This is a genomic window from Streptomyces sp. TE5632, assembly GCF_054061295.1.
Genome location: NZ_JBSSEA010000003.1, coordinates 1,257,019 through 1,718,391 on the forward strand (window position 1 = coordinate 1,257,019; position 461,373 = coordinate 1,718,391).

A 461,373-nucleotide genomic window follows, 5' to 3' on the forward strand; every position below is an offset into this window, starting at 1 on the left:
GCGTACCCGTACCGATCGCCTGTCTCAGGTGTTCCCGGTATGAACTCGACTGCCTGCGACAAGGTGAGAACGCCCTTGCCGCCGCCGTAGACGACGTGCACCGCACCGGCCTTCCGGACACCGTCGACAGTGGCCTCCGGGTCGGCTATGGCCGTGTCCCGGACACCGTCGCCGTTGAAGTCCGAATCGATCCCGGAGGGGCACGCGACGGCCGCGGCGGCAGGCGTGTCGCCGATACCCACACCCCAGAGCAGTAATGCCCCTGTCAAAACCGTGGCAGCACCGCGCCACCAGACGTTCCCCACCCTTGACACGGTTCCCCCGCGAGCGAAAAAGAGTTTTGCGGTCGAGTGATCATTTCTTCACTTGGCGTGCACACGCAACACTTCCGTTCAACGCCCGGGAAGTGATGCTGGTCACACCTGCCACGCCTGTCGCACCGAAACGCCGCATAACCCGCACATACCGGCCGACGGCAACGGAAACAGCGGAGTGCCCGTCACTGGCCTCACCGCGACAGCCGCCAACCCCGCCGCCGTATGCTCACCGGGCTGAGTGAGACAGCGGAAGGCGGAGAAGTGAACTACAGGGTCCAGCCCAGCGCACAGGTCGACGAGAGCGCCGAGATCGGCGTGGGAAGCAGCGTGTGGGACCTCGCGCAGATCCGCGAGGGGGCACGCCTGGGAGAGGGCTGTGTGATCGGTCGCGGTGCGTACGTCGGCTCGGGTGTGCGGATGGGCGACAACTGCAAGGTGCAGAACTACGCCCTCGTCTACGAGCCGGCCGAGCTCGGTGACGGTGTGTTCATCGGGCCCGCCGTGGTTCTCACCAACGACCACAATCCGCGTTCCGTGACCCCCGAGGGCAAGCAGAAGCGCGGCGGCGACTGGGAGGCGGTGGGGGTGAGCATCGCCGACGGGGCCTCGATCGGCGCACGGTCCGTGTGCGTCGCGCCGGTGCGTGTCGGTCGCTGGGCCATGGTCGCAGCCGGTGCTGTGGTCACCAAGGACATACCCGACTTCGCCCTCGTGGTCGGCGTACCCGCCCGTCAGGTGGGCTGGGTGGGCAGAGCCGGGGTGCGTCTGGTGGAGCGGGAGGCCGAGCCCGGGGTGTGGGAGTGCCCCGAGAGCGGCAGCCTGTACGACGAGAAGGACGGCACGCTCACCGAGCGCGACGCCTGACCGGCACTGTGACGTGAAAAGCGTGAGCACTTTTCGTCGAAGTGCTCACGCTTTTCACGGAGTGTCCGCCCGGGCGCGCACCGCAGGACGGATGTGCCGGCGGGATCCCGTGTTCACAGGCCGGGTCCCACCGGTCGTCCGATATCGCGGCTCAGCCGCCGATGACCACCCTGCGGACGCCCTTCCAGGCTTCCGGGTCGGTCGTACGGCGTCCGTCGACCAGGACCGTGACGTCCGGTAGATCGGCGGGGGTGAGCTCGCGGTACTCGGCGTGGTCGGCCTGGAGGACGGCCGCGGCGACCTTCTCGCCGTCGTGCGGCGTCAGGCCCAGCGCCAGCAGTTCCTCGGACGTGTACATCGGGTCGGAGACGTACGGCACGGCGCCGCGCGCCCTGAGTGCCTCCACGGTCGGGAAGACGCCCGAGAACGCGGTCTCCTTCACTCCCCCGCGGTAGGCCGCGCCCAGCACCAGGACGTTCACGCCGGTCAGGTCCCCGTATGCGGCTGCCAGCAGGTCGACGGCGTACTCGGGCATCGCGGCGTTCGCCTCGCGGGCGGAACGCACGACGGTGGCGGCCGGGTCGTTCCACAGGTACATCCGCGGGTAGATCGGGATGCAGTGGCCGCCGACGGCGATGCCCGGCTGGTGGATGTGGCTGTAGGGCTGCGAGTTGCAGGCCTCGATGACCTTCTTGACGTCGATGCCGTTGCAGTCGGCGAAACGCGCGAACTGGTTGGCGAGGCCGATGTTGACGTCGCGATAGGTGGTCTCGGCGAGCTTGGCGAGCTCGGACGCCTCCGCCGTGCCGAGGTCCCAGACCCCGTTCGGACGGGGCAGGTCGTCGCGGGCGTCGAAGTCGAGGACCGCCTCGTAGAAATCCACGCCGCGGGCGGTCGATGCCTCGTCGATGCCGCCGACCAGCTTCGGGTAGCGGCGCAGGTCGGCGAAGACCCTGCCGGTGAGGACGCGTTCGGGTGAGAAGACCAGGTGAAAGTCCTCGCCCGCCGTCAGCCCCGAGTTCTCGGCGAGCATCGGCGCCCAGCGGGTCCGGGTGGTGCCGACCGGCAGCGTGGTCTCGTACGAGACGAGCGTGCCGGGCTTGAGCCCCTTGGCGATCGCCTTGGTTGCGGCATCCATCCAGCCGAAGTCCGGCACGCCGTCGGCGTCGACGAACAGCGGGACGACCACGACCACGGCCTCCGACCCGGCGACGGCGGCCGTGGTGTCCGTCGTCGCGCTCAGCAGCCCGGCACCGACGACCTCCTTCAGCTTCACGTCGAGGTCGTGCTCACCCGGGAACGGTTCCGTTCCCGCGTTGACGAGATCGACGACCTTCTCGTTGACGTCCGCGCCGATGACCCGGTGGCCCTTGGAAGCGAACTGCACGGCAAGGGGAAGCCCGATCTTGCCGAGCGCTACTACACAGATGTTCATGGGGAGTGGCTACTTCCTTTTGGAGCCGCGGGCAAGAGTGGCCTGTATCCGGGAGACCAGTGACTTCTTCGGCGGGAACATCTGCGCCGTGGCTATCACCACGCGCCCCTTGTCGTTGATCAGGGCGGCGGCCCGGTAGGGGTCCTCGTAGCGTCCCCACCGGCGGGCCAACGGCATGGGCTTGCCCGTGCCGCGTACGGGTATCTCGTATGTCGACCCGGCGACGTCCACGTAGATCCGGACGCCCAGTTTGACTTTGCGTCGCTCCAGCGGGACCCGGGCGTGCAGCACCGTGGCGGTGCCGTCCTCGGTGGATTCCGTAGTGAAGTCGCCCACCGGTTCCGGGAGGGAGCGCCCGCTCGGCAGTTTCCTGGCTCCGGGCTTGTCCGCCTTCTCGGGCATCGCCCCGTGGACCAGTCGAAGGACGGCGCTGTCCACGTCACCGAGAACGGGCACCCTGACCGATGCCGTGTAGGCGAGCCCCTCGCCCTCCTGCTCCCACCCCGAGGCGAGCAGTTCGCTGCCCTTGGCGAGTCGGCCGGGGACCGCCTCCCCGACGAGTTCGTAGCACCGGTCGGGCACACCGATCCGGGGGTCGCGGAAGCCCGGATAGCGGGCGTAGGCGCGGTCCCCCTCGACGACGAACGGCGGCGCTCCGTGCTTCTTCTCGGCGGTGATCGCCTCACACAGCTCATCGATCGCGCCGGCCCGGGCCAGGCTGATCCGCACGCGCCGCTTGACGTCCATGGCGTCCCGGATGCCGTCCGTGAGGTAGGCGTCGGCGAGCCGCGCGATGCCCGCGCAGAGATCGCGCTGGAGTTCACGGTCCAGGGCGGGGAAGTCGTCCCGGACGAGCTTGGCCAGTTCCCAGGTGAAGTGCCGGCGCAGGACGGCGTCCCGCTCCGGGCCCTTGTCGATGAGGGCGGCGGTGAAGTCCATGATCTCCGCCGTGCACCGCAACCGGGCCAGGTGGTCGGCCCGGTAGGTGATGTTGCCGGCGTCACCCCGCTTCACCGCGTAGTAGCAGGTGTAGTCCGCCACCACCGATATCTTCCGCGCGCGCACGCACGCCTCGATGGTGAACGGCTGATCGCTGCCCACGGGCAACTGCTCGGGGAAACGCAGCTCGTGCTGTTCGACCAGGTCGCGCCGGAACAGCTTGGTGTTGGCCAGGGTCCACGGCAACGCCGAGCCAGTGAGGCCGATGTCCGGGTCGCTCTTCTTGTACAACGCCTGATGGACGTATCGGCCGTTCGTCCCGACCATTTTGCCGACCACGACGTCCGAGCCGTGCTCATCGGCGTAGGCCACCATGCGCTCCAAGGCCTCTTCACCGAGGTGGTCGTCGGAGCCGACGAAGTAGACGTACCGGCCGGTGGCGATGTCCAGCGCCCGGTTGCTGGGTGCCGCCGGCCCCCCGGAGTTCTCCTGGTGGATCACCTTGACGGTGTTCGGGTACCGCTCGGCGAAGCGGTCGAGTTCGGCGCCGCTGTCGTCGGTGGAACCGTCGTCGACCGCGACGATCTCCAGCCGGTCCCGCCCGATGCTCTGTCCCACCAGGGAGTTCAGGCACTCCGTGAGGTAGGGCATCGTGTTGTAGACGGCGACGATCACGCTGACGTCGGGTACGCCCTTCATGCCTGTGCCTCCGCCTCTCCGCGTTCGGCCAGGGGCCGGTTCCCCTGGTCGTCCAGCAGCCGCTCGTAGACGGCGTCCAGCCGCTCGGCCTGCGCCTCCCAGGTCCACTGGTCGAGGAGCCCCGGCACGTCGTACGCGGCGCGGTACCGCTCGGCATCACCCAGCACGGACTTCACGGCGCGGATGTAGTCCTCCAGGTCCTCGGCCCGGAACACCTCGCCCTGACCGGTCTGTTCGACCATCGCGCCCATCGTCTTCACATCACTGACCACCAGCGGCAGCCGGGCATGGGAGTACTCGAAGAACTTGGTGATGAGGGCGATCTCGTGGTTCGGCCAGTGATGGATCGGGATGACCCCGATGTCGGCCGTCGCGAGGAAACGCGCCACCTGGTAATGCGGCACGTACGGCAGGATGTGCAGCCGGTCGCCGGCTCCCAACTCCTCCGCGCGCGCCCGCAGGGTCTTCATGTAGTCCGACTTGGTGTTGAGTACGACGAACGCCGTGTGCACTTCAGGGAGGTGCGGCAGGGACTCGACCATGATGTCGAGACCGCGCTGCGGGGAGGCGGAACCGCTGTACACGGTGAGCGGCACATCGTCCGCGACGCCGCACAACCCCCTTAGATCCGGCACGGGTTCGGCGGCCTGATCCGGCGATATTTCCCCATCGGGGGCGTTGAGCACGATGCCGGGACGTTCAGCCAGCCCGTGCTGTTCCTGAAGCATCCCGGCGAGGGTGTCCGACACCGTCACCACCGCGTCGGCGTACCGGGCGTACTCCCTCTCGTGCGCGCACTGGGCGATGTGCCAACGGGGATGCGGGTCCCACGGCTTGATACCGGGCAGGAACTCGTGGGCGTCCCAGACGAGTTTGACGTCCCGGCCCTTGGCCCGGGCGCGCAGCGTGGCTCGGGCGGCCACACCGAGCATCCGGAAGTCATTGGCGTGGAGGAGATCAGGCTTCAGCTCGTCGATGACCTTCCCGTACGCCAACTCGAAGTCCCACAGGTGCGGGTCGAGCCTGCGCCAGGCGCGGTCGCCCATGGTCTTCCGCCAGAAGGCGGTGGTGAAGCGGTCCAGCGCCGAGTCCATGTTCTTGCGCCGCTTCTCGAGCGCCTGGGTCTTGCGGCACCGGAGGCCGACCCACGAGTGCAGCAGCCGGGAGGCCAGCCTGGGACCCAGCAGCCGCAGCCGACCGACCGCCGAGCCCTGCTGCCGGGCGAGGATCAGCCGGACGTTGAGGTCGGCCCGCCAGGCCTTGACCTTCTGACGGCGGTACGACGCCAGCGGCCCGGGCCGGTAGGCCAGCGGGGAGCGCAGCACCGCCCGCCGGTACTCGTGACGTCGGCGGAACAGCGGCCCGGGCACGGGCAGCAGCCGGACCTCGGCATCCCCGATCTGCCAGCTCTGTTCCTTCTTGCCCTTGGCCCTGCCCAGCAGGACGACGTCCCATCCCGCGTCGGCCGCCGAGCGGGCTTCCTTTTGTACGCGCGAGTCGCCGTTGACCCCGTTGTCGACGAGCATCAGGATCCGCCCGCGCGCGGACCGGGCGGTCTCCGTGCGGTTCTCAGCTGGCATGTGTGGTCTGGTCCTCCGGCAGAAGCGAAACGCTGCGGTTGTCCAACGCGGATTCGAGTACCGCGGCCGCGACCTCCACGGTCCGCAGGCCCTGGCGGAGCGTGCAGATGTCGGCGGGCTCACCGAGTACCGCATCCCGGAAGAGTTCGTGCTCGACGAGAAGCGGCTCGCGCTTGGGAATGGCGTAACGGATCATGTCGCCCTCGGCAACACCGCGGAAGGCCTGCAGGGCCTCCCACTCGGTGGCCACGGCGGAGTTGGAGTGGAAGGTCAGGTCTGCGGTGAGGGTGTCGGCGATGAAGCAGCCGCGCTCACCGGTGACCGAGGTGAAGCGCTCCTTGAGCGGACTCAGCCAGTTGACCAGGTGGTTGACCATGGTGCCGTCATCGAGGCGGCCGACCGCGGAGACCATGTCCTCGTGCTCTCGGCCGCTCTTGGAGATGGTGTGCGCGGCGATGGAGACGTATTCACGGCCGGTGACCCATCCGGTCAGGTCGATGTCGTGGGTGGCCAGGTCCTTGACGACACCGACATCCGCTATGCGGTGCGGAAAGGGTCCCTGACGGCGGGTGACGACCTGGAAGACCTCACCGAGTTCACCCGCCTCCAGGCGGGCCCGCAGGGAACGCAGCGCGGGATTGCACCGCTCGATGTGGCCGACACCGGCCACCAGACCACGCGTCTCGAAGGCCTCGACCAGGCGGCGCGCCCCGGCCACCGTGTCGGCGACCGGCTTCTCGATCAGCGCGCAGACGCCGGCTGCGGCGAGCTGCAGGCCGACCTCCTCGTGCAGGGCCGTGGGGCAGGCCACCACCGCGTAGTCGATGCCCAGGTCGATGAGTTCCTCGACGGTGACCAGGACGGGTGCGCCCTGCGCGGCACCGTTCTTGTCTCCCATCGGGTCGACGACCCCGACGAAGTCGACACCCTCCAGACCGGACAGGATGCGGGCGTGGTGACGCCCCATGGAACCGAGGCCGACGAGTCCGGCCCGCAGGCGTCTTCCGGTGCTCACTCCTGCTCCCCCCACGTGTTCACGGCGGCCACGATGCGTTCCAGGTCCCGCGCGGACAGGCCCGGGTGGACGGGCAGCGAGACGACCTCGGCTGCCGCGCGCTCCGTCTCCGGCAGGTCCCAGCCGCGGCCGGCCTTCTGGTCCGGTTCCCAGTACGGCTTCAGCCGGTGGATGGGCGTCGGGTAGTACACGGCATTGCCGATACCCGCCTCAGTGAGGCAGGCCATGGCGGCGTCCCGGTCGCCCCGGATCCGCACGGTGTACTGGTGGTACACGTGCCGGGCGCCCTCGGCGACCCGCGGCGTGACCACATGCGGCGTGGTGATGTGGTCCGTGAGGAAGGTGGCGTTGGCGATGCGCCGCTGGGTCCAACCTGCGAGCTTGGTGCGCTGGACCCGGCCGATCGCTGCGGCCACGTCCGTCATCCGCATGTTGGCGCCCACGATCTCGTTGGCGTAACGCTGTTCCATGCCCTGGTTGCGCAGCAGACGCAAGGTACGGGCGACCTCCGCGTCAGCGGTGCTGACCATGCCCCCTTCAAGGCTGTGCATGTTCTTGGTCGGGTAGAAGCTGAACGTTCCGGCGTTGCCGAACGCCCCGACCGGCGTGCCGTGCAGCGCGGCCGCGTGGGCCTGGCAGGCGTCCTCGACGACGGCCAGCCCGTACCGGTTCGCGATAGCCATGATCCGGTCCATGGCGGCCGGGTGACCGTACAGGTGGACCGGCATGATCGCGGCGGTGCGCGGAGTGAGGGCCGCCTCGACAGCCGCCGGGTCGAGGCAGAAGCTGTCGGGTTCGATGTCGGCGAAGACCACGTCGGCGCCGACGAGCCGTACGGCGTTGGCGGAGGCGGCGAAGGAGAAGGACGGCACGATGACCTCGTCCCCCGGTCCGAGCCCCAGAGCAAGCAGCGCCAGGTGCAGCGCGGAGGTACCGGAATTGACCGCGACGCAGTGCCGCCCGCCGACGATCTCGGAGAACTCCTCCTCAAAGGCGGCCACCTCCGGGCCCTGTACGACCCTGCCGCTGCGCAGCACGCGCACTGCGGCCTCGATCTCCTCCTCGTCAATGACAGGCCTGGCAGCCGGTATCAACCCCTGGGCGTCGGTCATCGACGTCCCCCTCCTTGTTCGGCGACCTCGGCGGCACGCCACGACGTGGACCGGGAAGGGATCGGCCCCGCACCGAGAGCCGTCCATGCCCGTGTCTTCGTAATTTCGCAGGCTTCTGTCGACGGCGAACGGTTTCCGTGTGGGCTCCGCCCTCCGGAGAGCCATGGACGGAAGGCAGGCACCGTCCGCTCGGAAGAAGGTTCGGTCTCAGCAGTCGGCTGCGGTCCACGACGCGCGCAAGATCAACGGCCGAGACCGCGATCACGTTACCAGTACATGTGTAGGAATTTTCCGCAGAGTTACCACAGAGAAATATTGAGTTGGTCAAGGAGAGACCACATGCGGCACACAGAGTGATCCGCTGCGAAAAGAATGTGATGCACCGACGTCAGGGGCACGACGAAGCGCGGGACACCGGTGGTTCCGGTGTCCCGCGCTTCGTCGGTGTGTGCCACCCCTGAGGGCGGCTCCTGATCAGTCCTCCGTCGACGCCGTGACCGAGGGCGAGGGCTGCTGGGCCGCTGCCGCGGCCTTCTTCGCCGTCGTCCTCTTCGCGGCCGTCTTGGTGGTCTTGGCCGCGGCCTTCTTGGCCGTCGTCTTCTTGGCGACGGTCTTCTCCGCAGCCGTCTTCTTGGCGACGGTCTTCTTCGCCACCGTCTTCTTGGCCACCACCTTCTTCGTGGCGGCCTTCTTCGCCGTGGCCTTCTTGGCCGCCGTGCGGGCGGTCTTCTTGGCCGGAGCCGCCTCGTCGGCGGCTGCCTCGGCGGCTTCCTCGGCGGGCTCCGTCGCGGTGACGGCCGCTGCTGCCTCGTCCGCCGGGGCCGTCTCCGCCGCCGGGGCCGACGGGACGACCACGACGGCCGCCTCCTCGGACGCGGTGGACACGGTGGGCTTGCGCACCGCACGGCGGCGCGGGCGGGGCGGTGCGGCGGTCTCGGCGGCCGGCGCGGACGCCTCGGCCGGGGGCTGCTCAGCCACCGGCTCCGGCGTCTGCTCAGGCGCCGCGGGGGCGGTGTCCGCCGTGGCTGCGGTGTCTGCGATCGTCACCACCGCGGCCTGCGCACCCGCCGGAGAACCGGCCGGCGCGGACGCCTTGCGGGTGGCCCGGCGACGCGTGCGGCCCTGGGGAGCGGCCTCCTCGGCGGGCGCCGCCGCGGCGGTGGGCGCCTCGACGACCGGGTCCTCGGCGGCGGCCGGCACGGCGTGCGCCTCGGCGGCCGACTCCGGCTGGACCGGGCGTGCGGTCTCCTCGGCGGCCGTCGTGTCCTGAGCCGTCGGCACCTGCGCGCCGGACCCGTCGGGCCCGGACCCGTCGGCGGCCGCGGCGGCGGCAGCCGGCTCGCGCCGGGGCTGCTCGCGCCTCGGCGCACCAGCCGGGGCCGAGGCCCGGCGGCTCACCCGGCGGCGGGTACGTCCGCGCGTGGCCGCGGCCTCCGCCTCGGCGGCGCTGCTGTACAGCTCCTCGTCCGGGGTGTACTCCGGGGCGGGAAGCGCGACCGGCTCGGCGGCCTCGGCTGCGACCTCGGCCTCCGTCTCCGACTCCGCTTCCGCCTCCTGCTCCGCCGTCGGGACGACGTCGGCCTCGTGCTCGTGGAGGTGCTCCCCGGCACCGGCCCGCGCCCGCTTCCTGCGCTTGCCGCCGCCACCGGCGGAGGTGGGCTGGTCCAGGTGGACGACGACACCGCGCCCGTTGCAGTGGACGCACGTCTCCGAGAACGACTCCAGCAGGCCCTGGCCGACCCGCTTGCGGGTCATCTGCACCAGGCCCAGCGAGGTCACCTCGGCGACCTGGTGCTTCGTACGGTCCCGGCCCAGGCACTCCAGCAGGCGCCTCAGCACCAGGTCCCGGTTGGACTCCAGGACCATGTCGATGAAGTCGATGACGATGATGCCGCCGAGGTCGCGCAGCCGCAGCTGGCGCACGATCTCCTCGGCCGCCTCCAGGTTGTTCCTGGTGACCGTCTCCTCGAGGTTGCCGCCCTGACCGGTGAACTTGCCGGTGTTGACGTCGATGACGACCATCGCCTCGGTCCGGTCGATCACCAGCGAACCGCCGCTGGGCAGCCAGACCTTGCGGTCGAGCGCCTTGGCGAGCTGCTCGTCGATCCGGTACGTGGCGAAGACGTCGACCTCGCTGGTCCACCTCTGCAGCCGGTCGGCCAGGTCCGGCGCGACGTGCGCGACGTACCCGTGGATGGTCTCCCATGCCTCGTCGCCGCTGACGACGACCTTGGAGAAGTCCTCGTTGAAGATGTCCCGCACGACCCGGACGGTCATGTCCGGCTCGCCGTACAGCAGCGACGGCGCGCTCGAGCTGCCACCGCTCTTGGACTTCTTCTTGATCTCCTCCCACTGCGCCTGCAGCCGCTCGACGTCACGGCGCAGCTCGTCCTCGCTCGCGCCCTCGGCGGCGGTGCGCACGATGACACCCGCGTCCTCGGGGACGACCTTCTTGAGGATGGTCTTCAGCCGGGCCCGCTCGGTGTCGGGCAGCTTGCGGCTGATGCCGGTCATCGAACCCTCGGGGACGTACACGAGGTAGCGGCCCGGGAGGGAGACCTGGCTGGTCAGACGGGCACCCTTGTGCCCGATCGGGTCCTTCGTCACCTGGGCGAGGACCGACTGGCCCGACTTCAGCGCGGCCTCGATCCGACGCGGGCCGTTGGCCATGCCCAGTGCCTCGAAGTTGACCTCACCGGCGTAGAGCACGGCGTTGCGGCCCTTGCCGATGTCGATGAACGCGGCCTCCATCGACGGCAGCACGTTCTGCACCTTGCCGAGGTACACGTTGCCGACGTACGAGGTCGCCTGCTCCTTGTTGACGTAGTGCTCGACGAGCACCCCGTCCTCCAGGACGCCGATCTGCGTACGGTCGCCGTACTGCCGGACCACCATGACGCGCTCGACGGCCTCACGGCGGGCCAGGAACTCGGCCTCGGTGATGATCGGGACACGCCGGCGGCCCTGCTCACGGCCTTCCCGGCGGCGCTGCTTCTTCGCCTCCAGGCGGGTGGAGCCCTTGATGGACTGCACCTCGTCCGACGGCTCGACGGGCCTGCGCGGTTCGCGGACCTTGACGACGGTGCGCTCGGGGTCGTCGGTGGAGGTCTCGGCCTCGCCTCCGCTGTCCCCGGCCCGGCGACGCCGGCGACGACGGCGCCGGCTGCTGCTGGAGCCGCCCGCGGTGCCCGCCTCGTCGCGGTCCTCGGCCGACTCGTCGTCGTGCTCCGCGTCGTCGGCGGACTGGTCCGCGTCGTCCTCGGCGTCGTGCTCGGCGCCGGTGCCCTCGGTGTCGTCCCCGGACTCGCCGCCCTCGGCGTCCGTCTCGGCGGACTCGCCGCGCCTGCGGCGACGGCCACCGCGACGACGGCGCCGGCGGGAACCGGCCCCTTCGCTCTCGTCGTGGTCGTCGCTCTCGTCGTGGTCGTCGTCGGAGGGGCCCTCCGACGACTCCTCGGCGTGCTCCGCCTCGTCGGCGGACCGGTCCTCGTCGTCCTCGACGCGGGCGGTGACAGCGGCCGGGGCCGCGTCGGTCTCGTCCGCCGCGCCCCGACGGCGACGGCGGCGGCGCGAGGCGGTGGGCTGCTCCTCCGGGAGCTCCTCGATCTCCTCCGGCTGCTCGGGCTCCGGCGTACCGGCGGCTTCGGCGGCCGCTTCGGCGGCGGCCCGCTCCGGCGTCTGGAACTGGGGCTCGGTGAACACCGGAGCCTGGAAGACGGCGACGGCGGGACGGGCGGGGCGCCTCGACGTCCCGGTCTCGGCCCCGGTCGCGGCGGATCCGGTGACCGGCCGGGCGGGCTCGGCGAACCCGGCGGCGGCCTTGCGGACCGCGCGGCGACGGCGGCGCGGAGCGGCGTCGTCCGCGGCGGGCTCGGCGGGTGTCTCGGAGGTCGCGGTCTGCCCGGTGGGCTCGGTCACGGGAGCCTGCGCCTCCTCGGCGGGGGAGGCGGCGGCCTCGGCGGTCGCGGGCGTGGAGACGCTGCGCGAGGCACGGCGTCGGGTACGGCGGGGAGCCGCGTCCTCGGCGGTGTCGGTGTCGGTGATGCCGGCCGTGACAGCAGTGACAGCCGTGTCGGCGGCCTGTGCGGTGCTCGCGGTCGCGGAGCTCTCCGCCGGTTCGGTGGCCTCGGTGACGGTGGCCGTCGGCGAGGTCACACGGCGCGTCGCACGACGGCGCGCACGCGGCGGGGCGGCGTCCCCGGCGGGCTCGGCAGCCGGAGCGGCCTGAGCAGCGGGGGTCTCGGCCGTCGGTACGACGGTCTCGGCGGCCTCCGTCGACGTCGGTGTCCCGGCGGGCGAGGTCGAGCGGCGCACCACACGGCGACGCCGGGGCGGAGCGGCGGTGTCCGTGGCGGCCGGTGCTTCCTCCCGGGCGGCCGTCGGCTGCGCGGTGGCCTCGGCCTCGGCGCCCTCCTCGGCCGCGAGCTCGTCGTTCTCGTCGAGCGGCTCTGCGGGCTCAGGGGACTCGGCGGCCGGTATGGCCGACGTGACCGTCTCGGCCTCCGTGCCGGTGCCCGCCGTGGGCGGACCGGCCGGACGGGACGCGGCACGTCGCCGTCGACGCGGCGGCAGGGTGTCGCTGGGGCTGTTCGGTTCGGAGCCCTCTGTGGGCTCGGTCGGTTCGAGCATGCGGGGGTTTCTCCCGTCAGGCTCCCGGGCGCCGCACCCGGTCCGGCGATGCCGGTGACGTCCGCGGCTCGCGCGAAGCGCGGTTGCCGCCGTCCGGGGCGCGGGCGCCGCACGGGAACTCTCTGTGTCCTGTCTCACCGGTTCCGTACACCGAATGCGCACGGCCTGGCGAAAGTCTTGTGGTGGGTGCGCTGCCCGACCCAGGTGGCTCCCGAGGTACGAGGGCGGCGCTACGACGTCCGTCCCTACGCGGGACCTTCCTTACACCGGCGCCGTCGCGGCGGCAGTGGCACCGGCCGGATGCGGCTCGGTCGCTGCTGCCTCGCGGTCGGGCGCGAGCGGGTCGGTCACCGTGCCGGTCTCTTCATCGAGCAGCCCCTGCGCCAGCCTGGTCACCGCTGCGGGGACCGGCGGCGCCAGATCGGCCACGGCGCGGAGACCGGACAGGACGTCGTCGGGTCGAACGGCAGGCGTCACGTGCCGAACAACCAGCCGCAGTATCGCACAGGGCTGGCCGGTCGGCCTATCAGCCGACGAAGGGGGCGTTTCCAGGCTTTCCAGAACCACGACCGCGGAACGGGTGTCGAACGTGCGCATCCCGTTCTTCGTCCGGCGCTGCACCTCGACGGTACCGGCCGCGTTGAAGGCGTCCACCGCTCGGCGGGCCTCCTCCCGGTCGACACCGGCCAGCCGCAGCACCCACACCGAGGCCGTGAGCCGGTCGGCGAGCCCCGAGGTACGGGCCTCGGCCGCCTCGGTGATGTCGAGCCCGGGGGGCAGTGACTCGTCGAGGAGGGCTCTGATCCGCTCCGGATCCCGCGCCTGGGTGAGCGCGATCTCCAGGTACTCCGCCTCACTGCCCGTGCCGGTGGGTGCGGCATTGGCGTACGACACCTTCGGGTGCGGCGTGAACCCCGCCGAGTACGCCATCGGCACCTCGGCACGGCGCAACGCGCGCTCGAAGGCACGCTGGAAGTCACGGTGGCTGGTGAACCGGAGGCGGCCGCGCTTGGTGTAGCGCAGTCGAATGCGCTGCACCGCGGGTGCGGGCGGCGGGCCTTCGGGCTGTCGCTTGCCCAGTGTCGTTCAGTCCTTCGTGAGAGCGGTTGTGCTGCTACCAAGAGTACGCGTCTCACCGCCGATAGGTTCCCGTCGGTCCGTGAGCACCGGCTCCCCCTGTTCTCCGAGGAACATCCGGCGGGCATCGGCACGGGCCCGCCGTACCGACGCGCGGGCGGCGGCGAGGGACCGCCGTACGGCCCTTCCCACGGCGCGCCCGGCCTCGGCGGCGGGCCGCAGCACCGCGTCCCGCACCATGTGCCCCACCGGTGTCAGCACACGCGCGTACGTCCACCGCGCGGGCTCCACGACGGTCCACCGCACCAGGGTGCCCAGGAACCGCCACACCGCGAGCGAGACGTACCCGGCGACCCGCCAGGCATGCCCGAGGGCGTTGCCGATCTCCCGCGCGACGACGGCGAGCACCCGCCCGACCGGCACCAGAACCCAGCGCCACACGGCGAGCAGGGGCAGCACGAGCAGGATCCGGGTGATCCAGTACAGCCCCGTACCGATACCGGTGACGAGCATGCCCGCCAGCCGTGCCAGCCCTTTCACGCACCGGGCGACGGCCTGTCCGACGGGCGTGAGCACCCACCTGTACAGCCACGCACAGGGCACGACGACCAGGTACCGCGTGAGCCGGGCGAGGGCCGCGAACACCCCGAGCCCGATCGCGGCCGACACGGCAGCGACCCCGCGCAGCACCCACATCACTCCGTGCCCGAAGGGCGTCAGCACGCGCACGTACAGCCACACCAGCGCGTGCCCGAGCGGAACGAGCACACAGCGGTACAGCCACCCGGCGGGAACGACGATCACCAGGTTCCCGAGCCAGGCGAGCGCCTTGCCGAGCGGCACGAGGCCATATCGCCACAGCCCCACCAGCGGCCACACGAACACCGCTCGCCCTACCCACCACAGCGCCCGCCCGAGCGGCCGGAACACGGCACGGTCCAGCCACCGCACGGCGGCGACACACCCGTCCCACACCATCCGCACCGGCAGCACCACGAGGAACACGAAGATCCGCACCGGCAGGCGGATCGCCACCACCAGACACCCCTCACCCGCCGCCTCCGGCCGCCGCGGCGAAGACGGATGTGCGGGCGGCGCCGGTCTCCCGGCGTCCTGCTTCTCCAGATCCATGCAGGGGAGGACGCCCCGGCAGGCCGTTCGGATGCACCGGCACCGCCCCGCCCGCACGAACACCCGTGAATCTACAATGCTGTAGAAATCAGCTCTGGAGTGTCACCGCCGCGCGAACCCGCCGGCCCGTCCGTGCCACGGGCATGGCGCGCGGCACGAAGGAGCAGATACAGCACGACATGAACGACCACCCTGCCCCCACGGGCGCCACGTCCCGGCCCCTCCGTCACGCCCTGGCGGAGAGAGCCCGCGCCGTCACCGAAGCCCGCTGGTTCGCCCTCACCGTCTTCACCCTGATCCTCACCAACGCGGCCCTGCTGGGAGCCGAGACCTACAGCGGGCTCTCCAGGGACTGGCACCACGGGTTACGCCTCGCCGAGCACCTCTGCCTCGTCGCCTTCACCGTCGAGATAGCCCTGCGCGCCTGCGCCCACGCGGACCGCCCCCGCGACTTCTTCCGCGACCCCTGGAACCTCTTCGACCTGGCCGTCGTCGCCTGCGCCTTCCTGCCCCTCGTCCGCGAGAACACCACCGTCCTGCGGCTCCTGCGCCTCGCCCGCGTCCTGCGCACCGCCCGCTTCCTCCCCCAGCTGCGGATCGTCTTCGTCGCGGTGGCCCGCAGCCTGCCGGGCACCGTCAGCTTCCTCCTGGTGGGCGCGCTCCTGCTCTACGTCTACGCCATGGTCGGCTGGGTCTTCTTCAGCGAGGCGGACCCCGGCCAGTTCGGCTCCATCGGCCGCGCCGTCCTCACCCTCTTCCTGCTGATGACCCTGGACGGCCTCGGTGACGCCGTCCACGCGGGCCTGGAGATCTCCCGCTGGAGCATCGTCTACTACGCCTCCTACGTACTGTTCGCCTCGTTCGTCCTGGTCAACGTCCTCATCGGGGTGGTCATCAGCTCCCTGGAGGAAGCCCGCGAACTGGAACGCGAACACTCCCCCGCCCCCGAAGCACCCTCGGCCCCCGCCCCGGACCCCGCCGTGGACCTGCGCACCCGCATCGCCATCGCCAGAAGGGCCCTGGACGACCTGGAAGCCGCCCTCCCGCCCCTCCAACCCCTCCAACCCCTCCAACCCCTCCAACCCCTCCAACCCCTCCAACCCGAGCATGCCTCCACACCCGACACGGCCCGGCCGTAACACCGCATCCGTCGCAGGCCGCGAACGCCGACGGGCCCACTCCGCGTTCCGGAGTGGGCCCACCGAACGTCTCAGGACGACGGCTCAGGCCCCCGCACCACTGGGAGCGGGCGCCGCGTGCCGCACGGTCAGGCCGTGTTCTTCACCGTCAGGGGAAGCAGCTTCTTACCAGTCGGTCCGATTTGAATACTGGTGTCCATCTGAGGACACACCCCGCAGTCGAAGCAGGGGGTCCAGCGGCAGTCCTCGACCTCGGTCTCGTCGAGGGCGTCCTGCCAGTCCTCCCAGAGCCAGTCCTTGTCGAGGCCGGAGTCGAGGTGGTCCCAGGGGAGGACCTCCTCGTAGGAGCGTTCGCGGGTGGTGTACCAGTCGACGTCCACGCCGTACTGCGCCAGGGCCTTGTCGGCGCAGCCCATCCAGCGGTCGTAGGAGAAGTGCTCGCGCCAGCCGTCGAAGCGGCCGCCGTCCTCGTAGACCGCTCGGATGACCGCGCCGACGCGGCGGTCGCCGCGGGAGAGGAGGCCTTCGACGATGCCGGGCTTGCCGTCGTGGTAGCGGAAGCCGATGGAGCGGCCGTACTTCTTGTCGCCGCGGATCTTGTCGCGCAGCTTGGTCAGGCGGGCGTCCGTCTCCTCGGCCGACAGCTGCGGTGCCCACTGGAAGGGGGTGTGCGGCTTGGGGACGAAGCCGCCGATGGAGACGGTGCAGCGGATGTCGCCCGAGCCGGAGACCTCGCGGCCCTTCTGGATGACGTTCATCGCCATGTCGGCGATCTGGAGGACGTCGTCGTCGGTCTCGGTGGGCAGGCCGCACATGAAGTAGAGCTTCACCTGGCGCCAGCCGTTGCCGTAGGCCGTGGCGACGGTCCTGATCAGGTCGTCCTCCGAGACCATCTTGTTGATGACCTTGCGCATGCGCTCCGAGCCGCCCTCGGGGGCGAAGGTCAGGCCGGAGCGGCGGCCGTTGCGGGTCAGTTCGTTGGCCAGGTCGACGTTGAAGGCGTCGACCCGGGTGGAGGGGAGGGAGAGGCCGATCTTGTCCTCTTCGTAGCGGTCGGCGAGGCCCTTGGCGATGTCGCCGATCTCCGAGTGGTCGGCGGAGGAGAGGGAGAGCAGGCCGACCTCTTCGAAGCCGGTGGCCTTCAGGCCCTTCTCGACCATGTCGCCGATGCCGGTGATGGAGCGCTCGCGCACCGGGCGGGTGATCATGCCGGCCTGGCAGAAGCGACAGCCGCGGGTGCAGCCGCGGAAGATCTCCACGGACATGCGTTCGTGGACCGTCTCGGCGAGCGGGACGAGGGGCTGCTTGGGGTAGGGCCACTCGTCGAGGTCCATCACCGTGTGCTTGGAGACGCGCCACGGGACGCCCGACTTGTTCGGTACGACGCGGGCGATCCGGCCGTCGGGGAGGTACTCGACGTCGTAGAAGGCGGGGACGTACACGCCGCCGGTCTTCGCCAGGCGGAAGAGGAGTTCCTCGCGGCCGCCGGGGCGGCCCTCCTCCTTCCAGGCGCGGATGATCCGGGTGATCTCCAGGACGGCCTGCTCGCCGTCGCCGATGACGGCGCAGTCGATGAAGTCGGCGATCGGCTCGGGGTTGAAGGCGGCGTGGCCGCCGGCCACGACGATCGGGTCGTCCGGGCCGCGGTCCTTGGCCTCCAGCGGGATGCCGGACAGGTCCAGGGCGGTGAGCATGTTGGTGTAGCCGAGCTCCGTGGAGAAGCTCAGGCCGAACACGTCGAAGGCCTTGACCGGGCGGTGGCTGTCGACCGTGAACTGCGGGACGGCGTGCTCCCGCATCAGTTCCTCCAGGTCCGGCCAGACGCTGTAGGTGCGCTCGGCGAGGACGCCGTCCTGCTCGTTGAGCACCTCGTAGAGGATCATGACGCCCTGGTTGGGCAGTCCGACCTCGTACGCGTCGGGGTACATGAGGGCCCAGCGGACATCGCAGCTGTCCCAAGGCTTGACCGTGGAGTTGAGCTCTCCGCCGACGTACTGGATCGGCTTCTGCACATGCGGGAGCAGCGCTTCGAGCTCCGGGAACACAGACTCGGCGGCCACGGCGGCTTCGGCAGGCATCTCGGGAACCTTTGTGTGCTGGCTGGGGCTCCCCCGGCCGGAGGCTGGGGGAGGGTGACCATCCAGCCTAACCGCTTCAGAAGGCGGCGGATTTTCTGATCGGCGTCCAGGTTTCCGGGAGGGCGTTCTCGGTGATCTCCGCGCGCCGCTCCTCGCGTCCGTACAGCACCCCGTACGTGAAGTCGCTCTCCCCCACCGCGTGGGCGACGGCGGCGAGTTCGCTCAGGGTCTTGCGGGCCATGACGCTGTCCTGGTGGTCGCCGAGCAGGCCTTGGAGGGACTTCATGCTCTTGACCAGGTCCTTGGCGGGATCGTCGAGGGCCGGGGTGGCGGCCTCGGCGGCGTAGCGGGTGCGCTTGGTCTTCTTGCGGGCCTCGTGCAGGGCGAGGTCGCGTTCGTGGCCGGGCGGGAGGTCCAGGGCCCGGGTGACGAGGCCGGAGAGTTTGTCGAGGTCTTTGCTCACGGCCTTGGCCAGCACCTTGTCCGGGCCGGCCGCGGCCTTCTTCCGCAGGGGCGGGTCGGCCAGCAGGGCGTCGAGGGTGTCGAGCAGGGTGAGGTAGCGGCGGGAGTCGAGGACTCCGGTGACCTTGCCGTGGGCTCCGCGGTGGCCGGTCTCGGACCAGGTGGTCAGTCTGTCGCGTACAGGGCCGTGGACGAGGGTGTCGGGCAGGTCGTCCAGGGCCGTGATGAGGCGCTCGGCGAGGACTTCCTGGTCGCGGTCCAGGCCGAGCTCTCCGGCCAGCCATTTCAGGTCGGTGGCGAGGGGGTCGGTGGTCTTCCGGTCGAGGACGTTGCGGAAGGAGCGGAAGGTGCTGCGCAGGCGGCGGGTGGCGACGCGCATGCGGTGCACGGAGTCGGGTACGTCCTGGCGTACGGCGGGGTCGAGTTCGACGAGGGCGTCCCGCTGGGCGCGGACGTAGGCGAGGACGTGGTCGCCGGCGGTGACGGGTTTGCCCACCGGGCGGCTGCGGTGCTTGCGCTTCGGTGCCGCGGCCGGGGCGGCCGCGGGTGCGGGGGCGGCCTGGGGCGCGTGCGTGGGGGGTGCCGTCTCGGCGAGGGCCCGTGCGAGTTTGGAGGGGGACTTCGAGGGGCGCAGGCCCGCCTTGCGGAGCCGTTTGTCGACCTTGTCGAGGAAGGCGGGGTCGCCGCCGTCGGCGAGTTCGACCTCGATCTCGGTCCACCGGGCGGTGCCGTCGCCGGTGAGGCGTTCGGCGTGCACGGTGTCGACGCTGATCTCGGCGAGGAGCCGGCCGGTGGTGTCGAGGAGGTGGCGTACGTCCCGGTCGGAGCGCAGCCGGACCACGGGACTCAGTGCGGTGCCGCGGACGCGGGAGCGGACGAGCCGGGCGAGGTCCTCCGGGACGGTGTCGGAGAGCGGGGCGTGGATCTCGTCGCGCACTCCGGGGGCGACGGGGAACTTCAGGTGCCAGCCGGCGTCGGAGCCGCCGGTGCGGCGGCGCAGGGTGAGGGAGGCGGCGGCGAGGCGGTGGTCGGCCGTGTCGTAGTAGGTGGCGTCGAGGTGGACGACGCCCTGGTCGGCGATGGACGCCACGCCGGGGACGCCGGTCAGGTCGGGGAGTCCGCTGTCGCCGGACTCGTACTTTCGCTCGATTTCGCGTGTGGTGTCCGCCATAACCCGAACCTATCCGCCAGACCTGGATCTAGTCGTGACCGGTGCGGAGCGGCGGGGCGTTCCGCACCGGTCGTACGGCTGGACAGGCCCGCGGTCACGCGGACAGCGGGCGTTGCAGTCTGATCGACTGCAGGAGGCCCACGGCCAGCCACACCGCGAACATCGACGAGCCGCCGTAGGACACGAACGGCAGGGGCAGGCCGGTGACCGGCATGATGCCGAGGGTCATGCCGATGTTCTCGAAGGTCTGGAAGGCGAACCAGGCGACGATGCCGGCGGCGACGATGGTGCCGTACAGGTCGGTGGTGTCGCGGGCGATGCGGCAGGCGCGCCACAGGATGACGCCGAGCAGGCCGATGATCAGTGCGCCGCCGATGAAGCCGAGTTCCTCCCCGGCGACGGTGAAGACGAAGTCGGTCTGCTGCTCGGGCACGAACTGGCCGGTGGTCTGCGAGCCTTCGAAGAGGCCGGAGCCGGTGAGGCCGCCGGAGCCGATGGCGATGCGGGCCTGGTTGGTGTTGTAGCCGACGCCGGCGGGGTCGAGTTCGGGGTTGGCGAAGGCGGCGAAGCGGTTGATCTGGTACTCGTCGAGGACTCCGAGCTGCCAGACGGTGACGGCGCCGATGGCCCCGGCGCCGATCAGGCCGAAGATCCACCGGTTGGAGGCGCCGGAGGCGAGCAGGACACCGAGCACGATGACGACCATGACCATGACCGAGCCGAGGTCGGGCATCAGCATCACGATCAGCATGGGGACGACGGCCAGCCCCAGGGCCTGGAGGACCGTGCGGTGGTCGGGGTAGGGCTTGTCCCCGGCGTCGACCCGTGCCGCGAGCAGCACGGCCATGCCCAGGATGATGGTGAGCTTCACGAACTCCGAGGGCTGGAGCGAGAAGCCTCCGCCGAGCTTGATCCAGGAGTGGGCGCCGTTGATGGTGGAGCCCAGCGGGGTGAGCACCAGCAGGATCAGGAAGACCGAGGCGCCGTAGAGGACCGGTACGGCGGTGCGCAGGGCGCGGTGGCCGAGCCAGAGCATGGCGATCATCAGGGCCAGGCCGATGCCGGTGTTCAGCCAGTGCCGGACCAGGAAGTAGTACGGGTCGCCCTGGTTGAGCTCGGTGCGGTTGCGGGTCGCCGAGTAGACCAGGAGGGAGCCGAGCAGCGACAGGGCGATCGCCGACAGCAGTATCGGCCAGTCGAGTCGCCGGGCCGGGGAGTCGCGGGCGAAGAGCCGCGTCCAGCCGGCCCGCTCGGGTCCGTAGCCGGAGACGTGGAAGCTGTTGACTCCGCCGGTCATGGCGCCGTCCTTCGGCCTGCCGTGCGGCGCGCCCGGCCGGCGCTCCGTCGTGCGTCCCGGCGGCGGGTGTCGCGGTTGGCGGGCGGGGGTGTGTTCACGGTCGCGCCCTGGTCCTGGCCGTCGGGGGCCGTCCCGCCTTCCTCGGTCTCGGCCTCCTCGGTGGCCCGCAGGTCCTTGGCCGGGTCCTTGGAGATCTTCGGGGAGGTGATGGTGCCGTCCGTCCTGACCTTGGGCAGCGTCTTCTGCGGGGTGGGCAGCAGTGCCTTCTTCTTGTCGATCTCGCCGTCCGGGGAGACTCCGTACAGCGCGTTGTAGACGTTGCGCACGGCGGGGCCCGAGGCGCCGGAGCCGGTGCCGCCCTGGGAGATCGTCATGACGATCGAGTAGTCCTTGGTGTAGGTCGCGAACCACGAGGTGGTCTGCTTGCCGTGGACCTCGGCGGTACCGGTCTTGGCGTGCATCGGGATCTCGTCCTGCGGCCAGCCGCCGAACCGCCAGGCGGCGGTACCGCGGGTGGCGACTCCCTCGAGGGCTCCGTCTATGGCGTTGAGGGTCTTCTTCGTCATCGGCAGTTTGCCGTGCGCCTTGGGTTCGATCTCCGTGACCTGCTTGCCGTCGGGGCTGATGACGGCCTTGCCGACGGTGGGGTTGTAGAGGGTGCCGCCGTTGGAGAGGGCCGCGTAGACGGTGGCCATCTGGATGGGGGTGACGAGGGTGTCGCCCTGGCCGATGGAGTAGTTGACGGAGTCACCGGCGCGCAGTCGGTTGCCTTCGAGGCAGTTCTCGTAGGCGATGCGCTCGACGTAGCTGCCGTCCTTCTTGCCGGACTTGCACCAGGCGTCCTTGTTGGCCTTCCAGTAGTCGGCCTTCCACTGGCGGTCGGGGACGCGGCCGGTGACCTCGTTGGGCAGGTCGATGCCGGTCAGCTCACCGAGGCCGAACTGGTGGGAGGTCTTGTAGAACCAGTCCTTGGCGTTCTTCTTCGGCTTGTTGCCGCCGTCGCGCTTCCACTCCTCGTGGGCGAGCCGGTAGAAGACGGTGTCGCAGGAGACTTCGAGGGCTCGGCCGAGGCTGATGCCGCCGAAGCTCTGGGATTCGAAGTTCTTGAAGACCTGGCCGCCGATGGAGTACGAGCTGGAGCACTCGTAGGGACCCTCGAAGGAGTAGCCGGCGTTGATCGCGGCGGCCGTCGGGACGACCTTGAAGATGGAGCCGGGTGCCGACACGCCCTGGATGGCGCGGTTCAGCAGCGGGTAGTTGGACTTCTTGCCGGTGAGCTTGGCGTAGTCCTTGCCGGAGATGCCGCCCACCCAGGCGTTGGGGTCGTAGCTCGGGTTGGAGGCCATGGCGACGACGCGGCCGGTCTTGGCCTCCATGACGACGATGGCCCCGGAGTCGGCCTCGTAGAGGCGGTTGGTGTTGCGGTCCATCTCCTTGCGGGCCTGCTTCATCGCCTCGTTCAGCTCGTACTCGGCGACCCGCTGGACGCGGGCGTCGATGCTGGTGACGAGGTTGGCGCCGGGCTGGGCGGGGTCGGCCTGCGCCTCGCCGATGACGCGGCCGAGGTTGTCGACCTCGTAGCGGGTGACGCCCGCCTTGCCGCGCAACTGCTTGTCGTACTCGCGTTCCAGGCCGGAGCGGCCGACCTGGTCGGAGCGCAGATAGGGCGAGTCGGAGTCCTGGGCCTCCTGGAGTTCCTCGTCGGTGACGGGTGAGAGGTAGCCGAGGACCTGGGCGGTGTTGGCCTGCCCGGGGGCCGCGTACCGGCGTACGGCCTGGGGCTCGGCGCTGATGCCGGGGAAGTCCTCGGCACGCTCGCGGATCTGCAGGGCCTGCTTGGCGGTGGCCTCGTCGGTGATGGGGATGGGCTGGTACGGCGATCCGTTCCAGCAGGGCTGGGGGGTCTTGGCGTCACACAGCCGGACCTTCTCCATGACCTCCTTGGTGGGCATGCCGAGGACGCCGGCGAGCTTGGTGAGGACGGCCTTGCCGTCGTCCCGCATCTTCAGGAGTTCGGTGCGGGAGGCGGAGACGACAAGCCGGGTCTCGTTGTCGGCGAGGGCCACTCCGCGGGCGTCCAGGATGGAGCCGCGGACCGCGGGCTGGACGACCTGCTGCACGTGGTTGCCGGAGGCCTTCTTCGCGTACTCGGCGCCCTCGCGGATCTGGAGGTACCACAGGCGCCCGCCCAGGGTGCCGAGGAGGGAGAGGACGAGGACCTGGATGACGACGAGCCGGATCTGGACCCTTGGGCTGCGCCCGGTCTCGGGGATGTTAGTCATGGGCGCAGCCCATTCCGTTGAGGGTGGTGGTGGGAGACGGGTGGGGGGTCACGCGGTTTCCTCCCCCTCGGTGAGGTTCTGCGATGTCACAGGCGCTTTACCCCCTTGATGCGGCCGGCCCGCGCCACCCGCGCCCGCGCCGCCTTCGCCCTCAGGCCCCGCTGGGCGCCGATGCGCAGCCCGGTGCCGCCCGAGCTCCAGCCGGAGGCGATGTCACCGGACTTGGCGGAACTGTTCTCGGCGAGTGGATCGTTCTCGGCTCGCCGGGCCAGGGCCATGACCCCGGGGACGACGAAGGGGGCGAGCAGCAGGTCGTACAGGGCCGCGCTGAGGAGCAGTCCGCCGAGGCCGACGTTGCGGGCCGCGGTGTCGCCGACGAGGGCGCCGACACCGGCGTAGAGCAGGGTGGTGCCGACGGCCGCGGCGACCACCACGGCCATCGGGCCGGTCGCCGATCTCACCTGGCCGCTCTCGGGCTTGACCAGCCCGGCGAGGTAGCCGACGACGCACAGCACGAGGGCGTAGCGGCCGACGGCGTGGTCGGCGGGCGGGGCCAGGTCGGCGAGGAGTCCGGCGGCGAAGCCGATGAGGGAGCCGCCGACGTGGCCGTAGACCAGGGCGAGGCCGAGGACCGTCAGGAGGAGCAGGTCGGGGACGGCGCCCGGGAGATGGAGGCGGGCGAGGACGCTCACCTGGATCACCAGGGCCACCACGACCAGTGAGCTGGAGAGCAGGATCCGGTTGACGCGCATGGGGTGACAGCTCCTACTGCTCTTGCTGGTCCTGGCCGCCGGCCGGGGCTGACGGGGTGACGGTCACCGTGACGGTCGGCGTGGGCGTGGGTTTCGGCTTCTTGGGCAGCACCGTGTCGCGCGGGTCCTTCTCGGGGGCCTGGACGACCACACCGACGACGTCGAGCTTGGTGAAGCCGACGAACGGCGTGACGTAGAGGGTGCGGGTGAGGTCACCGCCGGAGGGGTCGACCCGGGAGACGGTGCCGACGGGGACGCCGGGCACGAACGGCTTGTCGGCCTGTGAGCCGAAGGTGACCAGCCGGTCGCCCTTCTTGATCTCGGCCTTGCCGTTGAGGAGTTCGACGCGCAGGGGCCGGTCGCCCTGGCCGGAGGCGAAGCCGAGTTCGTCACCGGCCTCCATGCGGGTGCCCACGGTGAAGTCCGGGTCGTTGGCGAGCAGCACGGTGGCGGTGTTCGGGCCGACGGTGGTGACCCGGCCGACGAGTCCGTCGCCGTTGAGGACGGTCATGTCGCGCTTGACGCCGTCGTTGGCGCCGACGTCGATGGTGATGGTCCAGGAGAAGCCCTGGGCCGCTCCTATGGCGATGACCTGGGCGCCCTTGATGCCGTACTGGCCCTGGCCGGCGACCTTCAGCAACCTGTCGAGCTGTTCGGCTCTGCTGCGGTTGCGGTCGTCGCTGCCGAGTTCGGCCTTGAGCGCGGCGTTCTCACGCTCCAGTTCGGCGAGCCGGTCGTGCCGGTCACCGGAGTCGCGGACCGCGGAGACGGCGTTGCCGATCGGGTCGACCGCGCCGGCCACTCCGTTCTCGATCGGGCCGAAGACCGTCGCCGCGGCCTGCCGGGCACCGTCGACCGGTGAATCCTCTCCGCCGCGGATGTCGACCGTGATCAGTGCGAAAGCGGTGGTGATCAGCAGCACCAGGAGCAGCCGGCTCTCTCGTGTGTCCCTCACGTGCGACGGCCGTGCCTTCCTCGTCGAGAACGGGTAGCGAAAACGGGGGTGGTACCGAAGTGGTCGGAAACTGCCGGGAATTACGGGAACCGCGGATCTGACGATCTGCAGAACCACGGTTCTACGGATCTACGGATCTACGGTTCTACGGGCTTGGGAACTACGGGGGGTCAGCTTATGTCTCTATATCAACGATCCGCCGTACGAGAGGAGATCGTCCCGTACGGCGGAATCGAAGAGTCGCGTCATCTGCGCGGCTGGGCGTCCAGCACCTGCTGGAGCGCCTCGAACTCCTCGACGCACTTTCCGGAGCCGAGCGCCACGCTGTCCAGCGGGTCCTCCGCGATGTGGATGGGCATGCCCGTCTCACGGCGCAGCCGCTCGTCCAGACCGCGCAGCAGCGCTCCGCCGCCGGTCAGCACGATGCCCCGGTCCATGATGTCGCCGGACAGCTCCGGCGGGCACTTGTCCAGGGTGGTCTTGACGGCGTCCACGATGGCGTTGACCGGCTCCTCGATCGCCTTGCGCACCTCGTCGGCGGAGATGACCACGGTCTTGGGCAGCCCGGAGACCAGGTCCCGGCCGCGGATCTCGGTGTGTTCGTCGGAGTCGAGGTCGTACGCCGAACCGATCGTGAGCTTGATCTGCTCGGCCGAGCGCTCACCCAGCAGGAGGGAGTACTCCTTCTTGATGTGCTGGATGATCGCGTTGTCCAGTTCGTCGCCCGCGACCCGGATGGACTGGGCGGTGACGATGCCGCCGAGGGAGATGACCGCGACCTCCGTGGTGCCGCCGCCGATGTCCACCACCATGTTGCCCGTGGCCTCGTGGACCGGCAGGCCGGAGCCGATGGCGGCGGCCATGGGCTCCTCGATGATGTGCACCTGGCGGGCGCCGGCCTGGGACGACGCCTCGATGACGGCACGGCGCTCGACACCGGTGATGCCCGAGGGGACACAGACGACGACCCGCGGACGGGCCAGATACCGCCGCTTGTGGATCTTCAGGATGAAGTAGCGGAGCATCCGCTCGGTGATCTCGAAGTCGGCGATGACGCCGTCCTTCAGCGGGCGTACGGCAACGATGTTGCCGGGGGTGCGCCCGATCATCTTCTTCGCCTCGGCCCCGACCGCGAGGATGCCACCGGTATTGGTGTTGATCGCGACGACGGACGGCTCGTTGAGTACGATTCCGCGACCTCTCACGTACACCAGCGTGTTGGCGGTCCCGAGGTCGACAGCCATGTCACGGCCGATGAACGACATAGAGTTCCCCATGAGGATTCGTCTGGCCTTCCCACTGGCTTTTGAGGGCTTTTCAGGTCGGCGAGGTGGGTGCGGTGACGCGAAGGCTTCCATCGTAGACGCGCCTTCGCAAACACTGCGCGAGGGTCTTCGCCATTGTCATCAGATGGCGGGTCCGGTTGCTTGTGGAGACGGGCCATCGGGGGCACGCGTTCCCCCGAACGCCGCGCATATGTCAAAAAGGTCTGGGGGCAAAGCCCCCAGACCAGCCGCCGGACGGCCAAAAGCGCAGCGCACGGCCGCTATGCGATTGTTATGCGCGGTCTCGGTGGACGGGACGTCACGCGTGGTCGGGGAAGAAGATCTTCACCTCGCGCTCGGCGGACTCCTCGGAGTCGGAGGCGTGGATCAGGTTCTCCCGGACGATCACGCCGAAGTCGCCGCGGATCGATCCCGGGGCCGCGGCGACCGGGTCGGTCGGACCGGCCAGTTGGCGCACTCCCTCGATGACCCGCTCACCCTCGACGATCATCGCCACGACCGGGCCGGAGGCCATGAACTCCATCAGCGGCTCGTAGAAAGGCTTGCCCTTGTGCTCGCCGTAGTGCTGTTCCAGCGTGTCCTGGTCCAGGGTGCGCAGCTCCAGCGCGGTGAGCTGCCAGCCGGCCTTGCGCTCGATACGGCTGATGATCTCGCCGGTCAGGCCACGACGGACGGCGTCGGGCTTGAGGAGGACGAGGGTGCGCTGGGTCACGGCGGAGCTCCTTGGGGTTCAGGGCGAGGGTGCTGAGGGTGCTGAGAGGTTCTGTGCAGGTTACCGGGCGCGTCGCCGCACCCGTCAGGCGGTGTCGGGCCGGTCCTCCATGGCGGCGAACCGGGCCTTCGCCTCGTCGATCTTCCGCCCGTAGTGCACCGAGGCCCACCACAGCACCGCGAACAGCACGCCCAGGAAGAACATCGTCGGGACGAAGAAGCCGGAGGCGAGCAGGGCGATCTGCAGGACCCAGCCGAGGGCGACGCCGCCGGGCCGGGTGATCACCCCGCACAGTGCCACACACAGGAACATGGCGATGCCGCACACCGTCCACACCGTGGCGACGGAGAGGTCCGGGTCCTTCATCGCGACCAGTCCGGCGAAGCCGATGACGAAGACCTCGCTGATCAGGGTCGAAGCGCAGAGCGTACGCATGGTTTCTCAGCCCCTCCCCAGGAGCAGTCGGGCCTCGCCGACGGTGATGACGGAACCGGTGACGAGCACACCGGCGCCGGTGAACTCGCCCTCCTCCTCGGCCAGCGTGATCGCGGCCTCCAGCGCGTCGGGCAACCGGGGTTCGACCTGGACACGGTCCTCGCCGAACACCTCGACGGCGATCCCCGCCAGTTCGTCGACGTCCATCGCGCGGTGGCTGGAGTTCTGGGTGACGACGATCTCGGCGAAGACCGGCTCGAAGGCCTCGAGCAGCCCGCGCACGTTCTTGTCGCCACTGGCGCCCACCACCCCGATGAGCCGGCTGAACTGGAACGCCTCCCCGATCGCCGCGGCCGCGGCCCGCGCGCCCGCCGGGTTGTGTGCGGCGTCCAGCACGACGGTGGGCGAGCGGCGTACGACCTCCAGCCGGCCCGGTGAGGCGACGGCGGCGAACGCCCCCCGCACGGTGTCGAGGTCGAGCGGTTCGGCCCGCTGCGCTCCGACGCCGAAGAACGCCTCCACGGCGGCGAGCGCCACGGCCGCGTTGTGCGCCTGGTGGGCGCCGTGCAGCGGCAGATACAGGTCGGGGTACTCCCCGCCGAGGCCGCGCAGGGTCACCTGCTGGCCGCCGACGGCGACCTGCCGGTCGACGACACCGAACTCGAGCCCTTCCCGGGCCACCGTCGCGTCGACCTCGACGGCCTTCTTCAGCAGCACCTGGGCCGCGTCGACCGGCTGCTGGGCCATGATCACCGTCGCGTCCGGCTTGATGACGCCGGCCTTCTCGGTGGCGATCTCGGCGGGCGTGGCGCCGAGCCGGTCGGTGTGGTCGAGGTCGATGGGCGTCACGACGGCGACGCTCCCGTCGATCACGTTGGTGGCGTCCCAGGTGCCGCCCATGCCGACCTCGACGACGGCGACGTCCACCGGCGCGTCGGCGAACGCCGCGTACGCCATGCCCGTGAGCACCTCGAAGAAGGACAGCCGGTACTCCTGCTGGGAGTCGACCATCTCGGTGTACGGCTTGATGTCCTGGTACGTCTCCACGAACCGCTCGGCGGAGATCGGCGCCCCGTCGAGGCTGATCCGCTCGGTGACCGACTGGACGTGCGGCGAGGTGTACCGGCCCGTGCGCAGTTCGAAGGCGCCGAGGAGGGCCTCGATCATGCGGGCGGTGGACGTCTTGCCGTTGGTGCCGGTGATGTGGATCGAGGGATACGCGCGCTGAGGCTCGCCCAGCACGTCCATCAGCGCGGCGATACGGCTGACCGACGGTTCCAGCTTGGTCTCGCCCCAGCGGGACGCCAGCTCACCCTCGACCTCCCGCAGCGCCTTGTCGACCTCGGGGTCGGCCGGCCGCGCGGGCGCCTCGGCCTGCGGCGGGCCGCCCTGCGTGCGCAGGGTACGGCTGCCGGCCTCGATCACCGCGAGGTCGGGGTCTCGTTGCGTCTCGGCCTCGATGATCTCCTCGAAGGAGTCGAGGGGGTCACCGGAGCCGGGCTGCTCGCTGTCATTCGGGGGGAGCTCACTCACGGAGCCCAGTCTACGTACCCGGCCCGCTCCCCCTCCCACGGCAGCCGACGGCCCCCGGAACCGTGCTCGGGTTCCGGGGGCCGTCGGTCGCTGTCCGCGGTTCGCGGTTCGCGGTTCGCGGTTCGCGGTTCGCTGCTACGCCGGGGGCAGCCGGTCCAGCTGGGTCTGGATGCGGGCGATGTCCTCGTCCGCCTTGGCCAGCCGCGTACGGATCTTGTCGACCACGTGGTCGGGGGCCTTCGCCAGGAACGCCTCGTTGCCCAGCTTGGCCTCCGCCTGCTGACGTTCCTTCTGCGCGGCGGCCAGATCCTTGGCGAGGCGCTTGCGCTCCGCCGCGAAGTCGATCACCCCGGAGAGGTCCAGGGCGACCTCGACGCCCGCCACCGGCAGGGTCGCCGTCGCGGTGAACGCGTCACCCTCCGGCTGCAGCCGGAGCAGCTGCCGGATCGCCGCCTCGTGCGGGGCGAGGGCCGAACCGTCGAGGGTCAGCCGGGCGGGGACCCGCTGGCCGGGCTGGAGGCCCTGGTCGGCGCGGAAGCGGCGGACCTCGGTGATGACCGACTGGAGCGTGGCGATCTCCCGCTCGGCACCGGCGTCCCGGAAGCCACTGTCCGTCGGCCAGTCGGCGATGACGACCGACTCGCCGCCGGTCAGCGTCGTCCACAGCGTCTCGGTGACGAACGGGACCACCGGGTGCAGCAGCCGCAGCGTGACGTCGAGGACCTCGCCGAGGACCCGCTTGCTGACCTCGGCCGGCTCGCCGCCCGCCTGGAACGTCGTCTTGGACAGCTCGACGTACCAGTCGAAGACCTCGTCCCAGGCGAAGTGGAACAGCGCGTCGGACAGCTTGGCGAACTGGAAGTCGTCGTAGAGCGCGTCGACCTCGGCGACGACGGAGTTCAGCCGGGACAGGATCCAGCGGTCGGTGGACGACATCTTCGACGCGTCCGGCAGCGGGCCCTCGACCGTGGCGCCGTTCATCAGCGCGAAGCGGGTGGCGTTCCAGATCTTGTTGGCGAAGTTGCGCGAGCCCTGGACCCAGTCCTCGCCGATCGGCACGTCGACGCCCGGGTTGGCGCCGCGCGCGAGCGTGAAGCGCAGGGCGTCGCTGCCGTACTTGTCCATCCAGTCCAGCGGGTTGACCGCGTTGCCGAAGGACTTCGACATCTTCTTGCCGAACTGGTCGCGGACCATGCCGTGCAGGGCGATGGTGCGGAACGGCGGGGTGCCGTCCATCGCGTACAGGCCGAACATCATCATCCGGGCGACCCAGAAGAAGAGGATGTCGTAGCCGGTGACCAGGACGGAGTTCGGGTAGAACTTCGCGAGCGATTCCGTCTGTTCCGGCCAGCCCAGGGTGGAGAACGGCCACAGGCCGGAGGAGAACCAGGTGTCGAGGACGTCGGTGTCCTGGTGCCAGCCCTCGCCGCTGGGCGGCTCCTCGTCCGGGCCGACGCAGACGACCTCGCCGTCCGGCCCGTACCAGACGGGGATGCGGTGGCCCCACCACAGCTGGCGGGAGATGCACCAGTCGTGGAGGTTGTCGACCCAGTCGAAGTACCGCTTCTCCATCTCCTGCGGGTGGATGGTGACGCGGCCGTCGCGGACGGCGTCACCGGCGGCCTTCGCCAGCGGGCCGACCTTGACCCACCACTGCATGGACAGCCGGGGCTCGATGGTGGTCTTGCAGCGCGAGCAGTGGCCGACGCTGTGGACGTACGGCCGCTTCTCGGCGACGATCCTGCCCTCGGCGCGCAGCGCGGCGACGATGGCGGAGCGGGCCTCGAGCCGGTCCAGGCCCTGGAAGGGGCCGTGGGCGGTGATGACCGCGTGCTCGTCCATGACGGCGATGGCGGGCAGGTCGTGCCGCCGGCCGATCTCGAAGTCGTTCGGGTCGTGTGCCGGGGTCACCTTGACGGCGCCGGTGCCGAACTCGGGGTCGACGTGCTCGTCGGCGACGACCGGGATGGAGCGGTCGGTCAGCGGCAGCTTGATGAGCTTGCCGACCAGGTGCTTGTACCGCTCGTCCTCGGGGTGGACGGCGACGGCCGTGTCACCGAGCATGGTCTCGGCGCGGGTCGTGGCGACGACGATCGTCTCGTCCCCGTCGCCGTACTTCATGGAGACGAGTTCGCCGTCGTCGTCCTGGTACTCGACCTCGATGTCGGAGATCGCGGTCAGGCAGCGCGGACACCAGTTGATGATGCGCTCGGCGCGGTAGATCAGCTCGTCGTCGTGGAGCCGCTTGAAGATGGTCTGGACGGCCTTGGACAGCCCTTCGTCCATGGTGAAGCGCTCACGCGACCAGGCGACGCCGTCACCGAGGCGCCGCATCTGGCCGGAGATCTGTCCGCCGGACTCGCCCTTCCACTGCCAGACCCGCTCGACGAAGGCCTCACGGCCGAGGTCGTGCCGGGACTTGCCCTCCTTGGCGAGTTCCCGCTCGACGACGTTCTGCGTGGCGATGCCGGCGTGGTCCATGCCGGGCTGCCACAGCGTCTCGTACCCCTGCATGCGCGCACGGCGGGTGAGGGTGTCGATGATCGTGTGCTCGAAGGCGTGCCCGAGGTGCAGGCTGCCCGTGACGTTCGGCGGGGGGATGACGATCGTGTACGGAGGCTTGTCGCTCTTCGCGTCCGCCTCGAAGTAGCCCCGCTCTACCCAGCGCTCGTACAGCGGCCCCTCTACATCGGCCGGCGCGTACTGGGTCGGCAGTTCGGGGGTGGGCGGCTGCGGCTGCTGAGAGTTCTCGGTCACGCGCCTCAGTTTAGAGGTGTCACGGCCCAGTCCCGAAACGCGATTCCTTTGTAACGGTGCGCCCCCCGCTGGCTTGATCGCGTCCCCTCTGAGTCAGGATGTCAACGACACGTACGCATCTGGAGGGGAACCCAGAAGATGAGCCACAACCAGCCGGGCCCGTACGGCGGGCAGCCCCAGCAGCCCGGACCGTACGGTCAGCCGGGTCCCTACGGCCAGCAGCCGCAGGCTCCGCAGCCCGGCTACGGCTACCCCCAGCAGCCGCCCCCGCCCGGCCAGCCCGGTTACGGCTACCCGCCCCAGCCCGGCCAGGGCGTCCCGCCGCAGCAGCCCCCGTACGGCCAGCCCCCCTACGGTCAGGCCCCGTACGGCGCCCCGCAGCCCCCGGCACCGGACGGCGGCTCCAAGAAGGCCGGCTGGATCCTCGGCGCGGTGGCGGTCGTGGTGGCGATCGGTGTCGGCGCGTACTTCGTGTTCGGCGGAGGCGGCGGCGCGGGCGGCCTGGAGGACGACGGCCCGCACAAGCTCTCGGCGCCGGAGAAGGTGATGGGCGAGTACACGCGGGTCGGTGAGGCCGGCGAGGACTCGAGCTCCAGCACCACGAAGGACCTGGCCAAGGGCGGCGTGAAGAACGGCAAGTCGGTGGGCGCCTCCTACTCGACGGCCGACTTCAGCCGGTACGACCTCAAGAACCCCGACCCGGCCGACCTGCCCGGCAAGGAAGAGCTGCTCACGGCGAAGGGCGTGACGTTCCTCGGCGCCTACGGCGAGGTCGAGGACCCCGAGGCGGCCGTGGACAAGCTCTTCGCCAACATCAAGAAGGAGACCGGCAAGAGCAAGGGCTCGGACAACGCGCTCCTGTCCGAGCTGGTGGGCAAGCCCGAGGACGTCGAGCTCGACGGTGCGGTCATGAAGTGCCAGGCCGGCAAGGGCAAGAACAACCTCACCAAGCAGGACACCACCAACTGGTTCTGCATCTGGGCGGACTACAGCACGGTCGCGGTGGTCTCCCCCGGTGACAACACCAAGGACATCACGAAGGACGCCGCCGCGGACATCGCCACGAAGCTCCGCAACGAGGTGCGCGTCCCGGCGTAGTGGTGGGCAGCGCGTGAAGGGCCCCGGTCGAGTGACCGGGGCCCTTCACATGTGCCGGGGACGGCTGTTGCCGCTACGCCGTCTTCTGCTCGCCCGGTCCGCGGCCGCGGGCGTCGCGCGGGATCAGGGTCGGGTTGACGTTGGAGAGGACCACGTCCGCGGTGATGACCACGCGGGCGACGTCCTTGCGGGACGGGACCTCGTACATGACGCCCTGGAGGACTTCCTCCATGATGGCGCGCAGACCGCGGGCGCCGGTCTGGCGGAGGATGGCCTGGTCGGCGATGGCTTCCAGTGCCTCGCGCTCGAAGTCCAGCTCGACACCGTCGAGTTCGAAGAGGCGCTGGTACTGCTTGACGAGCGCGTTGCGCGGCTCGATCAGGATCTGCAGCAGGGCCTCGCGGTCGAGGTTGTGGACCGAGGTGATGACCGGGAGCCGGCCGATGAACTCGGGGATCATGCCGAACTTGACCAGGTCCTCCGGCATGACCTGCTCGAACTGGTCCTTGGACTCCAGCTCCCGCTTGGAGCGGATGGTGGCGCCGAAGCCGATGCCCTTGGCTCCCGCGCGGCCCTCGATGATCTTCTCCAGGCCGGCGAAGGCGCCGCCCACGATGAACAGGACGTTCGTCGTGTCGATCTGGATGAACTCCTGGTGCGGGTGCTTACGGCCGCCCTGCGGCGGGACGGACGCCGTGGTGCCCTCGAGGATCTTCAGCAGGGCCTGCTGGACGCCCTCGCCGCTCACGTCGCGCGTGATCGACGGGTTCTCGCTCTTGCGGGCGACCTTGTCGATCTCGTCGATGTAGATGATGCCGGTCTCGGCCTTCTTGACGTCGTAGTCGGCGGCCTGGATCAGCTTGAGCAGGATGTTCTCGACGTCCTCGCCGACGTACCCGGCCTCGGTGAGGGCGGTGGCGTCGGCGATCGCGAACGGGACGTTCAGCATGCGGGCGAGGGTCTGGGCGAGGAGGGTCTTGCCGGAGCCGGTGGGGCCCAGCAGCAGGATGTTGGACTTCGCCAACTCGATGGCGTCCTCGCGGCCTTGGGCGCCGCCGTTCTCCCCCGCCTGAACCCGCTTGTAGTGGTTGTACACCGCGACGGAGAGAGCTTTCTTGGCCGACTCCTGGCCGACCACGTACCCCTCGAGGAACTCGTAGATCTCGCGGGGCTTGGGCAGTTCCTCCCAGCGGACCTCGCTGCTCTCGGCGAGCTCTTCCTCGATGATCTCGTTGCAGAGGTCGATGCACTCGTCGCAGATGTACACACCGGGCCCTGCGATGAGCTTCTTGACCTGCTTCTGGCTCTTGCCGCAGAACGAGCACTTGAGCAGATCGCCGCCGTCACCGATGCGTGCCACGGTGTGCTTCCCCTTCGCCTGGGAGCCACCTGGACGTCAACGTCCAGCGACTCCTGGTGCTGCCTTATGTCCGACGGTACCTTGCCGGGCCCCCCGTCCGGGCCCCCCTTGGCACGGTTCGCTTCGACGTGGACCGTCCGCGACCATGCCAAGGAGCGGCAGACAATACAGCCTCCCGGATCCCACGCGTCAGCGCAGGCTGGTGTTGTCCATCTTCCGGGTGGTGATGATCTGGTCGATCAGACCGTAGCTCAGCGCGTCCTCGGCCGTGAGGATCTTGTCCCGCTCGATGTCCTCGCGGATCTTCTCGACCGGCGTGGTGGAGTGCTTGGCCAGCATCTCCTCCAGCTGCGAACGCATCCGGAGGATCTCGTTGGCGGCGATCTCCAGGTCGGAGACCTGGCCGCGGCCGGTCTCGCTGTACGGCTGGTGGATCAGCACGCGCGCGTTCGGCAGGGCCATGCGCTTGCCGGGGGTGCCGGCGGCGAGCAGCACGGCGGCGGCGGAGGCCGCCTGGCCCATGCAGACCGTCTGGATGTCCGGCTTCACGTACTGCATGGTGTCGTAGATCGCCGTGAGCGCGGTGAAGGAGCCGCCGGGGCTGTTGATGTAGACCGAGATGTCCCGGTCGGGGTCCATCGACTCCAGGCACAGCAGCTGCGCCATGACGTCGTTGGCGGAGGCGTCGTCGATCTGCACGCCGAGGAAGATCACGCGCTCCTCGAAGAGCTTCGCGTACGGGTCGTACTCGCGGATGCCCTGGGAGGTGCGCTCGACGAAGCGCGGGATGACGTAGCGGGACTCGGCCGCGGGGCCGGTGTACTCGGCACGGGCGCGGTCGTACAGGCCGCTGCCGGGGAAGTCGTTCACGGTGTCTCCTGGAAAGGGGCTGAGGCGGTCGGCCGGGGCTGCTGGGGCTGTCATCGGACCCTGGAGCGACCCTGGAGCGGGTCCGACGGGGGTCCTACGGGGCCGCTGGGGCCCCGTGGGCCGCTCAGCCCGCCCCGGTGCCGCCGCCGCCCGGCATGCCCGCGGCCGTGGTCATCACGTCGTCGATGAGGCCGTACTCCTTGGCCTCGAAGGCGTCGAACCAGCGGTCGCGGTCCGAGTCGCGGGTGATCTGCTCGATCGTCTGGCCGGTGTGCTGGGAGGTGAGCTCGGCCATGCGCTTCTTGGTGTGCAGCAGCCGCTCGGCGTGGATCTTGATGTCCGAGGCCGAGCCGGCCAGTCCGGCGGAGGGCTGGTGGATCAGGATCTCCGCGTTCGGCAGTGCGAAGCGCTTGCCGGGCGTGCCCGCGCTGAGCAGGAACTGACCCATCGAGGCCGCGAGGCCCATGGCGATGGTCACCACGTCGTTCTTGATGTACTGCATGGTGTCGTAGATCGCCATACCGGCCGTGATGGAACCGCCGGGGCTGTTGATGTAGAGGTAGATGTCCTTGTCCGGATCGGAGGCAAGGAGCAGCAGCTGTGCGGTGATCTTGTTGGCGATGTCGTCGTCCACCGGCTGGCCGAGGAAGATGATCCGCTCGTTGAGCAGCCGGTTGTAGACCTGGTCGCCGAGGCCACCACCGATGGAAGGCTCGCCGGCGGCTGAAGGCATCAGATTCGTCACGTATCCACCTGCTCGTCTTACGACGGCGCCGGGCCGTCTCACGTGTTCTGCCGGGGTGTGGGGCCGTCCGGCCGTACTCGCGGACTCCCCTGCCCTCGTATTCATGGACCCTAACGCGCGGGCCCCTTCGGGGAATCCCGCAGCGGGGGGTGTTCGCTGTGAGCGCAGGTGGCTCAGCGGGGCGGGGCGGGGTGCCGCGCGCCGCGGGCGGTCCGGCCGTACGGCAGACGGGCCCCGGCCATGATGGTCCGGGGCCCGTCGTACGTCCGTCAGAGGCGACGCGAGGGTCAGCCCTCGGTCTTCTCCTCGGTCTCGTCGGCCTTGGCGTCGGCCTCGTCGGCCTTGGCCTCAGCGGCGTCGGTGGACTCGGCGGCGGCCTCGCCGGCCTCCGTCTCGTCCTCCTCTTCCTCGTCCTCGAGGTCGATGATCTCGCCGTTGGTGTCCTTGACCGTGGCCTTCTCGACCACGGCGGCCAGGGCCTTGCCGCGGGCGACCTCGCCGACCAGGAGCGGAACCTGGCCCTGCTCGACGACGGCCTGGGCGAACTGGTCGGGGGACATGCCGGAGGAGGCCGCACGACGCATGAGGTGCTCGGTGAGCTCCTCCTGGTTGACGTTCAGCTTCTCCTGGTTGACGAGCTGGTCGAGCACGAACTGGGTCTTGATGCCCTTGATCGCGGCTTCGCGGGTCTCGGTGTCGAACTCCTCGGCCGTCTTGCCCTGGATCTCCAGGTACTTCTCGAGGTCGAGACCCATCTGGCCGAGCTGGTGGTGCTCGAGGTTGTGCTTACGGGTGTTGATCTCGTCCTCGAGGAGCTTCTCGGGGACGGGCACCTCGACCAGCTCGAGCAGCTTGTCCAGGACGCGCTCCTGGGCCTGCGTGGCCTGGTCGTACTGCTTCATGTTCTCCAGGCGCTTGCGGCTGTCCGCGCGCAGCTCCTCGAGGGTGTCGAACTCGGAGGCGAGCTGCGCGAACTCGTCGTCCAGCTCGGGCAGTTCACGCTTGGCGACCTGGGTGACCTTGACGGTGACCTCGGCCTCCTTGCCCGCCGCGGAGCCGCCCTTGAGCTCGGAGGTGAAGGTGGCCTCCTGGTCGGCCGACAGGCCCGTCACAGCGGCGTCGACGCCGTCCAGCAGCTCACCGGAGCCGATGGTGTAGGAGACGCCGTTGGCGATGCCGTCCTCCAGCACCTCGCCGTCGACCTTGGCCTCCAGGTCGATGGTGACGACGTCGCCGTCCTCGGCGGCACGCTCGACCGGGGAGGTGGAGGCGAAGCGCCCGCGCAGCTCCTCGACGGCCTTGTCGACGTCCTCGTCGGTGACCTCGACGGCGTCGACCTCGACCTCGATGCCGGAGTAGTCCGGGATCTCGATGGTCGGGCGGATGTCGACCTCGGCGGTGAAGTTCAGCGTCTCGCCGTCCTTCAGCTCCGTGATGTCGACCTCGGGCTGGCCCAGCGGGTTCAGCTCGGCCTCGTTGACCGCGTCGGTGTAGAACTTCGGGAGGGCGTCGTTGACCGCCTCCTCCAGCACCGCACCGCGGCCGAAGCGCTGGTCGATGACCCGGGCCGGGACCTTGCCCTTGCGGAAGCCCTTCACCGTGACCTGCTGGTTGATCTTCTTGTACGCCGCGTCGAGGCTGTCCTTGAGCTCCTCGAAGGGCACCTCGACAGTGAGCCGAACCCGGGTCGGGTTCAGGGTCTCCACGGCGCTCTTCACGGTTCGGTCTCCTTGTGGCTGACTTCTCGGATTCTGCCGGGACCAGAGCGGTCCGGCGGATTCGCCGCCCGGAGACTTCATACCTGAGACACACGGGCGTGCAGCTTGCATAGTAACGGCAGCGACTACAGCGCCCAAAAGCCGATCACTGGCGGTGATCGGGTGACTGGTCGGGGTGGCGGGATTTGAACCCACGGCCTTCCGCTCCCAAAGCGGACGCGCTACCAAGCTGCGCCACACCCCGTCTGGTGCGACACGTAGGGTACATGCCGCCGCGCGCTCCGGCCTCCGCGTATCGCGGGCAGCGTGCGGCGGCGGTGCCCGAATGGGCACGGGGTGTGCGACGAGGGCGCACCACCCGCTACGATGCCTTTCAGTACCGCGGTCCTCCCGACCTGCGGTGCGCTCCTGCGGGCGTAGCTCAATGGTAGAGCCCTAGTCTTCCAAACTAGCTACGCGGGTTCGATTCCCGTCGCCCGCTCCACACGGCTCAGGGCCGGGCGGAGGACTTTTCCTCCGCCCGGCCCTGATCGCGTTCCGGCCCGCCCCGTGCCGCACGTACCGGCTTCGCCGCCGTGCGAGCGTCCGCGGGGGTCAGAAGCTGATCGAGCTGATCGTGTCCGCTATCGAGTCGATGAAGCGGTTGATCGACGGGGCCATGCCGGTCGAGGCGAGGAAGAAGCCGAAGAGGATCGCGACGATCGCGGGTCCGGCCTTGATGGACCCCCCTCTGATCAGCACCACAAGGACGATCGCCAACAGCACCACGACAGACAGTGAAATGGCCACAACTGATCACACCCTCGGTCGGTCCGCTTCGCCGGCCCGGGCGACGCATCCCCGCGCACCCCGCCAGAACCATCGTGCCACCAACAGGGCCGTCCTATGCGGCGAGTGACGCATCGTTCGTCCCCCTTCGGCCGCGCCTCGCGTGTGCGCACTCCCCGCGAGCCACCCGCACCGGCGTGCGCGGAGCACGCGCGGAGCCGACCGTGCGACATCGCACAGTAATTCGGCGTGACCCCCGCGCGGGGGAATTCGACCGTATCGTTGCCGTCCTCACACAACACGTTCTCAGCTATTTCGAATTACCTCCACGCGTATCCCGACGAGACCTCCCGGCAGCCCGCGAAGCGGCTCGAAGCGGACATCCCACCGGACTCATTCGGAGGGCATATGCGCCACTTCGCCCGGAATGATGACGACAAAAGGGGCACCGGGGCACGGGGGGCCCTTGCCGCGCGATGTGTCGGCCGTCACTCCCACAAAGCCGTCTGCATTCACGGATCGGGGGTATCCGGATTCGACGACCAGGAATGAGACCAGGAATGACGTGGGAGTTTTACGAATACCCACGCCGAACGCTAGGGTGCCTCAGATGTTCCACGCTGCCTCGTCCCCCGCAAGCGCAGCGAGCAGACCGATCCCCTCCCCGAGTTCCTGGCGGGTGGTTCGGTGACGGACTCGCTGCAACCGAACGGCAACCGCAGGACGCCACTTCCCCCGGCCGAACCGCCGGACTCCGAAGCGCCGGGCCCGCGCACGGAGAACATACAGAGCACGCAGAAGGCGAAGGCCACCTCCGGCAAGCGGCGGGACGCGTTCTTCGACAACGCCAAGTACCTGGCGATCGTGCTGGTGGCCGTGGGCCACTTCTGGGAGCCCATCAAGGGTGACAACCGGGCCATGGAAGCCGTGTACACCGTCGTGTACTCGTTCCACATGCCGGCCTTCATCATCATCTCCGGCTACTTCTCGCGCAGTTTCGACATGCGTCCCGACCGGCTGCGGCGGCTTGTCACCGGCGTCGCCGTGCCGTACATCGTCTTCGAGACGACGTATCCGCTCTTCAAGCGCGTCATCGACAACGACCCGCAGCAGGAGATCAGCCTCCTCGACCCCTGGTATCTCACCTGGTTCCTGTGCGCGCTGTTCGTCTGGCGGCTGACCACACCGATCTGGAAGGCGGTACGCCACCCGCTGCCGCTCGCGCTCGGCATCGCCATGCTGGCGAGCGTCTCCCCCCAGATCGGCGACGACCTCGATCTGCAGCGGGTCCTGCAGTTCCTGCCGTACTTCGTGCTCGGCCTGTGCATGAGGCCCGAGCACTTCCAACTGGTGCGCCGCCGGTCGGTACGGATCGCGGCGGTGCCGGTCTTCGCGGCGGCGCTGGCCTTCGGCTGGTGGGCGGTGCCGCGGATGCACACCGGGTGGTTCTACCACCGTGACTCCGCACAGGAATTGGGTGCCCCGTGGTGGGCCGGTCCCGTCATGATGCTGGCGATGTTCGGCTGCTCCGTGCTGCTGACCGCCTGCTTCTTCGCCTGGGTTCCGGGCCGCCACATGTGGTTCACCGCGCTCGGCGCGGGCACGCTCTACGGCTATCTGCTGCACGGCTTCGTGGTGAAGGCCGGTGACTACCGGGGCTGGTTCGAGCCCTCCGTGCTGCACGAGCCGATCGGCGCGGTCGCCGTGACCGTCTTCGCGGCCGTCCTGGTGACGTTCCTGTGTTCCAGGCCGGTGCAGCGGGTCTTCCGGTTCGCGATGGAGCCGAAGATGGAATGGGCCTTCAAGCGGGACGCCGCGCAGTCGGCCCGCGACCGCGGCCCCCGCGAGAAGCGGGACGGCCACGAGAAGCGGGACGGCCGGGAGAAGCAGGAAACACAGGAGACGCAGGAGACCGTCTCTGCCTAGTCGGTCGGTGCGGGGTGGTCGGGTCGCGTCCCCGCCACGAGGCCGAGAAGTGTGCGCATCCGCGCGTACTTCTCGGCCAGTCGGCCGCGGGTCGCCTCGTCCAGCACCGCCAGCCGCTCCGGATCGGCGTTGTGCGCCAGGTCCGCCTCCTTCACCAGCAGGGCGCCCGGGGTCGCGAGGATACGGGCCGCGTAGACCTCGGGCGGCTCCCCGGACCGTTTGGTGACCGCGAGGACGATGTCCCGGGTCCGCCGGCTCAGTGCCGCCTCCCTGAGCCACTGTTCCGAGAGCTTGCCGTCCTCGACGGTGTCGTGCAGCCAGGCCGCCGCGATCTGCTCCTCGTCGCCGCCGCGGGCCCGGACGCCCTCGGCGACGGCCCGGAGGTGCTCGGCGTACGGCATGCCCGCCTTGTCGGTCTGGCCCTCGTGCACGGCACGGGCGACGGCCTCGATCTGGGCGGGGGTCAGCAGGTTGCGCGGTGTCTCGGTCACCCCTCCAGTGTCCCCGCCCCCGCCGTGCCGCACGGTCCGGGCGGGGCAGGAGAGTGGCGGAGTCCGCCGGTTCGGGCGCGGAGAGCCGGGGTCAGCGGGGCAGGGCGGCCGTGCCGCCCTCGCGGCAGATCAGCAGCAGCGCACGGTCGTCGTTGACGTCCTTGGCGACCGCTTCGATGAGGTGCCAGGCCGCTCCGTGGAAACCACCGGCGACATAGCGGTCGGCCTCGCCGGTGAGGCGGTCGATGCCCTCGACGATGTCCCGGTCCGAGGTCTCCACCAGGCCGTCGGTGAACAGCATCAGCACGTCCCCGGGGCGCAACGAGCCTTTCACCGGGTCGAACTGGGCGCCGTCGTACACGCCCAGCAGCGGGCCGTCGCCCGACTTCTCCTCCCAGCGGCCGCTGCCCGCGCTGAGTTGGAGACCCGGCGGGTGCCCTGCGGAGTACAACTCGTAGTCGCCGGAGTCCAGGTCGAGGACGAGGTGGATGGAGGTGGCGAAGCCCTCCTGCCACTCCTGGCGGAGCAGGTAGCCGTTGGCGGCCGGCAGGAAGGCGTGCGGCGGGAGGCTGCCGAGCAGGCCGCCGAAGGCGCCGGACAGCAGCAGGGCGCGCGAGCCCGCGTCCATGCCTTTGCCCGACACGTCGGTCAGGACGACCTCCAGCGTGCGCCCGCCGTTGGTGCGGGCCGCGACCACGAAGTCGCCGGAGAAGGACTGGCCGCCGGCGGGACGCAGGGCCATCTCCCGGTGCCATCCGCTCGGCAGGGCCGGCAACTGGCTCTGCACCCTGATGCGTTCACGCAGGTCGAAGAGCATGGTGCCGCCGCGCCGCCAGGGCACGCCCACCCGGCTGCGGAACTGGGCGACGACCAGTCCGAAGAAGCCGCAGGCGGCCACGACGAGGACGACGCCCGGGGTCACCCGGGACGCGCCCTCGGTGTACGGGCCGAGTCGGACGGCCTCCACGATCAGTGCCGTCGCCGCCGCCGCGTACAGGCCGAGCAGACTCGCCGGGCGGAGCAGCAGCCCGCCGGCGACGATCGGGAGTACCAGCGCGGACGGTGCGAACCAGACGGAGTTGGCCAGCGTCGCGGCCGAGATGAGCGGGATCGTCAGCAGCAGTCCGGCGAGGGCTATCCAGTCGGAGCCGTCCCCGCGGAAGTAGTCGACGGCGGCCCGGCGCACGCCGACGCGGGCCCGGTGCCACTGCTTCTTCACCCGGGCCGTGAGCGTGTCGGCTGCTGCGCGCCTCTCTCGTCCTGCTGCCATCAGTTCGGGACCCTATCCATCGGAGCGACCACTTGGCACGGGAGGTCCTGGTTGTCCCCCGTCCGGGGGCCGATTTCACAGTGAACTTCACCGGGCGCCGTCGCGTGGTCGTCCGGCGGAAATCGTGCCGGACCTCCCGCGCCGCCCACCCGCCGCGCACCGGCCCCGCCCCGCCGGACCGGTCTCACCGGTGCTGGCAGGCCGGACACCAGAAGAGGTTGCGGGCGGCGAGGCCGGCGGTGCGGATCTCCTCGCCGCAGATGTGGCAGGGCTGATGGGCCCTGCGGTAGACATACACCTCACCGCCGTGGTCGTCGACACGCGGCGGGCGGCCCATCGCCTCCGGAGTGTGTTCCGGGCGGACGGTGTCGATCCGGTTGTTGCGGACGCCCTCCCGCATGAGCCCGACCAGGTCGGTCCACAGGGCGTCCCATTCGGCGGGGGTGATGTCCCGGCCCGCGCGGTACGGGTCGATACGTTGCCGGAAGAGGACCTCGGCGCGGTAGACGTTCCCCACGCCGGCGATGAGCTTCTGGTCCATGAGGAGCGCGGCGATCGTCGTACGGCTGCGGCTGATCCTGCGGTACGCGGCGTCCGGGTCCGCGTCCGGGCGCAATGGGTCGGGGCCGAGACGGTCGTGTATCGCCCGCTTCTCGGTGTCCGTGATCAGGGCGCAGGTGGTGGGCCCGCGGAGATCGGCGTACGACGCGTGGTGCGTGAGGCGCAGCCGGACGGTGTCCGTGGGCGGGGGCGCGGGAGCCGGGCCCAGGGCGACCTTGCCGAAGAGGCCGAGGTGGATGTGGACCCAGTCGGTGTGCTCCGGGTCGGGGTCGCGGAAGCCGAGGAAGAGATGCTTGCCGTGGGCTTCGGCGGTGTGCAGGACGGTGCGGTCCAGGAGGGCGGCGGCGTCGCTGAACTTGCCCTGGGGGCTGGAGACCCGAAGAGGGGTGCCGTCGGAGAAGGCCGCGGCGTGATCCTCGGCCAGCCGGTGAATGGTGTGACCCTCCGGCACGGGTTCACCCCCCTCCCTCTCGACTCTCTCAGCCCGCTCGGCCCTCCCGGACCGCTCGGTTTCTCCCGCCCCCCGCCCGGCTTCTCCCGCCCCCCGCCCGGCTTTCCCCGCCCCCCGGCCGGGCTACTGCTGGGGGTGGTGGGGCGGGATCGGGGGGAGGTCGCCGGTGGTCTCGTAGTCCGCGAGCATGTCGATGCGGCGGATGTGGCGCTCGTCGCCCGAGAACGGGGTGCCCAGGAAGATCTCGACGAACTTCGTCGCCTCGTCCGAGGTGTGCATGCGCGCACCGATCGCGACCACGTTGGCGTTGTTGTGCTGGCGGCCCAGCGCCGCGGTCTCCTCGCTCCACGCCAGGGCCGCTCGTACGCCCTTCACCTTGTTCGCGGCGATCTGCTCCCCGTTGCCGGAGCCACCGATCACGATGCCGAGGGCGTCGGGGTCGGCCGCGGTCCGCTCGGCGGCGCGGAGGCAGAAGGGCGGGTAGTCGTCCTGGGCGTCGTAGATGTGGGGCCCGCAGTCGACGGGCTCGTGACCCGCGTTCTTGAGCCACTCGGCGAGGTGGTTCTTGAGTTCGTATCCGGCATGGTCGGAACCGAGGTACACGCGCATGGTCCGAGTGTGACACGCGGGATCGCGGGCAGGCGCGTGGGGGCGTGTGACACGGCTCCCAGGCGCAGCTCCGAGGTACGGCTCCACGGACGTCGCGGACGCGGAAGGGGGCCGGCCGGGCGCTGTGCGTGCGCCCGGCCGGCCCCCTTCCGGGGACGACCGAAGAGTCACCGCTTGTTGACGAACCTCCAGGCGGTCGGCAGCGCGCCCATCGCCAGGGCCGCCTTCAGGGCGTCACCGATGAGGAACGGGGTGAGACCCGCCGCGATCGCGGCGGAGGCGGACATGCCGGTGGCCAGCGCCAGGTAGGGCACGCCGACGGCGTAGATGACCGCCGAGCCGAGCAGCATGGTGCCCGCCATCCGCCACGCGGAGCGGTCGGCGCCGCGACGGGCCAGAGCGCCCACGACGGCCGCGGCCAGCAGCATGCCCAGGATGTAGCCGAACGCCGGCGCCCCGTAGCCCGACCCGCCCTCGGCGAACCACGGCACACCCGCGACGCCCGCCAGCGCGTACAGCGCGAGGGAGAGGAGACCGCGCCGGGCGCCGAGGGTGGTGCCGACGAGCAGCGCGGCGAAGGTCTGGCCGGTCACCGGCACCGGGGATCCGGGGATCGGGACGGCGAGCTGGGCGGCGACGCCGGTGAGCGCCGCACCGCCGACCACGAGGGCCACGTCCCGCACGCGGGAGGCCGGGACGAGGTCGGCGAGGACCAGACCGACGCGGGCCCCGCCTTCCTGGGGCAGGGCGGACGAGGCGGCAGCGGTGCTCATGGGGACTCCGCGGGGTGAGGGGGCTGGGGACGACAGCGACGCTATCCCAGCGCCCTCGCGCCGATCACCGTCAGCGCTCGACAAAGGCGTCGGCACGCGGATGGTGGGCTCCGGACAAAGAACGCGCCCAACCCGGGGAACGGCGTGATGCCGGTCACTGGGGTGACATGGCCTCTCCCACAGGGACCGCCCGGTCGGTGTCTGTGGGGTCCCGCCAAACCGGCCGCCCGCGCCCCGCGCCCGGCCCGTCGCCGGGCGGCCCGTCGGCCACCCGGCGGCCACCCGGCGGTAACCGGATTGACACCCTCCGTATGACACGTGTCCACATGGTGGGCGGCCCCTCCGCCGGGCGGGAGCGGCCACCCAAACTGACGGGGTTTCATCGTCTCCCGTATTGGACGAGCCGTGCCCGTTCCCAGCACCTCCGTCGAGACACCGCCGCAGCGAGGGGAGTCCTCCCTCTCCCACGGCCTGAAGCAACGCCACCTGTCGATGATCGCCCTGGGCGGAGTGATCGGGGCCGGGCTGTTCGTAGGCTCCGGCGCGGGTATCGCGGCCGCCGGGCCGTCGATCGTCCTCGCCTACACCCTCTCCGGCCTGCTGGTCATGCTGGTGATGCGGATGCTCGGCGAGATGTCGGCCGCGCATCCGTCGTCCGGTTCCTTCTCGGCGCACGCCGAGCGGGCCATCGGGCCCTGGGCGGGCTTCACGGCGGGCTGGGCGTTCTGGGTGCTGCTGTGCACGGCCGTCGGCCTGGAGGGCATCGGTGCCGCGAAGATCGTCACCGGCTGGCTCCCGGGCACGCCCGAGTGGGCGTGGGTGGCGCTGTTCATGGTGGTGTTCTGCGGCACGAACCTCGCGGCCGTGAAGAACTTCGGCGAGTTCGAGTTCTGGTTCGCGGCACTGAAGGTCGGCGCGATCTCCCTGTTCCTGGTGCTCGGGGTGCTGGCCCTCGCGGGCGTGCTGCCGGGCACCGACTCCCCGGGCGCCTCGCACCTCACCGATCTGTTTCCGAACGGCGGCGAGGGGCTGGTGATCGGACTGCTCGCCTCCGTCTTCGCGTACGGCGGCCTGGAGACGGTCACCATCGCCGCGGCCGAGTCGGAGAACCCGGTCAAGGGCGTCGCCGTCGCGGTCCGTACCGCGATGTGGCGGATCGCGCTGTTCTACATCGGTTCGATGGCGGTCATCGTGGCCCTGGTCCCGTGGGACTCGCCGGCGGTGGTCGAGAGCGGCCCCTACGTCGCCGCCCTGGACCGGCTCGGCATCCCGGGCGCCGGTCAGCTGATGAACGTCGTGGTGCTGGTGGCGCTGCTGTCCGCGATGAACGCCAACATCTACGGCGCCTCGCGCATCGCCTACTCCCTGGTGGAGCGCGGACAGGGACCGAAGGTGCTGGCTCTGGTGTCGGCCGGGGTGCCGCGGCTCGCCGTGCTGGCCTCCTCGGTCTTCGGATTCCTGTGCGTGCTGCTGAGCTACTGGCGGCCCGACGACGTCTTCTCCTGGCTGCTGAACATGATCGGCGCGGTGATCCTGGTCGTCTGGATCTTCATCGCCGTCTCGCAGCTGCGGCTGCGCCGCGTCCTGGAGCGCGAGGCGCCGGAGAAGCTGGTGGTGCGGATGTGGGCGTTCCCGTGGCTGACGTGGATCGCGCTGGCCGGGATGGCGGGCGTCTTCGTCCTCATGGCCCGGGAGCCGGGCACGCGCGTGCAGCTGTACTCCACGGGCGGCATGGTCCTGGTCCTGGCGGCCGTCGGCTACGCCCGGCAGCGAGCCCGGAAACGGGCCGGCACCGGGAGCTGAAGCCCCCTCCGAGGCTCCCCCCTGACGGCGAAGGCCCTCACCTGGACGACGTGTCCACGTGAGGGCCTTTCCCGTTCCCGGGTGCACGGCGACCCCACCTCCCGAGCCCTGCTGCTGCTAACGTGCAGTTGCAAGCTCTTTGCAATAAGAGGTTCGAAGGGGACCCCATGCCCGTCTACACGCTGCCCGACCTGCCGTACGACTACTCCGCGCTCGCCCCGGTGATCAGCCCCGAGATCATCGAGCTGCACCACGACAAGCACCACGCGGCCTACGTGAAGGGCGCCAACGACACGCTGGAGCAGCTCGCCGAGGCTCGGGACAAGGAGTCGTGGGGCTCGGTCAACGGGCTGGAGAAGAACCTGGCCTTCCACCTCTCCGGGCACATCCTGCACTCGATCTACTGGCACAACATGGCGGGTGACGGCGGCGGTGAACCGCTGGAGAAGGACGGCGTGGGCGAGCTGGCCGACGCGATCGCCGAGTCCTTCGGTTCCTTCGCCGGCTTCAAGGCACAGCTGTCCGGGGCGGCGGCGACCACACAGGGGTCGGGCTGGGGCGTGCTGGCGTACGAGCCGCTGAGCGGGCGGCTGATCGTCGAGCAGGTCTACGACCACCAGGGCAACGTCGGCCAGGGCGCGACCCCGATCCTGGTCTTCGACGCCTGGGAACACGCCTTCTACCTTCAGTACAAGAACCAGAAGGTGGACTTCATCGAGGCGATGTGGAAGGTCGTCGACTGGCAGGACGTCGCCAGGCGCCACGAGGCCGCGAAGTCCCGCACGGACGTACTGCTCCTGGCCCCCTGAGACCCGGCAGCCCGGGGGCCCGTGAGGTCCCGGTGAGCGTCCTGCCTCGTGATCGTCTTCTCACCGTTCACCCGGCAGGCGGAAAAAGGGAAGCCCCTGCGAGGACAGGACTCGCAGGGGCTTCCGGTATGCGGCGTTCCGGGTCAAAGTGTCCCATGACGACACCCAGGACCATGAAACTGCCCTGCTGGACGTGCGACGCGGACCAGCAGCATCGTCAGCTGGACAAGGCCGAGCAGGACTGGCTCAAGGAGCGGCTGGGCCGCACGGGCGTGAACGAGTTCTGGCTCTGCGAGAACCTGCTGGACCCGGACACCGGCAGGCAGTGCCGCAACCTGCGCACGGGGTTCGTCATGAAGCCGTTCCCCAAGGCCGTCCGCGTGCCCGTCCCGGAGTGACCCGCCCCGGAACGACCCGTCGCTCTCACAGGTTGCTGAAGTCCGGGCCCTTCGTGCGGGTGCGCTTGATCTCGTAGAAACCGGGGACGGAGGCCACGGCGAGGGTGCCGTCCCAGAGGCGGGCCGCGTCCTCGCCCTGGGGCGCGGGGGTGACGACCGGACCGAAGAAGGCGATCTGCTCGCCGTCCGCGCCGGGCACTGCGATGACCGGGGTGCCGACCTCCTGGCCGACCTTGTCGATGCCCTCCTGGTGGGAGGCGCGCAGCTGGGGCTCGTACGGGGTGGAGTCCCAGTGCTCCATGAGGGAGTCGGGCAGGCCGACCTCCTTCAGGGCGGCCGCGACGGCCTCCTTCTCCGGGCCCTCGCCCTGGTTGTGGATGCGGGTGCCGAGCGCGGTGTAGAGGTCGCCGAGCACCTCGGCGCCGTGCTCCTGCTCGGCCGCGGCGACGACCCGGACGGGCCCCCAGGCCTTGGTCTCGAGCATCTCGCGGTACTCCTCGGGCAGTTCGTCGAGCTTGTCCTCGTTGAGGACCGCGAGGCTCATCAGGTGCCAGCGGACCTTGACGTCCCGCACCTTCTCCACCTCCAGCATCCAGCGGGAGGTCATCCAGGCCCAGGGGCACAGCGGGTCGAACCAGAAGTCCACGGGGGTGCCGGGGGTGACAGGGGCGGCGGCAGGGGACGTGTCGGGCATGTCGCTCCTCAGGAGGGAAGTGCGGGGTGGGCGTTTCCCCGGGGAAACGCCTGAACTACCCCCGGTCATTCCCGGCTGCCCCCGGTCAGGGGCGCATGGCAGGATCGGTGCTGTCCAGCCCTGTCGACGACGTATGAGGAGTCCGCCCGTGCCCGGTGAGAACCTGACCCGTGACGAGGCCCGGGAGCGGGCCGCACTGCTGTCGGTGGACGGGTACGAGGTGTCCCTCGACCTGCGCTCCGCGACCGGCGGAGCAAGCGGCGGGGACGGAAGGGCCGGCGGCGACGGCGCGGCCGGGCCGCACACCTTCCGCTCGGTGACGACCCTCCGGTTCCGCTGCGCGGAGCCGGGCGCGAGCAGCTTCGCGGACCTGATCGCGCCGAGCGTGACGGCCGTCTCCCTCAACGGGCGGGATCTCGACCCCGGGGAGGTGTTCGACGGCTCCCGGATCCTGCTGGAGGACCTGGCCGCCGACAACGAGCTGATCGTCGACGCCCGGTGCGCGTACTCCCGTACCGGCGAGGGCATGCACCGCTTCGTCGACCCCGAGGACGGCGAGGTGTACCTCTACACCCAGTACGAGCCGGCCGACGCCCGGCGCGTTTTCGCCAACTTCGAGCAGCCCGACCTCAAGGCCCCCTACCGCTTCGAGGTGCGGGCCCCCGAGGGCTGGACGGTGTGGAGCAACGGCGTCGGTGAACTCGCCGACGGTGTCTGGCGGTTCGCGGAGACCAAGCCGATCTCGACGTACATCACGTGCGTGGTCGCCGGGCCGTACCACTACGTCACGGACACCTACGAGCGCGAACTGCCCGACGGTACGCGGCTGGAGATCCCGCTCGGCGCGATGTGCCGCAAGGGTCTCGCACCGCACTTCGACGCCGACGACGTGTTCCTGGTGACCAAGCAGGGCCTGGACTTCTTCCACGACCACGTCGACTACCCGTACCCCTTCGGGAAGTACGACCAGGCGTTCGTGCCCGAGTACAACCTGGGCGCGATGGAGAACCCCGGACTCGTCACGTTCCGGGAGGAGTTCATCTTCCGCGGCAAGGTCACGCAGGCGTCCTACGAGGGCCGGGCCAATGTGATCCTGCACGAGATGGCACACATGTGGTTCGGCGACCTGGTCACCATGGAGTGGTGGGACGACCTGTGGCTGAAGGAGTCCTTCGCCGACTTCATGGGCGCGTTCTCGCTCGTGGGCGCCACCCGTTTCACCGACGGCTGGATCACCTTCGCCAACCGCCGCAAGGCCTGGGCGTACCGTGCGGACCAGTTGCCGTCCACGCACCCGATCACCGCCGACATCCGCGACCTCCAGGACGCCAAGCTCAACTTCGACGGCATCACCTACGCCAAGGGCGCCTCCGTACTGAAGCAGCTGGTGGCGTACGTCGGCCAGGACGCCTTCCTGGAGGGCGCCCGCCGCTACTTCAAGCGGCACGCGTACGGCAACACCCGCCTCGGTGACCTGCTGTCGGTCCTGGAGGAGACCAGCGGGCGGGACATGGCTGCCTGGACGCGGTCCTGGCTGCAGACGGCAGGGGTCAACTCCCTGACGCCTCAGGTGCTGTTGGGCGCGGACGGCAGGGTCGAGGAGCTCGCGGTGCTGCAGGAGGCCGTCCCCGTCGCCCCGGCGGACCACCCCGAACTGCGCCCGCACCGGGTCGCGGTGGGCCTGTACCGGCGTACGGGCGACGGCGCGCTGGAGCGGTACGCGCGGGCCGAGGCGGACGTCGACGGGGCGCGGACGGTGGTCGCCGAGCTGGTGGGTGCCGAGGCGCCCGAGCTGGTGCTGGTCAACGACGACGACCTGACGTACTGCAAGATCCGCTTCGACGAGACCTCGCTGGCCACGCTCCGCGCGCACCTGGGCGCGCTGACCGACCCCCTGGCCCGCGCCCTGTGCTGGTCGGCGCTGTGGAACATGACGCGGGACGCGCTGCTGCCGGCCCGGGAGTTCGTGGACCTGGTGCTGCGGTTCGGCGGGCGTGAGTCCGACATCGGGGTGCTCCAGATGCTGCACGCCTGGGCCGAGTCGGCACTCGTCCACTACGCGGCGCCCGCCTGGCGGGAGACAGGCGGGCGGCTGCTCGCCGAGGGCGCCCGGCGCGAGCTGGAGGCCGCCGCGCCGGGCAGCGAGCAGCAACTGGCCTGGGCCCGCTTCTTCGCCCGGTCGGCCGGTGCGCCGGGCGACTTCCAGCTGCTCCAGGAGCTGCTGTCGGGCACGGTGACGGTCGACGGGCTCGACGTCGACCAGGAGCTGCGCTGGGCGTTCCTGGAGCCGCTGGCCGCGCACGGACTCGCCGACGAGAAGGCGCTGGCCGAGGAGCTGGCCCGGGACGACACCGCCTCCGGCAAGCGTCACCAGGTCCGCTGTCTGGCCGCCCGCCCGTCGGCGGAGGTGAAGGCGCGGGCGTGGCAGCGGGTCGTGGAGTCGGACGAGCTGTCCAACGCGCTGGTGGAGGCGACGATCGCGGGCTTCGCCCAGCCCTCGCAGCGGGAGCTGCTCGCGCCGTACGCGGAGAAGTACTTCGCGGTGATCGAACGGGTGTGGACCGAGCGGTCGATCCAGATCGGCATGGACGTGGTGCGGGGCCTGTTCCCCGATCTGCGGGACTCGTCTCGAACGCTGGACGCGACGGACGCCTGGCTCGCGGCCCACGAGGACGCGGCCCCGGCGCTGCGCCGTCTGGTGCTGGAGGCCCGGGACGACCTGGCGCGGGCGCTGCGCGGCCAGGCGTGCGACGCGGCGGCCGGCTGACACGCACCGCGGCGGCGGGCTGACACGCACCCGCTCCCGGCGCGATCCCACCCCTGAGACACACGCTCCGTGACCGTTACGGAATTCAGTCAATAACAGCCGTAACCCCTGGTCCCACCCGAATGGACCAGGGGTTTTCGGCATCCGAACAAGCGTCCTTTAGGACGAGCTTGTCCCTGATTGTCGACGGCTCTGTAACAGGGGTTCGGGGGCGGACGCGCCCCGGGGACATTGCCGGACATGAACCACGAGACCCCGCTCTCCCCCCGCTCCCCGCACCACCTGGCCGTCGGCACCCGGCGCGTGCTGACGACCGCCCAGCTCCGCTCGCACGGCGTCTCCGCCGCGGAGGCCGACGACCGGTGCCGCCCCGGCGGTGCCTGGCGGCAGCTCCTCCCCGGCGTCGTCCTGCTCCACCCGGGCCCGCCGACCAGCGAGGAGCGGCTGCACGCGGTGCTGATGTACACGGCGCGGGAGCGGTCCGTGCGGGTCCCCGCCCAGCCCGGCCCGGCCGACTCGACGGCGCCCCGCTACGAGGAGGCGATGATCACCGGGCTGGCCGCGCTGACCCTGCACGGCTTCTCCTCCGCTCCCCCGCTGCCCTCCCTGGACGCCTTCGACGTACTGGTGCCGCGGCTGCGCCGACTGCGCTCCACGGGCTGTGTCCGCATCGTCCGCACGCCGGTGCTGCCGGTCCCCGCGCAGGTGACGGGCGTGCCGGTGGCGCCGGTCCCGCGGGCGCTGGCCGACGCTGTGGCCACTCTGGACGACGCGGCCGCGGTGCGCCGGCTGCTGACGGAGGCGGTGGTCGGCGGCCACTGCGACGCGGCCACGGTGGTGCGGGAGCTGACCGGTGCGAAGCTCCTGAACCGGCCGCACGTGGTGGACGCGGTGGACTCGCTGGTGGCCGAGGGCCGTGCGGTCGCGGAGGGCCGGCTGTACCGGATGGTGTGGGAGTACGGTCTGCCCGACCCGGTGTGGAACGTCGACCTGCGCCTGCCGGGCGGCCCCCACCTCGGCGGTCTGGACGCCTACTGGCCCGACCAGGCCGTGGCACTCGAGCTGGACACCCGGGCCTCCCGGCAGGGCCCCCGTCCGTCGGATCTCCGCCCGGCGGAGCGCCGTCGGGAGGGCCACCTTCCGGAGGGCTCCCTCCAGGAGGACGTGTGGTCCGAGTACGCCCGCAAGCGTGAGCTCCTGGAGCGGCTCGGCATCACCGTCGTACACGTCACCCCGCACAAGCTGCGGGACGCGGCGGAGCAGCAGGCGGCGGTGATCCGTACGGCGCTGATGGCCGCGGACGACCGCGATCCCGCCGCCTACGTCATGGTGCTGCCCCGCTGACCCGGCCCGCACCGTGCGCCCGCCCCGCCGGTCCCGCCCGCCCTTCCTGCTTCCTACGCCTTGAGCAGGAGTTCCGTGTTGCGGTCCCGGGGGGTGCCGCCGAGGTCGGTGCGGGCGCCGGGGGCGTTGTAGGACAGTTCGCGGTAGAGGGCGGCCAGGCCGGTCTGGGTGAGGTCGTCGTGGTCCGTGCGGGACGGGGCCGCGGACTCGACCAGGGTGGTGAAGAGGGACAGCGTGCCGTCCTCGTTGTCCACCAGCTCGATGACGCGGGCGAGGTGGGGGAAGTCGATGTGGGAGGCGGTGGAGATCTCCCAGAAGGAGCCGGCGGAGCCGGTGTGCGGGGTGATGGCGTTGCGGTGGATGTGACCGTTGACCCAGGCCACCACGTTGCGGTGCCGGCCGAGGAGCGCGAGGAGTTCCCTGCCGTCGTGGCGCCGTTCGTCGGGGCGGGCCGGGTCGCGGTGCGTGTTCGTCATCGATTCGCTGGTGTGGTGGCTGAAGATGATCGCGCGGGAGTCCTTGTGGGTCCGCAGGGTCCGTTCCAGCCAGCGCAGTTGGGCCGTGCCGAGGGAACCCGTGTAGTGGCCGCCCGGGTCGGTGGTGTCGAGGCTGACCCCGATGACGTCGTCGGAGACGCGGAACGCGTAGTACTGGGTGCCCGCGTCGAGGTTGGCGGCGGTGTAGCCGTGGCCCACCGGGCCGGATCCGCGGTGCGCGGGGTCCAGGTGCGCCTTCAGGTACTCGGCGGGGGTGAACGGGGCGCGCGCCTCGTCGGGGGTGACCGAACGCATGGCGCGGGCGTGGGACTTCAGGAACTCGCCGTACTGGACGCCCCGGGGGTCGGTGGCCTTCTTGATGGTCTGCTGGAGCTTCTTCGCCTCGGCCGCCGGTATCTCCATCAGCTTCCGTCCGCCGACCGCGAGTTCGGTGAGGTGGGAGTCGCCGTGGGAGGCGTAGCAGCCGAGTGGCATCGTGTCGTGGTTGCCGACGGTGGAGTACCAGGGAAGGTTGAGGCCGGGGCTGTTGACCTCGCGGACGGCCGCCGCGAGGAAGCCGTCCAGGTGCGGGAAGCCGAGCTGCTTGTCGGCGTCTCGGACGGCGGTGTCCGGCTGCCAGTACTGCCGCAGACCGCTGTTCTGGACGCCTTCGTAGTGGCGCGCGTCCCCGGAGTTGGGGGTGACGCGGCCACCGCTGAGCACCGTCAGGAACCAGTCCAGTTCGGTGCGGGTGTTGTTGTCCGTGTTGTCGCCGGTGGTCATCGCGAAGTGCAGCGGGGAGCCGGTGACGGGGGCGCCGCGCAGCGCGTTGATCCGCTCGACGAGCGCGACCGCGCCGTGCACGGTGAGCGCCTCCTGGGGGCGCCAGGCGCGCACATCGGTGGAGCGCAGGTACTCCAGGCGCAGCGGATGCTGCGTGTCGAGCAGGTGCAGGTCGGTGAGCTGCACGAACGCCGCCAGCGTGGTGCGGCGGTCGTCCCGGCCGGAGCGGGCCGCGGCCAGCTCGCCGCGCACCACCCGTCCCCAGCCCTGCCCTTCGTCGAGGCGCCGGTACCCGGGCCCACCGGTCCCGCCGCGCGGGGCGGACATCCCTTCGAGGGTGGTGCCCCGGGTGTACGGGGCGAGCGGGGCGGCCGGTGCCTGTCGGGAGGAGGCGTGCACGGCCTCGCCCGTGGCGGCGTCCGCCGCGACGGCCTCGCCGCCGGGCCGCAGGGCGCGACCGACGACGGCGGAGAGGGCCACCGCACCGGTGGCGGCGAGGACGGAACGGCGGTGGAGTCCAGTGGAGTCGGCGACTGAGCGTATGCGCGACATGGCGCTTCCCTCCCCGGGTGCGAACGCGTCGGCAGTGGTCGCGGGGCGTTCGCCGGGCGAACGTTCCGCTCGTACTGGATGCTCGGCAGCGGGAATGGCCTGCGTGTGAACGCGGCGGCAACGCGCGACACCGATCGCCATACGTGGATCTTGGACCACCCCGCGTGTCGGCACCCGCTTCCGCACCGGCCCGAGGCCGGTCACTCCGCGTTCACTTCACGGGAGGGCCGGGCCGGGGGACATCAACCCGATGGCGACAATTGCCGCAATCGCCCGATCGAGGTCAAAGGCCTCGACCGGCCGTCCGCCGCCGGTCAGTCCTCCGCGTGCTCCGCGACCCGCCCCGCGGCCGGTCGCTCCCGCCACAGCCGCAGCGCGATGTCGACCAGGCGGACCCGGACCAGTTCCGGGACGGCGTCCAGGGGCTGCCAGGCGGCCAGTTCGGTGGAGCCGCCGATCTCGTTGCGCAGTTCGCCGCCGGTGATCCGCCCCTCGTAGACCAGCCGTACGCCGTGGTGGTCGACGGGGCGGCTCAGGCGGCCGCCGGGGAAGGTGCGCCGGCTGGAGTTCACACCGAGCAGTCCGGTGACCTCGACGCGGTAGCCGGTCTCCTCCTCGACCTCCCGCCGCACGGTGTCGTAGGGATCCTCGCCGTGCTCCATGCCGCCGCCCGGCAGGACCCATTCGGGAACGCCTCCGGGCACCGGGGACCGGGCCAGCAGCAACTGCCCGTCGCGCACCACCACGGCGTAGGCCGCCACCCGCAACGTCTCTCGCACTCGGGGACGTTACCCCGATGCCCGCCGGACCGGCAGGCGAGTACCCGTCAACGGGCCGCCGCCGTACGGCGCGACCGCGCGAACGACTTGCCCGCTTCGTCACTCGGCACCCGATACGTGCATAGCGGGTTTTCCCCACACATCCATTTCGATTCGGCCAACTCTCCCCAAACACCTGTCCCTTGCGAAAGGCTCAGCGATCGTCCGGGATCGTATTCCGGACGATCGCGGCCAGGGTCGATCGGCTCCGGTCGCTCCACGATGGTGCCTTCACCTACAAGGGATGCCGATGACCCATTCCTCCCAGCGCGAAGCGATATCGGGCACGAGACGCGTCGCCCGTATCGCCCTGGCCGCCGGTCTCGTCGCCGCGCTCAGCGCGGTCGGGCCGATACCCCTGGCGGTCGCCGCCGCCGCGCCGACCGCCGCGCCCGTCGACGGGGACGTCAAGTCCGCTCCCGACAAGCTCGGTTCGAAGGACGCGGACCTGCTCGCCGAGGCCAAGGCGGACGGCGTCAAGAACGTCACGATGATGATCGCCACCGCCCCCGGCAAGACCGAGCAGGTCGCCGAGCAGCTGGACGCGGTCAAGGGCGGTTCGGTCGGCCGGACCCACGACGAGCTCGGCTACGTCCGCGCCACCGTCCCCACCGCGAAGGCGGAATCGGCCATCGCCGCCGCCGCCAAGCTCTCCACCGTGCACGGCATCGACCTGCGCGAGGAGATCCCGCTGGACGACCCGACGCCCGGCGCGGACACCACGAAGGGCGCCGCCGGCAAGGGCGGCAAGGGCGGTCACCCGGCTCCCGGGAAGCAGACCCCCGCCAAGAACCCGTACAACCCGTCCTTCGAGACCGGCGCCGTCGACTTCGTCAAGGACAACCCGAAGGCGGACGGCCGCGGTGTCACCATCGGCGTCCTCGACACGGGTGTGGACCTCGCCCACCCGGCGCTGCAGAAGACCACCACCGGCGAGCGGAAGATCGTCGACTGGGTGACGGCGACCGACCCGCTCGTGGACGGCGACAAGACCTGGCGCCAGATGACCGAATCGGTGTCCGGCCCCACCTTCACCCACGAGGGCACGACCTGGACGGCACCCGAGGGCTCGTACCGGATCAGCACGTTCAAGGAGTCCTACACCATCGGCGGCGACGCGGGCGGTGACGCCAACCGCGACGGTGACACCACCGACTCCTGGGGCGTGCTGTACGACGCGGCGGCCGGCACGGTCCGCGTCGACCTGAACAACAACCAGGACTTCTCCGACGACACCCCGATGAAGCCGTACAAGGACGGCTTCCAGATCGGGTACTTCGGCACCGACGACCCGGCCACCGAGGTCGCCGAGCGCCAGCCGTTCGTCGTGGAGATCCGCAAGGACGTCGTCTACAACGCGGCCGGCGCCAAGGCCGACTTCGTCAACATCGGCCTCATCCAGGGCTCGCACGGCTCGCATGTCGCCGGCATCACCGCGGCCAACGGCCTGTTCGGCGGCAAGATGAACGGTGCCGCCCCCGGCGCGAAGATCGTCTCCTCCCGCGCCTGCACCTGGTCCGGCGGCTGCACCAGCGTGGCGCTCACCGAGGGCATGATCGACCTCGTCGCCAACCGCGGTGTCGACATCGTCAACATGTCCATCGGCGGTCTGCCGGCGCTGAACGACGGCAACAACGCCCGCGCCCAGCTGTACACCCGCCTCATCGACACCTACGGCGTCCAGCTGGTGATCTCCGCGGGCAACTCCGGCCCCGGCACCAACACCATCGGCGACCCCGCACTGGCCGACAAGGTCATCTCGGTCGGCGCGACCATCTCCAAGGAGACGTGGGCCGCCAACTACGGCTCCGAGGTGAAGAAGAAGTACGCCATGATGCCGTTCTCCTCGCGCGGTCCGCGTGAGGACGGCGGCTTCACGCCGACGCTCGTCGCGCCCGGCGCGGCGATCAACACCATCCAGACCTGGTCGCCGGGCGCACCGGTCGCCGAGGCGGGTTACGGCCTGCCCGCCGGTTACGGCATGCTCCAGGGCACCTCGATGGCCTCCCCGCAGGCCGCCGGTGCCGCCGCGCTGCTGCTGTCGGCCGCGAAGCAGAAGCGCGTCGACCTCCCGCCCGCGAAGCTGCGCACGGCCCTCACCTCCACCGCCGAGCACATCAAGGACGTGCAGGCCTACGAGGAGGGCGCCGGCCTCATCGACATCGAGGACGCCTGGGACGCGATCCGCGACGGGGCCACCGCGCACGAGTACACGGTCAAGGCACCGGTCGACACCGCGATCGACCAGTTCCTGAAGACCCCGGGCTCCGGCACCGGCCTCTACGACCGTGAGGGCGGCCTCAAGGCCGGCCAGAAGAAGACGTACGACATCACCGTCACCCGTACGTCCGGCCCCGACCGCGCGATCCGGCACAGGCTCGACCTCGAGAACAACGCCGGCGACACCTTCCGCATCCTCGGCGACCGCGACGTACAGCTGTCGCTGAACAAGCCGGTGACCGTCAAGGTCCAGGCCGCGCCCCGCTCGGCCGGTCTGAAGAGCGCGATCCTGGAGGTCGACGACCCGCGCACCGAGGGCGTCGACCGGCAGATCCTGAACACCGTGGTCGTCTCGGCGCCGCTGAAGCACACCTTCTCCGCCTCCGGTACGGCCCAGCGCAACAGCACCACCTCCTACTTCGTCACCGTGCCCGAGGGCGCGAAGACGCTGGAGATCGCGCTCGGCGGGCTGAAGGCCACGAGCCAGACCCGGTTCATCGCCATCCACCCGTACGGCGTCCCGGCCGACCCGACGTCGACGGTCAACTGCTACCCGAACTACAACAACCCGGCCAACACCTGCCGTCCCGACGTGCGTTCGTACGCGGACCCGCAGCCGGGCGTCTGGGAGATCGAGGTCGAGTCGCGCCGCACCTCGCCGCTGCTCGACAACCCGTACAAGCTGGACGTCGCCGTGCTCGGCGCGTCCTTCGACCCGGAGACCGTGACCGTCCCGGAGGCCAAGGTCGGTACTCCGGCCGACGTCTCCTGGAAGGTGACCAACCGGGCCGCCGCCCTGGACGGCAAGCTGGTCGGCGGCCCGCTCGGCTCGGCCAAGACCGACCGGCCGACCATCCGGACCGGCGACGTCCACACCACCACGGTCGAGGTGCCCGCGGGCGCCGCGTCGCTCGACGTGGCCATCGGCAACGTCACCGACACCGCCGCCGACCTGGACCTGGCGGTCTACGACAAGAACGGCACCCGCGTCGCCCAGTCCGCCGACGGCGACTCGGAGGAGTCGGTCTCCATCGCCAAGCCGGCCGCCGGTACGTACACCGTCCAGGTCGTGGGCTACTCCGTCCCGGCCGGTTCCGCCGAGTACGACTACCGGGACGTGTTCTTCTCCGCCACGCTCGGCGAGGTCACGGTCGACGGGGCCGCCTCGGTGAAGCTCGGCACGGGCGACTCGGCCACCGTCTCCGGCAGCGTCACCGCCGTCGCGGCGGCTCCCGAGGGACGTGAGTTCTTCGGGCGGGTCCAGCTGGTCAACGCGCGCGGCACGGTCGCGGGCACGGGCAGCGTGACGATCGAGAAGGTCGTGCCGTAACCGACGGCCACCACCAGGGGGCGGGCGTCCACCAGGGCGCCCGCCCCTTCGTCGTCCGCACCCCCCGTCGATCATTCACTTGGTCTCTTGCGAGGAGGCCCCGGCGTTCACGCCGGGGAGGAATCGCATTCCGTGACAGTGGCGCGGGACGTCGCGGCGTCCTGCCCCCTCTGAGCATGGAGTGTCGCTGTGGCTTGCCTGGTGTGGGCGAACGTGTGTGCCGGTGTTCGCTGGTGGGGGTGGTCGGGGCGGGAAAGGAGTGCGGGTGTGCGGATCTCGTGCGCATGGTCGCCTCGCAGGGTCGGCGCGGCCGGAATGCGGACGGGGGTGAGGGTGTGGCGCACGCAGCCGGGGCCGACAGGGCGGGGCGTGCCCGGTACACCTACCGGCTGCGGGTGTCGTCGGCCGCCCGCACCGCCCTGCTCGCCGAGTGGGACCGCTGCCGCTGGGTGTGGAACGAATGCGTGGCCAAGTCCCGGCAGGTGCACGTCCGCAATCGCGCGCACCCGGACGATGGGCTGACGTGCGGCCCGGCCCGGCTCGACGAGATGCTGACCGAGGCCCGTGCCCGTATGCCATGGCTCCGCGACGGCGCGAGCGTGCCGCAGCAGCAGACCGTCCGGGACTTCGCCACGGCGCGTTCCAAGGCGCTGAAGGACACTGTGCGTCGTGCGGAGCGAGAACCAAGCACGCACTCCCTCTCTCGGAACGTACCCACACCTGCACCGCCTGCCAGGCCGTCTCCCCCAGAGACAAGAACTCCGCACGCGTGATGCTGGTCCGGGCTGGTCTCGACCCGGCTGGTGCTGAGGGCACAAGACCCCCGGGAGCGCTGCTCCCGGCGGCAGCCTGAGCCAGGAGTCCCCCTCCTTCTCCAGGAGGGGGAGGATGTCAATCGCAGGTCAGGGTGCGCGACACGGGCAGCGCGGCGGTGATCCGCGCCCGCTCGATGGCGATCTCCTCCTCACCGACGATCACGGTGTCCGGGACGGCGCCCTCGCGGGGCAGGCCGACCAGGACCCGGTCGCCCTCGTGCAGCGGGGGGTGGCTGTCGGCCTCTCGCAGGACGACGATCTCGTCGTCGCCGCCCTGCACGCCCTTCTCCGGCTTGTGGACGCGGGTCGCCGTCAGCGTGACGCGCTCCTGTCCGGCGCCCGCGCCCGTGCCCGGTACCGGCTCCACCGCCGCGACCGTGCCCTCGGCGACGAGCCGGGCGCAGGCGAGGTAGCGGGGGCTGCCGAAGGCCGCACCCTCCGACTGCTCGGCACTCGAGGCGTCGGCAGCGGCCTTGGCACCCGAGTCTTCGGACGCTCCTCCCCCGGGCTGCGTCACGAGCCAGCCCATGCCGACGACCACCGTGGCGGCCGCCGCCGCGACGAGCGCTCCGAGGGCGACCCGCAGAGGACGGCGGGCACGGCGTGGGCGGAGGGGCAGGGGCCGCTCCGGTGCGAGGGGGATCGTCGGTGCAAGGGGCCTCACCGGCGCGAGGGGGGCCGCCGGGGACCCGGACCCGGCCTCCTGGTGCTCATCACCGGCGCCGGCCAGCGCGTCTCCGATCAGCCCCAGCTGCTCCCGCAGCACGGCGACGTCGGCGGCGGCCGCGTCCCGCGCGGCCGTGAACGCCGGGTCCTGCCGGGCCCGCGCGGGCAGCGGCTCGTCGAGGAGCGCGGCCATGAGGGCGTCCATGCCGTCGTACTGGGGCATGCCGTCGTACTGGGGGTCGTGGGCGGCCACGTCACACCACCTCATCTTCGTGCAGGCGGGCGCGCAGGGCCCGTACGGCCGTGTGCAGCCGGCTCTTGACCGTGCCCTCGGGAACGCCGAGCTGCTCGGCTATCGAGCGCACCGGAAGGTCGGCGTAGAACCGCAGCACGACGACCTGGCGCTGGGCGTCGGGCAGCCCGTCCAGACCGCGGGCGACGGCGAGGGAGAGCAGGCGGGTCTCCTCGTCGGCGGGGAGCTGCTCCGCCGGGCGCAGCGCGGCGAGGCGTTCGCCGAGCCGCTCCTGGCGGCGTTTGGCCCGGTGCCAGTCCATGGCGAGGTTGGAGGCGACCACCGCCGCCCACGCGGAGACGTCCCGGGGCGCCTCCTGCCCTCTCGCGGCGCGTTCCAGCAACCGCAGGCGGACCTGCTGCACCCCGTCCGGCAGGTCGGTCTGCGGCACCCCGCCGAGCGCGAGCACCGCCCGCACCCGGCGTTCCTGCGCCGCGTCCAGCGGGTCGTCGTCCGCGGCGCCGTACGCCGGCCGGCCGCGCCGGATTCTTCCGCGCAGCACTGCCCACCCCCTCACCCTGTTTCCCCTACGACGCCGGCCGGGCCCGGAACGTTCGACCGGGTGCCGCGGACCGGGCAGAGGCGTACGTCACACCGCCGTGTGGGTGGGGCGGGGCCGGGCAGGGGACCTTGCGGTCGGTGGCCCCCGACGGCTGATTTCCTGCGGCCCGCAGGGGTGGTGACCGCAGGTCCGCGACCGGTGCCAGGCGCCGGGGCGTCCCATTGTGCGGGCAAAGAACGCAAAGAATTGGACAGGCGGGCCGTGGTCGGCCGCATGATGGAAATGCCTCGGCCAGCAGGCGACGGGAACATTTACATCAGAAGGCGTCAAAAGACGTCAGAAAATGTCAGAAGACACAGTAGGCAGCAGTGAGGGAGACGCCGTGAGGGTCGGAATCGTCGGAGCCACCGGTCAGGTGGGCACGGTCATGCGCAGCATCCTCGAGGAGAGGAAGTTTCCGCTGACCGAGCTGCGCCTGTTCGCCTCGGCCCGCTCGGCGGGGACGGTCCTGGACGGGGTCACGGTCGAGGACGCGGCCACCGCGGACTACACCGGCCTGGACATCGTGCTGTTCTCCGCGGGCGGCACGACCTCGAAGGCGCTGGCCGAGAAGGTCGCCTCGCAGGGCGCGGTCGTGATCGACAACTCGTCCGCGTGGCGCAAGGACCCCGAGGTCCCGCTGGTCGTCTCCGAGGTGAACCCGGACGCGATCGCGAACCGCCCCAAGGGGATCATCGCCAACCCGAACTGCACCACGATGGCCGCGATGCCGGTACTGCGTCCGCTGCACACCGAGGCGGGCCTCGAGGCGCTGGTCGTCGCCACGTACCAGGCGGTGTCCGGCTCCGGAGTCGCGGGCGTGGCCGAGCTGCACGACCAGACCCAGAAGGTCGTCGCCGACGCCGACAAGCTGGCCCACGACGGCGCGGCGGTCGACTTCCCCGAGCCCGGCGTCTACAAGCGCCCCATCGCCTTCAACGTGCTGCCCTTCGCCGGCAACCTCGTGGACGACGGTCTGAACGAGACCGACGAGGAGCAGAAGCTGCGCAACGAGTCCCGCAAGATCCTGGACATCCCGGAGCTCAAGGTCTCCGGCACCTGTGTGCGGGTCCCGGTCTTCTCCGGCCACTCCCTCCAGATCAACGCCCGGTTCGCCCGCCCGATCAGCGCGGAGCGCGCGACCGAGCTGCTGGCCGACGCCCCCGGTGTCGTCCTCAGCGACATCCCCACCCCGCTCCAGGCCGCCGGCCAGGACCCGTCCTACGTCGGCCGCATCCGCCGCGACGAGACGGTCGACAACGGCCTGGCCCTCTTCGTCTCCAACGACAACCTCCGCAAGGGCGCGGCCCTGAACACCGTCCAGATCGCGGAACTGGTGGCGGCCGAGCTGAAGCGGTAACCGCGGCCCGCCCGCAGCGAGGGGGCTCACCCGGCCGGGTGAGCCCCCTCCGGCATGTTCAGGGCGTCGGATGTCGCCGTAACGCGACAACCCTGCTCGAAGGGCGGGGGCTACGCGCAGGAATTCGGTCACCAGGCCCCACCGGTGACCCCGTCCCCGCTCACCCGGTCCCGAGGAATGCGGGGGCAGAGGGCTCCGCCTCGTGACAGCCCTCGTCGATGACTTCGGCGTCACCGCACACCACCCCGGCAAGACCGTGTGGTTGGTGCTCAAGGCCGCCTCTCCCGAGGCAGGAGGGGCCCACCTCGGAAGCACCTGAACGCGCCCGGCGTTCGTACGGGGCACAGCGGGGGTGACGGAGTTGCGGACGGCGCCGCCCAAGCCCAAGTCCGTCAACACCGAGGTCCTGCGCCAGACCTGGACGTGGTCACGTTCTCGGACCCGCAAGCCTCATCTCCCGGTGACGACCTGTGCTCCGTCCCCCGATTCCGTATGCCACCCTGCGGAATACCGCCCCGGAAGTGACATGCCTGTCCAAAAGCGTGAGCACTTCGGCCGCCACTGTCCATATGGCGCTCATTTGAGCGCCTGCGGGGCACATTCCTGCCGACTTTTCACGCTTTTCAGCAAGGCCTCCGTCTCCAGGCCGGACCCCGTACTTTCGGGATCGCGAGTTCCGGGCGGCCGGACGGCGTGGTCGGCGCCGTCGGGTTAGCGTTTCGGCATGGTCACAGAGAGCGCCTCCGTGCTGGTCGACATACGCAAGTACGACGGCAGCCTGAGCGCGCGGTGGACTGCCGTCCGGCTCGGTGAGGACGAGCACGGCGTGTGGTTGGGCACGGCGCAGGGCGTTCCCGTCAAGTCGGCCACGGGCGGCCGGACAAGCCGGTTCGCGTACGTGATGGTGGTCCCGCCCGGTGAGTGGTGGACGGCCACGTTCTGTGCGGACCCGGGCCCCGAGATGTACTGCGACGTGTGCACGGTGCCCGAGTGGAGCGCCGACGGGACCGTCCTGCGCACGGTGGACCTCGATCTCGATGTCGTGCGGCCTCATGGCGGTGAGGCCCACATCGAGGACGAGGAGGAGTTCGCCGAACACCGGGTGCGCTACGGCTACCCCGACAGCGTCGTCGACAAGGCGCGGCAGACCTGCGAGTGGTTGATGAAGGCGGGCCGTCGCGGGGGTGAGGGCGTCGAACCCTTCTCCTCGGCGTACCGCCACTGGCTCGGCCTGATCGAGTAGTCGGGGCGCTGCCGGGTGGTGGTGCGCCGCTCCTCAGCCGGGTGATCCGGGCCTTGACGAGCCGGCCGGGTGCCCCGCCGCCTGCTCCGCGCCCCACGCGACACCTGGCTGCGACGGCCTGCGGGCGGGCCGGCGGGTCATCGACCCTCTGAAGCCGGGGCACCACGGTCGTCGGGTCGTACCTCGTAGAGGAAGCAGCCGTGCTCCACGGCGCGGACGTGGACGAGGGCGACCTCCGGGTCGGTGAAGGCCTCCGTGAGGGCGGGGGCGAAGGCCTCCGGGGTCTCCACCAGGCGGCCGCCCAGGATGCGGCCGTCGGCGGAGTAGCGGCGGAGGGTGCGGTGGGCGTGGGTGAAGGGGAGGCCGGCCTCGGGCGCCGGTCCCGCGCACTGCTCGGCGTGGATGAAGACCGGGCCCTGCTCGTCGTACGCGCCCGGGTCGGCGCCCGTTCGTGCCGCCCAGCGGCGCAGCGGCGCGTACGACACCAGGGCGACCGTCTCGCCCGGCACGCTGCGGCGCAGGCAGCAGCGGAGCGGGGCGCCGCCCTCGTCGTCGGTGCGGGGGACCGCGGGGCGGCCCGCGTCGTCCAGGGTGCGCAGTTCCTCCAGGACCGGTGCCGGGACGGGGCGGGCGGTGTGGTGGGTCGTCGTCATGGTTCCAGGCTCGCGCCGGGCCGGGCGCGCCACCGGCGGGAAATGGTCATCGCGTTCCGTGCCGGGCACGTGGAAGGATGACACAACCCACACATAACGAGGAGATGACCGCGTGCCTGGCACAAACCTGACTCGCGAAGAGGCGCAGCAGCGGGCGAAGCTGCTGACCGTTGACTCGTACGAGGTCGATCTCGACCTCTCCGGCGCGCAGGAGGGCGGCACCTACCGGTCCGTGACCACGGTGCGCTTCGACGTCTCCGAGGACGGGGGCGGGGCGGAGTCGTTCATCGACCTGGTGGCTCCCGCCGTCCACGAGGTGACCCTCAACGGGGACTCCCTCGACCCCGCCGAGGTGTTCGAGGACTCCAGGATCGCCCTGCCGGGTCTGCTCCCGGGCCGCAACGTCCTGCGGGTGAGCGCCGACTGCGCGTACACCAACACCGGTGAGGGCCTGCACCGGTTCGTCGACCCGGTCGACGACCAGGCCTACCTCTACACCCAGTTCGAGGTGCCGGACGCCCGCCGGGTGTTCGCGAGCTTCGAGCAGCCGGACCTCAAGGCGACCTTCCAGTTCACCGTGAAGGCCCCGGAGGGCTGGACCGTCGTCTCCAACTCGCCGACACCCGAACCCCGGGACAACGTCTGGGAGTTCGAGCCGACGCCGCGGATCTCGACGTACATCACCGCGCTGATCGTCGGCCCGTACCACTCCGTGCACAGCGTGTACGAGAAGGACGGCCAGTCGGTGCCGCTCGGCATCTACTGCCGGCCCTCGCTCGCCGAGTTCCTCGACGCGGACGCCATCTTCGACGTCACGCGGCAGGGCTTCGAGTGGTTCCAGGAGAAGTTCGACTACGCGTACCCCTTCGGGAAGTACGACCAGCTGTTCGTGCCGGAGTTCAACGCGGGCGCGATGGAGAACGCCGGTGCCGTGACCATCCGGGACCAGTACGTCTTCCGGTCGAAGGTGACGGACGCCGCCTACGAGGTGCGGGCCGCGACGATCCTGCACGAGCTGGCCCACATGTGGTTCGGCGACCTGGTCACCATGGAGTGGTGGAACGACCTGTGGCTGAACGAGTCGTTCGCCACCTACGCCGAGGCCGCCTGCCAGGCGGACGCGCCGGGCTCGAAGTGGCCGCACTCCTGGACGACGTTCGCGAACTCCATGAAGACCTGGGCGTACCGGCAGGACCAGCTGCCGTCCACGCACCCGATCATGGCCGACATCCGTGACCTGGACGACGTGCTGGTCAACTTCGACGGCATCACGTACGCCAAGGGCGCGTCCGTCCTGAAGCAGCTGGTGGCCTACGTCGGCGAGGACGCGTTCTTCCGGGGCGTGCAGGCGTACTTCAAGCGTCACGCGTACGGCAACACGCGCCTGTCCGACCTGCTGGGCGCCCTGGAGGAGACCTCCGGCCGCGATCTGAGCACCTGGTCGAAGAAGTGGCTGGAGACGGCCGGCATCAACGTGCTGCGCCCGGAGATCGAGACCGACGGCGCGGACGGTACGGGCGTCATCACCTCCTTCGCCATCCGTCAGGAGGCCCCGGCGCTGCCCGCCGGCGCCAAGGGCGAGGCCACCCTGCGCCCGCACCGCATCGCCGTCGGCCTGTACGACCTGGACGAGGCGAGCGGCAAGCTGGTGCGCGTCGACCGGGTCGAGCTGGACGTCGACGGGGAGCTGACCGCCGTGCCGCAGCTCGTCGGCAAGGCCCGTCCCGACGTGATCCTGCTCAACGACGACGACCTGTCGTACGCCAAGGTCCGCCTGGACGAGCGGTCGCTGGCCTTCGTCACCGAGCACCTCGGCGACTTCGAGGCGTCCCTGCCGCGCGCGCTGAGCTGGGCCTCGGCCTGGGACATGACCCGGGACGCCGAACTCGCCACCCGCGACTACCTGTCCCTGGTGCTGTCGGGCATCGGCAAGGAGTCGGACATCGGCGTGGTGCAGTCGCTGCACCGCCAGGTGAAGCTGGCGATCGACCTGTACGCCGCCCCGGTCGCCCGCGAGGCCCTGCTCACCCGCTGGACGGAGGCCACGCTGGCCCATCTGCGGGCCGCCGAGGCGGGCAGCGACCACCAGCTGGCGTGGGCGCGCGCGTTCGCCGCGACGGCGAGGACGCCGGAGCAGCTGGACCTCCTGGACAGCCTGCTGGAGGGCACGCAGACGATCGAGGGCCTGGCCGTCGACACGGAGCTGCGCTGGACGTTCGTGGAGCGGCTGGCGGCGGTGGGCCGGTACGACGAGAGCGAGATCGCGGGCGAGTACGAGCGCGACAAGACCGCCGCGGGCGAGCGTCACGCGGCGACCGCGCGGGCCGCCCGGCCGACCGAGGAGGCCAAGGCGGAGGCGTGGGCGTCGGTCGTGGAGTCCGACAAGCTGCCGAACGCGCTCCAGGAAGCGGTCATCGCCGGCTTCGTCCAGACCGACCAGCGCGAGCTGCTGGCGCCGTACACGGAGCGGTACTTCGAGGTGCTCAAGGACGTCTGGGAGTCCCGCTCGCACGAGATGGCCCAGCAGATCGCGGTCGGCCTCTACCCGGCGATCCAGGTCACCGGCGAGACCCTGGACCGCACCGACGCCTGGCTCGCCTCGGCCGATCCGAGCCCGGCCCTGCGCCGTCTGGTCTCCGAGTCCCGCGCGGGCGTCGAGCGGGCCCTGCGCGCCCAGGCCGCGGACGCGGCGGCCGAACGGGCGTAACCCGTACGCGTACGCATCAGGGGCGCCCGGCACGAGTCACGCCGGGCGCCCCTCGCCGCGCGGAGGCCCGTACGAAGGTCCGCCGGCGCAGTGCTTCGACCACGCGCTTTCGCAGGGCCTCGTCCTCGAGTGGCCTCGGCGTACCGCCGTGAACGGGCGGCATGGTGCCGGGGCACGCGAGCGTCCTCTCGCACAGGTCGAGTGCGCGGCGCGAGAGGACGGCCTCGCGGTGGGCAGGGATGGCGTTGCTGTTGTCGACTCGACCCGATCTCCGGTACGGGGCATCTCGACCAGGAGGAAGTCCCTGTTGAACTCACCGCCGTTCTCCTCGACTTCCTCCGCCAGACGCGTTGGCGCCCCGCGAGATCGATGACGAGCGCGAGCCGTCGGACCGGCTCACGTGACGACGACCGTCGCGAGCCGGGCGGGGGTTCGTGAGCACGCAGGCGAACGCGAGCAGGGCGGACACGGGTCAACCGCCCTTCCCCGGCTGCGGTGCGGCCGCTTCCGAGTCGTCCACACGGAGCGCCGTGGTCGACGCACCTGCCCGGCCGAGCCGGTCCCGGTCACCGAAGGCGAGCGCTTCCCCCGGTGAGACGGCTCTGCGGGCTCGGGGACGGCGGGAACCGGGGGGGAGCGTCCGACGCCGCCCGGCTGCGCGGAGTGATCTGGCCCGCCACCGTCGCTCCGAACGCCAGTGTCATGCCGGTCAGTTGCCACGGCGTCAGCGCCTCGCCGAGCGCCGCCCAGCCGACGACGGCCGCGGTGAGCGGGGAGAGCGGGCCGAGGAAGGTGACCTGGGTGGCGGTGAGCCGGCCGATGCCCCGGAACCAGAGCCAGTACGCGACCGCCGTGTTCGCCAGGGCGAGGTAGAGGTAGCCGCCGACCGCCGGGCCGTCCAGCAGGGGCGGCGCCCCCTCGACCACGAGGGCGAGCGGGGCGATCAGCAGGCCGCCCGCGGTCAGTTGCCAGCCGGTGAGCGCGAGCGGGCCGACGCCGTCGGGGCGACCCCACCGCTTGGTGAGCACGGTGCCGGTGGACATGGAGGCGATGGAGGTGAGCGCGGCGAGCACACCGAGCGGGTCCAGCGCCCCGGCCCCCTTCAGGACGACCAGGCTCACGCCGAACGCGGCCACGGCCCCGGCGAGCAGGGTGCGTGCCGTGGGCCGCTGCTCCAGCAGCAGCGCCGAGAGGCCGACCACGCACAGCGGCCCCACCGAGCCGACGGCCGCGGCCATCCCGCCGGGCAGCCGGTAGGCGGAGAGGAACAGCAAGGGGAAGAAGGCGCCGACGTTGAGTGCGCCGAGCACGGTCGCCTTCCCCCACCAGGCGCCGCGCGGCAGCACCCGGGCGAGCGCGAGCAGCAGCAGTCCGGCGGGCAGGGCGCGCATCAGGCCGGTGAACAGGGGGCGGTCGGCCGGGAGGAACTCGGTGGTGACGGCGTAGGTGGTGCCCCAGGAGACGGGGGCGAGGGCGGTGAGTGCGATCAGGGTGGAGCGGTTCGGGGCCATGGGTGCGCACCTCTTCCCGGGGAGGCTTCAGGTCGGCAGAAAATAGCTTACCGCTAAGCTACTTTCCATCAAGCTACTCTCTGGGGAGTCACTTGCTTGCGGGCAACTGGAAGGAGACGGATACTCCTGCCCATGAGCGCACGTCCCGAGCAACGCAAGGATCCCGTCGACGCGATCATCGAGCAGTGGGCCCGGGAGCGGCCGGACCTCGACACGGCCGCCATGGAGGTCTTCGGCCGCGTCCACCGGCTCTCGCGCGCCATGGGTGACCGGATGGACGAGGCGTACGGCAAGTACGGGCTCTCCCGCGGGGAGTTCGACGTCCTCGCGGCCCTACGCCGCTCCGGCGACCCCTACACCCTCTCCCCGCGCCGGCTCTCGGCCACTCTGATGCTCACCACCGGCGGGATGACGGGCCGCCTCGACAAGCTGGAGCGGGCGGGGCTGCTGCGCCGCTCCCCCGACCCGCACGACCGCCGGGGCCTCCAGGTCACGCTCACCGAGCAGGGCCTGCGTCTGGCCGACGAGGCGGTCGGCGCGGGTCTCGCCCTCCAGACGGAGGCCCTGGCCGCCCTGGACGGAGAGCGGGCGGAACGACTGGCGGATCTCCTACGGGACTTGCTGCTCGCCACCGAGAGGTAGCGGACCGGCCGACGTCCAGGGCATGACCGCCGAGCGCCGGATCACCACCCTGTTCCGGCGCACGACCCCTTCGACCAAGCGGCGGCTCACCGGACCGAACCTGCCGCGCGGCCACCCCACCGGGACGGCCGCGAAGGTGTTCATGCCGCCGAAAATCTGGATCCGCCCCATGCGCGCCGTCCCCTCGGCATCGAGCTCCTCGGCCCAGCGCCGCATGTTGCCGCCGCTGGGACCCCAGACAGCGCCTGTGTCAGCCGGTCCAGGAGCTCGCCGGCCACGGGGACGGGCCATCGGTGGTGACCGTGTCGTCGCCGGTTGCCCGCCCTCGGTTCGGACCGCTGCCCGTCGTCGTGAGCATCGACCTCGTCTCCCTGCGGATGTGGTGAGTCGCCTCTCGAACCGGAACGGTACGCAGCACGAAGGGCGCCGACCCCGCCGCGTACGGCGGGGTCGGCGCCCTCGGAAAGCTGCGGGGACGGCCGACCGGGGTCCGGGACCGGTGTCAGGCCTTGGCGTCGGCCTTGGCGTCCGGCTTGATCCTGATGTTGGAGCTGGTCGTGTCCTTCTTCTTGTGCGACTTGTCGAGCACCATCACCAGACCGGTGATGACCAGGAAGAGCACGATCGGGGCCACGACGTAGAGGCCCAGCGTCTCGACGACGCTCAGGCCCGTGCCGGGGTCGTCCCCGTCGTCACGGGTGAGCGCGAGCGCGGGGGACGTCATGAGCAGCATCATCAGCGTCGTACCGGCTGCCAGGGCGCCGGCGCGCAGGGCGTTCGTCTTGTCCACGGTGCCCAAACTAGCGAACGCCCGTGGGGCCCGCGCGCCCGGGGTGCTGTACGGGGCCCCGGTCGGACCGGGTATGCCCTGGTCCGACCGGGTCTGTCCTCAGGTGTCGCCGCCCGCACCGCTCGGCCGGGTGGCGGGGGCGGCATGGGCGTCGCGGGTTGCACGGATGCGGACGACGTCGAGCAGCGCGTGCAGCTGCGGGGATGCCGTCAGGCCCTCCAGCGACATCGGGCGGCCCTGCGCGTCGGCGATCGGCAGGCGCCAGTTCGGGTACTGGTCCCAGGTGCCGGGGAGGTTCTGCGGGCGCCGGTCGCCGATGCCGTCGGGGAGCCAGACGCCGATCATCCGGGCGGGGGTGCGCAGCAGATAGCGGTGGAAGGCCTGGATGCGCGCCTCCTCCTCGGAGCCGGCGGCACCGCCCGTGCCGTGCAGCAGGCCGAGCCGGGCCAGCAGCTCCAGCCACTCCCCGGTGTCGGCGGCGGCCTCCGCCCGCTCCTCGGCCAGGGGGCGGGTGAGCAGGCCGAGGCTGTCGCGGAGCTCGACGTGCTCGCCGGTGAGGCGGGCCGCGGTGGGCGGCAGGTCGTGGGTGGTGACGGTGGCCAGGCAGTCGGCGCGCCAGGCCCCGGGCGGCAGCGGTCGGCGGTCGCCCTCCCAGTCCCGTTCGAACCAGAGCACCGAGGTGCCGTACACCCCGCGTTCGCGCAGCGCCTCGCGCACCCCGGGCTCCACCGTGCCGAGGTCCTCGCCGATCACCACCGCCCCGGCTCGGGACGCCTCCAGGACGAGGACGGCGAGCATGGCCTCGGCGTCGTGGCGGACGTACGTGCCCTCGGTGGGCGGGTGGCCCCGGGGGACCCACCAGAGCCGGAACAGGCCCATCACGTGGTCGATGCGCAGGGCGCCCGCGTACCGGAAGAGGGCCCGGAGCAGGGCGCGGAAGGGCGCGTAACCACAGGCGGCGAGCCGGTCGGGGCGCCAGGGCGGCAGGCCCCAGTCCTGGCCGCGGGCGTTGAAGGCGTCGGGCGGGGCGCCGGCCGACATGTCGGCGGCGAGGGTGTCCTGCTGCGCCCAGGCGTCGGAGCCGCCGGGGTGCACGCCGACCGCGAGGTCGTGGACGATCCCGACCGGCATCCCGGCCTCGCGGGCGGCCCGCTGGGCGGCGGTGAGCTGGGTGTCGGTGAGCCAGGCCAGCCGGGAGTGGAAGTCGACGCGGGCCGTCAGCTCGCGGCGGGCCCGACGGGTCTCGGGTGAGCGCGGGTCGCGCAGGCCGTCCGGCCAGGTCTGCCAGTCGGGGCCGTGCACCTCGGCGAGCGCGCACCAGGTGGCGTGGTCCTCCAGGGCCGGGCCCTGCTCGGCGAGGAAGTCGCGGTAGGCGGCGAGCCGACCGGGCCCGAGCGGCACCTCGTTCACCAGTTCGAGCGCGGCCTTCTTGGCCTCCCACACGGCGTCCCGGTCGATCAGGGCGCCCTTGTCCAGCACCGCCTCGCGCAGCTCCGCGGCGCGTCCGCTCAGGGCCCGCAGCCGGTCTCGGTTCTCGGCGCCCGAGACGTACGCGAACTCGGGGACGTCCTCGATCCGCAGGTGGACCGGGTCGGGGAAACGGCGCGAGGAGGGCCGGTAGGGGGAGGGGTCGGTCGGGGCGCCCGGGACGGCCGCGTGCAGGGGGTTGATCTGGACGAATCCGGCGCCGAGCGTACGGCCCGCCCAGGCGGCCAGCTCACCGAGGTCACCTAGGTCGCCCATGCCCCAGGAGCGGCGGGAGAGAAGCGAGTAGAGCTGGACGAGAAGCCCGTACGAGCGGGCCGGCGACGCGGGCAACGTGGCCGGGGCGACGATCAGGTGGGCCTCGGCGGTGCGGCCGTCGGGCGCGGTGGCGGTGACCCGGTGCACGCCGGGCGGGAGGTGCGCGGCCGAGGCGCGGGTCTCGCCCTGCTCGGTGCTCACCAGCAGGCGGGTGCCCTCGGGGAGCGCGGCCAGGGCGGACGGGACAGCGGGGCCCCAGCCGACCACGGTGGGCGGCAGCAGCCGCTCGGCCCGCTCCCGCTCGCCGGCGGCGAGCGCGTCACGGACGGCCTCCGGCGTGCCCGCGTCCACGCCGAGCGCGGCCAGGGCGAGGGTGACGGCGGTGGCGGAGGCGGCGACCGTACGGTCCGGGGAGGGGTTGTAGGAGGTGGCGACGCCGTGCAGGGCGGCGAGCAGGGCCAGGTCCTCGGACGGGGGCCCGGAGGGCGGGGGTCCGGAGGGCGGGGGTCCGGACGGCGGGGGTCCGGACGGAAGCTCGACGGACGGCGGCTCGGTCGGCGGCTCGGCCGGGCCGGGCGCGGCCATCTAGGGCTCCGGGACGTACTGGGCCGGGAAGGAGTCGAGTCCGGTGGAGTCCATGGCGGCGTCGGACTCACTGGTCAGCGGGGCGGCGTCGGCGAGCGGGGGTTCACTGGTGAGGGGTTCGGCATCGGGCAGCGGGGGCTCGCTGGTGAGCGGGACCTCGGCGCGGGGTCCCTCCGCGCTGAAGACGCAGGCGTGCAGCCCTTCGGGTTCGACGGACAGCTCCGCCACGGGTTTGGACAGGGCCGGGGACAGGACATAAGCCGGTGCGGCAGCCACAGATGGTCTCCTTGTCGAGATCATTTTTCGTTGAGCATTGAGCATTGAGGCAAGTCGCTCGGTCGGGTTCCCGCAGCCCCTACCCAGAGGACGCGAGACCAGACGCACCCATGCGTACAACGTGCTCCTGCTCACATTCTGCTCCCGTTCCCATGTCTCACACCAGGGCAAACCTGTCACAACGGTCTCTCCCGTTGGCAGGCGGGGCGCAGAATGAGAGGCTCCGTGTTCTGCGTGTTCTCCGTGTTCCTTGTGTGGCCGTGCCTGTCTCGGTCCATCTCGGTCTGTCTCGGTCTGTCTTCGTCTCCTCGAGGAGGAGCCTTGCAACTGCGGCCTGGGAAGAGGGCGGTTGCCCTCGCGTTCGCAGTCGTCGCCGGAACCCTGGGCGCGGCGCCCGCCTCCGTGGCGGCGCCGCCCGTTCCCGGGACGACCACGTCTCCCGTACCCGACCGGGCCGAGACGGACCTGGCCGTCTGGCCCCGCCCGCACTCCCTGCGTGCGAACGGCGCCCCGGTCGCGGTGACCGACGAGGTCGCCCTGACCGCCGACGCGACGGCCGACCCCCGCGCCCTCGACGCCCTGCGCACGCTGCTGCGGGAGGCCGGGGCGCGCCGGTTCACCGCCACCGGCGAACAGGCGCCCGCGGGGGCGCTCGTGGTGCAGGTGGGCGCGCAACGGCCGACGAGCGACCCTCAGCACTCCCTCCCGTCCGGCGGCTACACACTGACCGTCGGCGACGGCACCGTCACCCTCACCGGCGCGGGCGAGGACGGCCTGTTCCACGGCGTCCAGACGCTGCGTCAACTCCTGGGCCCGGACGGCAGCTTCGCCGCGGTCGTCGTGCGCGACTGGCCGGCCACGGCGGTGCGCGGGATCACCGAGGGCTTCTACGGCACCCCGTGGACGCACGAACAGCGCCTGGCCCAAATGGACTTCATGGGCCGCACCAAACAGAACCGGTACCTGTACGCGCCCGGCGACGACCTGTACCGCCAGGCCCGCTGGCGCGAGCCGTACCCGGACCGGCGGCGCGCGGAGTTCCGGGAGCTGGCCGAGCGGGCCCGGGACAACCACGTCACGCTCGGCTGGGCGGTGGCGCCCGGCCAGGCCATGTGCTTCGCCTCGGACGACGATCTGCGCGCGCTGACCCGCAAGCTGGACGCGATGTGGGCGCTGGGCTTCCGCACCTTCCAACTGCAGTTCCAGGACGTCAGCTACAGCGAGTGGCACTGCCGCGCGGACGCCCGCCGCTTCGGCTCCGGTCCCGACGCGGCCGCGCGCGCCCAGGCGTACGTGGCGAACGAGGTGGCCCGGCACCTGGCGGAACGTCATCCCGGCTCCGCTGCCCTGTCGTTGATGCCGACCGAGTACTACGAGGACGGGTCGACCGCCTACCGGCGGGCCCTCTCACAGGCTCTGGGCTCGGATGTCGAGGTGGCGTGGACCGGCGTCGGGGTGGTGCCGCGCACCATCTCGGGCGGTGATCTGGCGAAGGCGCGGGAGGTGTTCGGGCGTCCGCTGGTGACCATGGACAACTACCCGGTCAACGACTTCGCCCCCGGCCGGATCTTCCTCGGCCCCTACCAGGGCCGTGAACCCGCCGTCGCCGCCGGTTCGGCGGCCCTGCTCGCCAACGCGATGGAGCAGCCCGAGGCGTCCCGCATCCCGCTGTTCACCGCCGCCGACTTCGCCTGGAACCCGCGCGACTACCGTCCCCAGGAGTCCTGGCGGGCCGCGATCGCCGACCTCGCGGGCGGCGACGCCGAACTCGAGAAGTCCCTGTCCGCGCTGGCGGGCAACGACGCGTCCTCGGTCCTCGGCGCCGAGGAGTCGGCGTATCTGCGGCCGCTGCTGGCGGAGTTCTGGCGCACCCGCGCGACCGCCGGCACGGACGCGGGACGCGCGGCGGACGACCGGCTGCGCGCGGCCTTCACGGTGCTGCGCGAGCTGCCCGAGCGCCTGTCCAACACCCCGCGCTCCGCCGCCCTCGCCAGCGAAGTCGCCCCCTGGACCGGCCAGTTGTCCCGCTACGGCGAGGCCGGCAGCACCGCGCTGGAGATGCTGCGGGCGCAGGAGTCCGGCGACGCGGGCGCCGCCTGGACCGCGTACCGGAAGCTGAGCGAGCAGCGGGCCGGGCTGAAGACGGCCCGGGTGACGGTCGGCAAGGGCGTCCTCGACCCGTTCCTGGACCAGGCGCGGGACGCGTACGAGACCTGGGCGGGCATCGACCGCAGGCCGACCGCAGGGTCCGGCGGTCGGACGCAGGACGGTGTCCTGCACCTGCCGCAGGTCCGCGACCTGAGCACGGTGACGGTACTGGCCGAGCCCGGTACCACCGGCACGGCCGAGATCCACGTACCGGGCGCGGGCTGGCGCCGCCTCGGCCCGCTCTCCCCGTCCGGCGCCACCGAGTTCCGGGCGGACGGCCCGGCCGGCGCCGTGCGGATCACCGGCGCGGACGCCTCCCGGGTGCGGCACGTCGTCCCGTGGTTCACGGACGCGCCCGCCGCCACGCTGCAGCTGCCGGACGCCCCCGCGGACACCGACATCGGCGGCACCCGGCGGCTGACGGCCACCCTCGGCTCGCTGCGCCCCGAGGAGGTGCGCGGCAAGGTGACCGTGGAGGCGCCGAAGGGCGTGAAGGTACGGGTTCCGAAGGAGACCCTGACCGTCCCGCGCGGCACGCCCGTTCAGGTGCCGGTCGAGGTGACGGTGGAGCCGGGGACACCGTCCCGGTCGTACGAGGTCCGGTTCGGCTTCGGCGGGGCGACCCGCACGCTCACGGTGAACGCCGTCCCCCGCACCGCCGGCCCCGACCTGGCCCGCACCGGCCGGGCGAGCTCCTCGGCCGACGAGACGCCCGACTTCCCGGCGTCGGCGGCCAACGACGGTGATCCTCAGACCCGTTGGTCGTCCCCGGCCGAGGACGACGCCTGGTGGCAGGTCGAACTGGAACGCCCGGTGCGACTCGGGAAGGTCGCGCTGCACTGGCAGGAGGCGCACCCGTCGGCTTACCGCGTCGAGGTCTCGGCGGACGGCCGCAGCTGGCGTACGGCGGCGGCGGTGCCGGACAGCGGCGGCGGCCGCGAGACCGTCCGCATGGACGAACCCGACGTCCGTCACGTCCGCGTCCAGGGCGAGTCCCGCGCCACCCGGTACGGCTACTCCCTGTGGTCGGTGGAGGCGTACGCGGTCGCGGACTGAGCCGACGGCTCCGCCGCCCGGCCGATCAGTCGGCCGGGCGGCGGAGCTTTTTTCGCGCCCCACTATTCACTCAGTACATATACCGGGTGCATACTGATCAGCATGAGCACCCGTCACATCCTGCTGGGGCTGCTCGCCTCGGGGCCGAGCCATGGCTACGACCTCAAGCGACGCCACGACGAACGTTTCCCCGAAGCCCGCCCGCTGGCCTACGGGCAGGTCTACACGACCCTGCAACGCCTGGTCCGCGACGGCCTCGCCGAGGTCGACGGCACCGCGTCGGACGGCGGCCCGGAGCGGACTGCGTACCGCACGACGGACGAGGGGACGCGTGAACTGGCCCGCTGGGCCGGGGAGATCGCTCCTCCCGCGCCCTTCGTGACGAACGAGATCTTCGCCAAGGTCGTGGTGTCGATCCTGTCCGGCGGTGACCCGGCCGCGTATCTGCGCGCCCAACGCGTCGCCCACATGCGGCGGATGCGGGAACTCACCGCGGTGAAGTCCGCGGGCGGCGCCGGTCTGGCGTCCGTGCTCTCGGCGGACTACGCCCTCAACCACCTTGATGCCGACCTCCGTTGGATGACCACCACGGCGGCCCGGCTCACCACTCTGACCGCGGAGGTCGACGCAACGTGAGCAACCTGAGCAACGGGGACGACCAGCGGCCGGCGGAGCCGCTGCTCGCGGCCCGCGACCTGGTCAAGGCGCACGGCAGGACGCAGGCCCTGCGCGGCGCCTCCGTCGAGTTGCACGCCGGCGAGATCCTCGCGGTGACCGGCGCCAGCGGCAGTGGCAAGTCGACGCTGCTGCACTGCCTCGCCGGGATCGTCCGCCCCGACGCCGGCTCGGTGACGTATGCGGGGCTGCGGCTGGAGGAGCTGCCGGAGAAGCGGCTGAGCGAGCTGCGCCGTACCGACTTCGGGGTGGTGTTCCAGTTCGGGCAGCTCGTGCCGGAGCTGACCGCGCTCGACAACGTGGCGCTTCCGCTGATGCTGGCCGGCACCGACCGGGCGGGGGCGCGGGAGCGGGCCGGGGGGTGGCTGGAGCGGTTCGGGGTGCGCGGGCAGGGGGACCTGCGGCCGGGCGAGATGAGCGGCGGGCAGGCCCAACGGGCGGCGCTGGCACGGGCCCTGGTCACCGGCCCGAAGGTGGTCTTCGCCGACGAGCCGACCGGCGCCCTGGACTCGCTCGCCGGCGAGCAGGTGATGACGGCCCTGGCGCACACGGCCCGCGAGGCGGGCACGGCGGTCCTGCTGATCACGCACGACGCCCAGGTGGCCGCGTACGCGGACCGCGAGGTGCAGCTGCGCGACGGGACCGTGACCCCGCTGGAGGTGACCGCGTGAGCACCTCGCTCTCCGCCGCTTCCGCTCCCTCCCTGCGCTCCGACCTACGCCTGGCCTGGCAGCTCACCCGCGGTTCGGACCGGCGGGAATGGTGGCGCGTCACGCTCACCGCGACCGGCGCGGCGCTCGCGACCGGATTCGCGCTCGCCGCCGGGGTCCTGCTGTCGCTGGGCAACGGCTACTACGCCGTGCCCGTCGCCGCGGGCCTGCTCGACGAGCCCGGAACGCGCGCCGGGGCGGTCTTCGGTCTGCTGCTCCTGCTGATTCCGGTGCTCGGGTTCCTCGGGCAGTGCGCCCGCGTCGGCGCCGTGCACCGGGGACCGGCGGCTGGCCGGACTGCGGCTGGCCGGGGCGACGCCCTGGCAGGTGCGGCGGATCGCCGCGCTGGAGACCGGACTCGCCTGCCTGCTCGGTTCGGCGGCGGCGACCGTCTCCTCGGTGCTGCTCCTGCTGCTCCTGTGGTCCCGGCCGACCGTGCTCACCTGGGTGGCGGTCGCCCTGGTCGCCGCCGCCGTGCCCGTACTGGGCGCGGTGGCGAGCGTGCTGGCGCTGCGCCGCGTGGTGGCCTCGCCGCTGGGCTGGGTGCGCCGTGTGACGGGTGTCCGTTCGGCGCGCGGACCGGGCAGGCTGTTCCTGGGCTCGGCGGCCCTGGTGGTGGCGGTGGGCGTGGCGACCGCGGTGTCCGGGCACGGTCCGTCCGGCCGGGCGGACTGGCAGAAACCGTTGACGCTGTTCGCCGCACTGCTCGCGGTGGGCGCGGGCGCGGTGTGGCTGGCCGGGGCCACCTCCCGGTTCATGGGGCGGGTGCTCGCGGTCCGGGCCCGGTCGGCGGCGGTGCTGCTCGCGGCGGAACGGCTGCGCGCCGACCCGTGGGCGCCGGCCCGTACCCATGCGGCGGTACTGCTGGTCACGGTCGTCGGCACCGCGTTCATGGGGATACGCCACTCGCTGCTCGCCTCCCTGCACAGGGCGGAGTACCTGGCCGCCGACATGTCGTACTACACGACCGGGCTGAACCTGACCGCTGCGGCGATCACCGTGGCCCTGCTGATCACCCTGACCGGCCTCGCCGTCGGCACCGCCGAGTCCCTGGCCACCCGCCGACGGGGGCTGTCCCCGCAGGTCGCGGCCGGTGTACCGCGCTCGGTGCTGAACCGGGCACTGCTCCTGGAGACCGCGCTCCCCCTGGCTCCGGCCCTGCTCCTGGCGGGCCTGGGCGGCATGGCGGCCGGCACCGCCTACAGCACCCTGACGGCCACCTCGTCCCTCCCCTGGGCCGCCCTGCTGATCCCCCCGGCGGCCTACACGGCCTGCCTCCTGGCCTCGGCGACGGCCCTCCCCCTCCTCCACCGCTCGACCCATCCGACCGAACTGCGCCACGCCTGACCGGGGCACGGCCGGCCCCGGGGAAACGGGGGTCCCCCGGGGCCGGCCCAGAGCGAAGGCCCGGATCGGGCCGGCCGGACCGGTCAGGCGGAGATGCCGTCCATCCGGGTCAGGCCGTCGATGCGGGCCATCGCGTCGTCCGCGCCGTACGGCTGGAGGTAGGGCAGCCAGCGCGGATCGCGGTGGCCGGTGCCGATGATGCGCCAGGCCAGGCCGGTGGGCGGGGCCGGTTTGTGGCGCAGCCGCCAGCCCAGCTCGAACAGGTGCCGGTCGGCCTTCACGTGGTTGCAGCGGCGGCAGGACGCCACCACGTTGTCCCAGACGTGCTTGCCCCCGCGGCTGCGCGGGATGACGTGGTCGACGCTGGTTGCGACGCCACCGCAGTACATGCACCGGCCCCCGTCGCGGGCGAACAGCGCGCGGCGGGTCAGTGGAACGGGCCCCCGGTAGGGGACCCGCACGAAGCGTTTGAGCCGGACCACGCTGGGTGCGGGGATGGTGACGGTCGCGCTGTGCAGATGGGCGCCGGACTCCTCGAGGCACACGGCCTTGTTCTCGAGGACGAGGACGAGCGCGCGGCGGAGCGGTACGACGCCGAGTGGCTCGTACGACGCGTTGAGAACCAGGACATGCGGCACGGATGCCTCCTTGTACGCCGGCGACGCGTGGCTCGCGCCGGGACGATCCGTAGCCAGTCTCCCCTCATGCCTGGTCGTAGCGCCACCATGTCCCGGTAACGGGCTGGGAGTGTTTTCGACCACAGGCCCTCCGACCTCCGGGATCTTGGCCTGTTCAGGTGTGGGTGAGGGAGGTCTCTTCTTCACGTATCGCGCCGGTCCCTCCACAATGCCCCGTTAGTGTGGTGGTTCTGCCCGTACCGGTGACCTTTCCCTGACCTTTTCGTGACCTTGAAGACCTTGACCGTCACACCGGGGGCAGAACCTGCACCTGGAGGTACCTGCCGTGTCCTTGCCCGCCGTCCTGCTGGCCGAGGGGTCGTCGCCGACGCCCTCGGATTCCGGGACCCCGATGGTGCCCAGCCTCAAGGACGCCCACGAGAGCGCCACCAACGCCGCCGGCTGGGTGGAGGAGAACTGGTCGACGTGGCTCGCGATCGGCCTCAGGGTCCTGCTCATCGTGGTGATCGCCACGGTACTGAGAGTGGTCGTTCGGCGGGCGATCACCAAGCTCGTCGACCGGATGTCCCGGACCGGTACGTCCGTGGACGGCACCGGTCTCGGGGGTCTGCTGGTCAACGCCGAGCGGCGGCGCCAGCGCTCGCAGGCGATCGGCTCGGTGCTGCGCTCGGTCGCGTCGTTCGTGATCCTCGGTACGGCCGCGCTGATGGTCCTTGGCACGTTCCAGATCAATCTGGCCCCGCTGCTGGCCTCGGCCGGTGTCGCCGGTGTCGCGATCGGTTTCGGCGCCCGCAACCTGGTCACGGACTTCCTCTCCGGCGTGTTCATGATCCTCGAGGACCAGTACGGCGTCGGTGACACCGTCGACGCGGGCGTCGCCACCGGCGAGGTCATCGAGGTCGGCCTGCGGGTGACCAAGCTGCGCGGCGACCACGGCGAGATCTGGTACGTCCGCAACGGCGAGGTCAAGCGCATAGGCAACCTCTCCCAGGGCTGGGCGACCGCCAACGTCGACGTCACGGTCCGCTCGGACGAGGACCTCGACCAGGTGAAGGACACGCTCGTCGCCGTCGCGGAGCGGATGAGCAAGGAGGAGCCCTGGAACGAGCTCCTGTGGAGCTCCATCGAGGTCCTCGGCCTCGACTCCGTCCTGCTGGACTCGATGGTGGTCCGGGTCTCGGCGAAGACCATGCCCGGCAAGTCGCTGACCGTGGAGCGCGAGCTGCGCTGGCGCATCAAGCGGGCCTTCGACTCGGCCGGCATCCGCATCGTCGGCGGTGACACGGTCCCGGTGGAGATGGAGGGCCCCGATCCGGCGGCGGCCGTCGCGCCCCCGTCCGCCTACGCGAGCAGCGTCTCGCCGCAGTCCGTCGCGGCCTCCCCGCTGCCCCCGCCGAACACCACGAAGTAGACCGGCGGCACGGAGAACCACGGCGGAGGGCGGCACCCGGGAGTCCCGGGTGCCGCCCTCCGCCGTTCCCGTGCCCGTACCCGCGCCCACCCTGGTCTGACGCCCGTGATCCTGGTATGCCTCTCGCCCAGAGGGCGTTCGCCGAAGGTGTCACGCCCACCGGAGCAGAAGCAGAGGGTTGACGACAATGAAACTCACCGTGATCGGGGGCGGTTCGACCTACACGCCCGAACTCGTCGACGGCTTCGCCCGGTTGCGGGACACCCTGCCCGTCGAGGAGCTGGTCCTGGTCGATCCGGCCGCGGACCGGCTGGAGTTGGTGGGCGGGCTGGCCCGCCGCATCTTCGCCCGGCAGGGACATGCGGGACGCGTCGTCGCCACCTCCGACCTGGACGCGGCGGTGGACGGCGCCGACGCGGTGCTGCTCCAGCTGCGGGTGGGCGGTCAGGCCGCCCGGCAGCAGGACGAGACCTGGCCGCTGGAGTGCGGCTGCGTCGGCCAGGAGACCACCGGCGCCGGCGGTCTCGCCAAGGCGCTGCGCACGGTCCCGGTGGTGCTCGACATCGCCGACCGGGTCCGGCGGAGCAATCCCGACGCCTGGATCATCGACTTCACCAACCCCGTCGGCATCGTCACCCGGGCGCTGCTGCGGGCCGGGCACCGGGCGGTGGGGCTGTGCAACGTCGCCATCGGCCTCCAGCGCAAGTTCGCCGCCCACCTCGGCACCGACCCCGCCGGCCTCCACCTCGACCACGTGGGCCTGAACCACCTCACCTGGGAGACCGCGGTGCGCCGGGGCGGCCCCGACGGCGAGGACGTCCTGCCCGCCCTGCTGCGGGACCACGGCGACGCCGTCGCCGCGGACCTCCGGCTGCCCCGCGCCGTCCTGGACCGCCTCGGTGTGGTCCCCTCGTACTACCTGCGCTACTACTACGCCCACGACCAGGTCGTACGGGACATGCGCACCAAGCCGTCCCGGGCCGCCGAGGTGGCCGCCATGGAGCGCCGGCTGCTCGACCTCTACGCCGACCCCGCCCTCGACGAGAAACCGGCCCTGCTGGCCGAGCGCGGCGGCGCCTACTACTCGGAGGCGGCGGTGGATCTGGCGGCGGCCCTGCTGCACGGCGCCGGCAGCCCGTACCAGGTGGTGAACACCCGCAACGGCTCCACGCTCCCCTTCCTCCCCGAGGACGCGGTGATCGAGGTCCAGGCCGCCGTGGGCCCGAAGGGCGCGAGCCCGCTGCCCGTGCCCCGTGTTGACCCCCTCTTCGCGGGCCTGATGGCGAACGTCACCGCCTACGAGGACCTCGCCCTCGAAGCGGCCCTGCACGGCAGCCGCGAGCGGGTCTTCCGCGCCCTCCTCGCCCACCCGCTGATCGGCCAGTACGAGTACGCCGAGCGGCTCACCGACCAGCTCCTCGCGCACAACCGGGAGTACCTGACGTGGGCGTGACCGCGGGCGTCCTCGCCGTCGACGCCGGCAACAGCAAGACGGACGTCGCCGTGGTCGACCGGCACGGCGAGGTCCTGGCCACGGCCCGCGGCGCCGGTTTCCGGCCGCCCGCCGTCGGCGTGACGCCGGCGGTGGACGCCCTCGCCGAGACCGTCGCCGCCGCCCTCACCGCCGCCGGCGTCACCGCCGTCTCCCACGTCTCGGCCTGTCTGGCCAACGCCGATCTCCCCGTGGAGGAGGAGCAGTTGACGGCGGCCCTGACGGCACGCGGCTGGGGCACCACCGTGCAGGTCCGCAACGACACGTTCGCGATCCTGCGCGCCGGTGTCACCGAGCCCCGCGGGGTCGCCGTCGTCTGCGGCGCGGGCATCAACTGCGTCGGTATGCGCCCCGACGGCCGTACCGCCCGCTTCCCGGCGCTCGGCCGCGTCTCCGGTGACTGGGGCGGTGGCTGGGCGCTGGCCGAGGAGGCCCTGTGGCACGCGGCACGCGCCCGGGACGGCCGCGGTGCCGCCACCGCCCTCGCCGACACCCTCCCGGCCCACTTCGGCCTGTCCGGCATGCCGGCCCTCATCGAGGCCCTGCACCTGGGGCACCTCCCGTCGGCCCGCCGTCACGAACTCGCCCCGGTCCTGTTCGCCACGGCGGCCGGGGGTGACGCGGTCGCCGGTGCGATCGTCGAGCGCCAGGCCGAGGAGGTGGTGGCGATGGCCGTCGTGGCGCTGACCCGCCTGGGCCTGCTCGCCGAGGAGACACCCGTCCTGCTGGGCGGCAGCGTCCTGGCCGCACGGCACGCCCTGTTGGACGACCGGATCCGCGCTCTCCTCGCCGAGCGCGCCCCCAAGGCCGTCCCCCGGGTCGTCACCGCCGCCCCGGTCCTGGGCGCGGCCCTGCTGGGCCTGGACCGCCTGGCGGCCCCGCCGGAGGCCCACGCCCGGCTGAGAGCCCACTACGAGCGGCGTTAGCTGCCTGTCCGGCGGGATCATGCCGGTGCGGCGCGGTTGACTGACACGCCTCGCCCTCGTCGGGTGGACGCCGTCCGTTTCTCCGGCCTGATCCGCCGGTCAGACCCGAAGGCCGGGCACCGGGCCTGACGACAGACGCGAGAACCGCTCGCGGGAACAGGCCGGGAAGCAGGTCCGGCAGCCCCTGCCGGTCCGGCCGGCCGCACACCGGCGGCGGCCCCTGGCAGGCGCCCGGAACCAACCGGATTCCACCGGCGTGTTCATGGGCAGGGGTCGTGCGGGGGGGCGTGAGGGGGCCGGTCCGTGGAGAGGGTCGGGGCGCCGCGGCAGCCGGAACTCCCGGCGACCGCACGGCAGTCGAACCGCCAGTCCAGCCAGCTGCCGGACCAGCAGTCCAACCGGCAGCCGGATCGCGACCGAACCGACAGTCAGGCCGGCGGGCCGTCGACCGGTCGGATCGGCGGACAGTCGGATCGACAGACGAACCGGCGGGCGGTTCAAGATCACGCCAAAGCCGGTGCACATGTCGGTCCGTGCGGCGATACTTGGCGGGACGGATGACCACGGGGGAGGTCGGGTGACACACACACCGAGCGGCAGCGCGGCACCGCCGGGCGGGGCCGCGCCCACCGTGCCCGCCGTACCGCCGCAGTCCGGGCCCGGCGGCGCGCCGGCGGCCCCCCGTCACACACCCGACGGCTCCCGGCTCCCCGCACCCCGGCCGCCGGAAGCACCCCGTCGCACGGCGTTCGTCGAAGGCGCCGTGCGCCTGCGCGAGGCCGCCACCACCGAACCCGGCCGCCTGCGGATCATCGGCGCGGTCCTCGCCACCCTGGTCGTCGCCTTCGGCGCCGTCACCGCCTGGCAGGTGACCGACAGGGCCGCGGCAGCCGACGCCGTCCTCACCAGCAGCCAGCCCCTCACCTCCGACGCCGCCGACATCTACCGCTCCCTCGCGGACGCCAACACCGCGGCTTCCAGCGGCTTCCTGGCCGGCGGTCAGGAGACCGCCGCCTCCCGGGACCGCTACGAGAAGGACATCCGCACCGCCGCCGCCAAACTGGTCAACGCCGCGGCCAACTCCGACCCCGACTCCCCGTCGGCGGCGACCATCGCCGAACTCAACCGGCTGCTGCCCGAGTACAAGGGCCTGGTGGAGCGCGCCCGCACCTACAACCGTCAGGGCTACCCCGTGGGCGGCGCCTATCTGCGGTACGCGAACGAGAAGATGCAGCAGGAGATGCTCCCGGCGGCGGAGGACCTCTACAAGAAGGAGAACCAGCGCCTTCAGGCCGACTACGCGGACGCGACCCCGTACCCGTGGGCGGCCATCGCGCTCGGCACCGTCGCCCTCGCCGCACTCGCCTGGACGCAGCGCCGCACCTACCTGCGCACCCACCGCGTGCTCAACCACGGCCTGGTCGCGGCCACGGCGGCGTCCACGGTGGTCCTGCTCTGGCTGGTCGCCGGCCACAGCCTCGCCCGCTCGGGGCTGAACGACTCCTACGACCACGGCGTCCGCTCGCTCAACGTGCTGCACGACGCCCGTATCGCCTCCCTGAGGGCCCGGGGCAACGAGAACCTGACGCTGGTGTCGCGCGGCGCCGAGACGAAGAAGGTCGGCGACGAGACGTACGACGCCTACGACCACGACTTCGAACGCGACATGGACGCCCTCGACAAGGGCCTGACCCGGGCCGGAGAGCTCGCGGACGACAGCAGCGGCGAGAAGCCGGTCGCCGCCGCCGTGAGCGACATGACGGAGTGGAAGAAGCGCCACGGGGCCGCCCGGGAGCAGGACGAGAACGGCGACTACCAGCGGGCGCTGGACCTGGTGATCGGCGGCAAGGGCGCGACCGGCGAGTGCTTCGACGGCGTCGACGACAGCCTGGCGGCCGCGCTCGCCCACGAGGAGGCCGAGTTCACGGAGGCGGCCGGCGGTGGCCGGGACGCGCTGAAGGGGCTGCCGGAGGGCGCGGCGGGCCTCGCCGTGCTGGGCGCGGCCGGCGCGGTGCTGGGCATCGGCCGCAGGCTGTCGGAGTACCGGTGAAAGGGGGCGTGATGAGGAACGCACGACGTCTGCGGGCCGGCCTGCGGGGCTGGGGCGGGGTGGGCGCGATGGCCACCGTGTGCGTGCTCGCGCTGATCTTCGCGCTGGTGCTGACCCGCGCCGGGTCCCCCGCCGTCAAGGCCCCGAAGGCCGCGGGGCACACCGTGACGGACGCCGTCGGTGCGGACGCGGAGTGCACCGATCCGGAGAAGCAGACCCTGTCCCCCTCCGACGCGGACGGCGACACCATCGACGCGATCAAGAACCGGCCGGGCGAGAAGCGCAAGCTGATCGTCGGCATCGACCAGAACAGCTACCGCTGGGGCTACCGGGACCCCAACGGCGGGGACGGCGCACAGCTCGAGGGCTTCGACATCGACCTGGCGCACCGCATCGCCGAGGACATACTCGGCGACCGGGACGCGGTCCAGTTCAAGGCGATCCCCACCGACCAGCGCATCCCGGCGATCAAGGACGGCCGGGTCGACATGGTCGTCCGCACGATGACGATCAACTGCGAACGCCTCCGGGACGTGGCGTTCTCCGCCCCGTACTTCAGGACGGGACAGCAGGTCCTGGCCCCGAAGGAGTCGTCGGTCACGGGATACGACAAGACGCTCGCGGACCGGAGGATCTGCACGGCGGCCGGTTCCACCGCGTACGCGAAGCTGGAGGAGGACAAGGCGGCGGGCAGGCTCCCGAAGTCCGCAGACATCCGCACCACCGTCCCCAACCAGCTCGACTGCCTGGTGCGGCTGCAGCTCGGCGAGGTCGACGCGGTGGTCACCGACGGCGCGCTCGCCGCCAGCCAGGCCGCCCAGGACCCGACGGTCGAACTCAAGGGCGACGCCTTCACGACCGAGTACTACGGCGTGGCGATGGAGCAGGACGCGAAGGACCTGCTGCGCCGGGTCAACCGGATCCTGGTGGACTTCCGCGAGGACACCGAGGACGGGTGGCAAAAGGCGTACGAGACATGGCTGTCGGCGACACTGGGCAGTGATCCCGCGAAGTCGGAGCCACCCGCCCCGCAGTACCTGCGCACGAGCTGACCAGTCGTCAAGTACCGCCCGCCGAAGGCGAACCGCCAGAGACGAACCGCCAGAGACGAACCGTCAACGGCCGACCCGCAGCGAAAGGTGACCGATGGGCGACACGGACCCCACCGGGCCGGTGATGGACCGGGACGAGGTGGACCGTGCGCTTGCGCGGCTCGGCGCGGAGCACGAGGCGGTCGAGACCTCGCTCCTGGCCCTGCAGGACCACGCGGGCCGCAGGCTCCTGGAGGGTGCCCGCCTCACCGGCCGCACCGAGGAGCGCTGGAAGGCCACCGAGGCGTCGATCACGCTGCTGTGGACGTACTTCGACGCGTACACGGGCGCCCTGCGCACCGCCCGGGAGATCCGTGCCCGGCGCCGCTGGTCCAGCCGTGAGGACCTGGTGGAGCTGACGGAGCTGCTGCGCGGCGAGTGCGTCACGGTCGCGGGCTCGGCCACCTCCAGCGCCGCCGCGAACGCGCCGACGCTCCCCGGCCGGCCGGGGAGCCGGCTCAGCGAGCGTTACTCGCTGGCCACGCTGGTCGAGCGGATGAACGAGCTGTACGCGTCGTCGCTGGACATGGTCGTCGCCGCGGACGCGGTGTGGTCGGCGCTGCCCGCCCGGATCGATTTACTGGCCGCCGAGCTCCAGCGCACCCGCCGGCTCGCGCACCCGGTCGGTGTGCGCCCCGGCGAGCATCCGGCGGGCGACGACCTGGAGCGGATCACCCACTCCCTGACCGCGCTGCGCGAGCAGGTGGTGTCCGACCCACTGGCGTTCTGGAAGCCCGCGGAGGGAAGTTCGGCGCCGGGCGGCGGCAGGCCGGACACGACGGTGTACGACCGCGAGGCGCGGGCCCTGGAGGAGGTGCGCCGCGAGATCGACGCGGTGCTGGCGGTCCGTCAGGACTCCGAGAAGCGGATCGTGCGGCTGCGGGACGTCCTGTCGCGCGCCGACCGCACGCTCGCCGAGGCCCGTATCGCGCGCGGCGAGGTGCTCGCGAAGATCGCCGCGACGGAGGTGCCGGTGGTCAGCGGGCCGCCGACCGCGCTGCAGGAGCAGCTGGTGACGGCCGCCGAGTACCGCAGGCACGCCCAGTGGCACCGGCTGTCCCCGCTCCTGGAGTCCCTGGAGCAGAAGGCGGAGGACGAACTGGAGCGCGCCCGCGAGTCGTTGACCGCGGTCACCGCGCCGCTGGCGATCCGCGCCGAGCTGCGCGGCCGGCTCGACGCGTACCGGGCGAAGGTCGCCCGGCACGGCCTCGCGGAGGACGCCGTGCTGGTCGAGCGGTACGAGAGGGCGCGCCGCATGCTGTGGAGCGCGCCCTGCGATCTGCGCGTCGCCCGGGAGGCGGTGCTGCGCTACCAGCACGCGGCCGCCGAACTCCTCGGCACCGCACCCCGGGTGCCCGGCCAGGGCACGCCCGAGGGGGGCGGGAGGCCCGGCGCATGAGCGACAACGGGGAGGCAGCGGCATGAGTCGGGCGGAGAACCGGACGCACAGCCAGGGGCGGAACGGGCAGGGAGCGCGGACGGAACAGCGGGAGCCGCGGGCGCAGACCGCCGCTGCCCGGGCCTGTCAGCGTCCCGGCTGCCAGGGTGCCTACGAGGACGTCGGCGGCGGCGAGCTGTACTGCGACACCTGCGGTCTGGCGCCGGTCGTGTCACCGACGACGGGCATGGTCGGGTCGGTCCCGACCGGTCTCACCTCCGGCGGCCGCGGCTCCCGGTCCGGCGGGCGCGGTTCACGTGCGTCGTCACAGTCGTCACAGTCATCGCGATCATCGCGATCGTCCCGGTCCCGGCGCTCGGTGTCCGGGCGGCTGTCCCGCTCCCTGCCGGGAGGCGGCGCCGAACGCTCGGTGTCGGTGCGCGGCTCCGGCTCGTCGACGGGCTCCTCCGGCCGCGGCCGGCTGGGTGCGGGGCTGGTCCAGGTCCCGCCGATCCCGCGCCCCGACCCGCGCGCGATGGTGCTGGACAACCCCGAGGTGCCCGAGCGGAAGCGATTCTGCTCCCGTTCGGACTGCGGGGCCCAGGTGGGCCGTGCGCGGGCCGGCCGGCCGGGTCGCACGGAGGGCTTCTGCACCAAGTGCGGCCACCCGTACTCGTTCGTCCCGAAGCTGCGGGCCGGCGACGTGGTGCACGGCCAGTACGAGGTGGTCGGCTGTCTGGCGCACGGCGGACTGGGCTGGATCTACCTCGCCGTGGACCGGGCCGTCTCGGACCGCTGGGTGGTCCTCAAGGGCCTGCTGGACACGGGCGACCAGGACGCGATGGCCGCGGCGATCTCCGAGCGGCGCTTCCTCGCGGAGATCGAGCACGCCAACATCGTGCGGATCTACAACTTCGTGGAGCACCTCGACCAGCGCACCGGTTCCCTCGACGGCTACATCGTCATGGAGTACGTCGGCGGCAAGGCCCTGAAGGAGATCGCCAACGGCCGCCGGAAGCCGGACGGCAGACGGGACCCGCTGCCGGTGGAGCAGGCGTGCGCGTACGGCATCGAGGCGCTCGAGGCGCTGGGGCATCTGCACGGCCGCAACCTGCTGTACTGCGACTTCAAGGTCGACAACGCGATCCAGACCGAGGACGAGCTCAAGCTGATCGACATGGGCGCGGTGCGCAGAGCGGACGACGACGAGTCGGCCATCTACGGCACGGTCGGCTACCAGGCCCCCGAGGTCGCCGACGTCGGCCCCTCGGTCGCCTCCGACCTCTACACGGTCGCCCGGACGCTCGCCGTCCTCACCTTCGACTTCCAGGGCTACACGAACGTCTACGCGGACTCGCTGCCCGACCCCGACCACATCGAGGTCTTCCGGCAGTACGAGTCGTTCTACCGGCTGCTGGTCCGCGCCACCGACCCCGACCCGGCTCGCAGGTTCGCCTCCGCGCAGGAGATGAGCGAACAGCTCACCGGTGTCCTGCGCGAGGTGGTCTCGCTCCAGTCGGGCCGGGCCCGCCCCGCCCTGTCGACCCTGTTCGGCCCGGAACCGCGGGTGACGGACACGGAGCTGTTCCCCCGGCCGCGGGGCGACGTGTCCCGCCTCGGGGCGCGGGCGGTGCAGCGCGCCGGATCACGACGGGCGCCGGGACGGAAGCAGCTCGCCGCAGGGACCTCCACCGCCCCCTCCCCCACCACCGGCGCCTCCGGCCCGGCGGACATCGTCAAGCCCGTGGACACTCCCGCGGCGGCCCTCGCCCTGCCCGTCCCGCACGTCGACCCCGCCGACCCCAACGCCGGTTTCCTGGCGGGCCTGCTGACCTCCGCGCCCGCCGAGCTGGTCCACGCCCTGGCGGCAGCGCCCGCGCCGTCGGCCGAGACCCGGCTGCGGCAGATCCGCGCCTGGCTGGAGACCGGCGAGTCGGACACCGCGCTGGACGTGCTGCGGGCCCTGGAGGAGCGGGACCCCGACGACTGGCGGGTGGTCTGGTACCGCGGGGTCGCCGCCCTGGTCACCGGCGACCACGAGGGCGCCGCGCTCGCCTTCGACGCGATCTACGACGCCTTCCCCGGCGAGGTCGCGCCCAAGCTGGCGCTCGGCCTGTGCGCGGAGGTGCTGGGCCAGCTCGACAACGCCGCCGAGTACTACCGCCTGGTGTGGTCGACCGACCCGAGCCATGTGAGCGCGGCGTTCGGCCTGGCCCGCGTGCGGCTCGCCGCCGGTGACCGGCGCGGCGCCGTGCGGACGCTGGAGTCGGTGCCGGAGTCCTCCATCCACTACACGGCCGCGCGGGTGGCGGCCGTACGCGCCCGACTGCGGGGGCGGGCCGCCGCCGCCGGTGACGTACCGTTCCTGGACGACCTGAGCGCCGCCGCGTCCCAGGTCGAGGCCCTGGAGTCGTACGGTCTGGATCCGGCGCGCCGGGAGCAGTTGTCGGCCGAGGTCCTCGGCTGCGCGCTGGACTGGGTACTCTCCGGGGGCCAGGGTTCCGTTCCGCTTCCGGCCCCGCCGGGCCGGGGGAACCGAAACGCCGGCAGCGCTGCCGAGGGACGGACCCTGCTCGGCAGCGGACTGGACGAGCGGAACCTGCGCTTCGGGCTGGAGCGTTCGTACCGCACGCTGGCCCGGCTGGCGCGGAGCGGTGAGGAGAGGATCGACCTGGTGGAACGTGCCAACCGTTACCGCCCCCGGACATGGGTGTAGTTGATGTCGCAAATGCCCAAGCAGGCCGCTCTGTCGAAGTGCCCGAGCTGCGAGGAACCCCTCGAGTCGGGTGATCGTTTCTGCGGTGCGTGCGGATACGACCTGTCGGCGGTCCCGGCACCGCCGACGGACCATCCGACGATCGCCATGAACGGTTCGGTGCCCGCTCCGAGCCCGGCGGAGCGCGGGGCGGCGGTCCGGCCCCCGCAGACGCCCCCTGCGGCGCCCCCGGCGCCGCCCGCGCCGCCGGCCGGACCGGGCTGGCCCGCCGCCGGTCCGGAGGGCTCCGGCGCGTCCGCCCCGACGCACCGGCCGACGGACCTGGCGGGCACGGACTCGGCCGGCCTGCCGCTGTCCGGCCCCACCCCCCGCCCCGCACCCACACCCGCGACCCCGGCACCAGCGGTCGTGCCACCGCGCCCTGCCGCCCCGCCTCCGCCCGCCGCGCCCCCGCCCGCCGCGCCTCCCGCCGCCGGCGCGGCCCGGTCCTCCGGGGTGCGCTTCGACCGCCCCGCCCAACCGGCCGCGCAGCCCGAGGAGTACCCGCTCCAGGCCCCGGACCCGCGCGTGTCCGCCGAGCGCGGACAGTCCGCCCCGGATTCCGCGGGCACCCCGGCGACCGCAGGCGTCCCGGACACCACGGTGTGCGTGGCCTGCCGTGCGGGCAGGGTGGACGACGACGGCTACTGCGAGAACTGCGGCCACGCCCAGCCACGCGAACGGGACCACATGGAACAGGAATGCGGCCCGCTGGCCGCGGTCAGTGACCGTGGCCTGCGCCACCACCGCAACGAGGACGCCTTCGGGATCGGCACCACCACGCTGCCCGACGGCTCCCCCGCCTCGGTCGCTGTCGTCTGCGACGGCGTCTCCTCCGCGACCCGGCCCGACGAGGCGTCGCTGGCCGCGTCCCGGGCGGCGACCGAGTCGCTGCTCGCGGCCCTGCCGCGCGGCACGCACCCGCAGCAGGCGATGCACGACGCGATCGTCGCCGCGGCGGACGCGGTCGACGTGCTGGCCGACGAGCCCGCCACGGAGCGTGAACGGTCCCCGCACCAGAACGCCCCCGCCTGCACCTTCGTCGGCAGTGTGGTGACCGACGGCCTGCTGGTCGTCGGCTGGGTCGGCGACAGCCGCGTGTACTGGGTGCCGGTCGACCGCAGCGCGCCCCCGGCCCGGCTCACCGAGGACGACTCCTGGGCCGCGCAGATGGTCGCCGCGGGGCTGATGGGCGAGGCCGAGGCGTACGCCGACCAGCGCGCCCACGCGATCACCGGCTGGCTCGGCGCGGACGCCTACGAACTGGAGCCGCACACCGCGTCGTTCAAGCCGGACCGGCCCGGTGTGGTCGTGGTCTGCACCGACGGGCTGTGGAACTACGCGGAGTCGGCCGAGGAGATGGCCCGGGTCGTCCCCGTCGACGCCGCCGTCCGCCCGCTGCACGCCGCCCGGGTGCTGGTCGGTCACGCCCTCGACGGCGGGGGCCACGACAACGTGACAGTGGCCCTCGTCCCGTTCCCGGCCGTGCCGCAGGGAGCAGGATCGGCCTGAGGCCGCGTACGGCGGGCCCCTGCGGGGAAACTACGGAGAAGCCGCGGGGAGCCGCGGGAGAGTGCCAACGAACCGGAGGGGACCGGTCCGTCTTCTGTCGTCGCTCCGCACCGTCGCGGGGTTCTCCAGGGGGAGAGAAACAGGCATGGCCAACTTCTCGAAATCCAACGTGCCGCAGTTCTCGGTGGACGTGTACCAGAACGAGTACCTGCCGGAGGGCGGCCGCGAGGTCAACGCCATCGTCACGGTGACCGCGACCGGAGGCGGCACCATCGGCAGCGCGGTGGCGGCACCCCACCTCTACGCGTCCGGTGAGGGCCCGTCGGCGGCCGTGGTGCTCATGGTCGACTGCTCCGGCTCGATGGACTGTCCGCCGACCAAGATGCGCAACGCCCGGGACGCCACGGCCGCCGCGATCGACGCCCTGCGCGACGGTGTGCACTTCGCGGTGGTCGGCGGCACGCATGTGGCGCGGGAGGTCTATCCCGGTGCCGGGCGGCTCGCGGTCGCCGACGCGGCCACCCGCGAGCAGGCCAAGCAGGCGCTGCGGGCGCTGAGCGCCGGCGGGGGCACGGCCATCGGCACCTGGCTCCGGCTGGCCGACCGGCTGCTGTCGTCGGCGGACGCGGCGATCCGGCACGGCATCCTGCTGACCGACGGGCGCAACGAGCACGAGTCGCCGGAGGATCTGAAGGCGGCCCTGGAGGCGTGCGCCGGGCGGTTCACCTGTGACGCCCGCGGAGTGGGCACCGACTGGGAAGTGAAAGAAGTCACAGCCATCGCCTCCGGCCTCCTCGGCAGCGCCGACATCGTCGCCGATCCGGCCGGACTCGCCGCCGACTTCACGCGGATGATGGAGACGGCGATGGGCAAGGAGGTCGCGGACGTCTGTCTGCGGCTGTGGACCCCGGTGGGCGCGACTGTGAAGTTCGTCAAACAGGTCGCGCCGACGGTGGAGGAACTGACCGGCCGCCGTACCGAGGCCGGCCCGCGGGCGGGCGACTACCCGCTGGGGTCCTGGGGCGACGAGTCCCGCGACTACCACCTCTGCGTCGAGGTCCCGGCCGCCGGTATCGGGCAGGAGATGCTCGCCGCCCGGCTCTCACTGGTCATTCCGCAGCCCGGGGAGGGAGTTCAGAAGCTCGGCGCGCAGGGTCTCGTGCGGGCGGTGTGGACGGACGACATGGTCGCCTCCACATCGTTGAACCCCCAAGTCGCCCACTACACCGGACAGGCCGAACTGGCGCAAGTCATCCAACAGGGTCTCGATTTGCGCAAAGCGGGCGATTTCGACGGAGCAACGTCCAAACTGGGCCGCGCCGTTCAGCTCGCGAGCGCCTCCGGCAACGCGGATACTGCGAAACTGCTTGCGAAGGTGGTGGACGTGGTCGACGCCTCGACAGGTACTGTGCGACTGAAAGCGAGGGTCGAGGAGGCCGACGAGATGACACTCGAAACCCGGTCCACCAAGACTGTTCGTGTGAAGAAGTGAACCTGAAGTGAACGAGCCCGGCCCCCCAGGCCGGAGAACTTCGGTCGGAAGCGACCGAAAAGGAGAGGAGGAAGCGCCGACATGCCGACCTGCCCGAACGGACACCAGTCGGGTTCCGACGACTGGTGCGAGGTGTGCGGTCACCGCATGGCGGGGTCCGTGCCCCCGCCGCCTCCTCCTCCCCCGCCCGCCGCCCGGCGGCGGCTACGGATTTCCGCCTCCCGGCGGTCAGTCCGGGCCCGGCGGCCCGGGTGGCCCCGGCGGTTTCGGCGGCCCGGGCGGCCCCGGCGGCCGGCCGGAGCTGTGTCCGCAGTGCCGCACGCCGCGTGAGGGCGGCGCGCCGTTCTGCGAGGAGTGCCGGTGGAACTTCCTGACGAACACGGCCACCTCGTACACGCCGGCCGCCCCGCGTCCGGTGTCCCCCGGACCGGGCGGGCCCGGTGGCCCGGGCGGACACGGTGGTCCGGGTGGCCCCGGTGGACACGGTGGGCAGTACCAGCAGCCGCCCGGCCCGGCGTACGGCGGTGACTCCTACGAGTACCAGGGCTCCCGTCCGTCCCAGGTGAACCGGCCCGCCGAGCCGATCCCGCCGGGCCCGCCCGGTTTCGGTGGCGACCCCTCGCGTCCGGTCCCCCCGCCGCCCGGTCCGGGTGGTCACGGCGGTCCCGGCGGTCCCGGCGGTCCCGGCGGTCCCGGCGGCCAGGGTGGCTACGGCGGACCCGGCGGTCCGGGTGGCCCCGGCGGACCTGGCGGTCCGCAGGCGTTCGGTGGCGGCCCGCCGGCCCCGCCCGGATTCCCGCAGGAGACCGGCCGTCCGCCGCACCAGGGCGGCCCCGCCTTCGGCGGCGGTGACGACGACTGGGTGATCCCCCCGCCCTCCGGCGGCCCCGGCGGCCCGAACGGCCCCGGTGGTTACGGCTACCCGCAGCCCGGTGCGACCCAGGCGCCGCCCGGCCCCGGCGGGTTCCCGCAGCAGCCCCAGGCTCCGGTGACCTGGACCGCGACGATCGGTCCGGACCGTGACTACTTCATGGCGATGATGCACCGCTCCGGTCCCGAGGCCACGGGCCTGAACCTGCCCGCGTACTCGCCCGAGCAGCAGCGCACCCTCACCGGCAACCAGCTCACGATCGGCCGCCGACGCCACTCCACAGGTGACACCCCCGACATCGACCTGTCGACACCGCCGGAGGACCCGGGCGTCTCGCACCAGCACGCGGTGCTGGTGCAGCAGCCGGACGGCAGTTGGGCGGTCGTCGACCAGAACTCGACGAACGGCACGACGGTCAACGGCTCGGAGGAACCGATCCAGCCCTTCGTCCCGGTCCCGTTGCAGGACGGCGACCGGGTCCACGTGGGTGCCTGGACGACGATCACCATCCACCGGGGCTGAGGACGCCCCAGGGCGACCCGGCCTTCCCGCCGGAAGGGTCCCCTCAGGAGGGCAGGAGCCGGCGGTCAGGGCCAGGTGGAACCGGAACAATCCGGTTCCACCTGGCCCTTCGCGATACGCCGACCGCATCGGCCGGCACCGCCCGCGCCCACTTCGCTTCTTCCACGCACACGAACACCCGGCGGGGAATCCGATGAATGGGCATTCTCCTAGTCTTCCGGTGCCCGGCCCCGGTCGGCCGGCTCGGCCCTTGGCGACATCCCGCGAGTTTATGCAGGTCAGCGGTGGATAACGAGGGAAAAGGATCGTCGAGCACGGGGCATCGGGGCGGATTCGATCTGTTGACAGCCGCTATCCGAATCGATCAGGATTCACACCGATGTGGAGCACATGAGCAGCCGCATGCCCTGCACAGGGGCGGGCGAGTCTCTTTGAGCTCCTCATGAATTTCGGGGAAACCGTTCGACTTCGGGGGAAATTCGAATGTAGAGCTGCACGACACATGGACCTGTGTGTCACCGCCTGCCGCAGGGCCCCGACACCATCGTCGCTCTCGGGGCCGCCCAGATCGAAGAGCACAGGTCGAACCCTGTGAAGACCCAGGACGACGGCAAGGCGAGAGTTCCGGCGGACCCCGGCCCATCGCCACGGCGCCCCGACCCACGGACGTCACAGAACCTTAACCTGCACGCCGGAGCCCGGTATCAGGCGTCTGTGGGAATGAACCAGCGACGGAGCGGCACCGACTTCCCACGGGGAATTAGATCCCTGCGGATCTTTCACGCACCGACAACACCTGCCGGCGGCAAAGGCATTCCCCCCTGAGGGAGGACGGCACTCCGGCAGAAATACGCACAGCCGCGCGCAGGCACCTCCACGATCCTGCCCCCACTTCCTCGGACCCGCCTCAGAAGCGGACTGCCGCCGAAGCAAGGAAGGCATCACTTCGACGACAGAGCGCAACTCATTCACAAAGTGTCGAACGACGAACGAACGGCATCAGCCGGCGCTGTTGGAGCACGAGGGATTCTGTTATGGCACAGAAGGGCAGACACGGACTACTGGTCCTGCACTCGTCGCCTTTGATACGCAAGGCGATTCTCGATCTCTTCCGGGGCGACCCGGGCGTCACCGCACTGGGCGGCTGTCCGCACACCACCGCTGTGGGCGGCCTGCCCGGAGGGCGGCCGGACGCGGCGCTGGTGGAGTACGAGCAGTGGCAGGGGATTCGCGGCAACCTGGCGCACAGCGGGGCCCGGGTCATCCTCTACAGCAGGGACAACACCCCGCGCAGCGTGGTGGACTGCATCAGGGGCGGCGCCGCCGGGTTCGTGCACGAGTCGTGCCCGCCCGAGTCCATCGTCAAGGGGCTGCACGATGTGCTGAGCGGGCGCAACTTCTGGCATCTGGGGGCGGACGAGCCCGAGCGCGCCCAGGTGGCACAACGCTCCGAGGCGGGACAGCCGTGGAAGCTGAGCGGGCGCGAGGAGGAGGTTCTCGATCTCCTGCTCCGGCGCCGCTCCAACGAGGAGATCGCCCACGAGCTGTGCCTCACCCAGCAGACGGTCAAGAACTATGCGAGCCGGGTCTTCCACAAAGTGGGCGTGTCCGGGCGCAAGGAGCTGCTCAGACTGCTGCGGCCCTGCGGATGACCCAACGGGACACGGTGACCGGAAAAGGGACGAGGACGGAAATGGGCGAGGTCACGTCGGCGAGCAGGAACAGTGAACTCCCGGGTGACGAACGCCCTTTGCTGATGGAGCGAAACGGGCGGGTCGTCACGGTCACGCTGAGCCGGCCGCACCGCCGCAATGCGATGTCCACCGCCATGTTGGGAGAACTCGCCACAAGACTTCAGGAGTTGGTGAATCAGGGCGAGGACGTGCCGGGTGCGCTGGTGTTCACGGGAGCCGGCGGGACCTTCTCCAGTGGCGCCGACACCCGCGAACCCGACTGGCGGGACCTGTCGCGCCGCGCGGTGCGGCGGGCCCATTTCCGCACGGTGTTCTCGGCGTTGCACGAAGCCCCCTTCCCCCTGGTGGCGGCCGTCGAGGGGTACGCACTCGGGGGCGGACTCGAACTGGCTCTCGCCTGCGACCTGGTGGTGGCCGGGGAGGGCGCCCTGTTCGGCCTTCCGGAGCTGGAGGTCGGCGCCGTGCCGGGCGGCGGTGCGGTCCACTCGCTGCTGCGCCGGGCCGGCCGCGGTGTGGCGGCTCGGCTGCTGCTGGTCCCCGGGGAGCGCGTGCGGGCCGATGAACTCGCCCGGCTGGGCGCGGTGGAGCGCGTCGTGCCGGACGGCGGGGCGCTCGCCGAGGCGCAGGCGCTGGCGGCCTCCGTGGCCGCCCAGGACCCGGGGCTCCTGGCGGCGGGCGTCAGACTGCTGCGGGATTCCGGGCATCTGGACCGTACGGCGGCGCTCGGCGTGGAGAACGGTTACTGGTGGCAGGCCGCGTCCGCGTCGGGACGCGCTCCCGCGCAGCCGCCCGGCCGGAGCCTTCCGGACCACGGGAGGTGAGCGCTTCGCCGCAGCGGTGAGCCGCGCCGTCGACTTCGTCGATCAGATCCGGTCCCCGGTGACCATGCCGTGCACACCGTACGGCCGACGCCGAGGCCCGCCCCCCCCCGATGCCCCAGACACCCGCCGGAGGACTCCGGCCGACGGTGGACGCACAAGCCGTTGACGCAAGAGGAGAGAGCAGAAGAGACGTGACCCCTCTCATCGAATGTACCGATGTCACCAAGAAGTTCGGTGACTTCACCGCGCTGAGCCGACTGAACCTGACGGTCCCCCAGGGCGTGGTCCACGGATACCTGGGGCCCAACGGAGCGGGCAAGAGCACCACGATCCGTATGCTCATGGGTCTCTCCCGTCCCACCTCGGGCCGGGTCCGGGTGCTGGGCCAGGACCCCACCGACCCCGAGGTGCGGCGGCGGATCGGCTATCTGCCCGGTGAGCTGCGGCTGGACGACCGGCTGACCATCGAGCAGACGCTGACCTCCTGGGGCAGGCTGCGGGGGCTGACCGACACCGCCTACCGGGACGAGCTGGTCCGGCGGTTCGGGGTCGATCCGGCCCGGAAGGTACGCGGGTTGTCGACCGGCAACCGCCGCAAGGTCGGCCTGATCGGCGCCTTCATGGCCCGGCCGGAACTGCTGATCCTCGACGAACCGACCAACGGGCTCGACCCGTTGATGCAGCAGGTGTTCCTCGGCTTCGTCGAGGAGGCCAGGGACAACGGGCAGAGCGTGCTGCTCTCCTCGCACATCCTCTCCGAGGTCGAGCGGGTCGCGGACCTGGTCGCGGTGCTCCAGGGCGGCAGGCTCGCCGCCTCCGGCCCGACGCGCGAGCTGCGCAGGGGGGCCGCGCAGCGCTTCCACATCACCTTCGCGGACGGCGAGGACGTGCCGCTCACCGCGCTGGCCGCCCTGGAGGGCGCATCGGCGGTGGAGCGGCGCAGGCCGGAGGGCCAGGAGGTCTCCCTGGCGTGGACCGGCTCGCCGGACGGGCTGCTGCGGTTCCTGGCGGGACACCGGATCACGACGCTCACCGCGCCCGAACCGGACCTGGAGGAGGCGTTCCTCGAGTACTACCAGCAGGACGTCCCGGGCAGCAGGAGCAGTGCCGCCGGGGAGACCTCCCCGGCCGCCGGCCCGCTGCGGCAGTGACCGCGGGCGAACCCGCGACGGTCTCAGTGATCAAGGCCGCCCCCGGGACGGCCGGAAGGGAACACACATGTCATCGCCCAGCTCGGAGATCTTCCGGCGCGGAGTACAGATCCAGAAACGCACCCTGCTCGCCTGGTCGGCCGCGCTGGTCCTGCTCGCGCTCTCCGTCGTCGGCGCCTGGCCCTCGATGGAGAGCTCCGGTGCGCTGGAGGACTTCTCCTCGGGCGTCTCCCCCGAGGTGGCCGCTGCGTTCGGGATCGACCAGATCAGCAGTGCGAGCGGCTACCTCAAGGGGAACCTCTACGCGGTCCTGCTGCCGCTGCTGCTCGGACTGATGGCCGTGACCACCGTCACCGCCCTGACCGGCGGGGACGAGGAGGCGGGGCGGCTCGAACTGCTGCTCGCGCTGCCGGTCGCCCGCCGGCAGGTCTTCCTGATGCGCTTCCTCGGCGTCCTCTTCGGCCTGGCCGTCACCAGCTTCCTGGTCTGGCTGTCGGTGTACGGCTCGGTCGTCTCGTTCGACATGGACGTCTCCGCGGGCGGGGTGGCGGCGGTGACGCTGACCACCGCCCTGCTGGCCGTCCTGCACGCGGGCGTCGCCTACGCCGTCGTCGGGTTCGGCTTCGGACGCGGCCCCGCGCTGGGGCTGGCGGCGGGGGTGCTCGTCGTCGGATACCTGCTGCACGCCATCGCGCCGATGTCCGACGCCCTGGAACCACTGGCGAACATCTCGCCCTGGGAGTGGGCGCTGGGCAACGACCCGCTGCTCAACGGCGTTCCCTGGGGCGGGGTCGCACTGCTGGCGGCCGGCGCCGTCGCGCTGGTCGCCGCCGGTACGTACGCCGTGGACCGACGCGACGTCAAGAACGCCTGAACCAGGCCCCCGTCCCGCATCCCCGAAGCGGCCCGGCACCTCCCTGATGGAGGTGCCGGGCCGTCGACGTGTGTGCCGAGGAGCGTCGGCACATGTGCCGGAGGCCGTTGGCACACATCGCAAGTCGTTGACGTACATGACGGGAAATCAAGTACTGGCAGTCACCGGAAAAGACGTGCATGAGTACTTGACGGCAATATCGAGGCTCATGTAGTGGGAGTTAGCTTCGAGCCATGGACAGCAGCCGAGTTCACTCCGCAGACCCCCACGATCCCATCGTGCTGACCGGCATCGGGTGTGCACTACCCGGCACTCCTGATGTCCACGCGTTCTGGAACCACATCTCCACAGGGACCTCACAGGTGAGCCGGCTGGAACGGCCCGAGTTCACCGCTGCCGGGCTGCCCGTCCACGCGGCCGCGCAGCTCGACGACTTCGACGTCGCGACCCGGTTGCCGGACCTCCTCCCGGCGCATGCCGCGAAGTACAACCGCGACATCCTGGCGACGATGGCCGCCGTCACCGACGCGCTGAAGGACGCCGGGATCGCCCGGGGCCAGATCGCCCCGGAACGGATGAGCATCGTCCAGTCCTCGTCCCGCGGCCCCCTGTCCTGGTGGCGTGAGACCATCACCGCCGGCCCCGAACAGGACCCGTACGGAGGCAAGGCCACCGCGATGTTCCGCGGACTGGCCGGCTGCCCGGCGACCCTGGCCGCCATCGACGTCGGCGCCCGCGGCCTGGTCACCACCATCAGCAGCGCCTGTGTCGGCGGCCACCACGCGATCGGCATCGCCCTGCGCGAACTGCGCTCGGGCAGCGCCGACATCGTCCTCGCCGGAGGCCACGAGTTCCCGATCGCCCCCGAGGTCGCCCGCTGCTACCTGGGGCTCGGCGACGGTGTGCTCTCCCCCGAGATCGACGACCCCGCCACCGCCGTACGCCCCTACGACCGCGACCGGCGCGGATTCGCCCTCGGCGAGGGGGCCATGACGCTCTGCCTGGAACGCGAGTCGTCCGCCCGGGAGCGCGGCGCCCGGATCTACGCGCGGGTCCTGGGCCACCGTGCCCTCAACGAGGCCAACCACGCCACCAGCATGGACCTGGTCGGGGACGTCACCGCCTCGGTCATCGCGGGCGTGCTCGAAGACGCCGGGCGCAAGCCGGAGGAGATCGGCTACGTCTGCGGCCACGGCACCGCCACCCGGTACAACGACATCGCCGAGAGCCGGGCCCTGCGCCGTCTGCTGCCGCACCACGACGACGCCGGCCTGCCGCCGCACGGCTCCAACAAGCCCGTGTACGGCCACACGTTCGGCATGGCCGGGATCATCAACGTCGCCGCCACCTCGCTGATGCTGCACCACCAGCGGCTGGCCCGCACGGCCAACCACCTCAACCCGGACCCCGAGTGCGACTACGACCACGTCGCCGAGGGGCCGCGCGACACCGAGATCGACCTCGCGGTCTCGCTGTCCTTCGCCTTCGGCTCGCAGACCTCCGTCATGGCCCTGGAGCAAGCATGACCATCACCCCCGAACGCCACGCCGCCCCCGTCCGCCCGGACGGGGCCCGGCGCACCCCCTACCGGGCCACCGGCCCCGACGACCTGGTGCGCCGCTTCGTCCGTGAGGGCGACCACGTGCACGCCGCGGCGACGATGTCCCGGCCCAACGCCCTCCTGAGCGCGCTCTGCCGGGCCTTCGCCGGGACCCACAGCCTCACCGTCAGCACCACCGCCGTCCACTCCAGCGCCCACGCGCTCGCCCTCTCCGGCGCGGTGCGCAAGGTGATCACCGGTTTCCTCGGCGACACCTACCCCTCGCCCCGCCCCAACCGCCTCTACCGCGAACTCGCCGAGGGCCGGCCGTTCGAGGTGGAGATGTGGTCGCTGCTCAGCTACACCCAGCGCCTGATGGCCGCCGCGCTCGGCCAGCCCTTCGCCACCACCGGCTCGATGCTCGCCGAGACCGACCTGCTCCACGGCAAGGAGGGGTCCCTGCACCTGGTGCCGCACCCGGAGAACCCGGAGCGCACCGTCACCCTGCTCAGCCCGCTGCGCCCCCGCTTCACCCTCTTCCACGGCGTCTGCGCCGACCGTCGCGGCAACGTCGTGGCCTGCCCCCCGCTGGGCGAGGGCGCCTGGGCCGCGTACGCCGCCACCGAAGGGGTCCTGGCCTCCGTGGAGGCGATCGTCGACGACGAGGTGATCGCGGCGATGCCGGACCGGGTGGTGATCCCGGCCGCCCGCGTCCTCGGCCTGTGCGAGGCCCCGCTCGGCGCCCACCCGCAGTCGCTGCGTACCGGGGGACTGGCCGGAGTCGAGGGCTACCTGGACGACTACGACTTCCTCACCGACATCGTGGCCGCCTGCAAGGACCCGCAGTCCGCCGCCGACTGGTACGAGAAGTGGGTCGGCGGGGTGGAGAGCCACGCCGACTACCTGGAGCGCCTGGGCGAGGAGCGCCGCGCCTCTCTGGTCTTCCCCGCTCCCCCGGGCGCCGCCGACGGCGCCGACAGCCCCGGCAGGACGGCGAGCGCCGAGAGCGAGACGGATGTGCTCGGTCCGCCCACCGAGCAGGAGCAGCTCATCGTGCTCGGTGCCCGCACGGTGGCCGACCTGGTCCGCGAGCGCGGCTACGACACGCTCCTCGCCGGCATCGGCACCTCCCACATGTCCGCGTGGCTGGCCGCCCGGCTGCTGGCGAACGACGGCATCCAGGTGCAGGTGGCCGCCGAACTGGGCCTCCAGTCGATGGACCCCGAGCCCGGCGACGTCTTCCTCTTCAGCCAGCGGCACGCCGAGCGCTCGCAGATGCTGGCGGGCATCGCGGAGACGCTGGGCGGCGCGGTCGCGGCCAACCCCCGCTGCCTGGGTGTGCTCTCCGCCGCGGAGATCGACCCGGACGCCAACATCAACACGACGCTGCTGCCCGACGGCCGCTGGATCACCGGCACGGGCGGGGCCAACGACATCGCCTCCTCGGTGGACTGCGTCGTCGTCGCGGTCGCCTCGCCCCGCCGCTACGTACGGCGGCTGACCCACCTCACCAGTCCGGGCCTGCGCGTCCGTGACGTGGTCAGCCAGTTCGGGCGCTTCTGCCGGTCCGGTCCGGGCGCCGCCTTCGAGCTGACGAGCTGGCTGCCGCCGGTGCCGGGCCGGGGGCGCACCGAGCGGGACCTGCCCGACGGTCCCGCGGCCGCCGTGCGCGACCTCACCGGCTGGGCCCCCTCCCCGGCCGACGACGGCACCGGCGAGAGCACGCCCGCCGCGGGCGTCAGCCGGCTCCTGATCGAGGAGAAGGCCGTCACCACCGAAGAACTGACCCTGCTGCGCACCATGGACCCGGAAGGCTTCTACCGATGACTCCCACCGACACCGCTCCCGACCCGGTGACGGCCGACCGCCGCCCCCTGCCGCCCACCGCGATCGCCCCCGTGCGGCTCGCCGGTATCAGCCACTACTTTCCCGGCGAGCCGATCACCAACGCCCACTTCGAGCAGATCGACGCGCTGGGCATCGACGACGCCTGGATACGCGAGAACACCGGGATCGTCAGCCGCCACTGGCCGTCCGACGAGAAGGAGCGCGCGGTGGAGATGGCGGCCCGGGCGGTGGACGGCGCCCTGACCGCCGCCGGCCTGGAGCCCGACGACATTGACCTCGTCATCGGCACCACCTCCACCACCCGGCCGCGGACCAACCCCTCCAGCGCCACCAACAACTACATGGACATCTCGCTGCCGCTCCAGCGGCAGGCCGGGCTGCGCCACGCCACCTGCTTCGACGTCACCTCGGTCGCCTGCGCCGGGTTCATGTACGCCACCGCCACCGCCGCCTCGATGCTCCCGGCCCTGGGGATGCGCAACGCGCTGGTGGTCTGCGCGGAGAACCCGAGCCCCATCCTGAACTTCGACTACCGCTACTCGGCGCTGTTCGGTGCGGGGGCCGCCGCGGCGGTCTGGTCGGCGGACACCGAGGAGCGCGGGCTGCTGGACGTGGCGCTGCACGCGGACGGCTCGTACTTCGACGCCTTCGACATCGACGAGAACGACAAGATGCTGATGCGCGGCCGGGAGGTCGGCGCGGTCGGCCCGAAGCTGCTCTCCCACGTCGGCCGGGAGATCCTGGAGCGCAACGGCCTGAGCGTCGGTGACGTCGACTGGTTCGTGCCGCACCAGGGCAACCTGAACATGATCAACCAGGTGTGCCGGACGCTGGAGATCCCGGGCGAGAAGCTCCTCACCAACATCCAGGAGCGCGGCAACACCTCCAGCGTCTCCATCCCGAGCTGCCTCTCCGAGAACATCCGCTCCGGCAAGATCCGCTCCGGCGACCTCGTCGCGACCATCGGCATCGGCCGCGGCTTCAGCTGGGGCGCGATGCTCCTGCGGATTCCGTGAGCTCCGACGGTCCCACGTCCGCCAGGCGGTCCCCGGCCCCGGCGGCACCGCACAGTACGGGAAGACGAGAGATGCCCGACAAGACTCCCCTGTGGCGCGAGAGCGGTCTGCGCCTGTCCGGATTCGGACACTACTACCCGCGCCGTCTGGTCGAGAACGAGACGGCCGCGGACCCCGCCGGCAACGCCGTGGACGAGGCCGTCATCGGCCGGCTCGACGTACGGAGCCGTCATGTGGCGGACGAGGAGGAGACACCCGCGTACATGGGTGTGCGTGCCGCCCGTGCCGCTCTGGAGCAGGCGGGCGTCACGGCCGGTGAGGTGGACCTGCTGGTCCTCAGCAACTGGACGGACCGTCAGTTCGTCCCCGAGTGGGGCCCGCACACCGCGCATCTGCTGGGCGCGGACCGGGCGCTCGCCTTCGACGTGTGCGGGGCCTGCACGGGCTTCGTGCACGGGGTCCAGACGGCGGCGGCGCTGTTCGGGGCGCACAGCACCTGGCGCCACGCGCTGATCGTCTCCAGTGAGCGTTTCTCGCGCCGGGTGCGTCCGGGCAGCAAGGGCGAACTGATCGTGGGCGACGCGGCCGGTGCGACCGTGCTGTCGCGCGGTGCGGAGCCGGGCGGGGGCCTGTGGGACTCGCTGCTGGTCAGTGACGGTTCCGGCCGCGAGACGGTCACCGTCTACCCGCCCAACGGGTGGATCAGGAGCAGCCGCGAACTGGTCTCCGTCGCGGCCGACTCCCACGCCGACCTGGCCACCCGGATGCTGGCCCGCTCGGACACGAAGATGGACGAGATCGACTGGGTGGTGCCGCACCCCGGGACCGGCCAGTTGCACGCCGCCGTACGCGAACGCCTCGGCATCCCCGAGGAACGCTTCATCACCAACTACGAGACGCGGGCGAACACGGGCAGCGCCTCGGTGCCGATCGTGCTCTCCGAGATGTCGCGCGAGGGCCGGCTGCGGGCCGGGGACCTCTGCTACACGCCGACCGTGGGATCGGGCTGGTACTACGGGGGGCTGCTCTTCCGTGTCTGATCACCTCCCGACGCCCGCTCCCGGCCGACGCGCAGGGGACCGCGGGGCCGCCCTGGTCACCGGCGGCAGCCGGGGCCTGGGCGCGGCGATCGCCCGCCGTCTGGCCGCCTCGGGCCGGCACACCGTGATCTGCGGGCGCAACGAGGAGAGCCTGGACGCCTGTGTGAAGGCGGCGGCCGACGACGGGCTGGTGCTGCACTCCGTGCGGGCGGACGTCACCGACGAGGAGTCGGTGGCCGCCCTGTTCCGGCGGCTGCGGGAAGACGCCCCGCCGCTGGAACTGTGCGTCAACAACGCCGGTAACAACTTCTCCCGCCGTCTGGTGAGCGTCAGGGAACAGCCCGACGGCCCGCCACTGCTCTCCCCGCACTCGCTGGCGGACTTCGAACGGGTGGTGACGTCCCTGCTCACCGGCACCTTCCTCGTCGGCCGGCACGCGGCGCAGGCGATGCTCGCGGCCGGCACGGAGGGGGCGATCGTCAACATCTCCTCCACGGTCCGCCACGGCGCGTACGGGCAGTCGGCGTACTGCGCGGCCAAGTCCGGGGTGGAGGCGCTGACCCGTACCTGGGCGACCGAGCTGGGCGAGTACGGCATCCGGGTGAGCGCGGTGGCGCCCGGCGTCATCGACGGCGACGCGCTGCGCCGCCGCTCGGCGGCGAGCGAACGGCACGCCGCCTACATGGCCGACCTCCGGCGTCATGTGCCGCTGCGCCGCTGGTCCGACGAGCAGGACGTGGCGGAAGCGGTCGCCTTCCTCGCGGACAACCCCTCGGTGACCGGCACCGTGCTGGAAGTGGACGGGGGCGGACTGCCCGCCCGCGTCCTGCCCCCGGTCGACCGGACCCCGGCGCCGGAGAAACCGGCGGAACCGGCGGAACCGGAGAAACCAGCGGAACCAGCGGAACCAGGGAAACCAGGGAAACCGAAGAAAGCGGAGAACTCGGCATGACCAGCGGCTTTTCCCCCACCCTGCTCGAGGGCAGGACCACTCTTCTGACCGGAGCGAGCAGCGGCATCGGTGCCGTGCTGGCGACGATGCTCGCCGCCCACGGCTCCCAGGTGGCGCTCCTGGCCCGCAGCGAGAAGGAGCTGCGCCTGCTGGCCGAGCGGATCGAGGCGGACGGCGGGCGGGCGGTGGCGGTCCCCGGTGACCTCACCGACGCCGGCAGCGTGCGCGCCGCGGTCCGTTCGGCCGAGGAGCAGCTCGGCCCGATCGACCGGCTGGTGCACTGCGCGGGTGAGGCCCGCAACCAGGCGTTCCTCTGCGACCAGGACGAGGACCAGTGGATGGCCACCCTGGACATCAACCTGCTGGGTGCCTTCCGGGTCGCCCGCGCGGTGGTGCCGGGGATGATGGAGCGCCGCGAAGGCAACATCGTGATGGTCTCCTCCATCGCGGGCAAGCGCGGGCTGCCGGCCAACACCTCGTACTGCGCCTCGAAGTTCGGGCTCAACGGCATGACGCAGGCGCTCGCCTCCGAGCTGGGCGCCTTCGGCGTGCGGGTCAACGCGGTCTGCCCCGGGCTCACGGACAGTCCGGCCGCCACCGACGGCGGACGGTACGGCGACGCCTTCATGGCCGCCATCGCCAAGCACCACGGACCGCCGGACCTCACCTGGGAGCGGTATCTCAAGCGCGCGGTCAACAGCACCGTCCTGCGTCGGCTGGTACGCCCCGAAGAGGTCGCGGCCCAGGTGCTGTTCCTGCTCTCCGACCTCTCCGGCGGGATGACCGGACAGGCCGTCAACGTGGACGCGGGGGCTCTGTGAGCACCGCGTACGGCCCGGACCGGGGCGGGCCGCCCTTGCCGGAGCCGCTGTCCGCGCCCGCGGCCCGCCCGTGGTCCCCCGGCCCCCGGGACGCCCTGGTCACCGGTATGGGCTTCTGTCTGCCGGGCGCGGGCGACGAACCGGTGCGTGACGCCAAGCAGGTGTGGGCGGCCGCCTCCACCGGCACCAGCCATGTGGAGCGCGACGGTTTCCACCACGGCACGGTGCGCGGCGCCCGCGAGGCGTTCGGCGAGCTGCTGCCGGAGATGCCCGCGCGCTATCTGCGCAGCTACGCCGAGGTCCACCTCTACGGGCTCGTCTCGCTGGCCGAGGCGTGCGCGGACGCCGGACTCGACCACCGGGCGGGTGAGTTGAGGGGCGCCGACGTGCTGACCGCCCGCGCCGGGGTGGACAGCAACTACGACAGCTACCGCGCCTGGCACGACGCCGATCCGGCGACCGTCAGCCCGTCGGACGCCAAGTCCCTCTTCGTCCGGCTGCTGGTGGCCGGCACCTCCAGCGATGTGGGCCCGGTGCAGGCCGCGTTGCTCGGCAGCACGGGGGCCAACTACACCGTGAGCTGTGGCTGCGCCTCCTCCTCGGTGCTGCTCGGCATCGCCCGCATGATGATCGCCTCCGGCCAGAGCGACCTGGTGGTCGTCACCGGAGTGGACCGCTTCGACACCGAACGGGTGCTGCACGGGCACCGGTTGCGGGAGGTGGTGGAGCGCGAGGCGGTGACGGTGCGGCACAACAGCGACCCGCCGGCCGCTCCCCGGCACGACCGGCCGATGCGCCCCTACGACGCCGCGGGCGACTGCATGAACTACGGCGACGGTTCGGTGACCCTGATCCTGGAGAGCCGTGAGCACGCCGACGCGCGCGGCGCCCGGGTGCACGGGGCGGTCCTCGGCCAGGCGACCACGCGCGGCGGCCTGAACAGTGCGGTGGCCATCGACACGGGCGGCACGGGGCTGGCCGAGGCGGCCCGCCGCGCCCTGGGCGACCACACCTCGCTGGCGCGGATCCCGTACGTCAACGGCGGCGGCGAGGGCGACGCGCTGTTCACCCGTATCGAGTCCAACGCCGTACGCACGCTGTGGGGCGAGAAGTCCGGTCAGGTGCTGGTGAGTTCGCAGGAGGCGTGCTTCGGCCACAGCGGCGCGCCGCTCGGCAATCTGGGCGCGGCGCTGACGCTGATGATGATGCGTGAGGGCCAGGTCTGCCCCACGGCCAACTGCGTCACCCCCTCGCCCGTGTGCAGCTTCGACCCGGTTCCCGGCACCAGCCCGCGCGCCCTGCGGTTCGACCGTGCGCTGAGCTTCAACTACCAGGTGGGCGGGGTCAACAGCGCGCTGCTGCTGGGCGGTGGCGATGCCTGCTGAGATTCCCGTGCTGCGGCTGGCCGGTGCCGGATTCGTCCTGCCCGGCCCGGACGGCCGCGCCTGCACCGACCTGGACACCTTCTGGCGTGTGGTGCGTGACGGGACGAGCTGCCTGTCACCGTACGACCATCCCGAACTTCCGCTGCGCATCGCCGGAACGGTGGGCGGCTGGGACCCGGAGGCCGAACTGCCACTGTCGGAGCGGCAGATCAGCCGCTCCTCGCGGGCCGGCCTGATGGCCACCGGAGCCGTGCACCGGGCCCTGGAGCACGCCGGCCTGACCGCCGCCGACCTGGATCCGGAGCGCACCGCGCTGGTCGCCTGCTCGCTCCAGTTCGCCTTCCCGGAGACCGAGCGCTACTACGCCCTGGCCCGGGACAAGGGGGTGGCCGCCCTCGGCATGGAGTACTGGCTCAACGGCACCCCTCCCAGCGTGGTGGGCACCGTGGCGTCCGGTCTGCGACTGCCCTGCCAGACCCTGAGCGTGGCGGGTTCGTGCAATGTGGCGCTGCGGACACTCCATCTCGTCCAGCAGATGTTCCGGTGCGGGGACATCGACCGCGCCGTCGTCGTCGGTGTGGACACCACCGTGGACCCGGTCTTCGTGGCGGGCACCAGCCACACCGGGCGCAGCGGTTACCGCGCCTCCTCGCTCTCGGACGACCCCGCCGACATCCGGCCGCACGACGAGGTCCAGACCGGCAACGCCACCGGGGAGGGCGCGCTGGCCGTCGTCCTGGAGGACCCGGTGGCGACCGGGAGCCGTCCGGGACTGCTGCACCGCGCGCATCTGCGCACCTCGCGCAGCAACGGCCCGTCCACCGTCGCCACCGGCCCGCCCGTCAACGTGGTCGCGGACGTCCTGGCCACGCTGGCCTCCGCCCGAAGGGGCCTCGCCGATGTGGCGTTCGTCAACGACTACGCGGACGGCAACCGGTTCGTCGAGGACCACCTGTGCCAGGCGCTGCACGGGGTACGGGAGGCGACCGGGTACCGGGGCGAGGTGCGGCTGACCAACCAGGAGGCGGTCTTCGGCCATGTCGCCGGCACCGGGGGCCTGGTCAAACTCCTCGGCAGCCTGCTCATGCTGCACCACGGTCACATCGCCCCCAGTGCCAACACCCTCGTCCCCTACCCGGGTCTGCCGGCCGATCCGGTGCTCGCGGGCGGCCTGGCGACCGGCGGGGACAGCGCTCTGGTGCTCGCCTCCGGGGCGGGCGGCGACGCCACGAGCATGGTCATCGAATACGAAGGCGGCGACTTGCCATGACCCACGTTCACCACACCGCCCCGCGGCCGGGGACGCCCGCGGGGCCGGACCCGCTGCGGGCGCCGATCAGCACCCACGTGTCCCTGGACGCCTCCGGGGCGGGGGGCGACGGCACCGCGGCCGGGGCCCTGTCCGCGGCGCTGACCGCCCTCGGTCTCACCCCCGCGGCCCCGGACGCCCCCACGCGGGGCCCCGCCCCGGCCGCGTACTGCGCGCTGCTGCTCGGCGAGGAGGCGTACGGCGCCGGGCGCTCGGCCGGCCTGGACCGCGAACGGGTGCGGGCCGCCGCGCTGGCCATGGCGGCGGCGGGCCGGGGCCGCCTCGTCCTGGTGACCGACGCGGCGGGCGAGACGCACACCGGGACCGACCCCGACCGCCACGCGCGGCTCGCCGCCGATCTGGCCTGGTGGCAGCACCTGGTCACCGAGGTGGCCGGGCGCGGCGTCACCGGCAACACCGTGGTCACCGGCTACTGCCCCGGCCTGGGCCACCGCCTGTCCGCCGTGGCCGAGGCCGGGCTGCTGCGCTGTCTCGTGCAGCGCCGCCCCACCACGGCCGCCGATGTGGCGGCCACCGTCGCCTTCCTGCTCTCGAAGGGGTGCTCGTACCTGGTCGGCGAGATCCTGCGGGTGGACGGAGGCGCGGGGATCGGCCAGATCCCGTCCCTGCCCCCCGGCCCTCCGGCCGCCGTCCCCGCACCGCGCCGCAGCGTCCCGCCGGACCCTTTGCCGCCGTCGCCGGTCACCGGTCAGGACCTGTCGGGCCACCGTGTCCTGGTCGCGGGCGCGAGCAGCGGCATCGGCCGGGCCGCCGCCCTGCACCTGGCCGGACGGGGGGCCGACGTGGTGCTGGCCGCCCGCCGTACGCAGGCGCTGGAGGAGGTCGGGGCCGAGATCACCGCGCTCGGCCGACGCGCCTGGCCGCTGCGGTGCGACCTGTCCGACGCCGAGGACGCCGCCACCCTGGGCGAACGCGCCTGGAAGGCGGCCGACGGGGTCACCACCCTGCTCTACGCGGCGGGGCACCTGGGTTTCAGCGCGGTCGGCGGCGACCCCGCGTCCGCCGCCCGGACCTTCGCGATCAATCTGCACGGCTTCGTCGCCGTCACCGAGTACCTGACGGCCCGCTGGCGGGACGAGAAGGTGCCCGGAGCGGTGGTCGGGGTCTCCTCGGTCAGCTCCACGCTCAGCCCGGTGGCGGGGCTGGAGTACTACGGGGCGAGCAAGGCCGCGATGGCGCAGTACATCCGCTGTCTCGCGGTGTCGGTGGCACGCCACGGCATCCGCGCCAACTGCGTGGCCCCCGGCATCATCGAGACGCCGATGGGCGACGCGGCGGGGCCGGAGCACCGGCGCGGCTGGATCAGCCGGATCCCGGCCGGGCGGGTCGGTGAACCGCGTGAGGTGGCGGCGGTGCTCGGCCATCTGCTGAGCGGCTCCGCCGCCCGGATGACCGGCGCGGTGCTGCGGGTGGACGGCGGCTTCGGTCTCGGGGACGTGGCGCCGCTGCGCCCCGGCTTCCCGGGACCCGCGGAGGAGGGCCGATGACCGCGGACCGAGGCACGGACGGCGCCCGGACCGGCGCGGGAGCCGACACGCGGACCGGAGCCGGCGCGCAGGCCGCACCCGCAGCCGCGTCCGGTGCGCCCGACCGTCCCTCGGGCGACCCGCCGGTGGCCCTGGTGGCCGGGGCCTCCTCCGGGATCGGTGCCGCCGTCGCCCGCCGGCTGGCCGCGCGCGGCAGCGCCGTGGCGCTGGTCGGGCGCCGGGAGGCCGAGTTGGAGGACGTCGCGGAGTCGATCCGCGCGAGCGGGGGCACCGCGCTGCCGGTGGCCCTGGACCTGGCGGAGCCGGGCGCCCCCGCCGAGGCGGTCGCCGTCACCACCGCCGCGCTGGGCCCGGTCGGCCTGCTGGTGTGCAGTGCGGGCGCGATCCGGCTGGCCGCCGTCCACGAGACCGAGGAGCGCCACTGGGAGCGGCAGTTGCGGGTGAACCTCACGGTGCCGTTCCTGCTGGCCCGTCAGGTGCTGCCCGGCATGCGGGAGCGCGGCTACGGCTGGATCGTCACCATCGGTTCGGGCGTGGGCTCCGAGGTGGTGCCGGGCAGCGGCGGCTACGGCGTCAGCAAGCACGCCGTACAACGGCTCACCGAGCTGGTCCACGAGGAGAACCGCGACCACGGCGTCCGCGCGGTCACCGTCGCTCCGGGCTGGGTCGCCACCCGGCTCGCGGCCCGGCCCGCGGACCTCGGCGTCCCGGAAGAAGAGGTGCTCACTCCCGAGGACATCGCGGACACCGTCGCGTGGCTCCTGGACCGGCCGGCCCGGATGAGCGTCGGCCCGCTGGTCCGCGTCGAGCCCTCGGCCGGGCGGGCGGCCGCCGGTGACGCCATGACCCGCCATCTGACCAGGTCCCGTGCCGGGGGCACCGGACAGGCCGCGAAGGAGACCCGCTGATGGGCAGGACCACCCTCATCGAGCACGACGTGCCGGTGGAGATGCGCGACGGGACGGTGCTGCGGGCCGATGTGTGGCGGCCCGTCGACGGCCCGCCCGGCCCCGCCGTGCTCTTCCGCACCCCGTACGGCAAGTCCCAGTTGGGGCTGGCCACTCTGACCCCGGCCCAGTGCGTGGAACGGGGGTACGCGGCCGTGGTGCAGGACACCCGGGGCCGGTTCGGCTCGGAGGGCGAGTGGGCCCCGCTGGACTGGGCCCAGGAGGGGCCGGACGGTTACGACAGCGTCGAGTGGACCGCCGAACAGCCCTGGTGCGACGGCAACGTGGCCATGGCGGGCACCTCGTACCAGGCCATCGTCCAGTGGCTGGCCGCCATGGAGAAACCGCCGCACCTGCGGGCCCTCGCGCCCGCCATGTCCACCTCGGCCCCCCTCGACGCCGAGCAGCTCGGCGGCTCCCTGCGGCTGGACCACCTCACGAGCTGGCTCGGGCTGACCGCGCTGGAGTGGGTGCAGCGCCGGGCGGCCGCGGGCGATCCGGTCGACGGGGCGATCGTGGCCGAGGTGGTGGAGCTGCTCACCACGCCCGAGGTGCCGCTGCGGCGCTGGCCGCTCGCCGCCGTCCTGGACTTCGAGGGCTTCCCCGGCAGGCTGCGGGACATCTTCGCGGGACGCGTGGCGACGATGGCCGACTACCGGCTCGGCGAGGTCGGCGTACCCACCTTCTCGGTGGGCGGCTGGTACGACGTGTTCTCCTACGGCACGATCGAGCTCCACCGCGCCATGCGCGCCCAGGACCCGGTGCCCGGCCGGCACGAGCTGGTGATCGGGCCGTGGGTGCACTCCGGCCAACTCCCCCAGGTTCAGGGGGAGGTGAACACCGGTCCGTACGGCTCCGCGCAAGGAGCACGGCTGGCCGATCTGCACCTGGACTTCTTCGACCGCCACCTCCGGCCGGCCGGCGACCGGCAGGACCCCGCTCCCGCCCCGGCCGGCGACGTCCGGTACTTCCTCTTCGGCGACGACACCTGGCACAGGGCGGCCACCTGGCCGCCGCCCGGGGCCGTCGACTCGCCGTGGTACCTGGCGGGGCCCGCCGAGGGGGCCGACGGCGGCAGGCTGCTGCCCTCACCGCCCGAAGGCGGCCCGGGCCACGACACGTTCACCTACGACCCGGAGGACCCGGTCCCCTCGCACGGCGGACGGGTGCTCCAGCTCGGCCGGCTGACGGCGGGCCCGCTCAACCAGGCCCATCTGGAGGGCCGTCCGGACGTGCTCTGCTACACCTCCGAGCCGCTGGCGGAGCCGCTGGACGTGGTCGGCCGGCAGCGGCTGCGGCTGCGTTTCGGCTCGGACGCGCCCGCCACCGCCGTGGTCGCCAAGCTCACCGACGTGCACCCGGACGGACGTTCCCTGCTGGTCGCCGAGGGCAGCCTCCGGCTGGAGGGCACCGGGGACGGCGCGCCCGACGAGCCGTACGAGGCCGATGTCCTGCTCGGTGACACGGCGTGGCGCTTCGCCCCCGGGCACCGGCTGCGGGTCCACGTCACCAGCAGCAACTTCCCGCACCTGGACCGCCACCCCAACGTCCCGGGCCCGGTCGGCGAGGCCGGGCACAGCCGTACCGCCCGGCAGTCGCTCTGGTACGGAGGGCCGTACCAGAGCGTGCTCCGGCTGCAGACCCTGCCCGTGCCGGACGCCGGGGAGGCCCCGTGAGCGCCGGACAGCGCGGGTCCGGACCCGCACCCCTGGCCGCCCGGCCCCTGCCGGACGCCGGGCGGCCCGTCTCCGTACCGGTCCAGCGCGACCCGTCGGCCCGGCCCGCTCCCCCGCGGCTGCCGGCCGATGTGCTCGACCCGGCCTCCGACGCGATGCCGACCGCCGAGCAGTGCGTGCTGGGGCCCCTGCTCAGGCGGCGCGCCGCCGACACCCCGCAGGCCCCCTACGCGCTGATGCCGGACGGTGACGTCTGGACGTACGCGCACACGCTCCGGGAGACGGAGGAGACGGCCGCCGCACTCCAGTCGCTCGGCGTCGCCCCGGGCGACCTGGTGCTGAGCTGGCTGCCCAACGGGCCGGACGCGCTGCGCACCTGGTACGGGACCAACGCGGCCGGCGCCGTCCTGGTCCCCCTCAACACCGCCTACCGGGGGGCGATCCTGCACCAGGTGATCGCCGACAGCGGCGCCCGGGTGCTGGTCTGCCGCCCGTCGCTGGCCGCCCGGCTGGAGGAGAACGCCGACGGTGCCGGGGAGGTGCGCACGGTGGTCCTGCTGCCGGGCCCCGACGACGTGCCGCGGGAGGTCCGGGCGCTCGCCGCACGGCTCTCCGCACGGTTCCGGGTACTGACCGGGCTGCGCGAGGACCGGGCGTCGTTCACGGAGCCGTCGCCCGCGCCGCAGCCCTGGGATCCGCAGACCGTCATCTACACCTCGGGGACGACGGGCCCGTCCAAGGGGGTCGTCTCCTCCTACGCGCACCTCTACAGCAGTTGTACCGCCGCCTTCCACGGCATGGCCGGGCCCGAGGACCGCTATCTGCTGCAACTGCCGCTGTTCCACGCGGGCGGCACGATCGGCGCGTACGGGATGCTGGTGCACGGCGGTTCGGTGACGGTCGTGCCCGCCTTCACCACCGGCGAGTTCTGGCCGCTGATCCGCCGGACGGGAACGACCCTGTGCACGCTGCTCGGCGTGATGGCGACCTATCTGCTCAAGCAGCCGCCCCTGCCGCAGGACACCGGCCATCCGCTGCGGGCGGCCTACGTCATCCCGTTCACCGAGGGGGCGACGGAGTTCTCCGAGCGGTTCGGGGTGTCGGTCCGCGCGCTGTTCAACATGACCGAGGTGTCGTGTCCGGTGCTCTCCGCCCCGGACCCCTCCCCGGGCGTCCCGATGCACTGCGGAGAGCCCCGGCCGGGCATCACAGCCCGGATCGTCGACGACCACGACCGCGAGGTGGCGGACGGCGAGGCGGGCGAGCTGGTGCTGCGCGCACAGCGCCCGTGGTCGTTCCTCAGCGGCTATCTCGGCCGGCCCGCCGAGACCGCGGCGGCCTGGCGCAACGGCTGGTTCCACACCGGGGACACCTTCCGGCGCGCCCCGGACGGCGGTCTGGTCTTCGTCGACCGCAAGAAGGACGCCATCCGCAGGCGCGGCGAGAACATCTCCTCCTTCGAGGTGGAGGCCCAGGCGGTGGCCCACCCTGCCGTTCTGGAGGCCGCGGCGGTGGCGGTGCCCGGCGACGAGGGCGAGGACGAGGTGCTGCTGGTGGTGGCGGGCCGCGATGCCGGCTCACCGGTCGACCCGGCGGAGCTGCTGGAGTTCCTGAGGAGGCGGCTGGCCCACTTCATGCTGCCGCGCTACATCCGAGTGCTGCCCGAGATCCCGAAGACCCCCACCGGCAAGCCGACCAAGCACACGCTGCGTGCCGCGGGCGTGACGGCGGGGACCTGGGACAGAGAGGCCGCGGGCATCCGCATACGCAGGGAGAAGATCGTATGAGCCAGGAAGCATTCCGGACGCGGCAGCCGCACCCGGGCGAGTGGGCGGGGGCCGCGACCGAGTCCTTCGCGGACTTCGCCGGGCGGGTGGACGGCAAGGAGGACGTGCCGCTGCGCGTCCGCCTCGACGGCGGGGTCGCCACGCTGACGCTGGACCGGCCGCACCGCCGCAACAGCCTCGATCTGACGCTCTCCCGCCATCTGCTGCTCGGGCTGATGTCGGCGGGGGACGATCCCCGGGTGCGTACGGTCGTGATCACCGGTAACGGCGGGGCGTTCTGTGCGGGCGACGACGTCGAGAGCGTCCGGCGCTGGCGGCTGGGCGACCGCGTGGACACCCCCTTCGACCCGATCACCTCGGACGCCCACTATCTGCGGGTCTGCGAGGCGATCCTGCACCTCCCCAAGCCGGTGGTGGTGGGGCTGAACGGCCCGGCGGCGGGCGCGGGGGCGGAGATCGCCTGCGCCGCCGACTTCCGCCTGGCGGACACCCGCGCCTCCATCGGCAGCTGCCTGGCCGGGGTCGGGCACGTGGGGAACGTGGTCCTCATGTCCCGGCTGACAGGTCCGGCGCGGGCGACGGAGATCTACCTCACCGGGCGCATGGTCTCCGGGACCGAGGCGGTGCGCCTGGGGCTGTTCGACCGGCTCTGCGAACCGGAGGACTTCGACGACGAACTCGCGGCACTGGCGGACCGGTTCGCGGCGCTGCCGACCGCTTCCGTGGGGTTGTTCAAGGAGCTGCGGGAGCGGAGCTGGGGACAGCCGGCCGAGTACGGGCTGCGGCTCCAGGACGCGTACCACCTCAAGACCCACGCCACGGTGGCCGACGCCCGCGAGGGGATGGCGGCGTTCGCGGAGAAGCGGCCGCCCCGTTTCACCGGGGGATGAGCGGGCGAGGCTTCCTCCCGCCCGGCCCCGGCCGGGCGGGACCGCCTCCCCCTGTGACCGTGACGAAGAAAGCAGCCCGATGAACGAAGCACTGCGGCACCGCCCTGCGGCGACCCCGCCCTCTCCCTCCTTCCCCGGGCTCATCGGCGGCCCGTACGAGGAGTCCGTCCGATGACCGGCGCCGGCAGCGAGACCGCCGGGGCGCCGGTCGAGGAGACGGCACACAGCGCCGTCGTCTCCGGTGCCCGGCTGCACTACTGGACCGCCGGGAGGCCCGACCGTCCGACGGTCGCCCTCACCCACGGCGCGGGGGCCGACCACCGCATGTTCGATCCGCAGGTCCCGGCGCTGGTCCGCGCGGGGTACCGCACCCTGCGCTGGGACGTGCGCTATCACGGAGCGTCCGCCTCCGTCACCGGCAGATTCCGGACCGGCTACGCGGCGCAGGACCTGAGGGCGCTGCTGGACGCCGCGGAGGTGCGCGGAGCCGTGGTGCTGCTGGGCCAGTCGATGGGCGGCAACATCTCCCAGGAGTACCTGCGCCGACGCCCCGAGGACGTCGCCGCGCTCGTGGTGATCGGCTCCACGTCCAACACCCTGTCCATCACGCGGGGCGAGCACCGCCGTCTGGCGCTCTCCCGCACCCTCATGCGGCTGATGCCCTATCACCGGCTGTCCCGCTGGATGGCCCAGGCGTCGGCCCAGGACGCCGGGGTCCAGGAGTACCTGCGCGAGGCCTTCGTGGCGAACGGGCGGCGCTCCTTCCTCACCACCTGGGACGGCATGAGCCGCACGGTCACACCGGCCCCGTACTACCGGGTCGACAAGCCCGAGCTCCTGCTCTGCGGTGAACACGACGGCACGGGCAACATCCGCTCCGCGATGCAGCGGTGGAGCGAACGCGATCCGAACAGCGAGTTCCACGTGATCCCCGGCGCCGGACACGTCGCCAATCTCGACCGTCCCGAAGAGGTCAACCGGCTGATCATCGCCTTCCTGAAAGCCTTGCGAACCCGGCCGGACGACAACTGACCACGAATGACCACGACTTCGCCCCCGACGCCGGCTCCCCTGTGACCCCGTCCGGGACCCCGTCTCCTCCCCGGCAGTTCCCCGACAACGGAGTGACCGTGAACGCGCCCACCGGCCCCGCCCCGAGCACCGGGGCGGAACCGACCGCCACCGCCCCCGGCTTCCCGCACCTCCCCGGCGCCGTGGAGGCTCCCCGCACCCGTCCGCCCGTCGTGGACGCCTGCTCGCTGCTGTACGACGACGCGGGCTGGCGGGTGTACCTGAACCGGCTCGGCGAGAACGCCCCCGAGTACCTGGACGTCTTCTCCGGCTCCTTCTGCCGGTACTTCGGGGCCTCGCACACCGCCTATCGCGAAGCGCTGGCCGTGTGCCTGCAGGACGCGGTCGACGTGCTCCTGCCGCCCGGCCGGCCCCCGTTCGACCTGGCCGCCCATCTCGCGGACCGGCGGCGCCAGGGGGTGACCGGCGAGTTCGCGATGGGCTCGCCGGAGCGTCTGCCGGACGGCCGTACCGTCAACGACTGGCTGCTGGAGACCACCCGGGAGGTACGCGACCGCGTCCACGTCTGGGCGGGGCTCTCGCTGCGCGACCCGGCCGCCGCGCTGCGCGAGCTGGAACGGTCGCTGGCGGCGGGGGCGACCGGGCTCTGCGTGATCCCGTTCCTGGACGGCACCGACCCGGCCGACCCCCGGTTCGCCCCGGTCTTCGACGCGGCGGCGGGGGCCCGCCTGCCGGTCTGGCTGCACACCGGCCACCACTTCGCCCGCCGCCACCCCAGCGGTCTGGGCAGCTGGCGCACGGTCGAGGCGCTGGCCGGCCGCCACCACGAGCTGCTGCTGGTGGCCGGGCACGCGGGCTGGCCCGATGTGCAGGAGATGCTGCTCACCGCGGCCCGGCACCCGGGGGTCTACCTGGAGTTCTCCTCGCACCGGCCCCGCCACATGACCAAGCCGGGCTCCGGCTGGGAGCCGCTGCTCCACCACGCCCGGGGACTGGCGCGCGACCGGGTGCTGTTCGGCACGTCGACCTGGGTCAACCCGGGCCCGACCGGCTCGCTGGCCGACGAGCTGGCGGCGCTCCCGCTGCCCGCCGAGGTCGTCACCGCCTGGCTCTCGGGCAACGCGGAGGCGTTGACGGCCCGGGCCGCCGGGGCACACCGGGACCGAGGCGCGCCGCGGGCTCCACGGGGGACAGGACCTAGGTCCTGAGGCCTATGCCGCGGTGTCTGAGACCATGGACGGCGTGACAGAGATTCGGCGCGGCACGCTTCAGGAGCAGACGTTCTACGAGCAGGTCGGCGGGGAGGAGACCTTCCGCCGGCTCGTCCACCGTTTCTACGTGGGGGTGGCGGGCGATCCGCTGCTGCGGCCCATGTATCCGGAGGAGGACCTGGGTCCGGCCGAGGAGCGGCTGAGGCTGTTCCTGATCCAGTACTGGGGCGGTCCGACGACGTACAGCCAGGACCGGGGCCATCCGCGGCTGCGGATGCGGCACGTGCCGTTCAAGGTCGACCGGGCCGCGCACGACGCCTGGCTCAAGCACATGCGCGACGCCCTCGACGAGCTCGGCCTGTCCGAGGAGCACGACCACACGATGTGGAAGTACCTGACGTACGCCGCCGCCACGATGATCAACTCCCCGGACTGACCCACCGGCCCCGCACCCCGCGGACGTGCGCATTCCGGTCGTCTGTCGCCGGAATCCGATCACGATCCGGTCAAGTCCGGGCTCCGAGTGCTACCCCGTGACGGGCCCCCTCTGACACGATCACCCGGAGGTCCGGACGACAGGGGGAGTCTCGGGTGGGGAGCCCTGCGGGGACGGCGAGGTTCGTCCTGGCGCGTGCCCGGGCGTACCGGCCGCTGCTCGCCGCCGCGCTGCTCACGATCCTGCTGACCACGGCGGTGCTGGCGACCCTCACGGCGTACTCCGGCGCGATCGGCGACGCGGCCCTGCGGCACGCCCTGCGCGACCCGCGGGGCGCGGCCGACACCACCCTCGTCGTCGAGGCGGACGTCCCCGCGCGGGAGCGCGCCCCGGCCGGCACCGCCGTACGGGACGGCGCCCGTGCCGCCTTCGACGGGCTGCCGGTGACCCTGCGCACCCTGTCCCGCTCCGGCCCGTACGCCCTGCCCGCGTCCGTACGCCCCGCGGACGGACGCGCGGACCCGGGCGGGGGCGGCGCGGACCCGGGTGCTCCCGCCGGCGACCGGGGCGCCTCCGGCATCCCCGCCCTCACCCACCTCGCCGCCCTGGACCGCACCCAGGTGCGGATCTTCGCGGGCCGGCCGCCCGGGGCGTCCGCCGGCCCGGTGATCGAGACCGCGCTGCCCGAGGCCGCCGCCCGCCGCCTCGGCCTGGAACCCGGCGCCCGGCTCACCCTCGCCGACCGGCTCGGCGGCCCCGCGGTCCAGGTGCGGATCACCGGCCTGTACCGGCCCGTGGACGCCACCGCGCCCTACTGGCAGCTGGACGACCTGCACGGCCGCGGCGTCGTCGAGGTGGACTTCACGACGTACGGCCCGCTGCTCGCCGACCCCTCGGTGCTCAGCGGCGACCGGGTCAGCGCCGGTACCTCGGCGTGGCTCGCGTCGGCCGACTTCGAGTCGGTGGACACCGGGCGGATCGACGCGCTGCGCGAGGCGGTGCGGGACGGCGTCGCCGCCCTGCGCGAGGATCCGGCGCTGGGCGGTTCGGCGAACGCGACGAGCGCCCTGCCCACCACCCTGGACCGGGTCGAACGCTCGCTCCTCGTCTCCCGCTCGACCCTGCTGATCATCGCCCTCCAGCTCGTCCTGCTGGCCGGCTGCACCCTGTTCCTGGTGGCCCGGCTGCTGAGCGCCGAACGCGCGGGCGAGACCCGGGTGCTGCGGGCGCGCGGCGGTTCCCGCGCCCAGGTGGCCCGGCTCGCCGCCCTGGAGGCGCTGCTGACGACGGTGCCCGCGGCGGCCTGTGCGCCGCTGCTGGCGGGACCGCTCACCGGGCTGCTCGCCGGGCGGGGCTCGCTCGCCCGGATCGGGCTGCACCTGGACACCTCGGTCGGTTCGGTGGCCGGACGCGGCTCCGTGTGGCTGGTGGCGGCGGGCGTGGCGGTGGGCTGCGCGCTGGCCGTCACGGTGCCCGCACTCACCTCCTCCTTCACGGCCGGCCGGGCCCGGCCACTGCCCGGCGTGGTCCGCGCGGGCGCGGACGTCGGGCTGCTGGCGGTGGCCGCCGTGGCGTACTGGCAGCTGAGCCGTCAGCCCTCCGGGGCGGTCGGCGCACACCTCGGCGTCGACCCGCTGCTCGTCACGGCCCCCGCGCTGGCCCTGCTGGCCGGCACCGTGCTCACGCTGCGGCTGCTGCCGCCGCTGGCGCGGCTGGCGGAGCGCGGGGCGGCCCGCGGCCGGGGGCTGCCGGGGGCGCTGGCGGGCTGGCAGTTCAGCCGCCGGCCGATGCGGGGCGCGGGCCCGGTCCTGCTGCTGGTGCTCGCCGTGGCGCTGGGCATGCTGGCGATCGGCCAGGGCTCCTCGTGGCAGCGTTCGCAGGACGACCAGGCGGACTTCCGGGCCGGCGCGCAGGTACGTGTCCTGGGCGCCGGGGAGAGCGAGCCGGGCCGCACCCGGGCGTACGCGGCCGTCCCCGGCGTCGAGACGGCCGCGCCCGCGTACCGTACGTCGGTGCCGCTGTCCGGCAACCGGACGGCGACCGTGCTCGCGCTGGACACCGAGCGTGCGGCGGACACGGTGCTGATGCGTTCCGACCTCGCCCCCGAGCCGGTCGGCCCGCTCCTGGACGGCCTGGCGCCGAAGGGCGGGACAGCGGGTGTACGGATACCCGAGGGCACCGCGCGCCTGACGCTGACGGCCCGGATCCGGGGCGCGGGCTCCGGGACCACGGCCGACGTCAGGGCCACCCTGACCGACCCCTACGGAACCCCGTACAAGCTCGGCCTGGGCCGGCTCCGCGCCGACGGCCGGACCCACCCGCTGACCCTCGACCTCGCCGCGGTCGCCGAGGCGCCGCCGGGGGAACTGACCCTGACCGGGCTGCAGCTCGGCCTGGTCCAGCCGACCGGGAAGGCCGAGAACCACCGGTTCACCCTGGCCGGGCTGACCGCCACGGACACCGACGGCCGGGCCCGGCGCCTCGCCCTGCCCGCCGACTGGGCGTTGTCCTCGCAGCTCACGGCCACGGAGTCCACCTCCGACGCGAGCACCGGCCCGACCTCCCCCCGGCTCACCGCCACCGACCCGCCGACCTTCGCCTACGGCACCGGCCACGTCCCGGGGGACGGCTTCTGGAACCCACCGTCGCTCACCGTCCGGCTGCTGATCCCGCAGCCGGGGGCGGCCGAGGTCACCGCGATCGCCACCGACCGCTACCTGGCCTCGACGAGCGCCCGCCCCGGGCAGCGCGTGGACGTGACGATCGACGGTTCCACCGTGCCGGTGCGGATCGTCCGCGCGGTGCGGGGGCTGCCGTCCGCGCCGACCGGGGGAAGCGGCGACGGCGGGGCCCTGCTGCTGGACCTGCGGGCCGTCAACCGGGTGCTCCAGAGCAGCGAGGGCGAGAGCGTGCTGCCCACCGAGTGGTGGCTGCGGACCGCGCCGGGCGCGTCGGCGCGGGTGGCCGCGGCGCTGCGGGACCGGCCCGACCTCGAGCCGTCCCGGGTGGTGGTGCGGGACGAGATCGCCGACCGGCTGCGCGACGACCCGTTCGGCGCGGGGCCCGAGGCGGCGTTCACCGCGGCGGCCCTCGCGGCGGCGGCGCTGACGGCGGTGGGGTTCGCGGTGAGCGCGGCCGGGGCGCTGCGGGAGCGGTCCGCCGAGTTCGCGGTGCTGCGCGCCCTGGGTGCCTCACGGCGGCGGCTGGCCCGGGTGGTGGTCGTCGAGCACGGGGTGCTGGTCGCTCTGGCGTCGGCGGTGGGCGTGCTGTGGGGCACGGTGCTGGCGCGGGCCGTGATCCCGCTGATCATGCTGACGTCGGACGCCGCCCGCCCGGTGCCTCAGGTGCTGGTGGAGCTGCCCGTGGGACGGGTGGCCGTGCTGCTGGCCGCGGTGGCCGTCACCCCGCTGCTGGTCACGGCCGCCCTGGCGGTGCGCAGGGCCGACCCGGTGACCTCGCTGCGGGAACGGGGAGGTGAGTGAGGTGACCGTCCGGTCCCCGAGGCCACGCGTGGCCGCCCCCTGGGTACGCACCCGCCTGCGGTCCGCGCCCGGGGCCGCGCTCGCGCTGGCGCTGCTGGTGGCCGTGACCGCGTTCCTGGCCGCCGTGCTGCCGCGCGCGGTCGACCGGTACGGCGACGCGGGCCTGCACCGGGCCCTCGAGTCGGCCGGACCGGACAGCACCGGTGTGCAACTGGCCGCTCCGGTGCCCGACGCCGGTCTGCCCCGGGAGGAGCGGGAGGCGGCCGTGCGCGGGAACGCGCTCCGCGCCCACCGGTCCGAGCTCCTCGCCCTGGCCGGACGGTCCCTGCCCCTCGACCCGCACCAGTCCTCCTCCGGCGTGCGCACCTTCGAGCCCCAGGAGATGTCCGAACCCTGGCTGCCCCGGCCGGACGGGCTGCCCGCACACCTCTACCTCCTCGCGCAGGACGGGCTCGCCGACCATTCCCGGCTGCGCGAGGGCCGGCTGCCGAAGGTCCCGGGCACCGTGACCGCGGCGACGACCCGGGTCGAGGGCGCCGTCTCCGCCGACACGGCCAGGGACCTGAACATCGAGGTGGGCTCCGTCCTGACGTTCCCCGGCGTGGCGCGCGCTCCCCTCCAGGTCCGGATCACCGGCATCGTCGCACCACGCGATCCCCGGGGCGCGTACTGGTCGGCCGATCCCCTGATGCGCACCCCGGGCCTGACGATCCTCCCCGGCGACCCCGACGTCCGGCAGTACTGGATGGGCGCGTTGCTGCTGCCGCCGGACGCGGCCCCGGCCCTGCTGAGCACGGCCGGGGAGCCCGGGCGGTACTGGGGGCTCGCCCCGTCCGTCCCCGACCTGCACGGCTATGACGTACCCCGGCTGACGTCCGCCGTCGCGGCCGTGGAGTCCGGTCCGGTCCTCCAGCGGATGCGGGCGGCCACCGCGCTCGACCTCAGGGCGCGCAGCGAACTGGACGACGTGCTCACCGGCCACACCGGGCTGCGCACCGCCATCGGCCCGCTGGTCTCCGTCGCCGCCTTCGGCACCGGCACGGTCGCCGTCGTCGTCCTGCTCATGGCGGGCGCTCTCGCCGCCGACCGGCGCAGCGGCGAACTCACGCTGCTGCGCGCCCGCGGCGGCTCCCTGCGCGGCGTCACCGGCCGGCTGCTGGCCGAGACCGCGGCGGTCGCCGTGCCCGCGGCCGCCCTCGGACTGGCCGCGGCCTGGCTCACGGTCCGCGAGGCCCGGCCGGCGTACTCCGTGGCCGCCGCCGGCGCCGTCGCGCTCCTCGCCTGCCTGGCCCTGCCCCTGCGGGTCCTCGTCGCGCACCGCGCCGTCCGCGCGCACACCGAGCGCCGGGACGTCGCCACGGCCCGCCCCGCACGGCGCCGCACGGTCGCCGAACTCACCCTGCTCACCCTGGCGGTGGGCGCGGTCGTGGCGCTGCGCACCCGCGGCACGTCGGGCGGGCCGAGTGCCTCCGGGGACCACCTGGTGTCCCTGGCCCCGGTGCTGGTGGGCGTGATCGCCGCGCTGGTGCTGGTGCGGCTGTACCCGCTGCCCCTGCGCGGGCTGGCCCGTCCGGCGGCACGGCTGCGGGGCGTGGTCGGCCCGCTGGCCCTCGCCCGCGCGGGCCGTGCCTCCGGCTCCGCGGTGCTGCCCCTGCTGGCCCTGCTCACCGCGCTGACCACGGCCGCCTTCGGTGGTTCCGTGCTCAGCGGCGTGGCCGACGCCCGGGACCGGGCGGCCCTGCTCACGGTCGGCGCCGACGCCCGCGTGGGGGCGCTCCACGTGCTGCCCGCCGGCCTGCCCGACCGGGTCCGCCGGGCACCCGGCGTCCAGGAGGTCACCGCCGTCGGCGTCGCCCACCACGCCCAGTCCCCCAAGGGCACGGTCCCGGTGGCCGGCGTCGACCCGGCCGGCTACGCGGCCCTCACCCGGCGCACCGGCCTCGGCGCCTTCGACCGGGACGTCCTGGCGCCGGGCGGGTCGGACACCCTGCCCGCCGTGGCCTCCCCCGAGGTCGCCGACCGCCACGGCACCCGGCCCTTCGCGGTGCGCATGGAGGACGGCAGCTCGATCACCGTACGGATCGTGCTGGTGCGGGAGCGGACCCCGGCCGTCGTCGGCGAGGAGTTCCTGGTCGTGGACCGGTCCGCGCTCTCGGAACGCGCCGCCCGCCCGACCGCGCTGCTGGTGACCGGCGACCGGGTGGACGGGGCCGCGCTGCGCCGGGCGGCGGACAGTGGGACGTCGGTCCGGGTACGCGCCGAGGAACGCGCCGGATACGTCGACTCGCCCCTCCAGTCCGGCGCCGAACGCGTCTACACCGCGGCGGTGGCGGCGGGCGCCGGGTACGCGGTGCTCGCCCTGCTGCTGACCCTGGTGCGTGCCGCCCCCGAACGGGCCGCGCTCCTGGCCCGCCTGCGCACCATGGGCCTCACCCGCGCCCAGGGCCGCCGCCTGCTCGTCCTGGAGTCCCTCCCGCAGGCCCTGCTCGCGGCGGCCGGCGGCACCCTCACGGCGTGGGCGACGATCCGGCTGCTCGCCCCCGGCATCGACCTGACGACCGTCGCCCTGCCGGCGACCAGGTCCCCGGCGGGACGGGCCACGCTGCTCACCGATCCGGTGTCGCTGCTGGTGCCCGCCCTGACGGTGGTCGTGCTCACCGTCGGGATCGCGGCGGCACAGGCCTGGTGGACGGGCCGCCGGGACGCGGTGCGCGAACTGCGGGCGGGTGACGCCCGTTGACCGTACGGACCCGCTCCCGAGGAACCCGGTCCCTTCCAGGAGGTGCTGCACGATGACCCCGGATCCCACGCTGGCCGAGCTGGCCCACCGGGTCGCCGCCGACCGCGAGCGTCCCGCCTTCGGCCACGACGCGCTCATCACCTGCGACCGTCTGGTCCGGGTCTTCACCGCGGACGGCGTGGAGGTGCAGGCCCTGCAGGGCCTCGACCTCCTGGTGCGCGAGGGCGAGCTGATGGCCCTCGTGGGCGCGTCCGGCAGCGGCAAGTCGACCCTGATGAACATCCTGGCCGGTCTGGACACCCCCACCGCCGGCGCGGCCCGGGTCGCGGGCCGCGACCTGCTCGCGATGACCGCGAAGGACCGCCTCGCCTACCGCCGCGAGGTCGTCGGCTTCGTCTGGCAGCAGACCTCCCGCAACCTGCTGCCGTATCTGACCTCGGCGCAGAACGTCGCCCTGCCGATGCGTCTGCGCGCCGCCGCCCGGGGGCGGTCCGCCCGCCGGGCCCGCGCCGAACGCGTCGTGGAACTGCTGGAGTTGCTGGAGGTCGCCGACTGCCGTGACCGGCACCCGCACCAGATGTCCGGCGGCCAGCAGCAGCGCGTCGCCATCGCCGTGGCCCTCGCCAACGATCCGTCGGTCCTGCTCGCCGACGAGCCGACCGGCGAGCTGGACTCGCACACCGCGGAACAGATCTTCGCCGCGTTCCGCACCGCGAACGAGCGGCTCGGCACGACCATCGTGATCGTCACCCACGACCAGGCGGTGGCGAGCGAGGTCCGCCGTACGGTCGCCATCCGCGACGGCCGCACCTCCACCGAGGTCCTGCGCCGCAGCGAGGTCGACGCCGCCACCGGTCACGAGACCGTCGTCGCCCGCGAGTACGCCATGCTCGACCGTGCCGGCCGCCTCCAGCTTCCCGCCGACTACACCCGGGCCCTGGGCATGCGCGACCGCGTCGCCCTGGAACTGGAACCGGACCACGTGGCCGTCCGCCCGGACGACAGTGAGCGCGCCGAGGACTGATGAGGGCTGAGGGCCGTCGGGGGCTGCCTCAGCGCACGCTGAGGCCGAGCGCCCCGAGCCCCGCGCGCCGCAGGGCGACGGACCCGTACGGTGTCCGCAGCCGGAGCCAGGCACCGGAGACCAGCAGCACCGGCTCGCCGTCCGCGTCGGCAGGCCCGAGGGGCCGGAGGAAGCCCAGTGACTGGGCCGCGTGCACGGCCCGCACCGGGAGGTCGGTCCGGCCGACCGTGCGGGACCAGATCTCCCGCCCGATCCGGTCGAGCTCGGCCCGGGTGCGCGACTCGGCGGTCAACGCCTCGGTACGCGTCCGGAACTCGGTGACCGCGGCGGCGACGAGCGCCCGCAGGGCGTCCGGTGCGGGCAGCCCCGGTTCGGCCTGCCAGCCCCCGCGCGGGGGCAGCACGCCGGCCCACGGCGGCCCGGTCACCGCGCCCGGCACCACGGCGGTGGCCGCGGCCTCGTCCACCGATTCCAGCAGCTCACCCGCGGACACGGTCACGTCCAGGGTGACGTCGAGACCGTTCTCGTACGGCTTGGCCAGCCGCACGGCGCGGATCGCCAGCACCTCGAAGGAGGGAGGGCGGCCGAACACGGCCAGTGCGGTGCCCGACGCCTGAAGGCGCACGGCGGCCGCACGGTCGTAGTGGAGCAGCCGGGAGAGGAAGGCCGCGAGATCCGCCGCCTCCCCCTCGTCGGCGAGGTGGAGCACCGTCATGCCGCGACGGCCTCCTCCTGATCGGCGTCGGCGTTCCCGGCGTCTTCGCCGTCCGTGTACTCCAGGAGGAACTCCTTCTCCTCCCGGGTGATACGGCGCGGACGCTGGGCCTCGAAGTCGAACGGCACGATCACCGTGGAGGCCCGGACGTAGAGCTGGTCGCCGTCCTTCACCTCGTAGGTGAGGGTGAAGGACGCCGCCCGGATCTCCGTGACCCACAGCTCGATGTCCACGGGCGTGTGCCGGTGGACGAGCTGCCGCTTGTAGTCGATCTCATGTCGTGCCACCACGGACCCCTGCTGGAAGTCCTTGTCCGGGCGGAACAGGAAGTCGATACGGGCTTCCTCCAGGTAGCGGAGGAAGACCACGTTGTTGACGTGGCCGTACGCGTCCATGTCCGCCCAGCGCAGCGGGCAGCGGTAGATGTGCCGCAAGAGATCAGCCCCGGGTCAGCTTCTTGTAGGTGGCGCGGTGCGGACGCGTGGCGTCCGGTCCGAGCCGCTCGACCTTGTTCTTCTCGTACGACTCGAAGTTGCCCTCGAACCAGAACCACTTGGACTCGCCCTCGTAGGCGAGGATGTGCGTGGCGACGCGGTCCAGGAACCACCGGTCGTGGGAGATGACCACGGCGCACCCGGGGAACTCCAGCAGCGCGTTCTCCAAGCTGCTGAGCGTCTCGACGTCGAGGTCGTTGGTCGGTTCGTCGAGGAGCAGCAGGTTGCCGCCCTGCTTGAGGGTGAGCGCGAGGTTCAGCCGGTTGCGCTCACCGCCGGAGAGGACACCGGCGGGCTTCTGCTGGTCCGGCCCCTTGAACCCGAAGGCGGAGACGTAGGCGCGCGAGGGCATCTCGACCTGGCCCACGTTGATGTAGTCCAGCTCGTCGGAGACGACGGCCCACAGCGTCTTCTTGGGGTCGATGTTCGCGCGGGTCTGGTCCACGTAGGAGATCTTGACGGTTTCGCCGACCTTGACCGACCCGGAGTCGGGCTCCTCGAGGCCCTGGAGCATCTTGAACAGCGTGGTCTTGCCGGCGCCGTTGGGGCCGATGACGCCGACGATGCCGTTGCGCGGCAGCGTGAAGCTGAGGTCGTCGATCAGCAGCTTGTCGCCGAAGCCCTTGCTGAGGTTGTTCACCTCGACGACGACGCTGCCCAGCCGCGGGCCCGGCGGGATCTGGATCTCCTCGAAGTCCAGCTTCCGCATCTTGTCGGCCTCGGCGGCCATCTCCTCGTAGCGGGCCAGACGCGCCTTGGACTTGGCCTGGCGTCCCTTGGCGTTGGACCGCACCCACTCGAGCTCGTCCTTGAGGCGCTTCTGCCGCTTCGCGTCCTTGGCGCCCTCGACCTTGAGGCGGGCGGCCTTGGACTCGAGGTACTTGGAGTAGTTGCCCTCGTAGCCGTGCAGCCGGCCGCGGTCGACCTCGCAGATCCACCCGGCGACGTTGTCCAGGAAGTACCTGTCGTGGGTGACGGCGACGACGGTGCCCTCGTACTTGGCGAGGTGCTGCTCCAGCCAGTTCACGGACTCGGCGTCGAGGTGGTTGGTGGGCTCGTCGAGGAGCAGCAGGTCGGGCGCCTCGAGCAGCAGCTTGCAGAGCGCGACGCGGCGCTTCTCACCACCGGAGAGGTTGGCGACGGGCCAGTCGCCGGGCGGGCAGCCCAGGGCGTCCATGGCCTGCTCCAGCTGGGCGTCGAGGTCCCAGGCGTTGGAGTGGTCGAGCTGCTCCTGCAGCTTGCCCATCTCGTCCATGAGCTCGTCGGTGTACTCGGTCGCCATCTGCTCGGCGATCTCGTTGAACCGGTCGAGCTTGCCCTTGACCTCGGCGACACCCTCCTGGACGTTCTCCAGGACGGTCTTCTCCTCGTTCAGCGGGGGCTCCTGCAGCAGGATGCCCACGGTGTAACCGGGGGTGAGGAAGGCGTCGCCGTTGGACGGCTGCTCCAGCCCCGCCATGATCTTCAGAACGGTCGACTTACCGGCACCGTTCGGACCGACGACACCGATCTTCGCCCCCGGGTAGAAGCTCAGGGTGACGTCGTCGAGGATCACCTTGTCGCCGTGCGCCTTACGCGCCTTGCGCATGGTGTAAATGAACTCAGCCAAGAGAAACCGTCCGGCAGCTTGAAATCAGGCAGTGGGCAGATACACCCCATCTTGCCCGACCGCCACCCCCAGGGGAAACCCGTTCGGCTCGACCCCTCTGACCTGGTGTTTCGCTAGTGGCGACTGAGGCTCGTCTGTCGCTGACGGTCTCCCTCGGTCGTCCTCGGGGGCCTCGGACGGCCCAGCGGACAATCACCACAACCGCCGCTGATCGGATCAGCGCAGAAGCAGCCTGACCGGTGGCCGTACTGTTCCGCCGAAGCAGAGGGGCGCTGTCAGGGGCCAGGGGGTTCGCGTGAACACAGGCATGGTTGGTCCGCTCAGGCCGAGCGGACCGTCGCAGGGCTTCCTCCGACAGGTCGCATGTCACCTCGGCGCCATGCATCTGAGTGGCGCGATCCTGCTGTTCACCTACGTGATCCCTCCGGCCGGCGCTCTCGACGCCTACGGCGCAGCACCAGCCGACGACCCTTCGGCAGACATCCCCCCGATCGTGTTCTTCGCCGGGTTGCTGGTCCACTGCGTGGGCTTCCACCTGCTCGTGCACATCCCATCCGGGCTCCTGGGTACGAGGCTGGGACTCAACCACGGTGGCTTGATCACCTACGCTTCGACCCTGGCGATTGCGGGAGTCCTCACAGCCTCGGTCTTGCCGGTGGCCCTGCGCATGGAGGATGTCGGTGAGCTCATGCAACTGTGGGCCGACTTCATGGTGCGTGGCTCGCTTGGACTGGCGGGCTACGTGTGGATCATTCGGCGGTCGCGGGAGATCACGAGGACGTGAGGCCGGTGGAGCCTCAATGGACGTGGCAGACGTGGCAAGCGCCGACAGCTGCGGTCAGCAGCCGGGCTACTGATTCATCGGTCCGGCTGACCGGCAAGACCGAAGAAGCCCACGGCTCTGACCAGTTCAGACGCCGTGGGCTTCTGTCGTTGCCGGTCGGTGACGGGTGACCTCGCACACCCCAGGGACGGCCCGGCGCCGGTCCTGACGGGAACCAGCGGACCGTGGGCCGACCGCTTGGCCGCGGCAAGCCGTCGCTGATCGCGAAGCAGAGTGTTTGCACGGGAGCGGGGAAGGGGTCAGAGCGGGAGGGAGGACAGGAGGCAACCGTGACCGTCCTCGCGATCTTTCTCCTCGTCATCGGGACGCTCTTGGTCCTGACTGGGGCGCTTCTGATCCTTATCGGGACGTTTCTGATCGCCATCGGGATGGCCTTGATCCTTATGGGAGTGGCCCTGATCGCCGTGAGCACGTTCTTGCTGCTCCGGAAGCTTCTCGGCCGCAGTCGAACGCGATCTCACTCCTGGTGAACCCGAGGACAGCCCCTCAGCACAGCCCCAACCGATCACCGGCGACCGTGCCCTGCGGCCGCTTCATCGGTCAACGTCCTGACCCGCTGCTGAACTGTCGGCAGTTGTCAGCGCTGGTCACCGTCGGGCGCCCTCCCACGGCCCCAGGACGGCTCGGGAGGGCACTCATGCGCGGGCACCGCACGAGGAGTTCGATCTTCCCCCGGTGTGGCTGCGGTCCACCGCACGCATAGGTGCCGGACGTGACTGCTGGTGGTCGCGGCTGTCCGCCCCCGTTGGCGTCACCGTTGGATGTCAGCGAAACAACCCCGGAACCGGGCAGACCTCCCATGGCCCGTCCGGCCGGTCGGCCCAGCGCCACCGGACATGTCGGCCGGCGCACTTCCCCAGCGACCGGCAGGCCCGCCGGCCATCGTCCTCCCGCTCGGAGAGTCGGAGAGCACGGGGCCGCCCGCGTCGTTTCAGTTCTCCCGTGTCGTCTCGCGCTGGCGGGTGACGACCAGGGCCGTGCCGCCGAGGACGACCAGGGTGATGGCGGTGCCGACGATCCAGGGGGTGAGGCTGGAGGCACCGGTCTCGGCGAGGTTGACGTCGGTGGCCGTGCCGCCGAGGGGGGTGGGGGTGGGCCCGCTGAGGGTGTGGACGTCCACACCGGTCTCGGCGGCCCGGGTCCGGCAGTCGAGCGTGCCGGTGAACCGCTTCTCGAAGCCGTCCGAGCCCCGGACCGTGAAGTCGTACGCCCGGTCCTCGGCCAGCGGAACCGTCACCGTGCGGGACTCGCCCGGCTCGACGGTGTACTCGCGCTCCGCGAGCTCGAAGGTGAAGGGTTCGTCGTCCTGGTTGACGGCGGTGACGTCGACGCCGCCCTCGGCGCAGTTCGTCCGGGCGGACACGGCCGGTATCGCGCCCTGCTCCGCCCAGGTCGCGCTCGCCGTCGCGGAGACCGTCGAGGTGCTGGAACCGGCCAGGATCTGGGTCTGGCTGCGGCTGTCGGAGGCGAAGGCCCGGCCGACCGGCACGGTGGTCGAGGCCTGCGCGGTCAGCTCGACCGTGTCCGCCGGCGCGTCCTCGGGTATCTCGAAGAACACCTTGTCGCCGTCCGTCGCCGTGGTGACGGGCTCGCCGCCCCGGTCGACGATCCGCACCCCGCTCGTGGCGGCGTCCGCCGGCGGTGACACCGTCACGCTGTCCGCGTCCGTGCGCACCGTCACCGGGCCGAGCAGCTCACCCGGACGGCCGGAGACGGCCGGCGGCTCCAGGGTCAGCGACGCCCTCGGCTCCGGCTGGTTCCGGGCACTCTTCTCCAGGTAGTCCGCGAGCTGCTCCGCCTGGGGGTCCACGGCCTCCACGTCCACGTCGTCGGAGTAGCGCCAGATCGCCACCTGCGTACCGGCCGCCGCGTCCTGCTCGGTGAGCTGGCCCCGGACGCCCGCCCGGTCGGCGAGCGCCGCGAGGTCGTTCACCTGGGGGTAGGAGTTGCGCAGGATCCAGTGGATCCTGCCGGCGTCCTCGTTGGCGCCCAGCGAGGTCCCGTTCCACGCGGTCTCGTGGTACTTCGCGTCCGTCTGCGTGGGGGTGTGGACGTCGACGCAGTACGTCTGCAGCATGCCGCCGCCCTCGACGGACATCTCGAACAGTCCCGCCGACACCCGCTGCTCCCCGGCGGCGCCATGGATCACGGCCTCGCCGTACGTCTTCAGGCCCTCCACCGTCGCGGCCGCCCCGCCCTCACCGCGTGCCGTGCCGGTGGTGGCGGCAGCCGTCCCGGCGCCGGCCAGCACACCGGCGGCGACGAGTCCGGACACCAGCGTCCCGGCGGCGAGACGGGTCACCGTCGCACGCCGGGGCGCGGAGCACCCAGAGAACACAGAGCACGCAGACAATGCAGCAAACACCGATTTCCCCTCCGAGCGGGACCCGTCAGACGTGGGGGGACGGGCCCCACCAGCAGAATCACCGGCCCCGAGAGCCCCGGAAGCCATGCCCGGCATCCTAAGTACGCTTCGGAGCACGCCTGTCGATGATCAGCTCGGAGGCATGATCCGACTCGCAATCGTTATCGCCGACGCGGACGCAAACAGGGCTTGTCGACAAATCCGCCCGGGACCGTTCCCCATCCAATCGTCGATAAGCCGCACTTCGGTCGACCGCGTCGCCGGGGCCCGACCGGTGACATCACGTCACCATGGCCGGTTCCGGTGCTCGTTGGGCGACGACGGTCCCGGACCCGTCGGTCGTACCCGCCGCTTCGGCAGCCTCGGCTCCCCCGCCGTAGGCGGACGTGCCGCCCGCTCCCGTTTCCCAGGCGGGCTCCGGCCGGCCCGAGCGCCGGAACGCCGACGTGCCCCGGGCCAGGTCGTGGCCGATCGCCACCGCCTCGATGTCCGCCGAGGTCCGGCCCTGCTGCCCCTCACGGGTCTCCGTGCGCACCTTCAGCCGCCCCCGCACCAGCACGGGTTCGCCCACCGACAGCGAGGCCATGGTGTTGGTGGCGAGCTGCCGGTTGGCCCACACCGTGAAGAAGTTGGTGTGCCCGTCCGCCCACGTGCCCTTCTCCCGGTTCCAGTACCGCGAGGTGACCGCCAGCCGGAACCTCGCCACCGGTCCGGACGTCGTCTCCCGGTACACCGGCCGCGTCGCCACATTGCCCACCGCGCAGATCGTCGTCTCGTTCATCGTGCCTGCCTCCCCCGTCCGGACGCCGGCACCGGCGCCGGGCGGATACGCGTACGGGCCCGCCCCGTACGGATGCGAGTCAGACTGCACCCTTCGGGCCGGGCCCGCTGAAACCTGTGGACCACCACCGCACTGTGGAGAACTCCGCCACCCGAACGAGTCGCGGTGCCGGCGCCTCAGTTCACCCCGGCACCCACCCCCACCACCCGCCCGTACTGCTCCCGTACCTCCCGGTACCGCAGCAGCTCCGCCGCCACCGGATCCAGGACGCGGGCCCGCCCGCACCCCGCGGCCGCCTCCCGCAACCGTCTCTCCGCCTCCTGCCCGTGCCGCCGGGCCGGACCGCGGGCGGCCATCCGGCAGCTCCACTCGATGAGCGGCCCGCCGACGATGCCGATCACCATCAGCAGCACCGGCACCCCCAGGTTCGGCGACATGAATCCGATGATCTGGCCCAGCAGCCACAGTCCGCCGACGAACTGAAGGATCGTCATGGACGCCTGGGCGAGCACGGCCACCGGCCACCACCCGGGCCGCGGCGGCCGCCCCGGCGGCAGGCCCGCGCGCACGGCGAGGGCGTCCAGCGCCTCGGGCAGCCCCTGGGAGCCCCGTACGGCGGCCTCGCGCACCGCCTGCGCCCAGGGCGCGGGCAGGCCGTCCGAGGCACGGTCGGACACCGTGCGCACCGCCTGCTCCACCCGCTGCCGGGCCGTGACCTCCTGGTCGGGCTGCGTCCGCTGCGGGAACTTCCCGGTGGGCGGCCCGCCCTGGTCCTGGCACCAGCGCCACAGCCGCAGCCACGGGGTGCCGCACGCGCGGTTGGCGTTGCGCAGCCACGCGCGTTCGGCCGCCTCGCCCGCGGCGCCGGCGCCCACGGCGTCCGCGAGCCGGTCCGAGAACTCCTCCCGCGCCTCCTCGCTCAGCCCGGCCCACCGGCGGTTGGCGTAGACGGGCCACAACCGGGCGGCGGCGACGTCGACGTCCGCGCCGATACGGCGGCCCGCGGCGCCGCGTTCGGCCACGAACCGGCCGAGCGCCTCCCGCAGCTCGTCGACCCCGTCGCCGGTGAGCGCGGACAGCGCGAGCACCGTCGTGCCGGGTTCTCCGTACTCGCCCAGGGCGATGCCGTCCTCGTCGAGCAGTCGCCGCAGATCGTCCAGGACCTGCTCGGCGGCCTCTCCCGGAAGCCGGTCGATCTGGTTGAGGACGACGAACATGACCTCCGCGTGGGCGGACATGGGCCGCAGGTAGCGCTCGTGCAGCATCGCGTCGGCGTACTTCTCGGGGTCGACGACCCAGATGACCGCGTCGACCATGGCCAGGACCCGGTCCACCTGTTCCCGGTGCTGCACGGCCGCCGAGTCGTGGTCCGGCAGGTCGACGAGGACGAGTCCGCGCAGCTGGTCGTCCGCGTCCGCCATCGCCTGCAGCGGGCGGCGGCGCAGCCGGGGCGGGATGCCGAGCCGTTCGATGAGGCTCGCGGCGCCGTCGCTCCAACTGCACGCGATGGGCGCGGCGGTGGTCGGCCGCCGTACGCCGGTCTCCGAGATGGCGACCCCGGCCAGCGTGTTGAACAGCTGCGACTTGCCGCTGCCCGTCGCGCCCGCGATGGCGACCACGGTGTGCTGCCCGGAGAGCCGGCGTCGCGCGGCGGCCTCGTCGAGGACCCGGCCCGCCCCGGCCAGCGTCCGGCTGTCGAGCCGGGCCCGGGACAGCCCCACCAGCTCGTGCAACGCGTCCAGCCGCGAGAGCAGCGGCGGGTCGTATGCCAGGGGGGCCGGGGGGAGCACGGTCTGCGGCGCGGGCTTCCGGGCCTCCAGCACGGTGAACCGCTCGGTCCCGGCGGTCCCGGCCCCGGCGGTCCCGGCCCCGGCGGTCCCGGTCCCCCGCCGCGCGATCAGCCCGTCGTCCCAGGGAGCCTGCGAGGCCGGCCCCTCCGAGGGCTCCCCGTCGCCGCCCTCCCCGTACCCGTCGTCCCCGTCGTCCTCGTGTTTGTCGTCCTCGTGTTTGTCGTCCCCGTACCCGTCGTCCCCGTACTCGTCCTTCGCGTCCCGGGCCTCGGGGGACCCGGCTCCTGCGTCCGGGCGATCGGAACGCTCAGGGTGTTCGGTGTGGTCCTGGTCAGTGACGGCGGTCACCGCTCACCTCTCCTTCTGCAGTACGGACAACGCGGCGATGAGTTCGGCCTGGGGCTCGGGATGCACCTCGAGCGCGTCGAGCGGCGCGAGCCGACGCTCGCGTTCGGTGTGCATGATCCGGTTCACGTGCTGGAGAAGCAGCCGCCCGCCCCGGTCGCGCAGTCGCAACGCCCCGTGCGCGCCGATCCGTTCGGCGAGCTTCTCCCCCGCGGCCCACTCCCGGCGCCCGCTCAGCAACGCGGTGGCGGCCAGGGCGGCGACCGTCTCGGGGTCCGGCGCCGCGGCACGGTCGAGTTCGCGTACCTCCTCCTCGGCGTACTCCTCCAGTTCGCGCCGCCATCGCCGTACGGCCAGCCCGATCCGGTGCTCGGCGCCCTCCACCGTCCCGTCACGGTCGGTGAACTCCGGGGCGCTCGCGGCCGGTTCGCGCCGCCAGGCGGTGTCGACCCGCTCGTCGGCGGCGGTGACGGCGCACAGCAGCAGGGCGCCCAGACTCTCCATGAGGGTGTCGAGGAGCTCGACGGGAGCGCAGTCGAGCGGGAAGGCGCGCCACCGCTTGAGCGCGTCGCCGGCGAGCACGGCCCCGGCCTGCAGCCGGCCGCGCAGACGCGAGTGCTCGCTGTCGTACGCCCCGTCGACGGCGGAGGTGAGCCGCAGCGCGGCGGCGTGCTGCGCTGCGGCGGCACCGGCGAGTTCCGGCATACGGGAGTTGAGGGAGTCGAGGATGCCCTGGGCGGTCCGTGCCACGACGTGCTCGCGGGCGGCGGGGTCCTGCGCCTGGTGGACGAGCCAGGTCCGCAGCGCCGCCACGGCGGAGGCCGGCAGCAGTCCGCCGCCCCAGGCCGACTCGGGCAGCTCCGGCACGGTGAAGCGCGGTACGTGGCCGAGTCCGGCCTTGGTGAGCAGGGCGCCGTACTGCCGTGACACCTCGGACACGACCTGGTGGGGCACCCGGTCCAGGACGGTCACGAGGCTGACGTCGTACTCCTTGGCGGCGCGCAGCATGCGCCAGGGGACGGCGTCGGCGTAGCGGGCGGCGGTGGTGACCATGACCCAGATGTCCGCCGCGCAGATGAGTTCGGCGGCGAGGACGCGGTTGTCGGAGACGAGGGAGTCGATGTCGGGGGCGTCGAGCAGGGCGAGGCCGGGCGGCAGGCTGTCGGCGGTCTCGATGCGCAGCACGCGCGCGGGGTTCTCGCCGGGGAGCAGATGGTCCTCGGCCTCCTGCTGGGGCACCCACACGCGGGTGAGGTCGGGCAGCACCCGCATCCCGCTGAACCAGTGGTGGTCCTCCGGATGGCAGACAAGCACCGGTGTGCGTGTCGTCGGCCGCAGCACCCCCGCCTCGCTGACCCGCCGCCCCACGAGAGAGTTCACCAGGGTGGACTTTCCGGCCCCGGTGGATCCCCCGACGACGGCCAGCAACGGCGCTTTGGGCTCTCTCAGGCGGGGCACCAGGTAGTCGTCGAGCTGCGCGAGCAGCTCGTCGCGGTTGGCACGCGCGCGTGCGGCCCCCGCCAGGGGCAGCGGGAAGCGTGCGGCGGCGACACGGTCGCGCAGGGCGGAGAGTGCGTCGAGCAGCTGAGGCCGTACGTCCAAGGTCACCACATGTGAAGAATGCCCAATTTCAGGGGAATTCTGAAGCATATGAGCATGTCTGCGCGCCGATCGGACACAAGGGGCGGAAAGGACGACTGGGGCGCGGGTGCGGTCGAGGCATAACGAGTGCACAACACCCGGTGCGCGAGAGGCCGAAAGCGGTGCACGATTCGTACCCGCCTGCGATTATCGGGACCGCTTCACCGGACCTCCACATCGAGCCACGGAGGCGAAGCGACAGGGGCAAGGGCGCGGGAGCCCTATCCTTGTCCCCGGCAACGTCAGGAACCGGCCACACCCGGGCACCACGACAGTGGCCACCACACCCGGGCCCCCGTAGCTCAGTGGATAGAGCAGGCGCCTTCTAAGCGCTTGGCCGCAGGTTCGAGTCCTGCCGGGGGCGCTCACCACCTCTGACCAGCGGAAACGCTGGTCTTTTCTCGTTCTGACGTGACGCGTGTCGCCACCGGCCCGAGCGCCTTGACCGTCCACGATGACTTTCCGGACCCACGGCAGACGGCCCGGGGCAAGGTGCTCCTGCACTTCACCATGTCGCTGGACGGGTTCCTGGCGGGGCCGGGGCACACGGGGGACCGGATGACCGGGTTCTCGTCCCGCCCCGGGGTCGTCGAGGAGTACGCGAAGACCACCGGCGCCGTTCCGGGAGGCCGGGACGGCCGGGGCTCCCACCCCGACACCGGGGCGCTCCACGGGGGTGCGTGGCGGGGACCGGTGTCCGCGCTCACCCATCACACCCGCAGGACGGGCGGCCCGCCGGGGGTGTGACGCTCCTGGACCGCGACGCCACCGAGGCGGTCCGGATCGGGCCGGAGGCCGCGGACGGCAAGAACCTCTGGGTCTCCTCGCCCTCCACCGGCCGGCAACTACTGGAACGCGGGCTGGTCGACGAGGTGGACCCGCATGTCGCACCGGTGCCGCCGGGCGACGGGATCCGGCTGCTCGACCGCCCCGGCGGCGCTCCCGTCCGGCTCGCACTGCTGAACGGCGACGACCCCTCGGCCGCGGTGAACGTGCGCCACCACCCCGTCACGTCCACCTGACCGGGCAGCCGGGGGAGCCTCTCGGCACCGTTCGGGACGAACATGCCACTTCGCCGGGATCGCCCAGAAGTGAGTGATTGCGAAGAAAAGGCATGATTGTTGGTAATCATGGACTGGTTCGTCCACATTCCTCTGTACCGGAGCCGTCCATGCGCACCGCCCTCACCACCGCCCAGATCCCACTGACCGCACAGCGCCACGGGTCCACTCCTCCACCGTCGGAGCCGTCGAAGCCGTCGGGGCAGGTGGAGGAGCGGAGCCTCAGCTTCGAGGGTTTCGCGTACGGGTGCCGGATCGTCCATCAGAGCGCTCCACTAACGGCACCGTTGCTGCTGCTCGGCGGCTCGTCCCAGGACCGGTACTCCTGGCAGGCACACGAGAAGTGGCTGGCTCCGCTCTGCACGGTGATCACCGTGGACCTTCCGGGATACGGCAGCGCGGACTTCCTGCCCTCCCGGTACGGCATCGACTTCCTCGCCGCCGCGGTCAAGCACATGCTGGTGGAAACCGGGATGCCGCAAGTGAATCTCTTCGGCGGCTGCTTCGGCGAAGTGGTCGGCCTCCGCTTCGCGCAGCTGCATCCCGAGTTCGTCCGCCGCATCGTCTTCTGCGGCGCGGCGAAGCGTCTCCCCGAGATCTACACCGACGTCGTACCGCGCCTGTCGCAGGCCTTCGAACGGGGCGACACCGATGCGGCCGTCGGCGGACTGGTGCGGCTGTTCATGTCGAACCCGGGCGCCGGCAAGGTCCGCAGGCACGCGGCCGTGACACGCCTCCTCCAGCGGCAGTTCATGAACCAGACGCCGGACGAGATCAAGAAGGCGCTCGAGCACAACACGAGATTGATGACGCACGGCTGCTACGCGCCCCTGCCCGCCCCTGACGTGCCGACCCTGGTGTTCACGGGGGAGTACGACACCCTGTGCACCCCCGAGATGGGCCGCGAGCTCGCCGCGACGATGCCCGCGGCGCGGTTCACGACCGTCAGGGAGGCGGACCACCTGGTCACCGTCGAGCGCAGGGAGGAGTCGTCGGAGCTGATCGGCCGGTTCTGCACCGACCTTTCCATCGACGATCTGCCGTACTGCACCGCCGTGGAGTCACCGGGCGCCGAACTCGCCGGTGTGACGCCGAGCCGATGACGGACATACGGAGAGTGGCCGGGACCCGGTATCGGGTTCCGGCCACTCTCCGCTGTGCGAGCGTCTCCACGGTACGGACGTCAGGACGTCTAGCCCGGGAGGGTGACGCTACTCGTGCAGGAGACCTCGGGCCCACCGGAGCAGGTCTGCCTCGAGTCGTTGACGAAGCGAATCTTTCCGTACTCCTCCGACGTGACCTCGTGCTTGGTCGCCTGCGCGCAGCGAACGGTGCCCTTGCTGTCCTTGACGCAGTCGCCCGGACCCTCGGCCCCGACGGCCTGGACGGCACCGGCGCCGATCAGGGCGAAGCCCCCCAGGACTCCCGCCACCGCTGCGATCTTCTTCGACTTGAACATCTACCTGTTTCCTTGACGGTCGACCCCGTGACCGAAGGACGGAGTCGTTCCTGATGCCTGGACCGGCCACACCGGTCAACGAACGTGGCAGGCCCGGGGCTCGACCACCTGGTTCGAGCCCCGGGACCTGCCCGGATCACCTAGCAGTGATCACTCGCCGCCGATGCTGAAGCTCGTGCCGCAGGCCACGGAGTTGACGTCGTTGGCCTCCTGCTTGTTGAGACCCAGGATGGCGATTCCGACGTTGACGTCCTGGATGTTGATGAGCCCCTCGGTGGAGTTGTCCTGAGCGCAGGTCGTGCTCTGCTTGTTGTTCAGCTGCACCTGCGGCTCGTCACCGGCGTGGCTGACACCGGCGCCGAGGAAGCCGACGCTGCCGAGCATGGCCATGACGACAGCAGCCTTCTGGTACTTGCGCATTACTTCTCCATTCATCTGGACACGGTCCGCATTGACCGCGTCACTGACAGTCGCAAATCTAGGCGACGTTTTGCGGCAGTTGTTAGGCGAAACGCCGAATCGCGCTTTTTTCTGAAAGGGTGCTCACCGCGCATCGCCGGCGAAGGCGTCAGGACTCCCCGTCACCCGTCGGCGCTGTTCACACAGGAGAGCCGGGCCGCCGAGCCGGAGCAGGACATCGTCGACTCGTTGGCGAAGCGGACCTTTCCGCTCCGGTCGGGCGGGAGCTGATACTGCCTCACCTGCTCGCAGCGAACGGTGCCCTTGCTGTCCTTGACGCAGTCGCCCGGACCCTCGGCCCCGACGGCCTGGACGGCACCGGCGCCGATCAGGGCGAAGCCCCCCAGGACTCCCGCCACCGCTGCGATCTTCTTCGACTTGAACATCTACCTGTTTCCTTGACGGTCGACCCGCCGCCGCTGAGCGGCGAAGCCGTTCCGAACGACTGGACCGGCCGCACCGGCCACATCGGCCGGGCAGGCCCGGGGCTCGAACACGTGACTTCGAGCCCCGGGACCCACCCAGATCACTTGACAGTGATCAGCGCTTGCCGCCGAGCTTGAAGCTGGTGGCGCAGGCCACGGAGTTGGCGTCGTTGGCCTCCTGCTTGTTGAGACCCAGCAGCGCACTGACACCCACGTTGACGTCCTCGACGTTGACGAGGCCCTTGGTCGAGTTGTCCTGGGCGCAGGTGGTGGCCTGCTTGTTGTTCAGCTCGAACTCGGGGCCGTCACCGGCGTGGCTGACACCGGCGCCGAGGAAGCCGACGCTGCCGAGCATGGCCATGACGACAGCAGCCTTCTGGTACTTGCGCATTACCTCTCCGTTTCTCGAGTGGACACGACCCGTGTCGGGTCGGTCACTGTCAGCGGTTAACGTAGGCGAGGTTTTGCGGCTTTGCGTAGCCAAAACGCCGAAATGAGTAAGTTTCTCGTGAAGATGTCGGATGCGGCGTCGCCGCACACCTCGGACAGCCGAACCGGGCGTCGGCCACCCCCCGCCCGAGCACGCCCGAGGCGCCTGAAAGTCGGCTTCCGCGACTGAAAAACACTACTCGTCCGGCGAAGTCCCTTTTCTAACGGGTGATCCCAGGACGATCGCCGTGACCAGGGTGGGATCGCCGCGTTGAGCGGGGCGTGCGGCCGCGCGTCATGCTGCCGCGCTTACCAGATCAGTTAAGGAGAACGTGATGTCTCGCATCGCGAAGGCGGCCACCGTCGCTCTCAGCACGGGCGCCGTGATGCTCGGCGGGGCCGGTATCGCCACGGCGGACGCCGGCGCCCAGGGCGCGGCGATCGGCTCGCCCGGTGTCCTGTCCGGCAATGTGGTCCAGGCCCCGATCCACGTACCGGTCAACGTGTGCGGAAACACCGTCGACGGGATCGGCGTCCTCAACTCGGCCGTCGGCAACACCTGCGTGAACGACAGCCACAAGAAGCAGCACAAGGGATACGGCTACTGACATCCGTCGTCGTGACCCGAGAGCCCCGGCGCCCCCGAGCGCCGGGGCTCTCGGCATGAACGTCGAGAACCCGAGTCCCCCGCGCGTACACGGGGAGGGCGGGCATACGAGAGTCGGCCCCCGGTTTCCACCGGGGGCCGACTCTCGTATGGCATGCCTCAGGCGTGGAGCCCCAGGTCGCCGTGCACCGGCTTGGCCTCGTTCACCACGGCCGCGGCCTCGTGCGCCGTGCCGAACACCGAGGTGTCCTGCTCCGCGCCCTCCGCCCCGTCGTGCAGCGGCATCAGTTCGAAGGGGACCGCGGTGCGCGTGTTCAGGCCGGTGTCGAGGCCGGTGGACGCCAGGTCGAGTTCCTGGGCGGACGCAGGCGCGGCCATGGCGGCGGCGATCAAGGACCCGGCAAGGACGGCGGCAGCCTTCAGGGACTTCATCGTGTTCCTTTCTTCGGCAACGCGGGTCGCCGGAGGGTTTCTGTCGCCGTGCCTAACGATCCCTGGCCGGACCGGAAACCGGGGAACCACGGATTGACGAGTCCTCATATGAGATCAATCAGCCGACAGCACCACCGTCGGCGCCGGCGAAGTGGTCGCGGGCAGTGTGACCACAGGCGATGCGGTGGCCGGAACCGAAGGCGAGGGCGTCAACAGCGTGATGCTCGACGACGTCACGCTGGAGGACGTCGTGGTGGACGGCGTCGTCTGCGTGGTCACGACCGACACCTGCAGGTGGCCGCCGGGCAGCTCGTCAAGGAGCTTCTCCACCTCGGTCAGCAGGTCGTCGAGCAAGGAAAGCGCCGGGTCGGCTTCGTCACCGGTCCCGGCTTCGACCCCGGCCCCGGCCCCGGCCCCGGCCAAGATCTCGTCGATCTCATCGGTGATCTCGTCGGTGGTCTCGGCGATCTCATCGGCGATCTCATCGGTGGCTTCCTCATCCGTCGCGTCATCCGTCGCGTCACTCGTGTCGTCACCGGGGAGGAGCAGGTCCAGGAGGCGGTCGACGGCATCCCACAGGGCGTCCAGCGCATCGCTCATGGGGTCGGTCTCGGCCGTGGGCAGCAGTACGCCCGGCGCGGGGGCCGAGGCGAACGGCACGGCTCTGGCGGCCTGCTGCCTCGCTTCGGCCTTCTTCAGCGCTTCCTTCGCGGCCTCGCCCAGCGTCCTCGCCTCGGCTGCGGGCAGTCGGCCGTCGCCCGCCCGGGTCACGGCGGTCAGCAGGTCGGCGACCGGGGCGAGTTCGCCCCCGCTCACGTCGAGGTTCCTGACCTGCACGAGCGGCGCGCCGGGCGGCGCCACCTGGCCGCGCTCACGAGCCGAGTCGGCGGCCAGGGCGGCGGGGCCGGTGATCGCGACCAGGAGAACGGCGCACATTGCGCCGAATGCGATGCGCCGTGCAGGCAGAGCGCGCATGGGAGTTCCTTTCCACGGACCTCGGATCTTGAGCCCACCGTGAGAGCGCCCCCGGCTTCCCGCAACCGGGCATGGGCCCTTCGGTGCTCCCTCTCACTCCGTTGCCCCGTCCTGCCTGATGAGGCAGCAGGCCGGGCCGTCCGAACCCCGGGCCGCGGAGCGTTGCCCCAGGAACACTGGCTTCACGATTCCAACACACTTGTCTGTATTCACCGAGTTTCGGCAAATTTGTCTGACCGATGGCTAGAGTTGCGACCCTCCGGACGTACCCCTCGGGCGGACGCACCGCGCTCTTCGCGCTGCCTGTCACCGCCACCTTTCCGAAAGGCTTCGCCGGTCATGCGTCATTCCCTGGGCCAGTTGCTTCGTCATGCAACGGTGGGCGTCCTCACCCTGGTCACGACGTGGATCCCCTACGGATCCTCAGCCGCCGCGCCGGCCGCGCCGCCCGCGCCGGAGGCGAGCAGTCTCGCGTTCGAGCAGCGGTACCGCGCACTCCAGCACGGCGGCATCGTGCGTGCGGCCAACTCCTCGGCCACCTGCCGCGCGAGCCACCCGGCGTGCGCGGACGTGCAGGCGGGCGGGCGCGGGGTGAACGGCGACTTCGACATGTTCTACGTCGACGTCGACCGCGACCCGAACACCTACAACTCCTCCCGCGCGGAGGTCCGGCTGCCCTCGGGTTCCCGGGTGACCTACGCACGCCTCTACTGGGGCGGCAACCTGCTCGTGGGCGAGCAGAAGCCGCCGGAGGCCAACGGACGGGTCCTGATCGCCGAACCCGGCGGGGAGTACAAGGAGCTCCTCGCCGACACGGTCGTCGGACACCGGGTGGCGGACGGCGCGGACGCCTTCCAGGCCTCGGCGGACGTGACCTCGCTGGTGCGGGACAGCGGGCCGGGTCTGTACACCGTGGCGGATGTCAACGTGGCCTCCGGCCGGTCGACGGCCGGCGGGTGGGGCGGCTGGACGCTGGTGGTGGCGTACGAGAATCCGGCGGAGCCGCTGCGGCACCTCTCGCTCTGGGACGGCTTCACACCGCTGGCGTCCACCGCCGGGGCGGAGATCGGGCTGAGCGGCCTGGACCTGCCCGCGGGCGCGGAGGGCGAGGTGGGGATGGTGGCGTACAACGGCGACCGCGGCACCACCGGCGACTCGCTCACCCTGACCACCGGCACGCCTGCTTCCACCGCCGTCCTCACCGACGCCGCCAACCCCGCCGACGACGTCCTGAACTCCACCATCAGCGGGCCCGGGCGGGCTGCCCCGACACGGGTGCCGGCGCACGCCAACACTCTCGGCTACGACTCCGACGTGTTCACTCTCGGCAGGGGCCTGCTGCACGCCGGTGACCGGGCGACCCTCCGGCTCGGGTCCGAGCGGAACGCGGCGTGGGCCGGCGTGTTCTTCCTCGCCGCCGACGCCCGGCCGTGAACGCGCCCTCCGCCGTCCCGAGTGCCTTCGCCCGTGAGGAAACCGTGCACAGGGAGCTGTCGCCCTCCGGCCGTCGGCCACGGGTGCTGCACCTCACCCAGCCGGTGGAGGGCGGGGTCGCGCGCGTCGTGACGGACCTGGTCCGCACCCAGCTGGCGGACGGCCTGGACGTCACCGCGGTCTGCCCCGACAGCGCCCTCACCACCCAACTGCGGGGGCTCGGCGCGCAGGTACGGAACTGGCGGGCGACGCGCTCGCCGGGTCCGTCGCTCGTGCGGGAGGTACGGCACCTCGCGCGGCTCATCGACGAGGTGCGCCCCGATCTGGTGCACGCGCACAGCGCGAAGGCCGGGCTCGCCGGGCGGCTCGCGGTGCGCGGGCGGATTCCGACGGTCTTCCAGCCGCACGCCTGGTCGTTCGAGGCGGTGGGCGGACGGACCGGTGCCCTCGCCCTCAGGTGGGAGCGCTGGGGGGCGCGCTGGGCCGCGCGGATGGTGTGTGTGAGCGAGGCGGAACGGGCGACCGGGGTGCACGCCGGGATCGCCGGCCGGTGGACCGTCGTCCCCAACGGCATCGATCCCGAGCACTTCCACCCGGCCGGCGCCGACACCGTACGGGCCGGGCTCGCACCGCTCGTCGGACTGCACCCGGCGGCGCCGCTCGCGGTCTGCGTGGGGCGGCTGTGCCGGCAGAAGGGGCAGGACGTCCTGCTGCGGGCCTGGGACGCCGTCGTGCGCAGGGTGCCGGACGCCCGGCTGGTCCTGGTCGGCGACGGCCCGGACCGCGACCGGCTGCGCGAAGCCGCCCCGCCGTCCGTGCTGTTCGCGGGAGCCGTGCCCGACGCCTCGCCCTGGTACCAGGCCGCCGATCTCGTCGTCCTGCCGTCCCGCTGGGAGGGCATGGCCCTGGCCCCGCTGGAGGCGATGGCCTGCGGGCGCCCCGTGGTGGTCACCGACGTCGACGGCGCCCGCGAGAGCCTGCCGTCCTCCTTCGCCGCCCGGTGCCTGGTCCCGCCGGAGAACCCGGCGGCGCTGGCCGAAGCCCTGTCCGAGCTGCTGCTCGACCCGCCGCTGCGCGAGTCCCTCGGCGACCGGGGCCGTCGGCACGTGCTGACCCGTCACGACGTACGGCACACCGCCGAGCAGGTCGCGGACGTCTACCGCGACCTGCTCGGCGCGTGGCCCGTCAGGAAAAGGACGCGTCCGTCCGGGGCCGTCGAGCGTGGCGAGGCCCATGACGCCGAGACCGGGCAGCCGCTCGACGCGGGCTGCGGCGCCGGGGCGAACCGGACGACACAGCGCGTCGAGCCCACCAAGCACAGCAGGGAGTCCATCCGCTCGTGACTGCCGAACGTACCGTCCCCTCCCCCGGCGTACCGCCGCGGGAGCACGGATCCTCAACCGTCTCCGTCGTGCCACCGCGCGGCCCCGCAACCGGTTTGCGATCCCCCGCCATGCGGCCTCCGGCGCGGCCCGCCTCACCGGTCCCGTTGTTCCTCGCGGACGGTGCCGCCGCCCTGTTGGGCGCGCTGGCCCTCACCGGCGCCCAGCGCCACCCGTCGCTGGTCCTCCTGCTGGTCGCCGCGTCGCTGCTGCTGCGCCCGCGTGACGGCCGGCCGCCGGTGCCGGGGCTGCTGGACGAACTGCCCACCGTGTGCGGCCGTATCGCCGTGGCCTGGCTGGCGCTCGCCGCGCTGTGGGCGGCGTACCGGCCGGAGCACGCGCTGTCCCTCGGCACCGTGCTGACCGGACTCGCCGTGCAGACGGCGGCGGCCTGTGCGCTGCGCGCGGCCGTGCACGGACGGCGCCGCGCCGCACTGCTGCGCCACCCGCGCGCCGCGCTCGTCATCGGCCCGGCGGCGACCGCGCAGCGCGTGGCCGCCTCCGTGCTGCGCCACCCCCGGTGCGGTGTGCGGCCGGTGGGGGTCGTCGCCGAGCAGCCGGACGACGCCGAGGGCGTACCGGTGCTGCGGACCGGTGAGGAGGTCGAGCGTGCGGTCATCCAGAACGGGGTGCGGGCCGTGCTGGTCGTCCACCCCTCGGTCCGCGCCGAGCAGGGGCCGCTGCTGCGCACCCTGGCCGAGTCGGGCTGTGTGATCTGGGAGCTCGACGCCGACTCCCCCTCGTACACGGCGCGGCAGCGGCTGGCCGGGTTCGCCTGCCGACGGTTGGACCTGTCCCCGGTGCGCCGCGACGACGTGGGCAAACGGCTGCTCGACATCCTCGTGTCGGGGGCACTGCTGGTGCTGGTCGGCCCGTTGCTGCTGGCGTGTGCGGCGGTACTGCGGATCAGCGACGGGCCGGGCGTGGTGTTCCGGCAGGAGCGCATCGGCCGGAACGGAAAGCCGTTCACCCTGCTGAAGTTCCGCACCTACCGCCCCGCCGACGAGCACGAGTCCGCGACCCGGTGGAGCGTGGCCGACGAGAACGAGATGCGCCGGTTCTGCCGGATGCTGCGGCGCACCTCGCTCGACGAGCTGCTCCAGCTGTGGAACGTGCTCCGGGGCGACATGAGCCTGGTCGGACCGCGTCCCGAACGCCCCTACTTCGTCGCGCAGTTCTCGCACACCTACCAGGGCTACGCGGTCCGCCACCGCATGCGGACCGGGATCACCGGCCTCGCCCAGGTCCACGGGCTGCGCGGCGACACCTCGATCGAGGACCGCTCCCGGTTCGACAACGCCTACATCGACGACTGGTCGCTGTGGCAGGACGTCTGCATCCTGCTGCGCACCGCGGCGTCGCTGGTACGCCCGACGGGGAGCTGACCGACGTGAGCCTTGCTCTCGCGCCCCTGCCGCGCCGGGTCGCCGCGTTCGCGCCGGTCCTGCCCCTGGTGGCGGTGTTCGCACTGCTGGCCCTGCCCCTGACGTACGACGGGGCGGGGCCCGCCGACGTGGTCTCGGGGCTGCTGGTGGTGTACTGCGTGATCCGTCTGCTGCGCGAACGGCGGCGCCCGCTGTCGCCCGCCGCGGCGGTGGTGCTGGGCCTGCCGGTCGTGGGGCTCGCGCTGGCCGCCATGGGGGCGTCCTCGCCCGAGGCCTCACTCACCGGCCTCGGCCGCTATCTGCAGGTCTTCGTGCTCGTCCCGGCGGCCGTGCTGACACTGCTCCGCGGCCGCGCCGACTTCCGGGTGCTGGCCTGGTCGTTCGTGGGGCTCGCGCTGTGGCAGGGGGCCATCGGCGTGCACCAGTACGCCACCGGGACCGGCGCCTCCTACCAGGGCGAGCCGATCCGCGCGGTCGGCACCTTCGGGGCGCAGGACGTGATGGGCATGGCGGCGGCGGTCGCCCTCGGTCTGGTGTGCGCGGTGGGGATCGCGCTGGGCCGGGCGCCGGTACGGCAGCGGGCGGCGGCCACCGGCTGCGCACTCGCGCTGCTGCTGCCGCTCGCGCTCTCCTTCAGCCGGGGTGCCTGGATCGCGACCGCCCTGACGTGCGCCGTGCAGCTGGCGCTGGCCGGTCTGCGGCGCGCGCTGAAGGCGGCCGCGGCCGTGGTCGCCGCGGGAGTGGTCCTGATGGGCGGGTTCGGCGTCGGCACGACGCAGCTGACCGAGCGGATCGACAGCATCACGCAGGTCGCCGACGACCCCGACCAGTCCGTGGTGGACCGGTACGCCCTGTGGGCGTCCGCCGGCGACATGTGGCGCGAGCACCCGCTGACCGGTGTCGGTCTGAAGGGCTTTCCCGAGCATCGCGACGGGCACGCGACCCTGGCGCTGTCCTCGGGCAGCGACATCGCGGGCGCGGGATCGGAGTACCACAAGCAGGCGTTGCTCTCGCCGCACAGCATGTACCTGCTGGTGCTGAGCGAGCAGGGCCTGATCGGGCTGCTCGCCCTCGCCGGAAGCTGGCTGGCGCTGCTCGTGCTCGGGCTGCGCGGGCTGCTGCGCGTCCGTCGTCGCGGACCGGGACCGGACTGCGGGCTCGTCGCCTGCGGGCTGCTGGTCTGGCTGCTGACCGACTTCGTGTACGGAGACATCGGCGGCCCCTCGACGGTGCTGACCGCCCTGGCCCTGGGGCTCGCCGCATGGTGGGCACTGGGTGACGGCCGGCGGGGGCACCTCGTGCCGAGGGGTGGCCCGCAAGAGCGCCTCGAGGAGGCCGCGGCGCGATGACGGTGGTGCCTTCGCAGACCCCCGGACGCGGAACCGACCGGGCCACGACCGTCCCCGCGGCGCGTGCCGCGCCCCCGGCCGGAGACGGCACCGACCCGTCCTCGCCCTCGGCCTCCCGGAAGTTCCTCGCCAGGGCCACGCTCGTCACGGCGGCGTTGTCCATCGGCGGCTCCCTGCTCGGCCTGGTGCGCGACCAGTCGCTGGCGCGGCTGTTCGGTGCCGGGAGTGACACGGACGCCTTCCTGGTGGCGTGGACCGTGCCCGAGCTGGCCGCCACGCTGCTGATCGAGGACGGGCTGGCGATCGCGCTGATCCCGGCGTTCAGCATGGCGTTGGCCCGTCGCGCCCGGGGCGTGGCGGGCGATCCGGTCCGCGAGCTGGTCGCCGCCACCCTGCCGCGCCTGAGCCTCGCCTTCGCCGCGGTCGCCGCGCTGGTCGCCGGAACGGCTCCCTTCCTGGTCGAGGTGCTGGCGCCCGGCCTGCCCGACCCCCGGCTCGCCGTCGACTGCACCCGGCTCACCGCGATCAGCCTGCTGGCCTTCGGGCTCGCCGGGTACTGCAGCGCCGCCCTGCGGGCCCACCGCCGGTTCTTCGCGCCCGGGGCGATCTACATCGCGTACAACACGGGCATCGTCGCCGCGATGTTCCTGCTCGGCGGTGAGTGGGGCGTGCGTGCCGCGGCGGTCGGGGTCGCGGTGGGCGGCTGTCTGATGGTGGCGGTGCAACTGCCGTCGCTGTGGCGGCAACTGGCGTCGCGCGCGCCGACGGTCGGCGGGACGCAGGGCGGCGGCGAGGAACGGCCGGTGCGGCTCGCCCTGATCGCCGCCGTCCTCCTGTTCGCCCTGTGCCGCCAGTCGCAGGTCCTGGTCGAACGCTTCCTCGCCTCCTCCCTGCCGGCCGGGGCCATCTCGCACCTGAACTACGCGCAGAAGGTCGCCCAGATCCCGATGACCCTGTCGCTGATGGTGTGCACGGTCACCTTCCCCGTGGTGGCGCGGGCGCTCGCCGACGGTGACACCGAACGGGCCCGCGACCGCGTGGAGCGGGATCTGGTGTTGTCCTCCTGTGTGGTGCTGCTGGGCATGTGCGCGGTGATCGCCTGCGCCCCGCAGATGGTCGAACTGCTCTTCCAGCGCGGCGCGTTCACCGCGAGCGACACCGCGGCGACCTCCGACGTCATGCGGGTGTACGCCCTCGGGCTGCTGGGGCAGACCCTGGTGGGCACACTGATCCGCTCGTACTTCTCGGCGGGCCGGCCCAGCTGGTACCCCCTCGCGGTGATGGGCGTGGGCATCGTCGCGACGTCGTTGATCGGCGCCGTCGCCGTGCGCCCCTGGGGGGTGGCGGGGATCGCCGCCGCCAACGCCGTCGGCATCACCGTCACGGCCGCCCTGCTGCTGGCCGGTCTGCGAACGGCCCGGCGCGGCGGCGCCGGCGGTGTCCGTCTCCGTGTCCGTCAGGTGCTGGCCGCGTTGAGCCGGCCGGTGCTCGCCTCGGTCGGCGCCACCGTCGCCGGGGCGTTCGCCACGAGTCGGGCCGACTCCCCCCTGGCGGGCCTCGCGGCGGGCTGTCTCACCGTGACCGCCGTCTTCGTCGCCCTCTCCCTGGCCCTGGGCGTCCAGGGCTCCGCATCCGCGGTGCGCTCCGTGCGCACCATCACCCGAAAGCTCACTCATGACCGTTTCCGTTGACTCCGTCGGTTCGGCCGGTTCGGCCGGTTCCGCCGGTTCCGCCGGTTCCGCCGGTTCTGCCGGTTCTGCTGATTCCGTCGGCACCGGCAGGCTTCCCGCCGCTCCCCCGGGCCCCGTCCCGTGGGTGGCGATGTACCACTCGGTGGGTGACTGCTCGGACGACCCGTACCGCATCACGGTCACACCCGAACGGCTCGAGGGGCAGCTCGCCTGGCTGCGCCGGCGCGGGCTGCGCGGCGTGTCCGTGGCCGACCTGCTCGCCGCCCGCGCCCGGGGCGAGGGCCGGCGCCTGGTCGGGCTCACCTTCGACGACGGGTACACCGACTTCGTCACCGAGGCCCTTCCGCTGCTGCGCCGCTGGGACTGCGGCGCCACCCTGTTCGTGCTGCCCGGACGGCTCGGCGGCGACAACGCCTGGGACCCGCTCGGCCCGCGCAAGCCGCTGCTGACCGCGGACGGCATCCGGCACGCGGCGGCCGAGGGGGTGGAGATCGGCTCGCACGGGCTGACCCACGTCGACCTCACCCGGGCGGACGAGCCCACCCTCGAAGCCGAGGTCACCGAGAGCCGCGCGCGGCTGGCGGAGCTGACGGGCACCCGGCCCCACGGCTTCTGCTACCCGTACGGCACGGTCGACGCCCGCGCCGTCCAGGCGGTGCGGAAAGCGGGATACGCCTACGCCTGCGCCATCGACCCCGGCGCGTTGACCGGCCCGCACGCCCTGCCGCGGGTGCACATCGGCCAGAACGACACGGCCTGGCGCCTGCACCTGAAGCACCGTCTGCACCGGTGGCGCCGGCGTCCGGTGGAGGGTCTGTGAGATGAGGGCTCTGCACATCATCACCGGTCTCGGGGTCGGCGGGGCCGAGCAGCAGCTGCGTCTGCTGCTGCGTCATCTGCCCGTCGGCTGCGACGTCGTGACGCTCACCAACCCGGGTGCCGTCGCCGAGGGGCTCACCGCCGACGGGATCCGCGTCGTGCATCTCGGCATGGGCGGCAACCGTGACCTGAGCGCGCTCCCCCGGCTGGTCCGGCTGATCCGCGCGGGCGGCTACGACCTGGTCCACACGCACCTGTACCGGGCCTGCGTCTACGGCCGGCTCGCCGCGCGGCTGGCCGGGGTCCGCGCGGTCGTCGCCACCGAACACTCCCTGGGCGACACGCAGATGGAGGGTCGCAGGCTGACGGCGGGGGTGCGCGCGCTGTACCTCGGCAGCGAGCGGCTCGGGTCGGCGACGGTCGCCGTCTCCCCGGCGGTGGCCGACCGGCTGCGGCGGTGGGGCGTACCCGCTCCCCGTATCGAGGTCGTCCCGAACGGCATCGACCTGGACCGCTTCCGCTTCGACCCGGAGCGGCGCGCGCACACCCGCCGGCGGCTCGGTCTGCCGGAGGGCGCGTTCGTCGTCGGCGGCGTCGGCCGGCTCGCCCCGGGGAAGCGGTTCGACGTCCTCGTCCACGCCCTCGCCCGGCTCCCGGACGACCACTGGCTGCTGCTGGTGGGCGGCGGCCCCGAGGAGCACCTCCTGCGCCGTACGGCCGGCGAGGCCGGTGTGGCCGGCCGCGTCCTGTTCACCGGCGAACGCCCCTACGGCCCGGACGACTCGCCGGGCCCCGACCTGCCCTCGCTCATGTCGGCGATGGACCTGCTCGCCTCCCCGTCCGCGGAGGAGGCGTTCGGCCTGGCCGTCGTGGAGGCGCTGGCGTCGGGCCTGCCCGTGCTCTACGCGTCCTGTCCGGCGCTCGAGGACGCGGCGCCGTCGGCCGCCGGTGCCCGGCGGGTGCTCGGCGGCCCCGAGGAGTACGCGCGCGCGATCGCCGAGGTCCGCACGGCGGGCCCCGGGCCTCGCACGGCCCCCGAGGCCGCTCGGCGCTACAGCATCACCCGCAGCACGGCCCGCCTCATGGACGTGTACGCGGCAGCCGTCTCCCGTTCCCCCTCATCCCTCTCACCTCTCGGAGCCAGCACGTCATGACCGACACTCCGGCCCGTCGGCACCGCCTGTTCCTGGACCGTCTCAGGAGGCTGCCGACCTGGTCCGTGCTCGTGGTCGGCGGCACTCTCGTCGGCGGCCTGACCGGCGGCATGTACGGCATGCTCACCCCCACGACCTACACCGCCACCAGCTACGTCGTCGCCGTACCGACCGCGAAGTCCACCCCGGAGTCCGCCCGCGGCTTCGCGCAGGCGTACGGACGGGTGGCCACGCAGCTCGCGGTGCTCGGGGACGCCCAGGTGTGGGCGGGCGTTCCGGTGCGGACCCTGCGGGACAGCGTGCGCACGGCGACCTCACCGGACGCGCCGATGGTCGCCGTCTCGGCCACCTCGGCGCACCCCGGCCTCGCCGTCGACATGGCCAACGCGGTCTCCCGCGCGCTGACCCGGCACGCGGACCACACCAAAGGCAGCACCCAGGTCCGGCTCGTGCAGTTCTCGCGTGCGGTGAAGCCGAACGAGCCGACGTCCGCGTCGCCCGCGGTGACCGCACTGGTGGGGGCGAGCGCGGGCGGGCTGCTGGGCTCGCTGACCCTGCTGGCCCGGCCCCGGCGCAACGGCCGGACCGCCGAGAGCGCTGAAAACGCCGAGGACACCGATCACACCCCGGCCGCCTCGGTGCCCGGCCCGGCCACCGCCGCCGACTCGCGCGAACAGCGGTGACCGCGGTGTACCCGGCCGGGTCGGCGGTCGCGCTAACGCATCCGCGACCACCAGTCGAAGCGGAGACAGAGCTTCCCGCCGAGCCAGTGCTCCACCCAGTCGCCCATGTCCAGCGGCGTGCAGCTCTTCGGCGGCTTCGGTGCGGTGGGCGGGAGTGTGGGTGTGGGTGTGGGTGTGGGCGTGGACACGGGTGTGGGCGTGGGCGCCGGGGTCGTCGTGCCGGTGCGGCCGGACAGCGTCGTCCGGTAGACGCGGGACGATTCCGGGTTGTCGTCGCACTGCCACACACCGTGCGGGCAGTAGTCGGTCACCGTGTTGTACAGCGGCCGGTGCTCGTCCATCCACGCGAGCATGCGGCGCATGTACTCGGGATTGTCGCCGTTGCGGAAAAGCCCCCATTCGGGGTAGGAGATGGGCTTGCCGTGGGCTTTCGCGAAATCCACGTGCGCCTGAAGCCCGTACGGCTCTTTCACCTGTTCGTCGAACGGCATTCCGGCCGGCTGGTCGTAGGAGTCCATACCGACGATGTCGACCGTCTCGTTCCCGGGGTAGCACTGCGTCCAGGGAACGGAGTCCCGGCCGCGGCTCGGCGTGAAGTCGAACCGGAACTTCTGGCCCGGCACCGCCCGCATGGTGGTGACGATCCTGTTCCAGTACTTCTTCCATGCCTCCGGATCCGGCCCGCACCGATGGGTGTACGTGACGCCGTTCATCTCCCAGCCGAGCACGAGGATCGTGTCCGGCACCTTCAGCCGGACCAGCCGCTCGGCCAGGGCACGGAAGTGGTGATCGAACTCTCCGGCCGCGCCCCGCCGCAGCAGCTGCCGGACCTCCTCGTCGGAGACGCCCTCCTCGTTGCGCTCCTGCATGGGCACGTTGAGGACGAGCATCCGGTCGTCCTTCTTGTTGCGCCACTGCGCCCACGCCTCGAGGAAGCCGACGTCGCCCGCGATGTCGCTCCAGTGGTTGCCGGGCAGATAGGTGTGGCCGACGCGGAGCTCGGCACCGCCCAGCCAGCGGCTGAACTGCTCCATACGGGCCACACCACGGGCGTCGGAGCCGAGGAAGGCGCCGAAGGGCGGCAACTCCCCTTGCGGTACCGGTCGGGACGGCGCCGTGCTCGGGGGCGCCTTGACGGACGCCGCCGGCCCCGGTCCCGGAGCGCGGGAGTCGTCGCCCGCCACCTCCACCCCCGTGCCCGCCATGAGACCGAACGCCAGGGCGGCCGACACCGCGATCGCCACCGCGCCCACGACCGGCCCGCGAACCCGGACACGCTCGTGTTGTGGGGCCATACCGGTTCCTCTCTTCACTCTCGTCCGACCTTCAGCTTCTGGACTCTTCATTGACGAACATTCATACGAAAGTCAGTCACAGGAAATCCCGTGACGCCACTGACATGCGGCTTTAGAGTGCCGCGCTCCCCCCGTGCGGGTGAGCCGATCGAAAAGAAACCCGAAAACCCCATAGAACCCTGAAGAACCCTGAAAAGCACTGAAGGAAACCTGAGAACCCGAAAGAAGGAGGAATTCGTGCCGCTGCTCGACACCCGCGTCCCCGCCGTCATTCTGCGGATCGACCGGAATCCCTTCCATCACGGAACGCTTGGAGCCGTACGTTCGCTCGGCAGGGCGGGAGTGGAGGTGCACGTCGTCGCCGACGAGTCCAGAAGTCCCGTTCACCGCTCACGTTATGTCCGGCGGCTGCATCCACCGCCGGCGCCCGGCGCGTCCACGGACGACATCCTCGCCGTGCTGCGCCGCGTGGCCGACCGGATCGCACGGCCCGCCGTCCTGGTCCCGATGGACGACGCGAGCGCGATCGCCGCCGGACGCCTGCGGGACGCCCTGACACCCTCCTACCTGCTGCCCGAGATGCCCGGCACACTGCCCGAACGCGTCGCCGACAAGGCGGAACTGGCCGCCGTGTGCGCGTCCGCGGACGTTCCGCACCCGGTCACGCTCATCCCGGACAGCCCCCAGCGGGCCACCGAGGACGCGTGGCGGCTCGGGCTGCCCCTGGTGGCGAAGTGGAGCCGGCCCTGGCTGCTGCCGGCCGGCAGCGGGCTGCGCAGCACCCGGCTGGTGCGGTCCGCGGAGCAGGCCCGGGAGCTGTACCGGCGCACCGACGAGGCGGGCAGCCCGCTCCTGTTGCAGGCCTACCTGCCGCCGGGACCGGACCGGGACTGGTTCTTCCACGGCTACGCCGACCACTCGGGCGCCGTGCGCACGGGTGGGCCGGGCCGGAAGCAACTGGCCTGGCCACGTGGCGCGGGGCTGACGGCGGTGGGCTGCTGGACGCCCAACGCCCAGGTACAGGCCCTGGCCGAGCGGCTCACCGGTGAACTGGGCTACCGCGGCGTCTTCGACCTCGACTTCCGCCGCTGCCACGCGACGGGCCGCTACCACCTGCTCGACTTCAACCCGCGCCCCGGCGCCCAGTTCCGGCTCTTCGAGGACAGCGCCGGACTGGACGTCGTACGCGCCCTCCACCTGGACCTGACGGGCCGTCGCCCGCCGGTCGGCGAGCCGGTGGCCGGGCGGACGTTCGTGGTGGAGAACTACGCGCCGCTCGCCGCGCTGCGCACGGCGCCGGGCGGACGCGAACTGGCCTGGCACGCCCGGGACGACCGCGGGCCCGGACGGGCGATGTGGGCCCTGTGGGCCCGTCATGTGTCCGGCCGGCTGCGTGAGCGGCTGGGCGCCAGTACGGCGGCGGCACCGGCAGCACCCCTGATCCCCCGGGCGGCCTCGCCCTCCCCGACCGACAACGAGAAAGCGAGCAGTTGATGATGTACGACCTTCTGGTGGTGGGCGCCGGACCGTACGGTCTGTCGATCGCGTCCCACGCCGCGGCCGCCGGGCTGAACCTGCGCGTGTTCGGTCGGCCCATGGCGTCCTGGCGGGACAACATGCCCGGCGGCATGTTCCTGAAGTCGGAGCCGTGGGCGTCCAACCTCTCGGATCCGGACGGGGAGTGGACCCTGGCCGCCTACTGCGCGGAGCAGGGGCTGACGGCGCGTCACGCGGAGCCGATCCCGGTGACGGCGTTCGCGGAGTACGGCCTGTGGTTCGCCCGCCATGCCGTTCCGGAGATCGACGAGCGCATGGTGGCCAGGGTGACATCCGGCCCCGCCGGCTTCACGGTGGTCACCGACGACGGGGAGGCGCTGCACGCGCGGACGGTGGCGTTGGCGGTCGGTGTGATTCCGTTCATCGAGGTGCCGCAGGCCCTGCGCGAACTGCACCCCTCACTGGTGACGCACAGCAGCCACCACAGCGACCTCGACCACTTCCGCGGCAAGGACGTCACGGTGCTCGGCGGCGGTCAGGCGGCCCTGGAGACCGCGGCCCTTCTCGCCGAACAGGGCACCCGCGTACGGGTGCTGGCGCGGGCGGACCGGGTGCGGTGGAACGACGTGCCGCCGGCCTGGGAACGCCCCTGGTGGCAGTCGGTCCGCTCCCCGCACAGCGGTCTCGGCCCCGGCTGGCGGAACTGGTTCTACTCCGAGCGCCCCGGCCTCTTCCGGCGGCTGCCGCAGCAGACCCGGTCGCACATCGCGGCCACGGCGCTGGGTCCGGCGGGCGCCTGGTGGGTGCGGGACCGGGTGGAGCGCGCGGTGGAACTGCTGCCGGGCCACGAGGTCACGGAGGCCTGCGCGGTGCCGGGTGGCGTACGGCTGGACCTGGTGAACCGCACGGGTGAGACCCGCTCCCTCGGCACCGAACACGTCATCGCCGCCACGGGGTTCCGGGTGCACCGCGACCGGCTCGGCATGCTCTCCGCCGAGCTGCGCGGCACGCTGGCGGCCCTGCCCGACGGTTCCCCGGCGATCGGACGGGGCTTCGAGTCCTCCCATCCCGGCCTGTTCTTCGCGGGTCTGACGACGGCGTCCGGCTTCGGCCCGTCCATGCGCTTCGTCCAGGGCGCGACGTACACGGCGGCGGCACTCGTCCAAGGGGTGCGCCGCCGGCTCAGGTCCACCCCTGCGCGGGGAAGGGTCCCGGTCCCCTCGGCCGTCGGCCGGACCGACTCGCCGACACCGGTGAGCCTCTGACGGGAAACCCTCCCCGTACAGCACTGAGCCCCCGGACCGACGCGGGCCACCGTACGAGGTGGCCCGCGTCGGTCCGGGGGCGTGCCCGGCTTCAGGCCCCGGAAAGCCCCGCGGTGCCGGGCCGACGGGGCCCGGCACCGCGGGAACCGCTACCGGCGAAGGGCGACGCGACCGCGGCGGTACAGCAGCGCCCCGCCCACGAGCAGGGTGGCACCGGCGGCCGAGGCCACCAGCATGCCCTCACTGCCGGTCTCGGCCAGGTGCGGCGGCGCACCGGGCTCCTCCACGTCCTGCGGCGGCGTGTCGACGACGTGCGTGGGGGGCGGGGTGTGCGTACGCGTGGGCGGCGTCGAAGGTGTCTCGCGCTCGGTGCGGTGCTCGGGCTCGGGCGACCGGCCCTGCTCGTTGCGGCAGTCGTTGTCGGACGCCTCGTTGAACAGCCCGACCAGGCCGACGTTGTTGCCGCACACGTTCAGCGGCAGGCCGAGGGGCACCTGGACGAGGTTTCCGGACAGCACACCGGGAGAGCCCTTGGCGACCCCCTCCGCGTGCGAGCCACCGCCGCCGCGGCCGCCGTGCGAGGTGTTGCGGCAGTCGTTGTCGGACGCCTCGTTGAACGCCCCGATCACGTCGACGTTGTTGCCGCACACGTTCACCGGCGCGTGCACCGGCACCTGGACGAGGTTTCCGGACGCCACACCGGGGGAGCCCTTGGCGACCCCCTCCGCGTGCGAGCCACCGCCGTCGAAGCCGCCGTACGAGCGCTCGGCGGAGGACCGGTGCTCGGACCGGGGGCCGGACTTGTCCTCGGCCCTGCCCTCCGCGTGCTCGGACCGGGGCCCGGCCTGGTGTGACGTGTTGGCGCACACGTTGCCGGACGCCTCATTGAACACGGAGACCACACCGACGGTGTTGCCGCACACGTTCACCGGCACCTCCACCGGCACCTGGACGTTGTTCCCGGACAGCACACCGGGAGAGTCCGTGGCGGCTCCCTCCGCGTGCGCGTCGGCGAAAGCGGGGGCTCCGTACAGAGAGAGAATGCCCGTGGCGGCGGCCGCCGCGAACACTCCCTTGCTCAGGGTCTGTCGCAATGTCGTTCGTCTTCCTGCTCGAAGAAGTGGGAAAGCCGGCGGCCTCGGCACGGAGATCGACGCGCGAGGCCGGCCATGGCGGAGCCGGGAGGCTGGTACGCGGACACCACGGCATGCTCACCGTCGGGGATGCCTGCGGAAGGTGCCGGTGTACCGCGGACGGAGCAGCACAGCGCTTTCCTTTCTCGTGGCGTCGCAAGCCCTTCTGCTTCATCAACACGACGCACGGGAATCGGTTGCGCAGGTTCACCCGCTTGGCCCACTCTGAGCGTTCGCGGCTACGACACCACGTCCTTGCGGGCGAAACCGCGGAAGGCCAGTGCGAACAGCACGAACGCGTACGTCACCGAGACCGCGGTACCCTGGATCATGCCGGACCACTCCGGGTCCGGCTGGACGGCGTCCGCCCAGGCGAACTGCCAGTGCGCGGGCAGGAAGTCCCGCCAGTCGCCGAGGGCGGTCACCGCGTCGAGGACGTTGCCGACGATGGTCAGTCCGACGGCGCCGCCGACCGCGCCCAGCGGGGCGTCGGTGCGCGTCGACAGCCAGAACGCGAGCCCGGCGGTGACCAGCTGGGACACGAAGATGTACGCCACGACCACCACGAGCCGCTGCGCCGCCGTCGCGGGGTCCAGCGAGCCTCCGGTGGGGATCTGCAGCGGGCCCCAGCCGTAGGCGGCGGTGCCGACGGCGAGCGCGACGACCGGCAGCAGCACCATCGCGGCGAGGCTGAGCCCCAGTCCGACGACGAGCTTGGACCACAGCAGCCGCATCCGCGGCACCGGCGCGGCGAGCAGGTAGCGCAGCGAGGACCAGCCGGCCTCCGAGGCGACCGTGTCCCCGCAGAACAGGGCGACCGGGATGACCAGCAGGAAGCCCGCCGAGACGAACAGGTTCACGGCGGCGAAGTTGGCGCCGGAGGCGGTGGCCGTGTCCATCAGGGTGATCCGGCCCTCCCGGCCCTCCGGCTCACCGCCGATCGCGAAGGCGACGACCAGGACGAACGGCAGGGCGGCGAGGATCGCGCCCATGACGAGCGTGCGGCGGCGCTTCAGCTGCCGGACCAGCTCGACCCGTAGCGGCAGGGTGCGGCCCGCGCGGTAGCCGTCGGCCACCTCCACGGGCCTGGCCGGCTCCGTGGAGGCGGCCGGCTCCGTGGGCCCGTTCCGCTCGGTGAGCGTGCTCATGCGGAACCTCCGATCAACGTGAGGAAGGCGTCTTCGAGGCGGCGGTGCGGGCCCACCGACTCCACCGGCACGTCCAGCCGGACCAGTTCGGCGACCAGGCGGGCGGCGGTGCCGTCGGCGTCGAGGCGGACCAGCAGCCCGTCCTCGACGCGGACCGCCGAGGCGACGCCCGGCAGGGCGGCCACCTTCTCGGCGAGCGGCTCGTCCACGGGGGATGCGGTGCCCACGAGCAGGGTGTCCCCGGAGCCGACGATCTCCCGCACCGGACCGGCCTGGACCAGCCTGCCGCGGTCCATGACGACGAGGTGGGTGCAGGACTGCTCCACCTCCGACAGCAGATGGCTGGAGACGATCACCGTGCGGCCGGCGGCCGCGTACCGGATCATCACCTCGCGCATCTCGCGGATCTGCGGCGGGTCCAGCCCGTTGGTCGGCTCGTCCAGGATGAGCAGGTCGGGCAGGCCGAGCATGGCCTGGGCGATGGCCAGGCGCTGGCGCATGCCCTGGGAGTAGGTGCGCACCGCGCGGGCGAGGGCGTCGCCGAGGCCCGCGATCTCCAGGGCCTCGTCCAGGTGGGCGTCCTCGGCCGGGCGCCCGGTGGCCTGCCAGTACAGCTCCAGGTTCTCCCGGCCGGACAGGTACGGCAGGAAGCCCGCGCCCTCGACGAAGGCGCCGACCCGGGAGAGCACCGGGGCACCGGGGCGGATCGCGTGACCGAAGACGCGGATCTCGCCGCCGTCGGGGGTGATCAGGCCCATCAGCATGCGCAGGGTGGTGGTCTTGCCCGCGCCGTTCGGCCCGAGCAGACCGAGGACCTGGCCCTGCTCCACACGGAAGGACAGGTTCCGTACGGCGTACCGGTCGGTGGAGCGGACGTAGCGCTTGCTCAGGTCCGTGATCTGCAGGGGCACGTCCGCGAGTGCGGGGTCGGGGGGCGCGGCGGCCGTGCGGCGGCGGCCGGTGAGCACCAGGACGAGGGCGGTCACGGCTCCGGCGAGCGGCAGCCACCACACCCACGCGGGCAGCGGGGCCGCCGCGGTGGTCACCCCGGGCGCGGTGGGGACGGTGAGGTCGCCCTTGAGGGAGACGGTGTACGTCGCCGGGGCGGCCGGTGAGGCGTAGCCGAGGTCGGTGGAGGCGAGGACCAGGCGCAGGCGGTGGCCCTGCCGGACCTCGTGGTCGACGGCCGGGAAGGTGACGGTCACGTCCTTGCCCGCCTTGGCGTCCTCGACGCGGACCGGGGTGACCAGCTGGGAGGGCAGCACCTGCTGCCGCCCGTCCGGGCCGACGTCGTACACCTTTCCGAAGAGGACGGCGTCGTCGCTGGTCGACCTCACGTGCACGGTGGCCGTCGGCGATCCGGTGATCCGCAGGTCGCCGGTGACCGGGGCCGACTCGAAGCGGGCGTGCTGGCCGGGGAAGTCCAGGGAGACGCCGACGCCGAGCGAGGAGAGCTGGGAAAGGCCGCCGGCGCCGCCGAGGCCGGGCAGGGCGGAGACGGCGGGCGGGCTGGCGCCGGCCGGGTTGGCGAAGCTCTGCTCGCCTCCGGTGAGCGGGACGTCCTTGCCGTCACCGGTCAGGCCCGGGTAGCGGTCCGCGCTCGCGCCGCTCAGCACGGCCCGCCCGTTGGTGGAGTCGACGCCGCCGGTGCGGGTGACGCGGAAGGCGGGGCCGGTGTCGGCCCCCTTGTCCTCCTTCAGGTACCGGTCGAACCAGGCCCGGGTCCGGTCGCGGATCCGGTCCGCCTCCGGTTCACCGCCGTCGTGCCCGCCGGCGATCCAGTCGACGTCGACCGGGGCGCCGTTCGCCCGGATCGCCTTCGCGGCGGCGTCGGCGTGGCCGAGCGGGAACAGGGAGTCGTTCTGGCCCTGCATCAGCAGCGTCGGTACGTCGATGCGGTCGGCCACGGCGGACGGGGACCGCTCTTCGAGCAGCTTGACGGCCTCGGCGTCCGGGGTGCCGGACTCGGCGACCCGCTCGTACATCCGGCACAGCGCGGGTTCGAACTTCTCGCAGCCGCCGCCGGAGTTGACGAAGACGCCCGCCCACAGCTTCTTGAACACGCCGTTCGGGAAGAGCGCTTCGGCGAGGTCGAAGTAGGTGATCGCGGGGGCGATGGCGTCCACCCGGTCGTCGTGCCCGGCGGTGAGCAGCGCGATGGCGCCGCCGTAGGAGGCGCCGGCCATGCCGAGGCGCGGGTCGCCGGCCTCGTCCAGCTGCACCTCGGGCTGCTTCGCCAGCCAGTCGATGAGCCGGGAGACGTCGGCGACCTCGCCCTTCGGGTCGTTCAGCCCGATCTTCCCGGTGGACTCGCCGAAGCTGCGCGCGGACCAGGTCAGCACCGCGTACCCCTCGCGCGCGAGTTCCTCGGCCTGCTGCCGTACGTCGTCCTTGCTGCCGCCGAAGCCGTGCCCGAGCAGCACGGCGGGGCGGCGGCCGTCCGGGCCGGCGGTGAAGTACGAGGTGTCGATGCGCACCCCGTCGGCCGTATTCGCGATCCGGTCGGTCCGGCTGACCGCGGGCGCCGCGTCCTCGGCGGCGACGGCGGTCCACGTACCGGCCCCGGCGAGCACGACGGCGGCCCCCACGGCGGCCATCGCCCGCCGCGACCGCCGCCATCGGGGCCACCGCACTCCGGGCCGGCCGGGCATTCGAAGATCCATGCGTCAACCGTACGGGGTCGCTCCCTCCGTACGGTGCCGACCGCAGACCGAACCGGGCGACCTCCCAGCGGCGTACGGAACCGCCGCCGTGTACCGCGTCCGCAGTACGCGGCGGGACGCACGCTCCGGCCGAAGGTCCGCTCAGCCGCCGAACGCCATCCGCCGGCGCGGCGCCGGGCGTGCCCGCTCCTGGTCACCGAGGCCGGTAGGCGGTGGCCAGCACGGAGACGGTGACCCGGTCGGGCAGGAGGCCCTCATCGGCCAGGTCCGCACGGCTCACGTGGCGTGCACTCGGCGTCATCCCCACCAGGTCGAGAGCCTCCTGCTGGGTCAGAGGCACGGTGTACTGGACCTTTTCGGTGACGGCCGCCTCGAAGAAGGGATCCAGCGCCTGGTGCAGGCGCTGTTCCTTGGACGGATCGATCGTGACCATCGCGCGCATCCGGTCACGCAGCTCGGCCAGGTGCTGTCCGGTGGGACGGACCACGACCAGCCGGCCGGTGGGGCGGAGCACTCGGTGGAACTCCGCCGGGTTGCGCGGGGCGAACACGTCCAACACCACATCGGCCACCCCGTCGGCCAGTGGAAAGGGGCGGAAGACGTCCCAGGCCACCGCGGCGGCTCGGTCGTGGGCGCGGGCCGCCGAGCGCAGCGCGCGCACCGATGTGTCCAGCCCCAGGCCACGGGCGCCGGGCAGCCGGGCGAGTACGCCGGCCAGGTAGTAGCCCGTGCCGCATCCGACGTCCACAACCGTGGCCTGCTCAGGTGCGGCGTCGGCCGCCAGGCGGGCGACGGCTGTGCGGAGGGGCGCGTAGGTGCCGGTGGACAGGAAGCGGTCCCGGGCCCGGGCCATGGCCGCGTCGTCACCGCTGGTGGCACGGGTGCCCGTCAGCAGGCCGGCGTAGCCGTGGCGGGCGATGTCGAAGGTGTGGCCCGCTGGGCAGCGCAGTGCGCCGCAGTCGGGGTGCAGGCGGTGCGTGCGGCACGTGGGGCAGCGCAGCAGGTCGAGGGAGAGTTCGAGGGCAGGGGGAAGCGACACGGGCACGGGGCACTCCTGGCAAGGGTGAAGGGAAGAGGGCCGTGCCTGCACGCGCGCTCAGGAAAGAACGGACAGCGCCGGAACGTGGTTCACGCAGCAGGCACACCAAGGAGGGCGACGCCGTCCGGCATCGCCCTCAGCGCCTTCCGATCACAGGAAGCAGCAGTGCGGGGTGCTCATGAATGCCACGCCATGAGTCTACGAGGGGTCACGAGCATCCGGCGGGGTACAGGACTGGATGGCGTCCCGTCGGGTGGTGCAGGGTTCAAGGCGCGAATCCGCAGGTTCCCGTCGACGTCAGGGCTTTCCGGGCACGCGACAGGTGACGGCACGTCAGCCCACTGATCGGGCGGTCGCGGCCTCGTACGTGTGCGACGCCGGGACAGGAGCCCGCACCCCGGGCGTGACACACCGCCCCGAAAGCGTGAGCACTTTGGCCGCCACTGTCCTGATGAGGCTCATGTGAGCGCTCTGATGACACTTGTCCGCCGACTGCTCACGTTTTTCCGCACCGCATCCGTCCCCGGCCCCGGCCCCGGCCCCGCAGAGTCGGCACCGGGCAGATCCCCCTGCACCACCCGGCGGGACACCGTCTCCCCGCCGATGCAGGGGTCAGCGGCTACGCATCAGGCAGCCGGAGAACCGGGCCCCTTGAGGGTGCCGAGGAAGGCGGTCCAGGCGGTGGTGGGGAAGCGGAGCACCGGGCCGTGCGGGGTCTTGCTGTCACGGACGGGGACAACGTCGGGAAAGCCGTCGGCGACCTCGACGCAGTTCCCGTCGCCCCCTTCGCTGTAGCTCGACTTGCGCCAGGCGACGGCGGTGAGATCGGGGGTGCGGCTCATGACGGGTAATCCTCCATGACACGCTCGATGAACGCCACCGACTCTGGTGGCGACAGCGCCAAGTCTCTTACCTGATCGTAGGCCAAGCGGTACTTCTGAAGGTTCTCGGCCTCGTCCAACAGCTCACCCGACGCGTTGCCTTCCAGGTAGACAACCCCTCCTCCGTCCTCCTGCCAGAGCAAGGAGAGGGAGCCGTACCCCTTCAGAGAATGGAATCCTGCCGCCAGCGGTAGCACTTGAAGAGTGGTGGAGGACTGCTCGGCAGAGAAGCGGAGATGAGCCAACTGTTCCGCCCAGACCTTCTGGTCCGCAATCGGGCACCGCAACACCGACTCGTCGAGAATCACGCGAATGTTCGGCGGCGGCTTGCGGTGCAGCACGTCCTGTCGGCCGACACGAGCGGCAACCTGCTCCTCCAGATCTTCCTCGGTGCGTCCCGGCCACAGAGAGAGAACGGCTCTGGCGTACGCCTCCGTCTGGAACAGACCGGGGATCGTCAGCATGTACTTGTGCATGATGGTGGCGGTGGCCTCGTACCGCATGAACATCTTGTAGCCACCCTTGAACACCTCCACCCGGGCCAGCTTCCACAACCGAACCAGCAGGTCTCCGGTCCCGTAGTACGTGTCCAGGTCCTCCATCACCGGTCGCTTGGAGATGCGTTCGGCGGCTTCCAGCCGGTACAGGTAGCTCTTGTCGTAGTTGGTGTCCTCGGCGAGCTGGCTCAGCGACTTGCCCGCCTTCTCGCGGAGGTAGCGCAGGGTGCTGCCGAGCGCGCCCCGCGCGGAGTCCTCGTTACTGTCCTGCTGCTCCGGCCGTACGTTCATCGGCCAACTCCCCTGCCCCTCGTACCGCGTCTGCTGCCTCGCGGAGCGGCAACGCGTCGGCCCTGGTCACGCCACCTGCTCAGCGTGATGCTTCGAGTGCAACACGTGACGAACGACCGGAGCAGGTAAATGACGGACAAGGAACTCGAAGCGGTGATGGACGGCATTCAGCAGGCGGAGGCCGTGCGGGAGGAGTTGGGGGTGGCGCTGGCCGGTGTCGGGGTCACACTGCCCTCGCTGGCGCTGGACGTCCCCACGGTCGCGGCATGCCACGCCGTCCCGCTCATCGACCTCGGGCGCTGCAACCTGGAGACCGCTCGCAGGCTCGCGGCCGTTCTGCGGGCAGCCGGAACGGCGCGGTGAGCGGGGGGACGGAGCCGCTCACGGCTGACGAGCGGCGCCTGATGCTGCGGTTGCTGGCCTGCCTGAGGAACGGCCTGGTGTGCGCGGCCGAGGAAGGCCGGGACGAGTCGCCGCCGGAGTCCGCGCCGCGGGGAGGCGGGCGGCCGCTGAGCGAGCGGCTCCGGGAACTCAACCACTGGAGCAGTCACCGGGACGGCCTGCGGTGACCGGGCGGCAGTCGGACGTGGACTGGCTCGCACCACCTCGGGGAACGGAAAGCCTCCCGCGCGGCAGCCTGGTGGAGGACCCGGAATCCGGACGCGTGGGGATCCTCCAGGACGTCACGGCGTACGTGCCTCCCTGGCGAGGGGATCAGCGCCCGCGTCCGACCGCGTTCGTACGTCCCGTCGGTGGGGGCCGGGAGTGGACCGCGCCCCCGGAGCGGTTGCGTCGGGCCGACGGCCGGGACCGTGGGGGTGAGCACGGTCCCGGCCGGCCGGGATGACGGTCCGCGCCGTCAGTGGTTGCGGGGGAAGCCCAGGTCGACGCCGGCCGGGGCGTCGGCGGGGTCGGGCCAGCGGGTGGTGACGACCTTGCCGCGGGTGTAGAAGTGCGTGCCGTCGTTGCCGTAGATGTGGTGGTCGCCGAAGAGGGAGTCCTTCCAGCCGCCGAAGGAGTGGTAGCCGACGGGGACCGGGATCGGCACGTTCACGCCGACCATGCCGGCCTCGACCTCCAGCTGGAAGCGGCGGGCGGCGCCGCCGTCCCGGGTGAAGATCGCGGTGCCGTTGCCGTACGGCGAGGCGTTGATCAGGTCCAGGGCCTCCTCGTACGTCTCGGTGCGCAGCACGCACAGCACCGGGCCGAAGATCTCGTCCTGGTAGGCCTTCGCGGACGTGGGCACCCTGTCCAGCAGGGAGATGCCGATCCAGTGGCCGCCCTCGTGGCCCTCGACGGTGTGGCCGGTGCCGTCCAGGACGACCTCGGCGCCCTCGCCCGCCGCGTTCGCCACGTAGGAGGCGACCTTGTCGCGGTGGGCCTTGGTGATCAGCGGGCCCATCTCGGAGGCCGGGTCGTTGCCGGGACCGATCTTGATCTTCTCGGCGCGCTCGCGGATCTTCTCCACCAGGGTGTCGCCGATCGCGCCGACGGCGACGACCGCGGAGATCGCCATGCAGCGCTCCCCCGCCGAGCCGTAGGCGGCGGAGACGGCGGCGTCGGCCGCCGCGTCCAGGTCGGCGTCGGGCAGCACCAGCATGTGGTTCTTGGCGCCGCCCAGGGCCTGGACGCGCTTGCCGTTCGCCGAGGCGGTGGTGTGGATGTAGCGGGCGATCGGCGTGGAGCCGACGAACGAGACGGCCTTGACGTCGGGGTGGGCGAGGAGGCGGTCGACGGCCAGTTTGTCGCCGTGGACGACGTTGAAGACGCCGTCCGGCAGCCCGGCCTCCGACAGCAGTTCGGCGAGGCGGACGGCGGCCGACGGGTCCTTCTCGGACGGCTTCAGCACGAAGGTGTTGCCGCAGGCGATGGCCAGCGGGAACATCCACAGCGGCACCATCGCGGGGAAGTTGAACGGGGTGATGCCCGCCACGACGCCCAGCGGCTGGCGGATCGAGGCGACGTCGACCCGGCTGGCGACCTCCGTGGACAGCTCGCCCTTCAGCTGCACGCTGATCCCGCAGGCCAGGTCGACGATCTCCAGTCCGCGCGCGACCTCGCCGAGCGCGTCGGAGTGCACCTTGCCGTGCTCGGCGGTGATCAGCGCGGCGATCTCGTCGCGGTGCGCGTCCAGCAGCGCCCGGAACGCGAAGAGGACGGAGGTCCGCTGGGCCAGGGAGGACCGCCCCCAGGTCAGGTACGCCTCCTTGGCGGCGGCGACCGCGGCGTCCACCTCCTCCACGGAGGCGAACGCGACCTTCGTGGTGACCTCGCCGGTCGCCGGGTCGGTCACCGGCCCGTACGTGCCCGACGTGCCTTCGGCGGTCTTGCCGCCGATCCAGTGGTTGACGATCTTCGTCATGACCGAGTACTCCTTCGCAGAGGGCGGCGCCGGTTCTTCACGTGCCATGGATTCATCAGGTTCATCCCACCAGCATCGGGCTCGTGGCGCGCCCGACACACTGTCGGGCGTTCTGGTCTCCCCGTAGACACTTGGGCCGGGGGAAGCCGGGGTGGGGCGGGGTGGGCCGCGGTGACGGCCGGGGACCTCCGGCGCGGGGCCGTAGCGGGCGGGGAGTCATCGCACGCACTTCGCTCCTGCCAAAGCAAAGCGGCCTCCCGCGCCGGAGGCGATCGGTGCCGGGGCCGGCCGTCAGCGGCGCCCCGGGATACGGCCGGAACTCACGCGGCCGGGTTTCAGCCCGGTCATCGCACGGCCCCCGCGGTGACCGCCGCCTCGATCTCGTCCTCGGTGGGCATGGCGGACGAGCACTCGAGCCGGGAGGCGACGATGGCTCCGGCGGCGTTGGCGTACCGCATGGTCCGCTCCAGGCTCCAGCCGGCGAGCAGACCGTGACAGAGGGAGCCGCCGAAGGCGTCGCCGGCGCCGAGGCCGTTGAGGACGTTCACCGGGAGCGGCGGGACCTCGGCGCTCTCACCCGTGGCGCTGACCGCGAGGACGCCCTTCGGTCCCTGCTTGACCACGGCGAGTTCGACGCCGGCGGCCAGCAGCGCGCGGGCGGCGGCATGGGGTTCGCGGACGCCGGTGGCGACCTCCACCTCGTCCAGGTTGCCCACGGCGACGGTGGTGTGGCGCAGGGCCTCCTGGTAGAAGGGGCGGGCCTGGTCGGGAGCGCGCCAGAACATCGGGCGCCAGTCCAGGTCGAAGACGGTGGTGCCGGCCTTGGCCCGGTGGGCGAGCGCGCCGAGGGTCGCGGTGCGGCTGGGCTCCTCGCTCAGTCCGGTGCCGGTGACCCAGAAGACGCTCGCGTCACGGATGGCGTCCAGGTCGAGTTCGTGGGCGTGGATCTCCAGGTCGGGGGCCTTGGGCAGACGGTAGAAGTACAGCGGGAAGTCGTCCGGCGGGAACACCTCGCAGAAGGTGACCGGGGTGGGCAGCCCGGGGACCGCGGTGACCCAGCGGTCGTCCACGCCGAAGTCGCGCAGCTCCTGGTGGAGGTAGGTGCCGAAGGGATCGTCGCCGGTGCGGCTGATCACCGCCGTGTGCCGTCCGAGACGGGCGGCGGCGACCGCGACGTTCGTCGCCGAGCCGCCGAGGAACTTGCCGAAGGAGGTGACCTGCGGAAGCGGGACACCGGTCTGGAGCGGGTAGAGGTCCACTCCGATACGGCCCATGGTGATCAGGTCGTACGCCATCGCGATCGCGTTCCCTTCGTGCCGTGTCGCGGTGTCCGGTGGTCCCGGGTCGTCCTGGTACGGCTCTCCCCCGGTTTCTAGCCGTGGAGCGAAGCCCTGTCAATGTTTTGTCCAGACATACGGACCAGATCTCGACAGGGCCTCCTCGCACCCGGCCGGTTCGACCGGGGCACCCCGAACGGATCAACCCGCCCCGCCGACGAACCGGCGAAGGCCTTTGCGTCACTTGTGCCACAAACACCTCGCTCCTGTCACAGATGTCCCGCGCAGGCGGCTCTTCCGTCACGCCCCGCGCACAACCGCCAACCCGCTCCGTAACGCGTCGTTCACCGGGCAGAACGCTGGGTGATCGCCAGCGCAGCACCCGGCTCCCCCTGACGGCCGCCCCCTGGCCGCCTCCGTGGTGCTCGCGGGGAGGAACGACGCATGACCGACCGACGTCTGTGGTCGTACAAGGACATCGCGGCACACATCAAGGTGCAGCCGGACACCGTGCGCTCCTACCGCAAGCACGGTCTGCTGCCCCCGCCCGACCACGTGGAGAGCGGCAAACCGTACTGGTACGCGGACACGGTGCGCCGCTGGGTGGCGGCCCGGCCCGGCAACCGGAGCCGCAGGGACGGCTGACCCGTACGGCGCCGCCCGTGCCCGGCCGAGGCCGGGGCACGGGCGGTCCTCAGTTCCAGGGCTCGATGACCGTCGCGCCCGCGCCCGGAGCCGTGCCCATCGCCGCCAGGGCCGACGGGACGGCGTCCAGGCCGATGGTGCGCGTCACCAGCAGGTCGGGGCGCAGGACGCCCGCCCGGACCAGCTCCAGCATCGGGGGATAGGTGTGCGCGGCCATGCCGTGGCTGCCGAGGAGTTCGAGCTCCAGGGCGACGGCACGGGCCATCGGCACCGGGGTCGTGCCCGTCGGTGAGGGCAGCAGGCCGACCTGGACGTGGCGGCCCCGGCGACGCAGGCCGTTCACGGAGGCGGCGCAGGTGGCGGGCGAGCCCAGGGCGTCCAGGGAGAGGTGGGCGCCCCCGCCGGTGAGGTCGCGGACCGCGGCCGCGGTGTCCTGCGTCTCGGACCCGTCCACGCACTGGGCCGCGCCGAACTTCCGGGCCAGGTCCAGGGCCCGGGGGGACACGTCGACGGCGACGACCCGGGCGCCCGAGGCCGCCGCGATCATCACGGCCGACAGGCCCACCCCGCCGCAGCCGTGCACCGCGACGAACTCCCCCGCCGCCACCCGGCCCTGCTGCACCACCGCCCGGTAGGCCGTGGCGAAACGGCAGCCCAGGGAGGCGGCCGTCGCGAAGGACATGCCCTCGGGGACGTCGACCAGGTTCACGTCGGCGTGGTCCAGGGCCACGTACTGGGCGAACGAGCCCCAGTGGGTGAAGCCGGGCTGGGTCTGCCGCTCGCACACCTGCTGGTCCCCGGCCGCGCAGGCCGGACAGCTCCCGCAGGCGCAGACGAAGGGGACGGTGACCCGGTCGCCGACCCGCCGGCCGGTGACCCGCGCGCCGACCGCCTCGACCACACCGGCCAGTTCATGGCCGGGCACGTGCGGCAGCGTGATGTCCGGGTCGTGGCCCTGCCAGCCGTGCCAGTCGCTGCGGCACAGGCCGGTGGCCTCGACCCGCACCACGACCCCGTGCTCCGCGGGCTCCGGGTCCGCGACCTCCCGCACCTCGGCCGGTTCCCCGTACCGCTCGAACACCACCGCCCGCATGACCGGCCCGCCTTCCGTCCGCGCCGGCGGTGCGGGGCGACCGGCGCGGAGTGCCGTACGCGCACCCCGGCGCCTCCCCTGCCCCTCCCGGCGATCACCGTTTGCGGCGGAACGCTATCCGCGAACCTCCGCCTTGTCGCGGGTGGCTCCTTGATCCGGGAGAGCCCCGGCGGTCCTGGATTCATACCCCCTAGGGGTATAGACTGAAAAACGTGGCCCCGCGGGCCCCTCCACCCCACACGTCTCGACGAGGGAGTAATGACATGACCACCCAGACCGACACCCAGGGCTCCGTCACCGCCACCTACAAGGTGAGCGGCATGAGCTGCGGCCACTGCGAGGGCGCCGTCTCCGGCGAGATCTCCGAGCTCCCCGGGGTCGCCTCGGTGAAGGCCGTCGCCGCCACCGGCGTGGTCACCGTCGTCTCCGCGGCCCCGCTCGACGAGGAGGCCGTCCGCGCCGCCGTCGACGAGGCCGGCTTCGAACTGGCCGGCAAGGCCTGAGGGCACGGCGCCCCGGCCGGCCCTCGCCGCACCGGCCGACCCGCCGTCAAAGGGCGTTTCATTGAGATCTCGACCTGATGAACCCCTGGAGTCCGGTACGACCTTTCACATAAGCTCTTCACAAGGCGTACGCACCGTCCTTACGCTTGGGCCCCATTGGCGATACCGGGGCTCTTGTGCATGTAACGGACATACGCAGGAGACGCAGATCACAGTGAAGTGAACGTAACCATCGAAGGGGTTCGAAGGTCTAAGTTGGCGATGTCGGGAAGCGTCTTGGGGGGCGCGACCTGGCATCTGGGGATGTCTTTGGGGGACTTTCCCAGACTGCGTTGCCGGGGCACGTACTTCGGAGAGCTTTGAGCGGCCCTCCCGACCGTGCGCTGTCCCGGCAGACCGCATGGGGGCAGTGAGTTCCGTTCTGCTCATTGTGCTCACACAGCGATTCAGGCGCTGTTCTTCACAGACGCCCGGCCGGATCCCGTGGGGGGAATCCGCACCGGGACATGGGAAGGCGCCCTGACGTCGGCCCGTGGGGGGACCGGCGCGGGGCGCCTTCTCGCTTTTCCCGAGACTCGCTTCCGGCCCGAGCGGCCCGGCCCGCTGACGAAAACACCGGACGGCACACCCCTGAGGGCATGCCGTCCGGTGTCCGTACCGGCGACCGGCGTCGGTCAGCGCTGCTCGACCGGGATGAAGTCCCGCTCCACCACGCCCGTGTAGATCTGGCGCGGGCGGCCGATGCGGGAGCCCGGCTCCTTGATCATCTCGTGCCACTGGGCGATCCAGCCCGGAAGGCGGCCGAGGGCGAACAGGACCGTGAACATCTCGGTCGGGAAGCCCATGGCCCGGTAGATCAGACCGGTGTAGAAGTCCACGTTCGGGTAGAGGCTGCGCGAGACGAAGTAGTCGTCGGAGAGCGCGTGCTCCTCCAGCTTCAGCGCGATGTCCAGCAGCTCGTCGGACTTGCCGAGAGCGGACAGCACCTCGTGCGCGGCGGCCTTGATGATCTTGGCGCGGGGGTCGAAGTTCTTGTAGACCCGGTGGCCGAAGCCCATCAGGCGGACGCCGTCCTCCTTGTTCTTCACCTTGCGGATGAAGGAGTCGACGTCGCCACCGTCGGCCTGGATGCCCTCGAGCATCTCCAGGACCGACTGGTTGGCGCCACCGTGCAGCGGGCCCCACAGGGCGGAGATGCCGGCGGAGATCGAGGCGAACATGTTCGCCTGCGAGGAACCGACCAGACGCACCGTGGAGGTCGAGCAGTTCTGCTCGTGGTCCGCGTGCAGGATGAGCAGCTTGTCCAGGGCGGAGACGACGACCGGGTCGAGCTCGTACTCCTGGGCCGGGACCGAGAAGGTCATGCGCAGGAAGTTCTCGACGTAACCGAGGTCGTTGCGCGGGAAGACGAACGGGTGACCGATCGACTTCTTGTACGCGTAGGCCGCGATGGTCGGAAGCTTGGCGAGCAACCGGGTGGTGGAGAGGTTGCGCTGGCGCTCGTCGAAGGGGTTGTGGCTGTCCTGGTAGAACGTGGACAGCGCCGAGACGACCGACGACAGCATGGCCATCGGGTGGGCGTCGCGCGGGAAGCCCTTGTAGAAGTTCTTGACATCCTCGTGCAGCAGGGTGTGCTGCGTGATGTTGTTCCTGAACACGCTGAGTTCGTCGACGGTCGGCAGCTCACCGTTGATCAGCAGGTAGGCGACCTCCAGGAAGGAGGAGCGCTCGGCCAGCTGCTCGATCGGGTACCCGCGGTAACGGAGGATGCCCCCCTCACCGTCCAGGTACGTGATCGCGGATTTGTATGCGGCGGTGTTGCCGTAGCCGCTGTCCAGCGTCACCAGTCCGGTCTGGGCGCGGAGCTTCCCGATGTCGAAGCCCTTGTCGCCGACGCTGCTGTCGACCACCGGGTAGGTGTACTCGCCGTCGCCGTACCGCAGTACTACAGAGTTGTCGCTCACGTCTTCCCTCACCGACGTAGTGCCTCATCTTCGAGGTGCCCTGACTGTCTCTACCATCCCCCACTTGGCTCAGGAGAGTGCACTCGGGGTCGACCATCGGGCCTATCGGCGGCACTGAGTGCCGCCAACTTTCTCATCCTGCCCGTTGCGTTCAACTTCCGGAAGCCCTTGTGACCTTTGCGACTCATTTGATCGATCATTTTTCTTCCGGGATCGGGGCGAAGAACCGCAACAACGGCGGATCAGACGCCCGCGAGCCGGAAGTCGAGCGCCGTACAGCGCCTGCCCGCCGACACCGTGCGGACCGCCTGTCCGATCGCCCTGCGGGAGCCGACGAGGACGACCAGCCGCTTGGCCCGGGTGACCGCCGTGTAGAGCAGGTTGCGCTGGAGCATCATCCAGGCGCCCGTGGTCACCGGGATGACGACGGCCGGGTACTCGCTGCCCTGGGAGCGGTGGATGGTCACCGCGTAGGCGTGCGCCAGTTCGTCCAGTTCGTCGAACTCGTACGGCACCTCCTCGTCCTCGTCCGTCAGCACCGTCAGCCGCTGTTCGACCGGGTCGAGCGAGGTGACCACGCCGACGGTGCCGTTGAAGACCCCGTTCTCACCCTTTTCATAATTGTTACGGATCTGGGTGACCTTGTCGCCGACACGGAAGACCCGGCCGCCGAACCGCTTCTCGGGCAGGTCGGGCCGGCCGGGAGTGACGGCCTGCTGGAGCAGTCCGTTCAGCGTGCCGGCGCCGGCCGGGCCCCGGTGCATGGGGGCCAGGACCTGCACGTCCCGCCGCGGGTCGAGCCCGAACCTCGCCGGGATGCGGCGCGCGGCGACGTCCACGGTGAGCCGGCCGGCCTCCTCGGTGTCGTCCTCGACGAAGAGGAAGAAGTCCTTCATGCCGTCGGTGACCGGGTGTTGCCCGGCGTTGATCCGGTGCGCGTTGGTCACCACGCCCGACTGCTGGGCCTGGCGGAAGACGCGGGTGAGGCGGACGGCGGGGACGGGACTGCCGTCGGCCAGCAGGTCCCGGAGCACCTCGCCCGCGCCGACGCTGGGGAGCTGGTCGACGTCCCCGACGAAGAGGAGGTGCGCGCCCGGGGCCACCGCCTTGACCAGCTTGTTGGCCAGCAGCAGATCGAGCATGGACGCCTCGTCGACCACCACCAGGTCGGCGTCCAGCGGCCGGTCCCGGTCGTAGGCGGCGTCCCCGCCGGGCTTGAGCTCCAGCAGGCGGTGGACGGTGGAGGCCTCGGCGCCGGTCAGCTCGGCCAGGCGCTTGGCGGCGCGGCCGGTCGGCGCGGCGAGCACCACCTTGGCCTTCCTGGCGCGGGCCAGCTCCACGATGGAGCGGACGGTGAACGACTTGCCGCAGCCGGGGCCGCCGGTGAGGACCGCGACCTTCTCGGTGAGCGCCAGCTTCACGGCGGCCTCCTGCTCGGGAGCCAGGTCGGCTCCCGTACGCCCCTTGAGCCAGCCGAGGGCCTTCGCCCAGTCCACGTCCCGGAAGCCCGGCATCCGGTCCTCGCCGGTGCGCAGGAGGCGCAGCAACTGGGCGGAGAGGGAGAGCTCGGCGCGGTGGAAGGGGACGAGGTAGACGGCGGTGATCGGGTCGCCGCCCTGCGGGTCGGGCACCTTCTCCCGTACGACGCCGGGGTCCTCGCCCTCCTCCGGCTCGGCGGCCAGCTCGGCGAGGCACTCGATGACGAGCCCGGTGTCCACCTGGAGCAGCTTCACCGCGTCGGCGATCAGCTTCTCCTCGGGGAGGTAGCAGTGCCCCTGGTCGGTGGCCTGCGACAGCGCGTACTGCAGACCGGCCTTGACCCGGTCCGGACTGTCGTGCGGGATGCCCACGGACTGGGCGATCTTGTCGGCGGTGAGGAAGCCGATGCCCCAGACGTCGGACGCCAGCCGGTAGGGCTGGTTCTTCACCACGGAGATCGAGGCGTCCCCGTACTTCTTGTAGATCCGCACCGCGATCGACGTCGACACCTCGACGGTCTGGAGGAAGAGCATGACCTCCTTGATCGCCTTCTGCTCCTCCCAGGCGTCGGCGATCTTCTTGGTCCGCTTGGGCCCGAGGCCGGGCACCTCGATGAGCCGCTTGGGCTCCTCCTCGATGACGGTCAGGGTGTCCAGCCCGAAGTGCTGGGTGATGCGGTCGGCGAAGACCGGCCCGATGCCCTTGACCAGCCCGGAACCGAGGTAGCGCCGGATGCCCTGGACGGTGGCCGGGAGCAACGTCGTGTAGTTCTCGACGTGGAACTGCTTCCCGTACTGCGGGTGCGACCCCCAGCGCCCCTCCATCCGCAGCGACTCGCCCACCTGGGCCCCGAGCAGCGCCCCGACGACGGTGAGCAGGTCGGCGGCGCCCCTGCCGGTGTCGACGCGGGCGACCGTGTAACCGTTCTCCTCGTTGGCGTACGTGATGCGCTCCAGCACACCTTCGAGCGTGGCGAGCCGCCGCTCACCGGGGGCCGCCGCGGACTGATTGGACATGCTCCGACCGTACCGGTGGGCTGTGACAGGGCGCCGGGGCGTTCGGTTTCAGCGCCGGGAATCCGCTTTGAGCCCTTGGAGGAAGGGGGCGAAGGCCCCTGGCGGGACGGCGAGGGCCGGGGCCTGTTCCCTCACGCGGGTGAGCCGACTTCATGGGAGGGCAGAAGGCCGGCCTCGGACAGACGTTGCCATGCTGTGCGCACATGAGCCCGCGTGAACATGCGCTGCTTACGCTCATTCCATCCGCTGATGCACGCTGCAACGGCGTCAGGGCTTGGTGGCGGCGTGACCAATTCTTCTGCAGCGAACAGGACGGTGCTCAGGAGTTCCATGCCGAAGGCGTCCTCGAAACCAGCCGTCAGCTCGTGGAATTTAGTCGCAATCTCCTCGAACTCCGGGTACTGCTCAAGAAGCCGCTCGGCTTCGTCCACGGAGCCCTTGTCAATTTCAAGGATCGCCTGAGCTCCACTGGTGCCGTCCCCATACCCCGTGATGAAGTGCCCCTCCATCGCCGATACCGCCCTGTCCAAGGGCTGCGAGTACGGACCGTAGATCCCCTTTTCGAAATGAAGACCCAGAGGCAGCCGCAACTTCTGCAGAAGATATGAAATCTTGTGCGCTTCGAGCAGCGAAACGCGAGGCTCAAAGGCAAGCCCCCGCGAGATTCCACTACGGATATAGCGGTCGAGCGCAGCAAGGAAAGCGGCACGCTCGCGGTTCATGGGGGGCGCTTCGGTGGCGTTCGGCATGGAGGGGGCACTCGGTGCGCCGGACGGTTCCCACACCCGGACCTCGACCCCGGGGATCGTGCCCAGCGCCTGGCGAATCATGGGCTCGACCTCACGCCAGGAAAGACCTCCGTTGCCGCACCCGAGCGGAGGGACCGCGATCGACCCGATTCCCCTCTCGACGATCTCGTCACGCAATGCGACAAGCCCCGAGGCGATGTCCTCGATCCGGGACGGCGCGCGCCAGTGACGCTTGGTCGGGAAGTTGATGATAAAACCGGGGCCCGCCATCTGTCCGACCTCATGCACATGCATTCGGCCGACCGTCACATCCCCGCGATCACAGGACGCCTTGTAATCCTTGAAATTCTCCGGATAGGCCCGCTTGAACTGCAAGGCGATGCCCTTGCCCATAACACCCACGGTGTTGACCGTGTTCACAAGGGCATCGACATCCGCCAGAAGCAGATTGCCGGTGCCGCGCGTAATCATCGCCGTCCTTCCCTTGGGGGGTCCGACCCCCTCCGTCAACTCAGTAGTACCACTCACGTCTGACACTCACCGGGAGCCCGGCCCCCGCCTCTCTGAGCAAGCGATGCGCTTGTTGAGCATGATCATGATCATCAGCCCCGACCTCATGCAGGGCGGTGACCGGGAGGTGTTCGAGGACCAGAAGTTCAGCCATGCGGCGTCTCATCCGGTCACCGTCGTCAGCCGTGTTCGCCCAGTACCGAGCCGTCATGATCTCCCAGTCGACGGCAGTGGGCATCTCACCCAGCGTCGTGAAGTGCTGGGTGATCTCGTTTGCGCAGTTGCCGTCGCTGAAGACGAAGGGCCTTCCGGATTCCGCAACCGCACCCACGGACGTGACGAGGTAGACGAGGGGCGTCTGTCCCTCCCGGTACGTCGGCACGCCACCCCGGCTGATCACGTACAGCATGGGGGACCGCGGAGCGAAGTAGAACGGAACGTAGTCAGCTGGGCAACCGTACGGCGGGACGGTGATCCGTCGGGTGCGCCGTTCGGCCTTGACCTCCCTGTCCCCACACTCCAGCAGCACCCCTCCCCTGCTCTGCATGACGGCGTCCGAGACCAACTGCTTCTCGATAAGGATGTCGCGCAGGTTGCGTACGTGCGTGAAGTGGAAAAGTCGCCGTTCCCCAACGTTCGTCACGAGAGCCGAGTAGACCACACTCATGCACTCCCAAGAACAGTAGTCACGTCATCAACTAACCTTGTTCGACTAATGGTTGGATGACGACAGCCGAGTCCGACGGCAAGGCCGAGGGCGAGGCCGGCATGGGAGGACGCCACGGACGGCGAGCCGCCGTTCACCGGGGGCCGCCGCGGACTGGTTGGACATTGTTCGACGGGACCCGTGGGGCGTGACAGCCCGGACCCCGCCCGAGAGGCCGGAGTGGGTAGGCTTTCGCGAACCGACTCGAGCAGATGGCGGAGCCGCACGTGACGCGAGACCTCTACAACGTCCGGTTGCGTCCCACCGAGGCCGCTGCCGCACCGCTGACCGACGAGGAGGAGCAGCGCTTCCGAAGCGTGCTCTTCAGCGAACTCGGGAACGAGATCGCCGACCACGGCTCTGCGCGTTTCCCGGCGTACACGCCGGAGGACCGCCGCCGGCTCGTCGAGGTCGCACACCGCCTCACCGCGCACTGGGGGCAACAGGTGTTCGTCGAGGCCGAGGACCTGACACGCCTGAGGCTCTACCTCGCCGGATACGGGGAACGGACGCAGGCATTGCCGCCGCACCCCTGAGCCCCGTGTCAGCGACGGCCTCGCGTACGCGTCACAGCTCCCTCGCCGACTCCTTCAGGGCTTCGAGGAAGGGGGCGAAGGCGGTGGTGGGGAAGGTGAGGGTGGCTCGGGCGGGGGCCTTGGAGTCACGGACGGCGACGTGGGTGAGGGAGTTCGCGATCTCCACGCAGTCGTTGCCGTCGTCGGGGCCCGAGTAGGACGACTTCCGCCAGTTGTCCATGGAGTGCCTCACAGCTCTCTCTCCAGTTTGTCGATGAAGTCACGCGACCGTCCGGGGTCGAGCGACACGGCTTCCACCTTACGGAAGCGCGTTCGAAAAGCACCGAGCTGGGCTTCGGAGTCGATGAAGGCCGAACCATGGGGCACGTCACGCACCACCGTGTCCAGTTTGGGAACCGGACCGCCCACATAGGTCATGGCGCTCGCAGCTCTGGCGAAGCCGTCCAGGTCGAAGGGGATGACGCGGACGGTGACGTGATCCTCCTCGGAAAGCTCCAGGAGCTTGGCGAGTTGAGCCCGGGAGGCGGCACGGTCGCTGACCCTGATGCGCAGGGCGCACTCATGGATCACCAACTCATACGGGGTAGCCAGCTGCTGACGTCTCATTCGGTGGTGGACACGCAACTCAAGTTCCTCCCGGGCCAGTTCCGGCACCCTGGACGAGAAAACAGCGCGAGCGTAATCCTCTGTCTGCAGCAGGCCCGGCACATAAAGCACCACCACCTCACGCAGGAACGTGGCGTGGTGGTCCAGTTCCGCGAGGTCCAGAAATGACGTGGGCAGGAGGCCTCGATACTCCTCCCACCAGCCGCGTGTCCGGCCGGTGGCCATGGCGATCAGCGCATCGACGAATTCCTGGTCCGTGCAGGCGTAGTGGGACGCGAGGCGACGGAGGCGTTCCTCGCTCACGCCTGCGAGTCCGGACTCGATGTGGGTGATCTGGGTGGGGCTCACTCCGAGCAGTGCTGCCGCCTGCCGGGAAGTGAGGCCTGCCGCTTCTCGGAGTCTGCGCAGTTCAGTCGCCAGACGCATCTGACGTGCCGTCGGTTCGCGCCTCAAAGCTCTCGCCCACCCCTTGATCCAACGCGCCCGCAGACGCGACTCGTTCGGGGGCAGATTACGCGACCCGCCTGCCGCATCTCTACATTTAGACCTACCGTCAGTGACACAACGCACACCCTGTGAAGTCAAGGGCGCCGGAAGTGCACCGCTTCGCCCTGTCGTGACGCCTGCGGCAATGACACCGTCCCCCTCCCTCGAACCCCTCCCTCACCGAACGGAGTTGACGCATGCCCGAAAACGCATCGTGGGAGTACTCCCTCCACATCCCCAACGATCTCCGCGCCGTCACCATCAGTCGCCGCACCCTCCGGCTGATCCTGACCATGCACGGGCTGATCGGCCTCGTCGATGTCGCCGAACTGCTGGCGGCGGAGCTGGTGTCCAACGCCGTACGCCACACCAAGGGCCCCGCCGCCCTGCGCGTGCGCTGGTCGCCGCCGGGGACGCTGCGGATCGGGGCGTGGGACGCGGACCCCGAACCACCGGAGCCGCCGGTGCCGTTCGAGCGGGAGGAGTGGGAGGAAGAGGAATGGGAGTCGGGGCGAGGTCTGGCATTGGTTCGGGCCTGCGCCGACGTGTGGGGATGGCAGCCGCTGACCCGGGAGGGCGACCGGGGCAAGTACGTGTGGTGCGAACTGGCCGCCCTCCTCCAGACCGCCTGAGCGGTCTCGTTCGGATCAGCCGCCCGTTGTTCCGGCCGCAGGACCGGTCGCGTGTCCGGTCCGGAAGCAGCGGCTCGATCCGCCCACTGCGCGTCCCTCACGGTCGGACACATCCCAGCCCTCGGCCAAGACGGAGAACACCGTCCTCGCTAGGAAGCTCCTGCGTCGTGCTTCTCGCGGCTGGTGAGGACCTGGTCCATGTGGGTCTGCGCCCACTGCCTGAGCCCGCGTGTCAGGTGGTGGAGTGAGAGGCCGAGGTCGGTCAGCTCGTAGGTGACGGTGACGGGGACCGTGGGTGTCACGGTGCGGGTGAGCAAGCCGTCGCGTTCGAGGGCCCGTAGGGTCTGGGTCAGCATCTTCTGGCTGACGCCCGCCAGCAGCCGGGCGAGTTCGGAGTAGCGCATCGCTTTCGGGACGTGCGACGCGCCGGATCGTTCGGACGCGTCACCACCCAGTGCGCACAGGATCAGGACGACCCACTTGTCCGAGATCCGGTCGAGGAGCTGACGGCTGGGGCACACCGCCAGGAACGCGTTGTACTCCGTCTTGGCCTGTGCCCTTTTCTCGGCCTTCGTCGCTGTCACTGATCTCACTGCCAACCTCTGGGGTAGTTACGCACTTCAGAGTGCCTACTTCCCGATGGGAAGCAGGTCTCCAATGCTGGTGCAAGGGGGACGGAGACACCATCCCCGGCAAGAAACGAAAGGCACTGCGATGGAGACCGCCTTCACACCTCCTCTTCCCGGCGGAACCTGGAGGCTGGGTGACTCGACCGTCACCCGGTTCGGCTACGGCGCGATGCAGCTCGCCGGCCCGTGGGTCATGGGGCCGCCCGCCGACCACGACGGCGCCCTGGCCGTTCTGCGCGAGGCGGTCGGCCTCGGGATCACCCACATCGACACCAGCGACGCCTACGGACCGCACATCACGAACGAGCTGATCCGCGAAGCGCTGCACCCCTACCCGGAGTCGCTGTTCATCGCCACCAAGGTGGGCGCGACCCGCGACGCGCAGGGCGGCTGGCCCACGGCCCGGCGCCCCGCAGACCTGCGCCAGCAGGTCCACGAGAACCTCGACTCCCTCGGCGTCGAGGCCCTCGACCTGGTCAACATGCGCATGGGCGACGCCCAGGGCCCCCGGCAGGACTCGATCGCCGAAGCGTTCGAAACACTTGTCGCCCTCCGACAAGAGGGTCTGATCCGACACCTCGGCGTCAGCAACGTCACCGCGGAGCAGGTCGCCGAGGCGCGCGGCATCGCCCCGATCGTGTGTGTGCAGAACATGTACAACCTCGCCCACCGTCACGACGACGACCTCGTCGACCACCTCGCCGCCGACGGCATCGCCTATGTGCCGTTCTTCCCCCTGGGCGGCTTCACGCCGCTCCAGTCCGCGGCCCTCTCCCAGGTCGCGAGCCGGCTGGAGGCGACGCCGATGTCGGTCGCGCTGGCCTGGCTGATGCAACGCTCGCCGAACATCCTGCTCATCCCCGGTACCTCGTCCACCGCCCACCTGCGCGAGAACATCACAGGCGCCGGACTCTCCCTCTCCGACGAGGACGTGGCCGAACTGGACGGCGTCGGCCGTGCATGATCGGCCGGTGCGCCGGCCGGGGCCCCTCTTCCGGGCTCCGGCCGCGTGCCGGCGGACCCGTAAGTCGCCGTACTCCTCCGGCGAGTGGACCCACCGCGTCCCGGTCCCACGCTCGAAGGCGATCGCGTTGATCACCTCGCGGTGGCCACTCCGCCGACCACCCCGTCTCGGTGTCCGGCCCAGGAGCAACGGCTCGATCCGCGCCCCCTGCACGAAGCTCATGCCGACAACGTGGGCGAGCCTCACCGAGCCGGCCCGCACTCTGCCCTACGCCATCGCGGTCATGGGCGATACCCGGCAAGGAAAACCACTCGACGCCGCGGAGTGGAAGAGGGTGGCCGTGCGCACCCGTGTGCCGACCGGCGGCAAGAGCCCGGCTCAGCCACGGCGCCGTCGTCATGGCCCCGAGGAAAACCGCCCCCGGACCACCGAGTTCCTCAAGGGCGAGCTTGCCGTTCGAGCGGTTCGGCGGGTCCGGCGCACACCCCCGGCCGGATGCATGGCCGGCGTGGGTGGCGTGGCTCAGGTCCCGCTCCCTCACACGGGTGGGCCAGGTTCGTGGAGGACAGAAGGCCCGTCTCGGAAAGGCGCTGCCACGCTGTGCGCACACAAGCCTGTGCGCACAGGCGCCGCTTGCGTTCGTTCCACCCGCGGACACTGTCGAGAAGCCGCTCGGCTTCATGCACACAGCCCTTGTCGGGTTCCAGGATTGCCCGAGCTCCAGACGGTGTCCCCCTCGGGTGGTGCGGGGATTCTGCGTGGCCCCAGCGCCGCGGGCCGGAGACGGCTGCCTTGCCGGAAACCGTGAGCAGTCGGCGGGAATGTGTCACTTGGACGCTCGGATGAGCCATATCAGGACAGTAGTGGCCGAAGTGCTCACGACTTCGGGACGGTGCGTACTCCCCGGGGCGCGGACGGGCTCCCCGGCATCGCACACATCGAGACCGCATCCCGCGGACAGCCGAGGAAAACCGCCCGCACGAACAGCCGACCGCCCCGCCGAGCAGCGCCACCGATCCCGACCCGCAACGCCATCTTCAGATCCCTTGTACTACCCGGAGGGACGCCATCCGGCAGTTGCATTTTCTGTGGAAGAAGCACAACTCTGTACGCTTCGCCGTCCAACCCGAGCAACGACTACGACGAGAAGCCGGCCGACTGTCCGGCCATGGGCATCCCGCACTACATGATCGTCGACCCGTGCACCGGAACGATCCAGGTGCACTCCGACCTGTACAGGGGGCGCCACAGCAACAAGGAGCCGTACGTCTTCGGCGACTCGGTGCCGTTCGAGCGCGCCTACGGGTTCACCCGCCCGGCAGATGTGCAGATGCCGCCACCGCCCGTGCTCGTGATCATTCACGCAGGGGGTTCCGGTATCCGCGGCGGCGGTGGACAAGCGGTTCCGGGCATGCGACCCGCACCGGGTTCGCCGCTGCCCCCTCGCCGGACGACCGGCCGCCCGAGGACCACCCGACGCGGTCCGTCGCCGACCCGACCGGCGGGTCGCCTCCGCCGCCGGCGTGACGACCGACGCCTCCGAGGCGCTGAACCGCACCCCGACGCCCGGCCGCCCGCGGCCCACGCCGGTCGAGGCGTTCCGTCGCCGCAGCCCAGTGATCACGCGCTCCACCGGACGGAGCCCGGCCGCCCTCGGTCTTCGCCCGCCTGCGGCGCCGCAGTGGCGCCGTCGCCCACATCGTCAGGCCGACCAGGGACAGGATCGCCGCCCCTCCGACGACGGTGGATATCGCCGCCACGAGGAAGAGGGTGAGCGGCAACTCCGCCCCCGCCGGCTCCTCGCCCACCGTGCTCCCGCCCTGCTCCATGAACACCCCGACGCCGGCCGTGAGCAAGCGGTTCCGGTCCGCCGCGAGGGGTGCCGAGAGGGGGCGCCGACTGCGCTCCGCACCCCGGTCACGATTTGATGTCGGCCACCTCCACCCCCTTGTCTCCCTTCGTGTAATCGATTCCAATCCTTGGTGCACAGCCGGTGTAATCGATTCCACAAGGAGGTGGAGGCGATGGCGGGCATCAAGGACGTCGCCGCCGAGGCGGGCGTGTCCGTCGCGACGGTCTCGCGGGTCCTGAACGACCACGTGTCGGTCAGCGCGGCCGCGCGCGAGCGGGTGCTGGCCGCCGTGGAGAGGCTGGGCTACCGCCCGAACGCCGTCGCCCGGTCGCTGCGCACCCACCAGACCCGCACCCTCGGCCTGGTCATCAGCGACGTGATGAACCCGTACTTCACCGAGCTGGCCCGCTCCGTCGAGGAGGAGGCCCGCGCGCTGGGCTACAGCGTCATCATCGGCAACGCCGACGAGCGGCCCGACCTCCAGGACCACCACGTCACGACCCTGCTGGACCGCCGGATCGACGGACTGCTGGTCTCCCCCACCGACGGCGGCTCGCCCCGGATGCTGGACGCCGCCCGCGCGGGGACGCCGATGGTCTTCGTCGACCGGTGGATCCCCGGCGTGGACGTGCCCGTGGTCCGCTCGGACGGGCGGACCGCCGTGCGGGACCTGGTGGCGCACCTGTACGGGCTCGGGCACCGGCAGCTCGCGATCATCGCCGGGCCGGCCGCCACCACGACCGGGCGCGAGCGCGTCGACGCCTTCCGTGAGGCGCTCGGCGCGTACGGGCTCCCCCTCCCCGAGGCCTACATCGGTCAGGGCGACTTCCAGGCCGACAGCGGCCGCCGGGTCACCGAGGGCTTCCTCGGCCTGCCTGAGCCGCCCGAGGTCGTCTTCGCCGCCGACAACCTGACGGCGCTCGGCGCGCTGGACGCCGTCCGGGCGCGCGGGCTGCGGGTTCCCGAGGACATCGGGCTCGCCGCGTTCGACGACATCCCCTGGTTCGTGCACACCGATCCGCCGGTCACCGCGATCGCCCAGCCCACGGGCGACCTCGGGCGGGCCGCCGTGCGCGCGCTGGTCGACCGGATCGAGGGGCGGCCCGGTGAGTCCGTCACCCTTCCCGCCCGGCTCGTCGTACGCCGCTCGTGCGGCGAACCGGCCCCACGGCCCCCGGCCCCCCGGCCCCCGGCGTCCGAACCGCCGGCGTCCGAACCGCCGGCACCCATCCAGTCCCCCGTACAAAGGAGTACGTCGTGAGCAACCCGGACGAGTTGCTGCGCATCGAGGGCATCCGCAAGACCTTCCCGGGCGTGGTCGCCCTCGACAGCGTGGACTTCGACCTGCGCCGCGGCGAGGTGCACGTGCTGCTCGGTGAGAACGGCGCGGGCAAGAGCACCCTCATCAAGATGCTGTCCGGCGCCTACACCCCCGACGAGGGCCGCATCCTGGTCGGCGGCGAGGAGGTGCGCATCCACGGTGCGCAGGACTCCGAACGCCTCGGGATCGCCACCATCTACCAGGAGTTCAACCTCGTACCCGATCTGACGGTCGCCGAGAACATCTTCCTGGGGCGGCAGCCGCGCCGCTTCGGGATGATCGACCGCAAGCGGATGGAGGCCGACGCCGCCGTCCTCCTGGAGCGGGTGGGCGTCAAGGTGTCGCCCACCGCGCGGGTCCGCGAACTCGGCATCGCACGCCTGCAGATGGTCGAGATCGCCAAGGCGCTGAGCCTGGACACACGCGTGCTGATCATGGACGAGCCGACCGCCGTGCTGACCTCCGAGGAGGTCGACAGGCTCTTCTCCATCGTGGGCAGGCTGCGCGAGGACGGCGTGGGCATCGTGTTCATCACGCACCACCTGGAGGAGATCGCCGCCCTCGGCGACCGGGTCACGGTCATCCGGGACGGCCGGAGCGTCGGCCAGGTCCCGGCCACCACGCCCGAGGACGAACTCGTCCGCCTGATGGTGGGCCGGTCCATCGAGCAGCAGTACCCGCGCCGGAGGCCCGAGGCCGGGGACAGTCTGCTCCGGGTCGAGGGGCTCACCCGCGACGGCGTCTTCCACGACGTCAGCTTCGAGGTGCACGCCGGTGAGGTCGTCGGCATCGCCGGACTGGTGGGTGCCGGCCGTACCGAGGTCGTCCGCGCGGTGTTCGGCGCCGACCCGTACGACAGCGGGACCGTGACGGTCTCGGGCAGCGCGCTGCGCGCGCACGACGTCAACGCGGCGATGACGGCCGGGGTGGGGCTCGTCCCCGAGGACCGCAAGGGCCAGGGCCTCGTCCTGGACGCCTCGGTCGAGGAGAACCTGGGCCTGGTGACGCTGCGGTCGGCCACCCGCGCGGGCCTCGTCGACCTCAAGGGCCAGCACACCGCGGCGGCCCGGATCGCCGAGCAGCTCGGGGTGCGGATGGCGGGCCTCGGCCAGCACGTGCGCACCCTCTCCGGCGGCAACCAGCAGAAGGTCGTCATCGGCAAGTGGCTGCTCGCCGACACCAAGGTGCTGATCCTCGACGAGCCGACGCGCGGGATCGATGTCGGCGCCAAGGTCGAGATCTACCAGCTGATCAACGAACTCACCGCGGCCGGTGCCGCCGTGCTGATGATCTCCAGTGACCTGCCCGAGGTGCTCGGCATGAGCGACCGGGTGCTGGTGATGGCCCAGGGCCGCATCGCGGGCGAACTGCCGGCCGAGGGCGCCACGCAGGACGCCGTGATGGCCCTCGCGGTCGGCACCGGCGCGGACACCGGCACGGACGCCGGCGGCAAGAACGACGGCACCACCGACCAGACCGACAAGGAGGCCCCCCGTGGCCACTGACACGCTCAAGGGCGCGGGGGGCAAGGCCTCCGCCTCGGGCGGCCTGCGCCGCCTCCTGCTCGACAACGGGGCGCTCACCGCGCTCATCGTCCTCGTCATCGCCATGTCGGCGCTGTCCGGCGACTTCCTGACCGCCGACAACCTGCTCAACATCGGTGTGCAGGCGGCGGTCGTCGCGATCCTCGCCTTCGGCGTCACCTTCGTGATCGTCTCCGCGGGCATCGACCTGTCGGTCGGTTCGGTCGCCGCCCTGTCGGCCACCGTCCTCGCCTGGAGCGCCACCTCCGAGGGCGTCCCGGTGCCCCTGGCGGTGCTGCTGGCCGTCGCCACCGGCATCGCGTGCGGCCTGGTCAACGGCATCCTGGTGTCGTACGGCAAGCTGCCGTCGTTCATCGCGACGCTCGCCATGCTGTCGGTGGCCCGCGGTCTGTCCCTGGTGATCTCCCAGGGCTCCCCGATCCCGTTCCCCGACTCCGTCTCGCACCTCGGTGACACCCTCGGCGGCTGGCTGCCGGTGCCGGTGCTCGTGATGATCGTCATGGGCCTGATCACCGCGTTCATCCTCGGCCGGACGTACATCGGCCGCTCCATGTACGCCATCGGCGGCAACGAGGAGGCGGCCCGGCTGTCCGGGCTGCGGGTGAAGAAGCAGAAGCTGGCCATCTACGCGCTGTCCGGCCTGTTCGCCGCCGCCGCGGGCATCGTGCTCGCCGCCCGGCTGTCCTCCGCGCAGCCGCAGGCCGCGCAGGGCTACGAACTCGACGCGATCGCCGCCGTCGTCATCGGCGGCGCCTCCCTGGCGGGCGGCACCGGCAAGGCGTCCGGGACGCTGATCGGCGCGCTGATCCTGGCGGTACTGCGCAACGGCCTCAACCTCCTGTCGGTGTCGGCGTTCTGGCAGCAGGTCGTGATCGGCGTGGTCATCGCGCTGGCCGTGCTCCTGGACACGCTGCGCCGCAAGGCGGGGGCGACCCCGACCTCGTCCGGTGCGCCGGGCGGGGGCGACAGGAAGAAGCAGGCGGCGACCTATCTGCTCGCCGCGGTGGTCGCGGCGGCGGTCGTCGGCGCGCTGTCCTTCCTGCACAACGGCTCCTCGGAGACGAAGGCGCAGAAGGTCGGCCTGTCCGTGTCGACCCTCAACAACCCGTTCTTCGTGCAGGTCCGTGAGGGCGCGCAGGAGGAGGCGAAGAAGCAGGGCCTGGACCTGACCGTCACCGACGCGCAGAACGACGCCTCCCAGCAGGCCAACCAGCTGCAGAACTTCACCAGCGGCGGCCTCGACGCGATCGTCGTCAACCCGGTGGACTCGGACGCGGCCGGTCCCGCGGTGCGCTCCGCCAACAAGGCGGACATCCCCGTCATCGCCGTGGACCGCGGCGTCAACAAGGCCGAGACGTCCACGCTGGTCGCCTCCGACAACGTGGCCGGCGGCCGACAGGGAGCCAAGGCGCTCGCCGAGAAGCTCGGCGGGAAGGGCACGATCGTCATCCTCCAGGGTCAGGCGGGCACCTCCGCCAGCCGGGAGCGCGGCTCCGGCTTCGCCGAGGGGCTGAAGGACTACCCGGGCATCAAGGTCGTCGCCAAGCAGCCCGCGGACTTCGACCGCACCAAGGGCCTCGACGTGATGACCAACCTGCTCCAGGCGCACCCCGACATCGACGGCGTGTTCGCCGAGAACGACGAGATGGCGCTCGGCGCGATCAAGGCGCTCGGCTCCAAGGCCGGAAAGTCGGTCCAGGTCGTCGGCTTCGACGGCACGCCGGACGGCCTCAAGGCGGTCGAACAGGGCACGCTGTACGCGTCCGTCGCGCAGCAGCCGCGCGAACTGGGCAGGATCGCGGTGGACAACGCGCTGCGCGCCGCCGAGGGCAAGAAGATCGACGAGACGGTGATGGTTCCGGTGAAGGTGGTCACGAAGGAGAACGTGGCCGAGTTCAGCGGCTGACACCGACGACCACGACCGGGGGGCGGGCGGTCCGTGCGACCACCCGCCCCCCGGGCGACCATGTAGGGAGCCTTTCCATGTACGACTACGACCTGCTGGTCGTGGGGTCGGCCAACGCCGACCTGGTGATCGGCGTCGAGCGCCGGCCGGACGCCGGGGAGACCGTGCTCGGCTCCGACCTGGTCGTCCACCCGGGCGGCAAGGGCGCGAACCAGGCGGTCGCCGCCGCCCGGCTCGGCGCCCGGACGGCCCTGCTGGCCCGGGTCGGCGACGACGCGCACGGGCGGCTGCTGCTGGACTCGCAGCGGGAGGCCGGGGTCGACACGGTCGGCGTGCTGGTGGGCGGGGCGCCGACCGGCGTCGCGCTGATCACGGTGGACCCGTCCGGGGACAACAGCATCGTCGTCTCGCCGGGCGCCAACGGCCGGCTGACGCCCGATGACGTACGGGCCGCCGGGAGCCTCCTCCACGCCGCCAAGGTGGTCTCCACCCAGCTGGAGATCCCGCTGGAGACGGTGATGGAGGTGGCGCGTTCGCTGGCGCCGGGCAGCAGGCTCGTGCTGAACCCGTCGCCGCCGCAGCCGCTGCCGTCCGAGGTGCTGGCGGCGTGCGACCCGCTGATCCTCAACGAGCACGAGGCGAAGGTGATCCTGGGTGAGTCCTGCGTCAGCGAGGAGCCCGAGGACTGGGCGCGGCTGCTGCTCGCGAAGGGGCCCCGGTCGGTGGTGGTGACGCTGGGCGGTGAGGGTTCCCTGGTGGCCTCCTCCGACGGTGTCGCCCGCATCCCCTCCGTACCGGTGCGCGCCGTGGACACCACCGGCGCCGGGGACTCCTTCACCGCCGCGCTGGCCTGGCGGCTCGGCCTCGGCGACTCCCTGGCCGACGCGGCCTCCTACGCGGCCCGGGTGGGGGCGGCGACGGTCACCAAGGAGGGCGCGCAGGTGTCCTTCCCGACGGCGGCTGAGGTCGCGGCGCTGTGAGGAAGGACGGAATCCTGAACCGGCACCTCAGCGCCGCGCTGGCCGAACTGGGCCACACCGATCGGGTGCTGGTGTGCGACGTGGGCATGCCCATCCCCGCCGGGCCGCGCGTGGTGGACCTGGCCTTCCGGGCCGGGGTGCCGTCCTTCGCGGAGGTGCTGGAGGGGCTGCTGGCCGAGCTGGTGATCGAGGGCGCGACGGCCGCCACCGAGATCCGGCAGGCCAACCCGGCCGCCGCGGAGCTGCTGGCGGGCCACTTCCCCGACCTCGACCTGGTCCCGCACGAACGCCTCAAGGAACTGACGGCCGACGCCCGGCTCGTCGTCCGCACCGGGGAGGCCCGTCCGTACGCGAACGTGCTGCTGCGGTGCGGGGTGTTCTTCTGAACGTCCCGCACGCTTCGAGGGGGCCCTGTCCGTCGACCGGGCCCCCTCGGTTCCCTCCCCCTGTTCCCTCCCCGTCAGAACCTCTCGGATCCCCCCCGGGTCCCCCTCCAGAAGTCCTGACGCAGAGTACGACCGGTGAAGTGCGGGGAGGGTTGCACGGTCTCCCGGATTTTTTTCCCGCCCGGTTCCCCACGCTGTTCCCGGGCAGGAAGCAGCAGTCCGGTACACGTGGGGAGCCGTGTGGCGATGCCGGTGCCGGGCAAGTGGGGGTTGTGCCCTGCGGGGAAGCAGGGGGGAAGCGGGGAAGCAACGTGCGGTGCCGGACCGGACGCCGGCGTTCGCCGTCCGGTCCGGCACCGCACGCCGACGCATGCGACTCGTCGGTGTGGCCGAGGAGGCACCGGATGGGCAGCCCCCGGGGCGGGCAGCCCACCCGGTGCGTCACGCCGTGTGTTCCGCGAACCGTCGTGCGGTCTCCGCCAGTACCTCCCGCCCGTCGCGTGCCCACAGGACGTCGTTGAAGAGTTCCACCTCGATCGGGCCGGTGTAACCGGCCGCCTCCACGTAGCCCTTCCACTCGCGCATGTCGATCGAGCCGTCGCCGATCTGGCCGCGGCCGTTGAGGACGCCCTCGGGCAACGGGGTGGTCCAGTCGGCGAGCTGGAAGGTGTGGATGCGGTCCTGGGCGCCGGCGCGGGCGATCTGCGCGGGCGCCGTGTCGTCCCACCAGACGTGGTACGTGTCGACGGTGACGCCGACCTGCCGGGCCGGGAACCGTTCGGCGAGGTCGAGGGCCTGGGCGAGGGTGGAGACCACGCAGCGGTCCGACGCGTACATGGGGTGCAGCGGCTCGATGGCGAGCCGCACCCCGTGTTCCTCGGCGTAGGGGCCGAGTTCGGCGAGCGCGTCCGCGATGCGTTCGCGGGCGGCGCGCAGATCCTTGGAGCCGGCCGGGAGTCCGCCGGAGACCAGGACGAGGGTGTCGGTGCCGAGGGTGGCCGCCTCGTCCACGGCTCGGCGGTTGTCGGCCAGGGCGGCGGCCCGCTCGGCGGGGTCGAGCGCGGTGAGGAAACCGCCCCGGCACAGGGTCGTCACCGTCAGGCCCGCGTCCCGGACGAGCTTCGCCGCCGCCTCCACGCCGTAGGTCTGGACGGGTTCGCGCCACAGGCCCACGCCGGGGACGCCCAGGTCCCGGCAGGCGTCGACGAGTTCCGGCAGGGACAGCTGCTTGACCGTCATCTGGTTGATGCTGAAGCGTGCGAGGTCGGTCACGGGGTCACTCCGTACAGGTGCAGCAGGGTCCTCATCCGTTCCTCGGCGAGTTTCGGGTCGGGGAACAGGCCGAGGCCGTCGGCGAGTTCGTAGGCGCGGGCGAGGTGCGGCAGGGAGCGGGCCGACTGCAGGCCGCCGACCATGGTGAAGTGGCTCTGGTGGCCGGCCAGCCAGGCCAGGAAGACCACGCCCGTCTTGTAGAAACGGGTGGGCGCCTGGAAGAGGTGCCGGGACAGTTCGACGGTGGGGTCGAGGAGGGCGCGGAAGCCGTCCGTGTTCCCGGTGTCGAGCACCCGGACCGCTTCGGCGGCCAGTGGGCCGAGCGGGTCGAAGATGCCGAGCAGGGCGTGGCTGAAGCCCTGCTCGTCGCCCGCGATCAGCTCGGGGTAGTGGAAGTCGTCGCCGGTGTAGCAGCGCACCCCCTGCGGCAGGCGGCGGCGCAGGTCGACCTCTCGCCGGGCGTCGAGCAGCGAGACCTTGATGCCGTCGACCTTGTCGGGGTGGGCGGCGATGACCTCCAGGAAGGTGTCGGTGGCCGCGTCGAGGTCCGAGGAGCCCCAGTAGCCCTCCAGCGCCGGGTCGAACATGGGGCCGAGCCAGTGCAGGATCACCGGTTCGGCGGCCTGGCGCAGCAGGTGGCCGTACACCTCCAGGTGGTCCTCCGGGCCGCGGGCGGCGGCGGCCAGCGCGCGGGAGGCCATCAGGATGGCCTGCGCGCCGGACTCCTCGACGAGCGCGAGCTGTTCCTCGTAGGCCGCCCGCACCTCGGCGAGGGTGCCCGAGGCGAGCTGGTCGGTGCCGACGCCGCAGGCGATCCGGCCGCCGACGGCCTTCGCCTCGGCGGCGGAGCGGCGGATCAGTTCGGCCGCGCCCGCCCAGTCCAGGCCCATGCCGCGCTGGGCGGTGTCCATCGCCTCGGCGACGCCCAGGCCGTGCGACCACAGGTGGCGGCGGAAGGCGAGGGTGGCGTCCCAGTCGACTGCGGCGGGCGAGTCGGGGGTGGTGTCGGCGTACGGGTCGGCGACGACGTGCGCCGCGGAGAAGACCGTACGGGAGGTGAAGGGGGCTCCGGGGGTGAGGGCGAGGGGCTCGGTGCGGGGTTCGTACGTCCGCAACGACCCGTCCGACGCGGGGAGTCGGATGCTCACAGCGAGATCTCCGGTACGTCGAGGCGGCGGCCCTCGGCCGAGGACTTCAGGCCCAGCTCGGCGAGCTGGACGCCGCGGGCGCCGGCCAGCAGGTCCCAGTGGTAGGGGGCGTCGGCGTAGACGTGCTTGAGGAACAGCTCCCACTGGGCCTTGAAGCCGTTGTCGAACTCGCCGTTGTCCGGGACCTCCTGCCACTGGTCGCGGAAGGTCTCGGTGGCGGGGATGTCCGGGTTCCACACGGGCTTGGGGGTGGCGGAGCGGTGCTGGACGCGGCAGCCCCGCAGCCCGGCCACCGCGGAGCCCTCGGTGCCGTCGACCTGGAACTCGACGAGTTCGTCGCGGTGGACGCGGACCGCCCAGGAGGAGTTGATCTGGGCGATCGCTCCGCCCTCCAGTTCGAAGACGCCGTAGGCGGCGTCGTCGGCGGTGGCGTCGTAGGGCTTGCCGTTCTCGTCCCAGCGCTGCGGGACGTGGGTGGCGGTCAGAGCCTGGACGGACTTCACGCGGCCGAACAGCTCGTGCAGGACGTACTCCCAGTGCGGGAACATGTCGACGACGATGCCGCCGCCGTCCTCGGCGCGGTAGTTCCAGGAGGGGCGCTGGGCGTCCTGCCAGTCGCCCTCGAAGACCCAGTAGCCGAACTCGCCGCGCACGGACAGGATGCGGCCGAAGAAGCCGCCGTCGATGAGGCGCTTCAGCTTGAGCAGGCCGGGGAGGAAGAGCTTGTCCTGGACGACGCCGTGCTTGATGCCGGCCGCGTTCGCCAGCCGGGCCAGCTCCAGGGCGCCGTCGAGGCCGGTGGCGGTCGGCTTCTCGGTGTAGACGTGCTTGCCGGCCGCGATCGCCTTCTTGAGGGCCTCCTCGCGGGCGGAGGTGACCTGGGCGTCGAAGTAGACGTCGACGCTCTCGTCGGCGAGCACGGCGTCCAGGTCGGTGGAGACGTGCTCCAGGCCGTGCCGCTCGGCCAGTGCGCGCAGCGCGTGCTCGCGGCGGCCGACCAGGATCGGTTCCGGCCACAGCACGGTGCCGTCACCGAGGTCGAGGCCGCCCTGCTCGCGCAGGGTCAGGATGGAGCGGACGAGGTGCTGCCGGTAGCCCATCCGCCCCGTCACACCGTTCATGGCGATACGCACCGTCTTGCGTGTCACGTCGTTCCCTTCGTACGCGGTCCCCGCGCGCCGCGTACGCCCCACCCGTCACGTGTCGGCCGCCGCCGGCCGGGAGGGGCCGGCGACGGGTGACCGGTGACTGGTGAACGCCACAGCAAGCGCTTTCTATGTAGCTAGAAGCTAGCCTCTGAACGGCGGTCCGGACAAGACCACGGCGAACCCGACTTGTTCGAGGGGGCGAACAACGGAGCGTGGGGCCATAGGGTCTGCTCGACGGACGCCCCGGGAACCACGGCGGGGGAGCCCGGTGTGGACGACGACGAGACGACCTGCGCGACCGGAGGACGAGACATGACGGTGACCCTGGCGGATGTGGCGGCCCGCGCGCAGGTCTCCCCCGCGACGGTGTCGCGCGTGCTGAACGGGAACTATCCCGTCGCCGCCTCCACCCGCGAGCGGGTGCTGAAGGCCGTGGACGACCTGGACTACGTGCTCAACGGCCCCGCGAGTTCCCTGGCCGCCGCCACCTCCGACCTGGTGGGCATTCTGGTGAACGACATCGCCGACCCGTTCTTCGGGATCATGGCGAGCGCGATCCAGTCCGAGATCGGGGGTCCCGGCGGGCGTGCGGGCGGGGAGAGACTCGCGGTCGTGTGCAACACGGGCGGCACCCCGGAGCGCGAGCTGACGTACCTGACGCTGCTGCAGCGGCAGCGGGCCGCGGCGGTGGTGCTGACCGGCGGCGCCATCGAGGACGCCCCGCACCGGGCGGCCATGGACGCGAAGCTGCGCAAGCTGGCGGACGCCGGGACCCGGGTGGTGCTGTGCGGCCGGCCGCCGGCGCCGGACACCGGGGCGATCGCGCTGACCTTCGACAACCGCGGCGGCGGCCGGGAGCTCACCGAGCATCTGATCGGGCTCGGCCACCGCCGCCTCGGCTACATCGCCGGCCCGCGGGAGCGCACCACCACGCGCCACCGCCTCGAGGGGCACCGGGCCGCGCTCGCCGCGCACGGCATCGAGGAGGACCCCCGCTGGACCGTCCACGGCCGCTACGACCGCCGGACCGGCTACGAGGCCGCCCTCGAACTCCTGCGCAGGGACCCCGGGTTGACCGCCGTGGTCGCCGCGAACGACTCCGTCGCGCTGGGCGCGTGCGCGGCGCTGCGGGACTCCGGCCGGACGATCCCCGACGACGTCTCGGTCGCCGGTTTCGACGACCTGCCGTTCAGCATCGACGCGGTACCGGCCCTGACGACGGTGCGGCTGCCGCTCGCCGAGGCGGGGGCACGGGCCGGCCGGATCGCGATGGGCCGCGAGGAGCCACCGCCCGGGGACATCGCGTCCATCCGGGGCGAGCTGATGGTACGGGGGTCCTCCGGAGCACCTAGGGGGTGAGCGGACCGCAGGACCGCTCGGCCGCTCGGCCGCTCGGCCGCTCGATGTGTGTGCGGGGCACGTGGGGCGCGGGACGCCCGGCCACGCGGGCCGCGCCGGCACGCGCCGGCCGTGTGAGAGCGCGTCGGCCGGACCGCAGCGGACGCGGGACGCGTGGGGTGCGGGACGGGTCGGGCGCGGGGGCGCACCAGCCGCGTCCAGCCACGCGGGCCGCACCGGCCACGCCGACCGCGCCGGGCCGCGCCGGGCCGCACCGGCCGCGCCGGCCGGACCGCAGCGGACGCGGGACGCGTGGGGTGCGGGACGGGTCGGGCGCGGGGGCGCACCAGCCGCGTCCAGCCACGCGGGCCGCACCGGCCACGCCGACCGCGCCGGGCCGTACCGGCACGCGCCGGGCCGCGCCGGGCCGCGCCGGGCCGCACCGGGCCGCACCGATCGCGCCGACCGCGCCGGGCGCTTCGGCCCCGCGGGCCGTCGGCCGCAGCGGTCTCGTCGACCGTGCGCGTCGTGTCGCGTCGTGCGCGTCGCGGTTTTTCCGGTGGGAGCGATGAGTTCGGCGGACAGCGTCGGTCTGCACTTCCGTCATCGCCCGAGCGAGCAGAGCGCGCAGGACGCGTAAGAGGAGCGGCAGCAGCCATGCGTATCGTGATCACCGAGTTCATCAGTCTCGACGGTGTCGTGCAGGCCCCCGGCGGCCCCGAGGAGGACACCGACGGCGGCTTCCGGCACGGCGGATGGTCGCACGCGTACTTCGACCCGGAGGTCCTCGGCGGCGCCTTCGACGCCTCGCTGGAGAAGGCCGACGCGCTGCTGTACGGGCGCCGCACCTGGCAGACGATGGCCGGGGCGTGGCCCCAGCAGGCCGGGGATCCCTTCGCCGACCGGATCAACAGCCTGCCGAAGTACGTCGTCTCCGGCACCCTGACCGAGTCCGACCTGACCTGGAACAACAGCCGGCTCATCCCCGGTGGGGAGGCCGTCGCCCGCATCCGGGAGCTGCGGGCCACCGAGGGCGGCGACCTCGCGATGATGGGCAGCCCCACGCTCGTCCGCACCCTGCTGGGTGCGGACCTGGTGGACGAGCTGCAGCTCGTCGTCATGCCGGTGATCCTGGGCGGCGGCAAGTCGATCTTCCCCGTCGACGGCGCGAAGCGCCCGTTCGAGCTGGTCCGGGCGACCACCGCGAAGTCGGGCGCCCAGGTGTGCGTCTACCGCAGGGCCGGCGAGGCCTGACACGGACCCGTGCGGGGGATCGGGGTGACGAGGGGGGAATCGCCGGCGGGTGTCGCGGGTAGGTCCGTGGACATGAAGCTGGCGTTCTCCACCCTCGGTGTCCCCGGCCTGCCCGTGACCGACGTGCTTCGCCTCGCGACCACGCACGGCTACCACGGCGTCGAACTGCGCGCCCACCCCGAGGAACCGGTCAACCCGGGCCTCACCCCCGACGAACGGGTCGAGGTCGCCGCCCGGTTCAAGGCGGCCGGCGTCGAGGTCCTGAGCGTCGCGGGATACGTCAGAGTCGCCGCGCCGGGCGAGGACGGCCCCGTCGTCGACGAGATCCGCGCCCTCCTCGACCTCGCCCGCGACCTCGGCGCCCCCTACGTCCGGGTCTTCCCCGGCGGCACCCCCGAGCAGACCCCCGAGGAGGCCGACGCGACGGCCGCCCGGCGCCTGGGCACGGCCGCCCGGTACGCCGGTGACGTCGGCGTCCGCATCCTGCTGGAGACCCACGACTCCCACCGCACCGGCGCCGACGCGATGAGGATCCTCGGCCTCGTCGGCCACCGTCAGGTGGGCGCCCTCTGGGACGTGATGCACACCTGGCTGGGCGGCGAACAGCCCGTGGAGAGCTTCGCGGCCCTCTCCCCCCACCTCGGCTACGTACAGGTCAAGGACATCGCCTCAGCCGACGACACGACGCCGCTCCCCCTCGGCGAGGGCATCCTGCCGCTGGCCGACTGCGTGGAGGTCCTCTCCCGCCACGGCTGGGACGGCTGGCTCTGCTGGGAGTACGAGAAGCGCTGGTACGAGCGGGCCGCCGACCTCCCCGGCCTGCTCGGCCCCGGCCACGCCCACCTCTCCCGCCTCCTCAACGAATCGGCTTGACCGACTCCCGGCCGGCGGATCCGCTCCCTCGGCCGGCGGGTTCCTCCCGCCGGCCGCCCGGTGCCCCCGCGCCCCGCTCCGTGCCCCGCCCCGGCCATGTGACCGACGCGAGCGCCACGCCCCCCACCAGCAGCGCCGCCGCGCACCACCGCAGCGGTGTCACCGGCTCGCCGAGGAACAGGGCCGCCGACGACATCCCGAAGACCGGCACCAGCAGGGAGAACGGCGCCACCGTCGACGCGGGGTGACGGCGCAGCAGCCACCCCCAGGTCCCGAAGCCGAACACGGTGGCGACCCAGGCGACGAACAGCAGCGCGCTCGCCCCCCGCCAGTCCAGTGAGCCCAGCGCCGCCAGGTCCCGCGAGGGGCCCTCCAGGAGCAGCGACAACGCCAGCAGCGGCAGCACCGGCACCGTGCTCACCCAGACCATGAAGTTCAGGGCGTCGTCGGGCGCGGCCCTGCGGGTCAGCACGTTCGAGACACCCCAGCAGGCGGCCGCCGCAACGACCAGGGCGAACGCGCCCAGGGGCCCCGAGGCGCCCTCGTCGACGGCGGCGACGCCGATCCCGGCCAGTGCCACCGCCATGCCCACGAGCCGGACACCCGCGGGCCGTTCACCGAGGAGCAGGAACGCGAACAGGGCCGTGAACACGGCCTGGATCTGGAGCACCAGGGAGGACAGTCCGGCCGGCATGCCCGCGTCCATGCCGACGAACAGCAGCCCGAACTTGGCCACCCCGAGGGCGAGCCCCACCCCCACGATCCACTTCCACGCCACCTCGGGGCGCCCGACGAAGAACACGGCCGGCAGTGCCGCCGCGAGGAAGCGCAGGGCGGAGAACAGCAGCGGCGGGAAGTGGTCGAGGCCGATCTCGATGACGACGAAGTTCACGCCCCAGACGGCGGTGACGAGAACGGCGAGCAGGACGTGGGAAGGTCGCATACGTCGAGGATCACCGCCGGAACCCTTCAGTACCAGCGACGATTCCTGCATGGTGGGATGAAGCACCGCTTACCGATCGGGGAGCCGTCATGCTCGACCTCCAGCGTCTGCGCGCCCTGCACGCCGTGTCCGTCCACGGCACCGTCGGGGCCGCCGCCGTGGCGCTCGGGTACACCTCCTCCGCCGTCTCCCAGCAGATCGCCAAGCTGGAGCGGGAGACCAGGACGGTGCTGCTGGAGCGGGAGGGCCGGGGCGTGCGGCTGACCGACGCGGCGTACCACCTCGTCGCCACCGCGCAGGAGTTGCTGGCGATCGTGGAGCGGGCGGAGACCGAGCTGGAGGAGCGGCGCGGGGTGCCGTCCGGGCGGCTGACCGTCGCGGCCTTCCCGTCGGCGGCGCGTGGACTGATGCCGTCCGTACTGGCCGATCTGGCCGTGCGCCATCCCGCGCTCGACGCCCGGATGACCGAGGTCGACCCGCACCTGTCCGTGGACCTGGTGGCCAAGGGGGCGGTCGATCTCGTCGTCGCGCACGACTGGGACATCGCGCCGCTGCCCGCCCCCGCGGGCGTGGAACAGGCGGTCGTCGGGGACGACCTGTGCGACCTGCTGGTGCCGAGCGGGCATCCGTTCGCGGGGCGCGGCGCGGTACGGCGGGAGGAACTGGGCGGCGAGCGGTGGATCTGCCAGCCGCCGGGGCGGGTCTGTCACGAGTGGCTGGTGCGCACCCTCCGGGCCGCCGGGCACGAGCCGGAGATCGTGCACCAGGCGGACGAGAACCCGACCCTGGTCGCCCTGGTCGCGGCCGGGCTCGGTATCGCGCTGATCCCCCGGCTCGGGCGCGGTCCGCTGCCCGAGGGGGTGGTGGAGGTGCCGCTCGACCCGATGCCGGTACGGCACGTGTACGCGCTGTGGCGCACCGGAGCGGCCCGCCGCCCGGCGATCGCGGAGACCGTCCGCGCCCTGCGCGCCCACTGGCCCGCCGTCTCGGGGCACCGGCCTCCCGTGCCCCAGGAGTCCTAGTCGTCCCCGCCCTCGCCGTCGTCCCCGTCGTCCCCGTCGTCCCCGGGTCCGGACGTCCGCACCAATCCGAGATTTCCGCCCGTACCCGGGAACCCCGGCCCGCCCCCTCCCGTCCAATGCGCGGACTGCCGGAGGAGTCTCCGCGGTGCGGTGTCGGCCACTCGCCACTGGCTGCGATCGCCGACCCACCCTCTCCGCCGCGTCGCGGCCGGCAGCACCGCCGTCACCGGCGCGCGCCCCCTCCCAGCGCGCCGGTGGCGGCCCCTCCCGCGCATCACCCGCTCGCCCGTGCCGCGCACTCCCTTGACTGGCAGAAACTTCCCGGATATTGGTGGCGTCCTGGAAGTTTCCTTCAGCGGATTCCGCCGCGTACCACCTCCCAAAGGAGCGCACGTGCCCGACAGCAGCACGGGAAACACGGGAAGCACGGGAAGCACAGCAGGCACGGGAAGCACGTCAAGCACCGCACGTCCGTCCAGACGTACCGTCCTCGCCGCGACCGCGGGCGTCACCACCGCCCTCGCGGCCGGTGGCACCGCGCACGCGGCCGGCGCGCCCGCCGCCTCTCCCGGCTCCCCCGACGACAGAAAGCTCCGCGCCCTCATCTCCCGGATGACCCTGGAGGAGAAGGTCGGCCAGCTGTTCGTGATGCGCGTCTACGGCCACTCCGCCACCGACCCCGACCAGGCGGACATCGACGCCAACCTCAAGGAGATCGGCGTGCGCACGGCCGCCGAACTGCTGGAGAAGTACCGGGTCGGCGGCATCATCTACTTCGCCTGGGCGCACAACACCCGCGATCCGCACCAGATCGCCGGACTCTCCAACGGCATCCAGAAGGCGTCCCTCGGCCTGCCGCGCGGGCTGCCGGTGCTCATCTCCACCGACCAGGAGCACGGCATCGTCGCCCGCGTCGGCGAGCCGGCGACCCTGTTCCCCGGGGCGATGGCGATCGGCGCGGGCGGTTCCCGTTCCGACGCGCGCACCCTGGGCCGGATCGCCGGGCGGGAACTGCGGGCCCTGGGCATCCGTCAGGACTACGCCCCGGTGGCCGACGTGAACGTCAACCCGGCCAACCCGGTCATCGGCGTACGGTCCTTCGGCTCCGAGCCGGACGCGGTGGCGGCGATGGTCGCGGCCGAGGTCTCCGGGTTCCAGCGGTCGGGGGTCGCGGCGACCGCCAAGCACTTCCCCGGGCACGGCGACACCGCCGTCGACAGCCACACCGGCTTCCCGGTGATCACCCACAGCCGTGAGCAGTGGGAGCGGCTGGACGCGCCGCCGTTCCGGGCGGCGATCGCCGCGGGCATCGACTCGATCATGACGGCCCATCTGATGGTCCCGGCACTCGACGACTCCGAGGACCCGGCCACCCTCTCCCACCCGATCCTCACCGGCATCCTGCGCGAGGAACTGGGGTACGACGGGGTCGTGGTCACCGACTCCCTCGGCATGGAGGGCGTACGGACCAAGTACGGCGACGACCGGGTGCCGGTGCTGGCGCTGAAGGCGGGCGTGGACCAGCTGCTCAACCCGCCGTCCCTGGACGTGGCGTGGAACGCCGTCCGGAAGGCCGTCCAGGACGGCGAGCTCACCGAGGAGCGGCTCGACGAATCGATCCTGCGGGTGCTGCGGCTGAAGGCGAAGCTGGGCCTGTTCAAGGACCCTTACGTGTCCCCGGGCGGCGTCGACCGCGCCGTCGGCACCCGGGCGCACCTGGCCTCGGCCGACCGGATCGCCGAACGCACCACCACCCTGCTGGTCAACGAGGAGCGCCTGCTGCCGCTGTCCCGGCGCAGGCAGCCGAAGCTGCTGGTGGTCGGCGCCGACCCGGCCTCCCCGTCCGGTACGACGGGTCCGCCGACCGGGGTGCTCGCCCGGGCGCTGACCGAGCTGGGCTTCACGGCCACCGCCCTGTCCACCGGGACGGCACCGTCCGCGGCGACGATCGCCAAGGCCGTGGCCGCCGCGCGGGACGCGGACGCCGTGGTCGTCGGGACGTACAACGTCTCGGCGACCAGCAGCCAGCGGACCCTGGTCGAACAGCTCCTGGCGACCGGCCGGCCGGTGGTCGCGGTGGCGATCCGCAACCCGTACGACGTGGCCCACCTGCCCGCCGTACCGGCGTGTCTGGCGACGTACTCCTGGACCGACGTCGAACTGCGGGCGGCGGCCCGGGTGATCGCGGGCAAGGTGGAGCCGCGCGGGAAGCTGCCGGTGCCGGTGCAGCGCGCGGACGACCCGGCGACGGTGCTGTACCCCGTCGGGCACGGGCTGACGTACTGACCGGCCGACCCGTACGGAGCGGCTGACCCTTACGGGCCCGGCCGACCCGTACGGACGCGTACGGGCGCATGGACGTAGCGCCGGTACGCCACACACCCGACACACCGTCACCGACATGCGCAAACTATCCCGTATGTCTGGCGTGACCCGCCCCGGCGGGTCACGCTGGACGGGGGTTTTCGGGGGATGGTGACGCGCATGAGGAGTTCCCTGGGAGCGGTGTGCGCACTCGCCGCCCTTGTCACGGCGCTGTCGACCGGATGTCAGAGCGCGCTCGGCGGTACCGGGGAGGACGGCCGCCCGGGCGAGCGGCGGACGGCGACGGAATCGCCCACGCCGACCCGGACCTCCGGGTACGGGGCGGTGTTCCTCGACGTCGACGAGTGCAGTTCGTTCGGCCGGACCAGTTTCACCGAGGTGTCCTGCGACGGTGAACGGGCGGCGGCCCGGGTCGTCGCCCGCCACGACGGGACCGTGCGCGACGGGCCGCGCTGCCCGGCCACCACGGACTTCGTGCTGCACATCAGCGAGCAGCACCCCTCCTTCGACGAGGACGGCGACGGGACGGTGCCGCGCGGCTACGCCTGCATGCGCAACCTCCAGCCGCCGCACCCCGGCGATCCCGGCGGCGGGGGCGGCCCGCGCACCGTCGTCGGCGACTGCGTCTACGGCCTGCCCGACGGGAAGGTCCGCGAGACGGCCTGCGACGGCGAGGGGAAGCACAAGCCGGAGTACAGGGTGACCGAGGCCGTGGACGCCAAGTCGCGGTGCCCGGCGTCCACGGCCCTCTTCGTCCGGCTCGGCGGCGCCACACCGGTGGGCTGCGCCCACCCGGTGTGAGCCGCCCTACGGGCCTCTACGGAGTCCCTACGGGCGCAGGGCCGGTTCCCGCTCCACGTCCCGCCGGTCCAGCTTGGCGTCGAACGCCGCCAGCGGCTTCGCCTCGGCCGGGTTCTCGCGGACCGCGGCCGGCGCGACGCCCGCCCAGTCGAGGATGCGGGCCGTCGCCAGCGCCTTCTCCTCGCCGGCCAGGCCGGCCACGTTGGCGCCGTGGTTCATGCCGGGAGCGGTCAGCACGTAGGAGTCGCGCGCGCCGTGCCCGAGCCGGAACGGCTCGGCGCCCCACGGGTCGTTCTCGCCGTAGACGAACAGCATGTGCCGGGCGTTGTGCCGCACCCAGGTGTCGACGTCCCGCATGGCCCGGTGCTCGAACTTCATCGGGATCGAGCGGGGGACGAAATTGCGGGGCGGCTGGTAGCCGTACCGGACGTACTTCTTCTCGATGTGCGGGAAGCGGATGGTCGGCGCGCCGAGCTGCGTACCGGCCTGGTAGTAGTACGGCGTGTACGGGCTGAGGCCCTGGTCGGTGTAGAACGAGAAGCCGGAGATCGTGTCGACCGAGGTCCAGATCTCGTCGTCGGTGGCGTTCTTCGCGTCCGCCGGGATCTGCTCGCAGTCCGCCACCGTGCCGTACTGCCAGAAGCCCCAGACGTAGTCCAGGACGACCGCCTCGTAGGCGCGGTCCAGGCTGCCGACGGTGTCGAAGGTGTAGCCGTCCTCGGCGGCGAGGGCCGCGTACTTCTTCACCAGCGACGCCCGGCGCACCAGCGCCTCGCGCTGCACCGCGTTCAGCCGGTCGCGGCACTCCTTGGTGCCGACCTTCGCGAAGAAGCGGTCGTAGGCGGAATCCTCCCTGTTCACCACGTCGTTGGGGGCGACGTAGGCGACGACACCGTCCATGTCGCGCGGGTGGAAACGCTCGTAGTAGGTGGCGGTCATGCCGCCTTTGGAACCGCCGGTGGAGATCCACTTCTTGGAGTAGATCCCCTTCAGCGCCTCGAAGACGCGGTGCTGGTCACTGGCGGCCTGCCAGATGTCCAGCTTGGACCAGTCGGCCGGCTCGGGGCGGGACGGGGTGAAGAAGCGGTACTCCAGGGAGACCTGGTTGCCGTCCACGATCTGGGTGGGCTCGCTGCGGCGGGGCGTCGTCGAGACGTGGTAGCCGCCGGTGAAGAAGACGGTCGGCCGTGCGACGTCCTTGTGCAGCACGGTGATCCGCTGCTGGAACGTGCCTTGGGAAGGCCGACGGTGATCGACCGGCTGGGTGTACTCGAGGACGAAGAAGCGGTACCCGGTGTACGGCTTCTCCTCGACCAGGCTCATGCCCGGTATGGAGAGCAGTCTCTCCTTGATGTCGGTGCTGTCGGAACTTTCCGTGGTGCTGTCAGCGGTACTGCCGACGGCCCGAGGCTCGGCGGCGGTGGCCGCGCTCGCCGCGCTCACCGTGCCGATGAGCATCGTGAGCGTGAGCAGCCATCTGAGCGCCTTGCGCATGCGCACTCCCCTGTGAGACAGATGTGCGCCGGAAGGTAGCGGACCAACTCGCCCGAGCACCAGGGGACATGGGGGAAACCCTGTGTACGGAGGGGACAAAGGCCCTACGCGGGGCAGGGAGTTGGAGGAAAAAGCGGATGCGAGCCGGGACTCGGGCGCGGGGCCGTGGTCAGCACAGGATCCAGCCGGAGCTGACCGAGCCGCCGCCCACCCGTCCCTTCACCCAGACGCAGCGGCGGCCGGCGTGCACGGTGACCGGGCCGGCGTAGCGCGTGTAGCGGCCCTCGTCGACGACCGGCCGGCCGCCGCGTGCCCGGATGCTCACCGACATCGTCCGCTTGCTGCCGGGCTTCTTGGCGAGGGTGACCGCGCAGAGGTAACCGCCGCGCTTGTGGACGACCACGGTGCCGGTGGAGAACGGCAGGGTGCGCACCTTGCGCCCCGCACAGCGCCCCGCGGCCTGCGCGTCGCCCGGTGCTGCCGCGACGAGCAGCCCCGACGCGGTCAGCACCGCCAGACCCAGCGCGAGCCGCCGCCTTATCGCTCCACTGCCCACTGCCGCTCCTCCCCCGGACCGGACCGCACCCCGCATCTGCCGCATCCGCCGCGCACAACGGCGTATGCGGGTACGGACGCCTGGCGTACCGCGAATGGTTGCGTGGGTCAGCGGCCGGCGCCGACCGGCTCCTCCGGTTCGGCCTGCCCGATGAAGGTCCGCCACAGCTCGGCGTACCGCCCGTCGCGGGCCAGCAGCTCCTCGTGGGTGCCGTCCTCCGCGACCCGGCCGCGGTCCATGACGACGACCCGGTCGGCGCGGGCGGCGGTGGTCAGCCGGTGTGCGACGACCAGCGTCGTCCGCCGCCCCGCCAGCCGGTCCGTCGCCTGGTTGACCTGCGCCTCGGTGGCCAGGTCGAGCGCGGCGGTGGCCTCGTCGAGCAGCAGGACGTCCGGGTCGACCAGTTCGGCGCGGGCCAGGGCGATCAGCTGGCGCTGTCCGGCGGAGAGGTTGCGGCCGCGTTCGGCGACCTCGTGCAGATAGCCGCCCTCCAGGGTGGCGATCATCTCGTGCGCCCCGACCGCGCGGGCCGCCGCCTCGACCTCGGCGTCGCCGGCGTCCGGGCGGCCGTAGGCGATGGCGTCGCGGATCGTGCCCGGGAAGAGGTAGGCCTCCTGCGGGACCACGCCGAGCCGGTGCCGGTAGGCGGTGAGGTCGAGGTCCCTGAGGTCGGTGCCGTCGACGGTGACCCTGCCCCCGGTGGGGTCGTAGAACCGGGCCACCAGCTTGACCAGGGTGGACTTCCCGGCGCCGGTCTCGCCGACGAACGCGACGGTCTGCCCGGCGGGGATGCGCAGGTCGATGCCGCTGAGCGCCTCCTCCTCGTCCCCGTAGGCGAAGTGCACGTCCTCGAAGGCGATCTGCCCGCGCAGGGAGGGCACGTCGAGGGGTTCCGCGGCGTCCTCGGTGGACGTCGGCTCCCGGAGCAGTTCCTGGATGCGGCCCAGGGAGACGGTCGCCTGCTGGTAGCCGTCGAAGACCTGGGAGAGCTGCTGCACCGGAGCGAAGAACAGGTCGATGTAGAGCAGGTACGCCACCAGCGTGCCGATCGCCAGCGTCCCGTTGTCGACCCTGGCCCCGCCCACGATCAGCACCGCCGCCGCGGCCGACGAGGCCAGGAACTGCACGAACGGGAAGTACACCGAGATCAGCCACTGGCCCCGGATCCGGGCGGCACGGTAGTCGGCGCTGCGCTCGGTGAACCGCCGGTTGCCGTGCCCCTCGCGCCCGAAGGCCTGCACGATCCGCAGCCCGGACACCGACTCCTGGAGGTCGGCGTTGACCGTCGACACCCGTTCCCGGGCCAGTTCGTACGCCTTGACGCTGGCCCGGCGGAAGAAGAACGTGGCGACGATCAGCGGGGGCAGGGTGGCGAAGACGACCAGGGCGAGCTGGAGGTCGATCGCCAGCAGGACGCCCATGATGCCGAAGAAGGTGACCACCGAGACGAACGCGGTGACCAGGCCCGTCTGCAGGAACGTCGACAGGGCGTCGATGTCGGTGGTCATCCGGGTCATGATCCGGCCGGTCAGCTCGCGCTCGTAGTAGTCGAGGCCGAGCCGCTGGAGCTGGGCGAAGATCTTCAGCCGCAGCGAGTACAGCACGCGTTCGCCGGTGCGTCCGGTCATCCGGATCTCGCCGATCTGCGCGGCCCACTGGGCTACCACGGCGAGCAGGCCGAGCAGGGCGGCCGCCCAGACCGCGCCGAGGGCGGCCCGGGTGACGCCGTCGTCGATGCCGTGCCGGATCAGCACCGGCAGCAGCAGGCCCATGCCCGCGTCCACGGCGACCAGCCCGAGGCTGATCAGCAGGGGCAGGCCGAAGCCGCGCAGCAGGCGGCGCAGGCCGTAGGACTCCTCCCGCCGGACGGCCCGGCTCTCGTCGACGTCGGGGACGTCGTTCGCCGGGGGCAGGGCCGCGACCTGGGCGAGCAGCTCGGGGGTGGCCGGGCTGTCGGCCAGGGCGGTGTCCTTGGGTTCGCGGTCGCCGGTCCACAGGCGGGGGGTGACCCCGCGTTCGGCGTCGAACTCGGCGTCCAGCTCCGCGCGGACCGAGGTGTCCTCCGGGCGGTCCTCCTGGGGCGCGGCGGGCGGGATGTGCCCCGGGGAGACGCCGCCCAGCTCGTCGGGGTCGGTGAGCAGTCGGCGGTAGAGGGCGGAGCGCCGCTGGAGCTCGTCGTGGGTGCCGATGTCGGCGAGCCGGCCGCCGTCGAGGACGGCGATGCGGTCGGCGAGGTTGAGGGTGGAGCGGCGGTGGGCGATCAGCAGGGTGGTGCGGCCGCGCATGACCTGGGCCAGCGCCTCGTGGATCTCGTGCTCGACGCGGGCGTCCACGGCGGAGGTGGCGTCGTCGAGGACCAGCAGGCGCGGGTCGGTGAGGATCGCGCGGGCGAGCGCGACGCGCTGGCGCTGGCCGCCGGAGAGGGTCAGGCCGTGCTCGCCGACCGTGGTGTCGTAGCCGTCGGGCAGTTCCGTGATGAACCGGTCGGCCTGGGCCGCGCGGGCGGCGGCCACGATCTGCTCCTCGGTCGCGTCGGGGCGGCCGTAGGCGATGTTGGCGCGGACGGTGTCGGAGAAGAGGAAGGAGTCCTCCGGTACCAGTCCGATGGCGGCCCGCAGCGACTCGGTGGTCAGCTCCCGCACGTCGTGCCCGCCGACGAGGACGGCGCCGCCGGTGACGTCGTAGAACCGCGGCAGGAGCAGGGAGACGGTGGACTTGCCGGAGCCGGAGGCGCCGACGACGGCGAGGGTCTCGCCGGGGCGGATCTCGAAGGAGAGGCCGCTGAGGACGGGGTGTCCGGGCTCGTAGCCGAAGGAGACGTCGTCGAACTCGACGGTCGCGGGGGCGTCGGCGGGGAGTTCCTTCGTGCCGTCGGCCAGGGACGGCTCGGTGTCGATCAGCTCCAGGACGCGCTCGGTGCCGGCGCGGGCCTGCTGGCCGACGGTGAGGACCACGGCCAGCATCCTGACCGGGCCGACGAGCTGGGCGAGGTAGGTGGAGAACGCGACGAACGTGCCCAGGGTGATGCTGCCGCGCACGGCCAGCCAGCCGCCGAGCGCGAGCATCGCCACCTGGCCGAGGGCGGGGACGGCCTGGAGGGCCGGGGTGTACTTGGAGTTCAGGCGGATGGTGCGCAGCCGCCCGGCGAACAGCCGCCGGCCGACCTCGCGCAGCTTCCCCGTCTCCTGCTCCTCCTGCCCGAAGCCCTTCACCACGCGGACGCCGCCGACGGCGCCGTCGACCACGCCGGCGACGGCGGCGGCCTGGGCCTGGGCGTACCAGGTGGAGGGGTGCAGCCGGGTGCGGCTGCGTCTGGCGATCCACCACAAGGCGGGCGCGACGGCGAGGGCGACGCCCGTGAGCGGCAGCGACAGCGACGCCATGATCCCCAGGGAGATCAGGAACAGCAGGATGTTGCCGATGGTCATCGGCAGCATGAAGAGCAGACCCTGGATCAGCTGGAGGTCGCTGGTCGCCCGCCCCACGACCTGCCCGGTGGACAGCTCGTCCTGGCGGCGGCCGTCGAGCCGGGTGATCGACCGGTACATCTCGGTGCGCAGGTCGTGCTGCACGTCGAGGGCGAGCCGGCCGCCGTAGTAGCGGCGGACGTAGGTGAGGACGTAGACGACGAGCGCGGCACCGATCAGGGCGCCCGCCCAGGGCATCATGGCGCGGCTGTGGTCGCCGATCACGTCGTCGATGATCACCTTGGTGACCAGCGGGACCAGCGCCATCACGGCCATGCCCCCGAGGGAGGCGCCCAGGGCCAGGACGACGTCCTTGGGATAGCGCCAGGCGTATCCGGTCAGTCGCCGTGCCCATCCCTGTTGCGGTGTCACGCGGGTGCCCTCCGGTTCTGCTGATCCGATCGTCCTGATCTACCGGAAGGCTCCAACGCCCACGGAGCCGGATTTCATCCCTCCGCAACATTCGGAGCGGAGTGGCCGGTGCCCGGACGGGGGCGTTCCTCCCGAAGGACGTCACGCAATCGACACGTCATGTACATTCCTGCGATCTCATGTCCATGTCACGATGCGGAGACCCTCATTCAACCCGCGTAGATCGGACACCCCCACATGCTCGCGATACGCATGCGCACCCGGCGTCGGAAAGCGGTGGCGTTCGCCACGGCCGCCGTCCTCACCGCCCTCGCCGCGCCCGCCCTGACCGCCACCCCGGCCACGGCGACGACCACCGGGACGACCGTGGCGACGGCCACGGCCGCCTCGACCACGGACTACGACTCGACGTACTACAAGAACGCGGTCGGCAAGACGGGCCCCGCCCTGAAGTCCTCGCTGCACACGATCATCAGCAGCCAGACGAAGCTGTCCTACTCGGCCGTCTGGGACGCCCTGAAGGCCACCGACCAGGACCCGAACAACAGCAACAACGTGATCCTGCTGTACTCGGGGGTCTCCCGCGCCAAGTCCCTCAACGGCGGGAACGTGGGCAACTGGAACCGCGAGCACGTGTGGGCCAAGTCCCACGGAGACTTCGGCACCGCCACCGGCCCCGGCACCGACATCCACCACCTGCGCCCGACGGACGTCCAGGTCAACAGCGTCCGCGGCAACAAGGACTTCGACAACGGCGGCAGCGCCGTCGCGAACGGCGGCGGCAGCCGCACCGACTCCGACTCCTTCGAGCCGCGCGACGCCGTCAAGGGCGACGTGGCCCGCATGATCCTCTACATGGCGGTCCGCTACGAGGGCGGCGACGGCTGGGCCGACCTGGAGCCCAACAACAACGTCAACAACGGCAGCGCCCCCTACATGGGCAGGCTCTCCGTACTGAAGGCGTGGAACGAGCAGGACCCGCCGGACGCCTTCGAGAAGCGCCGCAACCAGGTCATCCACGACTCCTACCAGCGCAACCGCAACCCGTTCATCGACCACCCGGAGTGGGTCGAAGCGATCTGGTAGCCCCTCCTCCCCGGTTCCCCGTGGTGCCCGGCGACACCGCCCCGGGCACCACGGGTGCACTCCCCGTCCGCGCCGCCCCGGCCGCCGTCACCGCTCGGCCACGCCACCGCGGGCGCCGCGGGCGCCCCGGCTCTCGGCGATCCGCCGGACGTCCGTCAGCGCCTCGCACATGCACCCGAGCAGGTACCGGAGCTGCTCGGCGGTCGTACGCCGGTCGGCCAGCAGGTCGGCGGCGTGCTCCAGGAGGTCACCGGCCATCCCGAGCTGCACGCGCTCGATGCCGTCGGCCACGCGGGACAACGGGCCGGTCCCGTCGGTGACCAGATAGCAGGGCTTGCCCTCCTCCCCCACCCACGGCAGCAGACGCATCTCACCGCTCCCGTCCCTCACGCCGCCACCTCCACCCCGTGCACGGCGAGCCGCAGCACACGGCGTCCCGCCCGGCGCTCGTGAGCCACGAGGTAGGGGCGGACCATGGCGTTGTCCTCGCCTCGGAGGACACAGGAGTCGTCACGCCCCACGGCCGGCGGTGCGGCGTCGGCAGCGGGCGCCTGCGGAACCACCACCGGGGAGGCGACTCGCCGGTGCTGTCCCCGGCTGGGCCACAGAAGGTGGAGCAACGGCTCGACGAGCCGGGCGATGCGGTGGTTCATGTCGTCAGCACCTCGGGTTCCGTGAAGGCGTCGCCATGTGTAGCGACCCGCTCACAGAGTGAGACGCCTGCCGATAGGCTCGCCAGAGGTGAGCTGGTGACAGAGCTTTCGCCACAGGGAGGTTGACGGATTGGGCACCATCTACGGCGACTGGCTCAAGGCGCAGCGCGAGGCCGCGGGGCTGACGCAGCAGCAACTGGCCGACATGGCCATCATGACGCGCTCGCACATCGCCCACATCGAGGCGGGTCGCCGGGTGCCGTCGAAAGAGGACGCGCGTCGACTCGACGGGGAGCTGGGCACGGGGGACGTGCTGAGCAGCTTCCTGCCTCAGGAGGACGTGGCGGCGGCCGACTACTTCGAAGCAGTACGGCTGCTCGAACAACAGGCAGTCGTGATCCGCGAATTCGCCCTGTCGTACATGCCGGGCATTCTCCAGACGAAAAAGTACGCGCGCGCGGTCCTGCGTTCGGCGTTCCCTCCGGTGAGCGACGAGCAATGTGACAGGCGCCTTGTCACACGCCTTGAACGCTCGAAGCTTCTCGAAGACCCGGTCACGCCCGTGGTGTGGGCGCTGCTCGACGAGGCAGTGCTCCGACGCCCGGTGGGCGGCAAGCACGTCATGGCGGAGCAACTCATGCATCTCGCGCGTCTCGCCGAGGCCGGACGCATCCGCGTGCATGTGATGCCGTTCGGCGTGGGGCTTCATCCGCTGATGGACAGCATGCTCACTCTGATGTGGTTCGAGGACCAGCCGCCGGTGGCATACAGCGAGGGCCTACGGATGGGGCGACTGCACGACTCCCCGTCCGCCGTCCGTGAGTTGCAGCATCGCTACGATCTCGCACTGAGCGACGCACTGTCGTTGAAGGAGTCACTCACCCTACTCAGGGCCATTGCGAAGGACTACGGACACCATGACTGACCGGACCACAGCAGGCACCCCGACGATGGGTGGCTGGCGCAAGTCGTCCTACAGCGACCCCAACGGCGGCAGTTGCCTTGAGGTGCTCGATGGTTACCGCTGCGGCGTACCCGTGCGGGACTCCAAGGTGCCGGACGGGCCGGTGGTGGTCTTCTCCGTGACCGGGTGGGCGTCGTTCATCACCACCCTCCAGCAGTGACCCCCCTCGTGAAAACCGTGAGCACATCCGCCCCAACTGTCCAGATGTCACTCATTTGAGCGCCTGAGTGACACTTCCCCGCCAACTGCTCACGGTTTTCGGCAAGGGTGCCACCATGAGCCCGCACCCCAGCCCCAACCCCCACAGCACGGGGCAGGTGATCAGCACCGTGCGCGCCCTCCTGCGCGCCGAGGGCCTGAACGTGCCCCTGTCCGCCATCGCCCGGAACTGCGGCACCACCCGCAACTTCCTCTACCAGAACTGGAAATCCGTCACCGCGCTGCATCTGCACGCACTGCAGGCCGAACTCGCGGACGCCTTCGCCGCGGCGGACCGCGCCTGCCCGAGCGACGGCACCGTCCCGGGCATCACCAAGCACCTGACGGAAGTGGTCCGCACCATCCGCCGTCACCCGACCACAGCCGCCGTCGCCCGCTCCTCCCCCAAGGAATTCGCGGCAGCGCACACAGCCCTCGACGGACCGCTGATGGGAATCGCGACGAACCGCATCAACGATCTGCTCCATCCCCTCTGCCCGCACGGCGGGATCTGGGGCGATCGCGCACTGGCCTCCAGGCCCTGGAAGATCCTCTGGATCGCCCGCCCCGCCGCCCTCTGCCCCGAAACCGTCGGCGACCGACTCCGCGAGGACACCCTGGACAACGCCTTCACCGGCCTGCTCAGCGACCTGTCGGAGCCCTGGGCCTCCCGCATGGGCGGCCTGTCAGCGGGCGTCGCCAGGCGGGGCTCACCCCCTCTGTCATCGCCCCAGGCCGAGGGGGCGCTGAGGTGGCCGGCCGACGGAACCCAGACGATGACGCGGGAACACTCGGCGTAGTCGTAGAAGCCGGTGGTCACCGGACTCTGCGGTGCCATACGGTTCGGTCCACCAGGATTTCCTGGTGGACCGAACCGATGGCCGAGTGGATCAGTCCGTTACGTACCCTTCAGTCCACTGATCCTCGTCCACTCCGTATTCCTCGACGTAGAAGCATTTCGGCTCGTCACTGAAGCCCGGGAGCTGCCGGGCTCGATCGACACGATCGCGAGCCGCTTCTCTGCTCGAATAGGTTCCGAGCAGCTTCACGTCGTCTCCGGCCTCTTCGTCTGCCCAGAAGTCATCAGGTTCCTCGAAGTGGTGAACCTTCGCGCCTTGCCCAGCTTGATGATGCACATGCCAGAGCAAGTAGACCTTGGGGGGGACCAGCCATCTCGTTCTCCAGCCCTTCCAGCGTTGCCAGTTGCGCGACAGATACTTGCGAACCTTGTTGTAGATCGAGCCGGGGCTCTTCTCATACGGCGGACGGTAGCCAGCATCGGTGGCATGAGGGGCTACCGGGCGCGGGCCACGAAGGGGCGGGAGAGGACGGTGACGATGATGGACAGCATGGCCAGGGCGGTGATCGTGGGGCCGGGGTCGAGGTGCAGGGCGATGCCGCCGGCGAGCGCGGCTCCGATGCCCTGCCAGGTCATCCGGCCGGCGGACTCCACGCCCTGGACCTGGCCGCGGACCGGGTCGGGGGTCAGCGCGAGCAGCTGTTCCTGGAGCGGCAGGGTGGCGGCGAACCCGGCACCGGCGACGAACACCGCTGCTGCCGCGACCATGGTGGGCGGGTGGGCGGCGAACAGCAAGTACGGCGCGGCGAGCAGCAGCCGCAGGGCGAACGCGCAGCGGCGTCGCCGGTCGGCGGTGAGCAGTCGCCCGACCGTCAGGTCTCCGAGGAGCATGCCGGCCGAGCCTGCGGCCAGGAGGACACCGGCCTGCTCCGGGTCGTAGGAGATGAACAGCGCCTCGCAGCCGACGATCAGGCCGTTGGGCACCCACAGGTTCAGCAGCAGCGCACGCCTGCCGGGGTGGGAGAAGAGCTCGACGTTGGTCGTCCAGGTCCGGCGCAGTCCGGGGCGGGGATCGGGACGGCCCGGATCGGCCGGGCGGCGGGTCGAGTGCTCCCGGACGGTCGTCGCCACGGCGACCAGCCCGAGTCCGGTCAGGGCGGCGGCGACGGCGAAGACCTCGTGCGGGCTCAGGTGTCGCAGCAGGAGGGCGCCGACGGCGTAGCCGAGAACGGCCGTGCCGCCCGAGGTGATGTTCATCAGCGACCGCGCGAGCACGTACGCGGAGGCCGGTACGACTTCGGCGAGCAGTCCCATCCGCGCTCCGGCGCCGAGGGACTGGAAGAACCCCAGCACCAGGAGGAGCCCGAACCGGGCGGCCAGGGGCAGCCCCGGAACCGCCTGCGCCGCGACGCCCGCCAGGGAGACGCACTGGAGCGTGACGAGGGTGCGGCGAGGGCGCCTCCCGTCCGCGACCGACATCAGTGTCAGTGCGCCGAGCACCGTGGCGAACGTGGCGCCGTACATGCTCACGGCCGTCAGGAACGGGGACCCGGTCCGCTCGTCGACCAGCGTGCCGAGTGCGAAGCCGGACAAGGTGCTCGCGGCGACCGTCAGCGTGAAGCTGACGTACAGGCCGGTGAACTCACGGTTGCGGAGCAGGGCGCGGTAGCCGGTGGTGGGGGGCGCGGTGGAGGGGGAAGTGGGTGCGGAAGTGTCGTCGGAGGGCATGAAAAAAGCCTCCGGACGCACCCGCTGGGGGAGCTCCGGAGGCCAACTCGCATATTTTAACAGGGGGTTCGGACGGTAACCGCTCAATCCAGGTGGGTCGGGGCGAACATGCGCAGGAGGGCCGGGAGGACGACCACGGACGGGCCCGGGGCGGCCAGGGCCTGGGTCAGGTCGTGCTCCAGGGTTTCGGGGGTGGTGCGTACGGCCGGGACGGCGAAGGACTCGGCGAGGGCGACGTAGTCCGGGCGGGTCAGTTCCGTGGCCGTGGGCTCGCCGAAGGTGTCGGTCATGTACTCGCGGAGGATGCCGTAACCGCCGTCGTCGACGATCAGCCAGGTGACGTCGAGGTCGTACTGGCGGGCGGTGGCCAGTTCGGCGAGGGAGTACAGGGCGCCGCCGTCCCCGGAGACCGCCAGGACCGGGCGGCTGGGGTCGGCGACCGCCGCGCCGAGGGCGGCCGGGAAGCCGTAGCCGAGGCCGCCGGGCGCCCTGGGCGGAGTGCAGGTGGTTGGGGCCCTTGGCGTCGAAGGCGGACCAGGCCCAGTAGGCCAGGATCGTCATGTCCCAGAAGGAGGGCGAGGTGGCGGGCAGGGCTCGGCGGACCGCCGTCAGCACCTGCTGTTCCAGGGTGAGTTGCTGGGACGCGATGCGTTCGGCGACCTTCGACAGCAGGGTGCGGACGCGTTCCGGTGCCGTGGTGTCCTCGCGTGGCTCCGCCGTCTCCAGCAGGGCCTGGAGGGCGAGGCGGGCGTCCGCGTGGATGCCGAGCGCCGGGTGGTTGGACTCCAGCTTGCCGAGGTCGGCCTCGATCTGGACGATCCGGCCGCGCGGCGTGAACGTGTGGTAGTTCGAGGAGAGTTCGCCCAGTCCGGAGCCCACGACCAGGAGGACGTCGGCGTCCTCCAGGAAGTCCGTCGTGTGGCGGTCCTCCAGCCAGGACTGGAGCGAGAGCGGGTGGGTCCAGGGGAAGGCTCCCTTGCCGCCGGGGGTGGTGACCACCGGTGCCTGGATCAGCTCGGCGAGCCGGCGCAGCTTGCCGGAGGCGTCCGCGCGGACCACTCCCCCGCCCGCGATGATCGCCGGGCGGGCGGCGTTCGACAGCAAGTGGGCGGCCACCGCCGTCAGTTCGGGGCGCGGGGGCAGCTCGTCGGGGGTGGCGTCCATGGCCGTCACCTGCGGCAGGGTGGTCTCCGCGAGCAGGACGTCCTGCGGGATCTCGACCCACACCGGGCCGTGCGGCACCGTCAGGGCCGACTTCCAGGCCGCCGTGATCGCCGACGGGATCTGGGACGCGGTGCGCACCGTGTGGACGGACTTGACCACGCCCCGGAACGAGGCCGACTGGTCGGGCAGTTCGTGCAGGTAGCCGTGGCGGCCACCGCCCAGCCCCGCCGTCGGGATCTGGCTGCTGATCGCCAGGACGGGGGCGGAGGCGGCCGCCGCCTCCTGGAGCGCGGGCAGCGAGGTCAGCGCACCCGGCCCGGTCGAGAGCAGCAGGGGCGCCGCCTCACCGGTGATCCGGCCGTACGCGTCCGCCGCGAAACCGGCGTTGTTCTCCACCCGCAGGCCGATGTACCTGAGGTCGGAGCGGCGCAGGGCGTCGAACATGCCGAGGGCGTGCTGGCCGGGCAGGCCGAAGACGGTGGTCGCACCGAGCCCGGCCAGGGTCTCCACGACCAGGTCGCCGCCGTTGCGGCCGGGGGGAGGGTTGAGCGCGGCCTCCGTCTGGGCCGGCGTCGGGCGCAGCACCAGGTCGTGGTCGTGGGTCACTTGGCCGTGTCCTCCTTGCGCGCCGCGGCGATCTGGCGGGTCATGATCGTGGTCAGTTCGTAAGCGGTGTGGGAAGCCGCCACCGAGGTGATCTCCGCGTGGTCGTATGCGGGGGCCACCTCGACGATGTCCGCCGAGACGAGGTTGCAGGACGCCAGACCGCGCAGGATCTCGAGCAGTTCGCGGGAGGTCATGCCGCCGGCCTCGGGGGTGCCGGTGCCGGGGGCGTGGGCCGGGTCCAGGCAGTCGATGTCGATGGAGATGTACAGCGGGCGGTCGCCGATGCGCTGGCGCAGCTGGTCGGCGACCTCGTCGGCGCCCCGGCGGTAGACGTCCGCGGAGGTGACGATGCCGAAGCCCATCTTCTCGTCGTCGGTGAGGTCCTGCTTGCCGTAGAGCGGGCCGCGGATGCCGACGTGGGAGAGGGCGGAGGTGTCGAGGATGCCCTCCTCCACGGCCCGGCGGAAGGGGGTGCCGTGGGTGTACTCGGCGCCGAAGTAGGTGTCCCAGGTGTCCAGGTGGGCGTCGAAGTGGAGCAGGGCGACCGGGCCGTGCTTCTTGGCGACCGAGCGGAGCAGCGGCAGCGCGATGGTGTGGTCGCCGCCCAGGGTCATCAGGCGGGCGCCGGTGCCGAGGAGGTCGTCGGCGGCGGCCTCGACGGTCTCCACGGCCTCGTTGATGTTGAACGGGTTCACGGCGATGTCGCCGCCGTCCGCGACCTGGGCGAGGGCGAAGGGGGAGGCGTCCTGCGCGGGGTTGTAGGGGCGCAGCAGCCGGGACGCCTCGCGGATGGCGTTGCCGCCGAAGCGGGCGCCCGGCCGGTAGGAGACGCCCGAGTCGAACGGCACGCCCACCACGGCGACGTCGGTGCGGCCGACCTCGTCCAGGCGGGGCAGCCGGGCGAAGGTCGCGGGGCCCGCGTACCGGGGGACGCGGGAGGAGTCGACGGGCCCGCGGGGCGTCTCGTTGCTGCTCATGGGGACTGCCTTCTTTCCTGCGTTTCGTCGCGTATGTTCCTGCCTGCCCTGTGACTCTACTGGGAGACGGGGACCTCTTCGGACACGGGTTCGGGGGCGCGGCCGGCCAGGCGTTCCCGCCAGGCGGCGAGGACGGCCTCGTCGGTGGGCCTGGTCGCCAAGGAGACGACGACGTAGACCGTGAGGGAGGACAACAGGCCGTAGAGGATGGGCTCGTTGGCCAGGATGCCGTAGGTGGCCATCAGGCCGATGACCGCCAGACCGCCGACGGTGACGGCGGCGAGGGCGCCCTGCGCGGTGCCGCGCTTCCACAGCAGTCCGCCGAGGATGGGCACGAGGAGCCCGCCGACGAGCAGGTTGTACGCCACGGTGAGCGCCTCGACGACGTTGTTCAGCGCGATCGCCGTGCCGATCACGGCGAGGCCCATGAGGAGGATGAAGGCACGGTTGCCCTTGACCTCGTCGCGGTCGGTCCCCGGGGCCTTGGTGAGCCCGCGCAGCCGCGACCAGATGTCGTTGTTGGCGACGGTGGCGCAGGCGATCAGCGCGCCGGAGGAGGTCGACATCACGGCGGCGAGCGCGGCGGCCAGCACCAGTCCGCGCACCCCCATGGGCAGTTCGTCCTTGACGATGGTGGCGAAGGCGTCGTCGGCGCTGCCGAGGTCGGGGTAGAGCACCTTGGCGGCGGTGCCGATGACGGCGCCGGCGAGGGCGTAGACGAGGCAGTAGGTGCCGGCGACGGTGCCGCCCCACTTGGCGGTGCGGTCGCCGCGGGCGGTGAACACGCGCTGCCAGATGTCCTGGCCGATCAGCATGCCGAACGTGTAGATCAGCACGTAGGTGAAGATGGTCTCGCCGCCGATGCCCAGCGGGTCGAAGTACTCGGTGGGCAGCTGCGCCTTCATCTCGCTGAAGCCGCCCGCCTTGACCACCGCGATCGGCAGCAGCAGGAGCAGCACACCGATCGTCTTGACGACGAACTGCACCATGTCGGTCAGGGTGATCGACCACATGCCGCCGAGCGTCGAGTAGGCGACCACGACGGAACCGCCGAGGATGATCGCGAGGGTGCGGTTCATGTCGAACAGGACGTCGAAGATCGTGGCGTAGGCGATGGTCGAGGTGACCGCGAGCATCAGGGTGTACGCCCACATGACGACACCGGAGATGACGCCGGCCCTGCCGCCGTAGCGCAGGTCGAGCATCTCGGAGACGGTGTAGACCTTCAGGCGGGCGATGCGGGCGGAGAAGAAGATGGAGAGGGCCAGCAGGCCGAGGCCGATGGCGAAGACCATCCAGGCGCCGGAGAGGCCGTACTTGTAGCCGAGGCCCACGCCGCCGATGGTGGAGGCGCCGCCGAGGACGATGGCTGCCATGGTGCCCGAGTACATGAGGGGGCCCAGGCGGCGGCCCGCCACCAGGAACTCGCTCTTGGACTTGGCACGGCGCATGCCCCACCAGCCCATGGCCAGCATGGCGGCCATATAGAAGACGATGACCAGGTAGTCGACGGCCATGAGGGCCTCCTTCGCGCACTGTCGTCGGGGGGTCGTGCAGCTGGAAGTTGTCCGGTGGCTCGTCGCGGGGTGCGCGGGATGCGGCGGGGTTCCGCGTGATGCGTCGCGAAAACGTCCGCCCGTACCCGAGGGCTGCCGGTCGGACCCGACACTAGGTGGCCGGAAAGCGACTGCGAAGTGTACGTTTCATCCATTCCGAACGAACGGGATGGAGGAAACATCCATCATGTCGGACCCCACGGTGCCGCCCACGCCCCCGGTGCCCCTGGACGCGCTCCTGGCTCGGGAGGATCTGGGCCTGCGCCGGGTCGCCGGGCCCTCGGACCCCGGCATCGTCGTGCACTGGGCGCACACCTCGGAGATGGCGGACCCGTACCCGTATCTGCTGGGCGGGGAGCTGCTGCTGTCGGCGGGGGTGCACATCCCGGACGGGGCGGGCCCGGGGTACTTCGACGCGTACGTCTCCCGGATCGTGGCGGCGGGCGGGGTGGCCCTGGGCTTCGGTCTGGCGCCGGTGCACGACACGGTGCCGGAGGCGCTGGCCGCCGCCTGCGACCTCCAGGGGCTGCCGCTGCTGGAGGTGCCGCCGCGGACCACGTTCTCCGGGGTGGCCCGCGCGGTGTGGCAGCTGATGGCGCAGGCCCGGCTGGCGGAGCTGCGCCGGGTGACGGAGGCCCACCAGAGCCTCGCGTCCGCCGCCGCCCGCCCGAACCCGGTACCGGCCGTGCTGCACCAGCTCTCCCGCCGGCTGGACGGCCGGGCCGTGCTGTTCGGCCCGGAGGGCACGGAACTCGCCGCGGCGGGCCGTGACCAGGGCGAGGAGATCGGGACGGCTCTGGCGCGGCTGGCCCGGGTGGTACGGCCGACGGGTACGGACCGGCGGCCGGCCCCGGCACCCGGCGGCGGCCCCGGCCGCCCCGGGCCCGCCTCCGCCACCGACACGCTCGCCGGGGTCCGGCTGACCGCGTACGCGCTCGGTGCCGGTCACGGGTTCGTGCTCGGCGTCGCGGCCGGACGGCCGGACTCCGGGGACCACACCATCGCGTCCGTGGCCGCCGTCCTGCTCGCCCTGCTGACCGGTGAGCAGCAGAGCGGTACCGGCGCGGCCCGCTCCGCCGCGCTCGTACGGCTGCTGCTGGGGGGCGAGCCGGAGGACGTGGCGCCGTTGCTCGGCGGGGAGCGGTGGCGGGTCGTGCACGCACGGCCGGACGCGCAGGGCCCGGACACGCATGCCTCGAACGCGCAGGCCCCGGACGCCCTGGCGGCCTCCGCGCTCGGTGCCGCGCTCGGGTCGGCGCTGGTGGATCCGGCGGGCGGGGTCGTGCGGGTGCTCGTCCCCGCCGGACGGGAGCCCCGGGCGCAGCCGGGCTGGACCCTGGGTGTCAGCGCCGCCGTCGGCCCGCGGGACTGGCCCGCGGCCGACACCCAGGCGGCCCGCGCCCTGGCCCGGGCCCGCGCCACCCGGGCGCCGCTCGCCACGCACGGCGCCCGCCCCGCGCTGGACGACCTGGTCGCCCCGGCGGACGCGGACGCCCACGCCCGCCTGCTGCTCGCCCCCGTCGAAGGCACGCCCGCCCTCGTGGACACCCTGCGCACCTGGCTCTCCCTGCACGGCAGTTGGGACCGCACCGCGGTGGCCCTGTCCGTGCACCGCAACACCGTGCGGCAGCGGATCGCACGGTGCGCGGCCCTGCTGGAGACGGACCTGGACGACCCGGACGTACGCATGGAGCTGTGGTTCGCCCTGCGCCGCACCTGAGTACCCGGCACCACCGGCCCGGGCCGGGCACACTGAGCATCCGTACGGAGCCGTCCGAGTAGGTGACGCACGTCCCAGGGGGCGATACCCCGGGGACGCACACAGGGCGCTGCTCCACAATGGGAGGCATGCCGATACCCGGGACACCCAGCCGCGCCGAACTCCTCCTCCACCTCACCGCCACGCGCATCGCGGGCGAGGTCGCCACGCCGCGTGAGAACAACCTCTCCCACTACCGCAAGCTGGCGAACGGCGACCGCCATTTCTGGCTCGGCCTGGAGCTCGGCGACCGTTGGAGCGACGAGCAGGACGTGCTCGCGGTGATGGCGGAACGGGTCGGGGTCAGCGACGACGCCGAACACCGGTACGGCCAGGACACCATCGACCCGGAACTGACCGTGGCCGCCCTGGAGCGGATGGCGGGGCGGCTGCGCAAGGCGGCGGACGGCCGGCAACGGGTGCTGTTCGCCACCGGCCACCCCGGCGGCCTGCTCGACGTGCACCGCGCCACGGCCGCCGCGCTGCGGACCGCCGGCTGCGAGATCGTGGTGATCCCGGACGGGCTGGCCACGGAGGAGGGGTATGTGATGCAGTTCGCGGACGTGGCGGTGCTGGAGCACGGTGCCACGCTGTGGCACACCCACTCCGGTGAGCCGATGAGGGCCATCCTCACCGCCCTGGAGCGGGAGGGCCGCCCGCTGCCCGACCTGGTCGTCGCCGACCACGGCTGGGCGGGGTACGCGGGACAGCACGGCGTCGACTCCGTGGGCTACGCCGACTGCAACGACCCGGCGCTGTTCCTCGCGGAGGCCGAGGGCACCGTCCAGGTGACGGTCCCCCTCGACGACCACGTGGTCAGCCCCCGCCACTACGACCCGATGACGGCGTACCTGCTGGCGGAGGCGGGGCTGGTCTAGGACCTGTCCCGCGGGACGCGGACCACGCCCTCCTGGATGACCGAGATCGCGAGGCGGCCGTCCTGGGTGTATATGCCGGCCTGGCCGAGGCCCCGGCCGCCGTGCGCCGACGGGGAGTGCTGGTCGTACAGCAGCCACTCGTCGGCGCGGAACGGGCGGTGGAACCACATGGCGTGGTCGAGGGAGGCCCCGACCACGTCGCCCACCGCCCAGCCGCCCCGGCCGTGGGCGAGCAGCACCGAGTCCAGGAGCGTCATGTCGGAGACGTACGTGGCGAGGACGACGTGCAGCAGCGGGTCGTCGGTCAGTTTGCCGTTGGTGCGGAACCACACCTGGGAGTGGGGTTCACGGGGCTCTCCGAAGCGGCCGTAGGGCGGCTCGTCGACGTAGCGCAGATCGACCGCGGCGCGGGCCTCCAGGAAGCGCTCGACGACGTCGGGGTCGAGGTGGCCGTAGCCGCGGACCCGTTCCTCGGAGGTGGGGAGCGTGGCCGGGTCCGGCGCGGGCGGCATCGGCTCCTGGTGGTCCAGGCCCTCCTCGTACGTCTGGAAGGACGCGGAGAGGTGGAAGATCGGCTGGCCGTGCTGGACCGCGACGACCCGGCGGGTGGTGAAGGAGCGGCCGTCGCGGATCCGGTCGACGGTGTAGACGATGGGCGCGCCGGGGTCGCCGGGGCGCAGGAAGTACGCGTGCAGGGAGTGCGGGGGCCGGTCCGCGGGGACGGTCCGCCCGGCGGCGACCACGGCCTGCGCGGCGACCTGCCCGCCGAAGACGCGGGGGACGACGACGGAGCGGGACCGGCCGCGGAAGATGTTCTCCTCGATCTGCTCGAGGTCGAGCAGATCGAGGAGTTCCTGGAGTGCCTGACTCATGGGGTCAGTTGTATACGTCGGGGATTTCGCGTGCTTTACAGGCCCATGTCCTTGGCGATGATCGACTTCATGATCTCGCTGGTGCCGCCGTAGATGCGGTTGACGCGGTTGTCCGCGTACAGGCGGGCGATCGGGTACTCGTTCATGTAGCCGTAGCCGCCGTGCAGCTGGAGGCAGCGGTCGATGACGCGGTGCGCGACCTCGGTGCAGAACAGCTTGGCGGAGGCGGCCTCGGCGGGGGTCAGCTCGCCGGCGTCCAGGGCCTCCGTGGCGCGGTCGGCGACCGCCTCGGCGGCGTCCACCTCGGCCTGGCAGGCGGCCAGTTCGAACTTGGTGTTCTGGAAGTGGGCGACCGGCTTGCCGAAGACGGTGCGCTCCTGCACGTACTGCTTGGCGAACCGGACGGCCGCCTTGGCCTGCGCGTAGGCGCCGAAGGCGATGCCCCAGCGCTCGGAGGCCAGGTTGTGGCCGAGGTAGGAGAAGCCCTTGTTCTCCTCGCCGAGCAGGTCCTCGACGGGGACCTTGACGTCGACGAACGCCAGTTCGGCGGTGTCGGAGGTCCTCAGGCCGAGCTTGTCCAGCTTGCGGCCGACGGAGTAGCCCTCGGACTTGGTGTCGACGGCGAAGAGGGAGATGCCGAAGCGGCGGTCCTCGGCGGTCGGGGCGGCGGTCCGGGCGCAGACGATGACCTTGTCGGCGTGGACGCCGCCGGTGATGAAGGTCTTGGCGCCGTTGAGGACGTAGTGGGTGCCGTCCTCGCTCAGCTTGGCGGTGGTCTTCATGCCCGCGAGGTCGGAGCCGGTGCCCGGCTCGGTCATCGCGATGGCCCACATCTCCTCGCCGGTGACGAACTTCGGCAGGAAACGCTTCTTCTGCTCGTCGGTGGCGAGCATCTTGATGTAGGGCAGGGCGAGCAGCACGTGCACGCCGGAGCCGCCGAACTGGACGCCCGCGCGAGCGGTCTCCTCGTAGAGGACGGCCTCGAACTTGTAGCTCTCCATGCCCGCGCCGCCGAACTCCTCGGGGACGTTGATGCCGAAGATGCCCAGCTCACCGAGCTTGTAGTAGAAGTCGCGGGGCGCCTGGCCCGCCGCGAACCACTCGTCGTAGACCGGGACGACCTCGGCCTCGATGAAGTCGCGGATGGTCTCCCGGAAGGCCTCGTGGTCCTCGTTGAACACCGTACGGCGCACCGCCGCCATCCCTTCTTGCGCCTAAGCCGGCGCCGCTCTCGCGTCTGTGGTTGCTCGCCGTGGGGGTTCCTCGATCGATGACCGCGGTCCCACGTGGCTAAGCGCTTGCTCAGACAGTGAAGATACCGGCGGGTAGCCGCAGTCGTCCAGAGCGAAGGCCCCGTAACGCTCGTCACTCCACCGGACTCACGGCGAGCCCGCCGCCGCGAAGGCGCCGCGCGCCATCCGGTGCAGCAGGACGGCCGTCGTGGCGCGGCCGGGCAGGGCGCCGGGGCGGCCGAGGTGCGGGGTGGAGTTGAGCAGGCCGAACACCGAGTGCACGGCCGAGCGGGCGGCCGGTTCGGCCAGTTCCGGGTAGAGCTCGCGCACCACCCCGACCCACAGCTCGACGTACTGCCGCTGCAGCTGCCGCACCAGTTTGCGGTCGGCGTCCCGCAGGCGGTCCAGCTCACGGTCGTGCAGGGTGATGAGGGGGCGGTCGTCGAGCGCGAAGTCGATGTGGCCCTCGATCAGCGAGTCCAGGGCCGCCTCGGGAGCCGCCCCGTCAACCTCCTTCAGGCGCTGTTTCGCGCCGGTCAGCAGCTGGCCGCTGATCCCCACCAGCAGTTCCGCGAGCATCGCGTCCTTGCCCGGGAAGTGCCGGTACAGGCCGGGTCCGCTGATACCGACCGCGGCACCTATCTCGTCGACCCCGACGCCGTGGAACCCGCGCTCGGCGAAGAGCCGCGCGGCCTCCTTGAGGATCTGCTCGCGGCGGGTCGGGGCGTCGGTTCTGGTGGCCATGGAGACGATTCTAGACAGCGGGGTTAGCGGTCGTTAACCTGAGGGGAACGCGTTAACGCTCATTAACCAGTGAGGGGACCGCAGGATGCACGAGGCACCGGAGCTTCACAGCGCGGCAGATCCCGCGTCGGAGTCCTTTCGGGCCAACGAGGAGGCGCACCGCGCCCTCGTCGAGGAGCTGCGCGCCAAGCTGGCTGCGGCCGCGCTCGGCGGCGGCGAGCGGGCGCGGGCCAGGCACACGGCGCGCGGGAAGCTGCTCCCGCGCGAGCGCGTGGACACGCTCCTCGACCCCGGTTCGCCCTTCCTGGAGCTGGCCCCGCTGGCGGCCGACGGGATGTACGAGGGGCAGGCCCCGGCGGCCGGTGTGATCGCCGGGATCGGGCGGGTCGGCGGGCGCGAGTGCGTGGTCGTCGCCAACGACGCGACCGTCAAGGGCGGCACGTACTACCCGATGACGGTGAAGAAGCACCTGCGCGCGCAGGAGGTGGCCCTGGACAACCGGCTGCCCTGCGTCTACCTGGTGGACTCCGGCGGGGCGTTCCTGCCGATGCAGGACGAGGTGTTCCCGGACCGGGACCACTTCGGGCGGATCTTCTACAACCAGGCCCGGATGTCCGGCGCCGGCATCCCGCAGATCGCGGCCGTGCTCGGTTCCTGCACGGCGGGCGGGGCGTACGTCCCGGCGATGAGCGACGAGGCGGTGATCGTCCGCGACCAGGGCACGATCTTCCTCGGCGGCCCGCCCCTGGTGAAGGCGGCCACCGGCGAGGTGGTCACGGCGGAGGAGCTGGGCGGCGGCGAGGTCCACTCACGGGTGTCGGGCGTCACCGACCACCTCGCCGAGGACGACGCGCACGCGCTCAGGATCGTCCGCACCATCGTCTCCACGCTCCCCGCGCGGGGCGAGCTCCCCTGGCGGGTGGAGCAGGCCGTCGAGCCCAAGGTGGACCCCGCCGGGCTGTACGGCGCGGTGCCGGTGGACTCCCGCACGCCCTACGACGTACGCGAGATCATCGCGCGCGTCACCGACGGCTCCCGGTTCGCCGAGTTCAAGTCGGAGTTCGGGCAGACCCTGGTCACCGGCTTCGCCCGGATCCACGGCCACCCGGTGGGGATCGTCGCCAACAACGGCATCCTGTTCTCCGAGTCCGCCCAGAAGGGCGCCCACTTCATCGAACTGTGCGACCAGCGCGGCATCCCGCTGGTCTTCCTGCAGAACATCTCCGGCTTCATGGTCGGCAAGGACTACGAGGCGGGCGGCATCGCCAAGCACGGCGCCAAGATGGTGACGGCGGTGGCGTGCACACGCGTGCCGAAGCTGACGGTGGTGGTCGGCGGGTCGTACGGCGCGGGCAACTACTCGATGTGCGGGCGGGCGTACTCCCCCCGCTTCCTGTGGATGTGGCCGGGCGCCAAGATCTCGGTCATGGGCGGCGAGCAGGCCGCATCCGTCCTCGCGACCGTCAAGCGGGACCAGCTGGAGGCGCGTGGGGAGAGCTGGCCGGCCGAGGACGAGGACGCCTTCAAGGCCCCGATCCGCGCGCAGTACGAGCACCAGGGGAACGCCTACTACGCGACGGCCCGCCTCTGGGACGACGGGGTGATCGACCCGCTGGAGACCCGGCAGGTCCTGGGCCTGGCCCTGACCGCGTGCGCCAACGCGCCACTGGGTGACCCCCAGTTCGGCGTCTTCCGGATGTGAGGGGACTCCTGACGATGACGGATCAGATGTTCGAAACGGTACTGGTGGCCAACCGGGGCGAGATCGCCGTCCGGGTCATCCGCACCCTGCGGTCGATGGGCGTGCGCTCGGTGGCCGTGTACTCCGACGCGGACGCCGACGCCCGGCACGTCCGGGAGGCCGACACGGCGGTACGGATCGGTCCGGCGCCGGCCGCGGAGAGCTATCTGTCGGTGGAGCGGCTGCTGGCGGCCGCCGCCCGCACCGGCGCGCAGGCCGTCCACCCCGGATACGGGTTCCTCGCCGAGAACGCCGGTTTCGCGCGGGCGTGCGCCGAAGCGGGGCTGGTCTTCATCGGGCCGGGCGCCGACGCGATCGCCCTGATGGGCGACAAGATCCGCGCGAAGGAGACGGTGAGGGCCGCCGGGGTCCCCGTGGTCCCGGGTTCGAGTGGCAGCGGCCTCACCGACGGGCAGCTCGCCGACGCGGCCCGCGGGATCGGCATGCCGGTGCTGCTGAAGCCGTCGGCGGGCGGCGGCGGCAAGGGCATGCGCCTGGTGCGGGACGCTTCGACGCTGGCCGACGAGATCGCCGCCGCGCGGCGCGAGGCCCGCGCCTCCTTCGGCGACGACACCCTGCTGGTCGAGCGGTGGATCGACCGCCCCCGGCACATCGAGATCCAGGTCCTGGCCGACGGCCACGGGGGCGTCGTCCACCTCGGCGAGCGCGAGTGCTCCCTCCAGCGCCGGCACCAGAAGATCATCGAGGAGGCGCCCAGTGTGCTCCTCGACGAGGCGACCCGGGCCGCGATGGGCGAGGCGGCCGTGCAGGCGGCCCGCTCCTGCGGCTACCGGGGTGCGGGCACGGTGGAGTTCATCGTCCCCGGCAACGATCCCTCCTCGTACTACTTCATGGAGATGAACACCCGCCTCCAGGTGGAGCATCCGGTCACCGAGCTGGCTGTATCCATCGGTGCGGCCGGCGCCGCGGGCGGGCTCGACCTGGTGGAGTGGCAGCTGCGGGTGGCGGCGGGCGAGCCGCTGGCGTTCGGGCAGGACGACGTCCGGCTCACCGGCCACGCGGTCGAGGCCCGCATCTGCGCCGAGGACCCCGCGCGGGGCTTCCTCCCCTCCGGCGGCACGGTCCTGAAACTGCGCGAACCGCAGGGCGAGGGCGTCCGCACGGACTCCGGCCTCACCGAGGGCACGGAGGTCGGCAGCCTCTACGACCCGATGCTGTCGAAGGTGATCGCGTACGGCCCCGACCGCGCGACCGCGCTGCGCAGGCTCCGGGCGGCGCTGGCTCAGACGGTGACGCTGGGCGTGCAGACGAACGCCGGGTTCCTGCGGCGGCTGCTCGCGCACCCGGCGGTGGTGTCGGGCGAGTTGGACACGGGACTGGTCGAGCGTGAGGTGGACGGTCTCGTACCGGACGAGGTGCCCGCGGAGACGTACGCGGCGGCGGCGCTGCTGCGCCAGGCCTCCTTCGCGCCCGCCGACGGCTCCGGCTGGGCCGATCCGTTCGCCGCCGCCGACGGCTGGCGCATGGGCGGTGAGCGGGCGTGGACGGCGCATCACCTGCGCGTGCCGGGTCACGACCCGGTGACCGTGCGCGTGCGCAGCACCCCGGACGGAGGCGCGGAACTGCTGCTGCCGGGGACGGACACGCCTCTGCGGGGGTCCGGGGGCGTGCCCCCGCGAGCGGGGGGCGAGCACCGGTTCACGTTCCTGCTCGACGGCGTCGCCCACACCTTCGCCGCCCTGCCGGACGGCACCTGGCTCGGCCGGGACGGCGACGCCTGGCACGTGCGGGACCACGACCCGGTGGCCGCGTCCCTGAACCGCGCGGCGCGTTCCGGCGCCGACTCGCTGACCGCGCCGATGCCCGGCACGGTGACAGTGGTGAAGGTCGCCGTCGGCGACGAGGTGAGCGCGGGCCAGAGCCTGCTGGTGGTGGAGGCGATGAAGATGGAGCACGTCATCTCCGCCCCGCACGCCGGCACGGTCACCGAACTGGACGTGGCCCCGGGTACGACGGTCTCGATGGACCAGGTGCTGGCGGTCATCGCGCCCGCGGAGCCGCCTGTGGAGCCGTCCGCGGAGGAGGAGACGGCATGAACGCCCCGGAACCGGTCCTGCCCATGGCCGTACCGGCCGAGGGACTGCCCACCCGCGTGCGGATCCACGAGGTCGGCGCGCGCGACGGACTGCAGAACGAGAAGGCGACCGTCCCGGCGGTGGTGAAGGCGGAGTTCATCCGCCGCCTGGCCGGCACGGGCCTGACCACGATCGAGGCGACGAGCTTCGTCCACCCCAGGTGGGTGCCCCAGCTGGCGGATGCCGAGGAGCTGTTCCCGGCGGTCGCCGATCTGCCGGTGTCGCTGCCGGTCCTGGTGCCGAACGAGCGGGGCCTCGACCGCGCGCTGGCGCTGGGAGCCCGCCGGGTGGCGGTGTTCGCCAGTGCCACGGAGTCCTTCGCCCGGGCCAACCTCAACCGCACGGTGGACGAGGCGCTGACGATGTTCGAGCCGGTGGTGAGCCGGGCGAAGGCCGAGGGCGTCCACGTCCGCGGCTATCTGTCGATGTGCTTCGGCGACCCCTGGGAGGGCGCCGTCCCGGTCCCCCGGGTGGTTCGGGTCTGCCGGGCCCTGCTCGACATGGGCTGCGACGAACTGAGCCTGGGCGACACCATCGGCGTGGCGACCCCGGGCCATGTGACGGCCCTGCTCACCGCGCTCGCCGAAGCGGCCGTCCCCGTGTCCGCCCTGGGCGTCCACTTCCACGACACCTACGGCCAGGCCCTGTCCAACACGCTGGCCGCGCTCCAGCAGGGCGTCACCACGGTCGACGCCTCCGCCGGCGGGCTGGGCGGCTGCCCGTACGCGAAGTCCGCCACCGGCAACCTCGCCACCGAAGACCTCGTATGGATGCTGCGGGGTCTCGGCATCGAGACCGGGGTCGATCTCGGCCGTCTCGTCGCCACAAGCGTCTGGATGGCCGCCCACCTGGGCCGACAGAGCCCGTCCCGCACCGTCCGAGCCCTCTCCCACCAGGAGCAGTGAACGACCATGGACCACAAGCTCTCCCCCGAACTGGAAGAACTCCGCCGCACGGTCGAGGAGTTCGCGCACGATGTCGTCGCACCGAAGATCGGCGACTTCTACGAACGGCACGAGTTCCCGTACGAGATCGTCCGGGAGATGGGCCGCATGGGCCTGTTCGGCCTGCCCTTCCCGGAGGAGTACGGCGGGATGGGCGGCGACTACCTGGCGCTGGGCCTGGCCCTGGAGGAACTGGCCCGGGTGGACTCGTCGGTGGCGATCACGCTCGAGGCCGGTGTCTCGCTGGGCGCGATGCCGATCCACCTCTTCGGCACCGAGGAGCAGAAGCGCGCGTGGCTGCCCCGGCTGTGCTCGGGCGAGATCCTGGGCGCGTTCGGGCTGACGGAGCCGGACGGCGGCAGTGACGCGGGCGCGACCCGCACCACGGCCCGCCTGGACGAGTCGACGGACGAGTGGGTGATCAACGGCACCAAGTGCTTCATCACCAACTCGGGCACGGACATCACGGGCCTGGTCACGGTCACGGCGGTCACCGGCCGGAAGCCCGACGGCAAGCCGCTGATCTCGGCGATCATCGTCCCGTCGGGCACCCCGGGCTTCACGGTGGCGGCCCCGTACTCGAAGGTCGGCTGGAACGCGTCGGACACGCGGGAGCTGTCGTTCCAGGACGTCCGCGTCCCGGCGGCGAACCTGCTGGGCGAAGAGGGCCGGGGCTACGCCCAGTTCCTGCGCATCCTCGACGAGGGCCGGATCGCCATCGCGGCGCTGGGCACGGGGCTGGCGCAGGGCTGTGTGGACGAGTCGGTGAAGTACGCCAAGGAACGGCACGCGTTCGGCCGTCCGATCGGCGCCAACCAGGCCATCCAGTTCAAGATCGCCGACATGGAGATGAAGGCCCACACGGCCCGTCTGGCGTGGCGGGACGCGGCGAGCCGTCTGGTGGCCGGTGAGCCCTTCAAGAAGGAGGCGGCGGTGGCCAAGCTGTACTCCTCCACGGTCGCGGTGGACAACGCCCGCGACGCCACCCAGATCCACGGCGGCTACGGCTTCATGAACGAGTACCCGGTGGCCCGCATGTGGCGCGACTCCAAGATCCTGGAGATCGGCGAGGGCACGAGCGAGGTCCAGCGCATGCTGATCGCCCGGGAGTTGGGGCTGGCGGCGGGCTGACGGCGTGGGGCGGGCGGCCCGCACCCCTGGACAAACTCTGAGGTTAGGCTAACCTAAGCCTGGCTCCAGCCAGGGGCCCGCGGGCCCGCCCGCACCCACCTGCTCCGCACGCACGAAAGCAGACCCAGTCATGTCGAACGCCAGAACCGCCCGTTTCTCCCGTCGCGGCCTCCTCGCCGCCGGTGGCGCTCTCGGACTCGGTGCCGCGCTCGCGGCCTGCGGCGACGGGGACGCGAAGAGCGGCGGCTCGGACGCGCAGGGGGCCGCCGAGCCCAAGTCCGGCCCCTGGTCCTTCAAGGACGACCGCGGCACCACCGTGAAGCTGGACAAGGTCCCCGCGAACATCGTCGCGTTCACCGGTGTCGCCGCGGCCCTGTACGACTACGGCATCCAGGTCAAGGGCGTCTTCGGCCCGACGAAGACCAAGGACGGCAAGGCCGACGTCCAGGCCGGCGACATGGACGTCAGCAAGGTGACCGTCCTCGGCAACGTCTGGGACCAGTTCAACGTCGAGAAGTACGCGACCCTCGCCCCCGAGGTCCTCGTCTCCACCACCTTCGACGACGCGGGCACCCTCTGGTACGTCCCCGAGGTGTCCAAGGACAAGATCGCCAAGCTCGCGCCGAGCGTCGCCGTCTCCGTCTACGACCGCCAGCTGACCGCGCCGCTCGAGCGCATGTGGGAGCTGGCCGAGTCGCTGGGCGGCGACATGAAGGCCGCCGCGGTCGTCGACGCGAAGAAGCGCTTCGAGGCGGCGTCCGAGCGGCTGCGCAAGGCCGCGAAGGCCCACCCCGACATCAAGGTGATGGCCGGCTCGGCGAGCCCGGAGCTGTTCTACGTCTCCGGCACCGACCTCTCCGCCGACCTCGAGTACTTCAAGGCGCTCGGCGTGAACTTCGTCGAGCCGACCGAGGAGGCCAAGAAGCCGACCGGTGGCTGGTTCGAGAGCCTCAGCTGGGAGAACGTCGACAAGCACAAGGCCGACGTCATCATCATGGACGACCGCAGCTCGGCCATCCAGCCCGCCGACATCACCGAGGCGACCTGGAAGAAGCTCCCCGCGGTCAAGGCCGGCCAGGTCATCGCGCGTTCCGCCGAGCCGATCCTGTCCTACGACAAGTGCACCCCGCTGCTCGACAACCTCGCCGAGGCCATCGAGAAGGCGAAGAAGGTCAGCTGACCGCCCCTGCCGGACTCCTCCCCGGGAGCCACGCGTGACCACCGCCGTAGCCGCCCCGTTCCGTTTCCCCTCCCTCCAGGTCGACGGAACGAGGCGGCTCGGTCCGTTTCCGGCGCCGTCCGGGCCCGGACGGGGCCGGGGGAGCCGAAGCCCGGCAGAGGAACAGTTGCGCGAACAGCGTTGGCCACGGCACCGGTTGAGCGCCCCGCACACCTCGTGGCGGAGTGATCACGGTCACGGCCGGAGCAGGAATAGAGTCGCTCTACTTAGGCTAGGCTCACCTAAGTAAAAGTGGGCCGCACCGCGGCGCGCGCCCCGCTCCCTCCCCGCACCGGACCATCCCCACCGGAGGCCCCCACATGCGCTCGCACCTGCTCAACGACACCACCGCGGAGCACTACCGCCGCTCCGTGACCGAAGGAGTCGAGCGGGTGGCAGCCAAACTCGCCACCACCGAACGCCCGTTCACCGGCGTCACGGTCGACGCCCTCGCCCCCGCCATCGAGCGGATCGACCTCGACCGGCCGCTGCACGACACCACCGCGGCACTGGACGAACTGGAGGACGTCTACCTCCGGGACGCGGTCTACTTCCACCACCCCCGCTACCTCGCCCACCTCAACTGCCCGGTCGTCATCCCGGCCGTGCTCGGCGAAGCGGTGCTCTCCGCCGTCAACTCCTCCCTGGACACCTGGGACCAGTCGGCCGGCGGCACCCTCATCGAGCGGAAACTGATCGACTGGACGGCCGCCCGCATCGGCCTCGGGCCGTCCGCCGACGGGGTGTTCACCTCCGGCGGCACCCAGTCCAACCTCCAGGCGCTGCTGCTGGCCCGTGAGGAGGCCAAGACCGGCGACCTCGCGAAACTGCGCGTCCTCGCCTCCGAGGTCAGCCACTTCAGCGTGAAGAAGTCCGCGAAACTGCTCGGCCTCGGCCCGGACGCGGTGGTGCCGGTCCCCGTCGACCACGACAAGCGGCTGCAGACCGTCGCCCTCGCCCGCGAGCTGGAGCGCTGCACCGAGGACGGCCTCGTCCCCATGGCCGTCGTCGCCACCGCCGGAAGCACCGACTTCGGCTCCATCGACCCGCTGCCCGAGATCGCCGAACTGTGCGCCCAGTACGGCGTCTGGATGCACGTGGACGCCGCCTACGGCTGCGGACTGCTCGCCTCGCTGAAGCACCGGGACCGGATCGACGGCATCGAACGCGCCGACTCGGTCACCGTCGACTACCACAAGTCCTTCTTCCAGCCGGTGAGTTCGTCCGCCGTGCTGGTCCGCGACGCGGCCACGCTGCGGCACGCCACCTACCACGCGGAGTACCTCAACCCGCGCCGCATGGTGACCGAGCGCATCCCCAACCAGGTCGACAAGTCCCTGCAGACCACCCGCCGCTTCGACGCGCTGAAACTGTGGATGACGCTGCGCGTGATGGGCGCCGACGGTATCGGCGGGCTCTTCGACGAGGTCTGCGACCTGGCCCACGAGGGCTGGAAGCTGCTCGCCGCCGACCCGCGCTTCGACGTGGTCGTCGAACCGTCGCTGTCCACGCTCGTCTTCCGCTACGTGCCGGCCGCCGTCACCGACCCCGCCGAGATCGACCGGGCCAACCTCCACGCCCGCAAAGCCCTGTTCGCCTCCGGTGACGCGGTCGTCGCGGGCACCAAGGTGGCGGGCCGCCACTACCTGAAGTTCACCCTGCTGAACCCCGAGACCACGACCGCCGACATCACCGCCGTCCTCGATCTGATCGCCGGCCACGCCGAGCAGTACCTGGGAGAGTCCCTTGACCGCGCTTCCTGAAGCCCCTGACACCGCCTACGACTTCGTGGGGATCGGGCTGGGCCCCTTCAACCTCGGCCTCGCCTGCCTCACCGAGCCCATCGGCGACCTGAACGGCGTCTTCCTGGAGTCCAAGCCGGACTTCGAGTGGCACGCCGGGATGTTCCTCGACGGCGCCCACCTCCAGACGCCGTTCATGTCGGACCTGGTCACACTCGCCGACCCGACCTCCCCCTACTCCTTCCTCAACTACCTCAAGGAGAAGGGCCGTCTGTACTCGTTCTACATCCGGGAGAACTTCTACCCGCTGCGCGTCGAGTACGACGACTACTGCCGCTGGGCCGCCGGCCGGCTGAGCAGCATCCGCTTCGACACGACCGTCACCGAGGTGACGTACGACGAGAACACCGAGCTGTACGCCGTACGGACCGGGGCCGGTGACACCTACCGCGCCCGGCGGCTGGTGCTCGGCACCGGCACCGTGCCGTTCGTGCCCGAGCCGTGCCGCGGCCTGGGCGGCGATCTGCTGCACACCGCCGAGTACATGCACCGCAGGGCGGAGCTGCGGCAGAAGGAGTCGATCACGGTCGTCGGCAGCGGACAGAGCGCCGCCGAGATCTACTACGAGCTGCTGTCCGAGATCGACGTCCACGGCTACTCGCTCAACTGGGTCACCCGCTCCCCGCGGTTCTTCCCGCTGGAGTACACCAAGCTGACCCTGGAGATGACCTCCCCGGACTACATCGACTACTTCCGCGCGCTGCCCGAGGAGACCCGCTACCGGCTGGAGAAGCAGCAGAAGGGCCTGTTCAAGGGCATCAACTCCGACCTCGTCGACGCCATCTTCGACCTGCTGTACCAGAAGAACATCGAGAGCGGCGACCGCGCGGTCCCCACCCGGCTGCTCACCAACTCCTCACTCGTCAGCGCCCGCCACGAGAACGGCGGATACTCGCTCGGCTTCCACCAGGACGAGCAGGGCAAGGACTTCGAGCTGCGCACCGAGGGCCTGGTGCTGGCCACCGGCTACCACTACGAACCGCCGGCCTTCCTCGACCCCGTCCGCGACCGGCTCCGCTTCGACGGCCACGGCCGCTTCGACGTGGCCCGCAACTACGCCATCGACGTGACCGGCCGGGGCGTCTTCCTGCAGAACGCCGGCGTCCACACGCACAGCGTCACCAGCCCCGACCTGGGCATGGGCCCGTACCGCAACAGCTGCATCATCCGCGAACTGCTCGGCTCCGAGCACTACCCCGTGGAGAAGTCCATCGCCTTCCAGGAGTTCGCCGTATGAGTACCTCCGACGATGCGGACGCCGGCTTCACGAACGAGCTCGGCACCTTCACCGTCCGCCCGCTCGACCCGCTGCGGGACACCGGGCTGCTGCACCGCTGGGTCACCGACCCCAAGGCCGCGTTCTGGATGATGCAGGACGCGAAGCTCCAGGACGTCGAGCGCGAGTACATGAGGATCGCGGCCGACGAGCACCACCACGCCCACCTGGGGCTGCACGAGGGCCGGCCCGCCTTCCTGATGGAGACCTACGACCCCGCCCACCGCGAGCTGGCCGGCCTGTACGAGCCGGAGCCCGGGGACGTCGGCATGCACTTCCTGGTCGCGCCCACCGACACCCCGGTGCACGGTTTCACCCGGTCCGTCATCACCGCCGTGATGGCGCACCTCTTCCGGGACCCGGCGGTCCGGCGCGTCGTCGTCGAACCGGACGTGTCCAACAAGGCGGTGCACGCCCTGAACGAAGCCGTGGGCTTCGTCCCCGTACGCGAGATCGACAAGCCGGAGAAGAGGGCGTTGCTGAGCTTCTGCACCCGCGAACAGTTCGCCGCGGCCACGGGGGTGGGCATATGAGCCCCGCCGACGCCGTGGACCACCTCACTCCCGAACGATGGGAGACGGCCAACCGCCTGCTGATCCGCAAGGCGCTCGCCGAGTTCGCACACGAGCGGCTGATCCACCCTCAGGAGACGGGCGAAGGCGGCTACGTCGTACGCAGCGACGACGGCCTGACCGAGTACCGCTTCACCGCCGTCCGCCGCGCCCTGGACCACTGGCAGGTGGCCGCCGACTCCATCAGCCGGCACCGCGACGGGACCGAACTCCCCCTCGCCGCCCTGGACTTCTTCATCGAACTGCACAAGTCGCTCGGGCTGAGCGACGAGGTCCTGCCGGTGTACCTGGAGGAGATCTCCTCCACCCTCTCCGGCACCTGCTACAAGCTCGCCAAGCCGCCGGTCACCTCGGCCGAGCTGGTCGGCGCCGGCTTCCAGGCCGTAGAGACCGGCATGACCGAGGGCCACCCCTGCTTCGTCGCCAACAACGGGCGGCTCGGCTTCGGCATCCACGAGTACCGCGCCTACGCGCCGGAGACGGCGAGCCCGGTCCGGCTGGTGTGGCTGGCGGCGCACCGCTCGCGGGCGGCGTTCACGGCCGGCATCGGCATCGAGTACGAGTCGTTCCTGCGGCAGGAGCTGGGCGAGGACACCGTCGAGCGCTTCCACCGGACGCTCACCGGCCAGGGCCTCGACCCGGCCGACTACCTCCTGATCCCCGTCCACCCCTGGCAGTGGTGGAACAAGCTCACCGTCACCTTCGCCGCCGAGGTCGCCCGCCGCCACCTGGTGTGCCTCGGCGAGGGCGACGACGAGTACCTGGCCCAGCAGTCCGTCCGGACCTTCTTCAACCGGACGGACCCCCAGAAGCACTACGTGAAGACGGCCCTGTCCGTCCTCAACATGGGCTTCATGCGCGGCCTCTCGGCCGCCTACATGGAGGCCACCCCGGCGATCAACGACTGGCTGGCGCGGCTGATCGAGAGCGACCCGGTGCTGCGCTCTACGGGGCTGACGATCATCCGGGAGCGGGCGGCGGTCGGCTACCGGCACCTGGAGTACGAGCAGGCCACCGACCGCTACTCGCCGTACCGCAAGATGCTGGCCGCACTGTGGCGGGAGAGCCCGGTGCCCTCGCTGCGAGACGGCGAGTCCCTCGCCACCATGGCCTCCCTGCTCCACGTGGACCACGAGGGGACGTCCTTCGCGGGCGCCCTGATCGAGCGGTCCCGGCTCGCCCCGGCGGACTGGCTACGGCACTATCTGCGCGCCTACTACACCCCGCTGCTGCACAGTTTCTACGCCTACGACCTGGTGTTCATGCCGCACGGCGAGAACGTGGTCCTGGTGCTGGAGGACGGGGTGGTGCGGCGCGCGGTCTACAAGGACATCGCCGAGGAGATCGCGGTGCTGGACCCGGACGCGGTGCTGCCGCCGGAGGTCTCCCGCATCCGCGTGGAGGTGCCGGAGGACCAGAAGCTGCTGTCCCTCTTCACGGACGTCTTCGACTGCTTCTTCCGTTTCCTCGCCTCCGACCTCGCCTCCGCGGGCATCCTGGCCGAGGACGACTTCTGGCGGACGGTCGCGGAGATCACCCGCGAGTACCAGGCGTCGGTGCCCGAACTCGCCGACAAGTTCGCCCGGTACGACATGTTCGCCCCCGAGTTCGCGCTGTCCTGCCTCAACCGGCTCCAGCTGCGCGACAACCGGCAGATGGTCGACCTCGCGGACCCGTCCGGCGCGCTCCAACTGGTCGGCACCCTGAAGAACCCGATCGCGGGATTCTGACCCACCCGGCCGGGGCCGCCGCCCACGGCGGTCCCGGCCGCCGTGGGCGGCGGCCGGGGTCCTGGTCGGGGCAGACCGCTCTCCCCCGATCCGGTGAAACAATCACCCCCATGGCGGAAATCATCCAGAAGGACGGAACCTGGGCCTTCGACGGGAACACCCTGCGGCTGACTCCCGGACGGGACAAGAACGTCGGGCTGCTCCGTCGGACGCTGGGCGAACTGCTGGTCCCGCTCGGCGCGCTGGCGGGGATCTCGTTCGAGCAGGGCAGAAAGACGGGGCGGCTCAGGCTGCGGCTGCGCGAGGGCGCCGACCCCCTGCTGCAGGCGACCGGCGGCCGGCTCACCGAGTCGCACGACCCGTACCAGCTGGTCGTGGAGTCCGACCGGTACGGCGTCGCCGAGTACTTCGCGGACGAGGTGCGCAACGCCCTGCTGCTGGACCAGGTCCCCTCCGACCCGGTCCCGGAGTACCTGCTGCCCGGCCCGTCCGTACCGCTGTCCGCCTCCGCCGGGGACGGTTCGGTGAGCTTCGACGGGGAGCGGATCCGCCTGGAGTGGAACTGGAAGACGGAGGACGCCAAGTCCGCCGCCGGCACCCGCACCCTCGCGCTGACCGACATAGCCGCCGTGGAATGGGTGCCGGCGACCGGACTGGAGAACGGCCACCTCCGTTTCGTCGTGCGCCACGCGCCCACCAAGGCCCCGGCCAAGTACGACCCCAACGCGGTGGAGCTGTGGGGCTTCAAGAAGGACGCCCTGATGGCGCTCGTCGCCGCCGCCGTCCAGGCCCGCCTGCCCCACCCGGCCACCAGGGACTCCGTACGGGACCCCGCGCACGACACCGCCCGGGACCGCGCCGGGCACGAACGCCCGGCAGCACTGGAGGCCGCCCCCGGCACCTCCTCCGCCGCCGAGGACGAGCACGACGCGCTGCTGCGCCGGCTGCGCGAGCTGGGCGAACTGCACCGCTCCGGCGTACTGACGGACGAGGAGTTCACCCTGGCCAAACAGGCGGTCCTCAAGCGGATGTGAACGTCCACCGCTTACGTCCACCGCTTACGTCCACCGCTTACGTCCACCGCCCACGGCCACCGCTTACGTCCACCGTCTACGACTGCCGTCCACGACTGCCGACACCTCGCACGCTTTCCTGCCCGAAATCGGGCAGGATTCTTGCGCGAGCCTCCCCGTTACCTCAGGATCGTCGGGTGCACGACGAACTGGTCGATCATCTGACGCGGTCCACGCCCCTCAGCCGGGGCGAGGCGCTGCGTGTGGTCCAGGACGTGCTCGCCTACTTCGACGAGACGACCGAGGAGTACGTCCGTCGCCGCCACCGCGAGCTCCAGGCCCAGGGCCTGGTGAACGCGACGATCTTCGAACGGATCGAGGCGGATCTCAGATACCGCGCGGTGGCCCCGCCGGAGCTCTCGCTCCGGCAGCTGCGGCGCATCGTCTACGGCTAGGAACACACCCACATGTGCGGAATCGTCGGATACATCGGCAGGCGTGACGTCGCCCCTCTGCTGCTCGAAGGCCTGCAGCGCCTGGAGTACCGGGGCTACGACTCGGCGGGCATCGCCATCACGTCGCCGAAGGCCGCCGGACTGAGGACGGTCAAGGCCAAGGGCCGGGTGCGCGAGCTGGAGGCGAAGGTCCCGGCCCGTTTCAAGGGCACCACGGGCATCGCCCACACCCGCTGGGCCACCCACGGCGCCCCGTCCGACGTGAACGCCCACCCGCACCTGGACGCCGAGGGCCGGGTCGCCGTCGTCCACAACGGCATCATCGACAACGCCGCCGACCTGCGCCGCAAGCTGGAGGCGGACGGCGTCGAGTTCCTCTCGGAGACGGACACCGAGGTCCTCACCCACCTGATCGCCCGCTCGCCGGCCGAGAAGCTGGAGGACAAGGTCCGCGAGACGGTACGGGTCATCGAGGGCACCTACGGCATCGCCGTGCTGCACGCCGACTTCCCGGACCGCATCGTGGTGGCCCGCAACGGTTCGCCCGTCGTGCTCGGCATCGGCGAGAAGGAGATGTTCGTCGCCTCGGACATAGCCGCCCTGGTCACCCACACCCGGCAGATCGTCACCCTCGACGACGGCGAGATGGCCACCCTCAAGGCCGACGACTTCCGCACCTACACCACCGAGGGCACCCGTACGACGACCGAGCCGACCACCGTGGAGTGGGAGGCCGCCTCGTACGACATGGGCGGCCACGACACCTACATGCACAAGGAGATCCACGAGCAGGCCGAGGCCGTGGACCGGGTGCTGCGGGGCCGGATCGACGACCGGTTCTCCACGGTGCGCCTCGGCGGCCTGAACCTGGACGCCCGTGAGGCGCGCCGGATCCGCCGGGTGAAGATCCTCGGCTGCGGCACCTCGTACCACGCGGGACTGATCGGCGCCCAGATGATCGAGGAGCTGGCCCGCATCCCGGCCGACGCCGAGCCGGCCTCCGAGTTCCGCTACCGCAACGCGGTCGTCGACCCCGACGCGCTGTACGTCGCGGTGTCCCAGTCCGGTGAGACGTACGACGTGCTGGCGGCGGTGCAGGAGCTGAAGCGCAAGGGTGCGCGGGTGCTGGGCGTGGTGAACGTCGTCGGTTCCGCGATCGCCCGCGAGGCGGACGGCGGCATGTACGTGCACGCCGGCCCCGAGGTCTGCGTGGTGTCCACGAAGTGCTTCACCAACACCACGGTCGCCTTCGCCCTCCTCGCCCTGCACCTGGGCCGCACCCGCGACCTGTCCGTGAGTGACGGCAAGCGGATCATCGAAGGGCTGCGCAGGCTGCCGGGGCAGATCACCGAGATCCTGGAGCAGGAGGAGGAGATCAAGAAGCTGGCCCTGCAGTACGCGGAGGCCCGCTCGATGCTCTTCATCGGCCGGGTCCGGGGCTACCCGGTGGCCCGTGAGGCGTCCCTGAAGCTCAAGGAGGTCTCCTACATCCACGCGGAGGCCTACCCGGCGTCCGAGCTCAAGCACGGCCCGCTGGCCCTGATCGAGCCCGCGCTGCCCACGGTGGCGATCGTCCCCGACGACGACCTGCTGGAGAAGAACCGCGCGGCCCTGGAGGAGATCAAGGCCCGCAGCGGCCCGATCATGGCCGTCGCCCACCGGGAGCAGGAGAAGGCCGACCACACCGTCGTCGTCCCGAAGAACGAGAACGAGCTGGACCCCATCCTCATGGGCATCCCGCTGCAACTCCTCGCCTACCACACGGCGTTGGCCCTGGGCCGGGACATCGACAAGCCGAGGAACCTCGCCAAGTCGGTCACGGTCGAATAACGACGAACCGGAGCCTGCCCGGCGGACCGGCGCCTCAGGGGATGACCACCACGGGGCGCTGGGCCCGCTTGGCGAGCCGGCCGGCGACGGAGCCGAAGAGCCGGCCCACCAGGCCGTGGGTGGAGCCGACGACGATCGCGTCGGCCTCGTACTCCCGGCCGACCTCCTCGAGTTCGTGGCAGATGTCGCCGCCGCGCTCGACCAGGATCCAGGGCACCTCGGTGAGGTGGTCCGCGCAGGCCAGCTCGAGGCCGAGCACCTCGGTGCGGTGGTCCGGGACGTCCACGAAGACCGGCGGCTCGCAGCCCGCCCACACCGTGGTGGGCAGCCGGTTGGCGACATGGACGATGATCAGCGCGGAGCCGAAGCGCCGGGCCATGCCGATCGCGTAGGCGAGGGCCCGCTCACTGGAGGTGGAGCCGTCGAAGCCGACGACCACACCGTGCCGGAACGCGGGATCGCACGGATGGCGCGACTTTTCCGCGCCCAGGGGATCGGCCCCGAGCGGCTCGGCCGCCGTGGGGTCGGCGAGGGGTCGCTTGCGATCCGCGGGTTCGAAGAATTCGTGACCGGCCATGGCTGTCTCGGCGTTGTGATCCTTGTGATGGGTGACGACAGGGTGCGTCGGAGCTGTGTCCGGGAATCATCTTCCCAACCCCATACCCCCAAGGGTACGGCGGTACGCGTTTTCAGCCCAGACCCCCGCCCGAGCTGGCCGACGGGTTTTCCGGAGCATGCCCGAGGGGGCGCCCGTCACGCAATGGTCGCTGCGCCGTACAGACGGTTTGCACGGGGTGGACCGAGCCGCGAGAGTGTCGCCGTGCGCCGTGATTCCGGGGATCCGGGGATCCGGGGATCCGGGGATCCGGGGATCCGGGGATCCGGGGATCCGGGGATCCGGGGATCCGGGGATCCGGGGTTTCGTCCCGGAACCGCGGTGACCGACACCCCTCCCGCGCGTTGGCCCCCGTGAGCCACGCCACAGGGAGCACATCGCGTCCGGGCCCCGCCCCGCCCCCGGGGCGGACCGCGCGCCGGACTCCCCCGGGGAGCCTTCGCGCCGGGAGTCCTCCCGGGGCCCGATCACCGACGTGGCCCGCCCGGCGGCGTTCAGCTCTCCGCCGGCACCGGTCACCCTGTTCCGGTGCGGTTCCGGGCGGGCGGCGCGGGACGGCGGGGATACACCGGTCGCATGACCGGTTTCCGCGCCCGCGGGCGTATCTTTTCAGCCAACTTCCGCAACCTGTGCATCTCCTGCCGCGGCCACCCCCCAACCCCCGTTCGACCTGCATAAAAAGGGGTCGGCGCCCCCTGCGCACCCTACGGGGATTGGCCACCGCGACAAGGCGCACTTCCCTGCACGGCCCACGAGTGCGACCCTTCGTGATCGAATGCTTCACGCCAAGTTGCCAAGTCGACAATGCGCCGGAGCCGAACTGGCCACCCGGACACGACGGGACACAGTAGATTCGATCTTGACTGTCTTACGGCGGGGGACTCGTGCAGGACCGAGGGGAAACGTGCAGGAGCGACACAACCGAGGAGCCGCGACCACCGAGGGGGGCTTAGCAGTATGAGCCACGACTCCACTGCCGCGCCGGAGATCGCGGCCCGGAAACTTGCCGGGCGACGTCGCAAGGAGATCGTCGCCGTGCTGCTGTTCAGCGGCGGCCCCATCTTCGAGAGTTCCATACCGCTGTCGGTGTTCGGGATTGACCGCCAGGACGCCGGCGTACCGCGCTACCGACTGCTGGTGAGCGCCGGTGAAGGAGGCCCGCTGCGGACCACAGGGGGCCTCGAACTCACCGCGCCGCACGGCCTGGAGGCGATCGCCCGCGCGGGCACCGTCGTCGTGCCCGCCTGGCGTTCGATCACCTCGCCGCCGCCGGACGACGCGCTCGAAGCGCTGCGCCGCGCCCACGAGGAGGGCGCCCGCATCGTCGGGCTGTGCACCGGCGCCTTCGTGCTCGCGGCGGCCGGCCTGCTGGACGGCCGTCCGGCGACCACCCACTGGATGTACGCGCCGACGCTGGCGAAACGCTACCCGTCGGTGCACGTCGATCCGCGCGAACTCTTCGTGGACGACGGCGACGTGCTGACGTCGGCGGGTACGGCGGCCGGAATCGATCTGTGCCTGCACATCGTGCGCACGGATCACGGCAACGAGGCGGCGGGGGCACTCGCCCGGCGCCTCGTCGTCCCGCCGCGCCGGACGGGCGGTCAGGAGCGCTATCTCGACAGGTCTTTACCCGAGGAGATCGGCGCCGACCCGCTCGCCGAGGTCGTCGCCTGGGCGCTGGAGCACCTCCACGAACAGTTCGACGTGGAGACGCTGGCGGCACGCGCGTACATGAGCCGTCGTACGTTCGACCGCCGCTTCCGCTCGCTGACCGGCAGCGCGCCGCTGCAGTGGCTGATCACGCAGCGGGTGCTGCAGGCCCAGCGCCTGCTGGAGACGTCGGACTACTCGGTGGACGAGGTCGCGGGCCGCTGCGGCTTCCGCTCACCGGTCGCGCTGCGGGGCCACTTCCGGCGCCAGCTGGGTTCGTCCCCGGCCGCCTACCGGGCCGCGTACCGCGCGCGACGCCCCCAGCCCGAGCGGAACCAGGGCGCCGACGGCTTCCCCAACACCCCGGGAGCCGTCCCGTCCGGCCCGGCGCACCAGCACGGGCACCCGGGGCAGGTCGGCCCGGCGTCCGCCGCACCGCACCCGGACAACCCCGTCCCGCACCAGTCCCGGCGTGCGGCGGCCGCGAGCACCCTGGGCGGGCCGTCCTCCCTGACGGCCTCGGCGGACCCGGGCCGCGAGGCGTACGTCCCCACGCGGGCGAGCGTGCCGGGGCAGCGCAGCGCGCCGTGAGGCGGACCTGAGGCAGAGGCGCGACGGGAAGACGGGAATCCGCCGGCGGGCCGGGCCGGAGACGAAAGTCTCCGGCCCGGCCCGCCTCCCTGCCCGCCCTCCGCCCGTTTTCCCCCGCGCTCCGCCCGAGTTCCGCCCGCATCACTCACCCGGTCCCCGACGGGTCACCTACGCTCCCGCGCGCCGTAAGGTTAGACATATGAACGATCGCATGGTGTGGATCGACTGCGAGATGACCGGCCTCTCGCTGTCCGACGACGCGCTCATCGAGGTGGCCGCCCTCGTCACCGACTCCGAGCTGAACGTGCTCGGCGACGGTGTGGACATCGTCATCCGCCCGCCGGAAGGGGCCCTGGAGACGATGCCGGAGGTGGTGCGTGAGATGCACACCGCGTCCGGGCTGCTCGCCGAGCTGGCGGACGGCACGACGCTCGAGGACGCCGAGCGGCGCGTCCTCGCCTACGTGAAGGAACACGTCAAGGAGCCCGGCAAGGCGCCCCTGTGCGGCAACTCCGTCGGCACGGACCGCGGATTCCTGCTGCGGGACATGCCGACGCTGGAGGACTACCTGCACTACCGCATCGTGGACGTGTCGAGCGTCAAGGAGCTGGCGCGCCGCTGGTACCCGAGGGCGTACTACAACAGCCCCGAGAAGAACGGCAACCACCGCGCGCTGGCCGACATCCGCGAGTCCATCGCGGAGCTGCGCTACTACCGCGAGGCCGTCTTCGTACCGCAGCCCGGCCCCGACTCCGACACCGCGAAGAAGATCGCCGCCAAGCACGTCCTGCCTGCTCAGTAGGCGTGTGAGGTAGTCGTCCGAAGGGCGCGGTGAAACCCTGGCGCGAGCACCCCTTCGGACCAGGTACACTTTTCCTCGGCTGGTCGGGGAAGACACCGATCTTCACCGGTACCAGCCATGGTGGGTGTAGCTCAGCTGGTAGAGCACCTGGTTGTGGTCCAGGATGCCGCGGGTTCAAGTCCCGTCACTCACCCTGAACGATCAAGGGCTGACCCGTGAGAACGGGTCAGCCCTTGATCGTTTTCACAAACCTTGGGAACAGGTGGCCTCCCGCCGACCCGTTCCCCACCGTCCCCGAAGCCCGCGGCCCCGCGCCCCGCGTCAGGACGAGGCGCGCTCCACCAGTTCCGTGGCCAGGACCACCTGACGTCGTTCCAGCCCGCGTGAGGCGGGCGGACGGCGGTCGGCGACCTCGGCGAGGAGGAGGTCGATCATTTGGTGGCCCATCTCCTCTATGGGCTGGCGCACGCTGGTCAGCGGCGGGTCCATGTGGCGGGCGATGGCCGAGTCGTCGTAACCGACCAGGGCCACGTCGTCGGGGATGCGGCGGCCCGCCTCGCGCAGCGCGTGCCGGGCGCCGGCGGCGGTCACGTCGGAGGCGGCGAAGACCGCGTCCAGGTCGGGGCGGCGCTCCAGCAGGGCCGCCATCGCGTGCCGGCCGCCCTCCTCGGAGAAGTCGCCCGCCTCGATCAGCAGGTCGTCCACCTCGTGGCCCGCGTCCCGCAGGGCGTCACGATAGCCGTCGATGCGCCGCTGGGCGCCGTACACGTCGAGGCGGCCGGTGATGTGGGCGATACGGCGCCGGCCCCGGCCGAGGAGGTGCTCGACGGCCTGCCGGGCGCCGCCGTAGTTGTCCGAGTCGACCGAGGTCAGGGTCTCCGCGGCCGACCGGGGACCGCTGATCACGGCCGGGATCTCCAGCCGGGCGAGCATGTCGGGCAGCGGGTCGTCGGCGTGCACGGAGACCAGCAGCACACCGTCCACGCGATGCGCGGCCAGATAGTCGGCGAGCCGCTGCCGCTCCCGGTCGCTGCCCGCGAAGATCAGCAGCAACTGCATCTCGGTGTCGGAGAGCGCCGCCCCCACCCCGCGCAGCATGTCCGAGAAGTACGGTTCGGCGAAGAACCGGGTCTCCGGTTCGGGCACGACCAGCGCGATCGCGTCGGTGCGGTTGGCGGCCAGCGCGCGGGCGGCCGTGTTCGGGACGTAACCGAGCTCGGCGACGGCGGCCTCCACGGCGGCCCGGGTGGCGTCGCTCACCCGGGGTGACCCGTTGATCACCCGGGAGACCGTGCCCCGGCCGACACCGGCGCGCACTGCCACCTCTTCGAGGGTGGGCCGGCCGCCGCTGCGGCCCCGCGCTCCGTGGCTTGCCATCTGCGCCCCGCCTTCCGTCCTGTGTCCCGCCAGGCCTGCTGGCCTGGAATCTAACAGCCCCACCAGCGGCGGCGACCGCCGCCGGGACCGCCGTCCGGACCCCGGACACCCCGGTGAGGCCCGGGCGGCCGGCTAACAGCCCGATAACTGAAGGCAGTTCTCCGCGTTCGGTCCCTTGACACCCCCGCCCGGACCCGCGACCCTTCAACACATCACTTGTGGGAGCGCTCCCACGGTACCTGACACATACACAACCCGCACGTTCCCCGCCCGAGCCGCAGCACGCAACAGACGGGCCCAACAAAGCCGTTGGCCGGGGGGTCGGCACGTCAGGGCAACAGGAGGACCCAATGCGAGCACGTACCCTCCCCCTCTCCCGGCAGCGCACGGGCGGGGGGAAGCCCTTCACCCGCAAGGCGCTGGCCGTCGCGGCCGTGGTGTCGCTGGGCACGGGGCTGCTGGCCGGCTGTGCCGACGACGGTGGAGACGACGCCTCCGATTCCTCGTCGGGCGGCAAGGGCAAGACCACGATCACGCTGGGTCTGTTCGGCACCTTCGGCTTCAAGGAGGCCGGGCTCTACGCCGAGTACGAGAAGCTGAACCCGGACGTCAAGATCGCCGAGAACGTCGTCGAGCGCAACGAGAACTACTACCCGGCGCTGCTCAACCACCTCACCACCAACAGCGGTCTGCAGGACGTCCAGGCCGTCGAGGTCGGCAACATCGCCGAGATCGTGGAGACCCAGGCCGGCAAACTCGAGGACCTCTCCAAGGCCGAGGGCGTGAACAAGAGCGACTGGCTCGGGTGGAAGTGGGAGCAGGCCACCACCAAGGACGGCCAGACCGTCGGCCTGGGCACCGACATCGGCCCGATGGCGATCTGCTACCGCAAGGACCTGTTCGAGAAGGCGGGCCTGCCGACCGACCGCGAAGAGCTCGGCAAGCTGTGGGCCGGCGACTGGGCCAAGCTGATCGAGGTCGGTGAGGACTACCAGAAGAAGGCGCCCAAGGGCACCACCTTCTTCGACTCCCCCGGCGGCCTGATGAGCGCCGTCCTCAGCAGTGAGGAGAAGCGGTTCTACGACTCCTCCGGCGAGGTGATCTACAAGACCAACCCCGCCGTCAAGAAGGCCTTCGACATGACCGCGAAGGCCGCCGAGGACGGACTGGTCGGCGCCCAGACGCAGTTCCAGCCCTCGTGGGACCAGACGATCGCCAACAACAAGTTCGCCGCGATGTCCTGCCCGCCCTGGATGCTCGGCTACATCAAGGGCAAGTCCCAGCCGGACGCCGCGGGCAAGTGGGACGTGGCCCTGCCCCCCAAGGCCGGCAACTGGGGCGGCTCCTTCCTGACCGTGCCCAAGAGCGCCAAGAACGTCGAGGAGGCCAAGAAGCTCGTCGCCTGGCTGACCGCACCCGAACAGCAGGCGAAGCTGTTCAAGGTGCAGGGCAGCTTCCCGAGCGCCCAGAGCATCTTCGACAGCCCCGAAGTGACCGGCGCGGTCAACGACATGACCGGTGACGCCCCGATCGGTGAGGTCTTCGCCGAGGCCGCCAAGCAGATCCCGGTCCAGGTCATCGGCCCGAAGGACCAGATCATCTCGCAGGGCCTGGCCGACAACGGCGTCATTCTGGTGACCAAGGGCAAGTCGCCGAAGGAAGCCTGGGAGACGGCCGTCAAGACCATCGACAACAACCTGGACAAGTGACCTGGATGTCCACCCGTCACGACACCGCCGCGTCCCCCGTCAAGGGGGGCGCGGCCCCGGGCCGCCCGCCCCGGGGCACCGCGTCCGCGAGCGCGAAGGACAAGGAGGAGCGGCGCCGGAAGAAGCTGTCCCGCCGCTGGCAGCGCGACATGCGCTGGAGCCCGTACGCCTTCGTCGCGCCGTTCTTCCTGCTGTTCCTCGCCTTCGGCCTGTTCCCGCTGGTCTACACCGGCTGGGCCTCGCTGCACCAGGTGGAGCTGACCGCCCCGACCGACATGAACTGGGTCGGGCTGAAGAACTACACCCGGATCTTCGACGACGACTTCTTCTGGAACGCGGCGCGGAACACCCTGACCATCGGCATCATCTCGACCGTCCCGCAGCTGCTGATGGCGATGGGCATCGCCCACATCCTCAACTACAAGCTGCGCGCCTCGACCTTCTACCGGGTCGCGATGCTCGCCCCGTACGCCACCTCGATCGCCGCCGCCTCCCTGGTGTTCGTGCTGCTCTTCGGGCGTGACTACGGCATGATCAACTGGGCGCTGGACCTCGTCGGGATCGACCCGGTCGCCTGGCAGGACGACAAGTGGCCCGGGCAGTTCGCCGTCTCGACGATCATCATCTGGCGCTGGACCGGTTACAACGCGCTGATCTACCTGGCCGCGATGCAGGCGATCCCGCAGGACCTGTACGAGTCGGCGGCGCTGGACGGCGCCAGCCGCTGGCAGCAGTTCATCCACGTGACGCTGCCCTCGCTGCGCCCGACGATCCTGTTCACCGTGGTCGTCTCCACGATCGGCGCCAGCCAGGTCTTCGGCGAGCCGCTGCTGTTCGACCCCAACAAGGGCGCGTCCGGCGGCGCGGAGCACCAGTTCCAGACGCTCGGCCTGTACCTGTACGAACAGGGCTGGATCAACCAGCACCTGGGCCGTGCCTCGGCGATCGCCTGGATGATGTTCCTGATCCTGATCGTCATCGGCATCATCAACTACGTCATCTCGCGCCGGCTGCGCGCCAGCAGTTAAGGAGTTGTGGCCGTGACGACGACTGTGACGCCCCCGCCCCCCGAGACCATGTCCGCCAAGGAGCAGAGGCGCTCCCGTCTGCCGAAGTCCGCGCGGGCCGGCGGCACCCTGCACGGCGGCCCGATCGCGTACGCGATCCTGATCGTGTTCACGATCATCTCGCTGTTCCCGCTGGTGTGGACCGCGATCGCCGCCTCCCGGGACACTCAGCGCCTGGCCCAGACCCCGCCGCCGTTCTGGTTCGGCTCGAACCTGTTCAAGAACCTGGAGATCGCCTGGACCGAAGCCAACCTCGGTGAGGCGTTCCTCAACACCACGATCGTGGCGGGCATTTCGGCGGTGACCGTCGTCATCCTGTCGACGGTCGCCGGATTCGCCTTCGCCAAGCTGCGCTTCCGGGGCCGGGGCGCGCTGATGCTGCTCGTGATCGGCACCATGATGGTCCCGCCGCAACTGAGCATCATCCCGCTGTACATGATGGTCGCCAAGCTGGACTGGACCGACCAACTGCAGGCCGTGATCTTCCCGTCGCTGGTGAGCGCGTTCGGCGTGTTCTTCATGCGGCAGTACCTGCTCCAGGCGCTGCCGGACGAGATCATCGAGGCCGCCCGGGTCGACGGCGCGAGCAGCTGGCGCGTGGTGTGGCACGTGGTGTTCCCGGCGGCGCGGCCGGCGATGGCCGTGCTCGGCATGCTGATGTTCGTGCAGACCTGGAACGACTTCCTGTGGCCGTTCCTCGTCCTGACCCAGTCCGGCAACCCGACCGTGCAGGTCGCGGTCGCGGGCCTCGGCCGCGGCTTCACCCCGGACCAGTCCCTGATCATGGCGGGTGCGCTGCTGGGCACGCTGCCGCTGCTGCTGGTCTTCGCGGTCTTCGGCAAGCAGATCGTGGGCGGCATCATGCAGGGCGCGGTCAAGGGCTGACCTCCGTTTGCCGATGTCCCCCACCAAGGGGCCGGGTCACCGACGCCTCGGCCCCTGCCCGTCCCGCGCCGTCCCCTCCCGCTCTTCCCTCTCTCCCCTTCTCCCCCCTCTCCCCTTCTCCCCTTCTCACCTCTGATCCTGACTCGCAGGTCCCTCCACGACCGCCTATGGGAGCGCTTCCATGTCTGACTCCACCACGCCGGTGACCCCGGCGGCCTTCCCCCCCGCCTTCCTCTGGGGCGCCGCGACCTCCGCCTACCAGATCGAGGGCGCGGTGCGGGAGGACGGTCGTACGCCGTCCATCTGGGACACCTTCAGCCACACGCCGGGCAAGACCGCCGGCGGCGACACCGGTGACATCGCTGTCGACCACTACCACCGCTACCGCGACGACGTGGCGTTGATGGCGGAACTGGGCCTGGGCGCCTACCGCTTCTCCATCTCCTGGCCCCGGGTGCAGCCGACCGGCCGCGGCCCGGCCGTCCAGCGCGGCCTGGACTTCTACCGCCGGCTGGTCGACGAGCTGCTGGCCCACGGCATCAAGCCGGCCGTCACCCTCTACCACTGGGACCTGCCGCAGGAGCTGGAGGACGCGGGCGGCTGGCCGGAGCGTGACACCGCGTACCGCTTCGCCGAGTACGCGCAGATCGTCGGTGAGGCGCTCGGCGACCGGGTGGAGCAGTGGATCACGCTCAACGAGCCCTGGTGCAGCGCGTTTCTGGGCTACGCCTCCGGCGTGCACGCGCCGGGCCGTACCGATCCGGCGGCCTCGCTGCGGGCCGCCCACCACCTGAACCTGGCCCACGGACTGGGCGCCAAGGCGCTGCGGTCCGTGATGCCGGCCCGCAACTCGATCGCGATCAGCCTCAACTCCGCGGTGGTCCGGCCCCTCTCCCCCGGCGACCCGGCGGACCTGGCAGCGGCGCGCAAGATCGACGACCTGGCCGGCGGCATCTTCCACGGCCCGATCCTGAAGGGCGCCTACCCCGAGTCGCTGCTGACGGCGACCTCGTCGCTGACCGACTGGTCGTGCATCCAGGACGGCGACCTGGACCTGATCCACCAGCCGCTGGACGCACTGGGCCTCAACTACTACACGCCCACCCTGGTGTCGGCGGCGGACCCGGACGCGGAGGGACCGCGGGCCGACGGCCACGGGGCGAGCGAGCACTCGCCGTGGCCGGCCGCGGACGACGTGGCCTTCCACCAGGCGCCCGGGGAGCGCACCGAGATGGGCTGGTCCGTCGACCCGACCGGGCTGCACGAGCTGATCATGCGGTACACCCGGGACGCTCCCGGCCTGCCGCTCTACGTCACCGAGAACGGCGCCGCCTACGACGACAAGCCCGGCGCCGACGGCACGGTGCACGACCCGGAGCGGATCGCCTATCTGCACGGCCATCTCGCCGCGGTCCGCCGGGCCATCACCGACGGCGCGGACGTGCGCGGCTACTACCTGTGGTCCCTGCTGGACAACTTCGAGTGGGCGTACGGCTACGAGAAGCGCTTCGGCGCGGTCCACGTCGACTACGCGTCCCAGGAACGCACCCCGAAGGCCAGCGCCCTCTGGTACAGCCGGGCGGCCAAGTCGGGCGCCCTGCCGGGGCCGGAGGCCGTCTGACCCTCCCGAGAACCGGGGGACGGGGGAGCCGGGGGAAGCGGGGCGCGGTGCTCTGGGGGAGGGCCGCGCCCCGTCGGCCGGTCCGCGGATCAGGACCTGAAGGTCGGTACCAGCCGGCCGGGACGGCGGCGGCGCACGGCCCCCCGGTGGCCGCGTCCCCGCCCGTACGGTCTCCGGGGATCCCCCTCCCGGCCGTCGAGCTGGATCCAGATGCGCACCTCGGTCCCGCCGAGCACCGACGAGCCGATCCGTACGTCCCCGCCGGTGGCCTCCGCGAGCCGGCGCACGATGTCCAGGCCGAGGCCGGTGGAGCCGTCGCTGCCGGAGCCCCGGCCGCGGGCCATCGCCGCCTCCGGATCGGGTATGCCGGGGCCCGCGTCGGAGACGAGCACGATCACCGCGTCCTCGCCGTTGTGCAGGTCGACGGCGAAGGCGGTGCCCTCGGCGGTGTGCCGGAACACGTTGCCGAGCAGGGCGTCGAGGGCGGCGGCCAGGTCGGCACGGGCCACGGGGATGCGGACCGGGCCGTCCGCTCCGGCCACCCGCCATTTACGGCCCTCGTCCTCGGCGAGCGCCGACCAGAACGCCATCCGTTCCCGGACCACTTCGGCCGCGTCGCAGCCGGCGCCGGGGCCGGCCGCCGCCGTCTGCGGTTTGGCGTCCCGCGCGGTGCGGATGATGGTGTCGACCTCGCGCTCCAGCTGCTCGACCGCCGCACGGGTCTGCTCGGCGGCCGGTCCGTCGCCGAGGGAGGCGGCGTTCAGCCGCAGCACGGTCAGCGGGGTGCGCAGCCGGTGGGACAGGTCGGCGGCCAGTTCCCTTTCGTTGGCGAGGAGTTGGACGACCTGGTCGGCCATGGAGTTGAACGCCACGGCCGCCAGCCGCAGTTCGGTCGGCCCCTTCTCGGGCACCCGTGCGCCCAGCTTGCCCTCCCCCAGTTCGTGCGCCCCTTCGACCAGCCGCTGCGCGGGCCGCACCATCCGCACGCCCAGCCGGTCGGCGACCGCGACCGAGCCGAGGATGAGGGCGACGCCGACCGCCGCGAGCACCGCCCAGGCCGTGCCCACCCCCGTTGGTGACCTCGGACTCGGGGACGAACACCTCGACCACGGCGATCTCACCGGTGCTGAGCGCGACCGGCTGGAGCAGCGTCGAGCCGCCGGACACCTTGGAGGTGGAGGCCCGCCCCAGTTTCCGTACCGCCTCGATGTCCTCGGCGGTGGCGCGGCGGCGCCCGATGTCGAGGGGCTCGGCATCGGCGCCGGCGGGTATGTGCACGGCCATCGCGGCGTCGGACCCGGCGGAGGCGACGACGCGTTCGAGCTGGTCGCGGTCGGTGGTGATGGACAGGGCGGGAGCGACCGCCGCGGCTTCCCGTTCGGCGTTGGAGAAGGCGCGGTCGCGGGCCATCTCGCGGATGACGAGGCCGAGCGGCACCGCGAAGGCGATCACGACCATCGCGGTCACCGCCACCGACACCTTCACCAGGGCCCATCTCATCGCGGTGACTCCGCCGCGGGCAGTCCCGCGGCCGGGGGTTCCAGTTTCACTCCGACGCCCCGCAGGGTGTGCAGATAGCGCGGCCGGGCGGCGGTCTCGCCCAACTTCCGGCGCAGCCAGGACAGATGGACGTCTATGGTCTGGTCGTCGCCGTAGGACTGCTGCCACACCTCGGCGAGGAGTTCCCTGCGGGGGACGACGACTCCGGGCCGCCCGGCCAGGAAGGCGAGCAGGTCGAACTCGCGCCGGGTGAGGTCCAGTCGGGCACCGTCCAGTTCGGCCTGGCGGCGCAGCGGGTCGACGGTCAGCCCGCCGACCCGGAGCACCGGGGGCTGCGCCGCCTCCCCCGCGCGGGAGCGGGCCCGGCGCAGCACGGCCGCCATCCTGGCCGACAGGTGCTCCACCGAGAAGGGCTTGGTCAGGTAGTCGTCCGCGCCGGCGTTCAACAGCCGTACGATCTCCGCCTCGTCGTCCCGCGCGGTGGCGATGATCACCGGCACGTCCGTGATGCCGCGCAGCATCTTCAGCGCCTCGGAGCCGTCGAGATCGGGCAGTCCGAGGTCCAGGACGACGACGTCGAAACGGAAATGGGCGACCTCGCGCAGCGCCTCCAGCGCCGTCCCGACGCTGCGCACCAGGTGTGCGGCGTCGGTCAGTTGCCGGATGAGCGCCGAGCGTACGAAGGGGTCGTCCTCGACTACGAGAACACGTGCCATGGGCGGCACCGTACGCCATGCCGGGCGACCCGGTGCGGGCCTGTGGACAACTCCGGACACCGCCGCGGGCACGACACGTGTGGGGCGGGTGAGGCAGTATGGGCCGACGATGCGCAGAGGACTCGTACACGTACTGGCCTGGCTGCTCGCCACGGGTGCGGCGGTCACGCTGTCGTGGTGGGGTGTGGACACGGTGATGGCGGGCACGGCCTACGACCCGCCCCGCGCGCTGCCCATCACGGCGGCCGACGCGACGACGCAGGAGCCGAGGCCGGTCTCGTCCTCCACCCGGCGCCCGACCGACGCAAAGGCGCCGGAAGCCGCCGATGACGCGGCGGACGCCGGGGACTCGAAGGACGCGCAGGACCCGAAGGACTCCAAGAGCTCCGACAACTCCGGCAACTCCGGCAACTCCGAGGACACCGCCGCGGACGCGGGCGGCGCGCAGGACGCACAGGACCGGGAGTCGTCGGGGCGGTCGGCGGACGGGCCCGGCGAGGGTTCCCCCGATCCGGCCCCGGACGCGGCCGCCCCCGCGCCGGCCACCTCCGGCGAGGTCAAGGCGTACGACACCGAGGGCGGCCGGGCGGTCTTCGACCTCGGCGAGACCTCCGCCTCACTGGTGTCGGCGACGCCCGGGGCGGGCTGGTCGATGCAGGTGTGGAAGACGGAGGCGTGGATCCGGGTGGATTTCGCGGCGGACGCGGACCGGGTGTCGGTCTTCTGCACCTGGCACGACGGCCCGCCGCGCGTGGAGGTCAACACCTACTGACCGGGCGGCCCCGCCCCCTCGCGCCCCTCGTCCCTCATCGGAACACCGACGGTGGTGGCGCCGGGGAGTCGACCGCCGCCAGGTCGCTGACCGGGGCGGCCCCACCGGTGAAGTCCCTTAGTTCCCGCCCGTGTTGGACGCGCCCGGGGTGCTGGTCGGAGGCGGCACGGCGGGTCAGCTCGGCGATCGGCAGGGGCGCGTCGGAGGCGACCAGCACGGAGTTGCCGAAGCGTCTGCCGCGCAGCACCGCCGGATCGGCGATCAGCGCGAGTTCGGCGAACCGGGCGGCGGCGGTGGCGATCTGGCCGCGCAGATGGGCCAGCGGCGGTCCGTCGGCGAGGTTGGCGACGTAGACCCCGCCGGGGGCGAGGGCCCTGCGGACGTCGTCCAGGAACTCGGTCGAGGTCAGGTGGGCGGGGGTGCGGGCCCCGCTGAACACGTCGGCGACGACGAGGCCGGCCCATCCGTCCCGCACCTTGGTGAGCCCTTCCCGGGCGTCCAGCGAGCGCACCCTGATCCGCGCTCCGGGGTCCAGAGGCAGTTCCCGGCGGACCAGTTGCACCAGCCGCGCGTCCCGTTCGACGACCTGCTGGGTGGAGCGGGGCCGGGTGGCGGCGACGTACCGGGCGAGGGTGAACGCGCCGCCGCCGAGATGCACCGCCTGTACGGGCCGGCCGGCCGGCCCGGCGGTGTCGATGACGTGTCCGATCCGCCGCTGGTACTCGAAGGAGAGGTACGCCGGATCGTCCAGGTCGACGTGCGACTGCGGGGCGTCGTCGATCAGCAGCGTCCAGGCCCTCGGCCGCTCCCGGTCGGGGACGAGCCGGGCGAGCCCTCCGTCGACGCTCTCGACGACGGCTTCGACGGCGCCCCGCCCGCGTCCGGAGTTCCTGGACCTTCCCATGGGGTCATTGTCGCAACCCGCCCCGGACCGGCCCCGGCCACCCTGAGCACCGCACGCATCCCGACTCGGCGGGCTCAGCGGCAGCCGTCCGCCGCGTCGAGCAGGCGTCGCGCCTCGCCCAGCGCCTCCCGCAGGACCGCGGGATCGGTGGCGAGGCCGGCGGCGCCCTCGGGCGGCAGCAGCCAGTCCGAGCCCTCCACCGGCGGCTCCTCGGGCGCCAGGCTCAGCCCGCGGCCGACGGTCTCCGTACAGGTGCTGCCCGGCACGTCCCACGCCGCGGCCGTCCCCGGCGGCACCAGGAACCCGAGGGTGCTCCCGCCGTCGTCGTGCAGTACGGGCCCCACCGCGTCCCCCGCCCCGGCCGCGCCGCGCCGGAGGATGTCCACCGCCTCCAGGCCCTGCCGGGCCGGAACCGTCACCACGTCGCAGCAGCCCGGCGGTCTGTCCGACGCTCTGCCCGACGCTCTGCCCGACGGCGTTCGGGGTTCACTGCTCCGGCTGGTCACCATCCCGGCCTCCACCTTCCGGCTCCACCACACACGGGCTCCAACGCGGCGGACCGTCCTGGGCTACGGCGAAACCCAATAGCACAGAATGGCAGTTCATGGCGGATCACGGACGAGATATCCGGTTTGTGGCCAAACTTTGCGTGGCGGCTCGGTCACAGCAGGTACGTTCTTGCCCGCCGGCAACAGAGTGGCGCGACGAACGGACCGCTCTGCTTCCGGCATGGTTCGACGGTTCGCAGAGAGGACCCGGCCATGGCGTCGTCAACGGTGCCCTCGTCCCAGCCCGACCGGCCACTGCGGCCGAATCTCGTCTTCCGGCAACTGCGCGGAACGCGCTCGCCGGCCGAGTTCGCCGCGTCGGTCCGCAGGGCCGCTCGCGAGATAGGCGAGCGGGTCAGCTGTGACGCTCGGTACGTGCACCGGGTGGAGGCAGGTGAGATCCGCTGCCCCAACTACGCCTATGAACGGGTGTTCCTGCACATGTTTCCCGGCCGCACGCTGACCGACCTGGGCTTCGCGCCCCGCGCGTCGGTCCGCGGGCGCCGGGCGCGGGACGACGGGGACACTCCCCCGGCGCCCGACGCGGCCCCGGCACTCGTCACGAGTGAGACCGGCGGGGCCCCTGAGCCGTATGACACACAGAACCCGTACGACCCGCACTACCCGTACCACACGCACCACAACTACGAGGAGAGCGACGTGCTGCGTCGCGCATTCATGACCGGCGGGGGCGCCACGGTGGCCGCCGCCTCACTGGGCCCGCTCGCCCTGGCCCCGGACGCCTCGGCGGCACAGCGCGCCGTGCGCCGCCCCGGGGCGAGCGACGCGGGTGCCCTGGAAGACGCCGTCCGCCGGATCAGGCTGCTCGACGACCGGCACGGGGCCGACGGCCTCTACCGGAGGGCGGCGGCACCACTGCGCGCCGCCTACGCCCTGCTCGACGCCGGGGCGACCCGGCAGCGGACGGCGGACCGGCTGTACGCGGGCGCCGGTGAACTGGCCATCTCGGTGGGCTGGCTGGCGCACGACTCGGGCCGGTTCGACGACGCCCGCTCGCACTACGCGGAGGCGCTGGCGACCGCGCGGGTGACCGGGGATCCGGGGCTGGAGGCTCACGCCTTCTGCAACACGGCGTTCCTCGCCCGGGATTCGGGCCGGCCCCGGGAGGCGGTGCGGGCGGCGCAGGCCGCGCAGCGGGCCGCGCGCCCGCTCGGCTCCGCCCGGCTGATGTCGCTGCTGGCGCTGCGCGAGGCGGGCGGCTGGGCCGGGCTCGCCGACCGGTCCGGCTGCGAGCAGGCACTGGCCCGCGCACAGGCCTACTTCGACCGCGGCCCCGCACCGGCCGACCCCGAGTGGATGTCCTTCTACGGGGAGGCCGAACTGGAGGGTCTGGAGGCGCAGTGCTGGTCGACCCTGGGCGACTGGCCGCGGGCGGCCCGGCACGCGCGGCGGGCCGCCGAGCTCCAGGACCCCCACTTCACCCGCAACATCGCGCTGTACACGGCGGAGCTGGCGGACGACCTGGCCCGCGGCGGGCACCCGGACGAGGCGGCGGCCGCGGGGATGCGGGTGCTGGACCTCCTGTCCGAGGTCCAGTCGTCCCGGGTCCGCACGATACTGGCGGGCACGGCCCGCGTACTCCTCCCGCACCGCCGCACCTCGGACGTGTCGGACTTCCTGGACCGCCACGACTCCCTCCCCCGCATGACGTGACCGCCCCCGGATCGACGTCGGGCCCGGATCGACGTCAGGCCCGGATCGACGTCAGGCCCGGATCGACGTCAGGCCCGGATCGACGTCAGGCCCGGATCGACGTCAGGCCCGGGCCGGAGGCGGGCCCGGGCCGGCACCGGGCCGACTCACCCCGCCAGGTGCCCCAGGTCGTTCCAGCTCTCGACGGCCGGTTCCCCGTACGCCCAGCCCAGGACCGACAGTGACGTCGGGTTGAGGCGGATGCGGGCCGCGAAGTCGAGCGGCAGCCCCAGCCAGCGGGCGCCGATCGAGCGCAGGATGTGCCCGTGGGCGAAGACCAGCACGTCCCGGTCGGCGGAGCGCGCCCAGGCGACCACCTCGTCCGCGCGGGCCGTCACCTCGGCGAGGGTCTCCCCCTCGGGCACGCCGTCGCGCCAGATCAGCCAGTCGGGGCGGTCCGCCCGTATCTCGTCGGGGGTCATGCCCTCGTACGCCCCGTAGTGCCACTCCATGAGGGTGTCCCAGGTCTGCGCGCGCTCGCCGAACCCGGCGAGTTCGCAGGTCTCCCGCGCGCGGACCAGTGGACTGGTGCGCACCTCGACGCCCGGCAGCCCGTCGTACGGCGGCCGGTGCAGGCGCTCACCGAGCAGCTTGGCGCCCTGCCGGCCCTCGTCCAGGAGCGGCACGTCGGTCCTGCCGGTGTGCTTGCCGGACAACGACCATGCGGTCTGTCCGTGCCGGGCCAGCAGGATGCGCGGTGCCATGAGAGACCTTCCGGGAGAAATCGGGGGCGGAACCCCTCCATCATCGCGCACCCCGGAGACGGGCAACCCGGCGGGCGATCTCAGCGTCTATCAGGGCCGAAGGCACCTCATGAGGGGCGCGAGTACGCCTAGAGTGGCTGTTCGGATCGTCGTGGGGGGCGGGAGTGAGCGTGAAGGGGGAGGGCGATCGGATGCCGCACACCGAGACACCGGGTACCGAAGGGGCCCCGGCGATCCGGCTGCGCTGGTGGACCGAGCTGCCGCTGATCCTCCTCGTGTACGCCTGCTACTCGGCGGGACGCCTGGTCGTCCGGGGCGACGTCGCCGACGCCGTGGACCACGGACTGGCGATCCTGCGCATCGAGCAGGCGCTCCACCTCAACGCCGAGCATCCGCTCAACCGGCTGTTCACGCGCGAGCCGTGGCTGGGCATACCGGCCGACTTCTGGTACGCGTCGCTGCACTACCTGGTGACGCCCGCGCTCCTGGTCTGGCTGTTCCGCTCCCACGCGGTGCGCTACCGCGCCGCCCGCACCTGGCTGATGACGTCCACCTTCATCGGGCTGATCGGCTTCACCCTGCTGCCCACCTGCCCGCCCAGGCTGCTCGACGCGAGCCACGGCTTCGTCGACACCATGGCCCAGTACAGCTCGTACGGCTGGTGGGCCGGTGAGGCCAGCGCCCCGCGGGGCCTGGGCGGGCTGACCAACCAGTACGCGGCGATGCCGAGCCTGCATGTGGGTTGGGCCCTGTGGTGCGGTGTGATCCTGTGGCGGATCGGCGGACCGCAGACGGCAAGGACGGCGAAAGCCGCAAAGGCCGCGAGAACGGCCGCCGTCGTCTATCCGCTGGTGACGGTCGTCGTGGTGATGGGCACCGCCAACCACTACTTCCTGGACGCGGTCGCGGGTGCCGCCGTGATGGGCGCCGGGCTGCTGCTCGCCCCCGTCGTGACGCGGTGCGCGGACCGGGTGAGAGCCCGTCTGCTGCCGCGTCCGACGCCGGTCCCGGCGGCCTCTCCCGTCCCGGGTTCCCCGATTGTCAGTGCCGGATGCCAGACTTCCGCGGGTGAGCAATTTCCACGACAGCGGCCACGGCAGCGGCAGTTCGAGCCACGGTTCGCCCCGGAAACCGAGCCGGGCGGCGCTTCCCCCTCCGACCAGGGGGAAGGAGCCCAGGCCGCTCCGGAACCGGCTCGCTGAGCTGCGCGGCCCGGACGTGCCGGCGAAGGCGCTGGACGCACGCGCCCTGGCCGCCCTGGCCGCCAACCCGGGCTGCGCGCGCCGCGCGATCCTCGACGGCGCGGGCGTGGACAAGGCGAGACTGGCGGGCGCACTGGGCTCGCCCTCGGCCTTCGGCCAGTCCCAGTTCGCGTTCGTCCGGGGCAACGCGTTCGAGGCCCGGGTCAAGGCGGACGGCGGTACGGAGCTGCTGCGGCTCGTCCACGAGAAGCTGGACCGCTCCGCGGAACCGCCCGCCGGCGCGCGGGTGCCGGACCTGACCGCGTCCGGCCCCCAGGGGCGCGCCGCGCGCACGGAGTTGGCACTGGACGAGGCCGCCCGGGCGCGGGACGGATGGACACTGCTCGACCACCCCCTGCTCGCACTGGACGTCGCGGGCTCGCCTGCCTTCCTGGAACCGGACGCGGTGGTGGTGCACCCGGACGGCAGCTGGACGGTCGTGGAGATCAAGTCCTTCCCCATGCTGGACGGGGCGGCGGACCCGGCGAAGGTCGGCGCGGCGGCCCGGCAGGCGGCGGTGTACGTGCTGGCGCTGGAGGAGGTCGCCGCCCGCCTCACCACCGTCCCTGCCCCCCGCGTGCGGCACAGGATCCTGCTGGTGTGCCCGAAGGACTTCTCCAACCTGCCGACCGCGTCCGCCGTGGACGTGCGCAAGCAGCGCGCGGTGACCGCCCGCCAGCTGGCCCGGCTCACCCGGATCGAGGACATCGCCGGCGCGCTCCCCGAGGGCACCTGTTTCGCACCCGAGCTGCCCCGCGAGCGGCTCACGGCGGCCGTGGAGTCGGTCCCGGCGAGCTACGCGCCGGAGTGCCTGTCCGCGTGCGAGCTGGCCTTCCACTGTCGGGACCGTTCCCGCGCGCAGGGCGCGGTGACCTCCCTGGGCCGCCCGGTGCGCGCCGAGCTGGGCGGTCTGACGACGGTCGAGGACGTGCTGGCGGCGGCCCGCGGTGAGGCCGGCGATCCCGACGATCCGACGGTGGCCGCCCTGCGCAGGGCGGCGGCGCTGCGGGCGGAGGCCCTCGCCGACGCACAGGCCTCCGCCGGCGCACAGGCCCTCACCGGCCGCCCGGAGGTGGCCCCTTGTCCCTGATCGCCACCCTGGCCCGCCTGGAGGCCGTCAGCACCGGCCGCGCCCAGCCCGCCGCCACCGTCCGGCACCGGCATCTGTCCGAACGGCCAATGGTGTTCGTGCCGCTGATCACCGCCGGTGAGGCGGGTGCCCCGCTCGGCGCGCTGGTGGGCACCGACCGGGACGCGCCGCGGCTGCTGGCCGTGCCGCAGCCGCGCGACCGGGACCTCAGGTTCGCGTTCCTGGCCGAACTGGCCGATGTGGTCCTGCCGTACGTGGACGGCTGCGCCGAAGCCGTGGAGGCCGCGGAACGCAGCGAGACCGACCCGGAGACCGGAAAGCGGGTCAAGGTCGAGGTCGAACTGTGCGCGGACGCGCCGCAGCTGATCGTGCCGAGCCGGGCCGGTGTCGACCTCGTACGGCTCCTCGGCCGTTCCACGCGGTTCCGGCGCACGGCGGAGCAGGACCCGGAGGCGCCCTTCCCGGCGCCGCCCCGGGTGCCGTTGCTGGGGCGGTGGCTGACCCACTTCGGGGAGCGGGCCCGGGTGCCCGGCTCGTCGCTCCTGACCGCCATGACGGATCTGCTGGGCCGGCACTGGGCGACCGGCCAGTCCACGCTGGAGGACCAGCACCTGGGGACGCTGCTCGCCTGGATCGACCCGCCCGAGGGACGCTCCGGGGCCGAGGCGGCGCAGGAGGCGGAGCTGGCGCGGGACGACGGCGGACAGTTGCTGTGTCCGCCCGCGGGTCCGGCGACCGACCCCGCGTTCGACAACAAGCTGCTCGCCCCGGCCGTCGAGCGGTACGACCGCGCCCGCAGCGCGCTCGCCGCCGCACAGGACGGTCTGCAGGCCGACGACCGGCTCGGCGCGCTGGCCGCCGCCGAGCGGGAGATCCGCGCGCTGGTGGAAAGCCGTACGCGGCCCACCTGGGACGCGGTGTGGCGGGGCCTGGACCTGCTGCGCGCGCTGCCGGAGGGTGCGCGCGTCGAGGAGCGGTGGACGCGCGACCGCTGGTCGTTCACCGGTCACCGGGACCGGGTGCTGGCCGGTGAGCCGCCGCAGCCGCGCCGCGACGACGCGGTGACGGCGGCCAACAAGCTCGCCACGCGCGAGCGGGAGCAGGCCCGGCTGGAGGCCCAGGAGGCCCTGGACGACCCGTTGGTGATGGCGGGCCGACGGCTGTCCGGGGAAGCGTTCGCGGGCGAGGTCGTCGATGTCGTCATGGCGTACAGCGAGAGCAAGCGGCCGAGTCCCCGCCCGCTGGTCACCGTCCGGACGGACGACCGCCCGTACCTGGGCGAGCGGGCCAGGGTGTACCGCTCGCTGGGCGGGAAGCCGCAGACGGCCGAGTTCGTCGCCGTGGAGGCCGTGGAAGCCGTGGAAGCAGACGGGTCCCTGCTCGTCCTGCGGATCCTGGACAAGATGGGCCGCGGCAAGGAACCCGAGGCGGGTTCGGTGCCGGAGAAGGGCGACCGGCTCTGCTTCACGCTGTTCGAGCACGAGCCGCGCGGCGGGGCGAAGCTCCCCGACCCGGAGGAGACCCCGTGGACCCACGGCGGCCCGCCCGGCGCCGCGGCCGCCACACCGGAGGCCGCCGACCCGGTGACCGAGGAGGACCTGCTTTGAACCCCGAGGCTGTGATCCCTGAGGCCGTCACCCCCGGGTCGGGCTTCGACCCCGGCGCGGCCGCCACCCGTGCCACCGACGCGATCCTGCGCGACACGCTGCACGGCACCGCGCGCGGTGTGGTCGTCGACTCCCCGCCCGGCGCCGGCAAGTCCACGCTGGTGGTCCGCGCGGCACTGGAACTCGCCGAGGCGGGGCGCCCGTTGATGGTCGTGGCGCAGACCAACGCGCAGGTCGACGACCTGGTCCTGCGGCTCGCCGAGAAGAACCCGGAGCTGCCGGTCGGCCGGCTGCACAGCAGCGACACCGACCCGTACGACAAGGCGCTGGACGAGCTGGAGAACGTCCGCAAGTCGGCGAAGGCGGCCGATCTCGCCGGGCTCGACGTGGTCGTCTCCACGGCCGCCAAGTGGGCGCACGTCAAGGGCGTCGAACCGTGGGCGCACGCGATCGTCGACGAGGCGTACCAGATGCGCTCGGACGCGCTGCTCGCCGTGGCGGGGCTGTTCGAGCGGGCGCTGTTCGTGGGCGATCCGGGGCAGTTGGACCCGTTCTCGATCGTGGGCGGCGAGCAGTGGGCGGGCCTTTCCTACGACCCGTCCGCCTCCGCCGTGACGACCCTGCTCGCCCACAACCCCGATCTGCCGCAGCACCGGCTGCCGGTGTCGTGGCGGCTGCCCGCCTCGGCGGCGCCCCTGGTGTCGGACGCGTTCTACCCGTACACGCCGTTCCGCAGCGGCACCGGCCCCGGTGACCGGCGGCTCACGCTCGGTGTCCCGTCGGACGGCTCGGGTCCGGACCGGGTGATCGACGAGGCCGCCGAGTCCGGCTGGGGCCTGCTGGAGCTGCCCGCCCGGCACACCCCGCGCACCGACCCGGAGGCGGTCCGGGCGGTGGCCCTGGTGGTCCGCCGGCTGCTGGACCGGGAGGGCGCCACGACCTCCGAGCGCCCTACCCCTGCTCCCGTCCCGCTCACCGCCGACCGGATCGCCGTCGGCACCGCCCACCGGGACCAGGCGGCGGCGGTCCGGGCGGCGCTGGCCGAGCTGGGCGCGGCGGACGTCACCGTCGACACGGCGAACCGGCTCCAGGGGCGTGAGTTCGACGTCACGGTGGTGCTGCATCCGCTGTCCGGCCGCCCCGACGCCACCGCCTTCCACCTGGAGACCGGCAGACTGTGCGTCCTGGCCTCCCGCCACCGGCACGCCTGCATCGTGGTGTGCCGGGCAGGCGTGAGCGAACTACTGGACGCCTACCCGTCGACGGAACCGGTCCAACTGGGCACCCTCGTGAAGTTCCCGGACGGCTGGGGGGCAATGCTCACTACGTGGGAGCATCTGTCCAGCCATCGCGTGCCTCACACCACATGACAGCGGAAACAGACATGAGGAAGGCTCTTGATCAGTGAGGGGCCCTCAGATCCCCGTCAGGGTCAAGCTAAGAGAATGTCTCACGTGGTGAGTTTTCCGAGCTTCTTGTAGCAGGTCAGGGCCGCCGCGAGTCCGAGGAAGGCCAGGAAGTGGCTGCCCTTTCGCTCGTATCGGACGGTCAGGCGGCGGTAGCCGAAGAGCCAGGAGATCGACCGTTCGATCTTCCAGCGGTGCCGGCCGAGACGCTCGCCGGACTCGACGCCGGGCCGGGCGATGCGCGGGACGACGCCCCGCGGTCCAAGCGGAGAACCGGCGGTGCGCGGTGGCCGGCGAGACACCGAACGTCTCCGGCAGATGGCGCCAGGCACAGCCGCTGGTCAGCACGTACACCACAGCCGTGAACACCGCTCGCTCATCGACCGGGGCCGTGCCTCCACCCTGCGGACGGGAGGTGAACGAAGGCAACAACGGTGCGACCAGCGACCAGAGTTCGTCAGGAACCAACCGCTGCGACAAACCAACAACCATGGCAAAGCATCATGCCGCATCCACCTAACGCCACGTGAGACAACCTCTAAGTCTTGGGCATACCCAGTCCTTGGAGGTAGGTGATGCGGCCGGCTATGGCGGCGGCAAAGTGCTGCCAGTCGAGCTTGGGGAACAGTTCCTTCGGCATCGGCTCCTCCGCGGAAGAGGTGATGAAACAGGCTGCGTCGTACAGCTGCTCCTCGACAAGCCTCTCGCAGAAGATGCCGAAGCGTTCCTGATAAGACTTGCCATGCAGCGACTTCTTCTTCGGTAGGCCGCACGGCTTGCCGTCGCTCGCCAGACAGCACTCGTCAAGCCAGATGTCCTGGACAGGGAACGCCCCCTGTTCGAGCTTGACGGAGGACCGAGAGCCAGGCGCGTCTTCCATGATGAAGAAGTAGCCGAGCCACGGCTTCTCACCCGGATAGAGCTCCGCCAGCCTGGCCCGTCGGACATCCACAGCACTGCCGAGGGCTTCCTCGACACGATTGTTGTAGTTGTTACCGAAGGACGGTCCGCCAAGCGCCTTGAGTTCGAAAGCTGCCACGAGGGTGTCCTCATAGGTGACGACCACGTCCCATCGCTTCTGGGCCCTGTAGTAGCCCGGTAGTTCCAATCGATCGCTCATCGTGACGCGGATGGAACTGGCCGGGAACTTCGCATCGAGGAAGATCTGGCGGAGAAGCTTGGCAATCGGGTCGAAGTGTTGCCCACCCCTGACATTGCCAGCGGTCCCAGCACCCACCGCGCCCTTCAGTGTCGATTTCTCGTTCTGGGTGTACTTGACTCCCCAGTATTCGGCAACCGCGCGTTCGAATTCCTGCCGAGAGACTGCCAAGACGTACTGCTCCTAATCGGGAAGCTCGACAAGCCCGTAGACACGCAGGGCTGCGTCTGTCGCAGCCTTCACATCTCTGTTGTCGAAGGCTTCCGCCAGAGCTGCCTGGTCGCTCTCGCTGATCGTCGCCGGGTCAGGTACACGGATCTTGCGGAGGTACTGGGCCTGGAAGCGGAGGGTTCCCCCTCGCATCTTGACCGCGTACGCTTCCACGAATGCCTCCGCGACCTTGGACAGCAGCAGGCCACCGAGTACGCGCATGTCCCAGACGTCCGAGACGATGAAGTACAGGTTGTGGTGAGGGTACAGGCCACCTTCATCGAGGACCGGGTGGATGCTCAGCTTCATGTCCGGAAACAGCAGCTTTTGGCGACGGGTGAGCTGATGATCGACCTTGTCGATGGTCTTGTACCAGCGCCGGGGCTGCTTGACCGCGACGTAGCGCTTACGCAGGACCTCGCCGTGCGCCTCGAAGTAGGAGGCGAGACGTGGAAACGCATCGAGGTCGACCAGATCACCGCTGGCCGTCCAAGGGTTGACCAGGTGAGTGCCGTCCCAGTCGATCGCGCCACTGGTGGTGTCACGGACCATGGCCATGGGGAGCAACCGGTCTTCCTCGACCAGGTTCTTGTCCTTGGTGAGGAAGACCTTGTCGGCGCCGGTGGCGATGCCGATCCCGACCTTCGTTCCCGTTTCGGCGTCCTCCAAGAGCCTGAAGCGCTCGGTGAGGTCCTCAAGGACCGCTAGCCTGGCCGGCGAAGCAGCCGGCCACGAATCCTCCTCGGGGAACCAATGAGGCATACGGGCGGCTTGGAAGGAAGCCGTGGTGGCAGCCAGCGACTCACCCGCCAAGTACCAGCAGGCGAAGTCCCGCGCCTGTTCCGCTCCGAAGGACCGATTGGTGTCCGCGGCAACCGCTGGGCCCTGGGGTTTGTTCGAGATAACGGTGATCGCGGGATAGGCTGAAACCTGATCCTCAAAGGCGTCGACGTCGTGCATCACGAGTGCCAGGTCCATGCTGAAGTCCTTGGTCACCAGCGCCCTCAGCCGTCGGCCGTACTGGTTCCGCATCCAACGGTCGGCGCAGATGAAGCCCAACTGGCCGCCGTGGTTGAGACTCCGCAGCGCGATTTCGTAGAAGCCGATGTAGACGTCGGCTCGACCGCCCATGGTGGAGCAGGCCCTACGGTAGGCCGCCATCCGGTCGTCGGGAACGTCTTCAAGCCGGATGTACGGAGGGTTACCAACGACGTAGTCGGCGCGATGCTCAGCGTCCGTCTGCAGTAGGTAATCGCCCTGCTGCACCCACGCTGCCGCGACCCTCGACACATCTTTCGGCTCCCAGCCCTCTTCCCGCAACCTCTTCGTGACCACCGCCCGGCTCTGCTCTACGTTGCGACCCAGCAGGTCGAAGGCGCGGACAGCATCGATCGCATCCGCGATGGGGCGCTGATGAGCCTGGCATGACGCGCTGATTCGGGATGCGACAACCGTGAGGAATGCACCTCCGCCACAGGCTGGCTCCACGAGCTTCAGGTCACAGAGGTCCTTGTCAGCGGTGTAGCCAAGGAGGTCCAGGATGAGCTCGACAACCCAAGCGCGCGTGAACACCTCGCCATAATCCACCGCCTCCTGCAAAGAATCGGGAAGGGTGAGGTCGTCGGTGAAGAGCGCAGTCATTGTCACGCTAGGACAGTACAGCCGGACCGTCCTGGAGCCTGACGTCTATCCACAGAGCGTATTCAGCCAATAACAGAATTACGGGATGCGGGTGCCAGGAATCGGGTCCGGTGGGACGTTTCGTACCTAACGCAGCTCGCCCTGCGTCAGCCAGCGGGGAGGACCCGGAGACGCTCTCGAAACTCCCGCACGGCCGGCGCTGCGGCATGCGGTTCGAGGTAGCGACTGAACTTGGTCAGACGGACATGGGCCCGGTCGGATCGGACTCGGTTCTCCAGCAGTTCCAGTCCGACGTTGGCGGCATCCAGGGCTCCGTCGAGGTCCCGGGCTGCCAGTCGTGCCGTGGCGAGGCGGCCTGAGCGGACGGCCTGGTCGCGCGGGACCGCTCGGCCCACCGCAACCGCGAGGGCGCTGGTCGCCCGCTCGGGGAAGCCGGAGCGCAGCATGATCTTGCCCTCGGTGGACTTGAGCTGGGCCTCGCCGTACCAGCCGAGCCAGTCGGGTCGGTCGCCTTCGCGGTGGGCACCCCACAGGTCGTAAGCCCGGTTGAGCGACTTGCCGGCCGCCTCGTGCTGGGTGTCTCGGGACAGGGCCTCGGCCTGGTGGAGGTAGAGGTACGAGGTCGCCGCCGGCGGGAGGGCCGACGGAGCGTTGCCGACGGCGGTGTCGATGAGCTTCACGCGTGCGGCCGTGTCACCGGAATCGGAGATGTGGACGCCCATCTCGGCGAGGATGAAGGCGCCGAAACCGTCGTCCTTCGCGCTGTGGGCGCTGCGGAGGGCGCCGACGTAGTAGCGCTGCCCCAGGGAGCGGAGGCCCTTGTCGTAGGCCATCCATCCGGCAAGGTACGACACGCGGGCTGCCGTGGCGTACAGGCGGTGTTCGACGGCGTCGGAGTAGCGCCCGTGGTTGAGGAGACCGGTGATCAGTGCGAGGTCGCTGGTGGCCTGGTCCAGGAGGCGGGCGCCGCCCATCTGGTCGTCGAGTGTGCGGAGGGTGTCCACGCGCGCCTCGATGGTGGTCACCATCGCGTCGGTGACGCGGTCGCCGTCGAGTGCCGAGGCGAACGCCGCTGGCGCGGCTGCCCAGTCGGCAGCCACTCCCGTCAGCGCGACGCCGGTGATGGACAGGAAACCCCGACGATCCATGTGACCGCTCCTGACCAGATCAGCGAATACCTTCACGGTGCCGGCCGGAGTCCACGGAGCCGCCAGGGCCGTCGACTCCCACGCCGGCAACCATCGGGGCCAGTGCGCCGAGCGTACGTGGTCCTCGGGGACGCCCAGCAGGTCGGCGAGCACCTGTTGCGCGTCCGCGTCGGGCGCCTGCCCCTGTTCCCACTTCCAGATCGTCGTCCGGTTGGTGGCCAGCGGTACGCCCAGCTCGGCCCCGCGTTCACGCATGCGCCGGGCTAACTCGGCCTTACCCCAGCCCTTGCCTTCTCGCACGTAGGTCAGCGGGTGCAGAGCCATCGGGTCAGACATCCCACCCTCCCCTCAGGTCGGTAGTCAGGAGGCTACTCCCCGTGTGTGTGGGAAACGGGGGTTTCTCCCGCTGGAGGAACCCCCTGGAAACGTTCCGGGCCCATGGCCTGCGGCCGTTCACTGAGCTTCACGCCGTTCGGAGCTGAGCACCCGGGTCGACCGGCTTCCCCGCCCCTGCTCCGGACGGCTCCCAGACTGCAGCCCGTCATCGACGTCCCTCACGTAGGTGACGGACTGCACCGCTCCTCAGGAGGTCGTGATGAGCCAGCCTCTGCCCGTCCGCACGCCTGGTGCCAGCAGACGACTGCGCACAATTCCCGAGCCGCCGGCCGGTCCGAGTCCGCCCCTCCGCGCCCGCACCCAATCCGGCTGGGAGCGATTCCTCCGGCGTGGAGCAAGCGACCGCGAGGAGTCCGAGCGGTGAATCCGGTCGACGCCGAAGGCCGGGAGGACCACCCCCTCCTTCACCGCCTGGTCCGCGACATCGCGAGCCGGGGTGAAGGGGAGCTGACGGCCGTCGTCCACGAGAGGCACGGCGGCCGGCTCATTCGCATCGCCTACATCCAGCCCGCGAACGGCATCGCCTGGTCGACAGCGGCCGACAACATCGGGCCCGCCCGATGAGGCAGCGACTCGCTGTCATGGCCTACGTGATCGCCGTCGCCGCGCTCGTCATCACATTGGCCATCGCCGAAACCCCGGACCACTGAGAAACGGGAGGAGCACCATGAGACGTACCGACAACCGCGGCTTCAACCACCGCCAGGCTGTGACCGAGGAGTGGTTCCGCACCCGGGTTCTTCCTCGCGTATCCGGCGTGCGCTTCCTCCCCCACCAGGTGCGGCAGCTGCGGAACGAGCACCTGCCCGCGATGCTGCGCGACGAGGACAGGAAAAGCCTGGCCCGCGTCGCCGGGGACTTGGTGAAGGTCTCCGCGCGGTGGCACTGCCTGCCGTTCCACTACTTCCGCTACGGCGGATACCGGCGCGAGGTGTCCGCCGTAGGGGCCTGCTCGTACCTGCCGGAGACCGCGCTGTTCCACCGGCTCCTTCCTCGTGTGAACCGGGACACGATCGACCTGGACGACAAGACGTCCTGCAAGAGGATCCTCGCCTCGGCAGGCATCCCGCAGCCCTCTCTGATCGCGAGTGGTGACCGCCGCGCAGGTGTGACGTCCGCTGGTGAGGCGGTGCCGCTGACTGGGTTCCTCGGTCGCGTTTTCGGCTTCGGGCGCGTGGTGGTGAAGCCGTCCCGCTACTCCAGCGGCGGGTCCGGCGTCGTGATCGTGCGACCCGGCGAGGACGGGTTCGACCTCCCGGCCTACGCACAGCGGTGGGGTACGTGGCTGGTGGAGGAGTACGTGCCGCAGCACCCCGACCTGGATGTGCTGAACCCGTACGCCCTCAACACCTTCCGCGTGATCACCCTGCTGTGGGAAGGAACCTCCGAGGTCCTGTACGTGATGTTGAAGCTCGGCGGCGCCGAGAGCAGCACGGACAACTCGGCGGCGGGCGGCATGCAGATCCGCGTGCACCCGGACGGCGAACTCGACCGCCACGGCTACGACCGGTACCTCAACGCCCACACGAGTCATCAGGCCAGCTCGGTGCCGTTCGCCGGCCACCGGATCTCCCGTATGGGAGAGGTCCGGGAGTTGGCCGAGCGGTGTGCCCGCCTGTTCCCGCAGGTTCCCTTCATCGGCTGGGACATCGCCCTCACGCCCGGCGGGCCCGTGGTCATCGAAGGCAACAGCAGCCCTTCCCTCGCACACATCCAGCGCACCCACGGCGGCGTCGCGCCGGAGCTCGTTCCCGCGCTCAGATCCGTGATGGATCGCCCGATCATCTGACCAGGAGTTCTCGTGGAAAACCTGAAAATGCAGGCTCGTGCTTCGGCCGTGGGCCTGCTCGACACGCTCAAGACGATGCCCGAGGTCCAGGCGCTCTACGTCCTGTCCTCCTCGGCGGTCGTACCCCACAACGTCACACGGTTCAGTACCGATTCGGATTTCGACCTGGCCGTCGTCCTCGACGTTCCGCTCAAGGAGGACGAGTGGAGGTCACGGCCGGCGGACACGTACGCCCTGGTCCGTGACCGTCTCCCCGCCTGGATCCCGGAGTTCAGCTTCCACCTGCCGGTGCCCTGGGGACGTATGGAGGTCAACGTCCACCAGCTCCTCTTCCAGTACGAGGCCGACCCGCGCACAACGTGGAACAGCGACAAGTGCGATGCCTACGGGAACAAGGGCGAGCCGCTGTTCGACCGCGAGGACGCCTTCGGGGCACTGATCTCCCACAAGTCGCGGGAGCAGCTTGAGCGGCTGGAGGGCGAGACCCACCGGTTGCACAACCGGATCACCTGGGACGTGCGTGAGATCCCACTGCGGATGGCGCGGCGGGTCGGAGTGCCCACGGGCCACTTCGTTCTGTCGGGGGCGCTGGACGAGGTCGTGGACTGGATGTACGCCCGCTCGGGCCGGTTGCTGCCGAACATGAAGTGGAAGCTGTACTCTCTCGGCGCGCTCGGCCTGATCAGTGGCGAGCAGGAGAACCTGCTGATCGAGGCCCAGCAGTGCGACCCGCTGTCGATGGTCGACCTGGAGCGGCGGTGCGAGGCCCTGAGCGAGTTCTGCCGCGCGGTCGGGATGGACCTCAGCCCTGGGGCGATCGAGGCCGTGCGGAAGGCGTACCAGCGGGCCAACCACCACCTCCTCGGGGGAGAGGCGTCGGTCTTCGCCGACCAGCCGTCCCCGCGATTCGTTCCCTTCGGCGAGCGCGGTGGTTCCAGTTAGGCGCTTATGTCCGGGCGTCAGTACGCTGCGTGATCCGCTTACACAGGAGGCATGATGTCGATCAAGGTCCACAACACGCTGACCGGCCAGACCGAGGAATTCCGCCCCGAGCGGGAGGCCGAGGTGCGGATGTTCGTGTGCGGACCCACCGTCTACGGCCCCAGCCACGTCGGGCACGCGAAGACGTACACGCAGTTCGACTTCATCGCCCGGTACCTGGAAGCGAGCGGGTACAAGGTCACGTACCTCCAGAACATCACCGACGTCGACGACAAGATCATCCGGCGGTCGGCGGACGAGGGCGTCCCGCCGGAGGAGATCGCGGCCCTCTTCGAAAAGCAGTACCTGGAGGACATGGCCGCGCTGGGAAACACCCGCGTCGACGTCCACGCGCGAGCCCACGACCACATCAACGCGATCGTGGACCAGATCAAGCGGCTCATCGAGCGCGGTCACGCCTACCAGCTCGACGACGGCTGGTACTTCGACCTGGCCTCGTTCCCCGCGTACGGCAAGCTCTCCGGCCGCACCGACCTGCGTCCCGAGGACTCGGTGTCGCGGATCGACGACAACTCGAAGAAGCGCAACACCGGCGACTTCGCCCTGTGGAAGGGCCGCAAGGACGGCGAGCCGTTCTGGGAGACCGAGCTGGGTCCGGGCCGGCCGGGCTGGCACATCGAGGACACCGCGATCACGGAGACGTTCTTCGGGCCCTCGTACGACCTGCACGGCGGGGCCGTCGACCTCATCTTCCCGCACCACGAAGCCGAGGTCGCCCAGATGGAAGCCGCTTCCGGCATCGAGCCGCTGGCCCGCTACTGGATGCACACCGGTCTGCTGCGGGTCGACGGCGAGAAGATGTCGAAGAGCACCGGGAACTTCCTCACCATCCGCGACGCCCTCGCCCGGACGGACTTCCGCACCCTGCGGCACGCCTTCCTCTCTCAGCACTACCGCTCCTCCATGGAGCTGAACGACTCCACGCTGGAGCAGGCCCGAGGGGCACGCCGCCGGATCGAGAACTTCGCCCGGACCATCGACCCCGCGCACGCCGACAGCCCGGCGAACACCGCACGCGCGACGGATGCCTGGAAGGAGATGCGCGAGCACCTGGACGACGACTTCGACGCCCCCGGTGCGCTCGCCGTCCTGTTCCAGTACATCCGCGAGCAGAACCGTGCAGAGGAGTCGGCCGGCCCGGCTGCCCTGCGGCTGGTCGAAGACGTGAACAACCTCTTCGGAACCTTCGACATCCCCGGCTCCGCCCAGGGCGACGCCGCAGTCGACGAACTCGTGAAGGAGCGCGACCGGCTCCGTGCGGCGAGGAAGTTCGCCGAGGCCGACGCGATCCGCGACCAGCTCACCCAGCAGGGCGTGACCCTTGAGGACTCGCCCGAAGGCACCCGTTGGTGGAAGGAGACCACCTCATGACCTGGAAGAGCCGCTTACCGCTCGTCGTAGAGAGCGCCATCCCCCTCAGCCTCTGCGGAGCGCTGATGGATCACGTGAAGAACCAGACCGCTCGCCCGCGCACCTACCAAGGCGTAATCGACGAATCGCTCCGCAAGAGCGAGTACGTCGAGGTACCGGCGCACCTGGAGGAGGCGGTCATCTCCCGCTGCGCCACCCACCTGCGCGGCCACTTCGAGATCGTCCCCAAGCGCATACCCACCCAGCCGTCGGTCGTCTACCGCTACGGCGCCGGCGTCGGCTTCGTCGCCCACCACGACGAGGTCACCGACATCGAACGCGAGCGGGCCCGTACCAACGGACAGCCCGTCGTCGGCGGCGACCTCACCCTGGTGGTCTGGCTCAACACGCCGGACTCCTACGGTGGGGGCGAGCTGTTCTTCGAGAACCCCGCTCAGGAGATCAAGCCCCCCTGCGGCACCCTGGTCGCTTTCCCCGCCACCCGCGACCACATCCACGGCGTACGGCCGATCACAAGGGGCGAACGCGTCACCCTCGTCGTACGCACCGACGCCGAGCGACTCTGACCCCGGCAGCTGACTCCCAGGGAGAGACCCGGTGATTCTGTTCGGCAGCCCGGCCGCGGAGGGCATGGACGCAAGCTGTTCTGCGCAGCGCTTCCACGCGCACTCCGGCCGGTCCCAGGCGGAGGAGGTCGGGCCGTCGGGCCAGTTCCGGGTTCCGCAGGCGACGGCGGGTGGGTCCATGAGAGTGGCATCGGCTCACACCACCAAGGGAGGCAGCCAAGCTGCCAGGATGAGCGCATGACGACGATCGACGGTGAGGTGGCACCCGGATTCGAGCCGGTCCGTGAAGCGTTCATGAAGAACTTCACCCAGCACGGGGACATCGGCGCGGCCGTGTGTGTCTACCAGCACGGTCGGCCGGTGGTGGACCTGTGGGGTGGTGTCGCCGACCCCGAGATCGGCCGACCGTGGACGCGGAACACCCTGCAACTGGTCTACTCGGCGACCAAGGGAGTCACGGCGACCGCGGCGCACCTGCTCGTCGAGCGCGGCTTGCTGGACCTCGACGCACCGGTGGTGAAGTACTGGCCGGAGTTCGCGGCGAACGGCAAGGCGGACATCCCCGTGCGCTGGCTCCTGTCCCACCAGGCCGGCCTCGTCGCGCTTGATCAACCGCTGCCTCTGACAGAAGCGTTGGCCTGGGATCCCATGGCAGCAGCGCTGGCGAACCAGCGCCCCCTGTGGACTCCGGGCACCGCACACGGGTACCACGGCCGAACCTGGGGGTGGCTGGTCGGTGAGGTGATCCGCCGAGTTTCCGGCCGCTCGCCGGGCCGCTTCGTCGCCCAAGAGATCGCGGAACCTCTGGGGTTGGACTTCTTCATCGGCTTGCCGGCTAGTGAACGGAGCCGGGTCAGCCGCATGGTGTACCGGCGTCCGGCCGTCGACCTCACCACCGTCCCTGTCGAGTCCATTCCCGAGGAACTCCGCGAACAGGTCGCCGCCTGGCGCGACCCGAACTCCTTCAGCAACCGTGCGTTTGCGGTCACCGACCCCGCCGCGATCGACTTCGACTCCCCGGCAGTGCAGGCCGCCGAAATCCCGTCCTCAAACGGCATAGGCACCGCACGGGCCCTGGCCCGCATGTACGCCGCGCTGATCGGCGAGGTTGACGGCGTGCGCCTGCTCACCCCGGAGACACTGGCGTCGGCGACCGAGGAACAGGCCGGCGGGAAAGACCGGGTGATGGTGATTCCGAGCCGATTCAGCACCGGCTACATGCTGCCTACGAACGGCAACCTCATGACCGGGCCGAACGCTTTCGGCCACACCGGCCGTGGCGGCTCGCTTGCCCTCGCCGACCCCGAGCACGGCATCGCTTTCGGCTACGTGATGAACCACATCATCAGCGGCTCCGACGACGTGCGGGCGGCTTCACTGACCGAAGCAGTCCGGAAGGTGCTTGAACCGCTCCGGGTTCGGTAGACACCCCATGGCCTCTACCGAACCCGGAACGGTTCATTGGACGGTGGTCCGCCCCTCGGGCAGGCGGTCAGCACCGCACCGCCCCTCCGCCGGACGGAGTCCGGCACGCCGCCGCAGGCGGCCGACGGCTACAGCCCGGACGGCTGGGAGGCGAACCACGCGGTCCCGGCCCACCTCGCGGAACACCGGGTCGAGTGGCAACCCTGACCGCCGCGGGTATGGTCGCGCCTGCCCCGAGGCCCTCTTGCCAGGACGCGGGACAATGGACGGTGGCCCACTCACCGGCGGGCCGACGTGACGTACGCGTACGACCGGCATGACGAGCACGAGGTGCCCGACGTGTACGACGTGTACGACGTGTACGACGAGAAGGACGAGCAAGAGGGAGATGACATGGCGGAGCCCACGCCGCACCGGGACCGACCGCGGCTACGCCCCGCGCCCCTGCTGTTCGAGCCCGCGGAGGCGGCCGCCGATCCGGAGCATTTCTTCGACCTGGAGTCGATCGACGATCCGCGCGCGCTGCTGGAGCGGGCGACGGAGCTGACGCTCGCGTTCCGCGCGGCGACGGACCGGGCGGTGGAGTTCCAGGCGGTGGCGGCGGCGCAGCTGGCCGACCCGCGGCGCTTCGACCGGCTGACGCCGGCCGCCATCGCCGAGCGGGCCGAGTGGACCGAGGACTACGCGAAGAAGATGATCGAGTTCGGTCGGGAGCTGCTGCACGGGAGCGAGGGCCGGGGGAACGCCGACCCGGTGTGAGCGGCGTGCGCACGGTCGCGCGCCCCCGCGCCCCCGCGCGACCGGTCGCCACCCTCGAACAGGCGTGGCATATGCCAGGTGGGCAAGATACCCCCTCCCCGCCCCGGTGTCCTTGATTCCCGCAACCCTGGGAAACCGTTCCCTCACCGCGGGTAGACAGGCTCCATGAGCAGCACACGCAGTGCACGCAGAGCATCCGACGTCAGTGGTGTCACCCCGGACGGCGCCGCCTGGCTCGCCTCCGCAGGAACGTATCCGCGCAGCACCCTCTCGCTCTGGGAGGAGCGGCCGCACGCGCCCGTCGTGCTGCCCTGCGGCTCCGCCTTCGACGTGGTGAGCGCCCCCTCGACCTTCGGGCGCCGGATGCTGGACCGGATGTGGGACGAGGGGCCGGGCTCCGGTCCGGTGGCCGAGTTCCGCGGCCGGATGCTGCTGTTCTCGGCACCCGGCACCGCCCAGCGGCTGCCGGCGCTGCTGGAGTGGGAGGAGTGGGACGCCCGCGGCAGGAAGGCCGGGGAGGCGGGCCGTACGGGCGCCGTCCCGCCCCTGCTGTGCCACGGCACCGGCGACGCGGTGACCGTTCCGGCCCCGGATCCCGGGGACCGGGCGGACCGCTCCGGCTCGCGCTGGCTGGTCGCCCCGGACACGCGTCACCCCTGGTTACCGGGCCCGGAGGTGCTGCTCTGGGCAGCCGTACGGGCGGCGCGCGCGGCCGTGCGGATATCGATTTTTCCTCACGCCGACCAGGGTGCTAATGTCTACGACGTCAGCAGGCGCCGCTAGCTCAGTTGGTTAGAGCAGCTGACTCTTAATCAGCGGGTCCGGGGTTCGAGTCCCTGGCGGCGCACAGACACGTGGAAGGCCCCTTGCGAAAGCAAGGGGCCTTTTACGCGTCTTCCGTCCCCTCTCCGGCCCCGATGCCGATCTGCACCGTCCACGCCCCCGAAGCCGTACGCTCCAGCACCTCCACCCGCACGCTCTCCCCCGGCACCGTGAAGCTCTCGCCGAGGGCGACCGGGGCGTCCGCGAGGGGCGGGTAGACCGATTCCCCCCAGCAGGCCTCCGTGTGCGGATGGGCGTCGACGACCTCGATCGGCCCCTCACCGGACCGGGTGGTGCCGCGCACCTTGTAGACCAGCACCCCCGACCGGCAGGCGCCCGCGTCGTCGCCGACGGGACCGCGCGCCTCGAAGGCGAGCACACTGTCCGGGCCGGTGCGCACCACGGCGAGCTTGACGCCCCGGCCCAGCCCGAAGGACGGCGCCCCGGCGGCGCCGGTCACCGGCACACCGGGCCCCGCCCCGAGCGGTTCCAGCGTCAGCCGCACGGGCCCCGCGTCCTGCACGCACCGCACCTGCCGGGGCGCCAGCCAGCCCAGCTTCCACTTGTGCCAGCCGAACAGGTCGGGGGCGAGGGCGAACTGGCTGCCCATCAGGTCCCAGTCGCCGACGTGGGTGTCCCAGTCGCCCTTGCCGTCCACGGGCCGGTTGTAGAGGTCGGGGAGGTCGAAGACATGGCCGGTCTCATGGGCGAGGACCAGCCGGTCCGGGGGATGGTCCTCGAACACGGTGACGACCCGGCGGATGTCGGTGCCGTCCGCCCGCAGCGGGGTCTCCAGGTTGACGACCTTCGTGGCGTCGGAGTCCACCCCGGGCGCGTCCGGGTCGGCGACGAAGTACACGACGTCGTAGCGCGAGAAGTCGACCTTCGGGTCGGCGGCGGCGAGCGCGTCGCGCAGGTAGGCGGACCGGTCCCGCAGGGGCCAGTCACGCCGTATGGCGTACGCGGTGGACGGGCGCGGCATCGGGATCCAGCCACGCAGGATGTGCGGGCGCAGGGTGAACCTGCCGTAGGAGGCCCGGTGGAAGAAGTCGCCGGTGGCGGGGAAGTGGTCGGCGGCGATGTCGTCGGGGGTGGTCAGGGGGTGCGAGTCCGGGAAGGACAGGAACACCATGACGGCGTCCAGCCGGCCGGTCGGCCGGGGGTAGGCGGCGTTCCAGGTGTCCAGGCCCTCCGAGTGGTGCGTGTCGGTGCGGGTCAGGGCGCAGGGGTCCGCGGAGAAGGGCTTGGCGTCGGAGGGGCCCGCCACCAGGGACGTGGCCGCGAGCGCCGACATGGTGGTGAGCACGGCCGCCGCGCTGCGCAGCCAGGGGCGGCCGCGTGCACCACCCTGTCGGCCCAATCCCCTGAGAGCCTCATGACCGAGTCGCCTCAGGGGGAGCTGGCGCGGCACAGAGACCTCCGGGAGACGGTTCGCAGGACACCGCACCCAGAATGTGGCGGATTGTCATACTGCGCCCTGTTTATCTGCACCGGACGGGTGAGAGACCGAGGAATCCGTTCACGTTCGACGCCTCGAACCACTTACGGAACGTCACAACCGGTCGGAGGCCTGAAGAAGCCGTCCACCTCCGAGCGGAAACGATCTGGCAGAGATGCGGGACCGTGCTGGACACTGGACAGTGACTGGAAGGGCTCCGGGTCGGCCTCTATGATCGGCACACTTTCCTGAGACATTCCTGAGGCTTTCCGGCACGGACAGCGATCGAGTGCACGGCGGGAGCGAGCGGTGAGCGGAACGTCCGAAGGGCCGACGCCCACAGCAGACCCCAACCAGCCGGCCGTCACGGAGAGTGACATCTCTGCCCCACCCCGTGCCGAGCGCGAAGAGCCGACTTCCCCTCCGGCGCCCTCGCCGCCCTCACCCCTGGCGCCCTCGGCACCTCCGTCGTACCGCTCCGTCTTCACGGCCGCTCCGCTCGCCATGGCGGTGGTCGACCGCGAGGGCAGGGTGGTCAGCGCCAACAACACCCTCGCCACCCTGCTGGGCCGCGCACCGGACACCCTGGTCGGGGCCGTCGCCGCCGACCTGGTGGACCTCTCCTCCGACACGCGCGCCTGGCACTCCTACCGCGAGGTGCTGTGCGGCCGGCAGGCGAAGCTGCGTTGCACCCGCCGGCTCAAGCACCCCGAGGGGCACTCGCTGTGGGTGCAGGTGTCGGTCGCGCCACTCCCCCCTGAGGCGGCGGACGCGGGGGACGCGCACGAGGGGCCCGGCGTCCTGCTGTCCGTCGCCGACGTCAGCGCCCGCCGCGAACTCCAGTCCCGGCTCCACTACTTGCAGATGCACGACCCGGTGACCCGGCTGCCCAACCGCACCCTGTTCTTCGAACGGCTGACGGCCGCCCTGGAGGCGGAGTCCTACGAGCAGAGCGGCACCGGCCGGATCGGGCTCTGCTCCCTGGACCTCGACGGGTTCAAGGCCATCAACGACGCCCTGGGCCACCGCGTCGGCGACCGGCTGCTGGCCGCCGTCGCCGAACGGCTGACGCTGTGCGCCGAGGAGGCGGGCCGGTCCAGGACCTGCGCCCCGCTGGTGGCCCGGCTCGGCGGGGACGAGTTCGCGCTGCTGGTCGAGGACTCCACGGGCACCGAACAGCTCGCCGACCTCGCCGAGTCGGTGCTCGGGGCGATCCGGGACCCCTTCGACGTGGACGGCCGGCGGCTGTCGGTCTCGGCGTCCATCGGGGTGGTCGAACGGCACGCGGCCGGGACCACGCCCACCGCGCTGATGCAGGCCGCCGACACGACGCTCTACTGGGCGAAGGCCGACGGCAAGTCCCGCTGGACGCTGTTCGACCCGGAACGCAACGCGCACCGCATGACCCGCCAGGCCCTCGCCTCCACGCTGCGTCCCGCCGTCGACCGGGGCGAGTTCACGCTGGAGTACCAGCCGCTGGTCGGCATGGAGGACGACCGGGTGCACGGGGTGGAGGCCCTGGTCCGCTGGAACCACCCGCAGTTCGGCACCCTGACACCGAATCGGTTCATCTCCATCGCCGAGGAGGACGGCTCGATCGTCCAGCTCGGGCGCTGGGTGCTGCACACCGCCTGTCGGCAGGCCCGCCGCTGGCAGGTCGAGCATCCCACCGAGCCGCCGATCTTCGTCAGCGTCAATGTGGCGGTCCGGCAGGTCTGGGACTCCGACCTGGTCGCGGACGTCGCCGAGACCCTGAAGGAGACGGGCCTCGCCCCGCAGCTGCTCCAGCTGGAGCTGACCGAGTCGGCGGTGATGGGCTCCTCGGGCCGGCCCCTCCAGGCACTGAAGGCGCTCAGCGACATGGGCGTACGCATCGCCATCGACGACTTCGGCACCGGCTACTCGAACCTGGCCTACCTCAGCCGGCTGCCGGTGTCGGTGCTGAAACTGGACGGCGCCTTCGTCCGGGGCTTCCCCTACGAGGACCGGGACGAGACGCCCAGCCCGGCGGACGAGGCCATCGTCGAGGCGATGGTCCAGCTCGCCCACCGGCTGGGGCTGACGGTCACCGCGGAGTGCGTGGAGACCCCGGCGCAGGCCACCCGGCTGCGCCGGATCGGGTGCGACACCGGCCAGGGCTGGCTGTACTCCCGTCCGGTGTCACCGGACCGCATCTCCGAACTGCTGAACACACCCGGGGTTCAGGCGGACGCCGTCGGCAACCCGTAGGCGTCGGCGATGAGTTCGTAGGAGCGCAGGCGTATGTCACCGCTGTGCGCGTTGGCCGTGATCATCAGTTCGTCGGCGCCGGTGCGCTTGTGCAGCTCGTCCAGGCCGGCGCGGACCTCGTCCGGGGTGCCGTGCACGACGTTGGCGTTCCAGGACTCGACGAAGTCCTGCTCCATCGGCGAGAACGGGTACGCCTCCGCCTCCTCGGGAGTGGGCACCAGGCCGGGGCGCCCGGTGCGCAGCCGGACCATGTTGAGCGCGGCGGCCAGGACCTGGCGCCGGGCCTCCTTCTCGTCGTCGGTCGCGAGCGCGGAGACCCCGATCAGGGCGTAGGGCTCGTCGAGGACGTCGCTCGGGGTGAACGACTCGCGGTAGAGGTCCAGCGCGGGGACGGTGTTCTGCGCGGAGAAGTGGTGGGCGAAGGCGAACGGCAGGCCGAGCAGGCCGGCCAGCCGGGCGCTGAAGCCGGAGGAGCCGAGCAGCCAGATCGGCGGCCGGTGCGTCGACTGCACCCCGCCGGGCGAGGTCGCCTGGACCGGGCCGGGAACGGCGTGGATGCGGCGGTAGCGGTGGCCGTCGGGGAAGTCGTCGTCCAGGAAGCGGGTCAGCTCGGCGAGCTGCTCGGGGAAGTCGTCGGCGCCCTCGTTCAGCCGATCCGTGCGGCGCAGGGCGGCGGCGGTGGCGCCGTCGGTGCCGGGGGCGCGGCCGAGGCCGAGGTCGATCCGGCCGGGGGCCATGGCCTCGAGCGTGCCGAACTGCTCGGCGATGACGAGCGGGGCGTGGTTGGGCAGCATGACCCCGCCCGAGCCGAGCCGGATGCGGTCGGTGTGCGCGGCGAGGTGGGCCAGGATCACCGCCGGGGACGAGGACGCCACCCCCGGCATGGAGTGGTGCTCGGCTACCCAGAACCGGTGGAAGCCGCGCGCCTCGGCGAGACGGGCGAGGTCGGCACCGGTGCGCAGCGCCTCGGTGGCGGTGTGGCCGGCGCCGACGGTGACCAGGTCGAGGACGGACAGGGGGACGGGGGCGGTGCCCTGTGCCGTGCCTCGGATCTCGTCGGCTGCGGTGTCGTCTGCGGCCACGGTGGGGTGCCTCCTGTTTCGGGTGACGTCTCACCGGTCCACCAACAGGAGGGTGTCCCCGTTTGTTCCCCCGCCTCGCCGCCCTCTCCGTGCACGCTCGCCCGGCCTCTCACACCTGCACGATCGGCTCCCGGGTGAACAGGGCGCCCAGGGACGGGGCGTTCACCCTGCGGTCGGCCAGGCGCAGGGCCTCCCAGACGGTGACCTGGTTGGCGGTGAGGACCGGTTTGCCGAGCTCCTTCTCCAGGGCCGGGAGGTGGGCGAGCGTGTGCAGGGCCGTGTCGGGCAGGAGGACGGCCTGGGCGTCCGGGTGGTCGGCCGCGCGGGCCAGGGCGAACAACTCGGCCTCGCCCCAGGTGCCGACCTCCGCCGCCGTGATGATCCCGGAACTGGTCACCCCGGTCACCGTCACCGAGCCGGTGGCCAGGAAGTCGGCGAAGAGCGCGGCCACGTCGTCCGGGTAGGTCGCGCCGACGGCGACCCGCCGCGCCCCGATCTCCCGTGCCGCGTGCACGAAGGCGAACGAGGTGGAGGAGGCCGGTGTGCCCGCCGTCCGGGCGAGGGCGCGCACCTGCTCCTGCGCGCCCTCCCAGCCGCGGACGAAGCTGCCGCTGGTGCAGGCCCACACCACCGCGTCGACGCCCGCGCGCCGCAGCTCCCCGACGCCGGCCGCGAGCCGGTCGGGGTCGCCCATCGCGAGCAGCGCGTCGATCCGGTGCGCGTCCTCACCGATGTCGGTGTGCACCAGGTCCACCCGGATGTCACTGCCCAGCAGCTGCTCGGCGCGCGGATAGTCGTCCTCGGCGGAGTGTCCCGGATAGAGGAATCCCAGTGCGGTCATGTCCAGCCTTCCTGCTGCTTCTCGTCCGGCGCTCCCGGCACGCCCTGCGCGCCCGGAACACCCTGAGCACCCTGCACGCCCGGCGCCTCCGGTCCGTCCGGCAGTACCGAAGCGGGCGGGGGCACCGGGCTCCGCGGCAGCACCGCGCCGGACGTCCGGTCCGGCAGTACGGCCTCGGCGCCGGTCCCGGTCTCGTTCCCGGGCCCGGCCGTGACACGCGCCGACGTGTCGATCAGCGCCTGATACGGTCCCACCGCCCGGGTACCCAATCGGCGCAACGCCGCCCACATGGTCACCTGGTTGGCCGAGATGACCGGTATGCGCAGTTCCGCCTCCAGCTGCGGGATCACGTCGTACGTCGGCAGGTTGGTGCAGGAGAGGAACAGCGCGTCCGCCGGGCCGAGCCGGCCGCGCACCGTCGCCCGCCGGGCCATGTCCACCACCTCGCGGTAGGCGACCCGCCAGATCTGCCGGGTCAGCCCCATGTACGCGCAGCCGGTGACCGTGACCCCGGCCTGCGCCACGTACTGCTCCAGCGACCGGGTCACCGACACGGTGTACGGCGTCACCAGCGCCACCCGCCGCACGTCCAGTTCCACCAGCGCCTCCAGCAGTGCGCCGGAGGTGGTGATCGCCGGGACCGCGCCGGTCCTGCTCATCGCCTCGCACATGGCGCGCTCCCCCAGGACCCCGCCGACGAAGCTGCCGGACGTGCAGGCGTAGGCGACGACCTCGGGACCGACCGCGGTGAGCGTGCTCACCGCGTTGCCGAGGGTCTCGTGTTCGCTGATCAGCCGGGCGAGGTCCAGGCTGACCTCGACCGGCACGTACGGCGTTCGGGTGAGATGCAGGGACACGTCGTCCGGCGTCCAGCGCCAGAGTTCGCGGTCCAGCGCGAAGTCGAAGGGGGCGACCACGCCGACACCGCGCTGCGGGCCGGGTCCGCCGATGAAGGAGACGTCCATGTCAGCACCGGCCTCACGGTGAGAGACGAGCACGCAACGGTTTGCCGAAACGCCCGTGTTGACGACGGTAGGTTCGGGGTGCCAGCGTGGTCAATCCGCACATCTCAGACTTCCGGTCATCCGGGGAAACGGCGGCCCATGTCCACCCCCTCGCCCACCCCCGCGGCCACTGCCTCGACCACCTCTTCGCCCACGCCGGGGGCCGTCCCCACGCTGCTCGTCCTGGACGCCGATCCGCCGCCCCGGCTGGGCGGGCTGACCGGCAGGGTCCGGGTCGAGCACGCGGACGCCTCGACGCTCGCCGAGCGGCTCCCGCACGCCGACGTGCTGCTGGTCTGGGACTTCACCTCGCACGCGGTGCGTTCCGCCTGGCCGGGCGGGGGGCCGCGGCCGCGCTGGGTGCACACCGCGAGCGCCGGAGTGGATCACCTTCTCTGTCCGGAACTCGCCGCCTCCGACACGGTGGTCACCAACGCGCGGGGCGTCTTCGACCGGCCGATCGCCGAGTACGTCGCCGCTCTCGTGCTGGCGTTGGCCAAGGATCTGCCGCGGACGCTGGAGCTCCAGCGGGAACGGACCTGGCTCCACCGCGAGTCGCGCAAGGTCGCCGGGACCCGCGCCTGCGTCGTCGGGTCGGGGCCGATCGGCCGGGCCATCGCCGGCACGCTCGAGGCGCTCGGCGTCACCACCGCGCTGGTCGGCCGCACCCCGCACCCGGGGGTGCACGGCTCCGAGGACCTGGACCGGCTGATCGCCCGCGCGGACTGGGTGATCGCCGCCGCGCCGCTGACCGAGCAGACCCGGGGCATGTTCGACGCCCGCCGCTTCGGGGTGATGCAGCCGTCCGCCCATTTCGTCAACGTCGGACGCGGGCCGCTGGTCGTCGAGGACGCGCTCGCCGAGGCGCTCGGGCAGCGCCGGATCGCGGGCGCCGCCCTGGACGTCTTCGAGGCCGAGCCGCTCGCCCCGGACAGCCCGCTGTGGCGGGCCCCCGGACTGATCGTGTCGCCGCACATGAGCGGGGACACCATCGGCTGGCGGGACGAACTCGCCGCCCAGTTCGTGGAGTTGTACGAGCTGTGGGAAGCGGGCAAGCCGCTGGTGAACGTGGTCGACAAGCAGCGCGGGTACGTACCCGGGCACTGATGCGGCGGGAGAGCGGATGTCCGATTTCACCGGGTCCACCGGGTCCACCGGGTCCACCGGGTTCAGCGGGCTCACCGAACTGACCGCCGTACGGCTCCTCGACGGCTACCGCCGGGGCGAGTTCGGCCCCGTGGCGGTGACCCGCGCGGCGTTGGAACGGGCCGAGGCGAGCCGGCCGGAGGTGAACGCGTTCGTCCGGCTGTTCCCCGAGGAGGCGCTGGAGCGGGCCGCCGCCTCCGAGGAGCGGTGGCGGCGCGGCGAGCCGCGCGGGCTGCTGGACGGGGTGCCGGTCACGGTGAAGGACATCCTGCTGCTGCGCGGCGCCCCGACCCTGCGCGGCTCGCGCGCCGTCGACCCGGCGGGCCGCTGGGACGAGGACGCACCGTCGGTGGCGCGGCTGCGGGAGCACGGCGCCGTCTTCCTCGGCAAGACGACGACCCCCGAGTTCGGCTGGAAGGGGGTGACGGACTCTCCGCTCAGCGGTGTCACCCGCAACCCGCACGACCCCTCGCGGACCGCGGGCGGTTCCAGCGGGGGCGCGGCGGCGGCGGTGGCGCTGGGCGCGGGGCCGCTGGCCCTGGGGACGGACGGCGGCGGCAGTGTCCGCATCCCGGCGTCGTTCTGCGGGATCTTCGCGCTGAAGCCGACGTACGGGAGGGTGCCGCTGTATCCGGCGAGCGCGTACGGCACGCTGGCGCACGTCGGTCCGATGACGCGGGACGCGGCGGACGCGGCGCTGCTGATGGATGTGATCTGCGGGCCGGACTCCCGCGACTGGTCGGCGCTCGCGCCGGCCCCCGGCTCCTTCAGGGAGGGACTGGACGGCGGGGTGCGGGGGCTGCGGGTGGCGTACTCGCCGTCGCTGGGCGGCCAGGTGGCGGTGGAGCCCGAGGTGGCGGCGGCGGTACGGCGGACGGTGGAGCGGCTGGCCGCGCTCGGCGCGTACGTGGAGGAGACCGACCCGGACTTCACCGACCCGGTGGACGCCTTCCACACCCTGTGGTTCGCCGGGGCCGCCCGGGTGGTGCAGCACCTGACGCGGGAGCGGCGGGAACTGCTGGACCCCGGGCTGCGGGAGATCTGCGGCGAAGGGGCCCGCCGTTCGGCGCTGGACTATCTGGCGGCGGTGGACGTCCGGATGGACCTGGGCCGGCGCATGGGCCTCTTCCACGACAGGTACGACCTCCTCGTCACCCCGTCCGTGCCGCGGACGGCGTTCGAGGCGGGCGTGGAGGTGCCGAAGGGGTCCGGCCACCGGCGCTGGACGGGCTGGACCCCGTTCACCTATCCGTTCAACCTGACCCAGCAGCCCGCGGCGAGCGTCCCCGTGGGCACCGACTCGGCCGGGCTGCCGATCGGGGTCCAGCTCGTGGGCGCCCGTCACGCCGACACGCTGGTGCTGCGGGCGGCCCACGCACTCCATGAGGCCGGGGCGGCCGGGGCGGCGAAACCGCCCCGGCCGACCGGGGTCACGCCCGCCGGAAGCTGAGCGTCTCCCCCTCCGCGCCGCCGCGCCACAGGTCGTTGCACCCGTCGGCCATCTCCGCCAGGCCCTCCACGACCTGGCCCCAGACGATGCCGGGCACCCAGCCCACGTCGCCGTTCAGGAGCAGGTTGTTCCGCTCGTAGAACAGGGCCAGGTCGACGACCGTGGTGCCCGGACCGACCTCGCGGTCGTAGCCGTAGGCCCTGGTGCCCAGTTCCGCGCCCGCGAAGGAGAAGTAGCAGAGGTCTCCCGGGACGGGTGTGACGGTCGGGTTCTCCAGCGGCGGCTCCGCCTCCGCGAAGGGCGGGAACAGGGCATAGATCTCGTTGCGCGCGTATTTGGCGTGGTAGACGTCGCCGGACAGGGGCAGGGCGTTCCAGACGGCCGCGCAGGTGATCGGCGCACGGTCGTCGAGCAACCGGGCCGTACAGGTGACTCCGCGTTTGACCAGCGAGACCTCGACATATCGGTCCATCATGAGACCCATCGTCCCGCACCGGTCAAGACCGCCCGACCGCCGAACGGGGCCGAAACCGGCGGGAATACTCGGCGTCTTCTCGGGTAGCCGCGCCGCCATGGCTCCACCACTGGCACAACCACTGAGACGACGCGGAGACGCCCCCGGCCCTGCCGGGCCCTCACGCCGATCGCTGCTCGCGGGGGTCGCGGCGCTCGGCGCACTCGGCGCGGCGGGCTGCTCGCGGGTGCCCACCGAGGCGAGTGCGAACGGCGGCGACCTGTTGTCCCGGCTGAAGGCGGCGGGCGTGGTCCGCCTGGGCATCGCCGGCGAGATCCCCTTCGGTTACATCGACAGGAACGGCAAGCTGACCGGCGAGGCGCCGGAACTGGCCAAGGTCATCTTCAAACGGCTCGGGGTGGACCGGGTCCAGCCCGTGCCCACCGAGTTCGGCTCGCTGATCCCGGGGCTGAACTCGCAGCAGTTCGACGTCGTGGCCGCCGGGATGTACGTCAACCCCGAGCGCTGCGAGCAGGTCATATTCTCCGACCCCGACTACCAGATGCTCGATTCGTTCATCGTGCGCAAGGGCAACCCGAAGGGGCTGACCAGTTACCGGGACGTCGTCGAGAAGAAGGCGAAGTTCGCCACCGGCACCGGGTACGCGGAGATCGCGTACGCGGTCGAGGCCGGGTATCCGGAGAGCGACATCCTGATCGTCCCCGACCAGGTCGCCGGGCTGAACGCGGTGGAGGCCGGGCGGGTCGACGTCTTCGCCGGTACGGCGCTCACCACCCGCGAGGTGGTGAAGAAGTCGGCCAAGGCCGAGGTCACGGAGCCCTTCAAGCCGATCGTCGGCGGCAAGCCGCACGTCGACGGCGGCGCGTTCGCCTTCCGGCCGACCGAGACCGCGCTGCGGGACGCGTTCAACGTCGAGCTGGGCAAGCTGAAGGAGAGCGGCGAGCTGCTGCGCATCCTCAAGCCGTTCGGCTTCACCGAGGACGAGATGACGGATCTGACCGCGAAGGAGCTGTGCGGCGGATGACCTCAGGACTCTGGGAACTCGTGCTCAAGGGCGTCTGGGTCACGATCCAGCTGCTGGTGCTGAGCGCGTTGCTGGCGACGGCGGTCTCCTTCGTGGTGGGCATCGCGCGCACCCACCGGCTGACGTTCGTCCGCTTCCTCGCGGGCTTCTACACCGAGGTGTTCCGCGGCACCTCGGCACTGGTGATGATCTTCTGGGTGTTCTTCGTGCTGCCCCCGGCCTTCGGCTGGCAGCTGGTGCCGCTGTGGGCGGGCACGCTGGCCCTGGGCCTGACCTACGGCGCCTACGGCTCGGAGATCGTGCGCGGCGCGCTGGCCGCCGTCGATCCCGCCCAGCGCGAGGGCGGGATCGCGCTCAGCTTCACGCCCACCCAACGGCTGCGGCTGATCCTGCTGCCGCAGGCGGTGCCGGAGATGATCCCGCCGTTCTCCAACCTGCTGATCGAGCTGCTCAAGGGCACCGCCCTGGTGTCGATCATGGGGATGGGCGATCTGGCGTTCAGCGGCAACCTGGTGCGCCTCGCGCTGCAGGAGAGCGCTGAGATCTACACGTACATCCTGGTGATCTACTTCGTGATCGCCTTCCTGCTCACCCGGGTCATGCGCGGTCTGGAGAAGAAGCTGAAGGCCGGGGTCGGCAAGACGCCGAAGCACGAGCCGGACGTGGAGCTGAAGCGGGCCGAGACCACCAACGCGGGAGGTGCGGTCTGATGAAGTGGGACTGGAACGCGGTCTCCGAGTTCATGCCGTACTTCTGGGACGGTCTGCTGGTCACCCTGCAGATCCTGGTGTTCGGCTCACTGATCTCGTTCGTCCTCGGCCTGGTGTGGGCCCTGTTGATGCGGGTGCCGAGCCGCTGGGTGACCTGGCCGGTCGGCGCGGTGACGGAGTTCGTCCGCAACACCCCGCTGCTGGTGCAGCTGTTCTTCCTGTTCTACGTGCTGCCCGAGTGGGGCCTGACCTTCTCGGCGCTGACCACGGGTGTCTTCGCCATCGGTCTGCACTACTCGACGTACACGATGCAGGTCTACCGCGCGGGCATCGAGGCCGTGCCGGTGGGCCAGTGGGAGGCGGCGACGGCACTGAACCTGCCGCTGCGCCGGACGTGGACCGCGGTGATCCTGCCGCAGGCCGTGCGCAGGGTCGTGCCCGCGCTCGGCAACTACGTCATCTCGATGCTGAAGGACACGCCCCTGCTGATGGCGATCACCGTGCTGGAGATGCTCGGTGAGGCGCGCCTCTTCGCCCAGCAGCACTTCCAGTTCACCGAGCCCCTGACGGTGATCGGCATCGCCTTCATCGTCATCTCCTACCTGGCCTCCCTTGCCCTGCGAGCCCTGGAGCGACGCCTTGTCCACTGAACACACCCCCACGTCCGACACCGGTGCCGATGTCGGCGCCCGTGCCGACACCGAGAAGACCCCCGCGGGCGGCAGCCGGTCCGACGGCGGCGAGCTGATCCGGCTGGAGAGGGTCACCAAGCGGTTCGGGGACCACACGGTCCTCGACAACCTGGACTTCTCCGTGGACGCCGGCAAGCACGTCACCCTGATCGGGCCGTCCGGATCGGGCAAGACCACGATCCTGCGCCTGCTGATGACGCTGCTGAAGCCCGACGAGGGCACGGTCACCGTCGACGGGGACCAGCTGTACCCCGCGCCGGAGAAGCAGGTCCGCGAGATCCGCAAGAAGATCGGGATGGTGTTCCAGCAGTTCAACCTGTTCCCGAACATGACGGTGCTGCGGAACATCACCGAGGCCCCGGTCACCGTGCTCGGCATGTCGAAGGACGCGGCCGAGGAGCGGGCACGGGAGCTGCTGGAGATGGTCGGGCTGACCGAGCACGTCGACAAGCACCCCGCGCAGCTGTCCGGCGGTCAGCAGCAGCGGGTGGCGATCGCGCGGGCGCTGGCCATGCGGCCGCAGGTGCTGCTGCTGGACGAGGTGACCTCGGCGCTGGACCCGGAGCTGGTCGCGGGTGTCCTGGACGTGCTGCGGGACATCGCCCGCTCCACCGACATCACCATGCTCTGCGTCACCCACGAGATGAACTTCGCCCGGGACATCTCCGACCGCGTCCTGATGTTCGACTCGGGCCGGATCATCGAGGCGGGCGCCCCGGAGAAGATCTTCAGCGAGCCGGAGCACGACCGCACCCGGGAGTTCCTCAGCGCGGTCCTGTGATGACGGGGCGTGCCCGGGGGGCTCCGGAACGTCCGAGATGGACGCAACGGAGCATTCCCCTGGCATATGCCCAGGGACCGGCCCCGCAGTTGGGAAGGCCGCGATCTCGTCAACACCCGCTCCGGGTGGGCTGCTTGACGGCTATCGTGGAGAGGATTCGCTGACCGGATTGCGGCCCCAGGTCCTGTCGTCACATTCCCGTCCGCCAGACGCCGCCGGGCGGACGGGAATGTGACGACAGGACCTACGAGCGAGCGCAGGGGGAAACCGTGGCGCTGAAGCACAAGCCGACCGCTCCGTACCACTCGGTCCAGGACGCCCTGCGCGTCCTGGACACGGTGGCGCGGCACACCACCGGAATCACCGACACCGAACTCGCCCGCGAGAGCGGCCTGGGCCGGGAGCGGCTGACCACGCTCCTGCCGATGCTGTGCCGCGAGGCCTACGTCGAACAGGGCGCCGACGGCACGTACGTCGCCGGTGAGGCGCTCGCCCGCCTCGGCTCGGCCCAGGAACAGGAACACGAGGAGGCCCTCCGCGACAAGCTCCAGCGCACCCTGGACCGGCTCCGCGACTCCGTCGGAGCCGCCGTCTACATGAGCCGGTACGTGGACGGCGAGATCAAGGTCACCCAGTACGCCGACGGGCCGGCCACCCCGAAGGTCAACGAGTGGGTCGACTTCCGTGACGCGGCGCACGCCACCGCGCTCGGCAAGAGCCTGCTGTCCCAGCTCGACCACAACGGCCGGCGCGAGCACCTCGCCCGGCACCGGACGGTCCGGCTCACCTCGCGCACCGTCACCAGTGACAGGCTGCTGCTCTCCCAGCTGGCGGCGCACCCACCCACGGTGCCGGTCCTGGACCTCCAGGAGTACGCGATCGGCACGGTCTGCGCGGCCGTCCCGATCACCGCCGGTTCCTCGGTGGGCTGCCTGGCCCTGTCCCTGCCCGTCGAACACGTCCACCGTCTGCGCCACGCCGCCGACACCCTCAACCGCAACGCGGCGCCGGTCCTGCTGTCGCTGGCGATCTGAGGCCTCCCGTCCGGATCACTCCGACCGCGGCGGGTGCCGCCGCGGTCGGAGCACGCCCCGGGACCGGGTATTATTTTCGAGTCGCCGGCCGCGGGAAGCGGACGGCGGGAGTCATGCGCCGCTAGCTCAGTTGGTTAGAGCAGCTGACTCTTAATCAGCGGGTCCGGGGTTCGAGTCCCTGGCGGCGCACAGTGAAGGGCCTCTCGCGGAAGCGGGAGGCCCTTCGTCGTGTCCGGCGCCGACCCCGGAAGCCCGGAAGGCGGAGTCAGAAGGTGACGTCCGAGCAGGCGTAGAACGCGTTGCCCGTGTCGGCGACCGACCACACCGCGAGGATGACGTGGCGCCCGCTCAGCCCGGACGGCAGGGTGCCGCTGTGCGAGAGGGTCTGCGGCGGGCGCTGCCCGTTGTAGGGCACCTTCAGGAACGGGGTGAGGTTGAGGTCGGACCGGGCCAGGTTGTGGTTCTGGTTCCAGCCCGGCTTGGTGATGTAGTACGAGAAGTCGCTGGTGGCGTGCATGGCCGTGAACTGCCACCGGAAGGTGTAGTTCTGGCCGCCCGTCACCCTGGTCGTCGGCCAGGCGCCGCCCGAGGGCGTCTTCGGGCTGTCGAGCTGGGCGAACCGCGTGTTGTTGGCCGAACAGAGCCGGCCGTCGGCGGCGCCGGAGGCGGGGAAGCCCTTGGGGCCCTCGACGCTCTGCGGCTCCCACTGGATGTCGCCGCAGTTGGTCACACTGCCGTTCTGGCAGAGCTTCTGCCTGCTGATGGGCAGATCGGTGTAGCCGTGGCCGCTGGCACCGCCGGAGGAGAGCACGAGCGCTCCGGTCGTGGCCAGTCCCACCGCGGCTGCGTACAGCTTGGTCCGTGTGCGCATGCTGCCGCTCCTGGAGAACGTGGGGGAGTTTCACTGAGCCGTGCAGGTAGGTCTAGACCAAGACTCAGGCTATGACCACGGATTGAGCATGTCCATACCAACAGCAGAACCGATTCCGCTTCCCCGGCACACGGGCCCGCCGACCACCGGCCACCCCGACCGCCGGCCCGTCCGCCGGCCTACGGCCCCGTCTCCCCCCGCCCCGCGCAGAACGCCACCGTCAGGTCCTTCACCAGCATCTTGCGTTCGTAGTCGTCCAGCTCCACCAGCCCCCGCGCGGTCAGCCGGGTCACCGTGTCCTCCACCGAGTCCACGACCGTGGTGAGCACGCTCGCCCGGTGCTGGGCGTCCAGCGCGGCGATCCGGCGCCGGTGCATGACGGCGGCCACCTCGGGGGCGTACTCCACCCGGACCGGCCGCACCGAGAACACCTCGATCCCGACGGGCGTGGCGTCCGCCGCCACCAGCCGGGTCAGCGCGTCCTGCACCGTGTCCGGCGAGCCCCGCACCGCGCCCGGCGCCTCCATCGGGACCCGGAGCAGCGCCGCCTCTACGCACTCGCGCACATACGTCTCGTGGTCCTCGACGCCCAGCGTCGCCCGCGCGGTGTCCCGCACCCGCCACACCACCAGGACCACCACCCGCAGCGCCACCCCGCTGTGGTCGGCCGCCTGCATCGGCTCGCTGCGCCAGTGCCGCAGCCGTACGTCGACCCGGCGGCGCAGCAGCAGCGGGTTCACCCACAGCAGACCGGTCCGCCGGACGCTCCCCCGGTAGCGGCCGAACAGGCCGAGCACCCAGGCCCGCCCGGTCCGGCCGCGCGCCAGCCCGCCGAACCCGAACAGGCCGAGGGCCCCGGCAGCCGCGTACCCCGCCCACTGCACGGGCCCGAGCCCCGCGGCCCCCGGGTGCTCCGGGAGCCCGAGGGCACCGGCCACCAGGGGCGGCAGTACGCCCGCCCACCAGGACGTGGCCACGCACCCGGCCGCCCCGCACATCCCGGCGAGCACCCCCGCACCGCCGGGCAGTACCCGGGCGGGCCGCTCCACCAGCTCGGGGTCGACCGGCGGCAGGGGCAGGGGCCGTTCGGCGACCGGACGGCCGAGCCGCGGCTGCTCCCCCGTCCCCTGCCGGCGCCCCACCACCACGGGACGCAGCCGCACCGGCACCGGGTCGGGCCCGTCACGGAAGAGCAGATGGACGGGGATCTCGGTGGTGGTCTCGTTGCGGATGACCCGGCCGGGCCGGCCCCCCGCCGGGCCCCCGGCTTCGAAAGACGGCGATCCGGGGACGGGTGGTTCGCAGGCGGGTGGTTCGACGACGGGCAGTTCGCAGGTGGGTGATTCGGGGACGGGTGATTCGGGAGTTTCGGGAGTGATCGTGGTCATGTGTGCCTCCAGCCTCCGCGCCAGATGCGTCACCTCGGGGGACCCTCCGGACCGTGACGGAGCCCGCAGGGGTGGGTCGCGGCGAGCGACCCTCGGGCTACGAGAAGAGCCGCCGCCAGGTCTCCGGCCCCGGACAGCCGTCCGCGGCGCCGCCGCGCCAGCCCTGGGCGCGCTGGAACTCCTCGACGTTGCGCCGGTCCGCCTCGCTCCAGCGCGGGCCCGGCCCCGTGACGTAGTGGCGGCCGAACCCCTTCCGCACCAGCTGCTGCCCCAGCCGGGTGACATGGTCGTTGGCCGCGCCCGGCCGGAACGCCGCCCGGCCCGGGTGGTCCGGCACCCCGTGCGAGTCCTCGGCGGCCGGGATGTCCCTGCCCCCGCCGGTCAGCAGCAGTTCCCAGGTCAGCGGCCCCGGCAGGCCGTCCGCCGCGGCCCCCTGCCAGCCCTGGGCCTGCTGGAACGCCCGAATCGCCGCGCGGTCCGCGTCCGTCCAGCGCGGTCCGGGGCCGGTGGCGTAGAAGCGGGCGCCACCGCGTTCGACGAGCAGGCTGCCGAGCTCGGTGACGTGCGGGTTGTCCGCGCCGGGGCCGAAACGGTCCACTCCGGGAAACGGCGTCCGGGCCTGCATGGCCGCGCCCACGCCCTCGGCCCCCGCCGTGCCGCCGGTCACGCCCTTGTACCGGTACGGGACGTAGCCCGCGGAGTTGCTCCAGTAGGCGTACGGGGTGGTCCGCCGGAGGGTGTTCGGGGGGGTCTGCTCGTAGGCCACGTACGTGGTGCGCGCGTCGTCCGTCCAGCCGCCGAAGAGGACGACGTGGGAGCCGCCGTAGGGATCGGACGCGTTGTGGAAGAGCAGCATGTCCCCCGGCTGGAGTTCGTCCTTGCTGATCCTCTCCGCGTACTGCCCGAGGCTGCCGGTCCATTCGTTTCCGGGCAGGTTCCAGGCCATCGAGACATAGCCCGAACAGTCCTGCCGGTATCCGTCGGACCAGAACGCGGTCACGCTGTAAGGGACTTTCTGGTCGACCCATCTCCTGGCCCGTTCGATGATGTCCGAGCGGGTGATCGCGCGCGACGTCGCGGGGATCGAGGGGTCCGCGGGATCGGCGGGCCGGCCCGCGGGGCCGTACAGCGGAGCCCTCGGACCCTGCGGGGTGGCGGGCTCGTCGCCTGCGGGTACACCCGGGGCGCCGGGCCGCTCGGCGGTGTGGGGGGCGGCCAGGGCGGGGGCGGCCTGCGCGGCGACCACCGCCGAGGCCGCGGCGGCCACCACGAGGGGGCGGAACGCCGCCGGGTGGGCGACCGAGCCGCCGGCCGGCGCATCCGCGAGGACGCGCCGCCGGTGCACACAGCCGGGACAGTCGCAGTCGCCCGCGGGCTCGAACTCCTCGAACACCGGGGGTTCCATGCGATTCCCCTCACACGTCCCGCCACACGTCCCGCCACACATCCGGCCACACGTCCGGTGAAATACCTCACGTCTGTGCACGAGGATCAGCTTCTCAACTGCGCCCGGGACGCGCACTCTGACGGCCCGAACGATGTACGCGCCATGGGCCCAGGTGGCGGACCCCGCCGGACACGGGCCCGGGGCCGAGGCCTCGCAGGACCGCGCCGGGCCGCGCCGGGACAAAGGTGGAGGTCGGGAGCACCCCGTCCGGTCCGGTAGAGTTGTCCCGTCAGTGAGCGCCGCTAGCTCAGTTGGTTAGAGCAGCTGACTCTTAATCAGCGGGTCCGGGGTTCGAGTCCCTGGCGGCGCACCGACGGAACGGGCTCCTCGTGATCGAGGGGCCCGTTGCTTTTGGCCGGATACCCTCTCGCGCCCGCCGAGGGGCATGTCCTGAACGGAACACCCTCACCACACGTATGGAGCCACTGGAACCACGTGGGGAACAGGCACCCCGCCGGACCTCCTCAGACGCCACAATGGACGCGTATGACCGGCGTGCACCTGTTTTCACACCTTGCGATCATGATGAACACGGTACAACCTGGGTTCTTCATCATGCCGCGCATTCGCGGCTGTTGGGGGCGGGAGACCGGTTGCGGACGGTACGGGGTGAGGGGTCCCGTTTCACGGAGCACCGCCGACGAGGGCATCATGCAACCGAAAGAACGCCGCAACGTGTCTATATGGTGTGGATGACGTGGTGACAGCGGGACACCACTGACACGCCTGGGACGGTCGAGGGGGACCGGGCGCGGGCGGCAGCAAGCGACGAAACACACGGCGGGGCCGTGTGTGGGGGGATGATTCATGACGTCGACGCCGACAGGCGCCCAAGGGGACAACGACCCGTCCCGGACCACCCAGCTCAGGGTGCCTGCGCATCGGACCGGAAACACGGGGGCGTTCCGGCGGATCAAGAAGACGCTGCCGAGATACGACTACGAGCATTACAGCCGGCTCTCGGGTCCCCTCACCCAGCCCGACCCGAACAAACCCTACAAAGTGCGGTACCGCTCGCTGATATCGCAGGAGCCTCACCGCATCCGCATCGCACTGATGCTGGCCGCGGCCCCGCTGCTGTCGCTGGTGCTGCTGGTGTGGCTGCTGCAGCCCGCGCACTGGACGGAGCGGGACTACCCGGCGTTCGACTGGCTGCCCGCCCTCGACATGGTGATGCTCGTCTCGATCGGGCTGATCGAGTTCTTCCGCTGCATGAACGTGCTGTCGAACGCGCACGCCACGCTGGTCGCCCGCGACCCGGTCCCGGTGGTGCCGGAGACCGGCACCCGCGTCGCCTTCCTCACCTCCTTCGTGCCCGGCAAGGAGCCGCTGGAGATGGTGACGAAGACCCTGGAGGCGGCGGTGAAGATCCGCCACCGGGGCGTCATGCACGTCTGGCTGCTCGACGAGGGCGACGACCCCGAGGTGAAAGAGGTGTGCGCGCGTCTGGGCGTGCACCACTTCTCCCGCAAAGGCGTCGCGAAGTGGAACCAGAAGAAGGGCCCGCACCGCGCCAAGACCAAGCACGGCAACTACAACGCCTGGCTGGACGCGCACGGCGACGACTACGACTTCTTCGCCTCGGTGGACACCGACCACGTACCGCTGCCGAACTACCTGGAGCGGATGCTCGGCTTCTTCCGCGACCCGGACGTCGGCTTCGTCATCGGCCCGCAGGTCTACGGCAACTACGACAACTTCGTCACCAAGGCCGCCGAGTCGCAGCAGTTCCTCTTCCACGCGCTGATCCAGCGGGCCGGCAACCGCTACGGCTCACCGATGTTCGTGGGCACCTCGAACGCCGTACGCATCAAGGCGCTCAAGCAGATCGGCGGTCTGTACGACTCGATCACCGAGGACATGGCGACCGGCTTCGAGATGCACCGCGCCAAGAACCCGGCGACGGGGAAGAAGTGGCGCTCGGTCTACACCCCGGACGTGCTCGCGGTCGGTGAGGGCCCCAACGCCTGGACGGACTTCTTCACCCAGCAGATGCGCTGGTCGCGAGGGACGTACGAGACGATCCTCAAGCAGTACTGGAAGGGCTGGTACTCGCTGCCGCCGAGCAAGCTCTTCAACTACACCATGATGATCATCTTCTACCCGATGTCGGCCCTGAACTGGATCCTGGCGGCGCTGAGCTGTGCGCTGTTCCTGGGCCTGGGCGCCTCGGGTGTGAACATCGACCCCGCGGTCTGGCTGATGCTCTACGGCAACGCCTCCGCGCTGCAGATCGGCCTCTACGTCTGGAACCGCCGCCACAACGTCTCCCCGCACGAGCCGGAGGGCTCCGGCGGTGTGGCCGGCATGGTGATGTCCGCGCTGTCGGCGCCGCTCTACGCGAAGGCACTGATCGACTCCGTGCTGCGCAAGAAGAGCAAGTTCGTGGTCACCCCGAAGGGCGACTCGGCCAGCCCGGACACCTGGTTCGGAACCTTCCGGTATCACTGGTACTTCATCCTGATCTTCGGTGGCTCCATCACCGCCGGATTCGTCTACGGACACTCACACCCGGCCATGATCATCTGGGCGACGTTCGCCCTGCTCATCACGGCCGCGCCCATGTTCGCCTGGCGCCACGGCATGCGTCAGGACAGGAAGAAGCCCGGCGCGCACGCCGCGGGCCAGGCACAGGACTCCGCACCGGAGCCCCAGACGCAGCAGCTGCCGCAGATGCCGCAGCAGCACCACGGTCACCACGCGCCCCATGCCCCGCAGGGCCGGCCCAGCTGGGCCGGCGCCCACGGCGGACCGGGAGGGCCGGGAGGGCCGGGGGAACCGGGCGGGCCAGGAGGTACCGGGGGCTATCACCCCGGTGACGACCAGACGATGCAGATCGCCCTTGGTGGACTTGGGGGACGTAAGGAATGAACGACCGTGCAGGCCGCCGTCGCGCCCGTCGGATCGCGATAGGCACGGCGGTGGTACTCGCGCTGGCCGGAATGAACGGGCCGTGGCTGTACCGCTTCGGGACCGAGAAATACCACCAGTACAAGATCAACAAGCCGGAGTACAAGGCGGAGAACGGCCGCTGGGAGATCGTCGAGTTCCCGGAGGAGTACCGCCAGAACACCATCCACGCGGCGCTGCTGCACACCGGCAAGGTGCTGCTCGTCGCGGGGTCCGGCAACAACAAGGACAACTTCGACGCCAAGAAGTACGACACGCGGATCTGGGACCCGGTCGAGAAGACCATCAAGAAGGTGCCGACGCCGAGCGACCTGTTCTGCACCGGCCACACCCAGCTCGCCAACGGCAACCTGCTGATCGCCGGCGGCACCAAGCGGTACGAGAAGCTCAAGGGCGACGTGACGAAGGCGGGCGGCCTGATGGTCGTCCACAACGAGAACCCGGACAAGCCGATCACCCTGCCGGCGGGCACCAGGTTCGTCGGCAAGGAGAACGGCAAGACCTTCGTCTCGAAGGACCCGGTGCTCGTCCCGCGCGCCAAGAAGAACTTCGACAAGGAGACCGGCGAGTTCCTGGGCAACACCCCGGGCTACGGCCGCACCTACGTCGAGGCGCAGAAGGAGGGTGCCAAGTACGAGACCGGCACCCAGGACAACTACACCGTGCAGGGCCTGACCGGCGAGGACGCGCAGAACACGTACGGCATCGCCGAGAAGCTCGCCCTGGACAAGAAGGACTTCCAGGGCATCGACGACGCCTTCGAGTTCGACCCGGTGGCGGAGAAGTACATCAAGGTCGACCCGATGAAGGAGGCCCGCTGGTACCCGACGCTCACCACCCTGAGCGACGGCAAGATCCTCAGCGTCTCCGGCCTCGACGACATCGGCCAGCTGGTCCCGGGCAAGAACGAGGTCTACGACCCCAAGACCAAGAAGTGGACCTACACGGACAAGGTCCGTCAGTTCCCGACCTACCCGGCGCTGTTCCTGATGCAGAACGGCAAGGTCTTCTACTCGGGTTCGAACGCGGGGTACGGACCGGCCGACGAGGGCCGTGAGCCGGGCGTCTGGGACGTGGAGACCAACAAGTTCGACAAGATACCCGGGCTGAGCGACCCCGACATGATGGAGACGTCCGGCACGGTGCTGCTGCCGCCGGCGCAGGACGAGAAGTACATGGTGATCGGCGGCGGCGGCGTCGGCGAGTCCAGGAAGGCCAGCGAGAAGACCCGGATCGTCGACCTCAAGGCCGACGAACCGCGCTTCGTGGACGGCCCCTCGCTGGACAAGGGAACCCGCTACCCGCAGTACTCGATCCTGCCCGACGACAACATCCTGGTCTCGGGCGGCTCGGAGGACTACCGGGGTCGCAGCGACTCCAACATCCTCGAGGCGAGGATCTACGACACGGCGGAGAACGAGTTCAAGCGCGTCGCCGATCCGCTGGTGGGCCGCAACTACCACGCCGGCTCGATCCTGCTGCCCGACGGCCGCGTGATGTTCTTCGGCTCGGACTCGCTCTACGGCGACAAGGCCAACACCAAGCCCGGCAAGTTCGAACAGCGCATCGAGATCTACACACCGCCGTACCTGTACGGCGAGACCGGGCAGCCCGAGCTGACGGGCGGCCCGAAGACCGTCGAGCGCGGCGGCTCCGCCACGTTCACCTCGAAGGACGCCGGGTCGATCAAGAACGTCCGGCTGATCCGGCCGAGCGCCTCGACCCACGTCACCGACATCGACCAGCGCTCCATCGCCCTGGACTTCGAGGCCGACGGCGACAAGCTGAAGGTGACGGTCCCGGAGAGCCGGAACCTGGTCCAGGCGGGCTGGTACATGCTGTTCGCCACCGACGCGGACGGCACCCCCAGCAAGGCGCAGTGGGTGCAGGTGCCCTGACGCCAGGCAGGTGAGAGAAGGGGGCGTCCTCCACGGTGGAGGACGCCCCCTTCTTCTGTGTCACTTGTCCGTCACCACGTACGCCGCGGCGTGGTCAGTCGCCGTCGCCGGCCTCGGCGAGCTTCACCGCGTAGTCCTCCCACCACTCGCCGGCCTTCGGGCCGCCCTTGCACTCGCCGTCCGACTCGCCGGGCCGCTTCACCCACAGATACGCGTCCACCAGCGGGTCCGCGGTCTCGGTCGTCGGGGTCTCGCCGAGGGCGCGGCCGGGCGGGTTGCACCAGCGCTCGTCCGCGTCGCCCTGCGTGTAGGGGCCGTTGCCGTTGCGACTGGTGTCGATCACGAAGGGCTTGTCGCCGACCCTGGCGGAGAGTTTCTTGCCGTAGGCGATGGAGTCCTCGGTGGAGTAGAAGTTGGAGACGTTCACCGAGAAGCCGTCGGCCTTGTCGAGGCCCGCCCACTTCAGCGGCTCGTGGATCTGGTCGGGGCTGCCCCAGCCGGCGTTGCCCGCGTCCAGGTACACCGTGGTGTTCTTCAGGCCCGCGAGCTTGTCGACGGCGCCGCTGAGGAGGTCGTAGCGCTCCTCGTGGTACTGCTCCGGCGTGCAGCCGTCCACCAGGTGGAGCACCGCGTCGGGCTCCAGGATCACGGTCGCCGCGCGGTCCCCGATGCCCTTGGCCACGCCGTCGATGAAGGAGCGGTAGGTGTCCCCGTCGGCGGCACCGCCCTGCGAGTACTGGCCGCAGTCCCGGTGCGGGATGTTGTAGAGGACGAGCAGCGCGGTGCGGCCCGCCTTGTCGGCGGCCTCGGTGAAACCGCGGGTCTGCTCCTCCGGGTTCTCCGGGCTGATCCATTCGGCGGTGGGCTGCTCCGCGATCTTGCGGATCTGCTCGGCCTCCGCCTTCTTGCCGTCCTGTTCCAGGCCGGCCATCTGCTGTGCGGCGTTGCCCTCCGGGTTGACCCAGAAGGGGCTGGCGTCCTTCGGCTGCTGCGTGATCGCCGCGTCGGCCCCCTTGCCGGAGTCGCCCCCCTCGTCACCACCGGAGGAACAACCCGTGATCAGCAGTACCGCCCCCAGTACCGCTGCCGACGCCCGCCTCCCGGCGAACGCCCCGACCCCCCTGCTGCCGTACATCCAACCCCCCTTGGGTGCACTTGTTCCAAGCCTTCCGAGCCCCAATCCTGACATACCCCCCGCGACACCCATGAGGCCGAGCCCGTCTTGTCCGCGACCTGTTACAGCCCGGTGTACGGCCGACGCCCCCCGGCCGGGGCCACCTGGGACGGTCACGGACCGCGACCGGAAACGGACTCGGCTTCGACGGCCCCCGCCATCCACCGGGAGGGTCGGGAACAGCTGCCTCAGGTGGTGCCACTGGTGCGCAGGACGGTCGCGCGGAACGATGCCACCAGGGGGCGCAGGTCGACCCGGTGCCATACGGCCCACAGCTGGACACACGCCTCGTGCCAGGGAAGCTCGCGCACCGCGACCTCCTCGGTGGTGGCGCGGACCATGCTCTTCTGCACGAGTGCCAGTCCGAGCCCGGAGGCGACCAGGCCGAGCGCGGTCAGCGGCTCGGCGGCGTCGAGGCGGATGTCGGGCTTGAAACCGGCTGTCGTGCAGGTGGCGACGAAGGTGTCCCGCCAGGTGGGGTCCTGGGCGTTCTCGACGGCGATCCACGGCTGGCCGTCGAGGTCACCAGGGGTCACTTCTCCCTGTTCGGCGAGTGGATGCCCCGCGGGCAGGACGAGCAGCAGCGGGTCCTCGAGCAGGGGCGCGGCCAGGAGGTCGGGGTCGTCCGCGCTCGGAGGTTCCTGAACGAGCGCGATGTCCAGGCTGCGCTGCCGCAGGCCTTCGAACTGCTCGGTGGGCGGAAGGTTGTGCAACGCGATGTGGACGCCGGGGCGTTCGCCGTGCAGAGTGCGCAGCGCACTGGGCAGGGTGCCGGTGTGCATGGCGTCCGCGACATAGCCGATGCACAGGCCGCCCTCTTCTCCGCGGCCCAGCCGACGGCCCAGGTTCTCCAGACGGTCCGCGTGCCGCAGCAGCGCGCGGGCTTCGGCCAGGAAGACATGGCCGTCCCGGGTGAGCCGGATTCTCTGCTGGCCGCGTTCGAACAGGGTGAGGCCCAGGTTCTGTTCGAGCTGCGCGATCTGCCGGCTGAGCGGCGACTGGGAGATGTGCAGCCGCTCGGCGGCCTGACCGACGTGTTCGGTCTCGGCGACGGCGACGAAGTAGCGGAGTTGCCGCAGGTCAAGCATGTAAGACCTCGAAGGACTCAAGTCAGTCCAAGTAAGTCTTGGACAGTCTCAAGTCTAGTTCCTAGCCTCGGACACATCAGAACGACGGACCGCGCACAGGGCGCACGCACCGCATCCGTCGCAGCTCGTACAGCAAGGAACCACACCGTGTCCCTCACGTCCCGCACGTCCCTCACGTCCCTCACGTCCCTCCTGCCCGGCAGCCTGGGCTTCGGCACCGCACCGCTGGGCAACATGTTCCGGGCCATCCCCGACGAGGAGGCCGCCGCCACCGTGGACGCCGCCTGGGACAACGGCATCCGCTACTTCGACACCGCACCCTTCTACGGCGCGGGTCTGTCCGAGATCCGGCTGGGTGAAGCGCTGGCCGACCGCCCCCGTGACGAGTTCGTCCTGAGCACGAAGGTCGGCCGGGTCATCCTCGACGAGGCCGAGGACCCCTCCGCCCGCGACCTGGGCGAGAAGGGCGGACTCTTCGCCCACGGACGCCCCAACAAGATCGTCAACGACTACTCGGCCGACGCCACGCTGCGCTCCATCGAGGACAGCCTCAAGCGACTGAGGACGGACCGCCTCGACATCGTGTGGGTGCACGACGTCGCACAGGACTTCTACGGCGACGAGTGGCTCGCCGCATACGAAACCGCCCGCACCGGAGCGTTCCGGACCCTGCAGAGACTGCGCGACGAAGGCGTCATCAAGGCCTGGGGGCTCGGCGTCAACCGGGTCGAGCCCCTGGAGCTGACGCTGGACCTCGACGAGCCGAAGCCGGACGCGTTCCTGCTCGCCGGCCGCTACACGCTGCTCGACCACGAGCGCGCCCTGCAGCGCCTGTTGCCGGCCGCGAGGGCTCAGCACGTCGACATCGTCGTCGGCGGACCGTACAGCTCCGGAGTCCTGGCCGGCGGGCAGCACTTCGAGTACCAGAAGGCCCCCGAACCGGTCGTCACCAAGGTGAACCGCATCAAGGCGCTCGCGGAGCAGCACGGCGTCGGCATCAAGGCCGCAGCGCTGCAGTTCTCCCTCGCACACCCCGCGGTCGCCGCGGCCATCCCCGGTGCTTCCCGGCCGAGCCGCATCGCGGAGGACGTCGCCGCACTCGGCGAGAGGGTCCCGTCGGCCTTCTGGACGGCTCTGCGCGCGGAGGGGCTGATCGCTCAGGACGCCCCCGCATCCAGCGCATGACCTCCGCCTCACCCCACCCCTTCAGGAGACAACGACCGTGGCAACCACGACCGCAACCATCGACATCCCCGTACCCGCCGCGCGCGTCTGGCAGCTCATCGGCGGCTTCGACTCCCTGCCCGACTGGCTGCCCTACATTCCCGAGAGCAGGCTCAGCGAGGGCGGCCGTGTCCGCAGCCTCTCGAACGAGGGGGGCGACGTCATCGTCGAACGCCTCGAAGCGTTCGACGACCAGGCACGCACCTACAGCTACTCCATCCTCCGGGCGCCGTTCCCCGTCACCGGCTACCGCTCCACCCTCACCGTGCACGAGGTGCCCGGTGGACGGAGCCGCGTGGAGTGGTCCGGCACCTTCACCCCGGCGGGGACGAGCGAAGAGGAAGCGATCGCCCTGTTCCACGGCATTTACACCGAGGGCCTGACCGCACTGAAGAAGCACGAGATGTGAACCGCGGCCTCCCGCGCTGGTCGTGGAGCAGCCCGGTCGGCGGCCTCGAGGGGAGCGAGTCGCCGACCGGGACGGGGAGCCGGCGTCAGGCGGTGGTGTCCGTCAGGTAGGCCGAGACGATCACGTTGGCCGTGTAGCGGTGGCGTGCCTCGTCGTAGGTGCCGCCGCAGGTGACGAGGCGCAGTTCGGCCCGGCCGGAGCGGCGGGGCCCGTAGGCCTGCCGGGCGTCGAAGTCGTCCCGGGGGAGGACCTGGATGTCCTCGACGGTGAACTCGGCGACCTCGGCGTCCGCGCGGACCACCCGGATCTTCTGGCCGGGCCGCAGCGTACTGACCTTGTAGAACACGGCGGGCCGGGTCTCGGTGTCGACGTGCCCCACCACCAGCGCGGTGCCGGCCGCCCCGGGCGTCACCCCGTCCGCGTACCAGCCGACCGTGTCCGACCGGTCGAACGGCGGCGGGTCGAGCGCGCCCCGCTCGTCCAGGCCACGGGCCACCACCGGCGCCCGGACGTCCAGGCCGGGTATGTCCAGGCGCCGCGGCGGCGCCTCGCCCAGCGGCCGGTGGGCGGGCGGAAGCTCCACCTGGGGCGGGCGGCCGGCCGCCGCCATGTCTCCCGTGGCGGGTTCTGACACGCCGGGGCGCAGGTCGGTCGCCTCGCGGCCCCACAGCCAGAGCCCGAGCAGCAGGACCACCCAGGCCACCCCGGTGAGCAGCCGCCCGACACCGGACGGGCTCTTGTTCCGGCTGTGGTCCTGGTTCTGGCTGTGATTCTGGTTCTGGCTGTGATTCTGGTTCTGGCTGTGATTCTGGTTCTGATGATGATCGGACATCGCCGGCCTCAGTGCGTTCCGCGGCCCCGCCGGACGCGGCTGCGTACGACGGCCGCCGTCGCGGCGACGGTGGCGAGGAACAGTCCGGTCACCGTCTGCGCCGTGCCCGGCCCCTCTTCGGGCTCCTCGGCGGCGACGGTCCGGGCGGCTCCCCCGCCCCCCGCGTCCACGGGGGCGACGGGCGAGGCGGCAGGCGATTCGGCCGTGCCGCCGGGCTGCTTGCGGGCGGGGACGGAGGCGGGGGCGACCGTGATCGTGCCCTTGCGGGCGCTCTCACCGCAGTCGACCCGTACGGGGTACGTCCCCGCGGTGAGCGTGGAGCGGACCCGGCTCTCGCCGACGAGGACGCCGTCGGCGACGGTGAGCCGGACCTCGGAGACGAACGCCGAGGACACCGCGACCGCGGTCCGCTCGGCGCACTCGGCCACCTCGAGGGTGACATCGGTGCCGGGGGCGGGGGTCGCCGGTGTCACCGACACCCCGTCCGCACCGTCCGCGGCGTACGCCGCCGGGGTGAGCGCGGCAGCCGCCAGGACGCCGATACAGAGAGCCCGTCGCACAGAACCCATCGTGCACCTCCAGACACCGGGAGCGTGCCCTGCCGGGCGGGGCACCGCATCCGCAGGGGTGCGGCGCTGCGCCGTACGGGTGACATCGGGAGGCGCGGGGTTCTGCGTGTGTCAGACGAGGTCGACGAGGTCCGCGATGGAGTCCAGGACCTGGGACGGCCGGTACGGGAAGTTCTCGACCTGCTCGGGCCGGGTCAGTCCGGTGAGCACGAGGAACGTCTGCATCCCGGCCTCGATGCCGGCCAGTACGTCGGTGTCCATGCGGTCGCCGATCATGGCGCTGCTCTCGGAGTGGGCGCCGAGGGTGTTCAGGCCGGTGCGCATCATCAGCGGGTTCGGCTTGCCCGCGAAGTACGGCTGCCGGCCCGTCGCCTTGGTGATCAGCGCCGCCACCGCGCCGGTCGCCGGGAGCGGGCCCTCGGTGGAGGGGCCGGTCTCGTCGGGGTTCGTCCCGATGAAGCGGGCGCCGTCGTTGATCAGCCGTACCGCCTTCGTCATGGCCTCGAAGGAGTAGGTGCGGGTCTCTCCGAGGACGACGTAGTCCGGTTCGTGGTCGGTGAGGACGTAGCCGATGTCGTGCAGCGCGGTGGTCAGACCGGCCTCGCCGATGACGTACGCCGAGCCGTTGGGGCGCTGGTCGTCCAGGAACTTGGCGGTGGCGAGCGCCGAGGTCCAGATGTTCTCGATCGGGACGTCCAGGCCCATGCGGCGGAGTCGGGCGTGCAGGTCGCGCGGGGTGTAGATCGAGTTGTTGGTGAGCACCAGGAAGGGTTTCCCGGACTCACGCAGCTTCTTGATGAAGGCGTCGGCCCCCGGGATCGGCACACCCTCGTGGATGAGCACCCCGTCCATGTCGGTGAGCCACGATTCGATCGGCTTGCGGTCTGCCATGTGCGAGATCTCCTGCCGTACGCGGTCCTTCCTGCGCCCCAGCCTAGACATGCCCGGATCTTGTGGGAACGCCCGGTGTGGTGCGGCTCGAGAACACCCGGGGTGCTCCGCCGCTCACCGGCCGACCGGGTTCAGCGGCGACGACGGGCCGGCGCTCCCGCCAGTCCCCCGGCGAGCAGTGCCATCGCGGCGACGGTCAGGAGCTTCCCGGCGGTGCCGATACCGGTACGGGCGAGCTCGTCGGGGCCGGTGGCACCGGCTTCCTTGCCGGGTCCCGGCTCGATCCGGAACCGGTAGTCGTCCGACTGCCCGACCCAGTCGCCGTCGTCCTCGCGCCGCTGGACGACGGCGGCCGTGGCGACGACCTCGCCCGCCGCGGCGTCGGAGGTGAGCGCGAGCCGTACCTTCACGGTGAGGGTCCGGCCGGCCTCGACGGTGAACCCCCCGAAGCCCGCGTGCTCGTCGACGAAGGCGCCGACGAGTTCGTCCTCGTCGGTGGTCTCGAAGCGGACGGGGTGCGGCTGCTCCCGGTCCGGCGCGTAGAACTCCAGCACCGGCTGCGAGGCCCGCAACTCCCGCTTCTCGTCGACGAGTACGACGACCGGGTGGATGCCGCCGCAGGAGCGGTCGGTGGTGTTGGTGAGCTGGAGGTACCAGGTGCCGTGGCCGCCGCCGGCCGTGTAGGTGTCCGGGCCGCCGTGGATACGGGCGGTGAGGGGGAATTCGGTGTCGCCCTCGGTGGCGCAGGCGGGCGGCGGTGCTTCCGTCCGGGCCTGGGCCGCGGTGGGAAGAACGGCGGCCAGCACCGCCAGGAAGAGGGACGCGGGCGTGCGGAGTCGCATGCCGTATGACCTTGCCGGTCGGCGGACGGACACCACGGTGACACCCCCGAACACCCCCGCACGGCCCCACGATTCCCCCCACCCGGAGCAGCACACTCCGCCGCCCCCTGCTTTGCCGTCAGCCGTCCCCCCGCCCGAACACCGGCGCCAGTACCGACTGGGCCGCCCCCTCGGCGACCCCGCCCCCGCAGCCGGAGGCGACCCGTACCGGCACGGCCGTGTCCCCCGTACGCCGGGCCCGCGTGTCCAGCACCGCGCGTACGCCCCGCGCGAACGCCTCCGGGGCGGCCTCGATCGTGCGGCCGCCGAGCAGGACGCGGTCGATGTCGAGCAGGCCCACCAGGTTCGCCGCGCCGACACCCAGCACCCGCGCCGCCTCGGCCGTGTCGCCCCGCGCCACGGCGGCCAGGCACAGCGCCTCGACGCAGCCGCGGTCGCCGCAGCCGCAGCGCGGCCCGTCCAGTTGGAGGACCTGGTGGCCGAACTCCCCCGCCCCGGTCCGCGGCCCCCGGTGCACGCTGCCACCGATCACCAGTCCCGCCCCGAGCCCCGTACCGAGGTGCAGATAGGCGAAGGAGCCGCCCTCGCCGTCGACGGCCAGACCCAGCGCCGCCGCGTTGGTGTCCTTGTCGACGACGACCGGCACGCCGAGCCGTTCCGACAGCGCGTCCCGCAGCGGGTACCCGTCCCACTCGGGGAACCCGGTCACCCGGTGCAGCACGCCCCGGGCGTGGTCGAGCGGCCCCGGCAGGGCGACTCCGGCGCCCAGCAGGGCGGGCCGGGGCGGCACGCGTACGTCGGTCCCGTCCCCGGCGGCCTTCTCCCCGGCGGCCCCGGCGGTCCACAGCCCCTCGACGACTCCGGCCACCCCGGCCAGTACCGCCTCCGCGCCCGCGCCCAGGTCCAGGGGGGCGCTCCGCTCCCCCACGACCGTCCCGTCGAGGTCGACCAGGACGGCCCGCAGTTCGTCCCGGTCCAGGTGCACGCCCACCGCGTGCCCGGCCTCCGGCACCAGCCGCAGCAGCGTCCGGGGCTTGCCCCCGGTGGACGCCCGGCGTCCCGCGTCCGCCGCGAGGCCGTCCGCCCGCAGCCGGGCGGTGATCTTGCTGACCGCCTGCGGGGTGAGCCCGGTCCGCTCGGCGAGTTCGAGCCGGCTGATGCCCTCCGCTCCCGCGGTCCGCAGCAGGTCGAGCACGAGCGCGGTGTTGTGGCTGCGCAGGGCGAGCAGGTTGACCCCGCCCGTCCCGTCCCTCATACCGTCCCGCATACCGCCGTACGTCCTGTTCACCCGCTCATTCTCCCCCGTGCTTGCACTTTGGCAACAGCGTTGCGAAAGTAGGACCATGACTGGCACTCCTCTCCGCGTCGGCCTCGTCGGCTACGGCCTCGCGGGCTCCGTGTTCCACGCCCCGCTGATCGCCTCGACCGAGGGCCTCGCGCTCGACACGGTGGTCACCTCGAACCCCGAGCGGCAGCAGCAGGCCCGCGCCGAGTTCCCGGACGTCCGCATCGCGGCCACTCCGGACGAGCTGTTCGAGCGCGCCGGCGAGCTGGACCTGATCGTGGTCGCGTCGCCGAACAGGACGCACGTCCCGCTCGCCACCACCGCGCTGAAGGCCGGTCTGCCGGTCGTCGTCGACAAGCCCGTCGCCGGCACGGCCGCCGAGGCCCGCGCGCTGGCGGCGCTCGCCGAGGAGAGCGGCCTGCTCCTCTCCGTCTTCCAGAACCGCCGCTGGGACAACGACTTCCTCACCCTGCGCAAACTGGTGTCCGAGGGGACACTCGGCGAGGTGTACCGGTTCGAGTCCCGCTTCGAGCGCTGGCGGCCGCAGCTCAAGGGCGGCTGGCGCGAGTCCGGCGACCCCGCGGAGATCGGCGGTCTGCTCTACGACCTCGGCAGCCATGTCGTCGACCAGGCCCTGGTCCTCTTCGGCCCGGTGACCTCCGTGTACGCCGAGGTGGACACCCGCCGCGAGGGCGCGCGCACCGACGACGACACCTTCATCGCCCTCACCCACGCGAACGGCGTCCGCTCCCACCTCTACGTCTCCGCGACCACGGCCCAGCTCGGCCCGCGCTTCCGCGTCCTGGGCTCCGAGGCGGGCTACGTCAAGCACGGCCTCGACCCCCAGGAGGCCGCCCTGCGCGACGGCCTGCGCCCCGGCACCGACGCCGGTGCCGACTGGGGCACCGAGCCGGAGGAGCTGTGGGGCCGTCTCGGTTCCGGGGAGTCCCCGGTGACCGGTGGCGGGCGCCCCGAGCCGACCCTGCCCGGCGACTACCCCGCCTACTACACGGCCGTGGCGAAGGCCCTGCGGGAGGGCGGCCCCAACCCGGTGACCGCGCGCGAGGCCGCCGCCGCCCTGGACGTCCTGGAGGCGGCCCGCCGTTCCGCCGACGAGAAGGTGACGGTGACGCTGTGACGCAGCCCGCATCCACCCCCACCGTCGAAGAGCTGGAGGAGCAGGAACGCCGTCTGGTGTTCCGCCGGTTCACCCACGAGGACGCCTGGGCGCTGGGTTCCCTGCTGGTGGAGACGGCCCGGGAGCGGCAGGCCCCCGTCGCCGTCGACATCCACCGCGCCGGCCAGCAGCTCTTCCACGCGGCGCTGCCCGGCTCGGCCCCCGACAACGACGCCTGGATCGCCCGCAAGCGCCGGGTCGTCGAGCGGTACGGCTCCGCGTCGTACCTGGTGGGCGCCCGGCACCGGGCCAAGGGCACGACGTTCGAGGAGTCCTCGCGCCTGGACCCCGACACCTACGCGGCCCACGGCGGTTCGTTCCCGATCACCGTCGAGGGCGTCGGCGTGATCGGCGCGGTGACCGTCTCCGGCCTCCCCCAACTCCAGGACCACCAGCTCGTGGTGGAAGCACTGGAACACTTCCTGGCCGACCAGGGCTGAAGGGGGCGGGGGGAGGGAGCGTCACCGGTACAGGGCGGCCCGCTCCACCACGCTCCACGCCGTACTGGTGACGATGTACAGCGCGGCGGCCAGCGGCACCACGGCCACGGTGACCAGCGTGAGGAACGACATGAACGGCATCACCCTGGTCACCGCGCGCATCCCCGGCAGCTGCTCCACCGCGCCGTGCGCCCCCGACGCACCGGAGCCCCCGGGCACTGCCGAGTTCGCAGCCATCGTCCGCCGCGTCAGCCGGTAGCTGAAGAAGGCGACCGCCGCGACGACCGCGAACAACCCGGCGTACACGAGCCCCGGCCCCCCGAACGGGCCCCCGTCGCCCAGCGCGTCGGCCCAGTGTCCGCCCAGCGGCGCGGTGAACAGCTCACGGCTGAGCAGTCCGTTGGGCCGCCCGCCGATCGTGTCGCTCGAGAACAGGTGGTACAGCAGGAAGAACGCGGGCAGTTGGAGGAGGCTCGGCAGGATTCCGGACAACGGTGACACCTTCTCCTCGGTGTGCAGTTCCAGTACGGCCCGCTGGAGCTTCTCGGGGTTGCGGCCGTACCGGCGCCGCAACTCGGCGATCCTCGGCTGGAGTCGGGCCCGCGCCTTCTGCCCGCGTGCGGCGGCCCGGGACAGCGGGTGGACGAGGAGCCGTACGAACGCGGTGAACAGGACGATCGCGGCGGCTGCCGCGGAGAGGCCGAACAGCGGCTGGAGCAGGTCGGCCAGTCGCTCGGCCAGGCTGGCGAAAACGGACATGGGTGAGCCCTCCGGGGGGTCTCGTCGTGCCGAACGGATGAACGGGATGACGGCATGACGACCCGTGCGCGGGCAGGCGTGAGGGGGAGGACGTGCTGAAGCGCTGAAGGGCGAGAGGAAAAACGGGCAGGACGGGAAGTGAGCGTCCTACGGACGGAAGACGGGCCCTACAGCTGACGCATGTGACGCGTGTGCCCTACGCGACGGTCGCCGCGAGGGCGTGCCCGGGAGCTCTGGGCCGGGTGCGGCCCCTGGCGTCGGGGTCGCGTTGCGGCAGGAAGGCGGTACGCCGGTCGCGGTCGCGCAGGGCCGTGCGCACCCGGGTGGGCGGGACGGCGGGCGCGCACCGCGCGAGGACGACGGCGCACACGGTGAGCGTGGCGGCGGCCGCGGTGGTCGCGGCGAGCGCGACGGTGCCGGAGAGCCCGGACAGACCGGACAGCCCCCCGGCGACCGGCAGCACGAGCAGGACGACCTGGAGCAGCGGGAGCAGCACGGCGAAGGCGGCACGCACGTCCACCCGCCCACGGATCGCTCCACGGACCACTGACCGCCCCTCCCCTCGCCCTCGCCTCACGCCGGTCCGGTCCCGGCACCCTCGCAACGTACGAGGCGGTACGACGGTTCCCCCTCGAAACGAGCCACCGCGCGATGCCGCCGCCGGAGAGGACGTACTCGCCCCGGTGAGCGTGTCGTTCACGGCGAAATCGGTGCGGGCGGCGCGGGCGGTGCGGGCACTGCGACTCGGCGGGGTGACGGTGCGACCGGCGCGCACCCGCCCCTCCGGAGGATGTCTCGCGGGACCGGAGGAGCGGGTGCGCGCCGCCGTCACACGGTGAACCGGTGGCTTCCCGACCCCACCTCGAAGACGGCGAAGCCGCTCTCCGCACGCACGAAGGTTCCGTGGGTGTGCGTGACGCGGCCGGGGGCGTCCGTCGGGATCCACACCTCGGCGGTGGTGTTCACCGGCACGTCGCACGACAGCCGGAAGCGGCCGGACCGTTGCTCCCACGCGGTGGACACCGGGCCGTAGAGGGAGGTGAAGGTCGCCCGGGCCGAGGTGACCTCGCCGCCCGGACGCGGGCGGATGACGATCTGCCGGTAGCCCGCCCGGCCCGGGGCGATGCCGGCGATGTTGGCGTACATCCACTCCCCCACGGAGCCGTAGGCGTAGTGGTTGAAGGAGTTCATGCCCGGGGACTGGAACTCGCCGTCCGGCTGGAGGGAGTCCCAGCGCTCCCACATGGTGGTCGCGCCCCTGTCCATCTGGAAACCCCAGCTCGGGAAGGTGCGCTGGTGCAGCAGGCGGTAGGCGACCTCGGTGTGGCCGGTGTCGGTGAGGACGGGCAGCAGGCGCGGGGTGCCGAGGAATCCGGTCGACAGGTGCCAGTCCCGTGCTTCGATCAGGGCGACGAGGCGGTCGGCCGCGGCCTTGCGCAGGGCGTCCGGGACCAGGTCCATGGACAGGGCGAGGACGTAGGCGGTCTGGGTGTCTCCCTTCACCCTGCCGTCGGCGCTCACGTACGCCGTCCGGAACGCTGCGCGCACGCGTGCGTGGAGGTCGGCGTAGGGTGCGGGGTCCTCCCCCAGTTCCGTCGCGATGCGTGCCGCGAGGTCGGCGCTGTGCGCGAAGTAGGCGGTGGCGATGACGTCCTTGGGCGTCTCGTCGGACACGTTCAGCCAGTCGCCGTATCCCGCGGCCGGGCGCAGCAGGCCGGTGCTGTTCCTCTCCAGGTGACGCAGCCAGGCCTGGACGGACGGCCAGGCGTCTTCGAGGACCTGCCGGTCGCCGTACGTCCCGTACAGAGCCCACGGCACCGTGACCCCCGCGTCTCCCCAGCCCGCGACGCCCTTGCCGAGGTCGCCGACCGTCGGGGCCACGTCCGTGAACGCGCCGTCGGACGCCTGGGCGTCGCGGAGGTCGACCAGCCACTTGGTGAGGAAGCGGGCGGACTCCATCGTGTAGGTGGCGGTGGGTGCGAAGACGTTGATGTCGCCGGTCCAGCCCAGTCGTTCGTCACGGGCCGGCGTGTCCGTCGGGATGGAGAGGAAGTTGCCGCGCTGCCCCCAGGTGATGTTGCGGTGCAGCTGGTTGAGCATCGGCACGTCGGTCTCGAAGCTGAGCGTGAAGGGTGCGGAGGTGTGCATGACCCGCCCGGTCACGGCCGACGCCTTCGGCGTTCCGGGGAATCCGGTCACCTCGACGTAGCGGAAGCCGTGGAAGGTGAAGCGCGGCTCGTAGACCTCCGTGCCGGTCCCCTTCAGGATGTACGTGTCCGTCGCCGCGGCCGACCGCAGGTTGGCGGTGTAGAGGGTGCCGTCGGGGTTGAGGACCTCGCCGTGCCGCAGCCGCACCGCGGTGCCCGCCTTGCCCGACACGCGCAGCCGCACCGATCCGACCATGTTCTGGCCGAGGTCGAAGACGAAGACGCCCGGCCGGGGTTCGGTGACGGTCCGGGTGCGGAGTTCCTTCTCGATGCGTACGGGGCCGTCCACCTGCGCGACGATCCGCGGCGGGGCGGCGTCGTCGGCGTCACGCACCGGGCGCCACGCTCCGTCGTCGAATCCGGGCGAGGTCCACCCGGCCGTCTCCTTGCGGGCGTCGTAGGTCTCGCCCGCCAGCAGGTCGGCGGAGACGATCGGTCCCGGCGCGGCACGCCAGCCGGGCCCGGTGACGATGCGCTCGCTCGTCCCGTCGGCGTACTCGACCTCCAACTGCGCCAGCAGTCCCGGGTGTTTACCGTACTGGTGCGGTCCGAACCAGCAGATGTTGCCCGCGTACCAGCCATGGGCGAGGTGGACGCCGAGGGCGTTGGCTCCCGGGCGGAGCGCGTCGGTCACGTCGTAGGTCTGGTACTGCACGCGCTTGTCGTAGTCGGTCCAGCCGGGCGCCAGTTGGTCGTTCCCCACCCGCTTGCCGTTGAGGTGGGGTTCGTACACGCCGAGGGCCGTGGCGTACAGACGGGCGCGCCCGACCTTCTTGCGCGGCAGCCGGAACTCGTGGCGGAGCTGGTGGGCCGCGAACAGCACCGGCACGACCTCGCCCCACGGCCCGGCGCCCCAGGCGGCGGCCACCCTGGCGGCCCGCCACCCGGTGTCGTCGAAGTCCTGCTCGCGCCAGTCGCCGGCCGGCTCCCGGTCGGTGGACCTCCACGCGCCGTCGGTGACGATCCTGCGCTCGCCGGAGGCCGTGGTGAGGGCGAGCACTCCGATGAGGCCGGCGGGGCCGACCGTGCGGTTGGTCGCGGAGACGGCCAGGACGTTCGTACCGGAGCGCACGTGTTCGAGGACGTCGATGACGTCCGGGCGGCGCCATCTCGACTCGTCCGGGTCCGTGGCGGTGCTCGCCACCTCGGTGCCGTTGACGGAGGCCACGTAGGCGTCGTCCGCGCTGAGCACCAGCGTGGCCGCGGTGACGGCGTCCGGGAGGTCGACGGAGAGACGGAACCACCGGGTCTGAGCCGGAACGCTCTGCGTCGGTTCGCCCTCGGGGAACCAGATCCACGAACTGCCCTCCAGGGAAGGTGCTTCCGTGAGGGAGGCCGGAGCGGATATCCACCGCGCGGACCACTCGGCCTCGTCCATCAGGCCGGTCTCCCACCAGGACGGTTCGCTCCACGGCGAGACGGCTCCGCCGGCGTCCCAGACGCGCACCGACCAGTGGTAGCGCGTACGCGGCTCGAGCCGGGGTCCGTCGTAGGGGACGAGAACGGACTCGGCCGAGGCGACCTTGCCGCTGTCCCACACGTCCGGGCGGGACAGGCGGGCGGCGCTCGACGCGACGCGCACCTGGTAGGCGCTCTGCCGCTGCCCCGATGCGGTCGCGGTCAACGGCCAGCTCAGGCGCGGCCGGGCCACGTCCAGGCCCAGGGGGTGGCGCACGTACTCGACGGTCGGGGATGCCACGCGTAACACGTTTCCTCCCTTGCCCGGAGCGGAGGGCGCGGCCACCGCCGGCACCGCTCCTGCGGCCACGGCACCCGCCGTGGCCACGGCGCCCGCGAGGATGTTCCTTCTACTGATCACAGCGGCTCCATCGGAAGAGAGGGTGAGTCGTAGAGGGTCAATCGACTGTGAATCGATTCACGCGAACGTAAAGGAGACGCGAGACACCCGTCAATAAGCTTGCACGGCTTTCCCCAACACCCGGCGGGTAAACGATGGAAGCGACAAGGACGGCCCCATTCAGCCAGCGGCCGGAGAATTGAACCCTTTCAAAATGATCAAGAAGGTGACGGTGTGACTTCCTGGATGGGTACGGGCACCGGCTCCACCCCCCTCGGCGCCGGACGCGGCAACCGCGCCCCGGTACCCCCCTCACCTCGGCTTCGCACTCCTCCGCACCACGCGATGCGAGCGGGAGCCCCGGTTCGCCCTCGGGCAAGCCGCCGACCTGCGGCGGTCTCTTCTCCGTCACCCGTCGGCAGTACGGTGTCACCCATGCGCCCCGACACGCCCGCCGAAAACGTCGACCACACCGCCGAAGCGGCCCGCCTGGAGCGGACCGCCGGCCTGTATCCCGAGGACGCCGAAGCCCTGCTGCTGCGGGCCGCCGCCCACCTGGAACTCTCCGGCGACCGCCCCGCCGCGGCCGCCCTCTACGACCGCCTGCTGGCCTCCGGCACCGGGCAGGCGGGGCTGGAGAACCCGCACCTGGTCCGCGCCCTGAAGGCCTCGAACCTGTGGGAGTACGGCCACGAGGCGGAGGCCCGCGCGATCATCGACGGCATCCGCACCGCGGCCCCGCGCGATCCCGCCCCCTGGGTGGTCGTCGCGGAGTCCCTGGAGACGCACGACGAACTGGAGGCGGCGCACGAGACGTTCACGGAGGCGGTACGCCTCCTCCTGACCGACGTCCCGGAGCCCCCGTCCGCCACCCACCCGCTCCTCTTCGGCCGCCACCGCGTCCGCCGCATGCTGGGCGTCCCCCACGACGAGTGGGACGCCCTCGCCGACACCGTCCACAGCCTGCCCGTCACCCTGGACGAACTCCACGACCCGAAGCGCGTCTGGTCCCTGGGCTCGGAGAACCCGGCGGAGCTGGAGGCGGAGATCTCCCGCCTCCGAGCGGAACTGGGCGCCTACCGGACCGCCCTGTCCCGCCCCTTCCCGGTGGCGATCCTTCACTGGCCCGCCCCGGAACTGGCCGAGCTCCTGGAGGCGTACCCCTCCCTCACCACCGAGTACCCCTCCCACGAGGAGCACCTGGCCACGATAGAGACGGCCCTGCGCGAACTCGCCGCCTCCGGCACCCCCAACCTGGGCATCGTCACCGGCACCGTCCCCTCCTACGAGGCCTTCGCCGCCTCCGAGGCCACCACCCCCGACGACACCGACCTCCTCCCCCAGTACGCGACCACCCTGGCCGCCCGCGGCCGGGCCGTGCCCTGGCCCCCGCAGCGGTCAGCACCCTGCTGGTGCACCTCGGGCCGCCCGTACGGGCAGTGCCACGGCACCTGACCGACGAACAGTCGAGACAACACCCCTGCCCCGTCTCGTGGAGAAGCCAAGTGCTGTCATGAGAAGGGCCGCTCGGGCCGGGTGTTTTCGGCGGGATTTACGAGAGCCGGCGAGATGGCGCTTCCGAGAGTCACGTTGGGCCATCCCTGAGGGGAACGGACAACGACACGACACTGTGGTGCCGGTGGTCGTGGTGACGACCGGGTAGCCGCGGAAGTCGTCCCAGGTGCGCTGCTTGGGGCGGGAGAACTCCGACTGGCTCTTGGCCCAGAGCGCGCCGTCGACGGCGTCGCCGTCGGTGGCGTAGTCGTACGTCGTCACGATGTCCTGCGCGTCGGCGAGGCGCGGGAACTCGGTGATCCTGTCGACGACGTGCTTGTGGAACCAGGAGATCCGTTTGTCCTCCAGCTCGCCGTCGGCGTGCCAGTGCACCGGGTAGCAGAGGGAGCGGTTCCTGTCGGGCGTCGGCCGGGCGGCACCGGTGAGGCACTTGCCCTCGGGCGCCTTGTAGTCGACGTGGGTGCGGCCGCCGTACTCGGAGACGACGTCCTGGATGCGCAGCCGCGCGAACAGGGGGTTGGTGTCGGAGGAGCCGTTCTTGACCCGGTTGGGCAGTGCGTTCTCGTTGTGGCCGAAGGAGACCGGGTTCAGGCGGGCGGTGGAGCCGTCCACGGCGTAGCCGGTGCGGGTGATGGCCTCCAGCCAGAGCGCCGTGTACTCACCCGTCAGGTTCCACGGGAAGGACTGCTTCAGGTTCCAGGAGTCGACCTTCGACAGCAAGGTGGTGGTGGCCGCGTCGCCGTCCAGGCCGCAGGCGTTGCGCCGGCCGGTCTCGTTGCCGTCGGCGTCGACTCTGTACTCGGTCAGCCGCACGCCCTGCTCGCGCTGGGTGCAGACGTCGACCGAGGCGAGCCGCTTGCGGGACCAGAAGGTCGGGGCGTACGTGGTGCACTTGCCGCTGGTCGCGCAGGCGAGGTCGGCGGGGGTGTCGAACCAGGGGCGGGTGCGGTGGGACTGCTTGGAGTCGAAGTTGCTGTTCGAGCAGGCCACGTCGAGGGCGGGGTCGTCGAAGCAGCGCTCGCGGGCGTTGAACTTCACCCGGCCGAGGGGCTCCTCGGAGAAGAGGGCCGTGGCGCGCTGGCCGTAGTCGATGTGGGAGAGGTAGCCGCCGCGGTCGTACGGGACGGCCGGCTTCTCCTTCATGTTGCGCGCGTAGGAGTTCCTCTCCTTCTCCCACCACAGCGACATCGCGTTGCCGGAGGTGTCGACGACGTAGTCGAGCTGGAAGCGCCAGCCCTGGTCGCAGAAGGAGTCCGCGAACTTCGCGGCGTGGCAGGGGTCCTCGGAGTGGTTGCCGGCGACCGGCACGTTCAGCACCGACCCGGTCTCGGGCTTGCCGGAGGACCAGCCCGGGAGGCGGTTCAGGCCGAAGTGGTACTGGGTGCCGTCGTCGGTGGTGATCCGCCAGAACTCGCCGTTGTCGTCGCCGTTGCCGGAGCTGTGGCCGATGTCCGAGGCCGCGACGCCCGTCGCGTCGGCGATGACCTTCTTGTAGTCGGCGGCGGTCAGCAGCTCGACGCGCATGTTCTCGCCGCGCGCGCCCTTCCACTGCTTGGTGGTGTCGTCGCGCACCAGCTCGGTGGTGGTCCCGTTCAGGGAGAGCACCGCGTTGTACGAGCCCCAGCACTGGTCGCCGGTGAAGTGCTTGGCGTTGTTGGCGTTCGCGGTGTCGGCGGCGCAGCCGACGAAGGTGCGGGTGATGGAGCCGGGGTTGTAGTCCCAGCCCTCGCCGACCCAGGAGACCTGGTTGTTGGTGGAGGACGTACGGCCGTCCGAGGTCTGCGAGTTGTAGCTGAGGGTGACGTTGGGCGTCGGGCCGGCCGGGACCTGCGGGGCGGCCATCGTGTAGGAGTAGCTGAAGGCGCCGGAGGAGCCTCCCGCCGTCCAGGAGCCGGCCGAGACGATCGGGCTCGCGGAGAAGTCGCCGGCGGCGCCCGCGCCGTAGGAGCTGCCGACGAGGAGGTCGCCGCCGGAGGAGCCGGCGATCTGCCGTACGGCGCCGGACGCGCCCTTGCGCCAGACGGCGGAGTTGACGCTGCCGGCGCCCTTGCCCACCGCGGTGTCCGCGGTGGACTGCATGGTGACCGGCTGCCCGCTTCCCTCCGGAGCCCCCTTCCCCGCCCTCTCCCGGGCGGGGAAGGGGGCTTCTCCAGTCCGTCCACCGCTTCGGGCGTCCCGCCCACGGCACGAAAAAATCCCGGCCCGGAAGCCTCCGGGCCGGGATTCGGTGGAGCCGCCTTCGGGATCCGCACCCGAGACCTCCGCACGACGAGGGCCCGCGAGATCACCCCGGGCGGTGTCGGACGATGCCGCCGAATCCCGTTTCCGCTGATCAGAGGGATGCGGCCTCGATCACCATGACGCCTGGTCCCCATGCCGGTGAGGCTAGTGCTGGAGCTTCGAGGTGAGCTTCGCCTGCATCTTCCGGTTCGCCTGGTGCAGGGCTTGGGTGAGTGCCGTCTCGGACGGGGTGCGGGGGTCCTCGCGGGTGAAGCAGAGGCGCGCCTGCGGCCCCGAGATGGTGATGGCGATGGGCGGGTATCCCTGCGGGGTGGGGAGGGTCTGCGCGAGTGCCGCGATGCCGGGCTGGGTCTCCTCGATGTTGCGCGCGTAGCCGCGCCGCCTGACGTTCTCCAGTTCGGCTTCGAGGGCCGTGCGGGTCGGGGTGGTGGTCTTCGCCGCCTGCGGGAGGGGTTCGTTCGGGTAGATCCGGCGGAGCTGCTCGGTGGTGAGGGTGGCGAGGAGGGCCCGTCCGCAGGCCGAGGTGTGCGCGGGGAGGATCGTTCCCGCGCGGGCTTCGATGCGCATGTGGTGCTGTGAGGCGATGCCGTAGATGTAGCGCACCGCCTGCCCTTCGAGGACCGCGAACTCCACGGTCTCGCCGGTGGCCGCCTGCAGCTCGAGCAGGTCGTCCTGGATGAGGTGGGTGAAGTCCGTGTCGGCGTGGGCGGGGCGGGCGCTGGTCATGGCCGGGCCGAGGCGGTAGCCGGGACCGTCGAGTGAGCGCCGCATGAAGCCGTTCGCCTCGAGGGTGGCCAGCAGCCGGTGGGCGACGGAGGTTCCCACACCCAGTTCGTCGGCGGCGCGGGCGAGGGTGACGACCGGCTCCCGCTGCGCCAGTGCGAGGAGTCGAAGCGCCCTGTCCACAGTTTGAAGAGTGTTCACGCCCTGATGTTCCCACATACAGGGAATGATTGACTAGCCACTCCCTGATAGTGGATTCTCTCGATATCCGCAGGCGAACGCAGACTCGAACGAGTGGCTTTGCGTGACGCGGACTCCTGGGCGCGAGACCACCCCCTTGCCTGCCCGTGGCGTAAGTGACCGTTGAGGCGTGAACCGCCGGTCGGCTCGTGTGACGTGCCGCGCAGTGAGGACACCGAGGAGAGTGAAGCAATGAGAGTCAGTGGACTCGACGGGCAGGCCGAAGCGACCCAGCCGGACACGGCACCGGAGGGCCCGGAGGCCGGGAGTGGGACACCCACCGCCCGGCGCGCGGTCGTCAGCGGCGCGCTGGGTTCCGCACTGGAGTGGTTCGACTTCTCCGTGTACGGCGCGCTGTCGGCCACGGTGTTCCCCCAGTTGTTCTTCCCCGACCTCGCGCCGGGCACCGCGCTGCTGGCGTCGTTCGCGACCTTCGGGGTCGGGCTGGTGGCACGGCCCCTGGGCGGCCTCGTGTTCGGCATGCTGGGCGACCGGCTCGGCCGCCGGAACGTCCTCATGTTCACGCTGCTGCTCATGGGCGCGGCGTCGGTGCTGATCGGTCTGCTGCCGACCTACGCCACGGTGGGAATGGTGGCCCCGCTCGCGCTGGTGACACTGCGGTTCCTGCAGGGCTTCGCCCTGGGGGGCGAGCACACCGGGTCGCAGCTCATGGTGATGGAGCACTCGGCGAGCCGGCGCCGCGGTCTCGCGGGTGCGCTGATGTCGGTGGGATCGCCGATCAGCCAGGTGCTCGCCACCCTCACCCTGACCGGACTCGCCGCATGGCTCACCGAGGACCAGTTCACCGGCTGGGGCTGGCGGATCCCCTTCCTGCTGAGCGTGGCGCTCATCGCCGTCGGGTACTACATCCGGCACCGCGTCGAGGAGACCCCCGCCTTCCTCGCCAACGAGAGCAAGAGCGAGAGCGAGCAGCCGGCGCGCGGGCTGCTGAGGCAGCACCGGAAGACCGTGATGCTGCTGGTGCTCGCGTGGGCCGCGCCGGGAGCGCTGTACTACATCACCGTCACCTTCGCCATCAGCTACCTCACGGGCCAGCTCGGCTTCGACAAGAGCTCCACCTTCGGACTGATGGTCGTCGCGAACACGATCTCCATCGGGGCCAGCCTGCTCGGCGGCTGGTCCAGCGACCGGATCGGCCGCAAGCGCGTCCTCTTCACGGGCCTCGCCGTGCTGCTGGCCTTCCTCGTCCCGTTCTTCCTGATCCTCGACACGGGCAACTGGTGGATGGCCGCGCTCACCATCACGGGTGCGCTGTGCGGTGTGCAGTTCATGACCGGATGCCAGGGAGCCTTCTACGCCGAGGCGCTGCCGACCCCCGTCCGGTACACCGGATCGGCCCTCGGGCTCACCGGCGGAAACATGCTGTTCGCCGCACCGGCGCCCCTGCTCGCGACGTGGCTGATGCAGATCTCGGACAACGGAACCCTGCTGATCACCGCCTACGGCCTGCTCACGATCCTGATCTCCGCCGTGGCGATCCGCCTGCTCCCGGACCGCACCGGCCGGCGACTCGAGGCGTGACGGGGACCGCACCCTGTCGTACGCGCCCCCACCTACGTCCCCCCACCTGCCTGAATCCTCACCCGAGGGAGAAAAACAATGACCGACGACGCAGTGCGCCCCGCCAGCCCGGTGACCGAGGAGGACCTCCGCCTCCTGCGGGAACTGAAGGTCAAGGACCGGCTGCACGACCTCGAGGTCGCCTACTGCCGCGGGATCGACCGGCGTGACGCCCAGCTGCTCAAATCGATCTACTTCGAGGACGCCTTCGTCCGCCTGGGCGACATGAAGGAAGGCGGGGTGGACGAGTGGGTGGACTGGATCATCGACGAGTTCAAGCCCCGCTTCGAGAACACCACCCACTACCTGCTGAACGAGTGGTACAAGGTGGACGGCAAGACCGCCGAGGGCGAGACCCACCGCCTCTCGTACCACCGGTTCGGGGACCCGTCACGCGAACTGATCGCCGCCAGCCGCACGTTCAACCGGTACGAGGAGCGCGACGGCGTCTGGAAGATCACTTTCCGCGAGGTGATCCGGGACTGGATCCACGAACGCCCCGTGGACCAGGAGCTGTTCACCGGTGGGTTCGCCATGGAGCTGAGCAAGCCCGGCCCCGAGGACAAGAGCTACCAGGTGCTCTCGATGTTCGGCCGCGGCCCACTGCGGCCCGAGTGACCCCTGGTCCCGTATCCGGCCACCGCCCCGCCGACCGCGGGACGGGCCCGGTACGGGAACCCACACCACCATGAGCACCGATGACCTCGCACTCATCCCCCGGGGGCGGGGTCATCGGTTTCCCAGCGCCACCGCCCGCTCCCTCGCACCCCGGCCCTCCCCTCCGCCGTCTCCCCCCTGCGCTTCGACCCGGACGCGATGCCGGACATCGACCGCTGGGTCCGCCGCAGCGGCACCCGCCTGCTGTTCGTCAACGGGACGCAGGACCCCTCGACCGCCGAGTCCTTCCCGCCCGGCCGCCACGACTCCCGCGTCCTGTGGATCCCCGGCGCCAACCACCACACCACCATCGCCGACCTCCCCACCGCGGACCGCACCGAGGCCACCACGATGCTCACCCGCTGGACCGGCCTCGCCTGAAAACCCTGGAGGACCTGGAAGCACCGGAGGAAGGACCTCCTACGACACACGGGCTCCACAACCACGGGAGTCGTCCCGCGGCTGTGGAGCCCAGCTGTTCACTCAGCCAGCTCGAACAGCCCGTCCCCTCATCGATAGCCTGCGTCCTCATGACGCGTGCTTGGATTCTGCCGATGCTGCTCGTGCTCTGCGGCTCAGCTCTTGCAACTGGGCTTATTTTCAAGGGGAGCCCCGGCACAGCCGCAGCACTCCTGCCGGTGTTCGCACTGTTCGCATGCCTGAACTCGCCTCTGATCTTCCCGAGGTCGACCAGCGCGATGGAGGCACAACGCCGCAGCGCGGCCGACGGCCGGCCGATCGTCTTCTGGCGGCCGGGCTGCACGTACTGTCTGCGACTGCGCATCCGGTTGGGCCGCAGCGCCCGCCGACTGCACTGGGTCGACATCTGGCGCGATCCGGCCGGAGCGGCGGCGGTACGGGAGGCCAACGACGGCAACGAGACCGTACCGACCGTCGTCGTGGCGGGCCGCCCGCACACCAACCCCGACCCCGCATGGGTGCGCGAACAGATCCCCCCTTCCGCCTGATCGGGAACGGCACCCTGGAGTCCGCCGACCCCCCGGCGGGGCATCCTCAGTCCGAAGTGTCAGGCCCGCTGTCACCTATGAGCCCAGTCATCCCGAGCACTCGGAGAAGCCCGTGCATCCGAGCCGGAGGATCCGCCCCACCGCCCACTCCCACGAGCGCGTCATGCACCCCGGCCTGCAGCCAGTCGACCTGGTTGTCGTCAGCCTCGGCAGTCGCGAGAGCGATGAGCTTCACGGCGTCCACCGTCCCCACCCGGGCCAGGGCTTCTGCCGTCTGCCGGGTCACCGCCGTGTCCTCGACGTCCAGCAGCAGCCCCACCAACGCTTCCGCAGCCTCAGGAACATCAGCGAAGGAAGCAAGCTCACGCCCGGCACGCGCCCGCTGCGACCACGAAGGAGACGACGCCTCGGCCAAGGCCGCCGCCAACCCACTCATCTTCTCCGGCACAACCAGACAGTCTCATGCCCTCGAAGAAAATCGGACCCCGAACCGAAGCCACCCACACACTTGGCGAAGAACATCGAGGCCCCCGTGGCGAACTCGGCGGTCCCGAGGATCATCCGGTGGTGCCGGGCGACTCCTGCAAGCGTGGCTTGTCCGCCTTCAGGGTCAACAACACTGGGGTGCCGAGGAGGGATCCCCCTGCTTCTCGGCGTCGGAGAACAGGAGAGTGGACTCCGCGAGGATGTCGCGACCGGCCTCGCTCCTGTAGATCTCGTCGACGCTGCCGAACCGGGCCTCGGAGTAGTCGAGGTCCAGCAGCACGGCGGCCCGCCGGACCGACGCCTCGTCGGGTCCCTCGATCTCCAGGAAGGTGGGGAGGTCGGGCCAGGTGTCGAAGTCGAAGGCGACCTCTCCCAGACGCCACTCCTCGCGGTAGTTCTCCTGGTAGCGGACCTCGGTGAGGCCGACCCGGCGCAGGATGTCGGCCATGGCCTGCAGGTCGGTGACCTCGGTCTCGATCTCCTTGGTGCCGTCGATCGTCGTGGCGTCGGTGACCTGCTTGAGCGTGAGCGTCGAGCGGGTGCCCTCGTCCCGCAGGCGGAGCCACGCCCCTTCGTCGAGGGAGTCGTTCTCGAAGATCTTGCGGGTGAGGAGGGTCCGGGGCAGCGCTTGGACGGCACCGAGGGCAGTCAGCCTGGCCTGCAGTCCGGTGACGTCGACGGCCAGGAACTTCGCCTCGTACTCGTGCTTCACGGGTCCTGCTCTCTCTCAGAAACAGTCAGGTGAGGGTGGACGTTCGGGCTGCCAGGAGCAGGCCCACACGATGAGTGCGGCCGTGCAGCCGGCCGATGCGGGGCCGTTCGGTGAACTCGCCCGTGTGGACAGCCGGTTCCAGGGGCGGGGCGGACTGTCCAGGGCGGCCGAAAGCCGGCGCGTAGCGCCGCCGTGGGCGTCGGGGCCGTACAGACACCGGCCCTACGGCGGCTCGCTCGTGGCGTTCCTGGCGTCCGATGACATGCGCCGGATCACCGGGACACCCTCCCCGTCCCCGGCAGCGTTCGCTGACGCCACGCGGTCTTCGCCGCTGACCCGCGAACGGCCGGAGCCGCTGCTCGAGGTCAGCGAGGGGTGAGGAGGCAGAACTCGTTGCCCTCCGGGTCGACCAGAATCCTCCAGGAGATCGCGGACTGGTCGATGCCGGGGTCGGTGGCGCCCAGGGCGCGCAGCCGGGCTTCCTCTGCCACCGGGTCGTCACCCGGGTAGGGACGGACGTCGAGGTGGACGCGGTTCCACACGCTCTTGGTGTCGGGGGTGCGGAGGAACTCCAGGTAGGGGCCGACGCCCTGGGCGGAGCGCATGCTCGCGTGGTCGTCGGTGACCTCGTGCAGCGTCCAGTCCATCGCCTCGCCCCAGAACCGGGCCATCGCCCGCGGGTCGGTGCAGTCGACCACCACCGCGGCGATCGGCCCGGTGTCCCGGTAGACCGGGCGGGGCTCCAGGACGCAGAACTCGTTGCCCTCCGGGTCGGCCATGACCGTCCAGGGGACGTCGCCCTGACCCACGTCGGCGAGCGTCGCGCCGAGGCCCTTCAGGCGCTCGACCAACTCCGCCTGATGGGCGGTCGAGGTGGTGGCCAGATCGAGGTGCACCCGGTTCTTCACCGTTTTGGGTTCCGGGCGGGCGACGATGTCGATGCAGACGGCCACGGGGTCGGGGTAGGCGAAGCCCACGGGTTCGAGGTTGGTCACACCGGGCGCCTCGCTGTCGACACCCCACCCGAGTACCTCCGCCCAGAACCGGCCGAGCACGGAGTCGTCCCGGGCCTTCATGTTGATCTGCACGAGTCTCGTTGCCATGCACCGATCATAGAAGCCGCCACCGGACCGGGCCTCCGCGATCAGACATGTGCCCGGCCCGGCGCTGACCATCGTCACTCCCGTCGAGACCGTGCGAGTCCTTGGACGTGTAGACCGACGACGAGACGGTGGCCGCCGACCGCAGCAGAGGTCCCACACGCCACGGACAAGGGATCCGGACCCGTCCTCGGACCCGGACCCCTCACCACGTGCTGCTCCTCGCTAAACCGCTCGGCGCGCCGGTTGGAAGTTGATGCGTTCGCCGATCACGGGGAAGCCGGCCTTGGCGAAGTTCGCGGCCATGGGAAAGTTGCCCCGGTCGGTCCCTCCGCTGATGGACTCCGCCCCCTCCTCGACGAGGAAGTGGGTGCACTCCGTGAGCAGGTCGTAGGCGTAGCCGTGACCACGCTGTTCCGGAACGACTCCGATGAAGCCGATGGTCGGGCCGGAAGGGTTGTGGGCCGGGATGTGGATGCCGGCCAGGTCGCCCTCCGGCGTGTACGCGGTCTGCCACCACTCCCGTGGGGAGGGGCACCAGTTGAAGAAGTCGAGTTCCTCCTGGGCGGCCCGGTCGAGGCCGCCCTCCTCGATGGCCCTGAGCGCGTGGGCGTCCAGGGTGACGGAGTGGATGCGGCGCAACGCGTCGAAGAACACGGTGTCGTCGGGTTCGGCGCTGAAGCGCAGGCGTCCGGGCCGCCCGGGAAGACCTCGCTCCGGGGTCCAGCGGTACAGGAAGCGTTCCACCAGGAGGTCGTACCCGGCGGCCCGTGCGGCGGCGAACCGTGCCTCGGCGGCGGCGCGCAGGCCGGGCTCGTCCCGCCAGCCGGCAGGCAGATTGATCTCGAGTTCGACCTGCCAGGGGGCGGAGCGCAGGAGCTCGGCCCCCGCCTCCCCCTCACCCTCGGCCACGTCGAACCAGTTGATGTTGAGGGGCTCCGAGTCGTCGGGGCCGCCCCACCACGCGCCGCGTGCGACGACCTCGCCGTCGCGCAGGGCGACGCGCATCCAGTCGGGGCGGAACCGGGTACGCCGGTGGCCTTCACGGGCGCCCAGTGGGTCGGGGAGTTCGTCGAAGAGACGGGCGTCGCTCGCGGAGAGCGCGCGGATGACCGGATCGGTCATGGATTCCTCCGGGATACAGGCTGCTCGGAGCGCTCCCGGTCAGAAGTGACGAACCACGCCGGGACAGCGGAAGAGGGAGCGCTGGAAAGGTGTGAACCGCACGGCACTCGCCTCCTTCCATCCGTCTCAGGGCGTGGAGCCACACCGTACGCGTTCTTCCCCGGGCCCGCCCATGGATTTCCGCGGCCCTGGGAGGGACGGGTCCGCGGGACGATACAGAGCGCACACCGAGCGTCGCACCTGCCGGAACTCGCCGACCGAACCGCTCGATCATGTCCGGGCTGCTTGCCTCCGGTGGGACCGGTCGAGCCGGGGCGATGCGCGCACAACCGGACCACCGGACAGTGCGAACACCGGGGCGCCGGCAGACCCGCACCTCGCGCTCAACCGCCTTGCCCTCCCTACAACTGGTCCCCCATGCTGGGTAGTTCCGGAGGATGCTCCCCGCCACCGTCCTTGATGTCCTGCTCGCAGGTTCGTCCGTCGTAGGACTGGTCGTTGGGGATGAACAGCACTTCAGCAACCTGCTCAGGGTGCTCGACGGCGAGCCATTCGTCGCCCGTGAGGGGATCGTCGGCCGGTCCGAACGCCTGGTACGAGTAAACCGTCTGACACCCCAACACCACGCGCTCCTTGTCGACCGCGCAGACGTCCACGGCGGGGCCGGAATATTCGTCGGCGCCGTCGAAGCGGAAGCGGAAGCGGAAGCGGACCTGGTCGCCTTCGGAGGGCACTTGCGGGTGGGGCTCAAGGCTCCAGCCAACGACCTCGGCGGTGACGCCGAGAGGCCGCCCCGACGTGCCCTCGACCTGCACCCTCACACCGGCCTCACCGCGCTCCGCCGTCGTGTCGGTACAGCTCCAGAGGAAAGAGCAGCCGGACAGGGAGAGGATCACCAGAGCCAACGGGGCACCGGCAAGTACCCGTGCGGGTAACACTGAGACGACCTCCGGTCGGGGTGGGGCGGAGCAGTGTATCCCGGGGCCTGGCAGCCACCGAAGGGAGCACGGTCACTGCTCCGCACTGCGGCCTGGTACACAGCCTGAAGAGTCAGGAGCGGTACCAGGAAGCGCTCACCGAGGCACGCCGGTTCACCCCGCCTCTGGATCGGAGCCAGAGCGGAAGCCTGGGGATAGGCACGGCCGTCGCCCTCCATGGCCTGGGGCACCAAAACGCAGCGGAAACGCAACCCGTGAGGCACTGGCCGACCGCGAACGGTCCCTGCACCCGGACCACCCCCGCATCCGGGAAGACCGCACGCGGCTGACCGTTCCAGCATTCCAACCATGTGCACCGGCACTCAGGGACCGGCCGACACACTCCCGCCCCCGTCCACTTCGGTCCGGCAAGGAGGTCCGCGACCAGCAAGCGCTCACCTCTGCCGAGGCATACGCCCGCCACCCCGAACGCTCCGGCCGCCGCTCCCGACCCTCCCGAGCCCCCAGACCTCCTGGATCAACACCCCGCCCAAGCACCGCGAACCCGCACCACAAACCTCATAAGCGACTGCTGGCGACAGCACCTCACCGCCCACGGCCCCGCCAACGAGCTCCTGCTCGCCTTCCAGAACCAGCACCGACTACCGGCCCGCTTCAACGAGATCCTCGCCGAGGTCGCCGACTACAGCCGGCTCGTGCAGACCCAGGAGAGCCAGCAGATCAGCGGCGCCTTGGGCGTCCTCACCATCCTCGGCCTCCCCCTGGGTACGGCTCTGGGCATTCTCCAGGTCCTGGGCGACGACTCGCTCTCCCACCTCCTCATCGCCCTGACCCTGTCGGTCGCCGCCACAGCAGCAGTCCTGACCACGCGCTACGGACGTCTCGTGCTGTCGTCACTACGGGGAGGACTGGGCAAGCGGTAGGTCACCTCTCCTGATCTCGCACTGTGGTCACGCCTTCGGTTGTCAGTCCCCCCTGTTAAAACTGGGGCACACATCGCCGTGGTGACCGAGAGGGTTCTGGTGGGAGACGTAGCGGAAGGTACGCAGCCGGTCGCAGGGGTCTACGAGAAGCTGATCACTGACGGCGTGCGTGACGAGTTGCAGCACCTTGAAACCGCGGGGTGGAAGGCCATCGACGCCGAGGTCAGCGCAGAGTCCTCACCTCATGTGCTGGCTCGGCACATCGGTGAAAGCGTGGCTCGCCGCCTCCAGCAACTACCGCCCCACCAGCAGGTTCCCTTCGCCAACCAGATCCTGGCGTCCCTAGACGTCAACACTGGTGACCAGAGCCACACCGAGCCCGGCGGCACCATCGCGGACGGGCCTCGCCAGCTGCTGGCCCTCGCCAAGCAGGAGGCTCCGGGAGCCTACGCGATCCGTCCACTCACGCCCCTCTCCGAAACGTCGCTGCTCACCAACTCCCCGGATGACCTCAGCCTGGGGTCGGAGCTGAGGGCCGAGTTGGCCACCGCGGACCGGATCGATCTGCTCTGTGCCTTCGTGAAGTGGTACGGCATCCGCGTACTGGAAGACTCCCTGCGTGCCGCAAAAGAGCGGGGCGTACCGATCAGAGTCATCACCACCACCTACCTGGGCGCAACGGACCGCCACGCGCTCGACCGTCTCGTGCGCGACTTCGGTGCGACCGTGAAGGTCAACTACGAGATCCGCTCGACACGGCTGCATGCCAAGGCATGGCTCTTCCGTCGCGAGACGGGATTCGACACCGCCTACGTCGGCAGCTCGAACCTGTCACGGGCCGCGCTGCTGGACGGACTCGAGTGGAACGTACGTCTCTCCTCCGTCGCCACGCCCGCGGTATTGGACAAGTTCGAGACGACCTTCGACGCGTACTGGAACGACACCGCTTTCGAGACGTACGACCCCGACCTTCACGGTGAGCGTCTCGATGGAGCCCTGGCACAGGCCAGTGGAAGCACCTCTACGACCGACCTGAAGATCAGTCTTTCCGGTCTCGAAGTACGTCCTTTCCCCCATCAGCGGGACATGCTGGAGCGGTTGAGCGTCGAGCGCGAGCTCCGCGGACGGCACCGAAACCTACTTGTTGCGGCTACCGGCACGGGGAAGACCGTGATGGCCGCCCTCGACTACCGCAGCATCTGCCGGTCGGCGACCGGTGGTCGGCCGCGGCTGCTGTTCGTGGCCCATCGCAAGGAGATACTCAAGCAGTCTCTGCGCACCTACCGAGAGGTGCTGGACGACGCCTCGTTCGGGGAGCTGCTGTATGGCGGCGCGGATCCACGCGACTGGAACCACGTCTTCGCCAGTGTGCAGTCACTCAACGTCCACAGGTTGGAGCAGTTGGCTCCCGACCACTTCGACGTCATCGTCATCGATGAGTTCCACCACGCCACCGCCTCCACATACCGACGTGTCCTCGAACACTTCACGCCGAAGGAACTGCTGGGCCTCACCGCCACTCCGGAGCGGATGGACGGGCTCAACGTTCAGGACGAGTTCTTCGAGGGCCGTATCGCTGCCGAGATGAGGCTCTGGGAGGCGCTGGAGAACGACCTGCTGTGCCCCTTCCACTACTTCGGCATCCCGGACGGCACGGACCTGACGAACCTCAACTGGAAGAAGGGCTCCTACTCTGATCTGGAGCTCGGCAATCTCTTCACGGGCAACGAAGCCCGAGCCCGCATCGTGGTCAAGCAGATCCGGGACAAGGTCTCCAACCCCGGCGCCATGCGGGCCCTTGGGTTCTGCGTCACCAAGGCGCACGCCCACTTCATGGCGGAATTCTTCCGCAGGGCCAACTTCCAGGCCGTGGCGCTGGACAGTGACTCGCCTGCAGACGTGCGCTCCCAGGCTCTGGCCGATCTGCGGGACGGCAAGCTTCAGGTGATCTTCTCGGTGGACCTGTTCAACGAAGGGCTCGACATCCCCGACGTCGACACTCTGCTTCTCCTACGGCCCACCAACAGCGCCACCGTTTTCCTTCAGCAGCTCGGGCGAGGGCTGAGGCGCACCGAGACGAAGCCCGTGCTCACAGTTCTCGACTTCATCGGACAGCACCGGGCGGAGTTCCGCTTCGAGGAACAGTTCCGAGCCCTGACCAACCTCTCGCGGAACCGGCTCGTCGAGCACCTCGAGCGGGACTTCCCCCAACTGCCGTCCGGTTGCCAGATCATCCTGGAGGGCAAGTCGAAGGACCTCGCCCTCGACAATATCCGGACCCAACTGGGCACCACGGTCAAGACGTTGGTGAAGGAAGTCAAGGAGTACAGCACCCCGCGTCTCGCTGACTACCTCCGGGAGAGCCGTCGAGAAATCAAGGAGCTGTACAAGAGCGACAACTCCTGGACGGCCATCCTTCGCCGAGCGGGCCTACTCGACGATGCATCCCCGGCGGGCGAGGCCGCCTTGCTCAAGCGCGTTCACGCCTTCCTGCATGTGGATGACCCCGAGCGGGCTCAGGCCTACCTGCGCCTCCTGGAAGACGACGCTCCGCCATACGCGGCACTGGACTCGTCCGACCAGGCGTATGCCCGCATGCTGTTCTTCAACCTGTGGGACAACGCCGGCGGATTCACGAGCTTCGAGGAGGGCTTGGCGTCCCTGCGCCCACAGCAAGCGCTCCGGGACGAACTCCGGCAGGTGCTGTCGTACGTCATCCAGGAAGCCGATCACTTCCCGATCCCCCTGTCGGGCCACCTCAGCCAGGTCCCGCTGAAGGTCCACAGCGCGTACAACCGGTCGGAGATCCTGGCCGCCCTCGGTGTCGCGCGCTTCGGCGGACAGATGCCCAGGTCCTTCGCGCAGGGCGTGCAGTGGGTCGATGAGCTCCAGACGGACGCACTGCTCATCACTCTTGAAAAGAACGAGAAGGACTTCTCGCCCACCATCCGTTACAAGGACTACGCGCTGAACCCTTCCCTCTTCCACTGGGAGTCCCAGAACTCCACGGCAGCCGACTCCCCCACAGGCTTGCGCTACCAGCAGCACGCGCACCGCGGCAGCCGTGTCCTGCTGTTCGCGCGCCGCTACAAGAACACGGACACAGGCAAGCCGCAGCCGTGGATGCTCCTCGGCCCGGCAACCTACGAGAGGCACACCGGCAGTAGGCCGATGGCGATCACCTGGCGTCTCAAGCACGACCTCCCTGCCGACGTGTGGACGTACTCGGCCGCCATCGCGGCAAGTTGATCCAGTCACGCCGGTCCGGGAGCTGCTTCCCTCAGGAGAACCGAGCCTCGGTCTCGGCCTCGAAGTGCGCTTGGGCCTGGTCCAGTACATCGTCGGCGTCCCGTCCGTACACACGGCACCAGTAGAGGACATCGGTGATGATGTCGATCGCCGCGTCTTGGGCAACCGCCGTTCCCAACCGACTCTGACCAGGCCCCAGCGGCAGCGACACTTCCCCGCCGTACAAGCTCAGCAGGTCCGCGGCTCGGGCCAGGCGGGGAAGCGCTGCGTGCCGGCCTGCCCTGGCAGCACTCACCCGCAACTCGCACCAGGTGGCCTTTCGGTCACCGCTGAGGTCGACTCCCCAGCGGTCACTGACGGCTTCGATGAGCGCCATCCCCCGCCCCGTCTCCGCCTCGACGTCCGCGCAGGCAAGAGTGGGAAGCGCACGGGGGTCGGGGTCATGTACCGCGATGCGCAGGTGGGTGCTGTTCAGCGAGGTCACGAGCGTGGACGGCGTCCCGGGCCCGACGTGTTTGATGACATTGGCGGCGAGTTCGCTGACGCAGAGCTCAGCGCTGTCCGTCAGCTCTTGCAGCCCCCAGCACTCCAAGTGCGTTCGCAGGGCTCTCCGCAAGAAGGACACCTGCTCGGCGTCGGCCAGAAACGGCAGGCTCCACTGCCTCGTTGAAATCCATCGAGAGCCGTCCACGTCGTACCCCACTCTCCGACTCGCACCCCTGTTGGCGCACAGTGACTTCGTCACGACTCAGAGTTGCAGTGAAACTCTCAAAATGGAACTCTCTCTTTGGGGGAGTGGGAGCGCGACTTCCTCTCGCACGCCCCCAGCGCATACCGCCTTGCCGTCCAGAGCGAGAGACCACGACGATCTACCGGATCGACATGAAGGGCCACAGACATGGCAGTCGGACCTACCACCCGCAGGCGCCAACTGGGCGCCGACCTGCGCCGCCTCAGGGAACTCAAGGGACTGACCCTCGAAGAGGCGGGTGCCCGAGTCGGCATCTCGAAGGCGACACTGAGTCGCTACGAAACGAAGGAAGGCACAGTCAAGTGGCCTTCCGTAGATGCTCTTTGCCGCGAGTACGGCGCGACGGAGGAGGAGCGCGCAGCCCTGGTCGAACTGGCGAAGGGCGCCAAGATTCAGGGCTGGTGGCGCTCCCTGGCCGACCCCATCCCCGAGTCCATGAACCTCATGCTCACCCTCGAAGACGAGGTTGTACGTGAGGACCACTACGCCTGCATGTACATCCCCGGCCTCCTCCAGACCCGCGCGTACGCCGAGGCCGTGCACCAGGCATCGGAAGTGCAGTGCGAAGCCCGCGAAGTGCAACACATGGTCGACATCCGCATGAAACGCCAGGAGTTGCTGGACCGCCAGGAACCGCCGCACATCTGGTGCGTGATCGACGAGGCGGCACTCCGGAGGCAGGTCGGTGGCCGTGAGGTGATGCGGAAGCAACTGGAGCACCTGCTCGCGATGACTCAGCGTCCGCACATCACCGTGCAGGTTCTGCCGTTCGCATGTGGCGCTCACGCGGCGGCCGTCGGCAGTTTCGCCGTCCTACGCGGACAGACTCCCGCACTGGACGTGGTGTACGTCGATCTCCTCGGTGGCGGCTTGTTCATGGAGAAGCCACAGGAACTCGAACGCTATAGGTTGGCGTTCGAATACCTCAGCGCACAGGCACTCGACTTCGAGTCCTCCGCCGATCTCATCGACCGGGTCAGCAAGGAGTCCTGATGACGACACCGTCCGAGCCCGACTGGTTCACGTCCTCCTACAGCGGCGGCAGCGGCACCGAGTGCGTGGAATGCGCGTGCTCCGTCGACGGCACGCTCATACGTGACTCGAAACGGGCGGAAGGCCCGGTGGTTCATGTGCGGGCTGGTGCGTGGAGCGCGTTCGTGCAGTCCCTGGCCCTCGACACCCCCAGGTAGAGCCACGATTCCCGTGGGGCCGCACCTTCGGGTGAGGTGCGTACACCTCGCTCGGCCGCCCCGGCAGCCGGGGCGGTCCGCCGCGGGTCGCGGTGATCACCGCAGGGGCTCCGCCGCAGTGGATCCGGCATTCGCTGCGGCAGACCTGTCCCGGACGCTTCTCGGACAGGGCGCTGGCCAGGCCGGACAGTCCATGCCCTGTCCGGGACATCTTTCTCCGCTTTCCTCCTTCTTCGTCCTTGCCATTCTTGAGGCCGTCAGCCGGGGAGGCCCCGGCTGAATCCGTCAGCAGCTGAGAAGGAGTACATCGTGCGTATTCGTTCCGCTCTTGGTGTCGGACTCGGGGGAGCTGTTCTCGCTCTCGGTGCCGTGGCCGTTCCCGCACAGGCCGTCGAGGCGGCACCGCAGGGCGCGCTGGCCCTTCCTTCGTGGTGCACCAACGGTGAGGCGTGGGATGTGGACGGCAGGACGTACGGGGTTCGCTGTGACGTGACCTTCGCCTACTACGCGAAGGTCACCTGCACGAACGGCAAGAGCACGAAGATCGCCAGGGGGGTCCAGACGAACGACAACCGCTGGTCGTACGCCTACTGCACTTCCCACGGGAGCAACTGGCGGGTCGTTCCGGGCACGGGAGGACCCGTCAGGGCCTGATGACTCCCGGAGCCCCCCGACTCCGGAGTGGGCCGGACGCGCAGGCAGGCGGCACGGCGGCTTGTCGTCACTCCGGTGACGGCCTCGCCCGCACACCCGAGGTGCAGGCCTGGCGTGGGTCCCCTTGACGGGGGAGTGTTCACAGGAGGGGCGCCCGGAGGCACAGAAGGTGGCTTCCGGCGCCCCTTTCGACTGCACGTCTCACGCTCGTACGCCGGCGGGAGGGCCCCGGGAAGCCGGTGATGTACGGGTGGCACCTCATGGGCGGGTCGGATTTCCGGACGACGAGGGGTGGGGCCGGGTTCGGTGGTGGGCGTGCGGCCGGTGACGGCGTGTCATTCCGGCTCGATGATGAACACCTGGCCGTTGGCGTCCTGCACGGTGCACCGCTGGGCCACGGCCACCGCGCCCGCCTTGTCGGAGCCCTGGGAGCCGTCGGGGTCCTCGGCGCTCTCGCGGATGCCGACGCACAGGGGTTCCGCGTCCTGGGCCGGCCTGAACCGCCAGTGGTCCGTGCCGCCGCCGGGGGCGGGCTCGATGCGGAACCGTTGGGCGGTGCTGCCGCCCCGGCAGGCCTTCCAGGGCCAGGGTTCGAGCATCCCGTGGAACGGCCCCCCGTCGAGGACGGTGAGGCAGCCGGGGCCGTGGTCCGGGTGGTCCCACTTGATGAGGTACAGGCCGTCGGACTCCCGTTGGAGGTACGTGCGCGGCGGCACCGCCTCCGTGCAGGGCCGCTGCACCGCGACCGTCTTGGTGTCGCCGCCCACCCGGGCCTCCCCGTCGGTCAGGCACAACGTCGGCGACCCGACCGGCCGTAACCGCGACCACCCGGGAGTCGGCCCGGCCGCCACGGGGGTGGCCGCCGGGCTCGTGGAGGCTTCCGGGCCACCGCTCTTGGAGTCTCCCGTCCGTTCGTCGTCCGGCAGCAGAACCACCGCGGCGATGACGAGCAGGACGATCGTGCCGAGTGAGGCCAGCGCGACGAGCGGGGTGAGCAGGGCGTTACGTGTACGACCGCCACCGGCGGCCTCGCCCTCGGTGGCCTCGCTCTGCGGGGCGCGGCCCGTCCCCGGAACGCGGTCGGCGTCCAGGGCGCGATCGGACTCCGGCGCACCGCCGGCCCCGGAGGCTTCCGGCCTCTCCGCATCCGCGAGGTGCTCGTACTCCGCGAGCCGTTCCCGGGCGGCGAGCCACTCGGCCACGTCCTCCCCGGGGCCGCAGGCCCGTACCAGCGCCGCGACGAGCTCGGCCCGCGGCAGTGCGTCCCGGCGCAGGACGTCCGCCAGGGTGCTGCGCGCGAGCACGTCGCCGCGTTCGGCGGCCCGCTCCTCCAACTGCCGGTAGGTCAGCCCGCTGTGCTCCTTGAGCCGCCGCAGCAGTCCGACGTACTCGGCCGGAGTCCGCGCCTCACCGGGCTCTGTGCCGCCTGAGATCGCCATTCCGTCATTGTCGTCACGCGCCTCACACCCGGCAATCCCCGACCCGGCCACGTCGGGCGTCCCGCCTCCGCCGTTCCGGACAGCCTTCCGACCGGCCCGGACAGCCCGGCCCTTGTCCCGGACAGCGCACACCGTTGCCGGACAAGATTCCACGGTTCAGGCTCGGTTGACGTCGCCGCAGGCCGGACCCACGGGGGTGGACCGGCCTCGGCGGCCACCGGCTCAGCCGACGATCGGGGAGACGGCGACGCAGCCGGTCACGGAGACCGTGCCCGCGTCGGACTCCTCGGCCAGGGTCTTGCCCTTGTGAAGGATCTTGCAGGAGAGGTCGCCCGAGCCGTCGGCGTCCACGGTCACCGGTATGACGACGGGCGCCTCGATGCCACGCAGCTTCACCGTCTTCTTCCACGGCAGCGTGGGGTTGTCCACCGTTTCGAACTTCGGGTCGGCCGCGTCCCCGCCGCCTGCGTTGAACTCGATGGAGTCGACCTTCTCACCGGTCACCTCATAGGTGACCTCGTACTCTTCGTCGAGCTGCTGGTCGACTTCCTCGACCAGCTCCTCCTCGGCCTTCTCGGCGGTCTCGGAGCAGGCACTCAGGCCAAGGACGAGGCCGCCCGCGACGAGCGCGGACATGAGCGAACGGCGTATGCGGTTCATACGGATTGACCCCCGGTCATGCCAACTGTGTAGGGGGTAGAAAATAGTTGAAGGGACAGTGAAGTCAACTCATTATCAAATATGCGAAATTGCTGGTCAGAACTGGTGTCTTTGTACTGTCGAGTGGCGAGAGAGGCTGCTGAGCCGTCACGGTGGGCACCGGCCCGGTGGGCTACTGGGGTGTGTCGTTGGGGTGCGGGCTCGGTGTTCCGTTCGTCGCGGCCGAACCCCGGGTCCGTGCGGCGGTGCTGGACCTGGGCGGGGCGGTGGCGTCTGCCTGCGTCACCGAACGTGTCGCGCCCCCGTGGTGAGGCCACCCCGGGCCTTGCGCGGAGCCGTGCCGAGAACCGGTGCGGGGAGTACGCGTTCGCCTGGAAGAGTGCCGGTGCGGTGCGCTCCCGGAACGCGTCGCTCACCCACAGGCAGGAAGAACGGTCCGGCTGCCGTCCTCCCCGGGCCGGCGCCGGTCATGGGCTGCAGCGCCAATGGGGCGTCCCTTGATGTGGTTCAGGTCGTCGTACAGCAAGGGCGCGGGGGGATGGGGCCGACCGGATTCGAACCGGCGTTCTCCCCCATGCGGTGAAGGCGCGACAACCACTGCGCCACGAGCCCCACCCCGTTCGTGATCATGCGAGCCACCTGCACTCCATCGCCCTTGCACTGCCGAAGGCGACGAAGGACAACTCGGCGTGGAACGGAAATCGCTGTTCGTCCAACTCACGAAGGCGTGGCCAGTAGTCGTAGGAGTCCGTTCAGCCGGTCCGCGCCGGTACCCCGCGGAGTACAGAGCGAGGCTCCTCGCCGAGCAGCTCCGCGAGATGCGTGCCGTCGTCCTCCGGCCGTCTGCGCGAAGCACCCCGAGTGCTTCGTCCGCAAGCTGCCCGAGCCGCCGAAACTCCCCGAAGCGGCCTGGCTCGACAAGCCGGCACCAGCCGGCCCACTGATCCCGGCACAACGTCAGAGGTCGCGCACCGCGAGCAGTTCGACCGCTGCCCCGGACGACTCCAGCAGTGGTGCAGCGGCAGAACGCCGGGGATCCGCCCGGTAGGCGGCGAGATCCTCGCTGTCGGGAAAGGTGATGAGGTGGGCCTCGACCTGATCGTCCAGAGTGCGCAGTCGGCGCTCAAGGCGCCCGCCGTACTCGGCGAGGAGCGGCAGGACAGCGCTTTCATAAGCGTCGAAGGCGCCCAAGCCCCCTTCAGGCAGCCGCGCGAGCATCAAGTAGGTGACGGCCATGGCTCCCTCATAGCGGTCCGTGAGAAGTGATCTCCTGAGCCTAGCCGGGGTACACGCCGTCAACGCCGCCCCGGCGGCCGCCCGTCCGCGCGACCTCTTGGAACGATCTACCCGCCTTGACCGCTTTGACCGGTACCGGATCGCGTTCCCCTCCGGAAGCTGACCCGCACCGGCGACGTCCCGGTCCGGCCGCGTGAAGCCCGGGGGCGCCGAGGGCTTATTCGGGTTGCGTCCCCAGCCGCTCGGCCAGAAAGGCGGTGATCTCGTCCCGGGCCTGCCGGGTGGGGTGGCCGTCCTGGTCGACGAGGTGTGCCGTGACGACGCTGTGGGCGCAGCCGACGACGTCACGGAAGAAGGGCGGAGGGTTCGTGTTCGCCGTCCCGGCTTCGAGTACGCGGCCGTCGAACGCGTCCCCGAGCAACGCCCGGTAAGCCGCGAACCGCCGGCCGGTGCACCACCTGTCGTTGTCGAAGCGGTAGGCGAGAACCTTCAGTCCGTCTCGTGTCACGCGTTCGGCCACGGCGGCGGCGTCCTCGTCGCTGATCTCCAGACCGCCGGGGTCGTCGAGCGGAAGCGACGGATGGTTGACCACGGGTGCGATGACAGCGGGTTCGAGCGCCATGGTCAGGGCGAAGTTGCCGGTGAAACACAGACCGACGGCGCCGACGCCGGGCCCGCCGCGCTCGGCGTGCGCCTGGCGGGCGAGGCCGCGCAGCCAGGTGACGACGGGGCTGGTGCCGCCACCGGCGAACGCCCGGAACTCGGCGCTGACGCACGCGCGTCGCATGACGGTCTCGCCTGCCCCGGCGAGCGGGTAGGCGCCGTCGATGCCGAACAGAGAGGGCAGGTACACGGAGAAGCCTGCGTCCCGCACCCACCGCGCGAACCGCGCGACGTCGGGGCTGATGCCCGGCATCTCAGGCATGAGGATGACGGCCGGTCCCGAACCGGCGACGTACACGGTCTTGTCGACGCCATCGACGCCGACGGTTCTCCGCGTGAAGTCGTCCAAGGGGTCGCCGTCGCTGTCGCTCTGTCCTCGCATGGTGGTCATGACCGTGATGATGACGAGTGGCCGCCCTCCCCGAGAAGCGGCGGCATCGCCATGTGACCCGGTAATATCGCCACCCGTCGATCTCGCCACCCCTTGATCTCGCCACTCGTCCAACGGTGCCGGAGGGCCGCATGAGTCCGCTGCGCGTCGGTGTACTGGCCTACCCCGGCTGTTTCGCGTCGGAGGTGTTCGGAGTCCCCGACCTCCTGGCCATGGCAACGCACGTCGCCGCGGCGCACGGGTCGGTGCAGCCGGCCTACGAGGTGTCGGTCGTCTCGCCCCGGCGGCGGGTGATCGCGTCCGGCGGCTCGGTCCTGGACGTCTCGGCGGTTCGCCCGGTGGACGTCCTGATCGTGCCGGGCTTCGAGCTTTCGCCCACGCTCGATCTCGACGCGACACTCGCGAACCTGGGACCGGAGGTAGCGTCGATCCGTTCGCAGGCGGCCTCCGGGACCGCTGTCGTATCGATCTGCGTGGGCGCCTTCCTGGTCGCCGAAGCCGGGCTGCTCGACGGGCGCGAAGCCACCACGGCCTGGCTGTTCGCGGACCGGTTCGCCGACCGGTACGCCGACGTGCGCCTCCGCCCGGAGCGCCTGGTCGTGACCGACCGGGGCGTGACGACCACAGCGGCCTTCAGCGCCATGTACGACTTCGCGCTGCAGTTCATCCGCGAGCACGACGGCCCCCGCGTCGCCCGGAGCACCGCGCGTATCACGCTGGTCGACGACGCGCGTTCCACCCAGGCTCCCTACGTCGACTCGGCGCTCGTCCCCACAGCGGGCAGGGAGTTCTCGCTCGGCGTCAAGCGGTGGCTCGACCAGAACCTCAGCGCTCGCTACGACCTGCCCGCCCTCGCCCGGGAGTTCCACGTCAGCACGAGAACCCTGCTCCGCCGCTTCGGCGACGAAGCCGGTCAGACGCCGCTCGCGTACCTGCAGACGGTCCGGGTGCGCCGGGCCAAGCACCTGCTGGAGACGACGGACAGGACCGTCGCGAGCATCGCCGCCGGCGTCGGGTACCGCGACCCCGGGACGTTCAGCGGCATCTTCGCCCGGCACACGGGCCGGCGTCCGGGGGAGTACCGCGCGAGGTTCCGTCGTCGCTGCGACGCGTAGGTACGCGACCGGCGCGCCTACTGCTCGTGGCGGGCGACGGAGAAGTCGACCTGGAGTGCGCGGCGGTGGGCCACGTAGGAGCTGACGGTGCACTCCGGTGGGGCTCCGTTCTGGTCGGTGACGGGTCCGATCATGGCCGGAGAGGTGGCCGCAGAAGTCTTCGGGCACCCCATCGGCGTCGCTGCCCCCGGTCTTGTCACCAACCTCCGCGAGGAGAGTCAGGGGTCCAGCAGCGCCGGGCAGCACGACGTCTTGCGCCGGAAGAACTGACCACCGAACCGGCATCCGTCCGGCCAAGGGCTGTCCTGCGGCGGTCGGTCACGGATGAGGTGATCCTGTTGTGACAGGTGTGAGCACGTCGTCGGGGGCGTGGGCGTGTACGAAAACTCCGGTGCGCCGTCTCGCACACCTCTGCGACCATCCCCGAATGGCGCACAGTCTCGAATCGCTGGTCATTCGGCACACCCACCGCCTTCCCTCCCCCGCGGGCTCCGCCGGGCAAGGAGCCACCGCCGCGCGGCAGTTCGACGCGGCGCTGGCGTCCGTGGGTTTCAAGCTCTCGGCGGAGCTGCTGGAGCGGCTGTCGGGGCTGTCCGAGGCCGCGGTCGTGCACACCGCCAGGCGGACGCTGCGCACCGTGAGCGAGATGGTGGGCGACCACGTCCGGCACAACTCGTACTTCATCGACTTCCCGGCGAACGTGCCGGACACCGAGGAGTTCTGGACGCGGTGTGTGGCGAAGGCGCTCTGCGACGACACCTCGCGCGAGAGCGTGCTGACGCAGCTGGCACACGGGGTGCTGGACCTGCTCAGCCTTCCCACGTACGGCCGTTACCAGCACACCTACGAGGAGATGCTCGCGGCGCAGGACGAGCTGATCGCCTCGGCGGGCGACCGGGTGACCGTGCTGCACCTCGGGCGGGGCCTGGACGACGAACTCACGGACCTGTACCTGGCCCTGGCGGGCAGCACGACGCCGCTGGGCGAGGAGCACCTGCGCGACCTCAGGACCCTCGCCGAGTGCTGCGCGCTCGGCCCCCAGCCGGAGTCGATCCCGGTCCGGGAGAACCGGGCGGTCGTCAACGAGGCCCGTCTCGCCGTCGGCGCGGACCTCCTGCTGGACACCGTCACCGACGTGCTGCGGCTGGCCTGCGCGCTGTCGGGCGGCGACGTGACGCTGCAGGAGCCGACCCGGTTCCGGACCCTCCCGCGGCCGGCCCGCCGTGCGCTGCTCGCGGGCCTCGACGCCGTGGTCGCGGCGAACCCCGCCAAGCTGGCCGATGTGCACGCGCACCGCGAGCCCTTCAAGCGGCTCGGCGAGCGTCTCCACCCGCACGAGTACCCTCGCTGGCCGCACGCCGCCGACGTGTTCGCCGTGGCCCGGGGCGAGAAGGAGGCGCGGTCCTTCGACAGCCGTGTCGAGGAGCTGCTCCGCGCGTCCGGCGTCCTCGGTGCGGTGCGGCTGCTGGAGTCCGCTCCCGGCAAGCTGTTCCGCGCCCTGGACCTCCTGCTGCGCAGCGCCGCCGGCCAGGACGAGCGGGACGCGGTGGTGGCCGCCGCGGCGCGGGTCGCTCCCGAGGTCTCCGGCCGGGTCGTGCTCTCGGTCCGCGAGCACTTCCAGAACCGGGAGCGGGAGACCGGCGCACCCCGGATCTTCGTCAACCGCCGTGGCCGCGGCTGGGCCGCCCCCGACGCCCGGTCGCCGGTCCCCGCCGCCGACCGCGACCGGCTGATCGCCGCCCTCGACGCCGAGCTGCGCCGCAGGCTCCCGGCACCGGGCCGGCTGCTGCTCGACCCCGACGTCCTCGACGTGGCGCTCCCGCTCAGCGGCAGGGCGACCGCGGCCGGGCTCGGCGTACTGCCGCGAGGTTCGCTCTCGGCGGTCGACGGCGAACAGCTGCGCTTCTTCGTGTACTGGAAGCAGACCGGGCGCCGGACCGACTACGACCTCTCGGCGCTGCTCCTCGACGCGGACTACCGCACCCGCTCCTGGCTCTCCTACACGTCCCTCAGGGCTGTCGGGGGCAGGCACTCGGGCGATGTCACCGAGGCGCCCGAGGGGGCCTCGGAGTTCATCGACCTGTCCCTGCGCCGGGTACGCGGCGCGTTCATCGTTCCGCAGGTCAACATCTACGACGGCGAGGGCTTCGAGGAGGTCGAGGAGTCGTTCTTCGGTTTCATGCTGCGCGACGGTGAACAGAGGGGCCGGCCGTTCGAGCCGCGCACGGTGCGCATGAAGTCGGACCTCCGCGGGGCGGGCCGGGTGGCGCTGCCGCTGGTGTTCCGGCGCGAGGACGACGGCCGGTGGCGCGCGAAGTGGCTGCACCTGTACCTGAAGGGCGTCTCGTCGGCCAACCGGGTCGAGCAGAACCAGGTGTCGGTGTCCAAGGTGGTGCGCGCCGTCGTGGAGCGCGAGCACCTGACGGTGCGGTACCTGGCCGACCTGATGTCCGGCGACACCACGGCCGTGGATCTGTGGGACGGCGGGCCGGTCCCGGACGAGCCCGTGACGTACATCGGTCTCGGACGTCCCGAGGGGCTGCACCCGGACTCCCGGGTCATCACCCTCGAAAACCTGCGCGACGTGGTCCCGGGCTGAGTGCTAGCGTTTCCCGCGGCGAGGCCATGAAGGGGCTTCCTTCTCAACTCCTTTCCTGAACAAGTCCTTTCGCTTTCCTCGCCCTCGACATCGCTCCGGGCGGTGCCCGCGCTCACCGCGCGGGCACCGCCCGAGCCGTTTTCAGGGTCTGTTCCGCGTGGCCACGGCTGAAGAGGACGGTATGCACCAGCGGGCTCGGAGACGGCGCGGTGCGGTGCGACGCACAAGGCTGACAGGTCGGTGCCTGTTCCAGGGGTCAGGTGAGTGCTCTCGCCAGGAGGGTGGCGGTTTCGGCGATCAGCGGGTTGTCGGGGGAGGCGTCGGGCTCGTGTTTCGTCGTGAGGACTGCCATGACGAGGGGTGAGCGGCCCGGGGGCCACGTGATGCCCACGTCGTGGTTGGTCCCGTACATCCCGACCCCCGTCTTGTCGGCGACGGTCCAGTCGGAGGGCAGGCCGGCTCGCAGTTTCGCGCCGCCCGTGGTGTTGGCGAGCAGCCAGTCGGTGAGCCGTTCGCGGTCGCCGGCCGCGAGTGCGGTGCCGAGAGCCAGCCGGGCGTAGGTCCGTCCGATGGCGCTCGGGCTGGTGGTGTCCGTCGTACGCCACGGTTCGGCGGAGTTCAGTTCGGGCTCCCACCGGTCGAGCCGCGTCGTCCTGTCTCCGATGGAGCGGCAGAACCTGGTGATCGCGGTGGGTCCTCCCAGCTCCCGGAGCAGGAGGTTTCCCGCGGCGTTGTCGCTGTGGCAGATGGTGGCGGCGCACAGTTCCGCGACCGTCATGCCGTCGGCGAGGTTCTCCGGCTTGCCGGTGATCGGCGCGTAGCCGGAGTCCGTGACGTCCTTCCCGGTGTATCGGACGCGCCTGGCCAGGAACTCCCCGTCACGGTCGAGGTCACGCAGCACAGCCGCGACGGCCAGTGTCTTGAAGAGCGAACAGACGGGGAAACGCTCGTGCGCGCGGTACCGCACCGTCCGGCCGGTGGCCGCGTCGCGGGCGTAGACCCCCAGCCGGGCGGAATGCCGCCGTTCGAGGTCTCTCAGCCGGCGCATGATCTCGCTGCCGTTCTCGGGTGTCGACGCGTGGGCGTTTCCGCTCGCGGGCAGGGCGGTGGCCAGTGCCGCTCCGGCTCCCAGGGCGAGCACCTTACGCCGGGACGAGGGCTTTCCTGCGGTATCTAAGATCATCTTCTCCTCCGGTCAGGATCTCCACTGCCAAGAACGCCCGTCCGGATCGCCTGGTTCCGCCCGAGGGGAGACGCACCCTCGGGGCAACCGGGCAACAGAGCGGTCGGCGGCCCTCGTCGGCCTCCTCATACTGCCGCTCGTCCAGCCGAGGAGAAGATCGCCAGGGCTCCGGCAGAGAAAATCCGTACCGTGCCGGCCGGAGAGGGCGGAGACTCTTCACATGGCCGACATGGGGGCGTTCCGGGAAGCAGTCGTCGCGTGGGATGCCGGTGGGCCGGGTGGGCCCGCGCGCGAGCTGGCGGCGCGGTTGCCCGTCCGGGCGGTCGTCCTGCTCGAAGGGCCGAGCGACGCCGCGGCCGTCGACGCACTGGCTGAGCGGCGCGGGCGGGACCTGGAGGGCGAAGGGGTCTGCGTACTGCCGATGGGCGGTGCGATGAGCGTCGGGCGCTTCGCCCGGCTTCTCGGGCCGTCACCCGGCCTGGGCCTGCGCCTCACGGGACTGTGCGACGTGCGGGAACGCCGCTTCTACGCCCGTGCCTTGACCGGGTCGGCGGTGGCCGGTGCGGCACAGCCGCAGCGGTTCTTCGTCTGCGCGGCGGATCTGGAGGACGAGCTGATCCGCGCGCTGGGTGTGGCACGGGTGGAGGAACTCGTCCGGGCCGAGGGCGACCTGCGTGCCCTGCGGACGTTCCTGCGCCAGCCCGCGCAGCAGGGCCGCACCCCGCAGCAGCAGCTGCGGCGCTTCCTCGGCACGAAGAAGGGGCGCAAGATCCGCTACGGCCGCGTCCTCGTCGAGGCCCTCGAACCCGACCGCGTACCCGCCCCGCTCGACGACCTGCTCGCCGGCCTCTTGACGCATCCGTCGGCCTGACTTCGGCCCGGGGTCGGGCGGACCCGTAGCGGGCCGTTCACCCATGGACGGGAAGAACGGTCCGACTGCCGTCCTCCCGGCCTGCGCCGGTCACGGGCCCGGGCCGTGGTGAACTGTCCGCTCGGTCACGTCGACGGCAGGAGGGCCAACGCCTCCTTGGCGTTGTGTTCGGCGATCCCCCGCATCGCCGCCCGGTGCGGGAAGTCGCCGTCGAGGAGGCGCAGGGGGCCGGCCACCAGGGAGAGACGCATGGCGAGCATGTAGAGGTCGAGCCGTGCCGGATCGAGGCCGGGGCGGGACAAGGCCGGGTACCGCTCACCGAAGCGAAGCTGGAGGAAGACGTGCTCCCACTCGACGTCGAAGAACATCAGACCCTCGATGTCGATCAGGACCGGATGTCCGGAGGCGTCGACCAGGACGTGGTCGGGCCCGAGTTCACCGTGGATCAGTCCGTGGCTCGTACGGGGCGGGACAACTGCGGCCAGCTCCTGGAGGCGGTCGTGCAGAGGGGCCGCGGCCGACCCGATCCCGGGGTCCCGTTCCGCCGCGTCCGCCAGATCCTCAAGGGCACGCTCAAGGACCAGCTGCTCGCACGGAACACCGCTCGCCCTGCCGCCCCGTTCGAGCACGTCCACCCTGCCGTACCGCCGGCTGTGCTGCCGGTGCATCACGTCGAGCACGGCGGCCAGCTCGCCCAAGGCGTCTGCCGCACGGGCGGGGTCCGTCGCCAGAAGCGCTTCGAGGGTGCCACCGGCCACGTCCTCGACCACCGCGACGTCCGCCGGGTACCGTCGGCGGCTGTCGTCGGCCAGGAGCACCCCGGGGACCCGGACCCCGAGGCGGTCCAGCCTCCGCTGAGCGGCGAGAAAGGGGACCAGCCCGGAGGCGGGGGCGAACGGGTGGGCCGTGTCGGCGTCTTGTGAACCGGGCCAGAAGTTCTCGGACTCGGCCCAGCTGTAGACGATCACACTCGCTGTGCGCGGTCCGTCGACCTGGACGCGGTAGACCCCCTTCTTGCTCCCGCCCCGCAACCGGTCCACTGCGACCGTACGGAACCCGGACCCCAGTGCCTCATGCACGATCCCCGACAAGGCTTCGGTATCCGTGAATTGACGCATTCAACGACCTTAACCTCGACCCGGCAACGGCACAGTCGGCTTCTCGGGCCGTGCCGACTCGGTCCGCAGTGGTGCGAAGTCGTGGTGGACGCAGTGGAGCGGGACGGGCGACGGCCGGCCCCGGGACGGGCGTGTGAGGGCGCCCGTCCCGGGGCGGTCGGGTTGCTCAGAGCTGCCGGTAGTACACGGTCACCGGGAGCGGGGTGCACCCGAGTTTCTCGTACAGGGCCCTGGCGGGTGCGTGGAAGGGGTCTCCTCCGGTGCCGATCTCGACCACCTCGGCTCCGAGGGACCGCATCTGTGCGAAGGCGTGCTCGCACAGGGCGGTGCCCACCTGGTGCCGGCGGTGCTCGGCGGACACGGCGAGGTGCGTGACGCTGCCGTTCCTGCGTGCCGGGTCGACGGTCCAGGCCACGTAACCCGCGATGCCGTCGTCGGTCTCGGCGACCGCGACGTACGCGTGCCGCTCGGGGGCGTGGAGTTCGGCGACCTGTTTGCGGTAGTCGTCGCGCCAGTCGCCGTGCTGGTTGGCGAAGACGACCTCGCCCACCAGGGGGCGGAAGGAGTCCTCGTAGAACGGCCGGAACGTCTCGATGGTCAGTTCGGTGAGTGGCGCCAAGTCGCCGTGAAGGAACGCGCGAATGCGCATGGGAGTGTGCCTTTCGGGGCTGAGGGCTTGATACCAGGGGATGCCCGGAGAAGAGAGGTCAGCGGTCGGCCCGCTCCCTGCCGATCGCGGTTGGATCGGCGGTGAGTCAGACCCTCAGCGGCGGGTACGCCAGGCGGCAAAGCACTCCATGACCGCAGCCTAGCGTCCGGGCCCACCTGCGCGCACTCGGGATTCGCTCTCGGCGCGGGCGTCTGCTGTGGGCCGATGGGACAGGGGACGACGAGGAATGACCAATGGACATACGGGGTGGACCCGCCGGCCGCTGGAGCAGGCGTGCTCGGCGACAGCTGCTCGGCGTGGATGCCGCCCGCTTCGGTGATCACGCCCTGGCGGCCGGTCTGGCTCGCGAGTCGACTCGGCGGAGCAACACGAGAACGGATACACGATGACCACGGACGGCCCGTCCGACGCCCGGACTTTCGGCAGCGTACTGACGGTGACCACCGCCCGAGGCCCTGGCGGCACCACCTCGCTCCACGTGAAGGCGGACATCCCCGGCCAGCTCATCGACTGGGCAAGAGCAAGTAGACCCTCAACGCACTCCTCACGAACCTCCGCTCCCCGGGGTTGATGTGACGTTGCTCAGGCCAGTAGCTGTACTCAGGTGGGACCGGGCCCTTGGCCGGGGCGGATGACGCTGCCCGGTGCCTCCGGAGGAGTGGGCGGAGGCGCCGTGAACCCCGCTGTCGGGTAGGGGAACCGGCCTGGGACGGGGGCGGGTGTCGGGAGTGAGGCTGCCGGTGTCCGGCGTCTGCGGAGGACGGTGGTGACCGCGATGACCGCTGCGAGGAGTGCGGCCGCACCGATGCCCAGCGTTGTCCAGAGGGTGCCGTCCTCCGTGGACGCCGCGGAGGCCGCTGCGGCGGTGTCGTCTTCCTTGGCCGGAGCGCCCGCGTCGGAGGTTCCAGAAGCCTGAGGTGAGGGTGACTTCGGCTCGGCTGCTGCGAGATCGGGGAGCGGGTAGACGTCGGCGGGTCCCGGGTCGCCGGGGTTCTGCAGGGCGATGCGGGGGCGGACGATGCCGTAGCCGATGGAGTCGTTGCGCTGGGCACCGTCCGTGGGGCCGCCGATGGTGTTGAGCATGACGCGCAGGACCTGGTTGTTGGTCCAGTCCGGATGCTCGGCCCAGATCAGGGCGGCGCTGGCCGAGGCGAGGGCGGTGGCGTCGCTGGTGCCGTGGGTCCGGCAGAGGCCTGTCTCGCTCCCGCAGGCGGCCACCATGTCCTCCCCCGGGGCGGCCATGTCGACCTGCGGACCGTACTCGGACTCGGCGGTCCTGCGCAGGTCCTTGCCCACCGCCGCCACACCGACCACTCCCGGAGTGGCAGCGGGGTACATCACCTCGTTGGCCCCGTCTCCGTTGTTCCCGACGGCGGCGAAGATCAACGATCCCTTGTCGAGTGCGTACTTCACCGCTGCGGTCAGCTGCGGTGAACCTTCCGTGGCGCCCTGGGAGATGTTGATGACCTTTGCGCCCTTGTCGGCGGCGTAGCGGATCGCCGGTACGACTGCCTTGTTGAAACGGTCTTCGGCCTCAGCCTTGTTGGCTGCCGTGTCCGTATTGGGCAGACGGATCGGGAGAATCTTCGCGCCGGGTGCGAGCCCGAAGGCGCCGTTGCCGCCGCCGTACGCGCCGGTCCCCGCGATCAGGCCGGCCATGCCGGTGCCATGGCCCTCGTAGTCGGTGTGCTCGTCGCCCGGTTGGTCCGGCGCGAGGTCCTTGCCGGGGAGGACGCGCCCCTCCAGGTCGGGATTGTTCGGGTCGACGCCGCTGTCGATGACGGCGACCGTGACACCCTCGCCGGTGCTGGTCTGCCACATCTGCTCGGCCTTCATCGCGTCCAGGAACCACTGCTCCCCGCGCGTCGACTCCGCGCGGGCCGTCGTGCCCGCGGCGGTGACCAGCAGCAGGCCGAGGACCGCCGATGCCGCCGCACGGCGGCCCCTGTGTCTGGTGCTGCTGGTGCGCATGAACGTCGCTCTCTTCCGTTCCTGGATACGTCAGTCGATGACCGGCGGTACGGCGCGACGGCCGCCCTGCCGCCAGGTCTCCTCATCCTCGGCCACGCCGTACGGTCGCCCACGGCTGCTGCCCGTGTTCGGCGAAGGCGCCGACCGAGAGGCACGAGTTCCACCGACACCATGACCACCGCCCCGGCGCGTCGCGCTGGACGCGCCGCCCACGATGCCGCGGCCCGCCGTGCCTGAACCCGCTGTGGCACCTGGGCTGCCAGGTCCGGACATCACCGTCCCCGCACGCCCCGGCTGCTGCGGAAGGCCGCTGCCGGCACCGTCATTGGGCAGCGGACGGCCGCCGATGATGCCCCCGTTCGAGACCGCGGGACGACGACCGGGAACCTGGCCCTGCCGGCCCGCCACACGGCCGACCGGACTCGTCGTACCAGTGGTCGGGCCCACCGGGCCGCGCGTGGCCGCGCCCTCCCCGCCCACGACCACACCGCGCGGGATGGGCCCCGTCGGCCTCCCCGCAGGTGGTGTGACAGAACGGCCGCCGACAATACCGCTACCGCCGCCGACACCGCCGGTGGCACCTGGCGGCATGCGCACGGGATTCGACACTGTCCCCTGGCCGGGCAGAAAGGACGCACGGCCAACTCCTGGTGTCCGTCCCTGCCCTGCCGGGTTGTTGACGGGAGCGCCTCCGCCGCTGCCGAACACGGGAGGGATCAAGCCGGTCTGCGAAGTCGCGCCGCCCTTCGCCTGATCCGGGCCTGGCAGGCCGCCTGCCGCAGTGGCCGGAGACGGTGGACTTTGAGGAAGCGTGGCCACAGAGTCGATGCCCATCCGCGTGGGCTGCTCCACGTCCTCCGGTGCGTAGTGCGCGGATGATGCCATGCCCGAGGGCTGCCGCAGGCCAGAGGCGCCGGCGGAACTCTCCTGATCGTGCGCGGCATGTGTGGAGGAAGCAGCCCCGGACACGGCAGCCGCCACCGCGGAACCGCCGGGACGAGCCTCAGCCGTACCGCCGTGGAACGCGATACCGTCCTTCGGCACGATCGCCTTGGGCGGCGGCGGGAACTTCGGCCGTTCCAGCGCGTTCAGCTGTGTGGCCGACCACGCATACGTCTGCCCCAGCTTCCGCATCTGCGCCGCTGCCTGCTGACGCACCTTCTCCTTGTTCGCCGCCAACGCCGCAAGCTCGCTCGCGGACTTGGCGCCCACCGCCGCGGCGTCCGGGTCGTTGCGTGCCGCCCGCGCCGCGTCCAGGTTCGCCTGTGCGCTCTCGGCATCTCGTGGGATCGCCGCCTGCGCCTGGGCGATCGCTCCCGACGTCTCGCCCAGCCACTTCGCCGCGTCCTCACTGAAGTCGCCCAGCCGCAGTGTGGAGTTGGCCAGATCGCCGCTCCAGGTGCGGAAGGCGTCCGCTCCCTTGCCCTTCCACTCCACCCACTGCGGGCGGACCTTCAGCTCCTCTGCGATCTTGCGGATCTCCTTCGCCGCCGCCACCAGCCGGTCGGCGGCGGCCTGCACCGTCCCCGCGTTCGCCTGATCCAGCCATGCCAGCATCTGCTCATGGCTCATGTTCTCGAAGGACGTTCCGCCTCCGGGTCCCTTGCCTGCCATCAGATCGACCCTCCGGCGTCGTCGCCCACCGGTGTCCGGCCGCCGCTGCTCGGGGCCTGCTGGGGGAGGCCGGGATCGTAACTGCCGCCGTAGTGCTTGGTGGTCTCCGCGCTGATCGCCGCCATGCGGTCCCGGACGTCCAGGTCGATGTTCTGGTAGCCCTTGTGCGAGGCCAGCACGGCGATGTTCATGCCCTCCATGGAGTCCGACAGCAGCTTCGAGAGCGTCTCCAGTTCGCCGATCACCGTCTCGTACGCGGTGAACAGCCCGGCCGCCTCCGCCCACGCCCCGTCCCCGCCGCCGAACTGGTGGCGTGCGAGCTGTTCCTGGCCCACCTCGCCCGGACCTGCCGCCGAGCCCTTCAGGTCGCCGATGAGGTCGTCGACGCGCTTGCGGAACGCCGTGAACGACGACAGCTCGGCGGCCATGTCGGCCTGCGCGGAAAGCGCCCCCGCCATACCGGACGGGACCGACGCCCATGACGACAGACCCGGACCCGAACCGCCCTCGCTCGGCAACACAGCGCCCTCCCCGTACCTCTTGAACAACCGGACATCCCACAGCCGCACCAGGAACTCTAACCACCGGCAGTGACAATCCACAGCCGTCTCGTCGCGGAGAGCTACCGGGGTCGGGCTGCGCAGGGATCGCTCGGCCCATCGCCGGGGCCTGGCGGCTCTTCGAGCATGAGTCCATCCAACACCAAAGCGTGATCAGCCGTATGAGTGTTCGTACTCAGACGGCTTCTCGAACGGTGTGCCCGAGTTTCTCGTACAGGTTCACAGGGTCCTGTCGGCTAACCGTGGGCGCCTTCGACGGCTTCCCCCGCAGGGCCGCTCTCGCCCGGTCCACTGTCCTCGGGGCCGAGGGAGTGGTCCTCCCAGCGGTGCGCCCACCAGCCCTCGCCGGGGGCGCCGGAGAGGACGACGGCGCCGGTGTTCCGCAGCGCGTGGGTGGAGGCGAAGGCGATGTCGACGTTCTCCGCCCGGGCCGCCACCCACATGCGGATCGCGGCGCCGTGGCTGACCATGGCCACGGTCTCGGCCCCGGTGGCCGCGGCCTCCTCCACGACGGCGTCGTACCGCCCCAGGGCCTCCACCCCGTTCTCCCCGCCCGGCATCCGGAGCCCGGTGTCCCCCGCCGACCAGGCGAAGGCGGTGGTCAGGTAGGTCTCGGCGGCCTCGGCGTCCCCTCGCATCTCCAGGTCGCCGGCGGACAGCTCCCGGATACCGTCGCGCACCCGGACCTCCAGTCCCGTCCGGGTGGCCAGCGGCGCCGCGGTGAGCTGTGCGCGCAGCAGGGTGGAGGCGTAGAGGGCGTCGATCCTCTCCTCCGCCAGCGCGTCCGGGAGGGCGGCCGCCTGCTCCTGGCCCAGCGGGGTCAGCCCGGGGCCGGGTTCCGCCGTGTCCAGCAGGTGCTTGAGGTTGGAAGGGGTCTGACCGTGGCGTATGAGCAGGAGTCGCATGTCCGGGTCTGTCTCCTGAAGGCCGGGAGGGAGATGGCCTTCCACTCTGCCATCCCGCTTGTTTCCGTGTCGGGTCGCCGTCTGCGGACCGGCTGGCCATGCTGGTGCTGGGAGCGGCCTGCTTCCCGGCGACCTTCCCAGTGACAAGGAGCACGGCATGTCCACGGACCCGGTCGGACGATTCCTGACGGCTTTGGACCCGGACCACCGGGAGGCCATCAGCGCCAAACCGCGCGAGGAGCAGGAACAGCTCGCGGCGGCCTGGGAGCGGGAGCTGGAGAGCGACACCGAACTCGACTCCCTCGACGAGCTGTCCCCGGCGGCGGCGGAAGCCGAGGCGGCCCGCCGCGTCCTGAACCGCGAGGCGGACTGAGACCTGCGGGTTGAAGCCTGCGGGCCGAGACCTGCCCGGCCGGTCACGCGTCTCGCCGAGGAGGGCACCCGGCTCGCCGACACCCACCAGGGGGTGTTCGCCGAGCCGGGGCCAGGTGCGCAAGCACTACGACGACGACCGGGGCGCCCTGGTCGGCCTGGTCGGCCTGGTCGCGCTGATCAACGCGGCCAGCCGGCTCGCCGTGGTCGTACGCCGGCGGGGAGGCTCCTCCGGGCCCGGTACGTTCGCTGCCGCGGTCGACACCTGACCGGCAGGCGAAATCCGGCCCGGCCCGTGATCACTCGATCCGGGCCGGGCCGTCGGCCGTCGGCCGGGCCTCGCTCCGCCCGTCACTCCGCCGGGGACAGTTCCGCTCGGCCGAAGAGGAGGGCGTAACCCGGGGGCAGTTGGTCCAGGATGCGGGTGACCAGGGCGTCACCGACCAGGCGCGGCAGGACGCTCAGGACCGAGCTGGCGTCCCAGCGGGCCGTGGCCGGGGTCGCCCCCTCGATACGGGTGGCCAACGAGTCGACGAACTCCGCCGCCGTCAGGGGGCGGGTCGCCGGGATCTGGGAGGCGAGCACCCTGGCCGCCTCCTCCGGCAGGGCGCGGGCCAGCTCGACGCGTTCGTCGCCGACGACGTGGCCGCCGAGCGCGGACAGGACGATGCGGGTGACGCTCTCCGCCTCCGCTCTCGTCGGGTACCGGCCCGCCTCCCGTACCGCGTCCACCAGTTCGCGCCAGCCGTCCTCCCAGCCGTCGTCGCGGCGCGTGCGGCGGTCGCGGTTCGGGGCGGGGATCATCCCTTCCGTACGCGGTGTCACGGGCTTCTGCGGCGTCAGCGTGGTCATTGTCATGGCTCCTCTCCTTCTCAGGGCTTCGACTGCCCCCACATCAGACAGGCATGGGACGCGTCCCGCGGAAGCCGGAATCCGGAATCCGCGGGACGCGTTTCGTGCGTGCTGTCAGCCGCCGATCTGCTTGCGGCTGTCGCCGCCGGTGATCTGGATGCGGCGTGGCTTGGCCTGTTCGGCCACCGGGATGCGCAGGGTCAGGACGCCGGCTTCGTAGGAAGCGTCGATGCGTTCGGTGTCCAGGGTTTCGCCGAGGAAGAGCTGTCGGGTGAAGGAGCCCGTGGGACGTTCGGCGACCAGCAGCTCCGCGTTCTCGGGAGCCGGGGAACGGCGTTCGGCGCGCACGTTGAGGACGTTGCGCTCGACGTCCAGTTCGATCGTCTCGGGGTCGATGCCGGGGAGGTCGAAGTGGACGATGAAGTCGTCCCCTGCCCGGTAGGCCTCCATCGGCATCACCGAGGGGCGGCCGGTGGAGCCGAGGACCTGCTGCGCGAGTCGGTCGAATTCGCGGAAGGGGTCCGTGCGCATGAGCATCACAGCTCACTCCTTTCATCAATGGTCCAGGTGCGATGCCCTACGCCTTCTTATATAGCTCACGGGAGGAAAGTTGACAACCCAAGACTCAACTCCTGGCTCCGGCGCCCCTGGCCCCCTCACGGCCTCGCCCCGCCCCGGGCGCGGTACGGCCGGTCCGGGGGTTAGCCTCGGAGTCTTGTGAAGGCCCGCCCTTCAGACGCAGCAGCAGGAGGCAGGACAGGACATGGCGAAGGTCCCGAGTTCGGTACTGGCCGCGAGTGGACTGGTCGGCGGGTACGGCGTGGCCCGCTGGACGCGGAAGCGGGAGCTGGGCGGGGTCGTGCTCGCCGTCGCCGGGGCCGCTGCCGCGCGGCAGTGGCGGGAGCGGGCCGGAGGGACGGCCGCGGGGGCGCTGTCGGCCGCGTATGTCGCCGCCTTCGCGGGGTCGCATCCGCTCGCGAAGAAGGTCGGCGCCTGGCCGGCGGTGTTCGGCGCGGCGGGAGCCGTGGCGCTCGCCGCGTGGGCGGTCGCCGACCGGCGGGGCTGAGTCCGCCGGGCACCGCGGGCGACACCGCCCCTACGCCCCCACCGCCCGCGCCACCGTGTAGATGACCAGGCCCGCCAGGGAGCCGACGACCGTGCCGTTGATGCGGATGAACTGGAGGTCGCGGCCGATGTTCGCCTCGATCTTCTTCGTGGTGTGCTCGGGGTCCCAGCTCGCCACGGTGTCCGTGATCAGGGAGGTGATCTCCTTGCGGTAGGTGGTCACGACGTACACCGCGGCGCTCTCCAGCCAGCCGTCGACCTTGCCCTGCATCCTGGGGTCGGCCGCCATGCGCGCGCCCAGCGACAGCAGTGAGGCGCGCACCCGCAGCCGCAGCTCGCTGCGCTCGTCCTCCGCCGCGGAGACGATCATGGACCGTACGGCGGTCCAGGCGGAGGCGATCAGGTCCTGGACCTCGCTGCGGCCGAGGACCTCGCCCTTGAGGCGTTCGACCCGGGCGCGGGTGTCGGTGTCGGACTGGAGGTCGGAGGCGAAGTCGGCGAGGAAGCGGTCGAGGGCGCCGCGCGCGGGGTGGGTGGGCATGTCGCGCATCTCGGTGATGAAGCGCAGCAGCTCCTTGTAGACGCGTTCACCGACCTTGCGGTCCACGAACCTCGGGGTCCAGCCGGGGGCCCCGCCGTGCACGGCGTCCATCACGTAGTCGCCGTGCAGGACGAGCCAGTCGTGGGCGCGGGCGACGACGACGTCGACGGCCTTCTTGTGACCGCCGTCGGCGACGATCCTGTCCAGCATCTTGCCCATGCCGGGCGCGATCTCCTGGGCGTTCGCGCGGCGCGTGACGGCCTCCCCGACCACCGCCTGGACGTCGGAGTCGCGCAGCACGGTCAGCGCGCCGCGCAGGGCGGCCGACAGCTCGGCGGTGACCCGGTCGGCGTGTTCGGGCACCGCGAGCCAGGCGCCGAGCCGGCTGCCGATGCCGACGGCGCGCAGCCGCCCGCGCACGACGTCCTCGGAGAGGAAGTTCTCCCCGACGAAGTCGCCCAGGGAGACACCGAGCTGGTCCTTCTTGTTGGGGATGATCGCGGTGTGCGGGATGCGCAGGCCGAGGGGGTAGCGGAAGAGGGCGGTCACGGCGAACCAGTCGGCGAGCGCGCCGACCATGCCCGCCTCGGCCGCGGCGGCGACATAGCCCGCCCAGGCGCCGGCGCCCCGGTGGGAGGCCCACTCGGCGAGGACGTACACCACGGCGACGAACAGCAGCAGTCCGGTGGCGGTGAGCTTCATCCGGCGCACACCGCGCTGCTTCTCCTCGTCCGCCGCGCTGAACGTCGTCATCGCGCGGTTCGTGACGCCGCCGGGGCCGGGACCCGGAGCGGAACCGGCACCGGGACCCGCGCCGGAACCGGCACCGGCACCGGTTCCGGCACCGGTTCCGGCATCCGTGGTGTCCGCCGCCCTCGTCCGCTCGGTCCGTTTCATCCGCTCCACTCGCTCCACCTGTTCCGGCCCGCTGCACCTGTTCGGTGATCCCTCACACATTGTCCCTTCCTGTCCGACTCCCGGAACGGAACAGGAGTTCCCGGCGTCTGTTCAAGGGGGATCCGCCAGAAGTCCTGCCGGGGAACTCCCCCTCGTCCATGACGCATCATGGGATCGTCCGAACGGAGCCTCGGGCTCCCACCGTCCGAGGAGAACAGAACAGCATGACCCGGCGACGTGACGGGGGCGCGGGGGCGCCGCCCGCGAAGTACCGCGCCCTGCTCGCCGCCATGGTCGCCGCGATCGTGGCCGTCTCCGCCGCCATATACGTCACGGCGGCCTCCGACGACGGTACGCGACACCGCGGCACCCTCGCCGACGGCCGCGGCGCTCCGCAGAACCCGGCCGCACCCGCCTCCACCGGCACCTGGGTCGGCTCCTGGGCCGCCTCCCCCGTCGGGGGCGAGCCCGACACCGAGACGACCGGCCTCGCGGGCCACTCGGTGCGCAACGTCGTGCACACCAGCGTCGGCGGCTCCAGCGCCCGGATCACCCTGTCCAACCTCTACGGGCAGTCCCCGCTGACCGTCACCCACGCCTCGATCGCCGTCTCCGCCGGCCGGGGCACCGCGGCGGCGCTCGCCGGCACCATGCGGCAGCTCACCTTCGGCGGCGGCCCCGCCGTCGTCATCCCGGCCGGCGGCCAGGTGATGAGCGACGCCGTGCGCATCGCCGTCCCGTACGACGGGGACGTCCTGGTCACGACGTACTCCCCCAGCGTCTCCGGACCGGTCACGTACCACCCGCGCGCCCGCCAGATCTCCTACGCCGCCCGCGGCGAGCACACCCGCGACACGACCGGCGCCGCGTACACCGAGGAGAGCACCTACTGGCGCTACCTGACCGCGCTGGACGTGCTGAGCAACGAGGCCGACGGCACCGTCGTCGTCCTCGGCGACTCGCTCACCGACGGCGTCACCTCCACCACGGGCGGCAACAACCGCTGGCCGGACGTCCTGTCCGACCGGCTGCGCGCCGCGGTCGAGGCCGGGCGGGACGTGCCGCGCCACGGCGTCGTCAACGCGGGCATCAGCGGCAACCGCGTCCTCGCCGACGGCCTCGGCCGCCCCCCGGAGAACCCCAGCGGCCTGAACCGGTTCGACCGCGACGTCCTCGACCGTACGAACGTCAAGGTCGTCGTCATCGTCCTCGGCGTCAACGACATCCTGCGCGACCGGAACCTCGCCGACCCGGACGCGGTCGTCGGCGGCCTGAACACCCTGGTCGAGCGGGCCCACGCCCGCGGGCTGAAGGTCGTCGGCGCGACCCTGATGCCGTTCGGCGGCCACCGCGGCCACACCGGCCCGCGCGAGGCGGTACGGCAGCAGATCAACGCGGAGATCCGCGCGGGGCGCGTCTTCGACGCCGTCGTCGACTTCGACCGGGCCCTGCGCGACCCGTACGACCCGCGCCGGCTGCGCTCCGACTACGACTCGGGCGACCACCTCCACCCGAGCGACCGGGGGTACGCGCGGATGGCGGAGGTCTTCGACCTGGACGACCTGAAGGGCGGGGCACCGGCCCGGCTGTAGGCAGCGGGCGGCCGGTGCGGGCGGCGCGGCCCGGTCCGGTCAGCGGTCGCCGTCGCGGCGGGGTTCGCGCTGCTCCTCGCCGTGGCGGCCGTGCAGGGAGTCGAAGGAGCCGTACCCGTGCCCGGCCCCGAGGCCCCCGTGGCCCAGGGATGCCTGGCCGGACGAGGAGGCGTCGAGCTCGCGGCGGTGTTCCCCGCGGTCCCCGCGGTCCTTGCGTTCCAGCTTCTCGCGGCGGCGTTCCTCGCGCAGCCGCTGCTTCTCCGCCCGGGCCAGCTTGCGCTGGACGCCGACGCCGCCCCAGAAGGCGAACCCCGTGACGATCACCCGCGGGGCACCCGGGTCACCCGGCTCGCCCTCCTCACTGTGGTCGAAGCCGCCCATGAGGCCGAAACCGCGGACGACGACCTCGACCCCCGGCGGGACGATGACGTCCACCCCGCCCATGATCGCGACCGCGTTGATCACGACCTCGCGGTCCGCGAAGTTCGCCTCCCGCAGATCGATCTGCCCGCCGCCCATGAAGGTGAAGCAGTTGAACCGTCGCGGCGCCGTCCAGCGGCCCTTGCGCTGGAACCCCGACATCACGGCGACGGCCCAGGTCGACGTCCCCTCGCTGCCCGGAACCACCCGGTCCGCCCAACTGTCGGCCTGCTCCGGGCCCTTGGTCAGGGACACGGCGGGGGCCGTCACGCCCGGGGCGGGCAGATCGCGGGTGATCGGCTCGAGTTCCCGGTAGGTCCGCGCCTTGTACGTCGCGTCCAGCCGCTCCTCGAACTCGTCCATGTCGAGACGCCCCTCCGCGAGCGCGTCCCGCAGGACGGCGGCGACCCGCTCTCGGTCGGCATCGGAGGCGCGGAGGTCCGGGACTGCGTCGTCGGTCATACACAGCAGCCTACGAGGTCCCCCGATCGAGGGCTACGAGCGGCCGGGGGCTACGAACGGCCGGGGCTACGAGACCGCCTGCCCCGCCGCATCCGCCCGCCCCGTCCCGTCCGTCCGTCCCGCCTGCTCCGCCTGCTCCGCCTGCTCCGCCTGCTCCGCGTACATCTTCGCGATCACCGCCTCGATGTCCGGCTCCCGCACCGACAGGTCGACCAGCGGGTACTCCGCCGCGATCCGCGCCACCAGCGGAGCCGCCGACTCCGCCGCCGGGAACGCCAGCCACTGCCTCGCCCCCTCCACCCGCACCACCCGCGCGGGCGCCGGCGCGTCGACCGGGGGCATCTCCCGCTCCAGGTCCACCACCAGGGTCCGCTCGCTCTCCCCCGCCCGGTGCAGCCCGGCGAGCGGGCCGTCGTACATCAGCCGGCCGTGGTCGATGACCATCACCCGCGAGCACAACTGCTCGATGTCCTGCAGGTCGTGCGTGGTCAGCAGCACCGTCGTGGCACGCTCGGCGTTCAACTCCCGCAGGAACTCCCGCACCTTGGTCTTGGAGACGACATCCAGACCGATGGTCGGCTCGTCCAGGTACAGCACCTCCGGGTCGTGCAGCAGCGCCGCCGCGATGTCACCGCGCATCCGCTGTCCCAGGGACAGTTGCCGTACCGGGGTGTCCAACAGGGCGCGCAGGTCCAGCAGTTCGACCAGCCGCTCCAGGTTCGCGCGGTACCGCGCGTCGGGAATCCGGTACATGCGGTGCATCAACCGGTACGAGTCGATCAGCGGCAGGTCCCACCACAGCGTCGTCCGCTGCCCGAACACCACCCCGATCCGGTGCGCCAGCCGCACCCGCTCCCGGGTGGGATCGATACCGGCCACCCGCAGCCGGCCGCCGCTCGGGGTGAGAATCCCCGTCAGCATCTTGATGGTGGTCGACTTGCCCGCGCCGTTCGGCCCGATGTAGCCGACCATCTCACCTCGGGCCACGGCGAACGAGAGCGAGTCCACGGCCCGCACCCGCCGCCGCTCCCGCTTCAGGAAGCCGGTCTTCTTCCGTACCTCGAAGACCTTCTCGACCCGGTCGAGAAGGATGAACCCGCCGTCGCCCCCGCCGTGGTCCCCGCCCTCGCCCTCGCGCCGCCCGCCGTCACCGTCGTTGTCCACCGGCTAACTCCCCGTACTCCGATACGAACGAAGCCCCGCCCGCCACGCCGCCCCCGCCAGCGCGCAGCACACCGCCGCCACCACCGGCGACACGAACGCCACCCACTCCGGCAGTCCGAGCGGATACGGCCGGCCCAACACATAGGACGCGGGCACCCAGTTGACGAAGGCGAGCGGCAGCACGAAGGTCACCCCGCGCACCAGTTCCTGCGCGAACACCGTCGGCGGATACTGCAGCAGCGTCTGCCCGCCGTAGGTGAACGCGTTCTGCACCTCGGACGCGTCCTGCGCCACGAACTGGAACGCCGCGCCCGCCACGAACACCGCGCAGAAGATCGCCGCCCCGCTCGCCACCGTCACCGGCATCAGCAACAGCTTCAACGGCGTCCAGTCGACGTCCAGCGAGACGAGGGCCCAGCACAAAACGATCAGCCCCTGCAGCAGGCGGGCGACGCGGCGCAGGGCGAAACGGTCCGCGGCGACCTGGGCGAGCACCGGCACCGGCCGCACCAGCAGCGTGTCGAGCGTGCCGTCACGCACCCGGCGCCCCAGCCGGTCCATCGAACCCAGCGCCAGGTCCGCGGTCCCGAAGGACAGCATGGACAGGCCGTACAGGAACGCCACCTCGGCCAGGACGTAACCGGCCAGCACGTCGACGTGCGAGAACATCAGCACGATGCCGACGAAGTCCAGCCCGGTCACCACCAGAGACCCCACGGTCGTCAGTACGAACGACGCCCGGTACGTCATGGTCGACCGGATCCACATCCCCGCGATCAGCCCGTACGCCCGCACCCCCCGCACCAGCCCGCCACCGTCAGCCACCCTGGACCACCACCCGCCGCGTCGCCGCCGACTGCACCAGCCGTCCCGTCGCCAGCAGCACCACCGCCCACGCGCCCTGGAGCGCGAACACCGGCAACGCGCCCGTCTCACCCATCAGGACGTCGGCCGGCCCCTGGAGGAGCGCCGCCCACGGCAGCACCCGTACGACCTCCCCGAACAGCCCGGGAAAGACGTTCAACGGCAGCACCATGCCCGAGCAGAGCAGCCCCAGGATCATCAGCATCTGCATCACGCCCGTGCCGTCCAGCAGCCAGAACGTGCTCAGCGCCACCAGATACCGGATCGCGAAACTGACCACCATCGCGAGCAGCACCGTCAGCAGGAAAGCGAGCCAGGTCAGCGGATCGCCGGGCAGCGCAACCGGGAAGACCAGCACCCCGAACAGGAAGGGGACCACCCCCCGCCCCAGCAACTGGAACCCCGACCGGCCCAGATCGTGCGCCAGCCACCACCACTGCAGGTCGGCCGGCCGGTACAGATCGACCGCGATCTCACCCGTACGGATCCGTTCCATCAGTTCGATCTCGAACCCGCCGCCCTGAACGGCCAGCGTCGCGTACAGCGCCTGCCCCAGCCACACGTACGTGACCGCCTGCGCCGGCCCGTACCCCCCGAGGTCCGGCCGCTCGTTCCACAGCGCCAGATACGTGTACACGAGGATCAACCCGAAAACGGTGTTGGTGAACACCCCGGCCACCGTCGCCGCCCGGTACGTCGCGTACCGCCGGAAGCCCCCGGCCGCGACGGCCAGATACAACCGAACCGAGCCCCCACCTGCCCGTAAGCCGGCACTCGCGGCCACCCCCGCGCCCCCGGACGCGGCCGCGTCCGCATCCCCGGCCTCGCACACCACCGCCTCCCGACCTCCCCGCGTCCGATACCGAAGCGCAGGATCGTACTGCCCGCGCCTGACGCCCTGCCAGGTGTTTTCCGGCGACCTCACGGGCAGACGACCTCCCGCACCAAAACCGGCGGCCCACGGCCGTACCCCGTACCTCGAAGGGCCATACGTGTGAGAAGCCGCATGCGAGGCCGAGACGCGCCGTCGACAGGGAAGGGAGCGCCGGATGCGACAGTCTTCTATAAGAGGAACGCACGACGCGAATGTGAACTCATCACCCGTACCACGACGAACACGGCGAAACAGGAGGCCGCACTCGACATGAGCGACGAGCCGCAGCCACAGCAGCACGGCCAGGGCTGGGCACCGCGGGAGCCGCGGGCCGCCGGCACCCCGCAACGCGGGACCGGGACCGGGACCGGGAACGGCAGCGGGAGCGGGAACGGGACCGGCAGCGGGAACGGGAACGGTAGCGGGAGCGGAACCGGGGGCAAGCAGGTGCGCACCGGATGGCGCCGGTACGTCCCCACCTGGCGGACGGTGCTCGGCGGCCTCCTCGTCGCCGCCCTCCTGCTCGTCGGCGGGTTCTTCCTCGGCTACAGCCTGGTGCACATCCCGTCCGCCAACGCCCTCGCCACCAAACAGGCCAACGTCTACCTGTACGCCGACGGCTCCGTCCTCGCCCGCGACGGCGAGATCAACCGGGAGAGCGTCAGCCTCGACCGGATCTCCGAGGAAGCCCAGCACGCCGTCCTCGCCGCCGAGGACCGCGACTTCTACACCGAGTCCGCCGTCGACCCCCAGGCGATGATCCGCGCCGCCTGGAACACCGCCACCGGCAAGGGCAAACAGTCCGGCTCGACCATCACCCAGCAGTACGTGAAGAACTACTACCTGCGCCAGGAGCAGACCGTCACCCGCAAGGTGAAGGAGTTCTTCATCGCCATCAAGCTGGACCGCGAACAGAGCAAGGACGAGATCCTCGAGGGCTACCTCAACACCAGCTACTTCGGGCGCAACGCCTACGGCATCCAGGCCGCCGCCCAGGCCTACTACGGCATGGACGCACAGGACCTCGACGCCCCCCGCGCCGCCTACCTCGCCGCCCTCGTCAACGTCCCCAGCCAGTACGACGTCATCGCCCACCCGGAGAACCGGCCCGCCGTCGAGTCCCGCTGGAACTACGTCCTGGACGGCATGGTCCAGAAGGGCTGGCTGAGCAAGGCGGAGCGCACCGGCCTGACGTTCCCCGAGCCGAAGGAGACCACCACCTCCACCGGCATGTCCGGCCAGCGCGGCTACATCGTGCGCACCGTGAAGGACCACCTGATCCGGAACAAGATCCTCAACGAGGAGGAACTCGACGCCGGCGGCCACCGCATCACCACCACCCTGCACAAGGACAAGCAGGACGCCTTCGTCGACGCCGTCAACGACAACCTGATGGACCGGCTCGACCCGGAGAACCGCAAGGTCGACACCTACGTCCGCGCGGGCGGCGCCGCCATCGACCCCCGCTCCGGCAAGGTCGTGGCGATGTACAACGGCATCGACTACGTCAAGCAGTACACCCCCAACGCCACCCGCAGGGACTACCAGGTCGGCTCCATCTTCAAACCGTTCGTGTTCGCCTCCGCCGTCGAGAACGGGTCCACCACCCAGAACGGCCAACCCATCACCCCGAACACCGTCTACGACGGCACCAACGAACGCCCCGTCCAGGGCTGGCCCGGCGAACGCTACGCCCCGGCGAACGAGGACGACCGCTCCTACGGCCACATCACCGTCCGCGAGGCCACCGACAAGTCCGTCAACGCCGTCTACGCCCAGATGGCGGTCGACGTCGGCTCCGACAAGGTCCAGCAGACCGCCGTCGACCTCGGCATCCCCGCCACCACCCCCGAACTGACCGCCTCCCCCTCCATCGCCCTCGGGGTGGCCACCGCCAGCGCCCTGGACATGGCCGAGGCGTACGCGACCCTCGCCAACCACGGCGAGCACGGCGCCTACACGATGATCGAGAAGATCACCAAGGACGGACAGAAGACGGTGCCCCTGCCCGAGCGGAAAACCCGCCAGGCCGTGAGCCGCGAAGCCGCCGACACCACGACCGCCGTCCTGCGCGGCGTCGTCCAGAACGGCACCGCCAGCGCCGCCCAGGGCGCCGGCCGCCCCGCCGCCGGCAAGACCGGCACCGCCGAGGAGGACCGGGCCGCCTGGTTCGCCGGCTACACACCCGAACTGGCCACCGTCGTCTCCGTCATGGGCCAGGACCCCGTCACCGCCGAGCAGAAGAAGCTGTACGGCGCCATGGGCCTGCCCCGCATCAACGGCGGCGGCCCTCCCGCCGAGATCTGGGCCCAGTTCACCCGGGAGGCACTGAAGGGCGAACCCGTCAGCGACTTCGACCTCCGGCTCCAGCGCGGCGCCGAGCACACCGCGCCGCCCACCGCGAGCGCCGACCCGTCCTCGAGCACCCCGGACGACGACACGTCCCGGGCACCCGGCACGGACGAGAGCGTGAACCGGAACCCGGGCCAGGACGAGGACGGCACCGAGGGCGGAACCCAGGGCCGGACCGACGAAGGCACCACCGGCGACATCCCCACCGGCGGCGGCACGCCGGACGGCGGCACCCCACCCGCCGGTGACACCACGGGCAACACAGGAAACACGGACAACGGCGGCACCGACGGAGCCAACGGCACGGACGGGACGGGCAGGACGGGCGGGCCCACCGGAACCGGCACGGACACCGGCAGAGGCGGCCAGGGCAGCCAGGGCGGCCTCACCGGCTTCATCCAGCAGAGCACCCGCAGACAGTGATCGACCGGGAGCAGGTGACCCGACTCAGTGCCCCGAGGTCACCTTCAGCCCCACCACGGCGACCACCAGGAGAGAGACGAAGAAGATCCGCGCGGCGGTCACCGGCTCCCCCAGCACCACCATGCCCAGCACCGCCGCCCCGGCCGCACCGATCCCCACCCACACGCCGTACGCCGTACCGATCGGCAGCGTCTTCGCCGCATACGACAGCAGCACCATGCTCAAGACGATGCCGGCGCCGGTGAGCACACTCGGAACGAGACGGGTGAAACCCTCGGTGTACTTGATACCGATCGCCCAGCCGACCTCGAGCAGACCGGCGACCACCAACAGAACCCAGGCCATGACAGGCACCTCCGGGACACGAAAGAAACGGGGGTGCGTCGTCTTTGCCTTCACCCGGTACGGCGCGTCTCGTCGGGACCCGGCGGCCTAGCCACCAGGACCGCCCACTCTAGCCAAGAACAGGGAAAAGGGCTGGTGACGACGGTCACCAGCCCCTCCTCGTCCCAGATCTACAGGTACAACCCCGTCGAGTCCTCCGAACCCTCGAACCGGTCCGCGGCCACGGCGTGCAGATCACGCTCCCGCATCAGCACATAGGCGGTGCCCCGCACCTCGACCTCCGCGCGGTCCTCCGGATCGAACAGCACCCGGTCACCCGGCTCCACCGTCCGTACGTTCTGCCCCACCGCGACGACCTCGGCCCACGCCAGCCGACGGCCCACCGCCGCCGTCGCGGGAATCAGGATGCCGCCCCCGGAACGCCGCTCGCCCTCGCTCGCGTCCTGCCGCACGAGTACGCGGTCGTGCAGCATCCGGATGGGCAGCTTGTCGTGCCGGGGGTCGTGCTCGTTTCTCTTGGCGCTCACATCTGAAACCTACCTGCCTTCACCACGGGCGCACGCCCTCGGGTCCGGGTCAGCGCTTACGCCGACGCGTCCCCAGGGTCAGCAGCCCCACGACGCCCACCACCAGGAGCGCCACCGGAACGACCCGCTCCAGCCGCGGCGCACCGTCCGCGTCCACGAACTGGCGCCTTCACGTCGCTCACCGCACGATTGACCCCGACGTACGCCCTGCCGAGCGTGTGGTCGATGTTGGAGGCGACCCTGGCCTTCGCGTCCCCGACGATCGTCTTCGGGTGCACCCGCACACCGATCTCGTCGAGGGTCTCGGCCAGCACCGCGCGACGGCGGTTGATGTCCGCCTCGATCTGCGCCGGGGTTCTGGTGTCCGCCGTGTCCGCCACCGTGTCGCCTCCGAAATCCACTGAAACCCGTACCTGTGCCGGACAGTCTGTCAGCTTCACGCCGCGCCGCACTGTCAGGGCACCCGGTTACCCTCGATCCCGGCATCCGATCCACCCAGCGCGCACGTACGAGGAGACCAGACCGATGAGTGAACGCCTCAAGCCCGGGGACGAGGCCCCCGCCTTCACACTGCCCGACGCCGACGGCAACGAGGTGTCCCTGGCCGACCACAAGGGCCGCAAGGTCATCGTCTACTTCTACCCGGCCGCGCTCACCCCCGGCTGCACCAAGCAGGCCTGCGACTTCACCGACAACCTGGAACTGCTGGCCGGCGCGGGCTACGACGTCATCGGCATCTCGCCCGACAAGCCGGAGAAGCTCGCCAAGTTCCGCGAGAAGGAGTCCCTGAAGGTCACCCTCCTCGCCGACCCGGACAAGCAGGTCCTGGAGGCGTACGGCGCCTACGGCGAGAAGAAGCTCTACGGCAAGACGGTCGTCGGCGTCATCCGCTCCACGATCGTCGTCGACGAGGACGGCAAGGTCGAACGCGCCCTCTACAACGTCAAGGCCACGGGCCACGTCGCCAAGATCATCAAGGACCTGGCGATCTGACCCGGAGAACCCCGACGACGGCTCGTACCGGCTCACCGGTACGAGCCGTTCCGCATTCCACGCGTGACCGTCCGATAAACGGTTCGTTACTCCGTACGAGGCCACGAACAGGTGGCCGGGATCGGAGGGGAACCGATGGGGGCCAGTGCATACACCAAGGAACGCCTGGAGGAGGCGGCCCGGGGAGCGCGGACGTTGTCGGAGGCGTTGGTGCGGTTGGGGGTGGATCCGAAGGGCTGGAAACGCCGGTACGTCCTCGAGCGAATGAGGAAGTGCGGAGTGGACGTCTCACACTTCGAGCGCGAGGGAGCGAAGTGGACGAGGGAAATCCTTGAGCCTGTGGTCGCGGAGTCAAGAAGCGTCAACGAGGTCCTGCGCCGACTCGGACTCGACCCGGTCGGAGGGCATCACACGAACATTCCCCGCCGCATCAAGGCTTACGGCATCGACACCTCGCACTTCACACCAGTGGTCCGCACCGAGCGGCAGAGGTACAACCAGCGCCGCCGGACAGCTGCGGAGATCCTCGTCGAGGACACGTCGGGTCACGCCAGGCGCATTCCGAGCAGCCGGCTCAAGAGGGCGATTCGCGAACTCGGCCTGGACGAGCGTTGCGCGCTCTGCGGAATCGAGCCGGTTTGGCTCGGGGAACCGCTGCCACTTGAGGTCGACCACATCGACGGCAACTGGCGGAACAACCGGATCGAGAACCTTCGACTGCTCTGTCCCAACTGCCACTCGACGACGGACTCTTACCGCGGTCGAGGCAAGGGGCATGCCTCGTGACCAGCGGCATGCGGTACACCCCCGGGCGACTGGCCGAGGCAGCCGGGAAGTGCGCCGACATCGATGAGGTCATCGCCTTCTTGGGTGCCCGGCCATACGGAAACCTCCGCCGGTACCTGTTGAGACGGTTCGCTCACTTCGGCATCGACATCTCGCACTTTCGCCCCTGCGGCAGACGACCTCGCCCCACGGAGAACGAACTACGAGCGGCGGTCAATGAGTCGATCTCCCTGGCAGAGGTACTGCGTCGTCTGGGCCGCCCTGGCAACGGCGCGCAACGCACACAGTTGCGTATGTGGATCGCCGAGCATCGCATCTCGACGTCGCGTTTCCTCGGGCAGGCCCATCAACGAGGGAAACCCGGTACGACCACCAAGAGCTCTGAAGAGGCACTGGTGAAGCACGACAGCACCAATCGGACTGCGACCAAGCGCCTACGCCGGGCGCTTCTCAGTGTCGGAGTGGCTGAGGAATGCGCCCGCTGCGGAGTCGGCCCCGAATGGCTGGGCAAGCCCATGACCCTGGAGGTCGATCACATCAACGGGGACTGGCGGGACGACCGGCGGGAGAACTTGCGGTTGCTGTGCCCCAACTGCCACGCGATCACCAGCACGTGGTGCAGAGGAGGCGCGAGGCAACGCACGACTCCCGGTACCATGACAGGCGCCAGCGGCGGTGGCGCAACGGCGACGCAGCAGACTTAGGATCTGTGGCCCTTGAACGGGCTTGAGGGTTCGAATCCCTTCCGCCGCACACTAACGGCCTGCGTATCGAAGAGTGATGCGCAGGCCGTTGTCATGCGGGCTCAGCCCAACAGCTCCCGCACCGCCGGTACCAGCGCCCGGAAGGCCTTGCCGCGGTGGCTGATGGCGTTCTTCTCCGCCGCGGAGAGCTCCGCGCAGGTGCGGGTTTCGCCGTCCGGCTGGAGGATCGGGTCGTAGCCGAAGCCGCCGGTGCCGGCGGGGGCGTGGCGCAGGGTGCCGCGGAGTCGGCCCTCGACGACGCGTTCGGTGCCGTCGGGGAGGGCGAGGGCGGCGGCGCAGGCGAAGTGGGCGCCGCGGTGGTCGTCGGGGATGTCGGAGAGCTGGGCGAGGAGCAGGTCGAGGTTGGCCTGGTCGTCGCCGTGTCGGCCGGCCCAGCGGGCGGAGAAGATGCCGGGGGCGCCGCCCAGGACGTCGACGCAGAGGCCGGAGTCGTCGGCGACGGCGGGGTGGCCGGTGGCCTGGGCGAGGGCGTGGGCCTTGAGGAGGGCGTTCTCGGCGAAGGTGGTGCCGGTTTCCTTGACGTCGGGGATGTCGGGGTAGGCGTCGGCGCCGACGAGTTCGTGGGGCAGTCCGGCGTCGGCGAGGATCGACCGGAGTTCGGTGATCTTTCCGGCGTTGCGGGTGGCGAGGATCAGGCGGGTCATGGGGCCCAGTATTCCGGGCCCCGTTTCCTCTGCCGTCGGCCGCCTCGTGCTACGGCGTGCAGACCTTCGTCAGTTCGCCGGCCGCGTCGGTGACGGGGCTGATGTCGGGGGTCTTGTCGCCGTTCTCGATGGAGGTGCGGACGTTGGCGGTGGCCTGTTCGAGGTCGTCGACGGCCTTGCCGACGTCGGCGTTGTCGGTCTTGTCGCTTATCTCGCCGAGGTTCCGCTCGATGGAGTCGAGGGATTCCTCGAGTTGGGTGACGTCGTCGGAGGCGTTGCCGACGGCTTGTTGGAGTTCGGTGACGCTGTCGGCGATGGCGTCGGCGGTCCGGACGCAGTCGAGTGCCTTGTCGACGGCGCTGCAGCCGGTGGTGAGTCCGGCGGTCAGTGCGACGGCCGCCAGTGTGGCGGCGACGGCTGTGGTGCGGCGTCGGCGGCTCGCGGCCATGGAACGGTTCCTCCTTGTCGGGCCGGGCGGCCCTTGTCGCTTGCCGGGCGCCCGGGTTCGGTCCGTGCGTCCGTACTCCTTCAGACGCGGGGGTGGCCGGCGCGGTTGCCCGCGCCGGCCACGTCCCTTGGTGCGTCTTTTACCTTTCGAGGACGCTGTCGAGCGCGGTCTGCTGCGCGGTGGTCAGGTCTGCGCAGCCGGTGACAGCGAGGTCGAGGAGGGTGTTGAGTTCGGTGCGGTCGAAGGGGGCTGCCTCGGCGGTGCCCTGGACTTCGACGAAGCGGCCGTCGCCGGTGCAGATGACGTTCATGTCGGTGTCGGCGCGTACGTCTTCCTCGTAGCAGAGGTCGAGGAGCGGGACGCCGTCGACGATGCCGACGGAGACGGCGCTGACGGTGCCGGTGAGGGGCTGGCGGCTGGCGCGGATGAGCTTGTTGTTCCTGGACCAGTTGATGGCGTCGGCGAGGGCGACGTAGGCGCCGGTGATGGCGGCGGTGCGGGTGCCGCCGTCGGCCTGGAGGACGTCGCAGTCCAGGACGATGGTGTTCTCGCCGAGTTGCTTGTAGTCGATGACGGCGCGCAGGGACCGGCCGATGAGGCGGCTGATCTCGTGGGTGCGGCCGCCGATGCGGCCGCGGACGGATTCGCGGTCGCCGCGGGTGTTGGTGGCGCGGGGGAGCATCGAGTACTCGGCGGTGACCCAGCCCTCGCCGCTGCCCTTGCGCCAGCGGGGGACGCCTTCGGTGACGGAGGCGGTGCAGAGGACCTTGGTGTCGCCGAAGGAGACGAGGACGGAGCCTTCGGCGTGCTTGCTCCAGCCGCGTTCGATGGTGACCGGGCGGAGTTGATCGGGGGTGCGGCCGTCGATTCGAGACATGGCGTCGAGCCTAGTCCCCTGTGGGAAGGGCCCCTTCCGGGGTGGCGGGCTCGCCGCTGTTCGGAAGGGGCTCTCGGGGGCCGGGGGTTGCCCGATTGCCGGGTTCACCCGGTTCACCCGGTGTCACATCATGTCTTCGATCTCGGCCGCGATCGGGTCGGCGTCGGTGCCGATGACGACCTGGATGGCACTGCCCATCTTGACGACGCCGTGGGCGCCGGCGGACTTCAGCGCGGCGTCGTCGACCTTGGTGGGGTCGACGACTTCGGTGCGGAGGCGGGTGATGCAGCCCTCGATCTCTTCGATGTTCTCGATGCCGCCGAGCCCGGCAACGATCTTCTCAGCCTTGGTGGCCATGTTCGCTCTCCCTGATCCGAACCGCTTTGTCGCAGTAACCCACAGTTGGCCCATCTTTGCGAGCGGTTGTGCCGTCTGTGCCGAAGGGTGGCGTCACGACAGCGGAACCGTCTCCAACTGGTCTACACCACCGGGAGGGTCGTCGCCAAACCCCCGTCGTGGACGCCTTCCCGCACTCCCGAGCGCTCCCGTTGGAGGGGGCCGACGCGCATGCGGAGTCCGCCGGCGCCGAACCCTCGGCCGGCCCCCTGCGCGAGCGCCGGCACCACTTCCTTCAGGGCCCGCAGAAGACCGGGCCGCAGTCCGCATCTGCCGATCAGGGTGGCGCCGGCGGCCCCCTTAAAGTGGAGCCGGTGGTTCGGGCCCTCGGGCCATGAGTCCGGGGGCCTTTCGGTATGCCCTCGGGGACGGTGCCGACGGGGCCGGGGCGGGCACTGCGCGTAGCGCTCCGGTTGCGGAATCCATGGGTTCCTTATACGGCCTTCATCGTGCTACAACAGGTCTACACCACTGAGTGGTGTAGACCACCACCGATGGAGGAAGTATGAGCACCGCCACCGCATCGGCGGCTCCCGCAAAGAAGCGGGGATCCGGCCTGATCCAAGGCTTGCAGAAGGTGGGTCGCAGTCTCCAGCTCCCGATCGCCGTGCTGCCGGCGGCGGGCATCCTGCTGCGGCTCGGCCAGCCCGACGTGTTCGGCGCCGACGGTCTCGGCTGGGACAAGGTCGCGGCCGTGTTCGCCACCGCCGGTGGCGCGATCTTCGACAACCTGCCGATGCTGTTCTGCATCGGTGTGGCCATCGGTTTCGCCAAGAAGGCCGACGGCTCCACGGCGCTCGCCGCCCTGGTCGGCTTCCTGGTCTACAGCAACGTCCTGAAGGCGTTCCCCGTCACCGAGGCGAAGGTGCAGGCCGGCGAGGACATAGCCGCGACCTACAACAACCCCGGTGTGCTCGGCGGCATCCTGATGGGTCTGCTGGCGGCGGTGCTCTGGCAGCGCTACCACCGCAAGAAGCTGGTGGACTGGCTCGGCTTCTTCAACGGCCGCCGTCTCGTTCCGATCATCATGGCGTTCGTCGGTACCGCGATGGGCGTCTTCTTCGGTCTGGTCTGGGAGCCGATCGGTGACGGCATCTCGGCGGTCGGCGAGTGGATCACCGGGCTCGGCGCGGTCGGCGCGGGTCTGTTCGGCCTGATCAACCGCGCGCTGATCCCGATCGGCATGCACCAGTTCGTGAACACCGTCTCCTGGTTCCAGATCGGCGACTTCACCAACGCCGCGGGCGAGGTCGTCCACGGTGACCTGAACCGGTTCTTCGCCGGGGACCCGGACGCCGGGATGTTCATGTCGGGCTTCTTCCCGATCATGATGTTCGGTCTGCCGGCCGCCGCGATCGCCATCGCGCACGCCGCCCGTCCGGAGCGCCGCAAGGCCGTGATGGGCATGATGATCTCCCTCGCCCTGACCTCCTTCGTGACGGGTGTGACCGAGCCGATCGAGTTCGCGTTCATGTTCATCGCCCCGGCGCTGTACGTGATCCACGCGGTGCTCACCGCCCTGTCCATGGCGATCACCTGGGCGCTCGGGGTGCATGCGGGCTTCACCTTCTCGGCGGGCGCCATCGACTACGGGCTCAACTGGAACCTGGCGACCAAGCCATGGCTGATCATCCCGATCGGTCTGGTCTTCGCGGCGATCTACTACACGGTGTTCCGCTTCGCGATCGTCAAGTTCAACCTGCCGACCCCGGGCCGTGAACCCGAGGAGGAGGTCGAGGACACCACGAAGGCGTGAGTGGTCCTCGTCGTCCCCGTACGACAGCGTGACCGGGGCCCCGGAGCCGTCAGGGAAGACGGCTCCGGGGCCCCGGTCGTGCGTGGGCTCGGACGTGCGGGGGCTCAGATCACGTACGTCACGCCGGGCGCGGCCAGTTCCACCGGGCCGTCGTAGACGGCGCGGGCGTCGGCGAGGTTGACCTGGGGGTCGGTCCACGGGGCGATGTGGGTGAGGACCAGCCGGCGGGCGCGGGCGCGGGCCGCCGACTCACCCGCCTCGCGGCCGTTGAGGTGCAGGTCGGGAATGTTCTCCTTGCCGTGGGTGAAGGCGGCCTCGCACAGGAACAGGTCGGTGTCGTGGGCGAGTTCGTCGAGCGCCCGGCACACTCCGGTGTCGCCGGAGTACGTCAGCGACTTCCCTCCGTGCTCGAGACGGATGGCGTACGCCTCCACCGGGTGCGCGACGCGTTCGGTGTGCACGACGAACGGGCCGAGCTCGAAGGTGGAGGGCTTGACCGTGTGGAAGTCGAAGACCTCGCTCATGGAGGAGGCCGAGGGGGTGTCGGCGTAGGCCGTGGTCAGCCGGTGCTCCGTGCCCTCGGGCCCGAAGACCGGGATCGGGTCGCAGGGGCCTCCGTGCCGGTAGTAGCGCGCCACGAAGTACGCGCACATGTCGATGCAGTGGTCGGCGTGCAGATGGCTGAGGAAGATCGCGTCCAGGTCGTAGAGACCGCAGTGGCGCTGCAGCTCGCCCAGGGCACCGTTGCCCATGTCGAGAAGCAGCCGGAAGCCGTCGGCCTCGACGAGGTAGCTCGAGCAGGCCGATTCCGTGGACGGGAACGACCCCGAGCAGCCGACGACGGTGAGCTTCATGAAGCAGAAACCTCCGCTGGCGGGGTGATGAAAACGGGGGTCGTGCGGTTCGTCGAGCGTAAGACGCAAAACCTTTGGCCGCTCCTCCGCCAGGGGCGGTTGTGGGGGAACTCACCTGTGCTGCCACCGGTTCGGATGACCGCGGGTCGCACGAGGTGTGAGAGGGCGCACGCTCACGGTTCACGCCGGTGCCGTCGGGTGCCCGGTACCGTCAGGGTCATGCACACGTCGTGGTGGCTCGCACTCGTCGCGGTGGTACTGCTCGCGCTGGTCGCCACGCTCGTCGACGGCTGGGGCCGGGGTCACCGGCCCCGGTCCGAACGCCGGACCGGCGTACGCCGGATGCGGGCGGCGACGGCGGCCACGACCGTGGCGACGGCGGACGCGGATACGGGCGGCGGTCCGCGGCCCGCGGAGATCTGGTGGGCCGACGTGCCCTACGAGGAGGGGCCGGCGGCGGGGGCCGGGGTGTCGAAGGACCGGCCGTGTCTGGTGCTGGCGGTGCGCGGGGAGCGGGCGACCGTCGCGAAGATCACGACGCGCTTCCGGGAGGGGCGCGGCGAGGTGATCCCGCTGCCCGTGGGGGCCGTGGGGGATGCCCGGGGGCGGGCGAGCTTCCTGGAGACGGAGGAGTTGCGCGAGGTGCCGGTGCGGGGGTTCCGGCGCCGGGTGGGGGTCGTCGACCGGGCGCTGTGGGAGCGGGTACGGCATCTGGCCCGGTGACCTCGTGGCGGCGGGAGGCCAAGAGCGCCGAAGACCCCGGAACCCGAAGACCCCGGAATCCCCGGAACCCCCGGAACCCCCGGAAACACAGAAGGGGCCGGAGTGGATCTCCGGCCCCTTCGTGCTGTCCTCGTGCGGGTCACGCCCAGAGCTGGCCCTGGAGCGTGTCGATGGCTTCCTCCGTCGTGGCGGCGGTGTAGACGCCGGTCGACAGGTACTTCCAGCCACCGTCGGCGACGACGAAGGCGACGTCGGCGGACTCCCCCGCCTTGAGCGCCTTGTTCGCCACGCCGATCGCGGCGTGCAGGGCGGCGCCGGTGGAGACACCGGCGAAGATGCCTTCCTGCTGGAGGAGTTCACGGGTGCGGGTGACCGCGTCGGCGGAGCCGACCGAGAAGCGGGTGGTGAGGACGGAGGCGTCGTACAGCTCGGGGACGAAGCCCTCGTCGAGGTTGCGCAGTCCGTAGACCAGGTCGTCGTAGCGTGGTTCGGCGGCGACGATCTTCACGTCCGGCTTGTGCTCGCGCAGGTAGCGGCCGACGCCCATGAGGGTGCCGGTGGTACCGAGGCCGGCCACGAAGTGGGTGATCGAGGGGAGGTCGGCGAGGATCTCCGGGCCGGTCGTCGCGTAGTGGGCGCCGGCGTTGTCGGGGTTGCCGTACTGGTAGAGCATCACCCAGTCCGGGTGTTCGGCGGAGATCTCCTTGGCCACCCGTACGGCGGTGTTGGAGCCGCCCGCGGCCGGGGAGGAGATGATCTCCGCACCCCACATGGCGAGGAGTTCCCGGCGTTCCTGGGAGGTGTTCTCGGGCATCACGCACACCATGCGGTAGCCCTTGAGCTTGGCGGCCATCGCCAGGGAGATGCCGGTGTTGCCGGACGTCGGCTCCAGGATGGTGCAGCCCGGGGTGAGCCGGCCGTCCTTCTCCGCCTGCTCGATCATGAAAAGGGCCGGGCGGTCCTTGATCGAGCCGGTCGGGTTGCGGTCCTCGAGCTTCGCCCAGATACGGACGTCGGCGGACGGCGACAGCCGCGGCAGGCCCACCAGGGGGGTGTTGCCCACCGCGGCCAGCGGCGAGTCGTAACGCATCCGGGATCAGGCCGCACCGCCGGCCACGGCCGGCAGGATCGTGACGCTGTCGCCGTCGGACAGCTTGGTGTTGATGCCGTCCAGGAAGCGGACGTCCTCGTCGTTGAGGTACACGTTGACGAAGCGGCGCAGCTGGTCACCGTTGGCGTCGTCGACGAGGCGGGCCCTGATGCCCGGGTGCCGGGTCTCGAGGTCGGCGAAGAGATCGGTGAGGGTCTCCCCGGTGCCCTCCACCGCCTTCTGACCGTCGGTGTACTGGCGGAGGATGGTCGGGATGCGGACCTCGATGGCCATGGCAGGGGGCTCCTGTCGGTATGTCGTCTGGTCGGTGGGCGCGCGGCGGCGCGGGAGGTGCGCAGGCGTGCTGCGCGGTGGGGCCGCCGGGGCTCACGGGCCGTACGGCGGGAAGCTCGGTGTCAACAGATGGCACTGGCGAGTCTGCACAGGTCGACGTGCAGCCGCGCCACGAGCAGCTTGCCCGGCGTCTTGTCGCTCACGTCGTGGAGAACCATGAGCTCATCGTATCGATTCCCGGTGACGGGAACCGAATGCCGTCTCATACTTCGGATGACTGACGACCGGGATGCGGGAACGCGCAGATCGGTGCGTCAGTACGCCTCGACCACCTTGACCTCTTCCTCCGTGACTCCGCCGTCCACGATGCGGAACGAGCGGAACTGGAACTCGCCGAGGCCGTCGAGGTCGGCGGTGGAGACCAGGACGTAGTGGGCGCCGGGCTCACTGGCCAGGTCGATGTCGGTGCGGGAGGGGTGGGCCTCGGTCGCGGTGTGCGAGTGGTAGACGATCACCGGTTCCTCGTCGTTGTCGTCCATCTCGCGGTACAGCTTGAGCAGGTCCTTCGAGTCGAACTCGTAGAACGTGGGCGAGCGGGCCGCGTTCAGCATGGGGATGAAGCGCTCGGGGCGGCCGGAGCCCACGGGGCCCGCCACCACACCGCACGCCTCGTCGGGGTGGTCCTTGCGCGCGTGGGCGACGATCTGGTCGTACAGGGCCTGGGTGATGGTCAGCATGGGGCTCAGGATAAGCAGAGGGCCGTCCCGTACCGAGGGGTGGTACGGGACGGCCCGGATGCCGGACGTCGGGACACCGGACGCCTTGGACGGCGGTCGTGCGGGAGTGCCACGAGTACTCCCGCACGACGGGTACGGCCACCCGGCAGGACCCCACGGCCGGTGCTCCCGCACGGCCGGTAGGGGCTAGCCGCCGATCTTCTCGAACTCCGGCTCGCGGCCCTGGGTGATGCGCGGGTTGCGGTTCTTGAGGACCACCCAGCCGACCCCCAGGACGAGGGCCCAGCCGGCCATCACGTAGAGACAGATCCTGGCTTCCGCGTCGATCGCGATGAGGGCGGTGACGAAGAGCAGGAACACGATGGCGATGTAGGAGCACACCGAGCCGCCGGGCGCCGGGAAGGAGGAGGCGGGCAGCCTGCCCGCGACCACCTGGCGGCGGTAGAGGATGTGGCTGATCAGGATCATCAGCCAGGTCCAGATGCCGGCCGCCGTGGCGATGGAGGTGACGTAGCCGAAGGCCTTCTCCGGGACGACGTAGTTCAGGACGACGCCGATGCCCATGAAGACCACCGAGGTGGCGATGCCGAGCGCCGGGGTCTTGCTGGAGGACAGCCGCTGGAAGATCCGCGGGGCCTCGCCGTTGTCCGCGAGGCTGCGCAGCATGCGGCCCGTGGAGTACATCCCGGAGTTGCAGGAGGACAGGGCGGCGGTCAGGACGACGAAGTTGACGATGCCGGCGCCGGCCGGGATGCCGATCTGGGCGAAGGCCGCGACGAAGGGGCTGACCCCCGGCCCGAACTCGGTCCACTTGACCACGCACAGGATGACGGTGAGGGCACCGACGTAGAACAGGGCGATGCGCCAGGGCAGGGTGTTGATCGCCTTGGGGAGGGTCTTCTCCGGGTTCTTGGACTCGCCGGCCGTGACGCCGACGATTTCGACGGCGAGGTAGGCGAACATGACGCCCTGGAGGGTCATCAGGGACGACCCGATGCCCTTGGGGAAGAAGCCGTCGAAGGCCCAGAGGTTGGACACCGCGGCGGTGTCCCCGGCGGCGCTGAAGCCGAAGGTGAGCACGCCGAGCCCGATCACGATCATGCCGATGATGGCGGTGACCTTGACCATCGAGAACCAGAACTCGATCTCGCCGAACATCTTCACCGAGATGAGGTTGGCCCCGAAGAGGACGAGCAGGAAGACCAGGGCGGTGACCCACTGCGGGATCTGTGGGAACCAGTAGTTGACGTAGATCGCGGCGGCCGTGAGTTCGGCCATACCGATGACGATCCACATCAGCCAGTACGTCCAGCCGGTGAAGTAGCCGAAGAACGGGCCGAGGAACTCCCGCGAGTACTCGGCGAAGGAACCCGAGACCGGGCGGTAGAGCAGGAGCTCGCCGAGCGCCCGCATGATGAAGAAGATGATCACGCCGGCGAGGCCGTACATGACGATCAGGCTGGGTCCGGCCTTGGCGATGTTCGCTCCGGCCCCCAGGAAGAGGCCGACGCCGATGGCGCCGCCGATCGCGATCATCTGGACTTGCCGGCTGTTGAGTCCGCGCTCATACCCCTCGCCGGATACGGACTCCGTGTCGACCTGCGGTGAGGCCATGTGTCATGCGCCTTTCTCCATGCCGATCCGGGCCGCTGGTGGACCCCGGATCGGGTCTCGGTCCCCCCCGGACTGATGGAGCTGAGCGGGTCCGCTCATACCTGGCCGGCGGTTGCCGACTCGTGGCTCACCCGACGAACGTATGAGTGGCGTTCACCTGGTGGTCGTGCAGATTTATCACGGTCGCAACACTGATCAGCAGCCGTTTGTGACGCACACCACAGGAAGAAGCGGGCGAAGGTCACCTGAGGGGCACATAGGAGGCGAAAGCCTTGACAGGATCGCCACGCGGGCTTGAGTGTTCTTTGAGCGAACACGTCAGCGGACTTTTCCGAACATACCGACCAGTTGCACGGCATGGGCGGCGCCGCTCCGCCGAAAGTGTGGCGCCGCACCGCGACAGGCGGCGGCGCGGCCCCGCGGCGGGCGGCGGCGGGCGTGGCGCGCCTACGGCATGAGGGTCGTGACGAGGGTTTCCTGGAGGCCGCCGAGCCACAGGTACGCCATCACCATGGGCTTGCGCGGATCCTCGTCCGGGAGGCGGAAGAGGAGGTCGGCGTCGTCCTCGTCGTCGATCTCCAGCCGGGAGCCGATCGCCAGGCGCAGGTCGTTCAGCGCGCCGAGCCACTGCCGGGACTCCCCGGCCGAGAGCTTCAGCACCGCCCCGCCCTCACCGGCCGCGGTGAGCTCGTCCAGGGAGCGGATCACCGCGAGGGCGTTGTCGCGCTTGCCGGCCCGCAGGTCGTTCTCGGTGAAGCGGCGGAACTCCGCGGAGTGCGCCCGCTGCTCCTCGGTGTCCTTGGAGGAGGCGGGCTCCTCGGGGTCGCCGTAGGCGTCCGGGAAGAGTCGGCGCAGCACCGGGTCGGTGGGCGGCTCGCTCGGGCCCTCGGCGAAGAGTCCGGCGAGCGGGTCGTCGGGGGCGTCCTCGGCCGGGCCGGGGCCGATGAGCTCCATGAGCTGCACGGCCAGGGAGCGGATGATGGAGATCTCGACGTCGTCGAGGGCGACGGCCGCGCCGCCGCCGGGGAGCGGTTCGAAGTGTCCTGGCATGGAGGCGATTCGCTACTTCCGGTCACGCGGGCGGGGGCGGGTCATGTCCGGCGGGGTCACTTCCGGTCCTGCTGGAGGGTGGCCCACAGGCCGTAGCCGTGCATGGCCTGGACGTCGCGTTCCATTTCCTCGCGTGTGCCGCTGGAGACGACCGCCCGGCCCTTGTGGTGGACGTCGAGCATGAGCTTGGTGGCCTTGTCCTTGGAGTAGCCGAAGTACGTCTGGAAGACGTACGTCACATAGCTCATGAGGTTGACCGGGTCGTTGTGGACGATGGTGATCCAGGGGACGTCGGGCTCGGGTACGGCGAAGGCCTCTTCCGCCGGCTCGGTGCGTTCGATCTCCAGGGGCGCGGGTGACGTCACAGTGCCCATGCTGCCACCGGAAGGCGTCAGGAGCACAAACCGGCCCGCTCGGGCCGTCGTACGTCCGGGTTTCACCCGGAATTCCCTCCGGGGCCGTACCCGGGGCCGGCTTCGGGCCGGTCCGCGGCGCGGATAGAAATCGTCAGAGTGACGAAATGGGGGTAGCATTCGTCGTATGAACACAGCGGACCTTGGGTTGCCGGTGACTGTTCCGTCGACGGCGCTCTTCACCGACCACTACGAGCTGACGATGCTGCAGGCCGCCCTGAGCGGGGGCACCGCCGACCGGCGCAGCGTGTTCGAGGTCTTCACCCGGCGCCTGCCGGACGGCCGCCGCTACGGCGTGGTGGCCGGCACCGGGCGGGTCCTGGACGCGGTGGAGAACTTCCGTTTCGACGGGGCCGTCCTCGACTTCCTGCGCGAGAAGGACGTCGTCGACGGGCGGACCCTCGACTGGCTGGCCGACTACCGCTTCTCCGGTGACATCTGGGGCTACCCGGAGGGCGAGGTGTACTTCCCGGGCTCGCCGATCATGCGGGTCGAGGGCAGCTTCGCGGAGTGCGTGCTGCTGGAGACCGTGATCCTGTCGATCCTCAACCACGACTCGGCGATCGCCGCGGCGGCCTCCCGGATGGCCTCCGCCGCCGGGGACCGGCCGCTGATCGAGATGGGCGCCCGGCGCACCCACGAGCTGGCCGCGGTGGCCGCCGCCCGGGCCGCGTACCTCGGCGGCTTCACCTCCACCTCGGACCTGGCGGCCGGCTTCCGCTACAACATCCCGACCGTGGGCACCTCCGCGCACGCCTTCACCCTGGTGCACGACAGCGAGCGGGACGCCTTCCGGGCGCAGGTCGACTCCCTCGGCGGCGGTACGACACTGCTGGTGGACACCTACGACGTGGCCGAGGCGGTCCGCGCGGCCGTCGAGGTCGCCGGGCCGCAGCTGGGCGCCGTACGGATCGACTCCGGTGACCTGCTGCTGGTGGCGCACCGGGTGCGGCAGCAGCTGGACGAGCTGGGCGCCACCGGTACGCGGATCCTCGTGACCTCCGACCTGGACGAGTACGCCATCGCCTCCCTGGCCGCCGCGCCGGTGGACGCGTACGGCGTCGGCACCCAGCTGGTGACCGGCTCCGGGCACCCGACGGCCTCCATGGTCTACAAGCTGGTCGCCCGCGCCGAGTCCGCCGACCCGAAGGCACCGCTGGTGCCGGTGGCGAAGAGGTCCACCGGCGGCAAGACCTCCGTCGGCGGCCGCAAGTGGGCCGCGCGACGACTGGACGGGGACGGCGTCGCCGAGGCCGAGGTGGTCGGCACCGGGCAGGTGCCCGACGCGCTGGCCGACCGGCAGCTGCTGGTGGAACTGGTCAAGGGCGGTGAGGTGACCGCGACCGCGCGCGAGCCGCTGGACGTGCTCCGCGAGCGGCACCGGGCGGCCCGCGCCAACCTGCCGCTCTCCGCGACCCAGCTCTCCCGGGGAGAACCCGTCATTCCGACGGAGTACGCGCACGAAGGCTCGGGTAGCTAGAACTGCGTGTCCCGCCGCACGCGCCGTACGCACGGCTCCCCGGCCGGGACCCCGGCCCGTCGTGCCGCACCCCTGTCCGCACCGTTTCGCATTCGATTCCGCGTTCGATTTCGTATTCGATCCGCACCGATTCGCATTCCACGGGCCCGGAGCTTCACCGGCCGGGTCCGCTCCCCACCCGACCCCACAGCCGAAGGACTCCGACCATGCGCCGCGCCTTGATCGTCGTTGACGTGCAGAACGACTTCTGCGAGGGGGGCAGCCTCGCCGTCACCGGTGGTGCCGACGTGGCCGCCGCCATCACCGAGCTGATCGCGCAGGCCCCGGCCGGCTACCGGCATGTGGTGGCCACCCGCGACCACCACATCGCCCCCGGCGACCACTTCGCCGACAACCCCGACTACGTCAGCTCCTGGCCCGCGCACTGCGTCGCCGGGACGGAGGGCGCCGGCTTCCACCCGAGCTTCGCCCCCGTGGTCAGCTCCGGCGCGGTCGACGCCGTCTTCGACAAGGGGGCGTACTCGGCGGCGTACAGCGGCTTCGAGGGGACCGACGAGAACGGCGTGGCGCTGGCCGACTGGCTGCGGGAGCGGCAGATCGACGAGGTGGACGTGGTGGGCATCGCCACCGACCACTGCGTGCGCGCGACCGCGCTGGACGCCGCCCGCGAGGGCTTCCGCACCCAGGTCCTGCTCGACCTCACCGCCGGGGTGGCCGCACAGACCACCGAGCGGGCGCTCGAGGAGCTGCGCGGAGCGGGTGTGGAGCTCTCGGGGAAGCCGGTCGTGCGGTGACGGGACCGCCGGATCAGTGACGGCCCCCGCCCGGACCGACGGAACCACCCGGACCACCCGGACCACCCGGACCACCCGGACCACCCGGACCACCCGGACCGACGGAACCACTCGGACCGCCCGGACCGATGGGACCGCCCGGACCGCCCGGACCGATGGGACCCCGCCGGGTCAGGCGGGGGCCGTGGGGCTCCTGAGCAGTGCCCTGATCGGATGCCACAGCTCCACGGCCGGCGCGGTGCCGGTCAGGACGCCGCTGCCGGGTGCCGTGCGCCATATGAGCCCGTCGGGATGGTGCAGCACCGCGGTGATCTCGTCGGGGGTCGGCGGGGCCGCGTTGCCCCGCAGGTAGACGGCGCGCAGGCCCAGGTTGCGCAGCCTGGTCAGGGCGCGCGCCCGGTTGCCCGCGTGCACGAGGAAGCGCACCGAGCCGGCGGGGCCGGCGGCGGGGCTGGGCAGGTTCAGCGCCACCACCACGGTGCCGTTCGGCAGCTTGCAGAAACCTCCTGCGGCCATGGATGTCATACCCCCGTCGGACCAAGTGTCAATAAGAAAGCCACAGGAGGCACCTAAACACGGATCGGCGGCAACCCGCCAGGGGGTCACCGCCGATCACGCTCTGACCTGCGAAAACGCTATTTACTTCGTCGCGCGGCCCACTTCGAGGTGGATCGTCGAACCGTTTCCGGACTCCTTGACGATCTTGATCTTGGTGTTGGTGTCAGTGATCTGGACACCGCCGGTCGGGTTCGCCTCGTCGTAGTAGGTGTTCGTCCGGTCGTTGAAGACCGGCACCCCCTTCGAGCCGCGGATCTTGGTCGCGACGCCGTTCTTGTGCAGCGTGATGCCGTCCGTGCGGAACGTGCTGAACGGCGCGTCGTACGTCTGGACGCGGTTGCGCATCAGCGTGCCGTCGGACCACTTCAGCGCGGTCGGGTGCGAGTCGACCGGCAGGATCAGGCCCCTGCCCGGGTGGCGGCTGGTGTTGTTGTCGGCCTGGGAGGTGTCCCACTTCCAGATCAACAGGCCGTTCTGGTACGGGAAGTGCTCCACCCAGTCCGGACGGCTGTTCACGAAGCCGAAGTTGTACGGGCCGACCTTCAACGTCTTGTCGTACGACACGTACTGGCGGTTCTCGGCGATGTAGTACTGCGCGTAGTCCTTGGTGAAGGACGCGCCGATGCGGGAGAAGCCCTTCGCCGTCCAGGCGGCGTCCGCGGTCTCCGCGTCGTCCGTGAACAGGGCGGCGCCGTCCGCCGTCACCGAGATCCGGTCGGCGGCGAAGCCCTTCATCGCCAGGCCGCCGTCGGTCTGGTAGCGGAAGCGCAGGTCGATCCGCTGACCGGCGTAGGCGTCCAGCGGGTACGCCAGCGGCTTGTAGCCGTCGACCGTGCCGTGCAGGGCCGGCTTGTCGCTGCCGTCGCGCGGGATCGGCCGGCCGTCCACCGTGCCGTCCAGGGCGGTCCAGTTGGCGCCGCCGTCGGTCGAGACCTCGGCGTAGAGGAAGTCGTAGTCGGACTCGATCTCGTACCAGCCGTCGAGGGTCAGCTCGGCCGACGCCTTGCCGGTGAGGTCCACGGAGCGGGTCAGCGTGTTCCTCAGGTCGTCACCGCTGCCGCTCCACCACTGGGTCTCGCCCTCGGCCGGGACGACGACCTCGGTGGTGACCGCCTTCTCGGGCAGTTCGACCACGAGGGCCTGCTTGTCACGGGTGTTGTACTCGGCGAGGCCCAGCGTGTGCTTCGACTTCGTCGCGGCCTTGGCCGTGTCGTAGTCCAGCCAGCCCATCTGGAGCTTGTCCCAGGCGGTCATGTCGCCGGGCAGGTCACCGATCTCGTTCTTGCCGGTGCCGAGCCAGGAGCCGGAGGACATCAGGGTCCAGAAGCCGGTGGAGTTCTCGCCGCCCGCGGTGTCGTAGTGGTCCGGCAGACCGAGGTCGTGGCCGTACTCGTGGGCGAAGACGCCGAGTCCGCCGTTCTCCGGCTGGATGGTGTAGTCGCCGACCCAGACGCCGGTGTCGCCGATCTGGGTGCCGCCGAGCTTGTTCTGCTCGGGTCCGGTGGCGCCGGCGTCGGTGCCGAAGGCGTACCAGCGGTGGGCCCAGATCGCGTCCTCGCCCTGGGCGCCGCCGCCGGCGGACTCGTCCTCACCGGCGTGCACGATCTGGAAGTGGTCGATGTAGCCGTCGGGCTCGTTGAAGTCGCCGTCGCCGTCGAAGTCGTAGCGGTCCCACTCGTCGTACTCGGCGAGATCGGCCCTGATCTCGGCGCCGGTCCGGCCGGCCGCCTTCTGGTCGTCGACCCAGGCGTTGACGCCGTCCTGCACCACGTACCAGGCGCAGTTGTCGGGAACGCACTCGTTGGAGCCGTAACGGGCCTCGTTGTAGGGGACCTTGACCCAGTCGGAGACCGCGCCCTCGACCGAGTAGCGGCCCGAGGACTGCTTCTCGAAGTACGTCTTGACCGACTCGACACCCTTGCCGGTGCCGAAGTACATGTCCTCGAAGTGCTTCTGGTCGTAGTCCGCCTGCCACGCGGTGGAGTTGTCCACCCTGCGGTCCGGCTCGGCGATCTCGTTGTGCAGCGGGCCGCGGGTACCGCCGTAGCGGCTGTCGATCTTGTCGCCGAACTCGACCAGGATCGTGAAGATCCTGTCGGTCTTCTCACGGCCGAGCTCGACGTACTTGCCGGTGCCCTTCTTGCCCTTGCCCTTGAGTTCGACGACCTTCGAACCGTTCCGGTTCTTGACCGACGCCTGGCCGGATATGACCTGGTTCAGGGCCTCTTCGCGTTGCGCCGTCTGCGTCTTGGAGAGCGGCCCCGCGAGGTCGTGCTCCACGTGGTTGTGCTCCGCCGGGTCCTGTCGGTCCACGGTGGCGGGCCGGTCGGCCCGGTCGGCCGTGTCGGCCTGGGCCACGGTGAACGCAGAGCAGGTGGCGGTGACCGCCGCGAGTGCCACGCCCGTCGCGGCTGCTCTGAACGTCCAGGGTCTACTGGTCACTTGAGATCCCCTCCCGCGTTCGTGCGCGCGAAAGCGGGGTCCGGGTGATGGACGGTCGCGCACACGTGATCAACGCGTGTAGTCAAGTGACCACATTTGACTAAAGGTTCAGCAGAAAAAACAGACCTTGACTTGAACAGGTCAACTGCATTATGCGGAGGGGCGGTTCATCTCGCGGGCATACCCGGCGCGGCTTTGCGGATGGCATGACTCCATGCGCCCCCTGTGCACCGATCCTGTCGGTCAGGCCACGCTTACTGTGCGTTCCGCTCGGGCACTCTCGCGGTTAGAGTCGCTTGGCGGCACACCGTTGAGCCGGTGGAAAGCCCAGGCCGACAGCCCCCCGACTTCCGAGGACACGATGGCCATGCCCCGTCCGACTGTCGCTCAGCTCGCCTACGGTTCGTGCACCGTGGTCTTCTCGACCTTCACCATGCTGCTCTTGTCGCGGACGAGTTCGGGCGTGGGTATCGCGCTCGTCGTCGTCGCGGCACTCGCCCTCGGACTGCTGGTGGCCATGACGGTGCCGCTCTCCGGGCCCGCCCGTCCCGCCCCGGTGACGCGGCCCGCGCCGCAGGAGCCGGTACGGGCGACCGTGCCGTCACCGACAGCCGCGCCGGCCCGTGAGGCGGTGCGGGAGCGGGCTGTTTCCTGACACCGCGCCGGGCCCCGGCCCTGAGGTCGGCCCGGCGTCATCTTGTGCTCACCACGACCGTCTTGGCCGCCTTGTCGTGCAGGCCCTGCTTGTAGGGCCGGTCGAAGAAGCTCCAGCCGCCCGCGATCACGGTCCAGACGCAGGCGCAGCAGAACGCGAACGGCAGCCAGAGCACGGCGGCACGGATCAGTGACGTCTGCGTGGACGGGGTCGCGCCGTCGGACAGGTCGGCCACCCTCAGTTTCAGCCACTTCTTGCCGAGGGTCTGACCCGTGCGGGCCATCATGAACGTGTCGTAGGCGATGTAGAGGACCGCGGCGATGAGGGACTGGGTGAAGGACTTCCCCGCGTTGATCTGGTCGCCGTTCACGTTGTACTCGCTCACCCCGAAGAGCCAGGTGAGCAGCCAGACGACGATGCCCACGAGGATCATGTCGATGATGCGGGCGATGGTGCGCCTGCCGCTGTCGGCGAGCGGCGGCATCCCCGCGAGGGGGTCGGTGGGGCCGGGCCCGTAGGGGCTGCCACCACCGTACGGGCCTTCGCCACCGCCGCCGTACGGGCTTCCGCCGCCCGCGTACGAACCGCCGCCCTCTCCCTGGTGCGGCGGCGGGGGCTGGCTGCCGGGTGGGGGGTGCTTCTTGAACGGGTCGTCGTCCGGCGGCTGCTGACCGGAGTCGGGGGGCGGTTCGGTGCTCATGGCCCGAGTCGACCGCGAACGCCCCGGCATCGCATCCGGCGAGCCGCCGTCCGGAGTACCGGCGCCGGGACGATCCGTCAGAAGAGTTCTGGCCGAAAAAGCCCTATCCCGCGACGAACGTGTGCGCGGCCTTGTCGTGCCAGCACTGCCGCCACGGCTTGTCGAACAGACACCACAGGACGCCCACCACACCGATGACGAGCAGTCCGGGGATGCTGTAGACCAGCCAACGGCGCAGGGCCGCGCCCCACTCCGGCGCCTCGTGCCCCTCGATGTCCCGTACCTCCAGCCCCAGCAGCTTCTTGCCCAGGGTGCGGCCCCATTTGACGGTGGGCAGCACCTCGTAGAGGACACCACCGACCAGGAGGACGGCGAGGACGATGCCGAGGTAGACCGACGTGGTGCCGTCGAGCAGCCACACCGTGACGGTCTCCCCGGACAGTTTGGCCGCGTCGATCTTCGCTCTGATGTGGTCCGCCGCCGCGCTGCCGAGCGGCACGGCGGCCACCGCGGTGACCCCGCCGAGCAGGACCGTGTCCAGCAGCCGCGCGGCCAGCCGCTTGCCGAGCCCCGCGGGCCGGGCCGAGGCCTGGCGCCTGGCGGCGGCCTGGAACACGTCCTCGACCGGCGGCTTCCACGGCGCGGGCGGCCGTTCGTCCCCGTCCGTGAGCCGGTGCACCTGCTGCGCCCAGGAGGACTGCCCCCCACCGGGGCCACTCGACAGCGGCCCGGCTGCCGGGGCCGGAGCGGCGGCAGGGGCGGGAGTCGGGGCGACGGCCTGCGGAGGGACGGCCGGGGCGGCGGCAGCCGAACTCCCGTTCTCCGACTGGGCGGAGGCAGCGCGGGCGGCGCGCGCGGCGGCGGCCTTACCGGCCCCGAAACCGGGCCCCCCGGACGAACCCTTGCGCGGGCCGACGGCGCGGAAGGTCATGGTGCCCTCGTCCGCCGGGGCACCGCCGGAGGACGGGGCGGACCCCGAAGAGGCGGCGGGCGCGGCGGGTGCGGCGGGCGACTTCGCCGTCGGCGGGCGGAACACGGACTCGTTGTCCCCGGGCGTCCCACCGGCGTCCGGACCGGGGGCGTGCGGCACTCTCGGGTCCGCGCCCCAGGAGACCCGGCGGTCCTGGTCGCCGCCGAAGCCCGACTGACGGGAGCGGTCGGCGCCCCAGGCGGAGGCGGGCTCGGGCCGGCTCCCGTGTTGGGAGTCGGCCGGGGAGGGAGCCGGGGACGTGGAAGGGGACGTGGAAGGGGAAAGGGCAGCGGACGGGGACGGTTCGTCGGTCGGGTCCTCGTCGAAGAAGTGCGGGCCGGTCGCCTCGACGGAGGGCACCGCCGGGGCCGTACCGGCGGACGCCGCCGGTGCGAGGGGCGCGCCGCCGCCCTCCGGCGCCGGACGGCTCGTGCCCGGCACCCAGGCGGCACCGTTCCAGTACCGGACGTACCCGGGAATGGACGGGTCCGGGTAATAGCCTTCGCGCGGCGTGTCGTCGCCGGGGGCCGGGGTGGGGGCGCTCATGTCCGTCGTCCCGTATCTGCTCGGGGGTGGGTCGGGGGAACCACATCTATCAGACGGGCGCAAGCACCACCGCCCGTCCGGCCGGACCCACCCCTTTCGGGCACCGATCTGGTACCGCGACGAAAAATCTTTCGTACCGGTGCGGTGGGGAAAGGCGGTGCGGACAGCGGCCGTTCAGAAGAGCTTGCCCGGGTTCAGGAGGTTCAGCGGGTCGAAGGTCTGTTTGACGGCCCGTTGCATCTCCAGGCCCACCGGGCCGATCTCGCGCGCCAGCCACTCCTTCTTCAGGACGCCGACGCCGTGCTCGCCGGTTATGGTGCCGCCGAGTTCCAGGCCGAGGGCCATGATCTCGTCGAAGGACTCGCGGGCGCGGCGCGACTCCTCGGGGTCCTGGGCGTCGAAGCAGACCGTCGGGTGGGTGTTGCCGTCCCCCGCGTGGGCGACGACGCCGATGGTGAGCCGGTACTTCTCGGAGATCCGCTCGACGCCGTCGATGAGTTCGCCGAGCCGGGAGCGGGGCACGCACACGTCGTCGATCATCGTGGTGCCCTTGACCGCCTCCAGCGCGGGCAGGGACAACCGCCGGGCCTTGAGCAGCAGTTCGGACTCGGCGGTGTCCTCGGCCGGTACGACCTGGGTGGCGCCGGCGTCCTCACAGAGCGCGCCGAGGGCGGCGAGGTCGGCGGTGGGGTCGGCGGTGTCGAACGCCGCGAGCAGCAGGGCCTCGGTGCTCTCGGGGAGGCCCATGTGGGTCATGTCGTTGACGGCCTTGACCGTGGTGCGGTCCATGAGTTCGAGGAGCGAGGGGACGTGCCCGCCGGCCATGATGCGGCACACGGCGTCGCAGGCGGCGGCACCGGAGGCGAACTCGGCGGCCAGGACGAGCTGCTCGGGCGGTTTGGGCCGCAGGGCGAGGATCGCGCGCACGACGATGCCGAGGGAGCCCTCGGAACCGACGAACAGGCGGGTCAGGTCGTATCCGGCGACGCCCTTGGCGGTGCGGCGACCGGTGGACATCAGGCGGCCGTCGGCGAGGACCACGTCGAGGCCGAGTACGTACTCGGCGGTGACCCCGTACTTCACGCAGCACAGCCCGCCGGAGGCGGTGCCGATGTTGCCGCCGATGGTGCACGTCTCCCAGCTGGAGGGGTCGGGCGGGTAGTAGAGGCCGTGCTCGCCGACGGCCCGGGAGAGGGTGGCGTTGACGACGCCGGGTTCGACGACGGCGATCCGGTCCACGGGATTGATCTCCAGGATGGCGTCCATCCTGGTCAGGGAGAGCACGATGCATCCGTCGGTCGCGTTGGCGGCGCCGGACAGGCCGGTGCGGGCGCCCTGCGGGACGACCGGGACGCGCAGTGCGGTGGCGGTGCGCATGACGTGCTGGACCTGTTCGACCGTGCGGGGCAGGACGACCACCGCCGGGCTGCCGGCCGGGCAGAAGCTCGCCATGTCGTTGGCGTAGGAGGCCGTGACGTCGGGGTCGGTGAGCACCGCCTCGGGGGGCAGGCCGCCGAGCAGGCGGTCGACGAGGGTGCCGGCCGGCACCGTGTCTTCATCGCGTCGCGCTTCGATACGGCTCATGATCACAGCGTGACACCCGGGGCCATCGGTGTGAACCCCGCGTACGGCACCCGGTGGTAAGCCGTCGTGAGCCGGAGTGTGGTTCGTCGTATTGACAGATGATGTGACGCACAGTGTGCGCCATGGACGACAAGCCACAAGAGACCCGCGAGCGGGACGAGACCCCTGGGCACGGCGGGACCCGTCGGTGGGTGAACCGCCGGATGCTGCTCGGTTCGGTCGCCGGGTGCGCCGTGATCGGCGGGGTGCTGGTGCTGCTGCCGTGGGGGCGCGGGGCGGACGGGCCTGTGGAGCCGGCGCCGGGGGCGCCGGCCCTGGCGGCGGTCGCCAGTGGCGTGCCGGCGTCGCTGCCCGCTCTGGAGAGCCTGATCGCGGAGCGGCAGCGGCATCTGGAGGAGCATCCGCAGGACGCGGAGGGCTGGGCGGTGCTCGGGACGGCCCGGGTGGAGCAGGGACGGCGGCTGGCGGACCCCGCGCACTACCCGCGGGCCGAGAAGGCGCTGCGCACCTCGCTGAAGGTGCGGGCGAAGGACAACGCCGGGGCGCTGCGCGGGATGGCGGTGCTGGCGAACGCGCGCCGCGACTACCCCGCCGCACGCGAGTGGGGCGAGCGGGCGCTGAAGCTGGAGCCGAAGCGGTGGACGACGTATCCGCCGCTGATCGAGGCGTATGCCGGGCTCGGCGACGGCGCTGCGGCGGGCAAGATGCTGGACAGGCTGAAGGCGCTGCGGTCGGGACCGGTCGTGATGGCGCGGGCGGCCGCCCTGTACCGGGACAAGGGCCTGCGGGAGGACGCGGCGGCCCAGCTGTCCGACGCCGCCGCGGCGGCCGGGGAACCGGCCGAGCGGGCCGGCTATCTGGAGCGGGCCGGGCAGCTGGCCTGGGAGCGCGGCGACCGGGAGGACGCGCTGCGGCACTTCCAGGAGGCGCTGCGGGTCGACCCGGACCAGCGGGCGGCGCAGGCCGGGCAGGGCAGGGCGCTGGCCGCGCTCGGGCGGACCACGGAGGCGATCGGCGCCTACCGGGAGGCGCTGGCCCGGCAGCCGCGGCCGGAGTACGCGCTGGAGCTGGGCGAGTTGTACGCGTCGCTGGGGCTGCGGCAGGCGGCCCGGGTGCAGTACGACCTGCTGCGCGAGCGGGTGCGGGCGGCCGCCGCGCACGGGGTCGACGAGGATCTGGTCCTCGGGCGGTTCGAGGCGGACCACGGGAACCCCGGGGCCGCGGTGCGGCTGCTGCGGGCGGAGTGGAGGCGGCAGCCGTCGACGGAGGTGGCCGACGCGCTGGGCTGGGCGCTGCACCGGTCGGGGGAGCACGAGAAGGCGCTGCAGTTCGCGGTGCGGGCGACGGAGGAGACGAAGGGCGGCGGGGTGCGCAGCGCCCTGTACGCGTTCCACCGGGGCATGATCGAGCGGGAGCTGGAGAGGTACGGGCCCGCGCGACGGCACCTGCGGGAGGCGATGACGATCAACCCGTACTTCTCCCCGCTCCGGGTGCCACAGGCCGAGGCGGCGCTGCAGCAGCTGGGCGAACCACCCGTCGGAGACGGACCGCCCGCCTGGGCCGAAAGGGCCAGGGAAGCCGAAGAAGCCAGAAAAGCCGAGGAAGCCGAGAAGGCTGAGGCAGCCTCGGTGGCCGAGGAGGCCGAGAAAGCCGAGGCATCCGAGAAGGCCGGGCAAGCCAAGAAGCTCAAGGAAGCCGAGAAGGCCAGGGAAGCCAAGAGGTCCAAGGAAGCCGAAGAGGCCAGGCAAGCCAAGAAGCTCAAGGAAGCCGAAGAGGCCAGAGAAGCCGAGGAGATCAGGCAAGCCGAAGAAGCCAGGCAGTTCGAAGAAGCCAGGCGAACCGAGGAAGCCAGGCAGTTCGAAGAGGCCAGGCGAACCGAAGAAGCCGAGGAAGCCGAAGAGACCGAGGCGGGCTGAGGCGGGCTGAGGCGGGCTGAGGCGGGCTGAGGCGGGGTCGGCCGGTGGGGCACCGGATGCGGGTGTCCCGCGTGCGGTGCCCCACCGGCCGACCCGACGGTCACAGGTTGCCGCGGCGTTCCTGCTCCCGCTCGATCGCCTCGAACAGGGCCTTGAAGTTGCCCTTGCCGAAGCCCATGGAGCCGTGCCGTTCGATGATCTCGAAGAACACGGTCGGCCGGTCCTGGACCGGCTTGGTGAAGATCTGCAGCAGATAGCCGTCCTCGTCCCGGTCGGCGAGGATCTTCAGCTCGCGCAGGGTCTCCACGGGCACCCGGGTGTCGCCGACCCACTCGCCGAGGGTGTCGTAGTACGAGTCCGGGGTGTCCAGGAACCGCACACCGGCCGCGCGCATCTGCCGGACCGTCTGCACGATGTCGTTGCTGTTGAGCGCGATGTGCTGGACGCCGGCGCCGCCGTAGAACTCCAGGTACTCGTCGATCTGGGACTTCTTCTTGGCGACGGCGGGCTCGTTGATCGGGAACTTGACCTTGAGCGTGCCGTCGGCGACCACCTTCGACATCAGCGCGCTGTACTCGGTGGCGATGTCGTCGCCCACGAACTCCTTCATGTTCGTGAAGCCCATGACCTTGTTGTAGAACGCGACCCACTCGTTCATCCGGCCGAGCTCGACGTTGCCGACGCAGTGGTCGATGGCCTGGAAGGACCGCTGGGCGGGCGGTTCGACGATCGGGTCGGCGGTGACGTAGCCGGGCAGGTAGGGCCCGTCGTAGCCGGTGCGCTCGACCAGGGTGTGCCGGGTCTTGCCGTAGGTGGCGATCGCGGCGAGCACGACGGTGCCGTGCTCGTCCTTCAGTTCGTGCGGCTCGGTGACCGGGCGGGCGCCGTGCTCGACGGCGTAGGCGTACGCGGCACGCGCGTCGGGGACCTCGATGGCCAGGTCGACGACGCCGTCGCCGTGCGCGGCGACGTGCTCGGCGAGGAAGGTGCCCCACTCGGTGGACGGTTTGATCACCGAGGTGAGGACGAACCGGGCGGAGCCGCTCTCCAGGACGTAGCTCGCGGTCTCGCGGCTGCCGTTCTCCGGTCCGGAGTAGGCGACCAGCCGCATGCCGAAAGCGGTGGAGTAGTAGTGCGCCGCCTGCTTGGCGTTGCCCACGGCGAAGACGACCGCGTCCATTCCCTTGACCGGGAAGGGGTCGGCCTGCCGGGCGGTCGGGTCGGGAGCATGGTGTGTGGTCTGCGTCATAGGGGCAGGGTGGTGCAGCCCTGCAAGGTGCGCAATAGTTCGCGTGTCCGCTGGGCAGGATGTCCAGTCGAACGCCCGATCCACCGGGCTTTCTGTACAGGATGACCACCACGCACCGGGAGGCCGCCGTGGCGATCGATCAACTGGACGGCCGGATCATCGTGCTGCTGGCGCGGGAGCCGCGGACGGGGGTGCTGGAGATGTCCCGGCGGCTCGGGGTGGCGCGGGGGACGGTGCAGGCGCGGCTGGACCGGCTTCAGTCGAACGGAGTCATCCGCGGATTCGGCCCCCAGGTGGACCCGGCGGCCCTCGGCTACCCGGTCACGGCGTTCGCGACGCTGGAGATCCGGCAGGGTCAAGGGCCCGATGTCCGGGAGCACTTGGCGAGTGTGCCGGAGGTCCTCGAACTGCACACCACCACCGGCAGCGGGGACATGCTGTGCCGGCTCGTGGCCCGCTCCAACGCCGATCTCCAACGGGTGATCGACCGGGTCGTCGGTTTTGATGGGATCGTCCGGGCCGCCACGGCGATCGTGATGGAGAACCCCGTTCCGCTGCGGATCATCCCCCTGGTGGAGCAGGCGGCGCTCCGCGAGCCGCCGAGGGGCGGCCGGGGCGCACCGGACTGACCGGACGGGCCTGGCCGAGCTGGGGTGAGCGGACGTGAACTTCTGGGAGTACCTGGGCAACCGTCACCAGCAGTTGCTCGTCGACGCGTACCAGCACGCCAGTGTCGTCTTCCAGTGCATGGTGGCGGCGACCGTGCTCGGGGTACTGATCGGGGTCGCGACGTACCGCAGCGACTGGGCGGGCAACCTGGCCACGACCACCACCTCGACCCTGCTGACCATCCCGTCGCTGGCCATGATCGGCCTGCTGATCCCGCTGGTGGGGCTCGGGGTGCCGCCGACGGTGATCGCGCTGACGCTGTACGGGCTGCTGCCGATCGTGCGCAACGCGATCGTCGGCCTGCGCGGGGTCGACCCGTCGCTGGTGGACGCGGCCACGGGCATCGGCATGTCGCGGACGGCCCGGCTGGCGCGGGTCGAACTGCCGCTGGCCTGGCCGCCGATCCTCACCGGGATCCGGGTCTCCACGCAGATGCTGATGGGCATCGCCGCCATCGCCGCCTACGCCTCCGGTCCCGGTCTCGGGAACCTGATCTTCCGCGGGATCGCCTCGCTGGGCAGCGAGAACGCGCTCAACCAGGTCCTCGCGGGCACCCTCGGAATCATCATCCTCGCGCTGCTGTTCGACGCCGCGTACGTCCTGCTCGGACGGCTGACCATTTCCAGGGGGATCCGTGTCTGAGCCACCGGCGTCAGGGGCCCCCGGGACGTCCGGGGCGACCGGAGCGTCCAGAACCGCCGCCGCGCCGTCGGCCACCGGGGCGCCCATCGAACTGGAGGACCTCACCAAGCGGTACCCGGGCAGTGCGCAGCCGGCGGTCGACAACGTCAGCATGGAGATCAAGGCGGGCGAGATCGTCATCTTCGTCGGCCCGTCCGGCTGCGGGAAGTCGACCACGCTGAAGATGATCAACCGGCTGATCGAGCCGAGCGGCGGCCGCATCCGCATCGGCGGCGAGGACGTCACCGACATGGACCCGGTGCGGTTGCGCCGCACGATCGGGTACGCGATCCAGGCCAGCGGGCTGTTCCCGCACATGACGGTGGCGCAGAACATCGCGCTGGTGCCGAAGATGCTGCGCTGGCCGGCGGCCCGGGTGCGGGCCCGGGTGGAGGAGATGCTGGACCTGGTCGGTCTGGACCCCGGCGAGTTCCACGACCGCTATCCGCGCCGGCTCTCCGGCGGGCAGCAGCAACGGGTGGGGGTGGCGCGGGCGCTGGCGGCGGATCCGCCGGTGCTGCTGATGGACGAGCCGTTCGGGGCGGTGGACCCGATCACCCGGGACCACCTCCAGGACGAGCTGATCCGGCTGCAGCACGAACTGCACAAGACGATCGTCTTCGTCACCCACGACTTCGACGAGGCGATCAAACTGGGCGACCGGATCGCGGTGCTGCGCGAACGCTCGCACATCGCCCAGTTCGACACCCCGGAGGCGATCCTCACCAACCCGTCGGACGACTTCGTCTCGGGTTTCGTCGGCGCCGGGGCGGCGCTGAAGCGGCTGAACCTCACCCGGGTGCGGGACGTGGGGATCACCGACTATCCGACGGTGACCGTCGACGACCCGCTCCAGCAGATCTTCACCGTGCTCCGTTCCAGCGGCTCGAACGAGATCCTGCTGCTCGACCGGCGGGGCCGCCCCTACAAGTGGCTCCGGCGCGGTGACCTGATGCGGGCCAAGGGCTCGCTGGCCCGCGCGGGCACCCTGGTGCACGACACGGTGACCCGGGACGCCACCGTGCGGGACGCACTGGAGGCCGTCCTCACCGACAGTTCGGGGCGGGTGGTGGTCACCGGAGGGCGCGGCACGTACGAGGGTGTCGTCGACGTGGAGACGCTGATGAACTCCGTGCACGAACTGCTGGAGGCCGACCGGCTGGAGGCGATGGAGGCCCAGCACGAGCTGGAGGGCCTGCGGAGCGACCGGACGCACGCCGAACAGGAGGGCGTGGGCGTGGAGGGTGACGCGTGAGCACCTCTCCGGGGCGGCGGCCCGACGGCGAGTACGAGGTCGGAGGGCTCGTCTTCCGGGACGAGGGCCGGGGCGACGACGACGGCAGGGGCGGGGGCGAGGCCACACACGGTGCGCGGCCGGGGTCCGCGGCCCCGCCCGGGAGTGCGCCCCGGGTGACCTGGCAGCGGCTGACGTTCCTGCCCATGGCGCTGGTCACCCTGCTGCTCGCGACCTGGCTGTGGTTCGTCCAGGCCGATCTGGACCCGCTGTCCCGGAACGCGCTGTCCGACGGGCAGGTGTCCAAGGCGCTCTGGCAGCACATCGAGCTGACCGTGATCTCGACGTTCTTCGTCCTGATCATCGCGATCCCGCTGGGCATCCTGCTGACCCGTCCCAGGTTCCGCAGGGCCGCCCCGGCCGCGATGACGTTCGCCAACATGGGCCAGGCCACGCCCGCGATCGGTCTGCTCGCGCTGCTGGTGATCTGGCTGGGCATCGGCCGCAGGGCGGCCCTCATCGGCATCATCGCCTACGCCGTGCTGCCGGTGCTCTCCAACACCATCGCGGGTCTGCGGGCCAACGACCCGGCGCTGATGGAGGCGGCGCGCGGCATCGGCATGTCCCCGCTGGGCGTGCTGAACCGGGTGGAGCTGCCCCTGGCCGTCCCCCTCATCCTCGCCGGGGTGCGTACGGCGCTCGTCCTGAACGTCGGCACGGCCACCCTCGCGACCTTCGGCGGGGGCGGCGGACTGGGCGTGCTGATCACCACCGGCATCACCAGCCAGCGGATGCCGGTCCTGGTACTGGGCTCGGTCCTCACCGTCGCCCTGGCCCTGCTGGTGGACTGGCTGGCCTCGCTGGCCGAACTGCTGCTGCGGCCACGGGGACTGGAGACGGGTACATGAGGCGCCGCCTGTGCCTGCTGCTCGCCGGAATGCTGCTGGCGGGGCTCTCCTCCTGCGGGCTGACCAGCGGCTCCCCCATGGTCGACGACGTGGAACCGGGCTCGATCGGGAAGGGCAGGCCCCTGGAGGGCGCGAAACTCACCGTCACCTCGAAGGAGTTCACCGAGCAGCTGATCCTGGGCGCGGTCATGGGCATCGCCTTCCAGGCGGCGGGCGCCGAGGTCATCGACCGCACCGGCATCCAGGGCTCGGTCGGCTCCCGGGCGGCGGTCGTGAACGGGGACGCGGACGCCGCGTACGAGTACACCGGCACGGCGTGGATCACCTACCAGGGCAACAGCAAGCCCATCCCCGACCCGCGCGAGCAGTGGGAGGCGGTGCGCGAGGCCGACGTGGAAAACGGGGTGACCTGGCTGGAGCCGTCGTCGCTGAACAACACCTACGCCCTGGCCATGAACCGGGCGAACTTCAGGAAGTACGGCACGAAGTCGCTGTCGGACGTGGCCGCGCTCGCGAAGTCCGACCCGGCGGCGGTGACGCTGTGCGTGGAGGGCGAGTTCGCCAACCGGGCGGACGGGCTGCCGGGCATGGAGAAGGCCTACGGCATGAACGTGGGCGCGGGGAACATCACGCAGATGGACACCGGGATCATCTACACCCAGACGGCCAAGGGCGCCTGCACCTACGGCGAGGTCTTCACCACCGACGGCCGCATCAAGTCCATGAACCTGGTGGTGATGGAGGACGACAGGAAGTTCTTCCCCAACTACAACGCGGCACCGACGGTCAACACCGACACCTCCAAGGAGTGGCCGGCGATCGCGGAGGTCCTCGACCCGGTCACGGCGAAGCTGGACAACGAGGTGGCGCGGACCCTGAACGCCGAGGTGGACGTGGACGGGGAGGACCCCCACCAGGTGGCGCTGGACTGGATGGTGGACGAGGGCTTCGTCAGGAAGAGGTAGCGGCGGTGCGGGGGCTCCGGCGCCGCCCGGTCAGCAGCCGGGGACCTTGCCGGTGCCCTTCTCCAGGGAGACCAGGGCGTCCACGGTGCCCTTGAGGGTGGTGACCGGGATCAGGCGCAGCCCCTCGGGGAGTTCGGTCCGGGCCTGGGCACATTCCGCCTCGGGCACCAGGAAGACGGTCGCGCCGTCCCGCCGGGCGGCCTGCGTCTTCAGCGGCACGCCGCCCACGGCACCGACCGTGCCGTCCGCGTCGATGGTCCCCGTACCGGCGATGATCCGGCCGCCGGTGAGGTCACCGCCGCTGCCGTCGCCGTTCAGCTTGTCGACGATGCCGAGGGAGAACAGCAGGCCGGCGCTGGGGCCGCCGACGTCGGCGAGCTCCAGCTCGACCTTGACGCCCTTGCCGTCCAGGCCCAGGTAGCCCAGCGCGGCCCGGGTCGCCTCGTCCTGCGACTCCTTCATCTGCTTCTCGTTGTACCGCTCGATCTCCTTGACGTCGCCCCCGGAGGGGTAGACCGAGTCGCGGGGCATGACCGCCTGGTCGGTGCCGAACCAGCTGTCGAGCACATCGGGGAGGTCGACCCGGGTGTCCGGGGAGGTCGCCTCGATCGTCGTCATCCGCAGTTGCCCGGTGGTCTCGCGGGTCTTCGCTCCGGAGATGGTGATGACCTGCGTGCCCTTGTTCTTGCCGAGCACGTCGGCCGTCAGCCCCGGCTGCGCCACCGAGAACGGCAGCGGCGCGAAGACCGCCGTGGCCAGCAGGGCGACGACGGGAGCGGCGCAGACGGCCAGGGCCTGGGGACGTGTGAGGCGAGAGAGCACGGGATCAATCTAACGCGACGCCTCCGACGTGATACCCCCGCCGGCCACCGGCGCAGCACCCCGACGGCCACCGGCCACCGGCCCTCAGCGCAGCACCCCACCGACCACCGGCCCTCGGCACGACGTCCCCACCCTCAGCGCAAGGCCTCCGCGACCTCGCGGGCCGCGTCCATGACCCGGGGGCCGACCCGTTCCGGGACCACGTCGGCCAGCATCACCACGCCGACGCTGCCCTCGACCCCGGTGACTCCCAGCAGGGGCGCCGCCGCTCCGCACGCCCCGGCCTCCAGTTCGCCGTGGGTGAGGGTGTATCCGGGGTCGCCGGGCCGTTGCAGGCGGGCCGAGAGGATCGCCTTGCCGGCGGCGCCCCGTTCCAGCGGGTGCCGGAACCCGGCGCGGTAGGCGACGTGGTAGTCCGTCCACGACGGTTCCACCACCGCCACGGCCAGCGCGTCCGCCCCGTCGACCAGGGTCAGGTGCGCGGTCGCGCCGATGTCCTCCGCCAGCGACCGGAGGGCCGGCATCGCCGCCTCCCGTACCAGCGGATGCACCTGGTGGCCCAGCCGCAGCACGCCGAGCCCGACCCGGGCCCGGCCACCGAGGTCACGGCGTACCAGCGCGTGCTGTTCCAGTGTGGCGAGCAACCGGTACACGACGGTCCGGTTCACGCCCAGTCTGTGGGAAAGCTCGGTGACGGTCAGGCCGTGGTCCGTGTCGGCCAGCAGCTTGAGGACCCGCAGTCCCCGGTCGAGCGTCTGAGAGGTCTCCGCGGTCACGACGCCCACTCCTTCGTGGTGAGGTCGACGGCCCTCTCGCGGCATATGCGTCACCGAGTCCCGTCGGCAACGCGCTTCAGAGGCCGCCGATCGGCCGGCGGCCCGGCCATGTCCCGGGCACGGTCGCTTCACGGCAGCGCTCCGCGGCAGCGCTGCCACGGGGCGTGTGCGTAGCCGGACAGTAGCGAGCCGGTCCGATCAGCGGAAGGCTTTGTCCAGAATCCGGGCACCATCGCCTCTGAACTGGCGCTTTTTGTCCTGATTCGACCACCGGGCGTACGCCGATGGAGCAAGTCACCGCATGCGGGTGGCCCACTCCTGCACCTTGGCGATCCGCTGGCGCAGCTGGCCCGGTGTGGCCTCCGCGGCGGGCGGTCCGCCGCAGACGCGGCGCAGCTCCGTGTGGATGACGCCGTGCGGTTTGCCGCTCTGGTGGACGTAGGCGCCGACCATGTTGTTGAGCTGGCGGCGCAGTTCCATCATCTCCTTGTGGGAGACCACGGGGCGCCGCTCGGCGGGCAGTTCGAGCAGGTCGGCCTCGCTGTCCGGCTTCTTGCGGCTGTGCGCGATCTGCCGGGCCTGCCGCTTCTGCAGCAGCATCTCCACCTGGTCGGGTTCGAGGAGTCCCGGGATGCCGAGGTAGTCCTGCTCCTCCTCGCTGCCGGGGTGGGCCTGCATGCCGAAGTCGGCGCCGTTGTAGGTGACCCGGTCGAAGACGGCGTCGGACTCCAGCGCCTCGAAGGGCAGCATGTCCTCACCGGTGTCCTCGTCCTGCTCCCGGTTCGCCTCGTCCATCTCCTTCTCGGACTCGGCGTACGGGTCCTCCTCGCCCTCCTTCTTGGGCTTGTCGAGGACGTGGTCACGTTCGCGTTCCATCTCGTTCGCGAAGCCCAGCAGGTTCGGGATGGTCGGCAAGAACACGGACGCGGTCTCGCCGCGCCGCCGGGACCGTACGAAACGGCCGACGGCCTGGGCGAAGAACAGGGGGGTGGAGATGGTGGTGGCGTACACGCCGACCGCGAGGCGCGGTACGTCGACGCCCTCGGAGACCATGCGGACGGCGACCATCCAGCGGTCGTCGTTGCCGCTGAACTCGTCGATCCGTTTCGAGGCGCCGGTGTCGTCGGACAGGACGACGGTGGGCTTGTCGCCGGTGATCTCGCGGATCAGCTTGGCGTAGGAACGGGCGGAGTCCTGGTCGGTGGCGATGACGAGGGCTCCGGCGTCCGGGACGGACTTCCTGACCTCGGTCAGCCGCTGGTCGGCGGCGCGCAGCACGGACGGCATCCACTCGCCGCGCGGGTCGAGGGCGGTGCGCCAGGCCTGGCTGATCGCGTCCTTGGTCATGGGCTCGCCGAGGCGGGCCTCGACCTCGTCGCCGGCCTTGGTGCGCCAGCGCATGTTGCCGCTGTAGGAGAGGAAGATGACGGGACGGACGACGTTGTCGCGGAGCGCGGAACCGTAGCCGTAGGTGTAGTCGGCGGCCGACCGGCGGATGCCGTCGTCGCCCTCCTCGTACGCCACGAACGGGATGGGGTTGGTGTCGGACCGGAACGGCGTACCGGTGAGCGCCAGCCTGCGGGTGGCCGGCTCGAACGCCTCCAGGCACGCCTCGCCCCAGGACTTGCTGTCACCGGCGTGGTGGATCTCGTCGAGGATGACCAGGGTCTTGCGCTGCTCGACGCGGTTGCGGTGCAGCATGGGGCGGACCCCGACACCGGCGTAGGTGACGGCGACGCCGTGGTAGTCCTTGCCGAGCGGACCCGCGCTGTACTCGGGGTCCAGTTTGATGCCTATCCGCGCGGCGGCCTCGGCCCACTGCTTCTTCAGGTGCTCGGTGGGCGCGACGACGGTCACCTGCTGCACGACGTGGTGGTGCAGCAGCCAGGAGGCCAGCGTCAGCGCGAAGGTCGTCTTTCCGGCGCCCGGGGTGGCGACCGCCAGGAAGTCGCGCGGCTGTTCCTGGAGGTACTTCTCCATCGCCCCCTGCTGCCAGGCGCGCAGTTTCCCGGCGGTACCCCAGGGGGCACGGCCGGGAAAGGCGGGGGACAGGTGGTGCGAGGCGGAAGCGGCGGTGGTAGTCACGGTCTCCGTGGGGGGACGGGGGCTGGTTCGGGCGGCTCGGCCGCCGAGGACGACCGAGCCACCATATCCGTGGCCCGGCACCCCGATCCCCCGGGCCGTGCCGGGTCACTCCGGGGTGGGACCGACGTCACAACCGCCGCAGCCGCGTCGTCACCCACACGCCCGCCAGGGCCACCGCCGCCATCGGCAGGAACACCGCGGCGAAGGCGGCCGGGTGGGAGCCGGTGCCGGTGGCCTCCACGGCCGCGTGGCCGGCCATGCCGCCGCCGAGGGCGGCGAAGGCGGCGCCGCCCATGGCCAGCAGGAGGACGTTGGAGAGGCCGTCGGAGATCTGGAGCGCGGCGGAGTTGGCGCCGGCCTCCTCGGGGGCGGAGAGCTGGAGCAGCAGCACGCTGGTGGAGGAGATCACCAGGCCCATCCCGAGGCAGCCGAAGGCCCAGGCGACGGCCGTCGCCCAGGCGGGCACCGCGGGGACCAGCACACTCGGGGCCCCCGCGATGGCCGCCGCCACCAGCACCATCCCGAGGGTCGTCAGCCGCTCCCGGTACGGCTCCAGCCGCGGCCGCGACTGGAGCCAGGAGCCCAGTGCCCAGGTCACGCCGCCCGCCGCGAGCGAGAACCCGGCGAGCGTGGGGCTGAGACCCCGCTGGGTGACCAGCATCAGCGGCACGAAGGACTCCGCGGCGATGAAGGACCCGGCCGCGACACCGCGCAGCAGCACCACCGAGGGCAGTCCGCGGGCCGCCCGCCACGTGCCGTGCGGGAGCAGCCCCAACACCGCGGGGACGAGCAGCGCCACGCCCGCCGCGCCCGGCAGCAGGGAGAACCAGCGCAGGTCCTGGGCGGCGTACTGGAGCAGTCCGGCGCCGAAGGAGATCGCCAGGGCGAGCCGGATGCGGCGGCGGTCGAAGGAGGCCGGCGCGTCCGCGCCGTCACCCACCGGACCGGACGCCAGGCGGCGTATCTGCGGCAGCGCGAGGGCCAGCGGGAACACCACCAGCGCCGGGATGCCGAGGAACACCCACCGCCAGCCGAGGTGTTCGGTCACCGCGCCGGAGGCCAGCGGGCCGACGATCGACGGCACGACCCAGCTCGCCGCGAACGCGGCCATGATCGCCGGCCGCAACCGCTCCGGGTAGGCCCGCCCGACCACGACGTACAGCGCGACGATCACCAGCCCTCCGCCGAGCCCCTGCACGGCCCGCCCGAGGATGAACGGCCACATCGCGCCCGCCGTCCCGGAGAGCAGCAGGCCGACGGCGAAGGAGGCGATGCCCCAGGCCAGCGGCGCGAGCGGGCCGCGCCGGTCCGACCACTGGCCGGAGAGCACCATGCCGAACAGGCTCGTCGTGAAGTACCCCGAGAACGCGAACGCGTACAGGGACACCCCGTCCAGCTCCCGCGCCGCCACCGGCATCGCCGTACCGACCGCGGTCGCCTCGAAGGCGATCAGCAGCACCACGGAGACGATCCCGATGCTCAGCGCCCGGTAGGGACCGCTCAGTACGGTCGCGTCGGGTGCGGACGTGGGTGCGGTGAGGGCCGGGGCGGGGTCGGCGGGCGGGGCGACACCGGTGTCGCGCGGGTTCGGGGCGGTCATGCCCGCCAGGGTAAGGGCCACGGAATGCTTTGACCCCTGTCGGGGGTCGGGACCGCACCGGGACCTTCGACGTACGACCTCGCCGCCCCATTTGTGAACGGGGCATGGCAGTCCCGTTGCGGCGCCCGCCTTTCCCTTGAGCCCCGCTTCCGCCGCGGCCTACGGTCGGTGCACCGGGTCCGGCAAACTCCGGTGAACACCGACGGACTCCGACGAACACGGCCGTGTGCCCGAGTGGTTGAGGGACTCGCCTGCAAAGCGAGTGACGCGGGTTCGATTCCCGCCACGGCCTCCGAACAGCCATGCCGCGGCTCCTGGCTCCGTGCGAGGCGGGAGCCCCGGGACTCCGCCCGCGCCGACGGGTCTCGGGGCTCCCCTGGTCGCGGCCGTACGGCGCCGCAGGGCCGCCGGGTCCTCGTGAGGGTCACCCCGTCGTTCCGCCGAGCGCCGCTTCCACCCCGTCCTTCCGCTCGTCCGTCCGCCGCCGCCACCACGGCACGAGCTGGACCACGCCGAACGCCACCTCCACGGCGAGGAACAGCCACAGCAGCCCCGTGGCGCCACTGGCCAGCGCGTACGCGAACCAGGCCGAGAACAGTGCGCGGGCGGCGCCGTCGTAGATCCCGTGCGTCGGCCGTGTCCCCCTGAGGCGCAGGACGGACCAGACGACCACGACCGAACCCATCAGGTTCGCGTACAGGGTCTGCACCGGATCGCGGTCGGGCAGGGCGCCCAGCCCGAGGGCGTCACCCGCCGAAGACAGCAGGCCGTGCGCCAGGGCGTAGGTCCAGGGGGTCGCGAACCCGGCCGTGACGACGAGGTCGTACCAGGCGCTCGCCCGTACGACACGGAGGTAGGAGGCCCGGGAAGGAGAGGGGAGGACAGGCACGAGGAAGCTCCTGCTGGTCGGCGGTGGCGGTGCCTCACGCTAAACAGTGGAGTAGGGTCCAAGGTCAAGCCACCGGCCGACGGAGGGCCATGCTGATAGGGGAGTTGGCCGCACGAACGGGCCTGTCCAGGGACACCGTCCGGTTCTACGAGAAGCTCGGCCTCGTCACGAGCCGGCGGCTGCCCAGCGGTTACCGCGACTTCGCGCCCGAGACGGTGCTCTGGCTGCAGTACGTCCGCACCGCGCAGACGCTCGGGTTCTCCCTGGCGGAGATCGCACGCCACGGTGAGGAACTGCGCGACGCCCCGGACACCGCGGGGGCGCTGTCCGCGCTGTTCGCGGAGAAGATCCGGGTCGTCGACGCGCGGATGACGGAACTCGCCGCCCTGCGCGCCGAACTCACCGCGCGCGTCGGCACCGGATGCCCGTTGCGGGCGGACGGCTGAGGCGTGGGGCTCAGAGCACCCCGCCCGCTTCGTCCTGGAACAGCTCCGTCCAGTAGTGCCAGTCCGCGTCGGTCGTGGCGCCCGTGGGGTCGACGGCGGACAGGACCTGGATCATCGCCATGGCCAGCTGGTCGTACGTCTCGCTGGTCAGCGCGTGGCCCGACTCCTCGTCGATGGCGTGCTCGCGGTGCAGCAGCCAGAGGGTGAAGGCGAGGGTCGAGATGTCCGTGTTCAACGGGTACAGGACGGAGTCCGGCTCGCTCCAGTTCAGGACCGCGCCGGTGGTGCCGTCGACGACCAGGCTGTTGTCGTCGGTCAGGTGGCCGAGGCGTATGAACCGGTCGGCGTGGGCGGGGAGGCGGTCGGCCGGGAACTCACCGGGGTGATCGTCGGCGTAGTACTCCGCGAGGGTCCGCAGCGGCAGGTCGGTGTCCAGCTGGAAGAGGAAGCCGTCCTCCGGCAGGCCCGTCTCGCGCAGGAAGCGGCGGGTCGGCTCGTGCGTGAGCGTGGCGGGGAAGTCGACCTCCTCGAAGCGGACCACACCTCCCCGGCCGAACTCCCGGTCCAGCAGGCGCACGGGGAGGTCGAGGGCGAGCCCCGAGGCCGTGCCCGGGCCCGCCACCAGGGCCAGCGGCCGGATCAGCGCGGCCGTCCGCCACAGCGGGGCCGGCTCGCCGTCCGCGCCCTCCTCGAACACCGCGAGCAGCTGCCGCGAGGCCTCGGCGACCGCCTTCGCGCCGTAGCGGCCCGCGTAAGCGGCGAACTGGCCCCGCAGTCCAGCCAGTTCGTCCGTCGCGGCGGCGAACCGCACCAGGATCGGCAGCGACGGGGCGAGCGGGCGGATGTCCATCAGGTCGGGGCGGTCGGGGCGGTCGTGGAAGAAGTACGTCGTCGAGACCTCGCCGGTGGCCCCGTCCAGCAGGACCGACTCGGTCTCCGTACCGGCCGGGCCGAGCAGCCCGCCGATGACCAGCTGGTCCCGCAGCTCCGCGGAGAGCCGGTCGCCCGCGTCCCCCGCGCCGCCCGTCGAGCCGGCGACGGTGCGCAGGCCCTCGGTCCGCAGCCGCGCGAAACTGAACAGGCCGCTGTCGCACGGCAGTCCGGGACCGGTCAGCCAGCGGCGCGTGGACTCGTGCGTGACGAACGGATCGAGGGCGTCCTCGGTCAGGGTGATCGCTGCCGCGACGTCCACGACATCCGCAGCAACGGTGTCGATCGTGCTCATGGCTCCCCCGCGCATTCGTGTGCTCAGTCCCGTGTCCTGTGCTCCGCCGCTCCGGGCGGCTCCGCCCCGCCCGGACAGGAGGGACCCCCGCGCCTTCGGGTCGGCAGCCGTCCCCCACCACTCGGAACACTACGCGTCACCACTGACAACGCCCCGGTCCGGGAACGGACGGACGGGTCGGCGGATGGGCGGGTGAACGGACGAGCGAACAAGCGGGCCAACGGACAAACGGACAGGCGGCTGTCCACGGACATGGACGCCCCCACCACACAAGACGCGCGAACACCCCTGTGCGTTGCCTTCGCCCGCGAATCAACCTGAAACGTTCTCCGGCCGCCCGGGCAGCCCGTGCCGACCGGCGGCGGCCGGCGGCGACCGGCGGCGACCGCTGGCGGCCGGTGCCGACCTTCGCGTGGGCGGCGTGCCGCTGAAGACGCAGGCCGCCCGGCGGGACGGCGCGACCGTCTTCCTGGTGCCCGAGGCGGAATGTGCCCAGGACCGGACCGAACTCCCCGAGGGGCTGCGCCTGATCCCGGTCACCACCCTCAAGGGCACCCCGGCAGCCGCCGTCAGCCGCTGGTCACCACCGCGGCCTGGGGGCGGATCGGCAGGCGGTTGACCGGGCGGCCGGTGGCGGCCCGGACGGCGGAGGCGATGGCCGCCGGGGAGGTCACCACCGGCACCGCGCTGACCGCCTTCGCGCCGAAGGGCGCGACCACGTCCCGCTCCTCGATGAGCTTCACGATCCGGATGTCGGGTGCGTCCAGGGCGGTCGGGAGGGCGTAGCCGGTGAGGTCGGGGTGGCGGATCAGGCCGCGGGGCGTGCGCAGGTTCTCGGTGAGCGCGGCGCCCACGCCCTGGGTCACCCCCGCCTCGATCCGGGCGGCCAGCTGAGCCGGGTTCAGCACCCGGCCCACGTCCTGGGCGACGGCCATCTCCACGACCCGTACCGAGCCGATCTCGATGTCGACGTCGACCACCGCGCGGATCGCGCAGAAGGACATCCCGACGAAGGCGTCGCCCTGGCCGGAGTCGTCCAGGGGTTCCGTGGGGTGCGGACGGCACTGGGCGGTGGCCCACAGTTCCTTGCCGTCCAGGGCCTCGGCGACGGTCGTCGACAGCACCCCGTCGTACGAGGTGATCCTGCCGTCGGTGATCTGGAGCAGCTCGGCGGACATGCCGAACTTGTGGGCCAGGGGCTGGAGGAGCTGGGTGCGGACCATCTTCGCCGCGCGCTCCACCGCGCCGCCCGACACCCAGGTGTGCCGGCCGCGACAGCCCGCGCCCGCCGGGGGCTGGTCGGTGTCCACGGGGGCCACCCGCACCTCGTCGACGCCGAGGACCTCCTGGACGATCTGCCGGGCCAGGGTGGTGAAGCCCTGGCCGGTCTCGACGGCCGCGCACAGCACCGTCGCCACGCCGTCCTGGACCTTCACGGTGGCCGTGGACACCTCGTCCGCGCCCTCGCCGCCGAGCATGTGCACCATGCCGAGGCCGTAGCCCACACCGCGGCGCACCGCGCCCGGTTCCCCGGCGCCCTCGGGGCCGCCGGGCAGCAGCCACTCCTCCGCGGGGGTGTCCTTGGGCAGCGGCGGCAGCGGGAAGTCCTTCACCGCTTCGAGGAGTTCGGCGACCGGGGCGGGGCAGGTCACGGTCTGGCCGGTGGGCAGGACGTCGCCGGTCGCCATGACGTTGCGCAGGCGCAGCTCGGCCGGGTCGAGGCCGAGTTTCTTGGCCAGCTTGTCCATCTGCGCCTCGTGGGCGGCGCACACCTGCAGGGCGCCCTCGCCGCGCACATGACCGGAGGGCGGGTTGTTGGTGCGGACCGCCCAGCCCTCGATGAAGGCGTTCGGGACGACGTAGGGGCCGCAGGCGAAGGCGACGGCGGCGGCCAGGGCGTCGGAGGAGGTGTCGGCGTAGGCGCCCGCGTCGAGCAGGATCTGCGCCTCGACCTTCACCAGTCTGCCCTCGGCGTCGGCGTGGTGGCGGTAGCGCAGCAGGGTGGGGTGCCGGTGGGCGTGGCCGAGGAAGGACTCCTCGCGCGTGGCGGTGAGTTTGACCGGGCAGCCGGTCTTCAACGCCAGCAGGCCGAGCGGCAGCTGGAAGCTCTGGTCCTCGCGGTCGGCGATGGCGCCGGGCACGCCGGTGACGACGACCTTGACGCGGTCCGGTTCCAGGTCGAACGCGGCGGCGGCGGTGTCCCGGTCGCCGTGCGGGTCGGTGGAGGCCAGGTACAGCTCGACGCCCCCGTCGGGGCGGGGTACGGCGAGTCCGGCCTCGGCGCCGATGGGTGCGGGGTCCTGGCGGCCGATGCGGTACAGGCCCTCGACGACGAGGTCGCCGACCGCGTCCGGGTCGCCGTGGCGCAGCGGGATGTGCCGGATCAGGTTGCCGTCGGGGTGCAACGGCTCGGCCTCGAAGGCCTGTTCGGGGTCGATCACCGGGTCGAGCACCTCGTACTCGACGATGACGGCGGCGGCGGCCAGCCGCGCGGTGTCCGGGTGGTCTGCGGCGACGGCGGCGATGGCCTCGCCGTGGTGGCGCACGACGTCGGAGGCGAAGACCGGGCGGTCGGCGCGGCCACGGCCGTACAGCGGGTCGCCGGGGACGTCCTCGTGGGTGACGACGGCGCGCACCCCGGGCATCTCGCGCGCGTGGGTGGTGTCGATGGACACGATGCGCGCGTGCGGGTGGGGCGAGCGCAGCACGGCCGCCCACAGCAGGCCCTCGGCCCACAGGTCGGCGGCGTACGGGAAGGTGCCCTCGGTCTTCGCACGGGTGTCGGCGGCCGGCAGGGAGGTGCCCAGTCCGTGCGGGACCGGTTCCGGCCGGGGGGCGTCCTCCGCGGCCCGTGCGGCCTGCACGGTGGCGGCTTCGTTGCTCACGCCTGGCCTCCGTCCCGGCCGTGGGGCCGGTCGTGCGGTCCGGGGTGCGGGAACGCGGCGGGGTTGACGCCGCCGGCGCCCGGTCCGGCCTGGTGCGGGATACGGGGCTCGCCCGGGTCCGTGCCCGGCTCCGTGCCCCTGCCCGGGTCCGTGTCCGGGTCGGGTTCGGTGTGCTCGGTGTGCTCGGCGTGCGCCTCGTGCTCGGTGTACGCCTCGCGTTCGGCGACGACCTCCTGGACCGCCTCCACCACGCCCCGGTAGCCGGAGCAGCGGCACAGGTTGCCGCACAGCGCCTGACGGGTCTCCAGCCGGCTGGGCGCCGGGTTGCCCTCCAGCAGGTCGTGCACGGTCATCGCCATGCCCGGTACGCAGAAGCCGCACTGCACAGCGCCGCACCGCGCGAGTGCCCGCTGCACGTCCGACGGCTGCCCGTCCTGGGCGAGGCCCTCGACGGTACGGACCTCGCTGCCGGCCGTGGTGACGGCCGGGACCAGGCAGGACGCCACGAGCCGGCCGTCGACCTGCACGTTGCAGGCCCCGCACTCGCCCTGCGAGCAGCCGTCCTTGGCACCGGCGAGCCCGAGGCGCTCACGCAGCACGTAGAGCAGCGACTCGCCGATCCAGGCGTCGGTGACGGGCCGGTCGGTGCCGTTGACACTCAGCACGTAGGAGGCGAGGGGGTGATCGTCGTGCGCGGCGCCGGGGAGCGGTTCGGGCCCGGCTGACGAGCCGTCCGGCGCGGGGGGCGCGAGGGGCTCTGCCGCCTCCGGGGTGTCCGGACCGGCCGGGCTCTCCGCGGTGTTCCCGCCGTCCGGTGCGGCCTCGGGGGCGGCGGCCGGCGCGGACGGATCGTCACCGGTGGGGTGTTCCGGGGCTTCCCGGCCTCCCTGAGGGGCTTCGGGGCGCCGGGCGTCCTCGGCGCCCTCGGCAGGCCCTCCGGGCCCGGGAGCAGGCCGTACGGCGTCCCCCGTGCCCGGCTGGGGGTGCTCGCGGAGCTCCGGGGCGGACGGCGCCCCGGCCGCCTCCCGGTAGGCCTCCGGCTCGGCCCGCCAGTGGGGCTCGGCGGCGGTCGGCTGCGGCAGACCGGTCGACCGGGGCCCGGCGGGTGACGGCGGTTGGGACGCGGGCTGCCCCGACGCGGGCGTGCCACGGCCGGGCTCCGCGTGCCACTCGGATTCCGGGCCGTCCTGCTCCCGGCCGGAACCGGGCTCGGACCGGGACTCGGGGTAGCTCGGGTCCACGCCCGGTACACCCGGTCCCCACGGCTGTCCGATGGCCTGCGTGGCCCAGGGTGCGGAGGCGCCGCCCGGAAGGGTGGAGGGCGGGGTGACCGGCGGGGTGACCGGCGGGGTGGCGCCCCACTGTTCGGCCAGGGCGGAGGTGGTGAACTCGCCGGACTCGTCCGGGAGGTCGCCCTCGGCCACGGGGATCGACCACTGCCCGGTCACGTCGGAACCCGGTGCCGGGTTCCCGGCGGCGGGCGGCTCCTCGAAGGCCCACTGCCCGGAGGCGCCGGGGTCGTACGTGAACCGGTCCTGCCCGCTGTGCCCCTGCGCGGCCCGCGCCTCGGGGCCGCCCTGCCCCGACGGGCCGCCCTGCGGGTCGTACGGGGGCTGCGGGTCGTACGGGGCGTGCCACTGGGCGCCGTCGACGGGCGCACCCGGCACCGCCCAGCCGCCGCCGGTGGCCGCCGGGTCGGTGCCCGTGGTGGCGGGGGTGACGGTGATCGGCGGTGGCACATAGCCGTGGCCGGGCGCGGCGAGCGGGCTCTCCATCGAGTCCAGCAGGGCGTCGATGCCCCCCTCGGGGAGGTTCACGAAGGCCGTGGCGCCGTCGTCGTAGTCGCCCTGGGGCAACGGGTCCCAGCGGCTGCCGCCGCCCTGGGACGTGCCCTCTCCGTGCTGGTCGTCGGTCACGACAGCGCCCTCCCCAGTGCTCGTCGGGCCAGCGCGGCGACGGTGCGCCGCAGATGCAGTACCGCGGGGGGCAACGGCGTGACGGAGCCGTCCTCCTCGGGGACCGGGTCGGGGATGCAGGCCGCGGCGACGTACTCCCCGAACGCGTTCAGCGCCTCCGGCACGATCGCGCGGTTGTTGTCCCAGTCGATGAGCTGGGCGACCCACTGCTCGGCCTCCAGGGGCCGCAGCGCCATCGGCGCTATGGCGCCCACCGCGCAGCGGACGCCGCGCCGGGCGGGGTCGAGCACCAGGGCGACGGACGCCATCGCGCGGCCGGGGCCGGTGCGGCCGGTGGCCTTGAGGAACACCTGCGGGGCGTGCAGCAGCGGCACGCGCACGTAGCCGATGAGTTCACCGGCGCGCAGCATGTCCATCCCGGCCAGCAGGTGCGACACCGGGATCTCCCGGCGGGCCCCGCCCGGGCCCGCGATGATCAGCGTCGCCTCCAGCGCGGCCAGCACGGGCAGCGAGTCACCGGTGGGGGCGGCGGAGGCGATGTTGCCGCCCAGGGTGCCCGCGTTGCGGATGTGCGGCGGTCCGGCGGCACGCGCGGAGGCGGCGAGCGCCGGGATGAGCGCGGCGAAGTCGGGGCGGCCCATACGGGCGTGGGTGAGGCCCGCGCCGAGCAGCGCGTGGCCGTCCTGGTACTGCCAGCCGCGGATCTCGCTGATCTTGCCGAGGCCGACCAGCGCCGCGGGCCTGAGCTGCCCGGAGTTGACGGCGGCCATCAGGTCGGTGCCGCCCGCGACGGGCACGGCGGCGGGCACGGCGGTGAGCGCCGCCACCGCCTCGTCCAGCGTCGTGGGCAGCGTCACGGCCTGCGCCGCCTGCGGTGCGTGCGTGCTCAAAACCGGCTGCCCCTTCCCGCGGCCCCACCTGGTCCCACCTGTCGCAGCCGTACGGTACGACCTGACAGGGCGGACGTGGCAACTCTGGCACATCTTCGCGAGCCCCGAAGACAGGGGTCCACTAGGAGGCATTCGCCCACTTCACCCCGGGCATGGTCCGATTTGGCGGGACATCGCCGGTGCGATCGGATGGCACTCTTCGGTGACCCTTGTACCCTTTTTTTACGACCTGTTCGGAGTTGGACGGACTTCGGGGCATGGCCGGATCGCGTACCCCGCACCGGCGGTGCGGGGTACGCGCTACCGGTGCGGGGGCGGGCCGTCGAGGGGGCGGCCCAGCACTCCGGGACGCCGCTGCCAGGGGAGCGGTCCGGTGGGCGGGCGGTAGGCGACGCCCAGGGCGTCGAGGCGCCGGCAGTGGGCGGTCATCCGGCGTTCGAAATCGGCGAAGTCCCGTTCCGCGGGGGCCGGCAGCGCGCTCCAGGCGACCTCGGCGAGGGCGGCCAGCCGGGGAAAGACCTGGTAGTCCACCCGTTCCGGGTTCTCCGTCACCTCGGACCACGCGTTGGCCTGGGTGCCCAGGACCCGCCCGGCCTCCTCGGCCGTCAGTTCCGGCGGTACGGGCTCGAACCGGTGGACGTCCTCCAGGGTGCGCACGTACCCGATCGGCACCGGCTCGTCGGGGCCCGCGTCCTGCCGGTGGTCCAGGTAGACGTGCTGCTCGGGGCACATGACCACGTCGTGCCCCGCGCGGGCGGCGGCGACCCCGCCGGCGTAGCCGCGCCAGGACGACACGGCGGCGCCCGGGGCGAGACCTCCCTCCAGGATCTCGTCCCAGCCGATCAGCCGGCGCCCCCGCGCGGCGAGCCAGGTGGCGAAGTGCCCGATGAACCAGGACTGGAGAGCGTCCTCGTCGGCCAGGCCGAGATCCCTGATCCGCTGCTGCGCGACGGCCGACGCACGCCACTGGTCCTTGGGGCATTCGTCGCCGCCGAGGTGCACGAACCCCGAAAAGGGGGTGGAGGGGCCGGCGTCCGCGGGGAACAGTTCCAGGACTTCCTCGAGCACCCCTTCGTAGAAGCGCAGGGTGTTGTCGGTGGGGGCGAGTACGTTCGGATTGACCCCCCAGGTGTCCCAGACGGCCAGGGAGGCGGTGTCGATGACATCGGTGTTGCCGAGTTCCGGATACGCGGCGATGGCGGCCTGCGAGTGCCCGGGTACGTCGATTTCCGGCACGACACTGATATGCCGCTCGGCGGCGTAGGCGACGATCTCGCGGATGTCGTCCTGTGTGTAGTGGCCACCGTGCGGTGTGTCGTCCCACAGCGGTGACGCGCGGTGCCCGATTTTCGTCCGGGCCCGCCAGGAACCGATCTCGGTCAGCTTCGGATACCGCTTGATCTCGACACGCCATCCCTGATCGTCCGTCAGGTGAAAGTGGAGGACGTTGAGTTTGTGCGCCGCCATCAGATCGAGATAGCGCAGCACGCCTTCCTTGGGCATGAAGTGCCGGGCGACGTCGAGCATGAGTCCGCGCCAGCGGAAGCGGGGGGAATCCTCGACCGTCACGTGCGGCACCGCCCACACCCGGTCGCGGCCGATCGGGGCCCTGCGGTACGCGTCGGGACCGAGGAGCTGCCGCAGCGTCTGGGCGCCCCAGAAGACACCGGCCGCGCTGCCGCCCTCGACCAGGACGCCGTTCCGGTCGCTGACGAGGCGGTACTCCTCGGGGCCGAGCCCGGGGTCGAGCTGGAGCTTGATGCCGTCGCCGTCCGTGTCGTCGGGCTCCCGGCCCTCGCCCAGCGGCAGGCCGGTCGCCTGCCAGAGGACTGTGCGCAGCCATCGGCCGACGCCCTCCGTCGCGGGACCGGCACAGAGCCGGGAGCGCTCCGTCAGCCGCACCTCGCCAAAGCCGGCGACGACGCCGCGGGGCGCTGGAATCAGTTCGGTCATGTCAGTCCTTCACCGCTCCGCCCAGTCCGGAGACCAGGCGCCGCTGTACGAGTACGAAGAAGACCAGCACCGGGATCGTCATCACCGTGGACGCCGCCATCACACCGCCCCAGTCCGGCTCGTCCGGCTTGTAGAAGACCAACAGGGCCATCGGCAGCGTCGACTGCGAGATGTCGCTGATGATGAAGGACTTGGCGAACAGGAAGTCGTTCCAGGTGGAGATGAAGGAAAACACACTGGTGGCCACGAGACCCGGCAGAACGAGCGGGAAAAGGATCTGCCACAGGAACCGCGCGCGGCTCGCTCCGTCGATGTACGCGGCCTCCTCCAGCGCCTCGGGAACGGCTTTCACGAACCCCCGCAGCATCCAGATCGCGAACGGCAGCGAGAACGCGATGTGCGGCAGGATCAGCGACCACAGCGTGTTCAACTGGCCGAAGTCCCGCATGAGGAAGAACAGCGGAATCGTCAGCGCCTCCACGGGCACCATCTGGGCCACCAGAAACATGATCAGCAGGGTGGTCCGCATACGGAACCTGAATCGCGTCACGGCGGTCGCCGCGAGAAAGGCGATCAGCGCCGAGGCGATCACCACGGCGACCGCGACGACCACGCTGTTGACGAAGTACCGGCCGAATTCCTGCTGCCCGAACACCCGTTGGAAGGAGTCCAGGGTGGGTGTCAGGGTCCACGGCCGGGGCCGGTCCGACTCGATCTCGCCGGCCGGTTTGAAGGCACCCAGCACCATCCAGTAGAGCGGGAAGGCCACCACCACCGCGACGAGCAGCGCCGTCGCCTCGGCCGCGAGCCGCCACGGACGCCGTACGAACCGGCGCACAGGATTCACCCGGCGCGCCCCGTCCCGGCCCACGGGACTCACAGTTCCTCCCCCTGACGGCGCAGCAGCCGCAGGTACACCAGCGTGACGGCGAGCAGGATCAGCAGCATCACCACGCCGATCGCGGCGCCGAGGCCGTACTGCGAGGACGCGAACGCCTTCTGGTAGGCGTAGACGTTCAGGACCAGGTTCTGGCCGGCGATGCCGCCTCCGCCCGTCATGACGTAGATCTGGGTGAAGACCTTGAAGTCCCAGATCACCGACTGGATGGTGACGACCACCAGGATCGGCCGGAGCATCGGGGCGAGTACCGAGCGCCAGACGCGCCACTGCGAGGCGCCGTCCAGGGCGGCGGCCTCCAGCACCTCGGCGGGTACGGCGCGGATGCCGGCGTAGACGGTGACCATCACGAACGGGAAGGAGCACCAGACCACTTCGAGCAGAACGAGGAAGAAGGCGCTGTACCGCCCGTACGTCCACGAGTGGTCGCCGAGGCCCAGCACCCGGTTCACCGGGCCGAAGTCGGCGTCGAAGAGGAACAGCCACACCGTGGAGCCGGTGACGGCCGGGGTCGCCCAGGCGCCGAGCGCGGCCAGCATCAGGGCGAGCCGGGGCACGGCGCGCACCCGGGTGAGCAGCACGGCCAGCGCGCAGCCGACGGCCAGGGTGGACACCACACAGGCCGTCGCGAACAGCAGGGTGGCCAGCAGCACCTGCCAGAACTGGTCGTCGGCGAAGAGCTCGGTGTAGTTGCCGAACCCCTTGAAGGTGGTCGGTTCGCCGCCGCTGACCTGTGCCTGGGTGTAGTGGAAGAGCGAGATCAGGCCGAGTTGGTGGACCGGGTAGGCGAGCAGCCCCCCGAGGACGACGAGGGCGGGTGCGAGGTAGAGCCAGGGAGTGAGGCCGCCCCTGCGGCGCCGGGGGCCTCGTGGCTTGTGGGGGGCGGGGGCCGTGAAGAGCGCGGGACGCTTCCGCACGGCCACCGTGTCCGGTACGGCCACTGGTTCAGCCCACCGAGCCGAACGCCTCGTTCATCTTCTTCGTGGCGTCCGCGGAGGCGGCTTCCACGTCCTTCTTGCCGCTGACGACCTCCTGGAACATCGTCGGCAGCACCAGCGAGGAGTCGATCTGCGCCCAGGCCGGCGAGGCCGGCACGAACCTGGTGTCGGCGGCGAGGGTCTCGACGAACGGCTTCAGGAACGGTTCCTCGGCGGCCGCCTGCTGCCGCACGTCGGAGAAGGTCGGCAGGAAGCCCATCGCGTCGAACAGTTCGCCCTGCGCCTTCTTCGAGGCGAGCCGCCGCATCAGGTCGACGGCGAGGGTGCGGTGCGAAGTCGACTTCAGGACACCCAGGTTGTTCCCGCCCGCGAAAGCGGGGGCGATGGACCCGGGCCGCACTCCCGGCAGCGGCACGACCGCGTACCGGCCCTTCACCTTGCCGGCCTCGACGGCCGCGTGGCTGAAGTCGCCGCCGATCGCCATGGCGGCCCTGCCCGCGGCGAAGGCGGTCACCGTGTCGTTGCCGCCCATGCCGGCGCACTTGGCGGCCGGGCAGTTGTCGTCGCCGAAGAGGGAGGTGTACGCCTCGATGCCCTTGCGGGCGGCGGGGGTGTCGATCGCGGAGGCGTACGAGCCCTCCTTGCCGGTGGCGAGTTCGCCGCCGTGGGCCCAGATGAAGGGCATCGCGCCGTAGGTGTAGGCGCCGCCGACGGCGATGCCGTACAACTCCGGCTTCGCGGCGCGGATCTCCCGGGCCGTGGAGATCAACTCGGCCTGCGACGTGGGCGCTTCGAGTCCGAGTTCCTCGAAGACGTCGGTCCGGTAGTAGAGCGCGCGGACGCCGACGAAGTACGGCGCCCCGTAGACCCTGCCGTCGACGGTGACCGACTGCCGGGCGGTCGGATCGGTGTCCTTCGCCTCGTCCCAGGCGCCGAACTCCTCGGTGACGTCGGCGAGTCCGCCGTCCTTCACATAGCCGGCGGTGTCCGTGTTGCCGTACTCGACGAGGTCGGGCGCGGACTTCGGGTCGTTGAAGGCGGCCTTGATGCGCTGGGCGCGGGTCTCGACCGGGATGTACTCGACGGTGACCTCGGTGCCGTCGTGCGCCTTCTCGAACCCGGCGACGACGGACTCGACGGCCTTCTCCTTGGGCGCGTTGTTGACTTCCCGGAAGAGCCAGACGCGTAAGGTCCCGGTCTTCTCGTCCTTGGCGGAGGAGGAGCCCGAGGAGGCCTGAGGCGCGCAGGCGGCGGTGGCGAGGACGGCCGCGAGTGCGACCAGGCGGACGGACAGCTTCATGGACTGCTTCCTCCGATGAGGTGTTGCAACATACGCAATGAAGGTTTCGCCGTGCACAACAACAACGGAGGTTAGGGACTGGGTGAACCGGCCCACAAGAGGTCTCGATCACTCTGTGACCGGCAGAAGCGCTCCGCGCAACGCCCGGGCAGCACAAAGGCCCCCGGGGTGCGCAAAACGCACCCGGGGGCCCTGGACGGTCCGACCGGCTCGCCGTCCGGACGGCCACGTGGTCCGAACGACTCCGCGGGAGGGCAGGGGGGTTACTTGCCGCCCTTACCGCCCTTGCCGCCCTTGTCGTCGTCGCCGCCGTTCATGGACTCGTAGATCTCCTTGCACATGGGGCAGACGGGGTACTTCTTCGGGTCCCGGCCCGGCACCCACACCTTGCCGCACAGCGCCACGACGGGCGTGCCGTCGAGTGCGCTCGCCATGATCTTGTCCTTCTGGACGTAGTGGGCGTAGCGCTCGTGGTCGCCGTCGCCGTGGGACGTCTGCGGCGTCGGCTCTACGAGGGTCCCCGTACCAGTCCCGCGCTCGGGCTCAAGAGTGCTCATAAGGCAAAGGGTACTGAAGCTCACGCGCATCAGTTGAGCGAAGGGTCGTCCGGATAGGTGGCCACCATCGCCAGTTCGCCCCGCTGGCGGCGCAGCACCTCGCGCCAGAGCCGCTCGGGCACCGGGGACGAGACGTCGCCGGGCTCCGACTCGACGACGTACCAGGCGCCGTCCACCAGCTCTTCCTCCAGCTGGCCGGGGCCCCAGCCCGCGTATCCGGCGAAGATGCGCAGCGAGCCGAGGGCGGAGGCGAGCAGCTCGGGCGGCGCCTCCAGGTCGACCAGCCCGATCGCGCCGTGCACCTGGCGCCAGCCCAGCGGCGCGGCCCGGTCCCCCGCCCCGCCGGGGACGACGGCGACGCCGAGGGCCGAGTCCAGCGAGACCGGGCCGCCCTGGAAGACGACACCTGGTTCGCCGGCCAGGTCCCCCCAGCCCTCCAGGATGTCCGCCACGTCCACCGGGGTCGGACGGTTGAGGACGACACCCAGGGAGCCCTCCTCGTCGTGGTCGAGGAGGAGCACCACCGCACGGTCGAAGTTCGGGTCCGCCAGGGCGGGAGTGGCCACGAGCAGCCGCCCTGTGAGCGAGGACACCTCGGTCATGCCAGACATGATCCCGCATCTTCCCTTTCCGTGGGGAGGCAATCGGAGGTATGCGGGTGAACCGGTCCGCACGGCGGCGGAGCTGCCTGATGGAACCGTGTTCCGAGCGGTCGACGGCCGGGGGGCCGGGAGCCCGGCGGGCGTACGGGAGCACCCCCGGCGCACAGGACGGCGGTGACCCGGAGTGGCCGCCGAGGGACTGCGCGTGTTGTGGGGGCGGTGGGACGGAGACCGGGTCGCACACGGGCTGACAGAGCCCGGGGGGAGGGCGACTACGCTTGCCCTCTGGCCCCTGCCCCCCTCCACGGAACGCGAGATTCATGACCGTCAACGGAGCTGAAGACGTCCTGCTTGTCCACGGCGGAACCCCGCTGGAGGGTGAGATCCGGGTCCGCGGTGCGAAGAACCTCGTACCGAAGGCCATGGTCGCCGCCCTGCTGGGCAGTGAGCCGAGCCGGCTGGGCAACGTCCCGGACATCCGTGACGTCCGGGTCGTGCGAGGGCTGCTGCAACTGCACGGGGTGACGGTGCGTCCGGGCGACGAGCCCGGTGAACTGGTGCTCGACCCCACGCGGGTGGAGAGCGCCAACGTCGCCGACATCGATGCCCACGCGGGTTCGTCGCGCATCCCGATCCTGTTCTGCGGACCGCTGCTGCACCGTCTCGGGCACGCGTTCATCCCCGGCCTGGGCGGCTGCGACATCGGCGGCCGGCCGATCGACTTCCACTTCGACGTGCTGCGGCAGTTCGGCGCGACCATCGAGAAGCGGGCGGACGGCCAGTACCTGGAGGCCCCGCAGCGGCTGCGCGGCACGAAGATCGAGCTGCCGTACCCGTCCGTCGGCGCGACGGAGCAGGTGCTGCTGACGGCGGTCCTCGCGGAGGGCGTCACCGAGCTGTCCAACGCGGCGGTGGAGCCGGAGATCGAGGACCTGATCTGTGTCCTGCAGAAAATGGGCGCGATCATCGCGATGGACACCGACCGGACCATCCGCGTCACCGGTGTGGACAAGCTCGGCGGCTACAACCACCGTGCCCTCCCCGACCGCCTGGAGGCCGCCTCCTGGGCGTCCGCGGCGCTGGCCACCGAGGGCAACATCTACATCCGCGGCGCCCAGCAGCGCTCGATGATGACGTTCCTGAACACCTACCGGAAGGTGGGCGGTGCCTTCGAGATCGACGACAAGGGCATCCGCTTCTGGCACCCCGGCGGCCAGCTCAAGTCCATCGCGCTGGAGACGGACGTCCACCCGGGCTTCCAGACCGACTGGCAGCAGCCGCTGGTGGTCGCCCTGACGCAGGCGACCGGGCTGTCCATCGTCCACGAGACGGTCTACGAGTCCCGGCTCGGCTTCACCTCGGCGCTCAACCAGATGGGCGCGCACATCCAGCTCTACCGCGAGTGCCTGGGCGGCTCCGACTGCCGTTTCGGCCAGCGCAACTTCCTCCACTCGGCCGTCGTCTCCGGCCCGACCCGGCTCCAGGGCGCCGATCTGGTCATCCCCGACCTGCGCGGCGGCTTCTCCTATCTGATCGCCGCCCTCGCCGCCCAGGGCACGTCCCGCGTCCACGGCATCGGCCTGATCAACCGCGGCTACGAGAACTTCATGGAGAAGCTGGTCGAGCTGGGCGCGAAGGTCGAACTCCCGGGCAAGGCCCTCGGCTGATCCACTCCCCCGCCCCCCGGCCCCGACCGGCCGGGGGTCCGGGGGTCGCCCCCGGGCAGACACAGCATGGAGAAGCTGGTCGAGCCGGGCGCGAAGGTCAAGCTCCCGGGCAAGGCCCTCGGCTGATCCACTCCCCGGCCCCCGGCCCCGACCGGCCGGGGTGCAAGGCGCTCGGCTGACTTGATTTGGGCTTGCCAAAAGGGCGGCCACCCGTTCGGGTGGCCGCCCTTTTGTCGTCACTGTGCGTCGTACGCCGTCCCGGGACGTACGAACGGCAGGATCACTTGCCCTTGGCGGCTTCCTTGAGCTTCGAGCCCGCGGAGACCTTCACGCTGTAGCCGGCCGGGATCTGGATCGGCTCACCGGTCTGCGGGTTGCGCGCGGTGCGAGCGGCACGGTGGGTGCGCTCGAAGGTCAGGAAACCGGGGATGGTGACCTTCTCGTCGCCCTTGGAGACGATGTCGCCGACGACCTCGGCGAACGCGGCCAGCACGGCGTCGGCGTCCTTGCGGGTCACCTCGGCGCGGTCGGCCAGCGCGGCCACCAGCTCACTGCGGTTCATGTTGTTACTCCCGTGTTCTTCTTGCCGTTGAGGCGTGCCACGCGGCGGGGCCGCACATAGGGCACGGTCAAGCCGATGCTGCCAGGGTCCTCGGTGAGGGCCCGGACCCGGGTCCTGTCGGGCCCGCACGCCCCTGGAGGTGCTGCCCCCTGGACGTTGTCCTGGTGCAGCATCCTGCCTCTACCTGCGGCAGTAACGCCAATCCGGCACCCGCAGGAACCGTGAGAACACCGTGGGAGTCACCCATGGGGGTCACACGGGGAACGCGACGGCCTGACGTCGGTGACACTGCGTCCGCTTCCGGCAGCAGAGCGCGGGAGCCGGGGCGGAACCCTTGGTGTACGGCCGCCACGATAGAGCGCGGCCGTACACCAAGGGTTCCACGACGCGCCGGTCGCACACCTGCCGTGGTGATGGTCACAGCGGTGCGGCCCGGCCCCGGGAGCCGTTAGGAGGCGGAGGCCGACGCCTGCGTCAGCTTCGCCGCCTCCCGCACGGCGTCGGCGACCGCGCCCGCGACCCTGTCGTTGAACACGCTCGGGATGATGTAGTTCGGGTTCAGCTCGTCCTCGGTGACCACGTCGGCGAGGGCCTGCGCGGCGGCGAGCATCATCTCCGTGTTGACGGTGCGGGACTGGGCGTCCAGCAGGCCGCGGAACACGCCCGGGAACACCAGCACGTTGTTGATCTGGTTCGGGAAGTCGGAGCGGCCGGTGGCCACCACGGCCGCGGTCTCGCGGGCGACGGCCGGTTCCACCTCGGGGTCGGGGTTCGCGAGCGCGAAGACGACCGCGCCCTCGGCCATCGCGGCGACGTCCGTGCCGTCGAGGACGTTCGGGGCGGAGACGCCGATGAAGACGTCCGCGCCGCGCACGGCCTCCTTCAGGGTGCCCGTCAGGTTCTCCGGGTTGGTGTGGTCGGCGATCCAGCGCAGCGGGGAGTCGGCGGGGGTGTCCACCAGGTCCTCGCGGCCCGCGTGCACCACACCGTGGATGTCGGCCACGACGGCGTTCTTCACACCGGCCGCGAGCAGCAGCTTCAGGATGGCCGTGCCGGCCGCGCCGGCGCCGGACATGACGACCCGGATGTTCTCGATCGCCTTGCCGGTGACCCGCAGCGCGTTGGTCAGGGCCGCCAGGACGACGATCGCGGTGCCGTGCTGGTCGTCGTGGAAGACGGGGATGTCGAGGGCCTCGCGCAGCCGGGCCTCGATCTCGAAGCAGCGCGGCGCGGAGATGTCCTCCAGGTTGATGCCGGCGAACCCCGGGGCGATGGCCTTGACGATCTCGACGATCGCGTCGGTGTCCTGGGTGTCGAGGCAGATCGGCCAGGCGTCGATGCCGGCGAACCGCTTGAACAGGGCCGCCTTGCCCTCCATCACGGGGAGGGCGGCCTTGGGGCCGATGTTGCCCAGGCCGAGCACGGCGGAGCCGTCCGTCACGACCGCAACGGAGTTGCGCTTGATGGTGAGGCGGCGGGCGTCCTCGGGGTTCTCGGCGATCGCCATGCAGACGCGGGCCACACCCGGCGTGTAGACCATGGAGAGGTCGTCACGGTTGCGGATGGGGTGCTTGGACGCCATCTCGATCTTGCCGCCGAGGTGCATCAGGAACGTACGGTCCGAGACCTTGCCCAGGGTGACGCCCTCGATGCCGCGGAGCTTCTCCACGATCTCGTCGGCGTGCCCGGTGGAGGTCGCCGCGATGGTGACGTCGATCCGGAGCCGCTCGTGCCCGGACGCGGTGACGTCGAGGCCGGTGACCGTGCCGCCGGAGGACTCCACTGCGGTGGTGAGCTGGGAGACGGAGGTCCCGCTCGACGGCACCTCCAGCCGGATGGTCATCGAGTAGGAGACGCTGGGCGCCGTTGCCATGGCCGACTTCCTCTGCTTTCACCGTTTCGCTGCGTTCCTGCGTGTCACAGCTCGTGCCGTCCGATCGTCGCACCTACCCCTGAGTACGCGGTAGCCGCCTCCTATTGCGAACGTTTTGTTCGCGCGGGAAGCGGGTATCTGTGGCAGCTTTCGGAAAGCATGTTCCACCATACGAGAGGCAGGGGGTCGCGTGTAAGTCGCTGCGCGGGGCGGCCCGCGGTCGACACGGGAGCAGCGACGCGAGAGGCCCATGTCACCTGGAGTGACATGGGCCTCTCGGTCGTTCAGTGACACCGACCCGCCATGCTCGCCTCGCGGCAAGTGGTCGCTCGTAGCGACGAAGGTTGGGCCCGGGGGCTTGGATCGGGCCGGTGTCACTTGCCAGGCTAACAAACGGATGCCGCAGGGCCATTCCCCCGAGAACCTTTTTCCGGGTTCAGTCCCGGAGCAGGTCCGGCACTCCGGCGGCGTCCGGCTCGTCCCGTTCCGTCGAGACGACGGTGAGCTGCTGGGTCGCCCGGGTCAGGGCGACGTACAGAACGCGCAGGCCGGCCGGGGACTCGTCGGCGATCTCGGCCGGGGAGACCACGATCGTCGCGTCGTACTCCAGGCCCTTGGCCTCCAGGCTGCCGAGGGCCACCGCGCGGTCCCCCAGCCCGTCGAGCCAGCGCCGCGCCTCCTCGCGGCGCTGCATGGCGACGACCACACCGACCGTGCCGTCCACCCGCTCCAGCAGCCGGGCCGCCTCCGCGCGCACGGTCTCGCCCAGCGCGCCCTCCGTGACGACGAACCGCGGCTCGACGCCCGTGGAGCGCACCGCCCTCGGCGACTCGGCGCCGGGCATGGCGAGCGCCAGCACCTTGGCGGCGAGGCCGGCGATCTCGGCCGGGTTGCGGTAGTTCACGGTGAGTTCGAAACGGCGGCGGGGCCTGCTGCCGAGGGCCTCGTCGCGGGCCTGGGCGGCCTCGTCGGGGTCGGACCAGGAGGACTGGGCGGGGTCGCCGACGATCGTCCAGGTGGCGTGCCGGCCGCGCCGGCCGACCATGCGCCACTGCATCGGGGTGAGGTCCTGGGCCTCGTCGACGATGACATGGGCGTACTCGGTGCGCTCCTGGGCGAGGCGCTCGGCCCGCTCGCGCTGCGACTCCTCGCGCACCGGCATCAGCTCCTCGAGGCCGGTGAGCTGGTCCAGCGGGTCGAGTTCGCGCTTGCGCCGGGGCCGGGCGGGGGCGCCGAGCACCGCCTGGAGCTCGTCGAGCAGCGCGACGTCGTGCACCGAGCGGCCGTCCCGCCGCAGCGAACGGGCGACCCTGCGGACCTCGCCCGGGTTGAGGATCCGCCGGGCCCAGCGGCCGAGGCGCCGCTCGTCCGCCATGGCGTCCAGCACGGCGGCCGGGGTCAGCTCGGGCCACCAGGCCTCGAAGAAGGAGAGGAAGTCGTCCTCGGTGGTGACGTCGTCGTCGAAGGAGGAGCGCAGTTCGGCGGCGAGCTCCGGATCGGTGTGCCGGCCGGCCGCGCCGGAGCGCTTCCACAGCGCGTCCAGCAGCAGCTTGCGGGCGCGGGGGCGCAGCAGGTTCACCGGTGCGGTGCCGCCGAGGGCGGTGTGGCGGACGGCCGCCAGCTCGTCGGCGTCCAGTTCGATCCGCCGGCCGAAGGCGACGACCCGCAGCCGGGTCGGCGTGCCGCCGTGCTCCAGCGCGCCGCGCGCGGCCTTCCTGAGCACCTTGAGCATGCGGTACGAGCCCTTGGCGCGGGCCACGGCCGGGGTGTCGTACAGGGTGGCCCCGGCGCCGGGCACCTCGTCGGTCAGGGAGCCGATGGCGCGGATGGCGACCTGGCCCTCCTCGCCGAGGGAGGGCAGCACGCCCTCGGTGTAGGCGACCAGGAGCGGGGTGGGCGAGACGATCAGGATGCCGCCCGCGTACCGGCGCCGGTCCTGGTAGAGCAGGTAGGCCGCGCGGTGCAGGGCGACGGCGGTCTTGCCGGTGCCGGGACCGCCCTCGACGTAGGTCACGGAGGCGGCGGGGGCGCGGATCACCAGGTCCTGCTCGGCCTGGATGGAGGCCACGATGTCCCGCATGCTGTGGGTACGGGCCTGGCCGAGCGCGGCCATCAGGGCGCCGTCGCCGACGGCGGGCAGCTCGTGGCCGTCCAGGGAGGCCGTCAGCTCGGGGCGCATCAGGTCGTCCTCGACGCCGAGGACCCGGCGGCCCTTGGAGCGGATGACGCGCCGGCGCACCACCCGGCCCGGATCGACCGGGGTGGACCGGTAGAAGGGGGCGGCGGCGGGCGCCCGCCAGTCGATGACCAGCGGGGAGTACTCCTCGTCGAGGACACCGATGCGGCCGATGTGCAGGGTCTCGGCGATGTCGGCGGTGTTGTCGGGGCGGACGGCGCCCTCGGCGGGCTCGACGGCGGTGTAGGCGCCGTCTGGTCCCTTCTTGCCGTCCCTGCCCTGGAGCAGGTCGATCCGGCCGAAGAGGAAGTCCTCGAACTCGTTGTTCAGCCGGTTGAGGTGGACGCCGGCCCGGAAGACCTGGGCGTCCCGTTCGGCGAGTGCGCCGGGTGTGCCGACGTGGCCGCGCTGTGCGGCGTCGTGCATGAGGAACTCGGCCTCGTGGATCTTCTCCTCGAGCCGTCGGTACACCCGGTCGAGGTGTTCCTGTTCGACATCGATCTCCCGGTCGCGAACGGAGTCGTGACCCACCGGATCGACCGCGGTTTCCTGCTGAGCCTGAGCGGCCACCGGGCCCCCTTCTGACGTGCTGGGCAGCCGTCAACCGTACGCGAAGGGGGCCCGTCAGGCTACGCGTCGACCTCGACCAGCTTCTCACCGTCGAAGGTCACGACCTCGAACGTGTCGATCTTGTTGAGATCCAGCGACGCGCCGCCCTGGACGTAGAGCGGCTGCTTGGCCTTGTCCGTCTTGGCGTCCGGCAGGCCGTAACCCCACTCCGGGACGGCCCAGGTGGTGACGGTCTCCCGCTCGCCGTTCTTGCCGATGGCGATCAGCGCGCACTTCTGGGAGCCCTTGACGTTCGTCAGCTGCGTGACGACGGCGGTGCCCCAGTCCTTCTTCTGCAGCGCCAGGGTCACGGACACCTTGGTGCCCGGGTCGGTGGCCGTGATCTTGTCGGGGATCTGGTCGAAGAGTTCCTCCGCGGGGTTCGCGGAGAGGGTCCGGCTGGTGCCGTTGCCCCCGCCGCCCCCGCCGTCGTTGCCGCCGTTCGCCGCGACGGCCACGAAGGGGCCGCTGACGATCAGGGCGCCGGCCGCGGCCACCATGTAGAAGTTGCGGCGGCGCTTCTTGGCGCGGCGCTCGGCGACCTCGTCGACCAGCTTCTCCACCACGCGCGGCGCCGGCTTGGCCGACAGCGACTCGCCGAGCGACGGTGTACCGGTGCCGGGCAGGTCCGCGAGGGCGGCCAGCATCGGCTCCATACCGGCGAGTTCGTCGAGCTGCTGGGCGCACCACTCGCAGCTCGCGAGGTGCGCCTCGAACGCGGTGGCCTCGGCATCGTCGAGGATGCCGAGAGCGTAGGCGCCGACGGTCTCATGCTCGTTCGGCACCGGTGATCCCTGCATGACACCAGACATACCCGAACCACCCGCGCCGAATCCCTGGTTTCCCCCGTACCCACTCATCACGCCGTCACCCCCCGCTCCTCCAGTGCCAGCTTCATCGAACGCAGGGCGTAGAAGACCCTGGAGCGGACCGTGCCGCTGGGTATGCCCAGTGTCTCAGCCGCCTCATTGACCGTACGTCCCTTGAAGTACGTCTCGACGAGCACCTCCCGGTGAGCCGGGGTCAGGTCGTCGAGTGCGTCCGACAGCGTCATCAGCCACAGCGCCTTGTCGATCTCGTCCTCCGCGGGGATGACCTCCAGCGGCGACGGATCGACCTCCTGCGGCCGGGCCTGCCGGCTGCGGTGGCCGTCGATGACGATGCGCCGGGCGACCGTCACCAGCCAGGGGCGTACCGAACCGGTGGCTCGATTGAGCTGACCGGCGTTCTTCCAGGCACGGATGAGCGTCTCCTGCACGACGTCCTCGGCGCGTTGCCGGTCTCCGGCGACCAGGCGCAGGACATAGGCGAGCAAGGGTCCCGCGTGTTCTCGATACAGCGCACGCATCAACTCCTCGTCAGGTTCGTTCGACGAAGACGATGAGGATGCTGAGGACGAAGACATGCGATGTCGGGCCCTCGCTCCACGTTCATTGGCCACGGCCGCATCCTTGCGCACGCCCACCTCCGGTGTCCGGGGGATCCCCCAGTCGGTCGCTCGACAACCGGTACGGACGGGGTGGGTTGGGTGTTCAACGTGAGGCGAGAGTTTTCTGCGGAGCGGGGTGAAGACCGGGACATGGGAGCACATTCCCCCCTCTTCTTCTTCACATTCCCGCCACAGCGGCCGCGTCGACCGGGATGCCCGCGCGACGCGGAGGCCAAACGGGGTGTAAGCGAAGTCACTTCGCGGGACGGGGAACGAAAGCCGTATACGGGACAGCGGAGTTGGGGGAAGGAGCGAAAGGGTCGGGACGAGGGCGGGTCAGGCGCGGGTGAGGGCGGCGGCCCGGCGGCGGTGGCGGGCCACCCGTTCGCGGTTTCCGCAGATCTCGCTGGAGCACCAGCGCCTGCGGCGGCCGCGCGAGGTGTCCAGGTACACGATCGGGCAGTTGTCGCCCTCGCACTGCCGCAGGCTCGCGCGCGCGAGCGGGTCGGTGAGCAGGTCCACGGCGTCCCTGGCGATCACCGCCAGCAGGGCCGCGCTGCCGGGCTGCCCGTCCAGCCGCCGCACCAGCGCCCCGTCGTCACCGGGCACCGCCCGCGGCGCCGGGGGCGCGGCACGGGCGAGGTCGTTGACGCGGGCGAGCGCGCGGGCGTACGCGGGGGTGCCGGGTGCCGGCCGGCCGCGCACCAGGCGGGCGAGGTGCCCGCGCAGTTCACGGAAGGCAGTCGGCCAGGAGCCGTCGGCGTGGGCCAGCGGGGTGCCCGCCGGGACGAGTCCGGAGCCGGTGATCCAGGCGCACACCGCCTCGACGGAGCCGAGCCGTTCCTCGGGATGCGTGCTGGCGAGGAGATCCAGACAGATCCGCCCGGTGTCGAACCGCAGCTCGTGGGGCGCCGTGACCGTACCCAGTGCCATGTGCCTGTCACCGCCTAGGGTTCACCCCGGTCGCGTGGGGGCCGGTGCGGAGCGAGTGAGGAATCCGTTCCGGAAACCCGCTCCCTCCTACAGTGCCTGCCCACTTCCCCGGCCGGAACCCCTCGGCCTCAGCCGTCCGCGTACTTCGACTCCGCGTGCGGGTCCGGAGCGAGGCGGTAGCCGCGTTTGACGACCGTCTGGATCAGTTCCGGCGTGCCGAGGGCGGTGCGGAGGCGGGCCATCGCGGCCTCCACCGCGTGTTCGTCGCGGCCGGGGCCCGGCAGCGCGCGCAGCAGGTCCGCGCGGGCGACGACCCGGCCGGGCCGGCGGGCCAGCGTCCGCAGCAGCGACATCCCCGCGGGCGGTACGGGACGCAGCTCGCCGTCCACCACGACCGCGTGCCCACGGATCTCCACCCGGTGCCCGGCGACCGGCAACGAGCGGGCCCGGCCGGGCAGTTCCCGGCAGAGCAGCTGGACGAGCGGGCCGAGCCGGAAGCGTTCCGGCTGGACGGTGTCGACGCCCCGGTCCTGCAGCGGCAGCGCGGTGACCGGGCCGACGCAGGCGGGCAGGACGTCGTGGCCCAGGGCGGCGAGGACGTCGTCGAGCATCCCGCGCCGCTCGGCCCGGGACAGCAGGGACACGGCGGCGGGCGCGCTGGTGAAGGTGACCGCGTCCAGGGTCCGGGCGACGGTCGCGTCCAGCAGCCGGTCGACGGGACCGATGTCCTTGGGCGGCATCCACCGGTAGACCGGCACCCCCACCACCTCCGCTCCCTGGGCCCGCAGCGACTCCACGAACCCGGGCAGCGGTTCACCGTGCAGCTGGAGGGCGATCCGCAGTCCGCCGACGCCCTCCGCCAGGAGCAGGTCGAGCACCTCGGCCATCGACTCCGACGACGGCGACCACTCCTCCGTCAGCCCGGCCGCCCGGATCGCGCCCTTCACCTTCGGCCCGCGCGCCAGGATCCGCGCCCCGCGCAGCTTCGCCAGCAGCTCCTCGCCGAGCCCCCAGCCGTCGGCGGCCTCGACCCAGCCGCGGAAACCGATCGCCGTCGTGGCGATGGCGATGTCCGGGGCCCGCTCGATGATCTCCTCGGTGGCGGCCAGCAGCTCGCTGTCGTCGGCGAGCGGCACGATCCGCAGGGCCGGGGCGTGCAACACGGCGGCGCCCCGCCGCTGGAGCAGCGCGCCCAGCTCCTCGGCCCGGCGCGCGGCGGTCACCCCCACGGTGAAGCCCGCGAGGGGTCCGTGCCCGGGGTCGGGTTCCGGCTCGGACGGCTGGTCCGGGTTCGGCTGTTCGTCGTACATGGTCCTCGTCCCGCACTCGAGCCGGCTCGGTCTCCTGCCGACCCGAGCCTGCCAATGATCCATGACGGGCTCGGTCCGGCTTCAAGTCCCAGTGTGACGTCACGCCTCGCCATGGCTGAGCCGCGGCTCCTCCCCGCGGCGGCGTTCAGGCCGAGCCCCAGACCTTCTTCCGCAGCGGGAAGAAGGCGTTGACGTCGGTCATGGAGGAGGCGAAGTAGCCGCCGCCGGTGCCCGCAGACAGGCCGGCCAGCAGGAAGGTGGAGAAGGACGTCCCGTTCCGCTGGGGAACGTCGCTCTCGCTCCTGGCGGGTGCGGGGTGGGAGGCGCCGGGCGTACCGGTCGGGTGTCACCCCGGCTCTCACCCCGAGCCTCGCCGCCCGCCCACCTCGAACCACAGCAGCTTCCCCGTGCTCCGACCCGGCAGGCCGTCACCGAGCGCCCACCCGCCCCAACTGTCCGCGTACTCCCGCACGATGCGCAGCCCGCGCCCGGATTCGGCGCCGGCCGGGGCGAGCGCGACCTGATCCCCGGAAGAGCCGTCGAACGGCGCAGGGATGTACGGGTGGCTGTCCCACACCCCGACCCGCAGCCGGCCGTCACTCAGACAGGTGAGCCGCAGCGACGCGGGGCCCTTGGTGTGCCGGTAGGCGTTGGTGACCAGTTCGGACGTCAACAGCTCCACCGCCTCGACGGCGTCCTGCATGCCGTGCCCACCGAGCACGGCGCACACCGTCATGCGTGCGACGCGTACGGCACGAGGGTCATGCGGCAGTCGAAGGGCGTACGCCCAGGGGTGGGGCGGGGCCACGGTGACCATGAACGGCTCCACGGGAGAAGGTGACTTGAGCTCGCTCAACGGCGACGTCGGCGGTGGCAGTGCCGCGGTTGCGGTGCGCTTCCGGAGCGGGCGGTCGAGCGTTGCGTGACCACCGCAGAGCGGCTGGTTAGATGGATCTAACGAAAACAAATGGATCCATCCACGTTTCACTCGTGCGAGGGAGACAGGTGCCGCATTGCGGCCAGGAAGGAAACGCTGTGCCGCCCACCAACAATCCGACGCTGCGGCAACGGAGGCTGGGCGCTGAGCTGCGCAAGCTTCGCGAGCGGGCGGGCCTCACCGCCACCGGCGCCGGTGAGTTGCTCGGCGTCAACCAGGCGCGCGTCAGCATGATCGAAACGGGCCGCACGCCGGTCAGCGCCGATCGGATCCATTCCATGGCACGCACATACGCCTGCTCCGACGCCGCGCTCGTCGACGCCCTGGCCGCGATGACCGGGCGGCGATCACGGGGCTGGTGGGAGGAGTACCGCGAGAACCTGCCCGTGGGTCTCATCGACCTTGCCGAACTGGAGCACCATGCGGCAGCCCTGCGCGTGGCACTGGTGGTTCACATCCCCGCCCTCCTGCAGACCACCGACCATGCCCGCGCCCTCTTCCGCGAGGCGGTGCCACCCCTGCGGCAGCACGACATCGAGCACCGCGTGTCCCATCGCATCAAGCGCCAGGCCGTTCTCCACCGCGAGGATCCGCCTCCTTACACGGCAGTGATCCACGAGTCCGCTCTTCACATGGGGTACGGCGGCACCGCAACCGTCCGCGTCCAGCTCCAGCACCTGCTGGACATGAGCGAACTCGACCACGTCACCGTTCGGATCATCCCGTTCGGCAAGGGGTCCTTCCCGGGGACGGGGCAGTCGATCGACTACCTGCTGGGTCCTGTCCCACAGCTCGACACTGTGCAGCTGGACACCCACCACGGGTGCGAATTCCTGGACGGGGAAGCCCAATTGGACAAGTACCGTTCAGTGCTGGACCGCATGGAGTCGAACGCCCTCGAACCTGCCGAGTCCCGCGACCTGATCCGCCGCATCGCCCGAGACAGCTGAGAGAGCCTCACATGACCGATGACCAATGGCGTAAATCCACATACAGCCCCGACGCCTCCAACTGCGTCGAGATAGCCACAGCCCCGGCCATCGTCCTCGTACGCGACTCGAAGGACACGGCCGGTCCGCGCCTCGCCCTCTCCCCCGCCTCTTGGAGCGCCTTCCTCACGCACGTCGCGAAGTGACCGTGTTCACCTGCCGCCGGTGATCCGCACGGCGGCTCCGCCCGCCATGAGCGCCAGCCCCGCCACCAGGACGGGAAGGCCAGGGCCCGGAAGGACGTACATGAGGGCTCCGGCCACGGTGGCCACGGCTCCGACGGACATCAGCACGGCACCGAGGGAGGAATTGTTCACGAGCGTCTCCTGACCGGTGCGGCGGTCCGCCACACCAAAAGCGTGAGCACTTCGGCCACTACTGTCCCGATATCGCCCATCTGAGCGCTTGAGTGACACATGCCCGCAGACTGCTCACGGTTTTCGGCACGGCACCCGTTTCCGGCCCCGCGGCGTCGGGATCGCGGAGATGCCTCTCACCAGCCAGCGGGACACCATCCGGCCCGGGGGCCGCCGGAACCCCTGTCCGGCGGCCCCCGGCCGTTTCGCACGGCCACGCCTCGCCCGCGCACGGGCGAGGCGTGGCCGCCGCATCACGGCCGGAGCCGGGCGGTCAGGTGCGGTACGCGTAGTACGACGCGTTCGGGTACGACGCGATGATGCTCGTCACCGACCTGCTGTAGGTGTTGGTGGAGTGGTACGTCAGATACGGCACGCCCTGGCTGCGGGACGTGACGATCATGGTGTGGTCCTTCGAGCCGTTGTTGTCGAAGTCGATCTGGAGCACGTCGCCGACGTCCATCTGGTGGACGTTGGCGAGGCTGGTCGTCCGCTTCGAGTTCTGGGCGAACCAGGACCACTCGTTGACACCGACGAACGAGTGCGACTGGATGTCGGCGTTGCCGAACCACCGGGTGTAGTCGTACACGTAGCCGGGGACGTGCTTCCAGCCGCCCTCCTTCAGGGCCTGGCTGACGAAGTTGGTGCAGTCGCCGCCCGCGCCCGCCCCGTTGAAGTTCGGGTAGTCCGGGTTGTAGTCGGACCAGTGGCGCTTGGCGTAGTCGGCCATCGCCTTGTAGTCCAGACCGCTGGCGGTGAGGTTCTTCGGGTTCGCCGGGCCGGGGTACGCGGTCGAGGCCTTGGGCGCCGCAGGCGTGGTGGTGGCCGACTTCACGGTCACGGGCTCGGTGGTCGGCGGCGCGGTCGTCTCGTTCACGGCGAGGTTCTCCTCCTCGGCCGGACGGATCCCGGTCAGCTGCCAGTCGCCCCGCCGGTCCGCGGTGAACGTCAGCTCGTGGCGGGTCTGGAACCCCGTGGTGCCCGGCGCACCGCCGCGGGCCTTCGCGTAGGTGAGGGTCGTGGTCTCGGTGGCCACGGCCTTCGCCTTGCGGCCCTTCACGTTCGTGGCGCCCAGCGTGACGGTCGTGCTGCCCTTGCTGTACTTCTCGCCCAGCTTCGCGAGTGCGTTTCGACGCCGGTCCAGCTTCGACAGTGCGGCGTCCTCGCTGCGGGCCGTGCCGGAGGACAGCCGGACGTCTCCGGAGAAGCCGCCGGTCCGCGGCTTGTCCCGGTCGCTCTGGCCGCCGGCGACCAGGGCCTCCGTGCGGTCGGTGAAGACCGCGTCCGCGAGGCGCTGGAAGGTGGCCTTGGTCTTGGCGTCCACCGTCGGGTCGTCGGTGACCGCGGCGCCCGCGCTCCAGACGGGCAGCATCGCCGCTCCGGCGACGACGGAGACGGTGGCCGCCCCGAATATGGTGGCACGGCGCCGCGTGCGGCTTATTCTTCTCGACTTCATGGATGTTTCCCCTCTTGCCCCGGCTGGGGGATGCCGGGAAGGCGCATCCTCGCATGAGATGTGCGGCATCTGTGAAGAGGGGTAGGCCAGTTGACCCTGTGGTGACGGATCGTCATTTCACCACGGTCGACCAGTCCGGTGACTGGGCCGGATCGAGGGTGCGCAGCCGCTCCAGCGTCGCGGGCTCCTGTACGTCCATCCAGTCGGCCAGTTCCTTGAAGGACACGCACTGGACGTCCTTCTTGACGCACACGTTCTTGATGACCCGTTCCACGGCCCGCATGTAGATGCCACCGTTCCACTCCTCGAAGTGGTTGCCGACGAACAGGGGTGCCCGGCTGCCGTGGTAGACGCGGTTGAAGCCGGCCATGTAGGTGTCGACGGTCTCCTCTTCCCACTGGGGGTACATGGCCGGATCACCGTCGGTCTTGCCGTCGGACTGGTTGTAGAGGAAGTTGAAGTCCATGGACAGGCCCTGGTACTTGCCGCCCTCGTACGGGAGCATCTGCAGCGGGAAGTCCCAGACGCCGTCCTTCTTGGTCGGCCATATCTGGAAGTCCCCCGAAGAGCTGGAGTCGTAGCGGTAGCCGTAGTCCTTGATGGCCTTCAGCAGGTTCGCCTGGCCCTCCAGGCAGGGGGCGCGCCCGCCGGTGACCTCCTTGTCGACGTCGAAGGGCAGCGGGGGAAGGTCCGTGTAGCCGGTGTTGGTCTTCCACTTCTTCACGAAGGAGTTGAACTGGTCGATCTCGCTCTTCCACTCCGCGACGCTCCAGTCGCCGCCGCCCTTCTCGCCGCAGAAGTGCCCGTTGAAGTGGGTGCCGATCTCGTGCCCCTTCTTCCAGGCCTTGCCCAACTGCTCCAGCGTGGTGCGGATGTGCTCGTCGGTGGGGTAGCTGATCGCCGCGGCTCCCCTGTTGTGCTGGGGCGGGTCGTACAGCTCCGTCTTGGTCTTCGGCACCAGGTAGATCCCCGTGAGGAAGAACGTCATGCGGGCGTCGTTCTCCTCGGCCACGTCCAGGAAGTGCGAGAAGAGACCGTCGTCGCCCTCCAGTGCGCCGTCCCAGGAGAAGACGACGAACTGGGGAGGTTTCTGGCCCGGCTTGAGCGGCTCCGGCTTCAACCGGTCCTCCTGCGGGCCGGTGTAGGAGGTGGAGCCGTCCCCCAGGACCTTGATCTTGCCGTCCCATTCCGGCTCCTCGGCGGCGGCCCCCGCGGCCTTCTTCCGGTCCCCCGAGGAAGCGGTCGGCGCGGTGTCGTCCGTGCCGCTCAGCACCAGGTAGCCCGCCGTCAGCGACACGGCGGTGAGAAGCGCCGCCGACGCCAGGACCCCGGGGCGGAGGAGGGCGGCGGTGCGACGCGGCGCTTTGGCCTTGCGGCGGCGCCCCGGCGATGGCTTCATGTGCGGCTCGTTCTCCAGAGTCGGTGGGGGGACTGCGGCGCCCGGCCGGTGGTCATCCGGAAAGGCCCAGGGCGCCGGACCAGATGCCGTAGGGGACGCTGTCGTCGGCGGTGCCGGCGAGACCCTCCAGCGGCAGTGGTTCGAGGCTCTCCGTGAGGTCGATGCGGTAGACGACGACGGCCGTGGAGACGGACTCGTGCGTGCCGACGTACCAGGCGGCGGTGTCCTTCTCCGTCGTTCCGGGCTTCCCGGCCACCTTCGCGGTGGCGGGCGCGCCGTCGGGGTGGGCGGTGCGGAAGGACTCCGTGAGCGCGGAGCTGACCTCCTCGGCCACCTCGGCGCGGACCGCCCGGCGCGGCTCGGGCAGGTCCAGGGGGATCTTGGCACCGTTGCGGGTGACGCGGCGCACCGAGTACGGCTCGGTGTGCTCGCCGGCCGCGGCGAACGTCGCGTAGCCGCCGGCCATGCGGATGGCGCTGGGCGTGGAACTGCCCATCGACAGCGCGGGCACCCGGGCTCCGATGCTGGAGGGCAGCAGTCCGGAGGCCACGGCGGTGGCGCGCACCTTGTCCAGGCCGGTGTCCATGCCTAGCTGCATGAACGGCGTGTTCACCGAGAGGGCCATCGCCCGGCGCAGGGAGATCTGCCCGTAGGACTCGTCCCCGTCGTTGCTCGCGGCGACCTTGCGGCCGCTGCGGTCCCAGTACGGTCCCTCCGGCGTGGTCACCGGCACGTCGTCGTCGCCGTTGTAGAGGGATTCGCCGGTGACGGGTGTCCGCTCTCCGTCACGGGTGGTGCGGACGCCGTGCTGCAGCGCCGCCGCGTACACGAACGGGGTGAAGGCCGTACCGGCGGGGACGGTCGTGGCGTTGGACTCGTTGTAGCCCTGCTTGCGGTGGTCGGGGCCGCCGTAGACGGCGAGGATCCGGCCGTCGGCGGCCACCGAGGCGGCCCCGTAGTGCGCGGTCTTCGCGGTCTTCGGATCGTCCTTCAGCGCCTTCTTGCGGGCCTTGGTGACGACGTCGGTGAGCCGGCGTTCCCGCTCCTTGTCGAAGGTCGTGTAGATCTGGTAGCCGCCGAGATCGAACTGCTTCTCGGAGATCTTCCCGGACTTCTTGGCGTACTGGGAGGCGAGTTCGACCAGGTAGTCGCTCTGCTCACCGGTGGAGTACAGCGGGTTGCTCTTCAGCGGCTCGGGGAACTTCTTGTACGTGGCCCGCTCGGTCGGCGAGAGCTTGCCGATGTCGACCATCCGGTCGAGGGTCCAGGTCCAGCGTTCCTCGGCCCGGTCCCGGTTGGCTCCGCTCAGGGTCGGGTCGTACAGGCCGGCGCCCTTGAGCAGGGAGGCCAGGAACGCGGCCTCGCTGGCGTTGAGTTCGTTGACGTCCTTGCCGTAGTAGGCCTGGGCGGCGCGCTGGATGCCGTAGGTGCCGCGGCCGAACCAGCTGGTGTTGAGGTAGCTCTCGAGGATCTCCTCCTTGCTCATCCGGTTGTCGAGCTTGAGGGCGATCATCGCCTCGGTGAACTTGCGGCGGACCGTCTGGTCCTGGTTCAGATAGGCGTTCTTGACGTACTGCTGGGTGATGGTCGAGCCGCCCTGGGTGTCGCCCTGGCCGAACGTGCGGAGCACGGCGCGGGTGATGCCCATCACGGAGATGCCGGGGTCGTTGTAGAAGTTCTCGTTCTCGGCGGCGAGGACCGCCCAGCGGACGTCCTCGGGGATGTCCCGCAGCGGCATCGCCTGGCGCTGCACCCAGCCGGTACGGGCCATGGGCGTCCCGTCGGACCAGAAGTACACGTTGTCCTGCTGGGTGGCGTGCGAGTTGAGGTCGTCCGGGATGTCGGTGGCCGCGTAGGCCACGACGAGGAAGAGGCCGCTGAGACCGATGCCGGCGAGCGTGCCGCCGAGCCACTGCCGCCGGGAGGGCAGCCACCGGCGCCAGCCGGTGCGTCCGGGCCGGGGGTATTCCGGCTTCACTCTGCGGGCGTAGGGCGCAAGGCGGGCGGCCGACGCGGCGAGGGCACTCAGCAGGGGTGCCAGGCGGGGGTCGGCGGCGAGGCGGGAGCGGAGGGAGGGGCGAGGGGCCTTGCGGGGGTTCCGGTTTCTGGAACGGGGCGATCGACCGGTTTTCTCACCGCCACGTATTCGCTCCGCGGAGGGCGCCTCCGGAGAAGCGGATCCTTCAGCCGTCTCGGTTGCCTCGGACGTCTCGGACGCCTCGGGCTTTTCGCCCTCCGGGCCGGCTGTGCGCTGCACGGGCATGCGCAACTGCACGGTCTCTTCCGCCCTGAACGAGCCGAGCGCTTTCAACTGCATAGTGACGTCGGGCTCTTCCCCTCGCCCCTTCGGCGTCACCATGTTCCCCCTCGCACTCAGCACCAGTCACGCAAGCAAGACGTACGAGCCTACGACTTGGTTGCGGTTGACACGACTGCGGACCGACTGCCGCCTCACAGTTCGAGGCACCGAAAAGTACCGGCGTCCTGCACAGTACCTCCACACGTGAAAAACGCGCTCGGTAAGGCGCAGTTGGTGATGAAGAGCACTCCGGGGCGCGGGTGGTGACACCCACTCAGGAAGAGTCGGCGCAGGCCGTCCGGTTCGTCGAATCGCTTCACCGGCACCCCGGCCGGCGCGGCCGGTGTTGTGTCCTAGGCGGTGTCTTCAAATGGTCTTGGGTGGTGGATCATGGTCGGGTGATACGTCGCCATGAACTGTCGGACGCCGAGTGGGAGTTCGTCCGGCCGCTGCTGCCCGCATCGCTGCGGGGCCGCAAGCGGCTGGACGACCGCACGGTGCTCAACGGGATCGTGTGGAAGTTCCGCACCGGGACCGCCTGGCGGGACGTGCCCGAGCGGTACGGCCCGTGGGCCACGCTGCACACCCGCTTCCGCCGTTGGGCCCTGGATGGCACCTTCGAGCGGATGCTCCAGGCCGCCCAGGCCAGGGCGGACGCGGCCGGGGACATCGACTGGCTGGTGTCGGTCGACTCCACCGTCGTGCGGGCCCACCAGCACGCCGCCGGGGCCCGAAAAGGGGGCTCCGCAGCCCCGCCCTCGGACGCTCCCGAGGCGGCCTGACCAGCAAGATCCACCTGGCCTGCGATGCATGGGGTCGTCCGCTGGCCTTCACCGTCACCGGCGGCAACACCAACGACTGCACCCAGTTCACCGCCGTGATGGAGGCGATCCGGGTGCCCCGCCTCGGCCCGGGACGCCCCCGGGTGCGGCCCGATCACGTGCTGGGCGACAAGGGCTACAGCTCCAAGGCGATCCGGGCCTGGCTCAGGCGGCGGGGCATCGCCCACACCATTCCGGAGCGGGCCGACCAGGTCCGCAACCGGCTCCGCCGGGGCAGCCGCGGCGGGCGCCCGCCGGTCTTCGACCGACAGCTCTACAAGCGGCGCAACGTGGTCGAACGCTGCTTCAGCCGGCTGAAGCAGTGGCGCGGCATCGCCACCCGCTACGACAAGACCGTCGAGTCCTACCAGGCAGCCGTCACCCTTGCCTCGCTCCTGATGTGGGCGTGACATTTGAAGACACCACCTAGAGGGAGCCGACGACCTTGCGCGGGGTGACCCGGACGACGACGCGTGGGGCGTCGGCGGCGGAGGCCGGGTTGAAGTCCGCGTAGGCCTTGCCCGTGTACTTGCGCGAGAGCTCCTCGATCAGCTCGGGGCCGCCGTCCGTGCTGATCGTGGCCGTACCGCGTACCTCGGCGTAGGTGTACGGCGCGGTGGCCGGGTTGATCATCACGGTGACCCGCGGGTCGCGGCGCAGGTTCTGCTCCTTCCTGCGGCCCACGGTCGTGGAGATCAGCAGGTCGTCGCCGTCGCGCTTGATCCAGGTCACCGTCAGCTGCGGGCTGCCGTCGGGCTGGAGGGTGGCCACCGTCGCGAAGACGGGGGTGTCGTCGATGAGCCTCTTGAGGTCGTCGGAGAGTTCGGCAGACACAGGAACGGTCCCTTCCACGTGGACGTCCCGTACCCGCGGCACGGGACTCGGCAACGGCCGGCACCGCATCACGTTAGCTCCACGGCCCGGCGTCCCGGGCTCAGGACACGGCAGCCGGGGCTGAGTGGACGGCCCTCGGCGTCAGCCTCGGTGCGCCGCCGCACCGGCCCTGCTCCGCCGGCCGGTGGAGCGCTTCGCACCGTTCGGCCACAGGCGGGGCCGCCGTTTCGCCGCGAGGTCCTCGACCCAGCCGACCGCCAGGACCGTCAGGCCGATGAGCGGCCAGATCAGGGCGAACATCCACAGCGTGTACGTGCTGCTGAGCGCCTCCACCCCGCGCTCGCTCTGCATGAACGGGAGCCGGTACAGCAGGTCGACGAGCGGGACCGTCGCCATGATCAGCAGGTTGTGCCACAGGTAGATGGTGACCGCGCGGTTGTTGGAGAGGGTCACCAGCTTGTCCCACTGCGCCAGGCGCCCCGGGAGTTCCCGCCACGACGGCGAGTACTGGAGCAGGATCACCACGAAGCCGAACGACCAGGTGGCCTGGGCCAGCGGGATGTCGTTGAGGTTCCAGCCGTCGGGGCCCAGGTGGCCCGACGCCCACCACAGGCCGAAGGCCATCACCAGGGACGCGCAGGAGACCGAGACGTAGCGCGGGATCTGCTTCAGCATGCCCTCGTGGTGGGCGAAGCCCAGCACCCAGCAGCCGCCGTAGACCGCGAAGTCGGTGACCGCGTTGCCCGTTTCGCCGGGGATGGTCACCAGGCCGGTGCCGACGACCGCCGTCAGGCCCAGCGGGGCGAGCAGCGTCGGCCAGGGGGCCCGGCGGAACGCCCACAGCAGCAGCGGCGACGCGATGACGAACCACAGGTAGGCGCGCAGGTACCAGAGCGGGCCCGCGGCCTGCACCGCCCAGGTGACGTCCAGCAGGCCCGACGGGGAGCCGAGTTGCCACGGGTAGGGGGGAGCGCCGATCGGGACGAGGTAGTTGACCAGCCCGATCAGGCCCCAGGTGCCGTCGTCCTTCCCGGGGTTCCAGCCGTTGACGAACATCATCGTCAGCACGACCGCGGCGAACGCCCACAGGGGCGGCAGGAGACGGCGGACCCGGCTGCGGATCACGCTCCCCGCCGGGCGCTTCAGGGAACGCGCCATCAGTGAGCCCGCGAGCGCGAACATCACGCCCATCGACGGGAACAGCACCGTCAGCCAGGCCCAGCCGAACAGGTGGTAGACCACGACGCGGACCAGGGCGACGGAGCGCAGCAGGTCGAGGTACCGGTCGCGGCCCGGTTTCGCGGCGCCGGCGGCCAAGGCCGCGGCGGGCTCCGGTACGGGTGCGGGCTCGGTCGTGCGCTGGGTCATGCCACGGGCCTCCGGTCGTCGTCGCTCTGCGCACGCGGGCCGGGCACGGAGCCGCCGGGCGCCTCGACGACGCCGGTGCGCCGCAGCTTCTGCCAGCGCAGGCGGCCGCCGGTGAGCGCGGTGATCCAGGACTGGAGCAGCACGACGTACATGAGCTGGCGGTAGAGGACCTGCTGCAGCGGCAGCGAGATCAGATGGGTCATGCGTTCGCGGTCCAGGCGGAAGGCGAAGGCCGCGCAGACCGCCTGGATGGCCAGGACGCCCAGCCACGCCATGATCGTCTTCTGGGTCGGGCCGAAGACGATGCCGTAGAGCAGGAAGACGTCGATCAGGGGGGCCAGCAGCGGGGCCACGATCATGAACAGGGAGACGAAGGGCAGGCCCACGCGGCCGAAGCGGCCCGAGGGCCCCTTGTCGATCACGGCGCGGCGGTGCTTCCAGATGGCCTGCATGGTGCCGTACGACCAGCGGTAGCGCTGGGACCACAGCTGCTGGACGGTCTCCGGGGCCTCGGTCCAGGCGCGGGCGTTCTCGGCGTAGACCACGCGCCAGCCGGCGCGGTGCAGCGCCATGGTGACGTCGGTGTCCTCGGCGAGCGTGTCGTCGCTCATGCCGCCGAGCGGTACCAGTGCCGAGCGGCGGAAGGCGCCGACGGCCCCCGGGATGGTCGGCATGCAGCCCAGGATGTCGTACATGCGGCGGTCCAGGTTGAAGCCCATCACGTACTCGATGTGCTGCCAGGCGCCGATGAGGCTGTCCTTGTTGCCGACCTTCGCGTTGCCCGCCACGGCGCCCACCTTCGGGTCGCCGAAGGGCTGGACGAGTTCGCGGACGGTGGACGGCTCGAAGACCGTGTCACCGTCCATCATCACGACGATGTCGTAACGGGCGTTGGCCAGGCCCCGGTTGAGCGCCGCCGGTTTGCCCGCGTTGAGCTGGCGGATCACCCGGACGTTGGGCAGGCCCATGGCCTCGACGATGCGGGCGGTGCCGTCGCTGGAGCCGTCGTCGATGACCAGGACCTCGATCGGGTGGTCGCTGTCCATCAGGGAACGGACGGTGTTCTCGATGCACTTGGCCTCGTTGTAGGCCGGGACCAGCACCGTCACCGGTTCGGTGACCGGCGGGCCCCAGCTGAAGCCCGGACGGCGGACCCGGCGGGCGTGGGCGCCGGAGAGGAGGAGCATCAGCACGAAGCGGGCGATGACCAGGGAACCGATGATCGCCAGGCCCACCACCAGACCGCCGGTGAGCTTCTCCGAGGCCTGGACCAGGAAGACCCACGCCTTGCCCTTCCACAGCTCGGAGCCGGTCACCGGGCTCATCGCGCTGGGCGCGTCCAGGGCCTCGGTGAGGTTGTCGAACTCGTAGCCCTGCTCCTTCAGGTCGGGCAGGAACCTGTCCAGCGCCGCGACGGTCTGGCTGCGGTCGCCGCCGGAGTCGTGCATCAGGACGATGGCGCCCTCGCCGTTCTCGGGCGTGGCACGGCGGATGATCTCGTCGACGCCGGGCCGCTGCCAGTCCTCGCTGTCGGTGTTGTTGACGACGGTGATGTAACCGCGGCTGCCGATGTACTCGGTGACCGGCCAGGACTTGTTGTCCATGGCGGCGGAGAAGGAGGAGTACGGCGGGCGGAAGAGCGAGGTGCGGATGCCGGCCGCGCCGGTGATCGCCAGCTGGTTCTGCGACAGCTCCCAGTCGATGCGCTTCTTGGACTGGAGGGAGAGGTCGGGGTGGTTGAACGTGTGCAGGCCGATCTCGTGGCCCTCGTCGACCATGCGCTGCACGAGGTCCGGGTAGCGGGAGGCCATGGTGCCGGTGACGAAGAAGACCCCGTGCGCGTCGTGCTTCTTCAGCACGTCCAGCACCCTCGGCGTCCAGACCGGGTCCGGGCCGTCGTCGAAGGTGAGGACCAGGCGGTGGTCGGGCACGCTCAGGCTCTCGGTGCGGCCGCCGCGGGCGTCGATGACCGGGCCGCCCTCGAGGATCTTGTCCGGCACCTTGTCGGTGGGCGCGGGCGGCTGGACGCGGTGGTCGGCGAGGATCTCGCTGTGCGTGTATCCGCGCAGCATGAGCATCGCCGCCAGGGCGACGAGCACGAGCAGCGGAAGCAGCAGGCGCAGGGGCAGACGGCGACGTCTGGGCTGACTGCGACGCCGGGAGCCGCCTCGGTCTCCGGTCGCGGGCCCGGGGCGGCGGGGGTGGGAGGCCATCAGAGAACGTGCTCCGGGGATGGTGCGGCGGGGTCGGTGGACGGGGCCGGCGGTGCGGCGGGGCTCTCGGCGGCCACGGCCGGCCGGCCGGCGGGCGCCTGGGCGCGGTTGTCGGTGTCGGCGGGTTCCTCGTCGCCGGGGTCCTCTCCGGCGGGCGGTGGGGCCGGAACGGTGCTGGTGCCGTCCGAGGGGGTCGTCGGGGTGGCGGGCCCCGACCCGGCCGGGGAGCCGACCGGAGCGCTCGGGGAGGCGTCGGTGCCGGTGCCCGGCTTCGGGGTGGTTCCGGTCGACGGCGTCGGCGACGGGGCGGCGGGCTCGACGGCTCCGTCCACGGCGGCGGCCCCGCCGCCCGCGGGGAGGCCGGCGTCGGGCGGGGTGACGGGGTCGGGTTCGCCGGCGGTCGGCTCGGTGCCCGGGTCCGGGTCCGGGGCGACCTCGGCGCCGGGGGACGCGTCCGGTTCGGTGGGCCGGGGCGAGGCCTCGACCTTCTCGGCGGGCTGCCCCTGCTCCTGGTCGGGGACGGGCACCCAGGGAGCGTCGGAGTTGCCGGACAGCAGCGTGGCGACGATGACGACGGCGTACGCCGCGCAGGCGAGACCGACGGCCAGGCCGATACGGCGGTAGCGGCGGACGCGGCGGCCTGACTCGTCGACGAAGACGGGCCCGTCGGAGGGCTCGTGCACTGCTCCGCCGCCCGGCCGGTTCGGCGTGCCGAGCAGCATCCCGTTCCCGATCTGCACGGCGTCGAGCTGGATCGTCACCTCGTGCGGGTCATGGGTCTGCCCGGCGGAGTCGTCGGTGTCGTCGGCGTCGTCGGCGTCGGGTGCGTCAGCCGCGTTGTCGGCGGGTGCGTCGTCCGGTACGTCGTCGGCGGGTGCCGCGGGAGCGGGGACGGGGACGGGGGGCAGGACGGCCGTCGCCGGGGCGTCCTCCTGCCAGGGGTCGCGCAGCATTCCCTCCGGTCCGCGCTGTACGGGCATCCTGCGCGTGCCGTCCGCGGCGGGCGTGCCGCCCGTCGGACGCGTCACGGCGCTCGTGTCGTACGGATAGGGCCAGTCGTCCCTGGCGGAGGCGTAGGGTCTGGGCTCCGGTTCGGCGGTGTGGCCGGCCGTGCCCCGGGAGAACCAGTTCCCGTGGTCACCCTTGGACGCCGACGCGGTCTCGGACCGATCCGGTTGGGCGTCTTCTCGCCACTTCTCCACGCACTTCCCCCACGAGACTGTTCCGGGGTCCGCTCACGGCCCGAGCACTCACCGTCGGATTCGAGCCCCCCACCCGCTCCGAGCGCCCCTTTTATCACACTGTGCTCGAGCGTCGAATGTAGCGCACTCGGAGGTTCCGTGCCCCCCTGGTGCAGATTCGTGTCATTCGTGAAACATCCGAGATATCAGGGGGAACTCATGACAACAAGATCACTGTCTGAAACCCATCCGTCCACAGGGGGTCGCAACCAGCCCTCCTCGGCGGCGATACCGGCGGCAGCCCGGCGAAGTCCGTCCAGAGCGGGGTGAGTCCTGCCTTTTCGCCACACCAGCGACACGGGCGACAAGGGAACCGGGTCGACGAGCGGGCGCACCACCATCGAGGTCAGCGCGGGGAAGCCCACCACGGCGAGGACCGGGCAGCGTGTTCTGGCCATGATCCGCTCGAACTCCTCGTCCCCGACGGCCAGGGGTTCCGGCGGTGCGAGGGCGATGTCGCGCCCCTCGAACAACAGTAGGGCGAGGTCGGTCCACTCCGGGGTGCGCGGATTGCCCGCCCCGGCGTACACCGTCTCACCGGCCATCGCGGCGAGCGGCACCTCCTCCAGTGCGGCCAGCCGGTGGTCCTCGGGCAGCACCACCGCCATCGGCTCGTACCGCACGGGCTGCTGGTCGAGCCCGGCCCGCAGCGCCTCGGGAAGCCCCGCGAACCGCCCGAACGACGCGTCCAGCCGCCCCGCGAGCACCTCGGCCGCGGCCCAGGTCAGGCCGCTCTCGTAGCGGGCCATCAGCTCGTGGCCGGGGGTGAGTTCGCGGGCCCGGTGCAGGACCCGGCGCGGGGTCGGCAGGCCCGGGGAGTTGAGGTCCACCAGCAGCGGGCGGGCCTGTCCGGCGGCGGCGATCAGGTCGTCCTGCGCCTGGAGGACGCGGCGGGCGTACGGCAGCAGGTGTTCGCCGTCGGCGGTGAGCGTCACCTGGCGGGTGGTCCGTACGAACAGCTCGCTGCCCAACTCCCGTTCCAGCCGCCGCACATCACGGCTGAGCACCTGCTGGGCGACGTACAGGCGCAGGGCGGCGCGGGTGAAGTGCAGTTCCTCGGCGACGGTGACGAAGGCGCGCAGGAGGCGGGGGTCGAGGTGGGTGGGGGCGGACACCCGGTGAACCTACAACGCGGGTGCGTGAATCGGTACCGATCAGGTGTTGGACCGGCGCCGCGGGCGCGGGCGACGGTGAGTCCATGCCTCAGCCGACCTTCCGCGACCGCCGTGCGGCCTCCCGGGACACCCCTCTGTTCACCGTCACGGCCGACACCCTGGTCGCCGTCGACTTCGCACCGCGCGGGCGGCCGAGGGGGCCGAAGGACCGGGAACGCGGCCCGTACCGCCGCCTGTTCGCCCTGCCCGGCGCCCGCGCGTTCACCGTCTGGAACCTCGTCGCCCGGCTGCCGATGGGCATGTTCAGCGTGAGCGCGGTCATGATGATCGCCGGGACCCGGGGGTCGTACGCCCTGGCCGGTGCCGTCGTCGCGACCGGGCTGGCGGCGACCGCGGTGGTCGCCCCGTGGACGGCGCGGCTGGTCGACCGGTACGGGCAGGCCCGCGTCGCCCTGCCCGCGACGGTGTTCGCCGTGCTCGGCTCCCTCGCGCTGCTGCTCTGCGTGCGCCACGGCGCCCCCGTCTGGACCCTGTTCACCGCCTACGCCGCCACCGCCACGACGCCCAACACCGGCGGGATGTCCCGGGCCCGCTGGGCCCACCTGCTGAAGGGCCGTGCCGACGCCGCCGAAGGGCTGCACACCGCGAACTCCTTCGAGCAGGCCGCGGACGAGCTGTGCTTCATGCTGGGCCCGGTGCTCGCGGCCTTCCTCTGCTCGGCGCTCTTCCCGGAGGCCGGCACGCTGGTGGGCGCGGTGCTGCTGCTGACGGGCGTGACCCTGTTCGTCGCCCAGCGCTCCACCGAGCCGCCGGCCGGGCGGCGCGCCCCGGGCCGGGCTCCCTTCCGCGCGCCCGGGATGCGTCCGCTGCTCGTCGTCTGCCTGGCGACCGGTGCGGTGTTCGGCTCGATGGAGGTCGTCACGATCGCGTTCGCGGACACGCAGGGGCACCGCTCGGCGGCCGGCGCGGTGCTGGCCCTCCAGGCGGCCGGTTCCTGCGCGGCGGGCCTCGCCTACGGGGCGGTGCGCCCGGCGGGGTCCGCGTGGTCCCGGCTGCCCCTGTGCCTGGCCGCGATGACCGCGCTGATGGCGCTGCCGCTGCTCGCGGCGGTCCTCACCGGCTCGCTCCCGCTGCTGGCGGGGGCGCTCCTGGTGGCCGGGATGGCCACGGCGCCGACGATGGTCACGACGATGACACTGGTCCAGCGCTGCACCCCCGAGGGCCGGCTGAACGAGGGCATGACGCTCGCGGTGACCGGCCTGCTCGGCGGGATCGCCTGCGGCAGCGCGGCCGGCGGCTGGGTCGTGGAAGACGCCTCGGCAGCGGCCGGTTACGGGGTTCCGGTGGCGGCGGCCGGGACGGCCCTGCTGACGGCGCTGGCCCTGTTCGGGCCGCTGGGCCCCCGCTCGCCGTTCGGGCCGTCGAACCGCCCCGTCGAATCCCGTCCGGCCCATTGACGGCCCCCGGGCTCACACATACCTTCACCCGTCGAAGCGCTTCGACGCTCTTTCCCCTCCCGTTCCTTCCCCCGCGAACCGTGTCAGTGGAGAACCCCCGATGGCGAAGATCACGGATGTGGCCCGGCGCGCCGGGGTCTCCCCCAGCACGGTCTCCTACGCGCTCAGCGGCAAGCGGCCGATCTCCGACGAGACCCGGCGCCGCGTCCGGGCCGCCGTCCGTGAACTGGGCTACCGGACGCCCGCCCGTGCCCGTGGCACCGCCCGGGGCGGCTCCCGGGTCCTGGCACTGGCGGTCCCGGTGCGCTCCGGCGTCCATGTACCGGTGGTGACGCAGTTCGCGGTGTCGGTGGTCACCGCCGCCCGCGCCCACGACCACGATGTGCTGCTGCTCACCCAGGAGGAGGGCGAGGAGGGGATCGAGCGGGTCGCGGAGACGGGGGCGGCGGACGCGCTGGTCGTGATGGACGTACAACTCCAGGACCCCCGCCTGCCGTTGCTGCGCTCGCTGCCCCTGCCGTCGGTACTGATCGGCGTCCCGGCCGAGCCGGACGGGCTGACCTGTGTCGATCTGGACTTCGGTGCGGCGGGCGAGTTGTGCGTGGAGCATCTGGCGCGGCTCGGGCACCGGACGGTGGCGCTGGTCGGCTCGCCGCCGGAGGTGTACGTCCGGCGGACGGCGTTCGCACGCCGGCTCGTGCAGGGCTTCACGGCCGCCGCCGACCGGCACCGGCTCGCCTCCGCCGTGTACCCGTGCGAGGCGGGCCGGGAGGCGGCCCGCGCGATCGCCGAGCGGCTGCTGCGCGAGCAGCCTTCGCTGACCGGGCTGGTGGTGCACAACGAGCCGCTGCTCGACCCGCTGATCGACGCCTTCGAGCAGCTCGGCCTGCGGATCCCCGAGGACCTCTCCCTGGTCGCCGTCTGCCCGGCACCCGTGGCCGCCTCGGCCCGGGTCCCGGCCACCTCGGTCGCCGTGCCCTCCACCGAACTGGGCACCCGCGCGGTGCACCTGCTGCTACGGAAGCTGTCCGGCATCCTGGTGCCGGAGGCCACCCTGCTGCCGCCCCGCCTGACGGAACGCGCCAGCACCGCACCGCGCGCGGAGGCACGAACGGAACGGTGACGTCAGTGCCGCGGCTCTTCCTCCTCCTCCGCCGCACGCGCCGCCGACGCCTCCCATCGAGCCGCATGCCGTACGAACCAGATCGCCACCAGCGAGCCCAGCAGGGCGGGCAGGAACCACACGATCATCCACGGCCCGCCGCACACCACGCCCACCACCGCCGAGCCGTACACCAGTAAGGCCATGGCGTAGACCGCGGCCGACTCCACCCTCACCCGCCGCACCGCGGCCCACCACCCCACCATCGAAACCGAGCGCTCCCCGTCTCCTGCACCCCTGCCATGCCGCGCCCCGTGGGCGGCGGGCGCAGCTCAACCGGCTTGATCTCATCACCCGGCGCGGGCCCCGGGAAGTGAAATCTTCACCTCCTACAGCCAGCCGTGGCGTTCGGCGATGCGGAGGGCGTCGACGAGGGTGCGGGCATGGAGCTTGCCCACGGCGGACGAGAGCCGGTTGCGCACCGTACCCACGCTCAGGAAGAGGTCAGCGGCGATCTCACGGGCATGCGCACCCGAGGACGCCAACCGCAACACCTCGGCTTCCCGCTCGGTCAGAGGGCTGACCTCGTCGACCCGGCCGCCCCGCATCCGCGAGTCGATCACTCGTCCGCCCGCGGTGACCCGACGGATCGCGTCCGCCGTCTCTGCGGGGGTCGCGTTCTTGAGCAGATAGCCGGAGGCTCCGGCGGCCATGGCACGACCCAGATGACCGGGCCGGTCCAGTGCCGTGAGAATCAAAGTGCGGCACCCAGGCAGCCGTTCGGCGAGCACAGCGGCTACGGCGATGCCATCCATGCCGGGCAGATCGATGTCGAGGAGAGTCACATCGGGCCGCAGCCGAGTAGCCTCAACCAGTGCGGCCTCACCGTCGGCGGCCTGGCCGACGACCTGTATCCCCAGTTCGCCCGAGAGCAGTGCCGCCAGCCCTGACCGCACGACGGCGTGGTCCTCGACCACGAGCACTTTGATCACCGATCGATTATGCCGGACTGACGGGCACGGCAGGCAGCTCGGTGGGCCGATGGGCAACACGGACGCCCAGTCTCCTCACATGGCGCCGGGATCCACCACGCGAGCACGCTGCGGCAAAAGCCATCAAGGCCAGAATCACCAGACCCGGTCTTCCGCTCCCGCTGACGCACTCCCTCTGATGGCCGGCCTGGCCGTTTCGGGCGAGCGGCATCCGGATCTTGAGCAAGAAAGTGAATTTTCCTTTCTCTGGGCGATAGGCCCCGTTAGACGTATCCGATCACGGACAGCGGAAATTCCCAGCCCCAAGTCGATCCTCAGTGGTCATACGTCCGCCTCACCTCCTTGCCTGCGAAAAAAAGAAGGCAGCAGGACAAAATTGATCAGACCGGCCCCTATCAAGGGAAGCACGAACAGCCAATTCTCTCGAAAGAAAAGAATCGCAACAAGGAAGGCCAGCGCGTACACAGCAACCTGAATGAACTTGTACATTCCATTCCGTTCCATCATCGAGATATTCACCATGAGAGGCAGAAACGCTGTCGGGTCTGACCTCCGGAGGTCAGACCCGACAGATTCTACATACTGCCCGTTGGGCAAAGAGGGGAGAACCGCATTTTATCGGCGGTGCCTACCACGTTGGAAGCCATGCCTGCCGGAGGATTTGCTCCACGGAGGCGCCCAACGAACCCACCCGTTTCTGCGTACCCCGGTCCCTCTGCTGCCGAAGTAGCCGTAGCCGGCGCCGCCCGCGAAGCCCTTCTGGTATGAGCCTGCGAAACCGGAGCGAGTGCACCGCTTTGTACACATGTTCCGGCTGACTGCATAAGTCCCGCCAGCGGCGAAGGCCCCTATTGCACCACCTGCCAACACACAACCAACGATGGCAGTGGCAGCACACATAGCGCCGGTAGCCACGGCGCCGCCAACGGCGAGCGCGGTATACCCGGCGAACCTGGCCGCCCGTGCGCCTCGACAGGATCCGTTTCGGTTCTTACCGAACCAGCACCGCTTTCCGTCCAGGTCGTACTTGTTCAGCGGATCGGCGTAGACGTAGTTGTAGGCAGTCGCGTTGCCGCCGTAGACCGGGTCCGTGGAAAGGAACCGGCCGGTGACAGGGCTGTAAAGCCGCACACCCATCAGGGTCAGGCCAGTCAGGGTCTCACTCGAGCGCTGCTTGGCACCCAACCAGTTGTATCGGGTGGCCTGCTGCCCCGGACGGGGGTTGCCGTACTCGTCACCGTCCAGCGCCACTGGAGCCTGGCCCGTGTCCAGCGGGAGCTGGAGCGCCACATCCCCGTGGATGGTGGTGAGCTGCAGCACCGTATCGCCGGTCTTGGTGGTGGTCGCCGCAAGGCCGCCGGAGACCCCGCCGACATTACGGCTCAGCGCGCCGGTGGCCGTGTCCTCCACGATCCAGCGCGGGTTGTCGCCGTCGCCGTCGTAGTGGTTGAGCTTGGACCCGGTCCGGGTCCAGGTGCCGTCGGTGTCCGTCTCCACCGTCCAGGAGCGGAAGCGCAGCGCGGCGTCGAGCTGCCAGGTCTGGCGCTTGTCGTCCGCGGTCTGCCGGTGGACCAGGTCGTTGGCGTAATAGCCGATCGTGCTGCCCGGCAGCACGGTGGTGCGGCCGAAGGCGTCGTAGGTGTAGCCGGCGTCGACGAGACGGTCGGCGCTGTCATAGGTGTGGTTGGTGGTGGTTGCTCCCGTGGAGGTGCAGGCGGCGCCGGGGTCGGCGGTCGCCGTGGTCAGGGACGTGCGGTTAGTGCGCTTGTCGAAGGTGTAGGCGCGCCGGGTGCAGACCTCGCCCGCCGTGTCGTCGACACCGGTCAGCCGGCCCGCGCGGTCGTAGCGGTAGCTCTGGCTGGACCAGCCCTGGTGGCTGGTGACCTGGCCGTGGACCGACTCGCTGACCCGGTCGGTGTAGACGGTCGTGCCGTCGCTGTCGCGGGTGTAGTTCCGTGAGGCGGTGGAGCCGGTGGGGTCCTCGGTGACGGTCAGGGTGTAGCCGCCGGGGAGTTTCTCGGTGGCGACGGAGCCGTCGGCGTCGTAGGTGGCCGAGAAGGCGCCCGCGACGGAGTCGGTGGTCCTCGTGGCCAGGCCGCGTGGTTCGGCCGCGTGGTCGTAGGTGTAGGTGAGGGTGGACGGAACGGAGTCGGTGACCTTGACCTGGCGGTCGAGCAGGTCGTACTCGGTCTTCGTGACGCCGCCGTCGGCGTCCGTGTAGGAGATCTGGCGGCCGAGCTTGTCGTACGCCTTGGTGATCGTCCCGCCGGTCGGCGAGCTGATCTTGGTCACCGCACCGGTCGCGGGGTCGTACTCGGTGGTGGTCTCCGGAATCGCTTGGCCGAGGCCGCCGGTCACCGTGGTCTTGATCTCGCGGCCGGCCGCGTCGTACGTCTTCGTGGTCGTCCGGTACGTCCCGCCGACCTCGTCGGTGACGGTGGCCGGGTTGCCCCAGCGGTCGTACTCGGTCGTGGTGTTCACCAGCTTGTTCGGCTGGGAGCCGCCGCCGGTGATGTCACCTCCTGGACCGGTCCAGCACACCTGGTCCGCCCATTCGGGGCGGCCCTTGCACCAGCCGGTGCCGGTGGCCGACCAGTACTCGGTGATCCGGGTCGCGGCATCGCTGCCCGTCCCGCCCGGGAGCACCTGGGAGGTGACCCGGCCCTGGCCGTCGTAGCCCGTGGTGGTGGTGAGGTTCAGGCCGCCCGCGTCCTTGGTGGTGAGCGTGGGCAGGCCCTTGACCCAGTCGTACTGGGTGGTCTCGACCCGCTTCTCGCCCATGACGGAGTAGTAGTCGCGGACCCGGGCGCCGGTGACGGTCAGCGTGACCTGGTCCTTGACCGTGGCCGTGCCGTCGCTCGGGCGGCCCTCGTCGTACTCCTTGACCGTCCACGAACGGGCCGGGACCGAGGTTCCGGCCTCGACCAGGACGGTGCTGCCGTCCTTCAGGTCCTCGGTCAGGTCGACCCGGTGGAGGGGGCCGAATTCCTCGAGCTCCCGCTGTCCGCGCTCGTCGTAGAGCGAGGTGGTGGAGAGCAGGTGGGCGCGCTCGGCGGCCGAGCGGCCGATGATGCCCAGGTCGGTCAGCTGCTCCTTCTCCTCGGCGGTGGCTCCGAGTGCCAGCGCGCGGTTGCCCGCGTTCAGTTCGCGGACGGTGTTGCCGAAGCGGTCGTACTCCGTGGTGCTGATGTGCCCGCCGGGCGCGGCAGTGTTGACCGTGCGGCCGGAGGCGTTCAGGTACGTCACCGTGGCACGCTTGTAGGCGGCGGAGGTGAGGTCGGCGCCGTCGTGGGACGCCGGCACCGAGTCGGCGGGGAACACCGCGGTGGCGTCCGTGGGGGCGTCCAGCTGTCCCCACTCGGTGACGGTGGCGGCGCCCATGCCGTACGGCGCCTTGGTGCCGGTGAGCGGCACGCCGTAGACGACGCTGGTGACCGCGTTGCCCTCGACCGTGTCGGTGGTGCCCTGCTTCAGGGCTTGGCGGGACGACTTCAGCAGCATGCCGTCACCCGGAGCCGTGCCGGCGCCCGCGTTGCCGTAGGTGAAGGTGTGGGGCAGCTGACTCTGCTGCTGCATCCAGGTCACCCGGCCATCCCAGTAGGCGTACTGGGTCTGCGAGGACTGGCTGAGCCTCGGGTCCCACTGCTGGCGCAGGCTGCCGTTCGAGTCGTAGCGGTACTTGGCCACGGCCGTGGCGGTCGCGGCGGAGGCACCGGGGCTGGTGGCCCAGATCCGGATCTCGCTGGCTTGGCCGGCGAAGTCGCCGAACTGGCCGTCGTTCTCCGTACCGGTGGCGGTGGTGGTGGACGCGTAGACGAACTCCAGGACCTTGCAGCCCTTGGTCGCCGGGGACGCCTCGCAGGCCGCGGTGGTGGCCGCCGAGGTCGGGGCGATGATCCGCTTGGGACGGGCCAGCTTCTTGCCGTCGACGGTCACGGTCTCGGAGACGACCTTGGTGGTGGTGTTGGCCAGGCCGTCGAAGAGGGTGCTGCTGACCTGCCAGGTGGCGGACGCCGCGTCGGGCTTGGCAAAGGTGGTGACCGTGCCCTCCGTGTCGGACAGGGTCAGGGTCCCGGTCAGGCTGCCCTTGAGGGTCAGGTCCTCGGAGCCGGGCTCGGGTATCCAGCCGTTCTTCGCCGCGTTCGCGGTGAAGTGGATGGCGTCGCCCTCCTCCATCACCACGTCGACCGCGGTGTCGGAGACCCGGCGGATGTGGCTGTAGTCAGACTCGGTGGTCTCCGCGACGGTGCCGGCGACCCACTCCTTTCCGAAGATCGCCGCTTGGCCCTCCTGCGACGCGCCCCGGTTGGGGGTACGGGAGGCGGCCGTGCGGGACACCGACAGGTCGAACATCGACACATCGCTCTCGGAGAGCGTGAAGTTGCCGGTCAGCAGGTTGAGGGAGCCGGGGCCCACCTCGGTGGTGGTGGCTCCGTCCGCGTTGCGGTCGACGACCACAGTCAGCGGAGCGGTACTGCTCGCGGCGGAGGACGGGCCGGTGAAGTCGGCCTTCACCTGCACGGTTCCGTCCGGGTCGACGGTTTCCGTCGCGTTCCACACCAGCGGCGCGTTCTTGCCATTGGCCAGCGGGACCGGCCAGGCGGTCAGCGGGGCGCCACCCGAGGTGACGTCACCGAGCGGGATCCGCACCCAGGGGTCCGCCTCGGAGCGCCGCCAGGAGAAGGACACCGCGTCGTACTTGCCCGCCTCGGCCTCGGCGACCAACGGCAGACGGCGGGCGGTGCGCTCACCCTCCGACGGCTGGACGAACCCGCCCGAGCCCGCGTGGAAGAGGTACTCCGACGCCTCGGACTTGTTGTCCGCCTTGTCGACGGCCCGCACCTGGAGGGTGTGGCTGCCGTTCTTCGGCGGGGTGACGGAGATCGCCTTGGCCGTGCCGGACCCGCCAGTGGTGACCTTGGTCCAGGTCACGCCGTCCAGGGACCATTCGAGCCAGTTGTGGTCGGTCCCGGAGGGCGGGGTCACGGTGAACGTGCCCGGCTGTCCCTCGCCCTTGACCCACTGTCCGACCGGGTAGTCGGTCGAGGTGATCTTCGTCGGGGCGGACGGGGCCTTGGTGTCGACCGTGAACGTCTTCCACGCCGACCAGCCGGCGTTGTAGTGCGTCCCGTCATAGGGGCTGGTGCGGAACTTGTACGTCTTGCCCTCGGCCAGCACCCCGGCCGGGACGGTCACCGAGGCGGCCTGACCCGATGCCACGTACTTCGACACGATGGGGCTGCCGACCTGGGTGTCGGTCGCGTTGTCGTAGATCTGGAAGGTGCCGTTGACCTTGTCACCGTCGGCATCGACGAAGGTGTCGCGCAGCGTCGGCGTCAGCGTGTTGACCTGGTAGGCGCCGCTGTAGGAGAAGAACGGCGGACCGGCCTCCTGCTTCGTGCCCGTCTTCGGCCGGAAGTTGTAGGTGACCGTCAGCTTCGGCACGTTCGACGCCGCGTTGGCGGAGTTGACCCGCTTCCACTGCGCCGTCACCGACTCGCTCGTGGCGCGCAGGCCCATGTGCCCGCGCGTCGCCTTGGCCGCGGCCCACTCCTGCGCCAGCGAGGTCACGTCCGCGTTGATCCACCCGTCGGGGGCCGAGGCACAGTCGGGGTTGCCCCTGGTCTCGGTGGACGTCGCCTTCTTCGCGGTCCAGGTCGGCTGCGCCGTCCAGCGCGAAGCGGTCGACGCGGCCCCGGCGGACCACACCTCCCACGACTGGGCCTTGCAGTCGGTGTTGCCCGAATGGAAGTTCCACAGCGACAGCTTCGCGCTGGAGACCAGCGCGTCCGCGATCGGCGAGGTGTTCCAGGAGATGAACGACCGGGCGGTCCTCGGGGTCCCGTTCGGGTTCGTCGTCCCCGGGTTACCGAAGTCCAACTCCTTGTCGGTGGACCAGTCGCGGGTCTCGCCCTGCTGCACGTAGGTGTCGAAGACGTTGGAGAGCGCGGACGTGGACGGGTCCACCGTCACCGGGTACGTCGTCTCCGGGTCGGCGAGGAACTCTGCGTCCGGGGTGACCACCAGGTCGATGCCGCCCTTGCGCTGCACCACCTTCATGGCCACCGGCACCCTGCGGGTGTGCTCGCCCGACACCTTGTCGACGCTCGCGTCCCACATGACCGGTGCGGGCATGACGGCCCGCTTCTTGTTCTTCCGGTCGGTGAACAGCACACTGCCGTCCGGCTGCTGCTTCGCCGTCAAGCCCTTGGCCTTCAGCGGCAGGGTGTAGGAGTAGCCTTCGGCCGGTTTCCGCTTGATCTCGACGAACTGCTCGAAGCCGGTGCGGGTCGCCTCGACGACCACGTCGGCGCCCGGCAGTGCGTCGGGGTAGGTCGCACGAGTGCCGTCCAGGTCCGGCGCGGGCAGCCCGCCCTTCCACTGGAGGGTGATCCGCTCGTCTCCCTCACCCAGGGTCACCAGGTCACGGGCCGGGGCCTTGCCCGCCTCACCGAGCGACCGCGGGACCGTGCCGCCCTTGCCCGCCAGCCGCAGCCCCTCGGGATGCGCCTTGGCCTCCACCACGCCGTCCGTCTCACGGAGTTCGACGTCGATGTCGGTCCACTCGCCCCCCTCCCGCTCGAAGCGGAGCGGGCCGGCCGCCAGCTCGGTGGTGAGGGACCCGTCCTTGTTCACCCAGGTGGTGGAGGTCTCGGTCCGCTCGGACAGCGCCTCGACCCGCTTGCCGCTCAGCCGGGCCGCGACCTTCGCGGAGGGGATGTCCGCAGCGGTGACGGGGCCCTTGGGCGCCGGTTTTCCGACCGCCTGCCGGGTCTTCTCCCGTTCGAGGGCCACCACCTGGCCGGTGGCGGCGACCACCACGGCGGTCTCCGCCGCCAGCACCATGGCGGTCACAACCGCGATCCGGGGCAGCAGCCGTCTGCGTCTCTGCAAGGCGACGGCCGACCCCTCCCACTCGTCGGTGGACCGTATTCGCTCTGACACTTCTACTGTCTCCCTGTTGCTGTGAGCATGGTCAAACCATGATCAAAGCAGGGACACGGCAGAGGGAAGAAGTGAAGATTTCACCCCTCGGGGAGAGCATGTGAGAATCATAAAGACCGAGGTCATCACCGCTCCCCAGCCTCCCCAGGCCACCAGGTGGGACCACCCACCAACAGAGCCGGCAGGGCAGGAGCGAAGGAACAATGCGGAGCGGGGCAGTGGGGAGCGGGGCGGCTCCGCCGGGGGCTCGGGTTGCCCTCGGCACGCTGGCCGTGCTGGTGGTCGGATCGCTCGCGCTGACGGCGTTGGACGTCGCCTCGTCCTCGATCGGCAGACGCGCGGTGGCGACCGGGCTCACCGTGCTGGTGCTGATGCCCGCCGTCCTGCTCGGGCAGTACGCCCCGCCGCCCTACCGGCTGCCGCACCGCTGGAGGTGGGCCCTGCTGCTGGTGCAGGTCGTGCTCACCTACCTGCCGCTGGTGCTCTTCCACTACCGGTGGCTGTCCCTGCTCGGTTTCCTGGCCGGCGCCGTGCTGCTCACGCTGCCGCCCACCACTTCTCTCCCGGTCGCCCTGCTGGTCGGCGTCAGCGGGCCGCTGCTGATCCACACGGGCGTGGTCGTCACCGACCGGGGTTCGCTGAGCGTTCTGCTGAGCACGGCGATCACGGCGAGCACGGTCTTCGCGGTCGCCCACCTCGCCCGGCTCGCCGCCCGGCTGCACGGCAGCAGGGAGCAGACGGCCCTGCTCGCCGAGCAGCGCACCCGGGCGCGGATGCGGCAGGATCTGCACGACCTGGTGGGCACGTCGCTGGTGGTCATCGCGCTGCGGGGGGAGAGCGCCCTGCGGGCGGAGGCTCCCGAAGGGTCCGTCCGGGCAGCGCTCACGGAAGTCGTGGAGCTCGCCCGGCGGACGCATGAGGACGTGCGGCGCATCAGCGGCCCCGAGGTGGCCTTCTCGCTGGCCGAGGAGTTCGCCCACGCCCAGCGGCTGCTCACCACCGCCGGGATAGCGGTACGCACCTCCCTGCCCCCGCTCGTCGAGCCGGGCGGTGCGGTGGCGGACTGTCTGCGGTCGGTGCTGCACGAGGCGGTGGGCAATGTGCTGGAGCACAGCCGTGCCCGGATCTGCGAGATCGAACTGCGTACCGGGGCCGACGGCATCCGGCTGACCGTCCGCAACGACGGCGTCACCGCCGACCCGGCGCCGCCCCTCCCCTCGGCGGGCGGACGGCGCCGCGGCACGGGCCTGGCCGGGCTCAGGGGCCGGGCCGTCGCACTGGGCGGCAGCCTGCAGGCCGGGCCGAAGGACCGGGAGTTCTCGGTGGCGGCGGTTCTGCCGCTGGGCTGACGCGGCCGCACTGCGACGGCGAAGGGACCGGCCCATGGGAATGCCGGCCGCGCACGACACAGGCCCCGCCGCTGCTGCGACGGGGCCTGTGCCCACATGGGAATTGTGGAGATGGCGGGAATCGAACCCGCGTCCAACGGTGCGGAACCAGGGCTTCTCCGTGTGCAGTCCGCTGTGCTTTTCTCAGCCCCGGAGATCACGCGGACAAGTCTCCGACGGGCTCAGTCACTGTTAGGTTTCCCTCTTCACCCCGTGACCGGGATCAAGGTTTAGTCCCCTGAATGATGCCAGGATCCGGGTCGGGAACATCCCCGGGCTGACACTCCCTCTAGTAGGAGAGCTGCTGCTCGCTACCTGAAGATCAGGCAGCGAGGGCGAGCTCGCCCTGGGAGATGGATCGCTTGGAATTGGCGATTATTTTTTTCGGCCTGTGGTTTACGAGATCATGGCCGCTTCCTCGACACGCTTCCCCTGCTTCGACAGCCGCTGTCGAAACCGATCATCCCCATGTTTTCTTCTCAAGGTGCGCACCCGCTGTGGGGTGCTGTCGCCATCGTACGTGACCAACGCGGGTCGGTGCCAGCGTATTCCCGCGCGACGGGTCCGGACGGGTCCGGCCCCCCTCACGCACGGCGGTCCGCCGCGGACGGGTGCTACGCCCGCTGCTTGCGGCGGACCGCCGAGATCGCCCGCTCGGTCTCGCGGCGGTCCTGCTTCTCGCGGAGCGTCTGACGCTTGTCGTACTCCTTCTTGCCCTTCGCCAGCGCGATCTCCACCTTCGCGCGGCCGTCCTTGAAGTACAGGGCGAGCGGCACGATGGTGTGCCCCGTCTCCTGGGACTTGGACTCCAGCTTGTCGATCTCCGCGCGGTGCAGCAGCAGCTTGCGCTTGCGCCGCGCGCTGTGGTTGGTCCAGGTGCCCTGGCTGTACTCGGGGACGTGCACGTTGTGCAGCCACGCCTCGTTGCCGTCGAGCTGGACGAAACCGTCCACCAGCGAGGCCCTGCCCTGACGCAGCGACTTCACCTCGGTCCCGGTGAGGACCAGACCGGCCTCGTAGGTGTCGATGATGAGGTAGTCGTGCCGCGCCTTCTTGTTCTGCGCGATCAGCTTGCGCCCTTTTTCCTTAGCCATAGTGCGGCCCATTTTCGCACTACGGAGGGGGTTTTCGGAAAGCCGTTTCCCGCGCGGCTACCGGCCGAGCCCCGCGAGGACCGTCCCCGCCCGCCGGAGCGCCTGCTCGGCGGCCTCCAGGTCGGGGGTGATGCCGTGTCCGTCGACGCCCCGGCCGGACGGGGTGCGGTAGTGGCCGACGGTCAGTTCGACGACCGAGCCGTCGGGCAGCCGGCCGGGCATCTGCACGGAGCCCTTGCCGAAGGTGCGGGAGCCCACCACGACCGCCCGGCCGCGGTCCTGGAGGGCGCCGGTGAGCAGTTCGGCCGCGCTCATCGTCCCGCCGTCGACGAGCACGACCAGGGGTCTGGCGGTGTCGCCGCCGGGCTCGGCGTGCAGGGCGCGCTGCTCGCCCTCGACGTCGTAGGTGGCGACCAGGCCGCCGTCGAGGAAGGCGGAGGCCGCGGTGACCGCCTCGGCGACCAGGCCGCCGGAGTTGCCGCGCAGGTCGAGGACGAGGCCGGCGTCGGCCGGTGCCTCCTCGACGGCGGTCCGGACCTGGTCGCCGGAGCCCTTGGTGAAGGCGCCGACCTTGATGACGGTGATCCGGCCGGGGAGTTCGTCGACGGTGACGGTGTCGCGGGAGAGCCGGACCCGGCGCAGGGTCTCGCTCCAGGTGCGCGTGCCGCGTTCCAGACCGAGGCGGACGGTGGTGCCGGCGGACTCGGCCGCGTCGTCACCCCGGAGTAAGGAGACGACCTCGGTGACGGGCCGCCCGTCGACCCGCTCGCCGTCGACGCTGCGCAGCCGGTCGCCCACGCGGATACCGGCGTCGGCCGCGGGGGTGCCGCTGCCCACCCCGGTCACCTCGATCCGGCCGGACCGTTCACGGGCCCACAGGCCGACGCCGGTGTACCGGCCGTCGAGGGCGTCCTCGAACTCCTCGTACTCGCCCGGGGAGTAGACGGCGCCCCACCGGTCCCCGCTGCGGCTGACGGCGCGCTCGGCGGCCTCCACGGGGGACGTGCCGGCCGCCATGGCCTCCTCGGCCGCCTCGGCGACCTCCGCGTGGCGTCCGGTGGGGGCGGCCGCCTGGGTGGGGCGCGCTGCGGGTTTCCGGTCGGTCGCGGGCAGGCTGCCGGTGGCCGCTCCGGCCACGAGGACGCTCGCGAACACCAACGTCAGGGCGGATCCGCGGCGGAAGCGGCGGGGCTGGCAGAACAGGGCACGACCTGACATGCCGGTGAGTCTAGGACAACGCGAAGGGGCGCACGGCCGGTTGACCGTACGCCCCTCTTGGCAAGAGTCACACCTTCAAATACTTGCGCAACGCGAAGAAAGCGGCCAGGGCAGGCATCAGCAGGCTCGTGGCGAGGATCAGCGGAAGCTTCGTCAGCACCGCGTCCCAGCCGATGAAGTTGATCAGATTCAGCTTCTCCGACAGCGCCAGTCCGTTGTCGATGATGAAGTACCGGCCGACCAGCAGGAATCCGCAGGCGAGGGTGCCACCGATGAGCCCGGCGACCGCGGCCTCGGCGATGAACGGCGCCTGGATGTAGAAGCCCGAGGCGCCGACCAGCCGCATGATGCCGGTCTCACGCCGACGGCTGAAGGCCGAGACGCGCACCGTGTTGACGATCAGCATCAGGGCGACGACCAGCATGAGCGCCATCACCGCGCGGGCGGCCCAGTTCATGCCGTTCAGCAGCCCGAAGAGGTTGTCCAGGATGCCCTTCTGGTCCTGCACCGACTGCACCCCGTCCCGCCCGTCGAAGGCGGTCGCGACGACCTGGTACTTCTCCGGGTCCTTCAGCTTGATGCGGTACGACTCCTGCATCTGGTCCGGGGTGAGGGAGCTGGCCAGCGGGGAGTCGCCGAACTGCTCCTTGTAGTGCTTGTACGCCGCGTCCTGGGACTCGTGGGTGACCGAGTCGACGACCGACATCTTCTCCAGGTCGCTCTTGATCTGCCCCTTCTGGTCCTCGGTCACCGCGCCCTTGGCGCAGTTGGGGTCGGACTCGGCGTCGCTCTTGTTGCACAGGAAGATGGAGACGTTGACCTTGTCGTACCAGTAGCCCTTCATGCTGGTGACCTGGTCGCTCATCAGGAGCGACCCGCCGAACAGGGCGAGCGACAGGGCGACGGAGACGACGACGGCGAAGGTCATCGTCAGATTGCGGCGGAGACCGACACCGATCTCCGACAGAACGAACTGGGCGCGCATGGCGTGGGGTTAAGCCTTTCCGTTCCTCGTCAGTGCTGGTAGCCGTAGACGCCGCGTGCCTGGTCGCGGACGAGACGGCCCTTCTCCAGCTCGATGACGCGCTTGCGCATCTGGTCCACGATGTTCTGGTCGTGCGTCGCCATCACCACGGTGGTGCCCGTCCGGTTGATGCGGTCGAGCAGCTTCATGATGCCCACCGAGGTCTGCGGGTCGAGGTTGCCGGTGGGCTCGTCGCAGATGAGCAGCTTGGGCCGGTTGACGAAGGCCCGCGCGATGGCGACGCGCTGCTGCTCACCGCCGGAGAGCTCACCGGGCATCCGCTCCTCCTTGCCGCCGAGCCCGACGAGGTCGAGCACCTGCGGCACGGACTTGCGGATCTCGCCGCGGGACTTGCCGATGACCTCCTGCGCGAAGGCCACGTTCTCGGCGACCGTCTTGTTGGGCAGCAGGCGGAAGTCCTGGAACACCGTCCCCAGCTGGCGCCGGACCTGCGGCACCTTCCAGTTGGAGACGCGCGCGAGGTCCTTGCCCAGGACGTGCACCTGACCGTGGCTGGCCCGCTCCTCGCGGAGGATCAGCCGCAGGAAGGTGGACTTGCCGGAGCCCGAGGACCCCACGAGGAACACGAACTCGCCCTTCTCGACCTCCAGGGAGACATCTCGGAGGGCGGGACGGTTCTGCTTGGGGTAGGCCTTGGAGACGTTGTCGAATCGGATCACGGGTGCACCACGGGTCGCCGGGGGTAGATGTGCGTGACCTTACGCGAAGCGGAAGCCCGCCCGCAGTCACCGGAGTGGGTTGCGCGACACTTGCGCGCTTTATGCCGGATGTGCGGCGGGCCCGACGGCCCGGAGGCGGGGGCGGGCAGGATACGGGGACCGCGCCGATTTCCAGGGAACCTGGCACAGTGGTGGGGGGAACATTCGCGCCCCCGTGGGCGTTGTACTGACTGGAACCGGTGCGAGGAAGGAGAGCGGATGACGTACGACCGGCTGGTGTGCGCCAACTGCGCCGCACCCGTGAGCGAGGGCCGGTGCCCGGTGTGCCGCGCGAGCCGCGAGCGGATGCAGCAGGTGAACTTCTTCGCGGGCCTGAACCCCATGACGCTGATCGCGCTGCTGGCGGTCCTGGTCGCCGCGGTGGCACTGCTCGCCCACCAGACCGTCTGACCGTCGCGGATCCGCCGTCCGGCACATCCGGCACGGAGAACCCCGAGCACGCCCGAGGGGCCCGGAGCGCAGCTGCGCTCCGGGCCCCTCGGGCTGTGTCTGCGTCCCTGCCCTGCGTACGGTGTGTACGCGCGGCGTCACCGTCAGGCGGTGGCGCCGCCGCGGCCGGTCATGAGGCGCGGCAGCACGCGGAAGCCGATGCCGCCGGCGATCATCGTGGCGGCACCGAGCACCAGGAAGGTCATCTCGGCGGCGCCGGTCTCGGCGAGCTCCTGGCCGTTGCCCTGGGCCGACGTGGCGGGCTCTTCGCCCGTGTCGGTGAGGGCCGAGGAGCCCTGCTCCTGGGTGGAGACGCCGGAGCCACCGGCGGGGTTGGCGGCGTTGCCGCCACCGCCGTTGCCCTTGTCGTCGCCGTCGCCTCCGTCACCCTTGCCGGCACCCGGGGTGGTCGGGGCCGTCGTGGGGTCCTCGGTCGGGTCGGTCGTGGGGTCCTCGGTCGGCTCCTCGGTCGGCTCCGTCGTGGGGTCCTCGGTCGGCTCCTCGGTCGGGTCGGTCGTGGGGTCCTCGGTCGGGAGCTCGGTCGGCGGGGTCTCCGGCGGGGTGGGCTCCCCGTCGTCGGCGTCCTCGTCCCCGACGTTCACGTTGACGCCGACGTTGGCGCCCTGGCTCCCGACACCGGCGTTCACGCCTATGCCGAGGGCGGAGGCCGCGCCGGCGGCGGTCAGCGAGGCGCCGCCCGCGATCACGGCAGCGGCCGCGATCCGTGCGACACGGATGCGCGTCTTCTTGGTCATCTGGTTGCTACCCCCAGTAGCTCATCGTCAATGAGGCGGCGCCCGGGGCCGTGATCAACGGGGGTGACTGCGATGAAGCGCCCCCCGGTTCACATGCGCCCCAGAGATACGCATGCCGCGCCTCACCCTTCCCACTTTTCAAATGAACGTCAAGGCCGTTGCGTACGCGATGTCCACGTACGCGCGTTTTGCCGAACATTGAAGCCGTGAGTGTGATGTAAAACCCCGACATCCCCGGCATGAGAAAGGCAACTGCCGCCCCGAGGGCGGCAGTTGCCTTGTCGACAAAGCCCTGTCAGCGCGGAGGTCACTTCTCCCGCTGCTTGCGCCAGCGAATTCCGGCCTCCAGGAAGCCGTCGATCTCACCGTTGAACACGGCCTCGGGGTTGCCGACTTCCTGCTCCGTGCGCAGGTCCTTGACCATCTGGTAGGGGTGCAGCACGTACGAACGCATCTGGTTGCCCCAGGAATTGCCGCCGTCGCCCTTGAGGGCGTCCATCTTGGCCTGCTCCTCCTGGCGGCGCCGCTCCAGCAGCTTGGCCTGGAGGACGTTCATCGCGGTGGCGCGGTTCTGGATCTGGGAGCGCTCGTTCTGGCAGGAGACCACGATGCCGGTCGGGATGTGCGTGATGCGCACCGCGGAGTCGGTGGTGTTGACGCCCTGGCCGCCGGGGCCCGAGGAACGGTAGACGTCGACGCGCAGCTCGCTCTCGTCGATGTCGACGTGGTCGGCCTTCTCGACGACGGGGAGCACCTCGACGCCCGCGAACGAGGTCTGGCGCCGGCCCTGGTTGTCGAAGGGCGAGATGCGCACCAGGCGGTGCGTGCCCTGCTCGACCGAGAGGGTGCCGTAGGCGTAGGGCGCCTGCACGGCGAAGGTGGTCGACTTGATGCCGGCCTCCTCCGCGTACGACGTCTCGTAGACCTCGGTCTTGTAGCCGTGCTGCTCGGCCCAGCGCAGGTACATCCGCTGGAGCTTCTCCGCGAAGTCGGCGGCGTCGACGCCACCGGCCTCCGCCCGGATGTTGACGAGCGCCTCACGGGCGTCGTACTCGCCGGACAGGAGGGTACGGACCTCCATCTCGTCGAGCGCCTTGCGGACGCCCGTGAGCTCGGCCTCGGCCTCCGCGCGGGTGTCCGGGTCGTCCTCCTCCTCGGCCATCTCGAAGAGAATGGCGAGATCGTCGATCCGCCCGCGCAGCGTCTCCGCCTTCCTGACCTCGGCCTGGAGGTGGGAGAGCTTACTGGTGATCTTCTGCGCCGCCTCCGGGTCGTCCCACAGGGAGGGCGCGGCCGCCTGCTCCTCGAGCACGGCGATGTCTGCCCTCATCCTGTCGAGGTCCAGAACGGCCTCGATCGACTCCATGGTCGAGGAGAGGGACTTGAGCTCTTCGGATACATCGACGACTGCCACACCCCCAGCGTAACGGCTCGCTCGAGCCGCCCCTACCGAACACCGGGCCGGAATCCACACCGGCGACGTCGGTACTGGTCACGCGTGGGGCGGGTGCGGCTCAGGGGGTGGCCGGGGCCGAGTTGTTGGTGTCGTTGTTGCCGTCCTGGGGGTTTGTTCCCGGCTCGTCGTCCGAGGTGGCCAGCCAGGCGCCGGCGCCCACCGCGGCCAGCAGGGTCACCGTCAGCGCGGCCAGGGTCAGTCGGCGTCGGCGGGCGAGCGCGCGGTTGCGGGCCGAACCGGGACGGCGGGCGCCGCTCGCGCGGGGGGCGCGGGCCGTGCCGCGGGCGCCGCCGGCCAGCTCGTCGGGGGACGGCACCCGCATCGAGGTGTGGGTGTCCCGGTTGGAGTCGGTCGGCTTCGCGCCCGGCACCAGCGGGACCGCGCCGCGCCGCCGCACGGGCACCCCGGTGCCCGGTGCCGGACCGGAGGCCGGGGTGTCCCCTCGCTCCGGCCTGTCCGTTCCGTTCGGCCTCTCCGGCTCCACCGGGTCGTTGTCCGGCTCGTCCACGTCCAGCGGCGGCATCCCCGCCAGCATCGGCAGCAGTTCCCGCAGCCGTGTCCCCAGTTCCGAGGCCCGCAGCCGCGAGGCCGGCGCCTTGGCCAGGCACTGCACGAGCAACCGCCACAGCTCGTCGGGGATGCCGGGGAGCGGGACCACCGACTCGGTGACGTGGCGGCGCAGTACCGCCCCGGGGTGTCCGCCGCCGAACGGCGTGAAGCCCGCGAGCAGCTCGTACAGGACCGTGGCGAGCGCGTAGATGTCGACCGACGCGCGCGGCGGCAGGCCCTCCACGATCTCCGGCGCCAGGTAGTCCGGCGTCCCGATGATCTTCGTGGCCCGGGTGCGGCGCGGGGTGTCGATGAGTTTGGCCACGCCGAAGTCGGTCAGCAGGGCGCGGTGCGAGCCGCCGGGACCGAGCGGGCCCTGCATGTCCAGCAGCACGTTCTCCGGTTTGACGTCCCGGTGCACGACCCCCGCCGCGTGCGCCGCCGCCAGGCCGTCCGCGATGTCGGCGACGATCGCCACCGCGGCCTCCGGTGCGAGCCTGCGCTCCCGGTCGAGCCGGGTGCGCAGATCCGTGCCGCGGACCAGGTCCATGACCAGGGCGAGATCGTTGCCGTCGACCACCAGGTCGCGCACCGAGACGATGTGCGGGTGCTCCAGGCCGAGCAGCGCCGTCCGCTCCCCCACGAAACGCCCCACGAGCTCCTGGTCGGAGGAGAGGTCCTCGCGCAGCAACTTGATGGCGACGGGTCCTCGCGGCCCTTCGCCGAGCCACACCGTGCCGGCGCTGCCCCGACCCAGGATCTGGTGGGCGGTGTACCGGCTGCCGATCTTCCGTGCCAAGACTGCTCCTACCGACGCGTGTTGCCGCCAAAGCTACGCGCCTCGAAAGCCGACGTTCACCGGGGACGCCGAATTCACCCGCCGGGTGTCGACAAATCAGCAAACAGGTCGGAACCGCCCCCGGAGGGACGGGCGCCCCTTGTGGTCGGGGCTCTACGGCGCCCCGGGCCCGCCCAGGTCCTGGATCCAGTCCGTCGCCGTGCCGAACCAGTCGGTGAGCTGGTCCCAGTAGCCCTTGCCGCTGCCGATCCAGCCCTGCAGCGGGCTCAGCTCCCAGATCAGCCAGCCCGCGACGAACAGGATGATGATCGTGAACAGGCAGCCCTTCAGGCAGCCGAGACCGGGGATGCGCATCGGGTTGGCGCTGCGCTGCCGCTGCCGGGGCTCGCGCGCGGGACGCCGCGGCTCCGGCGGCGGGGTGTACCGCTGCGGCTCCGGCTGCCGCGGCCGCTGCGGTGGCTGCGGTGGCTGCGGGGCGTACTGCTGCGGCTGCTGGTACTGCTGCGGCTGCTGTCCGTAGCCGGGAGCGGGCTGGGACTGCGGACGGCGCTGCTGCGGCTGCTGCGCCGGCTGCGGCGGCCGGGCGACCTGCCGCTGGGGGCGGCGGCGCAGCGGGTCCTCGCCCGGGTCGAGGTACTGGACCTGCGTCTGCTCGTTGCGGTCGCGGGCCGCGCGCAGCTGGTTCTGCCAGGGGTGCGGGTCGTCGGGGCCGCCCTGTCCCTGGCCGCCCTGGCCGGGCGGGCCCGGTGGCACCGGGGGCATGACGGCGGTCGGGTCGGCGGCACCGGAGGGCCCGCCGGTGTGGGCACCGGCGTGCGGCAGGACGCTGGTCGCGCCGTTGGGGTCGTACGCGCCCCCGGTGTGCGGCAGCACCTGCGTCGGGTCGGCGGCACCGGGCGCGCCCGGTGTGCCGGGCACGGGGGCGGGCGCCGGGTCGGGCATGAGGAGCACGCCGACGTTCTCCGCGGCGGCGATCTGCGCGGAGTTCGCGTGCACGCCGATTCCGTCGGCGACGACACGCAGGCCGCGCGCGAGGTTCTCGGCGCTGGGCCGGTGCTCGGGATCCTTGCCGAGACAGCGCTCGATGACCGTCCACAGCGGGTCCGGGACCGTGGAGGGGCGGCGCGGTTCGGCGCTCAGGTGCTGGTGCAGCACCTCCAGGGCGGAGCCGCCGGAGAACGGCGGGCGGCCGGTGACCAGCTCGTACAGCAGGATGCCGGCGCCGTAGATGTCGACGGCGGAGGTCTGCGGGCGGCCCTCGGCGGACTCGGGCGCGATGTACGCGGGCGTGCCGACGAACTCGTGGGTGCGGGTCAGGCCCGGGGAGTCGGCCAGCCGGGCGATGCCGAAGTCGGTCAGCATCGGGTGCATCTCGCCGCCGTCCTGCTTGAGCAGGACGTTGGCGGGCTTCAGATCGCGGTGCACCACGCCGTCGGCGTGGCTGGCGGCGAGCGCGTCGGAGACCTGGGCGGTCAGCAGCGCGGCGGCGACGGGGGTGAGCGGGCCGCTCTCCCGCAGATAGCGGTGCAGGTCGGGACCCTGGACGAGGTCCATGACCAGAGCCAGCAGATCGCCCTCGACGACCAGGTCGCGGACCCGGACGATGTTGGGGTGGGTCAGCCTGAGCAGGACGGAGCGCTCCCGCAGGAACCGCGTCACGATGTCCGCGTCGCTCGCGAGCTCCTCCTTGAGGACCTTGATCGCGACGGTCTCACCCGGCTGGCCGGGCACCGCCGCCTCGGCCCCCGCGGTCTCCCTCTGGCGGCCCCGCCAGACGGTGCCCGTGGCGCCGCGTCCGATCTGCTCCTCGAGCAGGTACTTGCTCCCTACCGGCCGCACGTCATGCGCTCCCTGCTGCTTGCTTGGCTGGCGTACACCGTGGTTCGTCGTACCGCGGAACCGAAATGCTCCGCCCCACTGTAGTGCCGCCCCGCGGAACACCGGCCTGTCGACTTCGACGTCTTCCCGTCCTCTTCGTGTCGGGTCCGTGTCGGGTCTGTGCCGGCTTTCCGCCCTGTGTCGGGTTCCACGGGGCCGTGTGGGGTTTCCTCCGTACGGATTCCCGTCCGCGTTCGACGAAAGACGCCCGACTCGGTCCGTTTGGTTGCCGGACACCGGACGTGACCGATCTCAAGTGGCGCCGAAACCATCATCCGCGGCGCATTGGTCAGGCACTTTTGAGGGCAGAGCCGACCAATCAAGATCATTTGATGCCGGGGGGCGGGCATGTTGCCGGTGTCAGGTGCGAGGATGCCTGCAGTACTGGCCGTACGTGCGCGTGTGGTGGTGGGGGAAGTCCGCGGTGGGGGACCGCGGGGCCGCTTCGTCCCCTGTGCCGCGGGCGCCCGCGCAGAAGGGACCGCTCCCGGCGATGCAGATCCGGCTGACCGTCGTAGACCCGCTGGGCCCGCCCTCCCCCGCGCGGGGCCACGTGGTCGTCACCGCCCCCGCCGGTACGGCCCTGTCGGCGGTGGCCGCCGCACTGGTCTCCGCGGTGTCCGGCGGCGACGGGGGATCCGGCTCCTCTTCCTCGGGCTCGGGTGCCCCGGTGCTGTACGCCGGTGACCAGCGGCTGGACGCCCAGCGCTGCACCCTCGGCGAGCCTCCGCTGATCGACGGCGCGGTGCTGGCCGTGGGCGCCCCGGGCGCACCCGAACCGCATCCCGAGCTGGACGACACCCCGACCAGGCTCCATGTCGTCGCCGGCCCCGACGCGGGCGGCGTCCATCTGCTGCACGGCGGCGAGATCCGCATCGGCCGCTCGGCCGACGCCGATGTGCCGCTCGACGACCCGGACGTCTCCCGGCTGCACTGCGCGGTGACGGTCGGCCCGGACGGCAGGGTCTCGGTCGCCGACCTCGGTTCCACGAACGGCACGACCCTGGACGGCCGGCGGGTGGGCCCCCGCCCGGTCGCACTGGCACCGGGCGCGCTGCTGCGGATCGGCGAGTCGGCCCTGCGCCTCACCCCGGCCGCCGGACCGGGGGCACGCGCGCGGACGACCCCGGACGGGGAGGGGCACGTGCGCGTGCCGGGTCCCCGCGCGGGCGACGGCCGTGCCGGCGGTGGCAGCGGGGAGCCGGCCGGGTCAGGGGCGTCGGCCGGGACGACGTCGGGGACGGGGACGCTGGGGACGGGGTATGCGCGGGTACCGGCCGCGCATCCGGTGCAGCCGGGTCGTCCGACCCACCACGGCTACGGTTCCGCGCCCTGGGCCGCCGCCTCCGGCGGGTACGGGGCGGGCGCGCCGCTGGTCCCCGGCCAGGGCGGCGCACCGGGGATCGAGAACCCCGAGACGGACACCTCCGGTCCCGGCGGGCGCACTGTGCACGTCGCCCCCCGGGGCGAGCTGTCGCGGGTCCCCCAGGGGCGCCGGGTGTCGCAGCCGAGGCCCGCCGACGGCGGCTCGGACACCGGGCGCCCGGGCGACCCGTACGGCGGGACGACCCCAGAGCCCCCGGCGCCCCCCACCGGGGCCACCCACTCGGGCACCGGCGGCCCCGGGGTCCCTCCCCCCACCAGCCGTAAGGGCACCCCGCTGCGCGGCACCGAGCTGGACGGCACCGGGCTCACGCAGCAGCCTTCCGGCGCCCGCAGGCGCGGCGGGCTCTCCGCGTGGGCGCGGCGGCTGGCCGGGGGACGCCAGGGGCCGGAGACCGCCGGGGCGGACGGGTCCGGCGGGGAGGAGGCCGGCGCCGTCCCGCCCGGACGGGCCGTGGCCGCGCCGGGCCCGCCCGAGACCTGGCCCGACCCCGCCGCCCTGCTGCTGACCGCGCTGGGCCCCGGCCCCCGGCTGTGGGAGCGCGGGCCCGGCCATCCGGAGACCCTCGCGATACGCCTCGGCACGGCCGACCGGGCGGTGCCGGGCGGCTCGGGCCTGCTGCCCGCCGTACCGATGACCTCGGGACTGCGCGAGGTGGGCTCGCTGGGCCTGGCCGGCCCGCGCGAGCGGCTCACCGGGCTGGCCCGCGTGGTGCTGGCCCAGCTCGCCGCGCTGCACTCCCCCGACGCACTGGAGATCGTCCTGATCACCGCGGACCGCTCCCGCCCCCTGGAGGAGCGGACCGCCGAATGGGCCTGGCTGGGCTGGCTGCCGCACGTACGCCCGGGGCACGGCCAGGACTGCCGGCTGCTCCTCGCCCACGACCGCGAACAGGCCGCGGCCCGCACCGGGGAACTGCTGCGCCGCCTGGCGGACCACGACCACGCGGCACGGACCTCGCCCGCCCGACCGGTCCCGCCCGCCCGACCGGTCCCGGCCGCCCCGCTCATCCCGGAGCAGCCCCGGCCCGCCGACGCCGACCGGAGCGAGCACCGGCGTTCCTCCTGGGCCGTGGGCGACGGCGCCGGCCCGACGGACGGCTTCGCGGGGCCGTACACCGTGGTCGTCGTGGACGGTGACCCCGGTGACCCCGGGGTGCGCGACGCGCTGGTGCGGCTGGCCGTGGAGGGGCCGCGGGCCGGGATCCACCTGGTGTGTCTCGCCGAGACGTCCGCCGCCTCCGCCGCGTCCCCGGTCACACAGACGTACGAGGCGGCCTGCGCGGTGACCCCGGCGTTCCGGGAGTGCGGTGCCGTCGCCCTGCTCAGCGGGGACGTGGCGACCACCCTGCGGCTGCTGCGGGTGGCCGCCACCGGTACGGGGACGCCACCGGGTCCGGTCGGTCACGGCACGGTCGCCACGGTCGACGCGGTCTCCCCGGCGTGGGCCGAACGCTTCGCGCGGGCGCTGGCACCGCTGCGCCCGGAGGGCGTCCCCGGCGCGGTGCACACGCGCGTGTCGGCGCCGCTGCCCCAGTCGGCGCGGCTGCTGGACGAGCTGGGGCTGGCCCGCGCCACCCCGGCCTCACTGATGGCCCGCTGGGCGGACGCGGCCGACGACAAGGAGAGCGTCGGCGGCCGGGTGTCCGCGGTGCTGGGCGCCGGTCCGCGCGGCCCGGTCGCCGCCGACCTCGCGGCCGAGGGGCCGCATCTGCTGGTGGAGGGGCCGTCCGGCAGCGGCCGTACCGAACTGCTCCGGGCCGTCGTCGCTTCCCTGGCCGCGGCCGAACGGCCGGACCGGCTGGGCATCGTCCTGGTGGACGGCCGGTGCGCCGCCGCGTCGGGCGGCGGACCGGGCGACGGACTGCGGGTGTGTACGGACGTACCGCACGTCACCACACATCTCAGCGCCAACGACCCGGTGCGGATGCGGGAGTTCGCCCAGTCGCTGAGCGCCGAGCTGAAGCGGCGTGCCGAACTGCTCGGCAGGTCGGACTTCGTGGAGTGGCACACCGGGCGTGAGCTGTCGGACCGTATGGTCGCCCAGCGCACGACCGCGCCCCGCGGTCAGGCGGCCGCCGGCGGTGAGCACTCGGGGGACCTGGACGCCCCGCCCAGTTCGACGCTGCGGCTGCGGCCCGGGGCCGCGCGGCGCAGGACGGAGGCCCCGCCGCCGTTGCCCCGGCTGGTGGTGGTCGTGGACGACCTGGACGCGCTGGTCTCCCCCGCGCTCGGCTCACCGGGGCGGCCCGCCGCCGGGTCGGTGCTGCGGGCGCTGGAGGCGGTCGCGCGGGAGGGCGAGCGGCTGGGCGTGCACCTGGTGGCCGCCACCGGCCCCTGCGCCCGTACGGCGGAGACCGAGCCGGCGAAGCGCGCGACCCTGCGCGTGACGCTCGACCCGCCCGCGCCGGGCGGCCGTGGGGACACCTCCCCGTTCGAGCAGGGCCGGGACGGCGGGGGAGAACCGGCGCCGGGCCGCGGGCAGTTGGCCCACCCGGACGGCACGGTGACCGCGTTCCAGGGCGGACGGGTGACCGGCCGCATCCCGCGCACGGCGACGCTGCGGCCCACGGTCGTGCCGCTGGAGTGGCACCGCATGGGCGATCCGCCGGCCCGCCGCCCGGTCCGGGAACTCGGCAACGGCCCGACCGACCTCGCGCTGCTCGCCAGCGCGCTGGAACGCGCGGCCCGCCAGGTCTCGGCCACCGAGGTGCCGTCCCTGCTCTGACCTGATCCCGCGTCACCCGGCCGCGCGTCAGCCGTTCCCGCGTCACCCGGCCGCGCTCGCCCGTTTTCGCGTCAGCCGCCACGCGGCACGGACACGACCCGCCCCGGCATGCTCCGATCCGGCACCCCACGGCCCCGGAGAGTCACGAGGCGGTCACGATCCCGGACTTGACACGCGACGCGGTCTTGCCGCCCCCGTCCTCCCGGGCGTACACAGAGCCCACGGGACAGCGCTCGACGTTCGACGAGATACGAAGAACGGGGCAGTGATGCGCAGGACGAGCAGAATCATCCGGATACGCAGGTCGCCCGGCACACCCACGGAAACGACGACTCCCCGCACCCGCAGGGCCGCGAGAACCTCGGCCGCCGTCGTCGCGGGTGTCCTCGCGGTCTCGCTCACCGCGTGCGGAGGGGGCGACGACGGCAACACCCCGGACGGCGCGGACGGCGCGAACGGCACCGCCGACGAGACCGCCGCCACCGTCACGCTCCCCCGGCTGGACGGTGAGAGCCTCGAGGTCGCCGCCGTGTGGACCGGCACCGAACAGGCCAACTTCAAGAAGGTCCTGGCGGAGTTCGAGAAGCGCACCGGCGCGAAGGTGACCTTCGTTCCCGCCCAGGACCCCATCGTCAACTTCCTCGGTTCGAAGATCGCGGGCGGCGCCCCGCCCGACGTGGCGCTGCTGCCGCAGCCGGGCGCCATCAAGCAGGCCGTGGAGAAGAAGTGGGCCAAGCCGCTGGGCGCCGAGGCACGGGCGGAGCTCGCCAAGAACTACTCGCAGGGCTGGCAGGACATCGGAACGGTCGACGGCAAGCAGTACGGCGTCTACTACAAGGCCGCCAACAAGTCGCTGATCTGGTACAACGCCCAGGTCTTCGAGAACGCGGGCGCGAGCGAGCCGAAGACGTGGGACGAGCTGCTCACCGCGGCGCAGACGGTCTACGACTCCGGCGTCACCCCGTTCTCGGTCGGCGGCGCCGACGGCTGGACGCTGACCGACTGGTTCGAGAACGTCTATCTCTCCCAGGCGGGCCCGGAGAAGTACGACCGGCTCGCCGCGCACGAGACCAAGTGGACGGACCCCTCCGTGAAGGAGGCCCTGACCACGCTGGCGGAGATCTGGGGCAAGCCGGACTACGTGGCGGGCGGCCCGGGCGGAGCGCTGCAGACCGAGTTCCCGGCCTCCGTGACGCAGACGTTCACCGGCGGTGACCAGCCCAAGGCGGGCATGGTCTACGAGGGCGACTTCGTGCAGGTCAACATCGGTGAGACCAAGGCGAAGGTCGGCACGGACGCGAAGGTGTTCCCGTTCCCCGCGGTCGGTGACAGCCCGCCCGTGGTGTCCGGCGGCGACGCGGCCGTGATCCTGAAGGACTCCAAGGCGTCGCAGGCCCTGGCGACCTTCCTCGCCTCCCCGGACGCGGCCGGCGTCCAGGCGAAGCTGGGCGGCTACCTCTCGCCGAACAAGAACGTGCCGAACTCGGCGTATCCGAACGCGGTGCAGCAGAAGATGGCCAAGGCGCTCATCGACGCCGGTGACGACTTCCGCTTCGACATGTCCGATCAGGCTCCGCAGGCGTTCGGCGGCACCCCCGGCAAGGGCGAGTGGAAGGCGCTGCAGGACTTCCTGAAGAACCCGAAGGACATCGCGGGAACGCAGGCCCGGCTGGAGGCCGACGCGGCCGCGGCGTACGGGGACTGATCCGGCGATGGCGTCGGACACGGCGGCAGGGGTCCCCGAGGTCCCTGCCGCTCCCCAGTCGCGCAGGAGCGTCACCGGCACCCGCAGGACCGTCGCGGCGCTGTTCCTGCTGCCCGCGCTGCTGCTGCTCGGCGCGCTCGTGGTCTACCCGATCGGGTACTCCGTCATCCGCAGCTTCTACGACCAGTCCGGTGGCGGCTTCGCCGGATTCGACAACTACCGGGCCCTGTTCACCGACGACGGCATCCGCACCGC

The 461,373-nt window shown here is 71.4% G+C and carries 380 protein-coding genes, 10 tRNA genes, 1 other RNA gene, 15 pseudogenes and 1 riboswitch (2 of these 407 cut by a window edge); of the genes and pseudogenes, 194 read left to right on the top strand and 212 right to left on the bottom strand.

Going from position 1 to position 461,373, the window contains the following annotated elements; genetic code table 11:
• Nucleotides 1-242 carry the 5' portion of a VCBS repeat-containing protein gene (locus ACVW19_RS10900; RefSeq protein ID WP_457458773.1) on the bottom strand. Its footprint begins 1,228 nt before the window's first position, so 242 of the gene's 1,470 nt are visible here — the first part of the coding sequence; its start codon is at nt 240-242; the stop codon falls past the left edge of the window.
• A 336-nt stretch (nt 243-578) separates the two neighbouring features.
• Here ACVW19_RS10900 and ACVW19_RS10905 point away from each other — a divergent pair, with 336 nt between their 5' ends.
• The gene (locus ACVW19_RS10905) at nt 579-1,181 is read left to right on the top strand and encodes an acyltransferase (protein WP_457458775.1); all 603 of its coding nucleotides are present in this window, start codon (nt 579-581) and stop codon (nt 1,179-1,181) included.
• A gap of 151 nt (nt 1,182-1,332) precedes the next feature.
• On the opposite strand, the gene ACVW19_RS10910 is transcribed toward ACVW19_RS10905, so the two are convergent.
• The 8 genes from ACVW19_RS10910 to ACVW19_RS10945 all read right to left on the bottom strand — a co-directional run bounded on the left by ACVW19_RS10910 (nt 1,333) and on the right by ACVW19_RS10945 (nt 14,798).
• Nucleotides 1,333-2,616 carry a nucleotide sugar dehydrogenase gene (locus ACVW19_RS10910; protein WP_457458777.1) on the bottom strand — a complete coding sequence of 428 codons (1,284 nt, stop codon included), beginning with the start codon at nt 2,614-2,616 and terminating at the stop codon, nt 1,333-1,335.
• A gap of 9 nt (nt 2,617-2,625) precedes the next feature.
• Complete coding sequence (locus tag ACVW19_RS10915; RefSeq protein WP_457458779.1) at nt 2,626-4,254, bottom strand: glycosyltransferase family 2 protein; 1,629 nt, start codon at nt 4,252-4,254, stop codon at nt 2,626-2,628.
• Nucleotides 4,251-5,834 (bottom strand): glycosyltransferase family 4 protein, encoded by a 1,584-nt coding sequence (locus ACVW19_RS10920; protein ID WP_457458781.1) that lies wholly within the window; start codon nt 5,832-5,834, stop codon nt 4,251-4,253. The genes ACVW19_RS10915 and ACVW19_RS10920 overlap by 4 nt, the downstream gene beginning before the upstream one ends.
• Nucleotides 5,824-6,801 (bottom strand): Gfo/Idh/MocA family protein, encoded by a 978-nt coding sequence (locus ACVW19_RS10925; protein ID WP_457464549.1) that lies wholly within the window; start codon nt 6,799-6,801, stop codon nt 5,824-5,826. Before ACVW19_RS10925 ends, ACVW19_RS10920 begins: the two co-directional genes overlap by 11 nt.
• Before the next feature lie 44 nt (nt 6,802-6,845).
• Nucleotides 6,846-7,961, bottom strand: a complete 1,116-nt coding sequence (locus tag ACVW19_RS10930; protein WP_457458783.1) for a DegT/DnrJ/EryC1/StrS family aminotransferase — start codon at nt 7,959-7,961, stop codon at nt 6,846-6,848.
• 474 nt (nt 7,962-8,435) lie between these two features.
• Entirely contained in the window at nt 8,436-12,590 is a 4,155-nt protein-coding gene (locus ACVW19_RS10935) for an Rne/Rng family ribonuclease (RefSeq protein WP_457458785.1), read from the bottom strand.
• Between the two features lie 261 nt (nt 12,591-12,851).
• Nucleotides 12,852-13,628, bottom strand: coding sequence for a TIGR03936 family radical SAM-associated protein (locus ACVW19_RS10940; protein WP_457458786.1), 777 nt, complete (start codon nt 13,626-13,628; stop codon nt 12,852-12,854).
• A 48-nt stretch (nt 13,629-13,676) separates the two neighbouring features.
• On the bottom strand, nt 13,677-14,798 hold the full coding sequence (locus ACVW19_RS10945; RefSeq protein ID WP_457458788.1) for a hypothetical protein: 1,122 nt from the start codon (nt 14,796-14,798) through the stop codon (nt 13,677-13,679).
• Between the two features lie 179 nt (nt 14,799-14,977).
• Between ACVW19_RS10945 and ACVW19_RS10950 the strand changes: the two genes are divergently transcribed.
• On the top strand, nt 14,978-15,937 hold the full coding sequence (locus ACVW19_RS10950; protein WP_457458790.1) for an ion transporter: 960 nt from the start codon (nt 14,978-14,980) through the stop codon (nt 15,935-15,937).
• A 128-nt stretch (nt 15,938-16,065) separates the two neighbouring features.
• Here ACVW19_RS10950 and ACVW19_RS10955 read toward each other — a convergent pair whose 3' ends face one another.
• The 11 genes from ACVW19_RS10955 to ACVW19_RS11005 form a co-directional block, all read right to left on the bottom strand.
• Nucleotides 16,066-18,015, bottom strand: a complete 1,950-nt coding sequence (locus ACVW19_RS10955; RefSeq protein ID WP_457458792.1) for a TIGR03960 family B12-binding radical SAM protein — start codon at nt 18,013-18,015, stop codon at nt 16,066-16,068.
• Nucleotides 18,016-18,091: 76 nt separating this feature from the next.
• Complete coding sequence (locus ACVW19_RS10960) at nt 18,092-19,648, bottom strand: CYTH and CHAD domain-containing protein (RefSeq protein WP_457458793.1); 1,557 nt, start codon at nt 19,646-19,648, stop codon at nt 18,092-18,094.
• 94 nt (nt 19,649-19,742) lie between these two features.
• Nucleotides 19,743-20,945 (bottom strand): rod shape-determining protein RodA, encoded by a 1,203-nt coding sequence (gene rodA, locus ACVW19_RS10965; protein WP_457458795.1) that lies wholly within the window; start codon nt 20,943-20,945, stop codon nt 19,743-19,745.
• Nucleotides 20,942-23,227 (bottom strand): penicillin-binding protein 2, encoded by a 2,286-nt coding sequence (gene mrdA, locus ACVW19_RS10970; protein ID WP_457458797.1) that lies wholly within the window; start codon nt 23,225-23,227, stop codon nt 20,942-20,944. The genes rodA and mrdA overlap by 4 nt, the downstream gene beginning before the upstream one ends.
• A gap of 86 nt (nt 23,228-23,313) precedes the next feature.
• The gene (gene mreD / locus ACVW19_RS10975) at nt 23,314-23,979 is read right to left on the bottom strand and encodes a rod shape-determining protein MreD (protein WP_457458799.1); all 666 of its coding nucleotides are present in this window, start codon (nt 23,977-23,979) and stop codon (nt 23,314-23,316) included.
• Nucleotides 23,980-23,992: 13 nt separating this feature from the next.
• Complete coding sequence (gene mreC, locus ACVW19_RS10980; protein WP_457458801.1) at nt 23,993-24,934, bottom strand: rod shape-determining protein MreC; 942 nt, start codon at nt 24,932-24,934, stop codon at nt 23,993-23,995.
• Between the two features lie 245 nt (nt 24,935-25,179).
• Nucleotides 25,180-26,199: a rod shape-determining protein gene (locus ACVW19_RS10985; protein WP_109379091.1), complete on the bottom strand. Its 1,020-nt coding sequence runs from the start codon at nt 26,197-26,199 to the stop codon at nt 25,180-25,182.
• A 319-nt stretch (nt 26,200-26,518) separates the two neighbouring features.
• Nucleotides 26,519-26,932: a nucleoside-diphosphate kinase gene (gene ndk / locus ACVW19_RS10990; protein ID WP_457458803.1), complete on the bottom strand. Its 414-nt coding sequence runs from the start codon at nt 26,930-26,932 to the stop codon at nt 26,519-26,521.
• An 84-nt stretch (nt 26,933-27,016) separates the two neighbouring features.
• Nucleotides 27,017-27,367 (bottom strand): DUF4233 domain-containing protein, encoded by a 351-nt coding sequence (locus ACVW19_RS10995; protein ID WP_457458805.1) that lies wholly within the window; start codon nt 27,365-27,367, stop codon nt 27,017-27,019.
• 6 nt (nt 27,368-27,373) lie between these two features.
• Nucleotides 27,374-28,900, bottom strand: a complete 1,527-nt coding sequence (gene folC / locus ACVW19_RS11000) for a bifunctional tetrahydrofolate synthase/dihydrofolate synthase (protein ID WP_457458807.1) — start codon at nt 28,898-28,900, stop codon at nt 27,374-27,376.
• A gap of 135 nt (nt 28,901-29,035) precedes the next feature.
• A complete protein-coding gene (locus ACVW19_RS11005; protein WP_457458808.1) occupies nt 29,036-31,657 on the bottom strand; it encodes a valine--tRNA ligase in 2,622 nt (873 codons plus the stop codon).
• A gap of 138 nt (nt 31,658-31,795) precedes the next feature.
• Here ACVW19_RS11005 and ACVW19_RS11010 point away from each other — a divergent pair, with 138 nt between their 5' ends.
• Nucleotides 31,796-32,755: a hypothetical protein gene (locus ACVW19_RS11010; RefSeq protein WP_457458810.1), complete on the top strand. Its 960-nt coding sequence runs from the start codon at nt 31,796-31,798 to the stop codon at nt 32,753-32,755.
• Nucleotides 32,756-32,828: 73 nt separating this feature from the next.
• Here ACVW19_RS11010 and clpX read toward each other — a convergent pair whose 3' ends face one another.
• The 5 genes from clpX to ACVW19_RS11035 all read right to left on the bottom strand — a co-directional run bounded on the left by clpX (nt 32,829) and on the right by ACVW19_RS11035 (nt 37,692).
• Nucleotides 32,829-34,115, bottom strand: coding sequence for an ATP-dependent Clp protease ATP-binding subunit ClpX (gene clpX, locus ACVW19_RS11015; RefSeq protein WP_361456112.1), 1,287 nt, complete (start codon nt 34,113-34,115; stop codon nt 32,829-32,831).
• Between the two features lie 189 nt (nt 34,116-34,304).
• Complete coding sequence (locus ACVW19_RS11020) at nt 34,305-34,985, bottom strand: ATP-dependent Clp protease proteolytic subunit (RefSeq protein ID WP_109379097.1); 681 nt, start codon at nt 34,983-34,985, stop codon at nt 34,305-34,307.
• A 124-nt stretch (nt 34,986-35,109) separates the two neighbouring features.
• Nucleotides 35,110-35,718, bottom strand: a complete 609-nt coding sequence (locus ACVW19_RS11025; RefSeq protein WP_387038942.1) for an ATP-dependent Clp protease proteolytic subunit — start codon at nt 35,716-35,718, stop codon at nt 35,110-35,112.
• 299 nt (nt 35,719-36,017) lie between these two features.
• Nucleotides 36,018-37,448 carry a trigger factor gene (gene tig, locus ACVW19_RS11030; protein WP_457458812.1) on the bottom strand — a complete coding sequence of 477 codons (1,431 nt, stop codon included), beginning with the start codon at nt 37,446-37,448 and terminating at the stop codon, nt 36,018-36,020.
• Between the two features lie 167 nt (nt 37,449-37,615).
• A tRNA-Pro gene (locus ACVW19_RS11035) sits at nt 37,616-37,692 on the bottom strand.
• 166 nt (nt 37,693-37,858) lie between these two features.
• Between ACVW19_RS11035 and ACVW19_RS11040 the strand changes: the two genes are divergently transcribed.
• A tRNA-Gly gene (locus ACVW19_RS11040) sits at nt 37,859-37,932 on the top strand.
• A gap of 110 nt (nt 37,933-38,042) precedes the next feature.
• Here ACVW19_RS11040 and ACVW19_RS11045 read toward each other — a convergent pair.
• The gene (locus ACVW19_RS11045; RefSeq protein ID WP_457458814.1) at nt 38,043-38,237 is read right to left on the bottom strand and encodes a hypothetical protein; all 195 of its coding nucleotides are present in this window, start codon (nt 38,235-38,237) and stop codon (nt 38,043-38,045) included.
• A gap of 666 nt (nt 38,238-38,903) precedes the next feature.
• Between ACVW19_RS11045 and ACVW19_RS11050 the strand changes: the two genes are divergently transcribed.
• A complete protein-coding gene (locus ACVW19_RS11050; protein ID WP_457458816.1) occupies nt 38,904-40,142 on the top strand; it encodes an acyltransferase family protein in 1,239 nt (412 codons plus the stop codon).
• Here ACVW19_RS11050 and ACVW19_RS11055 read toward each other — a convergent pair.
• From ACVW19_RS11055 to ACVW19_RS11075, 5 genes are all read right to left on the bottom strand, one after another.
• Nucleotides 40,139-40,633: an HD domain-containing protein gene (locus ACVW19_RS11055; protein ID WP_457458818.1), complete on the bottom strand. Its 495-nt coding sequence runs from the start codon at nt 40,631-40,633 to the stop codon at nt 40,139-40,141. The genes ACVW19_RS11050 and ACVW19_RS11055 overlap by 4 nt on opposite strands.
• Before the next feature lie 91 nt (nt 40,634-40,724).
• The gene (locus tag ACVW19_RS11060; RefSeq protein ID WP_457458820.1) at nt 40,725-41,903 is read right to left on the bottom strand and encodes a PP2C family protein-serine/threonine phosphatase; all 1,179 of its coding nucleotides are present in this window, start codon (nt 41,901-41,903) and stop codon (nt 40,725-40,727) included.
• Nucleotides 41,904-42,087: 184 nt separating this feature from the next.
• Nucleotides 42,088-42,915 carry an Fpg/Nei family DNA glycosylase gene (locus tag ACVW19_RS11065; protein WP_457458822.1) on the bottom strand — a complete coding sequence of 276 codons (828 nt, stop codon included), beginning with the start codon at nt 42,913-42,915 and terminating at the stop codon, nt 42,088-42,090.
• Nucleotides 42,916-43,038: 123 nt separating this feature from the next.
• On the bottom strand, nt 43,039-43,524 hold the full coding sequence (locus tag ACVW19_RS11070) for a ribose-5-phosphate isomerase (RefSeq protein WP_457458824.1): 486 nt from the start codon (nt 43,522-43,524) through the stop codon (nt 43,039-43,041).
• Between the two features lie 167 nt (nt 43,525-43,691).
• A complete protein-coding gene (locus ACVW19_RS11075) occupies nt 43,692-44,297 on the bottom strand; it encodes a biotin transporter BioY (protein ID WP_457458826.1) in 606 nt (201 codons plus the stop codon).
• A 405-nt stretch (nt 44,298-44,702) separates the two neighbouring features.
• On the opposite strand from ACVW19_RS11075, the gene ACVW19_RS11080 reads away from it, so the two are divergent.
• The 3 genes from ACVW19_RS11080 (at nt 44,703) to ACVW19_RS11090 (ending at nt 47,307) form a co-directional block, all read left to right on the top strand.
• Nucleotides 44,703-46,100, top strand: a complete 1,398-nt coding sequence (locus ACVW19_RS11080; protein ID WP_457458827.1) for an amino acid permease — start codon at nt 44,703-44,705, stop codon at nt 46,098-46,100.
• A gap of 167 nt (nt 46,101-46,267) precedes the next feature.
• Complete coding sequence (locus ACVW19_RS11085) at nt 46,268-46,909, top strand: superoxide dismutase (RefSeq protein WP_457458829.1); 642 nt, start codon at nt 46,268-46,270, stop codon at nt 46,907-46,909.
• A 155-nt stretch (nt 46,910-47,064) separates the two neighbouring features.
• A complete protein-coding gene (locus tag ACVW19_RS11090) occupies nt 47,065-47,307 on the top strand; it encodes a hypothetical protein (RefSeq protein WP_457458831.1) in 243 nt (80 codons plus the stop codon).
• A 25-nt stretch (nt 47,308-47,332) separates the two neighbouring features.
• Here the strand turns inward: ACVW19_RS11090 and ACVW19_RS11095 are convergent, their stop codons facing one another.
• Nucleotides 47,333-48,001 carry a mycothiol-dependent nitroreductase Rv2466c family protein gene (locus ACVW19_RS11095; protein WP_457458832.1) on the bottom strand — a complete coding sequence of 223 codons (669 nt, stop codon included), beginning with the start codon at nt 47,999-48,001 and terminating at the stop codon, nt 47,333-47,335.
• Between the two features lie 148 nt (nt 48,002-48,149).
• On the opposite strand from ACVW19_RS11095, the gene pepN (ACVW19_RS11100) reads away from it, so the two are divergent.
• Together pepN (ACVW19_RS11100) and ACVW19_RS11105 are read left to right on the top strand one after the other, a co-directional pair.
• On the top strand, nt 48,150-50,768 hold the full coding sequence (gene pepN / locus ACVW19_RS11100; RefSeq protein ID WP_457458834.1) for an aminopeptidase N: 2,619 nt from the start codon (nt 48,150-48,152) through the stop codon (nt 50,766-50,768).
• 240 nt (nt 50,769-51,008) lie between these two features.
• Nucleotides 51,009-52,112 (top strand): hypothetical protein, encoded by a 1,104-nt coding sequence (locus ACVW19_RS11105; RefSeq protein WP_457458835.1) that lies wholly within the window; start codon nt 51,009-51,011, stop codon nt 52,110-52,112.
• Between the two features lie 53 nt (nt 52,113-52,165).
• On the opposite strand, the gene ACVW19_RS11110 is transcribed toward ACVW19_RS11105, so the two are convergent.
• Nucleotides 52,166-53,923 carry a TIGR03767 family metallophosphoesterase gene (locus ACVW19_RS11110; protein WP_457458837.1) on the bottom strand — a complete coding sequence of 586 codons (1,758 nt, stop codon included), beginning with the start codon at nt 53,921-53,923 and terminating at the stop codon, nt 52,166-52,168.
• Between the two features lie 314 nt (nt 53,924-54,237).
• The gene (locus ACVW19_RS11115; protein WP_457464552.1) at nt 54,238-54,684 is read right to left on the bottom strand and encodes an NUDIX hydrolase; all 447 of its coding nucleotides are present in this window, start codon (nt 54,682-54,684) and stop codon (nt 54,238-54,240) included.
• 307 nt (nt 54,685-54,991) lie between these two features.
• Between ACVW19_RS11115 and ACVW19_RS11120 the strand changes: the two genes are divergently transcribed.
• Together ACVW19_RS11120 and ACVW19_RS11125 are read left to right on the top strand one after the other, a co-directional pair.
• On the top strand, nt 54,992-58,291 hold the full coding sequence (locus tag ACVW19_RS11120; protein ID WP_457458839.1) for a S8 family serine peptidase: 3,300 nt from the start codon (nt 54,992-54,994) through the stop codon (nt 58,289-58,291).
• A gap of 335 nt (nt 58,292-58,626) precedes the next feature.
• A pseudogene (locus ACVW19_RS11125) lies at nt 58,627-58,962 on the top strand (RNA-guided endonuclease TnpB family protein); the annotation flags it as partial.
• Nucleotides 58,963-59,182: 220 nt separating this feature from the next.
• Here the strand turns inward: ACVW19_RS11125 and ACVW19_RS11130 are convergent.
• The gene (locus ACVW19_RS11130; protein ID WP_457458841.1) at nt 59,183-60,025 is read right to left on the bottom strand and encodes a hypothetical protein; all 843 of its coding nucleotides are present in this window, start codon (nt 60,023-60,025) and stop codon (nt 59,183-59,185) included.
• Between the two features lies 1 nt (nt 60,026).
• The gene (locus tag ACVW19_RS11135) at nt 60,027-60,566 is read right to left on the bottom strand and encodes an RNA polymerase sigma factor (protein ID WP_457458843.1); all 540 of its coding nucleotides are present in this window, start codon (nt 60,564-60,566) and stop codon (nt 60,027-60,029) included.
• A gap of 382 nt (nt 60,567-60,948) precedes the next feature.
• Here ACVW19_RS11135 and ACVW19_RS11140 point away from each other — a divergent pair, with 382 nt between their 5' ends.
• Nucleotides 60,949-61,965, top strand: a complete 1,017-nt coding sequence (locus tag ACVW19_RS11140) for an aspartate-semialdehyde dehydrogenase (RefSeq protein ID WP_457458845.1) — start codon at nt 60,949-60,951, stop codon at nt 61,963-61,965.
• A gap of 724 nt (nt 61,966-62,689) precedes the next feature.
• Nucleotides 62,690-63,208, top strand: a complete 519-nt coding sequence (locus ACVW19_RS11145) for a DUF402 domain-containing protein (protein WP_457458847.1) — start codon at nt 62,690-62,692, stop codon at nt 63,206-63,208.
• Nucleotides 63,209-63,345: 137 nt separating this feature from the next.
• Here the strand turns inward: ACVW19_RS11145 and ACVW19_RS11150 are convergent, their stop codons facing one another.
• Nucleotides 63,346-63,861, bottom strand: coding sequence for a DUF1203 domain-containing protein (locus tag ACVW19_RS11150; protein WP_457458849.1), 516 nt, complete (start codon nt 63,859-63,861; stop codon nt 63,346-63,348).
• A 112-nt stretch (nt 63,862-63,973) separates the two neighbouring features.
• Between ACVW19_RS11150 and pepN (ACVW19_RS11155) the strand changes: the two genes are divergently transcribed.
• The gene (pepN, locus tag ACVW19_RS11155) at nt 63,974-66,568 is read left to right on the top strand and encodes an aminopeptidase N (RefSeq protein ID WP_457458851.1); all 2,595 of its coding nucleotides are present in this window, start codon (nt 63,974-63,976) and stop codon (nt 66,566-66,568) included.
• Between the two features lie 566 nt (nt 66,569-67,134).
• Here the strand turns inward: pepN (ACVW19_RS11155) and ACVW19_RS11160 are convergent.
• Nucleotides 67,135-68,079 carry an EamA family transporter gene (locus tag ACVW19_RS11160; protein WP_457458853.1) on the bottom strand — a complete coding sequence of 315 codons (945 nt, stop codon included), beginning with the start codon at nt 68,077-68,079 and terminating at the stop codon, nt 67,135-67,137.
• 132 nt (nt 68,080-68,211) lie between these two features.
• On the opposite strand from ACVW19_RS11160, the gene ACVW19_RS11165 reads away from it, so the two are divergent.
• A complete protein-coding gene (locus ACVW19_RS11165; RefSeq protein ID WP_457458855.1) occupies nt 68,212-68,721 on the top strand; it encodes a MarR family winged helix-turn-helix transcriptional regulator in 510 nt (169 codons plus the stop codon).
• Between the two features lie 502 nt (nt 68,722-69,223).
• Here the strand turns inward: ACVW19_RS11165 and ACVW19_RS11170 are convergent.
• The 3 genes from ACVW19_RS11170 to ACVW19_RS11180 form a co-directional block, all read right to left on the bottom strand.
• A complete protein-coding gene (locus tag ACVW19_RS11170; RefSeq protein ID WP_457458857.1) occupies nt 69,224-69,511 on the bottom strand; it encodes a hypothetical protein in 288 nt (95 codons plus the stop codon).
• Between the two features lie 99 nt (nt 69,512-69,610).
• Entirely contained in the window at nt 69,611-71,839 is a 2,229-nt protein-coding gene (gene malQ, locus ACVW19_RS11175; protein ID WP_457458859.1) for a 4-alpha-glucanotransferase, read from the bottom strand.
• Entirely contained in the window at nt 71,840-72,115 is a 276-nt protein-coding gene (locus ACVW19_RS11180) for a hypothetical protein (protein ID WP_457458860.1), read from the bottom strand.
• Nucleotides 72,116-72,436: 321 nt separating this feature from the next.
• Here ACVW19_RS11180 and ACVW19_RS11185 point away from each other — a divergent pair, with 321 nt between their 5' ends.
• From ACVW19_RS11185 to ACVW19_RS11200, 4 genes and pseudogenes are all read left to right on the top strand, one after another.
• Nucleotides 72,437-75,319 carry a beta-N-acetylglucosaminidase domain-containing protein gene (locus ACVW19_RS11185; protein WP_457458862.1) on the top strand — a complete coding sequence of 961 codons (2,883 nt, stop codon included), beginning with the start codon at nt 72,437-72,439 and terminating at the stop codon, nt 75,317-75,319.
• A 102-nt stretch (nt 75,320-75,421) separates the two neighbouring features.
• Nucleotides 75,422-75,955 carry a PadR family transcriptional regulator gene (locus ACVW19_RS11190; RefSeq protein WP_457458864.1) on the top strand — a complete coding sequence of 178 codons (534 nt, stop codon included), beginning with the start codon at nt 75,422-75,424 and terminating at the stop codon, nt 75,953-75,955.
• On the top strand, nt 75,952-76,665 hold the full coding sequence (locus tag ACVW19_RS11195; RefSeq protein ID WP_457458866.1) for an ABC transporter ATP-binding protein: 714 nt from the start codon (nt 75,952-75,954) through the stop codon (nt 76,663-76,665). Before ACVW19_RS11190 ends, ACVW19_RS11195 begins: the two co-directional genes overlap by 4 nt.
• Before the next feature lie 32 nt (nt 76,666-76,697).
• Nucleotides 76,698-78,051 (top strand): annotated as a pseudogene (locus ACVW19_RS11200) (FtsX-like permease family protein).
• Nucleotides 78,052-78,134: 83 nt separating this feature from the next.
• Here the strand turns inward: ACVW19_RS11200 and ACVW19_RS11205 are convergent.
• Nucleotides 78,135-78,689: an HNH endonuclease gene (locus ACVW19_RS11205; protein ID WP_457458868.1), complete on the bottom strand. Its 555-nt coding sequence runs from the start codon at nt 78,687-78,689 to the stop codon at nt 78,135-78,137.
• Between the two features lie 325 nt (nt 78,690-79,014).
• Here ACVW19_RS11205 and ACVW19_RS11210 point away from each other — a divergent pair, with 325 nt between their 5' ends.
• From ACVW19_RS11210 to ACVW19_RS11370, 33 genes are all read left to right on the top strand, one after another.
• Entirely contained in the window at nt 79,015-80,100 is a 1,086-nt protein-coding gene (locus ACVW19_RS11210; protein ID WP_457458870.1) for a mechanosensitive ion channel family protein, read from the top strand.
• Between the two features lie 187 nt (nt 80,101-80,287).
• Nucleotides 80,288-81,553 carry a 6-phospho-beta-glucosidase gene (locus ACVW19_RS11215; RefSeq protein WP_457458872.1) on the top strand — a complete coding sequence of 422 codons (1,266 nt, stop codon included), beginning with the start codon at nt 80,288-80,290 and terminating at the stop codon, nt 81,551-81,553.
• Entirely contained in the window at nt 81,544-82,518 is a 975-nt protein-coding gene (locus tag ACVW19_RS11220; RefSeq protein ID WP_457458874.1) for an N-acetylglucosamine kinase, read from the top strand. Before ACVW19_RS11215 ends, ACVW19_RS11220 begins: the two co-directional genes overlap by 10 nt.
• Nucleotides 82,519-83,095: 577 nt before the next feature.
• Nucleotides 83,096-84,568, top strand: coding sequence for a hypothetical protein (locus tag ACVW19_RS11225; protein WP_457458875.1), 1,473 nt, complete (start codon nt 83,096-83,098; stop codon nt 84,566-84,568).
• Nucleotides 84,569-84,579: 11 nt separating this feature from the next.
• Complete coding sequence (locus tag ACVW19_RS11230; protein ID WP_457458877.1) at nt 84,580-85,620, top strand: glutamate ABC transporter substrate-binding protein; 1,041 nt, start codon at nt 84,580-84,582, stop codon at nt 85,618-85,620.
• 94 nt (nt 85,621-85,714) lie between these two features.
• A complete protein-coding gene (locus tag ACVW19_RS11235) occupies nt 85,715-87,058 on the top strand; it encodes a hypothetical protein (protein ID WP_457458879.1) in 1,344 nt (447 codons plus the stop codon).
• Nucleotides 87,059-87,080: 22 nt separating this feature from the next.
• A complete protein-coding gene (locus tag ACVW19_RS11240; RefSeq protein ID WP_457458881.1) occupies nt 87,081-89,753 on the top strand; it encodes a tetratricopeptide repeat protein in 2,673 nt (890 codons plus the stop codon).
• 3 nt (nt 89,754-89,756) lie between these two features.
• Nucleotides 89,757-91,304 carry a PP2C family serine/threonine-protein phosphatase gene (locus ACVW19_RS11245; RefSeq protein WP_457458883.1) on the top strand — a complete coding sequence of 516 codons (1,548 nt, stop codon included), beginning with the start codon at nt 89,757-89,759 and terminating at the stop codon, nt 91,302-91,304.
• Nucleotides 91,305-91,449: 145 nt separating this feature from the next.
• Nucleotides 91,450-92,796 (top strand): vWA domain-containing protein, encoded by a 1,347-nt coding sequence (locus ACVW19_RS11250; RefSeq protein WP_457458885.1) that lies wholly within the window; start codon nt 91,450-91,452, stop codon nt 92,794-92,796.
• A gap of 301 nt (nt 92,797-93,097) precedes the next feature.
• Nucleotides 93,098-94,189, top strand: a complete 1,092-nt coding sequence (locus ACVW19_RS11255; protein ID WP_457464553.1) for an FHA domain-containing protein — start codon at nt 93,098-93,100, stop codon at nt 94,187-94,189.
• A gap of 1,034 nt (nt 94,190-95,223) precedes the next feature.
• On the top strand, nt 95,224-95,841 hold the full coding sequence (locus tag ACVW19_RS11260; RefSeq protein ID WP_457458887.1) for a response regulator transcription factor: 618 nt from the start codon (nt 95,224-95,226) through the stop codon (nt 95,839-95,841).
• Nucleotides 95,842-95,945: 104 nt separating this feature from the next.
• Nucleotides 95,946-96,704, top strand: a complete 759-nt coding sequence (locus tag ACVW19_RS11265) for an enoyl-CoA hydratase/isomerase family protein (RefSeq protein WP_457458889.1) — start codon at nt 95,946-95,948, stop codon at nt 96,702-96,704.
• 191 nt (nt 96,705-96,895) lie between these two features.
• Nucleotides 96,896-97,855, top strand: a complete 960-nt coding sequence (locus ACVW19_RS11270) for an ATP-binding cassette domain-containing protein (protein WP_457458891.1) — start codon at nt 96,896-96,898, stop codon at nt 97,853-97,855.
• A 67-nt stretch (nt 97,856-97,922) separates the two neighbouring features.
• Nucleotides 97,923-98,729: an ABC transporter permease subunit gene (locus ACVW19_RS11275; protein WP_457458893.1), complete on the top strand. Its 807-nt coding sequence runs from the start codon at nt 97,923-97,925 to the stop codon at nt 98,727-98,729.
• Nucleotides 98,730-98,962: 233 nt separating this feature from the next.
• Nucleotides 98,963-100,255 (top strand): beta-ketoacyl-[acyl-carrier-protein] synthase family protein, encoded by a 1,293-nt coding sequence (locus tag ACVW19_RS11280; protein ID WP_457458895.1) that lies wholly within the window; start codon nt 98,963-98,965, stop codon nt 100,253-100,255.
• Complete coding sequence (locus ACVW19_RS11285; protein ID WP_457458897.1) at nt 100,252-102,096, top strand: CoA-transferase; 1,845 nt, start codon at nt 100,252-100,254, stop codon at nt 102,094-102,096. Before ACVW19_RS11280 ends, ACVW19_RS11285 begins: the two co-directional genes overlap by 4 nt.
• On the top strand, nt 102,093-103,133 hold the full coding sequence (locus ACVW19_RS11290) for a ketoacyl-ACP synthase III (RefSeq protein WP_457458899.1): 1,041 nt from the start codon (nt 102,093-102,095) through the stop codon (nt 103,131-103,133). Before ACVW19_RS11285 ends, ACVW19_RS11290 begins: the two co-directional genes overlap by 4 nt.
• A 71-nt stretch (nt 103,134-103,204) precedes the next feature.
• Nucleotides 103,205-104,173: a ketoacyl-ACP synthase III gene (locus ACVW19_RS11295; RefSeq protein ID WP_457458901.1), complete on the top strand. Its 969-nt coding sequence runs from the start codon at nt 103,205-103,207 to the stop codon at nt 104,171-104,173.
• Nucleotides 104,166-105,125, top strand: coding sequence for an SDR family NAD(P)-dependent oxidoreductase (locus tag ACVW19_RS11300; RefSeq protein WP_457458903.1), 960 nt, complete (start codon nt 104,166-104,168; stop codon nt 105,123-105,125). The genes ACVW19_RS11295 and ACVW19_RS11300 overlap by 8 nt, the downstream gene beginning before the upstream one ends.
• Nucleotides 105,122-105,946 carry an SDR family NAD(P)-dependent oxidoreductase gene (locus ACVW19_RS11305; protein ID WP_457458904.1) on the top strand — a complete coding sequence of 275 codons (825 nt, stop codon included), beginning with the start codon at nt 105,122-105,124 and terminating at the stop codon, nt 105,944-105,946. The genes ACVW19_RS11300 and ACVW19_RS11305 overlap by 4 nt, the downstream gene beginning before the upstream one ends.
• The gene (locus ACVW19_RS11310) at nt 105,943-107,331 is read left to right on the top strand and encodes a beta-ketoacyl-[acyl-carrier-protein] synthase family protein (protein ID WP_457458906.1); all 1,389 of its coding nucleotides are present in this window, start codon (nt 105,943-105,945) and stop codon (nt 107,329-107,331) included. The genes ACVW19_RS11305 and ACVW19_RS11310 overlap by 4 nt, the downstream gene beginning before the upstream one ends.
• Nucleotides 107,321-108,601 carry a beta-ketoacyl synthase gene (locus tag ACVW19_RS11315; protein WP_457458908.1) on the top strand — a complete coding sequence of 427 codons (1,281 nt, stop codon included), beginning with the start codon at nt 107,321-107,323 and terminating at the stop codon, nt 108,599-108,601. Before ACVW19_RS11310 ends, ACVW19_RS11315 begins: the two co-directional genes overlap by 11 nt.
• Nucleotides 108,598-110,148, top strand: a complete 1,551-nt coding sequence (locus ACVW19_RS11320) for an SDR family NAD(P)-dependent oxidoreductase (protein WP_457458910.1) — start codon at nt 108,598-108,600, stop codon at nt 110,146-110,148. The genes ACVW19_RS11315 and ACVW19_RS11320 overlap by 4 nt, the downstream gene beginning before the upstream one ends.
• On the top strand, nt 110,145-111,056 hold the full coding sequence (locus ACVW19_RS11325; RefSeq protein ID WP_457458912.1) for an SDR family oxidoreductase: 912 nt from the start codon (nt 110,145-110,147) through the stop codon (nt 111,054-111,056). Before ACVW19_RS11320 ends, ACVW19_RS11325 begins: the two co-directional genes overlap by 4 nt.
• Nucleotides 111,056-112,771 carry a CocE/NonD family hydrolase gene (locus ACVW19_RS11330; protein ID WP_457458914.1) on the top strand — a complete coding sequence of 572 codons (1,716 nt, stop codon included), beginning with the start codon at nt 111,056-111,058 and terminating at the stop codon, nt 112,769-112,771. The genes ACVW19_RS11325 and ACVW19_RS11330 overlap by 1 nt, the downstream gene beginning before the upstream one ends.
• Complete coding sequence (locus tag ACVW19_RS11335; RefSeq protein WP_457458916.1) at nt 112,768-114,558, top strand: AMP-binding protein; 1,791 nt, start codon at nt 112,768-112,770, stop codon at nt 114,556-114,558. Before ACVW19_RS11330 ends, ACVW19_RS11335 begins: the two co-directional genes overlap by 4 nt.
• The gene (locus ACVW19_RS11340) at nt 114,555-115,448 is read left to right on the top strand and encodes an enoyl-CoA hydratase/isomerase family protein (protein ID WP_457458918.1); all 894 of its coding nucleotides are present in this window, start codon (nt 114,555-114,557) and stop codon (nt 115,446-115,448) included. Before ACVW19_RS11335 ends, ACVW19_RS11340 begins: the two co-directional genes overlap by 4 nt.
• A gap of 171 nt (nt 115,449-115,619) precedes the next feature.
• The gene (locus ACVW19_RS11345; protein WP_457458920.1) at nt 115,620-116,480 is read left to right on the top strand and encodes an alpha/beta fold hydrolase; all 861 of its coding nucleotides are present in this window, start codon (nt 115,620-115,622) and stop codon (nt 116,478-116,480) included.
• Nucleotides 116,481-116,578: 98 nt separating this feature from the next.
• Nucleotides 116,579-117,688, top strand: a complete 1,110-nt coding sequence (locus ACVW19_RS11350) for an amidohydrolase family protein (protein ID WP_457458922.1) — start codon at nt 116,579-116,581, stop codon at nt 117,686-117,688.
• Between the two features lie 25 nt (nt 117,689-117,713).
• The gene (locus tag ACVW19_RS11355) at nt 117,714-118,127 is read left to right on the top strand and encodes a globin (protein WP_457458923.1); all 414 of its coding nucleotides are present in this window, start codon (nt 117,714-117,716) and stop codon (nt 118,125-118,127) included.
• A 155-nt stretch (nt 118,128-118,282) separates the two neighbouring features.
• Nucleotides 118,283-121,609, top strand: a complete 3,327-nt coding sequence (locus tag ACVW19_RS11360; RefSeq protein ID WP_457458925.1) for an FtsX-like permease family protein — start codon at nt 118,283-118,285, stop codon at nt 121,607-121,609.
• 1 nt (nt 121,610) lies between these two features.
• Complete coding sequence (locus tag ACVW19_RS11365; protein ID WP_457458927.1) at nt 121,611-124,349, top strand: FtsX-like permease family protein; 2,739 nt, start codon at nt 121,611-121,613, stop codon at nt 124,347-124,349.
• Between the two features lie 52 nt (nt 124,350-124,401).
• Nucleotides 124,402-125,373, top strand: coding sequence for an ABC transporter ATP-binding protein (locus tag ACVW19_RS11370; RefSeq protein WP_457458929.1), 972 nt, complete (start codon nt 124,402-124,404; stop codon nt 125,371-125,373).
• Between the two features lie 28 nt (nt 125,374-125,401).
• On the opposite strand, the gene ACVW19_RS11375 is transcribed toward ACVW19_RS11370, so the two are convergent.
• The 3 genes from ACVW19_RS11375 to ettA are packed head-to-tail and all read right to left on the bottom strand — an operon-like array spanning nt 125,402 to nt 128,191.
• Entirely contained in the window at nt 125,402-126,088 is a 687-nt protein-coding gene (locus ACVW19_RS11375; protein ID WP_457458931.1) for a hypothetical protein, read from the bottom strand.
• Entirely contained in the window at nt 126,085-126,522 is a 438-nt protein-coding gene (locus ACVW19_RS11380; protein ID WP_457458933.1) for an acyl-CoA thioesterase, read from the bottom strand. Before ACVW19_RS11380 ends, ACVW19_RS11375 begins: the two co-directional genes overlap by 4 nt.
• Nucleotides 126,523-126,526: 4 nt before the next feature.
• Complete coding sequence (gene ettA, locus ACVW19_RS11385; protein WP_457458935.1) at nt 126,527-128,191, bottom strand: energy-dependent translational throttle protein EttA; 1,665 nt, start codon at nt 128,189-128,191, stop codon at nt 126,527-126,529.
• 379 nt (nt 128,192-128,570) lie between these two features.
• On the opposite strand from ettA, the gene ACVW19_RS11390 reads away from it, so the two are divergent.
• Both ACVW19_RS11390 and ACVW19_RS11395 read left to right on the top strand, forming a co-directional pair.
• Nucleotides 128,571-128,975 carry a hypothetical protein gene (locus ACVW19_RS11390; RefSeq protein WP_457458937.1) on the top strand — a complete coding sequence of 135 codons (405 nt, stop codon included), beginning with the start codon at nt 128,571-128,573 and terminating at the stop codon, nt 128,973-128,975.
• Nucleotides 128,976-129,304: 329 nt separating this feature from the next.
• Nucleotides 129,305-129,505, top strand: a complete 201-nt coding sequence (locus ACVW19_RS11395) for a hypothetical protein (protein WP_457458938.1) — start codon at nt 129,305-129,307, stop codon at nt 129,503-129,505.
• A gap of 461 nt (nt 129,506-129,966) precedes the next feature.
• Here ACVW19_RS11395 and ACVW19_RS11400 read toward each other — a convergent pair whose 3' ends face one another.
• The 4 genes from ACVW19_RS11400 to ACVW19_RS11415 form a co-directional block, all read right to left on the bottom strand.
• Nucleotides 129,967-131,400, bottom strand: coding sequence for a Cys-Gln thioester bond-forming surface protein (locus ACVW19_RS11400; protein WP_457458940.1), 1,434 nt, complete (start codon nt 131,398-131,400; stop codon nt 129,967-129,969).
• 280 nt (nt 131,401-131,680) lie between these two features.
• Entirely contained in the window at nt 131,681-132,181 is a 501-nt protein-coding gene (locus ACVW19_RS11405) for a single-stranded DNA-binding protein (RefSeq protein WP_457458942.1), read from the bottom strand.
• A 176-nt stretch (nt 132,182-132,357) separates the two neighbouring features.
• Entirely contained in the window at nt 132,358-134,319 is a 1,962-nt protein-coding gene (locus tag ACVW19_RS11410; protein WP_457458944.1) for a YfjP family GTPase, read from the bottom strand.
• A 3-nt stretch (nt 134,320-134,322) separates the two neighbouring features.
• Nucleotides 134,323-135,927 carry a dynamin family protein gene (locus ACVW19_RS11415; protein ID WP_457458946.1) on the bottom strand — a complete coding sequence of 535 codons (1,605 nt, stop codon included), beginning with the start codon at nt 135,925-135,927 and terminating at the stop codon, nt 134,323-134,325.
• A 321-nt stretch (nt 135,928-136,248) separates the two neighbouring features.
• Between ACVW19_RS11415 and ACVW19_RS11420 the strand changes: the two genes are divergently transcribed.
• From ACVW19_RS11420 to ACVW19_RS11435, 4 genes are all read left to right on the top strand, one after another.
• Nucleotides 136,249-136,321, top strand: a tRNA-Arg gene (locus ACVW19_RS11420).
• Nucleotides 136,322-136,368: 47 nt separating this feature from the next.
• Nucleotides 136,369-136,704: a hypothetical protein gene (locus ACVW19_RS11425; protein WP_457458948.1), complete on the top strand. Its 336-nt coding sequence runs from the start codon at nt 136,369-136,371 to the stop codon at nt 136,702-136,704.
• Nucleotides 136,701-136,979: a dihydrofolate reductase family protein gene (locus ACVW19_RS11430; RefSeq protein WP_457458950.1), complete on the top strand. Its 279-nt coding sequence runs from the start codon at nt 136,701-136,703 to the stop codon at nt 136,977-136,979. Before ACVW19_RS11425 ends, ACVW19_RS11430 begins: the two co-directional genes overlap by 4 nt.
• Before the next feature lie 149 nt (nt 136,980-137,128).
• Nucleotides 137,129-138,121, top strand: a complete 993-nt coding sequence (locus ACVW19_RS11435) for an alpha/beta fold hydrolase (RefSeq protein ID WP_457458952.1) — start codon at nt 137,129-137,131, stop codon at nt 138,119-138,121.
• 89 nt (nt 138,122-138,210) lie between these two features.
• Here ACVW19_RS11435 and ACVW19_RS11440 read toward each other — a convergent pair whose 3' ends face one another.
• From ACVW19_RS11440 to ACVW19_RS11455, 4 genes are all read right to left on the bottom strand, one after another.
• Complete coding sequence (locus ACVW19_RS11440) at nt 138,211-138,477, bottom strand: hypothetical protein (protein ID WP_457458954.1); 267 nt, start codon at nt 138,475-138,477, stop codon at nt 138,211-138,213.
• A gap of 150 nt (nt 138,478-138,627) precedes the next feature.
• Nucleotides 138,628-138,897 carry a hypothetical protein gene (locus ACVW19_RS11445; protein ID WP_457464555.1) on the bottom strand — a complete coding sequence of 90 codons (270 nt, stop codon included), beginning with the start codon at nt 138,895-138,897 and terminating at the stop codon, nt 138,628-138,630.
• Nucleotides 138,898-139,058: 161 nt separating this feature from the next.
• Complete coding sequence (locus ACVW19_RS11450; RefSeq protein ID WP_457458956.1) at nt 139,059-139,322, bottom strand: hypothetical protein; 264 nt, start codon at nt 139,320-139,322, stop codon at nt 139,059-139,061.
• 154 nt (nt 139,323-139,476) lie between these two features.
• A complete protein-coding gene (locus ACVW19_RS11455; protein ID WP_457458958.1) occupies nt 139,477-139,752 on the bottom strand; it encodes a hypothetical protein in 276 nt (91 codons plus the stop codon).
• 373 nt (nt 139,753-140,125) lie between these two features.
• Here ACVW19_RS11455 and ACVW19_RS11460 point away from each other — a divergent pair, with 373 nt between their 5' ends.
• On the top strand, nt 140,126-140,398 hold the full coding sequence (locus ACVW19_RS11460) for a chaplin (RefSeq protein ID WP_457458960.1): 273 nt from the start codon (nt 140,126-140,128) through the stop codon (nt 140,396-140,398).
• A 158-nt stretch (nt 140,399-140,556) separates the two neighbouring features.
• Here the strand turns inward: ACVW19_RS11460 and ACVW19_RS11465 are convergent, their stop codons facing one another.
• Nucleotides 140,557-140,829 carry a hypothetical protein gene (locus ACVW19_RS11465; RefSeq protein ID WP_457458962.1) on the bottom strand — a complete coding sequence of 91 codons (273 nt, stop codon included), beginning with the start codon at nt 140,827-140,829 and terminating at the stop codon, nt 140,557-140,559.
• Nucleotides 140,830-140,943: 114 nt separating this feature from the next.
• Nucleotides 140,944-141,804, bottom strand: coding sequence for a hypothetical protein (locus tag ACVW19_RS11470; RefSeq protein WP_457458964.1), 861 nt, complete (start codon nt 141,802-141,804; stop codon nt 140,944-140,946).
• Between the two features lie 339 nt (nt 141,805-142,143).
• On the opposite strand from ACVW19_RS11470, the gene ACVW19_RS11475 reads away from it, so the two are divergent.
• The 8 genes from ACVW19_RS11475 (at nt 142,144) to ACVW19_RS11510 (ending at nt 151,701) form a co-directional block, all read left to right on the top strand.
• Nucleotides 142,144-143,238, top strand: coding sequence for a DUF3344 domain-containing protein (locus ACVW19_RS11475; RefSeq protein WP_457458966.1), 1,095 nt, complete (start codon nt 142,144-142,146; stop codon nt 143,236-143,238).
• A gap of 44 nt (nt 143,239-143,282) precedes the next feature.
• A complete protein-coding gene (locus tag ACVW19_RS11480; RefSeq protein WP_457464557.1) occupies nt 143,283-144,581 on the top strand; it encodes a glycosyltransferase family 4 protein in 1,299 nt (432 codons plus the stop codon).
• A complete protein-coding gene (locus ACVW19_RS11485) occupies nt 144,578-146,005 on the top strand; it encodes an exopolysaccharide biosynthesis polyprenyl glycosylphosphotransferase (protein ID WP_457458968.1) in 1,428 nt (475 codons plus the stop codon). Before ACVW19_RS11480 ends, ACVW19_RS11485 begins: the two co-directional genes overlap by 4 nt.
• A gap of 5 nt (nt 146,006-146,010) precedes the next feature.
• Nucleotides 146,011-147,354 (top strand): O-antigen ligase family protein, encoded by a 1,344-nt coding sequence (locus ACVW19_RS11490; RefSeq protein ID WP_457458970.1) that lies wholly within the window; start codon nt 146,011-146,013, stop codon nt 147,352-147,354.
• Nucleotides 147,351-149,045 (top strand): murein biosynthesis integral membrane protein MurJ, encoded by a 1,695-nt coding sequence (gene murJ / locus ACVW19_RS11495; RefSeq protein ID WP_457458972.1) that lies wholly within the window; start codon nt 147,351-147,353, stop codon nt 149,043-149,045. The genes ACVW19_RS11490 and murJ overlap by 4 nt, the downstream gene beginning before the upstream one ends.
• 130 nt (nt 149,046-149,175) lie before the next feature.
• Complete coding sequence (locus ACVW19_RS11500; protein ID WP_457464558.1) at nt 149,176-149,865, top strand: polysaccharide deacetylase family protein; 690 nt, start codon at nt 149,176-149,178, stop codon at nt 149,863-149,865.
• Between the two features lies 1 nt (nt 149,866).
• On the top strand, nt 149,867-151,018 hold the full coding sequence (locus ACVW19_RS11505) for a glycosyltransferase (RefSeq protein ID WP_457458974.1): 1,152 nt from the start codon (nt 149,867-149,869) through the stop codon (nt 151,016-151,018).
• Nucleotides 151,015-151,701 carry a lipopolysaccharide biosynthesis protein gene (locus tag ACVW19_RS11510; RefSeq protein WP_457458976.1) on the top strand — a complete coding sequence of 229 codons (687 nt, stop codon included), beginning with the start codon at nt 151,015-151,017 and terminating at the stop codon, nt 151,699-151,701. Before ACVW19_RS11505 ends, ACVW19_RS11510 begins: the two co-directional genes overlap by 4 nt.
• Nucleotides 151,702-151,733: 32 nt before the next feature.
• Here ACVW19_RS11510 and ACVW19_RS11515 read toward each other — a convergent pair whose 3' ends face one another.
• On the bottom strand, nt 151,734-152,996 hold the full coding sequence (locus ACVW19_RS11515) for a glycoside hydrolase family 26 protein (RefSeq protein ID WP_457458978.1): 1,263 nt from the start codon (nt 152,994-152,996) through the stop codon (nt 151,734-151,736).
• 237 nt (nt 152,997-153,233) lie between these two features.
• Between ACVW19_RS11515 and ACVW19_RS11520 the strand changes: the two genes are divergently transcribed.
• Together ACVW19_RS11520 and ACVW19_RS11525 are read left to right on the top strand one after the other, a co-directional pair.
• Nucleotides 153,234-154,490, top strand: coding sequence for a carboxylate--amine ligase (locus ACVW19_RS11520; RefSeq protein ID WP_457458980.1), 1,257 nt, complete (start codon nt 153,234-153,236; stop codon nt 154,488-154,490).
• Nucleotides 154,491-154,492: 2 nt separating this feature from the next.
• Nucleotides 154,493-155,758 carry a SidA/IucD/PvdA family monooxygenase gene (locus tag ACVW19_RS11525; RefSeq protein ID WP_457464560.1) on the top strand — a complete coding sequence of 422 codons (1,266 nt, stop codon included), beginning with the start codon at nt 154,493-154,495 and terminating at the stop codon, nt 155,756-155,758.
• A gap of 149 nt (nt 155,759-155,907) precedes the next feature.
• Here ACVW19_RS11525 and ACVW19_RS11530 read toward each other — a convergent pair whose 3' ends face one another.
• From ACVW19_RS11530 to ACVW19_RS11555, 6 genes are all read right to left on the bottom strand, one after another.
• Nucleotides 155,908-156,852, bottom strand: a complete 945-nt coding sequence (locus tag ACVW19_RS11530; protein ID WP_457458982.1) for a chaplin family protein — start codon at nt 156,850-156,852, stop codon at nt 155,908-155,910.
• Between the two features lie 278 nt (nt 156,853-157,130).
• Complete coding sequence (locus tag ACVW19_RS11535) at nt 157,131-158,039, bottom strand: ABC transporter permease (RefSeq protein ID WP_457458984.1); 909 nt, start codon at nt 158,037-158,039, stop codon at nt 157,131-157,133.
• Nucleotides 158,036-160,702, bottom strand: coding sequence for an alpha/beta fold hydrolase (locus tag ACVW19_RS11540; protein ID WP_457458986.1), 2,667 nt, complete (start codon nt 160,700-160,702; stop codon nt 158,036-158,038). The genes ACVW19_RS11535 and ACVW19_RS11540 overlap by 4 nt, the downstream gene beginning before the upstream one ends.
• Before the next feature lie 193 nt (nt 160,703-160,895).
• On the bottom strand, nt 160,896-161,747 hold the full coding sequence (locus ACVW19_RS11545) for a methyltransferase domain-containing protein (protein WP_457458988.1): 852 nt from the start codon (nt 161,745-161,747) through the stop codon (nt 160,896-160,898).
• A 620-nt stretch (nt 161,748-162,367) separates the two neighbouring features.
• A complete protein-coding gene (locus ACVW19_RS11550; RefSeq protein WP_457458990.1) occupies nt 162,368-162,583 on the bottom strand; it encodes a DUF397 domain-containing protein in 216 nt (71 codons plus the stop codon).
• Complete coding sequence (locus ACVW19_RS11555; RefSeq protein WP_457458992.1) at nt 162,580-163,410, bottom strand: helix-turn-helix domain-containing protein; 831 nt, start codon at nt 163,408-163,410, stop codon at nt 162,580-162,582. Before ACVW19_RS11555 ends, ACVW19_RS11550 begins: the two co-directional genes overlap by 4 nt.
• Before the next feature lie 129 nt (nt 163,411-163,539).
• On the opposite strand from ACVW19_RS11555, the gene ACVW19_RS11560 reads away from it, so the two are divergent.
• The gene (locus ACVW19_RS11560; protein WP_457458993.1) at nt 163,540-163,773 is read left to right on the top strand and encodes a hypothetical protein; all 234 of its coding nucleotides are present in this window, start codon (nt 163,540-163,542) and stop codon (nt 163,771-163,773) included.
• On the top strand, nt 163,770-163,979 hold the full coding sequence (locus ACVW19_RS11565) for a hypothetical protein (RefSeq protein ID WP_457458995.1): 210 nt from the start codon (nt 163,770-163,772) through the stop codon (nt 163,977-163,979). The genes ACVW19_RS11560 and ACVW19_RS11565 overlap by 4 nt, the downstream gene beginning before the upstream one ends.
• Nucleotides 163,980-164,269: 290 nt before the next feature.
• On the opposite strand, the gene mmsA is transcribed toward ACVW19_RS11565, so the two are convergent.
• From mmsA to iolC, 3 genes and pseudogenes are all read right to left on the bottom strand, one after another.
• Nucleotides 164,270-165,772 carry a CoA-acylating methylmalonate-semialdehyde dehydrogenase gene (gene mmsA / locus ACVW19_RS11570; protein WP_457458997.1) on the bottom strand — a complete coding sequence of 501 codons (1,503 nt, stop codon included), beginning with the start codon at nt 165,770-165,772 and terminating at the stop codon, nt 164,270-164,272.
• 219 nt (nt 165,773-165,991) lie between these two features.
• A pseudogene (locus tag ACVW19_RS11575) lies at nt 165,992-166,063 on the bottom strand (5-deoxy-glucuronate isomerase); the annotation flags it as partial.
• Between the two features lie 53 nt (nt 166,064-166,116).
• A complete protein-coding gene (iolC, locus tag ACVW19_RS11580) occupies nt 166,117-167,067 on the bottom strand; it encodes a 5-dehydro-2-deoxygluconokinase (protein WP_457458999.1) in 951 nt (316 codons plus the stop codon).
• A 426-nt stretch (nt 167,068-167,493) separates the two neighbouring features.
• On the opposite strand from iolC, the gene ACVW19_RS11585 reads away from it, so the two are divergent.
• Nucleotides 167,494-167,694: a helix-turn-helix transcriptional regulator gene (locus ACVW19_RS11585; protein ID WP_457459001.1), complete on the top strand. Its 201-nt coding sequence runs from the start codon at nt 167,494-167,496 to the stop codon at nt 167,692-167,694.
• 49 nt (nt 167,695-167,743) lie between these two features.
• Here ACVW19_RS11585 and ACVW19_RS11590 read toward each other — a convergent pair whose 3' ends face one another.
• A complete protein-coding gene (locus ACVW19_RS11590; RefSeq protein WP_457459003.1) occupies nt 167,744-168,787 on the bottom strand; it encodes a zinc-dependent alcohol dehydrogenase family protein in 1,044 nt (347 codons plus the stop codon).
• A gap of 263 nt (nt 168,788-169,050) precedes the next feature.
• On the opposite strand from ACVW19_RS11590, the gene ACVW19_RS11595 reads away from it, so the two are divergent.
• Nucleotides 169,051-169,290 carry a heavy-metal-associated domain-containing protein gene (locus ACVW19_RS11595; protein WP_457459005.1) on the top strand — a complete coding sequence of 80 codons (240 nt, stop codon included), beginning with the start codon at nt 169,051-169,053 and terminating at the stop codon, nt 169,288-169,290.
• Nucleotides 169,291-169,964: 674 nt separating this feature from the next.
• Here the strand turns inward: ACVW19_RS11595 and ACVW19_RS11600 are convergent.
• The 4 genes from ACVW19_RS11600 to darT all read right to left on the bottom strand — a co-directional run bounded on the left by ACVW19_RS11600 (nt 169,965) and on the right by darT (nt 175,675).
• Nucleotides 169,965-171,254 carry a citrate synthase gene (locus ACVW19_RS11600; protein ID WP_457459007.1) on the bottom strand — a complete coding sequence of 430 codons (1,290 nt, stop codon included), beginning with the start codon at nt 171,252-171,254 and terminating at the stop codon, nt 169,965-169,967.
• Between the two features lie 242 nt (nt 171,255-171,496).
• Nucleotides 171,497-173,749 (bottom strand): SF1B family DNA helicase RecD2, encoded by a 2,253-nt coding sequence (gene recD2, locus ACVW19_RS11605; RefSeq protein WP_457459009.1) that lies wholly within the window; start codon nt 173,747-173,749, stop codon nt 171,497-171,499.
• A gap of 131 nt (nt 173,750-173,880) precedes the next feature.
• The gene (gene darG, locus ACVW19_RS11610; protein ID WP_457459011.1) at nt 173,881-174,969 is read right to left on the bottom strand and encodes a type II toxin-antitoxin system antitoxin DNA ADP-ribosyl glycohydrolase DarG; all 1,089 of its coding nucleotides are present in this window, start codon (nt 174,967-174,969) and stop codon (nt 173,881-173,883) included.
• A gap of 40 nt (nt 174,970-175,009) precedes the next feature.
• On the bottom strand, nt 175,010-175,675 hold the full coding sequence (darT, locus tag ACVW19_RS11615) for a type II toxin-antitoxin system toxin DNA ADP-ribosyl transferase DarT (RefSeq protein ID WP_457459013.1): 666 nt from the start codon (nt 175,673-175,675) through the stop codon (nt 175,010-175,012).
• A 251-nt stretch (nt 175,676-175,926) separates the two neighbouring features.
• Between darT and ACVW19_RS11620 the strand changes: the two genes are divergently transcribed.
• Nucleotides 175,927-176,250: a hypothetical protein gene (locus ACVW19_RS11620; protein ID WP_457459015.1), complete on the top strand. Its 324-nt coding sequence runs from the start codon at nt 175,927-175,929 to the stop codon at nt 176,248-176,250.
• Between the two features lie 31 nt (nt 176,251-176,281).
• Here ACVW19_RS11620 and ACVW19_RS11625 read toward each other — a convergent pair whose 3' ends face one another.
• Nucleotides 176,282-176,470 carry a DUF397 domain-containing protein gene (locus ACVW19_RS11625; protein WP_457459017.1) on the bottom strand — a complete coding sequence of 63 codons (189 nt, stop codon included), beginning with the start codon at nt 176,468-176,470 and terminating at the stop codon, nt 176,282-176,284.
• An 8-nt stretch (nt 176,471-176,478) separates the two neighbouring features.
• The gene (locus ACVW19_RS11630; protein ID WP_457459019.1) at nt 176,479-177,282 is read right to left on the bottom strand and encodes a helix-turn-helix domain-containing protein; all 804 of its coding nucleotides are present in this window, start codon (nt 177,280-177,282) and stop codon (nt 176,479-176,481) included.
• A gap of 257 nt (nt 177,283-177,539) precedes the next feature.
• Between ACVW19_RS11630 and ACVW19_RS11635 the strand changes: the two genes are divergently transcribed.
• The gene (locus ACVW19_RS11635) at nt 177,540-177,974 is read left to right on the top strand and encodes an ATP-binding protein (RefSeq protein WP_457459021.1); all 435 of its coding nucleotides are present in this window, start codon (nt 177,540-177,542) and stop codon (nt 177,972-177,974) included.
• Between the two features lie 149 nt (nt 177,975-178,123).
• On the opposite strand, the gene ACVW19_RS11640 is transcribed toward ACVW19_RS11635, so the two are convergent.
• Complete coding sequence (locus tag ACVW19_RS11640) at nt 178,124-178,558, bottom strand: winged helix-turn-helix transcriptional regulator (RefSeq protein ID WP_457459023.1); 435 nt, start codon at nt 178,556-178,558, stop codon at nt 178,124-178,126.
• A gap of 130 nt (nt 178,559-178,688) precedes the next feature.
• On the opposite strand from ACVW19_RS11640, the gene ACVW19_RS11645 reads away from it, so the two are divergent.
• Both ACVW19_RS11645 and ACVW19_RS11650 read left to right on the top strand, forming a co-directional pair.
• Entirely contained in the window at nt 178,689-179,567 is an 879-nt protein-coding gene (locus ACVW19_RS11645) for an aldo/keto reductase family oxidoreductase (RefSeq protein WP_457459025.1), read from the top strand.
• A gap of 1,114 nt (nt 179,568-180,681) precedes the next feature.
• Nucleotides 180,682-180,858, top strand: a pseudogene (locus tag ACVW19_RS11650) (Uma2 family endonuclease); the annotation flags it as partial.
• 64 nt (nt 180,859-180,922) lie between these two features.
• Here ACVW19_RS11650 and ACVW19_RS11655 read toward each other — a convergent pair.
• Complete coding sequence (locus ACVW19_RS11655; protein ID WP_457464900.1) at nt 180,923-181,423, bottom strand: hypothetical protein; 501 nt, start codon at nt 181,421-181,423, stop codon at nt 180,923-180,925.
• 168 nt (nt 181,424-181,591) lie between these two features.
• Here ACVW19_RS11655 and ACVW19_RS11660 point away from each other — a divergent pair, with 168 nt between their 5' ends.
• The 5 genes from ACVW19_RS11660 (at nt 181,592) to rbsD (ending at nt 187,556) form a co-directional block, all read left to right on the top strand.
• Nucleotides 181,592-182,680, top strand: a complete 1,089-nt coding sequence (locus ACVW19_RS11660; RefSeq protein ID WP_457459027.1) for a LacI family DNA-binding transcriptional regulator — start codon at nt 181,592-181,594, stop codon at nt 182,678-182,680.
• Nucleotides 182,677-184,245: a sugar ABC transporter ATP-binding protein gene (locus tag ACVW19_RS11665; RefSeq protein ID WP_457459028.1), complete on the top strand. Its 1,569-nt coding sequence runs from the start codon at nt 182,677-182,679 to the stop codon at nt 184,243-184,245. Before ACVW19_RS11660 ends, ACVW19_RS11665 begins: the two co-directional genes overlap by 4 nt.
• A complete protein-coding gene (locus ACVW19_RS11670) occupies nt 184,235-186,190 on the top strand; it encodes an ABC transporter permease/substrate-binding protein (RefSeq protein WP_457459029.1) in 1,956 nt (651 codons plus the stop codon). The genes ACVW19_RS11665 and ACVW19_RS11670 overlap by 11 nt, the downstream gene beginning before the upstream one ends.
• A 77-nt stretch (nt 186,191-186,267) precedes the next feature.
• Nucleotides 186,268-187,170 (top strand): ribokinase, encoded by a 903-nt coding sequence (locus tag ACVW19_RS11675; protein ID WP_457459031.1) that lies wholly within the window; start codon nt 186,268-186,270, stop codon nt 187,168-187,170.
• The gene (gene rbsD / locus ACVW19_RS11680) at nt 187,167-187,556 is read left to right on the top strand and encodes a D-ribose pyranase (RefSeq protein ID WP_457459033.1); all 390 of its coding nucleotides are present in this window, start codon (nt 187,167-187,169) and stop codon (nt 187,554-187,556) included. Before ACVW19_RS11675 ends, rbsD begins: the two co-directional genes overlap by 4 nt.
• A 441-nt stretch (nt 187,557-187,997) precedes the next feature.
• Here the strand turns inward: rbsD and ACVW19_RS11685 are convergent, their stop codons facing one another.
• Genes ACVW19_RS11685 through ACVW19_RS11695 form a run of 3 tightly spaced genes read right to left on the bottom strand, consistent with a single transcriptional unit; the run spans nt 187,998 to nt 191,124 of the window.
• The gene (locus ACVW19_RS11685; protein ID WP_457459035.1) at nt 187,998-188,828 is read right to left on the bottom strand and encodes a sugar phosphate isomerase/epimerase family protein; all 831 of its coding nucleotides are present in this window, start codon (nt 188,826-188,828) and stop codon (nt 187,998-188,000) included.
• Nucleotides 188,825-189,976: a dihydrodipicolinate synthase family protein gene (locus ACVW19_RS11690; protein WP_457459037.1), complete on the bottom strand. Its 1,152-nt coding sequence runs from the start codon at nt 189,974-189,976 to the stop codon at nt 188,825-188,827. Before ACVW19_RS11690 ends, ACVW19_RS11685 begins: the two co-directional genes overlap by 4 nt.
• The gene (locus tag ACVW19_RS11695) at nt 189,973-191,124 is read right to left on the bottom strand and encodes a Gfo/Idh/MocA family protein (RefSeq protein WP_457459039.1); all 1,152 of its coding nucleotides are present in this window, start codon (nt 191,122-191,124) and stop codon (nt 189,973-189,975) included. The genes ACVW19_RS11690 and ACVW19_RS11695 overlap by 4 nt, the downstream gene beginning before the upstream one ends.
• A gap of 312 nt (nt 191,125-191,436) precedes the next feature.
• Between ACVW19_RS11695 and ACVW19_RS11700 the strand changes: the two genes are divergently transcribed.
• From ACVW19_RS11700 to ACVW19_RS11710, 3 genes are all read left to right on the top strand, one after another.
• Nucleotides 191,437-192,483, top strand: coding sequence for a LacI family DNA-binding transcriptional regulator (locus ACVW19_RS11700; RefSeq protein WP_457459041.1), 1,047 nt, complete (start codon nt 191,437-191,439; stop codon nt 192,481-192,483).
• 636 nt (nt 192,484-193,119) lie between these two features.
• Nucleotides 193,120-193,716 (top strand): dihydrofolate reductase family protein, encoded by a 597-nt coding sequence (locus ACVW19_RS11705; RefSeq protein WP_457459043.1) that lies wholly within the window; start codon nt 193,120-193,122, stop codon nt 193,714-193,716.
• A gap of 72 nt (nt 193,717-193,788) precedes the next feature.
• On the top strand, nt 193,789-194,589 hold the full coding sequence (locus tag ACVW19_RS11710; protein WP_457459045.1) for a sugar phosphate isomerase/epimerase family protein: 801 nt from the start codon (nt 193,789-193,791) through the stop codon (nt 194,587-194,589).
• On the opposite strand, the gene ACVW19_RS11715 is transcribed toward ACVW19_RS11710, so the two are convergent.
• Entirely contained in the window at nt 194,573-195,532 is a 960-nt protein-coding gene (locus ACVW19_RS11715) for an EamA family transporter (protein WP_457459046.1), read from the bottom strand. The two genes, ACVW19_RS11710 and ACVW19_RS11715, sit on opposite strands and share 17 nt — an antisense overlap.
• 89 nt (nt 195,533-195,621) lie before the next feature.
• Between ACVW19_RS11715 and ACVW19_RS11720 the strand changes: the two genes are divergently transcribed.
• The 3 genes from ACVW19_RS11720 to ACVW19_RS11730 all read left to right on the top strand — a co-directional run bounded on the left by ACVW19_RS11720 (nt 195,622) and on the right by ACVW19_RS11730 (nt 199,680).
• Complete coding sequence (locus ACVW19_RS11720) at nt 195,622-196,554, top strand: LysR family transcriptional regulator (RefSeq protein ID WP_457459048.1); 933 nt, start codon at nt 195,622-195,624, stop codon at nt 196,552-196,554.
• Nucleotides 196,555-196,947: 393 nt separating this feature from the next.
• Nucleotides 196,948-198,840: a glycoside hydrolase family 3 protein gene (locus ACVW19_RS11725; protein ID WP_457459050.1), complete on the top strand. Its 1,893-nt coding sequence runs from the start codon at nt 196,948-196,950 to the stop codon at nt 198,838-198,840.
• Nucleotides 198,841-199,038: 198 nt separating this feature from the next.
• Nucleotides 199,039-199,680, top strand: coding sequence for a hypothetical protein (locus ACVW19_RS11730; RefSeq protein ID WP_457459052.1), 642 nt, complete (start codon nt 199,039-199,041; stop codon nt 199,678-199,680).
• Nucleotides 199,681-199,707: 27 nt separating this feature from the next.
• Here the strand turns inward: ACVW19_RS11730 and ACVW19_RS11735 are convergent, their stop codons facing one another.
• From ACVW19_RS11735 to ACVW19_RS11745, 3 genes are all read right to left on the bottom strand, one after another.
• Nucleotides 199,708-201,174 carry a S28 family serine protease gene (locus ACVW19_RS11735; RefSeq protein WP_457459054.1) on the bottom strand — a complete coding sequence of 489 codons (1,467 nt, stop codon included), beginning with the start codon at nt 201,172-201,174 and terminating at the stop codon, nt 199,708-199,710.
• Between the two features lie 169 nt (nt 201,175-201,343).
• Nucleotides 201,344-201,730, bottom strand: coding sequence for a hypothetical protein (locus ACVW19_RS11740; RefSeq protein ID WP_457459056.1), 387 nt, complete (start codon nt 201,728-201,730; stop codon nt 201,344-201,346).
• Between the two features lie 107 nt (nt 201,731-201,837).
• Nucleotides 201,838-205,569, bottom strand: a complete 3,732-nt coding sequence (locus ACVW19_RS11745) for an ABC transporter ATP-binding protein (protein WP_457459058.1) — start codon at nt 205,567-205,569, stop codon at nt 201,838-201,840.
• Nucleotides 205,570-205,806: 237 nt separating this feature from the next.
• On the opposite strand from ACVW19_RS11745, the gene ACVW19_RS11750 reads away from it, so the two are divergent.
• On the top strand, nt 205,807-206,655 hold the full coding sequence (locus ACVW19_RS11750; RefSeq protein WP_457459059.1) for an endonuclease I family protein: 849 nt from the start codon (nt 205,807-205,809) through the stop codon (nt 206,653-206,655).
• Between the two features lie 87 nt (nt 206,656-206,742).
• On the opposite strand, the gene ACVW19_RS11755 is transcribed toward ACVW19_RS11750, so the two are convergent.
• Together ACVW19_RS11755 and ACVW19_RS11760 are read right to left on the bottom strand one after the other, a co-directional pair.
• A complete protein-coding gene (locus ACVW19_RS11755) occupies nt 206,743-207,024 on the bottom strand; it encodes a hypothetical protein (RefSeq protein WP_457464561.1) in 282 nt (93 codons plus the stop codon).
• 17 nt (nt 207,025-207,041) lie between these two features.
• Nucleotides 207,042-207,308: a hypothetical protein gene (locus ACVW19_RS11760; protein ID WP_457459061.1), complete on the bottom strand. Its 267-nt coding sequence runs from the start codon at nt 207,306-207,308 to the stop codon at nt 207,042-207,044.
• Between the two features lie 130 nt (nt 207,309-207,438).
• Here ACVW19_RS11760 and ACVW19_RS11765 point away from each other — a divergent pair, with 130 nt between their 5' ends.
• From ACVW19_RS11765 to ACVW19_RS11775, 3 genes are all read left to right on the top strand, one after another.
• Nucleotides 207,439-208,233, top strand: a complete 795-nt coding sequence (locus ACVW19_RS11765; RefSeq protein ID WP_457459063.1) for a helix-turn-helix domain-containing protein — start codon at nt 207,439-207,441, stop codon at nt 208,231-208,233.
• Nucleotides 208,226-208,432, top strand: a complete 207-nt coding sequence (locus ACVW19_RS11770) for a DUF397 domain-containing protein (protein ID WP_457459064.1) — start codon at nt 208,226-208,228, stop codon at nt 208,430-208,432. The genes ACVW19_RS11765 and ACVW19_RS11770 overlap by 8 nt, the downstream gene beginning before the upstream one ends.
• Nucleotides 208,433-208,547: 115 nt before the next feature.
• Entirely contained in the window at nt 208,548-209,270 is a 723-nt protein-coding gene (locus ACVW19_RS11775) for a hypothetical protein (RefSeq protein WP_457459066.1), read from the top strand.
• A 494-nt stretch (nt 209,271-209,764) separates the two neighbouring features.
• Here ACVW19_RS11775 and ACVW19_RS11780 read toward each other — a convergent pair whose 3' ends face one another.
• The 4 genes and pseudogenes from ACVW19_RS11780 to ACVW19_RS11795 form a co-directional block, all read right to left on the bottom strand.
• Nucleotides 209,765-210,997 carry an MFS transporter gene (locus ACVW19_RS11780; RefSeq protein WP_457459067.1) on the bottom strand — a complete coding sequence of 411 codons (1,233 nt, stop codon included), beginning with the start codon at nt 210,995-210,997 and terminating at the stop codon, nt 209,765-209,767.
• A gap of 83 nt (nt 210,998-211,080) precedes the next feature.
• Nucleotides 211,081-212,767 (bottom strand): annotated as a pseudogene (locus ACVW19_RS11785) (thiamine pyrophosphate-binding protein).
• Entirely contained in the window at nt 212,764-213,744 is a 981-nt protein-coding gene (gene speB, locus ACVW19_RS11790; RefSeq protein WP_457459069.1) for an agmatinase, read from the bottom strand. The pseudogene ACVW19_RS11785 and the gene speB overlap by 4 nt, the downstream one beginning before the upstream one ends.
• A gap of 56 nt (nt 213,745-213,800) precedes the next feature.
• On the bottom strand, nt 213,801-215,261 hold the full coding sequence (locus ACVW19_RS11795; protein ID WP_457459071.1) for a sodium:solute symporter: 1,461 nt from the start codon (nt 215,259-215,261) through the stop codon (nt 213,801-213,803).
• Between the two features lie 226 nt (nt 215,262-215,487).
• On the opposite strand from ACVW19_RS11795, the gene ACVW19_RS11800 reads away from it, so the two are divergent.
• Together ACVW19_RS11800 and ACVW19_RS11805 are read left to right on the top strand one after the other, a co-directional pair.
• Complete coding sequence (locus tag ACVW19_RS11800; protein WP_457459073.1) at nt 215,488-217,020, top strand: PucR family transcriptional regulator; 1,533 nt, start codon at nt 215,488-215,490, stop codon at nt 217,018-217,020.
• A gap of 128 nt (nt 217,021-217,148) precedes the next feature.
• A complete protein-coding gene (locus ACVW19_RS11805; RefSeq protein ID WP_457459075.1) occupies nt 217,149-217,937 on the top strand; it encodes a phosphatase in 789 nt (262 codons plus the stop codon).
• On the opposite strand, the gene ACVW19_RS11810 is transcribed toward ACVW19_RS11805, so the two are convergent.
• The 3 genes from ACVW19_RS11810 to ACVW19_RS11820 all read right to left on the bottom strand — a co-directional run bounded on the left by ACVW19_RS11810 (nt 217,934) and on the right by ACVW19_RS11820 (nt 220,785).
• Nucleotides 217,934-218,809, bottom strand: a complete 876-nt coding sequence (locus ACVW19_RS11810) for an acyl-CoA thioesterase (protein WP_457459077.1) — start codon at nt 218,807-218,809, stop codon at nt 217,934-217,936. The genes ACVW19_RS11805 and ACVW19_RS11810 overlap by 4 nt on opposite strands.
• Nucleotides 218,810-218,844: 35 nt before the next feature.
• Nucleotides 218,845-220,002: an acyl-CoA dehydrogenase family protein gene (locus ACVW19_RS11815; protein ID WP_457459079.1), complete on the bottom strand. Its 1,158-nt coding sequence runs from the start codon at nt 220,000-220,002 to the stop codon at nt 218,845-218,847.
• A gap of 186 nt (nt 220,003-220,188) precedes the next feature.
• The gene (locus tag ACVW19_RS11820) at nt 220,189-220,785 is read right to left on the bottom strand and encodes an SACE_7040 family transcriptional regulator (RefSeq protein ID WP_457459081.1); all 597 of its coding nucleotides are present in this window, start codon (nt 220,783-220,785) and stop codon (nt 220,189-220,191) included.
• Nucleotides 220,786-220,870: 85 nt separating this feature from the next.
• Here ACVW19_RS11820 and ACVW19_RS11825 point away from each other — a divergent pair, with 85 nt between their 5' ends.
• The 12 genes from ACVW19_RS11825 to glmS all read left to right on the top strand — a co-directional run bounded on the left by ACVW19_RS11825 (nt 220,871) and on the right by glmS (nt 236,594).
• The gene (locus tag ACVW19_RS11825) at nt 220,871-222,487 is read left to right on the top strand and encodes a carboxyl transferase domain-containing protein (protein ID WP_457459082.1); all 1,617 of its coding nucleotides are present in this window, start codon (nt 220,871-220,873) and stop codon (nt 222,485-222,487) included.
• A 26-nt stretch (nt 222,488-222,513) separates the two neighbouring features.
• The gene (locus tag ACVW19_RS11830; protein ID WP_457464562.1) at nt 222,514-224,583 is read left to right on the top strand and encodes an acetyl/propionyl/methylcrotonyl-CoA carboxylase subunit alpha; all 2,070 of its coding nucleotides are present in this window, start codon (nt 222,514-222,516) and stop codon (nt 224,581-224,583) included.
• Complete coding sequence (locus tag ACVW19_RS11835; protein WP_457459084.1) at nt 224,580-225,527, top strand: hydroxymethylglutaryl-CoA lyase; 948 nt, start codon at nt 224,580-224,582, stop codon at nt 225,525-225,527. The genes ACVW19_RS11830 and ACVW19_RS11835 overlap by 4 nt, the downstream gene beginning before the upstream one ends.
• Before the next feature lie 6 nt (nt 225,528-225,533).
• Nucleotides 225,534-226,697 (top strand): acyl-CoA dehydrogenase family protein, encoded by a 1,164-nt coding sequence (locus tag ACVW19_RS11840; protein WP_457459086.1) that lies wholly within the window; start codon nt 225,534-225,536, stop codon nt 226,695-226,697.
• A 130-nt stretch (nt 226,698-226,827) separates the two neighbouring features.
• Nucleotides 226,828-227,877, top strand: a complete 1,050-nt coding sequence (locus tag ACVW19_RS11845; RefSeq protein WP_457459088.1) for an ABC transporter substrate-binding protein — start codon at nt 226,828-226,830, stop codon at nt 227,875-227,877.
• A gap of 359 nt (nt 227,878-228,236) precedes the next feature.
• Nucleotides 228,237-229,679, top strand: coding sequence for a lysine decarboxylase DesA (desA, locus tag ACVW19_RS11850; protein WP_457459090.1), 1,443 nt, complete (start codon nt 228,237-228,239; stop codon nt 229,677-229,679).
• A complete protein-coding gene (locus ACVW19_RS11855; RefSeq protein WP_457459092.1) occupies nt 229,663-230,955 on the top strand; it encodes a lysine N(6)-hydroxylase/L-ornithine N(5)-oxygenase family protein in 1,293 nt (430 codons plus the stop codon). Before desA ends, ACVW19_RS11855 begins: the two co-directional genes overlap by 17 nt.
• Complete coding sequence (locus ACVW19_RS11860; RefSeq protein WP_457459093.1) at nt 230,952-231,527, top strand: GNAT family N-acetyltransferase; 576 nt, start codon at nt 230,952-230,954, stop codon at nt 231,525-231,527. The genes ACVW19_RS11855 and ACVW19_RS11860 overlap by 4 nt, the downstream gene beginning before the upstream one ends.
• Nucleotides 231,524-233,296, top strand: a complete 1,773-nt coding sequence (locus ACVW19_RS11865; protein ID WP_457459095.1) for an IucA/IucC family protein — start codon at nt 231,524-231,526, stop codon at nt 233,294-233,296. Before ACVW19_RS11860 ends, ACVW19_RS11865 begins: the two co-directional genes overlap by 4 nt.
• 110 nt (nt 233,297-233,406) lie before the next feature.
• Complete coding sequence (locus ACVW19_RS11870) at nt 233,407-234,330, top strand: DUF4429 domain-containing protein (protein WP_457459097.1); 924 nt, start codon at nt 233,407-233,409, stop codon at nt 234,328-234,330.
• Between the two features lie 176 nt (nt 234,331-234,506).
• Entirely contained in the window at nt 234,507-234,764 is a 258-nt protein-coding gene (locus ACVW19_RS11875) for a hypothetical protein (RefSeq protein WP_030217181.1), read from the top strand.
• 12 nt (nt 234,765-234,776) lie between these two features.
• Nucleotides 234,777-236,594: a glutamine--fructose-6-phosphate transaminase (isomerizing) gene (gene glmS, locus ACVW19_RS11880; RefSeq protein WP_457459099.1), complete on the top strand. Its 1,818-nt coding sequence runs from the start codon at nt 234,777-234,779 to the stop codon at nt 236,592-236,594.
• A gap of 34 nt (nt 236,595-236,628) precedes the next feature.
• Here glmS and ACVW19_RS11885 read toward each other — a convergent pair whose 3' ends face one another.
• Nucleotides 236,629-237,171 carry a universal stress protein gene (locus ACVW19_RS11885; protein WP_109380838.1) on the bottom strand — a complete coding sequence of 181 codons (543 nt, stop codon included), beginning with the start codon at nt 237,169-237,171 and terminating at the stop codon, nt 236,629-236,631.
• A 996-nt stretch (nt 237,172-238,167) separates the two neighbouring features.
• Here ACVW19_RS11885 and ACVW19_RS11890 point away from each other — a divergent pair.
• The 3 genes from ACVW19_RS11890 (at nt 238,168) to ACVW19_RS11900 (ending at nt 240,449) form a co-directional block, all read left to right on the top strand.
• A complete protein-coding gene (locus ACVW19_RS11890) occupies nt 238,168-239,454 on the top strand; it encodes a helix-turn-helix domain-containing protein (RefSeq protein ID WP_457459101.1) in 1,287 nt (428 codons plus the stop codon).
• 199 nt (nt 239,455-239,653) lie between these two features.
• A complete protein-coding gene (gene orn, locus ACVW19_RS11895; protein WP_361449368.1) occupies nt 239,654-240,256 on the top strand; it encodes an oligoribonuclease in 603 nt (200 codons plus the stop codon).
• 120 nt (nt 240,257-240,376) lie between these two features.
• Nucleotides 240,377-240,449 (top strand) — tRNA-His (locus ACVW19_RS11900).
• 128 nt (nt 240,450-240,577) lie between these two features.
• Here ACVW19_RS11900 and ACVW19_RS11905 read toward each other — a convergent pair.
• Nucleotides 240,578-241,633, bottom strand: coding sequence for a LacI family DNA-binding transcriptional regulator (locus ACVW19_RS11905; protein ID WP_457459103.1), 1,056 nt, complete (start codon nt 241,631-241,633; stop codon nt 240,578-240,580).
• A 350-nt stretch (nt 241,634-241,983) separates the two neighbouring features.
• Here ACVW19_RS11905 and ACVW19_RS11910 point away from each other — a divergent pair, with 350 nt between their 5' ends.
• The 4 genes from ACVW19_RS11910 to ACVW19_RS11925 all read left to right on the top strand — a co-directional run bounded on the left by ACVW19_RS11910 (nt 241,984) and on the right by ACVW19_RS11925 (nt 246,915).
• Entirely contained in the window at nt 241,984-243,342 is a 1,359-nt protein-coding gene (locus ACVW19_RS11910) for an ABC transporter substrate-binding protein (protein ID WP_457459105.1), read from the top strand.
• A 5-nt stretch (nt 243,343-243,347) separates the two neighbouring features.
• Nucleotides 243,348-244,370, top strand: a complete 1,023-nt coding sequence (locus tag ACVW19_RS11915) for a carbohydrate ABC transporter permease (RefSeq protein ID WP_457464563.1) — start codon at nt 243,348-243,350, stop codon at nt 244,368-244,370.
• Between the two features lie 12 nt (nt 244,371-244,382).
• Nucleotides 244,383-245,294: a carbohydrate ABC transporter permease gene (locus tag ACVW19_RS11920; protein WP_457459107.1), complete on the top strand. Its 912-nt coding sequence runs from the start codon at nt 244,383-244,385 to the stop codon at nt 245,292-245,294.
• 181 nt (nt 245,295-245,475) lie between these two features.
• The gene (locus ACVW19_RS11925; RefSeq protein ID WP_457459109.1) at nt 245,476-246,915 is read left to right on the top strand and encodes a GH1 family beta-glucosidase; all 1,440 of its coding nucleotides are present in this window, start codon (nt 245,476-245,478) and stop codon (nt 246,913-246,915) included.
• 89 nt (nt 246,916-247,004) lie between these two features.
• Here the strand turns inward: ACVW19_RS11925 and ACVW19_RS11930 are convergent.
• Together ACVW19_RS11930 and ACVW19_RS11935 are read right to left on the bottom strand one after the other, a co-directional pair.
• A pseudogene (locus ACVW19_RS11930) lies at nt 247,005-248,415 on the bottom strand (sensor histidine kinase).
• Nucleotides 248,412-249,131 (bottom strand): response regulator transcription factor, encoded by a 720-nt coding sequence (locus tag ACVW19_RS11935; protein WP_457459111.1) that lies wholly within the window; start codon nt 249,129-249,131, stop codon nt 248,412-248,414. Before ACVW19_RS11935 ends, ACVW19_RS11930 begins: the two are co-directional and overlap by 4 nt.
• 109 nt (nt 249,132-249,240) lie before the next feature.
• Between ACVW19_RS11935 and ACVW19_RS11940 the strand changes: the two genes are divergently transcribed.
• Nucleotides 249,241-249,903: a hypothetical protein gene (locus ACVW19_RS11940; RefSeq protein WP_457459113.1), complete on the top strand. Its 663-nt coding sequence runs from the start codon at nt 249,241-249,243 to the stop codon at nt 249,901-249,903.
• 34 nt (nt 249,904-249,937) lie between these two features.
• Here the strand turns inward: ACVW19_RS11940 and ACVW19_RS11945 are convergent, their stop codons facing one another.
• A complete protein-coding gene (locus ACVW19_RS11945) occupies nt 249,938-250,807 on the bottom strand; it encodes a spermidine synthase (RefSeq protein WP_457459115.1) in 870 nt (289 codons plus the stop codon).
• 74 nt (nt 250,808-250,881) lie between these two features.
• A complete protein-coding gene (locus ACVW19_RS11950; protein ID WP_457459117.1) occupies nt 250,882-251,316 on the bottom strand; it encodes a hypothetical protein in 435 nt (144 codons plus the stop codon).
• Nucleotides 251,317-251,568: 252 nt separating this feature from the next.
• Between ACVW19_RS11950 and ACVW19_RS11955 the strand changes: the two genes are divergently transcribed.
• Nucleotides 251,569-253,029 (top strand): hypothetical protein, encoded by a 1,461-nt coding sequence (locus ACVW19_RS11955; RefSeq protein ID WP_457459119.1) that lies wholly within the window; start codon nt 251,569-251,571, stop codon nt 253,027-253,029.
• Nucleotides 253,030-253,175: 146 nt separating this feature from the next.
• On the opposite strand, the gene ACVW19_RS11960 is transcribed toward ACVW19_RS11955, so the two are convergent.
• Nucleotides 253,176-253,772: a histidine phosphatase family protein gene (locus ACVW19_RS11960; protein ID WP_457459121.1), complete on the bottom strand. Its 597-nt coding sequence runs from the start codon at nt 253,770-253,772 to the stop codon at nt 253,176-253,178.
• A 191-nt stretch (nt 253,773-253,963) separates the two neighbouring features.
• Between ACVW19_RS11960 and ACVW19_RS11965 the strand changes: the two genes are divergently transcribed.
• From ACVW19_RS11965 to ACVW19_RS11980, 4 genes are read left to right on the top strand one after another with little or no spacing between them, the layout of a single operon-like run.
• Entirely contained in the window at nt 253,964-254,974 is a 1,011-nt protein-coding gene (locus tag ACVW19_RS11965) for a phosphatase PAP2 family protein (RefSeq protein WP_457459123.1), read from the top strand.
• 1 nt (nt 254,975) lies between these two features.
• Nucleotides 254,976-256,103: a hypothetical protein gene (locus tag ACVW19_RS11970; RefSeq protein WP_457464564.1), complete on the top strand. Its 1,128-nt coding sequence runs from the start codon at nt 254,976-254,978 to the stop codon at nt 256,101-256,103.
• Nucleotides 256,094-257,710, top strand: coding sequence for a hypothetical protein (locus ACVW19_RS11975; RefSeq protein WP_457459125.1), 1,617 nt, complete (start codon nt 256,094-256,096; stop codon nt 257,708-257,710). The genes ACVW19_RS11970 and ACVW19_RS11975 overlap by 10 nt, the downstream gene beginning before the upstream one ends.
• Before the next feature lie 11 nt (nt 257,711-257,721).
• Nucleotides 257,722-259,080: an AAA domain-containing protein gene (locus ACVW19_RS11980; protein WP_457464566.1), complete on the top strand. Its 1,359-nt coding sequence runs from the start codon at nt 257,722-257,724 to the stop codon at nt 259,078-259,080.
• 80 nt (nt 259,081-259,160) lie between these two features.
• On the opposite strand, the pseudogene ACVW19_RS11985 reads toward ACVW19_RS11980, so the two are convergent.
• From ACVW19_RS11985 to ACVW19_RS12000, 4 genes and pseudogenes are all read right to left on the bottom strand, one after another.
• A pseudogene (locus ACVW19_RS11985) lies at nt 259,161-259,596 on the bottom strand (transposase).
• Between the two features lie 58 nt (nt 259,597-259,654).
• Complete coding sequence (locus tag ACVW19_RS11990; protein ID WP_457459127.1) at nt 259,655-260,446, bottom strand: PaeR7I family type II restriction endonuclease; 792 nt, start codon at nt 260,444-260,446, stop codon at nt 259,655-259,657.
• Between the two features lie 12 nt (nt 260,447-260,458).
• On the bottom strand, nt 260,459-262,126 hold the full coding sequence (locus ACVW19_RS11995; protein ID WP_457464568.1) for an Eco57I restriction-modification methylase domain-containing protein: 1,668 nt from the start codon (nt 262,124-262,126) through the stop codon (nt 260,459-260,461).
• Nucleotides 262,127-262,272: 146 nt separating this feature from the next.
• Complete coding sequence (locus ACVW19_RS12000) at nt 262,273-263,610, bottom strand: helix-turn-helix domain-containing protein (protein ID WP_457459128.1); 1,338 nt, start codon at nt 263,608-263,610, stop codon at nt 262,273-262,275.
• A 420-nt stretch (nt 263,611-264,030) separates the two neighbouring features.
• Here ACVW19_RS12000 and ACVW19_RS12005 point away from each other — a divergent pair, with 420 nt between their 5' ends.
• The 10 genes from ACVW19_RS12005 to ACVW19_RS12050 all read left to right on the top strand — a co-directional run bounded on the left by ACVW19_RS12005 (nt 264,031) and on the right by ACVW19_RS12050 (nt 271,429).
• On the top strand, nt 264,031-264,234 hold the full coding sequence (locus tag ACVW19_RS12005) for a hypothetical protein (RefSeq protein ID WP_455353810.1): 204 nt from the start codon (nt 264,031-264,033) through the stop codon (nt 264,232-264,234).
• Between the two features lie 103 nt (nt 264,235-264,337).
• The gene (locus ACVW19_RS12010) at nt 264,338-265,459 is read left to right on the top strand and encodes a sugar-transfer associated ATP-grasp domain-containing protein (RefSeq protein WP_457459131.1); all 1,122 of its coding nucleotides are present in this window, start codon (nt 264,338-264,340) and stop codon (nt 265,457-265,459) included.
• A 12-nt stretch (nt 265,460-265,471) separates the two neighbouring features.
• A complete protein-coding gene (locus tag ACVW19_RS12015; protein ID WP_457459133.1) occupies nt 265,472-266,401 on the top strand; it encodes a hypothetical protein in 930 nt (309 codons plus the stop codon).
• A gap of 51 nt (nt 266,402-266,452) precedes the next feature.
• Nucleotides 266,453-267,832 (top strand): cysteine--tRNA ligase, encoded by a 1,380-nt coding sequence (cysS, locus tag ACVW19_RS12020; protein ID WP_457459135.1) that lies wholly within the window; start codon nt 266,453-266,455, stop codon nt 267,830-267,832.
• The gene (locus ACVW19_RS12025; RefSeq protein ID WP_457459137.1) at nt 267,829-268,398 is read left to right on the top strand and encodes a 2OG-Fe(II) oxygenase; all 570 of its coding nucleotides are present in this window, start codon (nt 267,829-267,831) and stop codon (nt 268,396-268,398) included. The genes cysS and ACVW19_RS12025 overlap by 4 nt, the downstream gene beginning before the upstream one ends.
• A gap of 237 nt (nt 268,399-268,635) precedes the next feature.
• Nucleotides 268,636-269,823, top strand: a complete 1,188-nt coding sequence (locus ACVW19_RS12030) for a serine hydrolase domain-containing protein (protein ID WP_457459139.1) — start codon at nt 268,636-268,638, stop codon at nt 269,821-269,823.
• 36 nt (nt 269,824-269,859) lie between these two features.
• The gene (locus tag ACVW19_RS12035; RefSeq protein WP_457464901.1) at nt 269,860-270,030 is read left to right on the top strand and encodes a hypothetical protein; all 171 of its coding nucleotides are present in this window, start codon (nt 269,860-269,862) and stop codon (nt 270,028-270,030) included.
• A gap of 186 nt (nt 270,031-270,216) precedes the next feature.
• Nucleotides 270,217-270,582 (top strand): hypothetical protein, encoded by a 366-nt coding sequence (locus ACVW19_RS12040; protein WP_457464569.1) that lies wholly within the window; start codon nt 270,217-270,219, stop codon nt 270,580-270,582.
• A 165-nt stretch (nt 270,583-270,747) separates the two neighbouring features.
• Nucleotides 270,748-271,365: a bifunctional DNA primase/polymerase gene (locus ACVW19_RS12045; RefSeq protein ID WP_457459140.1), complete on the top strand. Its 618-nt coding sequence runs from the start codon at nt 270,748-270,750 to the stop codon at nt 271,363-271,365.
• A tRNA-Lys gene (locus tag ACVW19_RS12050) sits at nt 271,356-271,429 on the top strand. Before ACVW19_RS12045 ends, ACVW19_RS12050 begins: the two co-directional genes overlap by 10 nt.
• 39 nt (nt 271,430-271,468) lie before the next feature.
• On the opposite strand, the gene ACVW19_RS12055 is transcribed toward ACVW19_RS12050, so the two are convergent.
• Nucleotides 271,469-272,815, bottom strand: a complete 1,347-nt coding sequence (locus ACVW19_RS12055; RefSeq protein WP_457459142.1) for a M6 family metalloprotease domain-containing protein — start codon at nt 272,813-272,815, stop codon at nt 271,469-271,471.
• Between the two features lie 336 nt (nt 272,816-273,151).
• Here ACVW19_RS12055 and ACVW19_RS12060 point away from each other — a divergent pair, with 336 nt between their 5' ends.
• Nucleotides 273,152-275,071 carry a putative bifunctional diguanylate cyclase/phosphodiesterase gene (locus ACVW19_RS12060; RefSeq protein WP_457459144.1) on the top strand — a complete coding sequence of 640 codons (1,920 nt, stop codon included), beginning with the start codon at nt 273,152-273,154 and terminating at the stop codon, nt 275,069-275,071.
• Here the strand turns inward: ACVW19_RS12060 and ACVW19_RS12065 are convergent.
• The 3 genes from ACVW19_RS12065 to ACVW19_RS12075 form a co-directional block, all read right to left on the bottom strand.
• Nucleotides 275,044-276,153 carry an LLM class flavin-dependent oxidoreductase gene (locus ACVW19_RS12065; protein WP_457459145.1) on the bottom strand — a complete coding sequence of 370 codons (1,110 nt, stop codon included), beginning with the start codon at nt 276,151-276,153 and terminating at the stop codon, nt 275,044-275,046. The two genes, ACVW19_RS12060 and ACVW19_RS12065, sit on opposite strands and share 28 nt — an antisense overlap.
• Before the next feature lie 109 nt (nt 276,154-276,262).
• Nucleotides 276,263-276,994: a maleate cis-trans isomerase family protein gene (locus ACVW19_RS12070; RefSeq protein ID WP_457459147.1), complete on the bottom strand. Its 732-nt coding sequence runs from the start codon at nt 276,992-276,994 to the stop codon at nt 276,263-276,265.
• Nucleotides 276,991-277,959 (bottom strand): maleate cis-trans isomerase family protein, encoded by a 969-nt coding sequence (locus tag ACVW19_RS12075; protein ID WP_457459149.1) that lies wholly within the window; start codon nt 277,957-277,959, stop codon nt 276,991-276,993. The genes ACVW19_RS12070 and ACVW19_RS12075 overlap by 4 nt, the downstream gene beginning before the upstream one ends.
• 138 nt (nt 277,960-278,097) lie before the next feature.
• On the opposite strand from ACVW19_RS12075, the gene ACVW19_RS12080 reads away from it, so the two are divergent.
• Both ACVW19_RS12080 and ACVW19_RS12085 read left to right on the top strand, forming a co-directional pair.
• Nucleotides 278,098-279,105, top strand: a complete 1,008-nt coding sequence (locus tag ACVW19_RS12080; RefSeq protein WP_457459151.1) for a D-2-hydroxyacid dehydrogenase — start codon at nt 278,098-278,100, stop codon at nt 279,103-279,105.
• A gap of 16 nt (nt 279,106-279,121) precedes the next feature.
• Nucleotides 279,122-280,594, top strand: coding sequence for an amidase (locus tag ACVW19_RS12085; RefSeq protein WP_457459153.1), 1,473 nt, complete (start codon nt 279,122-279,124; stop codon nt 280,592-280,594).
• Here ACVW19_RS12085 and ACVW19_RS12090 read toward each other — a convergent pair.
• Nucleotides 280,575-281,069, bottom strand: a complete 495-nt coding sequence (locus ACVW19_RS12090; RefSeq protein ID WP_457459155.1) for a DUF3830 family protein — start codon at nt 281,067-281,069, stop codon at nt 280,575-280,577. The genes ACVW19_RS12085 and ACVW19_RS12090 overlap by 20 nt on opposite strands.
• A gap of 97 nt (nt 281,070-281,166) precedes the next feature.
• Between ACVW19_RS12090 and ehuB the strand changes: the two genes are divergently transcribed.
• The 6 genes from ehuB to ACVW19_RS12120 all read left to right on the top strand — a co-directional run bounded on the left by ehuB (nt 281,167) and on the right by ACVW19_RS12120 (nt 285,499).
• Nucleotides 281,167-282,093: an ectoine/hydroxyectoine ABC transporter substrate-binding protein EhuB gene (gene ehuB / locus ACVW19_RS12095; protein ID WP_457459157.1), complete on the top strand. Its 927-nt coding sequence runs from the start codon at nt 281,167-281,169 to the stop codon at nt 282,091-282,093.
• The gene (gene ehuC / locus ACVW19_RS12100; protein WP_457459159.1) at nt 282,090-282,803 is read left to right on the top strand and encodes an ectoine/hydroxyectoine ABC transporter permease subunit EhuC; all 714 of its coding nucleotides are present in this window, start codon (nt 282,090-282,092) and stop codon (nt 282,801-282,803) included. Before ehuB ends, ehuC begins: the two co-directional genes overlap by 4 nt.
• Nucleotides 282,803-283,453 (top strand): ectoine/hydroxyectoine ABC transporter permease subunit EhuD, encoded by a 651-nt coding sequence (ehuD, locus tag ACVW19_RS12105; RefSeq protein WP_388702411.1) that lies wholly within the window; start codon nt 282,803-282,805, stop codon nt 283,451-283,453. Before ehuC ends, ehuD begins: the two co-directional genes overlap by 1 nt.
• 94 nt (nt 283,454-283,547) lie before the next feature.
• On the top strand, nt 283,548-284,276 hold the full coding sequence (gene ehuA / locus ACVW19_RS12110) for an ectoine/hydroxyectoine ABC transporter ATP-binding protein EhuA (RefSeq protein WP_457464570.1): 729 nt from the start codon (nt 283,548-283,550) through the stop codon (nt 284,274-284,276).
• A gap of 269 nt (nt 284,277-284,545) precedes the next feature.
• On the top strand, nt 284,546-285,310 hold the full coding sequence (locus tag ACVW19_RS12115) for an IclR family transcriptional regulator (protein ID WP_457459161.1): 765 nt from the start codon (nt 284,546-284,548) through the stop codon (nt 285,308-285,310).
• A gap of 115 nt (nt 285,311-285,425) precedes the next feature.
• Nucleotides 285,426-285,499, top strand: a tRNA-Lys gene (locus tag ACVW19_RS12120).
• A gap of 76 nt (nt 285,500-285,575) precedes the next feature.
• On the opposite strand, the gene ACVW19_RS12125 is transcribed toward ACVW19_RS12120, so the two are convergent.
• The 3 genes from ACVW19_RS12125 to ACVW19_RS12135 all read right to left on the bottom strand — a co-directional run bounded on the left by ACVW19_RS12125 (nt 285,576) and on the right by ACVW19_RS12135 (nt 288,974).
• Nucleotides 285,576-286,181, bottom strand: coding sequence for a lytic polysaccharide monooxygenase auxiliary activity family 9 protein (locus ACVW19_RS12125; protein ID WP_202277339.1), 606 nt, complete (start codon nt 286,179-286,181; stop codon nt 285,576-285,578).
• A 179-nt stretch (nt 286,182-286,360) separates the two neighbouring features.
• Complete coding sequence (locus ACVW19_RS12130; protein WP_457459163.1) at nt 286,361-287,569, bottom strand: SPFH domain-containing protein; 1,209 nt, start codon at nt 287,567-287,569, stop codon at nt 286,361-286,363.
• A gap of 97 nt (nt 287,570-287,666) precedes the next feature.
• Nucleotides 287,667-288,974, bottom strand: a complete 1,308-nt coding sequence (locus tag ACVW19_RS12135; protein WP_457459165.1) for a peptidoglycan-binding protein — start codon at nt 288,972-288,974, stop codon at nt 287,667-287,669.
• 278 nt (nt 288,975-289,252) lie between these two features.
• On the opposite strand from ACVW19_RS12135, the gene ACVW19_RS12140 reads away from it, so the two are divergent.
• The 3 genes from ACVW19_RS12140 (at nt 289,253) to glxA (ending at nt 293,824) form a co-directional block, all read left to right on the top strand.
• Nucleotides 289,253-289,326: transfer RNA gene (locus ACVW19_RS12140), tRNA-Lys, on the top strand.
• Between the two features lie 497 nt (nt 289,327-289,823).
• A complete protein-coding gene (locus ACVW19_RS12145; RefSeq protein WP_457459167.1) occupies nt 289,824-291,887 on the top strand; it encodes a glycosyltransferase family 2 protein in 2,064 nt (687 codons plus the stop codon).
• Nucleotides 291,884-293,824: a radical copper oxidase GlxA gene (gene glxA, locus ACVW19_RS12150; RefSeq protein ID WP_457459169.1), complete on the top strand. Its 1,941-nt coding sequence runs from the start codon at nt 291,884-291,886 to the stop codon at nt 293,822-293,824. Before ACVW19_RS12145 ends, glxA begins: the two co-directional genes overlap by 4 nt.
• A 94-nt stretch (nt 293,825-293,918) precedes the next feature.
• Here glxA and ACVW19_RS12155 read toward each other — a convergent pair whose 3' ends face one another.
• The gene (locus tag ACVW19_RS12155) at nt 293,919-294,959 is read right to left on the bottom strand and encodes a glycoside hydrolase family 6 protein (protein ID WP_457459171.1); all 1,041 of its coding nucleotides are present in this window, start codon (nt 294,957-294,959) and stop codon (nt 293,919-293,921) included.
• A 227-nt stretch (nt 294,960-295,186) separates the two neighbouring features.
• Nucleotides 295,187-296,086 carry a LysR substrate-binding domain-containing protein gene (locus ACVW19_RS12160; protein ID WP_457459173.1) on the bottom strand — a complete coding sequence of 300 codons (900 nt, stop codon included), beginning with the start codon at nt 296,084-296,086 and terminating at the stop codon, nt 295,187-295,189.
• Nucleotides 296,087-296,233: 147 nt separating this feature from the next.
• On the opposite strand from ACVW19_RS12160, the gene ACVW19_RS12165 reads away from it, so the two are divergent.
• On the top strand, nt 296,234-297,271 hold the full coding sequence (locus ACVW19_RS12165; protein WP_457459174.1) for an aldo/keto reductase: 1,038 nt from the start codon (nt 296,234-296,236) through the stop codon (nt 297,269-297,271).
• Nucleotides 297,272-297,308: 37 nt separating this feature from the next.
• Nucleotides 297,309-297,719: an SRPBCC family protein gene (locus tag ACVW19_RS12170; RefSeq protein ID WP_457459176.1), complete on the top strand. Its 411-nt coding sequence runs from the start codon at nt 297,309-297,311 to the stop codon at nt 297,717-297,719.
• Nucleotides 297,720-297,804: 85 nt separating this feature from the next.
• Here ACVW19_RS12170 and ACVW19_RS12175 read toward each other — a convergent pair whose 3' ends face one another.
• The 5 genes from ACVW19_RS12175 to ACVW19_RS12195 all read right to left on the bottom strand — a co-directional run bounded on the left by ACVW19_RS12175 (nt 297,805) and on the right by ACVW19_RS12195 (nt 302,108).
• Nucleotides 297,805-298,551: a class F sortase gene (locus ACVW19_RS12175; RefSeq protein WP_457459178.1), complete on the bottom strand. Its 747-nt coding sequence runs from the start codon at nt 298,549-298,551 to the stop codon at nt 297,805-297,807.
• 8 nt (nt 298,552-298,559) lie between these two features.
• Nucleotides 298,560-299,120 (bottom strand): hypothetical protein, encoded by a 561-nt coding sequence (locus ACVW19_RS12180; protein ID WP_457459180.1) that lies wholly within the window; start codon nt 299,118-299,120, stop codon nt 298,560-298,562.
• Nucleotides 299,121-299,231: 111 nt separating this feature from the next.
• Nucleotides 299,232-300,011 carry an HAD-IIA family hydrolase gene (locus tag ACVW19_RS12185; RefSeq protein WP_457464572.1) on the bottom strand — a complete coding sequence of 260 codons (780 nt, stop codon included), beginning with the start codon at nt 300,009-300,011 and terminating at the stop codon, nt 299,232-299,234.
• A 131-nt stretch (nt 300,012-300,142) separates the two neighbouring features.
• Nucleotides 300,143-300,853 (bottom strand): hypothetical protein, encoded by a 711-nt coding sequence (locus ACVW19_RS12190; protein ID WP_457459182.1) that lies wholly within the window; start codon nt 300,851-300,853, stop codon nt 300,143-300,145.
• Nucleotides 300,854-300,971: 118 nt separating this feature from the next.
• The gene (locus ACVW19_RS12195; protein WP_457464574.1) at nt 300,972-302,108 is read right to left on the bottom strand and encodes an ROK family transcriptional regulator; all 1,137 of its coding nucleotides are present in this window, start codon (nt 302,106-302,108) and stop codon (nt 300,972-300,974) included.
• An 88-nt stretch (nt 302,109-302,196) separates the two neighbouring features.
• Here ACVW19_RS12195 and ACVW19_RS12200 point away from each other — a divergent pair, with 88 nt between their 5' ends.
• Nucleotides 302,197-303,276, top strand: a complete 1,080-nt coding sequence (locus ACVW19_RS12200) for a Gfo/Idh/MocA family oxidoreductase (protein ID WP_457459184.1) — start codon at nt 302,197-302,199, stop codon at nt 303,274-303,276.
• Entirely contained in the window at nt 303,273-303,755 is a 483-nt protein-coding gene (locus tag ACVW19_RS12205) for a heme-degrading domain-containing protein (RefSeq protein ID WP_457459186.1), read from the top strand. The genes ACVW19_RS12200 and ACVW19_RS12205 overlap by 4 nt, the downstream gene beginning before the upstream one ends.
• Nucleotides 303,756-303,776: 21 nt before the next feature.
• Here ACVW19_RS12205 and ACVW19_RS12210 read toward each other — a convergent pair whose 3' ends face one another.
• The 3 genes from ACVW19_RS12210 to ACVW19_RS12220 form a co-directional block, all read right to left on the bottom strand.
• On the bottom strand, nt 303,777-304,514 hold the full coding sequence (locus ACVW19_RS12210) for a YidC/Oxa1 family membrane protein insertase (protein WP_457459188.1): 738 nt from the start codon (nt 304,512-304,514) through the stop codon (nt 303,777-303,779).
• 196 nt (nt 304,515-304,710) lie between these two features.
• A complete protein-coding gene (locus tag ACVW19_RS12215; protein ID WP_457459190.1) occupies nt 304,711-305,061 on the bottom strand; it encodes a DUF6412 domain-containing protein in 351 nt (116 codons plus the stop codon).
• A 281-nt stretch (nt 305,062-305,342) separates the two neighbouring features.
• A complete protein-coding gene (locus ACVW19_RS12220) occupies nt 305,343-308,540 on the bottom strand; it encodes an alpha-L-rhamnosidase (RefSeq protein WP_457459191.1) in 3,198 nt (1,065 codons plus the stop codon).
• 414 nt (nt 308,541-308,954) lie between these two features.
• Between ACVW19_RS12220 and ACVW19_RS12225 the strand changes: the two genes are divergently transcribed.
• Nucleotides 308,955-309,974 (top strand): SEC-C domain-containing protein, encoded by a 1,020-nt coding sequence (locus ACVW19_RS12225; RefSeq protein ID WP_457459193.1) that lies wholly within the window; start codon nt 308,955-308,957, stop codon nt 309,972-309,974.
• Here ACVW19_RS12225 and ACVW19_RS12230 read toward each other — a convergent pair.
• Nucleotides 309,918-312,113 carry a hypothetical protein gene (locus tag ACVW19_RS12230; RefSeq protein ID WP_457459195.1) on the bottom strand — a complete coding sequence of 732 codons (2,196 nt, stop codon included), beginning with the start codon at nt 312,111-312,113 and terminating at the stop codon, nt 309,918-309,920. The genes ACVW19_RS12225 and ACVW19_RS12230 overlap by 57 nt on opposite strands.
• Before the next feature lie 306 nt (nt 312,114-312,419).
• A complete protein-coding gene (locus tag ACVW19_RS12235) occupies nt 312,420-313,199 on the bottom strand; it encodes an IclR family transcriptional regulator (protein WP_457459197.1) in 780 nt (259 codons plus the stop codon).
• A 231-nt stretch (nt 313,200-313,430) separates the two neighbouring features.
• Between ACVW19_RS12235 and ACVW19_RS12240 the strand changes: the two genes are divergently transcribed.
• The 4 genes and pseudogenes from ACVW19_RS12240 (at nt 313,431) to ACVW19_RS12255 (ending at nt 316,444) form a co-directional block, all read left to right on the top strand.
• Nucleotides 313,431-314,780, top strand: a complete 1,350-nt coding sequence (locus ACVW19_RS12240; protein WP_457459199.1) for an MFS transporter — start codon at nt 313,431-313,433, stop codon at nt 314,778-314,780.
• 78 nt (nt 314,781-314,858) lie between these two features.
• A complete protein-coding gene (locus ACVW19_RS12245; RefSeq protein WP_457459201.1) occupies nt 314,859-315,437 on the top strand; it encodes a nuclear transport factor 2 family protein in 579 nt (192 codons plus the stop codon).
• Nucleotides 315,438-315,608: 171 nt separating this feature from the next.
• Nucleotides 315,609-315,857 (top strand): annotated as a pseudogene (locus ACVW19_RS12250) (aminopeptidase); the annotation flags it as partial.
• Between the two features lie 149 nt (nt 315,858-316,006).
• Nucleotides 316,007-316,444 carry a glutaredoxin domain-containing protein gene (locus ACVW19_RS12255; protein WP_457459203.1) on the top strand — a complete coding sequence of 146 codons (438 nt, stop codon included), beginning with the start codon at nt 316,007-316,009 and terminating at the stop codon, nt 316,442-316,444.
• A 46-nt stretch (nt 316,445-316,490) separates the two neighbouring features.
• Here ACVW19_RS12255 and ACVW19_RS12260 read toward each other — a convergent pair whose 3' ends face one another.
• The 5 genes from ACVW19_RS12260 to ACVW19_RS12280 all read right to left on the bottom strand — a co-directional run bounded on the left by ACVW19_RS12260 (nt 316,491) and on the right by ACVW19_RS12280 (nt 320,805).
• Nucleotides 316,491-316,892 (bottom strand): HEAT repeat domain-containing protein, encoded by a 402-nt coding sequence (locus tag ACVW19_RS12260; protein WP_457459206.1) that lies wholly within the window; start codon nt 316,890-316,892, stop codon nt 316,491-316,493.
• Between the two features lie 162 nt (nt 316,893-317,054).
• Nucleotides 317,055-317,642: a class IV adenylate cyclase gene (locus ACVW19_RS12265; protein ID WP_457459208.1), complete on the bottom strand. Its 588-nt coding sequence runs from the start codon at nt 317,640-317,642 to the stop codon at nt 317,055-317,057.
• A gap of 365 nt (nt 317,643-318,007) precedes the next feature.
• Nucleotides 318,008-318,745 (bottom strand): VOC family protein, encoded by a 738-nt coding sequence (locus ACVW19_RS12270; RefSeq protein WP_457459210.1) that lies wholly within the window; start codon nt 318,743-318,745, stop codon nt 318,008-318,010.
• A gap of 222 nt (nt 318,746-318,967) precedes the next feature.
• Nucleotides 318,968-319,867 carry a GNAT family N-acetyltransferase gene (locus tag ACVW19_RS12275; RefSeq protein ID WP_457459212.1) on the bottom strand — a complete coding sequence of 300 codons (900 nt, stop codon included), beginning with the start codon at nt 319,865-319,867 and terminating at the stop codon, nt 318,968-318,970.
• 401 nt (nt 319,868-320,268) lie between these two features.
• Entirely contained in the window at nt 320,269-320,805 is a 537-nt protein-coding gene (locus tag ACVW19_RS12280) for a hypothetical protein (RefSeq protein ID WP_457459213.1), read from the bottom strand.
• A 350-nt stretch (nt 320,806-321,155) separates the two neighbouring features.
• Between ACVW19_RS12280 and ACVW19_RS12285 the strand changes: the two genes are divergently transcribed.
• Both ACVW19_RS12285 and ACVW19_RS12290 read left to right on the top strand, forming a co-directional pair.
• Nucleotides 321,156-321,728, top strand: coding sequence for a hypothetical protein (locus ACVW19_RS12285; RefSeq protein ID WP_457459215.1), 573 nt, complete (start codon nt 321,156-321,158; stop codon nt 321,726-321,728).
• A gap of 96 nt (nt 321,729-321,824) precedes the next feature.
• Nucleotides 321,825-324,977 carry a DUF3427 domain-containing protein gene (locus tag ACVW19_RS12290; RefSeq protein WP_457464575.1) on the top strand — a complete coding sequence of 1,051 codons (3,153 nt, stop codon included), beginning with the start codon at nt 321,825-321,827 and terminating at the stop codon, nt 324,975-324,977.
• A gap of 31 nt (nt 324,978-325,008) precedes the next feature.
• On the opposite strand, the gene ACVW19_RS12295 is transcribed toward ACVW19_RS12290, so the two are convergent.
• Nucleotides 325,009-325,722, bottom strand: a complete 714-nt coding sequence (locus ACVW19_RS12295) for an ATP-binding protein (protein ID WP_457459217.1) — start codon at nt 325,720-325,722, stop codon at nt 325,009-325,011.
• 153 nt (nt 325,723-325,875) lie between these two features.
• Here ACVW19_RS12295 and ACVW19_RS12300 point away from each other — a divergent pair, with 153 nt between their 5' ends.
• The 3 genes from ACVW19_RS12300 to ACVW19_RS12310 all read left to right on the top strand — a co-directional run bounded on the left by ACVW19_RS12300 (nt 325,876) and on the right by ACVW19_RS12310 (nt 327,572).
• On the top strand, nt 325,876-326,721 hold the full coding sequence (locus ACVW19_RS12300) for a helix-turn-helix domain-containing protein (protein ID WP_406469641.1): 846 nt from the start codon (nt 325,876-325,878) through the stop codon (nt 326,719-326,721).
• Nucleotides 326,721-326,918, top strand: a complete 198-nt coding sequence (locus ACVW19_RS12305; RefSeq protein ID WP_457459218.1) for a DUF397 domain-containing protein — start codon at nt 326,721-326,723, stop codon at nt 326,916-326,918. Before ACVW19_RS12300 ends, ACVW19_RS12305 begins: the two co-directional genes overlap by 1 nt.
• Before the next feature lie 309 nt (nt 326,919-327,227).
• Complete coding sequence (locus tag ACVW19_RS12310; protein ID WP_406469639.1) at nt 327,228-327,572, top strand: hypothetical protein; 345 nt, start codon at nt 327,228-327,230, stop codon at nt 327,570-327,572.
• A 335-nt stretch (nt 327,573-327,907) separates the two neighbouring features.
• Here the strand turns inward: ACVW19_RS12310 and ACVW19_RS12315 are convergent, their stop codons facing one another.
• Complete coding sequence (locus ACVW19_RS12315; RefSeq protein ID WP_457459220.1) at nt 327,908-329,011, bottom strand: helix-turn-helix domain-containing protein; 1,104 nt, start codon at nt 329,009-329,011, stop codon at nt 327,908-327,910.
• Nucleotides 329,012-329,233: 222 nt separating this feature from the next.
• Nucleotides 329,234-329,671 (bottom strand): MmpS family transport accessory protein, encoded by a 438-nt coding sequence (locus ACVW19_RS12320; RefSeq protein WP_457459222.1) that lies wholly within the window; start codon nt 329,669-329,671, stop codon nt 329,234-329,236.
• Nucleotides 329,672-329,823: 152 nt separating this feature from the next.
• Here ACVW19_RS12320 and ACVW19_RS12325 point away from each other — a divergent pair.
• Nucleotides 329,824-329,976, top strand: a pseudogene (locus tag ACVW19_RS12325) (alpha/beta hydrolase); the annotation flags it as partial.
• 234 nt (nt 329,977-330,210) lie between these two features.
• Here the strand turns inward: ACVW19_RS12325 and ACVW19_RS12330 are convergent.
• From ACVW19_RS12330 to ACVW19_RS12340, 3 genes are all read right to left on the bottom strand, one after another.
• A tRNA-Ala gene (locus tag ACVW19_RS12330) sits at nt 330,211-330,284 on the bottom strand.
• Nucleotides 330,285-330,628: 344 nt separating this feature from the next.
• The gene (locus ACVW19_RS12335) at nt 330,629-330,907 is read right to left on the bottom strand and encodes a hypothetical protein (RefSeq protein ID WP_457459224.1); all 279 of its coding nucleotides are present in this window, start codon (nt 330,905-330,907) and stop codon (nt 330,629-330,631) included.
• 217 nt (nt 330,908-331,124) lie between these two features.
• Entirely contained in the window at nt 331,125-331,961 is an 837-nt protein-coding gene (locus tag ACVW19_RS12340) for a dienelactone hydrolase family protein (RefSeq protein ID WP_457459226.1), read from the bottom strand.
• A 131-nt stretch (nt 331,962-332,092) separates the two neighbouring features.
• Between ACVW19_RS12340 and ACVW19_RS12345 the strand changes: the two genes are divergently transcribed.
• The gene (locus tag ACVW19_RS12345; RefSeq protein WP_457459228.1) at nt 332,093-333,076 is read left to right on the top strand and encodes a GlxA family transcriptional regulator; all 984 of its coding nucleotides are present in this window, start codon (nt 332,093-332,095) and stop codon (nt 333,074-333,076) included.
• 427 nt (nt 333,077-333,503) lie between these two features.
• Nucleotides 333,504-335,675 (top strand): TerD family protein, encoded by a 2,172-nt coding sequence (locus ACVW19_RS12350; protein WP_457459230.1) that lies wholly within the window; start codon nt 333,504-333,506, stop codon nt 335,673-335,675.
• 256 nt (nt 335,676-335,931) lie between these two features.
• On the opposite strand, the gene bla is transcribed toward ACVW19_RS12350, so the two are convergent.
• A complete protein-coding gene (gene bla / locus ACVW19_RS12355) occupies nt 335,932-336,858 on the bottom strand; it encodes a class A beta-lactamase (protein ID WP_457459232.1) in 927 nt (308 codons plus the stop codon).
• A gap of 220 nt (nt 336,859-337,078) precedes the next feature.
• On the opposite strand from bla, the gene ACVW19_RS12360 reads away from it, so the two are divergent.
• Nucleotides 337,079-337,729 (top strand): TOPRIM nucleotidyl transferase/hydrolase domain-containing protein, encoded by a 651-nt coding sequence (locus ACVW19_RS12360; RefSeq protein ID WP_457459233.1) that lies wholly within the window; start codon nt 337,079-337,081, stop codon nt 337,727-337,729.
• A 125-nt stretch (nt 337,730-337,854) separates the two neighbouring features.
• Here the strand turns inward: ACVW19_RS12360 and ACVW19_RS12365 are convergent, their stop codons facing one another.
• The 6 genes from ACVW19_RS12365 to ACVW19_RS12390 all read right to left on the bottom strand — a co-directional run bounded on the left by ACVW19_RS12365 (nt 337,855) and on the right by ACVW19_RS12390 (nt 344,567).
• Nucleotides 337,855-338,847: a phosphotransferase family protein gene (locus ACVW19_RS12365; RefSeq protein ID WP_457459235.1), complete on the bottom strand. Its 993-nt coding sequence runs from the start codon at nt 338,845-338,847 to the stop codon at nt 337,855-337,857.
• 166 nt (nt 338,848-339,013) lie between these two features.
• Entirely contained in the window at nt 339,014-339,496 is a 483-nt protein-coding gene (locus ACVW19_RS12370) for a GNAT family N-acetyltransferase (RefSeq protein ID WP_457459237.1), read from the bottom strand.
• 621 nt (nt 339,497-340,117) lie between these two features.
• Nucleotides 340,118-341,488 carry a type VII secretion-associated serine protease mycosin gene (mycP, locus tag ACVW19_RS12375; RefSeq protein ID WP_457459239.1) on the bottom strand — a complete coding sequence of 457 codons (1,371 nt, stop codon included), beginning with the start codon at nt 341,486-341,488 and terminating at the stop codon, nt 340,118-340,120.
• Nucleotides 341,489-341,518: 30 nt separating this feature from the next.
• On the bottom strand, nt 341,519-343,102 hold the full coding sequence (locus tag ACVW19_RS12380) for a translation initiation factor IF-2 (RefSeq protein WP_457459241.1): 1,584 nt from the start codon (nt 343,100-343,102) through the stop codon (nt 341,519-341,521).
• Nucleotides 343,102-343,623: a hypothetical protein gene (locus ACVW19_RS12385; protein WP_457459243.1), complete on the bottom strand. Its 522-nt coding sequence runs from the start codon at nt 343,621-343,623 to the stop codon at nt 343,102-343,104. Before ACVW19_RS12385 ends, ACVW19_RS12380 begins: the two co-directional genes overlap by 1 nt.
• Nucleotides 343,624-343,898: 275 nt before the next feature.
• On the bottom strand, nt 343,899-344,567 hold the full coding sequence (locus ACVW19_RS12390) for a histidine phosphatase family protein (protein WP_457459245.1): 669 nt from the start codon (nt 344,565-344,567) through the stop codon (nt 343,899-343,901).
• Between the two features lie 157 nt (nt 344,568-344,724).
• On the opposite strand from ACVW19_RS12390, the gene ACVW19_RS12395 reads away from it, so the two are divergent.
• Nucleotides 344,725-344,940 (top strand): hypothetical protein, encoded by a 216-nt coding sequence (locus tag ACVW19_RS12395; protein ID WP_457459247.1) that lies wholly within the window; start codon nt 344,725-344,727, stop codon nt 344,938-344,940.
• A 36-nt stretch (nt 344,941-344,976) separates the two neighbouring features.
• A pseudogene (locus tag ACVW19_RS12400) lies at nt 344,977-345,208 on the top strand (carboxymuconolactone decarboxylase family protein); the annotation flags it as partial.
• 82 nt (nt 345,209-345,290) lie between these two features.
• Here the strand turns inward: ACVW19_RS12400 and ACVW19_RS12405 are convergent.
• Both ACVW19_RS12405 and ACVW19_RS12410 read right to left on the bottom strand, forming a co-directional pair.
• Entirely contained in the window at nt 345,291-345,743 is a 453-nt protein-coding gene (locus tag ACVW19_RS12405; protein ID WP_457464576.1) for a DUF2267 domain-containing protein, read from the bottom strand.
• Nucleotides 345,744-345,905: 162 nt separating this feature from the next.
• Nucleotides 345,906-346,328 carry an Hsp20/alpha crystallin family protein gene (locus ACVW19_RS12410; RefSeq protein ID WP_181383493.1) on the bottom strand — a complete coding sequence of 141 codons (423 nt, stop codon included), beginning with the start codon at nt 346,326-346,328 and terminating at the stop codon, nt 345,906-345,908.
• A 226-nt stretch (nt 346,329-346,554) separates the two neighbouring features.
• Here ACVW19_RS12410 and ACVW19_RS12415 point away from each other — a divergent pair, with 226 nt between their 5' ends.
• Nucleotides 346,555-346,857, top strand: coding sequence for a hypothetical protein (locus ACVW19_RS12415; RefSeq protein WP_457459249.1), 303 nt, complete (start codon nt 346,555-346,557; stop codon nt 346,855-346,857).
• Nucleotides 346,858-346,887: 30 nt separating this feature from the next.
• On the opposite strand, the gene ACVW19_RS12420 is transcribed toward ACVW19_RS12415, so the two are convergent.
• Nucleotides 346,888-348,294 (bottom strand): DUF445 domain-containing protein, encoded by a 1,407-nt coding sequence (locus tag ACVW19_RS12420; protein WP_457459251.1) that lies wholly within the window; start codon nt 348,292-348,294, stop codon nt 346,888-346,890.
• Nucleotides 348,295-348,518: 224 nt separating this feature from the next.
• Here ACVW19_RS12420 and ACVW19_RS12425 point away from each other — a divergent pair, with 224 nt between their 5' ends.
• Entirely contained in the window at nt 348,519-349,886 is a 1,368-nt protein-coding gene (locus tag ACVW19_RS12425; protein WP_457459253.1) for an SGNH/GDSL hydrolase family protein, read from the top strand.
• Nucleotides 349,887-349,925: 39 nt separating this feature from the next.
• Here ACVW19_RS12425 and ACVW19_RS12430 read toward each other — a convergent pair whose 3' ends face one another.
• The 4 genes from ACVW19_RS12430 to ACVW19_RS12445 form a co-directional block, all read right to left on the bottom strand.
• A complete protein-coding gene (locus ACVW19_RS12430; protein WP_457459255.1) occupies nt 349,926-350,768 on the bottom strand; it encodes a DUF1707 SHOCT-like domain-containing protein in 843 nt (280 codons plus the stop codon).
• Between the two features lie 66 nt (nt 350,769-350,834).
• Nucleotides 350,835-351,860 carry an ABC transporter ATP-binding protein gene (locus ACVW19_RS12435; RefSeq protein WP_457464577.1) on the bottom strand — a complete coding sequence of 342 codons (1,026 nt, stop codon included), beginning with the start codon at nt 351,858-351,860 and terminating at the stop codon, nt 350,835-350,837.
• A gap of 75 nt (nt 351,861-351,935) precedes the next feature.
• Nucleotides 351,936-352,700, bottom strand: a complete 765-nt coding sequence (locus tag ACVW19_RS12440) for an ABC transporter permease (protein ID WP_457464578.1) — start codon at nt 352,698-352,700, stop codon at nt 351,936-351,938.
• A gap of 49 nt (nt 352,701-352,749) precedes the next feature.
• A complete protein-coding gene (locus ACVW19_RS12445) occupies nt 352,750-353,535 on the bottom strand; it encodes an ABC transporter permease (protein ID WP_457459257.1) in 786 nt (261 codons plus the stop codon).
• A 405-nt stretch (nt 353,536-353,940) separates the two neighbouring features.
• Here ACVW19_RS12445 and ACVW19_RS12450 point away from each other — a divergent pair, with 405 nt between their 5' ends.
• On the top strand, nt 353,941-356,445 hold the full coding sequence (locus tag ACVW19_RS12450) for a transglycosylase domain-containing protein (RefSeq protein ID WP_457459259.1): 2,505 nt from the start codon (nt 353,941-353,943) through the stop codon (nt 356,443-356,445).
• A 24-nt stretch (nt 356,446-356,469) separates the two neighbouring features.
• On the opposite strand, the gene sugE is transcribed toward ACVW19_RS12450, so the two are convergent.
• The 3 genes and pseudogenes from sugE to ACVW19_RS12465 form a co-directional block, all read right to left on the bottom strand.
• Nucleotides 356,470-356,790 carry a quaternary ammonium compound efflux SMR transporter SugE gene (gene sugE, locus ACVW19_RS12455; protein ID WP_457459261.1) on the bottom strand — a complete coding sequence of 107 codons (321 nt, stop codon included), beginning with the start codon at nt 356,788-356,790 and terminating at the stop codon, nt 356,470-356,472.
• A gap of 32 nt (nt 356,791-356,822) precedes the next feature.
• Nucleotides 356,823-356,891, bottom strand: a riboswitch (guanidine-III (ykkC-III) riboswitch).
• 69 nt (nt 356,892-356,960) lie between these two features.
• The gene (locus ACVW19_RS12460) at nt 356,961-357,317 is read right to left on the bottom strand and encodes a GroES family chaperonin (protein WP_202277633.1); all 357 of its coding nucleotides are present in this window, start codon (nt 357,315-357,317) and stop codon (nt 356,961-356,963) included.
• A 49-nt stretch (nt 357,318-357,366) separates the two neighbouring features.
• Nucleotides 357,367-357,697 (bottom strand): annotated as a pseudogene (locus tag ACVW19_RS12465) (DUF3618 domain-containing protein).
• A 145-nt stretch (nt 357,698-357,842) separates the two neighbouring features.
• On the opposite strand from ACVW19_RS12465, the gene bcp reads away from it, so the two are divergent.
• The 4 genes from bcp to ACVW19_RS12485 all read left to right on the top strand — a co-directional run bounded on the left by bcp (nt 357,843) and on the right by ACVW19_RS12485 (nt 359,849).
• Entirely contained in the window at nt 357,843-358,310 is a 468-nt protein-coding gene (gene bcp / locus ACVW19_RS12470) for a thioredoxin-dependent thiol peroxidase (RefSeq protein ID WP_457459263.1), read from the top strand.
• A gap of 135 nt (nt 358,311-358,445) precedes the next feature.
• Complete coding sequence (locus ACVW19_RS12475) at nt 358,446-359,096, top strand: HNH endonuclease signature motif containing protein (protein ID WP_457459265.1); 651 nt, start codon at nt 358,446-358,448, stop codon at nt 359,094-359,096.
• Nucleotides 359,093-359,800, top strand: a complete 708-nt coding sequence (locus ACVW19_RS12480) for an HNH endonuclease signature motif containing protein (RefSeq protein WP_457459267.1) — start codon at nt 359,093-359,095, stop codon at nt 359,798-359,800. Before ACVW19_RS12475 ends, ACVW19_RS12480 begins: the two co-directional genes overlap by 4 nt.
• A tRNA-Leu gene (locus tag ACVW19_RS12485) sits at nt 359,766-359,849 on the top strand. Before ACVW19_RS12480 ends, ACVW19_RS12485 begins: the two co-directional genes overlap by 35 nt.
• Nucleotides 359,850-359,901: 52 nt before the next feature.
• Here the strand turns inward: ACVW19_RS12485 and rdgB are convergent.
• From rdgB to ACVW19_RS12505, 4 genes are all read right to left on the bottom strand, one after another.
• On the bottom strand, nt 359,902-360,504 hold the full coding sequence (gene rdgB, locus ACVW19_RS12490) for an RdgB/HAM1 family non-canonical purine NTP pyrophosphatase (protein WP_457459269.1): 603 nt from the start codon (nt 360,502-360,504) through the stop codon (nt 359,902-359,904).
• Between the two features lie 49 nt (nt 360,505-360,553).
• Entirely contained in the window at nt 360,554-360,952 is a 399-nt protein-coding gene (locus tag ACVW19_RS12495) for a hypothetical protein (RefSeq protein WP_457459271.1), read from the bottom strand.
• A 139-nt stretch (nt 360,953-361,091) separates the two neighbouring features.
• Nucleotides 361,092-361,829 (bottom strand): ribonuclease PH, encoded by a 738-nt coding sequence (rph, locus tag ACVW19_RS12500; protein ID WP_457459273.1) that lies wholly within the window; start codon nt 361,827-361,829, stop codon nt 361,092-361,094.
• 123 nt (nt 361,830-361,952) lie between these two features.
• Entirely contained in the window at nt 361,953-362,186 is a 234-nt protein-coding gene (locus tag ACVW19_RS12505; protein ID WP_457459275.1) for a glucose PTS transporter subunit EIIB, read from the bottom strand.
• 544 nt (nt 362,187-362,730) lie between these two features.
• On the opposite strand from ACVW19_RS12505, the gene ACVW19_RS12510 reads away from it, so the two are divergent.
• Nucleotides 362,731-363,981: a PTS transporter subunit EIIC gene (locus ACVW19_RS12510; RefSeq protein WP_457459277.1), complete on the top strand. Its 1,251-nt coding sequence runs from the start codon at nt 362,731-362,733 to the stop codon at nt 363,979-363,981.
• A gap of 104 nt (nt 363,982-364,085) precedes the next feature.
• On the opposite strand, the gene ACVW19_RS12515 is transcribed toward ACVW19_RS12510, so the two are convergent.
• Nucleotides 364,086-364,835 carry an MBL fold metallo-hydrolase gene (locus ACVW19_RS12515; RefSeq protein ID WP_457459279.1) on the bottom strand — a complete coding sequence of 250 codons (750 nt, stop codon included), beginning with the start codon at nt 364,833-364,835 and terminating at the stop codon, nt 364,086-364,088.
• A gap of 219 nt (nt 364,836-365,054) precedes the next feature.
• On the opposite strand from ACVW19_RS12515, the gene ACVW19_RS12520 reads away from it, so the two are divergent.
• Complete coding sequence (locus ACVW19_RS12520) at nt 365,055-365,558, top strand: type II toxin-antitoxin system PemK/MazF family toxin (protein ID WP_457459281.1); 504 nt, start codon at nt 365,055-365,057, stop codon at nt 365,556-365,558.
• 139 nt (nt 365,559-365,697) lie between these two features.
• On the opposite strand, the gene ACVW19_RS12525 is transcribed toward ACVW19_RS12520, so the two are convergent.
• From ACVW19_RS12525 to clpS, 7 genes are all read right to left on the bottom strand, one after another.
• Complete coding sequence (locus ACVW19_RS12525) at nt 365,698-366,648, bottom strand: PLP-dependent cysteine synthase family protein (protein ID WP_109378356.1); 951 nt, start codon at nt 366,646-366,648, stop codon at nt 365,698-365,700.
• Between the two features lie 6 nt (nt 366,649-366,654).
• Nucleotides 366,655-366,942, bottom strand: a complete 288-nt coding sequence (locus ACVW19_RS12530; RefSeq protein WP_457459284.1) for a MoaD/ThiS family protein — start codon at nt 366,940-366,942, stop codon at nt 366,655-366,657.
• Nucleotides 366,943-367,064: 122 nt separating this feature from the next.
• Nucleotides 367,065-367,160: a putative leader peptide gene (locus ACVW19_RS12535; protein WP_323056066.1), complete on the bottom strand. Its 96-nt coding sequence runs from the start codon at nt 367,158-367,160 to the stop codon at nt 367,065-367,067.
• Between the two features lie 96 nt (nt 367,161-367,256).
• The gene (locus ACVW19_RS12540; RefSeq protein WP_457459286.1) at nt 367,257-367,679 is read right to left on the bottom strand and encodes a Mov34/MPN/PAD-1 family protein; all 423 of its coding nucleotides are present in this window, start codon (nt 367,677-367,679) and stop codon (nt 367,257-367,259) included.
• 186 nt (nt 367,680-367,865) lie between these two features.
• Nucleotides 367,866-369,293: an amino acid permease gene (locus ACVW19_RS12545; protein ID WP_457459288.1), complete on the bottom strand. Its 1,428-nt coding sequence runs from the start codon at nt 369,291-369,293 to the stop codon at nt 367,866-367,868.
• A gap of 447 nt (nt 369,294-369,740) precedes the next feature.
• Entirely contained in the window at nt 369,741-370,343 is a 603-nt protein-coding gene (locus ACVW19_RS12550) for a DUF2017 domain-containing protein (RefSeq protein WP_457459290.1), read from the bottom strand.
• 56 nt (nt 370,344-370,399) lie between these two features.
• Nucleotides 370,400-370,717, bottom strand: coding sequence for an ATP-dependent Clp protease adapter ClpS (gene clpS / locus ACVW19_RS12555; RefSeq protein WP_361448956.1), 318 nt, complete (start codon nt 370,715-370,717; stop codon nt 370,400-370,402).
• A gap of 166 nt (nt 370,718-370,883) precedes the next feature.
• Between clpS and ACVW19_RS12560 the strand changes: the two genes are divergently transcribed.
• Both ACVW19_RS12560 and ACVW19_RS12565 read left to right on the top strand, forming a co-directional pair.
• Entirely contained in the window at nt 370,884-372,236 is a 1,353-nt protein-coding gene (locus tag ACVW19_RS12560) for a nicotinate phosphoribosyltransferase (protein ID WP_457459292.1), read from the top strand.
• A 206-nt stretch (nt 372,237-372,442) separates the two neighbouring features.
• A complete protein-coding gene (locus ACVW19_RS12565) occupies nt 372,443-373,030 on the top strand; it encodes a nicotinamidase (RefSeq protein WP_457459293.1) in 588 nt (195 codons plus the stop codon).
• 171 nt (nt 373,031-373,201) lie between these two features.
• Here the strand turns inward: ACVW19_RS12565 and ACVW19_RS12570 are convergent, their stop codons facing one another.
• Together ACVW19_RS12570 and ACVW19_RS12575 are read right to left on the bottom strand one after the other, a co-directional pair.
• Nucleotides 373,202-373,546, bottom strand: a complete 345-nt coding sequence (locus tag ACVW19_RS12570) for a hypothetical protein (RefSeq protein ID WP_457459294.1) — start codon at nt 373,544-373,546, stop codon at nt 373,202-373,204.
• A 123-nt stretch (nt 373,547-373,669) separates the two neighbouring features.
• A complete protein-coding gene (locus ACVW19_RS12575) occupies nt 373,670-376,030 on the bottom strand; it encodes an immune inhibitor A domain-containing protein (RefSeq protein ID WP_457459296.1) in 2,361 nt (786 codons plus the stop codon).
• A 361-nt stretch (nt 376,031-376,391) separates the two neighbouring features.
• Between ACVW19_RS12575 and ACVW19_RS12580 the strand changes: the two genes are divergently transcribed.
• Nucleotides 376,392-376,685 carry a hypothetical protein gene (locus tag ACVW19_RS12580; protein WP_457459299.1) on the top strand — a complete coding sequence of 98 codons (294 nt, stop codon included), beginning with the start codon at nt 376,392-376,394 and terminating at the stop codon, nt 376,683-376,685.
• Nucleotides 376,686-376,722: 37 nt separating this feature from the next.
• On the opposite strand, the gene ACVW19_RS12585 is transcribed toward ACVW19_RS12580, so the two are convergent.
• From ACVW19_RS12585 to ACVW19_RS12595, 3 genes are all read right to left on the bottom strand, one after another.
• Nucleotides 376,723-377,385 (bottom strand): RDD family protein, encoded by a 663-nt coding sequence (locus tag ACVW19_RS12585; protein ID WP_457459301.1) that lies wholly within the window; start codon nt 377,383-377,385, stop codon nt 376,723-376,725.
• A gap of 103 nt (nt 377,386-377,488) precedes the next feature.
• Complete coding sequence (locus ACVW19_RS12590; protein ID WP_457459302.1) at nt 377,489-378,901, bottom strand: RDD family protein; 1,413 nt, start codon at nt 378,899-378,901, stop codon at nt 377,489-377,491.
• A 174-nt stretch (nt 378,902-379,075) separates the two neighbouring features.
• On the bottom strand, nt 379,076-380,491 hold the full coding sequence (locus tag ACVW19_RS12595) for an FAD-binding oxidoreductase (RefSeq protein WP_457459304.1): 1,416 nt from the start codon (nt 380,489-380,491) through the stop codon (nt 379,076-379,078).
• Nucleotides 380,492-380,607: 116 nt separating this feature from the next.
• Between ACVW19_RS12595 and ACVW19_RS12600 the strand changes: the two are divergent.
• Nucleotides 380,608-382,035, top strand: a pseudogene (locus ACVW19_RS12600) (tetratricopeptide repeat protein); the annotation flags it as partial.
• A gap of 466 nt (nt 382,036-382,501) precedes the next feature.
• Here the strand turns inward: ACVW19_RS12600 and hppD are convergent.
• A complete protein-coding gene (gene hppD / locus ACVW19_RS12605) occupies nt 382,502-383,650 on the bottom strand; it encodes a 4-hydroxyphenylpyruvate dioxygenase (protein ID WP_457459306.1) in 1,149 nt (382 codons plus the stop codon).
• Nucleotides 383,651-383,778: 128 nt separating this feature from the next.
• Between hppD and ACVW19_RS12610 the strand changes: the two genes are divergently transcribed.
• The 5 genes from ACVW19_RS12610 to ACVW19_RS12630 are packed head-to-tail and all read left to right on the top strand — an operon-like array spanning nt 383,779 to nt 388,107.
• The gene (locus ACVW19_RS12610) at nt 383,779-384,279 is read left to right on the top strand and encodes an Lrp/AsnC family transcriptional regulator (RefSeq protein ID WP_181383501.1); all 501 of its coding nucleotides are present in this window, start codon (nt 383,779-383,781) and stop codon (nt 384,277-384,279) included.
• A gap of 34 nt (nt 384,280-384,313) precedes the next feature.
• A complete protein-coding gene (locus tag ACVW19_RS12615; protein ID WP_457459309.1) occupies nt 384,314-384,961 on the top strand; it encodes an ABC transporter permease in 648 nt (215 codons plus the stop codon).
• Complete coding sequence (locus tag ACVW19_RS12620) at nt 384,954-386,255, top strand: betaine/proline/choline family ABC transporter ATP-binding protein (protein WP_457459310.1); 1,302 nt, start codon at nt 384,954-384,956, stop codon at nt 386,253-386,255. The genes ACVW19_RS12615 and ACVW19_RS12620 overlap by 8 nt, the downstream gene beginning before the upstream one ends.
• Complete coding sequence (locus ACVW19_RS12625; protein WP_457459312.1) at nt 386,252-387,142, top strand: ABC transporter permease; 891 nt, start codon at nt 386,252-386,254, stop codon at nt 387,140-387,142. Before ACVW19_RS12620 ends, ACVW19_RS12625 begins: the two co-directional genes overlap by 4 nt.
• Entirely contained in the window at nt 387,139-388,107 is a 969-nt protein-coding gene (locus ACVW19_RS12630) for a glycine betaine ABC transporter substrate-binding protein (protein ID WP_457459314.1), read from the top strand. Before ACVW19_RS12625 ends, ACVW19_RS12630 begins: the two co-directional genes overlap by 4 nt.
• Before the next feature lie 30 nt (nt 388,108-388,137).
• Here ACVW19_RS12630 and ACVW19_RS12635 read toward each other — a convergent pair whose 3' ends face one another.
• The 4 genes from ACVW19_RS12635 to ACVW19_RS12650 all read right to left on the bottom strand — a co-directional run bounded on the left by ACVW19_RS12635 (nt 388,138) and on the right by ACVW19_RS12650 (nt 393,390).
• Nucleotides 388,138-388,929 (bottom strand): S16 family serine protease, encoded by a 792-nt coding sequence (locus ACVW19_RS12635; protein WP_457459316.1) that lies wholly within the window; start codon nt 388,927-388,929, stop codon nt 388,138-388,140.
• A gap of 134 nt (nt 388,930-389,063) precedes the next feature.
• Nucleotides 389,064-389,705 (bottom strand): IclR family transcriptional regulator, encoded by a 642-nt coding sequence (locus tag ACVW19_RS12640; RefSeq protein ID WP_457459317.1) that lies wholly within the window; start codon nt 389,703-389,705, stop codon nt 389,064-389,066.
• A 294-nt stretch (nt 389,706-389,999) separates the two neighbouring features.
• Nucleotides 390,000-391,790, bottom strand: a complete 1,791-nt coding sequence (locus tag ACVW19_RS12645; RefSeq protein ID WP_457459319.1) for a DEAD/DEAH box helicase — start codon at nt 391,788-391,790, stop codon at nt 390,000-390,002.
• Nucleotides 391,791-391,917: 127 nt separating this feature from the next.
• A complete protein-coding gene (locus ACVW19_RS12650; RefSeq protein ID WP_457459321.1) occupies nt 391,918-393,390 on the bottom strand; it encodes an MFS transporter in 1,473 nt (490 codons plus the stop codon).
• 220 nt (nt 393,391-393,610) lie between these two features.
• Here ACVW19_RS12650 and ACVW19_RS12655 point away from each other — a divergent pair.
• Nucleotides 393,611-393,682: transfer RNA gene (locus ACVW19_RS12655), tRNA-Cys, on the top strand.
• Between the two features lie 132 nt (nt 393,683-393,814).
• Here the strand turns inward: ACVW19_RS12655 and ACVW19_RS12660 are convergent.
• The gene (locus tag ACVW19_RS12660) at nt 393,815-394,279 is read right to left on the bottom strand and encodes a hypothetical protein (RefSeq protein WP_457459323.1); all 465 of its coding nucleotides are present in this window, start codon (nt 394,277-394,279) and stop codon (nt 393,815-393,817) included.
• Nucleotides 394,280-394,368: 89 nt separating this feature from the next.
• Between ACVW19_RS12660 and ACVW19_RS12665 the strand changes: the two genes are divergently transcribed.
• Complete coding sequence (locus ACVW19_RS12665; protein WP_457459324.1) at nt 394,369-394,725, top strand: MerR family transcriptional regulator; 357 nt, start codon at nt 394,369-394,371, stop codon at nt 394,723-394,725.
• A 10-nt stretch (nt 394,726-394,735) separates the two neighbouring features.
• On the opposite strand, the gene ACVW19_RS12670 is transcribed toward ACVW19_RS12665, so the two are convergent.
• A complete protein-coding gene (locus ACVW19_RS12670) occupies nt 394,736-395,950 on the bottom strand; it encodes an SUKH-4 family immunity protein (protein ID WP_457459326.1) in 1,215 nt (404 codons plus the stop codon).
• 412 nt (nt 395,951-396,362) lie between these two features.
• Here ACVW19_RS12670 and ACVW19_RS12675 point away from each other — a divergent pair.
• Nucleotides 396,363-396,569, top strand: a pseudogene (locus ACVW19_RS12675) (hypothetical protein); the annotation flags it as partial.
• Here the strand turns inward: ACVW19_RS12675 and ACVW19_RS12680 are convergent.
• The 9 genes from ACVW19_RS12680 to ACVW19_RS12720 form a co-directional block, all read right to left on the bottom strand.
• Nucleotides 396,520-398,835: a xanthine dehydrogenase family protein molybdopterin-binding subunit gene (locus ACVW19_RS12680; RefSeq protein WP_457459328.1), complete on the bottom strand. Its 2,316-nt coding sequence runs from the start codon at nt 398,833-398,835 to the stop codon at nt 396,520-396,522. The pseudogene ACVW19_RS12675 and the gene ACVW19_RS12680 overlap by 50 nt on opposite strands.
• On the bottom strand, nt 398,832-400,751 hold the full coding sequence (locus ACVW19_RS12685) for a 2Fe-2S iron-sulfur cluster-binding protein (RefSeq protein ID WP_457459330.1): 1,920 nt from the start codon (nt 400,749-400,751) through the stop codon (nt 398,832-398,834). Before ACVW19_RS12685 ends, ACVW19_RS12680 begins: the two co-directional genes overlap by 4 nt.
• Complete coding sequence (locus ACVW19_RS12690) at nt 400,748-401,641, bottom strand: FAD binding domain-containing protein (RefSeq protein WP_457459332.1); 894 nt, start codon at nt 401,639-401,641, stop codon at nt 400,748-400,750. The genes ACVW19_RS12685 and ACVW19_RS12690 overlap by 4 nt, the downstream gene beginning before the upstream one ends.
• A gap of 300 nt (nt 401,642-401,941) precedes the next feature.
• Complete coding sequence (locus ACVW19_RS12695; protein ID WP_457459333.1) at nt 401,942-403,594, bottom strand: beta-N-acetylhexosaminidase; 1,653 nt, start codon at nt 403,592-403,594, stop codon at nt 401,942-401,944.
• 1 nt (nt 403,595) lies between these two features.
• Nucleotides 403,596-404,441 carry a carbohydrate ABC transporter permease gene (locus ACVW19_RS12700; protein ID WP_457464581.1) on the bottom strand — a complete coding sequence of 282 codons (846 nt, stop codon included), beginning with the start codon at nt 404,439-404,441 and terminating at the stop codon, nt 403,596-403,598.
• A 29-nt stretch (nt 404,442-404,470) separates the two neighbouring features.
• Complete coding sequence (locus ACVW19_RS12705) at nt 404,471-405,433, bottom strand: carbohydrate ABC transporter permease (protein WP_457459335.1); 963 nt, start codon at nt 405,431-405,433, stop codon at nt 404,471-404,473.
• A gap of 4 nt (nt 405,434-405,437) precedes the next feature.
• Nucleotides 405,438-406,730: an extracellular solute-binding protein gene (locus ACVW19_RS12710; protein WP_457459336.1), complete on the bottom strand. Its 1,293-nt coding sequence runs from the start codon at nt 406,728-406,730 to the stop codon at nt 405,438-405,440.
• A gap of 263 nt (nt 406,731-406,993) precedes the next feature.
• Nucleotides 406,994-407,287 carry a DUF3039 domain-containing protein gene (locus ACVW19_RS12715; protein WP_457459338.1) on the bottom strand — a complete coding sequence of 98 codons (294 nt, stop codon included), beginning with the start codon at nt 407,285-407,287 and terminating at the stop codon, nt 406,994-406,996.
• A gap of 29 nt (nt 407,288-407,316) precedes the next feature.
• Nucleotides 407,317-407,889 carry a YqgE/AlgH family protein gene (locus ACVW19_RS12720; protein ID WP_457464582.1) on the bottom strand — a complete coding sequence of 191 codons (573 nt, stop codon included), beginning with the start codon at nt 407,887-407,889 and terminating at the stop codon, nt 407,317-407,319.
• A 320-nt stretch (nt 407,890-408,209) separates the two neighbouring features.
• Between ACVW19_RS12720 and murA the strand changes: the two genes are divergently transcribed.
• Entirely contained in the window at nt 408,210-409,556 is a 1,347-nt protein-coding gene (gene murA / locus ACVW19_RS12725) for a UDP-N-acetylglucosamine 1-carboxyvinyltransferase (RefSeq protein ID WP_457459340.1), read from the top strand.
• Between the two features lie 280 nt (nt 409,557-409,836).
• Here murA and ACVW19_RS12730 read toward each other — a convergent pair whose 3' ends face one another.
• The 9 genes and pseudogenes from ACVW19_RS12730 to ACVW19_RS12770 form a co-directional block, all read right to left on the bottom strand.
• Nucleotides 409,837-410,118 (bottom strand): HU family DNA-binding protein, encoded by a 282-nt coding sequence (locus tag ACVW19_RS12730; protein WP_003950507.1) that lies wholly within the window; start codon nt 410,116-410,118, stop codon nt 409,837-409,839.
• A gap of 448 nt (nt 410,119-410,566) precedes the next feature.
• The gene (locus ACVW19_RS12735; protein ID WP_457459343.1) at nt 410,567-411,991 is read right to left on the bottom strand and encodes a malic enzyme-like NAD(P)-binding protein; all 1,425 of its coding nucleotides are present in this window, start codon (nt 411,989-411,991) and stop codon (nt 410,567-410,569) included.
• 436 nt (nt 411,992-412,427) lie between these two features.
• Nucleotides 412,428-414,737 (bottom strand): HelD family protein, encoded by a 2,310-nt coding sequence (locus ACVW19_RS12740; RefSeq protein ID WP_457459345.1) that lies wholly within the window; start codon nt 414,735-414,737, stop codon nt 412,428-412,430.
• Between the two features lie 59 nt (nt 414,738-414,796).
• Complete coding sequence (locus ACVW19_RS12745; protein WP_457459347.1) at nt 414,797-415,561, bottom strand: anti-sigma factor family protein; 765 nt, start codon at nt 415,559-415,561, stop codon at nt 414,797-414,799.
• A 74-nt stretch (nt 415,562-415,635) separates the two neighbouring features.
• On the bottom strand, nt 415,636-416,241 hold the full coding sequence (locus tag ACVW19_RS12750; RefSeq protein ID WP_457459349.1) for a sigma-70 family RNA polymerase sigma factor: 606 nt from the start codon (nt 416,239-416,241) through the stop codon (nt 415,636-415,638).
• A 300-nt stretch (nt 416,242-416,541) separates the two neighbouring features.
• Entirely contained in the window at nt 416,542-417,138 is a 597-nt protein-coding gene (locus ACVW19_RS12755) for a CGNR zinc finger domain-containing protein (RefSeq protein WP_457459350.1), read from the bottom strand.
• A gap of 128 nt (nt 417,139-417,266) precedes the next feature.
• The gene (locus ACVW19_RS12760; RefSeq protein ID WP_457459352.1) at nt 417,267-418,448 is read right to left on the bottom strand and encodes a uroporphyrinogen-III synthase; all 1,182 of its coding nucleotides are present in this window, start codon (nt 418,446-418,448) and stop codon (nt 417,267-417,269) included.
• A gap of 131 nt (nt 418,449-418,579) precedes the next feature.
• Nucleotides 418,580-418,722 (bottom strand): annotated as a pseudogene (locus ACVW19_RS12765) (MFS transporter); the annotation flags it as partial.
• 84 nt (nt 418,723-418,806) lie between these two features.
• Nucleotides 418,807-419,265 carry an ATP-binding protein gene (locus tag ACVW19_RS12770; protein ID WP_457459354.1) on the bottom strand — a complete coding sequence of 153 codons (459 nt, stop codon included), beginning with the start codon at nt 419,263-419,265 and terminating at the stop codon, nt 418,807-418,809.
• Between the two features lie 218 nt (nt 419,266-419,483).
• On the opposite strand from ACVW19_RS12770, the gene ACVW19_RS12775 reads away from it, so the two are divergent.
• Complete coding sequence (locus tag ACVW19_RS12775) at nt 419,484-420,335, top strand: helix-turn-helix domain-containing protein (RefSeq protein ID WP_457464584.1); 852 nt, start codon at nt 419,484-419,486, stop codon at nt 420,333-420,335.
• Nucleotides 420,336-420,346: 11 nt separating this feature from the next.
• Nucleotides 420,347-420,520 (top strand): DUF397 domain-containing protein, encoded by a 174-nt coding sequence (locus ACVW19_RS12780; RefSeq protein WP_457459356.1) that lies wholly within the window; start codon nt 420,347-420,349, stop codon nt 420,518-420,520.
• 6 nt (nt 420,521-420,526) lie between these two features.
• On the opposite strand, the gene ACVW19_RS12785 is transcribed toward ACVW19_RS12780, so the two are convergent.
• From ACVW19_RS12785 to ACVW19_RS12800, 4 genes are all read right to left on the bottom strand, one after another.
• A complete protein-coding gene (locus ACVW19_RS12785) occupies nt 420,527-420,691 on the bottom strand; it encodes a hypothetical protein (RefSeq protein WP_457459358.1) in 165 nt (54 codons plus the stop codon).
• 313 nt (nt 420,692-421,004) lie between these two features.
• Nucleotides 421,005-422,186, bottom strand: coding sequence for an amidase domain-containing protein (locus tag ACVW19_RS12790; RefSeq protein WP_457459360.1), 1,182 nt, complete (start codon nt 422,184-422,186; stop codon nt 421,005-421,007).
• Nucleotides 422,187-422,298: 112 nt separating this feature from the next.
• The gene (locus tag ACVW19_RS12795) at nt 422,299-423,585 is read right to left on the bottom strand and encodes a hypothetical protein (protein WP_457459362.1); all 1,287 of its coding nucleotides are present in this window, start codon (nt 423,583-423,585) and stop codon (nt 422,299-422,301) included.
• 52 nt (nt 423,586-423,637) lie between these two features.
• Entirely contained in the window at nt 423,638-425,944 is a 2,307-nt protein-coding gene (locus ACVW19_RS12800; RefSeq protein WP_457459364.1) for a transglycosylase domain-containing protein, read from the bottom strand.
• Nucleotides 425,945-426,285: 341 nt separating this feature from the next.
• Between ACVW19_RS12800 and ACVW19_RS12805 the strand changes: the two are divergent.
• A pseudogene (locus ACVW19_RS12805) lies at nt 426,286-427,115 on the top strand (IS5 family transposase).
• A 16-nt stretch (nt 427,116-427,131) separates the two neighbouring features.
• On the opposite strand, the gene ACVW19_RS12810 reads toward ACVW19_RS12805, so the two are convergent.
• The 5 genes from ACVW19_RS12810 to ACVW19_RS12830 all read right to left on the bottom strand — a co-directional run bounded on the left by ACVW19_RS12810 (nt 427,132) and on the right by ACVW19_RS12830 (nt 433,476).
• Entirely contained in the window at nt 427,132-427,539 is a 408-nt protein-coding gene (locus ACVW19_RS12810) for a PPOX class F420-dependent oxidoreductase (RefSeq protein ID WP_457459366.1), read from the bottom strand.
• 141 nt (nt 427,540-427,680) lie between these two features.
• A complete protein-coding gene (locus ACVW19_RS12815; RefSeq protein WP_457459368.1) occupies nt 427,681-428,907 on the bottom strand; it encodes an acyltransferase family protein in 1,227 nt (408 codons plus the stop codon).
• Nucleotides 428,904-431,120 (bottom strand): polysaccharide deacetylase family protein, encoded by a 2,217-nt coding sequence (locus ACVW19_RS12820; RefSeq protein WP_457459370.1) that lies wholly within the window; start codon nt 431,118-431,120, stop codon nt 428,904-428,906. Before ACVW19_RS12820 ends, ACVW19_RS12815 begins: the two co-directional genes overlap by 4 nt.
• Nucleotides 431,120-432,322, bottom strand: coding sequence for a hypothetical protein (locus tag ACVW19_RS12825; protein WP_457459372.1), 1,203 nt, complete (start codon nt 432,320-432,322; stop codon nt 431,120-431,122). Before ACVW19_RS12825 ends, ACVW19_RS12820 begins: the two co-directional genes overlap by 1 nt.
• 185 nt (nt 432,323-432,507) lie before the next feature.
• Nucleotides 432,508-433,476, bottom strand: a complete 969-nt coding sequence (locus ACVW19_RS12830; RefSeq protein WP_457459374.1) for a LysR family transcriptional regulator — start codon at nt 433,474-433,476, stop codon at nt 432,508-432,510.
• Between the two features lie 83 nt (nt 433,477-433,559).
• Here ACVW19_RS12830 and ACVW19_RS12835 point away from each other — a divergent pair, with 83 nt between their 5' ends.
• Both ACVW19_RS12835 and ACVW19_RS12840 read left to right on the top strand, forming a co-directional pair.
• A complete protein-coding gene (locus ACVW19_RS12835; RefSeq protein WP_457459375.1) occupies nt 433,560-434,933 on the top strand; it encodes an MFS transporter in 1,374 nt (457 codons plus the stop codon).
• A 100-nt stretch (nt 434,934-435,033) separates the two neighbouring features.
• Entirely contained in the window at nt 435,034-436,056 is a 1,023-nt protein-coding gene (locus tag ACVW19_RS12840) for a LacI family DNA-binding transcriptional regulator (RefSeq protein ID WP_457459377.1), read from the top strand.
• A gap of 2 nt (nt 436,057-436,058) precedes the next feature.
• Here ACVW19_RS12840 and ACVW19_RS12845 read toward each other — a convergent pair whose 3' ends face one another.
• The 3 genes from ACVW19_RS12845 to ACVW19_RS12855 all read right to left on the bottom strand — a co-directional run bounded on the left by ACVW19_RS12845 (nt 436,059) and on the right by ACVW19_RS12855 (nt 443,873).
• Nucleotides 436,059-436,301 (bottom strand): hypothetical protein, encoded by a 243-nt coding sequence (locus ACVW19_RS12845; protein ID WP_457459379.1) that lies wholly within the window; start codon nt 436,299-436,301, stop codon nt 436,059-436,061.
• A 123-nt stretch (nt 436,302-436,424) separates the two neighbouring features.
• Nucleotides 436,425-437,027 carry a response regulator transcription factor gene (locus tag ACVW19_RS12850; protein ID WP_457459380.1) on the bottom strand — a complete coding sequence of 201 codons (603 nt, stop codon included), beginning with the start codon at nt 437,025-437,027 and terminating at the stop codon, nt 436,425-436,427.
• 615 nt (nt 437,028-437,642) lie between these two features.
• Complete coding sequence (locus ACVW19_RS12855) at nt 437,643-443,873, bottom strand: RHS repeat-associated core domain-containing protein (protein ID WP_457464586.1); 6,231 nt, start codon at nt 443,871-443,873, stop codon at nt 437,643-437,645.
• Between the two features lie 371 nt (nt 443,874-444,244).
• Between ACVW19_RS12855 and ACVW19_RS12860 the strand changes: the two genes are divergently transcribed.
• The gene (locus ACVW19_RS12860) at nt 444,245-445,321 is read left to right on the top strand and encodes a sensor histidine kinase (RefSeq protein ID WP_457459382.1); all 1,077 of its coding nucleotides are present in this window, start codon (nt 444,245-444,247) and stop codon (nt 445,319-445,321) included.
• Between the two features lie 103 nt (nt 445,322-445,424).
• On the opposite strand, the gene ssrA is transcribed toward ACVW19_RS12860, so the two are convergent.
• The 5 genes from ssrA to ftsE all read right to left on the bottom strand — a co-directional run bounded on the left by ssrA (nt 445,425) and on the right by ftsE (nt 449,376).
• Nucleotides 445,425-445,828: a transfer-messenger RNA gene (ssrA, locus tag ACVW19_RS12865) on the bottom strand.
• 146 nt (nt 445,829-445,974) lie between these two features.
• The gene (gene smpB / locus ACVW19_RS12870; protein WP_109378307.1) at nt 445,975-446,454 is read right to left on the bottom strand and encodes an SsrA-binding protein SmpB; all 480 of its coding nucleotides are present in this window, start codon (nt 446,452-446,454) and stop codon (nt 445,975-445,977) included.
• 57 nt (nt 446,455-446,511) lie between these two features.
• A complete protein-coding gene (locus ACVW19_RS12875; protein ID WP_457459384.1) occupies nt 446,512-447,672 on the bottom strand; it encodes a S41 family peptidase in 1,161 nt (386 codons plus the stop codon).
• Nucleotides 447,673-447,739: 67 nt separating this feature from the next.
• A complete protein-coding gene (ftsX, locus tag ACVW19_RS12880; protein ID WP_457459386.1) occupies nt 447,740-448,657 on the bottom strand; it encodes a permease-like cell division protein FtsX in 918 nt (305 codons plus the stop codon).
• A gap of 29 nt (nt 448,658-448,686) precedes the next feature.
• Entirely contained in the window at nt 448,687-449,376 is a 690-nt protein-coding gene (gene ftsE, locus ACVW19_RS12885; protein ID WP_457459388.1) for a cell division ATP-binding protein FtsE, read from the bottom strand.
• Nucleotides 449,377-449,634: 258 nt separating this feature from the next.
• On the opposite strand from ftsE, the gene ACVW19_RS12890 reads away from it, so the two are divergent.
• Nucleotides 449,635-449,826 carry a hypothetical protein gene (locus ACVW19_RS12890; protein WP_109378301.1) on the top strand — a complete coding sequence of 64 codons (192 nt, stop codon included), beginning with the start codon at nt 449,635-449,637 and terminating at the stop codon, nt 449,824-449,826.
• Nucleotides 449,827-449,969: 143 nt separating this feature from the next.
• Here ACVW19_RS12890 and ACVW19_RS12895 read toward each other — a convergent pair whose 3' ends face one another.
• The 4 genes from ACVW19_RS12895 to ACVW19_RS12910 form a co-directional block, all read right to left on the bottom strand.
• A complete protein-coding gene (locus ACVW19_RS12895) occupies nt 449,970-450,620 on the bottom strand; it encodes a hypothetical protein (protein WP_457459390.1) in 651 nt (216 codons plus the stop codon).
• Between the two features lie 307 nt (nt 450,621-450,927).
• Nucleotides 450,928-452,034: a peptide chain release factor 2 gene (gene prfB / locus ACVW19_RS12900; protein WP_457459392.1), complete on the bottom strand. Its 1,107-nt coding sequence runs from the start codon at nt 452,032-452,034 to the stop codon at nt 450,928-450,930.
• Between the two features lie 100 nt (nt 452,035-452,134).
• Nucleotides 452,135-453,424 (bottom strand): protein kinase domain-containing protein, encoded by a 1,290-nt coding sequence (locus tag ACVW19_RS12905; protein WP_457459394.1) that lies wholly within the window; start codon nt 453,422-453,424, stop codon nt 452,135-452,137.
• Nucleotides 453,425-453,577: 153 nt separating this feature from the next.
• Complete coding sequence (locus ACVW19_RS12910; protein WP_457459396.1) at nt 453,578-455,263, bottom strand: serine/threonine-protein kinase; 1,686 nt, start codon at nt 455,261-455,263, stop codon at nt 453,578-453,580.
• Between the two features lie 532 nt (nt 455,264-455,795).
• Here ACVW19_RS12910 and ACVW19_RS12915 point away from each other — a divergent pair.
• From ACVW19_RS12915 to ACVW19_RS12925, 3 genes are all read left to right on the top strand, one after another.
• Nucleotides 455,796-459,413: an FHA domain-containing protein gene (locus ACVW19_RS12915; RefSeq protein ID WP_457459397.1), complete on the top strand. Its 3,618-nt coding sequence runs from the start codon at nt 455,796-455,798 to the stop codon at nt 459,411-459,413.
• A 268-nt stretch (nt 459,414-459,681) separates the two neighbouring features.
• Nucleotides 459,682-461,118: an ABC transporter substrate-binding protein gene (locus ACVW19_RS12920; protein ID WP_457459399.1), complete on the top strand. Its 1,437-nt coding sequence runs from the start codon at nt 459,682-459,684 to the stop codon at nt 461,116-461,118.
• Nucleotides 461,119-461,125: 7 nt separating this feature from the next.
• Nucleotides 461,126-461,373: the 5' portion of a carbohydrate ABC transporter permease gene (locus ACVW19_RS12925; RefSeq protein WP_457459401.1), read on the top strand. The gene runs 1,099 nt beyond the window's last position; 248 of the gene's 1,347 nt are visible here — the first part of the coding sequence; its start codon is at nt 461,126-461,128; the stop codon falls past the right edge of the window.

Coding starts and splice junctions, on each gene's coding strand:
- ACVW19_RS10910 (WP_457458777.1), bottom strand. CDS start 2,616: ATGAACATCTGTGTAGTAGCGCTCGGCAAGATCGGGCTTCCCCTTGCC.
- ACVW19_RS10915 (WP_457458779.1), bottom strand. CDS start 4,254: ATGAAGGGCGTACCCGACGTCAGCGTGATCGTCGCCGTCTACAACACG.
- ACVW19_RS10920 (WP_457458781.1), bottom strand. CDS start 5,834: ATGCCAGCTGAGAACCGCACGGAGACCGCCCGGTCCGCGCGCGGGCGG.
- ACVW19_RS10925 (WP_457464549.1), bottom strand. CDS start 6,801: ATGGGGCGTCACCACGCCCGCATCCTGTCCGGTCTGGAGGGTGTCGAC.
- ACVW19_RS10930 (WP_457458783.1), bottom strand. CDS start 7,961: ATGACCGACGCCCAGGGGTTGATACCGGCTGCCAGGCCTGTCATTGAC.
- ACVW19_RS10935 (WP_457458785.1), bottom strand. CDS start 12,590: ATGCTCGAACCGACCGAGCCCACAGAGGGCTCCGAACCGAACAGCCCC.
- ACVW19_RS10945 (WP_457458788.1), bottom strand. CDS start 14,798: ATGGATCTGGAGAAGCAGGACGCCGGGAGACCGGCGCCGCCCGCACAT.
- ACVW19_RS10950 (WP_457458790.1), top strand. CDS start 14,978: ATGAACGACCACCCTGCCCCCACGGGCGCCACGTCCCGGCCCCTCCGT.
- ACVW19_RS10955 (WP_457458792.1), bottom strand. CDS start 18,015: ATGCCTGCCGAAGCCGCCGTGGCCGCCGAGTCTGTGTTCCCGGAGCTC.
- ACVW19_RS10960 (WP_457458793.1), bottom strand. CDS start 19,648: ATGGCGGACACCACACGCGAAATCGAGCGAAAGTACGAGTCCGGCGAC.
- rodA (WP_457458795.1), bottom strand. CDS start 20,945: ATGACCGGCGGAGTCAACAGCTTCCACGTCTCCGGCTACGGACCCGAG.
- mrdA (WP_457458797.1), bottom strand. CDS start 23,227: ATGACTAACATCCCCGAGACCGGGCGCAGCCCAAGGGTCCAGATCCGG.
- mreD (WP_457458799.1), bottom strand. CDS start 23,979: ATGCGCGTCAACCGGATCCTGCTCTCCAGCTCACTGGTCGTGGTGGCC.
- ACVW19_RS10985 (WP_109379091.1), bottom strand. CDS start 26,199: ATGTCGTTCATCGGCCGTGACATGGCTGTCGACCTCGGGACCGCCAAC.
- ACVW19_RS10995 (WP_457458805.1), bottom strand. CDS start 27,367: ATGCGTACGCTCTGCGCTTCGACCCTGATCAGCGAGGTCTTCGTCATC.
- ACVW19_RS11010 (WP_457458810.1), top strand. CDS start 31,796: ATGAGCCACAACCAGCCGGGCCCGTACGGCGGGCAGCCCCAGCAGCCC.
- ACVW19_RS11025 (WP_387038942.1), bottom strand. CDS start 35,718: ATGCCTTCAGCCGCCGGCGAGCCTTCCATCGGTGGTGGCCTCGGCGAC.
- ACVW19_RS11060 (WP_457458820.1), bottom strand. CDS start 41,903: ATGGCAGCAGGACGAGAGAGGCGCGCAGCAGCCGACACGCTCACGGCC.
- ACVW19_RS11070 (WP_457458824.1), bottom strand. CDS start 43,524: ATGCGCGTGTACCTCGGTTCCGACCATGCCGGATACGAACTCAAGAAC.
- ACVW19_RS11075 (WP_457458826.1), bottom strand. CDS start 44,297: ATGAGCACCGCTGCCGCCTCGTCCGCCCTGCCCCAGGAAGGCGGGGCC.
- ACVW19_RS11085 (WP_457458829.1), top strand. CDS start 46,268: ATGCCCGTCTACACGCTGCCCGACCTGCCGTACGACTACTCCGCGCTC.
- ACVW19_RS11090 (WP_457458831.1), top strand. CDS start 47,065: ATGACGACACCCAGGACCATGAAACTGCCCTGCTGGACGTGCGACGCG.
- ACVW19_RS11095 (WP_457458832.1), bottom strand. CDS start 48,001: ATGCCCGACACGTCCCCTGCCGCCGCCCCTGTCACCCCCGGCACCCCC.
- ACVW19_RS11105 (WP_457458835.1), top strand. CDS start 51,009: ATGAACCACGAGACCCCGCTCTCCCCCCGCTCCCCGCACCACCTGGCC.
- ACVW19_RS11110 (WP_457458837.1), bottom strand. CDS start 53,923: ATGTCGCGCATACGCTCAGTCGCCGACTCCACTGGACTCCACCGCCGT.
- ACVW19_RS11120 (WP_457458839.1), top strand. CDS start 54,992: ATGACCCATTCCTCCCAGCGCGAAGCGATATCGGGCACGAGACGCGTC.
- ACVW19_RS11145 (WP_457458847.1), top strand. CDS start 62,690: ATGGTCACAGAGAGCGCCTCCGTGCTGGTCGACATACGCAAGTACGAC.
- ACVW19_RS11150 (WP_457458849.1), bottom strand. CDS start 63,861: ATGACGACGACCCACCACACCGCCCGCCCCGTCCCGGCACCGGTCCTG.
- ACVW19_RS11160 (WP_457458853.1), bottom strand. CDS start 68,079: ATGGCCCCGAACCGCTCCACCCTGATCGCACTCACCGCCCTCGCCCCC.
- ACVW19_RS11165 (WP_457458855.1), top strand. CDS start 68,212: ATGAGCGCACGTCCCGAGCAACGCAAGGATCCCGTCGACGCGATCATC.
- malQ (WP_457458859.1), bottom strand. CDS start 71,839: ATGGCCGCGCCCGGCCCGGCCGAGCCGCCGACCGAGCCGCCGTCCGTC.
- ACVW19_RS11190 (WP_457458864.1), top strand. CDS start 75,422: ATGAGCACCCGTCACATCCTGCTGGGGCTGCTCGCCTCGGGGCCGAGC.
- ACVW19_RS11215 (WP_457458872.1), top strand. CDS start 80,288: ATGAAACTCACCGTGATCGGGGGCGGTTCGACCTACACGCCCGAACTC.
- ACVW19_RS11230 (WP_457458877.1), top strand. CDS start 84,580: ATGAGGAACGCACGACGTCTGCGGGCCGGCCTGCGGGGCTGGGGCGGG.
- ACVW19_RS11235 (WP_457458879.1), top strand. CDS start 85,715: ATGGGCGACACGGACCCCACCGGGCCGGTGATGGACCGGGACGAGGTG.
- ACVW19_RS11240 (WP_457458881.1), top strand. CDS start 87,081: ATGAGTCGGGCGGAGAACCGGACGCACAGCCAGGGGCGGAACGGGCAG.
- ACVW19_RS11245 (WP_457458883.1), top strand. CDS start 89,757: ATGTCGCAAATGCCCAAGCAGGCCGCTCTGTCGAAGTGCCCGAGCTGC.
- ACVW19_RS11250 (WP_457458885.1), top strand. CDS start 91,450: ATGGCCAACTTCTCGAAATCCAACGTGCCGCAGTTCTCGGTGGACGTG.
- ACVW19_RS11260 (WP_457458887.1), top strand. CDS start 95,224: ATGGCACAGAAGGGCAGACACGGACTACTGGTCCTGCACTCGTCGCCT.
- ACVW19_RS11265 (WP_457458889.1), top strand. CDS start 95,946: ATGGAGCGAAACGGGCGGGTCGTCACGGTCACGCTGAGCCGGCCGCAC.
- ACVW19_RS11275 (WP_457458893.1), top strand. CDS start 97,923: ATGTCATCGCCCAGCTCGGAGATCTTCCGGCGCGGAGTACAGATCCAG.
- ACVW19_RS11280 (WP_457458895.1), top strand. CDS start 98,963: ATGGACAGCAGCCGAGTTCACTCCGCAGACCCCCACGATCCCATCGTG.
- ACVW19_RS11285 (WP_457458897.1), top strand. CDS start 100,252: ATGACCATCACCCCCGAACGCCACGCCGCCCCCGTCCGCCCGGACGGG.
- ACVW19_RS11290 (WP_457458899.1), top strand. CDS start 102,093: ATGACTCCCACCGACACCGCTCCCGACCCGGTGACGGCCGACCGCCGC.
- ACVW19_RS11295 (WP_457458901.1), top strand. CDS start 103,205: ATGCCCGACAAGACTCCCCTGTGGCGCGAGAGCGGTCTGCGCCTGTCC.
- ACVW19_RS11305 (WP_457458904.1), top strand. CDS start 105,122: ATGACCAGCGGCTTTTCCCCCACCCTGCTCGAGGGCAGGACCACTCTT.
- ACVW19_RS11315 (WP_457458908.1), top strand. CDS start 107,321: ATGCCTGCTGAGATTCCCGTGCTGCGGCTGGCCGGTGCCGGATTCGTC.
- ACVW19_RS11320 (WP_457458910.1), top strand. CDS start 108,598: ATGACCCACGTTCACCACACCGCCCCGCGGCCGGGGACGCCCGCGGGG.
- ACVW19_RS11325 (WP_457458912.1), top strand. CDS start 110,145: ATGACCGCGGACCGAGGCACGGACGGCGCCCGGACCGGCGCGGGAGCC.
- ACVW19_RS11330 (WP_457458914.1), top strand. CDS start 111,056: ATGGGCAGGACCACCCTCATCGAGCACGACGTGCCGGTGGAGATGCGC.
- ACVW19_RS11340 (WP_457458918.1), top strand. CDS start 114,555: ATGAGCCAGGAAGCATTCCGGACGCGGCAGCCGCACCCGGGCGAGTGG.
- ACVW19_RS11345 (WP_457458920.1), top strand. CDS start 115,620: ATGACCGGCGCCGGCAGCGAGACCGCCGGGGCGCCGGTCGAGGAGACG.
- ACVW19_RS11355 (WP_457458923.1), top strand. CDS start 117,714: ATGGACGGCGTGACAGAGATTCGGCGCGGCACGCTTCAGGAGCAGACG.
- ACVW19_RS11370 (WP_457458929.1), top strand. CDS start 124,402: ATGACCCCGGATCCCACGCTGGCCGAGCTGGCCCACCGGGTCGCCGCC.
- ACVW19_RS11375 (WP_457458931.1), bottom strand. CDS start 126,088: ATGACGGTGCTCCACCTCGCCGACGAGGGGGAGGCGGCGGATCTCGCG.
- ACVW19_RS11390 (WP_457458937.1), top strand. CDS start 128,571: ATGCATCTGAGTGGCGCGATCCTGCTGTTCACCTACGTGATCCCTCCG.
- ACVW19_RS11405 (WP_457458942.1), bottom strand. CDS start 132,181: ATGAACGAGACGACGATCTGCGCGGTGGGCAATGTGGCGACGCGGCCG.
- ACVW19_RS11435 (WP_457458952.1), top strand. CDS start 137,129: ATGCGCACCGCCCTCACCACCGCCCAGATCCCACTGACCGCACAGCGC.
- ACVW19_RS11440 (WP_457458954.1), bottom strand. CDS start 138,477: ATGTTCAAGTCGAAGAAGATCGCAGCGGTGGCGGGAGTCCTGGGGGGC.
- ACVW19_RS11445 (WP_457464555.1), bottom strand. CDS start 138,897: ATGCGCAAGTACCAGAAGGCTGCTGTCGTCATGGCCATGCTCGGCAGC.
- ACVW19_RS11450 (WP_457458956.1), bottom strand. CDS start 139,322: ATGTTCAAGTCGAAGAAGATCGCAGCGGTGGCGGGAGTCCTGGGGGGC.
- ACVW19_RS11455 (WP_457458958.1), bottom strand. CDS start 139,752: ATGCGCAAGTACCAGAAGGCTGCTGTCGTCATGGCCATGCTCGGCAGC.
- ACVW19_RS11460 (WP_457458960.1), top strand. CDS start 140,126: ATGTCTCGCATCGCGAAGGCGGCCACCGTCGCTCTCAGCACGGGCGCC.
- ACVW19_RS11465 (WP_457458962.1), bottom strand. CDS start 140,829: ATGAAGTCCCTGAAGGCTGCCGCCGTCCTTGCCGGGTCCTTGATCGCC.
- ACVW19_RS11470 (WP_457458964.1), bottom strand. CDS start 141,804: ATGCGCGCTCTGCCTGCACGGCGCATCGCATTCGGCGCAATGTGCGCC.
- ACVW19_RS11475 (WP_457458966.1), top strand. CDS start 142,144: ATGCGTCATTCCCTGGGCCAGTTGCTTCGTCATGCAACGGTGGGCGTC.
- murJ (WP_457458972.1), top strand. CDS start 147,351: ATGACGGTGGTGCCTTCGCAGACCCCCGGACGCGGAACCGACCGGGCC.
- ACVW19_RS11500 (WP_457464558.1), top strand. CDS start 149,176: ATGTACCACTCGGTGGGTGACTGCTCGGACGACCCGTACCGCATCACG.
- ACVW19_RS11505 (WP_457458974.1), top strand. CDS start 149,867: ATGAGGGCTCTGCACATCATCACCGGTCTCGGGGTCGGCGGGGCCGAG.
- ACVW19_RS11510 (WP_457458976.1), top strand. CDS start 151,015: ATGACCGACACTCCGGCCCGTCGGCACCGCCTGTTCCTGGACCGTCTC.
- ACVW19_RS11515 (WP_457458978.1), bottom strand. CDS start 152,996: ATGGCCCCACAACACGAGCGTGTCCGGGTTCGCGGGCCGGTCGTGGGC.
- ACVW19_RS11525 (WP_457464560.1), top strand. CDS start 154,493: ATGTACGACCTTCTGGTGGTGGGCGCCGGACCGTACGGTCTGTCGATC.
- ACVW19_RS11535 (WP_457458984.1), bottom strand. CDS start 158,039: ATGAGCACGCTCACCGAGCGGAACGGGCCCACGGAGCCGGCCGCCTCC.
- ACVW19_RS11540 (WP_457458986.1), bottom strand. CDS start 160,702: ATGGATCTTCGAATGCCCGGCCGGCCCGGAGTGCGGTGGCCCCGATGG.
- ACVW19_RS11550 (WP_457458990.1), bottom strand. CDS start 162,583: ATGAGCCGCACCCCCGATCTCACCGCCGTCGCCTGGCGCAAGTCGAGC.
- ACVW19_RS11555 (WP_457458992.1), bottom strand. CDS start 163,410: ATGAACGTACGGCCGGAGCAGCAGGACAGTAACGAGGACTCCGCGCGG.
- ACVW19_RS11560 (WP_457458993.1), top strand. CDS start 163,540: ATGACGGACAAGGAACTCGAAGCGGTGATGGACGGCATTCAGCAGGCG.
- mmsA (WP_457458997.1), bottom strand. CDS start 165,772: ATGACGAAGATCGTCAACCACTGGATCGGCGGCAAGACCGCCGAAGGC.
- iolC (WP_457458999.1), bottom strand. CDS start 167,067: ATGGCGTACGACCTGATCACCATGGGCCGTATCGGAGTGGACCTCTAC.
- ACVW19_RS11585 (WP_457459001.1), top strand. CDS start 167,494: ATGACCGACCGACGTCTGTGGTCGTACAAGGACATCGCGGCACACATC.
- ACVW19_RS11590 (WP_457459003.1), bottom strand. CDS start 168,787: ATGCGGGCGGTGGTGTTCGAGCGGTACGGGGAACCGGCCGAGGTGCGG.
- ACVW19_RS11595 (WP_457459005.1), top strand. CDS start 169,051: ATGACCACCCAGACCGACACCCAGGGCTCCGTCACCGCCACCTACAAG.
- recD2 (WP_457459009.1), bottom strand. CDS start 173,749: ATGTCCAATCAGTCCGCGGCGGCCCCCGGTGAGCGGCGGCTCGCCACG.
- darG (WP_457459011.1), bottom strand. CDS start 174,969: ATGATTACGCGCGGCACCGGCAATCTGCTTCTGGCGGATGTCGATGCC.
- darT (WP_457459013.1), bottom strand. CDS start 175,675: ATGAGTGTGGTCTACTCGGCTCTCGTGACGAACGTTGGGGAACGGCGA.
- ACVW19_RS11620 (WP_457459015.1), top strand. CDS start 175,927: ATGGCGGAGCCGCACGTGACGCGAGACCTCTACAACGTCCGGTTGCGT.
- ACVW19_RS11625 (WP_457459017.1), bottom strand. CDS start 176,470: ATGGACAACTGGCGGAAGTCGTCCTACTCGGGCCCCGACGACGGCAAC.
- ACVW19_RS11630 (WP_457459019.1), bottom strand. CDS start 177,282: ATGCGTCTGGCGACTGAACTGCGCAGACTCCGAGAAGCGGCAGGCCTC.
- ACVW19_RS11635 (WP_457459021.1), top strand. CDS start 177,540: ATGCCCGAAAACGCATCGTGGGAGTACTCCCTCCACATCCCCAACGAT.
- ACVW19_RS11645 (WP_457459025.1), top strand. CDS start 178,689: ATGGAGACCGCCTTCACACCTCCTCTTCCCGGCGGAACCTGGAGGCTG.
- ACVW19_RS11660 (WP_457459027.1), top strand. CDS start 181,592: ATGGCGGGCATCAAGGACGTCGCCGCCGAGGCGGGCGTGTCCGTCGCG.
- ACVW19_RS11675 (WP_457459031.1), top strand. CDS start 186,268: ATGTACGACTACGACCTGCTGGTCGTGGGGTCGGCCAACGCCGACCTG.
- ACVW19_RS11700 (WP_457459041.1), top strand. CDS start 191,437: ATGACGGTGACCCTGGCGGATGTGGCGGCCCGCGCGCAGGTCTCCCCC.
- ACVW19_RS11705 (WP_457459043.1), top strand. CDS start 193,120: ATGCGTATCGTGATCACCGAGTTCATCAGTCTCGACGGTGTCGTGCAG.
- ACVW19_RS11710 (WP_457459045.1), top strand. CDS start 193,789: ATGAAGCTGGCGTTCTCCACCCTCGGTGTCCCCGGCCTGCCCGTGACC.
- ACVW19_RS11715 (WP_457459046.1), bottom strand. CDS start 195,532: ATGCGACCTTCCCACGTCCTGCTCGCCGTTCTCGTCACCGCCGTCTGG.
- ACVW19_RS11720 (WP_457459048.1), top strand. CDS start 195,622: ATGCTCGACCTCCAGCGTCTGCGCGCCCTGCACGCCGTGTCCGTCCAC.
- ACVW19_RS11730 (WP_457459052.1), top strand. CDS start 199,039: ATGAGGAGTTCCCTGGGAGCGGTGTGCGCACTCGCCGCCCTTGTCACG.
- ACVW19_RS11735 (WP_457459054.1), bottom strand. CDS start 201,174: ATGCGCAAGGCGCTCAGATGGCTGCTCACGCTCACGATGCTCATCGGC.
- ACVW19_RS11750 (WP_457459059.1), top strand. CDS start 205,807: ATGCTCGCGATACGCATGCGCACCCGGCGTCGGAAAGCGGTGGCGTTC.
- ACVW19_RS11755 (WP_457464561.1), bottom strand. CDS start 207,024: ATGCGTCTGCTGCCGTGGGTGGGGGAGGAGGGCAAGCCCTGCTATCTG.
- ACVW19_RS11760 (WP_457459061.1), bottom strand. CDS start 207,308: ATGAACCACCGCATCGCCCGGCTCGTCGAGCCGTTGCTCCACCTTCTG.
- ACVW19_RS11770 (WP_457459064.1), top strand. CDS start 208,226: ATGACTGACCGGACCACAGCAGGCACCCCGACGATGGGTGGCTGGCGC.
- ACVW19_RS11775 (WP_457459066.1), top strand. CDS start 208,548: ATGAGCCCGCACCCCAGCCCCAACCCCCACAGCACGGGGCAGGTGATC.
- ACVW19_RS11780 (WP_457459067.1), bottom strand. CDS start 210,997: ATGCCCTCCGACGACACTTCCGCACCCACTTCCCCCTCCACCGCGCCC.
- speB (WP_457459069.1), bottom strand. CDS start 213,744: ATGAGCAGCAACGAGACGCCCCGCGGGCCCGTCGACTCCTCCCGCGTC.
- ACVW19_RS11795 (WP_457459071.1), bottom strand. CDS start 215,261: ATGGCCGTCGACTACCTGGTCATCGTCTTCTATATGGCCGCCATGCTG.
- ACVW19_RS11800 (WP_457459073.1), top strand. CDS start 215,488: ATGTCGGACCCCACGGTGCCGCCCACGCCCCCGGTGCCCCTGGACGCG.
- ACVW19_RS11805 (WP_457459075.1), top strand. CDS start 217,149: ATGCCGATACCCGGGACACCCAGCCGCGCCGAACTCCTCCTCCACCTC.
- ACVW19_RS11810 (WP_457459077.1), bottom strand. CDS start 218,809: ATGAGTCAGGCACTCCAGGAACTCCTCGATCTGCTCGACCTCGAGCAG.
- ACVW19_RS11820 (WP_457459081.1), bottom strand. CDS start 220,785: ATGGCCACCAGAACCGACGCCCCGACCCGCCGCGAGCAGATCCTCAAG.
- ACVW19_RS11825 (WP_457459082.1), top strand. CDS start 220,871: ATGCACGAGGCACCGGAGCTTCACAGCGCGGCAGATCCCGCGTCGGAG.
- ACVW19_RS11830 (WP_457464562.1), top strand. CDS start 222,514: ATGTTCGAAACGGTACTGGTGGCCAACCGGGGCGAGATCGCCGTCCGG.
- ACVW19_RS11835 (WP_457459084.1), top strand. CDS start 224,580: ATGAACGCCCCGGAACCGGTCCTGCCCATGGCCGTACCGGCCGAGGGA.
- ACVW19_RS11840 (WP_457459086.1), top strand. CDS start 225,534: ATGGACCACAAGCTCTCCCCCGAACTGGAAGAACTCCGCCGCACGGTC.
- ACVW19_RS11845 (WP_457459088.1), top strand. CDS start 226,828: ATGTCGAACGCCAGAACCGCCCGTTTCTCCCGTCGCGGCCTCCTCGCC.
- desA (WP_457459090.1), top strand. CDS start 228,237: ATGCGCTCGCACCTGCTCAACGACACCACCGCGGAGCACTACCGCCGC.
- ACVW19_RS11860 (WP_457459093.1), top strand. CDS start 230,952: ATGAGTACCTCCGACGATGCGGACGCCGGCTTCACGAACGAGCTCGGC.
- ACVW19_RS11865 (WP_457459095.1), top strand. CDS start 231,524: ATGAGCCCCGCCGACGCCGTGGACCACCTCACTCCCGAACGATGGGAG.
- ACVW19_RS11870 (WP_457459097.1), top strand. CDS start 233,407: ATGGCGGAAATCATCCAGAAGGACGGAACCTGGGCCTTCGACGGGAAC.
- glmS (WP_457459099.1), top strand. CDS start 234,777: ATGTGCGGAATCGTCGGATACATCGGCAGGCGTGACGTCGCCCCTCTG.
- ACVW19_RS11885 (WP_109380838.1), bottom strand. CDS start 237,171: ATGGCCGGTCACGAATTCTTCGAACCCGCGGATCGCAAGCGACCCCTC.
- ACVW19_RS11890 (WP_457459101.1), top strand. CDS start 238,168: ATGAGCCACGACTCCACTGCCGCGCCGGAGATCGCGGCCCGGAAACTT.
- orn (WP_361449368.1), top strand. CDS start 239,654: ATGAACGATCGCATGGTGTGGATCGACTGCGAGATGACCGGCCTCTCG.
- ACVW19_RS11905 (WP_457459103.1), bottom strand. CDS start 241,633: ATGGCAAGCCACGGAGCGCGGGGCCGCAGCGGCGGCCGGCCCACCCTC.
- ACVW19_RS11910 (WP_457459105.1), top strand. CDS start 241,984: ATGCGAGCACGTACCCTCCCCCTCTCCCGGCAGCGCACGGGCGGGGGG.
- ACVW19_RS11915 (WP_457464563.1), top strand. CDS start 243,348: ATGTCCACCCGTCACGACACCGCCGCGTCCCCCGTCAAGGGGGGCGCG.
- ACVW19_RS11925 (WP_457459109.1), top strand. CDS start 245,476: ATGTCTGACTCCACCACGCCGGTGACCCCGGCGGCCTTCCCCCCCGCC.
- ACVW19_RS11935 (WP_457459111.1), bottom strand. CDS start 249,131: ATGGCACGTGTTCTCGTAGTCGAGGACGACCCCTTCGTACGCTCGGCG.
- ACVW19_RS11940 (WP_457459113.1), top strand. CDS start 249,241: ATGCGCAGAGGACTCGTACACGTACTGGCCTGGCTGCTCGCCACGGGT.
- ACVW19_RS11945 (WP_457459115.1), bottom strand. CDS start 250,807: ATGGGAAGGTCCAGGAACTCCGGACGCGGGCGGGGCGCCGTCGAAGCC.
- ACVW19_RS11950 (WP_457459117.1), bottom strand. CDS start 251,316: ATGGTGACCAGCCGGAGCAGTGAACCCCGAACGCCGTCGGGCAGAGCG.
- ACVW19_RS11955 (WP_457459119.1), top strand. CDS start 251,569: ATGGCGTCGTCAACGGTGCCCTCGTCCCAGCCCGACCGGCCACTGCGG.
- ACVW19_RS11960 (WP_457459121.1), bottom strand. CDS start 253,772: ATGGCACCGCGCATCCTGCTGGCCCGGCACGGACAGACCGCATGGTCG.
- ACVW19_RS11965 (WP_457459123.1), top strand. CDS start 253,964: ATGCCGCACACCGAGACACCGGGTACCGAAGGGGCCCCGGCGATCCGG.
- ACVW19_RS11995 (WP_457464568.1), bottom strand. CDS start 262,126: ATGACTGCGCTCTTCACCGACGACCTCACCCTTCCCGATTCTTTGCAG.
- ACVW19_RS12000 (WP_457459128.1), bottom strand. CDS start 263,610: ATGTCTGACCCGATGGCTCTGCACCCGCTGACCTACGTGCGAGAAGGC.
- ACVW19_RS12010 (WP_457459131.1), top strand. CDS start 264,338: ATGAGACGTACCGACAACCGCGGCTTCAACCACCGCCAGGCTGTGACC.
- cysS (WP_457459135.1), top strand. CDS start 266,453: ATGATGTCGATCAAGGTCCACAACACGCTGACCGGCCAGACCGAGGAA.
- ACVW19_RS12025 (WP_457459137.1), top strand. CDS start 267,829: ATGACCTGGAAGAGCCGCTTACCGCTCGTCGTAGAGAGCGCCATCCCC.
- ACVW19_RS12030 (WP_457459139.1), top strand. CDS start 268,636: ATGACGACGATCGACGGTGAGGTGGCACCCGGATTCGAGCCGGTCCGT.
- ACVW19_RS12040 (WP_457464569.1), top strand. CDS start 270,217: ATGGCGGAGCCCACGCCGCACCGGGACCGACCGCGGCTACGCCCCGCG.
- ACVW19_RS12045 (WP_457459140.1), top strand. CDS start 270,748: ATGAGCAGCACACGCAGTGCACGCAGAGCATCCGACGTCAGTGGTGTC.
- ACVW19_RS12070 (WP_457459147.1), bottom strand. CDS start 276,994: ATGACCGCACTGGGATTCCTCTATCCGGGACACTCCGCCGAGGACGAC.
- ACVW19_RS12075 (WP_457459149.1), bottom strand. CDS start 277,959: ATGGACGTCTCCTTCATCGGCGGACCCGGCCCGCAGCGCGGTGTCGGC.
- ACVW19_RS12080 (WP_457459151.1), top strand. CDS start 278,098: ATGTCCACCCCCTCGCCCACCCCCGCGGCCACTGCCTCGACCACCTCT.
- ACVW19_RS12085 (WP_457459153.1), top strand. CDS start 279,122: ATGTCCGATTTCACCGGGTCCACCGGGTCCACCGGGTCCACCGGGTTC.
- ACVW19_RS12090 (WP_457459155.1), bottom strand. CDS start 281,069: ATGATGGACCGATATGTCGAGGTCTCGCTGGTCAAACGCGGAGTCACC.
- ehuB (WP_457459157.1), top strand. CDS start 281,167: ATGGCTCCACCACTGGCACAACCACTGAGACGACGCGGAGACGCCCCC.
- ehuC (WP_457459159.1), top strand. CDS start 282,090: ATGACCTCAGGACTCTGGGAACTCGTGCTCAAGGGCGTCTGGGTCACG.
- ehuD (WP_388702411.1), top strand. CDS start 282,803: ATGAAGTGGGACTGGAACGCGGTCTCCGAGTTCATGCCGTACTTCTGG.
- ACVW19_RS12125 (WP_202277339.1), bottom strand. CDS start 286,181: ATGCGCACACGGACCAAGCTGTACGCAGCCGCGGTGGGACTGGCCACG.
- ACVW19_RS12130 (WP_457459163.1), bottom strand. CDS start 287,569: ATGACCACGATCACTCCCGAAACTCCCGAATCACCCGTCCCCGAATCA.
- ACVW19_RS12135 (WP_457459165.1), bottom strand. CDS start 288,974: ATGGAACCCCCGGTGTTCGAGGAGTTCGAGCCCGCGGGCGACTGCGAC.
- ACVW19_RS12145 (WP_457459167.1), top strand. CDS start 289,824: ATGACGTCGACGCCGACAGGCGCCCAAGGGGACAACGACCCGTCCCGG.
- glxA (WP_457459169.1), top strand. CDS start 291,884: ATGAACGACCGTGCAGGCCGCCGTCGCGCCCGTCGGATCGCGATAGGC.
- ACVW19_RS12155 (WP_457459171.1), bottom strand. CDS start 294,959: ATGTACGGCAGCAGGGGGGTCGGGGCGTTCGCCGGGAGGCGGGCGTCG.
- ACVW19_RS12160 (WP_457459173.1), bottom strand. CDS start 296,086: ATGCTTGACCTGCGGCAACTCCGCTACTTCGTCGCCGTCGCCGAGACC.
- ACVW19_RS12175 (WP_457459178.1), bottom strand. CDS start 298,551: ATGTCCGATCATCATCAGAACCAGAATCACAGCCAGAACCAGAATCAC.
- ACVW19_RS12180 (WP_457459180.1), bottom strand. CDS start 299,120: ATGGGTTCTGTGCGACGGGCTCTCTGTATCGGCGTCCTGGCGGCTGCC.
- ACVW19_RS12185 (WP_457464572.1), bottom strand. CDS start 300,011: ATGGCAGACCGCAAGCCGATCGAATCGTGGCTCACCGACATGGACGGG.
- ACVW19_RS12190 (WP_457459182.1), bottom strand. CDS start 300,853: ATGCGACTCCGCACGCCCGCGTCCCTCTTCCTGGCGGTGCTGGCCGCC.
- ACVW19_RS12195 (WP_457464574.1), bottom strand. CDS start 302,108: ATGAGGGACGGGACGGGCGGGGTCAACCTGCTCGCCCTGCGCAGCCAC.
- ACVW19_RS12200 (WP_457459184.1), top strand. CDS start 302,197: ATGACTGGCACTCCTCTCCGCGTCGGCCTCGTCGGCTACGGCCTCGCG.
- ACVW19_RS12210 (WP_457459188.1), bottom strand. CDS start 304,514: ATGTCCGTTTTCGCCAGCCTGGCCGAGCGACTGGCCGACCTGCTCCAG.
- ACVW19_RS12225 (WP_457459193.1), top strand. CDS start 308,955: ATGCGCCCCGACACGCCCGCCGAAAACGTCGACCACACCGCCGAAGCG.
- ACVW19_RS12230 (WP_457459195.1), bottom strand. CDS start 312,113: ATGCAGTCCACCGCGGACACCGCGGTGGGCAAGGGCGCCGGCAGCGTC.
- ACVW19_RS12240 (WP_457459199.1), top strand. CDS start 313,431: ATGAGAGTCAGTGGACTCGACGGGCAGGCCGAAGCGACCCAGCCGGAC.
- ACVW19_RS12245 (WP_457459201.1), top strand. CDS start 314,859: ATGACCGACGACGCAGTGCGCCCCGCCAGCCCGGTGACCGAGGAGGAC.
- ACVW19_RS12255 (WP_457459203.1), top strand. CDS start 316,007: ATGACGCGTGCTTGGATTCTGCCGATGCTGCTCGTGCTCTGCGGCTCA.
- ACVW19_RS12270 (WP_457459210.1), bottom strand. CDS start 318,745: ATGGCAACGAGACTCGTGCAGATCAACATGAAGGCCCGGGACGACTCC.
- ACVW19_RS12275 (WP_457459212.1), bottom strand. CDS start 319,867: ATGACCGATCCGGTCATCCGCGCGCTCTCCGCGAGCGACGCCCGTCTC.
- ACVW19_RS12300 (WP_406469641.1), top strand. CDS start 325,876: ATGGCAGTCGGACCTACCACCCGCAGGCGCCAACTGGGCGCCGACCTG.
- ACVW19_RS12305 (WP_457459218.1), top strand. CDS start 326,721: ATGACGACACCGTCCGAGCCCGACTGGTTCACGTCCTCCTACAGCGGC.
- ACVW19_RS12315 (WP_457459220.1), bottom strand. CDS start 329,011: ATGGCGATCTCAGGCGGCACAGAGCCCGGTGAGGCGCGGACTCCGGCC.
- ACVW19_RS12320 (WP_457459222.1), bottom strand. CDS start 329,671: ATGAACCGCATACGCCGTTCGCTCATGTCCGCGCTCGTCGCGGGCGGC.
- ACVW19_RS12335 (WP_457459224.1), bottom strand. CDS start 330,907: ATGGCCGTCACCTACTTGATGCTCGCGCGGCTGCCTGAAGGGGGCTTG.
- ACVW19_RS12340 (WP_457459226.1), bottom strand. CDS start 331,961: ATGACCACCATGCGAGGACAGAGCGACAGCGACGGCGACCCCTTGGAC.
- ACVW19_RS12345 (WP_457459228.1), top strand. CDS start 332,093: ATGAGTCCGCTGCGCGTCGGTGTACTGGCCTACCCCGGCTGTTTCGCG.
- ACVW19_RS12350 (WP_457459230.1), top strand. CDS start 333,504: ATGGCGCACAGTCTCGAATCGCTGGTCATTCGGCACACCCACCGCCTT.
- bla (WP_457459232.1), bottom strand. CDS start 336,858: ATGATCTTAGATACCGCAGGAAAGCCCTCGTCCCGGCGTAAGGTGCTC.
- ACVW19_RS12360 (WP_457459233.1), top strand. CDS start 337,079: ATGGCCGACATGGGGGCGTTCCGGGAAGCAGTCGTCGCGTGGGATGCC.
- ACVW19_RS12365 (WP_457459235.1), bottom strand. CDS start 338,847: ATGCGTCAATTCACGGATACCGAAGCCTTGTCGGGGATCGTGCATGAG.
- ACVW19_RS12370 (WP_457459237.1), bottom strand. CDS start 339,496: ATGCGCATTCGCGCGTTCCTTCACGGCGACTTGGCGCCACTCACCGAA.
- mycP (WP_457459239.1), bottom strand. CDS start 341,488: ATGCGCACCAGCAGCACCAGACACAGGGGCCGCCGTGCGGCGGCATCG.
- ACVW19_RS12380 (WP_457459241.1), bottom strand. CDS start 343,102: ATGGCAGGCAAGGGACCCGGAGGCGGAACGTCCTTCGAGAACATGAGC.
- ACVW19_RS12390 (WP_457459245.1), bottom strand. CDS start 344,567: ATGCGACTCCTGCTCATACGCCACGGTCAGACCCCTTCCAACCTCAAG.
- ACVW19_RS12395 (WP_457459247.1), top strand. CDS start 344,725: ATGTCCACGGACCCGGTCGGACGATTCCTGACGGCTTTGGACCCGGAC.
- ACVW19_RS12405 (WP_457464576.1), bottom strand. CDS start 345,743: ATGATCCCCGCCCCGAACCGCGACCGCCGCACGCGCCGCGACGACGGC.
- ACVW19_RS12410 (WP_181383493.1), bottom strand. CDS start 346,328: ATGCTCATGCGCACGGACCCCTTCCGCGAATTCGACCGACTCGCGCAG.
- ACVW19_RS12415 (WP_457459249.1), top strand. CDS start 346,555: ATGGCGAAGGTCCCGAGTTCGGTACTGGCCGCGAGTGGACTGGTCGGC.
- ACVW19_RS12420 (WP_457459251.1), bottom strand. CDS start 348,294: ATGAAACGGACCGAGCGGACGAGGGCGGCGGACACCACGGATGCCGGA.
- ACVW19_RS12425 (WP_457459253.1), top strand. CDS start 348,519: ATGACCCGGCGACGTGACGGGGGCGCGGGGGCGCCGCCCGCGAAGTAC.
- ACVW19_RS12430 (WP_457459255.1), bottom strand. CDS start 350,768: ATGACCGACGACGCAGTCCCGGACCTCCGCGCCTCCGATGCCGACCGA.
- ACVW19_RS12440 (WP_457464578.1), bottom strand. CDS start 352,700: ATGTGGATCCGGTCGACCATGACGTACCGGGCGTCGTTCGTACTGACG.
- ACVW19_RS12450 (WP_457459259.1), top strand. CDS start 353,941: ATGAGCGACGAGCCGCAGCCACAGCAGCACGGCCAGGGCTGGGCACCG.
- sugE (WP_457459261.1), bottom strand. CDS start 356,790: ATGGCCTGGGTTCTGTTGGTGGTCGCCGGTCTGCTCGAGGTCGGCTGG.
- bcp (WP_457459263.1), top strand. CDS start 357,843: ATGAGTGAACGCCTCAAGCCCGGGGACGAGGCCCCCGCCTTCACACTG.
- ACVW19_RS12475 (WP_457459265.1), top strand. CDS start 358,446: ATGGGGGCCAGTGCATACACCAAGGAACGCCTGGAGGAGGCGGCCCGG.
- rdgB (WP_457459269.1), bottom strand. CDS start 360,504: ATGACCCGCCTGATCCTCGCCACCCGCAACGCCGGAAAGATCACCGAA.
- ACVW19_RS12495 (WP_457459271.1), bottom strand. CDS start 360,952: ATGGCCGCGAGCCGCCGACGCCGCACCACAGCCGTCGCCGCCACACTG.
- rph (WP_457459273.1), bottom strand. CDS start 361,829: ATGTCTCGAATCGACGGCCGCACCCCCGATCAACTCCGCCCGGTCACC.
- ACVW19_RS12505 (WP_457459275.1), bottom strand. CDS start 362,186: ATGGCCACCAAGGCTGAGAAGATCGTTGCCGGGCTCGGCGGCATCGAG.
- ACVW19_RS12510 (WP_457459277.1), top strand. CDS start 362,731: ATGAGCACCGCCACCGCATCGGCGGCTCCCGCAAAGAAGCGGGGATCC.
- ACVW19_RS12515 (WP_457459279.1), bottom strand. CDS start 364,835: ATGAAGCTCACCGTCGTCGGCTGCTCGGGGTCGTTCCCGTCCACGGAA.
- ACVW19_RS12520 (WP_457459281.1), top strand. CDS start 365,055: ATGCACACGTCGTGGTGGCTCGCACTCGTCGCGGTGGTACTGCTCGCG.
- ACVW19_RS12525 (WP_109378356.1), bottom strand. CDS start 366,648: ATGCGTTACGACTCGCCGCTGGCCGCGGTGGGCAACACCCCCCTGGTG.
- ACVW19_RS12530 (WP_457459284.1), bottom strand. CDS start 366,942: ATGGCCATCGAGGTCCGCATCCCGACCATCCTCCGCCAGTACACCGAC.
- ACVW19_RS12535 (WP_323056066.1), bottom strand. CDS start 367,160: ATGGTTCTCCACGACGTGAGCGACAAGACGCCGGGCAAGCTGCTCGTG.
- ACVW19_RS12540 (WP_457459286.1), bottom strand. CDS start 367,679: ATGCTGACCATCACCCAGGCCCTGTACGACCAGATCGTCGCCCACGCG.
- ACVW19_RS12545 (WP_457459288.1), bottom strand. CDS start 369,293: ATGGCCTCACCGCAGGTCGACACGGAGTCCGTATCCGGCGAGGGGTAT.
- ACVW19_RS12550 (WP_457459290.1), bottom strand. CDS start 370,343: ATGCCAGGACACTTCGAACCGCTCCCCGGCGGCGGCGCGGCCGTCGCC.
- clpS (WP_361448956.1), bottom strand. CDS start 370,717: ATGGGCACTGTGACGTCACCCGCGCCCCTGGAGATCGAACGCACCGAG.
- ACVW19_RS12560 (WP_457459292.1), top strand. CDS start 370,884: ATGAACACAGCGGACCTTGGGTTGCCGGTGACTGTTCCGTCGACGGCG.
- ACVW19_RS12565 (WP_457459293.1), top strand. CDS start 372,443: ATGCGCCGCGCCTTGATCGTCGTTGACGTGCAGAACGACTTCTGCGAG.
- ACVW19_RS12570 (WP_457459294.1), bottom strand. CDS start 373,546: ATGGCCGCAGGAGGTTTCTGCAAGCTGCCGAACGGCACCGTGGTGGTG.
- ACVW19_RS12580 (WP_457459299.1), top strand. CDS start 376,392: ATGGCCATGCCCCGTCCGACTGTCGCTCAGCTCGCCTACGGTTCGTGC.
- ACVW19_RS12585 (WP_457459301.1), bottom strand. CDS start 377,385: ATGAGCACCGAACCGCCCCCCGACTCCGGTCAGCAGCCGCCGGACGAC.
- ACVW19_RS12590 (WP_457459302.1), bottom strand. CDS start 378,901: ATGAGCGCCCCCACCCCGGCCCCCGGCGACGACACGCCGCGCGAAGGC.
- hppD (WP_457459306.1), bottom strand. CDS start 383,650: ATGACGCAGACCACACACCATGCTCCCGACCCGACCGCCCGGCAGGCC.
- ACVW19_RS12630 (WP_457459314.1), top strand. CDS start 387,139: ATGAGGCGCCGCCTGTGCCTGCTGCTCGCCGGAATGCTGCTGGCGGGG.
- ACVW19_RS12650 (WP_457459321.1), bottom strand. CDS start 393,390: ATGACCGCCCCGAACCCGCGCGACACCGGTGTCGCCCCGCCCGCCGAC.
- ACVW19_RS12665 (WP_457459324.1), top strand. CDS start 394,369: ATGCTGATAGGGGAGTTGGCCGCACGAACGGGCCTGTCCAGGGACACC.
- ACVW19_RS12670 (WP_457459326.1), bottom strand. CDS start 395,950: ATGAGCACGATCGACACCGTTGCTGCGGATGTCGTGGACGTCGCGGCA.
- ACVW19_RS12695 (WP_457459333.1), bottom strand. CDS start 403,594: ATGACCGAACTGATTCCAGCGCCCCGCGGCGTCGTCGCCGGCTTTGGC.
- ACVW19_RS12710 (WP_457459336.1), bottom strand. CDS start 406,730: ATGAAGCTGTCCGTCCGCCTGGTCGCACTCGCGGCCGTCCTCGCCACC.
- ACVW19_RS12715 (WP_457459338.1), bottom strand. CDS start 407,287: ATGAGCACTCTTGAGCCCGAGCGCGGGACTGGTACGGGGACCCTCGTA.
- ACVW19_RS12720 (WP_457464582.1), bottom strand. CDS start 407,889: ATGACCGAGGTGTCCTCGCTCACAGGGCGGCTGCTCGTGGCCACTCCC.
- murA (WP_457459340.1), top strand. CDS start 408,210: ATGACCGTCAACGGAGCTGAAGACGTCCTGCTTGTCCACGGCGGAACC.
- ACVW19_RS12730 (WP_003950507.1), bottom strand. CDS start 410,118: ATGAACCGCAGTGAGCTGGTGGCCGCGCTGGCCGACCGCGCCGAGGTG.
- ACVW19_RS12735 (WP_457459343.1), bottom strand. CDS start 411,991: ATGGCAACGGCGCCCAGCGTCTCCTACTCGATGACCATCCGGCTGGAG.
- ACVW19_RS12755 (WP_457459350.1), bottom strand. CDS start 417,138: ATGGCACTGGGTACGGTCACGGCGCCCCACGAGCTGCGGTTCGACACC.
- ACVW19_RS12760 (WP_457459352.1), bottom strand. CDS start 418,448: ATGTACGACGAACAGCCGAACCCGGACCAGCCGTCCGAGCCGGAACCC.
- ACVW19_RS12770 (WP_457459354.1), bottom strand. CDS start 419,265: ATGGTCACCGTGGCCCCGCCCCACCCCTGGGCGTACGCCCTTCGACTG.
- ACVW19_RS12780 (WP_457459356.1), top strand. CDS start 420,347: ATGACCGATGACCAATGGCGTAAATCCACATACAGCCCCGACGCCTCC.
- ACVW19_RS12790 (WP_457459360.1), bottom strand. CDS start 422,186: ATGAAGTCGAGAAGAATAAGCCGCACGCGGCGCCGTGCCACCATATTC.
- ACVW19_RS12795 (WP_457459362.1), bottom strand. CDS start 423,585: ATGAAGCCATCGCCGGGGCGCCGCCGCAAGGCCAAAGCGCCGCGTCGC.
- ACVW19_RS12800 (WP_457459364.1), bottom strand. CDS start 425,944: ATGGTGACGCCGAAGGGGCGAGGGGAAGAGCCCGACGTCACTATGCAG.
- ACVW19_RS12815 (WP_457459368.1), bottom strand. CDS start 428,907: ATGACCCAGCGCACGACCGAGCCCGCACCCGTACCGGAGCCCGCCGCG.
- ACVW19_RS12820 (WP_457459370.1), bottom strand. CDS start 431,120: ATGGCCTCCCACCCCCGCCGCCCCGGGCCCGCGACCGGAGACCGAGGC.
- ACVW19_RS12835 (WP_457459375.1), top strand. CDS start 433,560: ATGCCTCAGCCGACCTTCCGCGACCGCCGTGCGGCCTCCCGGGACACC.
- ACVW19_RS12840 (WP_457459377.1), top strand. CDS start 435,034: ATGGCGAAGATCACGGATGTGGCCCGGCGCGCCGGGGTCTCCCCCAGC.
- ACVW19_RS12845 (WP_457459379.1), bottom strand. CDS start 436,301: ATGGTGGGGTGGTGGGCCGCGGTGCGGCGGGTGAGGGTGGAGTCGGCC.
- ACVW19_RS12855 (WP_457464586.1), bottom strand. CDS start 443,873: ATGGTGCTGGCGGCGGAGACCGCCGTGGTGGTCGCCGCCACCGGCCAG.
- smpB (WP_109378307.1), bottom strand. CDS start 446,454: ATGGCTAAGGAAAAAGGGCGCAAGCTGATCGCGCAGAACAAGAAGGCG.
- ACVW19_RS12875 (WP_457459384.1), bottom strand. CDS start 447,672: ATGTCAGGTCGTGCCCTGTTCTGCCAGCCCCGCCGCTTCCGCCGCGGA.
- ftsX (WP_457459386.1), bottom strand. CDS start 448,657: ATGCGCGCCCAGTTCGTTCTGTCGGAGATCGGTGTCGGTCTCCGCCGC.
- ACVW19_RS12890 (WP_109378301.1), top strand. CDS start 449,635: ATGACGTACGACCGGCTGGTGTGCGCCAACTGCGCCGCACCCGTGAGC.
- ACVW19_RS12895 (WP_457459390.1), bottom strand. CDS start 450,620: ATGACCAAGAAGACGCGCATCCGTGTCGCACGGATCGCGGCCGCTGCC.
- ACVW19_RS12915 (WP_457459397.1), top strand. CDS start 455,796: ATGCAGATCCGGCTGACCGTCGTAGACCCGCTGGGCCCGCCCTCCCCC.
- ACVW19_RS12920 (WP_457459399.1), top strand. CDS start 459,682: ATGCGCAGGACGAGCAGAATCATCCGGATACGCAGGTCGCCCGGCACA.